Annotated in this window: 366 protein-coding genes, 1 tRNA gene, 1 pseudogene and 3 riboswitches; of the genes and pseudogenes, 136 read left to right on the top strand and 232 right to left on the bottom strand. The window is 71.8% G+C overall.

Annotated elements, in window-relative coordinates; genetic code table 11:
- Positions 1 to 363: 363 nt before the first annotated feature.
- Complete coding sequence (locus ACZ607_RS05075) at positions 364 to 1,005, bottom strand: DNA-3-methyladenine glycosylase (RefSeq protein WP_469731797.1); 642 nt, start codon at positions 1,003 to 1,005, stop codon at positions 364 to 366.
- Positions 1,006 to 1,093: 88 nt separating this feature from the next.
- Between ACZ607_RS05075 and ACZ607_RS05070 the strand changes: the two genes are divergently transcribed.
- From ACZ607_RS05070 to ACZ607_RS05060, 3 genes are all read left to right on the top strand, one after another.
- Positions 1,094 to 1,876: a sporulation protein gene (locus ACZ607_RS05070; protein WP_469731795.1), complete on the top strand. Its 783-nt coding sequence runs from the start codon at positions 1,094 to 1,096 to the stop codon at positions 1,874 to 1,876.
- A gap of 53 nt (positions 1,877 to 1,929) precedes the next feature.
- On the top strand, positions 1,930 to 2,463 hold the full coding sequence (locus ACZ607_RS05065) for a YbhB/YbcL family Raf kinase inhibitor-like protein (protein ID WP_469731793.1): 534 nt from the start codon (positions 1,930 to 1,932) through the stop codon (positions 2,461 to 2,463).
- A 141-nt stretch (positions 2,464 to 2,604) separates the two neighbouring features.
- On the top strand, positions 2,605 to 3,111 hold the full coding sequence (locus tag ACZ607_RS05060) for an HNH endonuclease (RefSeq protein WP_469731791.1): 507 nt from the start codon (positions 2,605 to 2,607) through the stop codon (positions 3,109 to 3,111).
- A gap of 71 nt (positions 3,112 to 3,182) precedes the next feature.
- Here the strand turns inward: ACZ607_RS05060 and ACZ607_RS05055 are convergent, their stop codons facing one another.
- The 4 genes from ACZ607_RS05055 to ACZ607_RS05040 all read right to left on the bottom strand — a co-directional run bounded on the left by ACZ607_RS05055 (position 3,183) and on the right by ACZ607_RS05040 (position 6,395).
- A complete protein-coding gene (locus ACZ607_RS05055; protein WP_469731789.1) occupies positions 3,183 to 3,950 on the bottom strand; it encodes a sulfite exporter TauE/SafE family protein in 768 nt (255 codons plus the stop codon).
- Positions 3,951 to 4,034: 84 nt separating this feature from the next.
- A complete protein-coding gene (locus tag ACZ607_RS05050) occupies positions 4,035 to 4,964 on the bottom strand; it encodes an SPFH domain-containing protein (RefSeq protein WP_099175978.1) in 930 nt (309 codons plus the stop codon).
- Positions 4,965 to 5,100: 136 nt separating this feature from the next.
- Positions 5,101 to 5,529, bottom strand: coding sequence for an NfeD family protein (locus tag ACZ607_RS05045; RefSeq protein WP_469731787.1), 429 nt, complete (start codon positions 5,527 to 5,529; stop codon positions 5,101 to 5,103).
- Positions 5,530 to 5,594: 65 nt separating this feature from the next.
- The gene (locus ACZ607_RS05040) at positions 5,595 to 6,395 is read right to left on the bottom strand and encodes an ABC transporter ATP-binding protein (RefSeq protein WP_099175980.1); all 801 of its coding nucleotides are present in this window, start codon (positions 6,393 to 6,395) and stop codon (positions 5,595 to 5,597) included.
- Positions 6,396 to 6,515: 120 nt separating this feature from the next.
- On the opposite strand from ACZ607_RS05040, the gene ACZ607_RS05035 reads away from it, so the two are divergent.
- On the top strand, positions 6,516 to 7,295 hold the full coding sequence (locus ACZ607_RS05035; protein WP_469731784.1) for a hypothetical protein: 780 nt from the start codon (positions 6,516 to 6,518) through the stop codon (positions 7,293 to 7,295).
- 120 nt (positions 7,296 to 7,415) lie between these two features.
- Here ACZ607_RS05035 and ACZ607_RS05030 read toward each other — a convergent pair whose 3' ends face one another.
- The 3 genes from ACZ607_RS05030 to ACZ607_RS05020 form a co-directional block, all read right to left on the bottom strand.
- Positions 7,416 to 7,667: a chaplin family protein gene (locus ACZ607_RS05030; protein WP_469731782.1), complete on the bottom strand. Its 252-nt coding sequence runs from the start codon at positions 7,665 to 7,667 to the stop codon at positions 7,416 to 7,418.
- A gap of 161 nt (positions 7,668 to 7,828) precedes the next feature.
- On the bottom strand, positions 7,829 to 8,473 hold the full coding sequence (locus ACZ607_RS05025) for a response regulator (protein ID WP_099175983.1): 645 nt from the start codon (positions 8,471 to 8,473) through the stop codon (positions 7,829 to 7,831).
- Positions 8,466 to 9,611 carry a GAF domain-containing sensor histidine kinase gene (locus tag ACZ607_RS05020; protein ID WP_469731780.1) on the bottom strand — a complete coding sequence of 382 codons (1,146 nt, stop codon included), beginning with the start codon at positions 9,609 to 9,611 and terminating at the stop codon, positions 8,466 to 8,468. Before ACZ607_RS05020 ends, ACZ607_RS05025 begins: the two co-directional genes overlap by 8 nt.
- Before the next feature lie 468 nt (positions 9,612 to 10,079).
- Between ACZ607_RS05020 and ACZ607_RS05015 the strand changes: the two genes are divergently transcribed.
- A complete protein-coding gene (locus ACZ607_RS05015) occupies positions 10,080 to 10,805 on the top strand; it encodes a transglycosylase SLT domain-containing protein (protein ID WP_469731778.1) in 726 nt (241 codons plus the stop codon).
- Between the two features lie 139 nt (positions 10,806 to 10,944).
- Here the strand turns inward: ACZ607_RS05015 and ACZ607_RS05010 are convergent, their stop codons facing one another.
- Positions 10,945 to 13,551 carry an ABC transporter ATP-binding protein/permease gene (locus tag ACZ607_RS05010; protein WP_469731776.1) on the bottom strand — a complete coding sequence of 869 codons (2,607 nt, stop codon included), beginning with the start codon at positions 13,549 to 13,551 and terminating at the stop codon, positions 10,945 to 10,947.
- A 280-nt stretch (positions 13,552 to 13,831) separates the two neighbouring features.
- Here ACZ607_RS05010 and serB point away from each other — a divergent pair, with 280 nt between their 5' ends.
- Positions 13,832 to 15,091 (top strand): phosphoserine phosphatase SerB, encoded by a 1,260-nt coding sequence (serB, locus tag ACZ607_RS05005; RefSeq protein WP_469731774.1) that lies wholly within the window; start codon positions 13,832 to 13,834, stop codon positions 15,089 to 15,091.
- A gap of 109 nt (positions 15,092 to 15,200) precedes the next feature.
- Here serB and ACZ607_RS05000 read toward each other — a convergent pair whose 3' ends face one another.
- From ACZ607_RS05000 to ACZ607_RS04985, 4 genes are all read right to left on the bottom strand, one after another.
- Positions 15,201 to 15,719 carry a SixA phosphatase family protein gene (locus ACZ607_RS05000; RefSeq protein ID WP_469731768.1) on the bottom strand — a complete coding sequence of 173 codons (519 nt, stop codon included), beginning with the start codon at positions 15,717 to 15,719 and terminating at the stop codon, positions 15,201 to 15,203.
- Between the two features lie 99 nt (positions 15,720 to 15,818).
- Positions 15,819 to 16,025 carry a hypothetical protein gene (locus ACZ607_RS04995; protein WP_469731766.1) on the bottom strand — a complete coding sequence of 69 codons (207 nt, stop codon included), beginning with the start codon at positions 16,023 to 16,025 and terminating at the stop codon, positions 15,819 to 15,821.
- Between the two features lie 136 nt (positions 16,026 to 16,161).
- Positions 16,162 to 16,278 carry an SGM_5486 family transporter-associated protein gene (locus ACZ607_RS04990; RefSeq protein ID WP_099175991.1) on the bottom strand — a complete coding sequence of 39 codons (117 nt, stop codon included), beginning with the start codon at positions 16,276 to 16,278 and terminating at the stop codon, positions 16,162 to 16,164.
- A 17-nt stretch (positions 16,279 to 16,295) separates the two neighbouring features.
- On the bottom strand, positions 16,296 to 17,564 hold the full coding sequence (locus ACZ607_RS04985) for a CynX/NimT family MFS transporter (RefSeq protein WP_469731764.1): 1,269 nt from the start codon (positions 17,562 to 17,564) through the stop codon (positions 16,296 to 16,298).
- Between the two features lie 97 nt (positions 17,565 to 17,661).
- Here ACZ607_RS04985 and ACZ607_RS04980 point away from each other — a divergent pair, with 97 nt between their 5' ends.
- A complete protein-coding gene (locus ACZ607_RS04980) occupies positions 17,662 to 18,336 on the top strand; it encodes a FadR/GntR family transcriptional regulator (protein ID WP_469731762.1) in 675 nt (224 codons plus the stop codon).
- A 15-nt stretch (positions 18,337 to 18,351) separates the two neighbouring features.
- Here ACZ607_RS04980 and ACZ607_RS04975 read toward each other — a convergent pair whose 3' ends face one another.
- From ACZ607_RS04975 to fabG, 3 genes are all read right to left on the bottom strand, one after another.
- A complete protein-coding gene (locus tag ACZ607_RS04975; RefSeq protein WP_469731760.1) occupies positions 18,352 to 18,720 on the bottom strand; it encodes a hypothetical protein in 369 nt (122 codons plus the stop codon).
- Positions 18,721 to 18,896: 176 nt separating this feature from the next.
- Complete coding sequence (gene fabI, locus ACZ607_RS04970) at positions 18,897 to 19,664, bottom strand: enoyl-ACP reductase FabI (protein ID WP_469731758.1); 768 nt, start codon at positions 19,662 to 19,664, stop codon at positions 18,897 to 18,899.
- Between the two features lie 5 nt (positions 19,665 to 19,669).
- A complete protein-coding gene (fabG, locus tag ACZ607_RS04965) occupies positions 19,670 to 20,389 on the bottom strand; it encodes a 3-oxoacyl-[acyl-carrier-protein] reductase (protein ID WP_469731757.1) in 720 nt (239 codons plus the stop codon).
- 221 nt (positions 20,390 to 20,610) lie between these two features.
- Here fabG and ACZ607_RS04960 point away from each other — a divergent pair, with 221 nt between their 5' ends.
- The 3 genes from ACZ607_RS04960 to tyrS all read left to right on the top strand — a co-directional run bounded on the left by ACZ607_RS04960 (position 20,611) and on the right by tyrS (position 25,020).
- The gene (locus ACZ607_RS04960) at positions 20,611 to 22,134 is read left to right on the top strand and encodes a TldD/PmbA family protein (RefSeq protein ID WP_469731755.1); all 1,524 of its coding nucleotides are present in this window, start codon (positions 20,611 to 20,613) and stop codon (positions 22,132 to 22,134) included.
- Positions 22,135 to 22,303: 169 nt separating this feature from the next.
- Complete coding sequence (locus ACZ607_RS04955; RefSeq protein ID WP_469731754.1) at positions 22,304 to 23,698, top strand: metallopeptidase TldD-related protein; 1,395 nt, start codon at positions 22,304 to 22,306, stop codon at positions 23,696 to 23,698.
- Positions 23,699 to 23,751: 53 nt separating this feature from the next.
- Positions 23,752 to 25,020, top strand: a complete 1,269-nt coding sequence (gene tyrS, locus ACZ607_RS04950; RefSeq protein WP_469731752.1) for a tyrosine--tRNA ligase — start codon at positions 23,752 to 23,754, stop codon at positions 25,018 to 25,020.
- Between the two features lie 71 nt (positions 25,021 to 25,091).
- Here the strand turns inward: tyrS and ACZ607_RS04945 are convergent, their stop codons facing one another.
- Positions 25,092 to 25,376 carry a GlsB/YeaQ/YmgE family stress response membrane protein gene (locus ACZ607_RS04945; RefSeq protein WP_469731750.1) on the bottom strand — a complete coding sequence of 95 codons (285 nt, stop codon included), beginning with the start codon at positions 25,374 to 25,376 and terminating at the stop codon, positions 25,092 to 25,094.
- Positions 25,377 to 25,650: 274 nt separating this feature from the next.
- Between ACZ607_RS04945 and ACZ607_RS04940 the strand changes: the two genes are divergently transcribed.
- Together ACZ607_RS04940 and ACZ607_RS04935 are read left to right on the top strand one after the other, a co-directional pair.
- Complete coding sequence (locus ACZ607_RS04940; protein WP_469731873.1) at positions 25,651 to 26,037, top strand: DUF3099 domain-containing protein; 387 nt, start codon at positions 25,651 to 25,653, stop codon at positions 26,035 to 26,037.
- Between the two features lie 218 nt (positions 26,038 to 26,255).
- Complete coding sequence (locus tag ACZ607_RS04935; protein WP_469731748.1) at positions 26,256 to 26,504, top strand: hypothetical protein; 249 nt, start codon at positions 26,256 to 26,258, stop codon at positions 26,502 to 26,504.
- Here ACZ607_RS04935 and moaA read toward each other — a convergent pair.
- The 3 genes from moaA to ACZ607_RS04920 form a co-directional block, all read right to left on the bottom strand.
- Positions 26,487 to 27,476, bottom strand: coding sequence for a GTP 3',8-cyclase MoaA (gene moaA, locus ACZ607_RS04930; RefSeq protein WP_469731746.1), 990 nt, complete (start codon positions 27,474 to 27,476; stop codon positions 26,487 to 26,489). The two genes, ACZ607_RS04935 and moaA, sit on opposite strands and share 18 nt — an antisense overlap.
- Before the next feature lie 162 nt (positions 27,477 to 27,638).
- Positions 27,639 to 29,282: a solute symporter family protein gene (locus tag ACZ607_RS04925; RefSeq protein ID WP_469731744.1), complete on the bottom strand. Its 1,644-nt coding sequence runs from the start codon at positions 29,280 to 29,282 to the stop codon at positions 27,639 to 27,641.
- Positions 29,279 to 29,644, bottom strand: coding sequence for a DUF485 domain-containing protein (locus ACZ607_RS04920; RefSeq protein WP_469731742.1), 366 nt, complete (start codon positions 29,642 to 29,644; stop codon positions 29,279 to 29,281). Before ACZ607_RS04920 ends, ACZ607_RS04925 begins: the two co-directional genes overlap by 4 nt.
- Positions 29,645 to 29,956: 312 nt before the next feature.
- Between ACZ607_RS04920 and ACZ607_RS04915 the strand changes: the two genes are divergently transcribed.
- Entirely contained in the window at positions 29,957 to 31,489 is a 1,533-nt protein-coding gene (locus ACZ607_RS04915; RefSeq protein WP_469731740.1) for a S8 family peptidase, read from the top strand.
- Between the two features lie 69 nt (positions 31,490 to 31,558).
- Here ACZ607_RS04915 and ACZ607_RS04910 read toward each other — a convergent pair whose 3' ends face one another.
- The 4 genes from ACZ607_RS04910 to ACZ607_RS04895 form a co-directional block, all read right to left on the bottom strand.
- On the bottom strand, positions 31,559 to 32,602 hold the full coding sequence (locus ACZ607_RS04910) for a zinc-dependent alcohol dehydrogenase family protein (protein ID WP_469731738.1): 1,044 nt from the start codon (positions 32,600 to 32,602) through the stop codon (positions 31,559 to 31,561).
- A 21-nt stretch (positions 32,603 to 32,623) separates the two neighbouring features.
- The gene (locus ACZ607_RS04905; protein WP_469731736.1) at positions 32,624 to 33,304 is read right to left on the bottom strand and encodes a lysoplasmalogenase; all 681 of its coding nucleotides are present in this window, start codon (positions 33,302 to 33,304) and stop codon (positions 32,624 to 32,626) included.
- Positions 33,301 to 34,197 carry a sterol desaturase family protein gene (locus ACZ607_RS04900; RefSeq protein ID WP_469731733.1) on the bottom strand — a complete coding sequence of 299 codons (897 nt, stop codon included), beginning with the start codon at positions 34,195 to 34,197 and terminating at the stop codon, positions 33,301 to 33,303. The genes ACZ607_RS04905 and ACZ607_RS04900 overlap by 4 nt, the downstream gene beginning before the upstream one ends.
- Before the next feature lie 186 nt (positions 34,198 to 34,383).
- Entirely contained in the window at positions 34,384 to 35,103 is a 720-nt protein-coding gene (locus tag ACZ607_RS04895; protein WP_469731731.1) for a VIT1/CCC1 transporter family protein, read from the bottom strand.
- 143 nt (positions 35,104 to 35,246) lie between these two features.
- Here ACZ607_RS04895 and ACZ607_RS04890 point away from each other — a divergent pair, with 143 nt between their 5' ends.
- The 5 genes from ACZ607_RS04890 (at position 35,247) to ACZ607_RS04870 (ending at position 40,047) form a co-directional block, all read left to right on the top strand.
- Positions 35,247 to 36,254, top strand: coding sequence for a DEDDh family exonuclease (locus tag ACZ607_RS04890; protein ID WP_469731729.1), 1,008 nt, complete (start codon positions 35,247 to 35,249; stop codon positions 36,252 to 36,254).
- 63 nt (positions 36,255 to 36,317) lie between these two features.
- On the top strand, positions 36,318 to 36,551 hold the full coding sequence (locus ACZ607_RS04885; RefSeq protein ID WP_073747930.1) for a hypothetical protein: 234 nt from the start codon (positions 36,318 to 36,320) through the stop codon (positions 36,549 to 36,551).
- A 68-nt stretch (positions 36,552 to 36,619) separates the two neighbouring features.
- Complete coding sequence (locus ACZ607_RS04880; RefSeq protein ID WP_469731727.1) at positions 36,620 to 37,420, top strand: SURF1 family cytochrome oxidase biogenesis protein; 801 nt, start codon at positions 36,620 to 36,622, stop codon at positions 37,418 to 37,420.
- A 73-nt stretch (positions 37,421 to 37,493) separates the two neighbouring features.
- Positions 37,494 to 39,287 carry a glycoside hydrolase family 15 protein gene (locus ACZ607_RS04875; RefSeq protein WP_469731725.1) on the top strand — a complete coding sequence of 598 codons (1,794 nt, stop codon included), beginning with the start codon at positions 37,494 to 37,496 and terminating at the stop codon, positions 39,285 to 39,287.
- A gap of 4 nt (positions 39,288 to 39,291) precedes the next feature.
- Positions 39,292 to 40,047 (top strand): SDR family oxidoreductase, encoded by a 756-nt coding sequence (locus ACZ607_RS04870; protein ID WP_469731723.1) that lies wholly within the window; start codon positions 39,292 to 39,294, stop codon positions 40,045 to 40,047.
- Between the two features lie 45 nt (positions 40,048 to 40,092).
- Here ACZ607_RS04870 and amaP read toward each other — a convergent pair whose 3' ends face one another.
- Genes amaP through ACZ607_RS04845 form a run of 5 tightly spaced genes read right to left on the bottom strand, consistent with a single transcriptional unit; the run spans position 40,093 to position 42,427 of the window.
- Positions 40,093 to 40,671, bottom strand: a complete 579-nt coding sequence (gene amaP / locus ACZ607_RS04865) for an alkaline shock response membrane anchor protein AmaP (protein WP_469731721.1) — start codon at positions 40,669 to 40,671, stop codon at positions 40,093 to 40,095.
- Between the two features lie 4 nt (positions 40,672 to 40,675).
- The gene (locus ACZ607_RS04860; RefSeq protein ID WP_469731719.1) at positions 40,676 to 41,362 is read right to left on the bottom strand and encodes a DUF6286 domain-containing protein; all 687 of its coding nucleotides are present in this window, start codon (positions 41,360 to 41,362) and stop codon (positions 40,676 to 40,678) included.
- Positions 41,359 to 41,712, bottom strand: coding sequence for an Asp23/Gls24 family envelope stress response protein (locus ACZ607_RS04855; protein WP_469731717.1), 354 nt, complete (start codon positions 41,710 to 41,712; stop codon positions 41,359 to 41,361). The genes ACZ607_RS04860 and ACZ607_RS04855 overlap by 4 nt, the downstream gene beginning before the upstream one ends.
- Entirely contained in the window at positions 41,709 to 41,900 is a 192-nt protein-coding gene (locus tag ACZ607_RS04850) for a hypothetical protein (RefSeq protein WP_031099868.1), read from the bottom strand. Before ACZ607_RS04850 ends, ACZ607_RS04855 begins: the two co-directional genes overlap by 4 nt.
- Before the next feature lie 32 nt (positions 41,901 to 41,932).
- The gene (locus tag ACZ607_RS04845; RefSeq protein ID WP_469731715.1) at positions 41,933 to 42,427 is read right to left on the bottom strand and encodes an Asp23/Gls24 family envelope stress response protein; all 495 of its coding nucleotides are present in this window, start codon (positions 42,425 to 42,427) and stop codon (positions 41,933 to 41,935) included.
- A gap of 93 nt (positions 42,428 to 42,520) precedes the next feature.
- Between ACZ607_RS04845 and ACZ607_RS04840 the strand changes: the two genes are divergently transcribed.
- Positions 42,521 to 43,225 carry a hypothetical protein gene (locus ACZ607_RS04840; RefSeq protein WP_469731713.1) on the top strand — a complete coding sequence of 235 codons (705 nt, stop codon included), beginning with the start codon at positions 42,521 to 42,523 and terminating at the stop codon, positions 43,223 to 43,225.
- Between the two features lie 48 nt (positions 43,226 to 43,273).
- Here the strand turns inward: ACZ607_RS04840 and ACZ607_RS04835 are convergent, their stop codons facing one another.
- The 3 genes from ACZ607_RS04835 to ACZ607_RS04825 all read right to left on the bottom strand — a co-directional run bounded on the left by ACZ607_RS04835 (position 43,274) and on the right by ACZ607_RS04825 (position 46,406).
- A complete protein-coding gene (locus tag ACZ607_RS04835) occupies positions 43,274 to 44,065 on the bottom strand; it encodes an enoyl-CoA hydratase/isomerase family protein (protein ID WP_469731711.1) in 792 nt (263 codons plus the stop codon).
- 155 nt (positions 44,066 to 44,220) lie between these two features.
- Positions 44,221 to 44,442 (bottom strand): helix-turn-helix domain-containing protein, encoded by a 222-nt coding sequence (locus ACZ607_RS04830; RefSeq protein ID WP_006123601.1) that lies wholly within the window; start codon positions 44,440 to 44,442, stop codon positions 44,221 to 44,223.
- Between the two features lie 365 nt (positions 44,443 to 44,807).
- Positions 44,808 to 46,406, bottom strand: a complete 1,599-nt coding sequence (locus tag ACZ607_RS04825; RefSeq protein ID WP_469731710.1) for an ABC-F family ATP-binding cassette domain-containing protein — start codon at positions 46,404 to 46,406, stop codon at positions 44,808 to 44,810.
- 307 nt (positions 46,407 to 46,713) lie between these two features.
- Between ACZ607_RS04825 and ACZ607_RS04820 the strand changes: the two genes are divergently transcribed.
- A complete protein-coding gene (locus tag ACZ607_RS04820; RefSeq protein ID WP_469731708.1) occupies positions 46,714 to 47,121 on the top strand; it encodes a VOC family protein in 408 nt (135 codons plus the stop codon).
- 43 nt (positions 47,122 to 47,164) lie between these two features.
- Here the strand turns inward: ACZ607_RS04820 and ACZ607_RS04815 are convergent, their stop codons facing one another.
- From ACZ607_RS04815 to ACZ607_RS04805, 3 genes are all read right to left on the bottom strand, one after another.
- Positions 47,165 to 48,463 carry a hypothetical protein gene (locus tag ACZ607_RS04815; protein WP_469731871.1) on the bottom strand — a complete coding sequence of 433 codons (1,299 nt, stop codon included), beginning with the start codon at positions 48,461 to 48,463 and terminating at the stop codon, positions 47,165 to 47,167.
- Between the two features lie 185 nt (positions 48,464 to 48,648).
- Positions 48,649 to 49,788 carry an alpha/beta hydrolase family protein gene (locus ACZ607_RS04810; protein ID WP_469731706.1) on the bottom strand — a complete coding sequence of 380 codons (1,140 nt, stop codon included), beginning with the start codon at positions 49,786 to 49,788 and terminating at the stop codon, positions 48,649 to 48,651.
- A gap of 68 nt (positions 49,789 to 49,856) precedes the next feature.
- Positions 49,857 to 50,516 (bottom strand): class II aldolase/adducin family protein, encoded by a 660-nt coding sequence (locus tag ACZ607_RS04805; RefSeq protein ID WP_469731704.1) that lies wholly within the window; start codon positions 50,514 to 50,516, stop codon positions 49,857 to 49,859.
- Between the two features lie 251 nt (positions 50,517 to 50,767).
- On the opposite strand from ACZ607_RS04805, the gene ACZ607_RS04800 reads away from it, so the two are divergent.
- From ACZ607_RS04800 to ACZ607_RS04770, 7 genes are all read left to right on the top strand, one after another.
- Entirely contained in the window at positions 50,768 to 52,018 is a 1,251-nt protein-coding gene (locus ACZ607_RS04800; RefSeq protein ID WP_469731702.1) for an inorganic phosphate transporter, read from the top strand.
- A 12-nt stretch (positions 52,019 to 52,030) separates the two neighbouring features.
- Positions 52,031 to 52,252 carry a hypothetical protein gene (locus ACZ607_RS04795; protein WP_469731700.1) on the top strand — a complete coding sequence of 74 codons (222 nt, stop codon included), beginning with the start codon at positions 52,031 to 52,033 and terminating at the stop codon, positions 52,250 to 52,252.
- Positions 52,253 to 52,401: 149 nt separating this feature from the next.
- Positions 52,402 to 52,530, top strand: a riboswitch (cobalamin riboswitch).
- A gap of 128 nt (positions 52,531 to 52,658) precedes the next feature.
- A complete protein-coding gene (locus ACZ607_RS04790; protein WP_469731698.1) occupies positions 52,659 to 53,603 on the top strand; it encodes a cobalamin biosynthesis protein in 945 nt (314 codons plus the stop codon).
- A complete protein-coding gene (locus ACZ607_RS04785) occupies positions 53,600 to 55,222 on the top strand; it encodes a cobyric acid synthase (protein ID WP_469731696.1) in 1,623 nt (540 codons plus the stop codon). Before ACZ607_RS04790 ends, ACZ607_RS04785 begins: the two co-directional genes overlap by 4 nt.
- Positions 55,219 to 57,264: a putative cobaltochelatase gene (locus tag ACZ607_RS04780; RefSeq protein ID WP_469731694.1), complete on the top strand. Its 2,046-nt coding sequence runs from the start codon at positions 55,219 to 55,221 to the stop codon at positions 57,262 to 57,264. Before ACZ607_RS04785 ends, ACZ607_RS04780 begins: the two co-directional genes overlap by 4 nt.
- Positions 57,264 to 57,863, top strand: a complete 600-nt coding sequence (gene cobO, locus ACZ607_RS04775; RefSeq protein WP_469731692.1) for a cob(I)yrinic acid a,c-diamide adenosyltransferase — start codon at positions 57,264 to 57,266, stop codon at positions 57,861 to 57,863. Before ACZ607_RS04780 ends, cobO begins: the two co-directional genes overlap by 1 nt.
- The gene (locus ACZ607_RS04770) at positions 57,857 to 59,203 is read left to right on the top strand and encodes a cobyrinate a,c-diamide synthase (RefSeq protein ID WP_469731690.1); all 1,347 of its coding nucleotides are present in this window, start codon (positions 57,857 to 57,859) and stop codon (positions 59,201 to 59,203) included. Before cobO ends, ACZ607_RS04770 begins: the two co-directional genes overlap by 7 nt.
- A gap of 20 nt (positions 59,204 to 59,223) precedes the next feature.
- Here the strand turns inward: ACZ607_RS04770 and ACZ607_RS04765 are convergent, their stop codons facing one another.
- Positions 59,224 to 59,946 (bottom strand): ZIP family metal transporter, encoded by a 723-nt coding sequence (locus ACZ607_RS04765; protein ID WP_469731688.1) that lies wholly within the window; start codon positions 59,944 to 59,946, stop codon positions 59,224 to 59,226.
- 114 nt (positions 59,947 to 60,060) lie between these two features.
- Here ACZ607_RS04765 and cobC point away from each other — a divergent pair, with 114 nt between their 5' ends.
- Complete coding sequence (gene cobC, locus ACZ607_RS04760; protein ID WP_469731686.1) at positions 60,061 to 61,572, top strand: Rv2231c family pyridoxal phosphate-dependent protein CobC; 1,512 nt, start codon at positions 60,061 to 60,063, stop codon at positions 61,570 to 61,572.
- Positions 61,573 to 61,634: 62 nt separating this feature from the next.
- Here cobC and ACZ607_RS04755 read toward each other — a convergent pair whose 3' ends face one another.
- Positions 61,635 to 62,738, bottom strand: coding sequence for an SCO1860 family LAETG-anchored protein (locus ACZ607_RS04755; RefSeq protein WP_469731684.1), 1,104 nt, complete (start codon positions 62,736 to 62,738; stop codon positions 61,635 to 61,637).
- A 322-nt stretch (positions 62,739 to 63,060) separates the two neighbouring features.
- A complete protein-coding gene (locus tag ACZ607_RS04750) occupies positions 63,061 to 64,161 on the bottom strand; it encodes an amidohydrolase family protein (RefSeq protein ID WP_469731682.1) in 1,101 nt (366 codons plus the stop codon).
- Between the two features lie 103 nt (positions 64,162 to 64,264).
- Here ACZ607_RS04750 and ACZ607_RS04745 point away from each other — a divergent pair, with 103 nt between their 5' ends.
- The 5 genes from ACZ607_RS04745 to thpD all read left to right on the top strand — a co-directional run bounded on the left by ACZ607_RS04745 (position 64,265) and on the right by thpD (position 68,956).
- Positions 64,265 to 65,371, top strand: coding sequence for a pyridoxal-phosphate-dependent aminotransferase family protein (locus ACZ607_RS04745; RefSeq protein ID WP_469731680.1), 1,107 nt, complete (start codon positions 64,265 to 64,267; stop codon positions 65,369 to 65,371).
- Between the two features lie 342 nt (positions 65,372 to 65,713).
- Positions 65,714 to 66,238: a diaminobutyrate acetyltransferase gene (ectA, locus tag ACZ607_RS04740; RefSeq protein WP_469731678.1), complete on the top strand. Its 525-nt coding sequence runs from the start codon at positions 65,714 to 65,716 to the stop codon at positions 66,236 to 66,238.
- A 96-nt stretch (positions 66,239 to 66,334) separates the two neighbouring features.
- A complete protein-coding gene (gene ectB / locus ACZ607_RS04735; protein ID WP_469731676.1) occupies positions 66,335 to 67,597 on the top strand; it encodes a diaminobutyrate--2-oxoglutarate transaminase in 1,263 nt (420 codons plus the stop codon).
- 63 nt (positions 67,598 to 67,660) lie between these two features.
- Complete coding sequence (locus ACZ607_RS04730) at positions 67,661 to 68,059, top strand: ectoine synthase (protein WP_099176037.1); 399 nt, start codon at positions 67,661 to 67,663, stop codon at positions 68,057 to 68,059.
- Positions 68,060 to 68,062: 3 nt separating this feature from the next.
- Positions 68,063 to 68,956 carry an ectoine hydroxylase gene (gene thpD / locus ACZ607_RS04725; RefSeq protein ID WP_469731673.1) on the top strand — a complete coding sequence of 298 codons (894 nt, stop codon included), beginning with the start codon at positions 68,063 to 68,065 and terminating at the stop codon, positions 68,954 to 68,956.
- 83 nt (positions 68,957 to 69,039) lie between these two features.
- On the opposite strand, the gene ACZ607_RS04720 is transcribed toward thpD, so the two are convergent.
- Positions 69,040 to 70,089, bottom strand: coding sequence for a zinc-binding dehydrogenase (locus tag ACZ607_RS04720; protein WP_469731670.1), 1,050 nt, complete (start codon positions 70,087 to 70,089; stop codon positions 69,040 to 69,042).
- 71 nt (positions 70,090 to 70,160) lie between these two features.
- Here ACZ607_RS04720 and ACZ607_RS04715 point away from each other — a divergent pair, with 71 nt between their 5' ends.
- The gene (locus ACZ607_RS04715; RefSeq protein ID WP_469731668.1) at positions 70,161 to 70,733 is read left to right on the top strand and encodes a TetR/AcrR family transcriptional regulator; all 573 of its coding nucleotides are present in this window, start codon (positions 70,161 to 70,163) and stop codon (positions 70,731 to 70,733) included.
- 60 nt (positions 70,734 to 70,793) lie between these two features.
- Positions 70,794 to 71,807: a VOC family protein gene (locus ACZ607_RS04710; protein WP_469731666.1), complete on the top strand. Its 1,014-nt coding sequence runs from the start codon at positions 70,794 to 70,796 to the stop codon at positions 71,805 to 71,807.
- 23 nt (positions 71,808 to 71,830) lie between these two features.
- On the opposite strand, the gene ACZ607_RS04705 is transcribed toward ACZ607_RS04710, so the two are convergent.
- The gene (locus ACZ607_RS04705) at positions 71,831 to 73,390 is read right to left on the bottom strand and encodes a glycoside hydrolase family 53 protein (protein WP_469731664.1); all 1,560 of its coding nucleotides are present in this window, start codon (positions 73,388 to 73,390) and stop codon (positions 71,831 to 71,833) included.
- 105 nt (positions 73,391 to 73,495) lie between these two features.
- The gene (locus ACZ607_RS04700; RefSeq protein ID WP_469731662.1) at positions 73,496 to 75,541 is read right to left on the bottom strand and encodes a beta-galactosidase; all 2,046 of its coding nucleotides are present in this window, start codon (positions 75,539 to 75,541) and stop codon (positions 73,496 to 73,498) included.
- A gap of 187 nt (positions 75,542 to 75,728) precedes the next feature.
- On the opposite strand from ACZ607_RS04700, the gene ACZ607_RS04695 reads away from it, so the two are divergent.
- The 4 genes from ACZ607_RS04695 to ACZ607_RS04680 all read left to right on the top strand — a co-directional run bounded on the left by ACZ607_RS04695 (position 75,729) and on the right by ACZ607_RS04680 (position 79,919).
- Positions 75,729 to 77,042: an extracellular solute-binding protein gene (locus ACZ607_RS04695; RefSeq protein WP_469731660.1), complete on the top strand. Its 1,314-nt coding sequence runs from the start codon at positions 75,729 to 75,731 to the stop codon at positions 77,040 to 77,042.
- Positions 77,039 to 77,965, top strand: coding sequence for a carbohydrate ABC transporter permease (locus ACZ607_RS04690; RefSeq protein WP_469731658.1), 927 nt, complete (start codon positions 77,039 to 77,041; stop codon positions 77,963 to 77,965). Before ACZ607_RS04695 ends, ACZ607_RS04690 begins: the two co-directional genes overlap by 4 nt.
- Positions 77,962 to 78,822, top strand: coding sequence for a carbohydrate ABC transporter permease (locus tag ACZ607_RS04685; RefSeq protein WP_469731656.1), 861 nt, complete (start codon positions 77,962 to 77,964; stop codon positions 78,820 to 78,822). The genes ACZ607_RS04690 and ACZ607_RS04685 overlap by 4 nt, the downstream gene beginning before the upstream one ends.
- Positions 78,823 to 78,884: 62 nt before the next feature.
- Positions 78,885 to 79,919, top strand: coding sequence for a LacI family DNA-binding transcriptional regulator (locus ACZ607_RS04680; RefSeq protein ID WP_469731655.1), 1,035 nt, complete (start codon positions 78,885 to 78,887; stop codon positions 79,917 to 79,919).
- Between the two features lie 73 nt (positions 79,920 to 79,992).
- On the opposite strand, the gene ACZ607_RS04675 is transcribed toward ACZ607_RS04680, so the two are convergent.
- On the bottom strand, positions 79,993 to 80,511 hold the full coding sequence (locus ACZ607_RS04675; RefSeq protein ID WP_469731869.1) for a GNAT family N-acetyltransferase: 519 nt from the start codon (positions 80,509 to 80,511) through the stop codon (positions 79,993 to 79,995).
- An 87-nt stretch (positions 80,512 to 80,598) separates the two neighbouring features.
- On the bottom strand, positions 80,599 to 81,669 hold the full coding sequence (locus tag ACZ607_RS04670; RefSeq protein ID WP_469731653.1) for an alkene reductase: 1,071 nt from the start codon (positions 81,667 to 81,669) through the stop codon (positions 80,599 to 80,601).
- 148 nt (positions 81,670 to 81,817) lie between these two features.
- On the opposite strand from ACZ607_RS04670, the gene ACZ607_RS04665 reads away from it, so the two are divergent.
- Positions 81,818 to 82,321, top strand: coding sequence for a MarR family winged helix-turn-helix transcriptional regulator (locus ACZ607_RS04665; RefSeq protein ID WP_469731651.1), 504 nt, complete (start codon positions 81,818 to 81,820; stop codon positions 82,319 to 82,321).
- A gap of 1 nt (position 82,322) precedes the next feature.
- On the opposite strand, the gene ACZ607_RS04660 is transcribed toward ACZ607_RS04665, so the two are convergent.
- The 8 genes from ACZ607_RS04660 to ACZ607_RS04625 all read right to left on the bottom strand — a co-directional run bounded on the left by ACZ607_RS04660 (position 82,323) and on the right by ACZ607_RS04625 (position 91,179).
- The gene (locus ACZ607_RS04660; RefSeq protein ID WP_469731648.1) at positions 82,323 to 83,384 is read right to left on the bottom strand and encodes an aminotransferase class V-fold PLP-dependent enzyme; all 1,062 of its coding nucleotides are present in this window, start codon (positions 83,382 to 83,384) and stop codon (positions 82,323 to 82,325) included.
- 70 nt (positions 83,385 to 83,454) lie between these two features.
- Positions 83,455 to 84,192 carry a DsbA family oxidoreductase gene (locus ACZ607_RS04655; RefSeq protein WP_469731636.1) on the bottom strand — a complete coding sequence of 246 codons (738 nt, stop codon included), beginning with the start codon at positions 84,190 to 84,192 and terminating at the stop codon, positions 83,455 to 83,457.
- A gap of 117 nt (positions 84,193 to 84,309) precedes the next feature.
- A complete protein-coding gene (locus ACZ607_RS04650; RefSeq protein ID WP_469731634.1) occupies positions 84,310 to 85,830 on the bottom strand; it encodes an alpha/beta hydrolase in 1,521 nt (506 codons plus the stop codon).
- A gap of 162 nt (positions 85,831 to 85,992) precedes the next feature.
- Complete coding sequence (locus ACZ607_RS04645; protein WP_469731632.1) at positions 85,993 to 87,501, bottom strand: ATP-binding protein; 1,509 nt, start codon at positions 87,499 to 87,501, stop codon at positions 85,993 to 85,995.
- Entirely contained in the window at positions 87,498 to 88,220 is a 723-nt protein-coding gene (locus tag ACZ607_RS04640) for a response regulator transcription factor (RefSeq protein ID WP_469731867.1), read from the bottom strand. The genes ACZ607_RS04645 and ACZ607_RS04640 overlap by 4 nt, the downstream gene beginning before the upstream one ends.
- Before the next feature lie 142 nt (positions 88,221 to 88,362).
- A complete protein-coding gene (locus ACZ607_RS04635) occupies positions 88,363 to 90,255 on the bottom strand; it encodes a CotH kinase family protein (protein WP_469731630.1) in 1,893 nt (630 codons plus the stop codon).
- Entirely contained in the window at positions 90,255 to 90,932 is a 678-nt protein-coding gene (locus ACZ607_RS04630) for a DUF4956 domain-containing protein (protein WP_099176060.1), read from the bottom strand. Before ACZ607_RS04630 ends, ACZ607_RS04635 begins: the two co-directional genes overlap by 1 nt.
- Before the next feature lie 79 nt (positions 90,933 to 91,011).
- Positions 91,012 to 91,179, bottom strand: a complete 168-nt coding sequence (locus ACZ607_RS04625) for an Arc family DNA-binding protein (protein WP_469731628.1) — start codon at positions 91,177 to 91,179, stop codon at positions 91,012 to 91,014.
- Between the two features lie 14 nt (positions 91,180 to 91,193).
- Here ACZ607_RS04625 and ACZ607_RS04620 point away from each other — a divergent pair, with 14 nt between their 5' ends.
- The gene (locus ACZ607_RS04620; protein ID WP_469731626.1) at positions 91,194 to 92,417 is read left to right on the top strand and encodes an RNA-guided endonuclease InsQ/TnpB family protein; all 1,224 of its coding nucleotides are present in this window, start codon (positions 91,194 to 91,196) and stop codon (positions 92,415 to 92,417) included.
- A 30-nt stretch (positions 92,418 to 92,447) separates the two neighbouring features.
- Here the strand turns inward: ACZ607_RS04620 and ACZ607_RS04615 are convergent, their stop codons facing one another.
- From ACZ607_RS04615 to ACZ607_RS04605, 3 genes are all read right to left on the bottom strand, one after another.
- On the bottom strand, positions 92,448 to 93,347 hold the full coding sequence (locus tag ACZ607_RS04615; RefSeq protein WP_469731865.1) for a VTC domain-containing protein: 900 nt from the start codon (positions 93,345 to 93,347) through the stop codon (positions 92,448 to 92,450).
- A gap of 227 nt (positions 93,348 to 93,574) precedes the next feature.
- On the bottom strand, positions 93,575 to 94,189 hold the full coding sequence (locus ACZ607_RS04610; RefSeq protein ID WP_469731624.1) for a DUF1349 domain-containing protein: 615 nt from the start codon (positions 94,187 to 94,189) through the stop codon (positions 93,575 to 93,577).
- Entirely contained in the window at positions 94,186 to 95,706 is a 1,521-nt protein-coding gene (locus ACZ607_RS04605; RefSeq protein ID WP_469731622.1) for an aldehyde dehydrogenase (NADP(+)), read from the bottom strand. Before ACZ607_RS04605 ends, ACZ607_RS04610 begins: the two co-directional genes overlap by 4 nt.
- Before the next feature lie 156 nt (positions 95,707 to 95,862).
- Here ACZ607_RS04605 and ACZ607_RS04600 point away from each other — a divergent pair, with 156 nt between their 5' ends.
- Complete coding sequence (locus ACZ607_RS04600; protein ID WP_033305764.1) at positions 95,863 to 96,633, top strand: IclR family transcriptional regulator; 771 nt, start codon at positions 95,863 to 95,865, stop codon at positions 96,631 to 96,633.
- Between the two features lie 96 nt (positions 96,634 to 96,729).
- Positions 96,730 to 98,181, top strand: a complete 1,452-nt coding sequence (locus tag ACZ607_RS04595) for a peptidoglycan D,D-transpeptidase FtsI family protein (RefSeq protein WP_469731863.1) — start codon at positions 96,730 to 96,732, stop codon at positions 98,179 to 98,181.
- Positions 98,182 to 98,249: 68 nt separating this feature from the next.
- On the opposite strand, the gene ACZ607_RS04590 is transcribed toward ACZ607_RS04595, so the two are convergent.
- Positions 98,250 to 99,758 (bottom strand): NCS2 family permease, encoded by a 1,509-nt coding sequence (locus ACZ607_RS04590; protein WP_469731620.1) that lies wholly within the window; start codon positions 99,756 to 99,758, stop codon positions 98,250 to 98,252.
- 362 nt (positions 99,759 to 100,120) lie between these two features.
- Between ACZ607_RS04590 and ACZ607_RS04585 the strand changes: the two genes are divergently transcribed.
- The 4 genes from ACZ607_RS04585 to ACZ607_RS04570 all read left to right on the top strand — a co-directional run bounded on the left by ACZ607_RS04585 (position 100,121) and on the right by ACZ607_RS04570 (position 103,685).
- Positions 100,121 to 100,693 carry a SigE family RNA polymerase sigma factor gene (locus ACZ607_RS04585; protein ID WP_469731618.1) on the top strand — a complete coding sequence of 191 codons (573 nt, stop codon included), beginning with the start codon at positions 100,121 to 100,123 and terminating at the stop codon, positions 100,691 to 100,693.
- On the top strand, positions 100,693 to 101,400 hold the full coding sequence (locus ACZ607_RS04580; protein WP_469731616.1) for a hypothetical protein: 708 nt from the start codon (positions 100,693 to 100,695) through the stop codon (positions 101,398 to 101,400). The genes ACZ607_RS04585 and ACZ607_RS04580 overlap by 1 nt, the downstream gene beginning before the upstream one ends.
- Before the next feature lie 124 nt (positions 101,401 to 101,524).
- Positions 101,525 to 102,358 carry a pectate lyase gene (locus ACZ607_RS04575; RefSeq protein ID WP_469731614.1) on the top strand — a complete coding sequence of 278 codons (834 nt, stop codon included), beginning with the start codon at positions 101,525 to 101,527 and terminating at the stop codon, positions 102,356 to 102,358.
- A gap of 364 nt (positions 102,359 to 102,722) precedes the next feature.
- Positions 102,723 to 103,685, top strand: coding sequence for a hypothetical protein (locus ACZ607_RS04570; protein ID WP_469731612.1), 963 nt, complete (start codon positions 102,723 to 102,725; stop codon positions 103,683 to 103,685).
- Between the two features lie 96 nt (positions 103,686 to 103,781).
- On the opposite strand, the gene ACZ607_RS04565 is transcribed toward ACZ607_RS04570, so the two are convergent.
- The 15 genes from ACZ607_RS04565 to ACZ607_RS04495 all read right to left on the bottom strand — a co-directional run bounded on the left by ACZ607_RS04565 (position 103,782) and on the right by ACZ607_RS04495 (position 121,267).
- Complete coding sequence (locus ACZ607_RS04565; RefSeq protein ID WP_469731610.1) at positions 103,782 to 104,711, bottom strand: D-alanyl-D-alanine carboxypeptidase family protein; 930 nt, start codon at positions 104,709 to 104,711, stop codon at positions 103,782 to 103,784.
- A 159-nt stretch (positions 104,712 to 104,870) separates the two neighbouring features.
- Positions 104,871 to 105,986, bottom strand: coding sequence for a pectinesterase family protein (locus ACZ607_RS04560; protein WP_469731608.1), 1,116 nt, complete (start codon positions 105,984 to 105,986; stop codon positions 104,871 to 104,873).
- A 98-nt stretch (positions 105,987 to 106,084) separates the two neighbouring features.
- A complete protein-coding gene (locus tag ACZ607_RS04555) occupies positions 106,085 to 107,413 on the bottom strand; it encodes a pectate lyase family protein (protein ID WP_469731606.1) in 1,329 nt (442 codons plus the stop codon).
- Positions 107,414 to 107,477: 64 nt separating this feature from the next.
- Complete coding sequence (locus ACZ607_RS04550; protein WP_469731861.1) at positions 107,478 to 108,305, bottom strand: rhamnogalacturonan acetylesterase; 828 nt, start codon at positions 108,303 to 108,305, stop codon at positions 107,478 to 107,480.
- Between the two features lie 129 nt (positions 108,306 to 108,434).
- On the bottom strand, positions 108,435 to 109,769 hold the full coding sequence (locus tag ACZ607_RS04545) for an ABC transporter substrate-binding protein (protein WP_469731604.1): 1,335 nt from the start codon (positions 109,767 to 109,769) through the stop codon (positions 108,435 to 108,437).
- A 75-nt stretch (positions 109,770 to 109,844) separates the two neighbouring features.
- Positions 109,845 to 111,392 carry a glycoside hydrolase family 43 protein gene (locus ACZ607_RS04540; protein ID WP_469731602.1) on the bottom strand — a complete coding sequence of 516 codons (1,548 nt, stop codon included), beginning with the start codon at positions 111,390 to 111,392 and terminating at the stop codon, positions 109,845 to 109,847.
- Positions 111,389 to 112,213 carry a DUF6807 domain-containing protein gene (locus ACZ607_RS04535; RefSeq protein WP_469731600.1) on the bottom strand — a complete coding sequence of 275 codons (825 nt, stop codon included), beginning with the start codon at positions 112,211 to 112,213 and terminating at the stop codon, positions 111,389 to 111,391. The genes ACZ607_RS04540 and ACZ607_RS04535 overlap by 4 nt, the downstream gene beginning before the upstream one ends.
- Positions 112,210 to 113,391 carry a Gfo/Idh/MocA family protein gene (locus ACZ607_RS04530; protein ID WP_469731598.1) on the bottom strand — a complete coding sequence of 394 codons (1,182 nt, stop codon included), beginning with the start codon at positions 113,389 to 113,391 and terminating at the stop codon, positions 112,210 to 112,212. The genes ACZ607_RS04535 and ACZ607_RS04530 overlap by 4 nt, the downstream gene beginning before the upstream one ends.
- Positions 113,392 to 113,395: 4 nt before the next feature.
- A complete protein-coding gene (locus ACZ607_RS04525) occupies positions 113,396 to 114,313 on the bottom strand; it encodes a carbohydrate ABC transporter permease (RefSeq protein WP_469731596.1) in 918 nt (305 codons plus the stop codon).
- Positions 114,310 to 115,248 (bottom strand): carbohydrate ABC transporter permease, encoded by a 939-nt coding sequence (locus ACZ607_RS04520; protein WP_099176078.1) that lies wholly within the window; start codon positions 115,246 to 115,248, stop codon positions 114,310 to 114,312. The genes ACZ607_RS04525 and ACZ607_RS04520 overlap by 4 nt, the downstream gene beginning before the upstream one ends.
- Positions 115,249 to 115,371: 123 nt before the next feature.
- Positions 115,372 to 117,114, bottom strand: a complete 1,743-nt coding sequence (araD, locus tag ACZ607_RS04515) for an L-arabinonate dehydratase (RefSeq protein ID WP_469731593.1) — start codon at positions 117,112 to 117,114, stop codon at positions 115,372 to 115,374.
- Positions 117,111 to 118,013 carry a dihydrodipicolinate synthase family protein gene (locus ACZ607_RS04510; protein WP_469731591.1) on the bottom strand — a complete coding sequence of 301 codons (903 nt, stop codon included), beginning with the start codon at positions 118,011 to 118,013 and terminating at the stop codon, positions 117,111 to 117,113. Before ACZ607_RS04510 ends, araD begins: the two co-directional genes overlap by 4 nt.
- Before the next feature lie 215 nt (positions 118,014 to 118,228).
- Complete coding sequence (locus ACZ607_RS04505; RefSeq protein ID WP_124277068.1) at positions 118,229 to 118,885, bottom strand: GntR family transcriptional regulator; 657 nt, start codon at positions 118,883 to 118,885, stop codon at positions 118,229 to 118,231.
- Positions 118,886 to 119,126: 241 nt separating this feature from the next.
- Positions 119,127 to 120,311: a hypothetical protein gene (locus ACZ607_RS04500; RefSeq protein ID WP_469731589.1), complete on the bottom strand. Its 1,185-nt coding sequence runs from the start codon at positions 120,309 to 120,311 to the stop codon at positions 119,127 to 119,129.
- Positions 120,308 to 121,267, bottom strand: a complete 960-nt coding sequence (locus ACZ607_RS04495; RefSeq protein WP_469731587.1) for a 5-dehydro-4-deoxyglucarate dehydratase — start codon at positions 121,265 to 121,267, stop codon at positions 120,308 to 120,310. The genes ACZ607_RS04500 and ACZ607_RS04495 overlap by 4 nt, the downstream gene beginning before the upstream one ends.
- 375 nt (positions 121,268 to 121,642) lie before the next feature.
- Here ACZ607_RS04495 and ACZ607_RS04490 point away from each other — a divergent pair, with 375 nt between their 5' ends.
- The 3 genes from ACZ607_RS04490 (at position 121,643) to ACZ607_RS04480 (ending at position 124,049) form a co-directional block, all read left to right on the top strand.
- Entirely contained in the window at positions 121,643 to 122,452 is an 810-nt protein-coding gene (locus ACZ607_RS04490) for an NAD-dependent epimerase/dehydratase family protein (protein WP_469731585.1), read from the top strand.
- 84 nt (positions 122,453 to 122,536) lie between these two features.
- The gene (locus ACZ607_RS04485) at positions 122,537 to 122,770 is read left to right on the top strand and encodes a hypothetical protein (protein ID WP_469731583.1); all 234 of its coding nucleotides are present in this window, start codon (positions 122,537 to 122,539) and stop codon (positions 122,768 to 122,770) included.
- A 64-nt stretch (positions 122,771 to 122,834) separates the two neighbouring features.
- Positions 122,835 to 124,049: a TerD family protein gene (locus ACZ607_RS04480; RefSeq protein ID WP_469731581.1), complete on the top strand. Its 1,215-nt coding sequence runs from the start codon at positions 122,835 to 122,837 to the stop codon at positions 124,047 to 124,049.
- 124 nt (positions 124,050 to 124,173) lie between these two features.
- Here ACZ607_RS04480 and ACZ607_RS04475 read toward each other — a convergent pair whose 3' ends face one another.
- The 6 genes from ACZ607_RS04475 to ACZ607_RS04450 form a co-directional block, all read right to left on the bottom strand.
- Positions 124,174 to 124,404, bottom strand: a complete 231-nt coding sequence (locus ACZ607_RS04475) for a hypothetical protein (RefSeq protein WP_014156926.1) — start codon at positions 124,402 to 124,404, stop codon at positions 124,174 to 124,176.
- A 79-nt stretch (positions 124,405 to 124,483) separates the two neighbouring features.
- Positions 124,484 to 126,064, bottom strand: a complete 1,581-nt coding sequence (locus tag ACZ607_RS04470; protein WP_469731579.1) for a TROVE domain-containing protein — start codon at positions 126,062 to 126,064, stop codon at positions 124,484 to 124,486.
- Positions 126,065 to 126,418: 354 nt separating this feature from the next.
- Positions 126,419 to 128,743 (bottom strand): esterase-like activity of phytase family protein, encoded by a 2,325-nt coding sequence (locus tag ACZ607_RS04465; RefSeq protein WP_469731577.1) that lies wholly within the window; start codon positions 128,741 to 128,743, stop codon positions 126,419 to 126,421.
- Between the two features lie 180 nt (positions 128,744 to 128,923).
- Positions 128,924 to 130,396: a hypothetical protein gene (locus ACZ607_RS04460; protein ID WP_469731576.1), complete on the bottom strand. Its 1,473-nt coding sequence runs from the start codon at positions 130,394 to 130,396 to the stop codon at positions 128,924 to 128,926.
- A gap of 111 nt (positions 130,397 to 130,507) precedes the next feature.
- Positions 130,508 to 131,218: an antibiotic biosynthesis monooxygenase gene (locus ACZ607_RS04455; RefSeq protein ID WP_469731574.1), complete on the bottom strand. Its 711-nt coding sequence runs from the start codon at positions 131,216 to 131,218 to the stop codon at positions 130,508 to 130,510.
- A gap of 83 nt (positions 131,219 to 131,301) precedes the next feature.
- A complete protein-coding gene (locus ACZ607_RS04450; protein ID WP_469731571.1) occupies positions 131,302 to 131,943 on the bottom strand; it encodes a DUF4232 domain-containing protein in 642 nt (213 codons plus the stop codon).
- 143 nt (positions 131,944 to 132,086) lie between these two features.
- Here ACZ607_RS04450 and dapA point away from each other — a divergent pair, with 143 nt between their 5' ends.
- Entirely contained in the window at positions 132,087 to 132,974 is an 888-nt protein-coding gene (dapA, locus tag ACZ607_RS04445; RefSeq protein ID WP_469731569.1) for a 4-hydroxy-tetrahydrodipicolinate synthase, read from the top strand.
- Here dapA and dapD read toward each other — a convergent pair.
- Entirely contained in the window at positions 132,971 to 133,969 is a 999-nt protein-coding gene (gene dapD, locus ACZ607_RS04440; RefSeq protein WP_469731567.1) for a 2,3,4,5-tetrahydropyridine-2,6-dicarboxylate N-succinyltransferase, read from the bottom strand. The genes dapA and dapD overlap by 4 nt on opposite strands.
- 9 nt (positions 133,970 to 133,978) lie before the next feature.
- The gene (locus tag ACZ607_RS04435; RefSeq protein ID WP_469731565.1) at positions 133,979 to 135,256 is read right to left on the bottom strand and encodes an MFS transporter; all 1,278 of its coding nucleotides are present in this window, start codon (positions 135,254 to 135,256) and stop codon (positions 133,979 to 133,981) included.
- An 85-nt stretch (positions 135,257 to 135,341) separates the two neighbouring features.
- On the opposite strand from ACZ607_RS04435, the gene ACZ607_RS04430 reads away from it, so the two are divergent.
- Positions 135,342 to 136,220 (top strand): winged helix-turn-helix transcriptional regulator, encoded by an 879-nt coding sequence (locus tag ACZ607_RS04430; RefSeq protein ID WP_469731563.1) that lies wholly within the window; start codon positions 135,342 to 135,344, stop codon positions 136,218 to 136,220.
- A 60-nt stretch (positions 136,221 to 136,280) separates the two neighbouring features.
- Here the strand turns inward: ACZ607_RS04430 and ACZ607_RS04425 are convergent, their stop codons facing one another.
- The gene (locus tag ACZ607_RS04425; RefSeq protein ID WP_469731561.1) at positions 136,281 to 136,829 is read right to left on the bottom strand and encodes a TetR/AcrR family transcriptional regulator; all 549 of its coding nucleotides are present in this window, start codon (positions 136,827 to 136,829) and stop codon (positions 136,281 to 136,283) included.
- The gene (locus ACZ607_RS04420; RefSeq protein WP_469731559.1) at positions 136,829 to 137,149 is read right to left on the bottom strand and encodes a DMT family transporter; all 321 of its coding nucleotides are present in this window, start codon (positions 137,147 to 137,149) and stop codon (positions 136,829 to 136,831) included. Before ACZ607_RS04420 ends, ACZ607_RS04425 begins: the two co-directional genes overlap by 1 nt.
- A gap of 157 nt (positions 137,150 to 137,306) precedes the next feature.
- Between ACZ607_RS04420 and ACZ607_RS04415 the strand changes: the two genes are divergently transcribed.
- The gene (locus ACZ607_RS04415) at positions 137,307 to 138,458 is read left to right on the top strand and encodes a DUF7847 domain-containing protein (RefSeq protein WP_469731557.1); all 1,152 of its coding nucleotides are present in this window, start codon (positions 137,307 to 137,309) and stop codon (positions 138,456 to 138,458) included.
- Between the two features lie 87 nt (positions 138,459 to 138,545).
- On the opposite strand, the gene ACZ607_RS04410 is transcribed toward ACZ607_RS04415, so the two are convergent.
- The 8 genes from ACZ607_RS04410 to ACZ607_RS04375 are packed head-to-tail and all read right to left on the bottom strand — an operon-like array spanning position 138,546 to position 145,162.
- Entirely contained in the window at positions 138,546 to 138,884 is a 339-nt protein-coding gene (locus tag ACZ607_RS04410; RefSeq protein WP_093539690.1) for a metal-sulfur cluster assembly factor, read from the bottom strand.
- Complete coding sequence (gene sufU / locus ACZ607_RS04405) at positions 138,881 to 139,336, bottom strand: Fe-S cluster assembly sulfur transfer protein SufU (protein ID WP_277325541.1); 456 nt, start codon at positions 139,334 to 139,336, stop codon at positions 138,881 to 138,883. The genes ACZ607_RS04410 and sufU overlap by 4 nt, the downstream gene beginning before the upstream one ends.
- 26 nt (positions 139,337 to 139,362) lie before the next feature.
- Positions 139,363 to 140,631 (bottom strand): cysteine desulfurase, encoded by a 1,269-nt coding sequence (locus tag ACZ607_RS04400; protein ID WP_469731554.1) that lies wholly within the window; start codon positions 140,629 to 140,631, stop codon positions 139,363 to 139,365.
- The gene (gene sufC / locus ACZ607_RS04395; protein ID WP_104789961.1) at positions 140,628 to 141,419 is read right to left on the bottom strand and encodes a Fe-S cluster assembly ATPase SufC; all 792 of its coding nucleotides are present in this window, start codon (positions 141,417 to 141,419) and stop codon (positions 140,628 to 140,630) included. Before sufC ends, ACZ607_RS04400 begins: the two co-directional genes overlap by 4 nt.
- 7 nt (positions 141,420 to 141,426) lie before the next feature.
- Positions 141,427 to 141,744 carry a bifunctional 3-phenylpropionate/cinnamic acid dioxygenase ferredoxin subunit gene (locus tag ACZ607_RS04390; protein WP_018555702.1) on the bottom strand — a complete coding sequence of 106 codons (318 nt, stop codon included), beginning with the start codon at positions 141,742 to 141,744 and terminating at the stop codon, positions 141,427 to 141,429.
- The gene (gene sufD / locus ACZ607_RS04385) at positions 141,744 to 142,925 is read right to left on the bottom strand and encodes a Fe-S cluster assembly protein SufD (RefSeq protein ID WP_469731552.1); all 1,182 of its coding nucleotides are present in this window, start codon (positions 142,923 to 142,925) and stop codon (positions 141,744 to 141,746) included. Before sufD ends, ACZ607_RS04390 begins: the two co-directional genes overlap by 1 nt.
- A 60-nt stretch (positions 142,926 to 142,985) precedes the next feature.
- The gene (sufB, locus tag ACZ607_RS04380) at positions 142,986 to 144,407 is read right to left on the bottom strand and encodes a Fe-S cluster assembly protein SufB (protein ID WP_469731550.1); all 1,422 of its coding nucleotides are present in this window, start codon (positions 144,405 to 144,407) and stop codon (positions 142,986 to 142,988) included.
- Positions 144,404 to 145,162: a helix-turn-helix transcriptional regulator gene (locus tag ACZ607_RS04375; protein WP_469731549.1), complete on the bottom strand. Its 759-nt coding sequence runs from the start codon at positions 145,160 to 145,162 to the stop codon at positions 144,404 to 144,406. The genes sufB and ACZ607_RS04375 overlap by 4 nt, the downstream gene beginning before the upstream one ends.
- A 233-nt stretch (positions 145,163 to 145,395) precedes the next feature.
- On the opposite strand from ACZ607_RS04375, the gene ACZ607_RS04370 reads away from it, so the two are divergent.
- The 3 genes from ACZ607_RS04370 (at position 145,396) to ACZ607_RS04360 (ending at position 148,147) form a co-directional block, all read left to right on the top strand.
- On the top strand, positions 145,396 to 146,322 hold the full coding sequence (locus ACZ607_RS04370; protein ID WP_469731547.1) for an ABC transporter ATP-binding protein: 927 nt from the start codon (positions 145,396 to 145,398) through the stop codon (positions 146,320 to 146,322).
- A complete protein-coding gene (locus ACZ607_RS04365; protein WP_469731545.1) occupies positions 146,319 to 147,086 on the top strand; it encodes an ABC transporter permease in 768 nt (255 codons plus the stop codon). Before ACZ607_RS04370 ends, ACZ607_RS04365 begins: the two co-directional genes overlap by 4 nt.
- Positions 147,087 to 147,163: 77 nt before the next feature.
- Complete coding sequence (locus ACZ607_RS04360; RefSeq protein WP_469731543.1) at positions 147,164 to 148,147, top strand: COX15/CtaA family protein; 984 nt, start codon at positions 147,164 to 147,166, stop codon at positions 148,145 to 148,147.
- A 101-nt stretch (positions 148,148 to 148,248) separates the two neighbouring features.
- Here the strand turns inward: ACZ607_RS04360 and ACZ607_RS04355 are convergent, their stop codons facing one another.
- Both ACZ607_RS04355 and ACZ607_RS04350 read right to left on the bottom strand, forming a co-directional pair.
- Positions 148,249 to 148,614: a hypothetical protein gene (locus ACZ607_RS04355; protein ID WP_469731542.1), complete on the bottom strand. Its 366-nt coding sequence runs from the start codon at positions 148,612 to 148,614 to the stop codon at positions 148,249 to 148,251.
- A 100-nt stretch (positions 148,615 to 148,714) separates the two neighbouring features.
- Positions 148,715 to 149,668, bottom strand: coding sequence for a heme o synthase (locus tag ACZ607_RS04350; RefSeq protein ID WP_469731860.1), 954 nt, complete (start codon positions 149,666 to 149,668; stop codon positions 148,715 to 148,717).
- Between the two features lie 285 nt (positions 149,669 to 149,953).
- On the opposite strand from ACZ607_RS04350, the gene tkt reads away from it, so the two are divergent.
- Genes tkt through pgl form a run of 5 tightly spaced genes read left to right on the top strand, consistent with a single transcriptional unit; the run spans position 149,954 to position 156,539 of the window.
- A complete protein-coding gene (gene tkt / locus ACZ607_RS04345) occupies positions 149,954 to 152,041 on the top strand; it encodes a transketolase (protein ID WP_469731540.1) in 2,088 nt (695 codons plus the stop codon).
- A gap of 34 nt (positions 152,042 to 152,075) precedes the next feature.
- On the top strand, positions 152,076 to 153,194 hold the full coding sequence (gene tal / locus ACZ607_RS04340) for a transaldolase (protein WP_469731538.1): 1,119 nt from the start codon (positions 152,076 to 152,078) through the stop codon (positions 153,192 to 153,194).
- A 5-nt stretch (positions 153,195 to 153,199) separates the two neighbouring features.
- Entirely contained in the window at positions 153,200 to 154,732 is a 1,533-nt protein-coding gene (zwf, locus tag ACZ607_RS04335; RefSeq protein WP_469731536.1) for a glucose-6-phosphate dehydrogenase, read from the top strand.
- On the top strand, positions 154,729 to 155,760 hold the full coding sequence (gene opcA, locus ACZ607_RS04330) for a glucose-6-phosphate dehydrogenase assembly protein OpcA (RefSeq protein ID WP_469731534.1): 1,032 nt from the start codon (positions 154,729 to 154,731) through the stop codon (positions 155,758 to 155,760). Before zwf ends, opcA begins: the two co-directional genes overlap by 4 nt.
- Complete coding sequence (gene pgl / locus ACZ607_RS04325; protein ID WP_469731532.1) at positions 155,757 to 156,539, top strand: 6-phosphogluconolactonase; 783 nt, start codon at positions 155,757 to 155,759, stop codon at positions 156,537 to 156,539. The genes opcA and pgl overlap by 4 nt, the downstream gene beginning before the upstream one ends.
- A gap of 60 nt (positions 156,540 to 156,599) precedes the next feature.
- On the opposite strand, the pseudogene ACZ607_RS04320 reads toward pgl, so the two are convergent.
- The 14 genes and pseudogenes from ACZ607_RS04320 to uvrA form a co-directional block, all read right to left on the bottom strand.
- Positions 156,600 to 158,109, bottom strand: a pseudogene (locus ACZ607_RS04320) (PH domain-containing protein).
- Positions 158,106 to 158,609, bottom strand: coding sequence for a PH domain-containing protein (locus tag ACZ607_RS04315; protein ID WP_469731531.1), 504 nt, complete (start codon positions 158,607 to 158,609; stop codon positions 158,106 to 158,108). Before ACZ607_RS04315 ends, ACZ607_RS04320 begins: the two are co-directional and overlap by 4 nt.
- Positions 158,610 to 158,612: 3 nt before the next feature.
- Positions 158,613 to 160,265 (bottom strand): glucose-6-phosphate isomerase, encoded by a 1,653-nt coding sequence (gene pgi / locus ACZ607_RS04310; RefSeq protein ID WP_469731529.1) that lies wholly within the window; start codon positions 160,263 to 160,265, stop codon positions 158,613 to 158,615.
- Between the two features lie 151 nt (positions 160,266 to 160,416).
- On the bottom strand, positions 160,417 to 160,752 hold the full coding sequence (locus ACZ607_RS04305; RefSeq protein ID WP_099176117.1) for an RNA polymerase-binding protein RbpA: 336 nt from the start codon (positions 160,750 to 160,752) through the stop codon (positions 160,417 to 160,419).
- 109 nt (positions 160,753 to 160,861) lie between these two features.
- Complete coding sequence (gene secG, locus ACZ607_RS04300; protein ID WP_014156893.1) at positions 160,862 to 161,098, bottom strand: preprotein translocase subunit SecG; 237 nt, start codon at positions 161,096 to 161,098, stop codon at positions 160,862 to 160,864.
- A 113-nt stretch (positions 161,099 to 161,211) separates the two neighbouring features.
- Complete coding sequence (tpiA, locus tag ACZ607_RS04295; protein WP_469731526.1) at positions 161,212 to 161,988, bottom strand: triose-phosphate isomerase; 777 nt, start codon at positions 161,986 to 161,988, stop codon at positions 161,212 to 161,214.
- A gap of 6 nt (positions 161,989 to 161,994) precedes the next feature.
- Positions 161,995 to 163,206 (bottom strand): phosphoglycerate kinase, encoded by a 1,212-nt coding sequence (locus ACZ607_RS04290; RefSeq protein WP_469731524.1) that lies wholly within the window; start codon positions 163,204 to 163,206, stop codon positions 161,995 to 161,997.
- A gap of 114 nt (positions 163,207 to 163,320) precedes the next feature.
- Positions 163,321 to 164,331, bottom strand: coding sequence for a type I glyceraldehyde-3-phosphate dehydrogenase (gap, locus tag ACZ607_RS04285; protein ID WP_469731522.1), 1,011 nt, complete (start codon positions 164,329 to 164,331; stop codon positions 163,321 to 163,323).
- Between the two features lie 614 nt (positions 164,332 to 164,945).
- Entirely contained in the window at positions 164,946 to 165,935 is a 990-nt protein-coding gene (gene whiA / locus ACZ607_RS04280) for a DNA-binding protein WhiA (RefSeq protein ID WP_018104603.1), read from the bottom strand.
- On the bottom strand, positions 165,926 to 166,960 hold the full coding sequence (locus tag ACZ607_RS04275) for a gluconeogenesis factor YvcK family protein (protein ID WP_469731520.1): 1,035 nt from the start codon (positions 166,958 to 166,960) through the stop codon (positions 165,926 to 165,928). Before ACZ607_RS04275 ends, whiA begins: the two co-directional genes overlap by 10 nt.
- The gene (rapZ, locus tag ACZ607_RS04270) at positions 166,957 to 167,922 is read right to left on the bottom strand and encodes an RNase adapter RapZ (protein ID WP_469731518.1); all 966 of its coding nucleotides are present in this window, start codon (positions 167,920 to 167,922) and stop codon (positions 166,957 to 166,959) included. The genes ACZ607_RS04275 and rapZ overlap by 4 nt, the downstream gene beginning before the upstream one ends.
- Positions 167,919 to 170,078 (bottom strand): excinuclease ABC subunit UvrC, encoded by a 2,160-nt coding sequence (gene uvrC, locus ACZ607_RS04265; RefSeq protein WP_469731517.1) that lies wholly within the window; start codon positions 170,076 to 170,078, stop codon positions 167,919 to 167,921. The genes rapZ and uvrC overlap by 4 nt, the downstream gene beginning before the upstream one ends.
- 105 nt (positions 170,079 to 170,183) lie before the next feature.
- Positions 170,184 to 170,612 carry a Rieske (2Fe-2S) protein gene (locus ACZ607_RS04260; RefSeq protein WP_469731515.1) on the bottom strand — a complete coding sequence of 143 codons (429 nt, stop codon included), beginning with the start codon at positions 170,610 to 170,612 and terminating at the stop codon, positions 170,184 to 170,186.
- A 210-nt stretch (positions 170,613 to 170,822) separates the two neighbouring features.
- On the bottom strand, positions 170,823 to 173,843 hold the full coding sequence (uvrA, locus tag ACZ607_RS04255; RefSeq protein WP_469731513.1) for an excinuclease ABC subunit UvrA: 3,021 nt from the start codon (positions 173,841 to 173,843) through the stop codon (positions 170,823 to 170,825).
- A gap of 175 nt (positions 173,844 to 174,018) precedes the next feature.
- On the opposite strand from uvrA, the gene ACZ607_RS04250 reads away from it, so the two are divergent.
- Positions 174,019 to 174,708 (top strand): maleylpyruvate isomerase family mycothiol-dependent enzyme, encoded by a 690-nt coding sequence (locus ACZ607_RS04250; protein ID WP_469731511.1) that lies wholly within the window; start codon positions 174,019 to 174,021, stop codon positions 174,706 to 174,708.
- A 10-nt stretch (positions 174,709 to 174,718) separates the two neighbouring features.
- Positions 174,719 to 175,375, top strand: coding sequence for an MBL fold metallo-hydrolase (locus ACZ607_RS04245; protein ID WP_469731509.1), 657 nt, complete (start codon positions 174,719 to 174,721; stop codon positions 175,373 to 175,375).
- A 66-nt stretch (positions 175,376 to 175,441) separates the two neighbouring features.
- Here the strand turns inward: ACZ607_RS04245 and ACZ607_RS04240 are convergent, their stop codons facing one another.
- The 5 genes from ACZ607_RS04240 to ACZ607_RS04220 form a co-directional block, all read right to left on the bottom strand.
- Complete coding sequence (locus ACZ607_RS04240; protein WP_469731507.1) at positions 175,442 to 176,452, bottom strand: TerC family protein; 1,011 nt, start codon at positions 176,450 to 176,452, stop codon at positions 175,442 to 175,444.
- A 266-nt stretch (positions 176,453 to 176,718) separates the two neighbouring features.
- On the bottom strand, positions 176,719 to 178,629 hold the full coding sequence (locus ACZ607_RS04235) for a TerD family protein (RefSeq protein ID WP_469731505.1): 1,911 nt from the start codon (positions 178,627 to 178,629) through the stop codon (positions 176,719 to 176,721).
- Positions 178,630 to 178,747: 118 nt separating this feature from the next.
- Positions 178,748 to 179,326 (bottom strand): TerD family protein, encoded by a 579-nt coding sequence (locus tag ACZ607_RS04230; protein WP_014156879.1) that lies wholly within the window; start codon positions 179,324 to 179,326, stop codon positions 178,748 to 178,750.
- Positions 179,327 to 179,479: 153 nt separating this feature from the next.
- Positions 179,480 to 181,600: an excinuclease ABC subunit UvrB gene (gene uvrB / locus ACZ607_RS04225; RefSeq protein ID WP_469731503.1), complete on the bottom strand. Its 2,121-nt coding sequence runs from the start codon at positions 181,598 to 181,600 to the stop codon at positions 179,480 to 179,482.
- Between the two features lie 39 nt (positions 181,601 to 181,639).
- Positions 181,640 to 182,509, bottom strand: a complete 870-nt coding sequence (locus ACZ607_RS04220; RefSeq protein ID WP_469731501.1) for an MHYT domain-containing protein — start codon at positions 182,507 to 182,509, stop codon at positions 181,640 to 181,642.
- Positions 182,510 to 182,724: 215 nt separating this feature from the next.
- Between ACZ607_RS04220 and ACZ607_RS04215 the strand changes: the two genes are divergently transcribed.
- Together ACZ607_RS04215 and ACZ607_RS04210 are read left to right on the top strand one after the other, a co-directional pair.
- A complete protein-coding gene (locus tag ACZ607_RS04215; protein WP_469731499.1) occupies positions 182,725 to 183,597 on the top strand; it encodes a glycerophosphodiester phosphodiesterase in 873 nt (290 codons plus the stop codon).
- A 47-nt stretch (positions 183,598 to 183,644) separates the two neighbouring features.
- A complete protein-coding gene (locus ACZ607_RS04210) occupies positions 183,645 to 184,190 on the top strand; it encodes a methylated-DNA--[protein]-cysteine S-methyltransferase (RefSeq protein WP_469731497.1) in 546 nt (181 codons plus the stop codon).
- A gap of 142 nt (positions 184,191 to 184,332) precedes the next feature.
- Here the strand turns inward: ACZ607_RS04210 and ACZ607_RS04205 are convergent, their stop codons facing one another.
- Positions 184,333 to 184,971 carry a nucleoside/nucleotide kinase family protein gene (locus tag ACZ607_RS04205; RefSeq protein WP_469731495.1) on the bottom strand — a complete coding sequence of 213 codons (639 nt, stop codon included), beginning with the start codon at positions 184,969 to 184,971 and terminating at the stop codon, positions 184,333 to 184,335.
- A 129-nt stretch (positions 184,972 to 185,100) separates the two neighbouring features.
- On the opposite strand from ACZ607_RS04205, the gene ACZ607_RS04200 reads away from it, so the two are divergent.
- The gene (locus ACZ607_RS04200; RefSeq protein WP_469731493.1) at positions 185,101 to 185,466 is read left to right on the top strand and encodes a nuclear transport factor 2 family protein; all 366 of its coding nucleotides are present in this window, start codon (positions 185,101 to 185,103) and stop codon (positions 185,464 to 185,466) included.
- Positions 185,467 to 185,478: 12 nt separating this feature from the next.
- Here ACZ607_RS04200 and ACZ607_RS04195 read toward each other — a convergent pair whose 3' ends face one another.
- Together ACZ607_RS04195 and ACZ607_RS04190 are read right to left on the bottom strand one after the other, a co-directional pair.
- Positions 185,479 to 186,009, bottom strand: a complete 531-nt coding sequence (locus ACZ607_RS04195) for a cupin domain-containing protein (RefSeq protein ID WP_469731491.1) — start codon at positions 186,007 to 186,009, stop codon at positions 185,479 to 185,481.
- 35 nt (positions 186,010 to 186,044) lie between these two features.
- A complete protein-coding gene (locus ACZ607_RS04190) occupies positions 186,045 to 186,773 on the bottom strand; it encodes a winged helix-turn-helix transcriptional regulator (RefSeq protein WP_469731489.1) in 729 nt (242 codons plus the stop codon).
- A gap of 66 nt (positions 186,774 to 186,839) precedes the next feature.
- Between ACZ607_RS04190 and ACZ607_RS04185 the strand changes: the two genes are divergently transcribed.
- Together ACZ607_RS04185 and ACZ607_RS04180 are read left to right on the top strand one after the other, a co-directional pair.
- Entirely contained in the window at positions 186,840 to 188,051 is a 1,212-nt protein-coding gene (locus ACZ607_RS04185) for a pyridoxal phosphate-dependent aminotransferase (RefSeq protein WP_469731487.1), read from the top strand.
- A 23-nt stretch (positions 188,052 to 188,074) separates the two neighbouring features.
- Positions 188,075 to 188,692 carry a cysteine peptidase family C39 domain-containing protein gene (locus ACZ607_RS04180; RefSeq protein ID WP_469731485.1) on the top strand — a complete coding sequence of 206 codons (618 nt, stop codon included), beginning with the start codon at positions 188,075 to 188,077 and terminating at the stop codon, positions 188,690 to 188,692.
- A gap of 57 nt (positions 188,693 to 188,749) precedes the next feature.
- Here ACZ607_RS04180 and ACZ607_RS04175 read toward each other — a convergent pair whose 3' ends face one another.
- Positions 188,750 to 189,271, bottom strand: a complete 522-nt coding sequence (locus ACZ607_RS04175; protein WP_469731484.1) for an HXXEE domain-containing protein — start codon at positions 189,269 to 189,271, stop codon at positions 188,750 to 188,752.
- Between the two features lie 152 nt (positions 189,272 to 189,423).
- Between ACZ607_RS04175 and ACZ607_RS04170 the strand changes: the two genes are divergently transcribed.
- Complete coding sequence (locus ACZ607_RS04170; protein WP_469731482.1) at positions 189,424 to 189,732, top strand: hypothetical protein; 309 nt, start codon at positions 189,424 to 189,426, stop codon at positions 189,730 to 189,732.
- Between the two features lie 45 nt (positions 189,733 to 189,777).
- Here the strand turns inward: ACZ607_RS04170 and ACZ607_RS04165 are convergent, their stop codons facing one another.
- The 3 genes from ACZ607_RS04165 to ACZ607_RS04155 form a co-directional block, all read right to left on the bottom strand.
- On the bottom strand, positions 189,778 to 191,055 hold the full coding sequence (locus ACZ607_RS04165) for an SWIM zinc finger family protein (RefSeq protein ID WP_469731480.1): 1,278 nt from the start codon (positions 191,053 to 191,055) through the stop codon (positions 189,778 to 189,780).
- Positions 191,052 to 193,937: a DEAD/DEAH box helicase gene (locus tag ACZ607_RS04160; protein WP_469731479.1), complete on the bottom strand. Its 2,886-nt coding sequence runs from the start codon at positions 193,935 to 193,937 to the stop codon at positions 191,052 to 191,054. The genes ACZ607_RS04165 and ACZ607_RS04160 overlap by 4 nt, the downstream gene beginning before the upstream one ends.
- Before the next feature lie 154 nt (positions 193,938 to 194,091).
- Positions 194,092 to 195,165 carry a slipin family protein gene (locus ACZ607_RS04155; protein ID WP_469731477.1) on the bottom strand — a complete coding sequence of 358 codons (1,074 nt, stop codon included), beginning with the start codon at positions 195,163 to 195,165 and terminating at the stop codon, positions 194,092 to 194,094.
- Positions 195,166 to 195,384: 219 nt separating this feature from the next.
- Here ACZ607_RS04155 and ACZ607_RS04150 point away from each other — a divergent pair, with 219 nt between their 5' ends.
- Positions 195,385 to 195,741: a hypothetical protein gene (locus ACZ607_RS04150; protein WP_469731476.1), complete on the top strand. Its 357-nt coding sequence runs from the start codon at positions 195,385 to 195,387 to the stop codon at positions 195,739 to 195,741.
- Here ACZ607_RS04150 and ACZ607_RS04145 read toward each other — a convergent pair.
- On the bottom strand, positions 195,731 to 196,450 hold the full coding sequence (locus ACZ607_RS04145) for a class I SAM-dependent methyltransferase (protein WP_469731474.1): 720 nt from the start codon (positions 196,448 to 196,450) through the stop codon (positions 195,731 to 195,733). The genes ACZ607_RS04150 and ACZ607_RS04145 overlap by 11 nt on opposite strands.
- A gap of 116 nt (positions 196,451 to 196,566) precedes the next feature.
- Here ACZ607_RS04145 and ACZ607_RS04140 point away from each other — a divergent pair, with 116 nt between their 5' ends.
- Positions 196,567 to 196,845 (top strand): DUF6343 family protein, encoded by a 279-nt coding sequence (locus ACZ607_RS04140; protein WP_469731858.1) that lies wholly within the window; start codon positions 196,567 to 196,569, stop codon positions 196,843 to 196,845.
- Between the two features lie 53 nt (positions 196,846 to 196,898).
- Here ACZ607_RS04140 and ACZ607_RS04135 read toward each other — a convergent pair whose 3' ends face one another.
- The 4 genes from ACZ607_RS04135 to rpsA form a co-directional block, all read right to left on the bottom strand.
- Positions 196,899 to 197,267: a tetratricopeptide repeat protein gene (locus ACZ607_RS04135; protein ID WP_469731472.1), complete on the bottom strand. Its 369-nt coding sequence runs from the start codon at positions 197,265 to 197,267 to the stop codon at positions 196,899 to 196,901.
- Between the two features lie 72 nt (positions 197,268 to 197,339).
- On the bottom strand, positions 197,340 to 197,942 hold the full coding sequence (gene coaE / locus ACZ607_RS04130; RefSeq protein WP_469731470.1) for a dephospho-CoA kinase: 603 nt from the start codon (positions 197,940 to 197,942) through the stop codon (positions 197,340 to 197,342).
- A 43-nt stretch (positions 197,943 to 197,985) separates the two neighbouring features.
- Positions 197,986 to 198,924, bottom strand: coding sequence for a PAC2 family protein (locus tag ACZ607_RS04125; RefSeq protein WP_469731468.1), 939 nt, complete (start codon positions 198,922 to 198,924; stop codon positions 197,986 to 197,988).
- A gap of 344 nt (positions 198,925 to 199,268) precedes the next feature.
- Positions 199,269 to 200,780, bottom strand: coding sequence for a 30S ribosomal protein S1 (gene rpsA, locus ACZ607_RS04120; RefSeq protein WP_014156844.1), 1,512 nt, complete (start codon positions 200,778 to 200,780; stop codon positions 199,269 to 199,271).
- A 396-nt stretch (positions 200,781 to 201,176) separates the two neighbouring features.
- Between rpsA and ACZ607_RS04115 the strand changes: the two genes are divergently transcribed.
- Positions 201,177 to 201,989 (top strand): class I SAM-dependent methyltransferase, encoded by an 813-nt coding sequence (locus ACZ607_RS04115; RefSeq protein WP_469731466.1) that lies wholly within the window; start codon positions 201,177 to 201,179, stop codon positions 201,987 to 201,989.
- Between the two features lie 49 nt (positions 201,990 to 202,038).
- Complete coding sequence (hrpB, locus tag ACZ607_RS04110) at positions 202,039 to 204,552, top strand: ATP-dependent helicase HrpB (RefSeq protein ID WP_469731464.1); 2,514 nt, start codon at positions 202,039 to 202,041, stop codon at positions 204,550 to 204,552.
- Positions 204,553 to 204,615: 63 nt separating this feature from the next.
- On the opposite strand, the gene ACZ607_RS04105 is transcribed toward hrpB, so the two are convergent.
- Positions 204,616 to 206,310, bottom strand: coding sequence for a lytic transglycosylase domain-containing protein (locus ACZ607_RS04105; RefSeq protein ID WP_469731462.1), 1,695 nt, complete (start codon positions 206,308 to 206,310; stop codon positions 204,616 to 204,618).
- Between the two features lie 186 nt (positions 206,311 to 206,496).
- Between ACZ607_RS04105 and ACZ607_RS04100 the strand changes: the two genes are divergently transcribed.
- Positions 206,497 to 207,375: a DUF4184 family protein gene (locus ACZ607_RS04100; RefSeq protein WP_469731460.1), complete on the top strand. Its 879-nt coding sequence runs from the start codon at positions 206,497 to 206,499 to the stop codon at positions 207,373 to 207,375.
- Between the two features lie 37 nt (positions 207,376 to 207,412).
- On the opposite strand, the gene polA is transcribed toward ACZ607_RS04100, so the two are convergent.
- Complete coding sequence (gene polA / locus ACZ607_RS04095) at positions 207,413 to 210,124, bottom strand: DNA polymerase I (RefSeq protein WP_469731458.1); 2,712 nt, start codon at positions 210,122 to 210,124, stop codon at positions 207,413 to 207,415.
- A 257-nt stretch (positions 210,125 to 210,381) separates the two neighbouring features.
- Here polA and ACZ607_RS04090 point away from each other — a divergent pair, with 257 nt between their 5' ends.
- From ACZ607_RS04090 to ACZ607_RS04060, 7 genes are all read left to right on the top strand, one after another.
- Positions 210,382 to 212,649 carry an FdhF/YdeP family oxidoreductase gene (locus tag ACZ607_RS04090; RefSeq protein ID WP_469731456.1) on the top strand — a complete coding sequence of 756 codons (2,268 nt, stop codon included), beginning with the start codon at positions 210,382 to 210,384 and terminating at the stop codon, positions 212,647 to 212,649.
- 92 nt (positions 212,650 to 212,741) lie between these two features.
- Positions 212,742 to 213,212 (top strand): PaaI family thioesterase, encoded by a 471-nt coding sequence (locus tag ACZ607_RS04085; protein ID WP_469731455.1) that lies wholly within the window; start codon positions 212,742 to 212,744, stop codon positions 213,210 to 213,212.
- 609 nt (positions 213,213 to 213,821) lie between these two features.
- On the top strand, positions 213,822 to 215,030 hold the full coding sequence (locus ACZ607_RS04080) for a branched-chain amino acid ABC transporter substrate-binding protein (protein WP_469731856.1): 1,209 nt from the start codon (positions 213,822 to 213,824) through the stop codon (positions 215,028 to 215,030).
- A gap of 135 nt (positions 215,031 to 215,165) precedes the next feature.
- Positions 215,166 to 216,095 carry a branched-chain amino acid ABC transporter permease gene (locus ACZ607_RS04075; protein ID WP_469731453.1) on the top strand — a complete coding sequence of 310 codons (930 nt, stop codon included), beginning with the start codon at positions 215,166 to 215,168 and terminating at the stop codon, positions 216,093 to 216,095.
- A gap of 5 nt (positions 216,096 to 216,100) precedes the next feature.
- Entirely contained in the window at positions 216,101 to 217,894 is a 1,794-nt protein-coding gene (locus ACZ607_RS04070) for a branched-chain amino acid ABC transporter permease (protein ID WP_469731451.1), read from the top strand.
- Between the two features lie 5 nt (positions 217,895 to 217,899).
- Positions 217,900 to 218,811 carry an ABC transporter ATP-binding protein gene (locus ACZ607_RS04065; RefSeq protein ID WP_469731449.1) on the top strand — a complete coding sequence of 304 codons (912 nt, stop codon included), beginning with the start codon at positions 217,900 to 217,902 and terminating at the stop codon, positions 218,809 to 218,811.
- Positions 218,808 to 219,524: an ABC transporter ATP-binding protein gene (locus ACZ607_RS04060; protein ID WP_469731448.1), complete on the top strand. Its 717-nt coding sequence runs from the start codon at positions 218,808 to 218,810 to the stop codon at positions 219,522 to 219,524. Before ACZ607_RS04065 ends, ACZ607_RS04060 begins: the two co-directional genes overlap by 4 nt.
- 78 nt (positions 219,525 to 219,602) lie before the next feature.
- On the opposite strand, the gene ACZ607_RS04055 is transcribed toward ACZ607_RS04060, so the two are convergent.
- On the bottom strand, positions 219,603 to 220,259 hold the full coding sequence (locus tag ACZ607_RS04055; protein ID WP_351280279.1) for an ANTAR domain-containing response regulator: 657 nt from the start codon (positions 220,257 to 220,259) through the stop codon (positions 219,603 to 219,605).
- Between the two features lie 99 nt (positions 220,260 to 220,358).
- Here ACZ607_RS04055 and ACZ607_RS04050 point away from each other — a divergent pair.
- Positions 220,359 to 220,433, top strand: a tRNA-Leu gene (locus ACZ607_RS04050).
- Positions 220,434 to 220,525: 92 nt separating this feature from the next.
- Here ACZ607_RS04050 and pyk read toward each other — a convergent pair.
- Complete coding sequence (gene pyk, locus ACZ607_RS04045; RefSeq protein ID WP_469731447.1) at positions 220,526 to 221,959, bottom strand: pyruvate kinase; 1,434 nt, start codon at positions 221,957 to 221,959, stop codon at positions 220,526 to 220,528.
- 281 nt (positions 221,960 to 222,240) lie between these two features.
- Here pyk and ACZ607_RS04040 point away from each other — a divergent pair, with 281 nt between their 5' ends.
- A complete protein-coding gene (locus ACZ607_RS04040) occupies positions 222,241 to 224,055 on the top strand; it encodes a bifunctional metallophosphatase/5'-nucleotidase (protein WP_469731854.1) in 1,815 nt (604 codons plus the stop codon).
- A gap of 100 nt (positions 224,056 to 224,155) precedes the next feature.
- Here the strand turns inward: ACZ607_RS04040 and ACZ607_RS04035 are convergent, their stop codons facing one another.
- The 6 genes from ACZ607_RS04035 to ACZ607_RS04010 form a co-directional block, all read right to left on the bottom strand.
- Entirely contained in the window at positions 224,156 to 225,433 is a 1,278-nt protein-coding gene (locus tag ACZ607_RS04035) for an SUKH-4 family immunity protein (RefSeq protein WP_469731445.1), read from the bottom strand.
- 49 nt (positions 225,434 to 225,482) lie between these two features.
- The gene (locus ACZ607_RS04030) at positions 225,483 to 226,916 is read right to left on the bottom strand and encodes a lysine N(6)-hydroxylase/L-ornithine N(5)-oxygenase family protein (protein WP_469731443.1); all 1,434 of its coding nucleotides are present in this window, start codon (positions 226,914 to 226,916) and stop codon (positions 225,483 to 225,485) included.
- On the bottom strand, positions 226,913 to 228,322 hold the full coding sequence (locus tag ACZ607_RS04025) for a pyridoxal phosphate-dependent decarboxylase family protein (protein ID WP_469731441.1): 1,410 nt from the start codon (positions 228,320 to 228,322) through the stop codon (positions 226,913 to 226,915). The genes ACZ607_RS04030 and ACZ607_RS04025 overlap by 4 nt, the downstream gene beginning before the upstream one ends.
- Positions 228,323 to 228,547: 225 nt before the next feature.
- Positions 228,548 to 231,100 carry an aminopeptidase N gene (gene pepN / locus ACZ607_RS04020; RefSeq protein ID WP_469731440.1) on the bottom strand — a complete coding sequence of 851 codons (2,553 nt, stop codon included), beginning with the start codon at positions 231,098 to 231,100 and terminating at the stop codon, positions 228,548 to 228,550.
- Between the two features lie 128 nt (positions 231,101 to 231,228).
- Positions 231,229 to 231,552 carry a chorismate mutase gene (locus ACZ607_RS04015; protein WP_469731438.1) on the bottom strand — a complete coding sequence of 108 codons (324 nt, stop codon included), beginning with the start codon at positions 231,550 to 231,552 and terminating at the stop codon, positions 231,229 to 231,231.
- A 116-nt stretch (positions 231,553 to 231,668) separates the two neighbouring features.
- Positions 231,669 to 232,445, bottom strand: coding sequence for a S1 family peptidase (locus tag ACZ607_RS04010; protein ID WP_469731436.1), 777 nt, complete (start codon positions 232,443 to 232,445; stop codon positions 231,669 to 231,671).
- 267 nt (positions 232,446 to 232,712) lie between these two features.
- Here ACZ607_RS04010 and ACZ607_RS04005 point away from each other — a divergent pair, with 267 nt between their 5' ends.
- The gene (locus ACZ607_RS04005) at positions 232,713 to 233,618 is read left to right on the top strand and encodes a hypothetical protein (protein ID WP_469731434.1); all 906 of its coding nucleotides are present in this window, start codon (positions 232,713 to 232,715) and stop codon (positions 233,616 to 233,618) included.
- A 38-nt stretch (positions 233,619 to 233,656) separates the two neighbouring features.
- Positions 233,657 to 234,727 (top strand): ankyrin repeat domain-containing protein, encoded by a 1,071-nt coding sequence (locus ACZ607_RS04000; RefSeq protein WP_469731432.1) that lies wholly within the window; start codon positions 233,657 to 233,659, stop codon positions 234,725 to 234,727.
- Positions 234,728 to 234,821: 94 nt separating this feature from the next.
- On the opposite strand, the gene ACZ607_RS03995 is transcribed toward ACZ607_RS04000, so the two are convergent.
- From ACZ607_RS03995 to ACZ607_RS03985, 3 genes are all read right to left on the bottom strand, one after another.
- Positions 234,822 to 236,504, bottom strand: coding sequence for a DEAD/DEAH box helicase (locus tag ACZ607_RS03995; protein ID WP_469731430.1), 1,683 nt, complete (start codon positions 236,502 to 236,504; stop codon positions 234,822 to 234,824).
- Between the two features lie 196 nt (positions 236,505 to 236,700).
- Positions 236,701 to 236,904: a cold-shock protein gene (locus ACZ607_RS03990; protein WP_015607926.1), complete on the bottom strand. Its 204-nt coding sequence runs from the start codon at positions 236,902 to 236,904 to the stop codon at positions 236,701 to 236,703.
- 370 nt (positions 236,905 to 237,274) lie between these two features.
- Positions 237,275 to 237,796: a pyridoxamine 5'-phosphate oxidase family protein gene (locus ACZ607_RS03985; protein ID WP_469731428.1), complete on the bottom strand. Its 522-nt coding sequence runs from the start codon at positions 237,794 to 237,796 to the stop codon at positions 237,275 to 237,277.
- Between the two features lie 174 nt (positions 237,797 to 237,970).
- Between ACZ607_RS03985 and ACZ607_RS03980 the strand changes: the two genes are divergently transcribed.
- On the top strand, positions 237,971 to 238,885 hold the full coding sequence (locus ACZ607_RS03980; RefSeq protein ID WP_469731425.1) for a rhomboid family intramembrane serine protease: 915 nt from the start codon (positions 237,971 to 237,973) through the stop codon (positions 238,883 to 238,885).
- 150 nt (positions 238,886 to 239,035) lie between these two features.
- Positions 239,036 to 240,199 carry an SLC13 family permease gene (locus ACZ607_RS03975; protein ID WP_469731852.1) on the top strand — a complete coding sequence of 388 codons (1,164 nt, stop codon included), beginning with the start codon at positions 239,036 to 239,038 and terminating at the stop codon, positions 240,197 to 240,199.
- Positions 240,200 to 240,311: 112 nt separating this feature from the next.
- On the opposite strand, the gene ACZ607_RS03970 is transcribed toward ACZ607_RS03975, so the two are convergent.
- The 3 genes from ACZ607_RS03970 to ACZ607_RS03960 form a co-directional block, all read right to left on the bottom strand.
- On the bottom strand, positions 240,312 to 241,772 hold the full coding sequence (locus tag ACZ607_RS03970; protein WP_469731423.1) for a glutamate synthase subunit beta: 1,461 nt from the start codon (positions 241,770 to 241,772) through the stop codon (positions 240,312 to 240,314).
- On the bottom strand, positions 241,765 to 246,324 hold the full coding sequence (gene gltB / locus ACZ607_RS03965) for a glutamate synthase large subunit (RefSeq protein ID WP_469731421.1): 4,560 nt from the start codon (positions 246,322 to 246,324) through the stop codon (positions 241,765 to 241,767). Before gltB ends, ACZ607_RS03970 begins: the two co-directional genes overlap by 8 nt.
- Before the next feature lie 386 nt (positions 246,325 to 246,710).
- Positions 246,711 to 247,445 (bottom strand): VIT1/CCC1 transporter family protein, encoded by a 735-nt coding sequence (locus ACZ607_RS03960; protein WP_469731419.1) that lies wholly within the window; start codon positions 247,443 to 247,445, stop codon positions 246,711 to 246,713.
- Between the two features lie 228 nt (positions 247,446 to 247,673).
- Here ACZ607_RS03960 and ACZ607_RS03955 point away from each other — a divergent pair, with 228 nt between their 5' ends.
- The 7 genes from ACZ607_RS03955 to ACZ607_RS03925 all read left to right on the top strand — a co-directional run bounded on the left by ACZ607_RS03955 (position 247,674) and on the right by ACZ607_RS03925 (position 255,436).
- Positions 247,674 to 248,723 (top strand): ADP-ribosylglycohydrolase family protein, encoded by a 1,050-nt coding sequence (locus tag ACZ607_RS03955; RefSeq protein ID WP_469731418.1) that lies wholly within the window; start codon positions 247,674 to 247,676, stop codon positions 248,721 to 248,723.
- Between the two features lie 71 nt (positions 248,724 to 248,794).
- The gene (locus ACZ607_RS03950; RefSeq protein WP_469731850.1) at positions 248,795 to 250,039 is read left to right on the top strand and encodes an ADP-ribosylglycohydrolase family protein; all 1,245 of its coding nucleotides are present in this window, start codon (positions 248,795 to 248,797) and stop codon (positions 250,037 to 250,039) included.
- Entirely contained in the window at positions 249,975 to 251,171 is a 1,197-nt protein-coding gene (locus ACZ607_RS03945; protein WP_469731417.1) for an ADP-ribosylglycohydrolase family protein, read from the top strand. Before ACZ607_RS03950 ends, ACZ607_RS03945 begins: the two co-directional genes overlap by 65 nt.
- Entirely contained in the window at positions 251,168 to 252,544 is a 1,377-nt protein-coding gene (locus ACZ607_RS03940; protein WP_469731416.1) for an ADP-ribosylglycohydrolase family protein, read from the top strand. Before ACZ607_RS03945 ends, ACZ607_RS03940 begins: the two co-directional genes overlap by 4 nt.
- The gene (locus ACZ607_RS03935) at positions 252,541 to 253,425 is read left to right on the top strand and encodes a ribokinase (protein ID WP_469731415.1); all 885 of its coding nucleotides are present in this window, start codon (positions 252,541 to 252,543) and stop codon (positions 253,423 to 253,425) included. Before ACZ607_RS03940 ends, ACZ607_RS03935 begins: the two co-directional genes overlap by 4 nt.
- A complete protein-coding gene (locus tag ACZ607_RS03930; protein WP_469731413.1) occupies positions 253,422 to 254,618 on the top strand; it encodes a CaiB/BaiF CoA transferase family protein in 1,197 nt (398 codons plus the stop codon). Before ACZ607_RS03935 ends, ACZ607_RS03930 begins: the two co-directional genes overlap by 4 nt.
- Positions 254,615 to 255,436: an HpcH/HpaI aldolase/citrate lyase family protein gene (locus ACZ607_RS03925; protein ID WP_469731411.1), complete on the top strand. Its 822-nt coding sequence runs from the start codon at positions 254,615 to 254,617 to the stop codon at positions 255,434 to 255,436. Before ACZ607_RS03930 ends, ACZ607_RS03925 begins: the two co-directional genes overlap by 4 nt.
- A gap of 77 nt (positions 255,437 to 255,513) precedes the next feature.
- Here the strand turns inward: ACZ607_RS03925 and lgt are convergent, their stop codons facing one another.
- From lgt to hisI, 11 genes are all read right to left on the bottom strand, one after another.
- On the bottom strand, positions 255,514 to 256,506 hold the full coding sequence (gene lgt / locus ACZ607_RS03920) for a prolipoprotein diacylglyceryl transferase (RefSeq protein ID WP_469731409.1): 993 nt from the start codon (positions 256,504 to 256,506) through the stop codon (positions 255,514 to 255,516).
- Between the two features lie 108 nt (positions 256,507 to 256,614).
- Entirely contained in the window at positions 256,615 to 257,430 is an 816-nt protein-coding gene (locus ACZ607_RS03915; protein WP_469731407.1) for a DsbA family protein, read from the bottom strand.
- A gap of 75 nt (positions 257,431 to 257,505) precedes the next feature.
- Positions 257,506 to 258,318, bottom strand: a complete 813-nt coding sequence (gene trpA, locus ACZ607_RS03910; RefSeq protein ID WP_469731405.1) for a tryptophan synthase subunit alpha — start codon at positions 258,316 to 258,318, stop codon at positions 257,506 to 257,508.
- Positions 258,315 to 259,592 carry a tryptophan synthase subunit beta gene (gene trpB, locus ACZ607_RS03905; RefSeq protein WP_469731403.1) on the bottom strand — a complete coding sequence of 426 codons (1,278 nt, stop codon included), beginning with the start codon at positions 259,590 to 259,592 and terminating at the stop codon, positions 258,315 to 258,317. The genes trpA and trpB overlap by 4 nt, the downstream gene beginning before the upstream one ends.
- 136 nt (positions 259,593 to 259,728) lie before the next feature.
- Positions 259,729 to 259,944, bottom strand: a complete 216-nt coding sequence (gene trpM, locus ACZ607_RS03900) for a tryptophan biosynthesis modulator TrpM (protein ID WP_469731401.1) — start codon at positions 259,942 to 259,944, stop codon at positions 259,729 to 259,731.
- An 8-nt stretch (positions 259,945 to 259,952) separates the two neighbouring features.
- Positions 259,953 to 260,762 carry an indole-3-glycerol phosphate synthase TrpC gene (gene trpC, locus ACZ607_RS03895; RefSeq protein WP_099176197.1) on the bottom strand — a complete coding sequence of 270 codons (810 nt, stop codon included), beginning with the start codon at positions 260,760 to 260,762 and terminating at the stop codon, positions 259,953 to 259,955.
- Between the two features lie 113 nt (positions 260,763 to 260,875).
- Positions 260,876 to 261,382 carry a DUF2752 domain-containing protein gene (locus ACZ607_RS03890; RefSeq protein ID WP_469731399.1) on the bottom strand — a complete coding sequence of 169 codons (507 nt, stop codon included), beginning with the start codon at positions 261,380 to 261,382 and terminating at the stop codon, positions 260,876 to 260,878.
- Positions 261,383 to 261,485: 103 nt separating this feature from the next.
- Positions 261,486 to 261,737, bottom strand: coding sequence for an HGxxPAAW family protein (locus tag ACZ607_RS03885; RefSeq protein ID WP_469731397.1), 252 nt, complete (start codon positions 261,735 to 261,737; stop codon positions 261,486 to 261,488).
- Positions 261,738 to 261,828: 91 nt separating this feature from the next.
- Positions 261,829 to 262,488 carry a TIGR02234 family membrane protein gene (locus ACZ607_RS03880; RefSeq protein WP_469731395.1) on the bottom strand — a complete coding sequence of 220 codons (660 nt, stop codon included), beginning with the start codon at positions 262,486 to 262,488 and terminating at the stop codon, positions 261,829 to 261,831.
- Entirely contained in the window at positions 262,488 to 264,002 is a 1,515-nt protein-coding gene (locus ACZ607_RS03875) for an anthranilate synthase component I (protein WP_469731393.1), read from the bottom strand. The genes ACZ607_RS03880 and ACZ607_RS03875 overlap by 1 nt, the downstream gene beginning before the upstream one ends.
- Positions 264,003 to 264,013: 11 nt before the next feature.
- The gene (gene hisI, locus ACZ607_RS03870) at positions 264,014 to 264,394 is read right to left on the bottom strand and encodes a phosphoribosyl-AMP cyclohydrolase (RefSeq protein WP_469731391.1); all 381 of its coding nucleotides are present in this window, start codon (positions 264,392 to 264,394) and stop codon (positions 264,014 to 264,016) included.
- Between the two features lie 85 nt (positions 264,395 to 264,479).
- Here hisI and ACZ607_RS03865 point away from each other — a divergent pair, with 85 nt between their 5' ends.
- The gene (locus ACZ607_RS03865) at positions 264,480 to 265,112 is read left to right on the top strand and encodes a TIGR03085 family metal-binding protein (RefSeq protein ID WP_469731389.1); all 633 of its coding nucleotides are present in this window, start codon (positions 264,480 to 264,482) and stop codon (positions 265,110 to 265,112) included.
- 18 nt (positions 265,113 to 265,130) lie between these two features.
- On the opposite strand, the gene ACZ607_RS03860 is transcribed toward ACZ607_RS03865, so the two are convergent.
- The 4 genes from ACZ607_RS03860 to ACZ607_RS03845 form a co-directional block, all read right to left on the bottom strand.
- Positions 265,131 to 266,720, bottom strand: coding sequence for a sodium/solute symporter (locus tag ACZ607_RS03860; protein WP_469731387.1), 1,590 nt, complete (start codon positions 266,718 to 266,720; stop codon positions 265,131 to 265,133).
- Between the two features lie 170 nt (positions 266,721 to 266,890).
- Positions 266,891 to 267,853 carry an alpha/beta hydrolase gene (locus ACZ607_RS03855; protein ID WP_469731385.1) on the bottom strand — a complete coding sequence of 321 codons (963 nt, stop codon included), beginning with the start codon at positions 267,851 to 267,853 and terminating at the stop codon, positions 266,891 to 266,893.
- Between the two features lie 141 nt (positions 267,854 to 267,994).
- Positions 267,995 to 269,335 (bottom strand): PucR family transcriptional regulator, encoded by a 1,341-nt coding sequence (locus ACZ607_RS03850; protein ID WP_469731383.1) that lies wholly within the window; start codon positions 269,333 to 269,335, stop codon positions 267,995 to 267,997.
- A 126-nt stretch (positions 269,336 to 269,461) separates the two neighbouring features.
- Entirely contained in the window at positions 269,462 to 272,263 is a 2,802-nt protein-coding gene (locus ACZ607_RS03845) for a helix-turn-helix transcriptional regulator (RefSeq protein ID WP_469731381.1), read from the bottom strand.
- Positions 272,264 to 272,423: 160 nt separating this feature from the next.
- Between ACZ607_RS03845 and ACZ607_RS03840 the strand changes: the two genes are divergently transcribed.
- Complete coding sequence (locus ACZ607_RS03840) at positions 272,424 to 273,197, top strand: alpha/beta fold hydrolase (protein ID WP_469731379.1); 774 nt, start codon at positions 272,424 to 272,426, stop codon at positions 273,195 to 273,197.
- Positions 273,198 to 273,293: 96 nt separating this feature from the next.
- On the opposite strand, the gene bdeA is transcribed toward ACZ607_RS03840, so the two are convergent.
- The 9 genes from bdeA to hisD form a co-directional block, all read right to left on the bottom strand.
- Complete coding sequence (gene bdeA, locus ACZ607_RS03835) at positions 273,294 to 274,226, bottom strand: bis(hydroxyethyl) terephthalate hydrolase (protein WP_469731378.1); 933 nt, start codon at positions 274,224 to 274,226, stop codon at positions 273,294 to 273,296.
- Positions 274,227 to 274,413: 187 nt separating this feature from the next.
- A complete protein-coding gene (gene hisF, locus ACZ607_RS03830; protein WP_469731376.1) occupies positions 274,414 to 275,169 on the bottom strand; it encodes an imidazole glycerol phosphate synthase subunit HisF in 756 nt (251 codons plus the stop codon).
- Positions 275,166 to 275,564, bottom strand: coding sequence for a RidA family protein (locus ACZ607_RS03825; RefSeq protein ID WP_469731374.1), 399 nt, complete (start codon positions 275,562 to 275,564; stop codon positions 275,166 to 275,168). The genes hisF and ACZ607_RS03825 overlap by 4 nt, the downstream gene beginning before the upstream one ends.
- Positions 275,561 to 276,286, bottom strand: coding sequence for a bifunctional 1-(5-phosphoribosyl)-5-((5-phosphoribosylamino)methylideneamino)imidazole-4-carboxamide isomerase/phosphoribosylanthranilate isomerase PriA (priA, locus tag ACZ607_RS03820; RefSeq protein WP_104789850.1), 726 nt, complete (start codon positions 276,284 to 276,286; stop codon positions 275,561 to 275,563). The genes ACZ607_RS03825 and priA overlap by 4 nt, the downstream gene beginning before the upstream one ends.
- Positions 276,286 to 276,927, bottom strand: coding sequence for an imidazole glycerol phosphate synthase subunit HisH (gene hisH / locus ACZ607_RS03815; protein WP_469731372.1), 642 nt, complete (start codon positions 276,925 to 276,927; stop codon positions 276,286 to 276,288). The genes priA and hisH overlap by 1 nt, the downstream gene beginning before the upstream one ends.
- 7 nt (positions 276,928 to 276,934) lie before the next feature.
- Positions 276,935 to 277,102 (bottom strand): hypothetical protein, encoded by a 168-nt coding sequence (locus ACZ607_RS03810; protein ID WP_164493711.1) that lies wholly within the window; start codon positions 277,100 to 277,102, stop codon positions 276,935 to 276,937.
- Entirely contained in the window at positions 277,099 to 277,692 is a 594-nt protein-coding gene (gene hisB / locus ACZ607_RS03805; RefSeq protein WP_031098999.1) for an imidazoleglycerol-phosphate dehydratase HisB, read from the bottom strand. The genes ACZ607_RS03810 and hisB overlap by 4 nt, the downstream gene beginning before the upstream one ends.
- Positions 277,689 to 278,807, bottom strand: coding sequence for a histidinol-phosphate transaminase (locus ACZ607_RS03800; RefSeq protein WP_469731369.1), 1,119 nt, complete (start codon positions 278,805 to 278,807; stop codon positions 277,689 to 277,691). The genes hisB and ACZ607_RS03800 overlap by 4 nt, the downstream gene beginning before the upstream one ends.
- Positions 278,804 to 280,126 carry a histidinol dehydrogenase gene (gene hisD, locus ACZ607_RS03795; protein ID WP_469731367.1) on the bottom strand — a complete coding sequence of 441 codons (1,323 nt, stop codon included), beginning with the start codon at positions 280,124 to 280,126 and terminating at the stop codon, positions 278,804 to 278,806. Before hisD ends, ACZ607_RS03800 begins: the two co-directional genes overlap by 4 nt.
- Positions 280,127 to 280,286: 160 nt before the next feature.
- Between hisD and ACZ607_RS03790 the strand changes: the two genes are divergently transcribed.
- The 5 genes from ACZ607_RS03790 (at position 280,287) to ACZ607_RS03770 (ending at position 284,871) form a co-directional block, all read left to right on the top strand.
- Positions 280,287 to 281,888: an oxidoreductase gene (locus ACZ607_RS03790; RefSeq protein ID WP_469731365.1), complete on the top strand. Its 1,602-nt coding sequence runs from the start codon at positions 280,287 to 280,289 to the stop codon at positions 281,886 to 281,888.
- A gap of 222 nt (positions 281,889 to 282,110) precedes the next feature.
- The gene (locus tag ACZ607_RS03785) at positions 282,111 to 283,145 is read left to right on the top strand and encodes a hypothetical protein (protein ID WP_469731363.1); all 1,035 of its coding nucleotides are present in this window, start codon (positions 282,111 to 282,113) and stop codon (positions 283,143 to 283,145) included.
- A gap of 11 nt (positions 283,146 to 283,156) precedes the next feature.
- A complete protein-coding gene (locus ACZ607_RS03780; RefSeq protein ID WP_469731361.1) occupies positions 283,157 to 283,933 on the top strand; it encodes an LON peptidase substrate-binding domain-containing protein in 777 nt (258 codons plus the stop codon).
- 16 nt (positions 283,934 to 283,949) lie between these two features.
- On the top strand, positions 283,950 to 284,450 hold the full coding sequence (ybaK, locus tag ACZ607_RS03775; protein WP_469731359.1) for a Cys-tRNA(Pro) deacylase: 501 nt from the start codon (positions 283,950 to 283,952) through the stop codon (positions 284,448 to 284,450).
- 22 nt (positions 284,451 to 284,472) lie between these two features.
- Complete coding sequence (locus ACZ607_RS03770; RefSeq protein WP_469731357.1) at positions 284,473 to 284,871, top strand: TraR/DksA family transcriptional regulator; 399 nt, start codon at positions 284,473 to 284,475, stop codon at positions 284,869 to 284,871.
- Positions 284,872 to 284,892: 21 nt separating this feature from the next.
- Here ACZ607_RS03770 and ACZ607_RS03765 read toward each other — a convergent pair whose 3' ends face one another.
- From ACZ607_RS03765 to ACZ607_RS03745, 5 genes are all read right to left on the bottom strand, one after another.
- Positions 284,893 to 285,066 carry a hypothetical protein gene (locus ACZ607_RS03765; RefSeq protein WP_164493710.1) on the bottom strand — a complete coding sequence of 58 codons (174 nt, stop codon included), beginning with the start codon at positions 285,064 to 285,066 and terminating at the stop codon, positions 284,893 to 284,895.
- Positions 285,067 to 285,163: 97 nt separating this feature from the next.
- The gene (locus ACZ607_RS03760; protein ID WP_469731355.1) at positions 285,164 to 285,874 is read right to left on the bottom strand and encodes an ABC transporter permease; all 711 of its coding nucleotides are present in this window, start codon (positions 285,872 to 285,874) and stop codon (positions 285,164 to 285,166) included.
- 34 nt (positions 285,875 to 285,908) lie between these two features.
- A complete protein-coding gene (locus ACZ607_RS03755) occupies positions 285,909 to 286,757 on the bottom strand; it encodes an ABC transporter permease (protein ID WP_469731353.1) in 849 nt (282 codons plus the stop codon).
- 55 nt (positions 286,758 to 286,812) lie between these two features.
- Entirely contained in the window at positions 286,813 to 287,796 is a 984-nt protein-coding gene (locus ACZ607_RS03750; protein WP_469731848.1) for an ABC transporter ATP-binding protein, read from the bottom strand.
- Between the two features lie 130 nt (positions 287,797 to 287,926).
- On the bottom strand, positions 287,927 to 289,195 hold the full coding sequence (locus ACZ607_RS03745; RefSeq protein ID WP_469731351.1) for an NYN domain-containing protein: 1,269 nt from the start codon (positions 289,193 to 289,195) through the stop codon (positions 287,927 to 287,929).
- Positions 289,196 to 289,463: 268 nt separating this feature from the next.
- On the opposite strand from ACZ607_RS03745, the gene ACZ607_RS03740 reads away from it, so the two are divergent.
- Positions 289,464 to 289,643, top strand: a complete 180-nt coding sequence (locus tag ACZ607_RS03740; protein ID WP_469731350.1) for a hypothetical protein — start codon at positions 289,464 to 289,466, stop codon at positions 289,641 to 289,643.
- 79 nt (positions 289,644 to 289,722) lie between these two features.
- Here the strand turns inward: ACZ607_RS03740 and dnaE are convergent, their stop codons facing one another.
- Positions 289,723 to 293,259, bottom strand: a complete 3,537-nt coding sequence (gene dnaE / locus ACZ607_RS03735; protein ID WP_469731348.1) for a DNA polymerase III subunit alpha — start codon at positions 293,257 to 293,259, stop codon at positions 289,723 to 289,725.
- 169 nt (positions 293,260 to 293,428) lie between these two features.
- Between dnaE and ACZ607_RS03730 the strand changes: the two genes are divergently transcribed.
- The 4 genes from ACZ607_RS03730 to ACZ607_RS03715 all read left to right on the top strand — a co-directional run bounded on the left by ACZ607_RS03730 (position 293,429) and on the right by ACZ607_RS03715 (position 298,244).
- Positions 293,429 to 294,754, top strand: a complete 1,326-nt coding sequence (locus ACZ607_RS03730) for a DUF2252 domain-containing protein (protein ID WP_469731346.1) — start codon at positions 293,429 to 293,431, stop codon at positions 294,752 to 294,754.
- A gap of 87 nt (positions 294,755 to 294,841) precedes the next feature.
- Positions 294,842 to 295,564 carry a hypothetical protein gene (locus ACZ607_RS03725; RefSeq protein WP_469731344.1) on the top strand — a complete coding sequence of 241 codons (723 nt, stop codon included), beginning with the start codon at positions 294,842 to 294,844 and terminating at the stop codon, positions 295,562 to 295,564.
- A 45-nt stretch (positions 295,565 to 295,609) separates the two neighbouring features.
- A complete protein-coding gene (locus ACZ607_RS03720) occupies positions 295,610 to 296,425 on the top strand; it encodes a DsbA family protein (RefSeq protein ID WP_469731342.1) in 816 nt (271 codons plus the stop codon).
- 148 nt (positions 296,426 to 296,573) lie between these two features.
- On the top strand, positions 296,574 to 298,244 hold the full coding sequence (locus tag ACZ607_RS03715) for an alkaline phosphatase D family protein (protein WP_469731340.1): 1,671 nt from the start codon (positions 296,574 to 296,576) through the stop codon (positions 298,242 to 298,244).
- A gap of 61 nt (positions 298,245 to 298,305) precedes the next feature.
- Here ACZ607_RS03715 and ACZ607_RS03710 read toward each other — a convergent pair whose 3' ends face one another.
- On the bottom strand, positions 298,306 to 298,884 hold the full coding sequence (locus ACZ607_RS03710) for a dienelactone hydrolase family protein (RefSeq protein ID WP_469731338.1): 579 nt from the start codon (positions 298,882 to 298,884) through the stop codon (positions 298,306 to 298,308).
- A 37-nt stretch (positions 298,885 to 298,921) separates the two neighbouring features.
- Here ACZ607_RS03710 and ACZ607_RS03705 point away from each other — a divergent pair, with 37 nt between their 5' ends.
- Entirely contained in the window at positions 298,922 to 300,064 is a 1,143-nt protein-coding gene (locus ACZ607_RS03705; RefSeq protein WP_469731336.1) for a mechanosensitive ion channel family protein, read from the top strand.
- 28 nt (positions 300,065 to 300,092) lie between these two features.
- Here the strand turns inward: ACZ607_RS03705 and ACZ607_RS03700 are convergent, their stop codons facing one another.
- The 5 genes from ACZ607_RS03700 to ACZ607_RS03680 all read right to left on the bottom strand — a co-directional run bounded on the left by ACZ607_RS03700 (position 300,093) and on the right by ACZ607_RS03680 (position 304,765).
- Positions 300,093 to 301,679, bottom strand: a complete 1,587-nt coding sequence (locus ACZ607_RS03700; RefSeq protein WP_469731334.1) for a Na+/H+ antiporter — start codon at positions 301,677 to 301,679, stop codon at positions 300,093 to 300,095.
- A 109-nt stretch (positions 301,680 to 301,788) separates the two neighbouring features.
- Positions 301,789 to 302,265, bottom strand: coding sequence for a GNAT family N-acetyltransferase (locus tag ACZ607_RS03695; protein WP_469731332.1), 477 nt, complete (start codon positions 302,263 to 302,265; stop codon positions 301,789 to 301,791).
- The gene (locus ACZ607_RS03690; RefSeq protein WP_469731331.1) at positions 302,262 to 303,203 is read right to left on the bottom strand and encodes an RluA family pseudouridine synthase; all 942 of its coding nucleotides are present in this window, start codon (positions 303,201 to 303,203) and stop codon (positions 302,262 to 302,264) included. The genes ACZ607_RS03695 and ACZ607_RS03690 overlap by 4 nt, the downstream gene beginning before the upstream one ends.
- Before the next feature lie 23 nt (positions 303,204 to 303,226).
- Positions 303,227 to 303,841, bottom strand: a complete 615-nt coding sequence (lspA, locus tag ACZ607_RS03685) for a signal peptidase II (protein ID WP_469731328.1) — start codon at positions 303,839 to 303,841, stop codon at positions 303,227 to 303,229.
- Positions 303,842 to 304,087: 246 nt separating this feature from the next.
- Positions 304,088 to 304,765 carry a TraR/DksA family transcriptional regulator gene (locus ACZ607_RS03680; RefSeq protein ID WP_469731326.1) on the bottom strand — a complete coding sequence of 226 codons (678 nt, stop codon included), beginning with the start codon at positions 304,763 to 304,765 and terminating at the stop codon, positions 304,088 to 304,090.
- A gap of 537 nt (positions 304,766 to 305,302) precedes the next feature.
- On the opposite strand from ACZ607_RS03680, the gene ileS reads away from it, so the two are divergent.
- On the top strand, positions 305,303 to 308,452 hold the full coding sequence (gene ileS / locus ACZ607_RS03675; RefSeq protein WP_469731324.1) for an isoleucine--tRNA ligase: 3,150 nt from the start codon (positions 305,303 to 305,305) through the stop codon (positions 308,450 to 308,452).
- A gap of 412 nt (positions 308,453 to 308,864) precedes the next feature.
- Here ileS and ACZ607_RS03670 read toward each other — a convergent pair whose 3' ends face one another.
- The 16 genes from ACZ607_RS03670 to rsmH form a co-directional block, all read right to left on the bottom strand.
- Positions 308,865 to 310,022, bottom strand: coding sequence for a DivIVA domain-containing protein (locus ACZ607_RS03670; RefSeq protein ID WP_469731322.1), 1,158 nt, complete (start codon positions 310,020 to 310,022; stop codon positions 308,865 to 308,867).
- A 49-nt stretch (positions 310,023 to 310,071) separates the two neighbouring features.
- Positions 310,072 to 310,368 carry a YggT family protein gene (locus ACZ607_RS03665; protein WP_104789816.1) on the bottom strand — a complete coding sequence of 99 codons (297 nt, stop codon included), beginning with the start codon at positions 310,366 to 310,368 and terminating at the stop codon, positions 310,072 to 310,074.
- A 67-nt stretch (positions 310,369 to 310,435) separates the two neighbouring features.
- Positions 310,436 to 311,047, bottom strand: coding sequence for a cell division protein SepF (locus ACZ607_RS03660; protein ID WP_250289705.1), 612 nt, complete (start codon positions 311,045 to 311,047; stop codon positions 310,436 to 310,438).
- Positions 311,048 to 311,174: 127 nt separating this feature from the next.
- Positions 311,175 to 311,894: a YggS family pyridoxal phosphate-dependent enzyme gene (locus ACZ607_RS03655; protein WP_469731320.1), complete on the bottom strand. Its 720-nt coding sequence runs from the start codon at positions 311,892 to 311,894 to the stop codon at positions 311,175 to 311,177.
- A gap of 6 nt (positions 311,895 to 311,900) precedes the next feature.
- A complete protein-coding gene (pgeF, locus tag ACZ607_RS03650; protein ID WP_469731318.1) occupies positions 311,901 to 312,632 on the bottom strand; it encodes a peptidoglycan editing factor PgeF in 732 nt (243 codons plus the stop codon).
- A 17-nt stretch (positions 312,633 to 312,649) separates the two neighbouring features.
- On the bottom strand, positions 312,650 to 313,864 hold the full coding sequence (gene ftsZ / locus ACZ607_RS03645; protein WP_469731309.1) for a cell division protein FtsZ: 1,215 nt from the start codon (positions 313,862 to 313,864) through the stop codon (positions 312,650 to 312,652).
- A gap of 276 nt (positions 313,865 to 314,140) precedes the next feature.
- The gene (locus ACZ607_RS03640; RefSeq protein ID WP_469731305.1) at positions 314,141 to 314,935 is read right to left on the bottom strand and encodes a cell division protein FtsQ/DivIB; all 795 of its coding nucleotides are present in this window, start codon (positions 314,933 to 314,935) and stop codon (positions 314,141 to 314,143) included.
- A gap of 49 nt (positions 314,936 to 314,984) precedes the next feature.
- Positions 314,985 to 316,079 (bottom strand): undecaprenyldiphospho-muramoylpentapeptide beta-N-acetylglucosaminyltransferase, encoded by a 1,095-nt coding sequence (murG, locus tag ACZ607_RS03635; protein ID WP_014156748.1) that lies wholly within the window; start codon positions 316,077 to 316,079, stop codon positions 314,985 to 314,987.
- 6 nt (positions 316,080 to 316,085) lie between these two features.
- Positions 316,086 to 317,555, bottom strand: coding sequence for a putative lipid II flippase FtsW (gene ftsW / locus ACZ607_RS03630; protein WP_469731302.1), 1,470 nt, complete (start codon positions 317,553 to 317,555; stop codon positions 316,086 to 316,088).
- 128 nt (positions 317,556 to 317,683) lie between these two features.
- Entirely contained in the window at positions 317,684 to 319,126 is a 1,443-nt protein-coding gene (gene murD, locus ACZ607_RS03625) for a UDP-N-acetylmuramoyl-L-alanine--D-glutamate ligase (RefSeq protein WP_469731300.1), read from the bottom strand.
- Complete coding sequence (gene mraY / locus ACZ607_RS03620; RefSeq protein ID WP_099176243.1) at positions 319,108 to 320,178, bottom strand: phospho-N-acetylmuramoyl-pentapeptide-transferase; 1,071 nt, start codon at positions 320,176 to 320,178, stop codon at positions 319,108 to 319,110. Before mraY ends, murD begins: the two co-directional genes overlap by 19 nt.
- Positions 320,175 to 321,593 (bottom strand): UDP-N-acetylmuramoyl-tripeptide--D-alanyl-D-alanine ligase, encoded by a 1,419-nt coding sequence (locus ACZ607_RS03615; RefSeq protein WP_469731298.1) that lies wholly within the window; start codon positions 321,591 to 321,593, stop codon positions 320,175 to 320,177. The genes mraY and ACZ607_RS03615 overlap by 4 nt, the downstream gene beginning before the upstream one ends.
- Positions 321,594 to 321,597: 4 nt before the next feature.
- A complete protein-coding gene (locus ACZ607_RS03610; protein ID WP_469731296.1) occupies positions 321,598 to 323,328 on the bottom strand; it encodes a UDP-N-acetylmuramoyl-L-alanyl-D-glutamate--2,6-diaminopimelate ligase in 1,731 nt (576 codons plus the stop codon).
- Positions 323,329 to 323,344: 16 nt separating this feature from the next.
- Complete coding sequence (locus tag ACZ607_RS03605; protein ID WP_469731294.1) at positions 323,345 to 325,336, bottom strand: peptidoglycan D,D-transpeptidase FtsI family protein; 1,992 nt, start codon at positions 325,334 to 325,336, stop codon at positions 323,345 to 323,347.
- A gap of 4 nt (positions 325,337 to 325,340) precedes the next feature.
- Positions 325,341 to 325,862, bottom strand: coding sequence for a cell division protein FtsL (gene ftsL / locus ACZ607_RS03600; RefSeq protein WP_469731291.1), 522 nt, complete (start codon positions 325,860 to 325,862; stop codon positions 325,341 to 325,343).
- Between the two features lie 49 nt (positions 325,863 to 325,911).
- Positions 325,912 to 326,877 carry a 16S rRNA (cytosine(1402)-N(4))-methyltransferase RsmH gene (gene rsmH, locus ACZ607_RS03595; RefSeq protein ID WP_469731289.1) on the bottom strand — a complete coding sequence of 322 codons (966 nt, stop codon included), beginning with the start codon at positions 326,875 to 326,877 and terminating at the stop codon, positions 325,912 to 325,914.
- 409 nt (positions 326,878 to 327,286) lie between these two features.
- Between rsmH and ACZ607_RS03590 the strand changes: the two genes are divergently transcribed.
- The 4 genes from ACZ607_RS03590 to ACZ607_RS03575 all read left to right on the top strand — a co-directional run bounded on the left by ACZ607_RS03590 (position 327,287) and on the right by ACZ607_RS03575 (position 332,857).
- Positions 327,287 to 327,829 (top strand): beta-class carbonic anhydrase, encoded by a 543-nt coding sequence (locus tag ACZ607_RS03590; RefSeq protein WP_469731287.1) that lies wholly within the window; start codon positions 327,287 to 327,289, stop codon positions 327,827 to 327,829.
- A 191-nt stretch (positions 327,830 to 328,020) separates the two neighbouring features.
- Positions 328,021 to 329,070, top strand: coding sequence for an AAA family ATPase (locus ACZ607_RS03585; RefSeq protein ID WP_469731284.1), 1,050 nt, complete (start codon positions 328,021 to 328,023; stop codon positions 329,068 to 329,070).
- Positions 329,070 to 330,440 carry a DUF58 domain-containing protein gene (locus tag ACZ607_RS03580; protein ID WP_469731282.1) on the top strand — a complete coding sequence of 457 codons (1,371 nt, stop codon included), beginning with the start codon at positions 329,070 to 329,072 and terminating at the stop codon, positions 330,438 to 330,440. Before ACZ607_RS03585 ends, ACZ607_RS03580 begins: the two co-directional genes overlap by 1 nt.
- On the top strand, positions 330,437 to 332,857 hold the full coding sequence (locus tag ACZ607_RS03575; RefSeq protein ID WP_469731280.1) for a transglutaminase TgpA family protein: 2,421 nt from the start codon (positions 330,437 to 330,439) through the stop codon (positions 332,855 to 332,857). The genes ACZ607_RS03580 and ACZ607_RS03575 overlap by 4 nt, the downstream gene beginning before the upstream one ends.
- 225 nt (positions 332,858 to 333,082) lie before the next feature.
- Here ACZ607_RS03575 and ACZ607_RS03570 read toward each other — a convergent pair whose 3' ends face one another.
- The 3 genes from ACZ607_RS03570 to ACZ607_RS03560 all read right to left on the bottom strand — a co-directional run bounded on the left by ACZ607_RS03570 (position 333,083) and on the right by ACZ607_RS03560 (position 335,191).
- Complete coding sequence (locus ACZ607_RS03570; protein ID WP_356707285.1) at positions 333,083 to 333,487, bottom strand: DUF3040 domain-containing protein; 405 nt, start codon at positions 333,485 to 333,487, stop codon at positions 333,083 to 333,085.
- A gap of 300 nt (positions 333,488 to 333,787) precedes the next feature.
- On the bottom strand, positions 333,788 to 334,546 hold the full coding sequence (locus tag ACZ607_RS03565) for a class I SAM-dependent methyltransferase (RefSeq protein WP_469731278.1): 759 nt from the start codon (positions 334,544 to 334,546) through the stop codon (positions 333,788 to 333,790).
- A 102-nt stretch (positions 334,547 to 334,648) separates the two neighbouring features.
- Positions 334,649 to 335,191 (bottom strand): SAV_6107 family HEPN domain-containing protein, encoded by a 543-nt coding sequence (locus ACZ607_RS03560; protein WP_469731276.1) that lies wholly within the window; start codon positions 335,189 to 335,191, stop codon positions 334,649 to 334,651.
- Positions 335,192 to 335,361: 170 nt separating this feature from the next.
- Here ACZ607_RS03560 and ACZ607_RS03555 point away from each other — a divergent pair, with 170 nt between their 5' ends.
- The 5 genes from ACZ607_RS03555 (at position 335,362) to ACZ607_RS03535 (ending at position 341,335) form a co-directional block, all read left to right on the top strand.
- The gene (locus tag ACZ607_RS03555) at positions 335,362 to 336,135 is read left to right on the top strand and encodes an ATP-binding cassette domain-containing protein (protein WP_469731274.1); all 774 of its coding nucleotides are present in this window, start codon (positions 335,362 to 335,364) and stop codon (positions 336,133 to 336,135) included.
- Positions 336,107 to 338,194: a YhgE/Pip family protein gene (locus ACZ607_RS03550; RefSeq protein ID WP_469731273.1), complete on the top strand. Its 2,088-nt coding sequence runs from the start codon at positions 336,107 to 336,109 to the stop codon at positions 338,192 to 338,194. The genes ACZ607_RS03555 and ACZ607_RS03550 overlap by 29 nt, the downstream gene beginning before the upstream one ends.
- 29 nt (positions 338,195 to 338,223) lie before the next feature.
- A complete protein-coding gene (locus ACZ607_RS03545; protein ID WP_469731270.1) occupies positions 338,224 to 338,835 on the top strand; it encodes a TetR/AcrR family transcriptional regulator in 612 nt (203 codons plus the stop codon).
- A gap of 354 nt (positions 338,836 to 339,189) precedes the next feature.
- Complete coding sequence (locus ACZ607_RS03540; RefSeq protein WP_469731269.1) at positions 339,190 to 339,807, top strand: DUF4126 domain-containing protein; 618 nt, start codon at positions 339,190 to 339,192, stop codon at positions 339,805 to 339,807.
- A 31-nt stretch (positions 339,808 to 339,838) separates the two neighbouring features.
- Positions 339,839 to 341,335: a phytoene desaturase family protein gene (locus ACZ607_RS03535; protein ID WP_469731267.1), complete on the top strand. Its 1,497-nt coding sequence runs from the start codon at positions 339,839 to 339,841 to the stop codon at positions 341,333 to 341,335.
- Positions 341,336 to 341,420: 85 nt separating this feature from the next.
- Here the strand turns inward: ACZ607_RS03535 and ACZ607_RS03530 are convergent, their stop codons facing one another.
- From ACZ607_RS03530 to ACZ607_RS03505, 6 genes are all read right to left on the bottom strand, one after another.
- Complete coding sequence (locus ACZ607_RS03530) at positions 341,421 to 342,356, bottom strand: hypothetical protein (RefSeq protein ID WP_469731266.1); 936 nt, start codon at positions 342,354 to 342,356, stop codon at positions 341,421 to 341,423.
- Positions 342,357 to 342,406: 50 nt separating this feature from the next.
- Complete coding sequence (gene metF, locus ACZ607_RS03525; RefSeq protein ID WP_469731264.1) at positions 342,407 to 343,324, bottom strand: methylenetetrahydrofolate reductase [NAD(P)H]; 918 nt, start codon at positions 343,322 to 343,324, stop codon at positions 342,407 to 342,409.
- Between the two features lie 191 nt (positions 343,325 to 343,515).
- Positions 343,516 to 344,166, bottom strand: coding sequence for a thiamine phosphate synthase (gene thiE, locus ACZ607_RS03520; protein ID WP_469731262.1), 651 nt, complete (start codon positions 344,164 to 344,166; stop codon positions 343,516 to 343,518).
- A gap of 146 nt (positions 344,167 to 344,312) precedes the next feature.
- Positions 344,313 to 344,678 (bottom strand): Rv2175c family DNA-binding protein, encoded by a 366-nt coding sequence (locus ACZ607_RS03515; RefSeq protein WP_104789789.1) that lies wholly within the window; start codon positions 344,676 to 344,678, stop codon positions 344,313 to 344,315.
- A 62-nt stretch (positions 344,679 to 344,740) separates the two neighbouring features.
- Positions 344,741 to 345,979, bottom strand: coding sequence for an NAD(P)/FAD-dependent oxidoreductase (locus ACZ607_RS03510; RefSeq protein WP_469731260.1), 1,239 nt, complete (start codon positions 345,977 to 345,979; stop codon positions 344,741 to 344,743).
- Between the two features lie 28 nt (positions 345,980 to 346,007).
- Entirely contained in the window at positions 346,008 to 346,349 is a 342-nt protein-coding gene (locus ACZ607_RS03505) for an avidin-fold protein (RefSeq protein WP_469731258.1), read from the bottom strand.
- Positions 346,350 to 346,400: 51 nt separating this feature from the next.
- Positions 346,401 to 346,513: riboswitch (TPP riboswitch) on the top strand.
- On the opposite strand from ACZ607_RS03505, the gene thiO reads away from it, so the two are divergent.
- The 5 genes from thiO to ACZ607_RS03480 all read left to right on the top strand — a co-directional run bounded on the left by thiO (position 346,511) and on the right by ACZ607_RS03480 (position 351,764).
- Complete coding sequence (thiO, locus tag ACZ607_RS03500; RefSeq protein ID WP_469731256.1) at positions 346,511 to 347,728, top strand: glycine oxidase ThiO; 1,218 nt, start codon at positions 346,511 to 346,513, stop codon at positions 347,726 to 347,728. Its footprint overlaps the riboswitch before it by 3 nt.
- On the top strand, positions 347,725 to 347,997 hold the full coding sequence (gene thiS, locus ACZ607_RS03495) for a sulfur carrier protein ThiS (protein WP_469731254.1): 273 nt from the start codon (positions 347,725 to 347,727) through the stop codon (positions 347,995 to 347,997). The genes thiO and thiS overlap by 4 nt, the downstream gene beginning before the upstream one ends.
- Before the next feature lies 1 nt (position 347,998).
- Positions 347,999 to 348,793, top strand: coding sequence for a thiazole synthase (locus tag ACZ607_RS03490; protein ID WP_469731252.1), 795 nt, complete (start codon positions 347,999 to 348,001; stop codon positions 348,791 to 348,793).
- Positions 348,794 to 348,942: 149 nt separating this feature from the next.
- The gene (gene pknB, locus ACZ607_RS03485) at positions 348,943 to 350,865 is read left to right on the top strand and encodes a Stk1 family PASTA domain-containing Ser/Thr kinase (protein WP_469731250.1); all 1,923 of its coding nucleotides are present in this window, start codon (positions 348,943 to 348,945) and stop codon (positions 350,863 to 350,865) included.
- 35 nt (positions 350,866 to 350,900) lie between these two features.
- Positions 350,901 to 351,764 carry a deoxyribonuclease IV gene (locus ACZ607_RS03480; RefSeq protein ID WP_469731248.1) on the top strand — a complete coding sequence of 288 codons (864 nt, stop codon included), beginning with the start codon at positions 350,901 to 350,903 and terminating at the stop codon, positions 351,762 to 351,764.
- A 31-nt stretch (positions 351,765 to 351,795) separates the two neighbouring features.
- Here the strand turns inward: ACZ607_RS03480 and ACZ607_RS03475 are convergent, their stop codons facing one another.
- Positions 351,796 to 352,428, bottom strand: coding sequence for a sulfite oxidase-like oxidoreductase (locus tag ACZ607_RS03475; RefSeq protein ID WP_469731247.1), 633 nt, complete (start codon positions 352,426 to 352,428; stop codon positions 351,796 to 351,798).
- Between the two features lie 155 nt (positions 352,429 to 352,583).
- Between ACZ607_RS03475 and bfr the strand changes: the two genes are divergently transcribed.
- Positions 352,584 to 353,063: a bacterioferritin gene (gene bfr / locus ACZ607_RS03470; RefSeq protein ID WP_469731245.1), complete on the top strand. Its 480-nt coding sequence runs from the start codon at positions 352,584 to 352,586 to the stop codon at positions 353,061 to 353,063.
- A 45-nt stretch (positions 353,064 to 353,108) separates the two neighbouring features.
- On the opposite strand, the gene ACZ607_RS03465 is transcribed toward bfr, so the two are convergent.
- Together ACZ607_RS03465 and ACZ607_RS03460 are read right to left on the bottom strand one after the other, a co-directional pair.
- On the bottom strand, positions 353,109 to 353,378 hold the full coding sequence (locus ACZ607_RS03465) for a (2Fe-2S)-binding protein (protein ID WP_469731243.1): 270 nt from the start codon (positions 353,376 to 353,378) through the stop codon (positions 353,109 to 353,111).
- A gap of 162 nt (positions 353,379 to 353,540) precedes the next feature.
- A complete protein-coding gene (locus ACZ607_RS03460) occupies positions 353,541 to 354,887 on the bottom strand; it encodes a class II 3-deoxy-7-phosphoheptulonate synthase (protein WP_469731242.1) in 1,347 nt (448 codons plus the stop codon).
- A gap of 104 nt (positions 354,888 to 354,991) precedes the next feature.
- Between ACZ607_RS03460 and ACZ607_RS03455 the strand changes: the two genes are divergently transcribed.
- Positions 354,992 to 355,048: a trp operon leader peptide gene (locus tag ACZ607_RS03455; RefSeq protein ID WP_124277238.1), complete on the top strand. Its 57-nt coding sequence runs from the start codon at positions 354,992 to 354,994 to the stop codon at positions 355,046 to 355,048.
- A 95-nt stretch (positions 355,049 to 355,143) separates the two neighbouring features.
- Positions 355,144 to 357,051, top strand: a complete 1,908-nt coding sequence (locus tag ACZ607_RS03450; RefSeq protein ID WP_469731240.1) for an anthranilate synthase family protein — start codon at positions 355,144 to 355,146, stop codon at positions 357,049 to 357,051.
- Between the two features lie 18 nt (positions 357,052 to 357,069).
- Here ACZ607_RS03450 and ACZ607_RS03445 read toward each other — a convergent pair whose 3' ends face one another.
- From ACZ607_RS03445 to ACZ607_RS03430, 4 genes are all read right to left on the bottom strand, one after another.
- On the bottom strand, positions 357,070 to 358,074 hold the full coding sequence (locus tag ACZ607_RS03445; protein WP_469731238.1) for a 2-hydroxyacid dehydrogenase: 1,005 nt from the start codon (positions 358,072 to 358,074) through the stop codon (positions 357,070 to 357,072).
- Positions 358,075 to 358,165: 91 nt separating this feature from the next.
- Positions 358,166 to 358,810 (bottom strand): response regulator, encoded by a 645-nt coding sequence (locus ACZ607_RS03440; RefSeq protein ID WP_469731846.1) that lies wholly within the window; start codon positions 358,808 to 358,810, stop codon positions 358,166 to 358,168.
- Between the two features lie 62 nt (positions 358,811 to 358,872).
- The gene (gene macS, locus ACZ607_RS03435; RefSeq protein WP_469731845.1) at positions 358,873 to 360,090 is read right to left on the bottom strand and encodes a MacS family sensor histidine kinase; all 1,218 of its coding nucleotides are present in this window, start codon (positions 360,088 to 360,090) and stop codon (positions 358,873 to 358,875) included.
- Positions 360,091 to 360,149: 59 nt separating this feature from the next.
- Positions 360,150 to 360,869, bottom strand: a complete 720-nt coding sequence (locus ACZ607_RS03430; protein WP_469731237.1) for a lysophospholipid acyltransferase family protein — start codon at positions 360,867 to 360,869, stop codon at positions 360,150 to 360,152.
- Between the two features lie 218 nt (positions 360,870 to 361,087).
- Between ACZ607_RS03430 and ACZ607_RS03425 the strand changes: the two genes are divergently transcribed.
- Together ACZ607_RS03425 and ACZ607_RS03420 are read left to right on the top strand one after the other, a co-directional pair.
- Entirely contained in the window at positions 361,088 to 361,867 is a 780-nt protein-coding gene (locus ACZ607_RS03425) for an alpha/beta hydrolase (RefSeq protein ID WP_469731235.1), read from the top strand.
- The gene (locus ACZ607_RS03420) at positions 361,860 to 362,528 is read left to right on the top strand and encodes a hypothetical protein (RefSeq protein ID WP_469731233.1); all 669 of its coding nucleotides are present in this window, start codon (positions 361,860 to 361,862) and stop codon (positions 362,526 to 362,528) included. Before ACZ607_RS03425 ends, ACZ607_RS03420 begins: the two co-directional genes overlap by 8 nt.
- A gap of 91 nt (positions 362,529 to 362,619) precedes the next feature.
- On the opposite strand, the gene ACZ607_RS03415 is transcribed toward ACZ607_RS03420, so the two are convergent.
- From ACZ607_RS03415 to ACZ607_RS03390, 6 genes are all read right to left on the bottom strand, one after another.
- Positions 362,620 to 363,381, bottom strand: coding sequence for an endonuclease/exonuclease/phosphatase family protein (locus tag ACZ607_RS03415; RefSeq protein WP_469731231.1), 762 nt, complete (start codon positions 363,379 to 363,381; stop codon positions 362,620 to 362,622).
- Positions 363,382 to 363,454: 73 nt separating this feature from the next.
- Positions 363,455 to 364,396 carry an ROK family glucokinase gene (locus ACZ607_RS03410; RefSeq protein WP_099176282.1) on the bottom strand — a complete coding sequence of 314 codons (942 nt, stop codon included), beginning with the start codon at positions 364,394 to 364,396 and terminating at the stop codon, positions 363,455 to 363,457.
- Between the two features lie 150 nt (positions 364,397 to 364,546).
- Complete coding sequence (locus ACZ607_RS03405) at positions 364,547 to 365,017, bottom strand: DUF5304 domain-containing protein (protein WP_469731229.1); 471 nt, start codon at positions 365,015 to 365,017, stop codon at positions 364,547 to 364,549.
- An 80-nt stretch (positions 365,018 to 365,097) separates the two neighbouring features.
- A complete protein-coding gene (locus tag ACZ607_RS03400) occupies positions 365,098 to 366,279 on the bottom strand; it encodes an ArsA family ATPase (protein WP_469731227.1) in 1,182 nt (393 codons plus the stop codon).
- A 4-nt stretch (positions 366,280 to 366,283) separates the two neighbouring features.
- The gene (locus ACZ607_RS03395) at positions 366,284 to 366,733 is read right to left on the bottom strand and encodes an SRPBCC family protein (RefSeq protein WP_469731226.1); all 450 of its coding nucleotides are present in this window, start codon (positions 366,731 to 366,733) and stop codon (positions 366,284 to 366,286) included.
- A gap of 135 nt (positions 366,734 to 366,868) precedes the next feature.
- The gene (locus ACZ607_RS03390; protein ID WP_469731224.1) at positions 366,869 to 367,678 is read right to left on the bottom strand and encodes a metallophosphoesterase family protein; all 810 of its coding nucleotides are present in this window, start codon (positions 367,676 to 367,678) and stop codon (positions 366,869 to 366,871) included.
- A gap of 279 nt (positions 367,679 to 367,957) precedes the next feature.
- On the opposite strand from ACZ607_RS03390, the gene ACZ607_RS03385 reads away from it, so the two are divergent.
- The gene (locus ACZ607_RS03385; RefSeq protein ID WP_469731222.1) at positions 367,958 to 369,754 is read left to right on the top strand and encodes an AMP-dependent synthetase/ligase; all 1,797 of its coding nucleotides are present in this window, start codon (positions 367,958 to 367,960) and stop codon (positions 369,752 to 369,754) included.
- A gap of 82 nt (positions 369,755 to 369,836) precedes the next feature.
- On the opposite strand, the gene ACZ607_RS03380 is transcribed toward ACZ607_RS03385, so the two are convergent.
- Positions 369,837 to 370,979, bottom strand: a complete 1,143-nt coding sequence (locus ACZ607_RS03380; protein WP_469731220.1) for a glycosyltransferase family 4 protein — start codon at positions 370,977 to 370,979, stop codon at positions 369,837 to 369,839.
- A 76-nt stretch (positions 370,980 to 371,055) separates the two neighbouring features.
- Between ACZ607_RS03380 and ACZ607_RS03375 the strand changes: the two genes are divergently transcribed.
- Positions 371,056 to 372,312 carry a glycosyltransferase 87 family protein gene (locus ACZ607_RS03375; protein ID WP_469731218.1) on the top strand — a complete coding sequence of 419 codons (1,257 nt, stop codon included), beginning with the start codon at positions 371,056 to 371,058 and terminating at the stop codon, positions 372,310 to 372,312.
- Here the strand turns inward: ACZ607_RS03375 and ACZ607_RS03370 are convergent.
- The 5 genes from ACZ607_RS03370 to ACZ607_RS03350 form a co-directional block, all read right to left on the bottom strand.
- Positions 372,269 to 373,522, bottom strand: coding sequence for a hypothetical protein (locus ACZ607_RS03370; protein WP_469731216.1), 1,254 nt, complete (start codon positions 373,520 to 373,522; stop codon positions 372,269 to 372,271). The two genes, ACZ607_RS03375 and ACZ607_RS03370, sit on opposite strands and share 44 nt — an antisense overlap.
- Before the next feature lie 16 nt (positions 373,523 to 373,538).
- Entirely contained in the window at positions 373,539 to 374,561 is a 1,023-nt protein-coding gene (locus ACZ607_RS03365) for a C40 family peptidase (RefSeq protein WP_469731214.1), read from the bottom strand.
- 236 nt (positions 374,562 to 374,797) lie between these two features.
- Positions 374,798 to 375,823 carry a C40 family peptidase gene (locus tag ACZ607_RS03360; RefSeq protein WP_469731212.1) on the bottom strand — a complete coding sequence of 342 codons (1,026 nt, stop codon included), beginning with the start codon at positions 375,821 to 375,823 and terminating at the stop codon, positions 374,798 to 374,800.
- 297 nt (positions 375,824 to 376,120) lie between these two features.
- On the bottom strand, positions 376,121 to 377,482 hold the full coding sequence (locus ACZ607_RS03355; RefSeq protein ID WP_469731210.1) for an NYN domain-containing protein: 1,362 nt from the start codon (positions 377,480 to 377,482) through the stop codon (positions 376,121 to 376,123).
- Between the two features lie 37 nt (positions 377,483 to 377,519).
- On the bottom strand, positions 377,520 to 377,762 hold the full coding sequence (locus ACZ607_RS03350) for a hypothetical protein (RefSeq protein WP_014156692.1): 243 nt from the start codon (positions 377,760 to 377,762) through the stop codon (positions 377,520 to 377,522).
- A 171-nt stretch (positions 377,763 to 377,933) separates the two neighbouring features.
- Between ACZ607_RS03350 and ACZ607_RS03345 the strand changes: the two genes are divergently transcribed.
- Together ACZ607_RS03345 and ACZ607_RS03340 are read left to right on the top strand one after the other, a co-directional pair.
- Positions 377,934 to 378,683, top strand: coding sequence for a rhomboid family intramembrane serine protease (locus tag ACZ607_RS03345; protein WP_469731208.1), 750 nt, complete (start codon positions 377,934 to 377,936; stop codon positions 378,681 to 378,683).
- On the top strand, positions 378,680 to 378,961 hold the full coding sequence (locus tag ACZ607_RS03340; RefSeq protein ID WP_033303376.1) for an Lrp/AsnC family transcriptional regulator: 282 nt from the start codon (positions 378,680 to 378,682) through the stop codon (positions 378,959 to 378,961). Before ACZ607_RS03345 ends, ACZ607_RS03340 begins: the two co-directional genes overlap by 4 nt.
- Positions 378,962 to 379,041: 80 nt before the next feature.
- On the opposite strand, the gene ACZ607_RS03335 is transcribed toward ACZ607_RS03340, so the two are convergent.
- From ACZ607_RS03335 to ctaE, 6 genes are all read right to left on the bottom strand, one after another.
- Entirely contained in the window at positions 379,042 to 380,418 is a 1,377-nt protein-coding gene (locus ACZ607_RS03335) for an aminotransferase class V-fold PLP-dependent enzyme (protein WP_469731206.1), read from the bottom strand.
- A gap of 176 nt (positions 380,419 to 380,594) precedes the next feature.
- A riboswitch (SAM riboswitch) is annotated at positions 380,595 to 380,712 on the bottom strand.
- 90 nt (positions 380,713 to 380,802) lie between these two features.
- On the bottom strand, positions 380,803 to 381,867 hold the full coding sequence (trpD, locus tag ACZ607_RS03330) for an anthranilate phosphoribosyltransferase (protein ID WP_469731205.1): 1,065 nt from the start codon (positions 381,865 to 381,867) through the stop codon (positions 380,803 to 380,805).
- A gap of 123 nt (positions 381,868 to 381,990) precedes the next feature.
- Positions 381,991 to 383,616 carry a cytochrome bc1 complex cytochrome b subunit gene (gene qcrB, locus ACZ607_RS03325; protein ID WP_129262279.1) on the bottom strand — a complete coding sequence of 542 codons (1,626 nt, stop codon included), beginning with the start codon at positions 383,614 to 383,616 and terminating at the stop codon, positions 381,991 to 381,993.
- Complete coding sequence (gene qcrA / locus ACZ607_RS03320) at positions 383,613 to 384,665, bottom strand: cytochrome bc1 complex Rieske iron-sulfur subunit (protein WP_360367993.1); 1,053 nt, start codon at positions 384,663 to 384,665, stop codon at positions 383,613 to 383,615. The genes qcrB and qcrA overlap by 4 nt, the downstream gene beginning before the upstream one ends.
- Positions 384,662 to 385,471 carry a cytochrome bc1 complex diheme cytochrome c subunit gene (qcrC, locus tag ACZ607_RS03315; protein ID WP_124276878.1) on the bottom strand — a complete coding sequence of 270 codons (810 nt, stop codon included), beginning with the start codon at positions 385,469 to 385,471 and terminating at the stop codon, positions 384,662 to 384,664. The genes qcrA and qcrC overlap by 4 nt, the downstream gene beginning before the upstream one ends.
- Positions 385,472 to 385,526: 55 nt before the next feature.
- Entirely contained in the window at positions 385,527 to 386,147 is a 621-nt protein-coding gene (gene ctaE / locus ACZ607_RS03310; protein ID WP_014045480.1) for an aa3-type cytochrome oxidase subunit III, read from the bottom strand.
- Between the two features lie 187 nt (positions 386,148 to 386,334).
- Between ctaE and ACZ607_RS03305 the strand changes: the two genes are divergently transcribed.
- A complete protein-coding gene (locus ACZ607_RS03305) occupies positions 386,335 to 386,736 on the top strand; it encodes a response regulator transcription factor (RefSeq protein ID WP_124276877.1) in 402 nt (133 codons plus the stop codon).
- Between the two features lie 99 nt (positions 386,737 to 386,835).
- Here the strand turns inward: ACZ607_RS03305 and ACZ607_RS03300 are convergent, their stop codons facing one another.
- The 4 genes from ACZ607_RS03300 to ctaC form a co-directional block, all read right to left on the bottom strand.
- Positions 386,836 to 388,098 carry a L,D-transpeptidase gene (locus ACZ607_RS03300; RefSeq protein ID WP_469731201.1) on the bottom strand — a complete coding sequence of 421 codons (1,263 nt, stop codon included), beginning with the start codon at positions 388,096 to 388,098 and terminating at the stop codon, positions 386,836 to 386,838.
- 134 nt (positions 388,099 to 388,232) lie between these two features.
- The gene (locus tag ACZ607_RS03295) at positions 388,233 to 388,631 is read right to left on the bottom strand and encodes a cytochrome c oxidase subunit 4 (RefSeq protein WP_469731199.1); all 399 of its coding nucleotides are present in this window, start codon (positions 388,629 to 388,631) and stop codon (positions 388,233 to 388,235) included.
- Complete coding sequence (gene ctaD, locus ACZ607_RS03290; RefSeq protein WP_129262285.1) at positions 388,628 to 390,364, bottom strand: aa3-type cytochrome oxidase subunit I; 1,737 nt, start codon at positions 390,362 to 390,364, stop codon at positions 388,628 to 388,630. The genes ACZ607_RS03295 and ctaD overlap by 4 nt, the downstream gene beginning before the upstream one ends.
- The gene (gene ctaC / locus ACZ607_RS03285; protein ID WP_099176301.1) at positions 390,361 to 391,329 is read right to left on the bottom strand and encodes an aa3-type cytochrome oxidase subunit II; all 969 of its coding nucleotides are present in this window, start codon (positions 391,327 to 391,329) and stop codon (positions 390,361 to 390,363) included. The genes ctaD and ctaC overlap by 4 nt, the downstream gene beginning before the upstream one ends.
- 272 nt (positions 391,330 to 391,601) lie before the next feature.
- Between ctaC and ACZ607_RS03280 the strand changes: the two genes are divergently transcribed.
- Positions 391,602 to 392,984, top strand: a complete 1,383-nt coding sequence (locus tag ACZ607_RS03280; RefSeq protein ID WP_469731196.1) for an aminotransferase class V-fold PLP-dependent enzyme — start codon at positions 391,602 to 391,604, stop codon at positions 392,982 to 392,984.
- A gap of 17 nt (positions 392,985 to 393,001) precedes the next feature.
- Here ACZ607_RS03280 and ACZ607_RS03275 read toward each other — a convergent pair whose 3' ends face one another.
- The gene (locus ACZ607_RS03275) at positions 393,002 to 393,976 is read right to left on the bottom strand and encodes a carbohydrate kinase family protein (RefSeq protein ID WP_099176303.1); all 975 of its coding nucleotides are present in this window, start codon (positions 393,974 to 393,976) and stop codon (positions 393,002 to 393,004) included.
- Between the two features lie 160 nt (positions 393,977 to 394,136).
- Here ACZ607_RS03275 and ACZ607_RS03270 point away from each other — a divergent pair, with 160 nt between their 5' ends.
- Both ACZ607_RS03270 and ACZ607_RS03265 read left to right on the top strand, forming a co-directional pair.
- A complete protein-coding gene (locus ACZ607_RS03270; RefSeq protein WP_469731195.1) occupies positions 394,137 to 394,334 on the top strand; it encodes a hypothetical protein in 198 nt (65 codons plus the stop codon).
- Between the two features lie 142 nt (positions 394,335 to 394,476).
- Positions 394,477 to 395,910 (top strand): hypothetical protein, encoded by a 1,434-nt coding sequence (locus ACZ607_RS03265; protein WP_469731193.1) that lies wholly within the window; start codon positions 394,477 to 394,479, stop codon positions 395,908 to 395,910.
- Positions 395,911 to 395,986: 76 nt separating this feature from the next.
- Here the strand turns inward: ACZ607_RS03265 and ACZ607_RS03260 are convergent, their stop codons facing one another.
- Positions 395,987 to 396,343 carry a HesB/IscA family protein gene (locus ACZ607_RS03260; protein WP_451132242.1) on the bottom strand — a complete coding sequence of 119 codons (357 nt, stop codon included), beginning with the start codon at positions 396,341 to 396,343 and terminating at the stop codon, positions 395,987 to 395,989.
- A gap of 219 nt (positions 396,344 to 396,562) precedes the next feature.
- On the opposite strand from ACZ607_RS03260, the gene nadA reads away from it, so the two are divergent.
- Positions 396,563 to 397,750, top strand: coding sequence for a quinolinate synthase NadA (gene nadA, locus ACZ607_RS03255; protein ID WP_469731191.1), 1,188 nt, complete (start codon positions 396,563 to 396,565; stop codon positions 397,748 to 397,750).
- Positions 397,751 to 397,849: 99 nt separating this feature from the next.
- On the opposite strand, the gene ACZ607_RS03250 is transcribed toward nadA, so the two are convergent.
- The 3 genes from ACZ607_RS03250 to ACZ607_RS03240 all read right to left on the bottom strand — a co-directional run bounded on the left by ACZ607_RS03250 (position 397,850) and on the right by ACZ607_RS03240 (position 403,143).
- Complete coding sequence (locus ACZ607_RS03250) at positions 397,850 to 401,005, bottom strand: efflux RND transporter permease subunit (protein WP_469731189.1); 3,156 nt, start codon at positions 401,003 to 401,005, stop codon at positions 397,850 to 397,852.
- A gap of 186 nt (positions 401,006 to 401,191) precedes the next feature.
- Positions 401,192 to 401,881, bottom strand: coding sequence for a response regulator (locus tag ACZ607_RS03245; protein WP_469731187.1), 690 nt, complete (start codon positions 401,879 to 401,881; stop codon positions 401,192 to 401,194).
- Positions 401,878 to 403,143 (bottom strand): sensor histidine kinase, encoded by a 1,266-nt coding sequence (locus ACZ607_RS03240; protein WP_469731185.1) that lies wholly within the window; start codon positions 403,141 to 403,143, stop codon positions 401,878 to 401,880. The genes ACZ607_RS03245 and ACZ607_RS03240 overlap by 4 nt, the downstream gene beginning before the upstream one ends.
- Between the last annotated feature and the right edge of the window lie 76 nt (positions 403,144 to 403,219).

Here is a 403,219-nt window from a genome sequence, read left to right as displayed (position 1 = left end):
TTCACCGGGGCCCTCCGGGCGCTTCCCTTCGTTCTTGCGTTTCCGACTCTATCAGACTCTTTCGTGTCCGATTCCCGGCCGAAGCGGGTTCCTGCCAAGCGGTTGAATTACCGCCCCGCTTTCCAGTTCTTCGCTTTCGCGTTTCCCTTTCGGCGTGGTCACTACATTAGCCGATTTCCTCGGTGACTCATAATCGAGTCTGTCGGGGTAATTTCGGCATGCCGAAATTGCACCCGCCGGGGGTGAATCGTAGGTAGTGGTTGGCCCTCTCACGATGCTTCGACCCGGTCCGATGGACCGTGCCAAGAACAACTGCATCCGTTCAAGCGGCTCGGACTACATTAGGGAAACGGCAGGGGTGAGTCAAGTTGCCCGGCGGCGTGGCACATGGGCCCTGTACGGGCTCACCGTGGGGTCGCCGTCGATCCAGAAGCGCCACGGCTGGTGGGAGCCGTCCCCTCCCACTCCCGTCCGCGGTCCGCTCCGCACCAGGTCGGGCGCCGGAGGCTCACCGTGCAGCACGGACAGCGGCCGCTCCGGGCCCGACACCACGTCGGCCCCGTTCAACGCGCGGTCGACGTCGAGAGCGGTGGCCAGACGGGCCGGGCCTTTGGCCAGTTCCCTGTCATGCCGGGCCGAGAATCGACGTTTGCGGGCCATCTCCGCCCCCACGGCGATCTCCCCCGCGCGGAGCAGGACACCACTCGCCATGCCCTCGGGACCGCACACCAGGTTGAGGCAGTGCCACATGCCGTACGTGAAGTAGACGTACGAGTGGCCCGGCGGCCCGAACATCACGCTGTTGCGGGCCGTCCGGCCGCGGAAGGCGTGGGAGCCCGGATCGACGTCGCCCGCGTACGCCTCCACCTCGGTCAGGCGCAGCTCGATGGGACCGTCCTCGGAGCTCCGGACGAGGATGCGGCCCAGGAGGTCGGGGGCCACCTCCAGGACCGGCCTGTCGAAGAAGTCCCGCGTGAGCGGCGTGCGGTCCTTGCCCTTGTTCATGGCGTCCCAGGGTACTGGGGTCGGCGTACCGGGAACCGGCTACCGTCGTGGCGCGTATGTAGGGGTGTCAGGACCAAGGAGGAAGAACATGGGCTTCAAGCGGCTGCTCGCGAGCATGGGTGCCGGCGGTGCTTCGGTCGAGACCGAACTGACCGAACTCAATGTCGTCCCTGGTGGGGTGGTCCAGGGCGAGGTGCGGATCCAGGGTGGGTCCGTGGACCAGCAGATCGAGGGCCTCTCGGTCGGTCTTCAGGCGCGGGTCGAGGTCGAGGGCGGGGACCAGGAGACCAAGCAGGACATCGAGTTCACCAAGCTGCGCCTGGGTGGTGCCTTCGCGGTGCAGGCGGGCGCGGTGCACGTCGTGCCGTTCGGGCTGGAGATCCCCTGGGAGACGCCCATCACCATGTTCGCCGGGCAGCACCTGCGCGGCATGAACATCGGGGTGACCACGGAGCTGGAGATCGCCCGCGCCCTGGACTCCGGTGATCTGGACCCGATCAACGTGCACCCGCTGCCGGCGCAGCAGGCCATCCTGGACGCCTTCGGGCAGCTGGGCTTCGGTTTCCGCAGTGCCGACATGGAGCGCGGCCACATCCGCGGTACGCGCCAGCGGCTGCCGTTCTACCAGGAGATCGAGTTCTTCCCGCCGTCGCAGTACCGGGGGCTGAACCAGGTGGAGCTGACATTCGTCGCGGATGACCGCGAGATGGACGTCGTCCTGGAGATGGACAAGAAGCCGGGGCTCTTCAGCGAGGGCAGCGACTCCTACCGTGCCTTCAAGGTGGGGCTCAACGACTTCCAGAACACGGACTGGGCCGCGTACCTGAATCAGTGGCTCGCCCAGGTCGGCGGCCAGCGCAACTGGCTCTGACACCCCCTAGGGTCGGTGGGAAGAACGCACAGCCGACCAGGAGAGGTGCTGACGTGACCGAGCCGAAGAGGGCGCCGCTGCCGCACGACTTCCATCCCGAGGTCCCCTCGTTCACCGTGGTGAGCGAGGACCTCGCGCCGGGAGCCGTACTCGCGGACGCCCAGGTGTTCGCGGCGGGGAACACCTCGCCGCAGCTGCGGTGGGAGGGTTTCCCCGCCGGGACGAAGAGCTTCGCCGTGACGTGCTTCGACCCGGACGCCCCGACGGGCAGCGGGTTCTGGCACTGGGTGGTGTTCGACATCCCCGCCTCGGTGACCGAGCTCCCGGCCGGCGCCGGGAGCGGGGCGTTCGAGGGGCTGCCCGAGGGTGCCGTCCAGGTCCGCAACGACTACGGGTCGAAGGAGTTCGGCGGTGCCGCGCCGCCCGCCGGTGAGAACCACCGCTACGTCTTCACCGTGTACGCGGTGGACACCGGGAAGCTCGGCCCGGACAGCGACGCCTCGCCCGCCGTGGTCGGTTTCAACCTGCGGTTCCACACCCTGGGCCGCGCCCAGCTGATCGGGGAGTACACCGCCCCCGAAAGCTGAGCGTTCGCCTGCTGTTTGCCCTGCCCTGGTCTTGGAGAGATCAGGGCAGGGCACTTTTTATTGCGTTGTCCATCACGGCTCACCCGGACAGAGTTGATCCGGGCCCGCCGGCAGACGGGCGGCACACGGGAGGTGGGCAGGATGCGGGACACACTGGTACTCAACGCGAGCTTCGAGCCACTGTCGACGGTGACGCTCAACCGTGCGGTGGTTCTGATCCTGCAGGACAAGGCCGTCGTCGAGCAGTCGCATCCCGGGCTCCGTATGCGGGGTGCCGCCGTGGACCTTCCGGTGCCCCAGGTGATCAGGCTCTGCCGGTACGTACGGGTGCCGTTCCGAAGACACGCTCCGTGGTCCAGAAGGGGCGTCCTCATACGGGACCAGCACCGGTGCGCGTACTGCGGGAGACGGGCGAGCACGGTGGACCACGTCGTGCCCCGTGCTCAGGGCGGTCAGGACACCTGGCTGAACACCGTGGCCTCGTGCGCGGAGGACAACCACCGCAAGGCGGCCCGGACGCCGGAGCAGGCGGGCATGCCACTGCTGCGTCAGCCGTTCGTGCCGTCCCCGGCGGACGCGATGCTGCTCGCGCTGGGTGCCGGTGACCGGTCGGCGTTGCCGGAGTGGCTGGCCCGTTCCGCCGCGTGAGAGATCCGGCCCGACCCGGATGAACCACTGCGGAGCCCGCCCCCTCGTACGGAGGGGGCGGGCTCCGTCCGTCAGCGCAGCAGCAGTTGGACGATGGCCGCGGTGCCGACGACGACGATCAGGGCGCGCAGGAGGCCCGGGCTGAGCCGGCGGCCGACCTTGGCGCCTATCTGGCCGCCTATCGCCGAGCCGACCGCGATGAGGACGACGGCCGTCCAGTCGAAGTGCGCGACGAAGAGGAAGAAGAGCGCGGCGACGCTGTTGACGACGGCGGCGAGGACGTTCTTGACGGCGTTGAGGCGCTGCATGGTGTCGTCGAGCAGCATGCCCATCAGGGACAGGTAGATGATGCCCTGGGCGGCCGTGAAGTAGCCGCCGTAGACGCTGGCGAGCATGATCCCGGTGAACAGGAGGGGTCCGCCGTCGAGCCGGGCGGGGGTGCCCGTGCGGTCGCGGCGGCGCTGTACCGCTCTGCTGATCCGGGGTTGCAGGATGACCAGTACCAGCGCGAGGGTCACCAGGACGGGGACGATCGTCTCGAACGCCGTGGAGGGCAGGGCGAGCAGGAGGGTCGCCCCGGTGAGGCCGCCGATCAGGGCGCCGGCGCTCAGTTTCAGTATGCGGCGGCGCTGTCCGGTGAGTTCCTCGCGGTAGCCGATGGCTCCGCTGATGGATCCGGGGATCAGGCCGAGCGCGTTGGACACGGTCGCGGTGACCGGGGGCAGCCCGGTGGCGAGCAGGACCGGGAACGTGATCAGCGTTCCCGATCCGACGATCGTGTTGATCGTGCCGGCGCCGACGCCGGCCGCGAAGACCGCGAGAATTTCCCAGATGGACAAGGCCATCTCCTTCGATGGTCAGTGACGCCTCCCCGCCGTGAAGGTCGAGGGGCCTCACCGATCATGCACGAAGGTGTTCCCGGGTCAGTCGACCGGGGGCTGTTCCCGCCGCTCCGTACCGGTGTTGAAGCCGGGGGCGCCGCTGCCGAGGTTGCCGAACGCTCCGCTGAGGCCCTTCAGGGCGTCGCCGATCTCGCTGGGCACGATCCAGAGCTTGTTGGCGTCGCCCTCGGCGATCTTGGGGAGCATCTGGAGGTACTGGTACGAGAGGAGCTTCTGGTCCGGGTCCCCGGCGTGGATGGACTCGAAGACCGTACGGATGGCCTGGGCCTCGCCCTCGGCGCGGAGTGCGGACGCCTTGGCCTCACCTTCGGCGCGGAGGATCGCGGACTGCTTCTCACCCTCGGCGGTGAGGATCTGGGACTGCCTGATGCCTTCGGCGGTGAGGATGGCGGCGCGCTTGTCACGGTCGGCGCGCATCTGCTTCTCCATCGAGTCCTGGATGGAGGTGGGCGGTTCGATGGCCTTGAGCTCGACGCGGTTGACGCGGATGCCCCACTTGCCGGTGGCCTCGTCGAGGACGCCGCGGAGTGCCGCGTTGATCTCCTCGCGGGAGGTCAGGGTCCGCTCCAGGTCCATGCCGCCGATGATGTTCCGCAGGGTGGTGACGGTCAGCTGCTCGATCGCCTGGATGTAGCTGGCGACTTCGTACGTCGCGGCGCGGGCGTCGGTCACCTGGTAGTAGATGACGGTGTCGATGTTGACGACGAGGTTGTCCTGCGTGATCACCGGCTGCGGCGGGAAGGGGACGACCTGTTCACGGAGGTCGATCCGGTTGCGGATCGAGTCGATGAACGGGACGACGATGTTCAGCCCGGCGTTGAGCGTGCGGGTGTAGCGGCCGAAGCGCTCGACGATGGCGGCACTGGCCTGCGGGATGACCTGGATCGTCTTGATCAGGGCGATGAAGACGAGCACCACCAGAATGATCAGGACGATGATGATCGGTTGCATCGTGTGCCTCGTGCCCTTCGGTTGCCGACGGATCGCGGTGATCGAGGTCGAACGGTGTGACGGTCATGACGGTCGCATTGTCATGATGATCGACTTCGAGTTTGGCAGACTGCGGCCTGCCGTGTGACCGGTTCGCTCACATGACGACGGCTGTTGCGCCGTCGATGTCCACGACGTCCACCTGGCGGCCCGGTTCGAAGGTCTGGTCGCCGTCGAGTGAGCGTGCGGACCAGATCTCGCCGGCGAGCTTGATGCGGCCGCTGCTGCCGTCCACCCGTTCCAGGACGACGGCTTGACGGCCTTTCAGCGCGTCGATGCCGGTGGCGTGCGTGGACTGACTCGCGCGGTGTCTGGCCGCGATCGGGCGGACCACGGCGATCAGCGCCACCGAGACCACGACGAACACCAGGACCTGGGCGACGACTCCGCCGCCGAGCGCCGCCACGACGGCCGCGGCCACCGCTCCGACGGCGAACATCCCGAATTCGGGCATCGCGGTCAGGACGAGGGGAATGCCCAGTCCCACCGCGCCGATCAGCCACCACACCCACGCGTCGATGTCCACATGGTCATCGTAGGACCGCGAGTGCCTTCCCCGACAGGGCGCAGAGGAGGTTGGCTGTGGTGCGACTACTGGCCGAGGGGCAGACCGTGAGCGGTGTAGCGGTCGCCGCGGTGCTCGACGACGAGCGGCAGGCCGAAGCAGAGGGAGAGGTTCCGGGAGCTGAGCTCGGTCTCCATGGGACCGGCGGCGAGCACCTTGCCCTGACGGATCATCAGGACGTGGGTGAAGCCGGGCGCGATCTCCTCGACGTGGTGGGTGACCATGACCATGGACGGGGCGTACGGGTCACGGGCCAGCCTGCCGAGCCTGCGGACCAGGTCCTCGCGTCCGCCGAGGTCGAGCCCGGCGGCGGGCTCGTCGAGGAGGAGCAGCTCGGGGTCGGTCATCATGGCGCGGGCGATGAGGGTGCGCTTGCGCTCGCCCTCGGAGAGCGTGCCGAACTTGCGGTCGAGGAACTCGGTCATGCCGAGGCGGTCGAGGAAGGCGCGGGCGCGCTCCTCGTCGACGGCTTCGTAGTCCTCGTGCCAGGTGGCGGTCATGCCGTACGCGGCGGTGAGCACCGTCTGCAGCACGGTCTGTCGCTTGGGGAGCTTTTCGGCCATGGCCACACCGGCAATGCCGATGCGGGGGCGGAGCTCGAAGACGTCGGTGCCGACGCCGCCCAGCCGCTCACCGAGGATCTTGGCCGTGCCGGTGCTGGGGAAGAGGTAGCTGGAGGCGATGTTGAGGAGGGTGGTCTTGCCGGCGCCGTTCGGACCGAGGATGACCCAGCGCTCCCCCTCCTTGACCGACCAGGAGACGTCGTCCACCAGAGCGCGTCCGTCGCGGACCACGGATACGTCCACCAGCTCCAGTACATCGCTCATGGCGCGTTGTCTCCCCATACAGTGTCGAGATCGTCGCGTGCCTGTGGGCACAGCTCCCAGGGAAAACCTACGCCACCCGAAGAGTGCTCAGCCCCTGGGGCCGTTCCCTAGGCTGTCCCCATGCTTTCGGAACCACGCTCAGGGCGGCTTGCCGCATGGGGAAACGCGCTTTTGGCCGGACTTGTGTCACCGGACGACGCGGCGCTCGCGATCGTCGGCGAGGACGCGGTGCACCGGGTCGAGGGGCTGCCGGGTGAGGCGGGGCCCGTCGGGCTGACGCTGGCGCTCGGCCGGCTGAGGGGGCTCGGTGCGACCGGTTTCCGGGTCGCGCTGCCGGTGCCCGGACATCCGCTGGGGCTCAGCGGGCCGCCGGACTTCAACGCCCGTGCGCTGGAGGCGGAGGAGGCGGTGGTCACATCCGGGGCGCCGTACGGGCTCGTGCCGGAGGTGAGCGAGGCGGGGCCGGCCGGGGATCTGCACGTCGAGGTGGTGTGGCGCTGTCTGGCGGTACGGGAGGCGCCGCCCGCCGACGTGCCGTCGCTGGGCGAGGCGGAGCGTGAGCTCGCCGAGGCGCTGCGGGACGCGACGGCGGTGCTGTCGCGGCTGGACGTCGCCGGGTCGGGTCCGGTCGCGGAGGCCGCGGTGGACGCCTACCGGGCGCGGGCGGAGCGGGGGCGTGAGGTGCTGGCTCCGGGCTATCCGCCGAGGGCGGTACGGGTGCTGGAGCTGGCCCAGCGGGTGGGGCTGCTGGTGGCGGTCGCCCATGAGAACGGGCACGGCGGAGCGGTGAGCGCTTCCGAGATCGCGGCCCGGGGCGAGGCGCTGCGGCCGGTGGAGCGGGTGGCCCGGCGGGCGCAGGTCGCGGCGTACAACGCGTACGTCGAGGAGCGGGGGCGGTAGGGAGCGGTAGGAGCGGACCGGTCGGTCACGTCCCCCGGCCGCCGGCAGTGCTCGGTGGGCTCCCCCGGCCGCCGGAAGTGCTCGGGTGAGCTCTCCCGGCGGCGGGGTGCGAGGCGTCGGTCAGCCGTTCAGGCCGAAGTTGCCGAAGGCCGGGTTCAGCAGGCCCACCACGTTGACCGTGTTGCCGACCACGTTGACCGGGACGTTCACCGGGACCTGGACGAGGTTGCCCGAGATGACGCCCGGGGAGCCGACGGCGGTGCCGTGGGCACCGGCGCCGCCGTGGCCCGTGGCGGAGGCGGCTCCGGCACCGGCGGCGATGATTCCGCCCGCGATCATGGTGACGGCTGCGGCCTTCTTCAGGTTCTTCACTTCAGGATCCTCCTCGCGTCGCCGCGGCCGATCGCCGCAGCACGCATGGAGAACGCCCGTCACCGCGTGGAGGATGCGCCGTCCGGGTGACATACACCCGACAGTATGAATCTCGGACCGGAGTGGAACCGTCCACTTGTACGGGTGGACAGGCGCCCCCCTCAGCCCGCGGCCCCGTGCCTGACCGCCCACAGCGCGGCCTGGGTCCTGTCCGACAGATCGAGCTTCATCAGGATGTTCGAGACGTGGGTCTTCACGGTCTTCTCGGACAGGACCAGCGCCCGGGCGATCTCCCGGTTGGAGCGGCCGTCGGCGATCAGCCCGAGCACCTCCCGCTCCCGCTCGGTCAGGGTGCTCCCCCGCCCCGTGCCGTTGCCCGTGTCGTCCTGGGCCAGCAGCGCGCCGGCGACCTCGGGCTGGAGCAGGACATGGCCCGCGTGGACGGAGCGGATGGCGCCGGCCAGGGCGTCCGGGTCGACGTCCTTGTACACGTAACCCGAGGCCCCGGCCCGCAGGGCGGGCACGACCGTGCGCTGCTCGGTGAAGCTGGTGACGATCAGCACCTTGGCCGGGTTCTCCAGCTCCCTGAGCCTGCGGAGTGCCTCTATACCGTCGGTGCCCGGCATCTTGATGTCCATCAGGACCACGTCGGGCCGCAGCTCCTCGGTCCTGGCGACGCCCTCGGCCCCGTCCGACGCCTCCCCGACGACCTCTATGTCGTCCTGGATCTCCAGGAACGTGCGCAGTCCCCGGCGGACCACCTGGTGGTCGTCGACCAGCAGCACCTTGATGATCTTGTCAGCCACAGGGGACCTCCATCTGGATCGTGGTGCCCTTGCCGGGCTCCGATTCGACGGTGAGCCGGCCTCCGACGCCGCCGGCCCGGTGCCGCATCGAGACGAGGCCCAGATGCCGTCCGGCGCGCCGGACGGTGTGGGTGTCGAAGCCGCGGCCGTCGTCGGTGATGCGCAGCACGGTGTCCGATGCGGCGCGGAAGAGGGTGACGGAGACCTGCCCGGCGCCCGAGTGGCGCAGGGCGTTGTGCAGCGCTTCCTGGGCGACCCGGAGCATCGCCTCCTCCTGGCCGGAGGGCAGGGCGCGCACCCCGGCGCTCTCGAAGGTGACCCGGGCGGTGTGGGCACGGTCCAGGACCTGGATCTGGGTGCGGAGCGTGGCGACCAGGCCGTCCTCGTCCAGGGCGGCGGGGCGCAGCTCGACGACGGCCGCGCGCAGCTCGTCCACGGCTTCCCCGGCCAGGGTGGCGACCTGCTGGAGCTCGCCCTTGGCGCGCGCCGGGTCGCGGTCGACGAGGGCGGCGGCGGCCTGGGCGGTGAGGCGGAGCGAGAAGAGCTTCTGGCTGACGGCGTCGTGCAGCTCGTGGGCGAGCCGTGAGCGCTCCTCGGCGATCGTGAGCTCACGGCTGCGTTCGTAGAGCCGGGCGTTGGTGAGGGCGATCGCCGCGTGCTGGGCGAGGATCCCGAGGAGTTCCTCGTCCTCCTCGGTGAAGTTGCAGCCGCCCGACGGCCGGGGGCAGCGCTTGTTGGCGAGGAAGAGCGCGCCGATGGTCTCGTCGCCGTCCTGGATGGGCAGGCCGAGGAAGTCGGACATGTCGGGGTGGGCGTCGGGCCACCCCTCGAAGCGGGGGTCCTGGCGGACGTCGGCGAGCCGCTGGGGCTTCGCCTCCTGGAGCATCGCCGCGAGGATGCCGTGCTGGCGGGGCAGCGGGCCGATGGCCTTCCACTGTTCGTCGCTGACCCCGTCGACGACGAACTGGGCGAAGCCGCCGTGGTCGTCGGGCACACCGAGGGCGGCGTACTCGGCGTCCAGCAGTTCGCGGGCGGAGGCGACGATCGTCTTGAGGACGTCGCGCATCTCCAGGTGCCTGCTCATGGCGAGCAGCGCGGCGCTGACCGCGGCGAGGCCCGACGGGGGGCGATGGCTCATGTGCTCACCGTACCGGCGGGGGTACGGCCGCCGTATCGGGCTGTGGACCTCCGTCGTACGGGGCCGCAGACCTAGGCCCAGGAGCCGCCGGGCCCGGACCGGAGGGCATCCGACGGTGAGTTCGGGGATGCCCGCCTCCTCCTGCCCGCTGCCCGAAAAGTCGCTTACGCTCCGCGTTACGGCAGCAACTATTCGTGAGTGTGAAGGGGGCTCCATGTGAGCCCAGGCATAGGGCGCACGTCACTTACGAAGAAGGATAGTTAGCGTAAAACGGGCAAGTTGCCAGGGTTCAAACCGGACAAGGAGGTATGAACAAGACCCCCGTCCACTACCCGGCTTCGTACGTCACACCTTTGCCACGCCATTTTGCTGGCGCTAAGAATTGCATCTGTCCCCGACGGAGATGCTCCGGCTCTTCCGTCCGCGTCCTCGCCGAGGACCCCCTGCAATTCGAAGAGGTACGACTGTATGTCCGTGTCCCGCATCTCCAGCCGTAGCCGTCGTCTGAACAAGGCGCAGAAGCTCTCCGTCGCGGGGGTCTCGACCCTGGCCGCCGCCGCTGTCGCCTTCTCGCTCGTCCCCGACGACGCTTCGGCCACGACCGAGCCGCAGGCCGCCGCGGCCGCCGCTCCGGTCGCCTACACCGGCAAGCAGACCGCCAACAACATCCAGGCCGGTGCCATAGAGAAGAACTCGACGGCCGAGCAGCTCGTGAAGGCCGCCGACGAGGCCAAGGCCAAGGAAGCCGCCGCGAAGAAGAAGGCCGCCGCCAAGGCGGAGGCGAAGGCCAAGGCCCTCGCCAAGGCCAAGGCCGACGCGAAGAAGCGTTCCGCCAAGAAGGCCAGCCGTGCCGCCGACCGCAAGCCGGTCTACGCCAACAACCTGGACGGCTGGATCCGCGAGGCCCTGTCGATCATGCACGACAAGAAGATCCCCGGTACGTACGAGGGCCTGCACCGCAACATCATCCGTGAGTCCAGCGGTAACCCGCGTGCCATCAACAACTGGGACATCAACGCGATCAACGGCGTCCCCTCGAAGGGTCTGCTGCAGGTCATCAAGCCGACCTTCGACTTCTACCACGTCAAGGGCACCAAGCACGACCAGTACGACCCGGTCGCCAACATCACCGCGGCCGCCAACTACGCCGCGGACAAGTACGGCTCGATCGACAACGTCGACAGCGCGTACTGAGCCACGCACCGAGCAAGGCCTGGCATAGCAGACCTGCCGGTCCGCAGCGTCGCGTGACCGGCCGGCACATGCCGAAGGGCGGCACCCCACGGGGTTGCCGCCCTCGGGCGTTTCCGGGTCCGGTGCGGACCCGTCGGCGTTACTTGCGCATCACCTCGGGCTCGTGGCGCCGCAGCATCCGCGAGACCGCGACGAAGAGCACCGCGCTCATGACCAGCATGACCGTGATGTTGACGCCCCACTGACCGGCCGAGTGCTCCCAGAGCGGGTCCAGGTCGGTCGGGTTCTTCGGGTCCCACGGCGGCATCAGGTGGGCGAGGTCGAGCGTCGTACCGGCCGCGGCCACCGCCCAGCGCGACGGCATCAGCCAGGCGAACTGCTCCAGGCCCGGCGATCCGTAGACCTGGAAGAGCACACCGGTGAAGACGACCTGGACGATGGCGAACATGACCAGCAGCGGCATCGTCTTCTCGGCGGTCTTCACCAGCGCCGAGATCATCAGGCCGAACATCATCGAGACGAAGCCCAGCACGATGATCGAGACGCAGATCTCGGCGGCCGGGGACATGAACAGCCCCTCCTCCGGAAGATCACGGGTGGAGAAGCCGATCCCGCAGATGATCACGCCCTGGAGGGCCGTGATCACACCGAGGACGATCACCTTGGACAGCAGGTACGCGGACCGGGAGAGACCGGTGGCCCGTTCCCGCTCGTAGATCACCCGCTCCTTGATCAGTTCTCGCACGGAGTTGGCCGCGGCCGCGAAGCACATGCCGACCGCGAGGATCAGCATGATGGTCCCGGCCTTGCCGTTGAAGCGGGACGGCGGATCGGGCTCCGCCAGGCCGAACTCGGCGGGGATGACCACGCTGACCACACCGAGCACGGCGGGCAGCAGCACCATGAGGAGCAGGAAGCCCTTGTCGGACGCGATCACCGAGATGTAGCGGCGCATCAGCGTCCACAGCTGGGCCGCCCAGCCCGAAGGCTTCGGCGGGCGGATCTGCTGCGGCGGCGGCATGTGGACGGGCTGTACGGCGACGGCGTCGATGTCCGCGGCGTACATCTGGTAGTGCTGCGAGCCGCGCCAGCGCCCCGCCCAGTCGTAGTCGCGGTAGTTCTCGAACGCGGAGAAGACGTCGGCCCAGCTGGTGTAGCCGAAGAAGTTCAGCGCCTCCTCAGGAGGGCCGAAGTAGGCGACGGAGCCGCCGGGCGCCATCACCAGGAGCTTGTCGCAGATGGCCAGCTCGGCCACGGAGTGCGTGACCACGAGCACCGTACGGCCGTCGTCGGCCAGGCCGCGCAGCAGCTGCATGACGTCGCGGTCCATGCCGGGGTCGAGGCCGGAGGTCGGCTCGTCCAGGAAGATCAGCGACGGCTTGGTCAGCAGCTCCAGGGCGACCGATACACGCTTGCGCTGGCCCCCGGAGAGCGAGGTGATCTTCTTGTCCTTGTGGATGTCGAGCTTGAGCTCGGCGAGGACCTCGTGGATCCGGGCGGTGCGCTCCGCCTCGGTGGTGTCCGCGGGGAAGCGGAGCTTGGCGGCGTAACGCAGCGCCCTGGTGACCGTGAGTTCCTTGTGCAGGATGTCGTCCTGCGGGACCAGGCCGATGCGCTGCCTCAGCTCGGCGAACTGCTTGTACAGGTTCCGGTTGTCGTAGAGGACGTCGCCCTGGTTGGCGGGCCGGTAGCCGGTGAGCGCCTTGAGCAGGGTGGACTTGCCGGAGCCCGACGGGCCGATGACGGCGATGAGGGACTTCTCGGGGACGCCGAACGAGACGTCCTTGAGGATGTCCTTGCCGCCGTCGACCGTGACCGTGAGGTGGCGGGCCGAGAAGGAGACCTCACCGGTGTCGACGAACTCTTCCAGCCGGTCCCCGACCAGCCGGAAGGTCGAGTGGCCGACGCCGACGATGTCGTTCGGGCCGATGAGCGCGGAGCCGGACTTGCTGAGCGGCTGGCCGTTGACGTAGGTGCCGTTGTGGGAACCGAGGTCACGGATCTCGAAGCGGCCGTCGGGCGTCGCCCGGAATTCGGCGTGCAGACGCGAGACCTGGAGGTCGGAGACGACCAGCTCGTTCTCCAGCGCGCGACCGATGCGCATGACCCGGCCGAGGTCCAGCTGGTGGAACGTGGTCGGGCTGCGGTCGCCGTAGACCGGGGGTGCCCCGGCGGCGCCACCGTGCGCGCCCGCTCCGGGCGGGCCGGCGTGGCCCTGCTGGTGCGGGACCGGAGGGTTCTGCTGCATCTGCGGCGCCTGCTGCTGCCAGGCCTGCTGCGGTTGCGCCGGGCCGCCGGCCCAGCCGCCGGCGCCCTGCTGCGGCTGCTGCGCCGGGGCGTGCTGCGGCTGGGGCTGCGCCGGGGCGTGCTGCGCCTGCGCGGGAGGCACGGGCGCCTGCTGCTGGGCCCCCGCCGCCGGTCCGCCGTGGACTCCGGCGCCCGCGGCGGCGGTGAGGTCCAGGCGCGGGCCGTCGGTGGCGTTGCCCAGATGGACCGAGGTCCCCGGGGCGATCTCCATCTGCTGGATACGACGGCCCTGCACATAGGTGCCGTTCGTGCTGCCGTGGTCCTCGATGGACCAGCCGCGGCCGTTCCAGCTGATCGTGGCATGCCGCCACGACACTCTGGCGTCGTCGATCATCAGGTCGCCCTGCGGATCACGTCCGAGGGTGTACGACCTGGACGGATCGAGCGCCCAGGTCCTGCCATTCAATTCCAGTACGAGTTCCGGCACTCCGCGCCCCACTAGTTGTCCCCCGTGTCGCCCCCGTCGCAGGGAGCCTAGGGATGCTGAACATCGTGGCGAACTATTCCAGGAGCGGTCCCGTAACGGAAAGCCGGGCGGCGTGAAGACGGCGCGGAGACCCGGCATCCCCTCCCGCGACTCGGGAGAAATGGGTCCGGAGCATCCCATCCGAGGCGCGTGTTCGTACGGCCGGCGGCCGCTTCGGGGCGCGGCCGGCGGCTGTCCGCCACTCGGGACGGCTTCGGTGCTCACCCCGGGGGCCCTATACGGTGGGACCACCATGAGCGCATCTCAGCCACCTCGGTCTCCCCGGTCTCCCGAGCCCCCGGAGTCCCCTCGGGGCACGGACGCCCCCACGCTTCTCGTCAAGATCTTCGGGAAGGACCGGCCGGGCATCACCGCCGGACTTTTCGACACCCTGGCGGCCTACGCCGTCGACGTCGTCGACATCGAGCAGGTCGTCACCCGTGGCCGCATCGTGCTGTGCGCCCTGGTGACCTCCCCGGAGCCCGGCGGCACGACGGAGGGCGACCTCCGGGCGACCGTGCACAGCTGGGCCGAGTCGCTGAAGCTTCAGGCCGAGATCATCTCGGGTACGGGCGACAACCGTCCCCGCGGCTACGGCCGTTCCCATGTGACCGTCCTGGGGCACCCGCTGACCGCGGAGTCCACGGCCGCCATAGCGGCCAGGATCACCTCCACCGGCGGCAACATCGACCGGATCTTCCGGCTGGCGAAGTACCCGGTCACGGCCGTCGAGTTCGCGGTGTCCGGCACCGCGACCGAGGAGCTGCGGACCGCGCTGGCGACGGAGTCCGCCGACATCGGCGTCGACATCGCCGTCATGTCGGCCGGGCTGAGCCGCCGCGCGCAGCGGCTGGTCGTCATGGACGTGGACTCGACGCTCATCCAGGACGAGGTCATCGAGCTCTTCGCGGCCCATGCCGGCTGCGAGGCCGAGGTCGCCGCGGTGACCGAGCAGGCGATGCGCGGCGAGCTCGACTTCGAGCAGTCCCTGCACGCACGCGTACGGCTGCTGGCCGGGCTCGACGTGTCGGTGGTGGACAAGGTGCGGGCCGAGGTCCGGCTGACCCCCGGCGCCCGCACCCTCATCCGCACGCTGAAGCGGCTCGGGTACCAAGTGGGCGTCGTCTCGGGAGGGTTCACCCAGGTCACGGACGACCTCAAGGAGCGCCTCGGGCTCGACTTCGCCTCCGCCAACACGCTGGAGGTCGTCGACGGCAAGCTCACCGGCCGGGTCGTGGGCGACATCGTGGACCGGGCGGGCAAGGCCCGGCTGCTGCGGAGCTTCGCCGAGCAGGCGGGGGTGCCGCTGGCGCAGACGGTGGCGATCGGCGACGGTGCCAACGATCTCGACATGCTGAACACCGCGGGCCTGGGGGTCGCCTTCAACGCCAAGCCGGTCGTCAGGCAGGCCGCCCACACGGCGGTGAACGTCCCGTTCCTGGACACCGTGCTGTATCTGCTCGGGATCACCCGCGAGGAGGTCGAGACCGCCGACGGCGTCGTGGTGGACTGACCGGCGGGTTTCCGTACGGAGCACGGCACGTCGTACGACGCGAAGGGGCGCCGGCCCACAGCTGCCGGCGCCCCTTCGTCCGTCCTGCGTCGTAGGTCGTGCCCGGTCGTCAGTCGTTCGGCGTCCAGTACTCGACGAGCTTGCCCACACCGTGCTCCAGGCCCTTCCAGGAGCCGGGGAACTCCACGACCGCGTAGGCGGCCGTCGGGAAGCCGTCCCTGGTCATACGGGCGAGCGCATCGCCCTCGGCCCCGCCGGAGAGCGCGTCCGCGGCACCGTGCATGCCGGGGTTGTGGCCGATGACCAGGAGGTTCCGCACGTCGTCCGGGGTCTCGTTGAACAGCGCGATCAGTTCGCCGAGGGAGGCCTCGTACAGCCTCTCCTCGTACACGGTCCTGGGGCGCTGCGCGAACTCGTGGACCGCCAGCTTCCAGGTCTCACGGGTCCTGGTGGCGGTCGAGCACAGGGCCAGGTCGAAGTCGGTGCCTGAATCGGCCAGCCTGCGGCCGGCGACGGGGGCGTCCTTCCTGCCCCGTTCCGCCAGTGGCCGCTCGTGGTCGGACTCCTGCGACCATTCCGCCTTTGCGTGCCTGAGAAGGACGATCCTGCGAGGTGTATCGGCGCTCATACACCTCAGCTTCGCACGAATTGTGCCGTCGGGCGCAGGGAGTTGACGTGCTCACTCACCGGGGGTGAAGGACGGGCCGCAGGGGGTGTACGGCGCCGGTCAGGCGGGCAGCAGTCCCAGGATGTGCCCGAGCAGCCGCCCGACGGCGGGGTCGGCCGCGGCAGCGTGCGCCTGGCCGGGTTCCACGATCAGCAGGAGGAGCGCGGCGAAGGCGACGGCGGGCAGCGCGACGGCCCACCACGGCAGCCGGACCTCGACGGTGTCCGTGGCGGGGCGGTGGGTCCGGGTGTGCGTACGGGCCGGCATGTCCGCCTCCGTGGGTCCTCGGCTGTGTCACCCAGAACCTACGGGCCGGCCGGCGGCGGGCCCATCCGGTGACCCACCCACTCGACCCTGAACCTGACCCCCTAGGGGACAGGGGGGCCAGCCCCACCCCCGGGGGTCAGGGGGAGGCGATCGTGGCGATCACACCGATGATCACGGAGATGAGAAGCATCGCCCCGAAGACGAGGAGAAGCTTCTTCTGGCCGTTCTGGGGATTCGGATCGAGCACTGGCATGCGCACAGTCTCGCATCTCAGCATTCGTCCTCGATCGTCCGGTCCCGCCCCGCGAGCATGCCCGCGATCGTCTGCGGCACGAGGAGGGCCGCCATGAGGGTGAGCGGCAGGCCCCAGCCGCCGCTGTGCTGGTAGAGCACGCCGACGAGCAGGGGGCCGGGGATCGAGAGCAGGTAGCCGGTGGACTGCGCGAAGGCGGAGAGCCTGACGACGCCCGCACCGCTCCGTGAACGCATACCGATCATGGTGAGGGCGAGCGGGAAGGCGCAGTTGGCGATGCCCAGCAGCAGGGCCCAGAGCCAGGCGCCACCGGCCGGGGCCAGGTAGAGGCCCGCGTAGCCGGCGAGACCGCAGCCGCTGAGGACGAGGACGATCGGTCCCTGGGTACGCAGCCGGGAGGCGACCCGGGGGATGACGAAGGCGAGGGGCACGCCCATGGCCATGATCACGGCGAGCAGGACGCCCGCGGTGCCGGCCGGGATGCCCGCGTCGCGGAAGATCTGCGGGATCCAGCCCATGGTGATGTACGCCGCCGTGGCCTGGAGGCCGAAGAAGCAGGCGAGGGCCCAGGACGTACGGCTGCGGGTGATCCGCAGCGCGGAAGCCTGGTTGCGCGCCTGCCCGGCGGGCTGTTCCGAGTTGGGGCCCCGGTCCCGTACGAGCGCGAGCCAGGGCAGGATCGCGACCACCGCGAGTGCGGCCCAGACGGCCAGTCCGGTCTTCCAGCTGCCGCCCAGCGCGTCCGTGAGGGGCACGGTGAGCGCGGCGGCGAGGGCGGTGCCGAGCGCCAGGGCCATCGAGTAGAGGCCGGTCATGGTGCCGACCCGGTCGGGGAACCAGCGCTTGACGATGACGGGCATCAGGACGTTGCTGACCGCGATGCCCATCAGGGCGAGGGCGCTGGCGGCCAGGAAACCGGCGGTTCCGCCGACGAAGGGGCGGAGCAGCAGGCCGGCGGCGATGGCCACCATGCCCGCGCAGACGACGGCGCCGGCGCCGAACCTGCGGGCCAGCCGTGGCGCCATGAAGCCGAACACCGCGAAGCAGAGCGGCGGCACCGAGGTGAGGACGCCGGCGACGCTGCCGCTCATGTGCAGGGTGTCGCGGACCTCTTCGAGGAGCGGGCCGAGGCTGGTGATGGCGGGCCGGAGGTTGAGCGCGGCGAGGACCAGGCCGACGGTGACGATCCGCAGCATCCAGGGCGAGGGTCCGGGCGCGGGGCCTTCGGGTGCTCGGGTGCCGGGGGTGCCGGGAGGGCTCAGGGTCGGGGTCTCGTCGTGACGCATGGGACCCATCATAGAATCATGGGATGATTGGCTGTCCACTCCGCTCTCTCCGTGGGACGGACCACCCGGACCGCCCTCGCACCGACCAAGGAGCACCATGGCGCTGACGTCCACGCGGCGTTCGGCTCTCGCCGACCAGGTGATTGCCCAGCTGAGGAACCAGATCACCTCGGGTGAGTGGCCGGTGGGCTCACGGATCCCGACCGAGCCCGAGCTGGTCGAGCAGTTGGGGGTGGCGCGCAACACGGTGCGCGAGGCGGTGCGCGCCCTGGCGCACAACGGGCTGCTGGACATCCGCCAGGGCTCCGGCACGTATGTGGTGGCGACCAGTGAGCTGGCCGGGGTGATGCACCGCCGGTTCGCGGACGCCGATCCCCGGCACGTCGCCGAGCTGCGCTCCACACTGGAGTCCTCGGCGGCCCGCCTCGCGGCCCTGCGGCGTACGGACAAGGATCTGCGGCAGCTGGACACGCTGATGGCGCGCCGTGAGGAGACCTGGGCGTCCGGGGACGCGGAGGCGTTCGTGGCGGCCGACGCGACCCTCCACCTGGCGGTGGTGGCCGCCTCGCACAACGACGTGCTGACGGAGCTCTACGCCGACCTGAACGACCTGCTCCGCGACTACCTGCGCGACGACGTGGGCCCGAAGCTCGGCCCGCAGGCGCTCATGGACCACGCGCGGCTCGTGGAGGCGATCCGTGCGGGTGACGCGGAGACGGCGGCCGCCGAGGCGGCGGCTCACGCCCTGGACTGCCTGCGGGAGCGGGTCTGAGGCCCTCACCACGGGTCAGGACACCGAGTGGCTGACCCAGGCCGAGCCGACCTCTTTCCAGCAGCGGTCCTCGAGCTTGACCGTCCGGCCCGGCTGGACCGCGACCTCCGCGCCGTCGGCGTCCACGTCCCACCAGCGCGTGCACTCGGTGTGGAGCCGGACGAGATCGGTGCTGGGGTACGGGTTGTGGCAGTAGGCGACCACCCGGGATCCCTCGACCGACGTACGGCATTCGGCGCCCGAGGGTTCGGGTTCCGGGGTGAGGGGCGCTGCCGCCCCGCCACCGGCCCGGTTGGCCGCGCTCACGGCCACGGGGGCCAGCAGCCCGGCGACGACGGCCGCCGCCGCGAGCAGGGCCCAGGTTCGGTGACGTGTGGAGCGCACGACGATCTCCTCCCCACAGCCTGACCAGAAGTCCGGTTCCACCACATTCTGCGGTGGGACGGCCATCTTTTCGACTTGAGCGGCGGGAGGGCCGCCGGACACGCGCGACGGCCGCGTTCCCCCTCGCCGGGAGTACGCGGCCGTCGGTGTGCCTGGTGCGGGTCGGGCGGTGGGCGTCAGGCGCCCATCATGTGCACGCCACCGTCGACGTGGATGATCTCGCCCGTCGTCTTCGGGAAGAAGTCGGAGAGCAGCGCCACGACGCCCCGGCCGGCCGGCTCGGGGTCGGCCATGTCCCACTCCAGCGGGGAGCGGTGGTTCCAGACGTCCGCGAGCTCGCCGAAGCCCGGGATGGACTTGGCGGCCATGGAACCGAGCGGTCCGGCCGAGATCAGGTTGCAGCGGATGCTGTCCTTGCCCAGGTCACGGGCGAGGTAGCGGGAGGTGGCCTCCAGCGCGGCCTTGGCCGGGCCCATCCAGTCGTACTGCGGCCAGGCGAACTGCGCGTCGAAGGTGAGGCCGACGATCGAGCCGCCATCGTTCATCAGGGGCTTGCAGGCCATGGCGAGCGACTTCAGCGAGAACGCCGAGACGTGCATCGCGGTGGCGACCGACTCGAACGGGGTGTTCAGGAAGTTGCCGCCGAGCGCGTCCTGCGGCGCGAAGCCGATGGAGTGCACGACGCCGTCCAGCGAGCCTAGCTCGTCCTTGACCAGGCCCGCGAGCCGCTCCAGGTGCTCGGCGTCGGTCACGTCGAGTTCGAGGACCTTGACGGGCTTGGGCAGCTTCCTGGCGATCCGCTCGGTCAGCGTCGGCCGGGGAAAGGCCGTCAGGATGACCTCGGCGCCCTGCTCCTGGGCCACCTTGGCGGTGTGGAAAGCGATGGACGACTCCATCAGCACACCCGTGATGAGGATGCGCTTGCCGTCGAGAATTCCGCTCATGGTGATCAGTGACCCATGCCCAATCCGCCGTCAACGGGAATGACGGCTCCAGTGATGTACGACGCGTCGTCGGACGCGAGGAAGCGCACCGCGGCGGCGATCTCGGCGGGCTGCGCGTAGCGGCCGAGCGGCACCTGCGACACGATGCCCTTGCGCTGCTCGTCGGTGAGCACCTGGGTCATGTCGGTGTCGACGAACCCGGGCGCGACGACGTTGAACGTGATGTTCCGCGAGCCCAGCTCACGGGCCAGCGACCGGGCGAAGCCGACCAGGCCCGCCTTGGACGCGGCGTAGTTGGCCTGTCCCGCCGAGCCCAGGAGGCCGACGACCGAGGAGATCAGGACGACGCGGCCCTTCTTGGCGCGCAGCATCGCGCGGTTGGCGCGCTTGACGACGCGGAAGGTGCCGGTGAGGTTGGTGTCGACCACGGACGTGAAGTCGTCCTCGGTCATCCGCATCAGCAACTGGTCCTTGGTGATACCGGCGTTGGCGACCAGCACCTCCACGGGACCGTGCTTCTCCTCGATCTCCTTGTAGGCCTGCTCCACCTGCTCGGTGTCGGTGATGTCGCACCGGACCGCGAGGACGCCCGCCTCGGTGAGCTCCTGCGGCGGCTCCCCCGAGCGGTAGGTGACGGCGACCTTGTCGCCGTTGTCGGCGAAGGCGCGGGCGATGGCGAGGCCGATGCCCCGGTTTCCTCCGGTGACGAGAACCGAGCGGCTCAACGGATCACCCTTTCCTTGGCGGTCTGGTACATCGAAAACCTATCGTTACCAGGCCTCGACCAAGGAATCGGCCTCCGACAGCGCCGCCGGGCCGCGACTGTTGGATCCCTACAGAACGCTCCGGCCGGGACACGGCAACGTAAAACAGGGGCACGGGGACGCCGCGAGACCCCATGATTCACTGCGAAGACGTTTTCAGAGGTGGAGAAGGGGAGGCCCGCGTGGCCCACGAGGTAGATCAGTCGTTCCTGGCCCTGCCGCTGCGTGCCCTCGCCGACGCGGCCCTCGCCCGCGCCCGCGCGCTCGGCGCCGTACACGCGGACTTCCGGTTCGAGCGGGTGCGCGGCGCCTCCTGGCGGCTGCGGGACGCCCGGCCGTCCGGGACGTCCGACACCACCGACACCGGGTACGCGGTCCGGGTCGTGCACGGCGGGGCCTGGGGGTTCGCGTCCGGGGTGGACCTGACGATGGACGCGGCGGCCAAGGTCGCCTCGCAGGCCGTCGCCATGGCCAAACTGTCCGCGAAGGTGATCGCGGCGGCCGGTTCGGACGAGCGCGTGGAACTGGCGGACGAGCCGGTGCACGGCGAGCGGACCTGGGTGTCGGCGTACGACGTCGACCCGTTCTCCGTGCCGGACGAGGAGAAGGCCGGGCTGCTCGCCGAGTGGAGCGCGCGGCTGCTGGCGGCCGACGGGGTGGCGCACGTGGACGCCTCGCTGATGACCGTCCACGAGAACAAGTTCTACGCGGACACCGCCGGCACCGTCACCACGCAGCAGCGGGTGCGGGTGCATCCGCAGCTGACCGCGGTGGCCGTGGACGGCACGACCGGCGAGTTCGACTCGATGCGGACGATCGCCCCGCCGGTGGGCCGGGGCTGGGAGTACCTCACGGGCACCGGCTGGGACTGGGACGCCGAACTGGAGCGCATCCCGGGGCTGCTGGCCGAGAAGATGCGGGCGCCGAGCGTCGAGGCGGGGACGTACGACCTGGTGGTCGACCCGTCCAACCTCTGGCTGACCATCCACGAGTCGATCGGCCACGCCACCGAGCTGGACCGGGCGCTGGGCTACGAGGCGGCGTACGCGGGGACGTCGTTCGCGACCTTCGACCAGCTGGGGAAGCTGGCGTACGGCTCCCCCGTGATGAACGTGACCGGTGACCGCACCGCCGAGCACGGGCTCGCGACGGTCGGTTACGACGACGAGGGCGTCGAGGCGCAGTCCTGGGACCTGGTCAAGGACGGCACCCTCGTCGGCTACCAGACGGACCGGCGCATCGCGAAGCTGACGGGCCTGGGCCGGTCCAACGGCTGCGCGTACGCCGACTCCCCGGAGCACGTCCCCGTGCAGCGCATGGCGAACGTGTCGCTGCGGCCGGATCCGGGCGGGCTCTCCACGGAGGACCTGATCGGCGGGGTGGAGCGCGGGATCTACGTGGTCGGCGACCGGTCGTGGTCCATCGACATGCAGCGCTACAACTTCCAGTTCACCGGACAGCGGTTCTTCCGGATCGAGAACGGCAAGCTGGCGGGCCAGCTCCGGGACGTGGCGTACCAGGCGACGACGACGGACTTCTGGGGCTCGATGGAGAAGGTCGGCGGCCCGCAGACCTATGTGCTGGGCGGCGCGTTCAACTGCGGCAAGGCCCAGCCGGGCCAGGTCGCGGCCGTCTCGCACGGCTGCCCCTCCGCCCTCTTCCGAGGCGTGAACATCCTCAACACGACGCAGGAGGCCGGACGATGAGCGGCAACCACGGAACCGGCCGGGGGGTCCGGGGGTCGTCCCCCGGGAGAGCACAGTCTCAACACGACGCAGGAGGCCGGACGATGAGCGGCAACCACGGAACCGGCCGGGGGTCCGGGGGTCGTCCCCCGGGAGAGCACAGTCTCAACACGACGCAGGAGGCCGGACGATGAGCCGCGTCAGCAAGCCGTACGAGATCGTCGAGCGCGCCCTGGAGCTGTCCACCGCCGACGGCTGCGTGGTCATCGCGGACGAGAGCTCCTCCGCCAACCTGCGCTGGGCCGGCAACGCGCTCACCACCAACGGGGTGACGCGCGGGCGGACCCTGACCGTGATCGCGACGGTGGACGGCGCCGAGGGCACGGCCTCCGGGGTCGTCTCCCGTTCGGCGGTCACCGCGGACGACCTGGAACCGCTGGTGCGGGCCGCCGAGGCCGCGGCGCGCGGCGCGGGCCCCGCCGAGGACGCGCAGCCGCTGGTCTCCGGGATCCCGGCCTCCGCCGACTTCACGGAGCCGCCGGCCGAGACCGGCTCCGACGTCTTCGCCGACTTCGCCCCGGCGCTCGGCGACGCCTTCGCCCGGGCCCGCTCGGGCGGCCGTGAGCTGTACGGCTTCGCCCACCACCAGCTGAGCTCGACGTACCTCGGTACGTCGGCGGGGCTGCGGCTGCGCCACGACCAGCCGAACGGGACGCTGGAGCTGAACGCCAAGTCCCCCGACCGGACCCGTTCCGCCTGGGCGGGCCGGGCGACCCGGGACTTCAAGGACGTCGACCCGGCGGCCCTGGACGCGGAGCTGGCGCAGCGCCTCGGCTGGGCCGAGCGCAGGATCGAGCTGCCGGCCGGGCGCTACGAGACGCTGCTGCCGCCGACGGCGGTGGCCGACCTGCTGATCTACCAGTACTGGTCGGCGGGCGCCCGGGACGCCGCTGAGGGCCGGACGGTCTTCTCCCGGCCGGGCGGCGGTACGAGGATCGGCGAGACCCTCTCCGGGCTGCCGCTGACCCTGCGCAGCGATCCGCACGCCCCGGGGCTGGAGTCGGCCCCGTTCGTGATCGCGCACTCCTCGGGGGACGATTCCTCGGTCTTCGACAACGGGCTGCCGCTGGCCCCGACCGACTGGATCAAGGACGGCAGGCTGGAGCGGCTGACCACGACCCGGCACTCCGCGGGACTGACGGGTCTGCCGGTGGCCCCCTCGATGGACAACCTGGTCCTGGACGGCGGCGGCGAGCGGTCGCTGGAGGAGATGGTCGCCGCGACGACGGGCCGGGCCCTGCTGCTGACCTGCCTCTGGTACATCCGGGAGGTGGATCCGGCCACACTGCTGCTGACCGGGCTGACCCGGGACGGGGTCTATCTGGTGGAGGACGGCGAGGTCCTCGGCGAGGTGAACAACTTCCGGTTCAACGAGTCGCCGGTCGGGCTGCTGTCCCGGGCGTCGGAGGCCGGACGTACGGAGAAGACGCTGCCGCGCGAGTGGGGCGACTACTTCACCAGGGCCGCGATGCCCGCGCTGCGGATCCCCGATTTCCACATGAGCTCGGTCAGCCGGGGCGTATGACCCCCATAGACTGACCGGACAACCCATCGAACACCGCGAGGAGAGAAACGACCGTGACGGACATCGTCGACGAGCTGAAGTGGCGCGGGCTGTTCGCCCAGTCCACCGACGAGGACGCATTGCGCAAGGCTCTCGCGGACGGCCCGGTCACGTTCTATTGCGGCTTCGACCCGACCGCGGCGAGCCTGCACGTCGGCCATCTGGTGCAGGTGCTCACCATGCGCCGGCTCCAGCTCGCCGGGCTGAAGCCGCTCGCCCTGGTCGGCGGGGCGACCGGTCAGATCGGTGACCCGCGCCCGACCGCGGAGCGCACGCTGAACGACCCGGAGACCATCGCCGCGTGGGTCCAGCGGCTGCGCGGGCAGATCGAGCCCTTCCTCACCTTCGAGGGCCCGAACGCCGCGACCATGGTGAACAACCTGGACTGGACCGCGGGGCTGTCCGCGATCGAGTTCCTCCGGGACATCGGCAAGCACTTCCGGGTCAACAAGATGCTCACCAAGGACTCGGTGGCCCGCCGGCTGGAGTCGCAGGAGGGCATCAGCTACACGGAGTTCAGCTACCAGCTCCTCCAGGGCATGGACTTCCTGGAGCTGTACCGGCGCCACGGCTGCACCCTCCAGCAGGGCGGCAGCGACCAGTGGGGCAACCTCACGGCGGGGATCGACCTGATCCACCGCCTGGAGCCGGGCGCCCAGGTCCACGCGCTGGCGACGCCGCTGATGGTGAAGGCCGACGGCACCAAGTTCGGCAAGTCCGAGGGCGGCGCCGTCTGGCTCGACCCGGAGATGACGACGCCGTACGCGTTCTACCAGTTCTGGCTGAATGTGGACGACCGGGACATCTCGACGTACATGCGCATCCTCAGCTTCAGGAGCCGCGAGGAGCTCGACGAGCTGGAGAAGCTCACCGAGGAGCGTCCGCAGGCGCGTTCGGCCCAGCGGTCGCTGGCCGAGGAGCTGACGACGCTGGTGCACGGCGGCGAGCAGTGCGCCGCCGTGATCGCGGCGTCGAAGGCGCTGTTCGGCCAGGGCGAGCTCGGCGAGCTGGACGAGGCGACGCTGAGCGCCGCCCTGTCCGAGGTGCCGCACGCCCGGGTCACCGAGCTGGGCCCCGTGGTGGACCTGCTGGTCGAGGTCGGGCTCTCCGCCAGCAAGTCGGCCGCCCGCCGCACGGTCAAGGAGGGCGGGGCCTACGTGAACAACGCGAAGGTCACCGACGGCGAGAGCGCCCCGGCGCCGGAGGAGCTGCTGCACGGACGCTGGCTGGTCCTGCGCCGCGGCAAGAAGAACCTCGCCGCCGTCGAGGTCGTCGCCGGCTGACACGGGCGGACACAGCACCGCGGCCGGTCACGCATGACGCGTGGCCGGCCGCGGTGCTGCGCCGCCCGGGATCAGGTTCTCTCCCGCTTGCCCCGGTTGCCCCTGATGGACTGCCAGAGCATGTCCCCGACACCGACCACGGCCACGGCTCCGATCAACTGCAGCACATGGCGGATCCAGTCGATGCCCTTGGTGTCGTTGACCCCGATCCAGGTCGCCACGGCGTTGCCGAGGATGCTGCCGAGGATGCCGAACACCACCGTCAGCCAGAGGGGGATGTTCTGCTTCCCCGGGAGGATCGCCCGGGCGAGCACACCCAGCACCAGACCTACGATGATTGCCCACAACCAGCTCATATCGCCTCCTCGTGCGGCGCAGAAGTGCGCATGTCCGCCCAGTCTCGGCCCGTAGGACGTACGCCGCATGCCGGACAGGGCCGTACGTGGGCCCGTGCCCGGGGATCCGCCGCACCGGGCTCGCCCCGGTCTCGTGGGTGACGGACGCCGGGCGTACCGTAGGAGCCGCGCCGTCCGGGGAAGTCCGGCACAGAGATCTGGTGGTGGAATCACGATGCGGAAGCAGAGCGGCACGGAGGTCTTCCGGATCACGGGTGCCCGGCAGGGTCTCGTGATGCGGAAGCAGAGCGGCACGGAGGTCTTCCGGATCACGGGTGCCCGGCAGGGTCTCGCCGACGACGTGCGCGGCAGACAGCGGCGGTACATCATCTCGATGTCCGTGCGCACGGTCTCCGTGGTACTGGCGGCGACCCTGTGGAACGTGGAGCGGCATGTGGCCGTGGTGGCGCTCGCCCTGGGCGTCCTGCTCCCCTATGTCGCGGTGGTCATCGCCAACGCCGGTCGCGAGAACGCCCCTTCGCTCCCCACGACGTTCGTGCCCGCACCGGTGCGGCCCGCTCTCGGCACGGCCACGGTGGCGGGGTCCGCGGAAGCCGGTCCGGAGCCCGTGACGGAGCCCGGCCAGGCCGGCCGCCCGGGCGATCCGCACCCCGCGGGCTGAGCCGGAGGACCGCCGAAGCTCAAGAAGAGCTCAGATGAATCATGACGTTCCGGTGCACCTGACCCCGGCCCCCATGGCATAATTCGGGAGCGCTCCGCATCCCCCGTCGGAGCGACGGACCGACGCCGGGCAGCTCCCCCCGTGGCTGCTCGGCGTCGCCATTCTCCGGCGGGGATGCGCCGCGGGGGTGCTGCCCCCGAGCGCTTAGGGTTGAGGTCGTGAACTTCCCCGATACCTCAGCCGAGAGCGCCGACGGCGCACCGGTCTGCTCCGCCAAGGGCTGCCGCGCCGACGCCGTATGGGTGCTGGCCTGGAACAACCCGAAGCTGCACACCCCGGAGCGCCGCAAGACGTGGCTGGCCTGCGACGAGCACCGTGAGCACCTCTCCTCGTTCCTCGATGTGCGCGGCTTCCTCAAGGACGTCGTCACGCTCGAGGAGTGGGAGTCCTCAGCCGCCGATCGCTGACATCGGGCGGTCGGGCTGCAGGAAGGTGGGGTCGTCGAGACCGGAACCGGCCTTCTTGCCCCACATGGCGAGCTTCCAGATCCTGGCGATCTCCTCGTCCGGCGCGTCGGAGCGCAGGGCCCCGCGCAGGTCCGTCTCCTCGCGGGCGAAGAGGCAGGTGCGGACCTGTCCGTCGGCGGTGAGCCGGGTGCGGTCGCAGGCCCCGCAGAAGGGCCTGGTCACGGAGGCGATGACGCCGACGCGGTGCGGGCCGCCGTCCACGGTCCAGCGCTCGGCGGGGGCGGATCCGCGCTCGTCGTCGCCCTCGGCGGTGAGCGTGAAGCGGGTGCGCAGCGAGGCGAGGATGTCCCCGGCGGTGATCATGCCGTCGCGCTTCCAGCCGTGCTGCGCGTCGAGCGGCATCTGCTCGATGAAGCGGAGCTCGTAGGCGTTGTCCACGGCCCAGGCGAGCAGGTCGGGGGCCTCGTCCTCGTTGAGCCCGGGCATGAGGACGGAGTTGACCTTGACGGGGGTGAGTCCCGCCTCGCGGGCCGCCTGGAGCCCGTCCAGGACGTCCTGGTGCCGGTCGCGGCGGGTGAGCGTCTTGAAGACGTCGGGCCGCAGGGTGTCCAGGGATACGTTGACCCGGTCGAGGCCCGCCGCCTTCAGTGCGGCCGCCGTGCGCTTGAGCCCGATGCCGTTGGTGGTGAGGGACATCCTGGGGCGGCGCTCCAGGGCGGCGCACCGCTCGACGATGGAGACCAGCCCGGGGCGGAGCAGCGGTTCGCCGCCGGTGAAGCGGACCTCGGTGATGCCGAGCTCGGTGACGGCGATCCCGATGAGCCGGACGATCTCGTCGTCGCTGAGCAGCTCCGTCTTGGAGAGCCACTGCAGGCCCTCTTCGGGCATGCAGTAGGTGCAGCGGAGATTGCACTTGTCGGTCAGCGAGACACGCAGGTCGGTGGCGACCCGGCCGTAGGTGTCGATGAGCACTGTGGGCCTCCTCCCCCGGTGATGTCGGCGGTTTGCGGTTCCGGTACTTCCGAGACTACGCGAGGCCCCTGACATCGAGGGGGCGCGGTTGCCACGAGGTGCGGCGGGGCCCCGTCGTAGAGATCTACGACGGGGCCCCGCCGGGCGCGCGGGCGGGGGCCGTCAGTGGGCTCCGGTGCCGGTGAGGGACTTGACCTCGAGTTCGGCGTACTTGCCCTTGTCCGGCTCCTCCTTGGAGAGGACCGAGCCGACCCAGCCGAGCAGGAAGCCCAGCGGGATGGAGATCAGGCCGGGGTTCTCCAGGGGGAACCAGGCGAAGTCCACGTCCGGGAACATCGAGCTGGCCTTCCCGGAGACGACCGGGGAGAACAGCACGAGGAGGACGGACGAGGCGAGACCGCCGTAGATCGACCAGAGGGCGCCCTGGGTGGTGAAGCGCTTCCAGAAGAGGCTGTAGAGGATGGTCGGCAGGTTGGCGGACGCGGCGACGGCGAAGGCCAGGGCCACGAGGCCGGCCACGTTCAGGTCGCGGGCCATGGCGCCGAGGCCGATGGAGATGACGCCGATCGCGACGGTGGCCCAGCGGGCGGCGCTCATCTCCTCCTTCTCGGTGGCCTTCCCCTTGCGGATGACGTTGGCGTAGATGTCGTGCGCGAAGGAGGACGACGAGGCCAGGGTGAGGCCCGCGACGACGGCGAGGATCGTCGCGAAGGCGACGGCGGAGATGACGGCGAGCATGACGGCGCCACCGGTGGTGCCGAGTCCGCCGAGGTATTCGGCCAGCTGGGGTGCCGCCGCGTTGCCCGCGGGGTTCTTCGCCTTGATCTCCTCGGGTCCGATGAGTGCCGCGGCGCCGAAGCCGAGGGCGATCGTCATCAGGTAGAAGGCGCCGATGATGCCGATGGCCCAGTTCACGGACTTACGGGCGGCCTTGGCGGTCGGGACCGTGTAGAAGCGGATCAGGATGTGCGGGAGTCCTGCGGTGCCCAGCACGAGCGCGATGCCGAGCGAGATGAAGTCCAGCTTCGACACGTCGGTGGCGCCGTACTTGAGGCCGGGCTCCAGGAACGCCGAGCCGTGGCCGCTCTTCTCCGCGGCGGTGCCGAGCAGGTCGGAGACGTTGAAGTCGAACTTCCACAGCACCATCAGGGTCATCAGCAGGGCGCCCGCGATGAGCAGCACGGCCTTGACCATCTGCACCCAGGTGGTGCCCTTCATGCCGCCGATGGTGACGTAGAGGATCATGAGCACGCCGACCAGCGCCACGATGAGGATCTTGCCCGCGTCGCTGGTGATGCCGAGCAGCAGGGCGACGAGGACCCCGGCGCCCGCCATCTGGGCCAGCAGGTAGAAGATCGACACGACGATGGTGGAGACACCCGCGGCGGTGCGCACCGGCCGCTGGCGCATCCGGTAGGCGAGGACGTCGCCCATGGTGTAGCGGCCCGAGTTGCGCAGCGGTTCGGCGACCAGCAGCAGGGCGACGAGCCAGGCGACGAGGAAGCCGATGGAGTAGAGGAAGCCGTCGTAGCCGAAGAGCGCGATGGCACCGGCGATGCCGAGGAAGGACGCCGCCGACATGTAGTCGCCGGAGACGGCGAGGCCGTTCTGGAAGGCGGTGAACTGCCGCCCGCCCGCGTAGAAGTCGGACGCGCTCTTGGTCTGCCGGCCGGCCCAGACGGTGATGCCCAGGGTCGCGGCGACGAAGACGGCGAAGAGGGTGATGATCAGCGGCCGGTGCTCGCTCGTCGACGACGTCGAGGCGGCGAGCTGGATCACGGCGTGCGAGGTGTGCGCGGCGCTCATGCGTCGGCCTCCAGACGGGACTTGATGGCCGCCGCCTGCGGGTCGAGCTTGTTCGTGGCGTGGCGCGAGTAGAACCAGGCGATGAGGAACGTGGTGGCGAACTGGGCGAGGCCGAAGACGAAGGCCACGTTGAAGTTCGCAAAGACGATCTTGCTCATGAAGTCGTCGGCATAGCTGGACAGCAGTACGTACAGCAGGTACCAGGCGATGAAGCCGATGGTCAGCGGAAACGCGAAGGAGCGGTGGGAGCGGCGCAGTTCGGTGAACTCCGGGCTGTTCTGCGCCTCGACGAACGCCTCGGTCGTGGGCTGGACGGGGCTGCCGTCCTCAGGGCTCTGGGGCGGCGGTGCTTCGGTGGCCACGGATTCTCCTCGCGACGCGGGTGCGGTGGTGGGAACGGTGGATTTCAAGGGGAGTCCTCTGCGTTGTGGGGGGTGCGGGGCTCGACGCACGACTCCCTGTGCAACGGCACGGAGGGCGCGGCGAAGCGGTTCACCGCAGGTTCGGTCTTCTCCCGCCGGCTCCCGTGGACGCGACTCCCACAGGTCACACCTCGAACTCACTTGCCCGTATTCGTTGATGCACCGGGAAGATCAGCGATAACTTCACTGGTCATGTACGGGACCGGACACAGGGGTGTCCGGCCCCACCGGCACGGATGATGTGGAGAACCCATGGCTCATCTGGCATCCAGACGGACCCGCGTACTCACGCTGCCCGTCGGACTCGCGCTCACGGCCTCGCTCGGCTTCCTCCCGACGGGGACCGCGGCCGCGGTACCTCAGGAGAAGCCGGCGGCGTCGGTTCCCGCGGACGGCCCCGAGCTGTCGTACGTCGTGAACACACGGACGGGTCACGGCACCGTCGAGCAGGTACGCAAGGCGATATCCGCGGCAGGCGGCACGGTCGTCAAGTCGTACGACAAGATAGGCGTCGTCGTCGTCCACTCGCAGAACCCGGACTTCGGCGCGACGATCCGCAAGGCCAAGGGCGTGCAGTCGGCGGGCGCCACCCGCACCAGCCCGATCGTCCCGCAGGCGACGAAGGACATCGGGGTCGAGCAGCCCCTCACCGCCGCCGAGGCGCGGGCGGCGTCGAAGGACGCGGTGGCGGGCCAGGACCCGCTGGAGCCCCTGCAGTGGGACCTGCCGGCCATCAAGGCGGACAAGGCGCACAAGAAGTCGCTCGGCAGCAGCAAGGTCACCGTCGGCGTCATCGACACCGGTGTGGACGACACGCACCCGGATCTGGCCCCGAACTTCGACCGCAAGGCCTCGGTGAACTGTGTGTCCGGCGCCCCAGATACCACGGACGGCGCCTGGCGGCCCGCCGCCGGTGAGAGCGACCACGGCACGCACGTCGCCGGCACCATAGCCGCGGCGAAGAACGGCACCGGCGTCACCGGCGTCGCGCCCGGCGTGAAGGTCTCCGGCATCAAGGTGTCCACGCCGGCCGGCTTCTTCTACACCGAGGCCGTCGTCTGCGGCTTCGTCTGGGCCGCCGAGCACGGCGTCGACGTGACGAACAGCAGCTACTACACCGACCCGTGGCTGTTCAACTGCAAGAACGACCCCGACCAGGGCGCCCTGGTCGAGGCCGTCACCCGCGCCACCCGCTACGCGGAGGGCAAGGGCGTCGTCAACGTCGCCGCGGCCGGCAACTCGGACCACGACCTGGCTCTTGACGCCATCGAGGACACCACGAGCCCCAACGACTCGACGACGGTCACCCGCACGGTCGACCCGAGCGCCTGCCCCGACATCCCGACCATGCTCCCGGGTGTCGTGACGGTCTCCGCGACCGGTGCGAAGAACCTCAAGTCGTCCTACTCGAACTATGGTCTCGGGGTCATCGACGTGGCCGCCCCCGGCGGTGACTCGACGCGCTACCAGGCTCCCGACGCCCCGGCGGACAACGGTCTGATCCTGTCCACGCTGCCCGGCGGCGGATTCGGCTACAAGGCCGGTACGTCGATGGCGTCCCCGCACGTCGCGGGAGTCGCGGCCCTGATCAAGTCGACCCACCCGCACGCCTCGGCGGCCGTGGTGAAGGCGCTGCTGACCCTCCAGGCCGACGCCACCGCGTGCGGCGCGCCGTACGACATCGACGGTGACGGCACCGTCGACGCGGTCTGCCAGGGCGGCAAGCACTACAACGGCTTCTACGGAGCCGGTGTCGTGGACGCGCTGGACGCGGTCCGCTGGTAGGTGACCATCCAGGCATGACGGAGGGGCCGGGGACGCGCTGTCCCCGGCCCCTCCTCGTGCTCCGTACGCCTACGGCGTGATGAGGACCTTGAGCGCCGTGCGCTCGTCCATCGCCTTGTAGCCGCCCGGTACCCCGTCCAGCCCGACCGACAGGTCGAAGACCGGCGACGGGTCGATGGTGCCGTCCAGCACGTCGGGGAGCAGCTCCGGGATGTACGTACGCACGGGGGCGACGCCGCCCCGCAGCGCGATGTTCCGGTCGAACATGTCGTCGAGGTCGATGCCGGTGCCGCTGCCGTGCGGGACGCCGACGTAACCGATGGAGCCGCCGTCGCGGACGATGCCGAGGGCCGTGCGCATCGACTGCTCGGTCCCGACCGCCTCGATCACCCCGTGGGTGCCCTCCCCGCGGGTCAGCTCCCGTACGGCGGCGAGCGCCGCCTCGCCGCGCTCGGCGACGACGTCGGTGGCGCCGAAGGTACGGGCGATGTCGGTGCGGGCCGGGTGCCGGCCCAGGGCGATGATCCGTTCGGCGCCGAGCCGCTTGGCCGCCATGACGCCGCAGAGGCCGACCGCGCCGTCACCGACGACGGCGACGGTGCTGCCGGGCTTCACGCCCGCGCCCAGCGCCGCGTGGTGCCCGGTGCCCAGGACGTCGGAGAGGGCGAGGAGCGCGGTGAGCAGCCGGTCGTCGGACGCGGCCGCCGCCGGGAGCCTGACGAGGGTGCCGTCGGCGAACGGGACCCTGACGGCCTCGCCCTGACCGCCGTCGGAGCCGACCGATCCCCAGAAGCCGCCCTGGGGGCAGGAGGTGGTGAGCCCTTCCGCGCAGTACGTGCAGGTGCCGTCGGACCAGACGAAGGGGGCGACGACGAGGTCGCCGACGGCGAAGCCCTTGACGCCGGGGCCCGCCTCCTCGACGACGCCGAGGAACTCGTGGCCGATGCGCTGGCCCGGCTGCCGGGCCGATTCGCCGCGGTAGGCCCACAGGTCACTGCCGCAGACGCAGGCCCGCAGGACCCTCAGGACCACGTCGGTGGGCTGCTGGAGCGTGGCGTCGGGCACCTCCTCCACACGGATGTCGTGGGGGGCATGGATCACGGTGGCGCGCATGCGTGGGGGTCCTCGCTCGTCTCAGATTCTGATACCGCCCTCACGGTACGCCCCAGGGGCGGCGCCGGTGGAATCCGCTGTCCCGTCGAGCGCCCCCCGGGTGAGCAGGTACTGCGCGGCCAGATAGGTCAGCATGATCCAGAAATCGTGGGCGGGGGGCTGCGGGCGGTCGGCGATGCCGGTGGCGATGAGCGCGTCGGAGAGCAGGAAGAGCGCGCCGCCGAGCGCGGCGTACCGCCCGAGGGCGCCGGACCGCCAGGCCATGGCGGCGAGCAGCAGGCTGTACCCGGTCAGCGGGATCGTCAGCTCGGCGGGGAGGCCGGGCCACAGGTACACGAGGAAGGCCACGAGGGCGGCAGCGTACAGGAGTCCGGCGGCCGGCCGGAGCCGGGCGCGGCCGAAGAGCAGGAGGTAGCAGACGTGGCCCGCGGCGAAGCAGGCCATCCCGGCGAGGAAGGCGGCGTCCGAGTCCGGCATCAGCAGGACGTCCCCGCCCCAGCCGAACAGCAGGGCGGCGATCAGCAGCCGGGGGCCGCCGCGTGCCGCCGCGGTGGCGGCGAGCAGGGGCATCAGCAGCGGCTTGGCGACGAGGTGGGCGGTCTGGAGCCCGGCCAGGAGTCCGGCCAGGTCCACGACGGCCACGGTGAGGAAGGCGACGAGCAGCGGGCGCACGAGCCGGGGCGCACCCGCCCGGGACGTCATCCGGTGCGCTCGGTGGCGGCGCGCGGCGGCACGGGCGCGGTCGCGGCGGCGCCCCCGGGGCGCGAGGGCTGCCAGCCGGGTCCGCGGAAGATCCGCCCGGCCCGCTCGCCCCAGCTGGTGGCCGCCCGTACGTCGCGGGCGATGGCGGCGTACTCGTGGGTGGCGACGCGGAAGGGGTTGTGGGTGTCGATGTTCTTGGTGAGCCCGAAGACGGGCCGCTCGGTCTCGGCGGTGAAGGAGCCGAAGAGCCGGTCCCAGAGGATCAGGATCCCGCCGAAGTTGCGGTCGAGGTATCCGCCCTGGGAGGCGTGGTGGACCCGGTGGTGGGAGGGGGTGTTGAGGACGAACTCGAAGGGCCGGGGCAGCTTGCCGATCCGTTCGGTGTGCACCCAGAACTGGTAGACGAGGTTCGCCGAGGAGCAGAAGGCGAGTGCGGCCGGGTGGACCCCGCAGGCGATGAGGGGGACGTAGAACGGCCAGACGGTCAGCGAGGTCCAGGGCTGCCGCAGCGCCGTCGTGAGGTTGAACTTCCGGCTGGAGTGGTGGACCACGTGGCAGGCCCAGAGGACCCGGATGACGTGGTGGCCGCGGTGGGACCAGTAGTAGAAGAAGTCCTGGGCGAGCAGCATCAGCGGGACCGTCCACCACAGGACGGGGACGCGCAGCGGGGTCAGTTCGTAGACGGCCGCGTAGATCGCGACGATGGGTATCTTCCACAGCAGGTCGAAGACCAGGCTGCCGAGTCCCATGGTGACGCTGGTGGCGGCGTCCTTGGCGTCGTACCCGGCGGCGTCCTCGTCCGGGTGAAGCCGGTAGGCCACCATTTCGAGGACGGTGAGCAGGACGAAGGCCGGGATCGACCACAGCACGACATCGGGCAGGTTCGGCTCCATGCGAGCACCGTAGAGGCGTGCGAGGGGCCGGGCATAGATGTTGTTACCGACAAGTATGTGAGACGTGGCGTCATCAGGATTTGGCGGGTTCCGCCAAAGGAGGGCGTCCCGGCCACCCGCCGCCCCGGCCCGGAGGCATCGGGAACACACGCTTCCGGTACGGGAGTCGGCCGCTCCGCCCGGCCGTCAGACCCCCGCCGCCCCCAGCAGCGCCCCCGCCCCGTACGTCACCGCCATGGCCACCGCTCCCCCGGCCATGTTCCGCAGCACCGCCGGGCGGGCCGCGGCCGCGCCGAGCCTGGCGCTCCACCAGCCGGTGAGGGCCAGCGCCGCGAGTACGGAGAGCACGGTGACGGGCAGCCGCGCCGAGGAGGGCGGCAGCACGATCGCCAGGAGCGGCAGCAGCGCTCCCACCGTGAAGGCGAGGAAGCTCGCCCCCGCCGCGTGCCAGGGGTTGGTCAGCTCGTCCGGGTCGATCCCGAGCTCGACCTCCGCGTGGGCGCGCAGCGCGTCGCGCCGGGTGAGCTGGACGGCGGCCTCCCTGGCGAGGCGATGGCTCAGCCCCTTCTCCTCCAGCAGCCCGGTCAGCTCGGCGAGCTCGGCCTCCGGGGTCTCCTCCAGCTCCCGCTTCTCGGTCGCCAGCGCGGCCTTCTCCGAATCGCGCTGGGTGGACACCGACACGTACTCGCCCGCCGCCATCGACATGGATCCCGCGAGCAGCCCGGCCAGGCCGGCCGTCAGCAGGGTGGAGCGGTCCCCGGTGGCGCCGGCCACGCCGACCACGAGGCCCGCGGTGGAGACCACCCCGTCGTTGGCGCCGAGCACCGCCGCCCGGAGCCAGTTGAGCCGGGTGCCGAGACCGCCCCGGTGGGGTTCGTCGTGTGTCTGCGCCTGTGGGTCCGTCACCCGGGGAGCGTCTCACCGCGCGCTCCCCGGGCGCATCCGCGACCCGCGGATGCGGAGGGCCGGTCCAACTGCTCGGCGGGGTCTCCGGGTTCGGCGGGCGGCCCGCCCGGATGGGCCGCTGTCGGTCCCGGCCCGTATTCTCTGTGACCATGCTCGACGACCGTCAGACCGCAGCGCCGTGGCCGGCCGCGTATCCCCAGGGGTACGCGGTCGTCGACGTGGAGACCACCGGACTCGCCCGCGACGACCGGATAGTGTCCGCTGCCGTGTACCGCCTGGACGCGAGAGGCACCGTCGAGGACCACTGGTACACGCTGGTGAACCCCGAGCGGGACCCCGGCCCCGTCTGGATCCACGGACTGACCAGCGAGGTCCTGGAGGGCGCGCCGCTCTTCCCGGAGGTCGCGGCGGAGCTGTCCGAGCGGCTCGCCGGGCGGGTGCTCGTCGCCCACAACGCCGCGTTCGACTGGTCGATGATCGCCCGGGAGTACGCACGGGCGGCGGTGACCGCGCCCGTGGAACAGCGGCTGTGCACCATCGCGCTCGCCAAGGAGCTCCGGCTCCCGCTGCCCAACCACAAGCTGGAGTCGCTGGCCGCGCACTTCGGCGTGGTGCAGCAGCGCGCCCACCACGCGCTGGACGACGCGCGGGTGCTGGCCGAGGCGTTCCGGCCGAGCCTGCACGCGGCGGCCAGGGGCGGGGTGCGGCTGCCGCTGCTGGAGTGCCGCCCGCTGACGGAGTGGTACGACTCGCCGGTCACCCCGCGCGCCGGCTACCGGCCCTCGGCGAACCAGGGCAGCTGGCGTCCCTCGCGTAAGCGGCCCGCGTGCCCGTATCCCAATCCCGGGCGGTACGAGTCGGACAAACCGCTCATGCAGGGCATGCGGGTGGCGTTCTCCGGTGACACGTCCATCGACCGGGAGCTCCTGGAGGACCGCGCCGTGGAGGCCGGCCTGCACGTGGCGACCAGCGTGTCGCGGCTGACGAGCCTCCTCGTCACCAACGACCCGGACTCCGCGACGTCCAAGACGGTGAAGGCGAAGTCCTTCGGCACCCCGATCCTGGAGGAGAGCGCCTTCACCCATCTGCTGAGGGACGTGGCACCGGCCACGACGGTCGCCGTGCCGAAGCCGTCACCGTCATCGGAGTGAACCGGGGACGACTCGCCCCGCACCGGCTCGCCCGCCGCCGCCCGGCGTCCCACCCTGTGGCGCATGGCACGTTGTGAGGTTTGCGGAAACGACTACGGGATGTCCTTCGAGGTGCACGCACAGGGCGCTGTGCATGTCTTCGACTGCTTCTCCTGCGCCATTCACCGCATGGCGCCCATCTGTGAGCACTGCCGGGTCCAGGTCATCGGCCAGGGCGTCGAGGTCGACGGCCACTGGTACTGCGGCGGCCACTGCGCCCGCGCCGAAGGAAGGGCGGGCATCGTGGACAAAGTATGACGGGCCCGCCCGTCCGCACGGGGACCCCTCCGTGCCGCACCCCATGACCCCGGCTGTACGGTCATGGGGTGTACCGCTTCCTGTTGACCCGGCAGTGGGTGATCCTCACCCTCCTCGTCCTCGCCATGATTCCCACGATGGTGGAGCTGGGTTTCTGGCAGCTGCACCGGCATGAACACCGGGTCGAGCAGAACGCGCTGATCACCCGGAACCTCGAAGCGGCGCCGGTCTCCGTCACCCGGCTCACCTCTCCCGGGCACACCGTCCCGCGCTCCGACTACTGGCGGGCCGTGAAGGCCACCGGGACGTTCGACACCGAGCACGAGGTCGTCGTGCGCCGCCGCACCTCGCAGGACGAGCGCATCGGCGTACTGGTCCTCACCCCGCTGAACCTCAAGGGCGGCGGCACCGTCCTGGTGAACCGCGGCTGGGTCCCGGCCGCGGAGGACCAGCAGGCCTTCCCCGAGGTCCCCGCCCCGCCGCGCGGCGAGGTCACCGTCACGGGACGGCTCAAGGCGGACGAGACGACGAGCGCCAGCGGGATCAAGGACCTCGAAGGGCTGCCCGACCGTCAGGTGATGCTGATCAACAGCTCCCAGCAGTCGCAGCTGCTCGGCCGCCCGGTCCTCGGCGGGTACGTCGAGCTGACCGCCCCCGAACCGGCCGACGGCAGCCCCGAGACGATCGCCGCGCCCGACGACAGCTCCATCGGCCCGCACATGGCGTACGCCGTCCAGTGGTGGCTCTTCGCCGCGGGGGTCCCCGTCGGCTGGGTGATTCTCGTACGTCGTGAGAAGCGCGACCGTGAGGAGGCCGCCTCGGACCAGGACGGGGACACGGCGGCGCAGCCGGAGCCGGCGACCGCGTAGGCCCGGCCGGCGCCACTCTGTTCGTACGGCTTCGGCTGCTTAACGGGGCGCAGGTTCGGGAAGACGGCAGAGCGTGACCCCACGCATCGAGGACTACGCCATCATCGGCGATCTCCAGACCGCCGCTCTGGTCGGCAGGAACGGTTCTGTCGACTGGCTCTGTCTGCCCCGCTTCGACTCGGGTGCCTGTTTCGCGGCCCTGCTCGGCGACGAGGACAACGGCCACTGGCGCATCGCCCCCCAGGGCACGGACAGCACGGACACCTGCACCCGGCGGGCCTATGTGGAGGACTCCCTGGTCCTGGAGACCTTCTGGGAGACCAGGACCGGGACCGTCAAGGTCATCGACTTCATGCCGCAGCGGGACAAGGCCCCCGACGTCATGCGGATCGTCGAGGGCGTCAGCGGCAGCGTCGACATGAGCTCGGTCCTGCGGCTGCGGTTCGACTTCGGCTCCGTGGTCCCGTGGATGCGCCGCTCGCACGGCCACCGGGTGGCCGTGGCGGGCCCCGACTCCGTCTGGCTGCGCAGCGAGCCGGCGGTGAAGACCTGGGGCCAGCAGTTCAGCACCTGTTCCTCCTTCACGGTCTCCGAGGGCGAGAGCGTGGCGTTCGTCCTCACCTGGCACCCCTCGCACTCCCCCCGCCCCAAGCTGATCGACCCTCACAAGTCGCTGAAGCACACCCTCACCGACTGGGCGAAGTGGGCGGCCCGCTGCACGTACCACGGCAAGCACCGGAAGGCGGTGCTCCGCTCCCTGATCACCCTGAAGGCGCTCACCTACGCCCCCACCGGCGGGATCGTGGCGGCCCTGACGACCTCGCTCCCGGAGGAGATCGGGGGCGTACGGAACTGGGACTACCGCTACTGCTGGCTGCGGGACTCCACCCTCACCCTGGCCGCCATGATCTCGGTCGGCTACATGGAGGAGGCGGCCGCCTGGCGCGACTGGCTGCTGCGGGCCGTGGCCGGCGACCCCGCCGACCTCCAGATCATGTACGGGCTCGCCGGCGAGCGCAGACTTCCCGAGGCGGAGCTGCCGTGGCTGCGGGGGTACGAGAACTCCCTGCCGGTCCGGACGGGCAACGCGGCGGTGCGGCAGCAGCAGCTCGACGTGTACGGCGAGGTCATCGACTCGCTCCGGCTTGCCCGGGACGCCGGGCTCCACGACAAGCCGCACGCCTGGAACCTCCAGCTGAGCCTGCTCGGCTTCCTGGAGTCCACCTGGCGTGAGACGGACGAGGGCCTGTGGGAGGTGCGCGGGCAGCGCCGCCACTTCGTGCACTCCAAGCTGATGGCCTGGGTCGCGGCCGACCGCGCGGTGCGCACTCTGGAGGAGAACCCGGATCTGCCGGGCGACGCCGACCGGTGGCGGGCGATGCGGGACGCCGTGCACGCGGAGGTCTGCGACAAGGGCTACGACCCCGTGCGCAACACCTTCACCCAGTACTACGGCTCCCAGGAGCTGGACGCCTCGACGCTGCTCATCGTGCGCACCGGCTTCCTGCCGCCCGACGACCCCCGGGTGACCGGGACCGTCGACGCGGTGCGCCGGGAGCTCGCCCGCGACGGCCTGATCCGCCGCTACAGCACCGAGGGCGGGTCGGTCGACGGTCTCCCGGGTGACGAGGGTGCCTTCATCGCCTGTTCGTTCTGGCTGGTCGACGCCCTGACCCGGACGGGCCGCAGGGAGGAGGCGGAGGAGCTCTTCGAACGGCTGCTGGAGCTGCGCAACGACGTGGGCCTGCTGGCCGAGGAGTACGACCCGGCGGCCGGGCGCCAGCTCGGGAACTACCCGCAGGCGTTCAGCCACATCGGTCTGGTGAACAGCGCGGTCGACCTCGCCGGTGAGGACTTGGCAGGATAGGGCCATGGATCTTGGACTGAAGGACCGTGTGTACATCGTCACCGGGGCCACCCGCGGGCTGGGCAACGCCACCGCGCGCGCCCTCGCCGCCGACGGCGCGAAGGTGATCGTCTCGGGGCGTGACGAGAAGACGGCCGCCGAGGCCGCGGCGGAGCTGGGCCCCGACGCGGTCGGGATCGGCTCGGACAACGCCGACCCGCTGGCCGCCCGGCGGCTGGTGGACACCGCGAAGGAACGCTTCGGCCGGCTGGACGGCATCCTCATCAGCGTCGGCGGCCCGGCCCCGGGCTTCGTCGCCGACAACACGGACGACCAGTGGCAGTCGGCCTTCGAGTCGGTCTTCCTCGGCGCCGTACGCCTCGCCCGTACGGCGGCGGAGACGCTCGGCGACGGCGGTGTCATCGGCTTCGTCCTGTCCGGTTCCGTGCACGAGCCGATCCCCGGACTGACCATCTCCAACGGGCTGCGCCCCGGGCTCGCCGGCTTCGCCAAGTCCCTCGCCGACGAGCTGGGCCCGCGCGGCATCCGCGTCGTCGGGGTGCTGCCGGCCCGGATCGACACGGACCGGGTGCGCGAGCTGGACGCCCTGTCCGGCGACGCGGAGGCCGCCCGTACGGCCAACGAGGCGCGCATCCCGCTGCGCCGCTACGGCACCCCGGAGGAGTTCGGGAGGACCGCGGCCTTCCTGCTCTCCCCGGCCGCCTCCTATCTGACGGGCATCATGGTGCCGGTCGACGGCGGCGCCCGGCACGGCTTCTGACACCGGAACGGCGGTCCAGGTCCCTGCGGCCGGAGGGGCGGCCCGTCAGTTCACGCGCTCGGCACGGTGCTTGACGGCCTTCAGACGGACCTCGGCGGGCAGCTCGTCCAGCCCGGCCGAGGTCCGCGCGTGGGCCACCGCCCCCTCGGAGACGCCGCGCAGCACCAGCCCGGGGGTGGCGTGCGGTTCCATCAGCAGCCGGAGCCTGGCCCGCGGCGCCGTACGCCGGCCGGTCAGCGTGGCCTTGGCGTCGGAGACCCCGTCCAGGGCCCCCGCCTCCTCGCCGAGCGCGCCCTCCAGGGCCTTGCCGCGCAGCAGCGCTCCCTCGCCGTCGCCGCTGTCGACCAGCACCTCGGCGAGGCGCCCTCGGCGCAGCTGGGCCAGGAGCCACCACAGCGCGAGGACCACCAGGACGGCGAGGACGGCGATGACGGTCGGCCACCACCAGCCCTCGTCGCGCCACCTGGTGCGGTCGGCCTTGCTCAACAGCACGTCGTCCTTGCCGTCGAAGGGCCACCAGGAGGGTACGGACGCACCGAGGCCGGTCGCGAGGACGGAACCTCCCACGACGACGAGGATCAGCCCTGCCAGGCCGAGCAGGACCCGGTTGACGGTCTTGATCACGGGGTCACCCCTTCTTCGCCGGCCGGCGCACGTGTACGGAGAGGCCGGGCGGCCGGGCCAGGCCCAGCTCGCCGACGGCCTGGGACAGCACGGTGTCCAGATCGGCCCGGACGTCGTCGAGTTCACGGAAGTGCGAGAGGGCGCGCACGGTCGCCTTGCGCCGGCTCAACTTCACCCGGACGGACTGCACACCGGACACCTCCACGGCCCGGTCCCGCAGGACGAGGGCGGCGGCGGTCCGGTCGAGCCCGGCCCGTACACCGGCGTGCCGGCGGCTCATGGGGAGCAGGGCGCGCAGTCCGGGGGTGAGCGCCAGGAGGAGCAGCCAGAGGCCCAGTGCGGCCGCCAGCGCCGACGCCGCGAGGACCCATACGTCGTCGAGGTGACGGCTCGCCAGGTCGTCGGCGGCGGAGCGCCGCCACTGCATGGCCGGGTGGTCGGCCCGTACCGCGGCGACGTCGTAGAGCAGGAGCCCGGAAGCCCCGAGCACGATGAGGGCGACCACGGCTGCGGGGATCCGGCGCCCGGACCAGAACCGGCCCGCCCTGCCGCCCGGCTGTTCCGGTGCGGGGGCGGGTTCGTAGGAGGAGCCCGACGCGGACTGGTCCATCTCCAGCACGCCGCCGGGCGGCGCCGACTCGACGGTGGGCAGGCGCCGCGTGCTGTTCTCCGGCTCCTGGGGCTCGGTCATCGGGTGCTCCCCTCCGGTGCGTTGCCCGCTCCCGACCGGTGCAGCCGTTCGACCTGCACCGCCACTTCGGGCACTTCCATGCCCGCCAGGGCTCTTACCCGCTCACCGACGCGGCGACGCACCGCACCGCACTGGCGGCCGATGTCGCAGGGGTAGGCGAGGTCGAGGGTGACCCGCACCCGGGCGGTGTCGCGGTGCACGGTGACGGTGGCCCGCGGCGCGTCGCCGTTCTCGGGCCGTTCGTCGACGGCCTCCTTCGCCGCCTGCGCGGCGATCTTCGCCACGACCCGGTCGGCGATCCGGGTCTGCCCGCGCTCGGCGGCGCCGACCGGCCCTGTCACCCCCGTCACCGTCGCCGGTCGCCGCGCTCGCGACTCCGGAAGAAGTCGCCGGGTTCAAGGTCGCCGTCCAGGAAGCGGCCGGCGACGAAGCCGACCGCACCCAGGGCGGCCACCAGCAGAAAGGCCCCGAACCCGCCGAAGTATCCGGCGAAACCGAGCGCCATGCCGGCCACCAGGCCGACCACAGCCATGCTCATCGTGTGCTCCTCAACTGCCTCGCGGGGGAGGTCTACTGGACGCGTGACTCGGACTCGTCCTCGTCGTCGTCCTCGTCGGGCAGCTTGACATCGCTCACGGCGATGTTGACCTCGACGACCTCCAGGCCGGTCATCCGCTCGACCGCCGCGATGACGTTCTCGCGGACGTCGCGGGCCACCTCGGAGATCGCCACGCCGTAGTCCACGACGATCTCCAGGTCGAGGGCGGCCTGCGACTCGCCGACCTCGGCCTTGACGCCGCGGGACACGGACTTGTTGCCGCCGGGGACGCGGTCGCGTACGGCGCCGAACGTCCGGGAGATGCCGCTGCCCATCGCGTGGACACCGACGACGTCCCGTGCGGCCATTCCGGCGATCTTCTCGACCACGCCGTCGGCGATGGTGGTACGGCCGCGCGTCGCGGGGGCTCCCCCGCCGCGCTTGCTGAACTGGCTCTGCCTGCCGTCGTCCCCGCCGGTCGCACTGCCGGGGCTGTCGGGCCGGTTCCGCTGTGGGCTCTCGGTCATCGCCGCTCTTCCCTTCGGGGCGGGTTGAACTTCCGTGGCCCACAGTAAGTGCGCTTGCCCCGTCCCGCGCCGTGGATGGGGCAGGGTGGAGCAATGACAACGGCTGACAGCCCGCACCGGGCCGAGGGATGGACGTCCGCGGTACGCCAACGGCTCGGCCTGGGCCGATTGCTCCCTCTGGGCGGCCCCGCCGACGGTTCCTGGATCGCGGAACGAGCGGCGTCGACGGTCCTGCGCGACGCGACGGCGGGGACGGGGGCCGCGCTGGGGAAGCTCAGGATCGCCCCGGCCGACGAGGACGACGCCCCTGATCCCGTGGTCCCCATGCCTCCCAGCGCGCTGCGGCCCGGACCGCTGCGGATCGAGGCCGGCTTCTCCACGACGGCGCGGCGGCCGCTGCACACGACAGCGGACGCCCTGCGCGCCGCCCTGCTGACGGCGGCGGCCCAGCGGCTCGGACTACTGGTCGACGAGGTGGACCTGCGGGTGACGGAGCTGCTGGAGGAGGAGCCCCGCCCCGGCCCGGAACGACCCGCCGACGTGCTCGCGGCGGACCCCGCCGGCTCGGCCGATCCGGCCGGGACCGCGGCGGCCTCCGTCCCCGGGGTCGTCGCGCTGACCCGGGTGCTGGGCAGCGCCGTGCAGCACGCGGAAGGGCATGTGCGGGTGGAGCTCGCGACGGCCGGGGACCACCGGGCGCTGGACGTGGCACAGGCGGTGCGCGGCGCGGTGGCCGAGGCCGTGGAAGGGCGGCCGACGGTCGCCGTGCTGGTCACAGCCGTCGTCGACCGGAACTGACGCGGCCCCTCGCGGTCGGCGAGGGGCCGCGTGGGGTGGAGGCGCGGCTCAGTCGGCGAGGCCTGCGAGGTCGCGCAGCCGGCGGCCCTGAGCGGCCCGCTCGGCGGTGCGCTGCTCCTCGTACGTACGCGAGAGGGCGCCGCTGAGCAGCGCCTTGGTCTCGACGACCGCGTCGCGCGGGGCGGCGAGCAGGGCCGCCGCCAGGTCGAGCCCTGCCGCGTCGAGCTGGTCGGCGGGGACGACGAGGTTGGCGAGCCCGGTGCGCTCGGCCTCCTCGGCGTGCACGAAGCGGCCGGTGGCGCAGATCTCGAGCGCGCGGGCGTACCCCACGAGGTTCACCAGGGGGTGGGTGCCCGTGAGGTCGGGGACGAGACCGAGGCTGGTCTCGCGCATGGCGAACTGCACGTCCTCGGCGACGATCCGCAGATCGCAGGCGAGGGCGAGCTGGAAGCCGGCACCGATCGCGTGCCCCTGGACGGCCGCGATCGACACGATGTCGTTGCGGCGCCACCAGGTGAACGCCTCCTGGTACTCGGCGATGGTCGCGTCGAGCTCGGCCTCCGGGCCTCGCGCCATGTCCAGGAAGGACGGCTCGCCGTCGAATCCCTCGGGTGCGAACGCCTGCCGGTCGAGGCCGGCGGAGAAGGACTTGCCCTCGCCGCGCAGCACGACGACCCGCACGCTGCCGGGGAGCGACCGTCCGGCCTCTGTCAACGCCCGCCACAGAGCGGGAGACTGAGCGTTGCGCTTGGCCGGGTTGGTGAGCGTCACCGTGGCAACCGCGTCATCGACGGTGAGCCGTACGCCGTCCTTGTCGAGCACAGAGTCGAGCGAGGTCATGGAGCGCCTCCGGATCGGGTGCAGTCAGCACTTACTGGCAAGTAACTGAACTGAACAGTAACCACCCGGACGACCCTACGATCGACCGGGTGGCCACCCGGTGTTCCGGTGAGCCCGGGAGCCGGCCGTGACCGGCTCCTGACCGCCGCCCGCCGTCAGGCCGAAGCGGCCTTCTTGCCTCGAGTCGCTCCGCCGCGTCCCCGCAGCGTGACTCCGGACTCGCTGAGCATCCGGTGGACGAATCCGTAGGAGCGGCCCGTTTCCTCGGCCAGCGCCCGGATGCTCGCACCGGAGTCGTACTTCTTCTTCAGGTCTGCCGCGAGCTTGTCGCGCGCGGCGCCGGTCACCCGGCTGCCCTTCTTCAGAGTCTCGGCCACCCGTGCCTCCTCAAGGAAGTGCGCTCTGGACTCTCATGATCACCCCTCCTGGGCTTCCTGGCCACCCATTCGGCAAGGTCCGTACGACAGGATTCCGCGTCCGGAAGCGGCCGGACGCAATCGGAATCGGGCATTCCTAGGGGCTTCGGGGCCCTGCGGGACGGGCTCCGGGAAAAACGGCCAGGTCAGGGCCGTACGGGGTGGAGTGGCCGGAAATGAGTGCGCCCGGCAGCTATCTGCCGGGCGCCGCGCCGGGGTACGAGACCCGCTCACCCAGATGATGGATCACCGATGGGCCGAATGATCCAGACGCGTTGGATCACCGGGCTCCGCACCGGATCCGGGGCCCTGGGAGCCCCGCGGGATCAGGCGAGGGCGACCAGGTCGCGATAGTCCGCGCCCCAGAGGTCCTCGACCCCGTCGGGCAGCAGGATGATCCGCTCCGGCTGGAGCGCCTCAACGGCTCCCTCGTCGTGGGTGACCAGGACGACGGCGCCCTTGTAGGTGCGCAGGGCCCCGAGGATCTCCTCGCGGCTGGCCGGGTCGAGGTTGTTCGTCGGCTCGTCGAGCAGCAGCACGTTGGCGGAGGAGACGACGAGCGTCGCCAGGGCGAGCCGGGTCTTCTCACCACCGGAGAGCACCCCGGCGGGCTTGTCCACGTCGTCACCGGAGAAGAGGAAGGAACCGAGGGTCTTGCGGACCTCGACGAGGTCGAGGTCGGGCGCCGCGGAGCGCATGTTCTCCAGGACGGTGCGCTCGGGGTCCAGGGTCTCGTGCTCCTGGGCGTAGTAGCCGAGCTTGAGGCCGTGGCCCTCGATGATCTGACCGGTGTCGGGCTTCTCGGCGCCGCCGAGGAGCCGCAGCAGCGTGGTCTTGCCGGCGCCGTTGAGGCCGAGGATGACGACCCGCGAGCCCTTGTCGATCGCGAGGTCGACGTCGGTGAAGATCTCCAGCGATCCGTAGGACTTGGAGAGCCCCTCGGCCATCAGCGGGGTCTTGCCGCACGGGGACGGCTCGGGGAAGCGCAGCTTGGCCACCTTGTCGGAGACCCGCACCGCCTCCAGCCCCGAGAGCAGGCGCTCGGCCCGCTTGGCCATGTTCTGCGCGGCGACGGTCTTGGTCGCCTTGGCGCGCATCTTGTCGGCCTGGGAGTTCAGGGACGCGGCCTTCTTCTCGGCGTTCTGGCGCTCGCGCTTGCGGCGCTTCTCGTCGGCCTCGCGCTGCTGCTGGTAGAGCTTCCAGCCCATGTTGTAGATGTCGATCTGCGCGCGGTTGGCGTCGAGGTAGAAGACCTTGTTGACGACGGTCTCGACGAGCTCGACGTCGTGGGAGATCACGATGAAGCCGCCGCGGTAGGTCTTGAGGTAGTCGCGCAGCCAGACGATCGAGTCCGCGTCGAGGTGGTTGGTGGGCTCGTCGAGCAGCAGGGTGTCGGCGTCGGAGAACAGGATGCGGGCGAGCTCGACACGGCGGCGCTGACCGCCGGAGAGGGTGTGCAGGGGCTGGCCGAGCACCCGGTCGGGCAGGCTGAGCGCGGCGGCGATGGTGGCGGCCTCGGCCTCGGCGGCGTACCCGCCCTTGGTGAGGAACTCCGTCTCCAGGCGCTCGTACTTCTTCATCGCCTTCTCGCGGGTGGCGCCCTTGCCGTTCGCCATCCGCTCCTCGTTCTCCCGCATCCTGCGCAGGATCTCGTCGAGCCCGCGGGCCGAGAGGATGCGGTCGCGGGCCAGGACGTCGAGGTCGCCGGTGCGCGGGTCCTGCGGGAGGTAGCCGACCTCGCCGCTGTTGGTGATGGTGCCGCCGGCCGGCGTCCCCTCACCCGCGAGGCACTTGGTGAGGGTGGTCTTGCCCGCGCCGTTGCGGCCGACCAGGCCGATGCGGTCGCCCTTGGCGATACGGAAGGAGGCGGACTCGATGAGGATGCGGGCGCCGGCGCGCAGCTCGATGCCGGAGGCGGTGATCACGGAAATACTCCAGGGCGGTATGGACGGCGGAGGGACAGCGGGCTCACGACTCGACGCCGCCTAATGCACAAGGAGAATTGCCATGGACCCAGTCTACTGGCGGTGTCCACCTGCTTTCCCGCACGCTCCCGGCCCGTCACCGCGGTACGTCGCGTACGGGGGCGGGAGTTGTGCCGTGGTTCACCACGGGATCGCGCGGCGGGGGCCCGGCCCGCCGGAACGCCCGGCTGACGTTGTCAGTGGCCGGTGGAAGACTGAGACGGAGATCACATCGCGATCACGTCCAAGAGCTGGAGAGGTGAGCTTGATGGCAGGCACGGCCGGGGTTCCCACGATCTTCCCGACGCTTCTGTACGACGACGCGAAGGCCGCGATCGGAGTGCTGACCCGGGCCCTGGGGTTCACCGAGGAGGCGGTGTACGAGGGCGAGGACGGCAGCGTGCTCCACGCCGAGCTGTCCTGCGGCAACGGCCGGGTGATGCTCGGTTCCAAGGGCCGCGGGGGTGTCTTCGCCGAAGCGATGGCCGGCGCCGGGCCCGCCGGGGTGTACGTGGTGGTCGACGACGTGGACGCCCACCACGCGCGGGCCGTGGAGCACGGGGTGGAGATCCTGATGCCGCCCACGGACCAGAGCTACGGCTCCCGGGACTACATGGCCCGGGACGCGGAGGGCAACGTCTGGAGCTTCGGGACGTACGCCCCGGGGGCCGCCTGATCCACGGGCCGGCCCCGCCCCCGGGGCCGTGCGCGCCGCGCGGTCACACCCCGCCGGTGTGCACCTGGAAGGCGGCACGGCGGACGGCTTTGGCGAGGGCCGGGTCGGGGTGCGCGGCGGCGAGGGCGACCAGCACCTGGACGGTTCTGGGGTGCCCGACGGCCCGTACCTCCTCCAGGAGCGCGGGGACCGTGCCCTGGACGGCGGAGTCGAGATGGCGGACCAGGAGCCCGGTCTCGCCGTGGTCGGCGACGGCCGCGGCCGTGTCGACCCAGAGCCAGGTGGCCTCCTCCCGGCTGAGGACGTCCTGGGCGTCGTCCGGGTCGGTCCCCTCGTACTCGGCGAGCCAGAGCAGTGCGTAGGGGCGCAGCGGCGCCTCGGTGACGACGGAGCGTACGACGGGCTCGGCGGGGGCGCCGACGACGCGCAGCGCCTCGAAGGCCAGGCCGCGCAGCAGGGCGTCCTCGCCGCGGGCGACGGCCAGCAGTTCGGCGACGGCGCTGCCGACGGGCCGCGCGGCGAGCCAGGCCCGGTATTCGGCGCGGGCCGGCCCGGGGGTGAGCCGTGCGCAGCCGAGCAGCATGTCGGCCGCGGACTGCTCGATGTTGCCGGCCGGGCTCTGCGCGGCGACGCAGATCTGCTCCAGCTTGACCCAGACCGCCCAGTTGCCGAGGGGGGTGAGGGTGGCGTGACCGGCGCCGAGGGTGAGGGCGCCGACCGAGGCAAGGCCTTCCAGGGCCCAGTCGAGCAGCAGCGCGTTCAGCTCGGCGGACCCTTCGCCGGCGGGCACGGGTTCCTGCTGCGGCCCGTACGGCACCTCGCACCGCTCCTCGTGGAGCTCGGCGACCCGCTGGCCCAGCAGGTCGAGGAGCGCGGGCACGGTGACGGCGCCGGCCGAGAGCTGGAGGAGGGAGAGCACCTGGGGCACGGCCTCGACGGCTTCGGCCACGGCGGTGGCCTCGATGCCCTCGGGCGAGGCGTGGACCAGCGACCAGGCGTCGAAGAGCGCCACCCAGCCGCGGAGCACGGCGGAGTCGTCGCGGTCCCAGGCCCTCAGCCGCCAGCCGGGGCGGGCGGTTTCCCCGTGCAGCTCGATGAGTCCGGCCAGCCTGGCCCGGTCCCAGCCGGTGCGGACCTGGGCCGGGGAGAGTTCGAGGGCGGCGGCGGCCCGCTCCAGGGCCTGGGCGGCGAGCGGGGCGGAGCCGGCGCGGGTGTCGTCCGCGGCCCAGTGGGCGATCCGTACGGCGTCGGCCAGCACGGCCCTGGCCTGGCGTGCCAGTTCCGCCGGGGGCGGTGTGCCCTCGGGTGGGCGTGGGGCCGGCCTGGTGCGCCGGGTCGTCACGGCCTTGCGGGCGGTCGCCTGGGGTCGCGGGCGGACAAGTCGCAGCCTGGAGTCGCGCGGGGTACGGGACGTCACGAGGAGCAGTCTTGCCTCTGACGGGCCGAAAGCCCAAACGGAAGCCGTGTCACCGGGGTTCGGGGGGCTTCCGGGACGGGTCACCAACCGGGCGGTTCCGGACCATCAGCTCACATCAGGGGCGTGAGGAAGCGCCTCAGCGCCTCTTCGTAACCGGCCGGGTCGGCGTTCCACATCGCCGCATGCGGAGCCAGCGGTACGGGGTGCAGTGTCACCAGGTCGGGGCGGCGGGCGGCGAGCTCCTGGGACTGCCTCCAGGGGGCCAGGGTGTCGTCGGGGCCGTGGACGACGAGCGTGGGGACGTGCAGGGCGGTGGGCACCGAGGTGTCCAGCAGCGGGGCGCCGTGCAGCCCGGTCTGTCCCTGGGCGGCCCGGACGGCGAGGGGCAGCAGCGCGGAGGGGACGCCACGGGCCGAGGCGAGGGCGCGCAGCGTGGCCCTCCAGTCCAGGACCGGGGAGTCGAGGACGAGGCCGCTGATGCGGTCGCGGAGGGCGGAGTTGACGGCGGCGTGCAGGGCCATCGAGGCGCCGGAGGACCAGCCGTACAGGATGACGTTCTCCGCGCCGTAGCGCACGGCGTAGCGGATGGCGGCGTCGAGGTCGCGCCATTCGGACTCGCCGAGGTGGGAGAGGCCGTCCGGGGAGCGCGGGGCGTCCGGGTCGCCGCGGTAGGCCAGGTCGAGCACGGGGAACTGCTGGGCGTTCAGGAACCCCATCACGTTCATGGGGTGGTCCCTGGTGGTGCCGAGGCCGTGCACCGTGATCACCCAGGTCTCGCGGGCGGCGGGCACGAACCAGGCCGGCAGGGCGCCGAGTTCGCCGGGGACCTCGACCTCCTTGTACGCGAGTCCGAGGGCGGCCAGCGGGTCGCCGCGGTGGAGCTCGGGGGTGAGGCGGACCCGGGTGCCCGGTTTCAGGCTTCCGAGGGTCACGCGTTCGAGCCGGCGTACGACGGTGTCGGGCGAGATGACGGAGTGGCCGGGGAGCTGCTCGATCACCGGTCCGACCACCGCGTGCACACCCCGGCCGGCCAGCCCGTACGTGCCGGGGCGCAGCGCGGAGAAGGAGCGGGTCAGAGTGATCTGCCCGGCCGCGGTGGCGTGCACGGTGAGGCGGCGGTCCGCCGGGAAGGGCCGTGGCGAGGGCGCCCCGAGGGCGGCGTCGCTGGCGTAGCGGCCGGCGGCGACCGCTGCCGCGCCGACGCCGAGGATCGATGTGGCGGCCACTGCCGCCGCTGTTGCCGGGCGCACGGCTCCAGTGTCCTGGGCGAAGGCTCCGGATGCCAGTGGGCGGCGGCCGTACGGTGCGGCGGCGCGGCTCAGCCGGGCTGGCCGTACCCCTTCAGCGCCTCCCGCACGTCGTCGAGCTGGGCCTGGGTGAGGAGGCTCGGCCGGAGGCCGGGTACGGAGCTCGCGGTGAGCCAGAGCCTGCACATCCATTCGAGCTGGGCGGTGCGGTCGTAGGCCTGGTCGAGGGTGTCCCCGTAGGTGACGGTGCCGTGGTTCCTCAGCAGGCACCCCGTGCGGTCGCGCAGAGCGGCCAGCATGCCGTCGGCGAGTTCCCGGGTCCCGTAGCGGGCGTAGCCGGCGGTGCGGACGGGGCCGCCGAGCAGGGCGGCGGCGTAGTGGACGAGCGGCACCTCGTCGACGAGGGTGGAGACGGCCGTCGCGTGCACGGCGTGGGTGTGGACGACGGCCCCCGCGTCGCTGCCCCGGTAGACGGCCAGGTGGAGCGGGAGTTCGCTGGTGGGGACCAGGTCGCCGAGGATCTGGCGGCCTTCGAGGTCGACGCCGACGGCGTCCCCGGGGCCGAGCCGGTCGTAGGGCACGCCGCTGGGGGTGACCAGGACGATCCCGCCGACCCGGGCCGAGACGTTGCCCGAGGTGCCGACGACCAGGCCCTCCGCGGCGGTCCGCCGGAGGGTCGCGACGACACCGTCCCATGCCTGTTCGATCGCGTCCGTACGCACGTCACTCATGCGGGGATCCTAGGGTCGGGGGCCGGCGGGCCGGGTGACCCATGTCTCCTCGGAGGGACGCGGCGGGCACGGGGTGAGGGGTGTTCCGGGGCCCGGCCCGGGTGCGCGGGCGCCCGGGCCACGCATCCCGCACACAAGCGGAACCCTCGTACGCGGTTGGGGTCACCGTGCCGCCCTGCCCAGTTCATCTTCCGTTCACCCTGGTTGCTTACGTTCCCCGTGCCAATGACGTCGAACGATTGCCTGGGTAAATGGAACACATCACGCTGCTGCTTGCGATCGTGATCGTGACAGCTCTCGTGTTCGATTTCACGAACGGTTTCCACGACACCGCCAACGCGATGGCCACCACCATCTCGACCGGCGCACTCAAGCCCAAGACAGCGGTGGCCATGTCCGCCGTTCTCAACCTCGTCGGCGCGTTCCTGTCGGTGGAGGTCGCCAAGACGATCTCCGGCGGGATCATCAATGAGAACGGCCTCAGAACCGAGGTCATCTTCGCCGCGCTCGTCGGCGCGATCCTGTGGAATCTGCTGACCTGGCTGGTCGGCCTCCCCTCCAGTTCCTCCCACGCACTGTTCGGCGGCCTCATCGGCGCCGCGGTCATGTCGGCCGGCTGGTCCTCGATCAACGGCGGCACCGTCGTCACCAAGGTCCTGCTGCCGGCCATCGCCGCGCCGGTCGTCGCCGGTGTCGCCGCCCTCCTGGCCACGAAGCTGACGTACCGCCTCAACCGGAAGATCACCGACGAGGCGCAGCTGAAGTCGACCGCCAAGGGCTACCGCGCCGGCCAGATCGCCTCGGCCGGGCTCGTCTCGCTCGCCCACGGCACCAACGACGCGCAGAAGACCATGGGCATCATCACCCTGGCCCTGGTCACCGGCGGAGTCCTCTCCCCCGGGTCCAACCCTCCGGTCTGGGTCATCGCCTCCGCCGGTATCGCGATCGCGATGGGCACCTACCTCGGCGGCTGGCGCATCATCCGCACCATGGGCAGCGGCCTCACCGACCTGCGTCCGCCGCAGGGCTTCGCGGCCCAGACCAGCGCGGCCACGGTCATCCTGGCCTCCTCGCACCTCGGCTTCTCGCTCTCCACCACCCAGTCCTGCTCCGGCGCCGTCATGGGCGCGGGCCTCGGACGCAAGGGGGGCGTGGTCCGCTGGTCCACCGCCACCCGGATGTTCGTCGCCTGGGGCCTGACCCTCCCGGCCGCCGGGCTGGTGGGCGCGGGCGCCGAGTTCCTGACCAAGCAGGGCCCCTGGGGCGTCGGCGTGGTCGCCGTCCTGCTCGTCGCGGGCTCGGGCGCCATCTGGCTGCTGTCGCGCCGCAAGCCGGTCGACCACACCAACGTGAACGCGGGCACCGAGCCCGCGGGTGTCGTCACCACCGCGATCTCGGCGGTCAGCCCGCCGCCCGCCGGTGCCGTCGTACCTGAGCTCAAGACCACCATCTCGGCCCCGGCCCAGCCGGCCGGAACCCCGGCCGACCCGGCCACGGTGTAAGGAAGCGTCCGCATGAAAATCGACTGGGCAGCTCTCGCCTCCGTCTTCGGCGTCAGCCTCGTGGTGACCGTCGCGCTGGTCGGCCTCTTCACCCTTGGTGTCACCGGCCTCGCCAAGCAGACGCCGTCGGCGCGGGGCGGCGGTTCCACCGCCCTCGCGCGCACCGGCGCGTACGCCTGCTTCGCGCTGTGCGCGGCGGCGGTCGCGTACGGGATCTATCTGATCGTCGCCTGACGCCCCTCGGGCACCCTCACCGGCCGGACACACCCCGTGTGTGTCCGGCCGGTGTGCGTCTCAGCACACTGAAGGCCCGCAGGTCAACGGCAGGTTGACGGGCGTTCGCGGGGCGTGGTGGACTGCCGGAGCCATTTACGGCGACAGGAGAGGAAGCCGGTGCGAATCCGGCGCGGTCCCGCCACTGTCACCGGGGAGCAGCCTCCACACGGAAGTCACGGTCCGCCACCGCGGACTGGAAGGCCGGAGGAACTGCGGATCCGGGAGCCAGGAGACTCTCGTCGCCGGTCACGTCGAACCAGGGCGCGGACCCTGAGTGAGGACATACGCCATGCCGGGCTGCCCCGCGTCGGTCGCCGCACCACCTGTCACCGAGCCCCTTCGAGGCACGACGGCCGGCTGACCCGTGCGAGCCGACCGCATCTTCGCGTACGGCGCCGCCGCCGGCCTGATCGGCGACCTGCTGCTGGGTGATCCCCGGCGCGGGCACCCCGTCGCCGCCTTCGGGCGCGCGGCGGCGGCCGTCGAGAGCCGGCTGTGGCGCGACCACCGCGGCCGGGGTGCCCTGCACACCCTCGTCTGCGCGGGGGGCGCCACGGCCGCCGCCGCGCTGGCGGCCCGTGCCGTACGGAACCGTCCCGCCGCCGCCGTGGCGCTGACCGCCGCCGCCACCTGGTCCGTCGTCGGCGGCACCTCGCTGGGCCGCGAGGCCCGCGCCATCGGCGGGGCGCTGGCCGCCGGGGACGTGGAGCTGGCCCGGGAACGCCTGCCGCATCTGTGCGGCCGTGACCCGCAGTCGCTGGACGCGCGGCAGATCGCCCGCGCCGTGGTGGAGTCCGTCGCCGAGAACACCTCCGACGCCGTCGTGGGCGCCCTGGTGTGGGGTGCGCTCGGCGGGGTGCCGGGGCTGGTCGGCTTCCGGGCCGTCAACACCCTGGACGCCATGGTCGGGCACAAGTCGCCCCGCCACCGGCGCTACGGCTGGGCGTCGGCCCGGCTCGACGACGTCGCCGGCTGGCCGGGCGCCCGGCTCACCGCCCTGCTGGCCGTTGCCGCCGGGGGGCGCCCCCGCGCGGCCGTCCGGGCCTGGCGGGCCGACGCGGGCCGGCATCCGAGCCCCAACGCGGGCCCGGTGGAGGCCTCGTTCGCGGGAGCGCTCGGCGTACGGCTCGGCGGCACCCTCGCGTACGGCGGGCGGGTCGAGCACCGGCCCGTGCTCAACGGCGAGGCGGGCCGGGACGTGCGGGTGACGGACATCGAACGTGCGGTGCGGCTGTCGCGCCGGGTGAGTGTGCTGGCCCTCGCCGTCTGCGCGGTGGGGCGGCTGGCCAGGGGACGGAGAACGGCATGAGCGGCGGGCTGCTGGTCGCGGGGACCACCTCGGACGCGGGCAAGAGCGTCGTCACGGCGGGGATCTGCCGGTGGCTGGTGCGCCGGGGGGTGAAGGTCGCGCCGTTCAAGGCGCAGAACATGTCGCTGAACTCGTTCGTCACCCGGGAGGGCGCGGAGATCGGGCGCGCCCAGGCGATGCAGGCGCAGGCCGCCCGGGTGGAGCCCTCGGCGCTGATGAACCCGGTGCTGCTCAAGCCGGGCGGTGACCGCTCCAGCCAGGTCGTCCTGATGGGGAAGCCGGTCGGCGAGATGAGTGCGCGCGGCTACCACGGAGGGCGCCAGGAGGCCCTGCTGGGCACGGTCACGGACTGTCTGGAGCAGCTGCGGTCCACGTACGACGCGGTGATCTGCGAGGGGGCGGGCAGCCCCGCCGAGATCAATCTGCGGCGGACCGACATCGTGAACATGGGCATCGCGCGGGCCGCGCGCTTCCCCGTGCTGGTGGTCGGCGACATCGACCGGGGCGGGGTGTTCGCCTCGTTCTTCGGCACGACGGCGCTGCTGAGCCCGGAGGACCAGTCGCTGGTCGCCGGATACCTGGTCAACAAGTTCCGCGGTGACGTGTCGCTGCTGGAGCCCGGTCTCGACATGCTGCTGGGGCTCACGGGGCGGCGGACGTACGGGGTGCTGCCGTACGCCCACGGGCTGGGCATCGACGAGGAGGACGGGCTGCGCGTGTCGATGCGCGGCGCCGTACGGGAGTCGGTGGTGGCGCCGCCGCACGGCGAGGACGTGCTGCGGGTCGCGGTGTGCGCGGTGCCGCTGATGTCGAACTTCACCGATGTGGACGCGCTGGCGGCCGAGCCGGGTGTCGTCGTGCGGTTCGTGGACCGGGCGGAGGAGCTCGTCGACGCGGACCTGGTGATCGTGCCGGGGACGCGGGGCACCGTGAAGGCGCTGGCGTGGCTGCGCGAGCGGGGACTCGCCGACGCGCTGCGGCGGCGGGCCGCCGAGGGGCGCCCGGTGCTGGGGATCTGCGGCGGGTTCCAGGTGCTGGGCGAGCGTATCGAGGACGACGTGGAGTCGCGGGCCGGGGTCGTCGGGGGACTCGGACTGCTGCCGGTGCGGGTGCGCTTCGGCCTGGAGAAGGTCCTGGGGCGGCCCGTCGGATCGGCGCTCGGGCAGCCGGTGGAGGGGTACGAGATCCATCACGGGGTCGCCGAGGTGGGTGGCGGGGAGCCGTTCCTCGACGGGTGCCGGGTGGGGGCGGTCTGGGGCACGCACTGGCACGGGTCGCTGGAGAGCGACGCGTTCCGGCGGGCGTTCCTGGGCGAGGTCGCGCGGGCGGCGGGGCGGCGGTTCGTCCCGGCGCCGGACACCAGCTTCGGGGCGCTGCGGGAGGAACAGCTCGACCGGCTGGGGGATCTGATCGAGGAACACGCGGACACGGACGCGCTGTGGCGGCTGATCGAGAGCGGTGCGCCGTCGGGGCTGCCGTTCGTCCCGCCGGGAGCGCCGCCCGCGCCGGAGGCGCCTTCTCCCCGGCCCGCCCCTTCCCGTGACCGGGGCGCCGCCCCGGACAGACCTGATGTGTTGCCCGGTACTGCCGATGTTTCTGCGAACGAGGAGGCCCTGTGAGTACGCCGTATCCCTTCACCGCCATCGTGGGGCAGGACGACCTGCGGCTCGGGCTCCTGCTCAACGCGGTGAGTCCCGCCGTCGGCGGGGTACTGGTCCGCGGCGAGAAGGGCACCGCCAAGTCCACCGCCGTACGGGCGCTCGCGGCGCTCATGCCGGAGGTCGAGGTCGTGGCGGGGTGCCGCTTCTCGTGCGCCCCGGCCGCTCCCGATCCGGCGTGTCCTGACGGCCCCCACGAGGCGGGTACGGGCGTGTCGCGTCCCGCGCGGACCGTGGAGCTTCCCGTCGGCGCGTCGGAGGACCGGCTGGTCGGCGCCCTCGACATCGAACGGGCGCTCTCGGAGGGCGTGAAGGCCTTCGAGCCGGGGCTCCTCGCCGACGCGCATCGAGGGATCCTCTACGTCGACGAGGTCAACCTCCTCCACGACCACCTGGTGGACCTGCTGCTCGACGCGGCGGCCATGGGTGCCTCGTACGTGGAGCGGGAGGGCGTCTCCGTACGGCACGCGGCACGCTTCCTGCTGGTCGGGACCATGAATCCCGAGGAGGGCGAATTGCGCCCCCAGTTGCTGGACCGCTTCGGGCTGACCGTCGAGGTGGCCGCCTCGCGCGAGACGGACCTGCGCGTCGAGGTCGTACGGCGCAGGCTCGCCTACGACGACGACCCGGCCGGCTTCGCCGCGCGGTGGGCGGACGAGGAGGCGGCGCTGCGCGAGCGGATCGTCGCCGCGCGCGCCCTCCTCCCCCGTGTGGTGCTCGGCGACGGCGTGTTGCGGCAGATCGCGGCCACCTGCGCGGCGTTCGAGGTCGACGGGATGCGCGCGGACATCGTCATGGCGCGCACCGCGACGGCGCTGGCGGCGTGGGCGGGGCGCGAGGAGGTCGCCGAGGAGGACGTGCGGCAGGCGGCGCTCCTGGCGCTCCCCCACCGGCGCCGCCGCAACCCGTTCGACGCGCCCGGGCTGGACGAGGACAAGCTGGACGAGGCCCTCGACGAAGCCGCGGACGCGGCGGACGACGGGGGCGACGACGATCCGGACCCCGACGGCCCGGGCGGCGGGGTGCCCCCGCAGGGCGGCGGCCCGGGGAACGACGACGACGGCACGGACACGGGAGGCCCCGACGACGGCGGCGTCGACGCGCCGGGCCCGGAGAAGGGCCCGGAGGAGACCGGAGCCGGCGACGCGCCCGCGCCGGGCGGCGGTGAGCAGCAGCCCGTGCGGGCCGGCGAGCCGTTCCGTACGAAGATGCTCAGTGTGCCCGGTCTCGGTGAGGGCGCGGCGGGGCGGCGGTCCAGGGCGCGCACCGAGCACGGCCGGACCACCGGCTCGCGGCGGCCCGAGGGCGCGCTGACGAAGCTGCACCTGGCGGCGACCGTGCAGGCGGCGGCGCCGCACCAGCGGGCACGCGGCCGTTCGGGGCGGGGCCTGGTCGTACGGCGTGACGATCTGCGGCAGGCGACGCGGGAGGGCCGCGAGGGCAATCTGGTGCTGTTCGTCGTGGACGCCTCCGGGTCGATGGCGGCCCGGCAGCGGATGAGCGCCGTCAAGGGCGCGGTGATGTCGCTGCTGCTGGACGCCTACCAGCGCCGGGACAAGGTCGGTCTGGTCACCTTCCGGGGCAAGGAGGCCGAGGTGGCGCTGCCGCCCACCTCGTCGGTGGACGCGGCCGCCGCACGGCTGGAGACGCTGCCGACCGGCGGGCGCACCCCGCTGGCCGCCGGGCTGCTCAAGGCGCATGACGTGCTGCGGGTGGAGCGGCTGCGTGACCCGTCGCGGCGGGCGCTCCTCGTCGTGGTGACGGACGGCCGGGCGACCGGCGGCGTGGACCCGGTGGCGCTGGCGGCGCGGGCCGGGCGGCTGCACGCCTCCGAGGGCACGGCGTCCGTCGTCGTGGACTGCGAGTCGGGGTTCGTACGCCTCGGGCTCGCCGCACAGCTCGCCCGGGATCTGGGAGGCAGCGCGGTCACGCTCGACGAGCTGCGCGCCGACTCGATCGCCGGGCTGGTCAAGGACATCACTGCTACGGGAAGGGCCGCTTGATGCCCCAGGGACAGCCGGTATCGGTACCGGACGACGGACTGACGACACGTCAGCGGCGCAACCGCCCGCTGCTGTTCGTCCACACGGGCATCGGGAAGGGCAAGTCGACCGCGGCCTTCGGGCTGGCGCTGCGCGCCTGGAACCAGGGCTGGCCGATCGGGGTGTTCCAGTTCGTGAAGTCGGCGAAGTGGAAGGTCGGCGAGGAGAACGCGCTGAAGGTGCTGGGCGCGAGCGGCGAGGGCGGCAGCGTCGACTGGCACAAGATGGGCGAGGGCTGGTCGTGGGTCCAGAGGGATAACCAGCTCGACAACGAGGAGAAGGCCCGCGAGGGGTGGGAGCAGGTCAAGCGTGACCTCGCCGCCGAGACGTACAAGCTGTACGTGCTCGACGAGTTCGCCTACCCGATGCACTGGGGCTGGATCGACACCGACGAGGTCGTCGAGGTGATGCGGAACCGTCCGGGCACGCAGCACGTGGTGATCACCGGCCGGAACGCCCCGCAGAAGCTCATCGACGCCGCCGACCTGGTGACCGACATGTCGAAGGTCAAGCACCCGATGGACGCGGGCCAGAAGGGCCAGAGAGGCATCGAGTGGTGAGTGTTCCTCGTCTGGTCGTCGCGGCGCCCGCCTCGGGCAGCGGCAAGACGACGGTCGCCACGGGCCTGATGGCGGCCTTCGCGGGGCGCGGTCTCGCGGTGTCCCCGCACAAGGTGGGGCCCGACTACATCGACCCCGGCTACCACGCGCTGGCCACCGGCCGGCCGGGGCGCAACCTCGACGCGTACATGTGCGGGCCCGAGCTGATCGCCCCGCTGTTCACGCACGGCGCGGGCGGCTGCGACCTGGCCGTCGTCGAAGGCGTGATGGGGCTGTACGACGGGGCGTCGGGGCAGGGCGAACTCGCCTCGACGGCCCAGGTGTCCAAGCTGCTGCGGGCTCCCGTGGTGCTGGTGGTGGACGCGTCCTCGCAGTCGCGTTCGGTCGCGGCCCTCGTGCACGGCTTCGCCTCCTGGGACCCGGAGGTGCGGATCGGCGGGGTGATCCTGAACAAGGTGGCCTCCGACCGCCACGAGGCGCTGCTGCGGGAGGCGCTCGACGAGTCCGGGCTGCCGGTGCTCGGGGTGCTGCGCAGGGCACCGCAGGTGGCGACCCCCTCGCGCCATCTGGGGCTCGTCCCCGTCGCCGAGCGGCAGGCCGACGCCCTCGACGCCGTACGGGCGATGGGTGAGCGGGTGCGGGAGGGCTGCGACCTGGACGCCCTGCTGGCGCTGGCCCGTTCGGCGCCCGCGCTCCCCGACGAGGCGTGGGAGCCGGAGGCGTACGCCCAGGAGGGGAGCCGGCCGGTGGTGGCCGTGGCGGGCGGAGCGGCGTTCACCTTCGCCTACGCGGAGCACGCGGAGCTGCTGACGGCGGCGGGCGCGGAGGTGGCGGTCTTCGATCCGCTGCACGACGAGAAGCTGCCGTCGGGCACGGCGGGGCTGGTCATCGGCGGCGGCTTCCCCGAGGTCTACGGGCCGGAGCTGTCGGCGAACGAGCCGCTGCGCCGGGCGGTGACCGAACTGGCCCTGTCGGGCGCCCCGGTGGCGGCGGAGTGCGCGGGGCTGCTCTACCTGGCCCGTGAGCTGGACGGGCGGCCCATGTGCGGGGTGCTGGACGCCTCGGCCCGGATGTCGGAGCGGCTGACGCTCGGCTACCGGCAGGCGGTCGCGGTCGCCGACAGCGTGCTGGCGGCGGCGGGCACCCGGCTGCGCGGGCACGAGTTCCACCGGACGGTGCTGGAGCCCGGTGCCGGCGCGACGCCCGCCTGGGGTCTGCTCCAGCCGGAGCGGCGGGTGGAGGGCTTCGTGCAGGGAGGTGTGCACGCGAGCTATCTGCACACGCACTGGGCGGCGGAGCCGGGGGTGGCCCGGCGCTTCGTGGAGCGGTGCCGGGCATGAGAGCCCTGCCGGGGGCGAGGTCATTCCCCGAGGCCGACCACCAGCCAGATGAAGCCCACCCCGGCGACCGTGCACAGCAGCGTGGAGCGGGCCGGGTGGTCGTGGTGCGCCTCGGGGAGGATCTCGGCCGCGGCGAGATAGAGCAGCGCCCCGCCGAAGAATCCGAGATAGCAGCCGAGCAGTTCCTCCGGAAGGGTGAACAGCAGTGTGGTGGCCGCCCCCACGATCGGGGCGAGGGCGTCGGCGTACAGCATCAGGAGCGCCTTGCGGCGGGCGTTCCCGTAGAGGCTCGTGATCGTGTACGTGTTGAATCCGTCGGCGAAGTCATGGGTGATGACGGCGAGCGCGACGGCGGCCCCCATCCCGCCGCCGATCTGGAAGGCGGCCCCGAGCGCCACGCCGTCCATCAGGCTGTGCCCCACCATCGCGGCCGCCGCCGTCAGCCCGACCTGCGGCACCCGTTCCTCGCCCGCCCCGTGTGCCGCCTGGCGTACGGCCAGCGAGCGCTCGACGAGATGGGCCGTCAGGAAGCCTCCCACGAACAGCAGCAGGGCCGCCGGTACGCCGAAGACGGTGCCGCCCGCGGCCTCCACCGCCTCCGGCAGCAGGTCGAGGCCGACGACACCCAGCATCAGTCCGCCCGCGAAGCCGAGCACGAGGTGCCGGCGGTCGCTGACGCGCTGCGCGACCCAGCCGCCCGCCAGGGTCATCAGGAACGCGCCGAGCGCGACGAATACCGCCATGGGCCCTTGCTAGCGGATTGAACCCGCCTCGCGCACCTCAGGCCGCCCTTACCGTGTCGCCCCGCCCCGCCCGCCCGTCCGCTCGTCCGCCCCTCCCCGGAAGGATCCCCCGTCATGACCCGAGCCGCGCTGGTCGTCGGTGTCGGTGCCCGTCGCGGCGTCCGGGCCGAGGAGGTGCTGGAGCTGATCCGGGAGGCCCTCGACGAGGCCGGGCCCACGGCCGGTGACGTGGTCGAGCTGGCCACGCTCGACACCAGGGCGGACGAGCCGGGGATCGTCGGCGCCGCGACGCACCTGGGGGTGCCCGTGCGGTCGTACACGGCCGGGGAGCTGGCGGAGGTCCCGGTGCCCAGCCCGTCGGCCGCGCCGCGCGCGGCGGTGGGGACCGGGTCGGTGGCGGAGGCCGCGGCGCTCGCGGACGCCGGTGAACTGCTCGTTCCCAAGCGGAAGTCGGCGTCGGTGACCTGTGCGGTGGCGCGCCGGAGGGCACCGGCCGGAACTTCGGCATCGACGAATGGCGCCGAGCCGTTCACCATTACTGCCATGCTGCCCCCCACGAAGCACATCGAGAGCGCCGGGCCCGATCTGCGGCACCACGGCGACGCGGAAGTACGCGGCCTGGACCTGACCGACCTCGCCGTCAACGTACGGACCGGCACACCCCCGGACTGGCTGCGGCAGCGGATAGCCGCGTCGCTGGGGTCGCTGGCCGCCTATCCGGACGGGCGGCCGGCCCGCACGGCGGTCGCCGGGCGGCACGGACTGCCCGAGGAAAGGGTTCTGCTCACGGCGGGCGCTGCCGAGGCGTTCGTCCTGATCGCCCGGGCCCTGCCCGCCCGGCGGCCGGTCGTCATCCATCCGCAGTTCACGGAACCGGAGGCGGCCCTGCGCGCGGCGGGGCACGAGGTCGGCCGGGTGCTGCTGCGCCCGGAGGACGGCTTCCGGCTGGATCCGGCGGCGGTGCCCGAGGACGCGGACCTGGTGGTGGTCGGCAACCCGACCAACCCGACGTCCGTGCTGCATCCGGCGGGGGTGCTGGAGCGGTTGGCGCGGCCCGGGCGGACGCTGGTGGTCGACGAGGCGTTCATGGACGCCGTGCCGGGTGAGCGCGAGGCGCTGTGCGGGCGTACGGACGTGCCCGGTCTCGTGGTGCTGCGGAGCCTGACGAAGACCTGGGGGCTGGCGGGGCTGCGGATCGGCTACGTGCTGGCCGAGCCGGAGACGATCGGGCTGCTCCAGGAGGCTCAGCCGCTGTGGCCGGTGTCCTCCCCGGCGCTGGCCGCGGCCGAGGCGTGCATGGAGCCGCGTGCGCTGGTCGAGGCGGCGGACGCCGCGGACCGGATCGCGGTGGACCGGGCCCATCTGCTGGCCGGGCTGGCGGAGTTCAGCGAGGTGGAGGTCGTGGAGCCGGCCGCCGGGCCGTTCGTACTGCTGCGGCTGGAGCGGGCGGACGAGGTGCGGCACCTGCTGCGCTCACGGGGCTTCGCGGCGCGGCGCGGGGACACGTTCCCCGGGCTGGGCAGCGAGTGGCTGCGGCTCGCGGTGCGGGACCGGGTGACGACCAACCGGTTCCTCCAGGCACTCGACCTGGCCCTGCAGGGACTGCCCCGGAGAGCCGTCGGCTGACGGCTCCCCGGGTACGGGAGCGGTGTTCCGCCGTGCGGGCACCGCTCCCCTCCGGACGGTGATCAGCCCTTGGCGCCCCGCCTGCGGGCGACGACCGTGGCGCCCGCGCCCACCGCCAGCAGGACGGCGGCCCCACCCGCGAGGTACGGGGTGGAGGAGCTGGATCCGGTCTCGGCGAGGTCGCCGGTGCCGGGGTTCGACGCCTGGACCGGGTCGGAGCCGGTCTGGGGCTTCACGTCGACGGGCTTCTCCTTGCCGCCGGTGTCCCCGGAGCCGGTGTCCCCCGACCCGTTGTCGCCGGAGCCGGAGCCGTTGTCGTCCGAGCCGCCGTCGCCGCCCGTCGACCCGTCGTTGCCGGAGGTGCTGCCGTCGTCCGAACCGCCGTCACCGGAACCGCCGTTCTCCGAGCCGCCGTCACCGGAGCCCCCGTTGCCCGAGCCGCCGCCCCTGGGCGTCTCGCACGTCGCCTCGGCCAGCGTGACCTCGCCCTCCACCTCGGCGACGTTCAGCTTCAGCGGATTCACGGACACCCGCAGCTGGAGGGCCGTCGCGGCCGCCGTGCGCGTGGTCGTCGAGGTCTTCGAGAGGTCGAGCGTCACCTCACCGACACCCGGCACCTGGACCTCCGTCGTGCCGCCCGAGGTGAGCCGGATCTTCTTGCCGAGCACGGTCACGTGCCCGAGCACGTTCGACTCGGCGACCGGCTTGTGACCCGCCTCGCACACCGCCTTGGAGGTGACCTTCTCGACCTCGATCAGCGAGAGCAGCGGCAGGCCCGGCACGTGCACCCGCGCCTTGGCGAGGTTGCTGTAGCCCTCCGCCCGGTGGGCGTCCACGGTGGCGTTCGCCGTCGCGACGTCGGCCTTGAGCACGTGCACGGGACGGCCCTTGTCGACGCCGTCGAGCTCCACGGTGAGCGCGGTCTTCTCCGCGCTCGCCGGGGCGTGCACCTCGTTGAGCGTGGCCTTGAGCGGCACCTGGACGGACTTGTTCAGGAGCGAGACGTCGAGCCCGGCGCGGAGCACGACCGCGCTCGCCTTTCCGTGGCCGCCGGCCGGAGTGGCCGGAGTCGTCGCGGTGGCTGCGTGCGCGGGGACGGCGACGAGCAGCGCGACGGGAGCGGCGGCGATCGCCAGGGCAGCCGAACGGAAGGTGTTGCTGTTCAAGATGGTGGAACCCCCACAAGAGACATGGAGCCGCCGGAACCGTCCAATGGGGGACATCGCGGGCACCGGCGGCCTCGACTCCGTGAATCTTTACGCACAGAGGGTGAACTGACAGACACCTTCCGCCAGTTCACTCCAAAGAGGGGTTTCCGCGTGCACATTCGAATCCATCGGCACAGGAGTTCCTCGGAACCACCCGTTTCACTGACGTCGGGGCATGATCGCCGGATGTCCCCGGCGGAGCACCGAGGTGATTCAACGAGACACGGCGCCCGGGGTCACCGCCGGTCAACACGGCGCCCCGGAGCGGGGCGCCCGGCGGTCAGCCCATGACCTGGCCGTTGAGCACCACCGTGCGCGGGGACGCCAGCACCCGTACGTCCGCCCTCGGGTCCTCGTCGTACATCACCAGGTCCGCCGGGGCGCCCTCCTCCAGCACCGGCCGGCCGAGCCACCGCCGGGCGCCCCAGGCCGTGGCGGAGAGCGCGTCGAGGGGCGGGATGCCGGCCTTCACCAGCTCGGCCACCTCGTCGGCGATCAGGCCGTGGGCCAGCGAACCGCCGGCGTCGGTGCCGGTGAAGACCGGGATCCCGGCGTCGTACGCCGCGCGCACGGTCTCGTACCGGGTCTCGTGGAGCCGCCGCATATGGGCGGACCAGCGCGGGAACTTGGCCTCGCCCGCCGCCGCGAGGCCGGGGAAGGTGGCGATGTTGACCAGGGTGGGGACGATCGCCACCCCGCGCTCCGCGAAGAGGGGGATGGTGTCCTCGGTGAGCCCCGTCGCGTGCTCGATGCAGTCGATCCCGGCCTCCACCAGGTCGCGCAGCGCGTCCTCGGCGAAGCAGTGGGCGGTGACCCGGGCGCCGAGCCGGTGGGCCTCGGCGATCGCGGCCTCGACCTCGCCGCGCGGCCAGCAGGCGGTCAGGTCGCCGGCGTCCCGGTCGATCCAGTCGCCGACCAGCTTCACCCAGCCGTCGCCGCGCCGGGCCTCCCGGGCGACGTAGGCGACCAGGTCGCCGGGCTCGATCTCATGGGCGAAGTTGCGGATGTAACGGCGCGTCCTGGCGATGTGACGCCCCGCCCTGATGATCTTCGGCAGGTCGTCGCGCGCGTCCGTCCACCGGGTGTCGGAGGGTGATCCGGCGTCCCGGATGAGCAGCGTGCCGGCCTCACGGTCGGTGAGGGCCTGCTTCTCGCTGGTGGCCGCGTCGACGGGTCCCTGGTGGTCGAGCCCCACATGGCAGTGCGCGTCGACCAGGCCGGGCAGCACCCAGCCGGTGAGCGTCACGGCGTCGTCCGCGCCCGGCGGCCGCTCGTAGGTGATCCGCCCGCCGACCGCCCAGAGGCCGTCCCTCACCTCGTCGGGCCCTACGAGCACCCGCCCCTTGATCCGCAGCACCGGCGCCGCCTCGTGATCGCTCATGGACAGCACTGTACGAGGAGGCCGCAGGGGGCCGGCAGGGCGCTGGGTACCCTCGACGCGCAGGCGCCGACAGCGCACCGCCCGACCCGAAGAGAGCAGCACCGTGACACATCCATTCCTCGACCTCGCCCCGCTCACCGCCGCGCGTTTCGCAGCGATCGAGCGGCGGGTGGCCGGCCTCCTCGCCACCGAGCAGGACGTCGTCATCATGCAGGGCGAGGCGCTGCTGCCCCTCGAAGGGTGCATCCGGGGCGGCGCCCGGCCCGGATCGACCGCGCTGAACGTCGTGACCGGGCCGTACGGCCAGACCTTCGGCGACTGGCTGCGCGACTGCGGCGCCGAGGTCGTGGACCTCGCGGTGCCGTTCCACACCGCGGTCACCGCCGAGCAGGTCGGGCGGGCGCTGGCCGAGCACCCGGAGATCGACTTCGTGTCACTCGTGCACGCGGAGGCGGCGACCGGCAACACCAACCCGGTCGGCGAGATCGGCGAGGTGGTCCGGGAGCACGGCGCGCTCTTCATGGTGGACGCCGTCGCGTCGGTGGGCGCGGAGCCGCTGCTGGTGGACGCATGGGGCGTGGACCTGTGCGTCATCGGCGCCCAGAAGGCCATGGGCGGCCCGGCCGGGGTGTCCGCCGTGTCGGTGAGCGCGCGGGCGTGGGAGCGGATGGCCGCCAATCCGCGGGCCCCGCGTCGCTCGTACCTCTCGCTGCTGGACTGGAAGGCCCGCTGGATCGACGGGGGCCGCAGGGCGTTGCCGCACGCGCCCGCCCAGCTGGAGATGTTGGCGCTCGACGCGTGCCTGGACCGGATCGAGGCGGACGGCCTGGACGCGGTCATGGCACGGCACGCCTCGGCCGCCGCGGCGACCCGGGCGGGCGCCTCGGCGCTCGGCGGCGGCCTGGAGCCGTACGTCCACGACGCCCGTGACGCGGCACCGGTCGCCACGACCCTGCGCGTGCCGGCGGATCTCGACGCGGCGGAGCTGGTCGGCCGGGCGCTCGCGGCCGACCCCTCGCTGCCGCTGATCGCGGGTGGCGGGGCGCTGTCCAAGGAGATGATCCGGGTCAACCACTACGGCGCGGACGCGACGCGGGACGCGGTCCTGGCCTCGCTGGCCGCCCTGGGCACCGTGCTGGGGGACGCGGGCCGGGAGACCGACCTCGATGCTGCCCGCGAAGCCGTCTCGAAAACCTGGCCGAACAACTAAATTAATTCTGAACTACAGCGGCCGGTTTATCGGACGCGGACAAGAAAAGGGGAGCTGCTTTATCGGGAGCAGCTCCCCACATTCTTCTTCCCCCGTTCCCAGAGGCTAAACGCCACAGTTTTCACTCGATCGGCCCAGTCGATCCGGACGGATGTCAGGCGAGTTACAACGATGTGACCGACTCCACATCGAGTCCGCTTTGGGCGTTAAATTCCAGACAAGACCGGCGAAAACGCCTCCCGATCGGGGCGGATCCGCGCCCGCGTGATAACACAACGGGCCCTCTGACCCAACCCCCTGCGGCGATGCAATTTTGATTTTTGCTGGGTAAATTCAATTCGCATGACCGCCGCACCAGCAGATTTTGCAAGTGCCCGAAGCGAATTCCTCAGAATCGACACCCCGCGAGTGGAGGACGGAGCCGCGATCTGGCGCATTGCCCGCGACTCCGAGGTCCTGGACCTCAACTCCTCGTACAGCTACCTGCTGTGGTGCCGTGACTTCGCGGCGACCTCCGTGGTCGCCCGCGACGAGAGCGGCGACCCCATCGCCTTCGTGACCGGATACATCCGCCCCGACCGCCCCGAGACGCTCGTCGTCTGGCAGGTGGCCGTCGACCGGGCCCACCGTGGCAAGGGACTGGCGGCCACGCTGCTGGACGCGCTGACCGCCCGTGTGGCATCCGACCAGGGCCTGGCCTCGGTCGAGACGACGATCACCCCGGACAACGCGGCCTCCGACCGGCTGTTCACATCCTTCGCGCAGCGGCACGACGCGCCGCTGGAGCACGAGGTGCTCTTCGACGGGGCGCTGTTCCCCGAGGGGACGCACCTGCCGGAGGTCCTCTACCGCATCGGCCCGTTCTAGGGCCTCCCAGCGCCCCTCCGCGCCCCGCCCGGCGCGGCTTTCCCGGGCATGCCTGACCCGCCGCCCGTCACACCCCCCTCGAGCAGGAGATCAGCTGTGACCATCACCCCGCCCGCCCTGAGCGTCTTCGAAGCCCTGGAGTCGGAAGTACGGAGCTACTGCCGCAGTTGGCCCGCGGTCTTCGACCGTGCGCAGGGCGCCCGCCTGACCGACGAGGACGGCCACTCGTACCTCGACTTCTTCGCCGGTGCCGGATCCCTCAACTACGGGCACAACAACCCGGTGCTGAAACGCGCGCTCATCGACTACATCGAGCGCGACGGCATCACCCACGGCCTGGACATGGCCACGACGGCCAAACGAGCGTTCCTCGAGACCTTCGAGAACGTGATCCTGCGCCCGCGTGACCTGCCCTACAAGGTGATGTTCCCCGGCCCGACGGGCACCAACGCCGTCGAGTCGGCGCTGAAGCTCGCCCGCAAGGTCAAGGGCCGCGAGTCCGTCGTCTCGTTCACCAACGCCTTCCACGGCATGTCGCTCGGTTCGCTCGCCGTGACCGGCAACGCCTTCAAGCGCGCCGGTGCCGGCATCCCGCTCGTGCACGGCACCCCGATGCCGTTCGACAACTACTTCGACGGCCAGGTGCCCGACTTCCTCTGGTTCGAGCGCCTTCTGGAGGACCAGGGTTCCGGGCTGAACAAGCCCGCCGCCGTGATCGTGGAGACCGTGCAGGGCGAGGGCGGCATCAACGTCGCCCGCGCCGAGTGGCTGCGCGCCCTCCAGGACCTCTGCCACCGCCAGGACATGCTCCTGATCGTCGACGACATCCAGATGGGCTGCGGCCGGACCGGCGGCTTCTTCTCCTTCGAGGAGGCCGGCATCGTCCCGGACATCGTGACGCTGTCGAAGTCCATCAGCGGCTACGGCCTGCCGATGTCGCTCTGCCTCTTCAAGGGCGAGCTGGACGTCTGGGAGCCGGGCGAGCACAACGGCACCTTCCGCGGCAACAACCCGGCGTTCGTCACCGCGGCGGCCACGCTCGACGCCTACTGGGCCGACGGCCAGATGGAGAAGCAGACCCTGGCCCGCGGCGAGCAGGTGGAACAGACCCTGCTGGCGATCTGCGGCGAGGACGACACCGCGCAGTTCCGCGGCCGCGGCCTGGTCTGGGGCCTGGAGTTCACCGACCCCGAGCGCGCGTCCGCCGTCTGCAAGCGCGCCTTCGAGCTGGGCCTGCTGCTGGAGACCTCCGGCCCGCAGTCCGAGGTCGTGAAGCTGCTCCCGCCGCTGACCGTGACCCCCGATGAGCTGGAGGAGGGCCTGCGCACGCTGGCCCGATCCGTCCGAGAGACCGCCTGAGCGGGGTACGCCCCCCGCGCAGGCACCACAGAGCAGGACAGAAGAGAAAGGCACCACCCCACCGTGATCGTCCGATCTTTCAGTGACATCGAGAACACCGACCGGCACATCAAGTCCGCTTCAGGTACCTGGGAGAGCAAGCGCATCGTGCTCGCCAAGGAGAAGGTGGGCTTCTCTCTCCACGAGACCGTGCTGTACGCGGGCACGGAGACGTCGATGTGGTACGCGAACCACATCGAGGCCGTTCTGTGCACCGAGGGCGAGGCCGAGCTCACCAACGACGAGACCGGCGAGAAGCACTGGATCTCCCCCGGGACGATGTACCTGCTGAACGGGCACGAGCACCACACGCTGAGGCCGAAGACGGACTTCCGCTGCGTGTGCGTCTTCAATCCCCCCGTCACCGGGCGGGAGGACCATGACGAGAACGGTGTATACCCGCTGCTGACAGAGGAGGGCTGAACCATGACCACCGATGTACGCGCCGACCTGTACCCCTCGCGCGGCGCCGCCGAGATGACCACTCCCCGCCAGGACCCGGTCATCTGGTCCGCGCCGGGCGCGCCCGGGCCGGTCACCGCCAAGGATCTCCAGGGTTTCGAGGAGAACGGCTTCCTCACCGTCGACCAGCTCATCACTCCGGAGGAGGTCGACGTCTACCGGGCCGAGCTGGACCGGCTGGTCGCCGACCCGCAGGTCCGGGCCGACGAGCGCTCGATCATCGAACCGCAGTCGCAGAGCGTGCGGTCCGTCTTCGAGGTCCACAAGCTCAGCCAGGTCTTCGCGAACCTGGTCAGCGACGAGCGTGTGGTGGGCCGTGCCCGCCAGATCCTCGGCTCCGACGTGTACGTCCACCAGTCCAGGATCAACGTCAAGCCGGGCTTCGGCGCCTCGGGGTTCTACTGGCACTCGGACTTCGAGACCTGGCACGCCGAGGACGGTCTGCCGAACATGCGGACCGTGTCGGTCTCGATCGCGCTGACCGAGAACTTCGACACCAACGGCGGGCTGATGATCATGCCCGGTTCGCACAAGTCGTTCCTCGGGTGTGCGGGCGAGACGCCGAAGGATAACTACAAGAAGTCCCTGCAGATGCAGGACGCCGGCACCCCGTCCGACGAGGCGCTGACGAAGATGGCCGACCGTCACGGCATCAAGCTCTTCACGGGCGCCGCCGGTTCGGCGACCTGGTTCGACTGCAACTGCATGCACGGCTCGGGGGACAACATCACCCCGTACGCGCGCAGCAACGTCTTCATCGTCTTCAACAGCGTGGAGAACACGGCGCAGGAGCCCTTCGCGGCTCCGATCCGCCGGCCCGAGTTCATCGGGGCGCGTGACTTCACTCCGGTGAAGTAGCGGCGTACGGCAGCCGACAGGGGCGGGACGCGTCATGCGTCCCGCCCCTGTCGGCGTCGCGGGCGCCTTCCCGTCGCCGCTCCTCAGGGGTGCATGACGATCTTGCCCACGTGTCCCCTGCGGGCGAGCGCCTCCTGCGCCCGGGCGGCCTGTTCCAGGGGGTACGTCGCGGCGACGACGGGCCGGACCGTGCCCTCGCGGGCCAGGTCCATGAGAAGGGCGAAGTGCGTGGGCGTGTGCATCGCGGAGCCGATCACCTGCGCGTTGTGCAGATAGAGCCGGCGTACGTCGAAGGCCACGTCGTACCCGCCGAGCGCACCGGCGACGACCCACCGGCCGCCCTCGCGCAGCAGCGGCAGCACCGCGCCCACCAGGTCCCCGGCGACGACGTCGAGGGCGACGTCCACGCCCTCCGGGGCGACGGCGCGGATCTGCTCGGCGACGTCCCGCGCGCGGTCGAGGACCTCGTGGGCACCCGCCTCACGCACCGCGTCGATCTTGGATCCGCTGCTGATGGCGAGGACCCTCGCACCGCGGGCCCGGGCGATCTGGATCAGCGCGAGGCCCACTCCCCCGGACGCCCCCGAGACCAGGGCGGTCTCGCCCTCCCGCAGCCTGCCCCGCTCGATCATGCCCAGCGCGGTGCCGTAGGCGGTCGGAAGCGTCGCGAGCTGGTCGTAGGTGAGCGGGGAGTCCGTCACGTCGTGCACCCGCTCCGCGGCGGCGGTCACGTACTCCGCGTAGCCGCCGTCGCGTTCGCTCCCCATCAGTCCCACCGGGTTCGCGTCGGGTCCCTCGGTGTCGTAGATCGCCGGGTCGACGACCACTCGGCGGCCGACGAGGCCCTCCTCCACGCCGGGGCCGACGGCCACGACCCTGCCCGCCACGTCGGCGCCCTGGATGCGCGGGAAGTCGAGCGGGCCCCGCCAGCCGGACAGCGCCTCCGGGTCTCCCGGCCGGCCGTAGGCGCCCTCACGGGTCCACAGGTCGGTGTTGTTCAGCGCCACCGCCGCGATCCCGACCAGCACTTCTCCGGCCCGGGGCCCGGGCACGGCGACCTCGGCCGGCCGGAGGACCTCCGGCCCTCCGTGCTCCGCGATCCGTACGGCGCGCATGGTCTTCGGCACGTTCATCGTTCGACCTCCGCTGGGTATACTGATCTGTGAACACACCCCACGGTACACCGATCGGTGAAGGAACGTTGATGCAGGACACCCGCCCCCTGACGCCGGCCGGCCGTCGCATCGTCGCGGCCGCCGAGGAGCTGTTCTACGACCGCGGGATCACGGCGATCGGCGTGGATCTGATCGCCGAGCACTCGGGGGTGACCAAGCGGACCCTGTACAACCAGTTCGGCTCGAAGGACCGGCTCGTGGCGGCCTACCTCACCGGGCGTGACCAGCGCTGGCGGTCCCTCGTCCGCGCCACCGTCGACGCCTGCGACGACCCGGTCGACGCCGTGACCGCCCCTCTCGACGCGCTGCGGGTCTGGAGCGGGACCAACGCCCGCGGCTGCGCGTTCATCAACGCCCTGGCCGAGCTCCCGGACGCCTCCCATCCCGCGTACGTCGTCGCCGCGAACCAGAAGCGCTGGCTGCTGGACCTGTTCGAGGACCTCTCCACCGCGGCGGGCTGCTCGGCCCCCGGCACCCTGGCCACCCGGCTCCTCGTGCTGCACGAGGGCGCCCTCGCCACGCAGCCGCTCCCGCTCGACACCCTCCCGGGCACCATCGAGCTGGCGCGGTCCCTGGTGCGGGCCGCCGTGGACCGCCCGTAGGGACCGCCGCGGCGTACAACTCGCTGGACCCCGGCGGGATCAGCGGAGACAGTGGCGCCCATGACTTCGCTCGTACAGCACATCACCATCGACTGCGCCGACGCCTACGAACTCGCCCTGTTCTGGGCCGAGGTGCTCGGATCGCCGCTCTCCGACGACGACGCGCCCGGCGATCCCGAGGCCCTCGTGGAGGCACCGGGCGCCGCACTGCTCTTCGTCACGGTGCCGGAACCCAAGAGCGGCAAGAACCGGATCCATCTGGACATCCGCCCCGAGCGCCGGACCCGCGACGAGGAGGTCGAGCGGCTGCTCGCCCTGGGCGCCACGCTGGTCGCCGACCACCGCAAGCCGAACGGCCGGGGCTGGGCGACCCTGGCCGATCCGGAGGGCAACGAGTTCTGCGTGGAGTGCGGGGCCGCCGAACGCGCGGCGCTGACCGGCACCCGCCTGCCGGTCACCGCCGACGACGTGACGCTGGCGGTACGGCTCGCGGTCGACGCCCTCGCGGCGTCCCCGGTGGACGACTGGCGTGTCCCCGCGGGGTCGTTGGCGTGGGACTGCTGGGAGACCCTGGAGCATCTGAGCGACGACCTCTTCGCGTACGCCGTCCAGCTCGGCCCGCGCAGGCCCTCGCTGGAGACCGAGGTCCCCTACCGCTGCGCACCGGAGCGTGAGGGCGGCCCCGGGAGCAGCGTCTTCGCGGACCCGGAGGCCGGTAACGCGGGGCTGCTCCAGACGCTGGAGGCGAGCGGCGCCCTCCTGACGGCCATGGTGCGGACGGCCTCCCCCGAGGTCCGCTCCTACCACTCGCACGGTGTCTCCGACCCGGAGGGCTTCGCCGCGATGGGCATCGTGGAGACCCTCGTCCACGCCTGGGACGTCGCCGGCACGCTGTCGTTCCCCTGGGCCCCGCCCCGGGACCTCTGCGACCGGGTGCTGGCCCGGCTGTTCCCCGACGCCCCGGACGACGAGGACCGGTGGACCGTCCTGCTGTGGTGCACCGGCCGCGCGGACCTGCCCGGCCGCGACCGTGTCACCTCCTGGAGGTGGCACGGCGCGCCCCTGGAGGGGTGAGCAGCCGGACGCCGGCTCCCCGTCTACCGGTGCGAGAACCAGCCGGCCGCCGGCAGCAGCCTGCCGTCGTAGTCGAACACCGCCTGGTTCTCCCAGGCGTTGCCCGACGCCGGGTCGGCCGGGTCCCAGCCGCTGCCGGTGACGGCGGTCCAGGCGGGTTCCCAGTAGACGGCGCCCAGGCCCCGGCCGTTCGGGACGGCCTCCACGACGTTCATGACGTCGCGGAGGTTCGCCGCCTGGCCGGCCGGGGTCGCCGGGTAGCCGGTGACCAGCTGGCTCGCGGTGGCCACGTTGTTCTCCAGGCCGTCGTCGTTCGCGAGCGTATGGGCGTACGCCGTCTCCGCGACCATGACCGGCTTGCCGTAGCGGGACGCGGCGTCGTCCAGGTTGGTCTGGAGCTCGGCCAGTGAGCCGTGCCAGTAGGCGTAGTACGAGAGGGCGATGACGTCGAAGGGCACCTTCTGCGCCACCGCGTTGTCGAACCACCAGCGGGTGCCCGCGTTGTCGCCGCCCTCGGCGAGGTGCAGGGCCACCTTCGTCGTGGAGGAGACCGCCTTCGCGGCGTTCGCCCCGGAGGTGAGGAGCCCGGCGAGCTGGGACCAGTTGCTCGTCGATCCCTCCGGCCAGAGCATCCCGCCGTTGATCTCGTTGCCGATCTGCACCATGTCGGCGGTGGTGCCCTGGGCCTTCAGCGCGTTCAGCACGTCGTACGTGTGGGTGTAGACGTCCGTACGGAGCCGGCTGTAGTCGTGGCCCGCCCAGGCGGCGGGCTTGTTCTGCTTGCCGGGGTCGGCCCAGGCGTCGGAGTAGTGGAAGTCGATCAGCGTCTTCATGCCGAGGGCCTTGGCACGCTCGGCCATCGCGAGGACATGGGCCTTGTCGTTGTAGCCGTCGGCCGGGTTCACCCACACCTTGAGGCGTACGTAGTTCATCCCGGAGCCCTTGAGGATGCTCATGGCGTCCCCGGTGGTGCCGCTCGCGTTCCTGTACGTGGCGCCGTACGCCTCGTTCTTCGGGAGGGTGGAGAGGTCACCGCCCCTGATGCTCAGCCCGGTGGACCCGGGGGTGAAGGTGATGTCGTCGAAGTTGGCCCACTCCCCCGCGTGGGCGTCGGAGTTGAGGCTGATCGTGCACGCTCCGCCGGTCACCTTGACGGAGGTGACGAGCCGGACCCACTCGCCGTTCGCGGTGGGCGGCAGGTCGGTGCGCTGCTCGGCGGAGCCGCAGTTGCGCAGGGCGAGGTAGGCGGCGTTCTGGCCGCCGCCGGAGCGGACCCAGGCACTCAGGGTGTACGTGCCGTCGGTGAGGCCGCTCAGGTACTGGTAGGTCTCGACCTTGTAGGCCGAGGCCGACCAGTGGCTGAGCCGGGTGCTGCCACCGTGGCCGCCGGCCTCGGTGAAGGAGGCGGCGTCCTGGCCTCCGGCCGAGTACGTCGACCAGCCGGTGGCACCCGACTCGAAGCCGGTGTTGACGGGGGCGGTGGCCGCGTGGGCGGCCTGGGCGGGGAGCGCGGCGAACACGAGGCCGGACAGCGCGGCCACCGCCCCGGCCGCTCTCGCTCGGGTGTGCGTCGTTCCGTACATCGTCGATGTCCCTTCGACAGTTGCGCGGGGCAGGGTCCTTCGTTTGGATGCCGGGCCCCGCGAGCCCGGCCTGATCCGAACGAGAGGCCCTGACGGGTGGGCGCCTCAGCCGTCGAGCCGTACGACGCGGACCGCCCCCGCCGGAACGGCGAGCTTGTCCACGGCGGGCTCGCCGGTGAGGAGTTCGGTGCCGGGGGCGTCCAGCGCCACATCGGCGTCGGTGTCGGAGTGGTTGATCACGAAGAGGTAGCCGCCGGTGTCGCCCGTGCGACGGACGACCTCGACGTCGTACGGGAGGTGGGTGCGCGGCTCGATTCCGGCGTCGGCGGCGGCGCGGTCGAGGACGGCGGCCAGGCCGGCGCCGGAGAGCCGGGTGGAGAGGTACCAGGCGGTGCCCTCGCCGAGCCGGTTGCGGGTGACGGCGGGCCGGCCGGCCGGGACGCCGTCGGCGTACGACCAGACGGTCTCGGCGCCGCGCGGGATCACCACGTCCGACCAGACGTCGCCGGTCAGCTCCGGGCCTTCGGGGGCGCCCTCGGGGGTGACCAGCCGGACGGTGCCGCCCGCACCGAGCGGGGAGAACTCCTCGACGGTCAGGCCCAGTACGTCGCGGAGGGCGCCCGGGTAGGGGCCGGGGTGCACCGCGTCGTCGGCGTCGACGATGCCGGAGAAGTACGAGACGACGAGGGTGCCGCCGTTCTCGACGTACCGGCGGAGGTTGCGGCCGCTCGCCTCGGTGGTGAGGTAGAGGGCGGGGACCACGACCAGCGGGTAGGCGGAGAGGTCCGCGTCCGGGTGGGCGAAGTCCACGGTGAGGTGCCGGTCGTAGAGCGAGGCGTAGAAGGTGTCGGCGCGCTCGCGGGCGTCGTGGTCCTCGCTCGGGCGCCACTCCAGGCGCTGGGCCCACCAGGACTCCCAGTCCCAGAGCATCGCGACGTCGGCGACGGTCCGGGTGGAGCGGACGCCCTCCAGCAGGCCGAGTCCGGCGCCGAGCGCGCTGACCTCGCGCCAGATCCGTGAGTCGGTGCCGGCGTGCGGGACCATCGCGGAGTGGAACTTCTCGGCGCCGCGCCGGGACTGCCGCCACTGGAAGAACATGGCTCCCTCCGATCCGCGGGCGACGTGGGCGAGGCTGTTGCGGGCCATCTCGCCGGGGCGCTTGGCGGGGTTGCGCGGCTGCCAGTTGACGCCGCTGGTGGAGTGTTCGAGCAGGAGCCAGGGCGCGCCGCCCGCGACGGAGCGGGTGAGGTCGGCGGCCATGGCGAGGTTGACGTGGGTGCGGCGGCCGTCGGTGATCAGGTAGTGGTCGTTGGTGACGAGGTCGACCTCGCGGCCCCAGGCCCAGTAGTCGACGGACTCGCACTGGCTGAGGGCGGTCATGAAGTTGGTGGTGACGGGGATGCCGGGGGCGAGCCGGTGCAGGATGTCGCGCTCGGCGGTGAAGTTCTCCCGCATGGTGGCGTCGGCGAAGCGGGCGTAGTCCAGCTGCTGGGCGGGGTTGCCGACGGTCGGGGTGGTGCGGGGCGGGTCGATGTCGTCGAGGGTGCGGTAGCGCTGGCCCCAGAAGGCGGTGCCCCAGGCCGCGTTGACCGCGTCGACGGAGCCGTGGCGGGCGGTGAGCCAGCGCCGGAAGTGCGCGCCGCAGGTGTCGCAGTAGCAGGCGCTGACGGGGACGCCGTACTCGTTGTGGACGTGCCACATCCCGAGGGCCGGGTGGTGCGCGTAGCGGCGGGCGAGCTGTTCGGTGATGCCGGCGGCCGCCGCGCGGTAGGCGGGCGAGCTGTGACAGATGGCGCCGCGCGATCCGAAGGCGAGCCGGGCGCCGTCCCGGGTGACCGGCAGGGCTTCGGGGTGGGCGCGGTAGAACCAGGCCGGCGGGGCGACCGTGGGGGTGCCGAGGTCGGCGCGGATCCCGTTGACGTGCAGCAGGTCGAGAAGCCGGTCGAGCCAGCCGAAGTCGTGGACGCCCGGCTCGGGTTCGAGCAGCGCCCAGGAGAAGATCCCGACGCTGACCATGGTCACACCGGCCTCCCGCATCAGGCGTACGTCCTCGTGCCAGACCTCTTCGGGCCACTGCTCGGGGTTGTAGTCGCCGCCGAAGGCCAGCTTGTGCAGGCCCGCCGGGTACGGCGCGGATTCTGAGTGCGGCATGGACGGCTCCTGGCTCTTTCGGACAACTTCTGGGAACGTGCACACACACTCTCGGCGGCGCAGGGCCAACATAACCGCACAGCAACAACCATTGACAAGTGTCGGTTTCGTTTCTCTACTGTGAACGCTCACAGCGCCGCACCGGCCGGTCCGCCGAGGCTCTGTTCGTCTCGTCAGGGGAGAAACCATGAAATACCGCACCGTCGCGGTGTCCACCGCCGCAGCCCTCGCCGCCACCGCCCTGCTCTCGGGGTGCGGCTCGGACGACGGCGGCGACGAGCCGGCCGCCTCCGGGCCCGCCTCGCTGACCTACTGGGCGTGGGCGCCCGGCCTGGACAAGGTCGCGGACATCTGGAACAAGGGGCCGGGCAAGGAGGCCGGCATCACCGTCACGGTGAAGAAGCAGGCCTCCGGCGACGACCTGGTCACCAAGATCATCACGGCGGCGAAGGCCCACAAGGCCCCCGACCTGGTCCAGGCCGAGTACCAGGCGCTCCCCACACTGGTCTCCAACGACGTCCTCGCGGACATATCCGAGGAGGCGGGCGACGCCGAGGGCGAGTTCGCCGACGGGATCTGGCAGCAGGCGACGCTCGGCTCGGACGCCCTGTACGCGCTGCCGCAGGACTCCGGCCCGCTGATGTTCTACTACCGCCAGGACCTCTTCGAGCAGTACGGCCTGACCGTGCCCACCACCTGGGACGAGTTCGCCGACACCGCCCGCGCGCTGAAGAAGAAGGCGCCGGACAAGGACCTCACCACCTTCTCCTCCAACGACTCGGGCCTCTTCGCGGGCCTCGCCCAGCAGGCCGGCGCGCAGTGGTGGACGACGGGCGGCGACAAGTGGAAGGTCGCCATCGACGACCCGGCCACGCGGAAGGTCGCCGACTTCTGGGGCGGCCTGGTGAAGGAGGGCGCCATCGACAACCAGCCGATGTACACCCCGGCCTGGAACAAGGCGCTCAACACCGGCAAGCAGATCGCCTGGGTCAGCGCCGTCTGGGCACCGGGCACCCTGACCACCGCCGCTCCCGAGACGAAGGGCAAGTGGGCCATGGCCCCGCTCCCCCAGTGGAAGGCCGGCGAGAACGTCACGGGCAGCTGGGGCGGCTCGTCCACGGCGGTCACCAACGACTCGAAGAACAAGAAGGCCGCAGCGACCTTCGCGAAGTGGCTGAACACCGACCCGGCGGCCCTGGCCGCGCTGGTCGAGGAGAGCGGCATCTACCCGGCCGCGACCGCCGCCCAGACCGGTGGCGCGCTCGCGAAGGCGCCGGAGTACTTCTCCGACCAGCCCGCCTTCTACACCGAGGCCGCCAAGATCGCGAAGGGCACCGCCCCGGCCGCCTGGGGCCCGAACGTCAACGTCGCGTACAGCGCCTTCAAGGACAACTTCGCCGAGGCCGCCAAGAACAAGTCGGACTTCGGCCCCGCCCTGACCGCCATGCAGGACGCCACCGTCGCGGACCTGAAGAAGCAGGGCTTCGGAGTCTCGGAGTGACACGCACACCCCGCAGGAGGGCGTACGGGGTCAAGAGCGCCCCGTACGTCTTCCTGATCCCCGCCACCGTCCTCTTCCTGCTCTTCTTCGCCCTGCCCATCGGCTACGCCGTCCACCTCAGCTTCCGCAGGACCGAGGTCAAGGGCCTCGGCCTCGGCAAGGGCGCCCGCGAGGAGATCTGGGCCGGCCTGGTCAACTACACCGACGCGCTCTCCGACTCCGAGCTGCTGCACGGAGCACTGCGCATCCTCGGCTACGGCGCGATCGTCGTCCCGGTGATGCTCGGCCTCGCCCTGCTCTTCGCCCTGCTGCTGGACACCGACGGCCTCCGGGCGCGCGGCTTCAGCAGGCTGGCGATCTTCCTGCCGTACGCGATCCCGGGCGTCATCGCCGCGCTGATGTGGGGCTTCCTCTATCTGCCCGAGGTCAGCCCGTTCCTGTACGTCCTCGACGCGATGGGACTGCCGCGGCCCGATCTGCTGGACGGCGGCCCGCTGTACCTCTCGCTGGCCAACATCGCGGTGTGGGGCGGCACCGGCTTCAACATGATCGTGATCTACACGTCGCTGCGGGCGATCCCCGCCGAGATCTTCGAGGCCGCACGGCTCGACGGCTGCTCGCAGCTGCAGATCGCGCTGCGGATCAAGATCCCGATGGTGGCGCCCTCGCTGATCCTGACCTTCTTCTTCTCGATCATCGCGACGCTCCAGGTGTTCAGCGAGCCCACCACGCTGAAGCCGCTCACCAACTCGCTCTCCACCACCTGGAGTCCGCTGATGAAGGTCTACCAGGACGCCTTCGTCAACAACGACATCCACGCGGCGGCGGCCCAGGCGGTCATCATCGCCCTCGCCACCCTCGCCCTGTCCTTCGGCTTCCTCAGGGCGGCCAACTCCCGTACGAAGCAGGGAGAGTCCCGATGAGCACCCCGTCCCCGGCCGCCCCCGGCCGCCGGCGCCTCCCCCTCGTCCCCACGGCCGCACTGCTGCTCGGCGCGGTGTACTGCCTGCTGCCCGTCGCCTGGGTGCTGGTCGCCTCGACGAAGTCGGGCAGCGAGCTCTTCTCCACCTTCACCTTCCTGCCCGGCACCGGCTTCGCGGACAACGTCGCCGAGCTCACGGAGTACCGCGACGGGGTGTACTGGAAGTGGATGGCCAACTCGGCCTTCTACGCCGGGGCGGGCGCGCTGCTCTCCACGGCGGTGTCCGCGGTCTCGGGGTACGCGCTGGCCGTGTACCGCTTCCGCGGCAAGGAGACCGTCTTCAACATCCTGCTCGCCGGGGTGCTGATGCCTCCGGTGATCCTGGCCGTGCCGCAGTACCTGCTGCTGGCCGAGGCCGACATGACCGACTCGTACCTGTCGGTGCTGCTGCCGCTGATCCTCTCCCCGTACGGCGTCTACCTCGCCCGGATCTACGCGGCGGCGGCCGTGCCGGCCGATGTGATCGAGGCGGGGCGGATGGACGGCGGCGGCGAGTGGCGGATCTTCCGGACCATCGCGCTGCCGATGATGCTGCCGGGGCTGGTGACCGTGTTCCTGTTCCAGTTCGTCGCGGTCTGGAACAACTTCCTGCTCCCCTACATCATGCTCGGCGACGACGAGAAGTTCCCGGTGACCCTGGGGCTCTACACACTGCTCCAGCAGGGTTCGAACACCCCGGCGCTCTACACCCTGGTCATCACCGGCGCACTGCTGGCGATCATCCCGCTGATCGCCCTGTTCCTGGTGATCCAGCGGTTCTGGAGCCTCGACCTGCTCTCGGGCGCCGTAAAGTCCTGACCGCGCGCCGCAAAGCCCTGACAGCTCCTCAACAGGGCTCCTCTTCATGAAAGATCAGCACCATGAGCCGCACAGAACAGAACGGCACGGGCCGTCCCCGGCCGCCGACGATCCACGACGTCGCCCGGGAGGCCGGTGTCTCGCGGGGCACCGTCTCCCGGGTCCTCAACGGCGGTCACAACGTCAGCCCGGCCGCGCTCGACGCGGTCCAGTCCGCCATCCGGCGCACCGGCTACACCGTGAACCGGCACGCCAGGTCCCTGATCACCGGGCGCTCCGACTCGGTGGCCTTCCTGCTGACCGAGCCCCAGGAGCGCTTCTTCGAGGACCCGAACTTCAATGTGCTGCTGCGGGGCTGCACCACCGCGCTCGCCGCCCACGACATCCCGCTGCTGCTGATGATCGCGGGCACGGAGGCGGAGCGCCGCCGCAACATGCGCTACATCGCCGGGCATGTGGACGGGGTGCTGCTGGTCTCCAGCCACTCCGGTGACCCGGTCGCCGCCCAGCTGCACGAGGCCGGGGTGCCGCTGGTGGCCTGCGGCAAGCCGCTCGGGCAGGGGTCGCGGGTCAGCTACGTGGCGGCGGACGACCGGCACGGCGCCCGGGACATGGTGCGTTACCTGTACGGGTCGGGGCGCCGCCGGATCGCCACGGTCACCGGTCCGCTGGACACCCCGGGCGGGGTGGACCGGCTGGCCGGATACCGGGAGACGCTCGCCGAGTGCGGGCTGCCGGTGGACGAGGCCCTGATCGTGCCGGGCGACTACAGCCGGGCGGGCGGTGAGGCGGCGGCCGCGCTGCTGCTGGAGCGGGCGCCCGAGGTGGACGCGGTGTTCGTGGCGTCGGACCTGATGGCCCAGGGCGTGCTGAGCGCGCTGGAGCGGGCGGGCCGGCGGGTGCCGCAGGACATCGCGGTCGGCGGCTTCGACGACTCCCCCGCCGCGCTCGCGGCGCGCCCGGAGCTGACGACGGTCCGCCAGCCGTGGGACCGGATCAGCGCCGAGATGGTACGGGTGCTGCTGGCGCAGATCGGCGGGGAGGACCCGGCGGCGGTCATCCTCCCCACCGAACTGGTGCGCAGGGACTCGGCGTAGGGAGTCGGCGCAGGGGGTCGGAGCAAGGAGTCGGCGCAGGGGGTCGGCGCAGGGGCTTTTCGGAGGGGGCGCCTCAGCCGATCCGCAGGGCCAGCACCTGCCCCGGCCAGGTCCCGGACCGGAAGCGCTCCGTGGGGACGAAGCCGTTGCGCTCGTAGTACGCGACGAGTTCGCCCCCGCCGCCCGCCCAGCAGTCGACCCGCAGCAGGTCCACCCCGGCCCGCCGGGTCTCCCGCACGGCGTGGGCCAGCAGAGCCGACCCGATGCCGAGTCCCGCGTGCCGCCGGTCGGAGACCAGCAGGCGTACGTACAGCTCCGGTTCCCCCGCCGCCGGGATCGGCATCCGCGGGTTGGGGCCGGTGTCGAGCACCAGCGCACCGGCGGGCACACCGTCCAGCTCCGCGACGTACGGCGAGTTCACCGTGGTGTACCCCTCGACCCGGGCCGGGCCTTCGGGCGTCCGCGAATACGGGACGGTGCCCCACTGTTCGGTGTTGCCGCGGGCGTTCATCCAGGCCACGGCGGAGTCGAGCATGTCCAGGATGGCCGGTGCGTCGGCCGGGCCGCCCGGCCTGATCCGTATGCCGTGCATCGTGTCGTCACTCACGCCGGAAGTCTGCCACGGGGACCCGCACGGCATCGGGTCCCCGGCGTCGGGCGTCCGGACGCGCGGTCCGTGTCAGACGGCGTCCAGGGCCGGGTAGTCGGTGTAGCCCTCCGCGCCGCCGCCGAAGAAGGTCTTCGGGTCCGGGGTGTTGAAGGGGCCGCCGGCCTTGAGGCGGGCCGGCAGGTCCGGGTTGGCGAGGAACAGGGCGCCGTACGAGATGATGTCGGCGATCCCGTCGTCGATGACCGTGTGGTGCTCGGGGCCCGTCGGCCCTTCGGAGAACACGTTGATGACGAGGGTCCCGGTGAACTGCTTGCGCAGCGCGAGCGTCAGTTCACGGCCGTCCGCCTGCTCCAGCACGTGCAGGTAGGCGAGACCGAGCGGCTCGAGCTCCGCGACGAGCGCGGTGTAGACGGCGTCCGGCTCGGGCTCCTCGATGCCGTTGTAGGGGTTCCCGGGCGAGACGCGGATCGCGGTCCGCTCGGCGCCGATCTCTGCGACGACGGCCTTGACCACCTCGACGGCGAAGCGGATGCGGGCCGTGTCCGAGCCGCCCCAGGCGTCGGTGCGCAGGTTGGTGTTGGGGGCCAGGAACTGCTGGATCAGGTAGCCGTTGGCGCCGTGCAGCTCGACGCCGTCGAAGCCGGCGTCGATCGCGTTGCGGGAGGCCGTGACGAAGTCGCCGATGGTCGCGCGGATCTCCTCGTCGGTGAGCTCGTGCGGCTCCACGAAGTCCTTGGGTCCCACGTGGGTGTAGACCTGGCCGGGTGCCGCGACCGGGGACGGCGCCACCGGGACCAGTCCGTCCGGCAGCAGGACGGGGTGGCCGATCCGGCCCGCGTGCATGATCTGGGCGAAGATCCGGCCGCCCGCCGCGTGGACGGAGTCGGTGACCTCCCGCCAGGACGCGACCTGCTCGGCGCTGTGCAGCCCGGGGGTGGAGGGGTATCCCTGGCCCACCACGGAGGGCTGGATGCCTTCGGTGATGAGGAGCCCGGCCGAGGCGCGCTGGGTGTAGTAGTCGACGGTGAGGCCGGTGGCCGTGCCGCCCTCGCCGGCCCGGCTGCGGGTCATCGGCGCGAGGGCGATGCGGTTGGAGAGCTGCGTACCGGAGAGATCTACGGGATCGAACACGGTGGTCATGGAAGCCTCCGAGGCATTTAGATTGGTCGGCCAAGTAATGAGCGCCTCGCCACTGTAACCTATTAATTGGCCGACCAAGCTAAAGTTCATGAGGACGTCACGAAGCCCGGCACCGGACCGGGTCGCGGCACCGCACCGAGGAGTCCCGATGAAGGCCGAAAGCGCCACCTCCGCCGACCCCGCCTGCCCCGGGGCGCTGCCCAGCGCCGCCCTCGACGGCCCGGTCAGCCATGCCGTCTCCCGGGTGGCGAGGCTGCACAGGATCACGGCCGGCCGGCTGCTCAAGGGGCTCGGGCTCTACCCGGGGCAGGAGTTCCTGATGATGCACCTGTGGGACACCGGAGCGGTCCGGCAGGCCGAGCTGATCAAGGCCGTGGACCTCGACCCGTCCACCGTCACCAAGATGCTCCAGCGCCTCGAACAGGCCGGGCACGTACGCCGCCGCCCCGACCCGGACGACCGGCGGGCGGTCCTGGTCGAGGCGACGGAGGAGAGCTGCGCCCTGCACGCCGAGGTGCGGGGCGCCTGGTCGGGCCTGGAGGAGCACACCCTGGCGGGGCTGGATCCCGCCGAGCGTGCGGAGCTGGCCCGGCTGCTCGCCAAGGTGGAGGAGAACCTCTGCGCGGAAGCCGGCGAGTGCCCCGCGCGGTAGGTCAGCCGGCCAGCACCTCCAGGGCGCGGTCGACGTCGGCGTCGGTGTTGTAGAGGTGGAAGGCCGCCCGCAGGTTCCCCGCGCGGGCGGAGACCGTCACCCCGGCCGCGGCCAGCTCGGGCTCCCGGCCGCCGAGTCCGGGCACGGCGACGATCGCGGAGGTGCCGGGCACCGGTGCGTGCCCGAGCGACGTCAGCCCCTCCCGGAGGCGGGCGGCGAGTGCGGTGGTGTGGGCGTGCACGGCGTCCACCCCGACCTCGGCCAGCAGCTCCAGGGACTGCTCGGCCCCGTGGTAGGCGAGGAAGGCCACGGGTTCGTCGAACCGCCGGGCGGCGGCCGCGAGCCGCTCGACCGGCCCGTAGACGCTGTCCCAGCGGTCCTCGGCCGCGACCCAGCCCGGATAGAGGGCCGGCAGGGTCTCCTGGGCCTCCTCGGTGACGGTCAGGAAGGACGTGCCACGGGGGCACAGCAGGAACTTGAAGCCTCCGGTGACCGTGTAGTCGTACGCCCCCGCGTCGAGCGGCAGCCACCCCGCCGACTGACTGGCGTCGAGCATCGTCCGGGCCCCGTGCTCGGCGGCGGCCGCACGCACGGCGTCCAGGTCGGCGACCCGGCCGTTGGAGGACTGGGCGGCCGAGAAGGCGACGACGGCGGTGCCGGGACGGACGGCGCCGGCCAGCTCGTCCAGCGGCACGTACCGCATCTTCAGATCGCCCCGGACGGCGAACGGGCTGACGACGGAGCTGAACTCCCCTTCGGGGGCCAGCACTTCCGCCCCGGGTGACAGCGATGCCGCGACGAGGCCCACGTGCGCGGCGACCGATCCGCCGACGGCGACCCGGTCGGAGCCCACGCCGGCGAGACGGGCGAAGCCGCTCCTGGCCGCCTCCACCCGCTCATGGCTGCCGCCGCCCGGCTGCCGCCCCACGGCGTTGTCCTCGGCCAGCGCCTTGACGACGTCGACCGTGCGCCGGGGCAGCAGCCCGCAGCTGGAGGTGTTGAGATAGGTGGTCCCGGATGCGAATTCGGTGGCCCTGACCCGGTCGATCGCAGAAGTCTCCATGCGGGACAGCCTGACGGCCGCTCAACCTCACGTCAACGACGTAAGTTTGAGCGGCGCGCCAAAGAACTCCTTATACGCGCTGGTCGGACGGGTCGGCCTGGGGCACTTCGCAGGCCCCGTCCGCGTCGCAGGCCGCGGCGTCCCCGCCGACCTGGGTGAGACCGGGGACCACGCGGTCCTTCCACGCCTGCTCCAGCGCCTGGACGAAGACCTCCGCGGGCTGGCCGCCGGAGATGCCGTAGCGCCGGTCGAGCACGAAGAACGGCACGGCGTTGGCACCCAGCTCGGCCGCCTCGCGCTCATCGGCCCGCACGTCGTCGGCGTACGCCTCGGGGTCGGCCAGCACCGCACGCGCCTCGTCGGCGTCGAGGCCCGCCTCGACGGCCAGGTCGGCCAGCACCGCGTCGTCGAAGACCGAGCGCTCCTCGGCGAAATTGGCCCGGTAGACCAGCGTCAGCAGCTCGTCCTGGCGCCCGCGGGCCTTGGCGAGGTGGAGCAGCCGGTGGATGTCGAAGGTGTTGCCGTGGTCACGGCCCTCGGTGCGGTAGCCGAGCCCCTCGGCCTGCGCGTTCGCGGCGACGTTGCCCTCCATGGCCCGCGCCTCCTCGGGGCTGCGCCCGTACTTCTGGGCCAGCATGTCGATCACCAGCTCGGTGTCGCCCTTGGCCCGCCCGGGGTCGAGCTCGAAGGAACGGTGGACCACCTCGACCTCGTCACGGTGGGCGAAGCCGGCCAGCCCCTTCTCGAAGCGGGCCTTCCCGACGTAGCACCACGGGCAGGCGATGTCGCTCCATATCTCGACGCGCATGACTCTTCTGTTCTCCAGCTCTGCTGTGACCGATCGCGGAGGGAGCCTCCGCCGCCCGTTCAACGCGGCTGGGGTCCGGCTGATTCCCCGGCGGGGCCACCGCGCACCGGGCGGTCCTCACCCGGCCGGCTCGACGGCCGGGCAGCTCGCACCGCGGGGCGGCACCGTCAGCGAGACCAGGTAGGCGTCGACCGTGTCCCGTACGCAGGGACTGCTGCTGTACGTGCCGTGGCCCCAGCCCTCGTAGGTGTGCAGGACCGCGCTCCGGCCGAGTTGCCGGGCCACACGTGTGGCCCAGTTGTAGCCGGACGCCGGGTCGTGGACCGCGTTGGTGAGCAGGAGGGGGGCGCTGCCCCGGACCTTCAGCCGGTGCTGGGGGTTGTCCGGCCCGGGTGCGCCGAGGCAGGCGGACACGGACATCAGGGCGCGGGGGTACCTCATGTCCGGGGCGACCCCGGCGACGTGGCGCAGCTCACGGGCGTACTCCTCGTAGCCGTCGACCGGCAGAGCCCAGTCCTGGCAGAACACTTCGAACGGGTTCGTCCCCAGCACGGGCGCGGACCCGTCACGCGTCGCTCCTGTGGCCCGTGCCACGTCCGGCTCGCCCTCGTCCAGCCCGCGCAGGTACTCCGCCAGCGCCGCCCACTCCGGGCCGTACAGCCGCTTCATCACCATGACGTTCAGGTCGAACGGGGTGAGCGGCGCGCCGTCGTCCGACAGCTCCCCCCGCTCGGCGCGGTCCAGCAGCCCGGTCCAGCGCGCCCGCACGTCCGAGCCGTGCAGGGCGCAGCCCGGGGTCCGTCCGCACCACGCCACGAACTCGTCGAAGGAGTCCTGCAACGCGGCGGCCTGCGTGGTCAGGAAGCCGCGCAGGCCGAGGCTGTGGTCCACCACGGCCTCCAGCACCAGGGCACGGACCCGCTCCGGGTACCGCTCGGCGTACTGCTCGCCGAGCAGCGTGCCGTACGAACTGCCGTGGAAGGTGAGGGACTTCTCGCCGAGCGCCGCCCGGACGGCGTCGAGGTCCTTCACCGCGCTGAGCGTGTCGACGTGGTCGAAGAGCCCGTTCGCGGTGTTCTTCCGGCAGTCCGCGCGCAGTTCACGGTTGTACGCCGCCGTGGCGTCGAAGTCGGCCCGGCTCCTGATGACCGGCGGCGGACGCCTGTCCAGGAGCTCCTGCGAGCAGCGGACCGAGTTGCTGAGCCCCACACCGCGCGGATCGAAACTGACGATGTCGAACCGGCTGCGAAGGGTGTCGCTGAAGCGGTCCATGGCGCCCTCCCCGACGATCCGGTCCACGCCCGAGTCTCCGGGGCCGCCGGGCCCGAACACCATGGAGCCGACCCGGGCGCCGGGGCCCGTGGCCCTGCGCCGGGCGAGCTGGAGGTCGAACCGCGCCCCGTCCGGCCGGTCCCAGTCCACCGGCACCGACAGCGCGCCGCACTCCGCCGAGGCATCGCGCTCGCACGGCTTCCATGCGATGCGCGAGCCCACTGCCGCACCGTCGGCCGAGCGCGAGCCCTCCGCCGCACCGTCGGCCGATCCCGAGCCCTCCGCCGCACCGTCGGCCGCCCGGCCCGGAGGGGCGCCGTTCGCCACCCCCGCACCGGTGAGGCCGACCACCAGGGCCAGCGCCACACTCCAGGCGCCATGCGCCCGGCCTCCCCCACGCCTGTCCACCACAGCGCCCCTCACGTCGTCCGGCGTCTCTCCTGCCTCTTGAGGATCGCCCGCGTGCGCTCCGCCGTGAATCCGGCAAGACCCTGCGCCATCCCCTAAGGGCCGGGCGTGTGGGCGTGTTCAGGAGTTTGCGGCCGGGAGCAGCAGCCGGAAGGTGCAGCCCTCGCCGGGTCCGGTGTCGAGTTCCAGGCGGCCGCCGTGGGCCTCGGCGATCGTCGAGGCGATGGCGAGGCCGAGGCCGGAGCCGCCGGTCCGGGGGGTGCCGGAGGCCGATGGCGCCCGGTAGAAGCGGTCGAAGACCTGCCGTGCCTCCTCGGGCGTCAGGCCGGGGCCGTCGTCGACGACCTCGACGGCGTGGGCCGGGGTGCCCGGGCGCAGGGGCGGGTTGGTGCTCGTACGGCCGGGGCGGTCGGTGCCTCCGGTGCGGGGGCCGGCGCGCAGGCTCCCGACGCGCACCTGGAGCCGGGTGCCGGGCGGGGTGTGGGCGCAGGCGTTGTCCAGGAGGTTGGCGAGCACCTGGGCGAGCTGATGCGGGTCGCCGGAGCCCTCCACCACGTCGAGTTCGCCCACCCCGAGCGGGGCGAGGGAGATGCGCCGGCCGGGGTGCCGTACGGCCGAGGCGGCGATCCCGTCGGCGGCCAGCGACAGCAGGTCGACGGGTCCGTGCTCGGTGGTGGGGGCGTCGCCGAGCTTGGCCAGCAGGAAGAGGCTGTCGACCAGGCGGCTCATCCGGTCGGCGTTCTGCGCGATGAGCTCATGGGCCTCGCGCCGGCGGGACGGGGACATGTCCGGGTCGTCCAGCAGGAGTTCGGCGAAGCCCTGGAGGGAGGTCAGGGGGGTGCGCAGTTCGTGTCCGGCGTCCGCCATGAAGCGGCGCAGCCGGCGCTCGGTCCTGTCCTTGCGGTGCAGGGCCGCGCGGAGCTGGTCGAGCATGGTGTTGAAGGCGATGCCGAGACGGCCGACCTCGGTGTCGGGACTGGTGTCGGCGACGTTCTGTTCGAGCTCGCCGCTGGTGATGCTGCGCGCGGTGTGCTCGACGCGGGTCAGCGGCCGCAGGCCGAGGCGTACGGCGGCACCGCCCAGCAGCATCACCCCGGTCGCGGCGACCGCACCGATGGCGAGGCTGAACCAGAGCAGCCGGGACGTCGCGTCCCGCACGGTGTCCAGGGGCAGGGCGACGACGGCCCGCATCCCTCCGGGCCCGGAGTCGGCGACCACGCGCCAGCTGCCGTCGCCGTCCCGGGCGGGCACCGTGGCGGGGTGTCCGTCCACGGGATCGCGCGCGGTGATGGTCCCGGCCAGGCGGGGTTCGCCGTGTCCGCTGCCGAGCGAGTCGGGCAGCAGGCGGCCCTCGGCGTCGTAGAAGTAGACGCGGAAGTCGGAGGGCAGGGCCTCGTGCGGGGGTGGCCGGCGGCTGGGTACGGTGCCGTCGGCGATGTCCCGGTAGACGGGCGAGGGCGGGCGGAAGTCGGTGAGCCGGTCGTCGACCTGCCCGATGAGCCAGGAGCGCATGAGGGTCAGCCCGGTGGCCTGGCTCACCAGGACCGCCGCGGTGGCGAGGACCGTGGCGATCAGCACCAGCCGGGTGCGCAGGGAGCGGGGGCGCAGGCGCCTCGGTACCCCTCTCACCGGGTGTGGTCCCGTGGCAGGCGCAGGCAGTAGCCGACGCCCCGCACGGTGTGGATGAGCGGCGGTTCGGCGCGGTCGATCTTGCGGCGCAGGTTCTTGATGTAGGTGTCCACGATGCGGGTGTCGCCGGCGAAGTCGTAGTGCCAGACCTTCTGCAGGATCTGCTGTTTCTCCAGCACCTTCTCGGGCTGTGCCATGAGACAGGCCAGCAGCCGGAACTCCGTCGGGGACAGCGGCACCCGCTGGCCGCCGCGGTGCACCTCGTGCGCCTCCTCGTCGAGGGTGAGGTCGGCGTAGCGCAGGGGCGGGCGCTCGGCGGGCGGCGGTGATGCGTGCGGTCCGGCGCTGCGGCGGAGGATGGCGCGGATCCGCAGCAGGATCTCCTGGACGTGGAAGGGCTTGGTGACGTAGTCGTCGCCCCCCGAGCTGAGGCCGATGATGCGGTCCTCGACCTCGGTGCGCGCGGTGAGGAAGAGGACCGGGGTGTAGATGCCCCGGGCGCGCAGCTCACGCGTCACCGTGAAGCCGTCGGTGTCGGGGAGCATCACGTCCAGCACGATCAGGTCCGGGCCGCTGCGCTCCGTACCGGACAGGGCGTCCTGCCCGGTCCCCGCCGAGACGACCGCGTAACCGGCGGCGTGCAGGGCGGAGGTGAGCAGGGTGCGGATGCTCGGGTCGTCCTCGACGACCAGAACGGTGTGCCGGGCGGATGGGGCCATCACGGCTGGGTTCACCTCGGGTGGTGCGGGTGGTGCGGGCGCGGTGTCCACGGTACGGGGCGCACGGGACGACCTGCGGTGACGCGGGTGTGCCGGTGCCCCGGGCCGGATCCGGGGGGATCCGTGCCCGGGGCGCCGGTGGTCAGCTGCCGGTGACCTCCTTGTTCTTCGCGAGTGCCTCGGTGCGGGAGGTGACGGTCGTGCGCAGCGTGTCCACGGCCTTCTTCAGATCGGCCGCGTCGACACCGGCCTTCTCGGCCTGGGCGGAGATGCCGTCCAGTGCCTCGGCCGCCTTACCCGATCCGAAGTACGTCTCGTACAGCTCGCTGTACGCCTTCTTGTAGACGCCGTCGAACGCGTCCAGCTCCAGGAAGCGCTCCTTGAGCGCGTGGCCCCCCATGGAGCCACCAGGGCCACCCGCGCCGCCGGGGCCGCCGCCTTCTCCGCCGCCGGGCATCCCGCCTTCCGGCAGTTCCATGCCTTCGGGCAGCTCCATGCCTTCCGGCAGTTCGGGCATGCCCTGGGGTGCCCCGCCCTGCCGGCCTTCCGTTGCCTGGCCGCCGGTGTCCTGGCCGGTCTCCTCGCCGCCCGCGCCGCCGGGGCGGCCGCCGCCCATGCTCATCTCGTCGTCGGGTCCCGCCTCGGCGTCCCCGCTGAAGGTGAGGTTGTAGTCCCATCCGAGGACGGAGAACTTCTTGGTGTCCAGGTCGTACCGGAGCAGGTAGTTCTTGCCGGGCCCCGCCATGTCGTCGAAGTTCATCAGCAGGTTCTGCGTGGCGACGTACTTGGCGAACGACTCGACGTCGACGTGCTTGTCGAGGTCTGCGGCGAACTCCTCGTCCGACGCCTCGTCCACCCACTTGATGAACTTCATGACGGGTTCGAGGTCCTGGCTCCCGACCTTGTTCAGCTGTCGGAACGACGTCTCGTAGTCGGAGGGGTCATCGCCCTGGTAGGCGAAACTTCCGCCCGCCCGCGCCTTGTACAGCACTCCGTCGCCGTCGATGGCCTCGGCGTACTCGGTGTCGGGGTTCTCCACCATGAGCCTGGTGACCTCGGGACCGTTGTTGACGGACACCGTGGTGAAGCCGTACCGCTCGGCCGTCTCGCCGCTCTCGTCCGTCAGTGACAGCGCCAGGGCCTCGTTCAACGGCACCTGCTCGTCGGCTCCGGGGCGCAGCGAGATCTCCCGCTCGCCCTGGTAGGCGCGACCCTCGACGTACTCGTCGATCTCGATGAGCAGGGGGAGCTCCTCCGGCTTGTCGGCGGAGAGGTCGTACTGGGTCATCCCGCCCCCCATACCGCCCCTGCCGGCCCCCGCGTCGGCACCGCCGGCCGCGGCCCCGCCGGTGGCGTCCGTGCCACCGGCGGCGTTCCCGCCGGTGGCACCCGCACCCCCGGTGGCGTCCGCGCCCCCGGTGGCGTTGCCTCCGGTGGCACCCGCACCCCCGGTGGCGTTCCCGCCGGTGGTGCCCGTGCCGCCGGCGGCCGTGCCGCCCGGGGCCCCGGCGCCAGGACCGCCGCCGTTCGCGGCCTGGCCGCGGTCCTGGCCCCCGCCGCCCTGTTGCTGCTGCGGGGCGCCCTGCCCGGCTCCGCCGGGCATCCGGCCGCCACCGGCACCGCCCTTGTCGCCGCGCAGGGACTGCAGCGTGGAGTTGCCCTTCAGGCGGATCCCCACGTCCTGGAGGAAGACCCCGTCGATGGTGAGGTCCGCCTTGATGGAGTCCTTGGTGCCGTCGTCCTCGAACTCCTTGATCATCTTCTTGAAGTCGGTCTGCTTGTACTGCAGCTGGATCGCGTGCGTGACCGTGGTGTCGTAGAGGCCGACCGTGCCCTTGACGTTCTCGGTGATCGTGTCGGCCTCGACGCGGGACGAGGAGGTGACGTACGGCGAGATACGGGCGTCCCCGAAGGCGTACACCATGACGGCCAGGCCCACGCACAGTGCCCCGGCCGGCTTCCAGTGGTGCCGCAGCCGCACCGGGAGGCGGTCCTTCAGCCGCCGCCGGCGGACCGGCGTCGTACCGCCGCTCATCACAGGTCGGTCGTGTCGTAACCGGTCAGCACCGTCACCCGCTGCCCGGAGGTGCGTTCCTGGAGGGCCGTGACGAGGTCGCCGGGCTCCGTGCCCTTCTTCATCCGCACGGTGTAGAACACCTCGTTGAGGGCTCCGCCGCGGATCGTCTCCGTGCTGACCAGCTCGAACTCGCTGGTGTACTTGATCAGGACGTCACGGATGGCGGGCGTGTAGTCCTCGCCGGCGGGGACCTGGACCTTGACGACCTGGCGCTGGACGTTCAGGGCGAACCAGTTGAACTTGAACATCACGAGGATCACGACGCAGATCACGACGGCGCCGACGGCGGCCAGCGTGTAGAAGCGGGCGCCGCAGGCCATGCCGATGGCCATCGCCAGGAAGATGAAGCCGACGTCCCTCGTCTCCTTCACGGCGTTCCTGAAGCGGACGACGGACAACGCGCCGACCAGGGAGAACGCCCGTGCCAGGTTCGAGCCGACCACCAGCATGATCAGGGCGACGATCATGCCGACGATGACCAGCGTCTGGACGTAGGACTGGCTGTACGAGACGTTGCGGTGCGTGTACCGGTAGGTGTAACCGATCACCGTGCTCAGGATGAACGACAGCGCCATGGCGGCGACCACGTCGGCGACGCTGAACGTCCCGCTGAGTTCCTGCAGATCGAAGTTCACTGTGTTCCTTCGAGGATGCCCCCAGGCCCTCGGGCCGGGGAGGGATCGAAGCTCCCGCGTAGCGGGGCATGGGATGGGCCTATCGCCGTCCGGGCGATTGGTCGTCTTCACCCGCCGGGCCGAAGGCGGCCTCAAGCAGGTGGACGATTTCGGAGTCGAGGGATCGCCGGTCGGCGCGCGCTTCCTCAACAAGTCGTGCATGCAGGATCGTTGGCAGGCGGATAAAGATCCGCTTCTCGTTTTCCATGCCAAAATGACGCCATGACGACACCACAAGGGCGCTCGGAGGATGCCGGGCATGCCCGGTACACCTACCGCGTGCGCGTGTCGTCGACCGCCCGCACCGGCCTTGAGGCCGAGTGGGCGCGCTGCCGGTGGGTGTGGAACGAGTGCGTGGCCATGTCCCGCAAGGTCCACGCCGCGAACCGGGATGTTGCCGGGAGGGCGACGTGCGGTCCGGCGCAGCTCGACAAGATGCTGACGGAGGACCGGACCACCATGGGATGGCTGCGTGAGGGCTCGTCGGTGCCCCAGCAGCAGACCGTCCGCGACTTCGGGAAGTGCCGCGCCAAGGCCCTCAAGGACATCAAGGCGAGGCTGCCGGTGCGGCAGCGCGCGGGGATGCCCCGCGTCAAGCGCAAGCGCGAGGCGCTCCTGACGCTGAACTACACCACCCGGGGCTTCCGCCTGAAGGATGGGCGTCTGCACCTGGCGGGCGGCATCGTCCTGACGGTTGTCTGGTCCCGCGACCTCCCGGCCGCACCGTCCAGTGTGCGGGTGTACCAGGACAGCCTGGGGCACTGGTACGCGTCGTTCGTCGTCGCGACCGAGGTCCAGCCGCTCCCCGAGACCGGCGCCGTGCTCGGCGTGGACTGGGGCGTCAAGGAGACCGCCACCACCACGTCCGACGCGCACGACCTCCCTCACGCCGAGCACGGCAGGAAGGCCGCCCAGCGCCTCGCCCACCATCAGCGGATGATGGCTCGCCGGAAACCCGCCAAAGGCAAGGCAGCATCGAGGAGTTACCAAGAAGCCCGGCACCAGGCCGCGAAGCTCTACAAGAAGGTGGCGCGGCAGCGGCAGGACACGGCCCGCAAGTGGGCCAAGCGCGCTGTCCGCGACCATGACGTGATCGCCGTGGAGGACTTCCGTCCGAGGTTCCTCGCCAAGACCACCATGGCACGCAAGGCCGCCGACGCGGCGATCGGCGCCACCAAGACGGCTCTGATCGAGATGGGCCGCAAGCACGGGCGGGACATCCGCCTTGTGCACCCCGCGCACACCACCATGGACTGCGCATCGTGCGGAGCGAGAACCAAGCACGCACTGCCTCTTTCGGAACGTACCTACACATGCACCGCCTGCGGGGTCTCGTCCCCCAGGGACAAGAACTCCGCACGCGTGATGCTCGTTCGGGCTGGTCTCAACCCGACTGGTGCTGAGGGCGTAAGACCTCCGGGAGCGATGCCCCCGGAGGCAGCCTGAGCCAGGAATCCCCCTCCTCCGGGGGAGGAGTCAATGTGCTCCTGCTTTCGCGTACGGCGCCGCCGGCTGCCCCAGCGGCAGTCGGGTGTGGGGGGTGGGAGGCGGACAGTCCGCCTCGTCGAGGTGGAAGACCGACCTGGGTGCCAGGCCGAACGCTTCGATGGACTGCACGTACTTGCTGACCCGCACCAGGTTCAGGTTCCGGCGCGCGGCCAGGTCCGTGATCCAGTGCGGGGTGCGCTCGTTGACCTTGATCTCCATCACCGTCATGTGCGGCGGAATGGTGAACCGGTTCTCCGGGGTGGCGGTCCCGAAGTGGAAGTCGCGGTCACGGCCCCGGATCCGGCGGTCGAAGGTGACCCGCAGTCCCGTGTCGGACGCGCGGCCGACCAGGGCCTCGCGCTGGTACCCGGTGATCGCCGTCGGCCGGAGGTTCAGCCGGATGACGAGGTCGAGCACCTCCTGGATGAAGGGGCTCTCCTTCGGCGAGTGCTCCACCATCTCCCGCGCGTCGCACAGCCTTCGGGCGGTGGCGTACGGGAGGGTGATGCGCCGCTTCTGCGTCACCCGGTTCACCCGCTGCTTGATCTCCACGCACACCGGGGACCCGTCGGTGACACCGTCGAGATCGCCGTAGTGCCGGATCCGCAGCTTGCGCCGGAACTTGAGCCCTTCGATCTTCTCCCAGTAGAACCGCAGCTCGGGGCTGTCGTAGTACAGGCTCCAGACCCCGTAACCGCCCACCGGGCTGTTCAGGTCGCGGTCCATCCGCTCGCCGAGCTCCTCCCGGATCTCGACGGCCTGCTCGACGGGGACGAGGTACTTCAGCTCGAACCGGTTGAACGCGTGCAGTCTGCTCGCCACGTGCAGCGGCTGGTCACCCTCGTGGGCCGGGGCGTCGCCGTCCCGGGACCCACGGGGTGCGGCCATGTCGGGTCGCGACACCATGCGCCTCCTTGCGTCTACGTGCCGGACCGGGCCGGCACGGACACGCAATCAAGGCCGCATGAGGAAGCCGTGAGAAACACGGGTTGATTGCAGGAGGATCCAGGGTGACGTACAGGTGAACATCAGGCGGCACGCGGCAGACCGGGGCCGCATGGACGAAGGGCCCGGAATCCTCTCGGATCCGGGCCCTTCGCGGGGGTACGGGGTGGTCAGCTGCCGTCGCGAAGATCGCCGGGGGCGGTGGGCCGGAAGGCGATCCGGTCGAACGTCACCGCGCAGCCGTCACCGGTGGGCGACTGGGCGAGGAAGCCGATACGGGCGGCGGCCCGCTGCTCCTCCGTGCCGAGGGTGAACAGCCGGACGAAGGTCCACCGCTCCCCGTCCGGCGAGGCGTGGAAGGCGAAGGAGCTGCCGATACGGCTCAGCCGCAGCCAGCTGCTGTCGCCCTCCACCACGGCGGAGTTCACGTCGTCGGAGTGGCCCCGGGTGACCACGGTGCAGATCGTGGGGCGTTCGGGCGAGAGCTCCAGGCAGAGCTTGGCCCACTCCCGCTCCCCCACGTGGAGGTAGAGCACCCCCGCGTCGAAGGCGGCGGCGAAGCCGACGCTCACCCGGGCGATCAGCTGGAAGTCGCCCTCCGGGGCGGGGCCCAGCAGCCGGGGCGCGTCGGACGCGGGCTCCAGGCCGTCGCCGCCGGGCGGGACGAAGCGGTCCTGCTTCGCCCCCGCCGATCCGGTCAGGACGCCTTCCTCGTACGCCCATCCGCCCTCGGGACCCACCGGCTCCAGGGCGAAGGGCAGCTCCGGGAGCTGTACGGCCGTCATGCGCGGCGCCCGTCGACCCGGCGCGGAAGGTTCTGCGGGTTGTCCTCGCGGAGCTCCGGCGGCAGCAGCGCCTCGGGCGTCGACTGGTAGCTGACCGGGCGCAGCCAGCGCTCGATCGCGGTGGCGCCGACGGAGGTGGAGGTGGAGGTGGTGGCCGGGTAGGGGCCGCCGTGGTGCTGGGCGGGGGCGACGGCGACACCGGTCGGCCAGCCGTTGACCAGGACGCGTCCGGCGACCGGGGTGAGCTGGGCCAGCAGTCCGGCGGCGCTGCCGTCGGCCTCCTCCGTGGCGATCTGGAGGGTGGCGGTGAGGTTCCCGGGCAGGCGGGAGAGCACGGCGGTGATCTCGTCCGCGGAGTCGTAGCGCGCGACGACGGTGACGGGGCCGAAGCACTCCTCCAGGAGCGCGTCGTGCGGGCCCTCCTGGGCCAGCCGTCGCGCCGGCACGGTGAGGAAGCCCGCGGAGACGGTGTGCTCGCCGCCGGCGCCCGGGGTGACGGGGGCCTCGACGTCCGGGAGCGCGGCCCGCTCGGCCACCCCCTGGACGAAGGCGTCGCGCATCCGGTGGTCGAGCATGACCCCGGAGCCCGTGCCGCTCACCGTCTCGGTCAGCGACTTCAGCAGCTGGTCGCCCGCCTCGCCGGACGGGGCGAACACGAAGCCGGGCTTGGTGCAGAACTGTCCCGCGCCCATGGTCATCGAGCCACCGAGCCCGGCGCCGATCTGCTCGGCGCGCTCGGCGGCGGCGGCCTCGGTGACGACGACGGGGTTGAGCGAGCCGAGCTCACCGTGGAAGGGGATCGGCGCGGGCCGGGCGGCCGCCGCGTCGAACAGGGCACGGCCGCCGCGGATCGAGCCGGTGAAGCCGGCGGCTGAGACGAGCGGGTGCTTCACCAGCTCGACACCCGCCTCGAAGCCGTGGAGCACCGTCAGGACGTCCTCGGGCAGGCCGTGCTGCGCCGCGGCCCTGCGCAGGAGCGAGGCGCAGAGCTCCGAGGTCGCGGGGTGGTCCGGGTGCGCCTTGACGACGACCGGGCAGCCCGCGGCGAGGGCGCTCGCGGTGTCGCCGCCGGGGACGGAGAAGGCGAGCGGGAAGTTGCTGGCCGCGTAGACGGCGACGACCCCGAGCGGGATCTTGTAGCGGCGCAGGTCCGGCCAGGGCGGGGTGCGGCTGCCGTCCTCGTGGTCGATGTGGATGTCGAGGAAGGCGCCCTCGTCGACGACCTCCGCGAAGGCCCGCAACTGGGCGGCCGTGCGGGCGAGTTCGCCGGTCAGCCGGGCGGGGCCGAGCGCGGTCTCCGCGTCGGCCGCCTCGATGACGTGTTCCTGGGCCTCGGCGAGGAGGTCGGCCGCGGTGCGGAGGAAGGCGGCGCGCACGGTGCGGTCGGCCAGCGCTCCACGGGCGGCGTGCGCCGCCCGGACCGCGGCGTCGACCTCCTCCGCTGTAGCCTCCACCGCAACCTGCTCACGCGGGTTCCCCGTCCGGGGGTCGACGCTCCAGACTGGTGCTGCTGCCACCGTGTTTCCTTCCGGTCCACTGCCACACAGGAGAAGTTGTTCGGTATTCTGAACAGCGTTCCTGATCGTGAATACACGGGAACTCTATTTCCGGGCGTTCGGTGTTGGCAAGAAAAGTCGCAGGGTCGTACAAGAAGGCTGGAAGGGGCATCAGGCATGTCGGTAGGCGAGTCGGGTGGGGCGCAGGTCAAGTCCGCGGTACGGACGGTGGAACTCCTCGAGTACTTCGCGGGGCGCCCCGGCATGCACTCGCTGGCCGCCGTGCAGGAGGCCGTCGGCTACCCCAAGTCCAGCCTCTACATGCTGCTGCGCACGCTGGTGGAGCTCGGCTGGGTGGAGACCGACGCCACGGGCACCCGGTACGGGATCGGCGTGCGCGCCCTGCTCGTCGGCACCTCGTACATCGACGGCGACGAGGTCGTCGCGGCCGCCCGCCCCACCCTGGACCGCCTCTCCGACGACACCACGGAGACCATCCACCTGGCCCGGCTCGACGGGACGAACGTGGTGTACCTCGCCACCCGCCAGTCCCAGCACTACCTGCGCCCCTTCACCCGGGTCGGCCGCCGGCTGCCCGCGCACTCCACCTCCCTCGGCAAGGCGCTGCTGGCGACCCACAGCGACGAGCAGGTCCGCAAGATGCTGCCCGAGACGCTGCCGGCGCTGACGGAGCACACCCTCACCGACCGCGAGAAGCTGATCGAGGAGCTCCACCTCATCCGCGAGCAGGGTTACGCGGTGGACCGCGAGGAGAACACCCTGGGGCTGCGCTGCTTCGGCGTGGCGATCCCGTACCGCACCCCGGCGCGCGACGCGATCAGCTGCTCGGTGCCCGTCGCCCGGCTCACCCCGGCGCACGAGCAGATGGTCAAGGACGCCCTGTTCGACGCCCGCGACCGGCTCACCCTGGCGACCCGCAGGCTCTGAGCCCCGGGCGCCGTCCCGGACGGCGCAGGTGAGAAACCGGTGAGAAGGAACACGAACGGGAACGACTCCGGCGCCCCCGTTCGTCCCTCCAGCGGGATGAACAAGACGATCAGGCGCGCTTCGGTCTTCTGTCTGCTCATGGTGCTCGCCCTGCTGGTGCGGGCGACATGGGTGCAGGCGTACGAGGCCCGGGCGCTCGCAGACGACGACCACAACCGGCGGAACACGATCGCGCAGTACGCGCAGCCGCTCGGCGACATCATCGTGGCCGGCTCCCCGGTCACCGGTTCGAAGGAGACGGACGGCGACGACCTCCGCTACAAACGCACCTACACCCAGGGCGAGCTGTACGCGGCGGTCACCGGCTACAGCTCTCAGGCGTACGGAGCCACCCAGCTGGAGGGCATCTACAGCGATGTCCTCGACGGCACCGACGACCGGCTCAAGAGCCCCGGCGACCTGATCACCGGCAAGCAGACGGCCCCGGGCGACGTGCTGACGACCATCGACCCGGACGTGCAGAAGGCGGCCTACGAGGCGCTGGGGGACGACCGGGGCGCGGCGGTCGCCATGGACCCGGAGACGGGACGGATCCTGGGGATGGTCTCCTCCCCCTCGTACGATCCCTCGGACATCAGCGGGACGGGGGACGGCGACGCCTGGCAGAAGCTGCTCGACGACAAGACCAAGCCGCTGGTCAACCGGGCCCTGCGGCAGCCGCTCCCGCCCGGTTCGACGTTCAAGCTGGTGGTGGCGTCGGCGGCGCTGGAGAACGGCCTGTACGACTCGGTCGACGAGCCCACGGACAGCCCCGACCCGTACACCCTGCCGAACACGAGCACCCCCCTGTCGAACGAGAACCCCTCGGCGCCCTGCGAGGACGCCACGCTGCGCACCGCCCTCCAGTACTCCTGCAACAACGTCTTCGCGAAGGTCGCGGCCGATCTCGGCCAGGACAAGCTGAAGGCGATGGCGGACGCCTTCGGCTTCGACACCGAGGAGCTCGACGTGCCGGTGCGGGCGTCGCAGAGCGTCTATCCCACGGGCATGGACAAGGCGCAGACGGCGCTGACCGGCATCGGCCAGTTCGAGGTGACGGCGACCCCGATGCAGATGGCCATGGTCTCGGCGGCCCTCTCCAACGGCGGTGAGCTGGCCTCGCCGCACATGGTCGCGAAGGTGACGGACGCCGACGGCTCCACGCTCCAGGAGTACCCGGACGGCGACACCGAGCGGGTCGTGAAGGAGTCGACGGCCGAGCAGCTGCGCAGTGCGATGGTCACCGTCGTGGAGAAGGGCACCGGCAGCAACGCGAAGATCGACGGCGCCGAGGTGGGCGGCAAGACGGGCACCGCGCAGAACGGCGTGGACAACAGCAACACCCCGTACGCCTGGTTCACCTCGTACGCGAAGGACTCCTCCAGCGGCAAGCAGGTCGCGGTCGCGGTGGTCGTCGAGGACTCCGGTGCGGCGCGCTCCGAGGTCAGCGGCAACGGCTTGGCCGCGCCGATCGCGCAGAAGATGATGAAGGCCGCCCTGAAGGGATGAGCCCCGGTGCCGCCACCGCCGCGCCGGGCGGTGGCAGCCGGCCGGGCGGTGGCGGCGGGGCGGATCGCCTACTTCACGCCGAGCAGCTGCTCGATCGGGTCGATGGCGAAGTACACCGCGAACAGGGCGGCGGTGGCCCACAGCAGCCAGCTGATCTCCCGCGCCTTGCCGAGGACGGTACGGATGACGACGTAGGCGATGAAGCCGGCGCCGATGCCGTTGGTGATCGAGTAGGTGAACGGCATCACGGCGATCGTGAGGAACGCCGGGATGGCGATGTCGTACCTCTCCCAGTCGATGTGCCGCACCTGCGCCATCAGCATGAAGCCGACCGCCACCAGGGCCGGCGCCGCGGCCTGGGAGGGGACGATCGTGGCGAGCGGGGTGAGGAACAGCGCCACGGCGAAGAGGGCGCCGGTGACGAGTGAGGCGAAGCCCGTACGGGCGCCCTCGCCGACGCCCGCCGTGGACTCCACGTAGGACGTGGCGGAGGACGCGGAGGCCGCGCCGCCCGCGACGGCCGCCGCGCCGTCGATGAGCAGGACCCGGCCGAGTCCCGGCACCTTGCCGTGCTCGTCGAGGAGTCCGGCCTCCGTGGAGACGCCGACGACGGTGCCCATGGTGTCGAAGAAGTCGCTCAGCAGCAGGGTGAAGACCAGCAGCACGATGGTGACCACACCGACCTGCTGGAACGCCCCGAAGAGGCTGAAGGAGCCGAGCAGCCCGAAGTCCGGTGCCGCCACCAGGTCGTCGGGGACCGCGGGCACGGTCAGGCCCCAGGCGGCGGGAGCGATGTCGGCGATCTCGTTGATGATCACCGCCACCACGGTCGTCACGACGATGCTGATGAGGATGGCGCCCTTCGCCTTCCGGGCGAGCAGCGCGACGGTGAGCAGCACGCCGAGGCAGAAGACCAGGACCGGCCAGCCGGAGAGGTGTCCGGTGGCGCCGAGCTGGACGGGGACGGAGCCGGTGTCGCCGGGGATGCGGGAGACGAAGCCGGCGTCCACGAAGCCGATGAACGCGATGAAGAGCCCGATGCCCACGCTGATGGCCTGCTTGAGGGCCGCGGGGATCGCGTGCATGATCGCCTCGCGGAGCCCGGTGACCACCAGGACGCAGATCAGCAGGCCCTCGATGACGATGAGGCCCATCGCGTCGGGCCAGCTCATCAGCGGCGCGAGCTGGAAGGCCGCGACGGCGTTGAGGCCGAGCCCCGCGGCGAGGGCGAGCGGCAGATTGCCGCCGAGCCCCATCACGATGGTCATCACGGCGGCCACCAGGGCGGTGGCGGTGACGAGTTGGGGCCCGGAGAGGTGGTTGCCGAACTTGTCCTCGGCCGAGCCGAGGATGATCGGGTTGAGCACCAGGATGTAGGCCATCGTGAAGAAGGTGGCGAACCCGCCGCGTATCTCACGTCCGAAGTCGGAGCCGCGGGCGCTGATGGAGAAGTAGCGGTCGACCGCGCCCCCGCGCCCGGCCGCCGGGGCAGCGGCCTCCGGGGACACCGTGGGCGCGGGGACCGTGGCGTCCTCGGTCCCGCGCACGGGCGCGGTGGGATCAGGCCTGTCCGGCATGGCACTCCTCCTCGTTGTTACGGAACACGCGATGGTCAGCCGAATTGTTCACGGCTCGGGGGGACTTCAGGTTTTCTCCGCGTTACGTCCTGCGGCACGTGGACGCGCGTGGAGAACGTACACAGGGACATGCGCCGCGTCACTCCCCGGCGGGTGCCGGCGGAGAAGAAGAGGACGGGGGGCTTCAGGTTTTCGCCGTGTTACGCCTTACTGGGAGGCACACACGCGTCGAAGCGCTTCCGGAACGGGCATGGGTACGCTCTCGCCCCGCGAACGGAGTGCGAACCGGAGTGCGAACCGGCATTGGGAACGTACACAGTCGTCGGAGCGTCGCAGGGATCCCGTGCAGAGGAGAGGTACCCGTGGGCACAGTCGTGGATGATGCTGCTGCCGCCGAGTTCCATGCGTTCTTCGAGGCGCACTACGCCGAACTCGCCCGGCTCGCCCATCTGCTGACGGGTGAGGCCGACGCGGCGGACGACCTGGCCGCCGACGCGCTCATGGCGCTCTGGCACCGCTGGGACCGGGTCCGGGGGGCGGACCACCCGGCGGCGTACGCGAGGGGCGTCGTCGCCAATCTGGCCCGTACGCGGATCCGCAGCGCGGTGCGTGAGCGGCGGAGGATCGCCCTGTTCTGGGCTCCGCGCGGGGCCGGGGACGGCTACGCGGCGGACGGGCCCGACGTGTCGGCCGTGGTGGACGTCCAAGGGGCCCTGCGCAGGCTGCCGTTCCGTAAGCGTGCGTGCGTGGTGCTGAGGCACGCCTTCGACCTGTCGGAACGCGACACCGCTCTGGTGCTCGGCGTCTCGGTGGGTACGGTGAAGAGCCAGACCTCGCGCGGTGTGGCGGAACTCCAGCGGCTGCTCGGACCCGGGACCACGGCGGCACAGGTACAGGTGGCGGCCGCCGGGCAGCGCACCGGAGGAAGGTACTGATGGACGAGGAGCTGCGGGAGCGGCTGTGCACCGCCGCCGCTTCGCACCGCCCCGACCGGGCAAGGATGCTGGCCCGGATCGAGCGCGGCATGGCGCAGGAGCCGCCGTCCCGTCCCGCGCGCGCCCCGCGTACGCCGATGCCGTGGCTGCGGGTCGCCGGCGCGACGGTGGCGGTGTGCGGGGTGCTGACGGCCGGAGCGTTCGCCGTCACCTCGGCGGGCCCGGAGGGACCGGCGGACGGAGGGCAGGTGGCCGCCGGGCCCGCTTCGCCCGCCCCCGCGACGTCCCCGGCCCGGGGCGCCGCACTGCCCGCGGGGAACGGCCCGCTGTGGTCGGACGGTTCGCTCGACCCGAACAGCAACAGGTACTGGGCGCAGAGCGAGGTGACGGTGAAGACGGACCGGCCGCTGTCCACGCTCACGGTCGAGCTGCGGATCGCGCTGAACGGCGGGGTGAACACCACCGGTTCCTGGCGCTCGCTCCCGGAGGAGGACTTCGTGGTCTCGGCGCGCGAGGAGCAGGGCTTCCTCGTCTACCTCTGGACCCTGAAGCCGGGGCGGAGCGTGCCCGTCGGGACGCACAGCTTCGCGGGGCAGTACAACCACGCGGAGGGCACCCGCGACACCGGGCGGGACGACTACACGGCGCGGGCGCGGGCGGCGGACGTCACGGTCTCGGTGGGCGGCGACTTCACGGACACGCACTGATCCACGCGTCCGGATCCGGACCGGTGGGAAATCGGGCGGGAGACCCGGCAACCCTTTCGGGGGCGGCGGCGACCCATGAGCGCGACACACTCCCCCACCCCCTAAGGAAACGGGACCGACGAAGATGAGTGAACGAGCGCACACCCACCGGCGCAGGAGCGGCAAGCGCCGTATGGCCGCCGCGCTGACCGCGGCCCTCGGCCTCACCGGCGCCGCGCTGGCCACCAACACGATGCTGCAGCCCGCCGGCGCGGCGACGGCGGCGGTACCGGCCTGGCCGAGTGCCACCGGCAGCCAGGCCGTCTCGAAGACCATCGAGGTCTCGGGGACGTACGACGGCTCGCTGAAGCGCTTCTACGGGAGCGGCGACCTCGGCGGGGACGGCCAGGACGAGGGCCAGGACCCGATCTTCAAGCTGGCCGACGGAGCGACGCTCAAGAACGTCATCCTGGGCTCGCCCGCCGCCGACGGCGTCCACTGCTCCGGCAGCTGCACCATCCAGAACGTCTGGTGGGAGGACGTCGGCGAGGACGCCGCGTCCTTCAAGGGCACGTCGACCGGCTCCGTCTACACGGTGTCCGGCGGCGGCGCCCGGAAGGCCTCCGACAAGGTCTTCCAGTTCAACGGCGCGGGCAAGCTGGTCGTCACGAAGTTCCAGGTATCCGACTTCGGCAAGCTCGTCCGCTCGTGCGGCAACTGCTCCAAGCAGTACAAGCGCGAGATCACCGTGAACGACGTCGACATCACGGCGCCCGGCAAGGCCCTGGTGGGCATCAACACCAACTACGGGGACACCGCCGCACTGCGTTCGGTGCGGATCCACGGGGACAGCAGCAAGAAGATCAAGCCGTGCGTCCGCTACACGGGCAACAACACCGGCGCCGAGCCGAAGGAGACCGGCAGCGGCCCGGACGGTACGTACTGCCAGTACTCCGCGTCGGACCTCAGCTACGACTAGGGCCTCTCGTTTGGATCATGCCGGGCTCGCGGGGCCTGGCACGCACTCCCCCAAGCTCTCGACTTCGCTCGAGCAGGGGGGACCCCCAGCGGCGTTGTCGTCAGTCGGCAACGCTCCGCGTTGACTCCCTCCTCCGCCTTGCAGCTGCACGCACCAGACCCCGCTCCCTGATCCGGCCTGATCCAAACGAAAGACCCGAGGGTCCCGCCCGAAGCTGTCCGTCCCCGCCCGTCGCACCGGGCCCGCGGGGGCGGACAGCGCTGTCCTGCGGGGCGCCGCACCGGCGATTGCGTCACGGTTTGGCCCGGCCGACACTGGGACGTGAGGATTCCGCTCGGGGAACCTACGAGGATGGGCGCGCGTCATGGCCAGCTCCGACAGCACCGGCCGCGAGGACCGGGATCCGGAGACCGGGATCGCTGTCCCGGAGGGCGAGGGCGGTCCCGACGCGGGGCCGTCGGATGTCTTCCTGGACGTTCCGGCCCTGCATGTGGACAAGCTGGACCTGGAGGTCGACGACCTGGAGGCCCATGTCTCGCTGCAGGCTGAGGTGCTGGACCTCCTCAAGCTGAACGTCGGGGCCGACGTGCGCCTCGGGCGGGTCGAGCTGGACATCGAGGGTGTGGACGTCCAGGCACAGCTCAAGGTGCGGCTCCACCACATCGCCGCCATCGTCACCCGGCTGCTGGCCACGGTGGACCACAACCCCCAGATCCTCGAACAGCTGACCCGCGGGGTGGGTGCGGCGGCCGAGGAGGTCGGGGCCGGCACCGGCCGGGCGGCGGGAGAGCTGGGCCGGGGCGCCGGCGCGGCGGTGAGCGACGTCGGCCGGGGTGCGGGGACCGCGGTCGAGTCCGTCGGCGAGAGCACGGGCACGGCGGTCGAGGGCGTCGGCGAGAGGGCGGGCGCGGCGGTCGAGGGCGTCGGCGAGAGGGCGGGCTCGGCGGTCGAGGACGTGGGCGGCAGCGCCGCGGACGCGGCCGGCGGGGCCGGGGACGTCATCAAGGGTGAGCTCGACGGCGAGCAGGGGCAGGACGAGCAGGCGGAGGCGGCGGACGAGGACGAGCGGGCGGAGGAGGAATCCCATCGCCCGGCCGCCCGCCGCCGGCGCCGGGCTCCGGAGCACGCGGCCCCCGCGAAGAAGGCGAGCCGCAGCAGAAAGCCGGAGGCCGGGACCGCGGCCACGGAGAAGCGGAAGGCCGGAAGGACGACGGCCGGGAAGACGACGGCCGGGAAGAGCACGGCCAGGAAGGCCACGGCGAAGAAGCCGTCCGCCGTGAAGAAGGTCGCGAAGAAGGCGGCGGACCGCCCCCGGCACCGGACCTGACGGGCCGGTCTCCCGGTCTCCCGGCCCGGAGCGCACGCGTCGGGGGCGCGGACACCGTGGTGTCCGCGCCCCCGCGTCATGCCTGTGCCGGCCGGATCAGTCGCGCTGCGCGCCCTTGGGCAGCGTACGGAGCTCCATGGTCCCGGCGGTGCTCGAACCGAACCCGTGGTCCAGGATCTTCGCCGCGTCGCCGTACCGGTCCGTGCTGTTCAGGACGGTGCCGACGAGGGTCCTGTCGCCACGGGTGGCGGAGAACACCAGGCAGTCGCCGGCCGGGGTGGTCGTACCGGTCTTGATACCGGTGACGCCCTCGTACGACCCGAGCAGCTGGTTCGTGTTGGTCCAGGTGTACGTGCGGACGCGGCCGTTGGCGGCGGGCGCGTCGCCCTTGTACTCCTTGGCCTTGACTACCGTGCGGAAGGTCTCGTTCTCCATGGCGTGGCGGGCCAGTACCGCCAGCTCGCCCGGGGTGCTGACGTCGGACCCCGCACCGTCGAAGGAGTCGAACTCGGTGTTGACGAGCCCGAGTTCGTCGGCCTCCGCGTTCATCTTCGCGATGAAGGAGGCGGTCCGCTCGGCGCTGGTCGCGCCGGTGCCGAAGGTGTCGGCGAGGGCGAACGCGGCGTCGGCCCCGGAGGGGAGCAGGGACGCGTAGAGCAGCTGACGGACGGTGAGCTTGTCGCCGGTCTGGAGGTCCGCGGTGCTGGAGCCGTGCTCGGTGACGTAGTCGCGGTACTCCTGCTGGACGGGCACCTGGCGGTCCAGGTCGACGCCCGTGGTGTCGAGGACCACGGAGGCGGCCATGATCTTCGCGGTGCTGGCGATGGGGCGGGCGGTGTCCGCCTCCTTGCCGTAGAGGGTCTCGCCGCTGTCGCCGTCCACGAGCACGGCGCCCAGGGCGGCGACGCTCGGTTCGGGCGGGGTGGGTACCGCCGCGGCCTGGGCGACCAGTGGGGAGAGTGCGAGCAGCGTGCCACCGGCGAGGGCGGCCGCTGCTGTGCGCTTGGTCAGAAATGTGGCAGTCAAGGAGAAACGCTCCGTATCTGCGGTTCTTTGTCGTGCAGTTGTCGTTCTGCGGGGGCTGTGGGGTAGGTAAACGTGCCCCCTACATAGAACGCCATGGAGCGGTGGCCCGGTTGCAGCGGGGCCGTGTCGGAGCCGGAGCGGAAGGAACCGGTCAGGTGCTCACCGGCCGGCCGAGGCGTACGGACGCCAGTCGCCCAGGTATCCGGCCGCGGTGTGCGCGCGGGCCTCGGAGGCCGTCAGCTGCGGACGGTTCGCGGGGACGGTGACGCGCGCGCCCGGCCCGGTGTTGAGGTACTCGGCGAAGCGCTGGTCCTGCCAGGGGAAGCCCGAGGACATCGTGTCGTACGGGGTGACCGCGTCGATGCCCGCGCCGAGGTGGCTGTCGCGGACGGTCAGCATGGGACGCGCGGTGAGGTCGGAGGACGGCACCCAGGGGCGCGCCAGCTTGTAGTACCCGTCGGGGGCGGTGCCGGTGATCCGGGAGCGCACGACCAGGAAGCCGCGTGAGTTGGCCCCGGCGGTGCTGGGGGCGAACACGAAGCCGTACGGCGCCGAGGCCAGGTCGGTCCGGGTCAGGGTGCGGAAGTGGCAGTGGTCGTAGACGGCGGTGGCGCGGCCGAAGACGAAGTCGACGTCGCCCTCGACGTAGCAGTCGCGGTAGTACTGGCGGGCGAAGGCGGTGAGGGCGAGGGAGTCGGCGTACAGGGTGTCCTGGTGGCCGAGGAAGCGGCAGCCGTGGAAGGCCGAGCGGTCGCCCTGCACCTTGATGGCCACGGCCTGGGTGCCGGTGTAGTCGGGGTTGTCGGACCGCAGCCAGTCGTTGGCGAAGGTCACGTCGCGGGCGGTGAAGCCGGCCGCCTGGACGGTGACGGTCGCCGATCCGCTCGTGCCGTAGGTGCCGGACCCGTCGGGCTTGGGCGTGCCGGCGGCGTTGTCGTACACGAGGACGGTGTCACGGGGGTCACCGCTCGCACCGATCAGCGTGAGCTCCTCGCGGGCGGCGTCGACGCGGACCGTGGAGCGGTAGGTGCCGGGGGCGAGCACCAGGGTGTGGCCCGTGCCGGACGCGGCGTCGACGGCGGACTGTACGTCGGTGTGGTCGCCCCTGCCGTGCGGGTCGACGTACAGCGTCCGGGCGTCGAGCCGCCGGGACGGCGAACCGTACCGTCCGAAGGGGCGTCGGTGCGCGGGCCCGGCCAGGGCGTCGGGTGCGCCGAGGGCGAGGGCGGCGCCCGCACCCGCGAACAGGGTCAGGACACTGCGTCTGCCGGTCATGGCGGTACTCCTTCACGGGATGGGGCCGGAGCGGCGCTCCCCGGGGTGGTGGGGGGCGTGCGGTGCCGCTCCGGCCGGTTCTCGGGTTGCCGGGTGGGTCAGCGGAGCGTGGGCCGGTCCGCGCCGGCGCCCAGGCCGACGAGCAGCGGGACGACCAGCGGGTGGTCGACCCTGGTGCGCAGCTCCGGGGTCCAGCCGGCGCCCTCGGTGAGCTGCTCGGCGGGCACGCCCGCGTTGTGCACGGCGATCAGGTCGGTCTTCCGGCCGTTGACGTAGTTGTCGCCGGCCGTGAGGGAGGACTCGGACCACTTCTTGAGGATGGTCGCCTTGTCGAAGCCCTTGGTGACGGTGAACGCGTTGTGCTCGGCGACCAGCCGGGACTCGGCCCCGATGCCGTACGTGTAGCCGTAGGCGGCGCCCGCGGTGGCGACGAAGTGGTTGTTGTACGAGTCGACCTGGCCGAAGCGGACGCGGGGCGCGCGCTCGTTGACGTCCTTGAAGAGGTTGTGGTGCAGGGTCACACGGAGCTTGCCCCGGTCGTCGGCACCGGCGCCGTCGCTGTTGCCGATGAGCATCGTCTTGTCGTGGTCCTTGAGGACGTTCCAGGACACGGTGACCAGGTCGGCGCCGCGGACGATGTCGAAGAGCCCGTCGTGCTGCTGGAACAGCTCGTCGAAGTAGCGGGGCTGGTCGGCGTCGGGCCGGTCGCCGTCGCTGAAGGTGTTGTGGTCGACCCAGACGTGGCGGGAGCCGTACACGACGAGGTTGTCGTACTCGGAGTTCCAGTGGCCGGTGTCGCCGTCGGTCGGGTCCCACTGGGGGAAGCAGTCGTAGGTGTCCTCGAAGGTGAGGTTGCGGATGATGACGTTGGAGACGTTCTTCACCTGGAGGCTGGCGCCGATGACGGTGGCGTCCTTGCCGACGCCGATGAGCGTGGTGTTGGACGGGACGTTCACGTTGACCGCCGCGGCCTGCCGCTTGGCGGACGCGACACGGGCGTCCTCCAGCGGGCCGGAGGGCACCTCGTCCCTGCCCCAGACCTCGGGGTCGTAGGCGGCGAGGTACTTCTCCAGGGTGTAGCCGTCCTGCTGGTACGCCTCGCAGCCGATCGGGGTGCCGGCCGCGTCGGAGTTGCCGTGGACGGTTCCGGCGATCCTGACGATCTTCGGCGCGTCACCGGCGTCCTCGAACGCGGCGATGAGCTCGGCCCGGTTGGTGACCGTGTAGACGTGGTCGGGGGTGGCCTTCGCGCCTCCCGTGGTGGATCCCTCGGCGGCGGCCCAGCCGTCGCCCGGGGCGAGCACGGTGCGCTCGGCCCCCTTGGTGCGGTCGGTGGAGGCCTGGGCGGGGAGGCTCACGGCGAGGGCGAGCGAGGCGCAGCCCATCACCACGGCGATGGCGCGGACGTGTCTCATGCGTGCGGGCATGGCGAATCCTTAACTGTCGTACGGGGAAAGGGGTTGAGCTGAGGAGAGAGCCGTGGGGCGCCGATCAGGCCTGCGGCCAGGTGATCCACGCCCCGGGCACGGGCTCGCCGAGGCGGCGCAGATCGCGCGGTGCGAGTACGCGCCGGTCCAGCAGGGCGCGGGCGGTCGTGCGGGCCACCTCGACGGCGCCGTCGGGCCGGAAGTGGGTGTTGTCCTGTACGCCGTCGGGGTAGTTGGGCGACTCGCCCGGCTCCAGCCAGTTGAAGTACGCCTTCGTGCCGTCGGGGCCGAGTTCCTGCCAGCGGGCGAGGGAGAGCGCCTGGAGGTCGAGCAGGGTCACGCCCTCCTCGGACGCCAGGGCGCGCATCGCGGCGGGGTACTCCCCGTGGGTGGGCTTCGCGGTGCCGTCCTCGGCGAAGCGGCGGCGCTCGACCGGGGTGATCAGCACGGGCTCGGCGCGGCGGGCGCGGGCGCCCTTGACGTACTGGCGCAGATATTCCTGGTAGGTGGTGTACGGGTCGGTGCCCCGGGCGGGGTCCTCGGTCTTCTCGTCGTTGTGCCCGAACTGGATGAGGACGAGGTCGCCGGGGCGGACGCCGTCCAGGAGGGCGGTGAGCCGGCCCTCGTCGATGAAGCTCTTGGAACTCCTGCCGTTCACCGCGTGGTTGGCGACGGCGAGCTGACGGCCGAGGAAGAAGGGGAGGGCCATGCCCCAGCCGGTCTCGGGTGCGGCGTCGGCGTACTTCTGGGCCGCGGTGGAGTCGCCCGCGATGTGGAGCGTGCGGGGCCGGGGCCTGCCTCCGCCACCGCCGTGCGCGAGCGCGGGCGTGGCGATGAGGGCGAGGGGCAGCGCGAGGAGCGCGGCTGCCGTCTGTCTGCGGTTGAGTGACACGGGATGACTGCCTCTCTCGGAGGACACGCGTGAGGTGGTGCGTGGAGAAGAGGGACCGGCGGCGGGGTGCGACCCGGACCGCCGCCGGTCCCCCGGTCATCGGGGTGCCGGCCGTGACGGGACGGCCGGTCAGCCGTTGCCCAGGTCCTTCCACTCCTTCTGGGCGGTGTTCAGCTCGTCGGCCATCTTGTCGAGGAAGGCCTTGGCCGTGGTCTTGCCGAGGAGCAGCTTCTGGAACTCGGGCTCGTTGTCGGCCTTGCTGATGTTGTTCCAGTCGGGCAGGTAGTACGGCAGGTCGACGATCTTGGTGGAGCCGTCGGTGAGGGCCTTCGCGGCGAGCGCGGTCGGCTCGGTCTCGTTGATCCAGGGGTCCTTGGCCGCCTCGGTGTTGGCCGGGATGGCGCCCGCGGACTCGTTCCACTTGCTGTTCGACTCGTGCGAGGCGGCGAACTCGATGAACTTCCAGGCGGCGTTCTTGTTCTTGCTGGTCCGGAAGAGGCCGAGTCCGTCGACGGGGTTGGAGACCTGGACGCGTGTGCCGCCCTCCCCGATGGGGGCGGGTATGCCGGCGAACTTCTCCTCGCCCAGTGCCTTCAGGTGGTCCTGGTAGGAGCCGAGGTTGTGGCTGAGCATCCCGATGGTGCCGGTGTCCCACTGGGCGACCATCTTGGTGAAGTCGTTGTTGACGTCGGCGGCGGGTGTCGTCTTCTTGAAGAGGGCGGCGTACTTCTCCAGCGCGGCGACGTTCTTCGGGTCGTTCAGGGTGGTCTTGTCGCCGTCCCAGAAGTCGGTGATCCCGGTCTGGCCGTAGATCGCGTCCAGGGCCTGCGCGATGGAGCCGGCGCCGCCGCGGATGGTGTAGCCGAACTTGTTGTTCTTGGCGTCGGTGAGCTTGTCGGCGGCCTCGTAGAACTTGGGCCAGGTGGTGGGCGCGTCGAGCTTCGCCGCCTCGAACAGGTCGGTGCGGTACCAGAGGGCGCCGTTGTTCGCGGAGGTCGGCACGGTGTACATGTCGTCGCCCCGGCCCGCCGCGGATCTGACGCTCTCGACCATGTTGTCGACCAGCTTGCCCTTCAGCGGCGACTTCTCCAGCCGGTCGCTGATCGGCTCCAGGGCCTCCTGGGACACGATGTTGGCCAGGTACGCGGTGCCGACACCGCCGACGTCGGGGAGGCCGCCGCCCGCGATGGCCGTGTCGTACTTGGACTGGACGTCGGCGATCGGGATCGGGACGTACTTGACCTTGATGTCCGGGTTCTTCTTCTCGAAGTCCTTGATGATCTCGGTCCAGATGGCGGTGCGCGGACCACCGTTGTTGTCCCAGAAGGTGATCTCGCCCTTCCCGCTGCCCTCCGTGCCCGAGCTGCTTCCGTCGTCACCGCAGGCGGTGGCGCCCAGGGCCAGGACCGCCGTGAGGGAGACCGCGGTCGCGGCACGCCCGCGGAGCGTCTTCGAGATGTTCATGTCAGCTCTTCTCTCTCGGGAATTCTCGGAATCTGTACGCGTGCGTGGGGGGCGGTCGGTGGTGTGCGGTGCGGGTCAGACGGCGCGAGGCCGTCCGGTGGTGCGGAACGCGGTGAAGCCGGCTGTTCCCGACGGTCCCGTCCCGGCCGGCGCGGTCGCGAAGAGGCCCAGGAGCGCTCCCACCCAGCGCCACGGGGTGGCCGCGAAGACCTGGCCGGACGGCTGGAAGCCGGACCCGTCGCCGGTGTCGGCGAGGAAGCGGCAGCGGGCGCCCCGGGTGACCTCGATACGGACGCGTACGCCGGCGGCGGGTGCGGGGCGCGGGTGCGCGGCGTCCCGCTCGTGCTCGGCGACGGTCTCGGCGTACCGGTGCACGAGCCTGGACGTCCCGTCGGGCCCGGCCTCCAGGCCGATCCACGAGAAGGCGTCCCCGAGCACGGCGAGCCCGGCCTTGGCCCCGGGCTCGGTGGAGTCCAGGGTGATGCCGGTCTCGACGGTGAACTCCTCGGCGGGCAGCCGCTGCGTCAGGACGTTGGGCAGGGCCCGCAGGTCGTGGGCGTACGCGGTCCGTACGCAGCTGAGGCGCAGCCCGTCGCCGCCGTGCCCGACCGTCCAGCCGGGGCGCGGGTTGGCGGTCCACTGCCACTGCCGGCCGTACCGGCCGCCGGGGAAGTCGTCGCCGGAGGCCGGCGCCCCCACGGTCCGCTCCGGGGCCTCGGGGCTGCGGTGCGCGAGGACGGGTTCGCCCTCGTCGCCGATGACCGGCCAGCCGTCCTCCCAGCGCATCGGCTGGAGGTGCACCACACGGCCGTACGCCCCGCGGGCCTGGAAGTGCAGGAACCAGTCCTCGCCGGCTGCGGTCCGGACCCAGCCGCCCTGGTGCGGGCCGTTGACGTCGGTGCCGCCCTGCGCGAGGACGACCCGCTCCTCGTACGGGCCCTCGAACGTCCGGGAGCGGAAGGCTCCCTGCCAGCCGGTCTCCACTCCCCCGGCCGGGGCGAGGATCCAGAAGTATCCGTCGTGCCGGTAGAGCTTGGGGCCCTCCAGCGTGAACCAGCCGGGGATCGTGTCGGCGTCGACGAGCGTCGTGCCCTCGTCGAGCAGTTCGCGTCCGTCGGGGCTCATCCGGTGGCCGGTGAGCCGGTTCTTGATCCCGGAGCGGGACTTCGCCCAGGCGTGCACGAGGTACGCCTCGCCGGTCTCCTCGTCCCACAGGGGGCACGCGTCGATCAGGCCCTTGCCGGCCTTGACGAGGTGCGGCGCGCTCCAGGGGCCGCGGATGTCCTCGGCGTTGATCTGCTGGATGCCGTGGTCGGGGTCGCCCCAGAAGATCCAGAAGCGTCCGGCGTGGTGGCGCAGCGAGGGCGCCCACACCCCGCAGTCGTGCCGGGGCACGGCGAAGTCGGCGTCCGGTTCCAGCCGGTCGAGGGCGTGGCCGATGAGCGACCAGTTGACGAGGTCGCGGGAGTGCAGCAGGGGCAGTCCGGGGACGCGGCCGAAGCTGGACGCGGTGAGGTAGTGGTCCTCCCCGACGCTGATCACGTCCGGGTCGGACCAGTCGGCGTTCAGGACGGGGTTGCGGTAGGTGCCGTCCCCGAGGTCGGCCGTCCAGGGCGCCGTCATCCGGTGACCGCCTTGCGGACGTGGGCGGCGGCGGCGTCCCGGTCGAGCCGGCCGTCGGCGACGACGGTGACGACACGGCGGACGACGGTGGCCCCGGCGGCGACGGGGAGCCGGCGGTCCGCGGCGAGGGAGGAGCCGACCCCGGGGTACTCGGTGGTCCGTACGAACCAGGGGTCGCGCCGCGTCTCCTCGGTCGCCCCGGCGAAGACGAGCGTCCAGCCGTCCCCGGCGAGGGCCAGCCAGTCGGCGGCCTTCCCGTGGACCGCTTCCTCGCCGTCGAGGGTTCCGCTGAACACGGCGGGCGGGGCGGGCTCCTTGGGGGCGCGCCAGAAGAAGCCGCCGTATCCGGCGCCGGGGCGGCCGTTGGTGGCGGGGCTGCCGATGGAGAGGTCCGTGCCGCCCCGGTTGGTGAGGGAGAAGGAGAAGTCCAGCGCCCAGGCGGTGCCGGAGATCTCGCCGACGGCGACCGTGCGGTGCTCGCGCAGCAGCTCGGTGCCGTCGGCCTCCCAGCTGAGCTCCTCCACGAAGCCGTCCGGGTCGCGGAGCTTCCAGCCGAGGTGGCGCTGTGTGCCGTGGTTGTCGAGCGCGGTGGGGCCCTGCCCCCGGACGAAGGTGCGCCCGCCCCAGAAGTTGTGTCCGGCCACGTCGGGCACCGCGACGGAGGCGCCGAGGTGGTGGACGTGGTCGGCCGGGCGCTCCTCGGTGACGGGGGTGCCGGCGAGCGTGGTGACGGGGTGCAGATAGGGGCGGCCGTCCGTCCCCGGCCGGTAGCTGTAGCGGCCGACGGGGCGTCCGGCGCAGCTCAGGAGCGCGGTGGTCATCGGGTGCTCACCTCACTGGGGCGCGCCCAGGAGGCGCCGAGTTCGGAGAAGAGGGTGAGGGTGTCGGCCGCGGCGGCGACGGTCCCGTCGATGCCGCGCACGATGCGCCGTACGCCGTCGCCCCGGTCGGCGGGCCGGGTGTGCCAGGCGGTGGCGGGCAGCGCGGTGGGCTCGGGGGCGGTGCGTACCGCTTCGAGGACCCGCATGAACGCGCCGGTGCGCTCCGGCGGTACGAGGAGCGCGGTGCCGTCCTCCAGATGGGCGACGAGGTTCTCCAGGAGGTCGGTCCGCCCGTGGACGGTCTCCTCGGGGCCGTGTCCGGCGCGCTGGACGAGGACCCGGTCCTGCTTGTACCAGAAGGTGACGCGGCCCCGGTCGCCGTGGACGATCACGTACGGTTCGCCGGCCTCCTCCGCGCAGAGGGTGACGGCGACGGTCACCGGCAGCCCGCCGGTGGTGGTGATCCGGACGCAGCTGGTGTCGTCGGACTCGATGTCGTGGGCCCGGAAGAGCTCGGTCTCGATGGACACCACGTCCTCGGCCGTTCCGGCGTCGGCGAGTTCGAGGGCGGTGGCGACGGCGTGCGCCAGCGGGTTGGTGAGCACCCCGTCGACGACGTCGGTCCCGCCCATCCTGCGGCGCCCGGCCCACGGCGCCCGCCGGAAGTAGGCGTCGTCGCGGACCCAGGCGCCGGCGGCGCCGACGCCCCGGACGGTGCCGACAGCTCCGGAGCGTACGAGCTCCCTGACGGCCGGCACGGCGTGCGAGCCGAAGGACTGGAAGCCGATCTGGCAGGCCACGCCCGCCTTCCGTACCCCGTCGGCCATGCGGGCGTAGTCCTCGTAGGTCGCCGCGGGCGGCTTCTCCAGGAGGAGGTGGACCCCGCGGGCCGCCGCGGTCAGGGCCAGCGCGGTGTGGGTCGGGATGGGGGTGCAGATGACGGCGGCACGCGCGCCGGTGGAGTCCAGCAGGGCCCCGAAGTCGGCGGACTGCTCGGGCATCTCCCGGGCGAACAGGTCGAGTTCGGCGTCGGTCAGCGGGTTCAGCTCGCAGACCCCGGCCAGTCTCACCAGGCCCTGGTGCTGGAGGCGGCGGATGTTGGCGAGGTGCCAGCGGCCGTGGCCGCGGGCTCCGGCCAGGACGACGGGCACGGGGGTGGTCGCGGGCGTCCGGTTCATGTCGTCATCCCTTCACGGCGCCGGCGCTGAAGCCGGTGATGAGCCACTTCTGGATGAAGGCGAAGACGATCACCACGGGCACGGCGGCGATGACACCGCCCGCGGCCAGCGCCCCGAGGTCGACGCTGTCGGCGCCGATCAGGGTGTTGAGGCCGACGGGGATCGTCTGCTTGTCCTGTTCGCTGAGGAACATCAGGGCGAACAGGAAGTGGTTCCAGCTGTGGACGAAGGCGAAGGAGCCGACCGCGATCAGCCCCGGTCGCAGCAGCGGCAGGACGACGGCGCAGAAGGCCTTGAAGCGCGAGCAGCCGTCCACCCAGGCGGCCTCTTCGAGGGAGACCGGCACGTTCTTGATGAACCCGCTGATCAGGATGATCGACAGGGGGAGCTGGAAGACGGTCTCCGCGATGACGACGCTCCCCAGGGAGTTGATCATCTGGAGGTTCTTGAAGATCTCGAAGAGCGGTACGAGCATCAGGGCGCCCGGGATGAACTGCGAGCAGAGCAGCGCCAGCATGAAGGCGCCCTTGATCTTGAAGTCGAACCGGGCCAGGGCGTAGCCGCCGGCCAGCGCGACCAGGGTCGTGGCGATCAGCGTCGCGACGCCGACGATCATGCTGTTCTGGAAGAAGAGGGCGAAGCTGCGCTCGTTCCAGACCTTGGAGAAGTGGTCCCCCGTCATCGGCCAGGGCACCAGCGAGGTGGAGCCGGCGGGCCGTACGGCGAAGAGGAGCATCCAGTAGAACGGGATGAGCGTGAAGAGCAGGTAGACGCCGAGCGGCACGTAGATCTGCCAGCGCGGTACGTCGTCGAAGGCGCGCTCGCGCTTGGGGCGGCGGGGTGAGGAGGGCGGCGGGAGGTCGTCGCCCCCGGACGGTCCCGGCGTGCGGGCGTCCTTCTTCTCGACGAGTGCGGCGGTCACTTGTTGTCGCCTCCGAACTTGCTCAGGCGCAGATAGACGATCGAGCAGAAGAGGAGGATCACGAAGGCGACGGTGGTGAGCGCGGAGGCGTATCCGAAGTCGTGGCCCTCGATGCCTGTGTTGGCGACGTAGAGCGGGAGGGTGGTGGTCTCGCCCGCCGGTCCGCCACCGGTGAGGGTGTAGAGCAGGTCGACGTTGTTGAACTCCCAGACCCCGCGCAGCAGGGTGGCCAGGATGATCGCGTCGCGCAGGTGCGGGAGCGTGATGTGGAAGAACTGCCGCAGCCGGCCGGCCCCGTCCACGGACGCCGCCTCGTACAGCTCCTTGGAGACGGACTGGAGGTCGGCGAGGATGAGGATCGCGAAGAAGGGGACTCCGCGCCAGAGTTCGGAGACGGTGGCCGCCCAGAAGACGGTCCCGGTGTCGGAGAGGACCGAGGTGCCGTACTCACCGATCCCGGCGTCCGCGAGGTAGCGGCTGAAGCCGGTCGAGGAGTTGTAGAGCAGGATCCAGATGGTGCTGGTCAGCACCCCGGAGACGGCCCAGGGCGAGAAGACCATGGCGCGGGATATGCCGCGGCCGATGAACGTCTGGTTGACGATCAGGGCGAGCGCGAGGCCGAGCGCGAGCTGGAGGGTCACCTGGGTGAAGACCCACTGGGCGCTGAAGCCGAGCGTCGGCCAGAACTGCTCGTCCTCGGTGAAGATCCGGGTGAAGTTGTCGAAGCCGGCGAAGCCGTTCCGCCACGGCTTGGTGACGTTGTAGTTCTGCAGGCTGTAGTAGAAGACGCTGACCACCGGATAGGCGATGAAGCCCAGCATCAGCAGGCCGGCCGGCGCGATCAACAGATACGGCAGTCGGCGGGGGGTGGCCGAGCGGCGCCTGGACGCCTTCCCCTTGGGGGGCGGTGTGGCCACGGCTGCGGATTGGGCCATGACGCGTCTCCGATCTCTGGGAAGTGCTGGATGTGCCGTGCTGTCGGTGCATGGTGCAAGCGCTTACCGCATGCCGTTCGGTATTCCGGACGGGGCGGCGCGCGAAATTCTCTTCGCCCGGGGTCAGCCCGCGTACGGGTCGGGCACTTCTCCCTGCCGGGCCAGGAACGCGAAGTCGCATCCGGTGTCGGCCTGGGTGATCTGGTCCTGGTAGAGCGCGCCGTATCCGCGCCCGTAGCGGGCGGGCGGCTCGGTCCACTCGGACCTGCGCAGCTCCAGCTCGTCCTCGGACACGTCGAGGTGGAGCAGCCGCGCCTCGACGTCGAGGGTGATCAGGTCGCCGGTGCGGACCAGGGCGAGCGGCCCGCCGACGAAGGACTCGGGTGCGATGTGCAGGACGCAGGCTCCGTAACTGGTGCCGCTCATCCGGGCGTCGGAGAGCCGCACCATGTCGCGTACGCCCTGCTTCAGGAGGTAGTCCGGGATCGGGAGCATGCCGTACTCGGGCATCCCGGGGCCGCCCTTGGGGCCGGCGTTGCGGAGCACCAGCACATGGTCCGGGGTGAGGGCCAGGGCCGGGTCGTTGATGGTGCGCTGCATCTCCTTGTAGTCGTCGAAGACGACCGCGGGCCCGGTGTGGCGCAGGAGGTGCGGTTCGGCGGCGATGTGCTTGATGACGGCGCCGTCGGGGCAGAGGTTGCCGCGCAGGACGGCGACCCCGCCCTCCTCGGCCAGCGGGTCGTCCCGTTCCCGGATGACCTCGGAGTTGTGGACGAGCGCCCCGTCGAGCTGTTCGCGCATCGTGGAGTGCGCGACGGTGGGCCGGTCCAGGTGGAGTACGTCGGTGAGCCGGGCCAGGAATCCCGGCAGACCTCCGGCGAAGTGGAAGTCCTCCATCAGGTACTTCCCGCCGGGGCGGAGGTTGGCGAGGACGGGCACGGTGCGGGCGACGCGGTCGAAGTCGTCCAGCGTGAGCTTGACCCCGGAGCGGCCGGCCATCGCGATCAGGTGGATGACGGCGTTGGTGGAGCCGCCGAGCGCGAGGACGGTGGCGACGGCGTCCTCGTAGGCGTCCGCCGTGAGGATCCGCGACAACGTCAGCTGCTGCCACACCAGTTCGACGATCCGGATCCCGGACCGCGCGGCCATCCGGTCGTGACCGGAGTCGACGGCCGGGATGGAGGAGGCGCCCGGCACCGTGACGCCGAGGGCCTCGGCGGCGGCCGTCAGGGTCGAGGCGGTGCCCATCGTCATGCAGTGGCCCGGCGAGCGGGCGAGCCCGTTCTCCAGCTCGGCCATCTCGCAGTCGCCGATGAGGCCGGCCCGCTTGTCGTCCCAGTACTTCCACATGTCCGTGCCGGAGCCCAGGACCTCGTTGCGCCAGTGGCCCGGCAGCATCGGCCCGGCGGGCACGAAGACGGCCGGCAGGTCCACGGATGCGGCGCCCATCAGCAGCGCGGGCGTCGACTTGTCGCAGCCGCCCAGCAGCACGGCGCCGTCGACGGGGTAGGAGCGCAGCAGCTCCTCCGTCTCCATGGCCAGCATGTTGCGGTAGAGCATCGGGGTCGGCTTCTGGAAGGTCTCCGAGAGCGTGGAGACCGGGAATTCGAGCGGGAAGCCGCCCGCCTGCCAGACGCCCCGCTTGACCGCCTGCGCACGGTCGCGCAGATGGACGTGGCAGGGGTTGATGTCGGACCAGGTGTTGAGGATCGCGATGACCGGCTTGCCCAGGTGCTCCTCGGGGAGGTAGCCGAGCTGCCGGGTGCGGGCGCGGTGGCTGAAGGAGCGGAGCCCGTCCGTGCCGTACCACTGGTGGCTGCGCAGCTCCTCGGGGGCGAGGCGGCGGCCCGTGCCGGTGCCGGTCATATGGACCACCCGGCGACCAGTCCCGCGACCTCGGCGCGCTGCTCCTCGGGCAGTGCCCGGCTCGGTGCGCGTACGTCGCGGCGGCAGAGCCCGAGCGAGGCCAGGGCCTCCTTGACCACCGTCACGTTGTTGGCGGACTGCCGGTCGGCGCGCAGGTCCTCGAAGCGGCGGATCTGCTCCCAGACCTTCATCGCGGCGACGTAGTCGCCGGCCCGCAGCGCCTCCAGCATGGCGAGCGAGACGCCGGGGGCGACGTTGACGAGCCCGGAGGTGAAGCCGGTGGCGCCGGTCGCGAAGTAGGAGGGGGCGTAGAGCTCGGCGAGGCCGGCGACCCAGACGAATCTCTCCAGGCCCGCGTCCCGGGCGAAGGCGCCGAAACGGGCGGCGTCCGGGACGGCGTACTTCACGCCGATGACGTTGGGGCAGCTGTCGGCGAGCTCGGCGAGGCGCTCACCGGCGAGCAGCGGGTTACGGACGTACGGGACGACCCCGAGCCCGGGGACGGCCTCGGCGATGGCCCGGTGGTAGTCGACCCAGCCGTCCTGCGAGACATAGGGGTGGACGGGCTGGTGCACCATCACCATCTCGGCGCCGGCGTCCCTGGCGTGCTCCGCGGCGGCCACCGCGGTGGGGACGTCGTGGCCGACGCCCACCAGGACGGTGGCCCGGCCGCCCGCCTGCTCGATGGTGAGCTCGGTGACGGTGCGCCGCTCGTCGGGGGTGAGCGCGTAGAACTCACCGGTGTTGCCGTTCGGGGTGACGATGCGGACACCGCCGTCGAGCAGCCGCCCCAGCAGTGCGCGGTGCGCCGGGACGTCGATGCTCCCGTCCTCGGCGAACGGGGTCACCGGGATCGCCACAACGTCTGCGAGGGCCGCCTTCAGCGGGGAGAGGTCCATGCGGACCAGCCTTTCGTCGAGGTGCTGGTGTGTCAGAAGCTGTTGCCTTACTCCGGTTGGGAACAGGCCGAGGGGGCTGGTGCCTTCGGATCCAAGGCGGAGGAGGGAGGCGACGCGGAGCGTCGTCGACTGACGACAACGCCGGAGACGGAGGTGCCAGGCCCCTCGGCCCCCGACCGGGGTAAGGCAACAGCTTCCCGGGTCCAGCTGGTGGTTCACGCCGTGTCACCCCCGTCTTCGTCGTCGGGGAAGGCGCGGCGCACGAACGATGCGATGTGGTCGTGCAGAGCCGCCGCGGCGGCGGTCGCGTCGTCGGCGAGCGCGAGCCGCAGGATCTCGCGGTGCTCGGCCGCCTCCCGCTCCCAGGAGGGGATCGCCGACCAGGCCACGGTCGACACGAGTGCGGCCTGGTCACGGATCTCGTCGAGCATCCGGGCGAGCAGCGGGTTCCCGCAGGGCAGGTAGAGGGCCCGGTGGAAGTCCCGGTTGGCGAGCGACCTGTCCGCCTTGTCGATCGCCGAGTCGGCCCGTTCCAGGGCCTCCTGCGCCGCCTCCAGCGAGGCCTTGCGGGTGATGGAGCGGCGCAGCGCCTCGGGCTCCAGGAGCAGGCGTACGTCGTACACCTCGCGGGCCATGGTCGCGTCGACGAGCCGGACGGTGGCGCCCTTGTACTGGCTCATGACCACCAGGCCGGTGCCGGCGAGCGTCTTCAGCGCCTCGCGTACGGGCGTCTTCGACACCCCGAACTGCGCGGCGAGTTCGGTCTCCACGAGCGCTTGTCCCGGTTGCAGCTGCGCGGTGAGGATCGCGTGCTTGATCGCCTCCAGCACGTACTGGGTCCTGGACGGAATCGGGGCAGGCGCAAAGGTCATGGGTGAAGAGCTCTCACATCTCGCGTATCGCGTCTCATATATGACGTACGAAGTACGACGCGATGAAGCTAGAGCGGTGGGAATGTTTCGTCAACGCTTCTGGCAAAAGAAGTTCCGTGGATGCGCGACCGGGACACGGCGGGGCCCCGCCGGCGCGGCCCGCCGTACGCCGTGCGGACACGGCACAGGCCCCCGGCTCCGTGCCGGGGACCTGCGTGTACGGGGCGGGAGAGGCCGCGGGTCAGCCGCCTCGGACGGCGGAGAGGGCGCTCGCGACGGCACTCAGGTCGGGGCCCGAGGCCAGACCCGCGTGGTAGAGGCGCAGTTGGTCCGCGCCGAGCGAGGCGGCGTGCGCGGCGTCCCGTTCCAGCGTGCCGGGGCTGCCGCCCATGCCGCTCACCACGTTGAAGTTGGCCGCCAGCACCCCGGAGAGCCCCGCGAACGGCCCGAGGACGGCCTCGCGGGCGGAGTCACCGCCGGTGCAGGGCAGCACGACGCCGTCCGCCGTGGACAGGATGTGGGCGGGGTCCGTCCCGGCGTTGGCCCCGGTCCGGTAGGGGGCGGGGTCGGCGTGCAGCAGGACCTGGAAGCCCGGATCCGGCGCGGCGGCCCGCACGGCCGCGACGGCGGCCTCCTGGAGGCCCCTGGCGACCTGGACGCGCCACCGCAGGGTGGCGTCGGCGAGCCCGGCGCCGAGCAGCTTCTCCACACCGCCCCAGCCCTGCGCGTCGGAGCCGGATCCGGCCCAGACCGGCCCCAGGGCGCGGCGTACGGCGGTCCGCAGCTCCTCGGGGTCCAGCCCCACGGAGGCGTAGCCGGCCCGGCAGTCGGCGCAGAAGCAGAGGGACATCAGATACTGCGCCGCGTCCCCGAGGGCGACGCCCGAGGTCTTGTCGTGGGCGTGCAGATGGGCGAAGCCGTACCAGCCGCACGACTCCAGCTCGGTGCCCGCGGTCCCCGGGCGTACGGCCGCCTCCGCCGCCAGGTCCACCAGATACGCGTGGACGGCGGGCCGCGCGATGCACGGCGCCCAGGGGTAGCGGTCGCCGTAGGCGTTGACCACGGAGGTGTCCGGGTGCTCGGCCCCCAGGCGGGAGTTGTGCGCGAGGACCACCCAGGAGTGCACCTGGAGACCGGCGCCCGCCAGGGCCTCGGCCGCCTCGGCGTACGGGTCGTCGCCCGCCACCCAGGACTGGACGTAGGGGCGCAGCTCGCGCCCCGCCCAGCGTGCGGCGTCCGGCGGGTAGAGCACCGCCGCGTGCTCGGCCGTCACGATCCGGCGGCCGGGGTGGCGCGGGGTGAGCGCCCGGGTGGAGTGGTAGGCGGCGGCGAGCGTCACCTGCTGGACGCCGAGGCCGGCGAGCCGGGCCGGGGCGTCCGGGTCCCCCACGACGTCCCACGGGTACAGGAACGCGGAGGCCTTCACTTCGCCTCCCCCGCGCGGTGCTTCTCCAGCAGGGTGCGGCCGTCCGCGATGATCGCGGCCAGCTCCTCGACGTGCTCGGCCGGCGGCTCGGTGAGCGGGGTGCGCACCGGGCCGACGTCCAGGCCCTCCAGCCGGACGGCCGCCTTCACCAGCGAGACCGCGTAGCCGCGGCCCTTGGCCCGCAGTTCGACGAGCGGCCGGTAGAAGTGGTCGAGCAGCGCGCCGGCCAGGTCGTCGTCGCCGGAGTCCAGCGCCCGGTAGAAGGCCAGCGCGATGTCGGGGGCGAAGGCGAAGACGGCGGAGGAGTAGAGCGTGACGCCGATGCCCCGGTAGGCGAGCCCGGTGAGCTCGGCGGTGGGCAGGCCGTTGAAGTACAGGAAGTCCCGGCCGGGCAGACCGGTGCGTACGGCGCTGACGATGCGCTGCATCAGGTCGAGGTCGCCGTAGCCGTCCTTGAGGCCGATGATCCCGGGGGTGCCGGCCAGGGCGACGACGGTCTCCGGGGTGAAGACCGCGTTGTCCCGCTGGTAGACGATCGTCTCCAGGGAGGTGGCGGCGGCGAGGGCGGCGTAGTGGGCCAGCAGGCCCTCCTGGCCGGCGACGACGAGGTAGGGCGGCATGGCGAGGAGCCCGTCCGCCCCCGCCTCCTCGGCGAGCTTCGCGTACTGGATCGCGAGCGCCGTGCCGTAGCCGGCGCCCGCGACCACGGGCACCTGGCCCGCGGTCTCCTCGACCGCGGCCCGGACGACGAGCCGGAACTCCTCCGGGGCCAGGGCGTGGAACTCGCCGGTGCCGCAGCAGGCGAAGACGGCTGCCGCACCGGCGTCCACCCCCTTGCGCACATGCGCGCGGAAGGCGTCGAGGTCGACGGCGCCGTCCGGCCCGTAGGCGGTGACGGGGAAGAAGAGCGGCCCGGCGACATCGGTGAGTCGGGCGGCAAGGGGGGCTGAGGTCACGGGCGCTCCCTGAGCAGATTCAGGCGTGCACAATTATGATCGGCGTCCATATTTCTGAACGCTGCCACGCTAAAGCAGCCCCTCGGCGCCGGTCAAGCCGCGTGGAGCCGACCCCGGGACGAACCGACCGGCACCGTGCACCACTTGACGTGGTCCACCACGACTTCTTAGCGTGTCCACGCATGTGAATGCTGCCCATGGAGTTGACGCCCCGGACGGTCCGGGTGGCCGTATGACGTCCGCGCGCCACCCGCACCCCGCTCTCCGCACGTCCGCCCCCCGCACCGCCCCCACGCACCGCAGCACCGCACCGCCCCGTCCGCGCACACCGCGCCCGCGCCCCGCGCCCCGCGCCCGCACCGAGGAGATCCCCGTATGCCAGCTCCGCGCACCGTCCTTCTCACCGGCGCCGCCGGCGGCCTCGGCACCCTGATGCGGGGGCTGCTCCCCGCGTACGGCTACGACCTCCGGCTGCTCGACCTCGCCCCCATCGAGGGTGAACCGGACGCCGTCACCGCCGACCTCGGCGACAAGGCGGCACTGCGGGAGGCGGTGCGGGGCGTGGACGCGGTCATCCACCTCGCGGGCATCTCCCTCGAAGCGTCGTTCGACAAGATCCTGCACTCCAACATCGAGGGCACCTACAACCTCTACGAGGCGGCGCGCGAGGAGGGCGTCGGGCGCATCGTGTTCGCCTCGTCCAACCACGCCATCGGCTACACCCGGCCGCCGAGCCCCGGCGACCCGCTGATCCCGATCGACACCCCGCGCCGGCCCGACACCTTCTACGGCCTGTCGAAGTCCTTCGGCGAGGACCTCGCGCAGCTCTACTGGGACAAGCACGGCCTGGAGACGGTCTCCGTGCGGATCGGCTCCTGCTTCATGGAGCCGACCTCGGTGCGGATGCTGTCCGTCTGGATGAGCCCCGGCGACGGGGCGCGCCTCTTCCACGCGGCCCTCACCGCCGAGGACGTACGGCACACGGTGGTGTACGGCTCCTCCGACAACACCAGGCTGTGGTGGGACCTGACGACGGCCCGCTCCCTCGGCTACGAACCGCAGGACGACTCCGAGCAGTACGCCGAGAAGCTCGTCGCCGAGCAGGGGGAGCTGGACCCGCACAACCCCGACCACGCCCACCTCGGCGGCCACTTCGTCACGGACCCGCCGATCTGGCCGTACTGAGAAAACGGGGACGGGCGGGAGGCTGCCGGGCCCCCGCCCGAAAACCGGGCGACGCGGGGCCCCGGGGCCGGGCAGCATACGGCCATGCCGAAACCTTCCGGATTCACGTACGAGCGACACAGCGACGCGAGCGTCACCCTCACCCACCACGGCCGCGCCGCGGGCACCCTGCGCGGCGGCCGGGCGGAGAAGTTCCTCGCCGAGGTGGAGTCCGGCGACGCCCAGCTCGTCATGGCCCGCTGGACCGGCGCGTACCGGCACGGCAACGAGCGCACCGCCCGCGAACACCCCCGCAACCGGGGCCGGGGCGGCCGCTGAGCCGTACGGATCACGTCCGCGAAGGTAAGGGAACGGCAAAGCCGGGTCGTTCGTTACCCCGTGCATGACCGCAATGACCCCCGGCTCGAACATCCCTCTCTCCGCCGCCCGTGTGGCGGTGGACGTCGCCGCCCCGGTGCGGCTCGACGTCTCGGGCCTGCTGCTCACCGCCGACGGCAAGGTGCGCTCCGACGACGACTTCATCTTCTACAACCAGCCCTCGGGCCCCGGCGTGACCTACCGCTCGGGCGGCGGGTCGGCGCCCGACGCCATCGTGGTGGACACCACGGCGGTCCCCCCGGGCATCGAGAAGATCGTGGTCACGGCGAGCCCCGACGCCGCGGGCCAGACCTTCCAGGGCGTCGAGCCCACCGCCACCGTGCGCAACGCGGACGACGGCGGCGCGCTCGCCACCTTCACCCCGCCGCAGCTGGGCAGCGAGACGGCGCTGGTGGTCATCGAGATCTATCTGCGCAACGGCGCCTGGAAGGCCCGCGCCGTCGGCCAGGGCTATGCGAACGGGCTGGCCGGCATCGCCACGGACTTCGGCGTCTCGGTGGAGGAGCCCGCCGCGGCGGCGCCCGCCCCGGTCGCGCCGCCCGTCGCTCCCCCGCCGCCCGCGGCCGCTCCCGTGGACCCCCGGATCGCGCCTCCGGCCCCTGCGGCACCGCCCGCGCCGCCGGCCCCGCCCGCCGGCTCCGGCAAGATCAACCTCGACAAGGGCCGGATCAGCCTCCAGAAGAACCAGACCGTGTCCCTGGTCAAGGGCGGCAGGCCGCTGCTCTCGCAGGTCAAGATGGGCCTCGGCTGGGAGCCCGCGTTCCGCGGCAAGGACATCGACCTCGACGCCTCGGTGATCGCCTTCGGCCCCGACCGCAATCACCTGGACAGCTGCTACTTCGGCAAGCTCTCCATCCTCAACGGCGCGATCAAGCACTCCGGCGACAACCTCACGGGCGAGGGCGCGGGCGACGACGAGGTGATCGTCGTGGATCTCGGCCGGATCCCGGCCGACGCGACCGGTCTGGTCTTCACGGTCAACTCGTTCACCGGGCAGAAGTTCACCGAGGTCGCCAAGGCCTACTGCCGGCTCATCGACGCGGCCACGGGCGAGGAGCTGGTGCGCTTCGACCTGACGGGCGCGGAGCCGCAGACCGGCGTGATGATGGCCAAGCTGATCAAGCAGTTCTCCGGCGAGTGGGAGATGACCGCGATGGGCGAGTTCGTGAAGTCACGGACCGTCCGCGGCATGGTGAAGCCCGCCGCGAAGGCCCTGTAGCGCCACCGGCCCGCAGCAGCGGGTGCCCCGGGGAACGGCTTCCGGGGCACCCGCGGGTTCTCCCCTCAGGTGCCCCGGTTCCGGAGAGTATCCGGTCGGACGCGGTGCGTGCTCGTCCGCTCCCTCAGAGCTTGGTCAGCTTGGAGTACGGGCTCAGGATCCTCCCCTGTCGCCCCGAGAAGTCGATGAGCACTGCGTCGTTGTCGCCCTCGACAGCGAGGACTCGTCCGAGTCCGAACTGGTCGTGCGACACCCTGTCGCCCACATCGAAGCATTCGACCGGTGGGGCCGCCTGGGCCGGGCGGTTGAAGGGACTGGAAGGCAGGTGACGCCGGGAACCGGCTGACTGTTTCATTACGGTCGAGTATGCGCCCTGTAAGCGTCCGACGCCATGCCCGACCGCTCCGGAGCGGGCAGTAGTGCCGGATTCGTAATCAGCGGTTCCAGGGCCAGTCGGCGCTCCTGCCCGCTTCCAGCAGGGGCACCATGCGGAACGCGGCGTCGGAAAGACCCCCGAAGGTGTGGCGGTTCTCGCCTCCCGACGGCGCGTGCCCGACCCGGTACCCGGCGAGGTTCCAGGTGTAGACGGGCACGGTCGGCGGGACGCCCTCGGTGGCGTCGCCGTAGTACGTGAACGACGCCTGCTCGTCGGTGACGATCAGCACCCGGTCGTGCCCGCGGTAGTGCCGCCGCACGGCCTGCACGGTGTTGGTGCCGCCCAGGTCGCCGAAGCGCTCCAGGATCCTCAGCACGGACTCGCCCCTGCGGTACGGCACCGCCGAGCTGCTCGTACCGAACTCCACCAGGTCGGCGTCGGCGGCCCGCAGCGCCAGCGCCGCGCCGAAGACGGCCGCGGCGTCGGCCCGGTTCAGCTGGGAGCGGTCCGAGAGCGGCGCCCCCATCGAGCCGGAGCGGTCGACGAGGACCAGGGTGCGGCCGGGCAGCGCGGGAACGTTGCCCAGCGAGTGCCCGAGCGCCTGTTCCAGCGGGTAGGCCCACCGCAGCGACGGGGCGTGCTGGTACGCGGCGAGGTAGCGGAAGGGGAACTGCCGCGAGGCGGCGACGGCCTCCGGGTCGCTGATCCGCGCCGCCACCCCGGCGGCGACCTCGTCACGGACGCCGGCCTCGTCGAAGTTGCGCAGGTTGCGCAGGAGCGCCATCGCGCCCATGGACGGGATCACGGCCTCCCAGGCCGCGGCGTCCATCGGCCCCTGGAGCCAGCCGGCCAGTGCTTCCCAGGTCATGCCGGCCTCGGCGAGCCGCTCCGCGCCGCCGGGTCCGGTGATCACCGCGCGTCGCTCGGCGACCGGCACCGCCATCAGCTCCGCGTGCGCGGTCAGGGTGCGGTCCGACCCGGGCGGCACGGCGTCCTCGGGGTGGTGCCTGCGGTCCAGGGCGTACCGGAACAGATCGCCCTGCCACGGCTTGGCGGGGTCGGGCGCGGCGTGCACCAGGTTGAGGACGTCGCCGAAGCGGTAGCCCTTGGACGCGGTGTCGTACTTCAGCAGCGCCCGGCCGCCGTAGAGCCGGCGTACGGCGTCGGCGATGCCCCGCTTGACCGGCTTGGGCACCGCGCGGCCGTACCGCGAGGTCCAGTATCCGAGCAGCTCCCCGGGCTCGTCCGCGCGCAGCAGTACGGAGTCCACGACCTGCCGGTTGGACGGGCCGTCCACCGCGCCGGCGTCGAGCCGCGCCTTCACGTACTCGGCGGCGCCGACCACCGACGCCGTGCGCATCTGCCCCTCGCCGCGCAGCCAGCGCAGCAGGCCCGCCGTCCACTCCGGGTCCTCGACGGCGAGCGTCCGCACGAGCGTCGCGAACCGGGCGTCACGAGCCTCCGCGTCCTCGTGGTGGGTCTCCTGCGTCACGAAGTTGGCGACCGCGAGCAGGAAGAGCTCGGAGCGGCTGTCGCGGAGGTGCCCCACGGCGCCCTGATGGTTGCGCGCGGTCTTCCCGGCCGACCGCACGGGCGAGGTGACGGGGGGCCGGGTGGAGCGGGTGTTGAAGCGTGCCATGTGAATTCCCCCGAATTCATGGGAGGGAGACACAGCGAAGAAGGGGTGCCCGAGATCAGGGGTCGGCGACGGTGCTGTCCGATGCTCTGTCCATTGAGCTACCGGCCGTGGCCGGGCGGGACTCGAACCCGCAACCGTCGGATCCGTAGAAGTATCCGTCGCCTGCGCACCGGGCACCCCGGCGCTCGTGCCTCCCGAGATCAGGTCGGCCGCGGCGTGTTTCCGGAAAGGAAGTAGCCGCTGCCTTCGCACCGGGAGGTGCGTGGCCCCTGACTCTAGGAGGACGACCGCGCGGCGCGCGAGGCGTTTTTCCTCCCGCGCGCCGCGCCGTGGATCCCACCCGCCCCGGCGGGCTCAGCCTCGGCCGAGGACCTTGCGGGTCGTCCCGAGATCGAGGAAGACCGTCTCGCCCGTGGAGTCGTCCAGCCCGTCGTTGTCGGTGACGGCGTAGACATGGCCGTCACCGCCCACCGTGAGGCCTTCCAGCTTCTCCTGCGTCCAGCCCTTCGTGGCCCGCAGATCGGGCAGCACGTCATGGGCGAGGGTCTTCGGCAGGACGGTGAGCGCACCCTTCGGAGCGGCGCTCGTGGGCAGGTCCACCGTGTAGATCCGCTTGACCCTGGCCGCCGGGCCGTTCAGCTTGTCGCGTTCGATGACGGCGAGCCTGTCACCGACGACGGTGATCTCGGACAGGCCGAGCCAGTCGCCGGGCGTGGTGGTGGTGCCCAGCCGGTAGCCGTACCAGCTCCAGGTGCCCGCCCGCACGTCGTACCGGCCGAGCCGGACCACACCGGCCGGGTCGGTGCCGGCCTCGCGCTGGAGCGCCGCCCAGACGATCTCGCGGCCGTCGCCGCCCGTGGTGGCGGTGACGCCTTCGAAGCCCTGTGAGCCGAGGCCCGCGGCGACCTCGGACGGCAGCGGGACGACCTGCCGGGTGACGCCGTCGCGGTCCAGGCGCACCAGCTGGTTGCCCGCCCCCGTTCTGCCCTCGACGGCCAGCCAGAATCCGCCCTGGGGCCGGGCGTGGATGCCTTCGGCGTCGTACCCGACGGGCTTGCCCGCGGCGTCCTTGACGGTCAGCTCGCGCGTGATGACGGCGGGCTTCCGGTCCGTGGCCACCGTGAGGATGCGGGTGGTGGCGTACGCGGCGTCGGTGACGGTGTACAGCTCGTCCGGGCGGCCCGGCACCGCCGAGAGGGCTCCGAGCGCACCCCACCCGATGGGGGTGCCGGTGCCCGAGGAGTCGGACGCCGAGACCAGCGAGGGGTACGAGGGCGTGCCCCGGCCCAGGCGGAACAGGCTCACCGAGGCGCGTACACCGGCCTCGGCGTCGTCCTCCTCGCTGGAGACGGCGAGCAGTCCGCGTGACGGGATCGGCAGCAGGCCCTCGGGGCCGTTGGTGGTCGGCAGGACCTGCCGCAAGACCGGCCGGGTGGGGTCGCCGAGGTCGTAGACGGCGACGAAGTTGGAGCGCTCCGAGCCGACGAAGGCGTAGCGCACCCCGTCGTACGTGCCGATCGCCAGCCCTTCGGGCTCGGTGCCCTTCTTCCCCGAGCGGCTGTCGTCGAGCAGGCCGTGGCGGGCCGCCAGGTGCTCGAAGCTGTTGCCGGCGTCCCGGACGACTTTTCCGGTACGGCTGTCGAAGACGGTCCAGCCACGGGTGCCGCCCTTCCAGTCGCCCTCGTCGGCGGTGGCCAGATAGCGGTCGTCGATCCAGCCGAGTGCGTCCGGTTCGCGCGGTACGCCGGTGAGGGACCCGGTCTGGTCGATGACGCCGTCGTCGGCGGTGTCGACGCCCTCGATGTCGGCGGTGCCGGCGGTGAACGCCTTGGTGAGGCGCCCCGACGCGAGGTCGATCACGACGACGCCGTTGTTCTCCTGGAGGGTCACGGCGAGCCGGCCACGGCTGTTGACGGAGACGTACTCCGGCTCGGGGTCGGTGGGCTCGGTGATCCCGGCGGCCACCAGTGCGGGCAGCGCGGAGCCGTCGGGCGCGGTCAGCGGCACGGCGCGGGTGGTCCACCGGGCGGGCGAGGAGCCCTTGAGGTCGACGATCCGCACGAAGCCGGCGGGCGCCTGCGGGAGGTCGCCCTCCTCGCCGCCGGCCGGGGTGGCCTCCTCGTCGCGCTCGTTCTCGATGGCGATGGCGGCGTACCGCTTGTCCTTGCTGACCGCGATCGAGTCGGGCTGGCCGCCGAGGTCGTGGCTGGCCACCCGCTGCCGGGTGCGCAGCGAGATGACGTCGAGGCGGCCGGACGGCCGGGTGTAGCTCGCGCTGGTGTTCACGACGACCAGTACGTACGCGCCGACGACCGACACCGAGGTCGGTTCGTCCTCGGCGTCCCCGAGCGCGGCCAGGGAGAGCGTGCCGAGCCCCCGGGGCCGGCCGGCGTCGCTGATGTCGAGGAAGCCGATCCGCCGGGCGGCGGCGTCCGTGTAGACGAGGGTGCGGCCGTCCTCGCTGGTCGCGGAGATCTCGGCGACGGTCTGCGCGGAGGCGTCCTCGCCGGCCGGGCGGTTCTGGAAGACGGGGTAGGTGGCGGTGCGTTCGAACGCCATCGCGTCCCGGCCGCGGTCCCCGCCGTGCGGCCGGTCCGCGTTCGCCACACCTGCGCCGGCCAGGGTGCCGACGGTCACGGCCAGGACCGCCAGTGCGGCACAGGTTCTCTTCGGGAGCATCGTTCCTCCGGTTCGGTCCACTTCGGAACCGGATGCTCGCAGCCGTGCACCATGACCGCTGGGCCGCCCGGTGAACGGACGGCGAAATTCGGGAACATCACCGGAGCGCGAACCGCCGGGGAGCGCGCGGTCGCGGCGGCGCTTCCCCCGCGGCCGGCCGCGCGCTCCCCGGCCGCCGCCTCAGCCCTTCTGCCGCGACCGCGCCTTGTAGGCGGCCTTACGGGCGGCCTTCGCGGCACCCCGGTCGCCGTGCAGGCGGCCCATCGCCTCCAGTACCTCGGCGGTGGCGGGGTGGTCCACCCTCCAGGCCTCGTCGAAGAAGCCGCTGTGCTGGCCGGAGAGCCCCTCGACCAGCTCCTGGAGCTCCTCCACCTCGCCGTCCGCGTCCAGTTGGGCGGCGATCGTGTCCACGGCGAGCCAGAAGATCATCGACTCCGGCGGCGCGGGCACGTCCGCCGCGCCGCGCTCCGCGAGCCAGACCCGCGCCAGCCCGCCCAGCTCGGGGTCGCCGAGCACCGCTCGTACGGCGGGCTCGGCCTCCGGGCCGACCAGGGCGAGGGCCTGCTGGCAGTGCAGCCTGCGCAGCGGTGCCCGCCGGTCGGCGCCGCGCGCCGCGCCCAGGAGTTCCGCCGCGGCGGTCTCCGCCCCGTCCGCGCCGCGCCTGCCGAGCCACAGGCCGACCTCGGTGCGGGCGGCCTCCTCGGGGTAGTACGCGATGCCGTCGAGGAGGACGTCGGCCCCCTTGTCGGCGAGGTCACCGACGGCGGGCGCGTCCACGCCGGCCTCCAGCATCCGCTCCCGGATGCCGTAGAGGCCGAGCGGGGTCAGCTTCACCATGCCGTAGCGGGTGACGTCCTCGTCGTCGGCGGGCGGGGTCGCCTCCTCGCCCTCCTCGGTCAGCAACGTCTCGTCCACCGGCCGGTATTCGACGATCCCGATGGGTTCCAGGACCCGGAACTGGTCGTCCAGCCGCATCATGGCCTCGGACACCTGCTCCAGGACGTCGTCGGTGGGCTCCTCCATGTCGTCGGGCACCACCACGGACGCGGCGAGGGCGGGCAGCGGCACGGGTCCGTCGCCCGGCCCGGCGTCCGAGAGCGTCAGCAGGTAGAGGTTGCCGAGCACCCCGTCGAGGAACTCGGCCTCCTGCTCCGGGTCCCAGTCCAGGGCGTCGAAGTCGACGTTGCCGTCCTCACCGATGAGGTCGGCGAAGTCGTCGAAGGCCGGGGCGGTGGCGTCCGCGTGCACGGCCTCCAGGCCGTCGAGCCAGATCGCGAGGACGTCCTGCGGGGATCCGGAGGTCAACAGGCCCAGGTTCTCACCGGCGGTGACGGTGCCCTCCGCCGCGCCGTCCGCGTACTCCGCCCCGTCCTGCGGGTCCTCGACGTCGACGAGCCCGGTGTCGACGGCGAGGCGCCACGCCTCGCTGGCGTACGCGGCACCGTCCTCGTCGTCGGCGAGCCCCAGATGCCGGGCGGCGTCGGGAAGCTGGGCGTCGACGAGCTCGCCCCCGGCGCCGACCCGGGTCGTGGGGCCCGCCCAGCGGGCGAGGCGGACGGCGCGGGCGAGCAGCGGAGCGGCCAGCGCGTCCCGTGCCAGCTCGGCCTCGGTGTGCAGCCGCACCGGCGGCAGGGAGGGGCGCTCTGCGGACATCAGGGGGTTCTCCTCGGGGCGTGCGCGGGCTGTGTGCGGGGGCCGGTCCGTCATGTCAGGACCTCGGCCGGTGCCCAAGCGTAGACGCAATTCGTCCCTTGCCGCCCGGTTCTACCGGAGGTCCGCCCCGATGCTGAGCGCGGGTGTCCAGCGGCGTACGGTACTGCCCTTCAGTCCGGGGTAGTTCTGGACCCTGTGCCACTGGGGCGTCGGCGATCCGGCGCCGCCGCCGGACCGGGCGAGGGCGTCGATGTGGGCCTGCGCGGTCTCCCACTCCGCGTAGTTGAGGACCCGCGTGCCGTCCGTGCTGGTGTGGAAATGCGCCGCGAGGCCGCCGGGTGCGGGCGCCGGGTCGCTCTCCAGCGCCTCGAACACCGTGTCCACCCAGTCCCGTTGGCGGGCCGGGTCGGCTCCGTCGAACTCGATGTCGACGGTCACGACGCAGCCCGGCTCCCGGACGTCGCCGTCCCGCACCCCGGAGCGGTACAGCTCGAACGCGCGCAGTCCGACCCGCTCGATGCCGGGCACCGCCGCGTCGATCTCGGCGACGCGCTCGTCACGGCCCGTGCGGGCGAACTCCCGGTACGTGGCCTCGTCGTCCCACTGGGAGTAGTGGAGCAGGCTCCCCCCGTCGTCGCCGGCCAGGACGCTGTACGACAGCAGTCCGGGATGCGGCCAGTCGCGGCTCCCCCACGCGGCACGGATCGCCTCGACCGTCCGGCGCTGCCGCTCGGGGGTGCCGGCCTTCCACGTGCTGACCTTCACCACTCCCGTGTCGGCACGGGTCAGGTCGGGGCGGGAGCGGAACTGTACGGCGGTCATGGTGTGGTCCTCTCCTGGCGCACCCCCTGGTGCGCCCTCGGACACCACCCTCATACGTCAAGTGCGCTTGAGGTCAAGGCTCTTCATCCGGTCCTCGCCGTCCGCCAGGCCGTGGTGTTCAGTTCGTCCATCAGCCGGATGTCGTGGCCCTCCAGCGGGAAGACCCGCGCCCCCGTGTCCGGGGCGGCGGCGATCTCCAGGGCGTCGCCCTCGATGAGGTCACCGCCCTCCTGGGTGGAGACCCACGCCAGCGTCGAGGTGACGCTCGCGCCCGGCTTCAGCTCGACCTCCTCCGGCCCCTCGTCGTCGCCGAACATCGATCCGCCCGCGTTCACGGGGACGGGGATGCGCTTCCCGTCCTCGCCCAGCGCGCGGACGGCGGGGTAGCCGTGGACGCGGTAGGGCTTCTTCCCGCAGTTGACGAGCGTGAGGGTGACCGCGCGGGCGAACATCGCCGTCTGGACGGGCCCCATCTCCACGACCACCCCGGAGGCGGGGCAGCCGGAGGCCGACGCCGCGGGGGTGGGTGCGAGCGGGGCGGGCCCGTCCGTCGCGGCACCGGCGTCCGGTGCGGGCGCGGCGGTGTCCGGCCGCGTCGTGGCGGCGGGGCTCGGGGTGGGCTCCGGCTCCCCCTCGCCTGCGGGGACGAGGAAACCGGCGCAGCCGGACAGGGTCAGTGTGACCGTCGTGAGTACGGCTGCCGAGATCGTTCTCCGTACGCGCATGCCGTGTACCCCACCCCTGGAACGGTCCGTCGTCTCTGTGTTCGATCATGCCAGAGGGGGCCCACGACAGTTCAGCGTCTCTTGCGCGACACCCCAAGCAGAACTAAGTGGACCCGGGTCCACCGGGCGCCGAGACTGCGGAGATGACATCCCACACGGCCGGGCCCTTCGGCCGCACCCTCTGCGCCATGATCACGCCGTTCACCGCCTCCGGTGACCTGGATCTGGACGCCGCCCGCCGCCATGCCGCCGGTCTGGTCGCGGACGGCTGCGACGGTCTCGTGCTCAGCGGCACCACCGGCGAGTCACCGACGACGACGGACCAGGAGAAGACCGCGCTGCTGCGGGCCGTCCGGGAGGCGGTGGGATCCGCGGTCCCGCTCGTCGCGGGCGTGGGCAGTGCCGACACCCGGCACACGGTCCGGCTCGCCCGGGAGGCGGAGGCCGCGGGCGCCGACGGACTGCTGGTGGTGACCCCGTACTACAGCCGTCCCCCGCAGGCCGCCGTGGAGGCGCACTTCCTCCGGGTCGCGGAGGCCACCGGCATCGGGCTGATGCTGTACGACATCCCGGGCCGCACCGGCACGCGGATCGAACCCGCGACCCTGCTGCGTCTGGCGGAGCACCCGCGCGTCGTGGCGGTCAAGGACTGTTCGTACGACCTGCTCGCGGCAGCCAAGGTGATGGCGCGCACCTCACTGGCGTACTACTCGGGGTGCGAGGAGCTGAACCTCCCGCTGTACGCGCTCGGCGGCGCCGGCTACGTCAGTACGGTCGCCAACGCGGCCCCGCGCCGCATGCGGGCCGTGCTGGACGCGTTCGACGCGGGCGACACCGAGGAGGCGGCCCGCCTCAACGGGCTGACGATCCCTCTGGTCGAGGCGATGATGGCCTCCGGCCTGCCCGGCACGGTCACGGCGAAGGCGCTGCTGGACGCGGGCCCGGTCCGCGAACCGCTGCAGCCCGCCGGCCGCGAGGCGGTCGACGGGCTGCGCCGGGTCTACGAGGAACTCCTCGCCGTCACTGCCTAGTTGTGGCTGTGCAGGATGTCGTTGAGCCCGTCCCACACGGCGTTGTTCGGGCGGGCCTCGACGGCGCCGGTCACCGAGTTGCGGCGGAAGAGGATGTTCGAGGCGCCCGAGAGCTCGCGCGCCTTGACGACCTGGCCGTCGGGCATCGTGACCCGGGTGCCGGCCGTGACGTACAGCCCGGCCTCGACGACGCACTCGTCGCCGAGCGCGATCCCGATGCCGGCCTCGGCGCCGATCAGGCAGCGCTGCCCGATGACGATGCGCTCCTTGCCGCCGCCGGAGAGGGTGCCCATGGTGGACGCGCCGCCGCCGATGTCGGAACCGTCGCCGACGACGACGCCCGCGGAGATGCGGCCCTCGACCATGGAGGTGCCGAGGGTGCCCGCGTTGAAGTTGACGAAGCCCTCGTGCATCACGGTCGTGCCCGAGGCCAGGTGCGCACCGAGCCGCACCCGGTCGGCGTCGGCGATGCGTACGCCCTTGGGCGCGACGTAGTCCGTCATCCGGGGGAACTTGTCCACCGAGGTGACCTGGAGGTGCAGGCCCTCCGCGCGGGCGTTCAGCCGGACCTTCTCCAGGTCGTCGACGGCGACCGGGCCCAGCGAGGTCCAGGCGACGTTGGCGAGGAAGCCGAAGATGCCGTCGAGGTTCTGCCCGTGGGGCTGCACCAGACGGTGCGAGAGCAGGTGCAGCCGCAGGTAGGTGTCGTGCGCGTCGAGCGGCTTGTCGTCCAGCGAGGAGATGACCGTGGACACGGCGACGATCTCCACCCCACGGCGCGCGTCCACACCGATGGCCTTGGCGGCGCCCTCACCGAGGCGGTTCACCGCCTCCTCGGGGCTGAGTCGCTGCGTCCCGGCCGGGCCGGGCTCGGCGGCGAGCTCGGGGGCGGGGAACCAGGTGTCGAGGACGGTGCCGTCACCGGCGATGGTGGCGAGGCCGGCGGCGACGGCGCCGGTGGTGCGGGCGGAGCCCTGGGAAGTCGTGTCGGTCATGAACAGAACCTAACCGGCGGACCCCTTCGCGGGCGAACCGGTCTCAGGTGCCGGAGCGTGTCCGCCCGGGGCGACGGGGCGCGCGCTCCCCGGACCGCCGGTCACCCACGGCCCCGAGGCGGGCTCGCGCAGCCGGCGCGCGGCCAGTACGGCCACGCCCGCACCGCACGCGAGAGCCGCGCACAGGGGCCAGAGCAGTGCCGGTGCGGCGGTGTACAGCGCGCCGCCCAGGGGCGGGGCGAGGACCTGGCCGCTGATCGAGGCGCCCGCGTACAGGCTCTGGAAGCGGCCCTGCGCATGGGCCGGGGCCCGGTCGGCGACGTAGGCGGTGGCCGTCGTCTTGTAGAGGATCTCGCCCAAGGTCAGCGACACCATCATCGAGACCGCGAACAGGGCGCCCGCGCCGGGGATCAGCACCGCGTACCCCACCCCCACGAGGATCAGCCCGGCGCCGACGACGGACAGCGGGGCCCTCCGGCGCAGCGCGTGCGCGGCGGGGAGTTCGAGGCAGAGGATGACGCCCCCGTTGACCGCGATCAGCCACCCGTAGAACTGGGTGCCGTAGCCGTGGTCGGCGAGGAAGACGGGCAGCGTGGAGTACTGCTGCCGGTAGACGAGGTCGACGCAGACGATCGCGGCGAGCAGGACCAGCACCGCCGGTCTTGCCCGGAGTTCCCGCCAGAGGCCCGGCGCTTCCGGACCGGGTGCGGGCCGGGTGTGCGCGGTGCCGCGCGAGGGCAGGATCGCGGCCGCGTAACCGGCGAAGAGCAGGGTGCCCAGGCCGTCCGCCAGGAAGAGCCACTCGTACGAGGTCGCGGCGGCGAGCGCGGCGCCGAGCGGCGGCCCCACGGTGAAGCCGCCGTTGGAGGCGAACCGGGTGAGGGCGAAGCTCTGGCGGCGCTCCCCCTCCGGGACGGACACCGCGACCAGGGCCGCGTTGGCCGAGCGGACGACCCCCGAGGCGTACTGGGCGAGCGGCAGCACCGCGTACAGGGCGGCCAGGGGCAGCACGGGGAGGGTGACGAGCGCGGCTCCGCTCACGCAGGCGCCGGTCAGGAGCGCCCGCCGGTGGCCGTAGCGGTCGCCGAACCAGCCGCCGGTGAAGTTCCCCGCGACCAGGCCGAGGCCGCCGACACCGCTGATCACACCGGCCTGGGCGACGGAGAGGCCGCGCGGGCCGGTGAGGTAGACGAAGAGATAGACGAAGGTGAAGCTGACGACGGCGTTGAGGAAGGCGCCGAACGCCAGGAGGCGCACCGTTCTCGGTACGCCACGCAGCATGCCCATCCCGATCCCCCAGGGTGAGTTCCTTTTGGGAACGGACTATGGCAGCCTGGTATCCGCAGGTCAACCGAGTAGGGAGGCGGACATCGTGCCGCAGCGCACCAGCCTGGCCGACGCCGACTGCGCGATCGCCCAGGCTCTCGACGTCGTGGGCGACTGGTGGACGCTGCTGATCGTGCGCGACACCGCGCGCGGGGTGCACCGCTTCGACGCGCTCCAGCAGGAGCTGGGGGTGTCGCGCAAGGTGCTCACCGAGCGGCTGCGCCTGCTGACGGAGGCGGGGGTGCTCGCCCGGCACCCGTACCAGGACCGCCCGGTCCGCCACGAATACCGGCTCACCCCGCGCGGACGCGCCCTGCTGCCGGTGCTGATCGCACTTCAGGACTGGGGCGACGCCTGGGTGCTGGGAGAAGGAGAGACGATGGCGACGACCGCGGAGGACTCCAGGGAGGCGGCGCGGGTGCACGCCCTGGTGGGCACCCGGCTGCCGGAGCTGGAACTGCCGGACCACGACGGCCTGTTGCGCGATCCCGTCGCCGGCACCCCGTACACCGTCCTGTACTGCTTCCCCGGCGCGTACGCCCGCCAGGACGCCTATCCGCCGGGATGGGCGGGGATCCCGGGGGCACGGGGCTGCACCCTGGAGTCGTGCACCTACCGCGACCAGCTGGCGGAGTTCACGGCGGCGGGCGCGACCGTGCACGGCGTGTCCACCCAGCGCCCGGACGAGCAGAAGGCGTTCGCCGACAAGGAGCGGCTGCGCTTCCCGCTGCTCTCCGACGCGGGGCTGGCTCTGGCGGCCGCGCTGCGGCTGCCCACGTTCCGCGCGGCGGGGGTCAGCCGGCTGAAGCGGCTGACGCTGGTGGTGGACCGGGACCGCACGGTCGTCGAGGCGCTGTATCCCGTCACGGACATCGAGGCGAGCGTGCGGGCCGCGCTGGCCGCCGTCCGCCGGGGCGCCGCCTGACCTTGCCACCACAGCTACCGGCCGTCCGCCGGGGCACCGCCCGGCCGCACCCGCCTGCTCTCAGCGGCCGGCCCCGTCCGCCACCCTGGCCAGCATCTCCCTGGTGTACTCCGGGTCGAAGTCACCGTCGGTGAGCAGCACCTGGAGACTGATCCCGTCCAGCAGGGCCGTGAGCGCCCGCGCGGTGGCCCGGTCGGTGCGGTCGGCGATGAGCAGGGCCAGGGCGTCGGCCCACTCGGCGGCGACCGGCCGCAGCGCGGGCCGGCGCAGGGCCGCGAGGTACAGCTCGTACTCCAGCGCCAGCGGCCCGCGCCCCGCCGCGAACCACTCCCCCAGCAGCCGCGTCAGCTCGTCGGCGAGCGGGACCCCGGGGTCGGAGAAGTACGGGCTCTCCCGCACCGTCCGGGCGAAACTCTCGTTGCACCGGCGCAGCGCGGCGATCAGCAGCTCGTCGAGCGAGGCGAAGTGATACGTCGTCGAGCCGAGCGGCACGTCGGCCTCGGCGGCCACCGTGCGGTGACTGAGCCCCCCGATCCCCCGGTCCGCGACGACGCGGATGGCCGCGTCGATGATGCGCTCGCGCCGATCGGGGTCGTACCGCCGGACCATCAGTGGGCACCTCCGAGATTGAGGACGACGACCCCCGCGATGACCAGGGCGATGCCGGCCAGCTTGGCGAGGCTCGCGGACTCGCCCATCCAGAGGATGCCGATGGCGGCGACGGCGGCGGTGCCCGTGCCCGCCCAGATCGCATAGGCGGTGCCGATCGAGAGCGTCTTGAGGGTCTGGGCGAGCAGGGCGAACGCCAGCACGTAGCCGACGACGGTGATGAGCGAGGGCCACAGCCGGGTGAACCCCTCGCTGTACTTCATGGCCGTGGTCCCGGCCACCTCCGCCGCTATGGCCGCGGCCAGCAATCCGTATCCCATACGTACGAGCGTACACAACGTTGCGTACGGGCGTACGCACCTTCGCGCACCCATATCGTGACCAGCCCGGAAGGGATTCGCCGGCACCCCGGGACGCTACGGTGTCCGCACCGGTAGGACCGGATGACAAGCGGACGATACGAGCAACGGAGCAGTGGTGGCGCAGGACGCAGGGTGGGGCGGGGGCGCCTACGGGGGCGCGGCGTACGGCGGAAGTCCCTACGGAGGGCCTCCGGGATGGGGCGGCTGGGTGCCGCCGCCGAAGCCGGGGGTGATCCCCCTCGCCCCGTTGAAGCTGGGGGACGTGCTGGGCGGGGCGTTCTCGACGATGGGCAGGTACGGGAAGCAGCTGTTCGGCCTGGCCGCCGCGCTGTACGGCGGGGCCGCCCTGCTGATGGCGGCGGCGGTGGCCATCGCCTACTCCGCGGTCTCCGGCCATCTGGAGTACGTGGTCTCCCTCGACCACGGCGAGAGCGCCTCGTCCACCGACATCGTTCCGCTCGTGATCGCGGGCGGCGTCCTCGCGCTGCTGGGCATCGTCACGATGGCCGTCGTGTCCGGTCTGATGTACGCGGCGGTCCCGGCCGTGCTGCAGGAGGCGGTCCTGGGCCGGCCCGTCGCCTTCTCGGCGGTGTGGCGCAAGGCGTGGGCGCATGTCGCCCCGGTGATCGGCGCCCTGATCCTCACCGCCCTCGTCGCGACCGTGCCCGTCCTCCTCGTGATGGCCGCCTTCATCGGGGTGATCATCAGCGTCCTCACCATGGACAGCGGTGGCGCCGCCGCCACCGCCATCACGCTGGGCATCGTCGGCGCCCTGGTGACCGCACCGCTGGCCGCCTGGATCTGGATAAAGGTCTGCCTGGCACCGGCGGCCGTGGTCTTCGAGGGCCGGGGGCCCGTCGCCGCGCTGCGCCGCTCCGCCGAGCTGGTGCGCGGCGACTGGTGGCGGATCTTCGGCATCACCCTGCTGGCCGCCCTGATGGCGGGCGCCGCCGGCTATGTCATCCAGATCCCCTTCTCGGTGCTCGGCCTGTTCCCCGGCATGATCGGGACCGCGTCGCTGGAGGACGACCCGAGCGCCACGGCGGTGATCGTCGCGATGAGCGGATACCTGGTCGCGACGCTGCTGGGACAGCTCGTGAGCCAGATCATCTCGACGACGTTCCCCCAGCTGGTGACCGGTCTGCTCTACGTCGACCGGCGCATACGGACGGAGAACCTGGGCCCGGCCCTGGCCGAGGCCGCCGGCGTCCCCGCGCAGGGCGGCCCGATGCCCCCGCCGTACGGAGGTGGCGCCCCGCAGTGGTGACCCGGCCGCCCGGGTGGCCGGCGGGCGGCGACCGAAACGAGGAACGGCCCCCGGCGCGATGCCGGGGGCCGTCCTTGACGTCGTGGCTCAGACGTTGAAGCCGAGCGCGCGAAGCTGCTCGCGACCGTCGTCGGTGATCTTGTCAGGGCCCCACGGCGGCATCCAGACCCAGTTGATCCGGAGCTCGTTGACGATGCCGTCCGTCGCGGACTTCGCCTGGTCCTCGATGACATCGGTCAGCGGGCACGCCGCGGACGTCAGGGTCATGTCGAGGGTGGCGATGTTGGCGTCGTCGATGTGGATGCCGTAGATCAGGCCCAGGTTGACGACGTCGATCCCCAGCTCGGGGTCGACCACGTCGTACAGCGCCTCGCGCACCTCCTCCTCGGAGGCCGGCTTGGTGGTGAGAGTCTCGTTGTCGCTCATGCCGTCTTCCCTTCGGACAGCGCCTGCGCCGTCGCGTCCTTCCACGCCATCCAGCTCAGCAGCGCGCACTTGACCCGGGCCGGGTACTTGGAGACACCGGCGAACGCGACCGCGTCCTCCAGCACCTCCTCCATCGCGTCGTCCGGCTCCAGCTGGCCCTTGGACTGCATCAGCTCCAGGAAGGTCTCCTGGATCTTCTGCGCGTCCCCGAGTTCCTTGCCGACGAGCAGCTCGTTGAGCACGGAGGCACTGGCCTGGCTGATCGAGCAGCCCTGGCCCTCGTAGCTGACGTCGGCGATCGTCTCGCCGTCGTACTTCACCCGGAGCGTGATCTCGTCGCCGCACGTCGGGTTGACGTGATGCACCTCGGCATCGCCGTCCCGCAGGCCACGCCCGTGGGGGTGCTTGTAGTGGTCCAGGATCACTTCCTGGTACATGGAATCAAGCTTCACCAGTCAACCCTCAGCCGCTCTGCCATCTAACCGAAAAAGTTCCGCACGTGCTCCAGCCCGTCCACCAGTGCGTCGACCTCGGCGGGCGTGGAGTACAGATAGAACGACGCTCGCGTCGTCGCAGGAATTCCGTACCGCAGGCAGACGGGCCGTGCGCAGTGGTGACCGACCCGGACGGCGATGCCCTGCTCGTCGAGCACCTGGCCCACGTCGTGGGGGTGGATGTCGCCGAGCGTGAAGGAGATCGTCGCACCCCGGTCCTCGGCCGTCGCCGGACCGATGATCCTGAGGTCCGGGACCTCCAGGAGCCGCCGCACCGCGTACTGGGTGATGGCCTGCTCATGGCGGTGGATGTTCTCCATGCCGATCGAGGAGAGGTAGTCCACGGCCGCGCCGAGGCCGACGGCCTGCGCGATCGGGGGCGTGCCCGCCTCGAACTTGTGCGGCGCGGGGGCGTACGTCGAGGAGTGCATCGACACGGTCTCGATCATCTCGCCGCCGCCGAGGAACGGCGGCAGGTCCTCGAGGAGCTCCTGCCGTCCCCACAGCACACCGATGCCCGTCGGGCCGACCATCTTGTGGCCGGTGAAGGCCACGAAGTCGGCCTGCAGCGCCTGCACGTCCAGCACCATGTGCGGGGCCGCCTGCGAGGCGTCGATGCAGACCAGCGCGCCGACCTGCTGGGCACGCCGGATGATCTTCTCCACCGGGTTGATCGTGCCCATGATGTTCGAGACCAGCGTGAGGGAGACGATCTTCGTCTTCTCCGTGATGATCTCGTCGATGTTCGACAGGTCGAGACGGCCGTCGTCCGTGATGCCGAACCACTTCAGCTTCGCGCCGGTGCGCTGCGAGAGCAGCTGCCACGGCACGATGTTGGAGTGGTGCTCCATCTCCGTGGTGACGATCTCGGTGTCGCTGTCGACCCGGTAGGGCTCGTCCGCCCAGCCGAGCATGTTGGCGACGAGGTTCAGCGACTCCGAGGCGTTCTTGGTGAAGATCACCTCGTTGCGGCTGGGTGCGTTGATGAAGGCCGCGACCTTGTCGCGAGCGCCTTCGTACAGCGCGGTGGCCTCCTCGGCGATCGTGTACACGCCGCGGTGGACGTTGGCGTTGTGCCGCTCGTAGTACTCGTTGAGCGCGTCGAGGACCTGGCGCGGCTTCTGCGAGGTCGCCGCGGAGTCCAGGTAAACGATCTTCTTGCCGTCGTGGACCGTGCGGTCCAGGATCGGGAAGTCCTTGCGGATCGCCTCGGTGTCGAGGAGGCCGGAGAGCCCCTGTCGGGCGTCAGTCACGCGACCGTACCTCCTGAGTTCGCTCCGCTCACGGGGCCACCCTTCGTGTAGGCCTCGTAGCCCTCGTTCTCCAGCTGGTCGGCCAGCTCGGCACCACCGGAGGCGGCGATCCGGCCGTTGGCGAAGACGTGCACGTAGTCGGGCTTGATGTACTTCAGGATGCGCGTGTAGTGCGTGATCAGCAGGGTGCCGACCTCGCCGGTCTCGCGCACACGGTTGACGCCCTCGGAGACGGTCTTCAGCGCGTCGACGTCCAGGCCGGAGTCGGTCTCGTCGAGGATCGCGACCTTCGGCTTGAGGAGCTCCAGCTGGAGGATCTCGTGGCGCTTCTTCTCACCGCCGGAGAAGCCCTCGTTGACGTTGCGCTCGGCGAAGGCCGGGTCCATCTGGAGCTGGGCCATCGTCTCCTTGACCTCCTTCACCCACGTCCGCAGCTTGGGGGCCTCACCGCGGACGGCGGTGGCGGAGGTGCGCAGGAAGTTGGAGACCGAGACGCCGGGGATCTCGACCGGGTACTGCATGGCGAGGAACAGGCCGGCGCGGGCCCGCTCGTCCACGGACATCTCCAGGACGTCCTCGCCGTCCAGGGTCACCGTGCCACTCGTGATCGTGTACTTGGGGTGACCCGCGAGCGAGTACGCGAGGGTGGACTTGCCGGACCCGTTGGGGCCCATGATGGCGTGGGTCTCGCCCTGCTTCACGGTCAGGTCGACGCCCTTGAGGATCTCCTTCGTGGCGTTGTCGGCCTCGACGGAGACGTGCAGGTCGCGGATTTCAAGCGTTGCCATGGGTGACTCAGGACTCCTGGGTGACGGAGACGAGCACATCGTCCCCTTCGATCTTTACGGGGTATACGGGGACGGGGCGCGTCGCGGGAAGACCGGACGGCTTGCCGGTGCGGAGGTCGAAGCTCGATCCGTGCAGCCAGCACTCGATCGAGCAGTCCTCCACCTCGCCCTCCGAGAGCGAGACGTTCGCGTGCGAGCAGATGTCGTTGATCGCGAACACCTCCCCCTCGGTACGGACGACGGATACCGGCGTGCCGTCGAGCTCCACCCGCTTCGGGGTGTCGTCCTCCAGCTCGCTCAGCGCACAGGCTTTGACGAAGGCCATCAGACCGACGCCTTCAGCTCGGCCTCGATCTTGTCGAGGAGCCGGGCTTCGACGTCCGGCAGACCGATCTGCTGGACCAGCTCGGCGAAGAAGCCGCGCACGACGAGCCGGCGGGCCTCCTCGGCCGGGATACCGCGGGACTGCAGGTAGAACAGCTGCTCGTCGTCGAAGCGGCCGGTCGCCGAGGCGTGGCCGGCGCCGACGATCTCGCCGGTCTCGATCTCCAGGTTCGGTACGGAGTCGACACGGGCACCGTCGGTCAGAACCAGGTTGCGGTTCATCTCGTAGGTGTCGGTGCCCTCGGCCGCGGCCTGGATGAGCACGTCGCCGATCCAGACGGCGTGGGCGTCGTCGCCCTGGAGCGCGCCCTTGTACACCGCGTTGGACTTGCAGTGCGGGGTGTTGTGGTCGACCAGGAGACGGTGCTCCTGGTGCTGGCCCTTGTCGGTGAAGTACAGGCCGAAGAGCTCGGCCTCGCCGCCCGGGGCCGCGTACGCGACGCGCGGGTGGAGACGGACGAGGTCCCCGCCGAACGTCACGATGATCGACTTGAAGGAGGCGTCGCGGCCGACCAGCGCGTTGTGCTGGCCGACGTGGACGGCCGTGTCGTCCCAGTCCTGCACGGAGACGACGGTCAGCTTGGCGCCGTCACCCAGGACGTAGTCGACGTTGGCCGCGAGCAGGGCGTCACCGGTGTGGTCGATGACGACGACGGCCTCGGCGAAGGCACCCAGCTCGATGACCTGGTGCCCGTAGGCCACACCGCCCTCGCCGTGCACCGTGATCCGGACCGGCTCGCTGAGCACGGCCTCCTTGGCGACCGTGACGACCGAGGCCTGCTGGAAGGACGAGTACGCCTGGGCGGCGACACGGTCCACCGGGGTGCCCGCCCTGCCGATGCGGGCGTCGTCGCGGCCGACGGTCTCGACCGTGACGCCGGAGGGCGCCTCGACGACGACCTTGACCCCGTCACCGGTGGCGACCGCGGTGCCGTCGTGCAGGCCGCGCAGCCGCTCCAGCGGCGTGAACCGCCACTCCTCCTCACGGCCGTGCGGGACCGGGAAGTCCGCGACGTCGAAGGACGGGGGCGCGCTCATGCGCGTGGCGACGGTGGACTCGGCCGCCACCGCGATGGAACCGGCGGTGGTGGAGCCCACCGGGGAATTCTGAGCCTCAGCCATGGCTGTCGTAGTGCTCGCTTTCTCAGTCAAGAACTCTTCGGGACGCGGTCGGCGGGCCTGCTAGCCGACCGACCCCTCCATCTGCAGCTCGATCAGCCGGTTGAGCTCCAGGGCGTACTCCATGGGGAGCTCCTTGGCGATCGGCTCGACGAAGCCGCGCACGATCATCGCCATGGCCTCGAACTCGGTCATGCCGCGGCTCATCAGGTAGAAGAGCTGGTCCTCGGAGACCTTGGAGACGGTCGCCTCGTGCCCCATCGACACGTCGTCCTCGCGGACGTCGACGTACGGGTAGGTGTCGGAGCGGGAGATGGTGTCCACCAGCAGCGCGTCGCACAGCACGTTGGACTTGGCGCCGGGCGCACCCTCGCCGATCTCGATGAGACCGCGGTAGGAGGTGCGGCCACCGCCTCGCGCCACCGACTTGGAGACGATGTTGGAGGAGGTGTTCGGTGCCATGTGGACCATCTTGGCGCCGGCGTCCTGGTGCTGGCCCTCGCCCGCGAAGGCGATGGACAGGGTCTCGCCCTTGGCGTGCTCGCCCATCAGGTAGACGGCCGGGTACTTCATGGTGACCTTGGAGCCGATGTTGCCGTCGACCCACTCCATGGTCGCGCCCTCGTACGCCACGGCGCGCTTGGTGACCAGGTTGTAGACGTTGTTCGACCAGTTCTGGATGGTCGTGTAGCGGCAGCGGCCGCCCTTCTTCACGACGATCTCCACGACCGCGGAGTGCAGCGAGTCCGAGGAGTAGATCGGCGCGGTGCAGCCCTCGACGTAGTGGACGTAGGCGTCCTCGTCGACGATGATCAGCGTCCGCTCGAACTGGCCCATGTTCTCCGTGTTGATACGGAAGTAGGCCTGGAGCGGGATCTCGACGTGCACGCCCTTCGGCACGTAGATGAAGGAGCCACCGGACCAGACGGCGGAGTTCAGCGAGGCGAACTTGTTGTCACCGACGGGGATGACGGTGCCGAAGTACTCCTTGAAGAGCTCCGGGTGCTCCTTGAGCGCGGTGTCGGTGTCCATGAAGATGACACCCTGCGACTCGAGCTCCTCGTTGATCTGGTGGTAGACCACCTCGGACTCGTACTGCGCGGCGACACCGGCGACCAGGCGCTGCTTCTCCGCCTCCGGGATGCCGAGCTTGTCGTACGTGTTCTTGATGTCCTCGGGCAGGTCCTCCCAGGACTCCGCCTGCTTCTCCGTGGACCGCACGAAGTACTTGATGTTGTCGAAGTCGATGCCCGACAGGTCGGAGCCCCAGTTCGGCATGGGCTTCTTGTCGAACAGCTTCAGGCCCTTGAGCCGGAGCTTCAGCATCCACTCCGGTTCGTTCTTCTTCTCCGAGATGTCGCGGACGACAGCTTCGGACAGGCCGCGCTTCGCCGCCGCGCCTGCCGCGTCGGAGTCGGCCCAGCCGAATTCGTACGTACCCAGACCCTCGAGCTCAGGGTGGGCAGTCTCCGTAGGGAGCGTCATGCGGGGTTCCTCCCGGCCGTACTTGCAGATGCTGAATGGGTGTTCTGTGCTGACTGTGAAGCCTGTGGTGCCGTGGGGCTGCTGCGCGGAACGAACGTCGTGCACACCCCGTCGCCGTGGGCGAGGGTGGCGAGACGCTGCACATGGGTCCCGAGCAGGCTGGAGAAGAATTCCGTCTCCGCCTCGCACAGCTGCGGGAACTGTTCGGCTACGTGCGCGACCGGGCAGTGGTGCTGGCAGAGCTGCTCGCCCTGCTGACGGCCCGGCGCGCTGCGCGCCGTAGCAGCGTACCCGTCGGCGGACAAGGCCCTGGCGAGGGCCTCGGTGCGTGCCTCGGGGTCGGCGGCCTCGATCACCGCGCGGTACTTCTCGGACTGGGCGGCCATCCTGGCGCGGGCGAAGGCGACGAGCGCCTCGTCCCCCGCCGTGTCGGCGATCCACCGCAGCGCGTCGGCGGCGAGCTTGTCGTAGGACTGGTCGAACGCGTCCCGGCCGCAGTCGGTGAGGGCGAACACCTTGGCCGGACGGCCACGGGTCCGCGCCCCGTAGACACGCTGTTCGCGGGCCTCGACCACGTCGTCGGAGACGAGTGCGTCCAGGTGACGGCGCACGGCGGCCTGGGTGAGGCCGACGCGCTTCGCCAGGTCGGCGACGGTGGAGGGGCCGTGGTCCAGGATGGAGCGCGCGACCCGGTTGCGCGTCGAGCGCTCACCGGTCGCGAGTTCCTCCTGAGGAGCCTCGCCAGCGTATTTCACAACGCCATTGTTGCGTAATTCCTTCGGGCGTGACAACCCGCCTCAGGGCCGGGCGCGGTGCCCTTCGTCACTTAGGCAAACCTAAGTTGACCTGCGGAAACAACGATCACGGCAGGCCGGCGCAGGTGGGCGCCCTCCGGGCCGGGCGGTGGCCGGGCGGCGGGAGGAGCGCGCGGAAGAGCGGGGAACCCGGCGCGCCGGACCCCTCACCCGCCAGCCTAGACTTGCCCGCCATGAGCAGCGAGCCCGTCGTACAGGTCAGAGGCCTTGTCAAGCGGTACGGCACCGAAGCCGCGGTCGACGGCCTCGACCTGGAGGTCGCGGCGGGCGCCGTGACCGCGGTCCTCGGCCCCAACGGCGCCGGCAAGACCACCACGATCGAGACCTGTGAGGGCTACCGCAGGCCGGACGCCGGAACCGTACGGGTGCTCGGCCTCGACCCGGTCGCCGACGCCGCGTCGCTCCGCCCCCGCATCGGCGTGATGCTCCAGTCGGGCGGCGTCTACTCCGGCGCCCGGGCCGAGGAGATGCTGCGCCACATGGCGAAGCTCCACGCCCGTCCGCTGGACGTCGGCGCGCTCGTCGAACGGCTCGGGCTCGGCAGCTGCGGCCGGACCACCTACCGCCGGCTCTCCGGCGGCCAGCAGCAGCGCCTCGCCCTGGCGATGGCCGTCGTGGGCCGACCCGAGCTGGTCTTCCTGGACGAGCCGACGGCCGGCCTCGACCCGCAGGCCCGCCGTTCGACCTGGGACCTGATCAGGGAGCTGCGCGCCGACGGGGTGTCCGTCGTCCTCACCACCCACTTCATGGACGAGGCCGAGGAGCTCGCCGACGACGTCGCCGTCATCGACGCGGGACGGGTCATCGCGCAGGGCAGCCCCGAGCAGCTCTGCCGCGGCGGCGCCGAGAACACCCTGCGCTTCACCGGCCGCCCCGGCCTGGACCTCGGTTCGCTGCTGAAGGCGCTGCCCGACGGCAGCGAGGCGGCCGAGCTCACCACCGGCGCCTACCGCATCACCGGGCGGATCGACCCGGAGCTGCTGGCGACCGTCACCTCCTGGTGCGCCCAGCACGGCGTGATGCCGGACGGCATCGCGGTGGAGCGGCACACCCTGGAGGACGTCTTCCTCGAACTGACCGGCAAGGAGCTGCGCGCATGAGCGCCGGTACGTACACCCCGCGCCCCGGCGCCGCCCCGCTGCCCCGCATGATCGCCGCGCAGGCCGTGCTGGAGACACGGATGCTCCTGCGCAACGGTGAGCAGCTGCTGCTCACGGTGGTCATCCCGACCCTGCTGCTGGTGCTGTTCAGCGCGGTGGACATCGTCGACACCGGCACGGGTGAGCCGGTCGACTTCCTGGCGCCCGGCGTCCTCGCCCTCGCGGTGATGTCGACGGCCTTCACGGGCCAGGCCATCGCGACCGGCTTCGAGCGCCGCTACGGGGTGCTCAAGCGGCTGGGCGCCTCTCCTCTGCCCCGCTGGGGCCTGATGACGGCGAAGACCCTCTCGGTGCTGGTCACGGAGGTCCTCCAGATCGTCCTGCTGACGGTGATCGCCTTCGCCCTGGGCTGGTCGCCCGAGGGCAACCCGTTCGCCGTGCTGCTGCTCCTGGTGCTGGGCACCGTCGCCTTCTCCGGGCTGGGGCTGCTGATGGCGGGGACGCTGAAGGCCGAGGCGACGCTCGCCGCGGCCAACCTGGTCTTCCTCCTGCTGCTGGTCGGCGGCGGCGTCATCGTGCCGCTGGACAAGTTCCCGGACGCGGCGCGCTCCGTGCTGGGCCTGCTGCCGATCTCGGCCCTCTCCGACGGGCTCAGGGACGTCCTCCAGCACGGTGCGGCGATGCCCTGGGGCGACGCGGCGGTCCTGGCCGTCTGGGCGGTCCTGGGGCTGGGCGCGGCGGCCCGTCTCTTCCGCTGGGAGTGAGGGGCCGGGCCGGGCGGATGTCCGGCCCATCCGGAATGCCCACCCCTCGTGAAAACATGCACAAGCCGTTCCCTACGATGGTGCGCGTGGAAACCCCCCTCTCCTACATCGCCAAGCGCTGGACTCCGTCGGTGAGGACGGCGAAGCGCGCCGCACTCGTCGCGGTGATGATGAGCGTGCTCATCATCATCACCGGCGGCGCGGTCCGGCTGACCGGTTCCGGTCTGGGCTGCGACACCTGGCCCAAGTGCACCGACGACAGCCTCTTCGCGACGCCCGAGCAGGGACTGCACGGCGCGATCGAGTTCGGCAACCGGATGCTCACCTACGTCCTGTCGGCCGCGGTCGGCTGGGCGATCATCGCCGTGCGCTCCCTGAAGCCCCGCCGGCGCGGTCTCACGCGTCTGGCGTGGTCGCAGTTCTGGCTGGTGATGGGGAACGCCGTCATCGGCGGGCTCACGGTCTGGGCCGGCCTCAACCCGTGGTCGGTGGCCGGGCACTTCCTGCTCGCCAACTGCCTGCTCACGGTGACCGTCGTCACCTGGGTGCGGATCGGCGAGGGCGACGGCGCACCGCGTCCGCGCGCCCCGCGCCCGGTGCGGCAGCTGTCCTGGGCGATCGTCGCCACCACGGTCGTGCTGATCGCGCTGGGCACCACCGTGACCGGCTCCGGCAAGCACGCGGGCGACAGCAGCGACGTACCGCGCATGCCGTGGGACTGGAGCGCCGCCGCCCACATCCACGCCGTCGCCGCCTGGGTCGTCTGCGCCCTGGCCGTCGCGATGTGGTTCGCCCTGCGCGTCGTCGACGCGCCCCTCGACACCCGGGCCCGCGCCCGTGACCTGCTGATCGTGCTGCTGGCGCAGGGCGTCATCGGATACGTGCAGTACTTCAACGACGTGCCCGAGCTGCTGGTCGGGCTCCATATGCTCGGCTCCGCCCTGCTGTGGATCGCCGTGGTGCGCCTCCTGCTGTCACTGCGCGAGCGCCCGGTGGCCGACCCCGGCGTTCCCGCCCCCGCGGCCGCCGGAGAGCTGCCGGAGCACGCCGCCGCGCGCTGAGCGGAAGCCGCTCCCCCGGCACCACGACGACGGCCCCCGTCCACTGCGGACGGGGGCCGTCGTCGTGCCCGTGCGTACGGCTCCCGATCGGAGCCCGGACCCTAGGCCTTGTGGTTGGACGGGCCGCCGACCTGGATGCCCGCCATCCGGGACCACTCGTACGGGCCGGTGCGGACCTTGGCCGCGAACTCGCCGTCGAAGTCCTCGTGGACCGTGATCCCCGCCTTCCGCGTGGCGCTCTCGGCCACGGTGTGGGAGGGCGCCACCAGGTCGCCCCACTCGCCGTCCTCGCCGACCAGCACGATGCGGGTGCCCATCTCACCGAGGTGGGCGAGCTGCCCCTCGGCGCCGCCGTGGGCCTTGGCGAAGGCGCCGATCTGCTTGGCGAGCTTCGCGGCCCTGCGCTCCGCGCGGGCCGCGTGCCTATCGTCCGTCTGCTGCGTCTGGGGCTCTGCCGTCTCTGCCATGGACAGGATGCTACCGACGGGTAGATCGACTGGCGACGGGCGGGGGGCGTGGCATCGGCCACGTCCCCCGCCCGTCGGCGGAGCTCCGGTGCGTGCGGGACTACCTCAGGAAGGGGTCCACGGCCACGGCGACGAAGAGGAGCGAGACATAGGTGATGGACCAGTGGAACAGGCGCATCTCCTTGAGCTTGGCGCCCGTCACACCGGACTTCGCCCGGTTCTGCAGGCCGTGCGCCTCCCAGAGCCAGAAGCCTCCGGTCAGCAGGGCCACGGCCGTGTAGAACCAGCCCGTGTAGCCCAGAGGGGTGAGCAGCAGCGAGACGCCGACCATCACCCAGCTGTAGACGACGATCTGGCGGGCCACCACCCGGTTGGTGGCGACGACCGGGAGCATCGGGACGCCGACCCGGGCGTAGTCCTCCTTGACCTTCATCGACAGCGGCCAGTAGTGCGGCGGCGTCCAGAAGAAGATCACGGCGAAAAGGATGACCGCGGCCCAGCTCATCGAATTGGTCACGGCGGACCACCCGATGAGCACCGGCATGCAGCCGGCGATTCCGCCCCAGACGATGTTCTGCGAGGTCCGGCGCTTCAGCAGCATCGTGTAGACGACGACGTAGAACAGAAGTGCGCCGAGCGAGAGCGCGGCGGAGAGCCAGTTGACGAGCAGCCCGAACCACACCGTGGAAATCACCGCCAGGGCGATTCCGAAGGCGAGGCACTCCCGGGGGCTCACCATCCCCGTGACCAGCGGGCGCTGGGACGTACGGTCCATCAGCGCGTCGATGTCACGGTCGATATACATGTTGAGCGCATTGGCACCGCCCGCGGAGAGATATCCGCCGATGGTGGTGGTAACCACGAGCCAAAGATCGGGCACTCCCCGGGCCGCGAGGAACATCACCGGAACGGTGGTGATCAGCAGCAGCTCGATGATGCGCGGCTTGGTAAGAGCCACGAATGCCTTGATGCGGGCCCCGGACGGGCGATGGCCCCCTGGGCTCGGAGTCAAGGCGACCCCTGCGGGTCGGGACTCGACGGCCGTCACGCACACCCCTGACAGAGAAATCCCAGCAAGCTCCGGGCGTGAAAGCCCGGTAAAGACTTGCGCGAACCAGACCACTGTAGACGTTGGGCATACGCCACTCTTCGCGGGGGTGGGGTCGTGTTGGGGTGGCGCAGAAGTGAACGGAGGCGCTCATACGGGAGGCGAACTCCGCAGGTCGCCCGCACTGTGGAAAGGGCAGAAGTACGGCCTTGGGACGGGGGTAGGCTCGACAATGCCCGGTGCGGTAACCAGTCACCGGTTTACAACAGTGGAGAGGAGCCCTGACTCAGGGTGAGCACCAAGCCGACCACCACAGACCTCCAGTGGACCGAATTGGACCAGCGGGCCGTGGACACCGTCCGCGTCCTCGCCGCGGACGCCGTACAGAAAGTCGGAAACGGCCACCCGGGTACGGCGATGAGCCTCGCTCCTGCGGCGTACACCCTCTTCCAGAAGGTGATGCGCCACGACCCGGCGGACGCGGACTGGGCCGGACGCGACCGGTTCGTGCTGTCCGCGGGCCACTCCAGCCTGACGCTGTACATCCAGCTCTACCTCGCCGGGTACGGCCTGGAGCTGGACGACCTCAAGGCGTTCCGCACCTGGGGCTCCCTGACGCCGGGCCACCCGGAGTACGGCCACACCACGGGTGTCGAGACGACGACCGGCCCGCTGGGCCAGGGTGTCGCCAACGCCGTGGGCATGGCGATGGCCGCCCGCTACGAGCGCGGTCTCTTCGACCCGCAGGCGGCCCCCGGCACCTCCCCGTTCGACCACACCATCTGGGTCATCGCCGGTGACGGCTGCCTCCAGGAGGGCATCTCGGCCGAGGCGTCCTCGCTGGCCGGCCACCAGAAGCTCGGCAACCTGGTGCTGCTGTGGGACGACAACCACATCTCGATCGAGGGCGACACGGAGACCGCGGTCTCCGAGGACACCCTGAAGCGCTACGAGTCCTACGGCTGGCACGTCCAGCGCGTGGACCAGCTGCCCAGCGGCGACCTGGACCCCGAGGGTCTGTACCGCGCGCTGCAGGCCGCCAAGGCCGAGACGGAGCGCCCGTCGTTCATCGCGGCCCGCTCGATCATCGCCTGGCCCGCCCCGAACGCCCAGAACACCGAGGCCGCGCACGGCTCGGCGCTCGGCGACGACGAGATCGCGGCCACCAAGCGGGTGCTCGGCTTCGACCCGGAGAAGACCTTCGAGGTCTCCGACGAGGTCATCGCGCACACCCGTGAGGCACTGGACCGCGGCCGCGAGGCCAAGGCCGAGTGGGAGAAGTCCTTCGCCGCCTGGCGCACCGCCGACCCGGAGCGCGCCGCGGACTTCGACCGCATCGCCGCGGGCGAGCTGCCCGCGGGCTGGGAGGACGAGATCCCGGTCTTCGAGGCCGGCCACGGGGTCGCCACGCGTGCCGCCTCCGGCAAGGTCCTCCAGGCGCTCGGCGGTGTCATCCCCGAGCTGTGGGGCGGCTCCGCCGACCTCGCGGGCTCGAACAACACCACGATCGACAAGACGTCGTCGTTCCTCCCGGCCGGCAACCCGCTGCCCGAGGCCGACCCGTACGGCCGGACGATCCACTTCGGCATCCGCGAGCACTCCATGGCCGCGGCCATGAACGGCATCGCGCTGCACGGCAACACCCGCATCTACGGCGGCACCTTCCTGGTGTTCTCCGACTACATGCGCAACGCCGTGCGCCTCTCCGCGCTGATGCACCTTCCGGTGACGTACGTGTGGACGCACGACTCGATCGGCCTCGGCGAGGACGGCCCGACGCACCAGCCGGTCGAGCACCTCGCCTCGCTGCGCGCGATCCCCGGCCTGAACGTCGTCCGCCCGGCGGACGCCAACGAGACGGCCATCGCCTGGCGCGAGATCCTCAAGCGCGGCAAGAAGGACTACGGGAAGAGCGCCCCGCACGGTCTGGCGCTGTCCCGTCAGGGCCTGCCGACCTACGCGGCGAACGAGAACGCCGCCAAGGGCGGTTACGTGCTGTTCGACGCCGAGGGCGGCGACGCGCAGGCCGTCCTGATCGCCACCGGCTCCGAGGTCCAGCTGGCCGTCGAGGCCCGCGACGAGCTCCAGGCGGCCGGTGTGCCGACCCGTGTGGTCTCGATGCCGTGTGTCGAGTGGTTCGAGGAGCAGGACCAGGCGTACAAGGACAGCGTGATCCCGCCGTCCGTGAAGGCGCGGGTCGCCGTCGAAGCGGGTATCGGCCTCACCTGGTACCGGTATGTGGGCGACGCGGGCCGGATCGTCTCGCTGGAGCACTTCGGTGCCTCGGCGGACGCCAAGGTCCTCTTCCGCGAGTTCGGCTTCACCGCCGCGCACGTGGTGGAAGCCGCCCGGGAATCTCTCGCCTCCGCTGCGCGCTGACGCGGTTATACGACTAGTAGGAGATGTAATTCTCATGACAGACGCACTCAAGCGCCTCTCCGACGAGGGCGTGGCGATCTGGCTGGACGACCTGTCGCGCAAGCGGATCACGTCCGGCAACCTGGCCGAGCTGATCGACCAGAGCCACGTCGTGGGTGTCACGACCAACCCGTCGATCTTCCAGAAGGCCATCTCCCAGGGCGACGGTTACGACCAGCAGCTCACGGACCTCGCCGCCCGCAAGGTGACGGTCGAGGAAGCCATCCGGATGATCACCACGGCCGACGTCCGCGACGCCGCCGACATCCTGCGCCCGGTCTTCGACGCGACGGACGGCCAGGACGGCCGGGTCTCCATCGAGGTCGACCCGCGCCTGGCGCACAACACGACGGCCACGGTCGCCGAGGCCAAGCAGCTGGCCTGGCTGGTGGACCGGCCGAACACGCTCATCAAGATCCCGGCGACCAAGGCCGGCCTGCCGGCGATCACCGAGACCATCGGGCGGGGCATCAGCGTCAACGTGACCCTGATCTTCTCGCTGGAGCGCTACCGCGAGGTCATGGACGCCTACCTGGCGGGCCTGGAGAAGGCGAAGGCCGCGGGCCTGGACCTCTCCAAGATCCACTCGGTCGCCTCGTTCTTCGTGTCCCGTGTGGACACCGAGATCGACAAGCGCCTCGACGCGATCGGCACCGACGAGGCGAAGGCCGCGAAGGGCAAGTCCGCCCTCGCCAACGCCCGTCTGGCCTACGAGGCGTACGAGGAGGTCTTCGCGGGTGACCGCTGGGCCGCCCTCGACAAGGCGCACGCCAACAAGCAGCGCCCGCTGTGGGCCTCCACCGGCGTGAAGGACCCGTCCCTCAAGGACACCCTGTACGTCGACGACCTCGTCGCCCCCAACACGGTGAACACCATGCCGGAGGCGACCCTGGAGGCCGTGGCCGACCATGGTGACATCACCGGCAACACCGTCGCCGGTGGCTACGACCAGGCACGTGCCGACCTCGACGCGGTCAAGAAGCTCGGGGTCAGCTACGACGACGTCGTCCAGCTGCTGGAGGACGAGGGCGTCGACAAGTTCGAGGCCGCCTGGAACGACCTGCTCAAGTCGACCGAGGCCGAGCTCGAGCGCCTCGCTCCTTCGGAGGGCTGACCACCTTGTCTGGTGTTCCCGGAGCCAACCCGCTCCGTGACGCCCAGGACCGACGGCTCCCGCGTATCGCGGGGCCGTCGGGCCTGGTGATCTTTGGCGTCACGGGCGATTTGTCCCGTAAAAAGCTGATGCCCGCCGTCTACGACCTGGCCAATCGCGGCCTGCTGCCGCCGGGCTTCTCGCTCATCGGTTTCGCGCGCCGCGACTGGGAGGACGAAGACTTCGCCCAGGTCGTCCACGACGCCGTGAAAGAGCACTCCCGCACCCCGTTCCGCGAAGAGGTCTGGCAGCAGCTCAGCCAGGGCATGCGCTTCGTCCAGGGCAACTTCGACGACGACGTCGCCTTCGAGACCCTCAGGGCGACGATCGAGGAGCTCGACAAGGCGCAGGGGACGGGCGGCAACTTCGCCTTCTACCTGTCCGTGCCGCCGAAGTTCTTCCCCAAGGTCGTCCAGCAGCTCAAGAAGCACGGGCTGGCCGACCAGCAGGAGGGCAGCTGGCGACGGGCCGTCATCGAGAAGCCGTTCGGTCACGACCTGGAGAGCGCGCAGGAGCTGAACCAGCTCGTGCACGACGTCTTCCCGCCGAACGAGGTCTTCCGTATCGACCACTACCTCGGCAAGGAGACGGTCCAGAACATCCTGGCGCTGCGCTTCGCCAACACGATGTGGGAGCCGATCTGGAACAGGTCGTACGTCGACCACGTCCAGATCACGATGGCCGAGGACATCGGCATCGGCGGCCGGGCCGGTTACTACGACGGCATCGGCGCGGCCCGCGACGTCATCCAGAACCACCTGCTCCAGCTGCTGGCGCTGACGGCGATGGAGGAGCCCGGCTCCTTCCACCCCAAGGCCCTGGTCGCCGAGAAGCTGAAGGTGCTCACGGCGGTGGAGCTGCCCGAGGACCTGGGCAGTCACACGGTGCGCGGGCAGTACACGCACGCGTGGCAGGGCGGGGAGGAGGTGCCCGGCTACCTCGAGGAGGAGGGCATCGACCCCAAGTCGAAGACCGACACCTTCGCCGCGATCAAGCTGACGATCAACAACCGCCGCTGGGCGGGCGTTCCGTTCTATCTCCGTACCGGCAAGCGCCTCGGCCGCCGGGTCACCGAGATCGCGGTCGTCTTCAAGCGCGCCCCGTATCTGCCCTTCGAGTCCGGTGCGACGGAGGAGCTCGGCGGCAACGCCCTGGTCATCCGGGTGCAGCCGGACGAGGGGGTCACGGTCCGGTTCGGCTCCAAGGTGCCCGGCACCTCCATGGAGGTGCGGGACGTCACGATGGACTTCGCGTACGGCGAGTCCTTCACGGAGTCCAGCCCGGAGGCGTACGAGCGGCTCATCCTCGATGTCCTGCTCGGCGACGCCAACCTCTTCCCCCGCCACCAGGAGGTCGAGCTCTCCTGGAACATCCTCGACCCGATCGAGGAGTACTGGGACAAGCACGGCAAGCCCGCCCGGTACGCGGCCGGCACCTGGGGTCCGGCCGAGGCCGACGAGATGCTCGCACGCGACGGACGGAGCTGGCGCCGGCCATGAAGATCGATCTCACGGAAACCACGTCCAGCAAGATCAACCAGGCCCTCATCTCGGCCCGCCGGGACATCGGCTCCCCCGCCGTCGGCATGGTCCTCACCCTGGTCATCGTCACGGACGAGGAGAACGCCTACGACGCCCTCAAGGCGGCGAACGACTCCTCGCGCGAGCACCCCTCGCGGATCATCGTGGTGATCAAGAGGGTCAGCCGTTCACCGCGTGCGCGCCGCGACGCCCGGCTCGACGCCGAGATCCGGGTCGGCTCCGACGCGGGCTCGGGTGAGACCGTCGTCCTGCGTCTGCACGGCGAACTGGCCAACCACGCCCAGTCCGTGGTCCTGCCGCTGCTGCTGCCGGACGCCCCGGTGGTGGCGTGGTGGCCGGAGGACGCTCCGGCGGACCCGGCCAAGGACCCGCTGGGCGCCCTCGCCCAGCGCCGTATCACCGACACCTACTCCGCCGAGCACCCGCTCGACGAGCTGTCGGTGCGTGCGGCGACGTACCGGCCGGGCGACACGGACCTGGCCTGGACCCGCATCACCCCGTGGCGCTCGATGCTGGCGGCCGCGCTCGACCAGCAGCCGGCGCAGGTCGTCTCGGCGACGGTCGAGGGCGAGTCCGACAACCCGAGCTGCGAGCTGCTCGCGATGTGGCTCGCGGACCGGCTCGGCGTCCCGGTCGAGCGGACGCTCTCCGGCGGTCCCGGTCTGACGGCCGTGCGGCTGGAGACCAAGAACGGCGTGATCGTCCTGGACCGGCCCGACGGCTCGCTGGCGACGCTCTGCATGGCCGGGCAGCCGGACCGCGCGGTCGCGCTGAAGCGGCGGGAGACCGCCGAGCTCCTCGCGGAGGAGCTGCGCCGTCTGGACCCGGACAACATCTACGAGGCGACGGTGAAGTTCGGTGTGGAGCGCCTCGGCGGTCCCACCGAGGCGTCGTCGGTCGGTGCGGGGCAGAAGCGGGCGGAGCCGGCCGGCTCGGCCGCGCCTGCCGCGAAGAAGGCGGCGGCCAAGAAGGCGGCGTCGAAGTGAGTGCCCCGCAGCTCGTCGTGCACCGCGACAAGGAGCTGATGGCCCAGGCCGCGGCGGCCCGGCTGATCACGAAGATCGTGGACGCCCAGGCCGCCCGCGGTTCCGCCTCGGTGGTCCTCACCGGCGGACGCAACGGCAACGGCCTGCTGGCCGCGCTCGGCGGCTCGCCCGCCCGGGACGCGATCGACTGGTCGCGGCTCGATCTGTGGTGGGGCGACGAGCGCTTCCTGCCCGAGGGCGATCCGGAGCGCAATGTCACGCAGGCCCGTGAGGCCCTGCTGGACAAGGTGGAGCTGGATCCCGCGCGGGTCCACGCGATGCCCGCGTCCGACGGGCCGTACGGCGACGACGCCGACTCCGCCGCCGCGGGGTACGCGGCGGAGCTGGCCGCCGCGGCGGGCCCGGAGGACCACGGGCCCGTCCCGACGTTCGACGTGCTGATGCTGGGCGTCGGTCCGGACACGCATGTCGCGTCGCTCTTCCCGGAGCTGCCGGCGGTGCGGGAGACCGAGCGCACCGTGGTCGGTGTGCACGGCGCCCCGAAGCCGCCGCCCACCCGTGTCTCGCTCACGCTGCCCGCCATCCGGGCGGCGCGCGAGGTGTGGCTGCTGGCCGCGGGTGAGGACAAGGCGGAGGCGGCGGAGATCGCGCTGTCCGGGGCCGGGGAGATCCAGGCCCCGGCGGCGGGGGCGTACGGCCGCAGCCGCACGCTGTGGCTGCTGGACGGCCCGGCCGCCTCCCGGCTGCCGCGCGCGCTGTATCCGCCCGCTTCGGCGTAGGCATGTACCGAAGAGGCCTGGTTCCGCTCCCCCGGAGCGAAACCAGGCCTCTCTCGTGTCTCAGGCCCGGTCGAGGAAGGGCTCCAGCAGGCCCGGGACGGCCTCCGCGGCGAAGGCGAGGCCCTCCGGAGGCATCGGTGTCGCGCGCGGTGTAGGCGCCCCCTCCCGCGGCCGTCGTGGCGGTGACGCTCAGCAGCCCGGCGCGGCGCTGGAAGCAGGACTGCCGCACGGTCCACCCGATCACGCCGGACCGTTGGAGGGCCGCGGTGGACCGCCGGAAGGTGCCGGAGCGGGTCACCAGGTAGTCGCCGCTGAGCGCGTGCCCCAGGGAGCGGTACGCGTCGAGGGCCAGCAGCACCGCGACGGGCACGGACACCACCGCGCAGGCGAGCGCGGTCAGGAGCAGGACGGGCGTCAGCAGGAGCCCCAGCACGACCTGGACCAGCACCGGTACGAGGGTGGCGATCAGGGCGCGGCGGAGCCGCCGGCCCCGGGCGGCGCGGGGGTGGGCGGTCAGCGGGGCGCCCGTCGGGGAGAGCGGCTCGCGCAGCACCCCGGCGGCGACGGTGACGGCCCGGGTCCGGGGCGCGGGCGGGAGCAGGGTGTTGTGGTCGGCGTTCCTGGCCTCCTCGTCCTTGGCGAGGCCGGTGGTGATGGCGTCCAGACGGGCCGCGCCGACCAGCCGGACGCCCAGCGGCTCGACCAGGTCGACGCCGCGCAGCCGGGCCTCCTCGACGGATATGGACCGGGAGGTGAACAGCCCGCGCCTCACCCGCAGGGTGCCGCCGGGTTCGCGCTCCAGGCGGTAGTTCCACCACATCTCGACCCAGAGGCCGAGCGCCCCGACGACGCCCGCGACCAGGGCGGCGAGGACCAGGGTGACGATCATCCAGAGCAGCGTGGTGTCCCGGAAGCGGTCGCCGATCCATGTGATGACCTCGGCCTGGGCCCCGACCCAGTCGCTGACCTGCATCACGGCCCCGGCGGCCGCCCCGCCGAGCACGGGGGCGCCGAAGGAGAACGGGGCGTAGCGGATCCAGCGGGGGTCGAGGACGGCCAGTTCGCCGTCGTGGCGGACGCCGGGCGGTGCGGTGGCGGCGCGTTCCAGCAGGAGGCGGCGCAGCCGTTCGCCCTCGGCGCGGGCGACCGGGTCCAGTTCGAGGGTGGACTCGGAGCCCTGTTCGCCGGTGCCGATCCTGACGGTGACCAGGCCGAGGAGGCGCAGCAGCGGGTGTGCGGTCAGGTCGACGCTGCGGATCCGCTCGCGGGCCAGGGAGCGCCGTTTGACCAGCAGAAGACCGCTGTGCAGCTCGACCCGCTCACCGCCGACGCGGTAGCGGGTGCGCCGCCAGCGCACGTAGTCGCCGGCGGCGGCGCAGCCGATCAGCAGGGCGGCCCCGGCCAGGGTCCAGCCGATGGCCGCCGGATAGCCGAGCCGCCCGGAGAGCCCCGCCACGGCCGGGAGGGCGGCGCCCAGGGCCACCCCCGCGGTGACGAGCGCGGTGACGAGGACCGTGCGGCGGTGGATCCGCCGCCACGGAGGGCCGGTCTCGTCGGCGGCGGTGCTCATGTGGCGTCACCGGGCGTGTCCTGGGTGATCCGGGTGAGCCGCTCGGCGAGGTCGGCGGCCGTCCCGTGGGCGAGGCCCTCGATCTTCACCGCGCCCTTGGCGGAGGCGGTGGTGACGGTGACCGTGGCCAGCCCGAAGAGGTGTTCCAGCGGGCCCCGCACGGTGTCCACGGTCTGGATGCGGGACATCGGCGCGATCCGCCACTCCTGCAGGAAGACCCCGGTCCGTACGTAGACGGCCTCGTCGGTGACCTCCCAGCGGTGGGTACGGAACCACCACAGGGGGAAGAGGACGGCGCAGGACAGTCCGATGACCGCCAGCACGGCGGCGGGCGTCCACAGCCAGAACCTGGCCGGGGCGATGAACGCCCCGAGGATGCCCAGGACCGCCACCGGGGCCGCCGTCAGCAGCAGCCACTGGGCCCGCCACCAGCCGACGGCACCGCGGTCCGGCCGGTTGCGCGGCGGCCTGAGCCGTACCGTCCCCTCCCCCGTGGTCATCGCTCAGCGGCCCCGCAGCGCGCGGTACGTCGAGACGAGCGCGGCGGTGGAACTGTCCAGCTGTTCGCCGCCCTTGCCCTGGGTGAGGACCGGCTCGATCTTCTTGGCGAGGACCTTGCCGAGCTCGACGCCCCACTGGTCGAAGGAGTCGATGTTCCAGACGGCGCCCTGGACGAACACCTTGTGCTCGTACAGGGCGATCAGCTGGCCGAGGACCGACGGGGTGAGGCGGTCCGCGAGGATCGTGGTCGTCGGGTGGTTGCCGCGGAACGTCTTGTGCGGCACGAGCTCCTCGGGAACGCCCTCCGCGCGGACCTCCTCGGGCGTCTTGCCGAAGGCGAGGGCCTGGGTCTGGGCGAAGAAGTTGGCCATCAGCAGGTCGTGCTGGGCGATCAGCCCGGGCAGCAGGTCGTGGACCGGTGCGGCGAAGCCGATGAAGTCGGCCGGGATGATCTTCGTACCCTGGTGGATCAACTGGTAGTAGGCGTGCTGCCCGTTGGTGCCGGGGGTGCCCCAGACGACCGGCCCGGTCTCCCACTCCACCGGGTTCCCGTCGCGGTCCACGGACTTGCCGTTGGACTCCATGTCCAGCTGCTGCAGGTACGCGGTGAACTTGGACAGATAGTGGCTGTAGGGCAGCACCGCGTGGGACTGGGCGTCGAAGAACTGGCCGTACCAGATGCCCAGCAGGCCCAGCAGCAGCGGGGCGTTCTCCTCGGCGGGGGCGGTGCGGAAGTGCTCGTCGACGAGGTGGAAGCCGTCGAGCATCTCGCGGAACCGGTCGGGGCCGACGGCGATCATCAGTGACAGGCCGATCGCCGAGTCGAAGGAGTAGCGTCCTCCGACCCAGTCCCAGAACTCGAACATGTTGGCCGTGTCGATGCCGAAGTCCGCGACCTTCTCCGCGTTGGTCGACAGCGCCACGAAGTGCTTGGCGACGGCGTCCTGACCGGCCTTCAGCTCGGTGAGGAGCCAGTCGCGGGCGGAGGTGGCGTTGGTGATGGTCTCGATCGTCGTGAAGGTCTTGGACGCGACGATGAAGAGCGTCTCGGCCGGGTCGAGGCCCTGCACCGCCTCGTGGAGGTCGGCGCCGTCGACGTTCGACACGAAGCGGACGTCCAGCGAGCGGTCCGTGAAGGAGCGCAGCACCTCGTACGCCATGGCGGGGCCGAGGTCGGAACCGCCGATACCGATGTTGACGATGTTCTTGATCGGCCTGCCGGTGTGGCCGGTCCACTCGCCGGCCCTGATCCGGTCCGAGAACGTGGCCATCCGGTCCAGGACGTCGTGCACGGCGGGCACCACGTTCTCGCCGTCGACCTCGACCACGGCACCCCGCGGGGCACGGAGCGCGGTGTGCAGGACGGCGCGGTCCTCGGTCGTGTTGATCTTCTCGCCGCGGAACATCGCGTCCCGCAGCCCGGCCACGTCCGTGGCGGCGGCGAGCTCGCGCAGAAGGCGCAGCGTCTCGTCGGTGACCAGGTGCTTGGAGTAGTCGATGTGGAGGTCGCCGACGCGGAGGGTGTACTGCTTCCCCCGGTCCGGCGCGTCCGCGAACAGCTGCCGCAGATGTGTCCCCCCGAACTCCTCACGGTGCTTACCGAGAGCCGTCCACTCGGGCATCTGGTTGAGCTTGGTTCGGCTTTGTGCGTTCATCCCGGAAATCGCCCACTTCTCTCGTACCTGCAACCTTCCCCGCTGCCCCTCCAACCTAATTGATCAGAAGGGTGCGACGGGCATAGGCGAGCTACCGGGGACATACGAATTCCGGCCGGTCACCCAGGGGTGACCGGCCGGTGGACAACTTCTAGATCTCGCCGCGGAGTTTCGCCAGGGCCTCGGCGAGGATCGCCTCGCCGTCCGCGTCGCTGCGCCGCTCGCGCACGTACGCCAGATGCGTCTTGTACGGCTCGGTGCGGGGCGGCGCCGGCGGGCTGTCCCGGTCCTGTCCTGCCGGGAAGCCGCAGCGCGGGCAGTCCCAGGTCTCCGGTACCTGCGCGTCATGGGCGAAGCTCGGCTGCGTCTCGTGCCCGTTCGAGCACCAGAAGGAGATGCGGGCGCGTGGCGCGGACTCGCCGCGCTCGGCCTCCCCCATCGGCCCCGCTCCGACCCGGCTTCCCCGGATCGCGTTGCCACTTGCCACGGTCGTAACTCCCTGCGTGATGGTGCTCGAAGATGCCCCAGTCTACGTAAGGCCCAACGCGCGTCCAGTGAAAGGAGTTACACCGTCACCGGGAATCGCGAACGACGGGTCAGCTGTCCAGCTTGATGAGCAGAGCAAGGACGACAATGCACGCGAACCAGGCCAGACCGACCACGACGGTGATGCGGTCGAGGTTCCGCTCGGCGACCGAGGAGCCGCCCACGGAGGACTGCATTCCACCACCGAACATGTCGGAAAGGCCGCCGCCCTTTCCCTTGTGCATCAGCACCAGCAGCATCAGCAGCAGGCTGAAGACGATCAGGGCGATCTCGAACGCCAAAACCACGGCTGGTCCCTACTTTCCGGAATTCCTAGGACTGCATGTACGAACAGCGGGGGCCCGGGGGTATACCCCCCTCGGCCCCCGCAAGGGTACGACGGATCGGCGCTACCGCATACTCACTGGTCGCGGAAGCGAACGATCTTGACGAACTCGTCGGCGTCGAGCGCGGCACCGCCGATGAGGGCGCCGTCCACGTCGGGCTGCGCCATGATGGCCGCGACGTTGCCGGACTTCACCGAGCCGCCGTACTGGATACGGACGGCGTCGGCCAGCTCCTGCGAGTACAGCTCGGCGAGACGCCCGCGGATCGCTCCGCATACCTCCTGGGCGTCCTCGGGGGTGGCGACCTCGCCGGTCCCGATGGCCCAGACCGGCTCGTACGCGATCACGATGGACTCGGCCTGCTCGGCCGGGATGTCCTTCAGCGCGCCGTCGAGCTGCGCCAGCGTGTAGGAGACCTGGTCACCGGCCTTGCGGACGTCCAGGCCCTCGCCGACGCAGAGGATCGGGGTCAGGCCGTGCTTGAAGGCGGCCTTCACCTTGGCGTTGCAGATCTCGTCGTTCTCGCCGTGGTACTGGCGGCGCTCGCTGTGGCCGACGGCCACGAACGTGCACTTCAGCTTGGCGAGCATCGGACCGGAGATCTCACCGGTGTACGCGCCGGAGTCCTGCGCCGAGATGTCCTGGGCGCCGTACTTGATCTTCAGCTTGTCGCCGTCGACCAGCGTCTGCACGGAGCGCAGGTCGGTGAAGGGCGGCAGGACGGCGACCTCGACCGCGTCGTAGTCCTTGTCGGCCAGGGCGAAGGCGAGCTTCTGGACGTGGGCGATGGCCTCGAGGTGGTTGAGGTTCATCTTCCAGTTGCCCGCCATGAGCGGAGTGCGGGTGGTCATTGAGGGTCAGTCCTCCAGTGCGGCGAGTCCGGGAAGCGTCTTGCCCTCGAGGTATTCGAGGCTGGCGCCGCCACCGGTCGAGATGTGTCCGAATGCGTTCTCGTCGAAGCCGAGGATGCGCACGGCGGCCGCGGAGTCCCCGCCGCCGACGACGCTGAAGGCATCGGAGTCGACGAGGGCCTGGGCGACCGCCTTGGTGCCCTCGGCGTAGTCGGGGTGCTCGAAGACACCCATCGGGCCGTTCCAGAAGACGGTGGCCGCGTCGGCGAGCTTCTCCGCGTACAGCTTGCGGGTCTCCGGGCCGATGTCCAGGCCCTCCTGGTCGGCCGGGATGGCGTCGGCGGCGACCGTGGTGGGGTGGGCCGGGGCCTTGGTCTTCAGGTCCGGGAACTCGTGGGCGACGAGGACGTCGACGGGGAGGACGAACTCCACGCCGAGCTCCTCGGCCCGCTTGAGGTAGCCCTGGACGGCCGGGACCTGGTCCTCCTGGAGCAGCGAGATGCCGACCTCGTGGCCCTTGGCCTTGAGGAAGGTGTACGCCATGCCGCCGCCGATCAGGATGCGGTCGGCCTTCTCCAGCAGGTGGTCGATCACGCCGAGCTTGTCGGAGACCTTGGCACCGCCGAGGACCACGGCGTACGGGCGCGCGACGTCCTCGGTGAGCTTCTTCAGGACGCCGACCTCGGTGGCGATCAGTCCGCCGGCCGCGTGCGGCAGCCGGGCCGGGAGGTCGAAGACCGAGGCGTGCTTGCGGTGGACGGCGCCGAAGCCGTCGCCCACGTACACGTCGGCGAGCTCGGCGAGCTGGTCGGCGAAGGCGCCGCGCTCGGCGTCGTCCTTCGACGTCTCGCCGGGGTTGAAGCGGAGGTTCTCGATGACGGCGACCTGGCCGTCGGCGAGACCCGCGACGGTCGCGCGGGCGGACTCGCCGACGGTGTCGGTCGCGAAGGCGACCTCGGTGCCGAGCAGCTCGCCGAGGCGCGCGGCGGCGGGGGCCAGCGAGAAGGCCGGGTCCGGGGCGCCCTTGGGGCGGCCCAGGTGCGAGGCGACGACGACCCGCGCGCCGGCTGCGGCGAGCTCGGCGATCGTCGGGCGGACGGCGCGGATGCGCCCGTCGTCGGTGATCGTGGTGCCGTCCAGCGGCACGTTGAGGTCGGCGCGGACGAATACCCGCTTGCCCGCGACCCCTTCGGCGAGAAGTTCGTCGATCGTCTTCATCTCTGTTCCCATACTCCTTGGAAGGACGGATGAGCATGCGAGGGGGCTCGAACGGCGCCGCGTCGCGCCGTCCGAGCCCCTCACATCACACCTGGATGCCTGCCGATCCTAGGATCAGAGCTGGCCGCCGACGAAGACGGTCAGGTCGACGAGGCGGTTGGAGTAACCCCACTCGTTGTCGTACCAGCCGAGGATCTTCACCGTGTTGCCCTCCTGGACCATGGTCAGGGAGGAGTCGAAGGTGCAGGACGACGGGTCGCCGACGATGTCGGAGGACACGATCGGGTCCTCGGTGTACGTCAGGAAGCCCTTGAGGTCGCCGTCGTCGGACGCCTTCTTGAACGCGGCGTTGACCTCGTCCTTGGTGACCTCGCGCTGAAGGGTCACGACGAGGTCGGTGGCGGAGCCGGTCGGGACCGGGACGCGCATCGCGATGCCGTCGAGCTTGCCCTTGAGCTGCGGGAGGACCAGGGCGGTCGCCTTGGCGGCGCCCGTCGTGGTCGGGATGATGTTCTCGGCGGCGGCGCGGGCGCGGCGCAGGTCCGAGTGCGGGAAGTCCAGGATGCGCTGGTCGTTCGTGTACGCGTGGACCGTCGTCATCAGGCCCTTGACGATGCCGAAGTTCTCGTCGAGAACCTTGGCCATCGGCGCCACACAGTTGGTGGTGCAGGAGGCGTTGGAGATGACGTGGTGGTTGGCCGCGTCGTACTTGTCCTGGTTGACGCCCATCACGATGGTGATGTCCTCGTCCTTGGCCGGAGCCGAGATGAGGACCTTCTTGGCGCCACCGGCGATGTGCTTCGCGGCGTCGGCCTTCTTGGTGAAGATGCCGGTCGACTCGACGACGATGTCGACGCCCAGCTCGCCCCACGGGATGTCGGCCGGGTTGCGCTCGGAGAGCACCTTGATGGTGTGGCCGTCGACGGTGATGGTGTCGGCGGTGTGGCTGACCTCCGCCTTGAGACGACCCAGAATGGTGTCGTACTTCAGCAGGTGAGCCGTGGTCGCGGTGTCACCCAGGTCGTTGACAGCCACGATCTCGATGTCCGCACCCTGCTCCAGCAGCGCGCGGAAGTAGTTACGACCGATGCGGCCAAAGCCGTTGATGCCTACGCGGATCGTCACGAACCGATCTCCTCGTTAGGAACGCCGGTTTCGATGCCGGCGAGTTTTATAGGGATGTCCCCGACCGCCTCCGACCCTACCTCTCCGAAGGCCCGGGAGTGACATCGAGAGGGGTGGTGCGAAAGGGGATCCTCTTACCGCCGAGTAGGAGTACGGGATTCCGGTCACGGAGGGCGGCGGGGGACGCCCCTCGCCCGCCGCACGTCACCAAGCGTCAACACCCGCCCGACCAGGGCCCCTTGCGGCGGCCCGGCGGCCGGCGACCGCCTCCGGCGCGATATCACCGGGAGTCACCGCAGCGGTCGCTGACGCGGGCTCAGCCACCGGGATTCCGCACCGCGCGGGCGCCGGGAATGGCCTCCGGGGCATATTCATCCGGAGAGGGACGCGGCGAACCGTAAGTGCCACGCTCAATTGTGCGGAGGTGCACTCAATCGATAAATGTGCTGTTCCGCCGCGCAGCCGGGCAACACACTTTCGAGGGCCCGGAGCCGGAACTGCGGAGATCGCCGCTCATTCGTGCGGGGCGGCGCTCCGAATCCATTCCTGAAATTATCGGAATGACCGAGGCCCCGGCCGGGGGCGGTGCCTCCGGCCGGGGCCTCCTGCCGCTCTCAGCCCACCAGGCCGTCGGCGAGCTCCTCGCTGAGCGTCGACTCCGTCCCGGGGATGCCGAGGTCCTGGGCCCGCTTGTCCGCCATGGCCAGCAGGCGCCTGATCCGGCCGGCGACGGCGTCCTTGGTCAGCGGCGGGTCGGCGAGCGCTCCCAGCTCCTCCAGGGATGCCTGCTTGTGCTCCATGCGCAGCCGTCCGGCCGCCGCGAGGTGCTCCGGGACCTCCTCGCCCAGGATCTCCAGCGCACGCCCCACCCGGGCGCCGGCGGCGACCGCCGCACGGGCGGAGCGGCGGAGGTTGGCGTCGTCGAAGTTGGCGAGCCGGTTGGCCGTGGCACGCACCTCGCGCCGCATCCGGCGCTCCTCCCAGGCCAGCACCGACTCATGGGCGCCGAGGCGGGTCAGCAGGGCACCGATGGCGTCACCGTCCCGGACGACGACACGGTCGACGCCGCGCACCTCCCGGGCCTTGGCCGCGATGGAGAGCCTGCGGGCGGCCCCGACCAGGGCGAGCGCGGCCTCCGGGCCGGGGCAGGTCACCTCCAGCGACGAGGAACGTCCGGGCTCGGTGAGCGATCCGTGAGCCAGGAAGGCGCCGCGCCAGGCCGCCTCCGCGTCGCAGGTGGCCCCCGAGACCACCTGCGGGGGCAGGCCGCGGATGGGACGGCCGCGGCCGTCCACCAGTCCGGTCTGGCGCGCCAGCTGGTCGCCGCCCGCCACCACCCGTACGACGTAGCGGGAGCCGCGGCGCAGGCCGCCGGGAGCCATCACGATCAGCTCCGAGCTGTGCCCGAAGATCTCGAGGATGTCCCGCTTGAGCCGGCGAGCCGCCATGGCCGTGTCCAGCTCGGCCTCGATCACGATCCGGCCGCTCACCAGGTGCAGCCCGCCCGCGAACCGAAGAATCGCCGAGACCTCCGCCTTTCTGCAGCAGGTCCGGGTCACGGGAAGCCGAGAGACTTCGTCCTTCACCGCTGGCGTCATCGCCATGGGCCGATCCTTCCATGCATCCGAAAAATACGGTCGTACGCGGCGGCCAACAGCTCCGGATCATGAATCGGAACGCCGTCGGGTGAGGCCACGGGGGCCAGCTCGACCGCGGCTCCGAGCCGCTGTGCGGCGTCGGCGAGGGACTCGCGGTCGGGCACGGCGGCCTCGTCGGCCAGCACCACGTCCATGGCGAGTTTAGGGGCGTGTCGTCCCAAAACCTCCAAATGACGCTGCGGTGAGAAGCCTTCTGTTTCACCGGGCTGCGGTGCGAGGTTCAGCGAGAGGACCTTGCGGGCCTTCGTGGTGACCAGTGCGTCCAGCAGTTCGGGCACCAGAAGGTGCGGGATCACCGAGGAGAACCAGGACCCGGGGCCGAGCACCACCCAGTCGGCGTCGAGCACCGCGGCCACCGCCTCGGGGACGGCCGGCGGGTCGGCGGGCACCAGGTGGACGGACTGCACCTCGCCGGGGGTCAGCGCCACCGTCGCCTGCCCGCGCACGGTGACGATGTCCTCGGGGCACTCCAGGTCGTGCCCCCGCACGAGGGCCTGGAGCTCCAGGGGGACGGCGGACATCGGCAGCACCCTGCCGTGGGCCCCGAGCAGCTTGCCGACCAGGTCGAGGGCCTGGACGTGGTCCCCCAGCTGTTCCCAGAGGGCGACGATGAGCAGATTGCCCACGGCGTGCTCGTGCAGATCGCCCTTCGACTCGAAGCGGTGCTGGATGACCTGGGCCCAGGTCTGGCCCCACTCGTCGTCGCCGCAGAGCGCGGCGAGCGCCTTGCGCAGGTCGCCCGGCGGGAGGACCCCGAGCTCCTCGCGGAGCCGGCCGCTGGAGCCGCCGTCGTCGGCGACGGTCACCACCGCCGTGAGATCGCCGGTGATCCGGCGCAGCGCCGTGAGCGAGGCCGACAGCCCCATGCCGCCGCCGAGGGCGACGACCTTGGGCTGCGCGCCCCGCTTACGGCCGGAGAGCGCGGCCGTGGCCCTGCTCAGCCGGCGCTGACGCAGATGGCGACTGCTCACTCTCGCCCCATGTCCCGGTGGACGAGGACGGTCTCGATCCCCTCGGTCGCCAGCCGGGCGGCCAGCTTCTCCGACATCGCCACGGAACGGTGCTTGCCGCCAGTACAGCCCACGGCGATGGTCACGTAGCGCTTGCCCTCGCGGCGGTAACCGGCGGCGATGAGCTGGAGCAGCTCCGTGTACTGGTTGAGGAACTCCTTGGCGCCCGGCTGGTCGAAGACGTAGTCGGACACCTCCTCGTTGAGCCCGGTGAAGGGGCGGAGCTCCGGGACCCAGTGCGGGTTGGGCAGGAAGCGGCAGTCGACGACGAGGTCGGCGTCGACCGGCAGGCCGTACTTGAAGCCGAACGACATCACCGTCGCCCGCAGCTCCGGCTCCTCGTCGCCGGCGAACTGGGCGTCCATCTTGGCCCGCAGCTCGTGCACGTTGAGGCTGGAGGTGTCGATGACCAGGTCGGCGTCGCCGCGCAGCTCACGCAGCAGATCGCGCTCGGCCGCGATGCCGTCGACGATGCGGCCGTCGCCCTGGAGCGGGTGCGGACGCCGGACCGATTCGAAACGGCGTACGAGTGCGTCGTCGGAGGACTCCAGGAAGACGATCCGCCGGGTGACGTTCTTCGCCTCCAGGTCGGCCAGGGACTCCCGGAGGTTGTCGAAGAAACGGCGGCCCCGTACGTCGACGACGACGGCGATGCGGGCGACGTTGCCCTGGGACCGGGCGCCGAGCTCCACCATCGTGGGGATCAGCGCGGGCGGCAGGTTGTCCACGACGAACCAGCCGAGGTCCTCCAGACACTTGGCGGCGGTGCTGCGCCCGGCGCCCGACATTCCGGAGATGATCACCAGCTCGGGGATGGCGGGCGCCGCGGCCTCGGCCTTCTCCGTGGTGCTTCCCGTACTCACGTGTGCTGCTCCGTCTGCTCGACCGCGTTCGTTCCGGTGTTCATGCGCGTGCTCGGTCATGTCGTGCTGCCCCCGTCGTCCTCTTCAATGATCTCTCCAGTGGCGGTGTTCACGGCGGGCGCGGCCGGGGCGGCCGCGGCGAAGGCGGCGGCCACCGATTCCGCGGTCCTGCGCCCTATCCCCGGGACCTCGCAGATCTCGTCGATTGTCGCCTGCCTCAGCTTCTTGACGGAGCCGAAGTGCTTGATCAGTGCCTGCTTGCGGGTCTCACCGAGGCCCGGGACATCGTCGAGAGGGCTGCTGCGGATGCGCTTGGCCCGCTTGGCCCGCTGGTAGGTGATGGCGAAGCGGTGGGCCTCGTCCCGGATGCGCTGGAGGAGATAGAGGCCCTCGCTGGAGCGGGGCAGGACCACCGGATCGTCGTCGTCGGGCACCCAGACCTCTTCCAGGCGCTTCGCGAGACCGCAGACGGCGATGTCGTCGATGCCCAGCTCGTCCAGGGCCCGCTTGGCGGCGGCCACCTGGGGCTGTCCCCCGTCGACGACGACGAGCTGGGGCGGGTAGGCGAAGCGCTTGGGGCGTCCGTCGTCCTCGCGGGGCTCCTCCCGGACGGGAACGGAGTCCTGCGGGGCGGGCGCCACCGCCCCGGGCCGGCCGGTCGCACCGGGCCCGGGCTCGCCGGTCGTACGGGCCTCGTCGGGCGCACCCGCCCCGGGCTCGCCGGTCGCACCGGTCGCGCCGGGGCCCGCGTCAGGGCCGTCGGGAGCCGGGACGGGACCCGTGGGTGCCGGGGTGTCCTCCCACTCCCCCGTCCGCTCCTTCTCCTGGAGGTAGCGCTTGAAGCGGCGGCCGATGACCTCGTGCATCGACCGGACGTCGTCCTGGCCCTCGAAGCCCTTGATCTGGAAGCGGCGGTACTCGCTCTTGCGGGCGAGGCCGTCCTCGAAGACCACCATCGACGCGACCACGTCGTCACCCTGGAGGTGGGAGATGTCGAAGCACTCGACGCGCAGCGGCGCGGTGTCGAGGCCGAGCGCCTCGGCGATCTCCTCCAGGGCGCGGGAGCGCGTCGTCAGGTCGGACGCGCGCTTGGTCTTGTGCAGCCCGAGCGCCTGCTGGGCGTTGCGCTGGACCGTGCCCATGAGGTCCTTCTTGTCGCCCCGCTGCGGGATGCGCAGGCTGACCTGGGACCCCCTGCGGTCCGCGAGCCACTGGGACACGGCGTCGGGGTCCTCGGGAAGCGCCGGGACCAGCACCTCCTTGGGGACGGAGTCGCCCGTCTCCTCGCCGTAGAGCTGCTGGAGCGCGTGTTCCACCAGGCCCGCGGTGTCGACGGCCTCGACCTTGTCGGTGACCCAGCCGCGCTGGCCCCGCACGCGTCCGCCGCGGACGTGGAAGATCTGGACCGCCGCTTCGAGCTCGTCCTCGGCGACGGCGATCAGGTCGGCGTCGGTGGCGTCGGCGAGCACGACGGCGCTCTTCTCCATGGCCCGCTTCAGCGCCTCCGCGTCGTCGCGCAGCCGGGCCGCCCGCTCGTACTCCATCTCCTCGGCCGCCTGCATCATGTCCTTCTCCAGGCGGCGGATGTACGTCCCGGTGCGGCCTGCCATGAAGTCGCAGAAGTCCTCGGCCAGATCCCGGTGTTCCTCGGGGGTGACCCGCCCGACGCAGGGGGCGGAGCACTTGCCGATGTAGCCGAGGAGGCAGGGGCGGCCGGTGCGCTCGGCGTTCTTGAAGACGCCGGCGGAGCAGGTGCGCACGGGGAAGACCCGGAGCATCAGGTCGACGGTCTCGCGGATCGCCCAGGCGTGCCCGTACGGACCGAAGTAGCGCACGCCCTTCTTCTTGGCGCCGCGCATGACCTGGACGCGCGGGAAGTCCTCGTTGAGCGTGACCGCGAGGTAGGGGTAGCTCTTGTCGTCGCGGTACTTGACGTTGAACCGGGGGTCGAACTCCTTGATCCAGGAGTACTCCAGCTGAAGCGCCTCGACCTCGGTGGACACCACGGTCCACTCCACGGAGGCGGCGGTGGTCACCATCGTGCGCGTACGCGGATGCAGACCGGCCAGGTCCTGGAAGTAGTTGGCCAGGCGCTGGCGCAGGTTCTTCGCCTTGCCGACGTAGATCACCCGGCGGTGCTCGTCGCGGAACTTGTAGACCCCCGGGGAGTCGGGGATCTGTCCCGGCTTGGGGCGGTAGCTGGAGGGGTCTGCCATGTCTCATACCCTACTTGCGGGCAGTGACAGAGCGGGATTTCCGGGCCCCCGGAACCGGGGGCCGGCCGTCCCGCAGGGCGCCTGGGACCGGGAACGGCCCTCCGGTCAGGCCCCGGGGCCCGCGACGAGCTTTCCGCCCTCGACCTTCACCGGGACGGAGGGCAGCGGCACGGTGGCCGGGCCCTGGACGACCTTTCCCGTGGTCACGTCGAAGCGGCTGCCGTGGCAGGGGCAGTTGCCCTCGTTCTCCTCGACCTTGTCCAGGAGGCAACCGGCGTGGGTGCACTGCGCGCTGAAGGCCTTGTACTGCCCGGCGGCCGGGCAGCTCACGACGACCCGCTGCTCCCGGTAGAGCTTCGCCCCGCCGACCGGGACCTCCTCGGCGGCGCCGAGCTCCACGGGTGCGGTGGGCGTGGGCGTCTGTGCGTGGCCGAGCTTCGACTCGGTCGAACAGGCTGCCGCTCCCAGCCCGGCGGCACCGGCCAGAGCGGCGCCCTTCAGTACGGTACGGCGGGCGGCGGGCAGGCCGGGCATGCGGTCTCCACGTGTCGGGGGGACAGAGAGCCGCCGTCACCGTCCGGGGCACCGGGTGCCGGGGACTCCGGGCACGGGCCGCGCCTGAAGGCATGGGCGACAGACCCGACGATACCGGTGGAGAACGCCGGCCCCTCGACCGGCCCCCGGGGACGGGGAGAGGCGGAACGGGCCGGCCCCCGTGCAGGGGGCCGGCCCGTCCGGCCGGTGTCAGGCCTTCCGTGCGCGCGTGGCCTTCTTCGCCGCGGGGCGCTGCTCGGCCGCCGTCTTCCCCGCGGTCCTGGCCGTGGCCGTCCTGCGGGTCGTGGCCGCCTTCGCCGCGACGGCCTTCTTCGCGGGCGCCTTACGCGCCTTGCGGGCCGCCGGGACCGCGGCCTCACCGATCCGGTCCGCGCCCAGGATCTCCTGGAGGAACTTCCCGGTGTGGCTGGCCGGCACCGAGGCCACGTGCTCCGGGGTGCCCTCGGCGACCACCAGACCGCCGCCGTTGCCGCCCTCGGGGCCCATGTCGACGACCCAGTCGGCGGTCTTGATCACATCGAGGTTGTGCTCGATGACGATCACCGTGTTGCCCTTGTCGACCAGGCCCGAGAGGACCGAGATGAGCTTGCTGATGTCCTCGAAGTGCAGACCGGTCGTCGGCTCGTCCAGGACGTAGACCGTGCGGCCGGTGGACCGCTTCTGCAGCTCGCTCGCCAGCTTCACGCGCTGCGCCTCACCGCCGGAGAGCGTCGGCGCGGACTGGCCGAGCCGGACGTATCCGAGGCCGACCTCGTTGAGCGTACGGAGGTGACGGGCGATCGTGGGGACGGCCTCGAAGAACTCCAGGCCCTCCTCGATCGGCATGTCCAGCACCTCGGCGATGGACTTGCCCTTGTAGTGGACCTCCAGGGTCTCCCGGTTGTAGCGCGCACCATGGCAGACCTCGCACGGGACGTACACATCGGGCAGGAAGTTCATCTCGATCTTGATCGTGCCGTCGCCGGAGCAGTTCTCGCAGCGGCCGCCCTTGACGTTGAAGGAGAAGCGGCCCGGCAGATAGCCGCGCACCTTCGCCTCCATCGTCTCGGCGAAGAGCCTGCGGACGTGGTCGAAGACCCCGGTGTACGTCGCCGGGTTGGAGCGGGGCGTACGGCCGATCGGCGACTGGTCGACGTGCACGACCTTGTCGACGAGGTCGTCGCCGTCGACCCGGGTGTGCCGCCCGGGGACCGACTTGGCGCCGTTGAGCTCGCGCGCCAGGTGGGTGTAGAGGATGTCGTTGACCAGGGTCGACTTCCCCGATCCGGAGACGCCGGTGACCGCGGTGAGCACACCGAGCGGGAAGGAGACGTCGATGTCCTGGAGATTGTTCTCGCGGGCGCCGTGCACCGTGAGACGGCGCTTCGGGTCGACGGGACGCCGGATGTCCGGCATCTCGATGGCCCGCTTCCCCGCGAGGTACTGGCCGGTGATCGACTCCTTGTTGGCCAGCAGCTCCTTGAGCGAGCCGGAGTGGACGACCTTGCCGCCGTGCTCACCGGCGCCGGGACCGATGTCGACGACCCAGTCGGCGACCTTGATGGTGTCCTCGTCGTGCTCGACGACGATGAGCGTGTTGCCCATGTCCCGGAGCCGGACCAGGGTCTCGATCAGCCGGTGGTTGTCGCGCTGGTGCAGGCCGATGGACGGCTCGTCCAGGACGTACAGCACGCCGACGAGTCCGGAGCCGATCTGGGTGGCGAGCCGGATGCGCTGGGCCTCGCCGCCGGACAGGGTGCCCGCGGCGCGGTTCAGCGAGAGGTAGTCGAGGCCCACGTCGACGAGGAACCTCAGCCGCTCGTTGACCTCCTTGAGGACCCGCTCGGCGATCTTCTTGTCGCGGGCGTTCAGCTTGAGGCGGCCGAGGAACTCGGCGCACTCGCTGATCGACATCGCGGCGACCTCGGCGATGGACTTCTCCATCACCGTCACCGCGAGGACCAGCGGCTTGAGCCGGGTGCCCTCACAGGTGGGGCAGGCCACCTCGCGCATGTATCCCTCGAAGCGCTCCCGGCTGGAGTCGCTCTCGGCCTCGGAGTGGCGCCGCTTGACGTACTGGACGGCGCCCTCGAAGCGGGGCGTGGTGTAGGCGCGCTCGCGCCCGTACCTGTTGCGGTAGCGGACCTCGGTCTGGATCTTGTGACCGTGGAGCAGCGCCTTCTTGGCGCGCTGCGGCAGTCCGGCCCAGGGGATGTCCGTACGGAATCCGAGGGCGTCGGCCAGGGCGTTGATCTGGCGCCCGAAGTACTCCTTGGTGTGGCCGTGCGACCAGGGGTGGATCGCGCCCTCGTCCAGGGACTTGTCCTCGTCCGGGACGATCAGCTCGGGGTCGACCTCCATGCGCGTACCGATGCCCGTGCAGTCGGGGCAGGCGCCGAAGGGCGAGTTGAAGGAGAAGGAGCGGGGCTCCAGCTCCTCGAAGGAGAGGTCGTCGTACGGGCAGTAGAGGTGCTCGGAGTACATCCGCTCACGCTCGGGGTCGTCCGCCTCGAGGTCGACGAAGTCGAGCACGACCATGCCGCCGGAGAGGCCGAGCGCCGTCTCCACGGAGTCGGTCAGCCGGCGCTTGGCGCTGTCCTTCACCGTGAGGCGGTCGATGACCACCTCGATGGTGTGCTTCTCCTGCTTCTTCAGCGTGGGCGGCTCGGACAGCTGGATCGTCTCGCCGTCGACGCGGGCCCTGCTGTAGCCCTTGGTCTGGAGGTCGGCGAAGAGGTCGACGAACTCGCCCTTGCGCTCGCGCACCAGCGGCGAGAGCACCTGGAAGCGGCTGCCCTCGGGCAGGCCGAGCACCTTGTCGACGATGGCCTGCGGCGACTGGCGCGCGATGGGCCTTCCGCACTCGGGGCAGTGCGGCTTGCCGATCCTGGCGAAGAGCAGCCGGAGGTAGTCGTAGACCTCGGTGATGGTGCCGACCGTCGAGCGCGGGTTGCGCGAGGTCGACTTCTGGTCGATGGAGACGGCGGGCGAGAGGCCTTCGATGAAGTCCACGTCCGGCTTGTCCATCTGGCCGAGGAACTGACGGGCGTACGAGGAGAGGGACTCCACGTAGCGCCGCTGGCCCTCGGCGAAGATCGTGTCGAACGCGAGCGACGACTTGCCCGATCCGGAGAGCCCGGTGAAGACGATGAGGGAGTCACGGGGGAGATCGAGCGAGACGTTCTTCAGGTTGTGCTCGCGCGCGCCACGGACGATGAGACGGTCGGCCACGCCGGTCCGCACCTTTCTGGAGAGAAATGGGGGAACTGAGCCCCTGTCCCAGGGTATGGGGGGCGCCACAGCGATGTATGAAGCTTTCGACTCCGAGCGTATAGCACGCGCATTCGATTTACGGTCGACCGAAGACTCCATCACCCGAATGAGTGGTGAGGTCTACGCTCGGCTCATGACTGATCATGCGCGCGACCTGGAAGCTGTACGTGAAGCGACCGATCGGCTGCTCAGTGCCACGGGCACGATGGACGACGGCGCCGTTGCCGAGCCGTCGCGGCTGCCGGGCTGGACCCGGGGCCATGTTCTTGCCCACCTGTCACGTAACGCCGACGCGCTCGTAAATGTTCTCCGAGGGCGCCCGATGTACGCGAACAGCGAAACCCGGGACGCCGACATCGAACGTGGCGCGCCCCGCCCCCTGCCCGAGCAGGTCGCCGACCTGCGCACGAGCGGTGCGGCCTTCCTCGCGGCGGCCGAGGCCCCGGCCGACTGGTCGCGCACGGTCACGATGCGCAACGGTGTGACGGATTCGGCCTCCCGGATCCCCTTCCGCCGCTGGGTCGAGGTCGAGCTGCACCACGTCGACCTGGGGGTGGGGTACGAGCTGGAGGACCTGCCGGAGGAGTTCGTGACCCGGGAGAACGACTTCCTGGCGGAACGGTTCGCCGGGCACCCCGGCGTCGTCCCCACGACGGCGGTCGCCCCGGACGGCCGGCTGTGGACCACGGGCGGAGGCGCCGACGGCCCCCCGGTGACCGTCCGGGGCGAGGCCACCGACATCCTCGGCTGGCTCTGCGGCCGCAGGGACGGCACCGGGCTCACCGTGGAAGGCGGCAGTCTCCCCGCACTGCCCCCGCTATAGGCTTCGTCACATGACGTACAGCGGAGCGGTCAAGGTCGGCGGACGTGCGGACGTACACGAGTTGACGGATCTGATGATCTCCAAGGTCGCCGTCGGCCCGATGAACAACAACGCCTATCTGCTGCGCTGCCGGGCCACCGGCGAGCAGCTCCTGATCGACGCGGCCGACGAGGCCGGAACCCTGCTGCGGCTGATCGGCGACGACTCCATCGCGTCCGTCGTCACCACCCATCAGCACGGCGACCACTGGCAGGCGCTGGCCGAGGTGGTGGCGGCCACCGGCGCGCGTACCTACGCCGGGCGGTACGACGCCGAGGGCATCCCGGTCCCGACCGACGTCCTCGTCGAGGACAACGGCACGATCCGGGTGGGCCAGGTCACGCTGACCGCCCGCCATCTGACCGGCCACACCCCGGGCTCCATCGCGCTCGTCTACGACGATCCGCACGGCGCCCCGCACCTGTTCACCGGGGACTGCCTCTTCCCGGGCGGGGTCGGCAACACGCACAAGGATCCCGAGGCGTTCGCGAGCCTGCTCCACGACGTGGAGACCAAGCTCTTCGACCAGCTGCCCGACGAGACCTGGGTCTACCCGGGCCACGGTCACGACACCACGCTCGGCGCCGAGCGCCCCCAGCTGCCGGAGTGGCGCGAGCGCGGCTGGTGAACCGCTGAACGCCGGACGGCCGGGTGCCCCTCGTGGGGCCCCGGCCGTCGGTGTGTCCGTCGGGCGCTACTTCTCCGCGCCGACGTTCTCGCTGTCGTCCTTCTGCTCGTCCTTCTCCGTGTCCTTCGCCGCCGCGTCCTGCTTCCTGGTGGCGATGAGGCTGGTGATCGTGGTGATCACCAGGACCCCGCAGATGAAGGTGAGGGAGAACGGGATGGAGATCTCCGGGACGTGCACCCCCGACTCGTGCAGGGCGTGCAGCACCAGCTTGACGCCGATGAACCCGAGGATCACCGAGAGCCCGTAGCTCAGGTGGGCCAGCTTCTTCAGCAGACCGCCGATGAGGAAGTACAGCTGACGCAGGCCCATCAGGGCGAAGGCGTTGGCGGTGAAGACGATGTACGGGTCCTGGGTCAGGCCGAAGATCGCCGGGATGGAGTCCAGCGCGAACAGCACATCGGTGGTGCCGATGGCGAGCATGACCACCATCAGGGGGGTCAGGACGCGCTTGCCGTTGTTCCGGATGAAGAGCTTCGTCCCGTGGTACCGGTCGGCGACGCCGAAGCGGTGCTCGATCGACTTCAGGAGACGGTTCTCCTCGAAGTCGTCCTCCTCCTCGTCGGCCCGCGCCTCCTGGATGAGCTTCCAGGCGGTGTAGATCAGGAACGCGCCGAAGATGTAGAAGATCCACGAGAAGTTGGCGATGACGGCGGCACCGGCGGCGATGAAGATCGCCCGCAGCACCAGCGCGATGAGCACACCGACGAGCAGCACCCGCTGCTGGAGGTGGGAGGGCACCGAGAACTTCGCCATGATCAGGACGAAGACGAAGAGGTTGTCGACACTGAGCGACTTCTCGGTGATGAAGCCGGCGAAGAACTCGCCCGAGGCCTGGCTCTCGCCGAAGGCCAGCAGACCGAGTCCGAAGAGCACGGCCAGGGCGATCCAGACGATCGTCCAGATTCCGGCTTCCTTGGTCGACACGTCGTGCGGCTTGCGCCCGATGAAGAAGTCGACGGAGATGAGGGCGACGAGACCGAGAATGGTCAGCGCCCAGAGGGTCCATGAAACGTCCACTGCGCCTCCGGCAGTTCGCTACGGCTATAGATCAGCGTCGTCGCTGCCGGAGGTCTCTTCCACCCGGGAGCGCGGGATGCGCGCCGGGCCGACGCCCCGGGACCGGTCACAGTCCGTACTGACGGGAACGCCGCGATCGGGAGTACTCCCCTCCGCACCAAGAACAGTACCCGAATCACCAAGAAACAGTAAAGTCTCTGCCAAGGTGTACTCAAAATGCCAGGTCAGGGGCTACGTGGAAGGTAATTGACCCGCTGTCATCCCCCTCAGCGGTAGCCCGCGCGCCGCGCCTCGGCCACCAGTGCCAGCACCTGCTCCAGCACCCGGCTGCCCTGCGGCGCCCTCAGCGGCTCGTACGTCCACGCGTGGCCCACCCAGGGGTCGGCGAGGTGGTCGTCGGCCACCGGGGTGATCCGGAGCAGCGACCGCCACAGGGGGTCCAGCACCGGGCCGTAGTCGCGGGTGTCCTCGCGGTCGGCCACCATCAGCAGGTGCACGCCCACCGAGGGGCCCTCGTCGGCCAGATAGCGCAGCTGGGTGACGGCCCTGTCGTCGAAGCCGTGCGGGAAGTCGTTGACGATCAGCAGCTGTTCCGCCGTGTCGAGATCCGGGGGCAGCGCGTCGGAGGCACCGGCCCTGATCGCCATCTGCACCAGGTCGACGCGCCGGGTGAGGTGGGCGAGGACCGAGGAGACGCCTTCCGCCCCGCTCGCCGGGGGCCCGGCGAGGACGCCGGCCTCGACCAGGGGGGCGAGCGGACCGGCGGCGGAGCCGGCCGGATCGATGACGTGCACGGAGAACTCGTCCGCCGGGTACACGGCGAGCAGCCGCGCGGCCAGGGCGACCGCGGTCTCCATGGCCAGGGTGCGCAGCCGGTCCCCGGGGGTCGCGGCGGCCGCCTCGGAGGCCGTACGCCCGCTGTCGACCCAGATGCCGCGCTCCAGGGGGAGCCGCACCAGCAGGGGGATGCGCAGGCCGATGCCCTCGGGGAGGTGGAGGTCGCCGATGCGCAGGGCCATCGGGATCTCCATCGGGACGCGGTAGCCGTGCCAGACGGGGTTGCCCCAGCCCGCGTACGCGGCGGGCAGGGCCGGCTCGACCACGGCGGACTCGGCGGCGAGCTGGGCGAGGTCGCGTTCGAGCGCCTCGCGTGCCCGGCCGGTGAGCTCGTCGTGCTTGGCCCGGGCCTCCTCGCGGGCCCGGTCGCCCGCTCCGCCGATGCGGCTGCGCGGGTCGGAGAGGGCCCGGTCGAGCTCCTGGTCCATCCGGGACTCGGCGAAGTCGACCGCGCTCCGGTAGGCGGCGACGGCGCGGGCGAGGTCCTCGAACATGCCCCAGATCTGGTTGTAGAGGCGTTCGTCCATGGACCAGCCGGTGGCGTCACCCGCGACGGGTTGCGCGGGCTGTCCGGGGGCGGCGGGCGGGGCCGTCGGGGGCGGGGGCGGCGGTGCGGACGTCTGGCGCCGCGGGTGCGCGTAGTTGACGGGGCCGCCGGGGGCCTCCGTGCGCGCGGGGGCGGGATCCGACGGGGCGGGCGGCCGTGCGTCCCCGGAGGCCGGCGGGCCCGCGGGATGACGCACCCGCTCACCGTCGGGAGTGCGGGGCGGCGGCGTCACGGAGCGGGCGAGCCCGGAGGCGACGGCCTCCTGGATGGAGGCGGCGACCTCCGCCGCCTCCGCCACCCCCTGGTCGGCGAGCATCCCGGCGAGCCCCGCCGCGTACCCCTGGCCGACGGCCCGGACCTTCCAGACGCCCTGGCGGCGGTAGAGCTCCAGGGCGGACACGGCGGACTCGGTGTCCAGACCGGTGAGGGTGAACGTGGCGATCTCCGTGCCGTCGAGTCCGGTCACGGCCACGAAGGGGGCGGCCACCGCGCCGAATCTGGCCGGCTGCCCGGGGCCCAGGGGCAGCGCGAGGAGCACGGTGACGCGGTGCACCGAGTCGGGCAGGGCGTCCAGGTCCACGGCCAGCCGGTGGTCGGCCGCGGCCTGCCGGGACACCTCAAGGCCGGGCACCCGGTGCGACGCGGGGTGGGCTATCCACTCGGCGCCGCGGACCAGGCCCCGCTCGTCCCCGAGCGTGGCCCCGGCCACGACGGGCGAGCCCGCCGACACCCTGATCTCCAGACGGGTCTGGGGCAACGTGTGGTTCTGCCCCCGGACCAGCTCGGCCGTCATCGCCCTGTCCCCTCGACGTTCGGTGTGGTGCCCTGCCATGGGCGCAGCTCCCGGCGGCGGGTGCCTCCGGGAGCTGCTCGTACGGATCTGTGGGCCGGCGTGCCGCCCGCTGCCGCGCCTACAGGTGCGGCAGGATCGCCGGCATCAGGTCCTGGAACGTACGGCCGTTGGCCGGGTTGCCCAGGGCGGTCATCTGCCATCCGCCGCCCACGCGGTGCACCTTGGCCATGATCTGCGCCGTGTACTGGCCGCCGCCGTCCAGCGTGTAGCGGGCGAGCTCCTGGCCGTTGGTCTCGTCGACGATGCGACAGAAGGCGTTCTGCACCTCCTGGAACGTCTGGCCGGTGAACGAGTTCACCGTGAAGACGATCTGGTCGATGTGGACCGGGACCCGCTGCAGGTCGACGAGGATCGCCTCGTCGTCGCCGCCGGAGCCGGCACCGCCGACCAGGTTGTCGCCGGTGTGCTTGACCGAACCGTCGTCGCTGACGAGGTGACGGAAGAACACGACGTCCACGGGCTGCTTGTCGGCGAAGAGCACCGCCGAGGCGTCCAGGTCGATCTCCCGGGTGCGCGAGCCGAACAGCCCGCGGCGCGGGGCCGCCTGCCAGCCGAGCCCCATCCGTACCGCGGTCAGGGTCCCCCCGTCGCTCTTCTGCAGGCTGATGGCCTGGCCCTTGGTCATGTTGACCGTCACGCGCTGTCCCCTCTCCGCTTGCCCCGCCACCTTCGGTGTGCGGTTTCCCCGCACCCTACGCAGTCCCCCGAGGCGGAAAGGAGCCATGGGCCGTTTTTGTGTCGGTCCTGCAACACTGCGGGCCCCCGGGGGAACACCGCGCGCCCCAGGAGGTCAGGCCAGGCCCGCCTCCCTCATCTGCCGCAGCTCCTTCTTCAGCTCCCCCACCTCGTCACGCAGCCGGGCGGCGACCTCGAACTGCAGGTCGGCGGCGGCGGCCCGCATGCGGTCCGTCATCTCCTCGATGATCCCCGCGAGCTCCGCGGCGGGCCGGTCGGTGACCACCGCGCCGTCCTTCTTCGCCTTGCCCCCCGCGGCGGCCTTGCCACCCAGCGAGGGGACGGGGGCCTTGGTGTCCTTGGCCTGGCGGTAGCCGGTGCCGAGCAGCTGCTCGGTGTCGACCTCCTCGCGGGCGATGGAGGCGACGATGTCGTTGATCTTCTTGCGGAGCGGCTGCGGGTCTACGCCCCGCTCGGTGTTGTACGCGATCTGCTTCTCGCGGCGGCGGTTGGTCTCGTCGATGGCCTGCGCCATCGCCGGGGTGACCTTGTCGGCGTACATATGGACCTGTCCCGAGACGTTACGGGCGGCACGTCCGATGGTCTGGATCAGCGAGGTGCCGGAGCGCAGGAAGCCCTGCTTGTCCGCGTCGAGGATGGCCACGAGCGACACCTCGGGCAGGTCGAGGCCCTCACGCAGGAGGTTGATGCCGACCAGGACGTCGTACTCGCCGGAGCGCAGCTCGCGCAGCAGCTCGATGCGGCGCAGCGTGTCGACGTCGCTGTGGAGGTAGCGGACCTGGATGCCCAGCTCCAGGAAGTAGTCCGTGAGGTCCTCGGACATCTTCTTGGTGAGGGTGGTGACCAGGACGCGCTCGTCCTGCTCGGTCCGCTTGCGGATCTCGTGGACCAGGTCGTCGATCTGGCCCTCGGTCGGCTTGACGACGACCTCCGGGTCGACGAGCCCGGTGGGCCGGATGATCTGCTCGACGTAACCGTCGCCGCGGGACATCTCGTACTTCCCGGGGGTGGCGGAGAGGTAGACCGTCTGGTTGATCCGGCCGAGGAACTCCTCCCACTTCAGGGGGCGGTTGTCCAGGGCGGAGGGCAGCCGGAAGCCGTGGTCGACGAGGGTCCGCTTACGGGAGGCGTCGCCCTCGTACATCGCGCCGATCTGCGGCACGGTGACGTGCGACTCGTCCAGGACGAGGAGGAAGTCCTCGGGGAAGTAGTCCAGGAGGGTGTTGGGGGCGGTGCCGGGAGAGCGTCCGTCGAAGTGCATGGAGTAGTTCTCGACGCCGGAGCAGGTGCCGATCTGCCGCAGCATCTCGATGTCGTACGTGGTGCGCATGCGCAGCCGCTGGGCCTCCAGCATCTTGCCCTGCTTCTCCAGCTCGGCGAGGCGCTGCTCCAGCTCCTGCTCGATGCCGGTGACGGCCTTCTCCATGCGCTCGGGACCCGCCACGTAGTGGCTGGCGGGGAAGACGTGGAGCGCGGCGTCCTCGCTGATGACCTCGCCGGTCAGCGGGTGGAGGGTCGAGAGCGCCTCGATCTCGTCGCCGAACATCTCGATGCGGACGGCGAGCTCCTCGTACACCGGGAAGATCTCGATGGTGTCGCCGCGGACGCGGAAGGTGCCGCGGGTGAACGCGAGGTCGTTGCGGGTGTACTGGATCTCGACGAAACGGCGCAGCAGCTGGTCGCGGTCGACCTCGTCGCCGACCTTGAGCTGGACCATCCGGTCCACGTACTCCTGGGGGGTGCCCAGGCCGTAGATGCAGGAGACCGAGGCGACCACGACGACGTCGCGCCGGGTGAGCAGCGAGTTCGTCGCGGAGTGCCGGAGGCGCTCGACCTCCTCGTTGATCGAGGAGTCCTTCTCGATGTAGGTGTCCGACTGAGGGACGTACGCCTCGGGCTGGTAGTAGTCGTAGTACGAGACGAAGTACTCCACGGCGTTGTTCGGGAGGAGCTCGCGGAACTCGTTGGCCAGCTGGGCCGCCAGCGTCTTGTTCGGCGCCATCACCAGGGTGGGGCGCTGCAGCTTCTCGATCATCCAGGCGGTCGTGGCCGACTTGCCCGTGCCGGTCGCGCCGAGCAGGACGACGTCCTTCTCACCCGCGCGGACACGGCGGTCCAGCTCGGCGATGGCCGTCGGCTGGTCACCGCTGGGCTGGTAGGGACTGACGACCTCGAAAGGCGCCACCGAACGTTCGATCTTCGAGACTGGCCGCATGCAACCACCGTACGACCCCCCACTGACAACGGCCGGGGATCAGCGGCCCCGCGGCTGCCGGTACGCCCTGCGCGAGGCGGTCTCGTAGGGCTGTGCGGGGCTGCGCTGGGCGGGGATCGAGGCCATCGGGCCACCGCGCCGGGAGAGGTGTCCGGGCTGCCGGCCTCCGCCCTGGGGGGTGCCCGTCACCACCAGCGGGTCGATCATCACGATCACCGTGGCGAGCAGCAGGAAGCAGCCCGGGCCGATCATCATCGGCAGGAGCAGCGAGGTGGGGGCCTCGCCGGCCTGGGGAGTGGCGTCGGGGTGCAGGTGCACCTGGAGCGCGGCCATCCCGGTGTAGTGCATCCCGCTGACGGCCACGCCCATGACGACGCTCGCGCCGAGGCTGGGGAGGAAGCCGTGGATGGAGACGGCCGCCCACAGAGCGGCCGTGGCGGCCACCACGGCGATGAGGACGGACAGCGAGACGGTGAGGATGTCGTACTCGAACAGTCCGTCGAAGTTCATTCCGGCCATGCCCAGGTAGTGCATGGAGGCGACCCCGAGGCCGGTGATCGTCCCGCCGGTGACCAGCGCCATCCGGGTGGCGCCCCGGTAGCCGACGAGGAATATCCCGACCCCGACCATCACGACCGCCACGCCGAGGCTGGCGAAGGTGAGGGGCCTGTCGTAGCTCATCGGCGCCTCCCGGACGGTGAAGCCCAGCATCGCGATGAAGTGCATCGTCCAGATGCCGGAGCCGATGGAGGTCGCGCCCAGTGCCAGCCAGCCGGCTCTGGAGGGGCCCCGGGTGCGCAGGGAGCGCGTGGTGCACCGCAGACCGAGCGCCGCGCCGAGGCATGCCATGAGGAATGCCGTGACGGGGGTCACGAGGCCGTAGGTGAAACCGTCAACTGTGCCCTGCATGCTGGTACGCCCTTCGCGGTGTGCCCGGGTTCGGGGGTGACCCTAAAGGGCAAGGCCCGGCAAGCAAACATAAGAGCGGCATTTTATCCCCCTCTGGGCCCTCCGCGGATCCGGCACCCACCGTTCCGTTCACAACATGGCCATGATCCTCCTCCCCTCCGTTGGGCATCGGATGCGAGTCTCTGCCTGTCCGCATCCCGACGCGAGGAGTACGCATGTCCGTACGCACAGCAACCGCATCCGGCACCGTCGCCGCCCTGCTCGGCGCCTGCGTCCTGCTGCCCGCCGCCCAGGCCCAGGCCTCGGGCGGCCAGGACGCCCCGGTCGTCTACGCCCACCGGGGCGCTTCCGCCTACGCCCCGGAGAACACGCTGGCCGCCGTGGACGCGGCGGATGATCTCGGTATCGACTGGGTGGAGAACGACGTACAGCTCACCAAGGACGGTGTGCTGGTCGTCGTGCACGACACCACCCTGAACAGGACCACGGACGCCGAGGAGGTCTACCCGGACCGCGCGCCCTGGGCCGTCAAGGACTTCACGGCGGCGGAGATCGCGAAGCTGGACGCGGGCAGCTGGTTCGGCCCCGGCTTCGCGGGCGCCCGGGTGCCGACGCTCGCCCAGTACCTGCACCGTATCGAGCGCAACCGGCAGAATCTGCTCCTGGAGATCAAGAGCCCGGAGATCTACCCGGGCATCGAGAAGGAGACGCTGCGCGTCCTGCGCGCGCAGGGCTGGCTCGACCGCGCTCACGTCAAGCGCAGGCTGATCGTCCAGAGCTTCGGTGCAGAGAGTGTGAAAACTGTCCACGCGCAGCGCCCGGACGTCGTCACGGGCTTCCTGGGCACCCCCGCGGTGTCCGAGCTGCCGTCGTACGCGGCGTTCACCGACCAGATCAATCCGTCGTACACGACGATCGGCGCCGACTACGTCGCCGAGGTGCAGAAGCTGAAGGGCGCCCACGGCAAGCCGCTCCGGGTGAACACCTGGACGGTGAACGACGCGGCGAAGGCGGCGGAGGTGGCCGGTTTCGGCGTGGACGGCATCATCTCCAACAACCCCGACACCGTCCGGGACGCCACCCGCTGAGCGGCTGACGGAACGGCGTTGTCAGTGGCCGGCCGTACGGTGGGCCCATGGAGAGCAGCGAGCAGGTCGTGGAGTGGTCCGTCGTGCCGAGCGACATCGGCCCGCTCCTGCTGGCCGCGACCCGGACGGGCCTGGTGACCGTGGTCTTCCACGCGCGCCCGGCGGTCCGGGACAAGGTGCTGGGACAGCTGCGGTCCCGGCTGGGCGCGGAGCCCGTCCAGGCTCCGGACTCCGCGCTGCTGGCCGAGCCGGTGCGTCAGCTCGCCGCCTATTTCGCCGGAGGGCTGCGGGACTTCTCGCTCGACCTGGACTGGTCGCTGACGTCCGGCTTCCACCGCGAGGTGCTCCGCGAGCTGGCCTCCGGCGTGCCCTACGGGACGGTCGTGGGTTACGGGGACCTCGCGCGCCGGGTCGGCCAGCCAGGGGCGGCCCAGGCCGTGGGGGCGGCCATGGGCTCCAACCCGCTTCCGGTGGTGGTTCCGTGCCACCGGGTGGTGGAGAGCGGCGGGGGGCTCGGCGGCTTCGGCGGCGGGCTGGAGACGAAACGGCGGCTGCTGGCCCTGGAGGGGATACTTCCGCAGCCGCTGTTCTAGGGCGTGTGTTGAAAGTAGCGCCGTCCGCCCGGAGGCCGGGCAGGCGGGACTTTCAACACACGCCCTGGGGCGTGTTCCGGGAGCGGGGCCGCGCCCACGACGGCGCGGCGGAGCGTGCGGCGCCGTCACCCGCCGGGTCCGGTCAGCCGAGCCCCGTCCAGGCGGGGTGGTGCGGGTCGTCGGCGCGTACGACCGCGTCGGCCCGGCCGGCCGGGGCGACCTCGTCGTCGTAGCGTGCGAAGGCGGGGAGCGTCCACCGCTCGCTCTCCTCGGTGCGCCGTCGCAGCGCCCCGGGCGAGAGGCTCAGATGTACGGCGAGGTCGAACGGGAACCACTGCCCCAGGAGCAGCGGACCGTGCAGGACGAGCACCCCGCCCTCGGGAAGCACCTGGTAGGGGCTGCGGGTCGCCCGGTCCGTCTCGGGGTTCCAGAGGTCGGGCAGGATCCGGCCGCTGCCGCCGGGTTCCAGCGGACGGAACACCTCCCGCCACAGCGCCCCGGTGTCGAACCAGCTGTCGGCGTACGAGTCCGGGTCCTCCTTGCCGTACTCGTAGCGGAGGCTGGCCGGGCGCAGGAAACCGCCCGTTGAGACGGTGAGCACCGGGCGCCCGCGTGCCCGCAGTGCCTCGGCGAGGTGCGCGGCGAGGTCTCCGGGGCGGGCTGCGGGCGCACCGTCGACGCCGATCCTGAGCCAGGGCCCGCCGTCGTCCGGTGTCTTTCCTTCGGCGCGCCCGGCCAGGGCTTCGGCCAGCCGTTCCCAGGTGATCGGTTCGAATCGCACGCGTCCATCATCACCCCGCGGCCGGTCCGGGAGCGGCGCGCCCCCGGGGCCCGCGGGCGGTCGGCGCCGGGAGCGGGGAACGCGGAAAACCGTTCCCGTGCGCCGGGGCGCTGGCGCATGATGCTCCGTATGGATCTCCCCTTCGCCCGTCGGTTCGCTGCCCGGTGGCAGGACGACTGGAACTCCCATGACCTCGACCGCATCCTCGCGCACTACCACGACGACGTGACCTTCAGCTCGCCCATGATCGCCCGGCTGACGGACGACCCCGCCGGCGCCGTGCACGGCAAGGCCGCCCTGCGGGCGTACTGGGCGCAGGGGCTGGAGCGGATCCCGGACCTGAAGTTCGAGGTGATGGACGTCAGGGCGAGCGTCGACGCGCTGGTCATCGACTACCGCAACCAGATCGGCGGCCGGGTGTACGAGGTGCTGACCTTCCGGGACGGGCTGGTCGTGGCGGGCTTCGGCGCGTACGGCGAGACGCCCGCCAACTGACCGCTCCCCCGGCTACTTCGGCGCCGGGCAGTGCGCCGCTTCGGCGTCGTCGGAGAGCTCACTGCCCTCGGGGAGCAGATACGTCACCCACAGCACGACGGGTTCCGTACCGAGGTTGCGTCCGATGTGACGGTGGTCGGCCCCGGAGGGTTCGATGAAGGACGTCCCGGCGGGTGTCACCTCGACCGAGCAGTCGTCGAGGGTCCGGGTGAGCGTCCCCGACTTGACCACCGCGATCAGCTGGCCCCGGTGGGTGTGCCAGCCGGTGGACCCGCCGGGCGCCACGGTGATCTCCCGGAAGGTGACGTCCGTACGGCCCCGGGGCGTCTTCACCTTGAGCTTGCCCTGGGAGGTGCCCTCGGCGACGACGGTGCCGCTGACTCCGCTGCCCGGTGTGGCGACGGCCGCCGCCGGGACGAGGCCCAGCGCGGCCACACAGACCCCCACGAGCAGGGCCTTGCGCAGCGCGCTCCGCCCCCTCACGGCCGTTCCGCCCGTTCCGCCGTCCCCGTCTCTCGCGTCGATCACGCCGCCGAACCTCATGAAGGACTCCTCAGCATCCGCCCGGGTGAACGCTCCTACGCTACCGGCGAGTCGAGCGGCACGGGGGCGGGTCGCGGGCTTTGCCACCCACGGAGTCCGTCGGCGAGCGCGCCTTCGCCGAGCACCTCAGCCCTGCCCTCCCCGACGGCCTCCGCGAGGGTGCTCTCACCGCGTCCGAGCGCCAGGGCGGTGTCCGCGTCCAGGACGAGACAGGCGTCCGGGCGGTCGGCGGGGCCGTAGCCGTACGCCTCGCCGCCCGCCGCCTCCTCACCGGTGCGGAGGTGGAACTCCCCCTCCGGCAGCCTGACTTCGACGACTCCGCCCACGGTGAGACCGTCCAGGGCCCGCAGCAGCGGCAGGGCGAACCAGTGGGCCCTGACCGCGTCCGTGGGACGGCGCTCACCGAGTGCCGGCGCCCCCCACGCGGCGAGCGCGGTGAGCACCGGGAGCAGTCCGCGGCCGTGCTCGGTCAGCTCGTAGACCGCGGCGGCGGCGGGGGGCGGCAGCCGGCGGCGCACCGCGAGGCCGCCCTGCTCCATGTCCTTCAGCCGGGACGCCAGCACGTCCGTGCTGACCCCGGGCAGATCGGCGTGCAGATCGGTGTAGCGGCGCGGCCCGGCCAGCAGTTCACGGACGATCAGCAGGGTCCACCGGTCGCCGACGGAGTCGAGGGCACGGGCGGTGGCGCAGAACTGGTCGTAGCTCCGGCGGCGGGCGGGACGTGCGGGCTGCTGCTGACGTGGCATGCGACGCAGTCTAGACATGTTGTTGGACTTTCCAAGCCCGAGCTTGGTAAAACCAAGTATCGCAATTCGTCGGGGAGGCACCGCATGGAGTTCCGGCAGTCCAGCAAGCTCAACGAGGTCTGTTACGAGATCCGGGGGCCGGTCATCGAGCAGGCCAACGCCCTGGAGGAGGCGGGCCACAGCGTGCTCCGCCTCAACACGGGCAATCCGGCGCTCTTCGGCTTCGAGGCGCCGGAGGAGATCGTCCAGGACATGATCCGGATGCTGCCCCAGGCGCACGGCTACACCGACTCGCGGGGCATCCTGTCCGCGCGCCGCGCCGTCGCGCAGCGCTATCAGGCGATGGGGCTGACCGATGTCGACGTGGACGACGTCTTCCTCGGCAACGGGGTGTCCGAGCTGATCTCCATGGCCGTCCAGGGGCTCCTGGAGGACGGCGACGAGATCCTGATCCCGAGCCCCGACTATCCGCTGTGGACCGCCGTGACCACCCTCGCCGGAGGGAAGGCGGTGCACTACACCTGCGACGAGGGGGCGGACTGGAACCCCGACCTCGCCGACATGGCCTCGAAGATCACCGACCGCACCCGGGCCATGGTGATCATCAACCCGAACAACCCGACGGGCGCCGTCTACTCCCGCGAAGTCCTCGACGGCATGCTCGATCTGGCGCGCCGGCACGGGCTGATGGTGTTCGCCGACGAGATCTACGACCAGATCCTGTACGACGGCGCCGAGCACCACAGCGTGGCGGTGCTCGCTCCCGATCTGGTCTGCCTCACCTTCAGCGGGCTCTCCAAGACGTACCGTGTCGCCGGGTTCCGCTCGGGCTGGATGGTGGTGTCGGGCCCTCAGCAGCACGCCCGCAGCTATCTGGAGGGGCTCACCATGCTCGCCTCGATGCGGCTGTGCCCCAACGCCCCCGCGCAGTACGCGATCCAGGCGGCGCTCGGCGGCCGGCAGTCCATCCGGGAGCTCGTCGCCCCGGGCGGCCGGCTCCACGAGCAGCGTGACCGGGCCTGGGAGCGGCTCAACGAGATCCCCGGGGTGTCCTGCGTGAAGCCGAAGGGGGCGCTGTACGCCTTCCCGCGCATCGACCCGAAGGTCCACCGCATCGTCGACGACGAGCGGTTCGTCCTGGACCTCCTGCTGCGGGAGAAGATCCAGGTGGTGCAGGGAACCGGCTTCAACTGGCCGCGCCCGGACCACTTCCGCATCCTCACCCTCCCGCACGCCGACGACCTGGACGCGGCGATCAGCCGTATCGGCCGCTTCCTGAACGGATACCGCCAGTGACCTGTGGGACCTGCCGTACGCTCGTGCACACGCAGTTCGCCTCGGCCGGTCTCGTGGAGGCGATCGTGGAGGGCGGGCTCGACCCGGCCGGGGACCCCCGCTGGGCGGACTCGGGCGCGGCGTCGCCCGCCGAGTACGCGCGCTGGGCGGGCCATCTGTGCGGGATGGCCTGTCTGCGGATGGCGCTCGGCCCCGGGGCGCCGGCCCTGTTCGCGCTGCGGGACGGGGCGTTGACGTACGACGCGTACACGGAGGACGGCGACGGGGTGATCAAGGGCCTGGTCTACGCTCCGTTCGCCCGGTACGCGTCCGAGGTCCACGGCCTCGACGCGGTCGTCCACCGGCACCTCTCCCCCGCCGGGATCCTGGATCTGCTGGACGGGGGCCGGCGGGTGATGGCCTCCGTGCACTACGGGATCCGGCACCCGGAGCGGCCGGCTCCGGGGCGCGGTGGCCATCTGGTGCTGCTGACCTCCCGTACGGCGGACGGGACCGGTGTCCACTTCCACAACCCCTCGGGCGCCACCGCCTCGACGCGCACGGCCGACCTTCCGCTGCCGGTCTTCGAGCGGTTCTTCGCGGGCCGCGGGGTCTCGCTCCCCGGCACCCCGATGCCCGGCGTGCGGCCGCTCACCGAGTGAGCCCGGCCGGGTTCAGGTCGTCCCACGGATGGGCGCGCGGCTCCACCCGTGGGCCGCTCAGCGCCTGTTCAGCAGCCGGGCAAGACCCTGCACCCCGACCGCGACGACCGGGAACAACGCCAGTCCGGCGGCAGCCGACCGCCCTCCCCCGACGGGGATGCCGGCCGCTGCCAGCCGCCGCACGGCCCAGACCGAGTACGGAATGACGACCAGCGGGGCGGTGACGACACCCGGGGTGTAGCCGCGGTAGGCGGCGGACTGTGCCAGGTGGACCGCTCCGTGCAGCCCGAATCCGAACAGGACGGTCCCGAAGAAGGGGCTGCGGCCCCCCGAGCGCGCACCGGCCGCCGAAGCCGCGGCGACCACGCCCGCCATGAGGCCGATGGCGGTGTTCACCTCGCGCTGCGAGAGATCCATCCGCCGCCACACTGCGGCGGGCACCTGCGGGAAGCGCTCCTGGAGACGGGGCCGGGCCGTTGCGGTCCACCGGGCCATGGAGGCCAGTTCCTCCGCGTCGTGCACCGCCCAGGCGGCGAACAGCCCCCAGGTCACCGCTCCTGACACCACTCTTCCGGCCATGCCCGCCCCCGTCGGTGAGTGACACGACATCGCGGTCGCGTGTCACCCCACCTTAGGCCGGGCCGACGCCGTCCCCACCGTGTTCGCTACTGTTCCGCAGCCGGGTCCACGGGCCGGCGTCACGGACGGACACGAGCAGGGGAGCAGTCGACATGGGTGCGGCCATACGCCACTTCACCGCCATCGGCCCCGGGGACCAGGTGTTCACGGTCAATGTCGAGCGGGACTTCCGGTACGACCCGTACCGCGACTTCCTCGTCTGCGCGCACTGCGGCTGGTCCCCGTCCCTGCTGACCACGCGGCGGCTCGACGACATGGCCTGGGAGCACCTGGCGGACTCCCATGACGCCACCCGTGGACGGAGCGACCAGGAGAACGAGTCCGTCCGGAAGGCCCGCTGGGTGGTGCTCCCGCTGTGCGCGGTCCTGATCGTCGTCCTGCTGATGGTCCTGCGGGGCTGACGGCCTCGGGGCCGGCGTGCGGGGCGGGCGGTACGGGGGCGGGCCTCAGCCGCGCAGGGCGGTGAGGGCGGCGACCGGATCGGGGTCCGGCGTGGCCCGGGGCCACCAGTCGTCCTCGCCGGGGTCGGACTCGTAGCCGTACCAGCGGCTGTCGTGGCCGAAGCGGAGCTGGAGGGTGCCCGCGGCGTTGGTCAGGTGGTTGCGCCAGGGCTGGAAGCGCGGGTGGTCGGCCGCGGCGAGGGCGGGCCGCGCCCGGTCGAACGGGCCGGCCGGCGGGTCCCAGGGTGTCTCCAGGACCTCCAGTCCCTCCGCGCCGCCCTGCCGCCAGGCGGCGACGGCCCGGGCCAGGTCCGTCGTGCTGCGGCCGGTGGCGTAGGCCAGCTCGCGGTAGAGCGCCCGGGTGGTGGCGGTGAGCCCGGCGGTGGGGCGGGACGCGGCGATCCTGACGGCGTCCTGCCAGGTGCTGAGCCCGGCGAGCGGGTCCTGGCCGGTGGTGAGCATCGTGTGGGCGCGGGTCGCCGCGTCCGTGGCGAGGTGGTCGAGGCCGAGCGGGTCACGGGCGCCGGGCAGCTCCGGGAAGGACGGCGGCTCACCCGGGTACGGCGGCACGGGCAGCGGGGCGGGCAGCGGCGGCAGGAATCGGTCGGCCAGCGCGTCGCGGGCCGCGACCGAGGGCATGGCGGGGGTCTCGGGGCGCTCGCGCGCGGAGTGCTCGGCGTTACGGCGGCCCAGCTCGTCGAGGAGCTCACGCTCACCCCGGCCGCGCATCAGCAGGAGCACGAACGGGTCGCTGTCCAGCAGCCGGGCCGTCTGGAAGCAGAGCGCCGCGACATGCTTGCAGGGCCGGCCCAGGTCCGGGCAGGAGCAGTCCGGGTCCAGATCACCGGCGGCGGGCAGCAGCCGGATGCCGGTCTCCCCCGCCGTGTCGACCAGGGAGTGCGGCATCTCCTTGTCGAGGAGCGCGGACAGATGCCCCGGCCGGGCCGCGACGGCGTCCAGGAAGGTGTCCCAGTCGGACGCCGAGAACGTACGCAGACGCAGCTCCGCGCGGTAGGGGCGGGGACGGCTGCCGTGGACGTAGGCGATGACCCGGCCGGGCGTGACGGTGACGGCGGCGACATGGCCGCCGTCGGCGTACGTACGGCCGCGGGCGAGGCGGCCCTCGTCCATCGACAGGGACTCCAGGGCGTCCACCCAGGCCCGGCCCCACCAGCTGTCCGCGAAGGGCTCCCCGGCGTCGGAGGCGCGGGCGGGCACCGCTTCGAAGGTGCGCCGCAGATCGTCGGGGCCGGGGCGGGCCGCGGGGCTCCCACCGGGGCTCATGACGTCCTCCGGAGCGAGACGAGGTCGGCGAGGTCGCGGTCGCTGAGCTCGGTCAGTGCGGCCTCTCCGGAGCCGAGCACCGCGTCGGCGAGGGCCCGCTTGGACCGCAGCAGCTCACTGATCCGGTCCTCGACGGTGCCCTCGGCGATCAGCCGGTGCACCTGCACGGGCTGGGTCTGGCCGATGCGGTACGCGCGGTCGGTGGCCTGCTCCTCGACCGCCGGGTTCCACCACCGGTCGTAGTGGATGACGTGGGCGGCCCGGGTGAGGTTCAGACCGGTGCCCGCCGCCTTGAGGGAGAGCAGGAAGACGGGGACCTCGCCGGACTGGAAGCCGTCCACCATCCGCTCGCGCTCGGGGACCGGGGTGCCGCCGTGCAGCAGCTGGGAGGGGATGGCGCGGGAGGCGAGGTGGGCGGCGAGGAGCCGGGCCATCGACACGTACTGGGTGAAGATCAGGACGGAGCCGTCCTCGGACAGGATCGTGTCGAGGAGCTCGTCGAGGAGGGCGAGCTTTCCGGAGCGTCCCGCGAGCCGGGTCGGCTCCTCCTTCAGATACTGCGCGGGGTGGTTGCAGATCTGCTTGAGCGAGCCCAGCAGCTTCATGATCAGGCCGCGCCGGGCGATGCCCTCCGACTGCTCGATGAACGCCATCGTCTCGCGGACGGCCGCCTCGTAGAGCGTGGCCTGTTCCCGGGTGAGGAAGACCGGGTGGTCGGTCTCGGTCTTGGGCGGCAGCTCGGGCGCGATGCCGGGGTCGGACTTCTTGCGGCGCAGCAGGAAGGGGCGGACCAGCCGGGAGAGCCGCTCGACGGCCTCCTCGTTGCCCAGTCCGGCGGCGGTGCCGGTGTTCTCGACGATCCTGGCGTGGCGGGCGCGGAAGGCCTTGAGCGGGCCGAGCAGACCGGGCGTCGTCCAGTCGAGCAGCGCCCACAGCTCGGAGAGGTTGTTCTCGACGGGGGTGCCGGTCAGGGCGACGCGGGCGGGCGCGGGGATGGTGCGCAGGGCCCTGGCCGTCGAGGAGTGCGGATTCTTCACGTGCTGTGCCTCGTCGGCGACGACCAGTCCCCAGGTGTGCGCGGCGAGCTGATCGGCGCTGGAGCGCATCGTGCCGTACGTCGTGAGGACGAAGCCGCCGTCGGAACCGCCGAGGTCGCGGTCGGTGCCGTGGAAGCGCCGCACGGGGACGCCGGGTGCGAAGCGGTTGATCTCGCGGTGCCAGTTGCCCAGGAGGGAGGCGGGGCAGACCACCAGGGTGGGGGCGGCCCGGTCGCGGTGCAGATGGAGCGCGATGACGGTGATCGTCTTGCCGAGGCCCATGTCGTCGGCGAGACAGCCGCCGAGGCCCAGCGCGGTCATCCGGTCCAGCCAGGCCAGGCCCCGGAGCTGGTAGTCGCGGAGGGTGGCGTCGAGGCCGGGCGGCGCCGGGAGGGTGGCGTCCTCGTCCAGGACACGCGCCCGGAGCGCGGCGAGGGCACCGGCCGGCACGGCCTCGACCTGCTCGCCGTCGACCTCGGCGCTGCCCGTGAGGGCGACGGCGAGCGCGTCCACCGGGTCCAGCAGTCCGAGCTCCCGCTTGCGCGCCTTGCGGACGAGCGCGGGATCCACGACGACCCACTGGTCCCGGAGCCGCACCACCGGCCGGTGCGCCTCGGCCAGGGTGTCCATCTCCGCCTCGGTGAGCCGGTCGTCGCCCAGGGAGAGCTGCCAGTCGAACGTGAAGAGCTGCTCCGCGTCGAAGAACGACGTGCCGTCGGTGGCCGAACCGGGCGCCGGGCGGACGACGGCCGTCGCGGTGAGCGAGCGGGCCAGCTCGCGGGGCCAGTGGAGCGCCACCCCCGCCGCCGCGAGCCGCGCTCCGGCCTCGCCGATCAGCTCGTACAGCTCGTCCTCGGTGACGGCGAGGACGTCGGGGACGGGCTGGTCCAGCAGGCGCTCCAGCGGGGGCCAGACGCGGGCGGCGCGGCGCAGGGCGAGCACGGCGTCGATCCGTGCCCTCGGCCCGAACGGTTCACCCGCGCCGCCGCTCCACAGGGTCGCCGCGTCGGTGACGTACGTCGGGTCGGCCAGGCTGTGCACCTGGGTGATGGCGGCGGCGGCATGGCGCGCGGCGGCCGGGGCGGCGGACGTGTCGTCCTCCCCGTCGGCGCCGGAGGAGTCGAAGAGGTCGTACGCGGAGAGGTCGAGCCGGAGCGAGACCCGCACGCCCGCGTCGAGTCCGGCGGCCACCTCGACGGCCCAGGCCCGGGCGTCGGGCAGGTGCTGTCCTTCGCGGGCGGCGAACGGCGCTCCCATGGCGTGGGCGGCGGCGGGTGTGCGGGGCAGGGTGTCGGCGACGGCGTCGAGGAAGGCACCGAGCAGGGCGCGGGGTTCGGGGACGCGCAGCGGGGTGCCGTCCAGCGGGACGGCGTGCCCCTCGGGCGGCATGGAGGCGGCGACGGCCCTCAGGTGGGCGATGTCCTCCGCGTCGCGGGGTCCGGCCCGCCACGCGTCGTGGTCGTCGGCCGTCAGGCCCGGCAGGAGCCTGCCGCGCGCCACGAGGGTCAGCGCGTGCAGAGCGGCCGCGCCCCACGCACGGGTGGCGGGGTGCGCCGCGGCGCGGTGCCGGGCGCGCGCGAGCAGCGGCACCGCGTCCCCGACGGCGAGCGCCAGGGCGGGAACGGTGCGGGTGCGGGCGCCGTCCGCGCCGTCCCGGCCGACGACCGTGAGCTCGGTGGCGGTGTACGCGGGACCGTCGGGGACCGCGTCGGGCAGGGCGGCACCGGCGCCTCCCTCGGGGTCCCAGAAGGCGATCCGGCCCTCCCGGGGCAGGGCTGCGGGCAGGAAGACCGCGGCGCACCGGAGCAGCCGGTCGACGGCGACGTCCTGCGTCTGCCGCTCCATGTCCACCGCCCCTCCTGCCTCGGCCGGCGGGGCCGCCGGCCCGCGCCTTCTGCTGTCCTGGCGAGTCTAGGCGGGAGGTATGACAGCGCCCGCCCCGGCCGTGTCTCCACGTCTCCACAGGTGGAAGGGGTGCGGGCGGCTCAGTGGCGGCGGCTCAGTGGTGGCGTGTGAAGCGGCCCCTGCGGGGGTGTTCGGACGGCTGCCGCGGTTCGGGCTCCGGGAGCACCTCGGGTTCGGACTCCGGCACCCCGTCCGGCTCCGGAACCCCGTCCGTGAGAGGGGCGTCCGGGAGCGGCCGGTCCGTGAAGGTCTGCAGGGCGACCGTGGGATCCACGGCCGACGGATCCACGGCGTCCTCCGACGGGGTCGCCACGGCCGGATCCACGACACCCGGATCCACGGTGTCCGGCTCCGGAGGCCGCTGCTCCGGGGCCCGCTGCCCGTCGGGCCCGCTCTCCGGCGGCTGCCCCTGCTGCGCGCGCTCCAGGAAGCGGAGCAGTTCGACCGGGAAGGGCAGGACCAGCGTGGAGTTCTTCTCGGCGGCCACCGCGACCACCGTCTGCAGCAGCCTCAGCTGCAGCGCCGCCGGCTGGGTCGACATCTGCTGGGCCGCCTGGGCGAGCTTCTTCGAGGCCTGCAGCTCCGCGTCGGCGTTGATGACCCTGGCGCGCCGCTCACGGTCGGCCTCGGCCTGCCGGGCCATGGACCGCTTCATCGTCTCGGGCAGCGAGACGTCCTTGATCTCGACCCGGTCGATCTGCACGCCCCAGCCCACTGCGGGGCTGTCGATCATCAGTTCCAGGCCCTGGTTCAGCTTCTCGCGGTCGGACAGCAGATCGTCGAGGTCGCTCTTGCCGATGATCGACCGGAGGGAGGTCTGCGCCATCTGCGAGACCGCGAACCGGTAGTCCTCCACCTGGATCACCGCGCTCGCCGGGTCCACCACCTTGAAGTAGATGACGGCGTCCACCCGCACCGTGACGTTGTCGCGCGTGATCCCGTCCTGGGCCGGCACGGGCATCGTCACGATCTGCATGTTCACCTTACGGAGCCGGTCGATGCCCGGGACGATCATGGTGAACCCAGGGGGGCGCACCGCGTCATGGAGCCGTCCGAGCCGGAGCACCACCCCCCGTTCGTACTGCTTGACCACCCGGGCCGCGGCCATGGCGTACACCAGGCCGCACGAGAGCACCGCCACCAATGCGATCAACAGCTCCTGGACCATCACGGCCCCCTGCCTCCGGGGTGCGTCACCGCACCCACTCATCACGCCCTATTAACACGATATGCCCGATACGTACATTCTCGAACCTCCGTGCGGGTGCCGGTGGCCCCGGCCGGCCGCGCACCGGATGCCGGCATCCGGCGGACCGGGCAGGGTGGCCAGCGCCAGCACGTCTCTGTGACGTACCGATGAGCCGGACGAGCAGACGAGGACCCGCCCATGTCCGTGACCGCGCCCCCCACCGTTCTCCGCCGACGCATCCGCATCGCCGTCGGTGCGGCCCTGCTCACCGTGGCCGTCACGGGCTGTTCCGGCCTGGGGCGCACGGCGGTGGGGCCGGTGTCGTACACCACCGAGAAGGACGAGGTCGTCACCGTGCACAGCCCCTCGGTGAAGGGCTGCCACACGATGGACCCCGCCGGCTCGGGCAAGGTCGACAACCGGACCCTGATCGACATGGAGCTCTACACGACCCGCGACTGCACCGGTCGCTCGACCGCCTATGTGGCGACCACGTTCTCCGACGCCAACGCGGCCCGCGCCCTCCCCTGGCGCAGCTACCGCTTCATCCACTGAGTGGCCGGGGCGGCTCCGGGCGGGCCAGCACCCAGATGCCGTCCGGCGTGAGATAGCGGCCGACGGCGAGCCCGGCCTCCCCCAGGTACGCCTCGAACCGCTCCACGGACAGCTCCCGCGACCGGAAGGTCTGGGTCCACCGGGCGTCCTCGAAGACGTACTCCGCGCGCACCTCGTTCACCCCGTCACCGACGGGCTCGGCCGAGAGGATCCGGATCACGCACCCCGCGGCCGCGTCCTCCCTCTCCCGGGGGAGATCGGAGTGGTAGCCGGCGCCCTCCCGCTGGATGAGCACGACGCCCTCGTCCTTCACATACCTGCGGCAGGTCCCGAGCAGCCCCTCCCTGACCCGGTGATCGCTCGTGTGCACCAGGAACGACCCGAGCACCACGGCGTCGAACCGCTCCTGGCCGAGGTCCAGCGTCTCGATGGGGCTCCGGACCGTGCGCGCGCCACGGACGCGCTCCAGCATCTGCTCCGACTCGTCGACCGCGGTCACGTCGAAGCCCAGCGCGACCAGGGGGTGCGTCACCCGGCCCGCCCCGCAGCCCAGTTCGAGCACGCTCGCCCCCGGCCGCACCGCCGAGGCGATGACCTCGGGTTCGCTGCCGACGGACAGGCGCGTGTACAGCTCGACCGCGCAGCCGTCCGGTGTGATGGCGCCTGGCCCCGTCCCCGTGTGTCCCTCACGTACCAGTTGTCCGCTCATACCCGCCGGAACGTACGGACGCCGGGCGGCGTTCCCCGGCACCGCCGCCGGCGGGCACCGGCCGGCTTCCGTACGCCGGGTCGCGGAGTCATGCTGGAGACGAGGCGATGCCGATGATGCGTACCGGAAATGAGCCGTCCACCGCACGCAGTCCGCTGCGGATGCGGTTCTGGCTGAGTCTGTGGGGCACGGTCTGGGCCGTGGCCGGCATGGTGGCGTCCCTGCTGACCGGACGGGCCGGCTGGGCCACGGCCTGTGCCGTCCTGCTGGTGATCACGGTCACCGACCTGTGCGTCGTGGTCCGCCGCATGCGGCAGGGCCCTCGCTTCCAGCCGGGCCGGGACGTCCCCCCGTACGAACCCGGCCGGCGCGGCCGGAGACGGTACGGCCGCTGAGTCCCGCGGTGGCGCGGGGACGGCCGGAGCCGGCCCCCGCGCCGCGGGCGGTGTCAGGAACGGTCCTCGAAGCGGGCGGCCCGCAGATACTCCGGATTCGGGTCGAGCGCGGCGGCCAGCCGGAAGTGGCGGGTGGCCTGCTCGTCCCGGCCGGCACGCTGGAAGGTCCGGGCCAGAGCGAAGTGCGCGAAGGCGTTGTCCGGCTCGCGCTCCAGGACCAACTCGAACTCAAGCTCGGCCGGGCGCAGTTGGGCGGCGGCGAAGAAGGCCCTGGCCCGCAGCAGCCGGGCCGCCGTGTTCTCCGGGTGGGCGCCTATCACCGAGTCGAGCAGCTTGACCGCACCGCGCGGATCCCGTGCGGCGAGCAGCTGCTCCGCCGCGCGGAAGTCGATGACATGCGTCTCCGGGTTCTTCTCGGGCACGACCGTATCCTTCCCCTCGCCTGCCGCTGTTCAACATGGGGCCGGGTGCGCGTATTCCGCCCGCACGCCGGGTCAGCCGGTGGCGGCCCGTGCGGTGAGCCGCGACCAGACCGTGCGGACCTGGGGTTCCAGGTCCTCCAGCGGACCGTCGTTGTCGATGACGAGATCGGCGACGGCCAGCCGTTCCTCTCGCGTGGCCTGCGCCGCCATGCGGGCCCGGGCGTCGGACTCCGTCATCCCGCGCAGCCGTACGAGCCGGTCCAGCTGGGTGCCCGGCTGGGCGTCGACGACGACGACCAGGTCGTAGAGCGGGGCGAGGCCGTTCTCCGTGAGCAGCGGGACGTCGTGGACGACGACCGCGCCGGCCCCGGCGGCCCGCTCCAGCTCGGCGGAACGGGCCCCGACGAGCGGGTGGACGATGGCGTTGAGCGTGGCCAGGCGCGCGGGGTCGGCGAAGACGATCGAGCCGAGCGCCGACCGGTCCAGGGCGCCGTCGGGGCGCAGGATCCCCGGCCCGAAGGCCTCGACGACGGCCGTGAGCCCCGGGGTGCCGGGCTCGACGACCTCGCGGGCGATCCGGTCGGCGTCGATGAGTACGGCGCCGAAGCGCGCGAGCAGTCGTGACACTTCACTCTTGCCGGCGCCGATCCCGCCGGTCAGGCCCACTTTCAGCATGGGCCGAGCCTAGCCTCCGGCCCGGAGTGCGGCCGGAGGCCTCTCAGGAATCGCCTTCACGCTCCGCGAGGAAACGTTCGAACTCGCGGCCGATCTCGTCCGCCGAGGGCAGGTCCGCGGGCTCCGCGACGAGGTTGCCCCGGGTCTCGGACCCCGCGACCGCGTCGTACTGGTGCTCCAGCCCCTCGACGAGCGAGACGAGCTCCTCGTCGCCCTGGCCGACCTGCCGGTCGATCTCGGTCTGGGTGCGGTGCGCCTCCGTGCGCAGCGTGTGCGCCACGCTCGGCAGGACCAGTCCGGTCGCGGCGGTGACCGCCTCCAGGGCGGTGAGCGCGGCGTCCGGGTAGGCGGACCTCGCGACGTAGTGCGGCACATGGGCGGCGACGCCGAGCGCGTCGTGCCCCGCCTCCATCAGCCGGTACTCCACGAGCGCCTCGACGGAGCCCGGCACCTGCGCCTCGTCGAAGGGGCTGCGGTGCCCGGGCGTCAGGTCGGTGCGGTTGCCGTGCGGCGTGAGGCCGACGGGGCGGGTGTGCGGGACGCCCATGGGGATGCCGTGGAAGCTGACCGAGAGGCGGACACCGAGCCGCTCCACGATCTGTTCCACGGCGGCGGCGAACCGCTCCCACTCGACGTCGGGCTCCGGCCCGGAGAGGAGCAGGAAGGGGGCGCCCGTGGCGTCCTGGACGACCTTCACCTCCAGGGTGGGCGCCTCGAACGCCGTGTACCGGTCACGCCTGAAGGTCAGCAGCGGGCGGCGCGCCCGGTAGTCGACGAGCCGGTCGTGGTCGAAGCGGGCCACGGTCTGGTGGGGCAGCGTCTCGAGCAGGCCGTCGACGATCTGCTCGCCGGTCTCGCCCGCGTCGATGTATCCGTCGAAGTGGTAGAGCATGACCAGGCCGGCCGACTCCTGGGCGAGCGCCATGTCGACGACGGCCAGGCCCTTGGGCTCCCATTCGTACAAACTCTGCGGTTCAGGCACGGTTACCGCTCCTCCTCGTGTTCCTGCACAAGAACACCCCGCCAGGCCACAGCATTCCCGCCGTCGCCCCTTTCCCTCGCGGTGACGCGCGGACCCGGCCGGCCGAGGCGGTCCCCCACGAAGTACCCAGGCCGGGCAGCCCTGTTGAGCGGTGCGAGGGCCGAGCAGGTGTGACGGGACGTCAGCCACCCGCGCCTGCCGCACGCGCTGCTCCCCGGCCCGGACATGCGTGAGGCCCGGACATGCGTGAGGCCCGGACATGCGTGAGGCCCGCCCCCCGAAGGGGACGGGCCTCACCTACAGCTCTGCGGCTCTACGGCCGAGGAGCGGCTGGGGTCGGAGCGTCAGCTCTGGCCGCCGGCCAGCTTCTCGCGCAGGGCAGCCAGGGCCTCGTCCGACGCCAGGGCGCCGGAGTTGTCCGCGGACTCCGAGGAGTACGAACCGCCACCGCTGCCGCCGGAGGCAGCCGGGGCAGCGCCGGCCGGGGCGGCAGCACCCTCGGCAGCGGCAGCCTCGTCGGCCTCGCGGGACTTGATGACCTGGGCCTGGTGCTGCTCGAAGCGCTGCTGCGCCTCGGCGTACTGCGTCTCCCAGACCTCGCGCTGCGCCTCGAAGCCCTCGAGCCAGTCGTTGGTCTCGGGGTCGAAGCCCTCGGGGTAGATGTAGTTGCCCTGGTCGTCGTACGACGCGGCCATGCCGTACAGGGTCGGGTCGAACTCGACCGAGGCCGGGTCGCCACCGAAGGCCTCGTTGGCCTGCTTCAGCGAGAGGCTGATGCGACGGCGCTCGAGGTCGATGTCGATGACCTTGACGAAGATCTCGTCGTTGACCTGGACGACCTGCTCCGGGATCTCGACGTGGCGCTCGGCCAGCTCGGAGATGTGGACCAGACCCTCGATGCCCTCGTCGACGCGGACGAACGCACCGAACGGAACGAGCTTGGTGACCTTACCGGGAACGACCTGCCCGATCTGGTGCGTACGGGCGAACTGCTGCCACGGGTCTTCCTGCGTCGCCTTGAGCGACAGCGAGACGCGCTCGCGGTCCATGTCGACGTCGAGGACCTCGACGGTGACTTCCTGGCCGACCTCGACAACCTCGGAGGGGTGGTCGATGTGCTTCCAGGACAGCTCGGAGACGTGCACGAGACCGTCGACGCCACCCAGGTCCACGAAGGCACCGAAGTTGACGATCGAGGAGACGACGCCGGAGCGGACCTGACCCTTCTGCAGGGTCGTGAGGAACGTCTGGCGAACCTCGGACTGCGTCTGCTCGAGCCAGGCGCGGCGGGACAGGACCACGTTGTTGCGGTTCTTGTCCAGCTCGATGATCTTGGCCTCGAGCTCCTTGCCCACGTAGGGCTGGAGGTCGCGGACACGACGCATCTCGACGAGCGACGCCGGGAGGAAGCCACGGAGGCCGATGTCGAGGATGAGACCACCCTTGACGACCTCGATGACGGTACCGGTGACGATGCCGTCTTCTTCCTTGATCTTCTCGATGGTGCCCCAGGCACGCTCGTACTGAGCGCGCTTCTTCGAGAGGATCAGGCGGCCTTCCTTGTCCTCCTTCTGGAGAACCAGGGCCTCGATCTCGTCGCCGACCTTGACGACCTCGTTCGGGTCGACGTCGTGCTTGATCGAGAGCTCGCGGCTCGGGATGACACCTTCGGTCTTGTAACCGATGTCGAGGAGAACCTCGTCCCGGTCAACCTTGACGATGACACCGTCAACGATGTCGCCGTCGTTGAAGTACTTGATCGTCTCGTCGATCGCCGCGAGGAACGCGTCCGCGTCGCCGATGTCGTTGACCGCAACCTGCGGAGTGGTGGCGGTGGTCTCGGTGCTGCTCGTCATGTGGGAAAGGGCTCCGGTACGGACAGTGAGTCGTAGGTACTGCTACGCCGAAAGCCCGTATCGCCTCTGCAGAAGCCGGACAGCCTGGAAAGCGCCGATCCGTCGACCGGAGGCGCCTCGACAACCGAGGGGACATGCAACAGACGCGAGCGCGGCCTGCTAGGTCTGAAGCGCGCAGGCTCGCGACGCAACTTGTAGCATACGGGGGCAGCCGGACAGGGTCAATGCGCGAAGACGCACACCCGGGGCACAACACCCCAATCCCGGCACAACTCACGTTCGCCGAGGCCACATCGGTCCCAGCGGTGTGTCGCGCGCACACGGACGTACTCACCCGTACGGCCCGAGGAGGCACCCGCGCGAGGCGGGTGAAGGCAAACTACAACGACGGGCACGATGAGCCAAGAGACCTACGAGTCCGAACCCGATGCGATCCGGCGGGAAGCCGGTGAGGCCGAGAGCAGCCGGGCGAGCCGCGGCTGGTGGGACCGGAACGCCGACGAGTACCAGAGCGACCACGGAGCGTTCCTCGGGGACGACCGCTTCGTCTGGGGCCCGGAGGGACTGGACGAGGCCGAGGCCGCCCTGCTGGGCCCGGCGGCGGACCTGAAGGGTCTGGACGTCCTGGAGATCGGTGCGGGCGCCGCCCAGTGCTCGCGGTGGCTCGCCTCCCGGGGCGCACGCCCGGTGGCCCTGGACCTCTCCCACCGCCAGCTCCAGCACGCCCTGCGGATCGGCGGCGGTGTCCCCCTCGTGGAGGCGGACGCCGGACGGCTCCCCTTCCGCGACGGCTCCTTCGACCTGGCCTGTTCCGCCTACGGCGCGGTCCCCTTCGTCGCCGACCCCGTCCAGGTGTTCCGCGAGGTGCACCGGGTGCTGCGGCCCGGCGGCCGCTGGGTCTTCTCGGTGACGCACCCGATCCGCTGGGCGTTCCCCGACGAACCGGGCCCCGAGGGCCTCTCCGTCTCCGCCTCCTACTTCGACCGCGTGCCGTACGTGGAGCAGGACGAGACCGGCGACGCGGTGTACGTGGAGCACCACAGGACGCTGGGCGACCGGGTGCGGGACGTCGTGGCGGGCGGTTTCCGGCTGGTCGACCTCGTGGAGCCGGAGTGGCCCGCCTGGAACGACCAGGAGTGGGGCGGCTGGTCCCCGCTGCGCGGCAACCTGATCCCCGGGACGGCGATCTTCGTCTGCGAGCGGGACTGAACCACCGGCTGGTGCGGGGCGGGGGCGCCGGCCGTACGAGACTGGGGGCGTGATCCGTACCGACGCCCTGGACCAGTTGCCCGTACGCACCGCGCTGCCCGCCCTGGAGCGGGCGCTCGCCGAGCGGGGGGCCGCGGTGCTCTGCGCGCCGCCCGGGACCGGCAAGACGACCCTCGTGCCGCTGGTGCTCGCCGGGCTGGCCGGCGGCGGCGCGGTGCGCCGGGTGCTGGTCGCCGAGCCGCGCCGGATCGCGGCCCGGGCCGCGGCGCGGCGGATGGCCTGGCTGCTCGGCGAACGGCCCGGCGGCCGGGTCGGGTTCACGGTGCGCGGGGAGCGTGCGGTGGGGCCGGACACGGTGGTGGAGGTCGTGACCACCGGGGTGCTGCTCCAGCGGCTCCAGCGCGACCAGGAGCTGGCCGGGGCCGACGTGGTGATCATCGACGAGTGCCACGAGCGTCATCTGGACGCGGACACCGCCGCGGCGTTCCTCCTCGACGTACGGGCGACGATCAGGCCCGATCTGCGGTTGGTGGCGGCGTCGGCGACCACGGACGCCGCGGGCTGGGCGCGGCTGCTGGGCGATGCTCCGGTGGTCGAGGCGCAGGGGGTGTCCCACCCGGTCGAGGTGGTGTGGGCGCCGCCCGCCCGTCCCGTCCGGCCGCCGCACGGGATGCGCGTCGACCCGGCCCTGCTGACGCATGTCGCCTCGGTGGTGCGCCGGGCGCTCGCCGAGCGGGACGGTGACGTCCTGTGCTTCCTGCCCGGGGTCGGCGAGATCGCCCGGGTGGCCGGGCAGCTCTCCGGGGTGGACGCGGAGGTGCTCCAGGTGCACGGGCGCGCCCCGGCGGCCGTCCAGGACGCGGTGCTGGCCGGATCCCCGGGCGGGCGCCGGGTGGTGCTGGCGACGTCCGTGGCGGAGTCGTCGCTGACGGTGCCGGGGGTGCGGGTCGTCGTGGATTCGGGGCTCGCCAGGGAGCCGCGTACCGACCATGCGCGCGGTCTTGCCGCCCTGACGACCGTGCGGGCCTCCCGGGCCGCCGGGCGCCAGCGCGCGGGCCGTGCGGGGCGCGAGGCCCCCGGTGCGGTGTACCGCTGCTGGGAGCAGGCCGAGGACGGGCGTCTCGCGGCGTTCCCCTCGCCCGAGATCAAGGTGGCCGACCTCGCGGCGTTCGCGCTGCAGGCGGCGTGCTGGGGCGAACCGGACGCCTCCGGGCTCGCGCTCCTGGATCCGCCGCCGGAGGGCGCGATGGGTGCGGCCCGGGAGGTGCTGACGGCCGTCGGCGCGGTCGACGCGGCGGGGCGCGCGACGGACCGGGGCGTACGGATGTCCCGGCTGGGCCTGCACCCCCGCCTGGCCCGTGCCCTGCTGGACGGTGCGGAGGAGGTGGGCGGGCGCCGCGCCGCGGAGGTGGTGGCGCTGCTGAGCGAGGAGCCGCCGCGGGAGTACGGCGACGATCTGGCGCACGCGCTGCGTACCGCACGGCGCGGCGCGGACGGTTACGCGGCGCGCTGGCGGCAGGAGGTGCGGCGGCTCTCCCGGTCCCTGGGGCGCGAGGAGGGCGCGGGTGGCGGATCCGAGGACGCCGCCGTGGGGCTGGTCGCGGCGCTCGCGTTCCCGGAGCGGGTGGCGCGGGGCAGGGGCGAGGGGGCGTTCCTCATGGTGTCGGGCACCGGCGCCGAGCTGGCGGACGGCTCACGGCTGCGCAGCGCGCCGTGGCTCGCTGTCGCGGTCGCCGACCGGCCGGCGCACGCCGCGTCCGCCCGGGTGCGGCTGGCGGCGGTCGTGGACGAGGGCACGGCACGGCTGGCCGCCGGGCACCTGCGGTTCTCCGGCGAGGAGGTCCGGTGGGCGGACGGCGACGTGATCGCCCGCTCCGTGGAACGCCTCGGGGCCGTCGACCTGTCGGTGCGCGCACTGCGCCGGCCGGCCCCGGAGCTGGTGCGCGCGGCGCTGCTGGAGGGACTGCGCCGCGAGGGGCCGGGGCTGCTGCGGTGGACCCGGGACAGCGAGCAGCTGCGGCTGCGGCTGGCGTTCCTGCACCGGGTGCTGGGCGCGCCGTGGCCGGACGTGTCGGACGGCGCGCTGCTGGACCGCGCCGACGAGTGGCTGGAACCCGAGCTCTCCCGGGCGGGCCGCCGCTCGGACCTGGCGCGGATCGATGCCGGCCAGGCGGTGCGGCGGCTGCTGCCGTGGGCGACGGGCGACGCGGCCCGGCTCGACGAGCTCGCCCCGGAGCGCGTCGAGGTGCCGAGCGGATCCAGGATCCGGGTCGACTACGGCGGCGAGCAGCCCGTGCTCGCGGTGAAGCTCCAGGAGCTCTTCGGGATGGGCGAGACACCCCGGGTGGCGGGGGTGCCCGTACTGGTCCACCTGCTGTCGCCGGCCGGGCGCCCGGCGGCGGTGACGGCGGATCTGGCGTCGTTCTGGCGGGAGGGCTACAAGGGCGTGCGGGCGGAGCTGCGCGGGCGGTATCCGAAGCACCCGTGGCCCGAGGACCCCACGACGATGGAGGCGACCCGCTTCACCTCGGCGCGGCTGCGCCGGGACCAGGACGTGCGGTGACGGGCCCGGCCGCCCGCACCGGGGTCACGAGGACCGCGGTGCGGGCAGCCGGTTCCGTACGGGTCAGGCGGCGGGTGCCTCGACCTTCAGCTCGACGGTCAGCGTGGCGCCGCTCGCGGTGGTGAGCCGCAGCGTGTAGGTGCCGGCCGTGTCGTCGGCGTAGATCTTCGGGAGCTCCAGGAGCCCGTCGGCGCCAGTCTTCAGCTCCAGGGTGCGGACCGGTTCGCCGTCCGCGTCCTTGAAGTACGGGCCCTTGTCGTTCTCGGCGGGCTTCTCCGCGTCGGTGATCATCGTCGCGGTGACGGCGGTGTCCGCCACCCCCGTGCCCTTGTACGTCGTCCTGATCCCGACCCGGTCGGCGAACTCGGTGCCGGGGGCGGCCGTCAGGGCCTTGTCGTCGGTGCGGGCGACGGTGTCCGCGACGCGGGCGGTGACGCTCGCGGCGAAGGAGAGGACGCGCGGTTCGGTGGTGCCGGCGACGGCCGTCACCTTGAAGGCGCCGGTCTTCTCGCCGGCCGTCAGGACGGGGGCGGTGACGGTGCCGTCGGCTCCGGTGGTCAGGGTGACGGTGCTCTTCCCGCCGGTGAAGCGGGCGTCCGTGCCGCCGACGACGGCGAAGGTGACCGAGGCCCCGGCGAGCGGCGCCCCCAGCTTGTTCTCGGCGCGGACCTTGACGCGCTCGGTGAACGCCTCGCCGGCCGTGGCGGTGAGGGTGCCGGTGCCCGCGTTCTCGAGGCCGCCGAAGGTCTCGGCCGGGTCCGGGGTGGTGGGCGGCGTCGTCGGAGGTGTGGTCGGCGGCTTGGTCGGCTCGGTCGTCGGCGGTGTCGTGGCCGGCGGGGTGGTGGCGGGCGGGGTGGACGGGGTGGACGGCTTCGAGGTGGCCGGCGGCGTGGTCACGGACGGGGTGGGCGACGGGGAGGACGTGCCGCTCCCGGTGCCCGTGTCCGTCGCCGGGAGGACGCCCGTGCCGTCCGGGACCTCGTGGGTGCCGCGCTTGTAGTACTCGAACCAGGAGCGGACCGTGCGGAGGTACTCCGTCGAGTGGTTGTAGCTCAGCACCGCCTTGTCGAGGTCCGTGGCGAGCGACAGGTCGCGGGTCCCCGCGCAGAGGTAGCGTCCGGCGGACAGGGCCGCGTCGTAGATGTTGTTGGGGTCCTTGCGTCCGTCGCCGTTGCCGTCGGTGCCCCAGGTGGCCCAGGTGGAGGGGATGAACTGCATGGGGCCGACCGCGCGGTCGTGGGTCGAGTCCCCGTCGTACGCACCGCCGTCGGTGTCCTTGATCAACGCGAAGCCCTGGCCGTTGAGTGCCGGGCCGAGGATCGGGGACAGGGTGGTGCCGTTCGCGTCGACCTTGCCGCCGCGGGCCTGGCCGGACTCGACCTTGCCGATCGCGGCGAGGAGCTGCCACGGCAGACGGCACGCCGCGTCGGTGCTCGCGAGGCCCTGCTCGGCCTTCTTGTACGCGGCCAGGACCGAGGCGGGTATGCCCGCTTCCGCGCTGCCGGTCACCGGCAGATTCACGGACGTACCGGGCTTGTTGGGCGTGTCCAGCGGCGGAAGGTCCGTGTGGTACGGCGAGTTGCCCGTGGCCGCGCTGTCACCCGGCTCCGTCGCACCGGCCGCCGTGCGGTCGTCCGAGGCGCTGTCGGGGTGGGGTGCCGCGGGGGCCTGGGAGGCGGAGAGGGCCGCCACGGCGGCGGCGGCCACCGCGGTGGTGGTGGCTCCCCTGCGCAGTCTGCGGCCGAATTGTGCTGCCATACGTGTCGGTCCCTCCCCGTCGACGGCTGTCCGCGCTCCCCGCGCGAGAACTCAGGCGACCCTACGACAACTCCCGCCGCCCGAACACCGGTCCCTGACCGGTTCTTACCGGTTTCTCAGCTTCCCCGCCGTCAAGTCACCAGGACGGTACGGGCGGGTGACACGGGCTCACGCATACTTGCCGCCATGCCGTTCACGCTCAGCCACGCCGCAGCCGTTCTCCCGGGAATCCGCAGGTCCGGCACGGGCCGTGGGCCTCTTCTCGCCTCCGCGCTGGTCGCCGGATCGTTCGCGCCCGACCTCACCTACTACGCCGACACGGTCGTGCCGGGGGCGATGGAGTTCGGCGAGGTGACACACGGCGTATGGGGAGTGTTCACCGTGGATGTCCTCTTCACCGGGGCCCTGGTGGCACTGTGGCTGATGGTGCGCGAGCCCCTCGTCGCGTTGCTGCCCGGGGCGGTGCGGGGGCGCGTGCACGCCTTCGTGCGGGGGCGGCGCCGGGAGCCCGGCCGTCCGGTGCTTCCCGAGGCGGTGTGGTTCGTCGTCTCCGCCGTCATCGGCTCGGCGACCCATGTCGTGTGGGACGCCTTCACGCATCACGACCGCTGGGGCACCGAGCTGGTGCCGGGTCTCGACCGGAGCGTCGGGGGGCATCCGGTGTTCCAGATCGTCCAGTACGGCAGCTCGGCCGTGGCGCTGGTGGTCCTGGTGTGGTTCACGTACACGGGCCTGCGGGGCACCGGGCCCGCTCCCGCCCCGGCGTCCGTGCCGGTGCTGAGCCGGGCCGAACGCAGGGGGGCCGGGGCGCTCCTCGCGCTCTGCGTCCTGCTGGGCGTCGTCCACCGGTGTGCCCGCTGGTACGCCTCGTCCGGGCACGTCGACACGCCTCTCGACATCATCCCGACCGCGTGCTTCGGCGCCGGGGCGGGCCTGGCGGCCGGCCTGGTGCTGTACGGGGTGTGGGTGCGGCTCCTGCGCAGGCCGCCCTCCACGCCCCGGCCGCCGGACGCGCCCCGCGCGGACACCGCGCGGAACAGCCCGGCCGGCCAGGACGCCGGCTGAGACCTCCGGGACCGCCGAGGTCTCGTAGACAGAACAGCTAGTGCGCGGCCGTCTCCCAGTCCTTGCCGACACCGACGGAGACGTCCAGCGGCGCACGGAGCTCGACCGCCGTGGACATCTCGCGGCGCAGGATCTCCTCGACCTGCTCGCGCTCGCCCTTCGCGATCTCCAGCACGATTTCGTCGTGGACCTGGAGCAGCATCCGCGAGGTCAGCTTCGCCTCCGTCAACGCCCGGTCCACGTGCAGCATCGCGACCTTCACGATGTCGGCGGCCGTCCCCTGGATCGGGGCGTTCAGCGCCATCCGCTCGGCGGCCTCGCGGCGCTGGCGGTTGTCGCTGTTCAGGTCGGGGAGGTAGCGGCGGCGGCCGAGGATCGTCTCGGTGTACCCGGTGGCCCTGGCCTCCTCGACGACCCGGTGCAGATAGTCGCGCACCCCGCCGAACCGCAGGAAGTAGGTGTCCATCAGCCCGCGCGCCTCACCGGCCTCGATGTTCAGCTGCTGGGAGAGGCCGAACGCGGAGAGCCCGTAGGCCAGCCCGTACGACATGGCCTTGATCTTGCGGCGCATCTCCGCGTCGACCGCCGACTTCTCGACGCCGAAGACCTGCGAGGCGACCGTCGTGTGCAGGTCCTCCCCGGAGGTGAACGCCTCGATCAGACCGGCGTCCTCGGAGAGATGGGCCATGACCCGCAGCTCGATCTGGCTGTAGTCGGCCGTCATCAGCGTCTCGAAGCCCTCGCCGACGACGAAGCCCCGGCGGATGGCCCGCCCCTCGTCCGTACGCACGGGGATGTTCTGCAGGTTGGGGTCGGTCGAGGAGAGCCGTCCGGTCGCCGCGACCGTCTGGTTGAACGTGGTGTGGATCCGGCCGTCCGCACCGATCGTCTTGATCAGGCCCTCGACCGTGACCCGGAGCTTCGCCTGCTCGCGGTGGCGCAGCATGATGACCGGCAGCTCGTGCTCGGTCTGCGCGGCCAGCCAGGCCAGCGCGTCCGCGTCCGTCGTGTAACCCGTCTTGGTCTTCTTGGTCTTCGGCAGGGCCAGCTCGCCGAAGAGGACTTCCTGGAGCTGCTTGGGCGAGCCGAGGTTGAACTCGCGGCCCACCGCGGCGTGCGCCTCCTTCACCGCCTGCTGCACGGCACCGGCGAACTGCTGCTCCATGGACTCCAGGTGCGCCCGGTCCGCGGCGATGCCGTGCCGCTCCAGGCGGGCCAGCATGATCGACGTCGGCAGCTCCATGTCGTACAGCAGCTCGGTGGCGCCGACCTCCTTCAGCCGCGTCGTGAACGCGTCCCCGAGGTCCAGCACCGCGCGGGCCTGCGCCATCAGCGCGTCGGCCTCCGCGCGGTCGTCCGCGCCGAAGGCCAGCTGCCCGTCGGACGCGGGCGCCGGGGCCAGCTCACGCCCGAGGTACTCCACGGCCAGCGCGTCCAGGGCGAACGAGCGGCGGCCCGGCTTGACGAGATAGGCGGCGAGCGCGGTGTCCATGGTGATGCCGTCCAGCCGCCAGCCCTGCTCGGGGAAGACCCGCAAGGCGTTCTTGGCGTTGTGCAGGACCTTGGGCCGCGCCGGGTCGGCGAGCCACTCGGCGAGGACGCGGTCGTCGGCCTCGTCGAGCTCGGCCGGGTCCAGCCAGGCGGCGGCCCCGTCGGCGGCGGCGAGCGCGAGCTCCGTGACCGTGCCCGAACCCAGCGACCAGGTGTCGACGGTCATCACACCGAGGGGCTGCCCGCCGTGCGCCTCCAGCCACGGGGCGACCTCGCCCGCCCCCAGCACCGCACCGTCCAGCTCGATCCCGGCGAGGGGCTCCGGCGGACCGGCGTCCTCCGCCCCGGGGTCGACGGCGAGGAGCCGCTCGCGCAGGCTCGGGTTACGGATCTCCAGGATGTCCAGCACGCCGGTGACCGCCGTGCGGTCGTACGGAGCGCGCTCCAGCTCGGCCGGGGTCTTCGGCAGCTCCACGTCGCGGACCATCTCGGTCAGCACGCGGTTCATCTTGACCGCGTCCAGGTGGTCGCGGAAATTCTGGCCGGCCTTGCCCTTGACCTCCTCGGCCCGCTCCACCAGCTCCGCGAACGACCCGAACTGGTTGATCCACTTCGCCGCCGTCTTCTCCCCCACACCGGGGATACCCGGAAGGTTGTCCGACGGGTCACCGCGCAGCGCCGCGAAGTCCGGATACTGCCCCGGGGTGAGGCCGTACTTCTCCTGGACCTTCTCCGGGGTGAAGCGCGTCAGCTCCGAGACGCCCTTCGTCGGGTAGAGCACCGTCACGTTGTCCGTGATCAGCTGGAACGAGTCCCGGTCGCCCGTGACGATCAGCACCTCGAAGCCCGCCGCCTCGGCCTGCGTGGCCAGCGTCGCGATGACGTCGTCGGCCTCGAAGCCGTCCACCGCGAACCTGTCGGCGTGCATCGCGTCCAGCAGCTCGCCGATCAGCTCGACCTGCCCCTTGAACTCGTCGGGGGTCTTGGAGCGGTTCGCCTTGTACTCGGGGAACTCCTGGGCGCGCCACGTCTTGCGGGACACGTCGAACGCCACCGCGAAATGGGTGGGCGCCTCGTCGCGCAGCGTGTTCGCCAGCATCGACATGAAGCCGTACACGGCATTCGTCGGCTGCCCCGTCGCCGTCGTGAAATTCTCCGCGGGCAGGGCGAAGAACGCCCGGTACGCCAGGGAGTGCCCGTCCATCAGGAGCAGGCGCGGTCGGTTGTCTGCCGTCTTCTTCGATGCCGTCTCAGCCACGCCCCCGATCCTGCCACGGACCACTGACAATCCGGACCGGCCACCGCTCCGGATCGCCTCGGCCCGCCTTCACCACGGCCGCCGGACCGGTCTTCCGGCCTCCTCCGCTTCCCGCGGGACAGCCCCGCACGCGTGCATGACAGGATCGAAGGACTGTGAAGGCGTAAGAAGACGTGACAGGACGCCACGGCACGCACGGACGCGGCACCCGCGCCCGCGCCGCGCCGGAGGCGGCCGAAGGCTCGAAGGGGAGCACCATGGCCACGAAGCCCCCGACCGGAGACCCGGTCCAGGACGCGCCGCAGATCGACCCGGTCCAGCACGCCGCAGCCGGGCTGCCCGCCGTCGCCCACACCCTGCGCATCGCCCAGCAGCAGATGGGCGTACGGCGCACCGCGCAGACCCTCCTCAAGGTCAATCAGAAGAACGGCTTCGACTGCCCCGGCTGCGCCTGGCCGGAGGGCGACAAGCGCCACACCGCCGAGTTCTGCGAGAACGGCGCCAAGGCCGTCGCCGAGGAGGCGACCCTGCGCCGCGTCACCCCCGACTTCTTCGCCGCCCACCCCGTCGCCGATCTGGGCACCCGCAGCGGGTACTGGCTCGGCCAGCAGGGACGCATCACGCAACCCGTGTACCTGCCCGAGGGCGCCGACCGGTACGAGGCCGTGTCCTGGGAGCGCGCCTTCGAGATCATCGCCGAGGAGCTGACCGCGCTCTCCTCCCCCGACGAGGCGCTCTTCTACACCTCGGGCCGCACCAGCAACGAGGCGGCGTTCCTCCTCCAGCTCTTCGCCCGCGAGTTCGGCACGAACAACCTGCCGGACTGCTCCAACATGTGCCACGAGTCGTCCGGCTCCGCGCTCACCGAGACCATCGGGATCGGCAAGGGCAGCGTCAGCCTCGAGGACCTGCACCAGGCGGACCTGATCATCGTCGCCGGCCAGAACCCGGGCACCAACCACCCCCGGATGCTCTCGGCCCTCGAACAGGCCAAGTCCGCCGGAGCGAAGATCATCTCGGTGAACCCGCTGCCCGAGGCCGGACTGGAGCGGTTCAAGAACCCCCAGACCCCCCTCGGCATGCTCAAGGGCGCCGCCCTCACCGACCTCTTCCTCCAGATCCGCATCGGCGGCGACCAGGCGCTCTTCCGCCTGCTGAACAAAATGATCATCGAGGCCGGCGCCGTCGACACCGCGTTCGTCGCCGAACACACCCACGGCTACGAGGCGTTCGCCCAGGCCGCCCGCGACGCCGACTGGGACGACACCCTCACGGCCACCGGCCTGGACCGCGAAGCCATCGAGCAGGCGCTCGCCATGATCCTGGCCTCGGAGCGCACCATCGTCTGCTGGGCCATGGGCCTCACCCAGCACAAGCACTCCGTGCCCACCATCCGGGAGGTGGTCAACCTCCTCCTGCTGCGCGGCAACATCGGCAGGCCCGGCGCCGGCGTCTGCCCCGTGCGCGGCCACTCCAACGTCCAGGGCGACCGCACCATGGGCATCTTCGAACGCCCGGCCCCCGCCTTCCTCGACGCCCTCGACCAGGAATTCGGCATCACCTCGCCCCGGCATCACGGCTACGACGTCGTACGCGCCATCCAGGCACTCCGCGACGGCGACGCCAAGGTCTTCTTCGCCATGGGCGGCAACTTCGTCGGCGCCACCCCCGACACCGCCGTCACCGAAGCCGCGATGCGCCGGGCCCGGCTCACCGTCCACGTCTCCACCAAGCTCAACCGCTCGCACGCCGTCACGGGCACCCGCGCCCTGATCCTGCCCACCCTCGGCCGTACCGACAAGGACGTCCAGGCGGGCGGGAAGCAGTTCGTCACCGTCGAGGACTCCATGGGCATGGTCCACGCCTCGCGCGGCAACCTCGCCCCCGCGAGCCCCCACCTGCTCTCCGAGCCCGCGATCGTCGCGCGCCTGGCCCGCGCCGTCCTCGGCCCCTCCTCCACCACCCCCTGGGAGGACTTCGAGAAGGACTACGGCACCATCCGCGACCGCATCGCCCGCGTCGTCCCCGGCTTCGAGGACTTCAACGCCCGCGTGTCCCGGCCCGGCGGCTTCACCCTCCCCCACGCCCCGCGCGACGAGCGCCGCTTCCCCACCACCACGGGCAAGGCGAACTTCACCGCCGCCCCCGTCGAGTACCCGGAGCTTCCCGAGGGCCGGCTGCTGCTCCAGACCCTGCGCTCGCACGACCAGTACAACACCACGATCTACGGCCTCGACGACCGCTACCGCGGCATCAAGGGCGGTCGCCGCATCGTCATGGTCAACCCCGACGACGCCCACGCCCTCGGCCTCGCCGACGGCTCCTACACGGACCTGGTCAGCGAGTGGAAGGACGGCGTCGAGCGCCGCGCCCCCGGCTTCCGCGTCGTGCACTACCCCACCGCCCGGGGCTGCGCCGCCGCGTACTACCCGGAGACCAACGTGCTCGTCCCCCTCGACTCCACCGCGGACACCAGCAACACCCCGGCCAGCAAGTCCGTCGTCGTCCGCTTCGAGCAGGCCTGAGCACCCGCACACCCGCTAAGCGCACGCTCAGCCGTCTGATAAGAACAGTGCACACAGCAACGGACGAACGCACACGATCGGAGCCGGACCCCATGGGCGAGCACACCACCCCCACGTTCCCCCAGGAGATCATCGACGAGTACGCGGCACTCGGCGTCGACCTCCCCGCACTCTTCTCCGCCGGCCACCTCGGCGAGCGCATGGGCGTCACCATCGTCGAGGCCTCCGCCGACCGCGTCGTGGGCACCATGCCCGTCGAGGGCAACACCCAGCCCTACGGACTGCTCCACGGCGGCGCCTCCGCCGTCCTCGCCGAGACCCTCGGCTCCATCGGCTCCATGCTCCACGGCGGCGCCGCCAAGCTCGCCGTCGGCGTCGACCTGAACTGCACCCACCACCGCGGCGTCCGCAGCGGCCTCGTCACCGGCGTCGCCACCCCCGTGCACCGCGGCCGCTCGACCGCCACGTACGAGATCGTCATCACCGACGAGCACGACAAGCGCGTCTGCACCGCCCGCCTCACCTGCCTCCTCCGCGACACCCCTGGACCCGCCGCGGGCTGACCGCCCGCCCCGACACGCCCCTGCCCGGTCCGGAACGCGCACCGCATTCCGGACCGGGCAGAGCCATATCCGGGCCCATGGCCGGAAGTTGACGAACACGCAGGGTCAACACCCTTGACCGCCAAGCCCGTTCCATGACCCACTTCAAGGGCCGCACACCCCCGGAGCGCCTCACACACATCCCACAGATGTAACACTGCGTAACATGTGTGCAATACACGAAAAACGTCGCGCACCCCGCCCCCGCGCCACCCGCCGGCACTCCGCCGCGCCCCTTCCGCCCCGATTCGGGCGACAGCACCAAGATCACCCCAAGCCCCTTAGCAGAGCTGCGGGTTCTCACCATGCGGTCACTCCGCCGCCCGGGCAAATGCCGTACACCTCCACACTGCGGCCAACAAGCCTTCCCCACGGCATAACAAGACAGTCACATCATCACCGGACCCATCCCGCACCCCCTCACCTGCCCTTAGAGTCACGGCCAGTCACCGCGCCGCCGGGCGCGTCTGCTGCACGGCCCTGTATCGACCAGTACGGCCCGGCGATCGTCACGGCACCTCAGCAGAGGAGGCCGCGCCAGGGAAAGGACCTTTCGTGCGACACCGTTCTTTGCTCATACTCACCACAGTGCTCACCACAGGCGCACTCACGCTCACCGCCTGCGGATCGCGCGACGACGACTCCAAGAGCAGCGGCGGCGGCGACACCCAGACCGTCGTCATCGGTGTCGACGCACCCCTGACCGGCGACCTCTCCGCCCTCGGCCTCGGCATCAAGAACTCCGCCGACCTCGCCGTCAAGACCGCCAACAAGGACAAGACCGTCCCCGGCATCACCTTCGAGCTCCAGGCGCTCGACGACCAGGCCCAGCCCTCCGTCGGCCAGCAGAACGCCCAGAAGTTCATCGGCAACAAGGACCTCCTCGGCGTCGTCGGCCCCCTGAACTCCGGCGTCTCCCAGTCGATGCAGAAGCCGCTCAACGACGCCACCCTCACCCAGGTCTCCCCCGCCAACACCGGCACCGAGCTGACCCAGGGCAACAACTGGAAGACCGGCGACAAGAAGCGCCCGTTCAAGACCTACTTCCGCACCGCCACCACGGACGCGATCCAGGGCGCCTTCGCCGCGAAGTACCTCTTCGACAACGCCAAGGTCAAGGAGGTGTACCTGATCGACGACCAGAAGCCCTACGGCGCCGGCCTCGCCGCCTCCTTCAAGACGACCTTCACCGAGCTCGGTGGCAAGATCGTCGGAACCGACCACATCAACCCCGACGACCGCGACTTCAACTCCGTCGTCACCAAGGTCAAGCGCTCCGGCGCCAAGGCCGTCTACTACGGCGGTGAGTACCCCGCCGGCGCCCCCCTGAGCCAGCAGCTCAAGGACAGCGTCCAGATCCCGCTCATGGGCGGCGACGGCATGTACAGCGCCGACTTCATCAGCCTCAACAAGAAGGCCGAAGGCGACATCGCGACCTCCGTCGGCAAGCCCGTCGAGGAGCTCGACTCGGCGAAGAAGTTCATCGCCGACTACAAGACGGCCGGATACAAGGACGCCTACGAGGCCTACGGCGGCGGCACCTACGACGCCACCTGGTCCATCATCGAGGCCGTCAAGGCCGTCGTCGCCGACAACGACGGCAAGCTCCCCGACGACGCGCGCGCCAAGGTCCTCGACGCCATGGCCCAGGTCAAGTTCGACGGTGTCACCGGCCCCGTCTCCTTCGACGAGTACGGCGACACCACCAACACCATGATGACCGCCTACCAGGTCACCAGCGGCAAGTGGGCCTCCAAGCTCAGCGAGGCCGTCAAGTAGGTCTTTCGTCCAAACGAGAGGCCCTAGGTCCACCACGGACCCCACGGTCACAGCGCACTCACACAAGACCGCGCGGGAGCGCTACGAGCGCTCCCGCGCGGTGCCATATCCGAACCACTCCACGGAGGCCCGGCGGTGCACGAACTGCCGCAACAGCTGGCCAATGGACTCATCCTCGGCGCGATGTACGGTCTCATCGCGATCGGTTACACGATGGTCTACGGAATCATCCAGCTCATCAACTTCGCACACGGCGAGATCTTCATGATCGGGGGCTTCGGAGCCCTCACGGTCTACCTCGGGCTTCCGTCCGGATTCTCCCTCCTCGCCGCGATACCCCTCATGATCGCCGGCGGAGTCATCTGCTCCGTCGCCATCAGCGTCGCCGCCGAACGCTTCGCCTACCGGCCACTGCGCACGGCACCACGCCTCGCCCCCCTCATCACCGCCATCGGCCTCTCCCTCGCACTCCAGCAGGCCGTATGGATGTGGTACCCCGACGCCACCAAGGACCGCTCCTTCCCCCAGTTCAAGGGCGAAGCGATCGACATCTTCGGCGCCCACATCCAGCGCGGTGACCTCTTCGTCCTCATCGCCGCACCCATCTGCATGCTCGCGCTCGGCCTCTTCGTCTCCAAGACACGCGCAGGCCGCGGCATGCAGGCGACCTCCCAGGACCCCGACACCGCCAAGCTCATGGGCATCAACACCGACCGCATCATCGTCATGGCCTTCGCCATCGGTGCCGCGTTCGCCGCCGTCGCCGCCGTCGCCTACGGGCTCAAGAACGGCCAGATCGGCTTCCGCATGGGCTTCATCATGGGCCTCAAGGCCTTCACGGCGGCCGTCCTCGGCGGCATCGGCAACATCTACGGCGCCATGCTCGGCGGAGTCGTCCTCGGCGTCGCCGAAGCACTCGCCACCGGTTACATGAGCGACGTACCCGGCATGGAGCTCTTCGGCGGCGGCGCCTGGAAGGACGTGTGGGCCTTCGTGCTCCTCATCCTCGTCCTCCTCATACGCCCGCAAGGCCTGCTGGGCGAACGCGTCGCGGACAGGGCGTGATATCCATGACCACCAACACCGCCCTGCTCCCCCTGCCCACCGCGGCAGCCCGCGCCGCCACCACCGCCGGCGCCGCGCTCGCCCTCATCGGCACCTTCCTCGCCTGGACCTACACCGACACCTTCCCCGGCGACCTCACCGTCACCGGATACCCCGGCGGACTCCAGGTCCTCACCCTCATCAGCGCGGCACTCACCCTCCTGTTCGCCCTCTCCGGGTACGGGATCAAGGGCCTGCGCTGGCTCACCCCCGGCGGCACCAACAGTCCCACCCGGCTCCTCGCCATCGGGACCCTGCTCACCACCGCCTACACCGTCGTCGCCGTCATCGTCACCAAGGACGGCAACGACAACCTCCTCGGACTGGTCGAACTCGAACCGGGAGCCTGGGTCAGCCTCGTCGGCGCACTCGTCGCCACCGTCGCCGCCCTCGGCCTCCCCAACGACCAGCCCCTCGACGACACCACCACCCCGAGCGCACTCAACCGATTCCTCGGCAGCCTCCGCGCACCGGCACCCGCCCGCGCCAAGGCACTGCCCGCCTGGGCCGAGATCCTCATCATCGCCGGGGCCTTCGGCGTCGCGCTCTACGTCTTCACCTACGGCATCGACACCGAGTACGCCGAACTCTTCATCGGCTACGTCATCGCCGTCGGCTTCGGATTCACCGCACTCACCCGGGCCGGACTCGTCGCCCGCGTCACCGCGCTGACCTCCAAGCACCGCAACGTCACCCTGTGCGCCGCACTCGTCGCCGCCTTCTGCTTCCCCTTCACCCAGCAGAACGAGGAATACGCCCTCATCGGCGCCAACATCCTCATCTTCGCGACCGTCGCACTCGGCCTCAACGTCGTCGTCGGCCTCGCCGGCCTCCTCGACCTCGGCTACGTCGCCTTCCTCGGCGTCGGCGCCTACGCCGCGGCACTCGTCTCCGGCAGCCCGCTGTCCCCCGTCGGCGTCCAGTTCCCCTTCTGGGCCGCCGTCCTCACCGGAGCCGCGGTCTCCCTCGTCTTCGGCGTCGTCATCGGCGCCCCGACGCTCCGCCTCCGCGGCGACTACCTCGCCATCGTCACCCTCGGGTTCGGAGAGATCTTCCGCCTCACCGTCAACGCCCTCAACGGCGTCAGCGGCCCCGACCTGACCAACGGCTCCCAGGGCATCCCCAGCATCCCCGACCTCAAGCTCCTCGGCTTCGACTTCGGACTCAGCCACGACCTCGGCGGCTTCACCCTCGGCAGGTCCGCCAACTACTACCTGCTGATGCTCCTCTTCACCGCCGTCGTCGTCCTCGTCTTCCGACGCTCCGGGGAATCCCGCATCGGACGCGCCTGGGTCGCCATCCGCGAGGACGAGACCGCGGCCACCGCCATGGGCATCAACGCCTTCCGGCTCAAGCTGCTCGCCTTCGCCCTCGGCGCCACCCTCGCCGGCCTCGCCGGAACCGTGCAGGCGCACGTCTCCTACACGGTCACCCCCGAGCAGTACCAGTTCGCCGGGTCCGTACCCCCGAACTCCGTGTTCCTCCTCGCCGCCGTCGTCCTCGGCGGCATGGGAACCCTCAGCGGCCCCCTCGTCGGCGCCGCACTGCTCTACCTGATCCCGGCCAAGCTGCAGTTCATGCAGGACTACCAGCTCTTCCTCTTCGGACTCGCGCTCATCCTCCTGATGCGCTTCCGTCCCGAAGGGCTCGTCGCCGACCGCCGGAAGCAGCTGGAGTTCCACGAGACCGGCCAACTCGACGTACCACCGGACACACCACTCACCGACACAGCCGCCGGCACCACGAAGGCGGGGGCGTGACCACCATGACCAAGACAGACGCACCCACCGGCACCACCGTCCTCGACGCCAGCGGCGTCACCATGCGCTTCGGCGGCCTCACCGCCGTACGAGGTGTCGACCTCACCGTCAACGCGGGCGAGATCGTCGGACTCATCGGACCCAACGGCGCCGGCAAGACCACCTTCTTCAACTGCCTCACCGGCCTGTACGTCCCCACCGAGGGCAAGGTCAGCTACAAGGGCACCGTCCTGCCGCCCAAGCCCCACCTCGTCACCCAGGCAGGCATCGCCCGTACCTTCCAGAACATCCGGCTCTTCGCCAACATGACCGTCCTGGAGAACGTCCTCGTCGGACGCCACACCAGGACCAAGGAAGGCCTCTGGTCCGCCCTCCTGCGCCTCCCCGGCTACAAGAAGGCGGAGAACGCCAGCCGCGAACGCTGCATGGAACTCCTCGAGTTCATCGGCCTCGCCGACAAGGCCGACCACCTCGCGCGCAACCTCCCCTACGGGGACCAGCGCAAGCTGGAGATCGCCCGCGCCCTCGCCAGCGACCCCGGCCTCCTCCTCCTGGACGAGCCCACCGCCGGCATGAACCCCCAGGAAACCCGCGTCACCGAAGAGCTCATCTTCGCGATCCGGGACCAGGGCATCGCGATCCTCGTCATCGAGCACGACATGCGGTTCATCTTCAACCTCTGCGACCGCGTCGCCGTCCTCGTCCAGGGCGAGAAACTCATCGAGGGCACCGCCCCCGTCGTCCAGGGCGACGAACGCGTCGTCGCCGCCTACCTCGGCACCCCCTTCGAAGGCGCCCCCGGCGCCGAGGAAGCCGCCGAGGTCGAGGCCGCCGAAGCCACGGCGGCAGCGGGCACGGGCGCCGGCAGGACCGAACCCACCACCGCCACCACCACCGAGGAGGAGGACACCCGATGACCGCACTGCTCGAGGTCGAAGACCTCCGCGTCGCCTACGGCAAGATCGAAGCCGTCAAGGGGATCTCCTTCACCGTCGAAGCCGGCCAGGTCGTCACCCTCATCGGCACCAACGGCGCGGGCAAGACCACCACCCTGCGCACCCTCTCCGGCCTCCTCAAGCCGGCCGGCGGCCGCATCCTCTTCGAGGGCAAGCCGCTGACCGGCATCCCGGCACACAAGATCGTCTCCCTGGGCATCGCCCACTCCCCCGAGGGACGCCACATCTTCCCCCGGCTGACGATCGCCGAGAACCTCCTCCTCGGCGCCTACCTCCGCAACGACAAGGCAGGCATCGAGAAGGACGTCCAGCGCGCCTACGACCTCTTCCCCATCCTCGGGGAACGCCGGAAGCAGGCCGCCGGAACCCTCTCCGGAGGCGAGCAGCAGATGCTCGCCATGGGGCGCGCGCTCATGTCCCAGCCCAAGCTGCTCATGCTGGACGAGCCCTCCATGGGACTCTCGCCGATCATGATGCAGAAGATCATGGAGACCATCGTCGAGCTCAAGGCGGCGGGCACCACGATCCTGCTCGTCGAGCAGAACGCCCAGGCCGCCCTCTCCCTCGCGGACCAGGGCCACGTCATGGAGGTCGGCAAGGTCGTCCTCTCCGGCACCGGCGCCGACCTGCTCCACGACGAGTCGGTCCGCAAGGCCTACCTCGGCGAGGACTGAGCACCCGCTCCGCACACGGGAAGGGCCCGCCCCCGGAACGCTCCGGGGGCGGGCCCTTCTCCATACGCGCGTACGGGACTACTCGGCCGACTTCTTCTTCTCCTCGGCGTCCTCGATCAGCGCCTCGGCCAGCTGCTGCATCGACATCCGGCGGTCCATCGACGTCTTCTGGATCCAGCGGAACGCCGCCGGCTCGGAGAGCCCGTAGTCCGTCTGCAGGATGCTCTTCGCCCGGTCCACCAGCTTCCGGGTCTCCAGCCGCTGCGAGAGGTCCGCGATCTCGCTCTCCAGCGCCTTCAGCTCCGCGAACCGGGACACGGCCATCTCGATGGCCGGCACCACGTCGCTCTTGCTGAACGGCTTCACGAGGTACGCCATCGCACCGGCGTCCCGGGCCCGCTCGACCAGATCCCGCTGCGAGAACGCCGTCAGCATCAGGACCGGGGCGATGGACTCCTCGGTGATCTTCTCGGCGGCGGAGATCCCGTCGAGGACCGGCATCTTCACATCGAGGATCACGAGGTCCGGCCGGTGCTCCCGCGCCAGCTCGACGGCCTGCTGCCCGTCCCCGGCCTCGCCGACGACCGAGTAGCCCTCTTCCTCCAGCATCTCTTTGAGGTCGAGGCGGATGAGCGCCTCGTCCTCGGCGATGACGACGCGGGTCGTCAGCGGCGGGACGTGCGACTTGTCGTCGTCGACGGCGTCTACGGGCTGGGGCGACTCGGGGGTGGTCACGGGGCTCCTTGGTCAAGACAGGGGTGCTGCTCCCAAGAGCCTACCTAGCTACGATAAGCTGGATCATCGGCGGGTCGAAGTAAACCTTCGATTCATCGCGCCCCGGTAGTCCAATTGGTTAGAGACAATGGATTCAAAACCCATACAGTGTCGGTTCGAGTCCGACTCGGGGTACTTTCCTTAGATTCCAAGGTCGAGTGATAGTAGCCCGACGGGCGTCCGTCGCCCTCATGGACGCTCACGTCGGGCCGAAGTACTGACGACCGTCACTTCGGGCTGTCGTCCTCGCCGATGTGGTGCACTCGCACCAGGTTCGTCGAGCCCGCGACCCCCGGCGGGGACCCGGCCGTGATGACCACGATGTCGCCCTTCTTGCAGCGGCCGATCCGCAGCAGCTCCTCGTCCACCTGGGCCACCATCGCGTCCGTCGAGTCCACGTGCGGGCCCAGGAACGTCTCCACGCCCCACGTCAGGTTCAGCTGCGCGCGGGTGGCCGTGTCCGGGGTGAAGGCGAGGAGCGGGATCGGGGAGCGGTAGCGGGAGAGGCGCTTGACCGTGTCGCCGCTCTGGGTGAAGGCCACCAGGAACTTCGCGCCGAGGAAGTCGCCCATCTCGGCTGCCGCGCGGGCGACCGCGCCGCCCTGGGTGCGGGGCTTGTTGCGGTCGGTGAGGGGCGGGAGGCCCTTGGCCAGGATGTCCTCCTCGGCCGCCTCGACGATGCGGGCCATGGTGCGGACGGTCTCGACGGGGTACTTGCCGACGCTGGTCTCGCCGGAGAGCATCACGGCGTCCGTGCCGTCGATGACGGCGTTGGCGACGTCGGATGCTTCGGCGCGGGTCGGGCGGGAGTTGTCGATCATCGAGTCGAGCATCTGGGTGGCGACGATGACCGGCTTGGCGTTGCGCTTGGCGAGCTTGACGGCGCGCTTCTGGACGATCGGGACCTGCTCCAGGGGCATTTCGACGCCGAGGTCGCCGCGGGCGACCATGATGCCGTCGAAGGCGGCGACGATGTCGTCGATGTTGTCGACGGCCTGGGGCTTCTCGACCTTGGCGATGACGGGGAGGCGGCGCCCCTCCTCGTCCATGACGCGGTGGACGTCGTCGATGTCGCGTCCGGTGCGCACGAAGGAGAGGGCGATGACGTCGGCGCCGGTGCGCAGGGCCCAGCGGAGGTCGTCGATGTCCTTCTCGGAGAGGGCGGGGACGGAGACGGCGACGCCCGGGAGGTTGAGTCCCTTGTGGTCGGAGACCATGCCGCCTTCGATGACGGTGGTGCGGACGCGGGGCCCGTCCACCCCGGTGACCTCGAGGGTGACGCGGCCGTCGTCGATGAGGATGCGCTCGCCGGCGGTGACGTCGGAGGCGAGGCCGTCGTAGGTGGTTCCGCAGGTGGTGCGGTCACCTTCCATGGGTTCGACGGTGATGGTGAAGTCGTCGCCGCGTTCAAGGAGTACGGGGCCTTCGGCGAAGCGACCGAGGCGGATCTTCGGGCCTTGAAGGTCGGCGAGGATTCCTACGCTGCGGCCGGTTTCCTCGGACGCCTTGCGCACATGGCGGTAGCGCTCTTCGTGTTCGGCGTAGGTGCCGTGGCTGAGGTTGAGGCGGGCGATGTCCATTCCCGCTTCGACGAGTGCCTTGATCTGCTCGTATGTGTCGGTTGCGGGTCCCAGGGTACAAACGATTTTTGCTCGGCGCATGGTTCGAGCCTAGACCTTACCTGCGGGTAGGTAATTGTCCCTGCATGACTGTCCAACAGCCTTTCGGTAAAAGGTTATTGACAAGTGTTGAATTGTGCGGCGGGCCGCTCCGATGAGCGTGCGTGCGGGCGTCCCGGCGGGGCGGTCGGTGGCCGGCCGGTGGCCGGTGCGGCTGGGGGCGAAGCCGCTGGTCACCAGATCGAAACCTGTTGGGGGTGTTGCGGGCGGGGGTGGCTGGGCCAGAATCTACGCGCGTTGTTCGCTCGAACGAGGAGTCAAGGATGCCGTTGAACCGTAGGACGTTTCTGGGCCGTTCGGCTGTCGCCGGTGCGGGTGTGGCGCTGGCGGGAGGGGTCGTCGGCGCGGGGTCCGCGGCGGCCTCGGAGTCGAAGGGGCACGGTCACGGGCGTCCGTCGAAGCGGTACTCGTTCACGGTGATGGGGACGACGGACCTGCACGGCAACGTCTTCAACTGGGACTACTTCACGGACAAGGAGTTCGACGACTCGGCGCACAACGACGTCGGCCTGGCGAAGATCTCGACGCTGGTGAACCAAATCCGTGAGGACCGGGGCCGCCGGAACACGCTGCTGATCGATGCGGGTGACACGATCCAGGGCACCCAGTTGTCGTACTACTACGCGAAGATCGATCCGATCACGGCGAAGCGCGGTCCGGTGCATCCGATGGCGCAGGCGATGAACAAGATCGGATATGACGCGGCCGCGCTCGGGAATCACGAGTTCAACTACGGCATTCCGGTGTTGCGGAAGTTCGAGGAGCAGTGTGATTTCCCGCTGCTGGGCGCGAATGCGCTGGACGCCAAGACGTTGCGGCCGGCGTTCGCTCCGTATGTGATCAAGCGGGTGCGTACGCCGCACGGCCGTGATGTGCGGGTTGCGGTGCTGGGGCTGACGAATCCGGGTATCGCGATCTGGGACAAGGCGAATGTCGGCGGGAAGATGGTGTTCCCGGGCCTCGAGGAGCAGGCGGCGAAGTGGGTGCCGAAGCTTCGTTCGATGGGTGCGGACGTGGTGATCGTCTCGGCGCATTCGGGTTCGTCGGGTACGTCGTCGTACGGGGACCAGTTGCCGTACATCGAGAACGCGGCGGGGCTGGTGGCCGAGCAGGTGCCGGGGATCGACGCGATCCTGGTGGGTCACGCGCACTCGGAGATTCCCGAGTACTTCGTGACGAACAAGGAGACGGGGAAGAAGGTAGTCCTCTCGGAGCCGTTGAAGTGGGGGCAGCGGCTGACGCTGTTCGACTTCGATCTGGTGTGGGAGAAGGGCCGTTGGGTGGTCGAGAAGGTCGGTGCCTCGGTGCTGAACTCGAACACGGTGGCGGAGGACCCGCGGATCACGTCGTTGCTCGGGGACGAGCACACGAAGGTGGTGGCGTACGTCAATCAGGTGATCGGCACCTCGGTGGCGGCGATGACGACGGCGGAGGCGCCCTGGAAGGACGAGCCGGTCATCGACCTGATCAATCTGGTGCAGGCGGAGACGGTGAAGGAGGCGCTGGCGGGCGGCGAGTACGCGGAGCTGCCGGTGCTGTCGCAGGCGGCGTGCTTCTCGCGTACGGCGTCGATCCCCGCGGGTGAGGTGACGATCAAGGACGCGGCGGGGCTGTATCCGTTCGAGAACACGCTGGAGGCGCGGCTTCTGACGGGCGCCCAGCTGAAGGACTACCTGGAGTTCTCGGCGCGGTACTACGTGCAGACGGCCGCGGGCGGGCCGGTGGACACGTCGAAGCTGACGAATGCGGAGAACATTCCGGATTACAACTACGACGTGGTGTCGGGCGTGACGTACGACATCGATATCGCGAAGCCGGCGGGCTCGCGGATCGTGGGTCTGTCGTTCGAGGGTGCGCCGGTGGATCCGGCGGCGCAGTTCGTGTTCGCGGTGAACAACTACCGGGCCAGTGGTGGCGGTAACTTCCCGCATGTTCCGGGCGCCAAGCAGTTGTGGGCGAATTCGGACGAGATCCGGAACACGATCATCGGGTGGGTGCAGGCGAAGGGGTCGGTGGACCCGGCGGAGTTCGCGTCGGTGGACTGGCGTCTGACGCGGGACGGCGTGCCGGTGTTCTGACCGGGTTTTCACCTGGTGGTGTGTGGTGGGCCGTTCTCCCCGCGTCCTCGGGAGGGCGGCCCGCCTTCGTGCGGGCGGCCCGTCCTCGTGCGGGCGGCGGTCAGAATCCGTCTTCGTCCAGGTCTGTGATGCCGGCCATGAAGTGCTGCCACAGGGTTCCGCTGGGGCTGCGGGAGTCGACCGTGCCCGGTGCGAGTGCGTCCATCTCGGCGAGGAAGTCGTTCTTCGGGTCCTCGTCCGGGCGTGGGTGCCAGCAGGCGTCCATGTAGCGGCGTACGCCTTCGAGGACGCGGGTGAAGTGGTCGAGGTCCGGGGAGAGCCGGACGCACTCGGCGGCGTGGACGAGGTGGACGCTGCCGTCGCGCCGGTGCAGATGGAGGTCGCCGAGGCGGCTCGTGCCCAGGGCCAGGAGGTCGGCCGCTTCGGTGCCGTCCGGGAGGGCCACTCCGGCTGTGGTGGCCGCGTCCTGGGGGGTCATGTCCTCGGCGCGGCAGGGCGTGAAGGTCGCCCAGCCGCAGGCCCACCGGGCCGGCAGTCCGATGTCCCGCAGGTGGCGGCGGCCGGCGGGGTGTTCGAGGGTGGCGGGCAGTTCGGGTCCGGGGATGCGGAGGACGTCGACGGGGGCGAAGGCCTCGTCGACGCGCCGGGCGGTGAGCGGGCCGGTGGGTGCGGGGTGGGCCGGTAGCTCCCCGGGGGTGCCGTGCTCCGCGGAGTCGTGGTCGAGGAAGTCGCGTGGCCAGGCGCGGAGTACGTCCGGGTCGGCTTCCAGGAGGGCCAGGCCGCAGGTGTCGGCGACGAGGTAGCGCGTGCGGCCGTCGGGGGCCACGAGCGGGGTGGCGTGGGTCCAGCTCTCGGGTGCGTACAGCTCCAGGTCGTCCAGGCGGGGTGTCCCGTCGGGTGGGGTGGGGAGGGGGCGGCAGTCCTCCTGCGGTGGGGCCGGTGCCTTTTCCCCTGTTTCGAGGTCGAGCCAGGTGTTCTCCCAGGCCGCTTCGACTCTCAGGAGCCGGCGGCCGTTGTGTGTCTGCAGACCCAGGGCTTTGCGGTGGGTGAGGTTGGGGTGGGCGGTGTACCGGCCCACCGGGCGCCACCAGGCCCATACGGTCCGCCAGGGCATGCCGGGTTCGGCGGCGGCGATCCGGCGGGCGTAGGTCTCGTGTCCGAGCATGGTGGCGGCGAAGTGCAGCCATGCCGCGAATTCGGCGCGGCTCACCTCCGCGCCGCCGAATATCGCCTCGGCCTGCTGGAACACGTCGCGGCCCGGGTGGTGTCCGGGGGCCGTGTTCCCGAGGTGTGCCCGGACCGCTGTGCGTTCGGTGGCCAGGAGCCGTGCCGGGTCGTCCAGCAGGTCGTCCGGCGGTTCGCTCGTCCCGTTGCTCATGGGCCCATCCTGGCAGCGGAGCGGGCGAGTTCGGCTCCGGGCGGTCGGGTCAGCGGGACCGTCCGAGGGGGGTGCGGGGGTCGCCCTGTCCGGGGACGGTGGGGGCGCCGTGGGGGGTGAGGCCGAAGGTGGTGAAGGCGGTGCGTGGTGGCAGGGGGTAGGGGTTGGTGCCGGTGAGGTTGTTGAGGATGGTGGCGCTGCGCCAGGCGGCGAGGCCGAGGTCGGGGGCGCCGACTCCGTGGGTGTGGCGTTCGGCGTTCTGTACGTAGATGTTGCCGGTGAGGGCGGGGTCGAGGTCGAGGCGGAAGTCGGTGTGGATGCGGGGGCGTCCCTGGGTGTCACGGCGGATGTGGGGGTCGATGCCGGTGAGGAGGGTGTCGAGGGGGCGTTCGCGGTAGCCGGTGGCGAGGACGACGGCGTCGGTGGTGAGACGGCTCCGGGTGGCTTGCTGGGCGTGTTCGAGGTGGAGCTCGATGCGGGTGCCGCTGCCGGAGAGGCGCCCGGCGGTGCGGACGCTGACGCCGGGGGTGAGGGTGGCGTCGGGCCAGCCTCCGTGGAGGGTGCGCCGGTAGAGCTCGTCGTGGATGGCGGCGATGGTGTCGGTGTCGATGCCCTTGTGGAGCTGCCACTGCTGGGGGACGAGGGTGTCGCGTACGTGTTCGGGGAGTGCGTGGAAGTAGTGGGTGTAGTCGGGGGTGAAGTGTTCGAGGCCGAGCTTCGAGTACTCCATGGGGGCGAAGGCCTGGGTGCGGGCGAGCCAGTGGATCCTCTCGATGCCGTGGGGGCGGGCGCGGAGGAGGTCGAGGAAGATCTCCGCCCCTGACTGGCCGGATCCGATGACGGTGATGTGGTCGGCGCGGAGGAGCTCTTCGCGGTGGTGGAGGTAGTCGGCGGAGTGGATGACGGGGAGGCCGGGGGCTTCCGCGAGGGGGCGGAGGGGTTCGGGGATGTGCGGGGCGGTGCCGACGCCGAGGGCGATGTGGCGGGTGTGGGCACGGCCGAGTGCGTGGGCTTCGCCGTCCGGGTCGAGCCGGGTGTAGTCGACTTCGAAGTGGGCGTGGTCGCTGTTCCAGCGGACGGCGTCGACCTGGTGGTTGAAGTGGGTGGTGGGGAGTTGCTCGCTGACCCAGCGGCAGTAGGCGTCGTATTCGGCGCGGTGGATGTGGAATTGCTCGGCGAAGTAGAAGGGGTAGAGGCGGTCGCGGGTGCGGAGGTAGTTGAGGAAGGTCCAGGGGCTGGTGGGATCGGCGAGGGTCGTGAGGTCGGCGAGGAAGGGGACTTGGAGGGTGGCGCCTTCGATGAGGAGGCCGGGGTGCCAGTGGAAGGCGGGGCGCTGTTCGTAGAAGGCGGTGGTGAGCGGGGCGGTGCCGGGGGTGGTGGGGATGCCGTGGGCGAGGGCGGCGAGGGAGAGGTTGAAGGGGCCGAGGCCGATGCCGATGAGGTCGTGGGGCCGGTCGCCGTCGGGGGTGGTCCGGTCGGTCATCGGGGGGTGCTGCCTTCCTTGGTGGCGTGGGGGTGGGCGGTGTGTGCCCGGGTGACGAGGGTGAGGAGCTGCCGGAGGTCGTCGGGGGTGGTGTGGGGGTTGAGGAGGGTGGCTTTGAGCCAGAGGCCGTCGTCGGTCCTGGCGCGGCCGAGTACGGCGTGTCCCTGGTCGAGGAGGGTGCGGCGGATGGTGGCGACGGTGGTGTCGTCGGTGCGGGTGGGGCGGAAGAGAACGGTGCTGATGGTGGGGCGGCCGTACAGGTCGAGTGCGGGGTCTTCCTCGATGAGGTCGGCGAGTCGGTGGGCTGCGGTGATGGTGCGGTCGACGAGGTCGGCGAGTCCGTCGCGGCCGAGTGCCTGGAGGGTGACGGCGATCTTGAGGGCGTCGGGGCGGCGGGTGGTGCGCAGGGAGCGGCCGAGGAGGTCGGGGAGGCCGGCTTCGGTGTCGTCGTCGGCGTTGAGGTAGGGGGCGTGGTGGTGGAGGGGGGTGAGGTCGTGCTGGTGGGGGACGGCGAGGATGCCGGCCGACGCGGGTTGCCAGCCGAGTTTGTGCAGGTCGAGGGTGACGCTCTGGGCGCGGTGGAGGCTGCGGAGGGCGTGGCGGTGGGTGGGGCTGAAGAGGAGGGGCCCGCCGTAGGCGGCGTCGATGTGGAGGTCGGCGCCGTGGGTGGTGGTGAGGTCGGCGATGTCGGTGAGGGGGTCGATCTGGCCGGTGTCGGTGGTGCCCGCGGTGGCGGCGACGAGGAGGGGGCCGTGGTGGTGGGTGAGGGCGTGGTGGAGTGCGGTGAGGTCCATGACGCCGGTGGGGGCGGGGATGACGACGGGCCGTGGGAGGCCGAGGAGCCAGGCGGCGCGGGTGATGCTGTGGTGGGCGTTGGCGGCGCAGATGGTCTGCACGGGGCCGTGGCGTTCGCGGGCGAGGAGGAGGGCCAGTTGGTTGGCCTCGGTGCCGCCGGTGGTGACGAGGGCGTCGGGGTCGGGGGTCTGGGGGTAGATCTCGGCGGCGAGCGCGGTGGTGAGGGCCGCTTCGAGGGCCGAGGCCGCGGGGGCCTGGTCCCAGGAGTCCATGGAGGGGTTGAGGGCGGAGGCGGCGAGGTCGGCTGCTGCGGCGAGGGCGAGGGGTGGGGTGTGGAGGTGGGCGGCGCAGTGCGGGTGCGCGGGGTCGGCGGCGCCTTCGGTGAGCGCGGTGACGAGGGCGCGGAGGGCGTGGTGGGCGCCGGTGCCGTGGTCGGGGATGAGGGGGCCGGTGGTGGCGTGGAGCCTTTCGGTGACGGTGTCGGGGCCGCCGGCGGGGAGGGGGCCGCCTCGGCGGGTGGCGCCGTCGTGGAGCGCGGCGAGGACGGTGTCGATGAGGGGGCGCAGGTGGGCGGGGCCTGCGGTGCCTCCGGCGAGGGGCGGGGTGGGCATGGGTGGTGTGGTCCTTCGGGTGCGCGGGGGCGGTGGGGTCAGCTTGTGCGGATTGCCGAGAGTGCGGCCGAAGAGCCCAACGATCTCAACCCGAAAGGGGTACTGCGGTTCGGTATGGGGGTGTTGGGGCCTGCGGGACTGGTATAAGCGTTCGTTGTTCGTACGTCTGTGCCCGGCTCCTTCGGTGAGGGGGCCGGGCACGGTGGCGGTCGGGGTGCGTACGAGTCAGTGGGCGTCGCGTACGGCGAGGGCGCGGCGCAGGTCGTCGAGCTGGTCGGTGAGTTTGCGGCGCAGGGCGGGGGTCAGCGCGGGGTTGGCGAGGGCCTGGTCGCCGAGGTGGATGCTCTCGGGGTCGACGGCGTGGGCGGGGAAGGCGTGGCGTCCGGCTGCTTCGGCGATGGCGGGGCCGCGGCGGGCGGCGAGTGCGATGGCGTCCGGGTAGTAGCGGGCGATGTAGGGGTGCAGCAGCGCGCTCTGTTCGGGCTGCCAGAAGCCTTGGGCGGTGGCGGTGAAGAGGTAGTTGGACAGGGTGTCGTCGGCGAACATCGCCTGCCAGGCGGCTGCTTTGGCTTCGGCGGTGGGGAGGGCGGCCCGGCAGCGGGCGGCGCCTTCCTGTCCGGTGGCGCTGGGGTCCTTGTCGAGCTCGCGGGCGATCGCGGTCTCGTCGGTGGCGCCGAGGACGGCGAGGCGGGTGAGGATGCGCCAGCGGAGTTCGGGGTCGAGCTCGGGTCCGCCGGGGACGGTGCCTTCGTGGAGCCAGTCCTGGATGGCGTCGGGCTGGGTGGCCGCGTCGATGAAGTGGCGTACGGCGGTGAGGCGGAGGCCGGGGTCGGGGCTGCCGGGTGTGATGGTGCGGGGGCCCTGTTCCCAGTCCTTGGCGGTGAGTCCTTCGGTGCGGCGGAGGAGGTCGCGGCAGAGGGCGGTGAGGGTGGCGAGGGCGGTCGGCCGGTCCTCGGGTGCGAGGTAGCGGTCGGCGATGTGGGTGGAGGCGAAGCCGAGGACGCCGTGGACGAGGGCGAGGTCGGTCTCGTACGGGAGGTGGGTGCGGGCGGCGGTGAGGTGGACGGTGGGGTGGAGGGTGCCGTCTCGGACCATGTCGCGGGCGGTGTTCCAGACGACGGCGCGGGTGAGGGCGTCGGGGATGCCGGAGAGGTGGGTGAGGGCGGTGTTCCAGGAGTCGGGGTCGAGGCGGATCTTGGCGTAGGTGAGGTCGTTGTCGTTGAGGACGACGAGGTCGGGGCGGGTGCCGGGCCGGGTGGCGGGGGTGCCGTCCTGGGGGATGTCGAGTTCGAAGCGGTCGCGGAGGGTGAGCTGGTCGGTGCCGGTCCGGGTGTCGAGGCTGTGGTCGTAGGTGCCGACGGTGATGCGGTGGGGGCGGGTGCCGGCGTGGTCGACGGTGAGGTTCCAGCTGTTGCCGGTGTTCTCGACGTGGGCGGTGAGGGTGTCGATGCCGGTGGTGCGGAGCCAGGACGCGGCCCAGGCGTGGACGTCGCGGTCGGTGGCGGTGGCGAGGTTGTCGATGAAGTCGGCGAGGGTGGCGTTGGCGAACTTGTGGCGGGCGAAGTGGGTGTTGATGCCCGCGAGGAAGTCCTTCTCGCCGAGCCAGGCGACGAGTTGGCGGAGTGCGGAGGCGCCCTTGGCGTAGGAGATGCCGTCGAAGTTGAGGAGGGCGGAGGCGGTGTCGGGGACGGCGTGGGGGTCGGGTGCGACGGGGTGGGTGGTGGGGCGCTGGTCGGCGTCGTAGCCCCAGCCCTTGCGGGCTACCCCGAAGTCGGTCCAGGTGTTGGTGAACCGAGTCGCTTCGGTGAGGGTCTGGTAGCCCATGTACTCGGCGAAGGACTCGTTGAGCCAGATGTCGTCCCACCAGGTGAGGGTGACGAGGTCGCCGAACCACATGTGGGCCATCTCGTGGGCGATGACCATGGCGCGGGTCTGGCGTTCGGTGTCGGTGACGGCGGAGCGGTAGACGAACTCGTCGCGGAAGGTGACGAGTCCGGGGTTCTCCATGGCGCCGGCGTTGAATTCGGGGACGAAGGCCTGGTCGTAGGAGTCGAAGGGGTAGGGCTCGTCGAACTTCTCGTGGTAGCGGTCGAAGCAGGCGCGGGTGATGTCGAGGATCTCCTCGGCGTCGGCGTCGAGGTGGGGGGCGAGGGAGCGGCGGCAGTGGATGCCGAAGGGCAGGCCCGCGTGGTGGGTGGTGACCGAGTGCCAGGGTCCCGCGGCGACGGCGACGAGATAGGTGGAGACGGGCGGGGTGGGGGCGATGGACCAGCGGCCTTCGGTGGCCTGGGTGGCGATGCCGTTGCCGAGGACGGTCCAGCCGGTGGGTGCGGTGACGGTGAGGTCGAACACCGACTTGAGGTCGGGCTGGTCGAAGGCGGCGAAGACGCGCTGGACGTCCTCCATGAAGAGCTGGGTGTAGACGTAGGTCTCGCCGTCGGCGGGGTCGGTGAAGCGGTGCATGCCTTCGCCGGTGCGGGAGTAGCGCATGGTGGCGTCGACGGTGAGTTCGTGGGGGCCGGCGGTGAGGCCGTCCAGGGGGTAGCGGTTCTCGTCGAGGCGCCCGGGGTCGAGGGCTTGTCCGTCGAGGCTGAGTGAGCGCAGGGTCTCCGGCTTGATCTCGACGAAGGTGTCTCCGGCCGCGTGGGCGGTGAAGCGGATGGCGGTCCGGGAGTCGAAGGTCTCCTCGCCCGTGGTGAGGTCGAGGTCGACCGTGTACCGGTGTACGTCGAGGAGCTTGGCGCGGGTCTGCGCTTCGTTGCGCGTCAGTACGGACATGGCGCCCATGCTGCCGTACGGATCCGGGGCTGTGCAGAGGGGTTCTCGCAGGGCTGACGGCGGGCGGCCGGGCGCCCACCGGTCCGGCCGGCCGGGGGCCGGGTGGCGGGGACCGGCCGGCGGAGGGGTCAGGCGTCGGAGCCGGCGGATTCCTCGGCGATGCGCTCGTGGTGGCGGATGACCTCGGCCACGATGAAGTTCAGCAGCTTCTCGGCGAAGGCGGGGTCCAGCCGGGCGCTCTCGGCGAGTTGCCGCAGCCGGGCGATCTGGCGGGCCTCGCGGGCGGGGTCGGCGGGCGGCAGGTGGTGTGCGGCCTTGAGGTGGCCGACCTGCTGGGTGGCCTTGAAGCGCTCGGCGAGCATGTGGACGACTGCGGCATCGATGTTGTCGATGCTCTCGCGCAGCCGGTTCAGTTCGGCGGTGACGTACTCGTCGGTGTTGCTCGTGGTCATGGTCAGCGAGCTTAGACGCACCGGCGGCGGGGTGAGGGACGGCGGGGGAGGAACCGGGCCCGGGGGCGCCCGTCGGGACGGGCGCCCCCGGGTGGGGTGTCACGGGAGGGGACGGGTCAGAGGGTCGCCGCGGCCGAGGCGATGTCGGCGGCGAACGTCGAGACCTGGGTGTAGACGCCGGGGTAGCCGGCCCGTGCGCAGCCCTCGCCCCAGCTGACGATGCCGACCTGGATCCAGGCTCCGGCGTTGTCCTTGCGGAACATGGGGCCGCCGGAGTCGCCCTGGCAGGTGTCGGTGCCGCCGGTGCTGACGTAGCCGGCGCAGATCTCCTGGCTGGGCACGAGGTCGCTGCCGTAGGCCTGCTGGCAGGTGGCGTCCGAGACGAAGGGGACGGTGGCCTTGAGCAGGTAGCGCTGCTGGCCGCCGCCCTCGGTCGCGGCGCCCCAGCCGGCGATGGTGAAGGTGCCGGAGTCGTAGGCGGTGGTGGTGGCGATCTTCAGCGTGGGCTGGTTGATGGGCTGGGCGAGCTTGATCAGTGCCCAGTCCTTGCCGACGCCGTTGTAGCCGGGTGCCTGGAGGACCTTGGTGGAGCGGACCTTGACGGCGGAGGACGACTGGAGGTCGACGGAGCCGGCGGTGGCCGTGATGGAGGTGTTGTTGCCGGAGCCGTCGACGCAGTGGGCTGCGGTGAGCACGACGGTCGAGCTGTAGAGGGCGCCGCCGCAGCCCATGGAGAGCCGCACCATGAAGGGGAATTCACCCTGGGCGGCGCGGGTGCCTCCGACGACGGGCGCGGGGGCTGCGGAGGCGTTCGACGGCTGGAGGCTGAGGGTGGCGAGGGCCACCGCGGCTATGACGGAACATCTCTTGAGGGTGCGCAGAAGCTGCTTCACGGAAGTGCCTGCTTTCGTGTGGGGGGTGGCGGTGGGGGGTGCAGGCGTGCGGGCGTGCGTGTCCTGGTCAGGGGCACGGACCGGATAATTCTCGGCATGCTCCCGACAAGAACGATCCGATTATCGGGAAGCGATCACCGCTGTCACAAGGCAGGGTTTCCGGCCAAGATCACCTGACGTCTCATGGCCGGATTCAGGCGGCCCGGCCCCGGGGAAGCCAGGCCCTAGAGTGAAGGTCCGTTGAGCGCCATTGATGGGGGTTCGGTCGTGAGCGACGGAAGTAGCGGCGGCGGTCCGGTCGTCCACGGTTTCCCGCACCTGGACGCCGTCCGGTCGGCGATCACCGCGCTCTACCGGCGGGTCTCCCCCGACGGTGTGCGCGCCTACGGCACGAGCCTCGCCCCGGCCGACGCCGCCTTCTCCGACATGGACGACCTGTACCTGGGCGCCCAGCGGGTGGCCGGCGCGCTGGTGCAGCACCTGCGGCTGCCGCAGGCCCGTATCGTCGTCGGCTTCCGGCGGATGGAACACGCCGCGAGCGTCGAACTCACCGCCGGGCCCGAGTACTTCATCGAGCTCAACGACCGCTTCCGGACGCACCGCAGGGACATCGGGGCCGCGTTGGCGCACGAGATCACTCATGTGCTGCTGCACCGGCTCGGCCTGGAGCTGCCCGGCACCCGTGACAACGAGATCCTCACGGACACGGTGACCGCCTATCTCGGCGCGGGCTGGCTGCTGCTGGACGCCTTCCGCCAGGACGCGGTCTCCAGCCAGAAGCTCGGCTATCTCACGCCCGAGGAGTTCGGGTACGTACTGGCCAAGCGGGCGCTGGCTTTCGACGAGGACCCCTCGGTGTGGTTCACCAGCCCCCAGGCGTACACGGCGTACACCAAGGGGCGGGCGGAGGCGCTGCGGGACCTGCAACGACCGCCGCTGACGGCCGCGGGGTGGGCGGGCAGGCGCCGTTACGCCAAGGACCGCCGGGAGGCCGCGGCACGTCCGGGCGCCGCCCTGGACCCGTCCCTCCCGTACGCCTTCGAGGCCGGTGCGGACGGGCTGCGCGTCTCCTTCGCCTGCCCCACCTGCCAGCAGCGCGTCCGTGTCCCGGTCAGGGGCCGGACCCGCGCCCGGTGCGGTCTGTGCAGGACCGTCCTGGAGTGCGACACCTGAGGAACGGGCACGGACCGGGGTGGCCGTAGGGTCGGTGTATGACGAATGGTCCGGTTGGGGGTGCGAGCGGCCTCTTCGAGGCGTTGTACGACGATGAGGACGCCGTCGTACGGGCCCTCCGCGCGGGCGCGTCCGCCGAGTCGTGCGACGAGGAGGGGACGACCGCGCTGTACCTGGCGTCCGTGCAGGACCTGCCCGGCGCCGTGCGGCTGCTCCTGGCCGCGGGCGCGGACCCGAACCGGGCGAGCGGCCCGGAGGCGGGTGATCTGCCGTTGTGCGGGGCGGCGTGCGGTGGCCACGCCGAGGTCGTCGGGGCGCTCCTGTCCGCCGGGGCCGAACCGGATCTGAGCGAGGACTTCGGGTTCACCGCGCTGCGCTGGGCGGCGGGTCTCGGCCATGCGGAGGTCGCGGAGATTCTGCTGGCGCGCGGCGCCGACCCGGACCTGCCCGGACCGCAGGGCGAGGTGCCCCTGGTGGTCGCGGCCCGGCGGGGATCGGTGCGGACCGTACGGGCGCTGCTGCGGCACGGTGCCCGGGACCTGTCCCCCGCGCTGGACGAGGCCCGGCGGATGCTCACGCTGGACGTGGAGCGGGAGCTGCGTGACGCGCTGCGACGCGCGTACGGGGACGAGGGCCACGAGAGCGCGGTGCGCCGCGCACGGGTGGACGGCGGGGTGACCGTCACGGTCGAACTGCTGCGGGGCGGCGAGCCGTTCGCGTCCCAGGACCTGCAGACGGGGCACGGGGCGATCGCGACGCTCCTGGAGAACGAGCTGGGACTGCGGGCCCCGTTCGAGGAACTGGCCGTCCGCGCGCTGCGGGACGGGGATCCCGCGCTGGACAACTGGCAGGTGGCGGTCGGGGCGCTGTGGCTGCGCGGCGACGAGGAGACGTTCCGGGCGGCGGAATCGTGGACGGCGAGCGAGGACCCGCTGCGCCGGAGGTTCGGCGTGGACGCGCTGGCGCGGCTCGGATTCGGCGCGGGCGGCAGGCCGTTCGCCGCCCGCGCGGTGCCGCTGCTGCGGGAGCTGGCCCGGACCGCCGGCCCGGAGCTCGCCGACGCCGCGGCCAGGGCGCTCGACGGATACGAGGCGGAGCCGGCGGGCTGAGCGGGGGCCGGCACCGGAACCCGGGAACCGGGCTCCGACCCACGAGGGGCGGTGACCGGCTGTGCGGTCACCGCCCCTCGTGCTCGTGTGCTGGTTACGCCGCCCGGCGGCCACGGCCGGGAGCGCTGCCGCGTCCCGTGCCGCCGGACCGGCCGGCCCCGGCGCCGCGGCCGGAGCCACCCGCGCCCCCGGCGCCGCCACGCGCCGCGCCGCCGCCGGAGCCGCCCCGCGTGCCGCCGCCCGCACCACCGCGGGCCGCACCACCGGCGCCGCCCTGTGCGGCGCCCGACGCCGCGCCCGCGCCGCCGCGCCGGCCACGGCCCCGGCTGCCCGAGCGGAAGGACCCGCCCGCCGCCGAACCCGCGCCCGAGCCGGTTCCGCGCGTACGCGGCTTGGGCTGCGTCGGCTGCGGCACCTCGATGACGATCGCGATCCCGGACGGCTCACGGGCTCCCGTGATCGTGCCGAGCTCCTCGTCGGTGGACTTGATGCGGGTGGTGCGCGGCGCGATGCCCGCGTCCTGCATCAGCCGGGTCATCTCGCGCTTCTCCTCGGGGAGCACGAGGGTGACGACGCTGCCGGACTCCCCGGCGCGCGCGGTGCGACCGCCGCGGTGCAGGTAGTCCTTGTGGTCGGTCGGCGGGTCCACGTTGACGACCAGGTCGAGGTCGTCGATGTGGATGCCGCGAGCCGCCACGTTCGTCGCGACGAGCGCGGTGACCTGGCCGTTCTTGAACTGGTCCAGGGTCCGGTTGCGCTGCGGCTGGGACCGGCCGCCGTGCAGGGCCGCGGCCCGCACACCGCTGGCGAGGAGCCGCTTGGCGAAGCGGTCGGCGGCACGCTTGGTGTCGACGAACATGATCACTCGCCCCTCGCGGGCGGCGATCTTCGTGGCGACGGCCTTCTTGTCCGTCTCGTCCAGGACGTGGAGCACGTGGTGCTCCATCGTGGTGACCGCACCGGCGGACGGGTCGACGGAGTGCACGACCGGGTCGGTGAGGAACATCTTGACGAGGCGGTCGATGTTCTTGTCGAGGGTCGCGGAGAACAGCATCCGCTGCCCGTCCGCCTCGACCTGCTTGAGCAGCGCGACGACCTGCGGCATGAAGCCCATGTCGGCCATCTGGTCGGCCTCGTCGAGGACGGTGATCGCGACCTGGTCGAGCCGGCAGTCGCCGCGCTCGATGAGGTCCTTGAGCCGGCCGGGCGTGGCGACGAGCACCTCGGCGCCCCGGCGCAGGGCGCCGGACTGCCTGCTGATCGACATGCCGCCGACGACGGTGGCGACGCGCAGGTTCACGGAGGTCGCGTACGGGGTCAGCGCGTCGGTGACCTGCTGGGCGAGCTCACGGGTGGGGACGAGCACGAGGGCCAGCGGGGCGTGCGGCTCGGCGCGGCGCCCGGCGGTGCGGGCGAGCAGCGCGAGGCCGAAGGCCAGGGTCTTGCCGGAGCCGGTGCGGCCGCGGCCGAGGATGTCCCGGCCGGCGAGCGAGTTCGGCAGGGTGGCGCCCTGGATGGGGAAGGGTTCGGTCACACCCTGTGCGGCGAGGGTCTTCAGCAGCGCGGCGGGCATGTCCAGGTCGGCGAAGGCGTCGACGGCGGGCAGTGCGGGGGTCAGGGTCTCCGGCAGGGCGAACTCGCCGCCCTGGGCGGGCGCGGTCCTGCGGCGGGCCGGTGCCTTGCCGGATCCTCGGGTGTTCGCCTGCGGCCGGTCGGCGCCGCGGCCCTTTATCGGGCGGTTGCGGGTGGGTCGGTCCTGGCGTTCGGAGCGGGTCATACGGAATTGCCCTCCTGGGGGATTCCTGGGATTACTGCCGACTGCTGTGGACTGCTTGATGTGCGCCCCAGGATGCAGCACAGAGCAGATGTCCCGGTTGCGGAAGCGGACCGGGAAAGGATGAGTCGGAAACAGCACAAACCGGGGCCCGCACCTTCACGGTGCGGGCCCCGGCTGCGAGGTACGCGTCCGGCAATTAGGCCGGGACGATGTTCTCCGCCTGCGGGCCCTTCTGGCCCTGCGTGACGTCGAAGGAGACCTTCTGGCCCTCCTGGAGCTCACGGAAGCCCTGGGTGGCGATGTTGGAGTAGTGGGCGAAGACGTCGGCGCCGCCGCCGTCCTGCTCGATGAAGCCGAAGCCCTTTTCCGAGTTGAACCACTTCACGGTTCCAGTAGCCATGTCATTCTCCTAAAAGAGGTGCAGTGCCGGAAATCCGCACTTTACGGATTCCAAGTCGCCGCATTGAGCCCCATCCGGAGAAAGCCGGAAAACAATAAAGCGCCTGAGGAAAGTTCCCGTCAGGCGCACATAAAGTTCATGGGTACCAAAACTGCAACTCGGCAACCGTAGCACGTTCTGTCGGCGGGCGGCGGATCACTCCGTCCCGGCGCGTCGGCGTGTCCGCCGGGGAGCGGCCCGGCAAGGGGCCGGGCGCCCCCGCCGCCGGGACGGTTCACCCGAAAGCCGTACCGGCGCGTGTCCGGGCCGCCGGCCGCCCGCCGGCGGGATCCGGTGGCGGGACTACGCCGGCCGGGTGTACGGCCCGGTGTCACACCTCGCGGACGGGGCTGTCGTCGGTGCGCCTGCGCAGGGTGCGCAGCCGCCGGCCGGGGCGCCAGGCCTGGACGACGAGGTCGTCGCCGTCGATGCCCGTGCGGACCACCTCCGTGAGGTCGGCGCGGAAGAGGAGGAAGGGTTCCGGCGGGGTGACCTCGTCGACGAAGCGGGCCAGCACGGCGGCGTCGGTGATCTCCACCGCCCGGCCGGAGACCCGGATGTCCCCGTCGGCCATCTCCGCGTCCGGCCCCGGGTTGGCCTGGAGGGCGAAGCGCGGATCGCGCCGCAGGTCCAGGGCCTTGCGGGAGCCCGGCATCATGCCCAGCCAGAGGGCGTCCATGCGGAACTCCGCCTCCAGGCCGGTGACCCGGGGCGAGCCGTCCGCGCGGAGGGTCGCCAGGACGTGGTGCTTGTACTGCCGGAAGCGCTTCCGCACGGTGTCGGCGAAGGCCGGTTCCGCCGTGCGGAAGTCCTGCCACGAGCTGGGTGTCACGGTCGCTGTCATGGGTGCCATGGAACCCGGTAAGCAGGACACCTTCTGTCGTGATTCGTGGCGCGTCACCGGAACGGCGGCCCCGGGCACCCAGGTGTGCCGCGCCTCACCCGCGTTCGCTATCTTGAGCGCCGCCGCCCCGGCGGCGCTCCTGACCTTGTCCACGCGTCCCGTCCACGAATGAAGGAGCCGGCCATGGAGGCCGCCGCCACCACGTGTTACCGCCACCCGTCGCACGAGACGTATGTGCGCTGCACGCGCTGCGACCGGTACATCTGCCCCGACTGCATGCGTGAGGCGTCCGTGGGCCACCACTGCGTGGAGTGCGTACAGGAGGGGCAGCGCTCGGTCCGGCAGGCCCGCTCGTTGTTCGGCGGGGCGGTGCCGAGCGCCGCGACGCCGGTCGTGACGTATGTGCTGATGGCGCTGAACGTCGTCGCGTACGCCGTCGAGGTCGTCCGGTCCGGGACGGTGGACCGGTTCGGGATGCTCGGGGCGGCGCTGGTCGGGCCGGACGGCGCGCTGTACGTGTACGAGGGCTGGACCTCCCCCGGTTACGAACTGACGGGCGTGGCGGACGGGGAGTGGTACCGGCTGCTGACGGGCGCCTTCCTGCACCTCCCGCCCGACGCGTCGTTCGGCGTGATGCACCTGGTCTTCAACATGCTGGCGCTGTGGAATCTCGGCAGGGTCGTGGAGGGCCAGCTCGGCCGGCCGCGGTATCTGGCGCTGTACCTGCTGTCCGCGGTGGGCGGCTCGGTGCTGGTGTACCTGGTCTCGCCGGAGACGCCGGCGGTCGGCGCGTCGGGGGCCGTCTTCGGTCTGGCGGCGTCCTTCTACGTCATCAACCGCCGTCTGGGCCGGGACATGGGGCCGGTCAACCGCTTCATGGCGGGGTTCCTGCTCTGGATGGTGATCTCGGCCGTGTTCACCTCGTGGGAGGGCCACCTCGGCGGGCTGCTGACCGGCGGCCTGGTGACGTACGGGCTCGCCTACGCCCCGGCGAGACTGCGGACGTCCGCGGCGCAGCTGGCCGGCGGGGCGGTCCTGGTCGTGCTGCTGGCGGCGGTGGTCGCCGTACGGACGGCCGCGCTGACCGGCGCGGCCTGAGGGCAACTCGCCGGTCCCCGGCCGGAGTCCGCTTTCTGAGATCATCGTCCCATGGTGAGAGAGACGTCCGAGGGGCGTTCGGGATCCGGGGACACCGGGGGCGACGGGCCGGGTGAGGGCCCCGGCGGGTGGGTGCGGCGGCTCCACCCGCTGGACTGGCTCGCGGGCGGTCTGCTGGTCCTGGGGCTGCTCGCGGTGGTGACCGGGCTGCTGCCCGAGGACCCCGCCGCGGCGGAGATGCGGCGGGTCGGGCCGCTGGTGGTGTTCCTGGGCACCGTGATCGTGCTGGCCGAGCTGACGGGCCGGGCGCAGGTCTTCGACATGGTGGCGGCCTGGGTGGCGCGGGCGGGGCGGGGGCGCTATCCGCTGCTGTTCGGGCTGTGCGTGGCGTTCGCGTCGCTCACCACGATCACGCTGAACCTGGACACCACGGCGGTGCTGCTCACCCCGGTCATGCTGGCGCTCGCCACCCGGGTGGGCATCGCGGCGGTGCCGCTGGCGATGACGACGGTGTGGCTGGCCAACACCGCGAGTCTGCTGCTGCCGGTCTCCAATCTGACGAACCTGCTGGCGGCGGAGCGGGTGGCGCTCTCGTCGTCCGGTCTCGCCGCGGTGATGTGGCTGCCCCAGCTCGCGGCGATCGCCATGACCTCGCTCTGGCTGTGGGTCTTCTACTGGCGGCGCGGCCGGCGCGGCGCGGACCGGTACACCCCGCCGGGCGCCCCGGTGGCCCGGGACCCCGTCCTGCTGCGGATCTGCGCGGTGGCCTGCGGCGGTTTCCTGCTGGCGATCCTGCTGGCGGACGTTCCGCTGTGGGCGGCGTCGCTGACGGCGATGGCGGTGGTCGTGGTGGCGTTCGCCGTACGGCGCCGGGAGGAGCTGCGGCTGTCGCTGGTGCCGTGGCGGCTGCTGGTGCTGGTCCCGGGGATGTTCCTGGTGGTGCAGACGATCGACGCGCACGGCCTGCACGGGCTGCTGGAGTCCGCGCTGGGCTCCGACAACGGTTTCCTGGGGATGCTGCGGTCGGCGGGGGTCGGGGCGGGACTGTCGAACGTACTGAACAATCTGCCGGCCTATCTGGCGGGCGAGGCGGTCGTCCCGGCGGGGAACCACGAGCAGCTGCTGGCGTTGCTGATCGGCGTCAACGTGGGGCCGCTGGTCACCCCGTGGGCGTCGCTGGCGACGCTGCTGTGGTTCGAGCGGTGCCGCTTCCACGGCACGCGGATCGCCCTGGGCCGGTTCGTCGCGACGGGGCTGGTCCTGTCGGTGACGGGCACGTCGGCCGCGGTGTGCGCGCTGGCGCTGGTGAGCTGAGGCCGCCCGGGGCCCGGACGCGCCGCGGCGCCCGCCCTTGTCCGGTCGGGGACGGGGGCGGGCGCCGCGTTCAGTTCCGTACGCCGTTGTACGGGACGTCCGTGTGCCGCGGTCAGACCATCAGGGAACGGTCCGTCGGGCGGATCGGGGCGTGCAGGGCACTGGTCCCGGTCAGGAAGCGGTCCACACCGCGTGCCGCGGAGCGGCCCTCGGCGATGGCCCACACGATGAGGGACTGGCCGCGGCCCGCGTCACCGGCGACGTAGACGCCGTCGACGTTGGTCGCGTAGTCGTCGTCGCGCGCGATGTTGCCGCGCTCGTCGAGGTCGAGGCCGAACTGCTGGACGAGGCCGTTGGCCTGGTCCGTACCGGTGAAGCCCATGGCCAGGGTGACGAGCTGGGCGGGGATGACCCGCTCCGTGCCGGCCTTCTGCTCCAGCTTGCCGTCCTTGAACTCCACCTCGATGAGGTGCAGGGACTGGACGTTGCCGTCCTCGTCGCCCTCGAAGTGGGTGGTGGAGACGGAGTAGATCCGCTCGCCGCCCTCCTCGTGCGCGGAGGTGACCTTGTAGAGCATGGGGAAGGTCGGCCAGGGCTGGTTGGCGTTACGCTCCGCGCCCGGCTGCGGCATGATCTCCAGCTGGGTGACGGAGGCCGCGCCCTGGCGGTGGGCGGTACCGACGCAGTCGGCACCGGTGTCGCCGCCGCCGATCACGACGACGTGCTTGCCCTCGGCGGTGATCGGGGAGACCGTGAGGTCGCCCTCCTGCACCTTGTTGGCGAGCGGGAGGTACTCCATCGCGAAGTGCACGCCGTTCAGGTCGCGGCCCGGGACGGGCAGGTCGCGGGAGACGGTGGCACCGGCGGCGATGACGACCGCGTCGTAGCGGCGGCGGAGCTTGGCGGCGTCGATGTCCTTGCCGATCTCCACCTCCGTGCGGAACTTGGTGCCTTCCGCGCGCATCTGCTCGATGCGGCGGTTGATGTGCGACTTCTCCATCTTGAACTCGGGGATGCCGTAGCGGAGGAGTCCTCCGATGCGGTCCGCGCGCTCGAAGACGGCGACGGTGTGGCCGGCCCGCGTCAGCTGCTGGGCGGCGGCGAGTCCCGCCGGGCCCGAGCCGATGACGGCGACGGTCTTGCCGGAGAGGCGCTCGGGCGGCTGCGGGGTGACGTCGCCGCTGTCCCACGCCTTGTCGATGATGGAGACTTCGACGTTCTTGATGGTGACGGCCGGCTGGTTGATGCCGAGGACACACGCCGACTCGCACGGGGCGGGGCACAGGCGGCCCGTGAACTCCGGGAAGTTGTTCGTGGCGTGCAGGCGCTCGGACGCCGCCGACCAGTCCTCGCGGTAGGCGTAGTCGTTCCACTCGGGGATGAGGTTTCCGAGGGGACAGCCGTTGTGGCAGAACGGGATGCCGCAGTCCATGCAGCGGCCGGCCTGCTTGCTGATGATCGGCAGCAGCGATCCCGGAACGTAGACCTCGTTCCAGTCCTTGACACGCTCGCCGACGGGGCGGGTCTCGGCGACCTCGCGTCCGGTGGTCAGGAAGCCCTTGGGGTCAGCCATTGGTCGCCGCCTCCATCATCTTCTCGGTGGTCTCCTGCTCGGAGAGACCGGCGAGCTCAGCGGCGTCCTTGGCGGCGAGCACTGCCTTGTAGGTGGACGGGATGATCTTGCTGAAGCGGGTGACCGCGGAATCCCAGTCGGCCAGCAGCTTCTGGGCGACCGTGGAGCCGGTCTCCTCCTGGTGGCGCCGCACGACGTCGTGCAGCCACTGCCTGTCGGTGTCGTCGAGGAGCTCGACGGCGCCGACGTTGCCGGTGTTGACGTTGTCGAGGTCGAGGTCGATGACGTACGCGATACCGCCGGACATGCCCGCGGCGAAGTTGCGTCCCGTCTCACCGAGGACGACCGCGTGACCGCCGGTCATGTACTCGCAGCCGTGGTCACCCACGCCCTCCGAGACGACCGTGGCACCGGAGTTGCGGACGCAGAAGCGCTCGCCGGTACGGCCGCGGAGGAACAGCTCGCCGCCGGTCGCGCCGTAGCCGATGGTGTTGCCGGCGATGGTGGAGTACTCGGCGAGGTGGTCGGCGCCGCGGTCCGGGCGGACGATGACACGGCCGCCGGAGAGGCCCTTGCCGACGTAGTCGTTGGCGTCGCCCTCCAGGCGCAGCGTCACACCGCGCGGTACGAACGCGCCGAAGGACTGGCCGGCGGAGCCGGTGAAGGTGATGTCGATGGTGTCGTCGGGCAGGCCCGCACCGCCGAACTTCTTGGTGACCTCGTGGCCGAGCATCGTACCGACGGTGCGGTTGATGTTACGGATGGCGATCTGGGCCCGGACCGGCTGGGCGGCCTCGGCGCTGTCGGCGCCGAGGGCGTCGGCGGCGAGCTTGATCAGCTCGTTGTCGAGGGCCTTGGCCAGACCGTGGTCCTGCTCGGCGATCCGGTGGCGGACCGCGCCCTCGGGGAGCTCGGGCACGTGGAAGAGGGGTTCGAGGTCGAGTCCCTGGGCCTTCCAGTGCGTGACGGCCCGCTCGGTGTCGAGGAGTTCGGCGTGGCCGACGGCCTCCTCGATGGTGCGGAAGCCGAGCTCGGCGAGGATCTCGCGGACCTCCTCGGCGATGAACTCGAAGAAGTTGACGATGTACTCGGCCTTGCCGGAGAACCGGTCGCGCAGGACGGGGTTCTGGGTGGCGATGCCGACCGGGCAGGTGTCGAGGTGGCAGACGCGCATCATGACGCAGCCCGAGACGACGAGCGGCGCGGTCGCGAAACCGAACTCCTCGGCGCCGAGCAGCGCGGCGATGACGACGTCGCGGCCGGTCTTGAGCTGGCCGTCGGTCTGGACGACGATGCGGTCGCGCAGACCGTTGAGCAGCAGGGTCTGCTGGGTCTCGGCGAGGCCGAGCTCCCAGGGACCGCCCGCGTGCTTGAGCGAGGTGAGCGGCGATGCGCCGGTGCCGCCGTCGTGGCCGGAGATGAGGACGACGTCCGCGTGGGCCTTGGAGACACCCGCGGCGACCGTTCCGACGCCGACCTCGGAGACCAGCTTCACGTGGACGCGGGCCGCCGGGTTGGCGTTCTTGAGGTCGTGGATCAGCTGAGCCAGGTCCTCGATGGAGTAGATGTCGTGGTGCGGCGGGGGCGAGATCAGGCCGACACCCGGGGTGGAGTGCCGGGTCTTGGCGACCCACGGGTAGACCTTGTGGCCGGGCAGCTGGCCGCCCTCGCCGGGCTTGGCGCCCTGCGCCATCTTGATCTGGATGTCGTCCGCGTTGACCAGGTACTCGCTGGTGACACCGAAGCGGCCGGAGGCGACCTGCTTGATGGACGAGCGGCGTGCCGGGTCGTAGAGGCGCTCGGAGTCCTCGCCGCCCTCACCGGTGTTGGACTTGCCGCCCAGCTGGTTCATGGCGATGGCGAGGGTCTCGTGCGCCTCCTGGGAGATGGAGCCGTACGACATGGCGCCGGTGGAGAAGCGCTTGACGATCTCCGCGGCGGACTCGACCTCGTCGATGGAGATCGGCTCGCGGCCGCTCTTGAAGCCGAACAGGCCGCGGAGCGTCATGAGGCGCTCGGACTGCTCGTTGACCCGCCCGGTGTACTTCTTGAAGATGTCGTACCGGCGGTTGCGGGTGGCGTGCTGGAGGCGGAAGACCGTCTCCGGGTCGAACAGGTGCGGCTCGCCCTCGCGGCGCCACTGGTACTCGCCGCCGATCTCCAGCGCGCGGTGCGAGGCGGAGATGCCGGAGGCCGGGTACGCCTTGGTGTGCCGGGCGGCGACCTCCTTGGCGACGACGTCCAGGCCGGCGCCGCCGATCTTGGTGGCGGTGCCGTTGAAGTACTGGGCGACGAAGGCCTCGTCCAGGCCGACGGCCTCGAAGACCTGGGCGCCGCGGTAGGAGGCGACGGTCGAGATGCCCATCTTGGACATGACCTTCAGGACGCCCTTGCCGAGGGCGTAGATCAGGTTGCGGATGGCCAGCTCGGGCTCGATGCCCTCGATGAACGTGCCGGCGCGGACGAGGTCCTCGACGGACTCCATCGCGAGGTACGGGTTGACCGCGGCGGCGCCGTACCCGATGAGCAGGGCGACGTGGTGGACCTCGCGGACGTCACCGGCCTCGACCAGCAGGCCCACCTGGGTGCGCTGCTTGGTGCGGATGAGGTGGTGGTGGACGGCCGAGGTGAGCAGCAGCGACGGGATCGGCGCGTGCTCGGCGTCGGAGTGCCGGTCGGACAGGACGATGAGGCGGGCACCGTCCTCCATGGCGGCGTCGACCTCGGCGGTGATCTCCTCGATCCGGGCCGCGAGGGCGTCGCCGCCGCCGCTGACGCGGTAGAGACCGGACAGGGTCGCGGCCTTCATGCCCGGCATGTCGCCGTCGGCGTTGATGTGTATGAGCTTGGCCAGCTCGTCGTTGTCGATCACCGGGAAGGGCAGCGTGACGCTGCGGCACGCGGCGGCGGTCGGCTCCAGGATGTTGCCGGCGGGGCCGAGGGTGGAGCGCAGCGAGGTGACGAGCTCCTCGCGGATGGCGTCCAGCGGCGGGTTGGTGACCTGCGCGAAGAGCTGGGTGAAGTAGTCGAAGAGCAGCCGGGGGCGCTCGGAGAGCGCGGCGATCGGCGAGTCGGTGCCCATGGAGCCGAGGGGTTCGCCGGCGGTGCGGGCCATCGGGGCGAGGAGGACGCGGAGCTCTTCCTCGGTGTAGCCGAAGGTCTGCTGGCGGCGGGTGACCGAGGCGTGGGTGTGGACGATGTGCTCGCGCTCGGGGAGGTCCTCGAGCTCGATCTCGCCGGTTTCCAGCCACTCCTCGTACGGGTTCTCGGCGGCCAGGGCCGCCTTGATCTCGTCGTCCTCGATGATGCGGTGCTCGGCGGTGTCGACGAGGAACATCCGGCCGGGCTGGAGGCGGCCCTTGCGGACGACCTTGGCCGGGTCGATGTCGAGGACGCCGACCTCGGAGGAGAGGACGACGAGGCCGTCGTCGGTGACCCAGTAGCGGCCGGGGCGCAGGCCGTTGCGGTCGAGGACCGCGCCGACCTGGGTGCCGTCGGTGAAGGTGACGCAGGCCGGGCCGTCCCAGGGCTCCATCATCGTGGAGTGGTACTGGTAGAAGGCGCGGCGGGCCGGGTCCATGGAGGCGTGGTTCTCCCATGCCTCGGGGACCATCATCAGCACCGAGTGCGGCAGCGAGCGGCCGCCGAGGTGGAGCAGCTCCAGGACCTCGTCGAAGGAGGCGGAGTCGGAGGCGTCGGGGGTGCAGACGGGGAAGATCCGGTCGAGCTGCGCCTCGCCGAAGAGGCTGGAGGCGAGCTGGGACTCGCGGGCCTTCATCCAGTTGCGGTTGCCCTTGACCGTGTTGATCTCGCCGTTGTGCGCGACGAAGCGGTACGGGTGGGCGAGCGGCCAGCTCGGGAAGGTGTTGGTGGAGAAGCGGGAGTGGACCAGCGCGACCGCGGTGGCGAAGCGGCGGTCGGAGAGGTCGGGGAAGAACGGCTCCAGCTGGCCGGTGGTGAGCATGCCCTTGTAGACGATCGTGCGTGCGGAGAGCGAGGGGAAGTACACCCCGGCCTCACGCTCGGCGCGCTTGCGCAGGACGAATGCCTTGCGGTCCAGGACGATGCCGGTGCTGCTGCCGTCGGCGACGATCAGCTGGCGGAACTCGGGCATGACGGCGCGGGCGCCGTTGCCGAGGATGTCCGGCGTGACGGGGACCTGACGCCAGCCGAGGACGTCGAGGCCCTCCTCTGCGGCGATCTTCTCGATCTGCTTCACCGCGACGGTGGAGTCGTCCGCGGGCAGGAAGGCGATGCCGACGGCGTAGGAGCCGGCCTCGGGGAGCTCGAACCCGGCCTCTTCGCGGAGGAAGGCGTCCGGGACCTGGAGGAGAATGCCGGCGCCGTCACCCGAGTCGGGCTCGGATCCTGTGGCGCCGCGGTGTTCGAGGTTGCGCAGTACGGTCAGCGCCTGCTCGACCAGCTCATGGCTGGCCACACCGGTCAGAGTGGCCACGAACCCGACACCACAGGCGTCGTGCTCGTTACGGGGGTCGTACATCCCCTGCTGGACAGGGCGACCGTCCATGGGCGACCAGGCGTCGGAACGCATCGGCTCTCCCGTCGTCGTCGTGGCATGTGCTGTGCCGAGGGACGACGCTGGCCCTCTGCGAAATTTCGTGCAGGTTACATGATGGAACGCTTCTCAAAAAGCGGAAAGACTGTTCCAACATGCGGACACCACGGAGCCGTGGTGGCGGGGGTCCTGAGCGGACGATCGGCGGTTCACCGTCCGGGAGACCGCAGAGAGCAGGCGACGTTGCCTGCGGTGTCTACGGCTCTTTCCCAGCAGTCACAGAATTGAAACCGCCGGGTAATGGCTACTTATGTGTAGCGCTGCATAGCGTCTCATTTTAAGGCCGCCCCGCCCATCCGCCCAGAGGCCCGCGCCACGACGTACGTCACACCGGGCCTGTGACCTTCGCCGTACCGCGCAGGTCAGCCGCCGGCCGCCACGCCGAACAGGGTGCCGAGGCCGTAGGTGACGGCCGCCGCGGCCCCGCCGAGGACCAGCTGCCGCAGCCCGCTGAACCACCAGGTCCGCGCCGTCACCCGGGCCACCACCGCGCCGCACCCGAAGAGGCCGGCCAGGGCGAGCAGCACGGCGGGCCACAGGTCGGTGGCGCCGAGCAGGTAGGGCAGTACGGGCAGCAGGGCGCCCAGCGCGAAGGCGCCGAAGGAGGACAGGGCGGCGACGAGGGGCGAGGGCAGGTCGCCCGGGTCGATGCCCAGTTCCTCGCGGGCGTGTATCTCCAGGGCCTGCTCCGGGTCCCTGGACAGCTGACGCGCGACCTCCTGGGCGAGCAGGGGCTCGACCCCGCGGGACTCGTAGAGCGCGGCGAGCTCACGCATCTCGTCCTTGGGGTGTTTGCGCAGCTCACGCCGCTCGACGGCGAGCTCGGCCTCGACGAGTTCACGCTGCGAGGCGACCGAGGTGTACTCCCCCGCTGCCATCGAGAACGCTCCGGCGGCGAGCCCGGCCAGGCCGGTGATGACGATGGTCTGCTGGGAGACCGCCCCTCCGGCCACGCCCGTCATCAGGGCGAGGTTGGAGACGAGACCGTCCATGGCGCCGAACACCGCGGGGCGCAGCCAGCCGCCGTTGACGTCACGGTGGGTGTGGTTGTCGCGGTGGGCCTCGTGCAGTACGGCGTCGGTCTCGATGATGGACACAGCTCTCCCCTTTTCCGGGAGCGGCCCCGAATCCTCCTCCGCTCCACACCGTCGAAAGTACGCACGAGAATGGCCTCCCGCCAGCAAGGAAGGCCGAACTTACCCGCCTCGGGGACGTCACTCGGGCGGCCGATTTGTACGAAATGAAGCCTCTCTTCTCCCCGATCGGGGAAACCTCTCATATCCGGTTGTTCCGGGCGGGAGCGAAGGGTCGGCACGATGGAGCTCATGGCGGAAGGCGCGGCGGCGGACACGGGTGACCGGGCACGGGGGGCGCTGCTGGGGCTCGCGGTGGGGGACGCGCTCGGGGCGCCGGCGGAGAATCTGCGTCCTTCGGAGATCCGCCGCCGCTGGGGCCGTATCGAGGGCTTCGTCAGTGACGATCCGGCGGGGACCGACGACACCGAGTACGCGATCTTCTCCGGGCTGCTGCTGGCCAGGCACGGTTCGGCGCTGACCGTCTCGCATGTCGAACGGGCCTGGCACCACTGGATCGCCGATCTGGACGAGGGCCCGTTCCGGGGTGCCGGGTTCAGTGAGCGCGGGACGCTGGAGAATCTGCGGCGCGGTCTGGCCGCCCCGATCTCGGCGCAGCACCGGCACGCCTGGAGCGACGGTCTCGCGATGCGGGCGGCGCCGTTCGGGGTGTTCGCGGCGGGGCGCCCGGACGAGGCCGCCCGTCTGGTGGCGGTGGACGGGCGGGTCAGCCATGACGGGGAGGGCATCTACGGCGGCCAGGCGGTCGCGGCGGGGGTGGCGGCCGCGATGGTGGGTGCGGGGCTCGCCTCGGTGATCGCCGCCGCGCTCTCGGTCGTGCCGATGGACTCCTGGACGGCCCGCTCGCTGCGCCGCGCGGTCACGGCCGCGCAGCGCTCGTACCCGGACCGGCTGGCCACCGAGCGGGCGGTGCGGTCCGCGGTGGTGATCGGCGGCTATCCATGGACGGACCTGGCACCGGAGGCGGTGGGGCTTGCCTTCGGGGCGCTCACCGCGGCGCGCGGGGACTTCCGTACGGCGGTGCTGACGGCCGTGAACATGGGCCGGGACGCCGACACCACGGCCGCCGTGGCGGGGGCGCTGGCCGGTGCGCTGCACGGGGCGTCGGCGATCCCCCGGGACTGGGCGGCGGCGATCGGCCCGGTGCGGGGCAGCTGCCTGCCGTCGATGCGGGGCTATCACGTGCTGGACATCGCGGAGCTGCTGACCCCGGACGAGGGCGAGGACCCGCCGGGGCCTCCGGCCGCCGCTGCCTCCGGTGTCCGGCAGGACGCCCGGTGAGCGCCGACCGCCGCCCCGCGCGGGGCGGGCCCACCGCGCCGGCGGATTCCGCCCCGCACCTGTCCATCCGGATCACCTCGGAGCCGGCGGCCGACGGCGGGGGCCGTGGCGTGCCGGGCAGGCGGGCCAGGATCGAGGGGCTGCTGCTCGGGCTGGCCGCCGGTGACGCCGCCGGCTGGCCCGCGGCGCGGCACCGGGCGGCGCGGATGCCGGAGTGGACGCGGCGGCTCACCCGGGAGCTGGACACCTTCGCCGAGCAGAACGCGACGACGACGCTTCCCGTGCCCATCGCCCTCAACCAGCCGCCGGAACCGCTGCGGCTCGGCCCCTCCGACGACGCCGAGTGGGCCGCGTTCGCCGCCCGGACCGTGCTGGCCGCCGCGGCCGACCACGCGCCCGACCTCTCCCCCGGCCACCGGATGCGCGACGCGATCGACCGGTCGTGGAACGCGCTGGCGGCGAAGGTGGCCGCCGCGAGCGCCCGGGCTCCCGAGGTCGAGTCGGCCGTCCTTCCGCTGCGGGCGCGGATCTCCGTACGGGCGGGGCTCGGCAATCTGGCCGCCGGGCTGCGCCCGCCCGCCACCGGGCACGACAACCCGCACTACTTCGACGACGCGGCGTGTGTGCGGGCCGCCGTGCTCGCCGTCGTCCACCCGGGTGACCCGGCGGCGGCGGCCGGGCTCGCCGAGTTCGACGCCCGGTACACCCAGGACGGTGACGGGGTGCACGGCGCGCGGGCCCTCGCCGCGGCGGTGGCCGAGGCCCTCGCCGGGTCGGACGTCGACACGGTGGTGAACGCGGCGCTCGACCAGCTGCCCGACGGCACCGAGATCGCGCGCAACGCGGTCCACGCCGTGCGGCTGGCCCGGGAGTTCGCCGACGAGGCGGCGGGAGCCTTCGCGCTCGTCCCCGTGCTGGAGCACCAGATCGTGGACCACGTCTACAGCTACGGGATCGCCGCCGCCGAGACCGTACCGGTCGCCCTCGCCCTGACGACCGCCGCCCGGGGCGAGTTCACCCAGGCCGTCCCCGCCGCGGCCTGCCTCTCCCGGGTCGCCGACTCGGCGCCCGCGCTGGCGGGGGCACTGACCGGGGCGCTGGGCGGGACGGCGACCGTGCCCGAGGGCTGGCGGGAGGCCTGCCGGACGCTGGCCGGGTGCGCGCTGCCCCTGTTCGCCGGTACGGACCTCATCGAACTCGCCGGGCGGCTCGCAGCCACGGAACCGGCCGCCCCGGGTGGACAATTCCGGCATGGCACACAAAACATCCGCACCGCCCGTGGCCGGCACGACCACCACGACGCTCACCCTGGATGAACGCGTCTCCGGAGCCCTCGTCGGCGCGGCCGTGGGGGACGCGCTCGGCGGTCCCGTCGAGGGCTGGACCCCCGAGCAGATCGCCGAGCGCCACGGCGGCCGGGTGACCGGGATCGTCGGCCCCTGGTACGGCGACGACTGGCGCACCGCCCGCCCCATCGCCCCGTACCACAAGGGCGACGGGCACGTCACCGACGACACCCTGATGACCCACGCGCTGGTCCGGGTGTACGAGGCGGTGCGCGGCCACCTGGACGCGTACGCCGTCGCCGACCACCTCGTGCCGGACCTGATGTCGCGGCCCCGCTGGATCCCGGAGCTGGAGGCCGAGGCGCTGCCCCTGCAGCGGATCTTCCTCGCCGAGAAGTGGATCGTCACACGGCTGCACTACGGGCACGCCGACCCCCGCGAGGCGGGCTCGGGGAACATCGTCAACTGCGGGGCGGCGATGTACATGGCGCCGGTGGGCCTGGTGAACGCGGCCCATCCGGAGGCGGCGTACGCCGAGGCCCTGGACGTCGCGGGCGCCCACCAGTCGTCGTACGGCCGTGAGGCGGCCGGGGTGCTGGCCGCCTGCGTCGCCGCCGCGTGCGCACCGGGCGCCACGCCCGCCTCCGTGGTGGAGACGGCGCTGGCCCTGGCCAAGGACGGCACCCGGTCGGCGATCGAGTCGGTGTGCGAAGTGGCTTCCCGGCACACGGACTTCGAGTCCGCGCTGGTGCCGCTGCGGGCGGCCGTGGCCCCGTTCGACACGGTGGGCCCGCACTACCGGGAGCCCTCGCTCGGCGCCCGGCGGCCCTCCCGGCTGCACTCCATCGAGGAACTGCCGGTCGCGCTCGGCATGCTGCTCGTCGGCGGGGGCGACTACCGGCGCACCGTGCTCGGCTCGGTCAACTACGGCCGCGACTGCGACTCGATCGCCACGATGAGCGGCGCGCTCGCGGGCGCCCTCCACGGCGAGCAGGCGATCCCCGATGCCTGGGTGAAGACGGTCGCCGAGGCCAGCCGCCTCGACCTGCACGCCCCGGCACGGGCCCTCGCGGAGGTGGCCCGCGAGATCTTCGTACGGGACACGGCGCGGCGCCGCGCGCACGAGGCGGCGTTCGCCGTGCTGGCGGGCGACGGACGGTGACCGTACGCCTGACCTGGGTCCAGCCCGAGGACCTGGTGGGCCACGAGCTGCGCCAGGCCGCACAGGACGGCCGGGACGCCGAGTCCATCGCGTCGATCGCACAGCGCTGGTACGCGGCGGGCGGCGCCCCCGCCCCGGAGCGCGCGGGGGCTTCGGAGGGCCCCGCGCCGCGCCGGCTGCGCGCGCTGGCCGAGCGGTTGCTGGACGAACTCGCCGAGCGGGAGAGCCCCCTGGCCGGCGACGAGCCGACGGACCTGGCCTCGATCCGGGCCGCCTGCCCCCGCTGGCCCGCCCCGCGCGCCCGCCCGCTGTCCTTCGGGGCCGGCCCCCTGCACGCGGCCTGGCTGGGGCGGGCGGCCGGCTGCCTGCTGGGCAAACCGGTGGAGAAGCTGCCGCTGGCCGGCATCCGCGCCCTGGCCCGCGCCACCGGGAACTGGCCGCTCACCACCTGGTTCACCGCCCGGGGGCTCCCGGCCGGCCTGGCCGCCGCCCACCCGTGGAACCGCCGCTCGGCTCCCACCTCCCTCGCCGAGAACATCGACGGGATGCCCGAGGACGACGACCTCAACTACCCCTTGCTGACCGTGCTGTTGCTCCAGCGGCACGGCCCCGGCTTCAGCACGTCCGACCTCGCCCGGCTCTGGCTCGACGAGCTCCCGGCGGGCCGTGTCTTCACCGCCGAGCGGGTCGCGTACCGCAATCTCCTCGACGGGATCGAGCCGCCGGAGACCGCACGGCACCGCAACCCGTTCCGGGAGTGGATCGGGGCCCAGATCCGGGCCGACGTGCACGGCTGGACCCACCCCGGCGACCCGGGCGCCGCCGCCGAACAGGCGCACCGGGACGCGGTCCTCACCCACACGGCCAACGGGGTGTACGGCGCGATGTTCACCGCCGCCGCCCTCGCCGAGGCCGCCGGCGGCGGGACGGACGTGCACGGCTGTCTGGCGGCGGGGCTGCGGGTGGTGCCGCCGCGGTCCCGGTACGCGCAGGCGGTGCGCCTCGGCATCGCGACGGCCCGCGCCGGGGAGGACTTCGACACGGTCGTGGACCGGCTCCACGCGGCGTACGGATCCACCCACCACTGGGTGCACGTCCTGCCCAACGCGGCGCTGCTCGCCGCCGCCCTCACCCACGCGGACGGGGACTTCGGCCGCTCCATCTGCTGCGCGGTGTCCGGCGGCTGGGACACCGACTCGAACGGCGCGACGGCCGGCTCGCTCGCCGGCCTGCTCGCGGGGCGGCCCGACGCGCTGCCCGACCGGTGGACCGCCCCGCTCAAGAACCGCCTCGCCACTTCCGTGTCCGGCCTCGGATCCATCGGCTTCGACACCCTCGCGGAACTGACCTGTCAGGAGGTACGCCGGCCATGACGGCGATCGTGGTGCTCGGCAGCACCAACATGGACCTGGTCGCCTACGTCGCCCGGGCACCCGGGCGCGGGGAGACCGTCACCGGATGGGAGTTCCGGACCGTCCCCGGCGGCAAGGGGGCCAACCAGGCCGTCGCCGCGGCCCGCGCCGGAGGGCACGTGGTGATGATCGGCGCGGTCGGGACCGACGAGTACGGCTCCTCGCTCCGTACGAATCTGGAGCACGCGGGCGTGGACACCGAACTGCTGCACACGGTCGCGGGGCCCAGCGGCACCGCGCACATCGTCGTCGACGACGAGGGGTCCAACGCGATCGTGGTGATCCCCGGCGCGAACGGCACCGTGACCGCGCTCGGTCCGGGCGGCAGCGCCGCCGTCGCGGCGGCGGGCCTGCTGCTGCTCCAGCTGGAACTGCCGCTCCCCGTCGTGGTGGAGGGAGCGCGGACCGCGAAGGCCAGGGGCGTACGGACGATCCTCACCCCCTCCCCCGTGCAGCCGCTGCCGGCCGGTCTTCTGGACGACATCGACCTGCTGGTCCCCAACGAGCACGAGGCCGCCGCGCTGACGGGGTGCGTGGATCCGCACGGAGCGGCCCAGATCCTGCTGCGGCAGGTCCCCGAGGTGGTGATCACGCTCGGCCGGAAGGGCTGCCTGTACGCGGCCCGGGGCGGTGAACCGGTCCTCTTCCCCGCCCCCGAGGTCACCGCCGTCGACACGACCGGCGCCGGGGACACCTTCGTCGGCACGCTCGCCGTGGCACTCGGCGAGGGCCGGTCGGTGCCGGCGGCGCTGGCCTGGGCCTCCTCGGCCGCGGCGCTCTGTGTGCAGAGACCCGGCGCCTCGACGTCCATGCCCCACCGCAGCGAGATCGATGCCGCATGAGTACACCGACCGCTCCTCTCGCCGGACTGCGGGTCCTGGACCTCGCCACCCTCTTCGCCGGGCCGCTCGCGGCCACCATGCTCGGGGACTTCGGGGCCGAGGTCATCAAGGTCGAGCACCCCAGGAAGCCCGATCCCTCGCGCGGCCACGGCCCCTCGAAGGACGGGATCGGCCTGTGGTGGAAGCTGCTCGGCCGCAACAAGCGCACGCTGACCCTCGACCTGTCCGCGCCGGGCGGCCGGGACGTCCTGCTGCGGCTGGCCGCGGACACCGACGTCATCGTCGAGAACTTCCGGCCAGGGACCCTGGAGCGCTGGGGGCTCGGCTGGGAGGAGCTGCACGCGGTCAACCCCCGGCTGGTGCTGGCCAGGGTCACGGGGTTCGGGCAGAAGGGCCCGTACGCGCACCGGCCCGGCTTCGGGACGCTCGCCGAGGCGATGAGCGGGTTCGCCGCCGTCACCGGCGAGCCGGACGGGCCGCCGACCCTGCCGCCGTTCGGGCTCGCCGACTCGATCGCGGCGCTCGCCACGGCGTACGCGGTGATGACGGCCCTGGCCGGCCGCGACCGCACCGGGGGCGGACAGGTCGTCGACATGGCGATCATCGAGCCGATCCTGACCGTGCTGGGGCCGCAGCCGCTCTGGTACGACCAGCTCGGCTACGTCCAGCCGCGGACCGGTAACCGCTCCCGCAACAACGCCCCGCGCAACACCTACCGCACCGCCGACGGCCACTGGGTCGCCGTCTCGGCCTCCGCCCAGTCGGTCGCGGAACGGGTGATGCGGCTGGTGGGGCGCCCTGAACTCACCGAGGAACCGTGGTTCTCCGCCGGGAGCACCCGCGCCGAGCACGCCGACGAGCTCGACGAGGCGGTGGGCCACTGGATCGCCCGGCGCACCCGGGAGGAGGTGGTCGACGCCTTCGAGAAGGCCGAGGCGGCGATCGCGCCGATCCAGGACGTACGGGACGTGATGGAGGACCCCCAGTACCGGGCACTGGGCACGATCGCCGAGGTCGAGGACCCCGAGCTGGGGACGCTGCGCATGCAGAACGTGCTGTTCCGGCTCTCGGAGACACCCGGGGCGATCCGCTGGGCGGGCCGGCCCCACGGTGCCGACACGGACGAGATCCTGGCGGAACTCGGCCTCTCCGCCCCCACGGTCGCGGCGCTGCGCGACGAGGGGGCGCTGTGAACGGCCCGGCGACCGCCCTGACCTGGCTGTACGTCCCCGGGGACCGGCCCGAGGTGGTCCGTAAGGCGCTCGGGGCGGGCGCGGACGTGGTGATCGTCGACCTGGAGGACGCGGTCGCACCGGACCGCAAGGAGTACGCCAGGTCGGCGACGACGGAGCTGCTCTCGGACCCCGTCACGGCGGACCCGATGGCGGTGCCGGTCCATGTCAGGGTCCACGGTGAGGACGACGTGAGGGCGCTGGCGGGACTGCCGGGGCTGTCCGGGATGCGGCTGCCCAAGATCACCCATGCGGCGTCCGTGCACCATGTCGAGGCGCTGGCGCCGGGGGTGCCGCTGTATCCGCTGCTGGAGTCGGCGCTGGCGATCGAGCACGCGTACTCGATCGCCGGGGCGCACCACGCCGTACGGGGGGTCGCCCTGGGCGAGGCGGACCTCCGGGCGGATCTGGGGGTGCGGGACGACTCCGGTCTCGACTGGGCGCGCAGCCGTGTGGTGATCGCCGCCCGGGCGGCCGGGCTGGACCCGCCGGTGATGTCGGTGTACCCCGACGTCCGGGACCTGTCCGGGCTGCGGGCGTCCTGTGCGCACGGCAGGGATCTCGGGCTGCTGGGCCGGGCGGCGATCCATCCCCGGCAGCTGCCGGTGATCGAGCGGGCGTTCCGGCCCACGGCACGGGAGGTCGAGTCGGCGGAGCAGATCCTGGAGGCGTCCCGGGCGGAGGCGGGCGCGCAGGCGCTGCCGGACGGGAGGTTCGTCGACGCGGCGGTGGTGGCGAGCGCGGAGCGCACGCTCTCGCTGGCCCGCTCGCGCCGCTGAGCCCCGTACACGGCGAAGGGGCCGCCGGACCGTGACGGTCCGGCGGCCCCTTCGCCGTGTACGCGGGGCGGGGAGCGTCAGCTCCGGTCGGCCTTCTGCGGGGCCCCGTCCTCGTCCGGCGCCTGCGCCTCGGGGGCGGCGGGGGCGGCCTCCCCGGAGTCGCCGTCGGCCTTGTCCCCGGCGTTCTTCTCGGCGACCTGCTCGGCGGTCTTGTCCGCCTTGTCCGCGGCCTGGTCGTCGTCCTTGGACAGGCCCACCGCGGCGGGCTCGACGACCTCCTCGCGGCCGGGGCGCACCTTCGACGAGATCACGATGTACGTCACGGCGAGCACGAACACGATGATCGCGGTCCACACGTTGAGCCGGAGGCCCAGCACGTGGTGCGCCTCGTCGACGCGCATGTACTCGATCCATCCGCGGCCCGCGCAGTACGCGGCGACGTAGAGCGCGAAGGCCCGGCCGTGTCCGAGCTTGAAGCGGCGGTCCGCCCAGATGACCAGGAGCGCGACACCGACGCACCACAGGGACTCGTACAGGAACGTCGGGTGGTAGGTGCCCGCGACCCTGTTCGTGCCCTCGCTGATCTTCAGGGCCCAGGGCACATCGGTCGGCCTGCCGTACAGCTCCTGGTTGAACCAGTTGCCCCAGCGGCCGATGGCCTGGGCGATGGCGATGCCGGGAGCCAGCGCGTCCGCCCAGGCGGGCAGCGGGATCCCACGGCGGCGGCAGCCGATCCAGGCGCCCACGGCGCCGAGGGCGATCGCGCCCCAGATGCCGAGGCCGCCCTCCCAGATCTTGAAGGCGTCCACCCAGTCCTGACCGTCGCTGAAGTACAGCTGGTAGTCGGTGATGACGTGGTAGAGCCTGCCGCCGACCAGGCCGAAGGGCACGGCCCAGACGGCGATGTCGGCGACGGTGCCGGCTTTGCCGCCCCTGGCGACCCAGCGCTTGTTGCCGAGCCAGACGGCGACGAAGACACCGATGATGATGCAGAACGCGTAGCCGCGGAGCGGGATCGGGCCGAGCTCGATCACGCCGGTCGACGGGCTGGGAATGAAGGCAAGGTTCATGACGGGGTCGACGCTACCCTGCCCGACGGGACGTACGGCAAGCCGTCCGGCAACTTCTGGGTAACGGGGCCCCGGCGGAGTACCCGCCGGAGCGCCCTGGGCCGGGCCTCAGGGGGTGGCGCCGGCGGTGGCCGGCTTCTTGCCCTTGTTCGCCTCGGCGACCCACTTCTTGATGTTGGCCGCGGAGATCTGCTCGTCCCCCTTCTTCGGGAAGATCGACTCGCCGTTGAGCAGCGCGGTGGGCGTGCCCTGGAAGCCGCCCTCGCCGAACGCCTTGTTGGACTTCTCCACCCAGCTGTCGTGCGTGCCGTCCTCCACGCAGCTGCGGAAGGCGGGCGTGTCCAGCCCGTCCACCTTTCCGGCCAGCTCGATCAGCTTGCCGTTCTTCCCGAAGGCGTCGTCGGTCTCCGCGGGCTGGTTGCGGTAGAGGACGTCGTGGTACGGGGCGAACTTGCCGACGTCCTGGGCGCAGGCGGCCGCGTTGGCGGCGCGCAGCGAGCCGCTGCCGCCGAGGTTGCCGTCGATGATCGTCGCCAGGTGGTACTCCACCTTGAGCTGACCGCTGTCGGTGAGCTCGGTGAACGTGTCACGGAAGGCGTTCTCGAACTGGGCGCAGACCGGGCAGCGGAAGTCCTCCCAGATCGTGAGCGTGGACGGCGCGTCGTCGGCCCCGACCTGGAGGGCGAGTCCGTCCTTGCCCTGGGCTCCGGACGGGGTGACGGCGGGCCCGGCCTCGCTGTCCTTGTCGTTCTTGCCGGCGTTGGCGGCGATCACCCCGATCACGGCCGCCAGCGCCAGCACCCCCACCACGGCGGTCGAGACGATCAGCGTGCGGCGGCGCCGGTCCCGGGCCCGGTCCTGCTCACGCTGCTGGACGAGCCGGTCACGCGCGGCTCTTCTGCGGTCTTGGTTCTTCTCGCTCACATGGCGCAAACGAACCGGGGAGGCACGTCAGCGCCTCCCCGGTCCCAGGTCCACCCGTACGGATGACCCCGGCTGTCAGCGCTTTCGAACGCCTTCGGCCAGTTCGCCCGCCAGCGCCTGGACGGCGGCGAGACCGGCGGCCTCGTCCGGGGCGTCCAGCATCCGCTTGACGAAGGCCGAGCCGACGATCACCCCGTCGGCGAAGCCCGCGACCTGCCGGCCGTGGTCGGCCGTGGACACGCCGATGCCCACGCAGACGGGCAGGTCCGTGGTGGCCCGGGTGCGCCGCACCAGGTCCTGGGCCTGCTCGCCGACCGATTCGCGGGTGCCGGTGACGCCCATCAGCGAGGAGGCGTACACGAACCCGGAGCCTGCCGCCGTGATGGTGGCGAGGCGCTCGTCCCTGCTGCTCGGGGCGACGACGAAGACGGTGGCCAGACCGTGCTTGTCGGCGTGCTCCCGCCACAGGCCGGACTCCTGGACCGGCAGGTCGGGCAGGATGCACCCGGCGCCGCCCGCCTCTGCGAGCTCGGCGGTGAAGCGCTCCACGCCGTACCGGTCGATGGGGTTCCAGTACGTCATGACGAGGATCGGGGCGCCCGTCGCCTCGTGCGCCTCGCGGACCGTGCGCATGATGTCGGCGATCTTCACCCCGCCGCGCAGCGCGATGTCGTCGGCGGTCTGGATGACCGGTCCGTCGAGCACCGGGTCGCTGTGCGGGAGGCCCACCTCGATGACGTCGGCGCCGCCCGCGACGGCCGCCTTGACGGCCGCGATCCCGCCGTCCACGGTCGGGAAGCCGCCGGGAAGGTAGGCGATGAGCGCCGCGCGGTCCTCGGAGGCCGTCCGTGCCAGCGTCGATTCGAGAAGCTCTCGGTTGCCGCTCACTTGGTGACCTCTTCCTCTCCGTCGGCGACATCGGCCTCGACGACCGCGTCGGCGTCGTACAGCCCGAAGTACCGCGCTGCGGTGTCCATGTCCTTGTCGCCGCGGCCGGACAGGTTGATCAGGATCAGCCCGTCCTCGCCGAGCTCCCGTCCGACCTCCAGGGCCCCGGCCAGCGCGTGCGCGCTCTCGATGGCCGGGATGATCCCCTCGGTGCGGGAGAGGAGGCGCAGCGCCTGCATGGCGGCGTCGTCGGTGACGGCGCGGTACTCGCCCCGGCCGACGTCCTTGAGGTAGGCGTGCTCCGGGCCGATGCCCGGGTAGTCGAGTCCGGCCGAGATCGAGTAGGGCTCGGTGATCTGGCCCTCCTCGTCCTGGAGGACGTAGCTGCGTGAGCCGTGCAGGATCCCGGGCTCGCCCGCGGTCAGGGTGGCCGCGTGCTCGCCGGTCTCCACTCCGTGCCCCGCGGGCTCGCAGCCGACCAGCCGGACGTCCTCGTCGCCGATGAAGGCGTGGAAGAGGCCGATGGCGTTGGAGCCGCCGCCGACGCAGGCGACCGCGGCGTCCGGCAGCCGGCCGGTGCGCTCCAGGATCTGGCGGCGGGCCTCCACACCGATCACCCGGTGGAAGTCGCGGACCATCGCCGGGAAGGGGTGCGGCCCGGCGACCGTGCCGAAGAGGTAGTGGGTGCGGTCCACGTTGGCGACCCAGTCGCGGAACGCCTCGTTGATGGCGTCCTTGAGGGTCCGGGAGCCGGACTTCACCGCGACGACCTCGGCGCCGAGCATCCGCATCCGCGCCACGTTCAGCGCCTGCCGCTCGGTGTCGATCTCGCCCATGTAGATGGTGCACTCGAGCCCGAAGAGCGCGCAGGCGGTGGCGGTGGCGACACCGTGCTGGCCCGCTCCGGTCTCCGCGATGACGCGGGTCTTGCCCATGCGCTTGGTGAGCAGGGCCTGGCCGAGCACGTTGTTGATCTTGTGCGAGCCGGTGTGGTTGAGGTCCTCGCGCTTGAGGAAGACGCGGGCGCCCCCGGCGTGCTCGGCGAAGCGCGCGACCTCGGTCAGCGCGCTGGGACGGCCGGTGTAGTCGACCATGAGCGCGTTGAGCTCGGCGGCGAAGGCCGGGTCGGCCTTGGCCTTGTCGTACTCGACGGCGACCTCGTCCACGGCGGCGACGAGCGCCTCCGGGATGAACTTGCCACCGAACGCGCCGAAATAGCCCTCGGCGCTGGGGATCAGACCCTCGGGGTCCGGGATGAAGAAGTCGGACGACATGCGACGTGCTCCTCGAATCGCAACGGGTGATGTCACCGTATGCGCCATGAGCGGAGCGCCACGCCGACCGGTGGACGGTCGGTGCGGTGAGGCGTACGGGTCCCCCTGTACGGCGGGGACCGGCGGCCGGGGCTCGCTACGGCGCGGACCCCGTGCGCCATCGCATGCCGTTGACCTGTCCCGGCTCGTCACCGATGACGTACCGCACGCGCCGGCCGTGCACACGGCGGGCGGGAGCGCGGCAGCCGCGGGGGCGGCAGCCGCGCGCCAGCGGCGCGTGCGGGTCCCGGGCCTGCGCCCCGGCGGGGCGCAGGCCCGGCCGGATGCGGGCGGCGGGACGGTCGGCGGTCACGGGCGGGGTCAGCCCCGTCCGTGCCGGAGCGCCGGGTGGGCGCCGGCGGCGACCAGGTCGGCGACGGCTGCCCGGGGGGCGCGGCCGGTGACCAGGGACTCGCCCACCAGCACCGCGTCGGCGCCGGCGTTGGCGTAGGCGATGAGGTCGTGCGGGCCGCGGACGCCGGACTCGGCGACCTTGACGATGTGGTCCGGGATCTCGGGGGCGACGCGCTCGAAGGTGGAGCGGTCGACCTTGAGGTCCTTGAGGTTGCGCGCGTTGACACCGATGATCTTCGCCCCGGCGTCCACGGCGCGCTCCGCCTCCTCCTCGTCGTGGGCCTCGACGAGCGGCGTCAGGCCGATCGACTCGGCGCGCTCGATGAGGGAGACGAGGGCCTCCTGGTCGAGTGCGGCCACGATCAGCAGAGCGAGGTCGGCGCCGTAGGCCCGTGCCTCCCAGAGCTGGTAGGAGGTGACGATGAAGTCCTTGCGCAGGACCGGGATGTCGACCTTGGCGCGGACCGCCTCCAGGTCGGCGAGCGAACCGCCGAAGCGGCGCTCCTCGGTGAGGACCGAGATGACGGACGCCCCGCCGGCCTCGTAGTCCGCGGCGAGCGCGGCCGGGTCGGCGATGGCGGCCAGGGCCCCCTTGGAGGGGCTGGAGCGCTTGACCTCGCAGATGACGGTCACACCCTCGCCGCGCAGGGCGGCGACTCCGTCCTTGGCCTGGGGAGCGCGCGCGGCGCGTTCCTTGAGCTCGTCGAGGCTGACACGCGCCTGCCGCTCCGCGAGGTCGGCGCGGACGCCGTCAATGATCTCGTCGAGCACACTCACGCGAGCGGCCCCCTTCCGAAGCGGTGATGGGTACAGGATCAGCCATCTCGATGGTATCCGCAGGATGGCTCAGGGCCCGCATCCGCCGCCCTGACGTCCCACTACCTGGTCATTCACGGAGCCAGCGCCGAACCGAAGGGGAGGTTCCTGACCACGGAGAAGACCAGCAGCACCGCGCCGACGCCCCACCAGTAGCCGGGCGCGATCGCGATCCGCATCGGGCGGCCCCGGCTCGCGCGGACCGTCCAGAGCAGCCAGACCGCCGCGAAGACGGCGTAGCCGACGACGGCCAGGGCGTTGGCCCCGAGGGCCGTGGCCAGGTCTCCGTGGGCGAAGGCGTGGGCGCTGCGCAGCCCTCCGCAGCCGGGGCAGAACACCCCGGTGAACCGGAGCATGGGGCAGACCGGGTAGTGGCCCGGTTCGTTGGGGTCGACCGTGGCGACGTAACCGAAGGCTCCGACGACGGCGGCCATGACACCGACGGGCGTGGCCAGCCGGCGGAGGAGCGGGCGCGGGGCGGGGGCCGGCAGACCGGGACCGGGCGGGGGTGCGGGGGCCGGGCCCGGAGGGGCGGGTACGGGGTCCGGGGCGGCGGCTGCGGGAGAGGCTGAGGCGTCCACGCGCCGATTGTCCCCGCTCATGAGGAGAGGCGCAGCCCGGTCCGGGCCGCGCCTCGCGTCGTGTCCCGGGCCCCGGCACCTGCCGGGGCCCCCGGGTGCCTGTTCAGGCCGTGATCTGAGCCTGGGAGGCGCGGGCCCTGGCGGCCGCCATCTCGGCGGACTCCTTCGGCATGCCGAGGCCGGCCATCTTCATCACGAGACCGACGACACCGCCGAGGATGGTGACGCCGATACCGGCCCAGAAGCCGAGCGTGTTCGCCGCGACCATGAAGAGGCCCGCGATGCAGAAGCCGATGAAGGAGATGATGACACCGGTCCAGGCGGCCGGGGTGTGTCCGTGGCTGCTGCCCGCCATGAGTTGCTCCTAGTTGGTGTTGCGCTGAAGGTATCGCTGGGAAAGCTCACCGCCATTGTCCCGTACGCGCCGGGGGACGTGAGGCTGGGGGTCATGCCTCGCGCGTCGGGTCCTCGCCGCGGTCGAGGGCCTTCCACAGTTCCTCGGGCCGTTCGGGGTCCGGGGCGGTGCGGGGGGCCTTGCGGGGGCGGGGGGTGCCGTCGCGCTCGTACCGTCCCGACATGGCGGGCCAGCGGCTGCCGTAGCGCAGGGCGAGCAGTCCGGCGAGCAGGATGAGCAGTCCGCCGGCCGCGGTGACGTAGGGCCAGGCGGTGTGGCTGAGGGCGCCGACGGTGGCCGCGGTGTTGCCCGTGGTCTGAGCGGCCCGCTCGTCCAGGGCCGCACTGTCCGAAGCGCCGGTGTAGGCGCTGAGGCCCGCGCCGAGGCCGCTGAGGGCCAGCAGCGCGGCGACGATCAGGCGGCCGCCGCCTCGGACCGCGAAGACGGCGACGAGGGCGGCCAGGCCGACGACCGCCAGGGCCGCCGGGAGGCCGGTGACGTCCTGGCCGTCGGCGGTGAGCGGAAGCGTGCCGCCGCCGACCGACGCCTTGCCCTCGGCCCAGGTCTGCCCGGAGGCGAGGAGGACGACGGTGGCGCCGGCCGCCCCGAGGAGCAGACCGGCGGCCAGGCTTCGGCGGCTTCCGGCGCTGTCGGACGCGGAGGCGGCGCGGGCACGGGGCTGGGGTACGGGGACGGCACTCACGTACTCCACTATCCCTTACCGGCTCCGGCGGACGGGAGGCGGTTCGCCGTATGCACGGCGCGCAGGACCGCGGCGGCCTTGTTCCGGCACTCCGTGTCCTCCGCGACCGGGTCGGAGTCCGCGACGATGCCCGCGCCGGCCTGGACGTACGCGGTGCCGTCGCGCAGCAGGGCGGTCCGGATGGCGATGGCGGTGTCGGAGTCCCCGGCGAAGTCGAGGTAGCCGACGCAGCCGCCGTACAGTCCGCGGCGGCTGGGTTCGAGCTCCTCGATGATCTGCAGGGCGCGCGGCTTGGGGGCGCCGGAGAGGGTGCCCGCGGGGAAGCAGGCGGTGAGGACGTCGAAGGCGGTGCGGCCCTCGGCGACGCGGCCGGTGACGGTGGAGACGATGTGCATCACGTGCGAGTACCGCTCGACGGACATGAAGTCGACCACCTCGACGCTGCCCGGCTCGCAGACCCGCCCCAGGTCGTTGCGGCCCAGGTCGACGAGCATCAGGTGCTCGGCGCGTTCCTTGGGGTCGGCGAGGAGCTCGTCGGCGAGCGCCTGGTCCTCCTGCGGGGTGGCGCCGCGGTGCCTGGTCCCGGCGATGGGGTGGACCATCGCCCGGCCGTCCTCGACCTTGACGAGCGCCTCCGGGCTGGAGCCGACGACGTCGAAGCCGTCGAAGCGGAAGAGGTACATGTACGGCGACGGGTTGGTGGCGCGCAGCACCCGGTAGACGTCCAGGGCGCTCGCCGTGCAGGGCGTCTCGAAGCGCTGGGAGGGGACGACCTGGAAGGCCTCGCCGGCCCTGATGCGCTCCTTGACGTCCTCGACGGCGTCCATGAACGCCTGGCCGCCCCAGAGCGCGGTGTACGGCGGGAGCTCGGAGGGCGGCAGGGCGGCGGGGGCGTTCTCCACGGGCCGGGAGAGGTCGCGCTCCATGGCGTCCAGGCGGGCGACCGCGTCCCCGTACGCCTCGTCGACGCCGGTGTCCAGGTCGTTGTGGTTGATCGCGTTGGCGATCAGCAGGACGGTGCCGTCCTGGTGGTCGAGCACGGCGAGGTCCGAGGTGAGCAGCATCGTGAGCTCGGGGAGTTCGAGGTCGTCCACACCGTGCTCGGTGATCCGCTCCAGCCGGCGTACGACGTCGTAGCCGAGGTAGCCGACCATGCCGCCGGTGAACGGCGGCAAGCCGTCGTCGCCGTCGCCGACCAGGTCGCGCGGGGTGTGCAGGGTCTCGACGGTGGCCCGGAGCGCGTGCAGCGGGTCGCCGTCGACGGGGACGCCGACGGGCGGGGTGCCGAGCCAGTGGGCCTCGCCGTCGCGGGAGGTCAGGGTGGCGGCGCTGCGTACCCCGATGAAGGAGTAGCGGGACCAGGTGCGGCCGTTCTCCGCGGATTCCAGGAGGAAGGTGCCGGGGCGTTCGGCGGCGAGCTTGCGGTAGAGCCCGACCGGGGTGTCGCCGTCCGCGAGGAGCCGGCGGCTGACGGGGATGACACGGCGGTCGACGGCGAGCTTGCGGAACGTGTCGAGATCCATGGCGGCTGACCTTATCGGGGCGCGGTGAGCGGGAGGACGTCCTTGTCGAAGCAGGTGCGCGCGCCGGTGTGGCAGGCGGCACCCGTCTGGTCGACCTTCACCAGGACGGTGTCGGCGTCGCAGTCCAGCGCGACCGACATCACCTGCTGGGTGTGACCGGAGGTGTCCCCCTTGACCCAGTACTCCTGGCGGCTGCGGGACCAGTAGGTGCAGCGGCCCGTGGTGAGGGTGCGGTGCAGCGCCTCGTCGTCCATCCAGCCGAGCATGAGCACCTCGCCCGTGTCGTGCTGCTGGGCGATGGCCGGGAACAGCCCGTCGGGGCCGCGCTTGAGGCGGGCGGCGACGGCCGGGTCGAGATTGCTGGCGGGCGGGGAGCCGGGCGTGCTGGTCATGGGCCCCATTGTGCCGCGCCGGAGGGGGCCGTCCGGCCGTGCGTCCACTGGGCGGACCAGGGGCGGCGGCCGTACGCTGGCGGGCATGTCGACCCATGCGAAGCGTGAACGTCTTCTGCTCGCCGACCTGTTGGAAGCGGCGGGCCCCGAAGCCCAGACCCTGTGCAACGGCTGGAAGACCCGTGACCTGGCCGCCCATGTCGTGGTGCGGGAACGCCGCGCGGACGCCGCGGGCGGGATTCTGGTGGGCGCCCTGAAGAACCGGCTGGAGCGGGTCCAGGCCGAGTTCGCCGCCAAGCCGTACGAGGAGCTGATCCAGCTCATCCGTACGGGTCCGCCCCGGATGTCGCCCTTCGGGCTGAAGCAGCTGGACGAGGCGGCCAACACCGTCGAGTTCTACATCCACGCGGAGGACGTGCGCCGGGCCCAGCCCGACTGGTCGCAGCGGGACCTGGATCCGGTGTTCGCCGACGTGCTGTGGGCGCGCACCGAGAAGACGGCGCGGATGCTGGGCCGCCGGGCCCCGGTGGGTCTGGTGCTGCGGCGCCCGGACGGCCAGACGGCGGTGGCCCACAAGGGCACCCCGGTGGTGACGGTCACCGGGGAGCCGGGTGAGCTGCTGCTGTTCGCCGCGGGGCGGCAGGACGCGGCGCGGGTGGAGCTGGAGGGCGACAAGGACGCGCTGGCCCGGCTGCACACGGCCGAGCTCGGCCTGTAGCCCGGCCGACGGGGCCGCTCAGCCGCGGGCGCGTGCGGGGCGTCGGCGGGTCCGGTGGCCGTCGCCCGGTGCGGCGTCCGGGTCCGGGCCCTGTCCCAGCAGCCCGAGGAGGAAGCCCGCCGGGATGGTGACCAGGCCCGGGGTCTGGAGCGGGAAGACCGCGAAGTCCCACTCCGGGAAGAGCGCGACGGGCGTGCCGGAGAACGCCGGTGACAGGACCATCAGGACCCCGATCAGCGGGAGCGTCCCGTAGACGGTCCACCGCACCCCCCGTGCGCCGAAGCGCGGCCGGAACAGGGCGTGGAGCAGGACGGGCGGCAGGATCGAGGCGGCGGCCGCGAACGACAGGGAGAGCAGCACCTGCGGGTTGCGGTCGTGGGTGTACGCCGACAGGAGCACGGCGAGCGCCCCGATGCCGGCGACGGACCAGCGGGCACGCCGGATCTCCCTGGCCGAGGCCCTGCCCTCGCCCTGCGCGCCCGACGTCACGGCGAAGTCGCGGGCCACGGAGGAGGCGGCGGCCAGGGTGATCCCGGCGACCGCGGCCAGGGTCGTGGCGAACGCGGCGCAGGCCACGAGCGCGAACAGGGGGCTGTCCCGTGGGCCGGCCGCAGCCGGGTCGAGGGCGCTGGTCACCATCAGCAGGGAGGTGCCGCCGGCCGGGTCGGCGGCGTACAGCAGGTCACGCCCCACGAGGGCGGAGGCGCCGAGGCCGACGACGACGATGCCGGCGCACAGCAGGGCGACGGGGCCCACGGCCCAGACTCCGGCCCGGCGGGCGGTCCAGGCGTCACGGAGGGGGTGGAGCCGCATCATGATGTGCGGCATGCAGGCGGCGCCGAGCACGAGGGTGGCCTGGAAGCCGATCAGGTCGAGCCCGCCCGTGATCCCGTGGCCGAACTGGAGCCCGGGGCGCGCGTAGTCGCCGCCGGCACCGCTGCCCGCCCGCGCGGCGTCGAAGAGGGCGAACGGGGACCAGTCGAAGCGCGCCAGGACGAGCCCCGCGAGCAGGGTGACCGCGCCGAGGACGACGGCCACCTTGAGGATCTGGATGTAGCCGGTGCCACGCATCCCGCCGAACGCCGAGTAGCAGACCATCAGCGCGCCGCTGGCGACGGTGCAGCCGGTGAGGGCGCCGTCGGGCAGCCCGAACATGGCGGTCATGACACGGCCGGCGGTGGTGAGCTGCACGAGGAGCAGAGGGGCCAGTACGACGAGGGTGGCCACGCCGAGCGCCCGGCGCACGGACCCGTCGCCGAGCCGGTCCGCGAGGAAGTCCCCCATGGTGAACACGCCCCGGCGGCGCAGCCGTTCGGCGAAGAGCCGCATGACCAGGACCAGTGAGGCGACGGTGGCCAGGGCGAAGAGCAGGCCGTCGAACCCGGCGAGCGCGACGGACCCGGTGGTGGAGAGCAGGGTGGCGGCGGAGACGTAGTCCCCGGCGATGGCCAGCCCGGCGGCGGCGGGGCCGAGGGTGGCGCCGCCGGCGTAGAAGTGCTCCGGATCGTCCTGGTCGGCCGCGGCGAGGCCGCACAGCAGCAGGGACACGGCGACGAAGCCGAGGAAGATGACCACGGCGAGGGACCGGGCGTCGATCACGCCGTTCACCGGGTTCGCTCCGCCGGTACGGCTCCGAGAGGGGCAGTTGGGGACATGCGCGCCATGGCATCAGCCGGGGCGGAGGCGGCACAGGGGGCCGGGGCGGGACGCGGCACCGGTACAGCCCGCCCGGCGCGGGACTGTGCGCCGGCACAGGGGCCGCCGCCGGGAGCCCTCCGTCAGGGGGCGGGTTCGTCCTCGGCGGCCGGGCGTCCGACGGCGAGCCGTCCGATCTCCTCGGCGATCACGTCCGGTTCGGTGACGGGGACGTAGTGGCCGGAGCGGGTGGCGATCACGTGCCTGCCGGGGGACGCCGCGGCGGCCGAGCGGGCGTGCGCCTCGTTGGCGGCCCGGCGTACCGCCCGGTTCATGCCGTTCCCCGTCAGGCCGCCGGAGATGACGGTGACGGGGACGCCGGTCAGGTCGGGCGGGGTGGTGCGGAAGGCGGCGAGTTCGTCGAGATACGTGCGGGCCTGGGCGCGGTGAGTCCGCACGAGGCCGACGGTGAATCCGTCGCGCGCCATGTCGTGGCGCGCGTCCTCGGGCAGTGGCGCGGCGACCGAGCGGTACAGGCGGCCGAGCAGTCCGAGGCGGGCCAGTAGCAGGTTGACCGCGATGACGACGCGCTCCGCCCGGCGGAAGGGGGCGCGGAACAGCAGGTCGGCGCCCTCGTCGGTGGGGTCGACGAGGACCAGGCCGCGGATCCGGTCGCGGCACCTGGAGGCGGTGAGGCGTACGAGCGGCCCGCCCGCGCTGTGCCCGACGAGGACGAACGGTCCGGGCCCGAAGTGGTCGAGCAGGTCCTCCAGGTCGTCCGCCATGCGGTGCAGCGTCCGGGAGCCGGGGTCGGCGGGGCTGCGGCCGAGTCCGGCACGGTCGTAGACGACGGCCCGCGCCCAGCCGCCCACGGCGGGCTGGGCACGGTCGTAGACGACGGCCCGCGCCCAGCCGCCCACGGCGGGCTGCACCAGCGCCCAGGAGGAGCGGGTGGCCGCCGCTCCCGCCTCGAAGACGACGGTGGGGGCTCCGTCCCCGGCACCGGGCCCCGGGAGGACCATGGCGTGCAGGGTGCGCCCGTCGCGTGTGGTCACCCACTCCGCGTCCCCCTGGACATGGCGGGCGGTTCCGTCCGTCGGGGACATGCGCGGTCCGCCTCTCGTGTGGTCGGCCCTCCACGGCCCTCGGACCGCCGGGAGGTGAAGTTAGGTTACCCTAACTTCACCTCTCCGCACGTCCTCCCCGGAAGGTCGGATCCCCTTTCCCCGTACGGCGGTCGGGGCGGCTCAGCCGGCCAGCAGCCGCCGGGCCGCGAGCGCCAGTGACACCTCCACCGCGTCCGACGGCCGCGTCAGACAGCGCCCCGTCAGCTGCTCGAACCGCCGCAGCCGGTTCAGCACGGTGTTGCGGTGGCAGTACAGCCTCGCGCCGGCCCGCTGCGCCGAGCCGTCCGAGTCGAGCCACGCGGTCAGCGTCTCGATGAGCACGTCGCGGTCCGCCGGGTCGAGCCGGTCGAGCGGACCGAGGACCCGGTCGGCGAGCGCGGTTCCGAGCCCGGGCGAGGACACGACGAGCGCCGCGGGCAGGTGCTCGTCGAGCAGGACGGTGCCCCCGGACGCCGGGCAGGCGCGCAGCGCCGTCTCGGCGAGGCGCCGCGCGTCACCGACACGGGCGAGCCCGTCGACCACGGAGCTGATGCCGGCCCGGGCACCCGGAGGCACCGTCAGGCCGTCGGCGAGCGCGGCGAGTTCGCCGTCGGCTGCCGGGACGGGCGCGGGCCTGGTGTCGCCGTCGCCCGAGGGATCCGGCTCGGCCTCCACCGGGACCGCCCCCAGCGGCAGGATCGCCAGCTCCACCTCGCCCGCCCGGTGCCAGAGGGCGGGTGTCCCCTCGGGCAGGGTCAGCGGCGGCCGGCCGGTGCCGTGCGGGGCCCGGCGGGCACCGGCGACCGCGAGCACGGCGTACCGGCCCCGCACCGGAAGGTCCAGCATCGCGGCGGCGTCCGGCAGGTCCGCGATCCGGGCGGTGCCGTCCAGCAGGGCGGCCGTCATCAGGCGCTGCTGGTTCTCGCGGCGCCAGGAGAGCCGCCGCTCGGCCTGCCGGTACGCCTCGGCCACCACGGCGCAGTGCTCGTCGACGAAGTTCCAGACGTCCGCGGCGACATGGACGAGCAGCCGGGTGTCCTCGGGGTGGCGCCGGGCCGTGTCGTCGACCAGGTCCTGCCAGACCATCGCCCCGCCCATCCGGAAGGCGTGCATGACCGCGTCGAGCGGTACGCCCTGCTCGGCCCTGGTCTCGCCGATCCACCGCGAGGTGCGGTGGGCGGCCTCCCGGAACTCGCGGGGCTGGATGAGGGAGGCGACGTTGTGCCGCAGCGAGCGGTGGACCTCCTGCCAGATCTCGGCGGGCTCGGTCTCCATCGCGGCGCGGTAGGCGGGCTCCTGCTCGCGCAGCGCCTCGACCAGCCGGTCCGTGAGTTCCGGCAGCGCCTCCAGCAGCACCCGGGCCGCCCGGTGGAGCACGGCCACGGCCTCACGGTCGGCCAGGGAGCGGGCCCGGTTCGGCAGCGGCGTCGCGGACGGCGGTCCGTGCGGCGCCCTGATCCGTGAACGTACGACCTGTGGCATGGCGGCCTCCACCGGGAATCGGCCGGCCGCGGACGGGCCGGCCCCGGTGCACGCCCGGCCCGCAGCCGGGCCGGCGCACACCATCGATCCTGACGACCGCAGAATGGCATACCGCCCGGTCGGTACCTAGGGGTCTGCGCGGTTCTTCTCATCACGGTCCTGCAACCCCGGCCCGCGCCCGCCGTCCAGCAGCCGTGCGAGCTCGATCCTGGAGCGGACCCCGAGCGCGGCGAAGACGTTGCGGAGGTGGTGGTCGACGGTCCGCGGGCTCACCGAGAGCCGCACCGCCACCTCACGGTTGGTGGCGCCCTCCGCCACGCAGCGCGCGATCCGCTGCTGCTGCGGAGTCAGCCCGGCCAGCGGCCCCGGGCCGCTCCGGTCCGGCACGTCCACCGACTCCCCGGCGGCCCGCAGTTCGCCGCCGGCCCGGTCCGCCCAGACGCGGGCGGAGCACCGTTCGAAGGCGACCAGCGCGTCACGCAGCGGCCCGCGTGCCTCGCGGGTACGGCGCAGACGGCGCAGCAGCTGGCCCTGGAGCAGCCGGGTGCGCGCCCGCTCGAAGTCGCCGCCCGCGCGGTCGTGATGGGCCAGCGCCTCCTCGTACCGGGCGGCGGCCTCCTCGGGCGGTGCCAGCAGGGCGCGGCAGCGGGCCAGCTGGGCGGGGACCTGGGGGTCGGTCGTCCGCGCGGTCCACAGGGCGAACTCATCGACGGCGGCGTCCAGTTCACCGGCCGCCTCGTCCGCCCGGCCGGAGAGCGCCATCGCCTCGACGTAGCAGGGCACGGCGAGCATCCGGGTGGCGAAGTGGCCCGTCCCTGGCCCGGGTCTGACCAGCGGGCCCAGCCTGGCCGCCGCCTCGCCCGGCCGTCCGGCCGCCAGATCGGCGCGGGCGACCGCCCAGGTCGCGAGCATGGCCGCCTGGGCCAGGCCGTGCGGACCCGCCCCTGCCAGTGCCGCGTCGGCGTGGGCGGCGCACGCCTCGGCGGGGCCCTCCACCGAGGCGGCGAGCGCGAGCACGGCGTGCAGATGGGTGGCGGAGTTCCGCTGCCCGGTACGGCGGGCCGCGTGCAGCCCCTCCAGCGCGTGGGCCCGCGCCCTGGCGTGCTGCCCGGCGCGCAGTTCGGCGTAGGCGAGCTGCTCCAGGGCGTGCGGCAGCAGGGCTTCGGGGCCCCTGACGCGTACGACGGCGAGGGCGCGGGCCCCGGCCCGGCAGGCCGCGTCCACCTCGCCCAGCACCAGGGCCGAGGCCCCGGCCCGCAGGAGTTCCCCGGCGTCCTCGGCACGGTCGGCGGAGTCCAGGCAGCACCGCAGGAGGGCGTGGCCCCGGTCGGGGTGCCCGGCGAGCACGGCGCACATCCCGGCGCGGTACTGCGCCATGGACCGGTCGGCCGCGGCGACGGGGACGCGGTTCATGGCGTCCAGGTACGCGATGGCGTCCCCCATGGCCCACGCCGCCTCCGCGGCGCCGAACAGGGCGTCCAGGGTGCGGCGCGGGTCGTGCGGGGCGAGGAGCTCCGCCGCGGCCAGGAGCGCCTCGCGGGCGTCGGCGACCGGTTCGTCGCGCAGGGCGAGCATGCCGCGTACGTACGGGGCGGCGCCGCCGGCGGGGTGGGGACCGACGCGGGCGAGCATGGCGCGGGCCCGGCCGGTGTCGCCGGCCAGCCGGGCCTGCTCGGCGGCGGCGGTGAACCGTGCGGCGCGCAGGGTCTCGTCCGTGGAGAGCGCGGCGGCCCGGGCCAGCGCGGCCGAGCGTTCGCCGTGCGGGCGCGGGGCGGCGGCGGCCCTCTCCAGCTGTGCGGCGAGGGCGGCGTCCGGCCCGGGGGCGGCGCAGGCCCGCTGGACGAGCGCGGCCGGCGGGGCCTGACCGGGTCCGGTGAGGAGCGCGGCGAGCAGTTCGTGCACGGCGCGGCGGCGGGCCGGGGGCGCCCGGTGCAGGACCGCGCGGCGCAGCAGCGGATGGCTGAAGTGCACGCGGCTGCCCGCCCGTTGGAGGGCGCCTGCGGTGCCGGCGGGTGCGAGGAGGACCCGGTCGAGGTGGGCCGGGGACAGTCCGGCCCGGGCACCCGCCCGCAGCAGCAGGGCCGCGTCGGCGCCGGCCCCGTCCGGTTCGTGCTCCTCCGCGGCGGCGGCCAGCAGGAGCAGGGTGCGGGTGTCGGGCGACAGCCCGTCGAGGTGCTCGGCGTGGGCGTCGAGGACGCTCTCGGCGCCGGGGAGCGGGTAGGGCAGCGCGGTGCGCCCGGCCAGCTGGCCGGGCGTGAGCCGGCCGGCCAGTCCCGCCAGCAGGCGGGGGTTGCCCGCGGCCTCGCGCAGGAGTTCGCCGCGTACGACGGGGTCGACCTCGGCCGTGCCGTCGGTGAGCCGGTCCAGGAGCGCGGCCGCCGCGTCGTCGTCGAGCGGCCCGAGGCGCAGCGCGGGCAGTCCGGCGAAGGCGGTCTCGTCGGCGGCGCCGAGCACCACGGCGACACGGCTGCCCGCACCCAGTCTGCGGGCGGCGAAGCCGAGGGCCGCGCGGGAGTCGGGGTCCCAGGCGTGCGCGTCGTCCACGCAGACCAGCAGGGGCCGTTCGGCCCCAAGCCCCCGCAGCAGTCCGAGCAGCGCGCCCGGGGTGATGCCGGAGCCCAGGACCGTGTCGGGCGCGACGGGCAGCGGTCCGGGGGCGGAACAGAGCAGGGCGTGCAGCCCGCTGTAGGGCAGCCGCTGTTCGGCGGGGGCCGCGGCGGCGTACAGGACGGGTCCGCCGTGCCGTCCGAGGTAGTGGGCGGCGGTCCGCCGCAGCAGGGCGGTGCGGCCGAGGCCGGGCGGCGAGGTCAGCACGAGCGCTCCGCCGCCCCCTGCCCGCAGTCGCTCCAACAGGGTTTCCAGGATAGCCAGTTCACCGCTGCGGCCGTACAGCCGGAGCGGACTGTGCACGGTCGTCGATGAGGTCACGCCTGCACGTTACTTCCGCGTAAACAGCGTCGGAAGGCTCGCGTCCGCTCCCGGTTCCCGGGCGGGCCCGAGCGGTGCGGGCTCCCAACGGAACGGCGCCGGTGCTGTGCGGGGGCACAGACCCGGCCCGCCGTACGGCGGCCGCCCGTAACGTCGGTGCATGACTGATGAATTGCGTACACACGACGGTTTGACCCTGCGCTGCTGGTCCTGGTCGCGGGACCCGGACGGCGCCCTGCCTCCGGTGGTGCTGCTGCACGGCTTCGCCGCGCACGCCCGGCTGAACTGGGAGGGCCCCGGCGTCGTCGAGGCGCTCGTGGCGCGGGGCCGCCGGGTGTACGCCCTGGACGCGCGGGGCCACGGCGAGTCGGACGGGCCGCACGACGACACGTACTACGGCGAGTCGCTGATGGCCCGTGACGTCCGCCTGCTCCTCGACCGGATCGGCGCGGACCGCGTGCATCTCGTGGGGTATTCCATGGGCGCGGTGGTGGCGGTCCTGGCCGCGGCGGCGGACACCCGCGTCAGTCGTCTGGTGGCCGGAGGGATCGGGGCGGGCGCGGTGGAGGTGGGCGGTCTGGACACCCGGGTGATACCCCCCGAGCTGGTCTCGGCGGCTCTGACGGCCGACGACGCGGCGGACGCGCCCGAACGGACCCGGGCCTTCCGGGTGCTGGCCGACACGGCGGGTGGCGACCGGCTGGCGCTGGCCGCGCAGATCCGGGCGGTGCACCGGGACGCGCTGCCGCTGGACCGGATCACGGTCCCGACGCTGGTGCTCGCCGGCGCGGACGACCCCCTCGCGACCCGGCCCGAGGTGCTGGCCTCGGCGATCGCGGGGGCGGAGCTGGCCGTGCTGCCGGGGGACCATCTGACGGCGGTCCGCGACCCCGGATTCGCGGGCGCCGTCGCGGACTTCCTCGCGCGGGACTGACCCCCCGGACGGACGGAGGGGCCGGACGGACGGAGGGGCCGGACGGACGGAGGGGCCGGACCGCGGTACGCGCGGCCCGGCCCCGGCTCCCCGTCGTCAGGAGGTGTGCGGGCAGTTGCCCCGGTACTCGGCGATCGTCAGGCTCGTCGACGGCAGCGGGCAGAGGAACTGCTCGTAGCGGGTGTCCTTGTCGATGAAGCGCTTCAGCCACGAGATGCTGTACTTCGCGATCGTCGTGTTCGAGCTGTTCGGGGTGAAGTGGGTGGCCCCCCGCAGCTCCAGGTACGCCTTGTCCAGCGAGCTCGGCAGCGAGGTGTAGAACGGCTCCGAGTGGGTGGCCACGGGCGCGACCGTGTCGCCGTCCGCCCCGATCACCAGGGTCGGCGTCTTCACCTCGGGCCAGGTCTTGTCCGTGTTCCAGCCGGTCAGCGGGATCGCCGCCCGCAGCGACGGACGGTCCTTAGCGGCCTCCAGCGTGCCGCCGCCGCCCATGGAGTGGCCCATGACGCCGAGCCGGGAGGAGTCGATCCGGGTGCGGACCGAGCTCTTCCCCGTGAGGTAGTCGAGCGCGGCGAGCAACTGGTCGCCGCGGCTGGCCGGCTGGTCCGCCGTGGTGTTGGTGTCGATGGTGAACACCACGAAGCCCTGCGAGGCCAGGCGCGGCCCCAGCCAGGCGATGCTGGACTGGTAGGCGGTGAAACCGGGCGCGATGACGACCGCGCCGAACGTGCCGTCGGCCGCGGACGTCGGGTAGTAGATCGTCCCGCCGCCGAAGCCGCTGACGCTCAGCGAGGAGACGGTCGTCTGTGAGGTGGCGTACGAGCCGCGGCTCGCCTCGATGCTCGCGTTGCTCGGCGCCGGTCCGCGCTCGTACGGGTTGTCGGCGGCCTGCGCGCCCGGCATCAGCGCCGTGACCAGACCGGCGGTGGCGGCCGCGGCGGCGACCGCCAGCTTGACCGTGCGGGCGCGGCTCTTCGACGTCCGGTGGCGGCGCGGGGAGATGTCGCCGGAGGGGAGGTGCTGCTGCACGAGGGGGGATCCTCTCGGTCGAGGCGCACCCCACCGCGGCAGCCGGGGCCCGTCGTCCGGGGCCTTCGGGGGAGCACCGCGTGGGTGGCGCCGTCATTTCGTTGACGGCGCCACTCTGGCGGCGCGCCCTCCGGGCGGACATCGGCGAGATCGCCGGTCTTCTCGACCGGCGCCTCCCCGGCCGGGATCAGCGGACGGGGTGCCCGGCCTCGCGCAGGGCGCCCTTGACCTCGGAGATCCGCAGGTCACCGAAGTGGAAGACGGACGCGGCGAGGACCGCGTCGGCTCCGGCGCCGACGGCCGGTGCGAAGTCCTCCAGCCGGCCCGCGCCACCGGAGGCGATGACGGGGACGGTGACGTGGGCCCGTACCGCCTCGATCATCTCGGTGTCGTAGCCGTCCTTCGTGCCGTCGGCGTCCATCGAGTTGAGCAGGATCTCGCCCGCGCCGAGCTCGGCCGCCCGGTGCGCCCACTCGACGGCGTCGATGCCGGTGCCCCTGCGGCCGCCGTGGGTGGTCACCTCGAAGGTGCCCTCGGGGGTGCGGCGGGCGTCGACGGAGAGCACCAGGACCTGGCGCCCGAAGCGCTCGGCGATCTCACGGATGAGGTCGGGGCGGGCGATGGCGGCGGTGTTGACGCCGACCTTGTCGGCCCCGGCGCGCAGCAGCTTGTCCACGTCGTCGGGGGTGCGGACCCCGCCGCCGACGGTGAGCGGGATGAAGACCTGCTCGGCGGTGCGGCGCACCACGTCGTACGTCGTCTCCCGGTCGCCGCTGGACGCGGTGATGTCGAGGAAGGTCAGCTCGTCGGCGCCCTCGGCGTCGTACAGCTTGGCCATCTCGACGGGGTCGCCCGCGTCGCGCAGGTTCTGGAAGTTGACGCCCTTGACGACCCGGCCGTCGTCCACGTCGAGGCAGGGGATGACGCGTACCGCGAGGGTCATCGCGCACCTGCCCGGTAGGCCTCGACCTCGACCTCGACGACGAGGCTCGGGTCGATGAGACCGGCCACGATGATCATCGAGGCGGCGGGCCGCACGTCGTCGAAAAGCTCCTTGTGGGCGCGGCCGACCTCCTCCACGTCCCGGGCGTGGGTGAGGTACATCCGGGTGCGGACGACGTCCTCACGGCCGAGCCCGGTCTGCTTCAGGGCGTCGAAGGCGAGCTGGAAGGAGGCGACGGCCTGCTCGTACGGGCCGCCGGCGGAGATCTCGCCGTTGACCACGGACGTGCAGCCCGAGACCAGGACGAGTCCGTTCGGGAGCTGGACGGCGCGGGAGTAGCCGACCTTCTCCTCCCAGGGGCCGCCCGAGGAGACGCGGCGTACGGAGTCCGTCATCCGGCGACCGCCTTGAGGGCCTCTTCCAGGGTGAACGCCTTCGCGTACAGCGCCTTGCCGACGATGGCTCCCTCGACGCCTTCCGGGACGAGCAGGGAGATCGCGCGGAGGTCGGCGAGCGAAGAGACACCGCCGGAGGCGACGACGGGCTTGTCGGTGGCGGCGCAGACGTCCCGCAGGAGGGCCAGGTTGGGGCCCTGCAGCGTGCCGTCCTTGGCGATGTCGGTGACGACGTAGCGGGCGCAGCCCTCGGAGTCGAGGCGGGCGAGCGTCTCGTAGAGGTCGCCGCCGTCGCGGGTCCAGCCGCGGCCGCGCAGCGTCGTGCCGCGGACGTCGAGGCCGACGGCGATCTTGTCGCCGTGCTCGGCGATGACCTTGGCGACCCACTCGGGGGTCTCCAGGGCGGCGGTGCCGAGGTTGACGCGGCGGCAGCCGGTGGCGAGGGCGGCCTCCAGGGAGGCGTCGTCGCGGATGCCGCCGGAGAGCTCGACCTTGATGTCCATGGCGCCGGCGACCTCGGCGATCAGCGCGCGGTTGTCGCCGGTGCCGAACGCGGCGTCCAGGTCGACGAGGTGCAGCCACTCGGCGCCGGAGCTCTGCCAGGCGAGGGCCGCCTCCAGGGGCGAGCCGTAGGAGGTCTCGGAGCCGGATTCGCCGTGCACGAGGCGGACGGCCTGGCCGTCGCGGACGTCTACGGCGGGGAGCAGTTCAAGCTTCGGCATTACAGCGTCTCGATCCAGTTGGTCAGCAGCTGGGCGCCGGCATCGCCGGACTTCTCGGGGTGGAACTGGGTGGCCCACAGCGCGCCGTTCTCGACGGCGGCCACGAACCGCTCTCCGTGCGTGGCCCAGGTGACCTTGGGGGCACGGATCTTGGCGTTGGTCACTTCGAGGGACCAGTCGTGCGCCGCGTAGGAGTGCACGAAGTAGTAGCGGGCGTCGGCGTCCAGGCCCGCGAAGAGCTGGGACCCCTCGGGTGCCTCTACGGTGTTCCAGCCCATGTGGGGCACGACGTCGGCCTCCAGCGGTCCGACGGTGCCGGGCCACTCGTCGAGGCCCTCCGTCTCGACGCCGTGCTCGATGCCGCGCTCGAACAGGATCTGCATCCCGACGCAGATGCCCATGACGGGGCGGCCGCCGGAGAGCCGGCGGCCGACGATCCAGTCGCCGCGGGCCTCCTTCAGCCCGGCCATGCAGGCCGAGAAGGCGCCGACGCCGGGGACGAGCAGCCCGTCGGCGTTCATCGCGGTGTCGAAGTCGCGGGTGATCTCGACGTCCCCGCCGACGTGGGCGAGGGCCCGCTCGGCCGAACGGACGTTGCCGAAGCCGTAGTCGAAGACGACGATCTTCTTCTTGTCGCTCACAGATTCCTCAGTCCCAGAGTCCCTGGATCCGCATGATGCCCGCCACCAGGCACATCACGGACCCGATCCCGAGGAGCACGACGACGCCCTTGGGCATGCCCTGCTTCCAGAAGGAGTAGACACCGCCGGCCAGGAAGAGGCCGACGATGATCAGAACGGTGTTGAGGCCGGTCACAGGGCGCCCTTCGTGGACGGAAGGATGCCGGCCGCGCGCGGGTCGTGCTCACTGGCGTACCGCAGGGCGCGGGCCAGCGCCTTGAACTGGCACTCCACGATGTGGTGGGCGTTGCGGCCGTACGGGACGTGGACGTGGAGGGCGATCTGCGCCTGGGCGACGAAGGACTCCAGGATGTGCCGGGTCATCGTCGTGTCGTACTCGCCGATCATCGGCGCCATCTTCTCCGGCTCGGTGTGCACCAGGTAGGGGCGGCCGGAGAGGTCGACGGTGACCTGGGCGAGCGACTCGTCCAGCGGGACGGTGCAGTTGCCGAAGCGGTAGATGCCGACCTTGTCGCCGAGCGCCTGCTTGAAGGCGGCGCCGAGCGCGAGGGCGGTGTCCTCGATGGTGTGGTGCGAGTCGATGTGCAGGTCGCCCTCGGTCTTGACCGTGAGGTCGAAGAGCCCGTGGCGGCCGAGCTGGTCGAGCATGTGGTCGTAGAAGCCGACCCCGGTCGCGACATCGACCTTGCCCGTGCCGTCGAGGTTGATCTCGACGAGTACGGAGGTCTCCTTGGTGGTCCGTTCCACCCTGCCTACGCGGCTCATGCGTCGTGCTCCTTCTTCAGTTCGCGCACCGCATCGAGGAACGCGTCGTTCTCTGCCGGGGTGCCCGCGGAGACCCGCAGCCACCCCGGTACGCCGTTGTCCCGCACCAGGACGCCCCGGTCGAGGATCTGCTGCCAGGCGGTGCGGCTGTCGGCGAAGCGGCCGAACTGGACGAAGTTGGCGTCCGAGTCGGTGACGGCGAAGCCGAGCTCCCGCAGCCCGTCGACCAGCCGGTCCCGCTCGCTCTTGAGCTGCGCGACGTACCCGAGCAGCGTATCGGTGTGCTCCAGGGCGGCGAGCGCCGTGGCCTGCGTGATCGAGGAGAGGTGGTACGGCAGCCGCACCAGCTGGACCGCGTCGACGACGGCGGGGGCCGCCGCGAGGTAGCCGAGGCGCAGGCCCGCGGCGCCGAACGCCTTGGACATGGTGCGCGAGAGCACCAGGTGCGGGCGGCCCTCGATCAGCGGGAGCAGCGAGGGGTGGTGGCTGAACTCGCCGTACGCCTCGTCGACGACGACCATCGAGGGCCGGGCGGCCTGGGCCGCGTCGTACAGGGCGACGACGGTGTCCGCGTCCACGGCGGTGCCGGTGGGGTTGTTGGGCGAGGTGATGAAGACGACCTCGGGCCGGTGCTCGGCGATGGCCTTCTTCGCGGCCTCCACGTCGATGGTGAAGTCCTCGTTGCGCGGTCCGGAGATCCATCCGGTGCCGGTGCCTCGGGCGATGAGGGCGTGCATCGAGTACGAGGGCTCGAAGCCGATCGCGGTGCGCCCGGGCCCTCCGAAGGTCTGGAGCAGCTGCTGGAGGACCTCGTTGGAGCCGTTGGCCGCCCAGACGTTGGCCGCGGCGACCTCGTGTCCCGCGGTGCGGGTGAGGTAGCGGGCGAGCTCGGTGCGGAGCTCCACGGCGTCCCGGTCGGGGTAGCGGTTGAGGTCGCGGGCGGCCTCGCGGACGCGCTCGGCGATGCGGTCGACGAGCGCGTCGGGCAGCGGGTAGGGATTCTCGTTGGTGTTCAGCCGGACGGGTACGTCGAGCTGGGGCGCCCCGTACGGTGACTGGCCGCGCAGCTCGTCGCGGATCGGGAGGGCGTCCCAGGCGTTGTTCACGTTGCTCACTGCTGCGGAACCTTCCAGCCGAACCTGGCCTTGAGGGCGGCGCCGTGGGCGGGGAGGTCCTCCGCCTCGGCGAGGGTCACGACGTGGTGGGTGACCTCGGCGAGGGCGTCGCGGGTGTAGTCGACGATGTGGATGCCGCGCAGGAAGGACTGCACGGACAGGCCCGAGGAGTGGCAGGCGCAGCCGCCGGTGGGCAGGACGTGGTTGGAGCCGGCGCAGTAGTCGCCGAGGGAGACGGGCGACCAGGGGCCGACGAAGACCGCTCCGGCGTTGCGGACCCGGTCGGCGACGGCGGCGGCGTTCTCCGTCTGGATCTCCAGGTGCTCGGCGGCGTAGGCGTCGACGACCTTGAGGCCGTCCTCGATCGAGGAGACCAGGACGATCGCGGACTGGCGGCCGGAGAGCGCGGGCTCGATCCGGTCCGTGACGTGCTTGGTCGCGGCGACCTGGGGTGCCAGCTCGGCCTCGGTGGCGGCGGCCAGCTCCTCGGAGTCGGTGACGAGGACGGCGGCGGCCATCGGGTCGTGCTCGGCCTGGCTGATCAGGTCGGCGGCGACGTGCACCGGGTCGGCGCTCGCGTCGGCGAGGATCGCGATCTCGGTGGGGCCGGCCTCGGCGTCGATGCCGATACGGCCCTTGAGGAGGCGCTTGGCGGCGGCGACGTAGATGTTGCCGGGGCCGGTGACGAGGTTCACGGGCGGGCAGTCCTCGGTGCCGTACGCGAACATCGCGACGGCCTGGGCGCCGCCGGCGGCGTACACCTCGTCCACGCCGAGCAGGGCGCAGGCGGCGAGGATCGTGGGGTGCGGCAGTCCGCCGAACTCCTTCTGCGGCGGGGAGGACACGGCGAGGCCCTCGACGCCCGCCTCCTGGGCGGGGACGACGTTCATCACGACGGAGGACGGGTAGACCGCACGCCCGCCCGGCACGTACAGCCCGACGCGCTCGACGGGCACCCACTTCTCGGTGACCGTCCCGCCGGGGACGACCTGGGTGGTGTGCGTGGTGCGGCGCTGCTCGCGGTGGACGAGGCGGGCGCGGCGGATCGACTCCTCCAGGGCCGCGCGCACGGCGGGGTCGAGCTGCTCCAGCGCCTCGGTGATCGCGCCGGCCGGGACCCGGACCGAGTCCAGACGCACGCCGTCGAACTTCTCCCCCCACTCGATCACTGCCGCCGAGCCACGATGGCGTACGTCCTCGCAGATGGGCCGCACCGTCTCCAGGGCGGCTTCCACGTCGAACTCGGCACGGGGCAGCAGGTCGCGCAGGGCGCCGCCCTCGGGGAGGGCGGTACCGCGCAGATCGATTCGAGAGATCACACCGCAATTCTCTCAGACCGGTTCAGCCGTCCGGTCGCCCGTATCACTGGCTGATACATGTCCCGGCTGTCACTGCTGACCGTTAGCTTTCACACGGTCACACAGAGGGAAGAACGAGGGTACGGGGCGCGGGGTGATCCGCGCGTGCGGAGGTGATGCAGTGACGGCACCGCAGGACGGCGAGATCCCCGACGGGCTGAGCGCCGCAGAGCTGGGCATGTGGCAGTCCTTCCGGAACGGTACGACCTACGATCTGCGCTCGCACGATCCGGTGCGCGACGATCCGTTCGCCCCGCATCCCTGGGGCCCGGAGCGCAGTGTCGGCGCGCGCACGGTGGCCCGGCTGCTCCTGGACGGTCCGCCCGCGCGCCCGGGCCGGGTGGCCGCGCTGAAGCTCCGGGGCGTGCGGATCACCGGGAAGCTGGACCTGGCGGGCGGCCGGGTCTCCCCGTACGTCGAGCTCACGGGCTGCCGCTTCGAGCAGGAGGTCGTCGTGCCCGAGTGCCACTTCACCACCCTGCGGATGGTGGGGTGCGCGGTGCCGAGGCTGGACGCCGCCCGGCTGCACACGGAGGGCGACCTGCACCTGCCGCGCTGCCGGGTCGAGCGCGGTATCCGGCTGACCGACGCCCAGATCGGCACGGACCTGCTGATCAACCAGATCGCCATCGGCCCCGACCGGCGCGGGCGCGCCTTCGTGGGCGACGGGATGTCGGTGGCGCAGGACCTGCAGGCCGAGATGATCGAGACCCGCGGCGAGCTGAGCCTGCGCGGGGCGAAGGTCGGCGGTTCGCTGAGCCTGCGCGGCAGCCGGCTGCGCGCCACGGACGGGCGGCGGGCGCTGAACGCCCCGCAGCTGAGCGTGGAGCGCACGCTGTACATGACTGAGGCCTGGGTGAGCATCGACACGGGGAACCAGGGCACCACTCCCCCGTACGGCATCGCCCGCGGCGGCGGTCCCGCGCGCGGGACGCGCGCGCAGGTCTTCGAGTGCCGGGGCGCGGTGCGCCTCGACGACGGGCGGTTCGGGGACGCGGTGGACCTGCACAAGGCCCGCTTCGTGCTGGCCGACCGCGAGGAGCTGTCGCTGCGCAGGATCGTCACGCCCGAGCTGCGCTTCAACGCGGAGCGCCCCCGGGAGGGCCGGGTCGTGCTGAACGGCGCGAAGGTGGTCACCCTGATCGACGTGTCGACCAGCTGGCCGGGTCCGGGCGGCCTGGCGATGGGCGGCTTCGTCTACGAGAACCTCGTCCCGTACGGCCATTTCCCGCTCTCCCGCCGCCTGGAGTGGGTGCTGGCCGCGACCCCGGAGTACGTCCCCGAGCCGTACGAGCGTCTGGCGGCGGTGCTCCGCAGCTGCGGGGAGGACGCGGACGCCCGAGAGGTGCTGCTGGCCAAGCAGCGGCGCAGGCGCGAGACGCTGCCGCCCGCGGGGCGGATCTGGGGCTACCTCCAGGACTGGACCGTGGCCTACGGCTACCGGCCGGGCAGGGCCCTGGTGTGGATGACCGTGCTGTGGGCGGCGGGGGCGGTGGCCTTCTCGCAGTACCGCCCGGAGTCGATCAAGGGGGGCGAGCATCCGCAGTGGAATCCCGCGCTCTACGCGCTGGATCTGCTGGTGCCGGTGATCGATCTCGGGCAGGACGGCTACTGGCTGCTGGAGGGCGGCTGGCAGTGGGCCGCGGCGGCTCTCGTGCTGCTGGGGTGGATACTGGCCACCACGGTGGCCGCCGGCGCGTCCAGGCTGCTGCGGCGGGGCTGACCGGAGGACGGCGCCCCGTCGGGCGGGATCCCTGGCGGGGCGGCGGTCGAAAGGCCGGTCGAGGCTCGGCAGGACGGGCGGTCATCGGAAGCGGAAAGGCCGGGATCAAGCCAGCCGAGGGCGCTTCCTTTGCCCTTTCTTGACCTTGTCCAGGGCAACCCTCCCACTCGCTACAGAAGCTTCACAGCGGCCCTCTGGCGCCGTTCCCACCAGGGCTTTTCAATGGTCTGCACCATGGCTTTCCTTCGCGCTCTGCTGACCTCCGCGCGTACGTTCCGGTACGGCCCCGGCCTGTCCGCCGGGCTGCCGTCGGACGACGCGGTGATGCTCGACGCCCCCGACGAGCGGCTCTCGCCCGCGCTGGTGGCGGCGGCCCTCGGCGACCACGAACCCGCCGCCAAGCTCCTCGCCACCACCCGGGACGCCGCCGACTGGGAGACCCGCGACCGCACCCTGGCCCGGCTGGTGGCCTTCGCGCACGGTCGCGACGGATGGCTCACCGGGTGGCTGGCCGCCTCCCCGCGCGATCCGGACGCCCTGCTCGTCAAGGCCGCGCTGGCGGTGCGCCGCGCCTGGGAGTCCCCCGCCCACGCCGAGCTGCTGCGCGAGGTGGGCCCGCTGATCACGGCGGCGGCCGAGGCCGATCCCCGCGACCCGGTGCCGTGGCGGCTCGCCCTCGACCACGCCCGGGGCACGCATGCCACGCACACGGTCTTCGAGTCGCTCTGGGAGCAGGCCGTGCGCCGCTCCCCGCACCACTACGGCAGCCATGTCTCCGCGCTGCGGTACCTCTCGGCGGAGTGGTACGGCTCCCACCGCGAGTGCTTCGACTTCGCCGAGCAGGCCGCGCAGGACGCCGCCGGGGACTCCCTGGTGCAGGCGCTCCCCGTACGGGCCGCCTTCGCCCTGCTGCGGGACGAGGAGGCCGCCGCGCGGGCGAACTCCGTGCAGGCGGACCGGGTCGACGCGGCCGCCGACCTCGCGATCAGGTTCTCGGCGGGTTTCCCTCCCGGCGACCCCTGGCCGGCGGAGGTCCGTAACCTCCTCGCCTACGTCCTGGTGGCGCGGGGCCGGGCGGCCGAGGCGCTGGAGCAGTTCCGGCTGATCGGGGCGTACGCCACGTCCTTCCCGTGGGCCTCCGTGACCGGGGAGGCGCTCGGGGGATTCCTCGACGCCCGGGCGGATGTCCGGCTCAGGGTGGCCTCTTCCACGCCCCTGTACGGGCGGCCGGAACACAGCGGGCGCCGTGGCCATTAGGCTTGGCGGCTGTGACCACCGCTCGCCTGCCTCTCTTCCCGCTGAACGCGGTGCTGTTCCCCGGCCTCGTGCTGCCCCTCAACGTCTTCGAGGAGCGTTATCGCGCCATGATGCGCGAGCTGCTCGTGATCGACGAGGACGAACCGCGCCGCTTCGTGGTGGTCGCGATCCGCGACGGCCGCGAGACCGCCCCCACGGCCACCGGGATGCCGGACACGGTCGCCGCGGCGCCCCCCGTGGAGCGGGCGCCCGCCGACGGTTTCGGTCCCGATCCCATCCAGACCTTCCACCGGGTCGGCTGCGTCGCGGACGCGGCGAAGATCCGTGAGCGCGCCGACGGCAGCTACGAGGTCCTGGCGACCGGCACCACCCGGGTGCGGCTGCTCTCCGTGGACGCGAGCGGCCCGTTCCTGACGGCCGAGGTCGAGGAACTGCCGGAGGACCCGGGGGCGGCCGAGGGCGAGGGCTCCCCCACGGACGAGGCGGGGGCGCTCGCGGACGGCGTCCTGCGGGCCTTCCGCAGCTACCAGAAGCGGCTGGCCGGGGCGAGCGAGCGTTCCCTGACGACCGGCGCGGACCTGCCCGACGACCCCTCCGTCGTCTCGTACCTGGTGGCCGCGGCCGCCGTGCTGGACGTCCCGTCGAAGCAGCGGCTGCTCCAGGCACCGGACACCGCGACCCGGCTGCGCGAGGAGCTGGCGCTCCTGCGCAAGGAGACCGCCGTCATCCGGCACCTGCCGTCGCTGCCGGCGACCGATCTGACCCGCGACCCCACGTACCCCAACTGACCCGAGGACCTGCCCGGTGGCGAAGAAGTCCAGGAAGCAGCAGCCCGGCGGGACCCCGGCCACGGTCGCCCTGACCGCGGCCGGCACCGCGTTCACGGTCCACTCGTACGACCACGACCCCGCCTCCCCGTCGTACGGCGAGGAGGCGGCCGAGGCCCTGGGGGTCCCGGCCGACCGGGTGTTCAAGACGCTGGTCGCCGATGTCGACGGCGAGCTGGTCGTCGCCGTCGTCCCCGTCGCGGGATCCCTGGACCTCAAGGCGCTGGCCTCGGCGGTGGGCGGCAAGCGGGCGGCCATGGCGGACCCGGCCGCGGCGGAGCGCAGCACGGGCTATGTGCGGGGCGGCATCTCTCCCCTGGGCCAGCGCAGGCGTCTGCGTACGGTGCTGGACGCGTCGGCCGGGTCCCATCCCACGATCTGTGTCTCGGCGGGCCGCCGCGGCCTGGAGGTCGAGCTCTCCGCCGGGGACCTGGCCGCCCTGACCGAGGCCACGCTGGCCCCGATCGGCCGGGCGTAGACCCGGTCCGGTGGTCCGCGGAATGCGGACCCGGGGTGCGACCGTTCTCGCCTGCGTGAACGATGTCCCTTCCCACGAGGTGGTCCGGGAGCTGCTGGCAGCGGAACGCCGCGACACGGATGCCCGTATCGCGGCGTTGCACAGTGACTTCGAGGGGATCGTCGAGGCGAACGCGCTGGTGGCGGTCGACGACGAACACGACCCCGAGGGATCCAGCACCGCCTTCGAGCGGGCCCATGTCGCCTCGCTGCTGGCTCAGGCGCGGGACCACCTGGAGGAGGTGGACCGGGCCCTGGAGCGTCTGGAGCGAGGCGACTACGGCCGCTGCGAGGGGTGCGGTGAGCCGATCCCACCGGGCCGTCTGGAGGTGCGCCCGGCGGCGACGACCTGTGTACGGTGCGCCGCCGGCGCGCCCCGCTGAAGCCCGGGGCGGAAGGCGCCCTCAGTGCTTGAAGGCGTCCTTCGACTTCTCCTTGGTGCCCCGGCCCTTGCCCCTGGCCTCCAGTGCCGCTCCCTTGGCCGCGGTGGTGTCGTCGCCGACCGCGTGGGCCACCTTGCGTACGGCCTTCCCGACGATCTGCTCGGTCTTGGCCTTGGACTTCTCTCCGGCACTCATGTCGGTCCTTTCGTAGGCGTTCACCCACTCGCCTGCCCTCGACCCCGGCGCGGAAACGACCGGATGTGAGCAGGAGGCACCGGACAGGACCGGTCCGCTACGGACGCTCCGGCCGGCCGCCCTCGGCCCCGGGCTCCGCCGGCGCCGGGCCGAAGGCGTTGCCCGGCCCGGACTCCGTCTGCGGGGTCCCGTAGGAGCCCGGCCACTCCGGCTCGGGGTCCCTCGGCCCGAAGAGCGCCGTCAGGCCCAGGTGGACGATCATCGCCGCGATGGGCCAGGCAAGGATCGCCGCTCCCACGGCGTGCAGCTCCAGCGGTGCGTCGAAGGTGACTCCCTTGCCGACCTCCTTGGCATGGGCCACCACGTCGGACGTCGGCCCGAGCCATGTGCCGGTCCCCCACGCCAGCAGGGAGCCCAGCAGCCCGCCCAGGGCGAGCCCCACCACCAGCGGGATGCCCCCGCGCCGGCGGAGGAGGAAGACGACGGCCGCCGAGACGAGACCGAAGGCGAGGCCCAGCAGCACGAACGTGCCGTCGGCCCCGATGGCCTGCTCGCCCTCGCTGTTCTTGAGGAACACGGCGGAGTCGTCGGAGACGAGCGGCACCCGCGGTGCCAGCCACAGCCAGAGCAGCCCGAGGCCGATTCCCGCGACGGTCAGCACCGCGGCGATCAGCGCGGCCTGGCGCAGCTCCGCGCTCCGCTCGTCCGGGCCCGGCTGCTCGGCGTGCGCGAGATGGGACCCGGAGGGCGGGGCCTGCCACGGGTCGTTCGGCTGGGGCTGGTGCGGCGGCGTCAACGGTGCGGTCACGCTGCCATCGTGCCAGGCCGGCCCGTGCGCCGCCTCACCGGACCGCCGCACGCCGGTACGCCCAGGCGGCCACGGCCAGCGAGAGCACACCGACCGCCGCGCACACCGCGAGGTCGAGGGCGACGACCGCCCAGTCGGGGTGCGCGTCGAAGGACCGGGCGAGCGCCTCGACACCGTACGTCGAAGGGAGCAGGTCCCGTGCCCACCCGACCGGCCCCGGCAGCCGCTCGGCCGGGAGCACGCCCAGCAGCAGCGCCGCCGACATGCCCAGCTGCCCGAGCAGCGTCGCCACCTCCTGCCGGGGCGCGAGCAGGCCGAGCGCGGCGCCGAGACCGGAGAGCGCGGCGCCGGAGAGCGGGATGACGGCGACGAGCACCCACAGGTGCGTCATCGGGAGCCCGAAGAGCGCGCTGCCGGTCACCGCGGTGACGATCGTGCCCGGCACGGTGAACGAGGCGTACGCGCCCGCCGCCCCCAGCACCACCGCGGCGGGCGGCACCGGCAGCGTCGCGTAGTGGTCGAGCCCGCCGCCGGCCCGGAGCTGGCCGAAGTACTGGGCGAGCAGATTGAGCGCGACGAAGGCCACGACCAGCACGCTGGACCCGGCGACGACGGCCCGCGCCTCCGTACCGCCGTCGACGACGCCCCGCATCAGCACCATGATGCCGATGGACTGGAAGGTCGCGACGAACAGCAGCGGGATCCGCGCCACCCGGGCCCGTGAGAGCTGTGCCCGGTACACGGCGGCCAGCGACGGAAGCAGCCTGGCCCGTGGCGCGAGGTCCGCGGGAGCGGTACGGACGGGGCGGTCTGCGCGCACGGCGGAGGTCCTCACCTTCGGCACGGCCACTTTCGCGGGCTCCGTGGGAACGATGCTGGTCACCTGGGAGTGCTCCCGTCCGAATCCGACCCGTACCGCGACACGTCCACCGTCCTGCTCACGCCTTCACCAGTCCCTCGGAGGCCCTGGCGGCGTCCCCGCCGAGCGCCAGATAGACGTCCTCCAGGCTGGGGGTGGCCAGCGTGAAGTCGTCGAGCGAGGAGAACGCCTCCCCGCCGGTCACCGCGGCCACCGCGGCCCGCGCCTCGTCGGGGCCGAGCCGCAGCACCCACTTGCGCCCCGACTCCTGCGCCGACTCGCGGAGCGCGGCCACCTCCGGGACGTCCAGCGGGGCGCGCTCGCGCCAGACCAGCTCGACCCGCACCTCTCCGGCCACCTGCTCCTTGAGCCCGGCCGGGGTGTCGCAGGCGATGACCTTGCCGCGCTCCATGACGGCGACCCGGTCCAGGACCGTCTCCGCCTCGATGACGTTGTGGGTGACGAGCAGCACCGTCGCCCCGTGCTCGGCCCGGCGCCGGTCGACGGCGGCCCATACGGAGCGGCGGGCGACGGGGTCCATGCCGGTCGTCGGCTCGTCCAGCACCAGGACCGGACGCTCGCCGACCAGGGTCGCGGCGAAGCAGGCGAGCCGCCGCTGGCCGCCGGACAGCTTCTTCAGCGGGCGTCCGGCGAGGCCGGTGAGCCCGAGCTCCTCCAGCACCTCGTCGCGGGCGGCCCGCGCCTCCCGTACGGGCAGGCCCCGCAGCCGCCCGGTGGTCTCCGCGGCGAGCGACACGGTCAGCTCGTCGAGGGCGGTGGACTCCTGGCCCAGGTAGCCGATGAGGCGCGAGGCCCGCTCGGGGTGGCGCACGAGGTCGTGCCCCAGCACCTCGACGCTCCCGGAGTCGGGGCGCATCAGCCCGGTGAGCTGGCGCACCAGCGTGGACTTGCCCGCGCCGTTGGGCCCGAGCAGTCCGAAGATCTCGCCGCGCCGGACATCGAGGCGGACCCCGTCGGTGGCGCGCACCTCGGGGGTGGCGGCCCGGCCGCGCCGGCCGCGGACGGCCGGGTAGGTCTTGACCAGATCACGCACCGCGCACACGGTCCGCACCTCTGCCGTGCCCGTGCCCTGCGCTGCGCCCGTAGCCTGTGCTGTGCCCGTACTCACGAGGGATGAGCCTACGGGGTCGGATGCCCCGTATTGCGTCCGGGGCCGGGCAGTGCCGCCCCGCTCACTCCCCCGCGGGAGCGTGCTCCGCGGCGGCCCGTACGTCGATCTCGCGCCAGAACCCCGCGCGGATGGCATAGCGGTCGTGCTCGTCGATCTGGTCGTCCTTGTGGGCGAGCAGCCCGAAGCGGGCCGCGTATCTCAGCAGTTCGCCGTCGATGCGGTGCGGGATGCGGGGGTACATCGTGGACAGCTTCTGCAGGTGGACGGTCTCCGGCAGCCTCTCCATCCAGCGCCGGGCGAAGACCTGGCCGACCTCGAAGGGGTCACCGCCGACGGTGGTGATGTCCTCCTCCCGGTCCGCCCAGCGCTGTTCCGCGCTGGTGAGCTGGGCCAGGGTCGGCAGGGACGCGGTCTCCGCCGGTTCGCCGAGCGGCCCCCCGCGCTCGACCCAGCCCTTGTCGGACGACCAGCGCAGGGTCGCGTTGGGGGCGGGCGGCTGCGGGGTGTGCGGGGCGCTCTGGGCTCCGGGGGCGCGCAGGCTCGCCAGGTCCTTGGGGGTGGGGACGCCCTTGTGACCGGGAGCGGGCTGGGGGTGCGGGGCGGCCTGCGGCTCCGCGGCGCCCGTGCCGGTGCCGGCGCCGTTGCGGGCGGCGGCCTGGGCCTCCGAGGCGCGCTCGGCGGAGGCGGCGAGGGCGGCCTCGGGCAGCGGCGCGGAGAGGATCGCGGCGATCTCGGGGCGCGGGACGGGCGGGGGCGCGCACACGCCGCCCGTCTCCTTGGCCCGTACGGCCTTGGTGATCCAGGCCCGGTCGAGCACCCGGCGCTCGTCGGCCTCGGCGACGAGGTCCTCGGACTGGTTGTAGTCACCGTCGGCGGCCTGCACGGCCCAGAGGTGGACGGCGACGCCGTGCTCCTTGGCGGACATGAGCCCGGGCAGCAGATCGCCGTCACCGGTCACGAGCACCACGTCGGAGCAGGCGCGGTTCCTGGCCAGCTCGGTCAGCTCGGCGTGCATGGCCGCGTCGACACCCTTCTGCGCCCAGCGGCCGTCACTGCGGGTGAGCGCGCCCAGCCGAACGGTCACCCGGGGCATGACCCGCAGCCTGCGGTGCTCGGGCTGCGGCACGCGGTCGGGCGCGCCGTCGAACCAGTAGATGCGCAGCAGGGGCTGTTCCGTATCGGCCTCCGCGCGCTCGCGCAGGCCCTGGATCAGGGCCGCGTGGTCGACGGTGATGCGGGAACGGGCGGGCTCTCCGGCCAGCAGACTCGCGGCTGCGCCCAGCAAGTAGCCGGCGTCCACCAGGACGACGCAACGGTCCACGCGTTCCACCCTCTTCCAACTCGGGAGCGGATCGGCGGGCCCTGACGTGGGGGTGGGTCCGCCGGCCCGGGGTTCGCTTACTCAGGGTTTCCTTCGAGTCTGCCCGACGGCAGGGGGGTTAAGGTCCGGAACTCGATCATCGGCGTGGCGGATCGGGAAGCGGCGCATGATACCTCCCCTACTACGCTCGGTAATGATCCAACATGCGGCCTTTCCGGTGCTATGTGAGTCTGACAGCGGTTCTGGACCCCCCAGATCTCTCTCAGGAGGCATCACGATGGCGAAGAACAAGAACCGCAAGCAGGGCAGCCAGCACGACCGCGCGTCCGCCGCCGAGCGCGGCGCCGAGGACTCCAAGTCGACGTCGTACGAGTCGCAGACCCAGCCCCTTTCGCAGGCGCAGGGCAGCCCGGCCGACGTCGCGCGCAAGCACCAGAAGCGCTTCGGCCACAACTGACGGCCCACCGGGCCGACAGGCCGAGAGGGGCGCCCCGCCGCATGGCGGGGCGCCCCTCTCGCGGGTTCGGGTGCGGTCGTCAGCCGGCCAGGCAGGACGGGCCGAGCAGCACCTTCAGGTCGCCGAAGAGCGCGGGGTCCGGCTTGACGCGGTGCCGGTCGAGCCGGAGGACGGTGGTCTTGCGCGGGCCCTGGAGCCTGATCCGCACCTCGGTGTCGCCCCGGTGGTTGCTGAGGACCTCGCCGAGCCGGCTGACCATGGGCGGGGTGACCCGGACCGTGGGGATGGTCAGGACGACGGGCGCGTTGGTCCCCGCGTTGGAGATGTCGGGGACCTGCATCTCCATGGCGACCAGGCGCGGCACGTCCTCGCGCTTGTCGAGGCGTCCCTTGACGAAGACGACGGTGTCCTCGACGAGCTGGGTGGAGACCAGCTGATAGGTCGCGGGGAAGAACATGCACTCGATGGAGCCGGCGAGGTCCTCCACGGTCGCGATGGCCCAGGCGTTGCCCTGCTTGGTCATCTTGCGCTGGAGGCCGGAGATGATGCCGCCCACGGTGACGATCGCGCCGTCGGAGTGCTCACCGCCGGTGAGCTGCGAGATCGCCGCGTCCGACTTGTCGGACAGGACGTGCTCCAGGCCGAACAGCGGGTGGTCGGAGACGTACAGGCCGAGCATCTCGCGCTCCTGCGCGAGGAGGTAGGACTTCTCCCACTCGATGTCGGAGAACTCCACGTCGAGGCCGAAGCCCGGTTCGTCGCTGTCCGTCTCGCCGCCGCCGAACAGGTCGAACTGTCCCTCGGCCTCCTTGCGCTTGACCTGCACCACGTTGTCGATCATCGGCTCGTGGTGCGCCACGAGCCCCTTGCGGGTGTGCCCCATCTCGTCGAAGGCGCCGGCCTTGATGAGCGATTCGACGGTGCGCTTGTTGCAGACGACCGCCTCGACCTTGTCGAGGAAGTCGGGGAACGTGGAGTACTTCCCCTTCGCCTTGCGGCACCTGATGATCGAGTCCACCACGTTCTGCCCGACGTTGCGGACGGCGGTGAGCCCGAAGAGGATCACGTCGTCACCCTGGGCGGCGAAGTTCGGCTCGGACTCGTTGACGTTCGGCGGGAGGACCTTGATGCCCATGCGCCGGCACTCGTTGAGGTAGACCGCCGACTTGTCCTTGTCGTCCTTGACGGAGGTCAGCAGGGCCGCCATGTACTCGGCGGGGTAGTTCGCCTTGAGGTAGGCGGTCCAGTAGGTGACCAGGCCGTACGCCGAGGAGTGCGCCTTGTTGAACGCGTATCCGGCGAACGGCACCAGGACGTCCCAGAGCGCCTTGATGGCCGCGTCGGAGAAGCCGTTCTTCTTGGCGCCGGCCTCGAAGAGGACGAAGTTCTTCGCCAGCTCGTCGGCCTTCTTCTTGCCCATCACGCGGCGCAGGATGTCGGCCTCGCCGAGCGAGTAGCCGGCGACGATCTGGGCGGCCTTCTGCACCTGCTCCTGGTACACGATGAGGCCGTAGGTGAGGCCGAGGACCTCCTTGAGCGGCTCCTCCAGCTCCGGGTGGATCGGGGTGATCTCCTGGCGGCCGTTCTTGCGCTCGGCGTAGTTCGTGTGCGAGTTCATTCCCATCGGGCCCGGCCGGTAGAGGGCCGAGACGGCGGAGATGTCCTCGAAGTTGTCGGGCTGCATCTGGCGCAGCAGCGACCGCATGGGGCCGCCGTCGAACTGGAACACCCCGAGCGTGTCACCGCGGCAGAGCAGTTCGTACGTCTTGGGGTCGTCCAGCGGCAGGGAGAGCATCTCCAGGTCGATGCCCTTGTTGGCCTTCACCATCTTGATGGCGTCGTCCATGATCGTCAGGTTGCGCAGGCCGAGGAAGTCCATCTTCAGCAGGCCGAGCGACTCGCACTGCGGGTAGTCCCACTGCGTGATGGTGACGCCGTCGGTGTGCCGCACCCAGACCGGGGCGTGGTCGACGATGGGCTCGCTGGACATGATCACGCCGGCGGCGTGGACGCCCATCTGCCGGACGAGGCCCTCGACGCCCTTGGCGGTGTCGATGACCTTCTGGACGTCCGGCTCGTTCTCGTACATCCCCCGGATCTCGCCCGCCTCGCTGTAGCGCGGGTGCTTGGGGTCGGTGATGCCGCTGAGGTCGATGCCCTTGCCGAGGACGTCGGCGGGCATGGCCTTGGTGAGGCGGTCGCCCATCGCGTACGGGTAGCCGAGGACGCGCGCGGAGTCCTTGATGGCGTTCTTGGCCTTGATCTTGCCGTAGGTGCCGATCATGGCGACCTTGTCGGCGCCGTACTTCTCGGTCACGTACCGGATCACCTCGACGCGCCTGCGCTCGTCGAAGTCGATGTCGACATCGGGCATGGAGACGCGCTCGGGGTTGAGGAAGCGCTCGAAGATCAGCCCGTGGGTGATCGGGTCGAGGTCGGTGATGCCCATGGCGTACGCGACGATCGAACCGGCGGCGGAGCCACGGCCGGGGCCCACGGCGATGCCGTTGTTCTTGGCCCACATGATGAAGTCGGCGACGACGAGGAAGTACCCCGGGAACCCCATCTGGATGATGATGTCCATCTCGTACTCGGCCTGCTTCTGCCGGTCCTCGGGGACGCCTCCCGGGTAGCGGCGCCCCATGCCGACCCGGACCTCCTCCTGGAACCAGGTGACCTCGGTGAAGCCCTCCGGGATGTCGAACTTCGGCATCAGGTCGCGCTTCTCGAACATGCCGGTGGTGTCGATCTGCTGCGCGACCAGGAGGGTGTTGGCGCAGCCCTCCTGCCAGGCGTCCGAGGAGTCGACGGCGTACATCTCGTCGGTGGTCTTGAGGTAGTAGCCGGTGCCGTCGAAGCGGAAGCGGTCCGGGTCGGAGAGGTTCTTGCCGGTCTGGATGCAGAGCAGCGCGTCGTGCGCCGTCGCCTCGTGCGCGTACGTGTAGTGCGAGTCGTTCGTCACGAGCGGCGGGATGCCGAGCTTCTTGCCGATCTCCAGGAGACCGTCACGGACCCGGCGCTCGATCTCGATGCCGTGGTCCATCAGCTCCAGGAAGTACCTGCCCTCGCCGAAGATGTCCTTGTAGTCGGAGGCCGCCTGGACCGCCTCGTCGAACTGGCCGAGCCGCAGCCGGGTCTGCACCTCGCCGGAGGGGCACCCGGTGGAGGCGATCAGGCCCTCGGACCACTGGGAGATGGTCTCCTTGTCCATACGGGGCCACTTCTGCAGCCAGCCCTCGGCGTACGCGTCCGAGGAGAGCTTGAAGAGGTTGTGCAGGCCGGTGCTGTTCGCCGCCCAGATCGTCTTGTGGGTGTAACCACCGGAACCCGAGACGTCGTCCCGCTTCTGGTGGGGCTGGCCCCACTGGATCTTGCGCTTGTGCTTGCGCGACTCGGGGGCGACGTAGGCCTCGATCCCGATGATCGGCGTCACCCCGGCCTTCTGGGCCGAGTGGAAGAAGTCGTAGGCGCCGTGGAGGTTGCCGTGGTCGGTCATGGCGATGTGCGACATGCCCATCGTGTTCGCCGCCTCGAACATGTCCTTGAGCCGCGCGGCACCGTCCAGCAGCGAGTACTGGGTGTGGACGTGCAGGTGCGTGAAGGGCGGCTTGGTCACGGCGCTGTGCCTCCGGGGAAACTCGGGATGACGGCTGGGGTCGACAGCGTGGAAGTCTACGTCTCCGCGGTGACGAGCGGCGGGCACTCCGGGGTACGGTCGCGCGTTGGAAGAGCGGGGACGCCCGTCCCTTTTGTCATGAACGCCATGTACCAGGAGGCACCCAGCGATGTCGGACACGCAGACCGGCGCAGAAGAGCGCGGGGAGCAGATCCTCGCCGTTTTCGACACCGCGTTCGGGCAGCTCCTGGCCGCCGACCCCGCCGCCTTCCGGGTCAAGTTCCGCAAGATGGCGGGCTCGGCGTTCGCGTTCTACCGGGGCTCCGCCGGCCTCTTCTACGCCGACCTGGACCGTGAGCAGCACTCCGGCGCCTATCTGGACGAGCGCACCAGCCGGGTGTGGATCCACGGCGATCTGCACGCCGAGAACTTCGGCACGTACATGGACGCCAACGGCCGGCTCGTGTTCAACGTCAACGACTTCGACGAGGCGTACGTGGGCCCGTTCACCTGGGACCTCAAGCGCTTCGCCGCCTCCGTCGCCCTGATCGGCTACGCGAAGGCGCTGGGCGACGACCAGATCACCGAGCTCGTCCGGACCTACGCCGCCGCCTACCGGGAGCGGATCCACGCCCTGGCGACGGGCGCCAAGAACGACGAGGTGCCCCCCTTCACTCTGGACACCGCCGACGGCCCGCTGCTCGGCGCGCTGCGCGACGCCCGGGCGCTGACCCGGTTCGGGCTGCTGGACTCGATGACGGAGATCCGGGACTTCGAGCGCCGCTTCACCGCCGACGGCGGCGCGATCGACCTGGACGCGGCGACGCGCTACAAGGTGCTGGCCGCGTTCGACGGCTATCTGGAGACGCTGCCGGAGTCGAGCCTCGCCCGGCCCGACTCGTACCGGGTGAAGGACGTCGTGGGCCGCCGGGGCATCGGCATCGGGTCGGCGGGCCTGCCCTCGTACAACATCCTCCTGGAGGGCAACAGCGACGCCCTGGAGAACGACGTGGTGATCTACGTCAAGCAGGCGCAGACCCCGGCCGTCTCCCGGCACATCACGGACGCGGCCGTGCGGGACTACTTCCAGCACGAGGGCCACCGCACGGTGATCTCGCAGCGCGCGCTCCAGGCGCACGCCGACCCGTGGCTCGGCTGGACGGAGCTCGACGGCTCAGGGCAGCTGGTCGCCGAGGTCTCCCCGTACGCGGTCGATCTGGACTGGTCCGACATCGACGAGCCGGAGGAGATCGCGGCGGTGGTCGCCGATCTCGGACGGGCCACGGCGACGATGCACGCGGCGGCGGACGACGAGAGCGGGCACTCGCTGGTGCCGTTCTCCACGGAGCGGGCGATCGACGCGGCCATCGCGGCCGACGAGGACGGCTTCGCGGAGCTGCTGGTGGACTTCGCGCACGGCTACGGCGCCCGGGCCCGCGCCGACCACCAGATCTTCGTCGACCTCTTCCGCAACGGCCGTATCCCGGGCCTGTAGGACCCGCGCGCGGGAGACCCGGGCCCCGGGCCTCCCGCGGCGGTCCTTAGGGCTCGCTTACAGGAACGCATGACACACTCTCCGGCGATGGACGTATCAGGGACCAGGATCAGAGCGGTACGCGCGGCGCTGTTCACCGCGCTCGTCGTCACGCTCTCCTCCGCGTCCCATGTGCTGCTCTCCCGGGTTCCGCTGCCGCTGACGGTCGTGGCGCTGCTGGCGGGGGCCGTCTTCGCCGTGGCGTTCGCGCTGGCCGGCCGGGAGCGCGGCTTCGGTGCGATCGCCGGGCTGCTGGTCCCGCTGGAGCTGGCCGCCGACACGGTGTTCACCACCGGCCAGCACCTCTGTTACGGGGCGGCGGGCGGCCCGATCGCGGGTCCGCTGCGCTCCGTGGGCGTCGACGTGCTCTGCGGCGGTGAGGCCGCGAGCGGCGCCGACGGGCTCTCCGGTGTGGCGTCGGTCGGCACCCCGCTGGCCGGGGTGACGGGCCAGGACGGTCACGCCGCCGCCCTGCTGGCCTCGCCGGGGCCCGCGGTCCCCTGGCTGCTGCTGGCCGCGCACGTGGCGGTGGGCCTGCTGGCCGCCGCCTGGCTGCGGCGCGGCGAGTCGGCGCTCGCGGGACTGCTGCGCGCGGCGGCGGCCGTGGCCTTCCGGCCGCTGCTCACCGCGGTCGCCGTGGTGGGCACGGCGCGGCGGCGCGCCCGGCCCGCCCGGGCCGCCGGCCGCCCGCACCCGCTCGCACCGGTCCGCTTCCTGGTGCACTCCGTGGGACGGAGGGGCCCGCCGCTCCCGGCCTTCACCTCTGCCTGAGAGCCGCGGAAAGTCCCCTTTCGAACCCCCTTACGGAGCACCCCCATGAGCAAGCGCAACAGCCAGGCCAACAAGTCCGCCGCCCGCGAGCGGCTGCGCGCGGAGCGCGAGCGCCAGGCCAAGAAGGACAAGGTCCGCAAGCAGGTCGTCGTCGGCGTCTCCGTCGTGGCCGTGCTCGCCGTCGCCGGCGCGGTCAGCTACGGCGTGATGCAGCTGAACAAGCCGTCCGCCTGGGAGGCGGCGGCCGACGCGAAGAACGTCACCGCCCCGAAGAACACCTCGGGCGACGACGGCACGACCGTCGTGATCGGCGAGTCGAGCGCCAAGAAGACCCTGGAGCTGTACGAGGACTCGCGCTGCCCGATCTGCGCCACGTTCGAGCAGACGGTCGGCGAGACCGTGGCCAAGGACGTCGACGCGGGCAAGTACAAGATCAAGTACGTCGGTGCGACCTTCATCGACAACTCGGACAGCGGCGAGGGCTCGAAGAACGCCCTGAGCGCGCTGGGCGCGGCGCTGAACGTGAGCCCCGAGGCCTTCCTGGAGTACAAGACCGCTCTGTACTCCGCGAAGTACCACCCCGAGGAGACGAACGACAAGTTCGCCAAGGACAGCTACCTGATCGAGGTCGCGGACTCCGTGGACGCCCTCAAGGGCAACAAGGCGTTCCAGAAGGACGTCGAGGACGGCACGTACGACGCCTGGGCGATCAAGATGTCCAAGGCGTTCGACAAGAGCGGTGTCAAGGGCACGCCGACGCTCAAGATGGACGGCAAGACGCTCACCGCCGAGGGCAGCGACAACGCCCCCATGACCGTGGCCGACTTCAACACGGCGGTCACCAAGGCGCTGAAGGGCTGACCCGTCCCCACGGGCCTGCCCGTGACGGGAGATCCGGCGGCCCGGCGGGGACGGCGGACGTAACTCCTGGCGACATCCGGCCAACAGGCGGGCGAACTTCCTTTGTTCGCCCGCCTGTTCGCTCTACCCGCCAGTAGGGTGATGGTCCGTGACCAGACGACACCTCTCCGCGACACCCAGCCGCCGCACGGTCGTCAAGGCCGCCGCCGCCACCGCGGTCGCCGGCTCCGTGCTCACCGCCACCGCCGCCGGCGCCCACGCCGCCGACGGCCCCGCCTTCCTGCACGGCGTCGCCTCGGGCGACCCCCTGCCCGACGGCATCCTCCTGTGGACCCGCGTCACCCCGACCCCCGACGCCCTGCCCGGATCGGGCATCGGCGGCGACACCCCGGTGATCTGGGAGATCTCCGAGGACAAGGCCTTCTCCCGGGTCGCGGCCCGGGGCACGGCCGTCGCACGGGCCGCCTCCGACCACACGGTCAAGGCCGACGTCCGCGGGCTGCGCCCCGCCACGACGTACTGGTTCCGCTTCTCCGCCCCGCCCGGCGGTACCGAGGGCGGGCAGGGCGTCGTCTCCCCCGTCGGCCGCACCCGCACGGCGCCCGCCGCCGGCGCCGCCGTCCCGGGGATCCGGTTCGGCGTGGTGTCCTGCGCCAACTGGGAGGCGGGCTGGTTCTCCCCCTACCGCCACCTCGCGGACCGCACCGACCTGGACGCCGTGCTGCACCTGGGCGACTACATCTACGAGTACGCGTCGGGCAGTTATCCGACCCAGGACACCGTCGTACGCCCCCACGCCCCGCTCCACGAGATCACCACGCTCGCCGACTACCGCCTGCGGCACGGCACGTACAAGACGGACACCGACCTCCGGACCCTGCACGCCACCCATCCGGTGATCGCGATCTGGGACGACCACGAGTTCGCCAACGACGCCTGGTCCGGGGGCGCCGAGAACCACACCCCCGGCACCGAGGGCGCGTGGACCGCCCGGGTCGCCGCCGCGAAGCAGGCGTACTTCGAGTGGATGCCGGTCCGCGCCTCGACCGAGGGCACCGTCTACCGGCGTCTGAGCTTCGGCCGCCTCGCCGAGCTGCACCTGCTCGACCTGCGCAGCTTCCGTTCCGAGCAGGCCTCGATCGGCAACGGCGCGGTCGACGACCCGGAGCGTACGATCACGGGCCGGGCCCAGCTGGACTGGCTGAAGGCCGGTCTGACGGCGTCCGACGCCCGGTGGAAGCTGGTCGGCACCTCGGTGATGATCTCGCCGGTCGCCTTCGGGGCGCTGCCGGCCCATCTCCTGGCCCCGCTGGCGGAGCTGCTGGGGCTGCCCGCGGAAGGGCTCGCCGTCAACGTCGACCAGTGGGACGGCTACACGGACGACCGCAAGGAGCTGATCTCCCATCTGCGGGACGGCGGCATCTCCGACACGGTCTTCCTCACCGGCGACATCCACATGGCGTGGGCCAACGACGTGCCGGTGAAGGCGGCGACGTACCCGCTGTCCGCCTCCGCGGCGACCGAGTTCGTGGTGACGTCGGTGACCTCGGACAACCTGGACGACATCCTGCGGGTGGCCCCGCAGACCGTGTCGCTCGTCGCGGCGGCCGCGGTGCGGACGGCCAACCGCCATGTGAAGTGGGTCGATCTGGACTCGCACGGCTACGGCGTCCTCGATGTGACGGCCGAGCGCTCGCAGATGGACTACTACGCGGTCTCCGACAAGACCGACAAGGACGCGACGTCGTCCTGGGTCCGCTCCTACCGCACGCTCAGCGGCACCCAGAAGATCGAGCGGGTGAACGCGCCGGTGCGCTGACCGGCCAGGGCCAGGGTCCGGGCAGGGCGGGGCACCGGGGTGCGCCGCCCTGCCCGGCCGGCTACAGCGTGGCGAGGAAGCCGAGCGCGACCTTCCAGGTCAGCTCGGCGGCCTCCTGGTCGAAGTCGGGCAGCTCGGGGTCGGTGTACAGGTGCCCGGCCCCGGGATAGCGGTAGATCTCGACGTCGGCCCCGGTGCGCTGCATCTGGAGGTACCAGCTGTTCAGCCAGTCCGGCGACTCGAACGCGTCGGGGTCGGCGACGTGCAGCTGCACGGGCAGCTCGTCCACCGAGGCGTTCTCGGCGATGTCCGACGTGCCGTGGAGGAGCAGCAGCCCGCGGGCCTTCGCGTCGCCGAGCGCGAGGGTCTGCGCCACGGAGGCGCCGAAGGAGAATCCCGCGTACACGAGACCCTGGTCGGAGTAGGGCGCGGCGGCCAGTACGGCGCGCTTGAGCAGCTCGTCCTTGCCCACCTGGTCCTTGAAGGCCATTCCTTCCTCGACCGTTTCGAAGGTGTGCCCCTCGAAGAGATCGGGCACGCGCACCTCGTGCCCGGCTGCGCGCAGCCGCTCGGCAGACGCGTGCACGGCCGGCCTCAGACCGTAGGTCGAGTGGAAAAGCATGATGTTCATGCGCTCCATGGTGCCAGGCCCGCCCCGACTCTTGGAGGACGACGGAATGGAGAACGTACTGCGACCGCTGCTCGTGCTGGGCGGGTCGCTGGTGATCACCCTGCTGGTGGGATGGCTGGTCGATCTGCTGCTGCGCCGCGCCGACAGCCGCCATCACGAGACGCCCCTCTGGGGCCTGCTGCGGCTCTGCCGTCCGCCTCTCCAGGTGGTGCTCTGCACGGCCCTGCTGAGGGCGAGCTTCGGCCAGCTCCGGCTCGACGTGGTGCGGGACCACCGGGCCGCGATCGGCCAGGTCCTGACCCTCGTGCTGATCGCCGCGTCGGCCTGGCTGGTGATCCGCGTGGCCGCCACGATCGTCCAGTCCTCGTACGCCCGTTACGCGACCTCCACGCGTGATCCCGCCCGGGTCCGACGGGTCCGGACCCAGGTCACGCTGATCCAGCGGGTGGTCACCGCGGTGGTGGCGACCGTCGCGGTCGCCGCGATGCTGCTCACCTTCCCCGCGATGCAGACCGTCGGCACGTCGATGCTGGCGTCGGCCGGTGTGCTCGGCATCGTCGCCGGTGTCGCGGCCCAGTCGACCCTCGGCAACCTCTTCGCCGGCTTCCAGATCGCCTTCGGCGACATGGTGCGGCTCGGCGACACCGTGGTCGTGGACGGGGAGTGGGGCACGGTGGAGGAGATCACCCTGACCTTCCTCACCGTGCGCACCTGGGACGAGCGGCGGTTCACGATGCCCGTGTCCTACTTCACGAGCAACCCGTTCGAGAACTGGTCGCGCGGCGGCGTGCAGATGTCCGGCACCGTCTTCTTCCAGCTCGACCACTCGGCCCCGGTCGCCGCGATGCGCGACAAGCTGCGCGACATACTCGGCGAGTGCGCCGCCTGGGACGGCCGCGACTGGTCCCTGGCCGTCACGGACACCTCCCCGACCACGATGGAGGTGCGGGCGGTGGTCACCGCGAAGGACGCCGACGACATCTGGACGGTGCGCTGCGCGGTGCGGGAGCAGATGATCGGCTGGCTCCGCGACCACCATCCGTACGCGCTGCCCCGGGTCGTGACCTCGCCCGCGGCGCTGCCGCCGGGCGACCACTGGCGGGAGCTGACGGGCGCGGACACCGGCGGGACCCCGGCCAACGGCCGTGTGCCGACCCCGGACAAGGCTCCCCGCACCGGGCGCGGCTGACCCGCCGCCGCGGCCGTGAGCCGGCCGGTCAGCGCAGGCTGTGCACGTCCAGGAAGCGCAGCACCCGGTCCACCACCTCGGGGTCCGAGCCCGGCTCGCTGCGGGCGTCGAGCACCGCGTGGCGGGCGGCCGACATCATCTCGCGCTGGATCCGGCCGACCTCCTTGAACCGCTCGGCCCGCTGCGCGTAGGCGTCGCGACGGTCCTCGTCGACCATGTCGGGGCTGATCCTCGCCCCGATGTCGTACGCCGCGCGCTGGAGCCGCTCCAGCACCTCCTCGGGGAGCTCCTCGGTGTTCTGGACCTCCTTGAGGCGGGCCTTGGCGGCCCTGGCCGCGCGGATCGCGAGTTCTCGCTCCAGTGCCTGTTCCGCGTCGGTGTCCGCCCGGACGCCGAGCTTGCGCACCAGCCACGGCAGGGTGAGGCCCTGGAGGACGAGGGTGACCATGATGACGACGAAGGCGATGAAGACGATCTCGTCCCGGCCGGGGAACGGCTTGCCGTCGTCCGTCTCCAGCGGGATCGCGAGCGCCAGCGCGACGGAGGCCACCCCGCGCATCCCGGCCCACCACATGACGACGGTCTCCCGCACGCTGGTGGGGATCTCCTCGCTCACGTCACGGCGGGTGTGCAACCGCTTGGCCAGCCAGCTGGCGGGCAGCAGCCACACGAGGCGTACGCCGACGACGACCGCCGCGACGCCGAGCCCCCAGCCGAGCAGGGTCAGTTCGCGTCCGTCGGCGGTGCCGAAGACGTTGTGGAGTTCGAGGCCGATCAGGCCGAAGGCGACACCGGTGACGAGGGTGTCGACGATCTCCCAGAAGGACCGTCCGGTGAGCCGGCCGAGGACGTCGTCGGCGTCGGCGGTGTGCTCGGCGAGGAAGAGCGCGGTGGTCAGGACGGAGAGCACGCCCGAGCCCATCAGCTCCTCGGCCAGGACGTAGCTGACGAACGGCACGAGCAGCGTCAGGCCGACCTGGAGGGTGGCGTCGCCCAGGTATCCCATCAGTTTGATGGTGAGCCAGCCGAGCACCAGGCCGACCACCACGGCGACCACGGCGGACAGGACGAGCAGCCCGAAAGCGGCGGGCAGCGAGAAGGTGCCGCTCACGGCGGCGGCGATCGCCACGTGGTAGAGCACGATCGCGGTGACGTCGTTGAACAGCCCCTCGCCCTCCAGGACCGACACGAGCCTGCGCGGCAGCCCGACCGAGCCGGCGACGGCGGTCGCCGCGACCGGGTCGGGCGGGGCGACGAGCGCGCCCAGGGCCACGGCCGCTGCGATGGGCAGACCGGGCACCAGCGCGTTGGCGACCGTGGCGACGGCCGCCGTCGTGACGAAGACGAGGGCGACGGCCAGCAGGAAGATCGGCCGCCGGTTGGCCGCGAACTGCCGCCAGGAGGTGCGCTGCACGGAGGCGTACAGCAGCGGGGGCAGGACGGCCGGGAGGATGAACTCCGGAGGGATGTCGACGTCGGGGACGAAGCTGGCGAAGGCCATGACGATCCCGGCGAGCGTCATCAGGATCGGTGCCGGGAGACGCAGGCGCTCCCCGAGCGGCACCGTGACCACCGCTCCGAGCAGGAGCAGGAGCAGGAGTGCCATCTGGTCCACGTTGTGCCTTCCGCAGCGCGCCGGGCCCGGGCCCGTTGATCAGCCGATGAGCCCCCAGCGTGCCATGTGTGCCCCGCGGACCTGCGGCAACCCCCCTTCGGAGGTGCGGTCAGAGCACCCGGCGCATGGACCGGTGCGGGATCCCGGCGTCCGGGAACTCGGGGCCGTACGCCGTGTAGCCGAGCCGCTCGTAGAAGCCGAGGGCGTGCGTCTGGGCGTGCAGGTCCACGGCGGTCAGGCCCAGCGTGCGGGCCTCCTCCTCGATGGCCCGCACCAGTGCGGCGCCGACGCCGAGGCCCCGGGCCTCGCGGGTCACGGCGAGCCGGCCGAGCGATCCGACGGCCGGGTCCCCGCCGGTACGGTCCACCGCCGCCTCACCGTGCAGCAGCCGTCCCGTGCCGAGCGCCGAGCCGTCCGCGGCCACGGCGATGACGTGCACGGCGGTGGCGTCGTGGGCGTCGTACTCGATCTCCTCGGGGACCTGCTGCTCGCCGACGAAGACGTCCTTGCGGACCTGGAAGCAGGCGGCGAGATCGCTCTCACCGAGGGCCCTGCGGGTGCGGTACGGGGTGGCTCCGGCGGTCACTGGCTCTCCGCGGCGATCGTGTCGAGGGCGTGGCGCAGGTCGTCGGGGTAGCCGCTCTCGAACTCGACCCAGCTGCCGTCGGCCGGGTGCTCGAAGCCGAGCCTGACCGCGTGCAGCCACTGCCGGGTCAGGCCGAGGCGCTTGGCCAGTGTGGGGTCGGCGCCGTAGGTCAGGTCACCGACGCAGGGGTGGCGGTGCGCGGACATGTGCACCCGGATCTGATGGGTGCGCCCGGTCTCCAGCTTGATGTCGAGCAGGCTGGCGGCGCGGTAGGCCTCGATCAGGTCGTAGTGCGTCACCGACGGCTTGCCCTCGGCGGTGACGGCCCACTTGTAGTCGTGCTGCGGGTGGCGGCCGATGGGGGCGTCGATGGTGCCGCTCATCGGGTCGGGGTGGCCCTGCACCAGCGCGTGGTACTTCTTCTCGACGACCCGGTCGCGGAACTGTGCCTTGAGCAGGGTGTAGGCCCGCTCGGACTTGGCCACGACCATCAGGCCGGAGGTGCCGACGTCCAGCCGGTGCACGATGCCCTGGCGCTCGGCAGCGCCCGACGTCGAGATGCGGTAGCCGGCCGCGGCGAGCCCGCCGATGACGGTGGTGCCGGTCCAGCCGGGGCTGGGGTGGGCGGCGACGCCCACCGGCTTCATGATGACGACGATGTCGTCGTCGTCATGGACGATCTCCATGCCCTCGACGGGCTCGGCGACGACCTGGACCGGGGCCGGGGCCTGCGGCATCTCCACTTCCAGCCAGGCCCCGCCGTGCACCCGCTCGGACTTCCCGGCCACCGCACCGTCCACCTGGACCTTCCCGGCGGCGGCCAGCTCGGCGGCCTTGGTGCGGGAGAAACCGAACATCCGGGAGATGGCGGCGTCGACGCGCTCGCCCTCCAGGCCGTCGGGTACGGGCAGGGTGCGGACCTCGGGATACGTACTCACCAGTCGAGTATGCCTTGCGCCCACTAGTCCTTGTGCACGGTGCCGTCGGGGTCCAGGCCCTTGAAGGAAAGGATCACGATGAGGATCCCGCCGCAGACGATCGCGGAGTCGGCGAGGTTGAAGACGGCGAAGTGCGCGGGGGCGATGAAGTCGACCACGGCGCCCTTGAAGACCCCGGGGGCCCGGAAGATGCGGTCGGTGAGGTTGCCGAGCGCCCCGCCGAGCAGCAGCCCGAGGGCGATGGCCCAGGGCAGGCTGTAGAGCTTGCGTGCCAGCCGGATGATCACGATGATCACGGCGGCCGCGATGGCCGTGAAGATCACGGTGAACGCCTCGCCGATCCCGAAGGCGGCACCCGCGTTCCGGATCGCGTCGAACTTCAGCCAGTCGCCGAAGATCTCGATGGGCTCCTGGTGCTCCAGCTTCGCGACCACGATCATCTTGCTGATCAGGTCCAGGAGATAGGCCAGCACGGCCACGCCGAGGAGGATCAGGACCTTCTTCCTGCCCCGCCCGGTGTCCGGCCCGTCGCTCCCGGCCGGGGACGCGCCCTCGGCGGGCTGCTGGGGCTCGGCCCCGTCGGCCCCCTCGGCATCGGGGATATCCGGCGTACCGATGATGCGCTCCGCCTCTGCCACGTGAGAGTCCCTCGACCTAGGTGCCTGACTGAGGACGAGGGTACGACACACCCGGGGGGCCGGGGGCCCCAGGACCCGCCTTTCCGCCGTCCACGGCCGCCGGGGTCCCGGCCGGATCGGGCCTGGTCAGGCAGGACCCGACCGGAACGAACCGGTCCGGCCCGATCCGCCCCGGTCCGGCACCGTCCCGCCCGGCCCGGCACCCCTGGCCCGCCCGGAGCGGGTGGGGCGCCCCCGGCCCGGCCTCTATCCGCGCCGCTCCTGCTTCTGCTTGTCCTCCACGCAGAGCGTGGCCCGGGGGAAGGCCTGCATCCGCGCCTTGCCGATCGGCTTGCCGCAGACCTCGCAGAGCCCGTACGTCCCCGCGTCGAGCCGGGCGAGGGCCCGCTCGGTCTGGTCCAGGGTCTCCTGGGCGTGGGCCGCCAGGGACAGCTCGTGCTCCCTGGTGATGTTCTTCGTACCGGTGTCGGCGTCGTCGTCGCCCGCCCCGTCCCCGGAGTCGCGCATCAGGCCGGCCAGCGCCGCGCCCGACGCCTCCAGCTCCGTACGCAGCCTCAGGACCTCACCGGTCAGCTCGGTCCGCGCCGCGTCGACCTCCTCCGGGGTCCAGGGGTCCTCCCCAGGCCTGACCGCCAGGTCGCCGGGCGCCGTCGCCGCGCCGGCCCTGGCCGGGGGGACCGCGGTCGCGGTGCCCTCTCCTACAGCCGTGGTCCGGGCCGCGCTCTTCTTGGCTACCACCGTGTGGGCTCCTGTCTGCTCGGCGGCCTGGGCCGCCCCCGTGGCCTTCTTCGACGCCTTCTTGGCTGCGCTCTTCTTGGCCGTGCTCTTCTTGGCCGCGCTCTTCCTGGCCGTGGCCTTCTTCGCCGGCTCGTGGTGCGCCGGGTCCTGACCGGCCTGCTCGTCCGGGGTCTTCCTCGCCACCATGGCCGCGGCCCCTTCACATATTGTGATCTTGCACGCGAATCGTGCTGGGACGATAAATCGACCCCAGCCCCGCGGCAACGGGGCACGCCGCCGGTTCGCCCCTCCCCCGGCCGGGCAGCGGCGCGCCTGCAACGGTTGTGCCCAGCTCCCCGCGCGGTAATCCGCCCCGCGCGCTCCGCCGGGACTCCGTGCGCCCCGGGTGGCCATTCGGGTCAAGCCCCGCCCCGCGCGTAAACCGGTCGGCCGTCGCCCGTACGGGCCCGTACACTGGCCGCAGCGAGAGGCATCGATGGGACGAGTAGCGTCGTACGCAGCCAGGAGCGACCCGGGGACGGTGGGAGCCCGGGGGCGAGCGCGCCGTGAAGATCACCCCGGAGCCGCCGGAAGAACGCCGCGAGGCAAGTAGAACCGGCATCGCACCCCAATGAGGGGGCCGCGGGCGTGCGCCCGGGGCCAAGGAGGGTGGTACCGCGGGAGCTGATGCGGCTCTCGTCCCTCCGACGGAAGTGGAAGACGTCCGCCGGAGGAAGCCCGCACATGACATCGCCGCAGTACCGCCAGGTACCCGCCCAGGTCGACCTGCCCGCCCTCGAGCACGCCGTGCTCGACTTCTGGCGCGACAGCAAGGTCTTCGCCAAGAGCCTCGAACAGTCCGAGGGCCGCCCCGAGTGGGTCTTCTACGAGGGCCCGCCGACCGCCAACGGCATGCCCGGGGCGCACCACATCGAGGCCCGCGTCTTCAAGGACGTCTTCCCGCGCTTCCGCACCATGCAGGGCTACCACGTCGGCCGCAAGGCCGGCTGGGACTGTCACGGCCTGCCGGTCGAGCTCGCGGTGGAGAAGGAGCTGGGCTTCAACGGCAAGAAGGACATCGAGGCCTACGGCATCGCCGAGTTCAACGCGAAGTGCCGCGAGTCCGTCACCCGCCACACCGACGCGTTCAGCGAGCTCACGACCCGCATGGGGTACTGGGTCGACCTGGACGACGCCTACCGCACGATGGACCCGGAGTACGTCGACTCCGTGTGGTGGTCGCTGAAGCAGATCTTCGAGAAGGACCTGCTGGTCCAGGACCACCGCGTCGCCCCCTGGTGCCCGCGCTGCGGCACCGGCCTCTCGGACCACGAGCTCGCCCAGGGGTACGAGACGGTCGTCGACCCCTCGGTCTTCGTACGGTTCCCGCTCACCTCCGGCCCGCTGGCCGGCGAGGCGGCCCTCCTCGTGTGGACGACGACCCCCTGGACCCTGGTGTCCAACACGGCGGTCGCCGCGCACCCCGACGTCGAGTACGTCGTCGCCACCGACGGAACGGAGAAGCTGGTCGTCGCTCGCCCGCTGGTCGAGAAGGCGCTCGGCGAGGGCTGGGAGCTCACCGGCGAGTCCTTCACCGGCCGTGAGATGGAGCGCTGGACGTACGAACGCCCCTTCCAGCTCGTGGAGTTCCCGAGCGAGGCGCACTTCGTCGTCAACGCCGAGTACGTCACGACCGAGGACGGCACGGGTCTGGTCCACCAGTCCCCCGCGTTCGGCGCCGACGACCTCCTCGTCTGCCGTGCGTACGGCCTCCCGGTGGTGAACCCGGTCCGCCCCGACGGCACCTTCGAGGAGGACCTCCCGCTGGTCGGCGGCGTCTTCTTCAAGAAGGCCGACGAGGCGCTCACCGAGGACCTGGACGCGCGCGGCAAGCTCTTCCGCCACGTCCCGTACGAGCACAGCTACCCGCACTGCTGGCGCTGCCACACGGCCCTGCTGTACTACGCGCAGCCGTCCTGGTACATCCGCACGACGGCGGTCAAGGACCGGCTGCTCCAGGAGAACGAGAAGACCAACTGGTTCCCGGACTCGGTCAAGAACGGCCGTTTCGGCGACTGGCTGAACAACAACGTCGACTGGGCGCTGTCCCGTAACCGCTACTGGGGCACCCCGCTGCCGATCTGGCGCTGCGAGGACGACCACCTCACCTGCGTGGGCTCCCGCGCGGAGCTCACGGAGCTCACGGGCACCGACCAGTCGTCGCTCGACCCGCACCGCCCGTTCATCGACGAGATCACCTTCACCTGCTCGCACGAGAACTGCCAGCTGGAGGCGTACCGCGTCCCCGAGGTCATCGACGCCTGGTACGACTCGGGTTCGATGCCGTTCGCGCAGTGGGGTTACCCGTACAAGAACAAGGAGGTCTTCGAGAGCCGCTACCCGGCGCAGTTCATCTCGGAGGCCATCGACCAGACGCGCGGGTGGTTCTACACGCTGATGGCGATCGGCACCCTGGTGTTCGACAAGTCGTCCTACGAGAACGTGGTCTGCCTGGGCCACATCCTCGCCGAGGACGGCCGCAAGATGTCCAAGCACCTGGGCAACATCCTCCAGCCGATCCCGCTGATGGACCAGCACGGCGCCGACGCGGTCCGCTGGTTCATGGCGGCCGGCGGCTCCCCGTGGGCCGCGCGCCGGGTGGGCCACGGCACGATCCAGGAGGTCGTCCGCAAGACGCTCCTCACGTACTGGAACACGGTGGCCTTCCAGGCCCTGTACGCCCGTACGTCGGGCTGGGCGCCGTCCGCGGCCGACCCGGCCCCCGCCGACCGCACGGTCCTGGACCGCTGGCTGCTGAGCGAGCTCGGCACCCTGGTGGACGAGGTCACCAAGGCGCTGGAGGGTTACGACACCCAGCGCGCCGGCAAGCTGCTCTCGGCGTTCGTCGACGACCTGTCCAACTGGTACGTCCGCCGCTCGCGCCGCCGCTTCTGGCAGGGCGACAAGGCCGCGCTGCGCACGCTGCACGAGGTCGTGGAGACCGTGACCCGGCTGATGGCCCCGCTGACGCCGTTCATCACGGAGCGGGTCTGGCAGGACCTGGTCGTCCCCGTCGCCCCGGACGCCCCGGAGTCGGTGCACCTGTCCGACTGGCCGAAGGCGGACCCGGCGTCGATCGACCCGGTGCTCTCCTCGCAGATGGCGCTGGTGCGCCGCCTGGTGGAGCTCGGCCGGGCCACACGCGCCGAGTCGGGGGTCAAGACCCGGCAGCCCCTGTCGCGGGCCCTGGTCGCGGCCTCGGGCTTCGAGTCGCTCACGCCGGAGCTGCGCGCCCAGATCACGGAGGAGCTGAACGTCTCCTCCCTGGCCTCGCTCTCGGAGGTCGGCGGCTCGCTGGTCGACACCACGGCCAAGGCGAACTTCCGCGCGCTGGGCAAGCGGTTCGGCAAGGGCGTCCAGGCGGTCGCCAAGGCCGTCGCGAACGCCGACGCCGCGGCGCTGAGCCTGGCACTGCGCGAGGGCACGGCGACGGTGGAGGTCGACGGCGAGCAGATCACCCTCGCCCCCGACGAGGTCATCATCACGGAGACCCCCCGCGAGGGCTGGTCGGTGGCGTCCGACTCGGGCGCGACGGTCGCTCTGGACCTGGAGATCACCCCGGAGCTGCGCGCCGCCGGGCTGGCGCGTGACGCGATCCGCCTCATCCAGGAGGCCCGCAAGAACAGCGGCCTGGACGTGGCGGACCGGATCGCGGTCCGCTGGACCTCCACGTCCCCCGGGACGACCGAGGCCCTGACCGCGCACGCGACCCTGATCGCGGACGAGGTCCTGGCCCTGGACTACGCCCAGGGCGAGGCGGACGACACGTACGGCACCCCGTTCGAGGACGAGGGCCTGTCCCTCACGTTCCGCCTCCGCAAGACCCAGGCGTAACCCGCCACCGAAGGGCCCGGCCGGAAACCTTCCGCCCGGGCCCTTCGCCGTACCCCACCCCACCATCCAGCCCCTCCGGCGCTTGAGGAGCCGGGTCCGGGCCCTTCGCCGTCCCCCACCCCGCTGTCCCCCACCCCGCCGCTCCTCCACCCCCTCTCGGCTCCACCTCCCTCGGCCCCACCTCCCTCGGCCCCACCATCCAGCCCCTCCGGCGTTTGAGGAGCGGGGTCCGGGGCGGAGCCCCGGTTCGGGAAGGGGCGGGTAGGGGAAGAGCCCCGCGCAGCGGCGGCCCCCACCCCCCGCCGCCGCCCCCACCCCGCGCCGGCCACGGCAAAGGGCCGGGCCCCGGGGAAATCCCCGGGGCCCGGCCCTCAGCCTGCCGACGGCTACGCGCTCACCACGCGCAGGCCGCTCAGTTGTCGTCCTCGTCGATCAGGAACCCACGCATCGGCGACGGCGCCTGCTGCATCGGCTGCGGCGCCTGCGGCCGCACCGGTGCCATCGGCTGCGTCATCGCGGGCGACATCTGCTGCTGGCCGCCGCCGTACGACGGGCCACCGCCCATCGACTGGTTGCCGCCACCCATCTGCTGGCTGCCGTGACCGCCGTGGTTGCCACCCATGGTGTGCCCCATCGCACCCGCACCGGCCGGAGCCAGCGAAGGCGACGGCGGCAGCGAGGCGGCGGCGGGCGTCCGCGGCGGAGCCAGCGAGTCGTCGGCCTGGGTCTCCAGCTGACGCAGCTGGCTCTCCAGGTACGACTTCAGACGGGTCCGGTACTCGCGCTCGAAGCCACGCAGGTCCTCGACCTTGCGCTCCAGCGTCGCGCGGGCCGACTCCAGCGAGCCCATCGCCACGCGGTGCTTCTCCTGCGCGTCCCGCTCCAGGGCGTCCGCCTTGGCACGGGCGTCACGCTCGAGGCCCTCGGCACGGCTGCGCGCCTCGCCGACGATCTTGTTGGCCTCGGAACGGGCCTCCGCGATCGCCTGGTCGGCGGTCTGCTGCGCAAGGGAGAGGACACGGGCGGCGCTGTCGCCACCGGGGCCCTGACCGGGCTGCTGCATCTGCTGCTGCATCTGCTGTTGCTGCTGCATCTGCTGCTGCTGCGGGGCGTGACCGCCCATGGGGCCGCCCATCGGGCCACCCATGGGACCGCCCTGCATCGGGCCGGGGCCGTGCGGGCCCTGCGGACCGGGACCGTGGCCGCCCTGAGGACCATGGCCGCTGGGACCGGCAGGCAGCTGAGGAGCTCCACCGGGCAGCTGGGGGGGACCCATCTGCGGGGGCTGCTGCTGCTGTACCGGCGGACCAGATATGGCGGCGGGCACCGGGGCCCCCGGCCGGTCCTGCTGCTCCGGCGGTTTACGCATGCCCTGCTGCTGCTGGTTCTGCGCGGCCGCACGCGTGGCGGCGGCCAGCTTGGCGCGCAGGTCCTCGTTCTCACGGAGCAGTCGGGTCAGTTCCGACTCGACCTCGTCGAGGAAGGCATCGACCTCGTCCTCGTCATAGCCTTCTCGGAGGCGGACGGTCGTGAACTGCTTGTTCCGCACGTCCTCGGGGGTCAGCGGCATCTCTTCTTCACCTCTACGTAGTCGTCGGCAGTCGGCAAGACCGTATCGTTCACACGCTGCTCGCAAGCTTGCCCACGAGATTGAGCAGAATGTAGACGATGATCATCAGAACGAAGAAGGACAGGTCAAGTGCCACGCCCCCGAGACGCAACGGCGGTATGAACCGCCGCAGAAGCTTCAGCGGTGGATCCGTGACAGTGTAAGTGCCCTCGAGAACGACCACCATCGCCTTGCCTGGCTGCCATGAACGTGCGAACTGGAAGACATAGTCCATGACCAGCCGGAAGATCAGCACGATGAGGAAACACATCAGCGCGATATAGACCACATCCAGTGCGATGCCCATGTCCCGCGCTTCCCTCTCCCCTGGCTCTCGTAGCCCCGGCCTCCCGGCCGGGTTGTTCCCGGTGTTCTCAGCTCTGGTTGAAGAACCCGCCCTCTGCGATGCGGGCCTTGTCCTCCGCCGTGACATCGACGTTAGCAGGCGACAACAGGAACACCTTCTGCGTCACACGCTCAATGCTGCCATGGAGACCGAAGACGAGTCCCGCGGCAAAGTCGACAAGTCGCTTCGCATCGGTGTCGTCCATCTCCGTGAGATTCATGATCACCGGAGTGCCTTCGCGGAAGTGTTCCCCGATGGTACGGGCCTCGTTGTAGGTCCTGGGGTGCAGCGTGGTGATCCGGTAGGGCTCCCGCTCGGACACGACCTTGGGCATGATCACCGGTGCGTTCTTCTCCAGGTTCGGGCGGTCAGGTGTGATGGATGCCACGGGGGCGATTCGGGCGGGTCGTCCGCTTTCCGCCGGGAGCTGAACCGGTTCCCGCGGTGCGGGTGGCTGTACCGCTCGTACCGGTTCGTCCCGTTCCCGCTCCACGGGGTGCGCGGGCTGATGCCGCCGCCGGTCCCGCTCGGGCTCCGGCTCGGGTTCGAATTCGTCGTCGGGGTCGAACCCCGGACCGTCGTACCCATCGTCCTCCACGAGGCCGAGGTAGACCGCCATCTTGCGCATCGCGCCGGCCATGCTCCGAGTCCTCCGCTCTGTGGTGGATCGGCATTCGTGTCACCAAGTGCCCGAGATCCACTCCGGCCTGCCCGCCTGAAGCGGGAATGACCATATTTTCTGCTGTGGTCCGACTTGCTTCGCGACGTTACCCGAGCCGGGGTCGGACTCCGAGTACCGCCGTACCGACGCGTACATGTGTCGCTCCGGCCGCGATCGCGTCCTCGAGATCCGCACTCATCCCAGCAGACACCATGTTCGCAGCAGGATGGTTCCCGCGCAGGCGTGATGAGAATTCCATCAGCCGGTCGAACGCGGCCCGTTGCTTTCCCGCGTAGGGGCCGGCGAGCGGGGCGACGGTCATCAGACCGTCGAGTCTGAGCCCTTCGGCCGCCTCGACGGAGGCGGCCAACTCCTCGATCGCGTCGGGCGCGACCCCGCCCCGGTCCCCGCGTTCGCCGCTCTCCGCGTCGAGGGCGACCTGGATGAGACAGCCGATCTCACGCCCACGCCGGACCGCCGCCGCCGAGAGCGCGGTGACCAGCTTCACCCGGTCCACCGACTGCACGACATCGGCATAACCGGCCACGGAGCGGACCTTGTTGGTCTGCAACTGTCCGACAAAGTGCCATGTGAGCGACAGATCCGCACATGCGGCGGCTTTCGGCGACGCGTCCTGATCACGATTCTCCGCGACCTGGCGCACACCGAGTTCGTGCAGCATGCGCACGTCGCTCGCGGGGTAGGTCTTGGTGACCACGATGAGGGTCACTTCCTCCCGCTTGCGGCCGGCCGAGGCGCAGGCGGAAGCAATACGTTCCTCCACCTGTGCCAGGTTCGCCGCGAGTTGAGCCCTGCGATCCGTCATGTCCTATCAGTCCAACCAGACATATCCGGCGAGCCGTCCTGTGGTGCGGTCGCGACGGTAGGAGAAATGGTCGCCGGATTCCAGCGTGCAGAACGGCGAGCTCTGCCGGTCCGTGACGCCGAGCTCGGCGAGCTGGGCGTGGACCCCGGCCGTGACGTCGACCGCCGGGGTTCCCCAGGAGGTCTCCGACCACGACGCCGGGACGACCGCGGCGACCTCGGCGCGCATCTGCTCCGGAACCTCGTAGCACCGTCCGCAGACGGCCGGTCCGGTGTGCGCGGTGATCCCGGAGGGTTCCGCGCCGAGCGCGATCATGGCCTCGACGGCGGCCGGTACGACCCCCGCGACCAGACCGGGCCGTCCCGCGTGGGCGGCCGCGACGACACCGGCCGCCGGATCGGCGAGGAGCACGGGTGTGCAGTCGGCGGTGAGCACCGCGAGCGGCAGCCCGCGCCGGGCCGTCACCACCGCGTCCACCGCGGGAATGTCCCGGGTGTCGCCCCAGGGGCCGTCGACCGCCGCGACGTCACGCCCGTGCACCTGGTTCATCCAGACCACCAGGGCCGGGTCGAGACCCAGCGAACGGGCCGCGCGGGCACGGTTGGCACGGACGGCGGCGGGGTCGTCGCCGACCGCGCCGCCGAGGTTGAGCTCCTCGTACGGAACGGCGCTCACTCCGCCCCACCTGTCGGTGAAGGCGAAATGGGCGCCGCCCGCCGAAGACTCCGCGGCTCGCACCGCGTGCTGCGGACCTATCACTTCAAGAAATCCGGTACGTCCAGCTCTTCGGCCTGGTTGTCCTGGTAGGGACGGGCCGTCGGGACGTGCGGAGGGGTGACCGGCGGGAGCGAGGTCTCGTTCGCCACCGGGGCCGGCTCGGCCGGCGTCTGGGGCTCCTCGCGCGGGGGCACGGAGCCCAGTCCGCCGCTCTGGCGCGCCGGTTCGGCGGCCCGGGCCGGCGGAGCCGACTCCTCGCGCTTGCCGACGCTCGATCCGAGGACGTTCTCCCGGCGGGCCGGCGGCTGGCCGCCGTCGAAGCCGGCGGCGATGACGGTGACCCGCACCTCGTCGCCCAGCGCGTCGTCGATGACCGCGCCGAAGATGATGTTCGCCTCGGGGTGCGCCGCCTCGCTCACCAGCTGGGCGGCCTCGTTGATCTCGAAGAGACCGAGGTCGCTGCCGCCGGAGATCGAGAGCAGGACACCGCGGGCGCCGTCGATGGACGCCTCCAGGAGCGGCGAGGAGATCGCCATCTCCGCGGCGGCCACCGCGCGGTCGTCGCCGCGGGCCGAGCCGATACCCATGAGCGCCGATCCGGCCTCGGACATGACCGACTTGACGTCGGCGAAGTCGAGGTTGATCAGACCCGGGGTCGTGATGAGGTCGGTGATGCCCTGGACACCCGAGAGCAGCACCTGGTCGGCCGACTTGAACGCGTCGAGCACGCTGACCTGGCGGTCCGAGATGGACAGCAGCCGGTCGTTGGGAATGACGATGAGGGTGTCGACCTCTTCGCGGAGTTCGGCGATGCCGTCCTCCGCCTGGTTCGCGCGTCGCCGGCCCTCGAAGGTGAACGGGCGGGTGACCACACCGATCGTCAGGGCGCCCAGCGAGCGCGCGATGTTGGCGACGACGGGTGCGCCGCCGGTGCCGGTGCCGCCGCCTTCTCCGGCGGTGACGAAGACCATGTCGGCCCCCTTGAGGACCTCCTCGATCTCCTCACGGTGGTCCTCTGCCGCCTTACGACCGACGGCCGGGTTCGCCCCGGCGCCGAGGCCACGGGTGAGTTCACGGCCGACGTCGAGCTTGACGTCGGCGTCGCTCATCAACAGTGCTTGCGCATCGGTGTTGATCGCGATGAACTCGACGCCCTTGAGACCGACCTCGATCATTCGGTTGATGGCATTGACACCACCGCCGCCGACACCGATGACCTTGATGACTGCGAGGTAGTTCTGCGGTGCTGCCACGTCGAAGGCCTCTCGCCTCGAGTTACGTGTCGTCGCTTCGCGGTAGTCCCGCCGCGACGACGGATGCCGATTGGGTCGGTCCGAACGCCGACCCAAACCCTAACCTTGAAGTTTAGGGTTACCAGTGTGTCTGCTTCTTGGACTCTTCCGAACAGGACACTAAGTCGACAAGTGGCGCACGTTCAACGAACACGCCGAACCTCCCGTTTTTCTTTTCACCCTATGTGATCACCCGTAGCGCTGACCAACCAGGGGGTTGGCCAGGCGAAACGTGCGTCAACTCTTCGACACGGCAGGCGCGGTGGGAGCGCTCACGTCGAAGTGTCCTGCTTTGGGAGACGCCTTCATGAGAGCGGTGAGCACCCGCGCCTTCGCGGGCCCCTGCTCACCACTGCCCCACATCACCGTTCGTCCCCCGGTCAGTTCCAGCACGGCGGAGTCGTACGAGGTGACCCGCACGACCTCGGTCTCCCCCGCCACCTTCCCCGGAAGATCTCCCGCGACACGGACGGCTTCCCGCAGCAGGCGGTCACCGCCGAAGCGGCGAAGGCTCGCCGACCTGTCGGGCTTCAACTCCAGGAGCGGAACATGGGCCGGCGCCTTGTCCACGGTCGCGAAGCGGACACCTTTCGCGTCCACTTCGATGAACTTTCCGCCCTTTTCGACCAGCAGGACCGGTTTCCGTTCGGTCACTTTAAGGCTGACACCGTGCGGCCATGACCGTACGACATCCACCGAGTCGATACGAGGCAACTTCTGGCGCAACCGGTCGGCGATCGCATCGGTGTCCACGGAGATCAGGGGCGACCCGACCGGCGCCGCCGCGGCGGCCTCCACCTCGCTCCGGGTCAGCACCTCGGTGCCGCTGGTCGTCACCCGCTCCAGCCTCAGCCAGGACGAGCCGTAGAGCACCCAGACCGTGGCCGCCGAGATCATGACGAGGCCGAGAACGGCCAGGACCAGCCGCGTACGGCCCGTCAGTCCTGGCCCCTGGGGGCCGATGTGCGGCGGCCGGGCCGGGGTGTCGGCCCGCTCCGCCTCGCCGCGCTGGGCGGTCGTCGGTCCGGCCACGCTCGCTCCTTCGCCGGACCCGGGGCGCACACCCCGGGTCCGCACCGCCTCACGCCTGGCGGCGTGCGGCAATCGCCTCGTACACCATGCCGACGAGCAGGTCGTCGGCGTCCCTTCGCCCGAACTCCGCGGCGGCACGGGACATCTCGTACAGCCGGTGCGGGTCCGAGAGCACCGGGAGGACGTTGCCCTGCACCCATTCCGGGGTGAGCGCCGCGTCGTCCACCAGCAGACCGCCACCGGCGTTGACCACCGGCTGGGCGTTGAGCCGCTGTTCGCCGTTGCCGATCGGCAGCGGGACGTAGGCGGCGGGGAGCCCGACGGCGGAGAGTTCGGCGACGGTCATCGCGCCCGCGCGGCAGAGCATCATGTCGGCCGCGGCGTACGCGAGGTCCATCCGGTCCACGTACGGTACCGGGATGTAGGGCGGCATCCCGGGCATGTTGTCGATACGCGGCAATTCGTTCTTCGGGCCGACCACATGGAGGATCTGGATCCCGGACCGCTGGAGCAGCGGAGCGATGCGTGTGACCACCTCGTTGAGGTGGCGGGCGCCCTGCGAGCCGCCGGAGACGAGCAGCGTCGGCAGGTTGGGGTCCAGCCCGAAGGCCGCACGCGCCTCCGGACGGACCCGGGCCCGGTCGAGGGTGGCGATGGTCCGGCGCAGCGGGATGCCGATGTAGCGGGCACCGCGCAGCTTGCTGTCCGGGGTGGAGACGGCGACCCCGTGGGCGTACCGGGAGCCGATCTTGTTGGCCAGACCGGGCCTGGCGTTGGCCTCATGGACGACGATCGGCACCCCGACGCGCTTGGCCGCGAGATAGCCGGGCAGGGCGACGTAGCCGCCGAAGCCGACCACGCAGTCCGCCTTGGTGCGCTCCAGGATCTGCTCGGCGGCCTTGATGGTGCCGCGCAGCCGTCCCGGGACGGTGATCAGCTCGGGTGTGGGCTTGCGCGGCAGCGGTACGGCGGGGATCAGGGCCAGGTCGTACCCCCGCTCGGGTACGAGCCTGGTCTCGAGTCCGCGCTCCGTGCCGAGGGCAGTGATTCCCACGGTCGGGTCCTGCCTCCGCAGGGCGTCTGCGAGGGCAAGCGCGGGCTCGATGTGCCCGGCGGTCCCCCCGCCGGCGAGTACGACATGCACCGAAATTCACCGCTCTCCGGACGGACGCTTCATGACGCGCCGTCTCATCGTCTTCCATCTGACCCCGGGCCTCCGCATGGCCAGGGCCGCTCTCGCCGCAGGGTCCTCTCGCGCGAAGGCGATCAGGAGTCCGACAGCGAACATGGTCGGCAGCAGGGCCGACCCCCCGTAGGAGAACAGCGGCAACGGGACACCGGCGATCGGCAACAGGCCGAGCACCGCACCGATGTTGATCACGGCCTGCGCCGTGATCCAGGTGGTCACGCCTCCCGCTGCGTACCTCACGAAGGGGTCCTCCGTGCGTCCGGCCACGCGGATACCCGCATAGCCTAGAGCCGCGAAGAGGGCCAGCACCGACAGCGTCCCCGCCAGGCCCAGTTCCTCCCCGGTGATGGCGAAGATGAAGTCGGTGTGCGGTTCCGGAAGTTGACCCCATTTTTCCACACTCGCGCCGAGCCCGGAACCGAACCATCCGCCGGAGGCGAGCGCGTAGATTCCGTGCACCGCCTGCCAGCAGGAGTCACCGGGGCCCGGTTCGGACGCTCCGATGCAGCCGAGCCTGGACATCCGGTTGGGGCTGGTCTTGATGAGCAGGAACCCGATGAGCACGGCGAAGGCGAGCACCCCGGCGAAGAGCCTGGTGGGGGCGCCTGCCAGCCAGAGCAGGCCGAAGAGGATCGCCGTGAGGATGATCGCGGTGCCCATGTCGCCGCCGAGCATGATCAGTCCGAGCAGCATGAAGGCGACCGGCACCAGCGGCACGAGCATGTGCTTCCACTGCGCGAGCAGCCGCTTGTCCTGTTTGCGGGCGAGCAGGTCGGCACCCCAGAGGATGAGCGCGAGCTTGCCGAACTCACTGGGCTGGAGCTGGAAGGGGCCGCCGAGATAGATCCAGTTCTGGTTGCCGTTGACCGACATCCCTATCCCCGGCACCTGGACCAGGACCATCAGGAAGACCGTGCCCATGAGCAGCGGGTAGGCCAGCGCCCGGTGGAGTTTGACGGGCATCCGGGAGGCCAGCAGCATCAGTCCGGCCCCGATCACGGCGGCGATGAACTGCTTGCGGAAGAAGTACGTGCCGGGCCGTGCCAGCTCCAGCGCCTTGATCATCGAGGCGGAGTAGACCATCACGAGGCCGAGCACGGTGATGAGCAGGCTCGATCCGAGGATCAGGTAGTACGCCGTCAGAGGGCGGTCCCAGGCCCGCCGTACGCGCTCGTAGGTCCTGCGCACCCCGGCGCCCCGGCGCGGCCCCGGCTGCACGCCGCCGCCGGCTCCGGAGGGGCCTCGGCCGCGTGGCGCGGGGGCCCTGCGGGGCCCGGTGGCGGGCCTGCTGCGCAGCGCGAGCCCCGCGAGGGGCCCGGAGCCCGCGGGCACGGGTCCGATGGGCAGGGGCGGGGTGAGCGCCCGGCGGATCGCGGCGGTGGCCCGTGAACGGCCGGCCACGCGGGCGGCTGAGCTCTCGTCGGCCGGCATTGTCGCTGTCCCCTCCACTGCTCGTGCCCGGGGCTGTCGCCGGGGCCCTGGCCCGCGGCCGTGCTGCTGACCGCCGGTTCCCGGGCCGTCCGGTCCTCAGGGACGGTACGACGCGGGGGCCGGGCCCGTCAGGCGCTCTCGCCGGCGAGTTCGCGGACCGCGTCCGCGAACGCCTCGCCCCGCTTGTTGTAGTTGACGAACATGTCCATCGAGGCACAGGCCGGGGCCAGCAGGACGGTGTCTCCCGGCCCGGCCAGCCGTGCCGCTTCGCGGACCGCCGCGGACATCGCCCCAGTGTCGGTCCGGTCGAGGTCCACCACCGGTACCTCGGGGGCGTGTCGCGCCAGGGCTTCGCGGATCAGGGCCCGGTCGGCGCCCATCAGCACGACGCCCTTCAGCCGCTTCGCCGCCCCGGTCACCAGCTCGTCGAAGGTGGCGCCCTTGGCGAGGCCGCCGGCGATCCAGACGATCGGGTCGTAGGAGGCGAGGGATGCCTCGGCGGCGTGGGTGTTGGTGGCCTTGGAGTCGTCGATGTACGTGACGCCGGAGACATCGGCGACGTGTTCGATGCGGTGGGCGTCGGGGCGGAAGGCCCGCAGCCCGTCGCGCACGGCCTTCGGGGGTACGCCGAAGGCGCGGGCCAGCGCCGCCGCGGCCAGGGCGTTGGCGATGTTGTGCGGGGCCGGCGGGTTGACGTCGGAGACCTCGGCGAGCTCCTGGGCCTGCTTCTGCCGGTCGGGGACGAACGCCCGGTCGACGAGGATGCCGTCGACCACCCCGAGCTGCGAGGGGCCCGGGGTGCCGAGGGTGAAGCCGATGGCCCGGCAGCCCTCCTCGACGTCGGCCTCGCGCACGAGGTCCTCCGTCGCCGTGTCCTGCGCGTTGTAGACGCAGGCGACGCGGTTGCCCTCGTAGATCCGGCCCTTGTCTGCGGCGTAACCGGCCATGGAGCCGTGCCAGTCGAGGTGGTCGGGGGCCAGGTTGAGCACGGCCCCGGAGTGGGCGCGCAGCGAGGGCGCCCAGTGCAGCTGGTAGCTGGAGAGCTCGACGGCGAGTACGTCGTACGTCTCGTCGCCGAGCACCGCGTCCAGCAGGGACACCCCGATGTTCCCCACGGCGGCCGTGCGCAGGCCGGCGGCCTCGAGGATCGAGGCGAGCATGCGCACGGTCGTGGTCTTGCCGTTGGTGCCGGTGACCGCGAGCCAGGGTGCGGGTTCCCGGCCGTCCTGTCCCCGCAGCCGCCAGGCGAGTTCGACGTCGCCCCAGACGGGGACGCCCGCCTCGGCGGCCGCCAGGAACAGCGGCTTGCCCGGCTTCCAGCCGGGGGCCGTGACGACGAGCTCGGTGGACTCGGGCAGGGTGTCGCCGTCGCCGAGGCGCACGGTGATCCCGAGCGCCTCCAACTCGGCGGCCTGGGCGCGGGAGCGCTCGTCGTCGCCGTCGTTGACGACGGTGACCAGCGCTCCCCGCCCGTGCAGGGCACGGGCGGCGGGGATCCCGCTGACGCCGAGTCCGGCGACCGTGACGTGCTTGCCCTGCCAGTCCACGTTGCTCACTTCTTGGCTGCCCATCCCGCGTAGAAGAGGCCGAGTCCGACGATCACGCACATGCCCTGGATGATCCAGAACCGGACCACCACAAGGACCTCGGACCACCCCTTGAGTTCGAAGTGGTGCTGGAGGGGCGCCATGCGGAAGACGCGCTTGCCGGTCATCTTGAACGAGCCGACCTGGATGACCACGGACATGGTGATCATCACGAAGAGGCCGCCGAGGATGGCCATCAGGAACTCGGTGCGCGAGCAGATCGCGAGACCCGCGAGCGCGCCGCCGAGGGCGAGCGAACCGGTGTCGCCCATGAAGATCTTCGCGGGCGAGGTGTTCCACCACAGGAAGCCGAAGCAGGCGCCCATGAGGGCGGAGGCGACGACCGCGAGGTCGAGCGGATCGCGTACCTCGAAGCAGGCGCTGGGGTTGGTCAGCGTCTCCGCGTTGGCGCAGGACTCCTGGAACTGCCAGAGCCCGATGAAGGTGTAGGCGCCGAAGACCATCACCGACGCACCGGTGGCCAGGCCGTCCAGACCGTCCGTCAGGTTCACGCCGTTGGACATGGCGAGGATCATGAACAGCGCCCAGACGCAGAACAGCACCGGGCCGATCGACCAGCCGAAGTCCTCGACGAACGAGAGCCTGGTGGAGGCGGGGGTGTTGCCGTGGATGTCGGCGAACTGGAGCGAGAGCACCGCGAAGGCGATGCCGACGATCAGCTGGCCGGCCATCTTCGCCTTGGCGCGCAGCCCGAGGGAGCGCTGCTTGACGATCTTGATGTAGTCGTCGAGGAAGCCGACGAGGCCCATCCCGGCCATCAGGAACAGGACGAGGACGCCGGAGAAGCGCATGTCCTCGCCGGTGATCACCTTCGCCAGGATGTACGCGATGATCGTCGCCAGGATGAAGGCGATCCCACCCATGGTGGGAGTGCCCTTCTTGCTGCCGTGGGTACGCGGGCCGTCGTCCCGGATGAACTGCCCGTAGCCCTTGCGGGCCAGAAGTTTGATCAGCAGCGGGGTACCGACCAGGGTCAGGAAGAGCCCTATGGCCCCCGCGAAGAGGATCTGCCTCATCGGACGGCGACCTCGCCCTCGGTCGTCTCCAGCAGTGCCAGGGCGACCTTCTCCAGGCCGACCGACCGGGACGCCTTCACCAGCACGACGTCTCCCGGGCGCAGTTCACTGCGCAACAGGTCGACGGCCGCCTGTGCGTCGGACACGTGCACCGACTCCTCACCCCACGAACCCTCGTTATATGCGCCCAGTTGCAGCCAGGAGGCTTCTCTTCCTCCGACAGCGACGAGCTTGCTGACGTTGAGCCGGACGGCGAGCCGTCCGACCGCGTCGTGCTCGGCGAGCGACGCGTCACCGAGCTCGGCCATCTGACCGAGCACCGCCCACGTGCGCCCCCCGTCTGCCCGTCGGGCCTTGCCCATGGCGGCCAGCGCACGGAGTGCGGCCTTCATGGATTCGGGGTTCGCGTTGTAGGCGTCATTGACGACCGTCACACCGTCCGGACGCTCGGTGACCTCCATGCGCCAGCGGGAGAGGGTGCCCGCCCCGGAGAGCGCATCGGCGATCTCGGTCACGGACATGCCCAACTCATGGGCGACGGCGGCCGCGGCGAGCGCGTTCGACACGTGGTGCTCACCGTACAGGCGCAAGGTCACGTCGCTGCACCCGGTGGGTGTGTGGAGCTCGAAAGCGGGGCGGCCGTCGTCGGTGAGCCGCACGTTCTCTCCCCGTACGTCCGCATCCGGGGCCTCCCCGAAGAGGAGCACCCGGGCTTTTGTGCGGGACGCCATGGCCCGCACGAGCGGGTCGTCGGCGTTGAGGATCGCCGCGCCGTCCTCGGGCAGGCCCTCGACGAGCTCGCCCTTGGCCTGGGCGATGGCCTCGCGGCTGCCGAACTCCCCGAGGTGGGCGCTGCCCACGTTGAGGACCAGGCCGACCCGAGGAGGCGTCAGGTCGGCGAGGTAGCGGATGTGGCCGATTCCGCGCGCACCCATCTCCAGCACGAGATGGCGGGTTTCCGCCGTGGCGCGGAGTGCGGTGAGCGGCAGCCCGATCTCGTTGTTGAGGGAGCCGGGTGTCCATACCGTGGGCGCCTTGCGTTCCAGGATCTGGGCGATCAGGTCCTTCGTGGATGTCTTGCCCGCCGAACCGGTCAGGGCGACGACGGTGGTGCCGAGGCGTTCCACGGCGGCGCGGGCGAGGGCGCCGAGCGCGGCCACGACGTCGTCGACCACGATCGCGGGCACGCCGACGGGACGGACGGCGAGCACGGCCACCGCGCCGGCCTCGACGGCGAGCCGCGCGTAGTCGTGGCCGTCGACACGCTCGCCCGCGAACGCGGCGAACAGGGAGCCCTGCCGCACCTCCCGGGAGTCGATGACGACGGGCCCGGTGACGACGGCGGACGGGTCCGGTACGTCGTGCGGCTGCCCGCCGACGATTCCGGCGATCTCGGCGAGGGAAAGGGCGATCACTTGGTCATCCCTGACTGTTGTTCTCATGGGTGTGTACGCGGTCCTCGGGGGCCTGCGCGGGGTTCGTGCGTCCCAGGGAGCGCTCGATGGCCTCGCGCAGGACCTTCCGGTCGTCGAAGGGACGTACCACTCCGTGGATGTCCTGGCCCTGCTCGTGTCCCTTTCCGGCCACCAGCACGGTGTCACCGGGCTCGGCCCGGGCGACCGCGGCGGCGATGGCCGCGGCCCGGTCGGCCTCGACGAGCACGTCGCCGCGCTCGTGGACGGGGACCTCGGCCGCGCCGGAGAGCATCGCGGCGAGGATCGCGAGGGGGTCCTCGGAGCGGGGGTTGTCGGAGGTCAGTACGGCGGTGTCGGCGAGCCGTGCCGCGGCGGCGCCCATCGGGCCGCGCTTCGTCGTGTCGCGGTCGCCGCCGCAGCCGAGCACGATGTGCACCCGGCCCTCGGCGACCTTCCGCAGGGAGCGCAGGACGGATTCGACGGCGTCGGTCTTGTGCGCGTAGTCGACGACCGCGAGATACGGCTGTCCGGCGTCGACGCGTTCCAGCCGGCCGGGCACGCCCGGGACGTCCGCGATGCCGTCGGCGGCGATCTGCGGGTCGATGCCGGCGACGGCCAGGGTGACGATCGCGGCGAGGGTGTTGGCGACGTTGAACGGGCCGGGCAGCGGGGCCCTGGCGGTGACGCGCTCGCCCTTGGGGCCGATCACGGTGAAGGTGCTGTCCCGGGGACCGACCTCCACGTCCTCGGCCCGCCAGTCGGCGTCCGGGTGGCCCTCGGCGGAGAAGGTGACGACCGGGACGGACGCCTCGCTCACCAGCCTGCGGCCGTACTCGTCGTCGAAGTTGAGGACCCCGAGCTTGCTGCGCTGCGGGGTGAACAGCTGCGCCTTGGCCTGGAAGTAGTCCTCCATCCCGGAGTGGAACTCCATGTGCTCCGGGCTGAGGTTGTTGAAGACGGCGACGTCGAAGACGCAGCCGTCGACCCGGCCGAGCACCAGGGCGTGGCTGGAGACCTCCATGGCGACGGCCTCCACCCCGCGTTCGCGCATGACGGCGAACAGGGCCTGGAGGTCGGTGGCTTCGGGGGTGGTGCGCTCGGACTTGATGCGTTCGTCGCCGATCCGCATCTCGACGGTGCCGATCAGCCCGGTGCTGCGTCCGGCGCCGCGCAGGCCGCCCTCGACGAGGTACGCCGTGGTGGTCTTGCCGGACGTCCCGGTGATGCCGATCTGGAGGAGGCCGACGCCCGGCCGTCCGTAGATCTCGGCCGCGATGTCGCCCATCCGGCCGCGTGGGTCGTCGGTGACGAGGACCGGCAGGCCGGTGGCGGCGGCGCGCTCGGCGCCCGCCGGGTCGGTGAGGATCGCGGCCGCGCCGAGGCCCTCGGCCTGGGCGGAGAAGTCGGCGCCGTGGAAGCGGGCGCCGGGCAGAGCCGCGTACACGTCCCCGGGGCGTACGGCCCGGGAGTCGTGGGTGATGCCGGTGACCTCACCGGAATCCTGCGGTCCGGCACCGAGCCGGGCAGCCAGCTCGCCGATGGACGTCGGCCGGATCCGGTCCGGTCGGGGCGCTCCCGGATAGGTCACAGGCGCGTCCTTCTGAGTGGTTTGGCACTGATCAGCGTGGGGCACGGCGGTGAGCGTACCGGGCGGACCCGGCCTCTCGCGAAGTGAGGGGCCGGGGTTGCGGTACTTCTCGTTCCGGTTCCCGGGATCAGGGGTGATGGTCGTCACTGAGGGTTCCCCCGAGTTACTCGCCGGGCTTGAAGGACACCGGCAGCCGGGCTGGATCGCTGCCGGAGGGAGGGGTCTGGAGGGTCTTCAGGGCGAACTCCATGACCTTCTTGTAGATGGGCCCGCAGATCTGGCCGCCGAAGTAGCTGCCCTTGGTGGGGTTCTGGATGGCGCAGTAGACGGTGACCTGCGGATCGTCCGCGGGGGCGAACCCCGCGAAGGACGCGGTGTAGCCCTTGTAGACGCCGCGTACGGGATCGACCCGGTTGGCCGTGCCCGTCTTGCCCGCGACGCGGTAGCCCTGGATGTGGGCCTTGGTCCCGGTGCCTTCCCGGTCGTCGACCACGGACTCCAGCATCTTCGCCAGGGTCCTGGCGGTCTTCTCGCTGACCACCCGGGTGCGTTCGGGGGCCTCGGAGGCGGTGTAGCGGTTGTCGGCGCCCTTGGTGCCGCGGACGAGGCTCGGTTCGATCCTGACGCCGCCGTTGGCGATGGTCGAGTAGACCGACGCGGCCTGCATGGCGTTGAGCGAGAGTCCCTGGCCGAAGGGGATCGTGTACTGCTGCGAGGTCGACCAGTCCTGGGGCTTGGCGAGGAGGCCGGGCGACTCGCCCGGGTAGTCGAGCCCCGTGGTGCTGCCGATGCCGAATTTACGCAGGTAGGAGTGGAGGACCTCGTTGGCCTCGGCCTGGGTCTTCCCCAGCTGCCCGGTGGCCAGGATGGTGCCGATGTTGCTCGACTTGGCGAGTACGCCGTTGAGCGTGAGGTACCAGGTGGGGTGGTCGATGTCGTCCCGGAAGAGCCGGTCGCCCCGGTGCAGCCGGTTGGGGACGGTGACGTGCGTGTCGGGCGTGGCCGCGCCCTCCTCCAGCACCGCGGCCATGGACATGACCTTGCTGGTGGAGCCGGGCTCGTACACGTCCTGCAGGGCCGCGTTGCCCAGGGCCGCCGCATTGCTCTGCGCGAGGTCGTTCGGGTCGTAGCCGGGGGCGTTGGCCATGGCGAGCACCTCGCCGGTCCGCGTGTTCTGGACGATGACGTAGCCGCGGTCGGCCTTGGACTTCTCGACCTGGTCGGCGATGGCGCGCTGGGCCGCCCACTGGATGTCGCGGTCGATCGTCAGCTCGACGTCGGTGCCGGCGACGGCCGGGATCTCCGTGGAGCCGGCGGTCGGCACGGGGCGGCCGCCCGCCTGGGCGTAGCGGATCTTGCCGTCCTCGCCCTGGAGCTCCTTGTTCAGCTGTGCTTCCAGACCGCCGCCGCCCTTGCCCTCGGCGTTGACGAATCCCAGTATCCCGGCGGCGAGGTCGCCGTTGGGGTACACGCGCTTGGTGGTGGGCTCCTGGAGGACCCCGGCCAGCACGTCGGCCCCGGGTCCGCCCTTCGCCTTGTCCTCGGCCGCCTTCTCGGCGAAGACGGACTTGAGGTCCTTGATCTGCTTCCAGACCTGCGGGGTCTGCCGCCGTGCCAGCACGGTGTAGCGGCTCTTGGGGGTGGAGAGCTTCTTCGCCAGCTCCGCCTCGTCCTTGCCGAGGATCGGGGCGAGCAGGGCCGCCGCCTGCTGCGGCGCGTCCGGGGCCTTGCTGTCCTCGGGGGTGAACAGCTTCGGGTCGGCCGTGATGTCGTGCGCGTCGACGCTGGTGGCGAGGGCGATGCCGCTGCGGTCGGTGATCTCGCCGCGTTCGGCGGCGATCGTGTACTCCAGGTAGCGGTTCTTCTCGGCCTTGGCGGCGTACGTGCTCGCGTCGACCGCCTGCACCTGGAGGAGCCGGATGACGAACGCCAGCATGACGAGGGTCAGGCAGAGGCTGATCAGGCGCAGCCGGGGGCGCGGGCTGCCCAGCCGGATGGACCGGGAGGAGCCGCCTCGTCGCTTCCTGGCCACCGGACGTCCCGGACGCCGGGCGTCGGGGCGGGCGGTGGGCCGGGGGCGTCCCGAGCCGCCGGCCGCGTTGCGGGAGCGCGCGGGGCCGGGTACTCGGCGGCGCGGCGGTTCCTTGGACGGCACTGCGTCACCTGCCGGAGCTCGTCGGGGTCGGGGTGGTCGGGGCCGGAACGGCGGGGGCCGTCGACGGAGTGGCGGAGGACGGCGGCACGGAACCGGAGGGGGACGCGGACCCGGCCGCGCTCGCCCCGGCTTCGGGCGGGGCGGCGGGGGCGGGCTGCGAGGTGGCCCGCTCGGGCACTCCTCGGACGGTGCCGTCCGCGTCCAGGAAGGCGGGGCTGCCGCCGGGGACCATGCCGAGCTCCCTGGCCCGGCGCTCCAGCGCGTCGGGTTCGGAGTACTTGTCGACGTCCCGCTGGAGGGCCTGCTGCTCGTCGGTGAGCTCGGTGGTCTCCCGCTTCAGCTTGCTCAGCCTGAACGATCCTTCATTGAGCGCCGAGTTCAGCAGGAGGAGCGAGATCAGGCCACCCGCGAGCAGCAGCACGACCAGCAGGACGAAGGGGGTACGGGCCGCGGTGCTCGGCCCCGACGGCATCAGCCGGGCGAGCCGGCCGGCCCGCCCCTTCATCTGCTCGGCCGTCCCGGTCACCGCGGAGCCACCGTCCCCGTCCGCTTCCCGACGGTCCGGCGGGGCGCGCTCATCGCTCCTCCTCGCGGATCCGCTGGGCGCCGCGGAGCCTGGCGGGGGCGGCCCGCCGGTTCTCGGCGACCTCTTCCTCGGTGGGCAGTTCGGCGCCGCGGGTCAGCAGCTTCAGCCGGGGCTGGTAGCGCTCGGGGACGACGGGCAGTCCGGGCGGCGCGGTGTTGGCGGCGCCGCCCGCGAAGACCTGCTTGACGAGTCGGTCCTCCAGCGAGTGGTACGAGAGGACGGCGATCCGGCCGCCGACGGCGAGGGCCCCGACCGCCGCCGGGATCGCCCGCTCCAGGACGGTGAGTTCGCCGTTCACCTCGATGCGCAGGGCCTGGAAGGTGCGCTTGGCCGGATTGCCTCCGGTGCGCTTGGCGGCCTGCGGCAGGGAGTCACGGATCAGCTCGACGAGGCGGGCGCTGTTGCTGAAGGGTTCCTTCTCGCGTTCGCGCACGACGGCCGAGACGATGCGCTTGGCCTGCTTCTCCTCGCCGTACGCGCGCAGGATCCGCACCAGTTCGCCCGGCGGGTAGGTGTTGAGCACCTCGGCGGCGCTGACACCGGTCGTCTGGTCCATGCGCATGTCGAGCGGCGCGTCCTGGGCGTACGCGAAGCCGCGGTCCGCCTCGTCCAGCTGCATGGAGGAGACACCGAGGTCGAAGAGCACTCCCTGGACCTTGGGGATCCCCAGCCGGTCGAGGACCTCGGGGAGTTCGTCGTAGACGGCGTGCACCAGCGTGGCGCGGTCGCCGTACGGCGCGAGGCGCTCGCCGGAGAGCCTCAGCGCCTCCTTGTCGCGGTCCAGGGCGACCAGCCGGGCCTCGGGGAAGGCCGCGAGCAGGGCTTCGCTGTGCCCGCCGAGCCCGAGGGTGCAGTCGACGACGACGGGGGGCCGCGGTCCCGTCGCCTCCAGAGCCGGGGCCAACAGGTCCAGGCATCGCTGGAGCATCACCGGGACGTGTCGGGTCTGGCTCAAAGCGCCCTCTCAGGCTCTGTCCCGTGGGGCCGTACATGCGGTCTGGTCCCCGCCCGCCCGGAAGGGGAGGTCGGCCGGCGCCGGGGAAGGAGGCGTCGGCCGGCCGTCGAGCGGGAGAGGGCCGGGCCGCACGTACGCCGCACATCACGGGGAACTCGAAACATGTAAAAATATGCGGAATGCGCTGGCGTGTCGGTAACTTCGCGTCACTTTAGTCCACCCTGCCATTCGATCCATTCCCGATCAACGAACCGCGCAGCGCGTCGCACCGCCGCGGCGGCAGGGGAACCTCACCCGGTCGGACGCCTGGTCGTGAGGCTTGTGGGTTACCTCACAACAAGCCACGTTGACGTTCTTTGTCCCCTTCCACAACACGCCAGGAGCGGTCGCGAACGCTAACGTCGTACCCATGTCGACTTCTGCGCAGCCTTCCTCCCCCGCGACCCGTTCCGAGGGCACGGTCACCGACCGTCTCGTCGAACTGAACGCGCGTTACGCGGAGGCGTTCACCGACCCGGGCATGGACGCGCGGCCCGTCCTGCACGTCGCCGTGGTCGCCTGCATGGACGCCCGCCTCGACCTGCACGCCGCGCTCGGCCTGGAGCTCGGTGACTGCCACACCATCCGCAACGCGGGCGGCGTGGTCACCGACGACGTGATCCGGTCGCTCACCATCAGTCAGCGGGCGCTCGGCACCCGCAGCATCGTCCTCATCCACCACACGAACTGCGGTCTGGAATCGATCACCGAGGACTTCCGGCAGGAACTGGAGCGCGAGGTCGGCCAGCGTCCGGTCTGGTCGGTCGAGGCCTACACGGACGCCGACCAGGACGTCCGCCAGTCGATGCAGCGCGTGCGCACCTCGCCGTTCCTCCTGCACACGGACGACATCCGCGGTTTCGTCTTCGACGTGACCACCGGAACGCTGCGCGAGATCCTGCCCACCTCCTGACGCCCCATCGACATACGGGCCACATCCGGCATATCGCCCCCACTTATCCACAGGCGAGTGACACGAAGCGGTAACGGCAACAAGAATGCGGGTGTGACATCTCTCCGGGTCCTCCGGAGAGTGTCCGTATTTCGGGGCGGGCCGGGCAGCTTTGTGCGTCGGCCCGTGCACAAGGGGCCGAGGAGGGCCGGGTGACGACCTATGACGATCGAGCGAGCCTCACAGATCTGACCACCACAGCGGAGCGGGTACGCAGGTCGGTCGAGGGTGTGATCGAGGGCAAGCCTGAGGTCGTACGGCTTTCGCTGACCGTGCTGCTCGCGGAGGGGCACCTCCTGATCGAGGATGTGCCCGGGGTCGGCAAGACGATGCTGGCCAAGGCGCTGGCGCGGTCCATCGACTGCTCGGTGCGGCGTATCCAGTTCACGCCGGACCTGCTGCCCTCGGACATCACCGGGGTCTCGATCTTCGATCAGCAGCGGCGTGACTTCGAGTTCAAGCCGGGCGCGATCTTCGCCCAGATCGTGATCGGCGACGAGATCAACCGCGCCTCCCCCAAGACCCAGTCGGCGCTGCTGGAGTCGATGGAGGAGCGCCAGGTCACGATCGACGGCACGACCTACGAACTGCCCGACCCCTTCATGGTCGTGGCCACCCAGAACCCGGTGGAGATGGAGGGCACCTACCCTCTCCCCGAGGCTCAGCGCGACCGCTTCATGGCCCGGGTGTCGATCGGTTACCCGAGCGCCGACGCCGAGCTCCAGATGCTCGACGTGCACGGCGGGGCCTCCCCGCTGGACGATCTGCAGCCGGTGGCGCACGCCCACGACATCGTGAAGCTGATCGACGCGGTGCGCACGGTCCATGTGGCCGAGGCCGTCCGGCGGTACGCGGTGCAGCTGGTGGCCGCCACCCGTCAGCACCCGGACCTCAGACTCGGCGCCTCGCCGCGCGCCACCCTGCATCTGCTGCGCGCCGCCAAGGCGTCGGCGGCGCTGAGCGGGCGGGACTACGCCCTGCCGGACGACGTCCAGGCCCTCGCGGTCCCGGTGCTCGCCCACCGGCTGCTGCCGACGGCGCAGGCGCAGCTCAACCGCCGTACGGCCGAGCAGGTCGTGCTGGACATCCTGCAGCGCACCCCGGTGCCGACGTCGGGCGGCGGCACGCCCGCCGCAGCGCAGCCCCAGCACCGGCCCGGCAGCCCGGTGTACGGCGGTCAGCCCGGCGCCCGGCGCCTGTGATGACGGCCGGGGCTCCCGGCCCCGTGGACGAAAGCGACGACAAGGGCAGCCTGCGGGCGGCGCTGAGCGGGCTCACGACACGGGGGCGGTCCTTCCTGGCGGCCGGTGTGGCGGCGGCGGTCTGCGCCTATGTGCTGGGCCAGGGCGACCTGCTCAGGGTCGGTCTGCTGCTGGCGGTGCTGCCCCTGGTCTGCGTCACCGTGCTCCACCGCACCCGCTACAGGGTGGCGGGCAGCAGGCGGCTGTCGCCGTCGCGGGTGCCCGCGGGCTCGGAGGCGCGCGTCCATCTGCGCATGGACAACGTCTCCCGGCTGCACACGGGTCTGCTGATGCTGCAGGACCGTGTGCCGTACGTCCTGGGCCCCCGGCCCCGGTTCGTGCTGGACCGGGTGGAGCCGGGCGGCGTGCGTGAGGTGTCCTACCGGGTCCGCTCCGACCTGCGCGGGCGCTATCCGCTGGGGCCGCTCCAGCTGCAGCTGAGCGATCCGTTCGGGATGTGCGAGCTGACGCGCTCGTTCAGCGCCTACGACACCCTGGTGGTCGTCCCGCGTACCGAGCCGCTGCCGCCGCTGCGGCTGGCCGGGTCGGCCACCGGGTACGGCGACGGCAGACAGCGCTCGCTGGCGCTGGCCGGCGAGGACGACATCATCCCGCGCGGCTACCGCCACGGCGACGACCTGCGCCGCGTGCACTGGCGGTCCACCGCGCGCTACGGCGAGCTGATGGTGCGGCGCGAGGAGCAGCCGCAACGGGCCAGGTGCACGGTGCTGCTGGACACCCGGCGGATCGCCTACCGGGGCGCCGGGCCGGGCTCGGCCTTCGAATGGGCGGTGTCCGGGGCGGCGTCCGCCCTGATGCACATGCTGGAGCGCGGCTTCGCCGTGCGGCTGCTCACGGACGAGGGAAGCGTCGTGCCGGGTGAGAGCGCCGACGGTTTCGCCGGGGCGACCGAGGACTCCGCGGACTCCGCGGGTCTGATGATGGACACCCTCGCGGTCGTCGACCACTCCGACGGCGGCGGTCTCTCCCGCGCGTACGACGTGCTGCGCGGGGGGAACGAGGGGCTGCTGGTGGCGTTCTTCGGTGATCTCGACGACGAGCAGACGGCCGTGGCCGCCAGGATGCGGCAGCGCAGCCGGGGTGCCGTCGCGTTCGTGCTGGACGGGGAGGACTGGGCGCGCGGTGCGGAGGCCGTGCCCGCCGCGCCGGTCTCCGACCATCTGCGGCTGCTGCGGGAAGCAGGGTGGACGGCGGTGGCGGTGCCGCCCGGGACGGAGCTCGCCCGGCTGTGGCAGCAGGCGGGCCAGGAGGGCGGCGGGCAGTCCTCCGCGGCCGGATCGACGACAGGGCTCTCCGGGGGATGGTCATGAGCGGGCGTACCCGACTGGCGCTCTGCGCCTTCGCGGCCACGATGATGGCGGCGGCGTCCTTGCTGCCCCTGGTCGAGACGTCGAAGTGGGTCCTGCAGGCCGCGTTCCTGCTGGCCCTCCAGGCCGGTGTGGGGGTGCTCGCCCGCCGGATGCGCCTGGCGCGGGTCCTCACGGTCTCCCTCCAGCTGCTCGTCACCCTGCTGACGCTGACCGTGGCGTTCGCCAGGGAGTACGCCGTGTTCGGTGTGGTGCCCGGGCCCCAGGCGGTCCAACGGCTCGCCGAGCTGCTGACCATGGGCGCCGACGACGTCAACAGGTACGCCATTCCCGCGCCGGCGACGGACGGCATCCGGCTGATGCTGATCGGCGGGGTGCTCCTCGTGGGGCTCACCGTGGACGTCCTCGCGGTGACCGTCCGGGCCGCCGCGCCGGCCGGTCTGCCGCTGCTCGCGCTGTACTCGGTGGCGGCCGGTCTCTCGGACGGCGGGGCGGGCTGGCTCTGGTTCCTGCTCGCGGCGTGCGGCTATCTGCTTCTCCTGCTGGCCGAGGGCCGGGACCGACTGTCCCGGTGGGGCCGGGTGTTCGGCGGGGTGTCCCGTACGTCGGGCGGTCTGGCGGCCGGTATGGACGGGTCGGGGCGTACGGTCGCGTCGGTCCGTACGGGGCGGCGCATCGGAGTGCTGGCGCTGGGCATCGCGCTGGTGGTGCCCGCGGCCCTGCCCGCCCTGGACGGCGGGCTGCTGGCCGGCACGGGAGGCGGGTCGGGCAGGGGTGGCGGCGGGGGCACGATCTCCGCGGTGAACCCGCTGGTCTCGCTGCAGAACAATCTCAACCAGCCGGAGAACCGCGAGGTGATGTCGTACCGCACCAACTCGGGGAATCCACAGGACTTCTATCTGCGCATCCTGGCCCTGGACCAGTTCAACGGCAGCGAGTGGCGCCCGTCGACCCGCCGGCTGAGGGACGTCCCGGAGAGGCTGCCGCAGCCGACCGGGCTGGGCAGGGACGTCTCCGTCACCGAGGTCCGGACGAACATCTCGGCGTCGCGCTCGTACCAGCAGACGTATCTGCCGCTCCCCTATCCGGCGAGCGAGGTGGACATCGAGGGCCGCTGGAGGTTCGAGCCCGAGGGGCGCACCCTCGTCGGCGACGACGGGCAGACGACGCGCGGCGCGCGGTACGAGGTCAGCAGTCTGGTGGTGGAGCCGACGGCCGGGCAGCTCGCCGGGGCGATGGAGCCGCGTTCGGACGTGGCCCGTGAGTACACCCGGGTGCCCGGATCGCTGCCCGATGTCGTCGGGAAGACCGCCGAGCAGGTGACCGAGGGCGCCGCGAACGACTACGAGCGGGCCGTGAAGCTCCAGAACTGGTTCGCCTCGGAGGGCGGCTTCCGCTACGACACGACGGTGACGTCGGGTACGGGCACGGCGGCGATCGAGCGGTTCCTGAAGGAGAAGGAGGGCTTCTGCGTCCACTTCTCCTTCACGATGGCCGCGATGGCCAGGACCCTGGGCATACCGGCCCGGGTCGCGGTGGGCTTCACGCCCGGCACGGTCCAGGCGGACGGTTCGGTGTCGGTGGGGCTGCGGGACGCGCACGCCTGGCCCGAGCTGTACTTCGAGGGTGTGGGCTGGACCCGCTTCGAGCCGACACCGTCCCGGGGCAGCACCCCGGCGTACACCCTGCCGGACACTCCCTCGCAGGACCCCAGTGACCCGGCGCTGCCGACGGACGGTGCCTCCGTGGCACCGACCGACACCCCCTCCACCTCGGAGTCCTGCCCGGCGCAGGAGCGCCGGCAGGGTCAGTGCGGTGCCTCCACGGCTCCCGGTGCGACGGACTCCGTCGACCCCGGGACCCCGGCGGGCACGGTGGCTCTGTGGGTGCTCGGCTCCCTGGTGGTGCTCACGCTCCCGCTGCTGCCGATGCTCTGGCGGACGCGGGCCCGTGGCCGGCGGCTCGGCTCCTCGGGAGGGCGTACGGCCGCCGACGCGGCGGCCCGGGTGATGGCCGCCTGGGAGGAGATCACCGATTCGGCCTGGGACCACGGCATTCCGCCGGACGAGTCGCTGACCCCCCGCAAGGCGGCGGCGCGGATCGTCCGGCTGGGCCGGCTCGACGGTGCGGCGGCCGCCGCGGTCCACCGGGTCGCGGGGGCGGTGGAGCAGGTGCTGTACGCCCCGCAGCCGGGCACGGCCTCCGCCCTGGCCGAGGACGTACGGGCTGTCCTGGCGGGGCTGCGGGACTCGGCCGGCCGCTGGGACGAGGTGCGGGCGACATTCGCGCCGCGTTCGGCCGTACGGGTGATCTGGGCCGTCTCGGAACGCCGGACGGCGCTCGCCCGCCGATGGTCGGACCACATGGGCCGGGACCGCTGGGCGGCACGGCTGCGGCGGCCCTCACGACAACAGGGCTGACGCCCTGATCGGGGAGCCTGGGCCGGGGCAGCCCCCTGGCCGGGTCCCCGGGCCGGGGGCCCACCACCGGGGCCGGGGCGTACATGCACGCAGACGCGCGTGAGGGGCGGTCGCTGTGAAGCGGCCGCCCCTCACGTGAGGTCCAGCGTCAAGTCATCGGTGTGCGCGGTCCGCGTCCGGGGCCGGTGGCTGGGGCTGTCCACCGCCGACCGGGAAGCGGAAAGCTCACTGGCCCTGTTCGTCGCGGCGGCGCTGCCACCGCTGTTCGATCCGGTTCATCATCGACCGGCGCTGCCTGGGATGTCGGCGTTCGCCTCCGCCCCCGCCCGCACTCCCCGCCGGCTGCTGCTCACCGGGCTTCGGCGCCTTGCGCCATCCGGTGACCGCCAGCACGGCACAGCCCAGCATGACGAGGAAACCCGCCACACTGACCCAGGTCTGCTGGAAAACCATTCCGGCCATGAGGAGCGCGATACCCACCAGAAAACCGGCTACCGCCTGGTAGACCCGTCGCCGGGTGTACCTGCGCAGCCCGCTTCCCTCAAGCGCTGTAGCGAACTTGGGATCTTCGGCGTACAGCGCTCGCTCCATCTGCTCGAGCATTCGCTGCTCGTGCTCCGAGAGCGGCACGGAGTCCTCCTCGTCGTCGGCCGCGGGGGCGACCGGTATGCGGCCCTTCCAGGATAGGCAGGGATTCGCCCCCGTGAAACCCGCCCTCTAGCCATAGCCAGTCCGGACCGCCATTTCGGCTCGGCTGCTGAGGCGTAGATTCCCCGACCTCCGATCCGTCATGCCGGATGGTGTCACCCGATCATACGGGGCCCGCGGCCCGATCGGGTGTTCCAGGCAGTACTCCGTCTGCAGCTGCGTTGCTGATCAGCCGGGCCGCCGCCGCTTCCGGCGCCGTACTCCGGTGGTGTCACGCACGCCTCAGGCGCGCTTCTCCCCCAGAACGTGCAGCTGGGTCGCCACCGAGTGGAAGGCCGGCAGTTCCGCGACGGCCGCCTCCAGCCTGAGGAGCTCCTCCATCGCACCCGGTTCGGTGTCCACGAGAACGCCCGGTACGAGGTCGGCGAAGACCCGCACACCGTGGACCGCGCCGACCTCGATGCCCGCGGCGTCGACCAGTCCGGTCAGCTGGTCCGCGGTGAACCTGCGCGGCACGGGGTCGCCGTCGCCCCAGCGCCCCGCGGGGTCGGTGAGCGCCTGCCGGGCCTCGGCGAAGTGCCCCGCGAGCGCCCGGGCCAGGACGGCGCCGCCCAGGCCGGCGCCGAGCAGGCTGAGCGCGCCGGACGGGCGGAGCGCGTCCACGGCGTTGCGGACGCCCTCGGCGGGGTCGTCGACGTACTCCAGGACCCCGTGGCACAGGACCGCGTCGTAGCCCTCGCGGTCCGCCACCTCGAACAGGCCGAGGATGTCTCCCTGGACCCCTCGGACGCGGTCGGCGACACCGGCCTCCTCGGCACGGCGCTCCAGCGCGAACAGGGCGTTCGGGCTGGGATCGACGACGGTGACCCGGTGGCCGAGCCGGGCGACGGGCACGGCGAAATTGCCGGTGCCGCCGCCGGTGTCCAGCACGTCCAGGGCCTCCCTGCCGGTCGCCTTGACCCGGCGCTCGAGAGCGTCGCTGAGAACCTCCCAGACCACAGCGGTACGGAGGGAGGCTCGGGGGCGCAGCTGGTCCGACACGGCAGTTGACTCCTCGGCACGGTGCCGCCACGGACGGCGGAGCGTGAACGGTGCAGGTGGTACGGGTGCTCTCCACCCTATTGCCTCGCACCGTCCCCACGGTCACCCCGCGTCGGGCCGCTGCCGCCCGGGCCCGTCCCCGCGGGGCTGCGGAAGGACCGGCTGGAGGACCAGCATCCGCTCGACCAGACGCAGGAACATGGCCGCGTCGCGCAGCAGGTCGTCCGCGTCGCGGCTGGAGGCCGCGCCGGGTATGCCCGCCTCCGCACGGGCCCTGCGGGGTGCCCCGGAGGCGAACAGGGCGCTCCATTCGGTGAGTTCCGGTGCGATGTCCGGGAGGACCTCCCAGGCGCTGCGGATCCGCTCCCTGCGGCGCCTGCCGGTTTCGGGCCGCCCGCGGGCGGCGAGCACGGCGGCCGCTGTGCGCAGCGCGGCGAGGTGTGCGGTGGCGTACCGCTCGTTGGGCACGTCGAGGACGGCGGCCTCGTCCAGTCCGGCGTGGGCCTGGGCGAGCAGATCGAGAGCGGCGGGCGGCGCCGTCGTGCGGCGCAGTACGGGGTGGACGTCGGTTGCCGGACCGGTCAGTGAGGGCGCAGGGCTGCCTGCGCGGCGCCGCGGGGCGGCTGCTGCGGACGAGCTGGCCATGACGAACCTCCTGTCGTCGTGTGACGGCTCCGTGGCCGTATGTGTCCATCGTGACGGCCCCCACTGACAATCCCTCAGATCCCACCTCTGACCAGGCACTTTGCTTCGAGCGCGAGTTCGGGCTAGTTTTTTGCACTGACTGGTCAGTTCAAAAACTTGGGGGTGGGTTCGTGGACAGCCCGCACGGGGCGTCGCTGAGCGCCGAGGACTTCGGGCTGAAGGGTCCGCGCGGCTGGGCCTTCCGGGGGGTGGAGTTCAGCGCCGACCCCGGATCGCTCGTAGCGGTGGAGGGGCCCTCCGGCTCCGGCCGTACGTGTCTGCTGCTCGCGCTCACCGGCCGGATGCGCTCCACCCGGGGCCACGCGGAGGTCGGCGGCGAGCGCCTGCCCGGACGGCTCGCCGCCGTACGCGCGTTCAGTGCCCTCGGCCCGGTGCCCGGCGTCAGCGACCTGGACCCCTCCTTCACCGTGGCCGAGCATCTGCGGGAACGGGCGCTGCTGCGGCGCCGGTTCGGCGGTTCGCCGCGCGCCCTGCTGCGGCCCCGCGCCGAACGCGCCGCCACGGCGCGGGCGACGATCGACACCGCCCTGGAGGCGGCGGGACTCGACCTCGCGGAACTCCCCAAGGCCGAACGGACCTCCGTACGGGACCTGGAGCGCCTGGAGGCCCTGCGCCTGTCCGTCGCCCTCGCCCTGATGGGCCGTCCCCGGCTCCTCGCGGTGGACGACACCGACCTCAAACTCTCCGCACCGGACCGCGCCCTGGCCTGGGAGCTGCTGCGCACCCTCGCGGCCGACGGCACCACCGTGCTGGCCGTGTGCAGCGAGTCCCCCGAGGACGCGCTCACCGTGCGCACCCGCCCGACGGCGGAGACCGACGCCCCCGACGACACGACGACCGGGAAGGAAGCGGACGATGCGATCGCCGAGACTGGCCGCGCTTGAGCTGAGGCGGTTCGGCAGGGGCCGGATGCCCCGCGCCGCACTCGTGGCGCTCCTCCTGCTGCCCCTGCTGTACGGAGCGCTCTACCTCTGGTCCTTCTGGGACCCGTACGGGCGGCTCGACCGCATCCCCGTGGCGCTGGTCAACGACGACAAGGGCGCGAGCGCCGAGGGCGAACGCCTCGACGCCGGCGGCGAGATCGCCGGCCGGCTGCTCGACTCGAAGGTCTTCGACTGGCACGAGGTCGGCTCCGCCGAGGCGGAGAGGGGCGTCGAGGACGGGACGTACTACCTCTCCCTGACCATGCCCGCCGACTTCAGCGAGCAGATCGCGTCGAGCGGCGGGGACTCCCCCGAGACCGGCGCCCTCGAGGTCCGTACGAACGACGCCAACAACTACATCGTCGGGCAGATCTCCAGGACGGTCTTCGCCGAGGTCCGCAGCGCCGCGTCCACGAAGGCCTCGCGCGGTTTCCTGGACCGGATCTTCATCAACTTCTCCGGCCTGCACGACGCGACCGCGAAGGCGGCCAAGGGGGCCGACGACCTCGAGAGCGGCCTCACGAAGGCGAAGAAGGGCTCCAAGGACCTCGCGGACGGCCTCACGACCGCCAAGTCGGGCAGCGGCACGCTCTCCACGGGCGTCACCAAGCTGAACAAGGGCGCGGGCGACCTGGAGACGGGCTCCAAGCAGGTCGCAGGCGGCACCCAGCTGCTCGCCGACAAGGTCAACGCGGTCGCCGCCGACGTACGCCCCTTCCTGAAGGACAACGGCAAGGCCATCGGGGACACGGCCCGGCTGGTCGCCGACTCCTCGAAGGCCGTACGGGACAACCTCGACCTGCTGGTGGAGGCGGCGCCCACCGCCTCGGCCGCCGCCCACAAGGCCTCCGACGACCTGACCGAGGTCTACCGCCTCCGCTGCGAGGAGCAGCCGCTCCCCGACCCGGGGGTCTGCCCGCAGCTGAAGCGCGCCAAGACCGCGGCCGAGGACGTCGCCAAGGTCTCCGACGACGTGAACGCCCTGGTCACGAACCAGAAGGGCGACCTCACCGAGCTGCGCACCCAGCTGACCGGCCTGGAGAAGCAGGCCGACGCCCTGGCGAAGCGGGCGCCGAACCTGGACACGGACCTCGCGTCGGCCGTGAAGAAGATCAACGCGCTCAACACCGGCGCGCACAAGGTCGCCAAGGGCGCCGACGCGCTCCACACCGGCCTCGGCACCGCGAAGACGGGGGCCGGGGACCTGGACGCCGGTGTCAAGAAGCTCAAGGCGGGCGCCAAGACGCTGGACAGCGGTCTCTACCGGCTCGGCGACGGCTCCGCGACGCTCGCCCAGGGGCTGAACGACGGGGTCGGCAAGATCCCGGACTACGACAAGAAGGACCGCGACGCCCGTACGGGTGTGATGGCCGATCCCGTGAAGCTGGCCTCCTCCTCGCTGCACGCGGCGCCCAACTACGGCACCGGCTTCGCCCCGTACTTCATCCCGCTCTCGCTGTGGGTCGGCGCGATGGTGGCGTACATGCTGATCCAGCCGCTCAACCGGAGGGCGCTCGCGGCCGGGGCCCCCGCCTGGCGGATCGCGTTCGCCGGCTGGCTGCCCGTCGCCGCGACGGGCCTGCTCCAGGTCGCCGCCCTCATGTCGGTGCTGCACTGGCAGCTCGGACTCCGGATGACGCACGCCGCCGGGACGATGGGCTTCCTGGCGCTGGTGACCTGCTGCTTCGCCGCCATCGTGCAGTGGCTCAACGCCCGCTTCGGCGCGGCGGGCCGGATCCTCGTCCTGGCGGTGCTGATGCTCCAGCTGACCTCGGCGGGTGGCACCTACCCCGTCCAGACCAGCCCCGGGTTCTTCGGGGCGATCCACCCGTACCTGCCGATGACGTACGTGGTGGACGGGCTGCGCCGGCTGATCACGGGCGGCGGACTCGGCCCGGTCTGGCAGGGCTGCGCGGTGCTGGTGGCCTTCACGGCGGGGGCCCTGGCGCTGACCGCGCTCTCCGCCCGCCGCAAGCAGGTGTGGACCCTGGACCGGCTGCACCCGGAGCTGAGTCTGTGACCGCGCCGGGACCTGTGAGAATCAGGGGCATGGACAGCAGTGGCACCACGCGTCGCCAGGTCACCCGGCAGAAGCTCTACGAGGCGGCGGTGACCCTCATCGCGGAGAAGGGGTTCTCCGCGACGACGGTGGACGAGATCGCCGACCGCGCCGGGGTGGCCAAGGGCACGGTGTACTACAACTTCAAGAGCAAGATCGAGCTGTTCGAGGAACTGCTGCGGCACGGCGTAGGACTGCTCACCCAGTCGCTGCGGTCCGCCGCGGACTCGACGGAGGAGCGCGGCGGCACCCGTGTGGAGGCGCTGGACGCGATGATCAGGGCGGGTCTGGTCTTCATCGACCGCTACCCGGCCTTCACCCAGCTGTACGTCGCCGAGCTCTGGCGCACCAACCGCGCCTGGCAGTCGACCCTCCTGGTGGTGCGCCAGGAGGCGGTGGCCGTCGTCGAGGGGGTGCTCAGGGAAGGCGTAGCGGCCGGCGAGCTCAGCGAGGAGATCGACATCCAGCTGACGGCGGCCGCCCTGGTCGGGATGGTCCTGGTCGCGGCACTCGACTGGCAGGCGTTCCAGCCCGAGCGGACGATCGACGACGTGCACTCCGCGCTGTCGCTGCTGCTGCACGGGCGGGTCAGCGGCCACTGAACCGCGGCCCCGGGGCACGAGCACGGAAAAACGCCGGTCCGGTGGAATTCGATCCCCCCGAATTCCGCCGGACCGGCGTCCCGTACCGCCGCGAAGCCCTCCCCCGTGACCCCGTGTCCCCCGTGGTCCCGGAGCTCCGCGCCGTGCGCCCCCGTTGTGTCCGGGGTGCGGCGCCCGTTCCGCCGCCCCGTGCCGGCGGTCCGGGCGCCGCGCCCCTTCCGTGGTCCCCACTCTGCCGTCCGCGCAGGTGGGGGCCCATCCGCATCCCTACTCATCTCATGAACTAGGTAGAGATACTCAGGTGTGTGCGGAAGGCCCCACCCAGGGGTCACCCGACTGGTTACGATCGCGTCCGTGTCCGTACTCCCCCTGGTGTTCACGAGCGGCTGGGCGAGCGGGATCAACGCCTACGCGGTGGTCCTCCTCCTCGGCCTCTTCGGCGCGACCGGTCTCACCGACGAGGTGCCCGAGTCCCTCCAGCGCACCGATGTGCTCGTGATCGCAGCAGTGCTGTTCCTGTGCGAGGCGGTGGCCGACAAGATCCCGTACGTGGACTCGGTCTGGGACACCGCGCACACGGTGATCCGGCCCGTGGCGGGCGCGGTCGTGGCGGCGCTGCTGGCCGGTGGGGACGGGTCGCTGCCGGAGCTCGCGGCGGGTGCGATCGGTGGTTCGACGGCGCTGGTGAGCCACCTGGTGAAGGCCGGGACCAGGATGGCGGTCAACACCTCGCCGGAACCCTTCAGCAACGTCGGGGTCAGCGTCCTGGAGGACCTGGGGGTCGCCGGGGTCATCACCTTCGCGGTCTTCAACCCGGTGGCCGCGGCGGTCGTCGCCGGGACCCTGTTGCTGCTCGGGCTGCTGGTCGTGGTCTTCCTGGCCTCCCGGATCCGCCGGTTCCTTCGCCGCAGGGCCCGGCGCCGCGCGGAGGCACGTCCGGCCGGAGCGGGCGGGCGGTGGCCTCACGGATGATGTGTCGGTGGCACCCCTTAAGGTCACTGACATGGCACGAATTGCGGTGATCGGCGCCGGCACCGGCGCGATGGCGGCGGCGGCCCGGCTCTCCGTGGCCGGCCACCGGGTGACGGTGTACGAGCGGTCGGAAACGTACGGCGGCTCGCTCGGTCGGTATGCGCGTGACGGCTTCGTCTTCGACACCGGCCCCGGGCTGCTCCACCTGCCCGCGGTCCACCGCGACCTGTTCGTGAAGACCGGCAAGGAGAGCCTGGAGCAGTGCGTCACGCTCACCCAGGTCGACCCGGCGAGCCGCCATCTCTTCGCTGACGGCACCGAGGTGTCGCTGCCCAACGCCTCACGGGCGGGCGTGGTCCGCGCGCTGGACCGGGCGCTCGGTGAGGGGGCCGGGGCCCGGTGGGGGGACTTCCTGGACCGGGCGGGTACGGCCTGGGACCGGTCCCGCAGGCCGCTCCTGGAGGAGCCGCTGCCCGAGGACCCGGGGACGCTGAGCCGCGATCCGTACCCGGCGGTGCGCCGGCGCAGGCTGCTGCGCACCGCCCGGCAGGCGACGACGGTGGCGGAGGTGGGCGCCTGGGAGCTGGCCGACCCCCGCCTGGCGGCCCTGCTCGACGGCTACGCCCTGTCGTACGGCCTCGATCCCCGCCGCGCCCCGGCCGCCGCGGCCCTCCTGCCGTACATGGAGGAGACCTTCGGCACCTGGTACGTCGCCGGGGGCATGCGCGCGCTGGCCGACGCGGTGTACGAGCGGTGCCTGGCCCGCAAGGTGGAGTTCGTCTTCGGGGCCGAGGCGGTCCGGGTCTCCGAGAAGGACGGGCGTGCGGCCGGGATCGAGCTGGCGGACGGCCGGAGCGTGGACGCGGATCACGTGGTCCTGGGCGCACAGCCGGCGCCCGGGTTCCTGCCCGCCCAGCAGGAGCGGCCCGCCGGGGCGCAGGGCGCTCCGGTGCCGGGCCGCTTCCTCGTCCTGCTGTCGCTGCGCGGCGCCCGGGAGGCCGGCGCCGTCCACCGCACGCTGGTGCACGCGGTGGACGCCGCCGCGGAGCAGGAGGCGGTGTTCGGCGGCCGGACGGCCGAGGGGCCGACGGTGACGGTGCTGCGCCCGGACGACCCGGCCACCCGTCCCGACGAGGATCACGAGGCGGTGACCCTGGTGGCGACGGTTGCGCCGCACGGCCCCGTCGACTGGACGGACGCGGCGCTGCGCGAGCGGTTCGCGGACGTGGTGATCGGGCGGGCCGCCGAGGCGATGCCCGGCCTCCGCGAACGGATACTCCACGCCGAGGTGCGTACGCCCGCCGAGACCGCGGCCGACACCGGGGCGGAGGGCGGCTCGGTGCCCGCTCCCGCCCTGGCCGGGGCCGGGGGCGCGTATCTGCACGCCGGGAACCGCACGCCGCTGCCGGGGCTGTATCTGGCGGGCGGCTGGTCGCATCCGGGCGGCGGGACGGCCCACGCCGGGATGTCGGGGGCGCTGGTCGCCGGACTGGTCGTGGAGGGCGACGGCTTCCGCGGCTCGCGGTGAGCCCGCGCCCCGGTGTGCGGCTCGCGGTGAGGCCACGCCCCGCACACCGTGGCCGGCCGCCGGATGCCGACGGCCGGACGGCCGGTCAGTAGCGGTACTGCTCGTTCTGCCCGGTGTCGTACCCGTTGTTGCCGTACGGGGCCTGGACGGGCGCCTCCGGCGGCAGCGGGGGGTACTGGTCGCCCTCGCGCTGCTGCGGGACCCAGACGCCGCCCGGCGGGGTGTCGGTGTACTGCCCCGTGCTGTACGGGTCCACGGGCTGCTGCCCGCCGCCGTAGGAGGGGTCGTACCCGCCGCCGTAGGTGTGGTCGTACGCGGTGTACTGCCCGGTGCCCGTGGTGGTGTCCGTGCCGATGTACGGGTCGGAGTAGGCGGCGTAGCCCTGCTGGTCCGTGCCGTAGTCGTACTGGCCCGCGTAGGTGCCCTGGTCCTGGTACGTGTCCTGGCCGTCCTGGCCCGGGTAGCCCTGGCCGGCGTAGGGGTCCTGGGGGGTCTGGCCGTAGCCGGTGTACGGGTCGTAGCCGGCGTACTGGGGCTGGGCTTCGCCGTGCTGGTCCTGGCCCGCGTCGCGGCCGGCCGGGGCGGGGTCGGTGTAGACGCCGTACTGCCCGGTGTCGTCCGGCATCGGCTCCGGTTCGTAGACCGCCGCGGGGGCGGCGGGCTCCGGCTGCTGCTGGTCACCCTCGTACTCCACGCCGGAGACCTCGAGTGTGGGCTTCCGGCTGACCGGGCCGCCCGCCCCGCGCCTGCGGCGGCTCTCACCGGGGCTGCCGCCTATGGCCCATCCCGTCGAGAAGCCGCGCCGGAAGGAGAGCGTCACATACGTCTGGCCCGTCGCGAAGGCGATCGCCCCGAGGGCGATCACCAGCACGGAGGGGATCAGAACGCCCAGGACCACACCGAGGAATCCGGCGAAGGCCAGCAGACGCCAGCGCAGGCGTGCCTTGTACTGCAGCAGGACCTCACCCAGCAGCCACAGCGCCACTATGCCGAATGCGATGTAGAGGACCGTCCAGCCCACGCCCGCCCCCTCCTACGGCCACCGCCCCGGTTGGTGGCGGGTACGGCCGGTCAGGACTGCTTGTGCAGTCCGAGATTCTCGTAGATCTCGAGTGTCGCCGTCGAGTTGTTGAGCGTGATGAAGTGCAGCCCCGGGACACCCTCGGAGAGCAGTTTCGCGCAGAACTCCGTGGCGAACTCGATGCCAATGGAGCGTACAGCGGCCGGGTCGTCCTTCGCGGCGAGGATGCGCTCTTTCAGGGCGGAAGGCAGGGACGCGTTGCTGAGCTGCGCGAACCTCTCCAGCTGTTTGACGCTGGTGAGGGGCATCACCTCGGGAATGACCGGGGTGTCGCAACCCGCGGCGACCACACGGTCACGCATCTGCAGATAACTCTCCGGCTGGAAGAACATCTGGGTGATCGCGTAGTCGGCGCCGGCGCGGCACTTGTCCACGAAATGACCGATGTCGGTGTCCCAGTCGGTGGATCGCGGATGCATTTCGGGAAAGGCCGCGACGCCGACGCAGAAGTCACCGGCCTCCTTGATCAGCCGGACGAGGTCCGCCGCGTACCGCACGCCCTGCGGGTGCTCGATCCACTCGCCCATCGGGTCGCCGGGCGGGTCGCCGCGCACCGCGAGGATGTTGCGGATCCCGGCATCGGCGTACTGACCGACCATGTTGCGCAGCTCGGCCACGGAGTGGTCGACGGCGGTGAGGTGCGCGACCGGGGTGAGGGTGGAGTCCGCCGCGATCTGCTGGGTCGCCCGGACCGTCCCGGCGCGGGTCGAACCGCCCGCCCCGTACGTCACGGAGACGAAGCTCGGTCCCACCGCCTCGACCCGGCGCAGGGCGTTCCAGAGGTTCCGTTCGCCCTTCTCGGTCTTGGGCGCCCAGAACTCGAACGAGAACGACGTCTCGCCGGTCGCGAGCAGCTCACGCACGGTGCGCGCGTGATCTGTCCTGGTGGAAGGTGTGCCAAGGGCCATATGGGGAGGTTAACCAGGGCCCGGCGGTACCCCAACCAGAGAGGGCGAATTGCCCGGAATGCGGTAGGTTTTGTCCACCCCTCGGACATCCCTTCGGCACCGCCTTCCCGGCGGCCTCCCGAGGGGGCTTTCCCGCAGCCTTTCCAGGGGCCTTTCCGGCGGCCTTCCGAGCGGCCCCGGTCCGGCCCGGCTCAGAGCGCGCGGGCCCGGATCCGCCCCGCGAGCGACGCGGCGGCCTCGCCCGGATCGGCCGCCTCGGTGATCGCCCGCACGACGACGACGCGGCGGGCTCCGGCGTCCAGCACCTCGTCCAGATTGCCCGCGTCGATCCCGCCGATCGCGAACCAGGGGCGCGCGGGGGCGAGCGAGGCGGCGTGACGCACGAGGCCGAGGCCCGGGGCGTACCGGCCGGGCTTGGTCGGGGTGGGCCAGCAGGGGCCGGTGCAGAAGTAGTCGACGCCGTCCTGGGCGACGGCGGCCTCGACCTCGGCCTCGGCATGGGTGGAGCGGCCGATCAGCACGTCGTCACCCAGGAGGGCCCGGGCGGCGGGCACGGGCAGATCGCCCTGCCCGAGGTGCAGCACGTCGGAGCCGATGGCATGGGCGACGTCGGCCCGGTCGTTCACGGCGAGGAGCGCGCCGTGGCGCTTGCAGGCGTCGGCGAACACGGCGAGGTGGTCGAGCTCCTCGGCCGCCTCCATGCCCTTGTCCCGCAACTGCACGATGTCCACCCCGCCGGCCAGCACGGCGTCGAGGAACTCGGGGAGGTCGCCCTGCCGCTTGCGGGCGTCCGTGCAGAGGTAGAGCCGGGCTCCGGAGAGCCGCTCGCGAGGCGTGGACATGAAGAATTCCCCCGTCGGTGCGTCGTTGGATCACTGATGCGGCGACCGTGCGCCCGTACGTCGGTGGACCGCCGTGCCGGCAGTCCGGTGACGGCGGGGTGCGGGCCGTGTGTGCCACGGCCCGCACCCCGCTCACGGTCGTCCGGTCAGACGGCGAGCGCCTGGGCCCGGCGCTTCACCTCCGTACCGCGATTCTCGCTCAGGGCCTGCGCGGGGGTGCCGGGCAGGGTCGGGTCGGGGGTGAAGAGCCAGTCCAGCATCTCTTCGTCGTTGTAGCCGTCGTCCCTCAGGAGCGTCAGGGTGCCGGCGAGGCCCTTGACCACCTTGTTGCCGTCGATGAAGGCGGCAGGCACCTGGAGCGCCCGGTTCTCACCACGTCGTACGGCGATGAGCTGGCCCTCCTTGACCAGCTGCCGTACGCGCGTCACCTCGACATCGAGCATTTCCGCGATGTCGGGAAGGTGGAGCCAGGCGGGGACGAGAGCATCGATCTTTGCGTCAATCTCGGTCACAAGGACAAGCGTGCCATCCCGGACCGACAGTCGGTACCCGGGCCGACCGTACGAGGCCGTGCCTACCCCCGGAGCACCGCCGATTTCAGCGGTACGGAGGAGTCGGCGGCCCGCGCCGGGTCGATCCGCGCCCCCGCCTCGACGAGCTTGCGCCCCTGGGCCAGGTCCCGGGGCCGGCTGACCGCCAGCACGGCGACGAGGACTCCCTGCCGCAGCCAGCAGACCGTCCAGGCCGGGTCCGCCGGGTCGCCCCGCCACACCAGCGTGTCGGCGCCCGCGTGGTGCCCGGCGTACTGCACGAAGCGGCCGAACTGCTCGGACCAGAAGTAGGGCACCGGGTCGTACGTCCTGACCGTGCCGTCCGCGAGGGCGGCCGCGACCGTCCGGGGCCCCTGCAGGGCGTTGTCCCAGTGGTGGACCAGGAGCCGCTCCCCGTAGCGGGCGGACGGGAAGGAGGCGCAGTCACCGACGGCGTGGACGTCGGGCAGCGAGGTGCGCAGGAAGCTGTCCGCGGTGACCGAGCCGTCCGGGCCGAGCGCGATGCCCGAGCCGGCCAGCCACCCGGTGGCGGGGCGGGCGCCGATGCCGACGACCACGGCCCCGGCGGGGATCACGCGCCCGTCGGCCAGATGGACGGCGCCCTCCGCGACGCGGGCGACCCGGGCGCCGGTGAGGAGTTCGGCTCCGCTCCCGGCGTACCAGGCGGCCATCGGCTCGGCGACCTCGGCGGGCATCGTGCCGGCGAGGGGGCGGCCGGCGGCCTCCACGACGGTGACCGCGCAGCCGGCCGCGCGGGCGGCGGTCGCGAACTCGGCGCCGATCCAGCCCGCTCCGACGACGACCACGTCGTGCTGCCGCTCCAGGACGGGCCGCAGCCGCGCCGCGTCGTCCAGGGTGCGCAGCAGATGGACTCCGGGCACGCCCTCGGAACCGGGCAGCGCGACGGGCTCGGCGCCGGTGGCGAGGACCAGCTCGTCGTAGGCGACGGGGCCCTCCGGGGTGTCCAGCTCGTGCTCCCCGGCGCGCAGGCCGCTCACGTCGAGGCCCAGGCGCAGGGTGATGTCCAGGGCCTCGAAGTCGACGTCGAAGGCGGAGCTCTCCGCCGTGCCGAGCAGGACCGCCTTGGAGAGCGGCGGCCTGTCGTACGGCTGGTGGGGTTCGGCGCCGATCAGGGTGACCGGGCCCGTGAAGCCCTGTTCGCGCAGGGCCACGGCCGTCTGCACACCGGCCATGCCGGCGCCCACGATCACGACGCCGTGCGGCTGCCGTCCGGACGCCCGGTCCTGTGTCTGCTCACTCACCCGTCCACCCTAGTCACCTGACGTTCCATCAGCTCGCGAGCTCCTCCACCACGCTCGTCCCGCTGCCCTCCTGGGACTCCCACTCCCAGGCCTCGTCCAGGCGCACCCGCCCGTCCGGGAGGTCGGTGACGGTGGAGACGCAGTGGCCCGACGAGGTCGTCCCGTCCTGCTTGAGCTGGACGTACCTGAAGTCGAGGGTGTCGCCCTCCCGGGTGCCCACGAGGTGTCCCCGCACGACGTCGCCGCCCGCGTACTCGGCCCAGATCCGGCCGTCCCGCTCGTGGTAGGCGAAACGGGTGCGGGTCCCGACCTGGCCGGGGGCCTGGTCGGCCACCGGCGAGAGGACGAGTCCGTCGAGCGAACGGGCCACGGGTACGGCTCCCTTACTGCCTGCACGGGGTGGGGTCTAGGCTGGCCACCGTAAGGCACTCGCGGGAGCCCGGACGCACCGGGCTGAGAGGGAGGCTGACCGGCCTCCGACCGTACGAACCTGATCCGGGTCATGCCGGCGAAGGGAGGGGCTGGACGCCCATGGGCATCTCCGCAGACGGTTCCGACGTCCTGGTCGTCGGAGGCGGCATCATCGGTCTGGTGACCGCCTGGCGGTCGGCCCAGCGCGGCCTGAGCACCACGCTCGCCGATCCCGAACCGGGTGGCGGGGCCGCCCAGGTCGCGGCCGGGATGCTCGCGGCCGTCACCGAACTCCACTACGGCGAGCAGAAGCTGCTCGGTCTCAACGTGGCCTCCGCGGCGCGCTATCCGGCGTTCGTGTCCGAGCTGGAGGAGGCGAGCGGGCAGGAGACCGGCTTCCGCGCCTGCGGCACCCTGTCGGTCGCGCTGGACTCCGACGACCGGGCGCACCTGCGGGAGCTGCACGCGCTGCAACAGCGCTCCGGGCTGGAGTCCGAGTGGCTCACCGGCCGTGAGTGCCGCCGTCTGGAGCCGATGCTCGCCCCGGGTGTGCGCGGCGGGCTGCGGGTCGACGGGGACCATCAGGTGGATCCCCGCCGGCTGGCCTCGGCGCTGGTCACCGCGTGCGACCGGGCGGGGGTGGTGTTCCGCCGCGCCTGGGTCGAGCGGCTCTCCGTGGCGGGCGGCCGTGCGACGGGCGCGGTGCTGGCGGACGGCACGGAGCTCACCGCCGGCCAGGTGGTCCTCGCGGGCGGCAGCCTCAGCGGCCGGCTCGCGGGTGTCCCCGAGGCCGTCGTGCCGCCGGTGCGCCCGGTCAAGGGGCAGGTGCTGCGGCTGACCGTGCCTTCCGCGTACGCCCCCTTCCTCAGCAGGACGGTGCGGGCCGTCGTGCGCGGCGCGCAGGTCTATCTGGTGCCGCGGGCCAACGGTGAGCTGGTGGTCGGCGCGACCACCGAGGAGCTCGGCTGGGACACCACGGTCACCGCGGGCGGGGTGTACGAGCTGCTGCGCGACGCCCATGAGCTGATGCCCGGCATCACGGAGCTGCCGCTGACGGAGACCCGGGCCGGTCTGCGGCCCGCCTCGCCGGACAACGCGCCGCTGCTGGGGCCCACGGCCCTGCCCGGCCTGCACCTCGCCACCGGGCACCACCGCAACGGGGTGCTGCTGACCCCCGTCACCGGTGAGGTGATGGCCCATGTGCTGACCACCGGCGAGCTGCCGGAGCTGGGCCGCCCCTTCGCGCCCGGCCGCTTCGCCGCCGCCGCGTCCCCGGAGGCCGCACCGGCCTCCTTCCCCGAACAGACCGCCCCCGCGCCGCAGGAGCAGCCCGTATGACACCGCACGTGCCCGCAGCCGACCCCGCCGCCTCCCACGACGGCCCGGATGCCGCCGCGTCCGCCGCCGTCTCGGTCTCCGTCAACGGGGACGTCCGCACCGTCCCCGCAGGCACCGCGCTGGACACCCTGGTCGCGGAGCTGACCGCCGCACCGTCCGGGGTCGCCGCCGCGGTCAACGAGGCCGTCGTCCCACGCGGCAGGTGGTCCGCCACCACGCTCGCCGACGGCGACCGCGTCGAGGTCCTCACCGCGGTCCAGGGAGGCTGAGATGTCCGACGATCTCTTCACGCTCGGCGCCACCACGTTCTCGTCCCGGCTGATCATGGGGACGGGCGGGGCTCCCAGCCTCGACGTGCTGGAACGCTCCCTGATCGCCTCGGGCACCGAGCTGACCACCGTGGCGATGCGCCGCCTCGATCCGACGGTCCGGGGTTCGGTGCTCTCCGTCCTGGAGCGCCTCTCGATCCAGGTCCTGCCGAACACGGCGGGCTGCTTCACCGCGGGCGAGGCCGTGCTGACCGCCCGGCTGGCCAGGGAGGCGCTGGGCACCGACTGGATCAAGCTGGAGGTCGTGGCCGACGAGCGGACCCTGCTGCCCGACCCGATCGAGCTGCTGGACGCCGCCGAGATCCTGGTCGACGACGGCTTCACCGTGCTGCCGTACACCAATGACGACCCGGTCCTGGCCCGCAAGCTCCAGGACGTGGGGTGCGCGGCGATCATGCCGCTGGGCTCCCCCATCGGCTCCGGGCTCGGCATCCGCAACCCGCACAACTTCCAGCTGATCGTCGAGCAGGCCGCGGTCCCGGTGATCCTGGACGCGGGCGCCGGAACCGCGTCGGACGCGGCGCTGGCGATGGAGCTGGGCTGTGCCGCTGTGATGCTCGCCTCGGCGGTGACCCGGGCGCAGGAGCCCGAGCTGATGGCCGCGGCGATGCGGCACGCGGTGGACGGCGGGCGCCTGGCGTACCGGGCGGGACGCATCCCGCGCCGCCATTTCGCCGAGGCGTCCTCGCCGGTGGAGGGCCGCGCGGTGCTCGATCCGGAGCGCCCCGCGTTCTGAGATCCGGGTCCCCGCCCGCCGGGATCCGCGCCCCGGCGGCGGTTCTCCCGTCACCACGCGTGCATGCCCTTGTCACGGCTCGGCACCGGAACCGTCCCCCGGGTGCCGGGCCCATCCGCGGTGTCCGTGGCAGCTCGTAGACTCGCCCCGTGGACACGACCCTCCAGGACCCCCTTGTCGGGCAGCTGCTCGACGGCCGCTATCGCATCGATGCACTCATCGCCGTCGGCGGTATGGCCACGGTCTACCGGGCCATGGACACCCGGCTCGACCGGGTGCTCGCCCTCAAGGTCATGCACCCCGCCCTGGCGACCGACGCCGCGTTCGTCGAGCGCTTCATCCGCGAGGCCAAGTCCGTCGCGCGGCTGGCCCACCCCAATGTGGTGGCCGTCTTCGACCAGGGCGCCCAGGGCGCGTACGTCTATCTGGCGATGGAGTACGTCGCCGGGTGCACCCTGCGCGACGTCCTGCGCGAGCGCGGTGCGCTCCAGCCGCGGGCCGCGCTGGACATCCTCGAACCGATCCTGGCCGCGCTCGGCGCCGCGCACCGCGCGGGCTTCGTCCACCGCGACATGAAGCCGGAGAACGTCCTGATAGGGGACGACGGCCGGGTGAAGGTCGCCGACTTCGGTCTCGTACGCGCGGTGGGGACCGCCACGGACACCACCGGCTCGCTCCTGGGCACGGTCTCGTACCTCGCCCCGGAGCAGATCGAGCAGGGCACGGCCGACACCCGGTCCGACGTGTACGCCTGCGGTGTGGTGCTCTACGAGATGCTGACCGGTGGCAAGCCCCACGGCGGGGAGACCGCCGCGCAGGTCATCTACCAGCATCTGAACGAGGACGTCCCCGCGCCGTCCGGTGCCGTGCCGGGTCTGGCCGCCGGGCTGGACGAGCTGGTGGCCGCCGCGACGGCGCGCGACCCCGATCTCCGCCCGGAGGACGCGGTGGCCCTGCTCGCCCGGTCCCGCGAGATACGGGCGGGTCTCACCGAGGAGCAGCTCGACGCGTCGCCTCCGCAGGCCGTCACGGGGGAGCACGACGCCGCCGAGGACCGTACGAGCGTGATCCCCCGGGTGATTCCGCCCGGCCAGGGCACGGCGCACCACACCAGTCGGCTGGAGATGCCTCCGCCCGACCCCCGGGGGCCCGGGCGCGGGCGGCGCGGACTCCTGTCCGGCCGGGGCCGGCGCGGGCCGCTCGCCCTGCTCGTCGCCGTCCTGCTGGTGCTGGGGGCCGGTGCGGGCGTCTGGTACATCAACTCGGGCCAGTTCACCCGGGTCCCCTCCCTCCTGGGCCAGACGCAGAGCGCCGCCGAGAAGCGGCTCGCGGACGAGGGCCTCGATCTGAAGGGTGTGGAGCGCGCCTACAGCGACACGGTGAAGCGCGGCACGGTGATCAGCAGCGATCCTGGCTCGGGTGAGCGGATCCGGGGCAACGACGCGGTGAAGCTGGTGATCTCGCGCGGCCCGGAGATCGTGAAGGTCCCCGACGTCGAGTCGCTCGCCCTCGCCGAGGCCCGGCGTGAGCTGAAGAAGACGGGGCTCGCGCCCGGCATGGTGACGCGGGAGTTCAGCGAGGAGATCGACCGGGGCAAGGTGATCCGTACGGAGCCGCGGGCCGGCACCGAGCGCCACCCCGACTCCGCGGTCGCCCTGGTCGTCAGCAAGGGCAGCCCCGTCGACGTGCCCGATGTCACCGGACTCTCCGTCGAGGACGCCACGGCCGCCCTGGACGAGGAGGGCCTGAAGGCGAAGGTGCTGACCGACCGGGTCAACTCCCCCGAGGAGGCCGGCGACATCGCCCGGCAGACACCCGGAAGCGGCGCGGAGGCCGCCGAGGGCGACACCGTGGAGCTGACCGTCTCCAAGGGCCCGCGCATGCTCCCGGTCCCGGACGTCACGGGGAAGGACGTCGACGAGGCCCGGAGCGCACTGGAGGAGGCGGGGTTCGAGGTCAAGGTGGACCGTCCGTTGCTCTCCTTCAGCGACACGGTCAAGAGCCAGTCGGTGGAGGGCGGCGAGAAGGCCGCCGAAGGCTCCACGATCACCATCAGGACCAAGGCCCTGTAGGCAAGCCCAGTAGACACCCCGAAGGCTGGCAGCACATGCGCAACCCCATCGGCGGCCACGTTCCCGTGGCCGGCGGACTCGCCAAGATCGGCCTCGGCTACGCCCGTGAGCTGGCGGCGGAGACCGTGCAGGTCTTCGTCGCCAATCCGCGCGGCTGGGCGACCCCGCCCGGCAATCCGGCGCAGGACGAGCTGTTCCGCGCGGAGTGCGCGGCGGCGGCGCTCCCCGCGTACGTCCATGCCCCGTACCTGATCAACTTCGGCTCGCACACCGAGGCCACGGTCGAGCGGTCGGTCCTCTCCCTGCGGCACTCGCTGCGCAGGGCGCGGGAGATCGGCGCCCTGGGGGTGGTGGTCCACACCGGCTCGGCGACCGGCGGGCGTCCGCGTGAGACGGCCCTCGCCCAGGTCCGTACGCACATGCTCCCGCTGCTGGAGGAGCTGACCCACGACGACGACCCGTTCCTGCTGCTGGAGTCGACCGCCGGGCAGGGCTCCTCGCTCTGTTCGCGGACCTGGGACTTCGGCCCGTACTTCGAGGCCCTGGACTCCCACCCCAAGCTGGGGATCTGTCTGGACACCTGCCACATCTACGCGGCGGGCCACGACCTGACCGGGCCCGTCGGCATGCGGCAGACCCTGGACCTGCTGGTGGAGACGGTCGGCGAGGGCCGGCTGAAGCTGATCCACGCCAATGACTCCAAGGACGTGGTGGGCGCCCACAAGGACCGGCACGAGAACATCGGCGCGGGTCACATAGGCGCCGAGCCGTTCCGCGAGCTGTTCTCGCACCCGGCGACCGAGGGGGTGCCTCTGATCATCGAGACACCGGGCGGCAAGGAGGGCCATGCGGCGGACGTGGCGCGGCTGAAGGAGCTCAGGGGCGCCACCACCGGGTGAGGGGCCGCGCCCTCAGGGGCCGGCGGACCGCTCAGAGCTCGGGGCCGTCCCCGGGCTCCTCCTGGTAGGAGTAGCGCTGCTCGCTCCACGGGTCGCCGATGTTGTGATAGCCGCGCTCCTCCCAGAAACCGCGGCGGTCGGCCGACATGTATTCGATGCCGCGGACCCATTTGGGGCCCTTCCAGGCATACAGATGCGGGACGACCAGACGCAGCGGGAATCCGTGTTCGGCGGTGAGCAGTTCCCCGTCCTTATGGGTGGCGAACAGCGTCCGGTCCGACACGAAGTCCGCGATCCGGAGGTTCGAGCTGAATCCGTATTCCGCCCAGACCATCACATGGGTGACGTGGGGTGCGGGCGGTGCCAGTTCCAGCACCTCGCGGGCCAGGATTCCGCCCCATTCGGCGCCGAGCATGCTGAATTTGGTCACGCAGTGGAGGTCCGCGACGACCGAGGAGAAGGGAAGTGCCGTGAATTCCTGGTGATTCCAGCAGTGCTTGTCACCGTCGGCCGTCGCCCCGAAGACCCGGAACTCCCAGCGGTCCGGTTTGAACTTGGGCACGGGCCCGTAATGGGTGACCGGCCAGCCGCGCTGCAGCCGCTGCCCCGGCGGAAGCCCGGACTGCTCTGCTGTGCCGCGTTCCCGGCTTTCCGGCTGACCCATGCCTCCATGGTGACAGACAGCCAGGGGTGGTCATGACCAGGGGAGAGTTGATTCGGGCAACTCATACTAAGCGTGCACTTACTGGACGGCCGCTGGGCGCGATGCGAGGATGCGCGCAAACGTGCCTGGTTCACCGGTTGGAAGGAGCCTCTGCGATGCAGGGCGACCCCGAGGTCCTCGAGTTCCTCAACGAACAGCTGACCGCCGAATTGACTGCCATCAATCAGTACTTCCTGCACGCGAAGATGCAGGAGAACTTCGGCTGGACGAAGCTCGCCAAGTACACCCGCGCGGAATCGTTCGACGAGATGAAGCACGCGGAGATCCTCACGGACCGGATCCTGTTCCTGGACGGGCTGCCCAACTATCAGCGGCTCTTCCATGTGCGGGTCGGCCAGACGGTCACCGAGATGTTCCAGGCCGACCGTCAGGTCGAGGTCGAGGCCATCGACCGCCTCAAGCGCGGCATCGAGGTGATGCGCGGCAAGGGGGACATCACGTCGGCGAACATCTTCGAGGCCATCCTGGAGGACGAGGAGCACCACATCGACTATCTCGACACCCAGCTGGATCTGATCGAGAAGCTCGGTGAGCCGCTCTACATCGCCCAGGTGATCGAGCAGCCGGACAGCTGATCCACCGGCCGCTCCGGTACGGTTCCGCGGCCCCGGGCGTCGGGCTCAGGCGGCGTCGGGGAGCCCGGCACCGGTGGTGCCGCCGAGCGTGACGGGCGCACCGGCCGGGGCGCCCGTCGGCGCCGTACGTCCCTCGACGAGGTCACGGCGCGGGCATTCGCCCCGGCCGAGCAGCGCCTGGATCCTGCGGACGCAGCCGCCGCAGTCGGTGCCCGCCTTGCAGGCGGAGGCGATCTGGCGAGGCGTGCACGCTCCGCCGTCCGCATGCTGCTTGACCTGGGCCTCGGTGATGCCGAAGCAGGAGCAGACGTACATGCGGTTCACCTCCCGACGGGTCGATCGCTGCGCCGTCCCGATCTTTTTCGGTGAGGCTAACCTAACCTTACCCGCGAGCCCGTGGCCACAAAAGCCCGGGTACGCCTGTGGGGCACGGATCACATCGATCCGTGCCCCACGTGCGTCACCAGGGAAGATCCCCTACTGGTCGCGGTACATCTCGGCGACCAGGAAGGCCAGGTCGAGGGACTGGCTGCGGTTGAGGCGCGGGTCGCAGGCCGTCTCGTAGCGCTGGTGGAGGTCGTCCACGAAGATCTCGTGGCCGCCGCCGACGCACTCGGTGACGTCGTCACCCGTGAGCTCGACGTGGATGCCGCCGGGGTGCGTCCCGAGCTGCTTGTGCACCTCGAAGAAGCCCTTGACCTCGTCCAGGACGTCGTCGAAGCGGCGCGTCTTGTGGCCGGAGGCGGCCTCGAAGGTGTTCCCGTGCATCGGGTCGGTCACCCACACCACCTGGGCGCCGGACGCGGTGACCTTCTCGACCAGCTCGGGGAGCTTGTCGCGGACCTTGTCGGCACCCATGCGGACGATGAAGGTCAGCCGGCCCGGCTCGCGCTCGGGGTCGAGGCGGTCGATGTAGCCGAGCGCCTCGTCGACGGTGGTCGTCGGGCCGAGCTTGATGCCGATCGGGTTGCGGATCTTCGACGCGAACTCGATGTGCGCGCCGTCCATCTGGCGGGTGCGCTCACCGACCCAGACCATGTGGCCCGAGGTGTCGTAGAGCTGGCCGGTGCGCGAGTCGGTGCGGGTCAGCGAGGACTCGTAGTCCAGCAGCAGCGCCTCGTGCGAGGCGTAGAACTCGACCGCCTTGAACTCGGCCGGGTCCGTGCCGCACGCCTTCATGAAGTTCAGCGCGTTGTCGATCTCGCGGGCCAGGGCCTCGTAACGCTGCCCGGACGGCGAGGACTTCACGAAGTCCTGGTTCCAGGCGTGCACCTGGCGCAGGTCGGCGTACCCACCGGTGGTGAAGGCGCGCACCAGGTTCAGCGTCGAGGCGGACGCGTGGTACATCCGCTTCAGCCGCTCGGGGTCCGGGATACGGGCCGCCTCGGTGAACTCGAAGCCGTTGACGGAGTCACCGCGGTACGTCGGCAGGGTCACGCCGTCGCGGGTCTCGGTCGGCTTGGAGCGGGGCTTGGAGTACTGACCGGCGATCCGGCCGATCTTGACGACCGGCACGGAGGCGGCGTACGTCAGGACGGCGCTCATCTGGAGCAGCGTCTTCAGCTTGGCCCGGATGTGCTCGGCGGACACGGCGTCGAAGGCCTCGGCGCAGTCGCCGCCCTGAAGCAGGAACGCCTCGCCCTTGGCGACGGCTCCCAGGCGGGCGCGCAGCTGGTCGCACTCGCCCGCGAAGACGAGCGGAGGATACGACTCGAGGTCCGCGAGTACGTCGCGCAGAGCCTCGGCATCGGGGTACTCGGGCTGCTGCGCCGCGGGAAGGTCTCGCCAGGTGTGGCCACCGGCGACGGAGGTATTGGCGTTCACGGTCACCTTGACAACATTACGGGGTCGGCGAGTGCGCCCCCGCCGCCCGCTCAACAAATGAGACGCGCGCTCGTTTGTCCACCACTTCCGCTAGGGTACGTGGCATGTTCGCGCAGACGACCCAGAACTGGTGGTGGACCGCTCATCCGGCGGCCCGCTGATTCATCGCGCGTACAGACTTCGCGAAGGCCGCCCGAGGGGCGGCCTTCTCCGCGTTCCGGAGCCGGAGCCGTTCCTCCCCCAGGAAGGAACACCCATGCCCGAGCCCACGTCCGACGGCCCCGACCGTACGGCCGACGTGCTGTCCCGACTGCTCCGTGACGACGCCCCGCCCTTCGCCCTGCTGCGCCGGCGCACACCCGGCCGGGACCACGACGTCGTCGAGGTCCTGACCGGCGAGGTGCGGGAGGTGGAGCGGCTCGCCGGCATCCCGGTGGGCGAGCTGCCCTCGCTGGCCCTGGTGCCCTTCCGGCAGATCGCCGAGCGCGGTTTCGACGTGCGGGACGACGGGACCCCGCTCGCCGTGCTGGTCGCCGACCAGGCGTACGAGCTGCCGCTGGCCGAGGTCCTCGCCGCTCTGCCCGGCCATGACGTGCGCGTCGAGGACGGCTCCTTCGACGTCCCGGACGAGGAGTACGCGGACATCGTCCGGCAGGTGGTGGACAACGAGATCGGCCGGGGCGAGGGCGCGAACTTCGTGATCCGGCGCACCTTCGGCGGCGAGATCCCCGGCTTCGGCAGGGCCGACGCGCTGGCGCTGTTCCGGCGGCTGCTGGCGGGCGAGCGGGGCGCGTACTGGACGTTCGTGGTGCACACCGGGGACAGGGCCTTGGTGGGCGCCAGCCCGGAGGTCCATGTGCGGATGTCCGGCGGGACCGTCGTGATGAACCCCATCAGCGGGACCTACCGCTACCCGGCCGAGGGGCCGACGGCCGAGGGCCTGCTGGCCTTCCTCGGCGACCGCAAGGAGACCGAGGAGCTCTCCATGGTGGTCGACGAGGAGCTCAAGATGATGTGCACGGTCGGCGACATGGGCGGGGTGGTGGTCGGCCCCCGGCTCAAGGAGATGGCCCATCTCGCGCACACGGAGTACGAGTTGCGCGGGCGTTCCTCGCTGGATGTGCGCGAGGTCCTGAAGGAGACCATGTTCGCCGCGACGGTCACCGGCTCCCCGGTGCAGAACGCCTGCCGGGTGATCGAGCGGTACGAGCCCGGGGGCCGGGGCTACTACGCCGGTGCCCTGGCGCTGGTGAGCCAGGAGCCGGGCGGGTCGCAGACGCTGGACTCGCCGATCCTGATCCGCACCGCGGACATCTCGGCGTCGGGCCGGCTGCGGGTGCCGGTGGGCGCCACGCTCGTACGCCACTCCGACCCCGAGGGGGAGGTCGCCGAGACCCACGCGAAGGCGGCCGGGGTGCTCGCCGCGCTGGGTGTGAGGCCGGGCAGGCCCGCGTCGGAGGCGGACCGTCCCCGGCTGGCCTCCGACCCACGGGTGCAGGCCGCCCTGGACGACCGGCGCGGCGGTCTGGCCCCCTTCTGGCTGCGGATGCAGGAGCGCGCACGGGACCTGTCCGGCCACGCCCTGGTGGTCGACGGCGAGGACACCTTCACGGCGATGCTGGCGCACCTGCTGCGTTCCTCGGGCCTCACGGTGTCTGTGCGCCGCTACGACGAGCCCGGGCTGCGCGCGGCCGTGCGGGCGCACGAGGGCCCGGTGGTGCTGGGTCCCGGGCCCGGCGATCCCCGGGACGCGGCCGATCCGAAGATGCGGCTGCTGAGGGCGCTGGCGGCCGAGCTCGTCGCGGAGCACCGCCACGGGCTGCTCGGGGTCTGCCTCGGCCATGAGCTGATCGCGGCCGAGCTGGGCCTGGAGATCGCGCGGAAGGCCGTACCGCACCAGGGGGCGCAGACCCGCATCGATCTGTTCGGCAGGCCCGAGACCGTCGGCTTCTACAACAGTTTCACCGCGCTCTGCGACGGGGCGGCGGCCACGGAGCTGGGTGCGCACGGCATCGAGGTGAGCCGTGACACGGCCTCGGGCGAACTGCACGCGCTGCGGGGCCGGGGCTTCGCGTCGGTGCAGTTCCACCCGGAGTCGGTGCTGACGCTGCGCGGCGCGGCGATCGTGACGGGGCTGCTGGCGGCGCTGCCGGTGGCCGGCTGAGGGGCCCGCGGGCGCCGTCTACCGCGCGGGCGGTGCCGGGACCAGGACGTTGTCGCTGCGGCGGCCCGCCAGGTGGTCGGCGACGTTCTGCACGGTGGCGTCGATGATCTGCCCCACGGCGTCGCTGGTGTAGTACGCCTGGTGCGAGGTCACGATGACGTTCGGGAAGGTGATGAGCCGTGCGAGGGTGTCGTCGTCGATGCCCTCCACGGACTTGTCGACGTAGAAGAGCCCAGCCTCCGCCTCGTAGACGTCGAGCCCGACGCCGGCGAAGCGGCCGCTCCGCAGCTCGGTGACGAGCGCGCGGGTGTCGATGAGGCCTCCACGGCTGGAGTTGACCAGGATCGCGTCGTCCTTCATGAGGGACAGCGCCTCCTTGCCGATGACGTGCTGCGTGGCGGGCAGCAGCGGCACGTGGAGGCTGATCAGGTCGGCCTCGGCGAAGAGGCGCTCCTTGTCGACGTACGTCATGCCGAGCGCGGTGCAGGCGGGGTTCTCGGCGACGTCCCAGCCGAGCAGTTCCATGCCGAAGCCGTGGGCGATCCGGGTGAACGCCTCACCGATCTTGCCCGTGCCGACCACACCGGCCGTGCGGCCGTGCATGTCGCGGCCGAGGAGCCCGTGGAGCCGGAAGTCGAAGTCGCGGGTGCGGCTCACCGCGCGGACGATGCGGCGGTTGACGGCCATGGCCAGGGCCCAGGCGAACTCGGCGACCGAGTAGGGCGAGTAGTACGAGACCCGGGCGACGCACAGGCCGAGCCGTTCGGCGACGTCGAGGTCGATGTTGTTGAAGCCGGTGGAGCGCTGGGCGATCATCCGCGTGCCGCCCGCCGCGAGGGTCTGCAGGACGCGGGCCCCGAGGTCGGCGTTGACGCTGGTGGAGATGATCTCGTGGCCCGCGGCGATCGGGGCGGTGTCCTCGGTGAGGAAGACGTCCAGGCAGCGGACGTCGTGCAGGCCGGCGAAGGCCTTCTCGATCAGTGGCTTCTCGTCGGACTGCACGCCGAATGCCAGGATTTCCACGACGTCTCCCGGATGAGGGGGCGGGGCCGGTCCTCGCGAATATACGGCCCGCGCCCCCGGCGCGCCCGAGGACCGTGGTGGTCCCGGTCCGTCAGGCGTCGTCGAGTCCGGCCTCGATGGCGTAGCGCACGAGCTCCACGCGGTTGTGCAGCTGGAGCTTGCCCAGGGTGTTCTGGACGTGGTTCTGCACGGTGCGGTGGGAGATGACCAGGCGCTCGGCGATCTGCTTGTACGAGAGCCCCTTGGCCACCAGCCGCAGCACCTCCGTCTCCCGGTCGGTGAGCTGCGGGACCGCTCGCTGGTCGGGGGCGGCCGGGGCGGGGTCGGAGGCGAGCCTGCGGTACTCGCCGAGGACCAGTCCGGCGAGACCCGGGGTGAAGACCGGGTCGCCGGCGGCGGTCGCGCGCACCGCGTCGGTCAGCTCCTGGGTGCTGGCCGACTTCAGCAGATAGCCGGTGGCACCGGACTTCACGGCCTCCAGGACGTCGGCGTGCTCGCCGCTGGCGGAGAGCACCAGGACACGCAGTCCCGGCTGCGATCCGACGAGCTCCTTGCAGACCTGGGCGCCGGGCATCCCCGGCAGGTTCAGGTCGAGCACCAGGACGTCGGGGACCGCCGCCCTGGCCCGGCGGACGGCGCCGGGGCCGTCGCCCGCGGTCGCGACCACGTCGAAGCCGGACTCGGCAAGGTCGCGGGCCACGGCGTCGCGCCACATCGGATGGTCGTCGACGACCATCACCTTGATGGCGCGCTCCCCGGATTCCTGCGTCCGCGGTGCGCTCGGTGTACTCGGTGTACTCATCGGGTCGTTCCTGCCTTCCCCCGTGAAACCTTCGGGACCTTCAATTCGACCTCGGTGCCCTGGCCCGGGACCGAGATCAGTTCCGCTGTGCCGCCCAGATCGCGCAGCCGGCCGCGGATCGAGAGGGCGACGCCGAGACGGCCCTCCCCCTCCGCCTGGTCGAGCCTGCCCTCCGGGATGCCCGGGCCGTCGTCCCGGACCGTGACGATCACCTCGTCCGGCTCGTCCTCGACCAGGATCCACGCCTGGGCGTCCGGCCCGGCGTGGACCCGTACGTTGTCCAGGGCGGCGCTCACCGCGGCGGCGAGCTCCCGCGCCGCGCCGGCCGCGAGCACCACCGGGGCGCCTGGCTCGGCGAAGGTGACCCGGGAGCCGGCGTGCGGGGCGAGCAGCGCGCGCAGGTCCGCCTCGGCGCTCTCCGGCTCGTCGGCCACCACCGCGCGGACCACCGCGCCCTCGGCGCTGTCCTCGGAGACCCGGGTCGTGGGGACCAGCCCGCTGGAGACCAGGGTCCGCAGGGCGACCTCCTGCTCCCCCGCCATCCGGCCGAGCTCCGCGGCCTCACCGCCCAGCGCCGTGCCGCGCCGCTGGACCATGGCCAGGACCTGGAGGACGCTGTCGTGGATGTCGCGGGCGAGCCGTTCCCGCTCCCGGGTCGCGGCCTCGATCTCCAGGGCCCGTGCCAGGGTGCGTTCACTGGCGCGGGCCACCTCGACGACGTAGCCGATGGCGATGGAGGCGACCCAGACCAGGATCACGTTGTGGAAGGTGTCCCTGCTGGGCTCGCCGCGCTCGATGATGTTGGCGACGGCGACGAGGGTGGAGGCGAAGGCCGCCCAGCGCCAGCCGCCCTTGAGCGCGAAGGCCAGGACGGAGCCCGCCGTCCAGATCGACGGCAGCGTCGGTCCGTCCATGTGCTGGGCGTCGAAGTCGGCGAGCGGGGTCAGCAGGACCCCGGTCAGGGCCACGGTGAGGTCCAGGCCGAGGAAGCGCTTGGTGCAGCTGACGGCGTTGGCGACCCGGGGAAGGGTGGCGAGGGTCCAGACGGCGAGGCACCCGAGGTAGGCCATGGCCACCCAGGGCCGCTCGTACTTCGCGTGGCCGAAGCCCGCGAGCAGCACCGCGTAGGCCAGTGTCAGCACGCGGTACGCGGTCAGCGCGCGCCACAGCGGCTGCTCGACCGACATCCGTACGACCCGTTCCCGCCCCGCCATCTGCACTCCCCCGGTTCCCGCCCCTGCCATGCTGCCCGCTCCGGACGGCCGGCCGCGCCCTACGCGCCGGACCGGCCCGTCCCCTTCTTCTTCGCCTCCTCGGCGATCTGCCGCTTGGCCGCGGTCGCGTAGATGTCCACGTACTCCTGGCCCGATAGCTTCATGATCTCGTACATGACCTCGTCGGTCACCGAACGCAGGATGAAGCGGTCGCCGTCCATGCCCTGGTAGCGGCTGAAGTCCAGCGGTTCGCCGATCCTGATCCCGGGCCGCATCAGCTTGGGCACCACCTGGCCGGGCGGCTGGATCTTCTCGGTGTCGATCATCGCCACGGGGATGACGGGCGCACCGGTGGCGAGCGCCACCCGGGCGAGGCCCCCGGGCTTGCCCCGGTAGAGCCGGCCGTCGGGCGAGCGGGTGCCCTCCGGGTAGATGCCGAAGAGACCGCCGCTCTCGATGACCTGGATGCCCGCCCTGATGGCCGCCTCGCCGGCGCCGCGGCCGCCGGAGCGGTCCACCGGGAGCTGGCCCACGCCCTTGAAGAACGCGGCGGTGAGCTTGCCCTTCACCCCGGGTGCGGTGAAGTACTCCGCCTTGGCGATGAAGGTCACCTTGCGGTCGAGGACGGCCGGCAGGAAGAAGGAGTCGGAGAACGACAGATGGTTGCTCGCGAGGATCGCCGGCCCGTGTGCGGGGATGTTCTCGAGGCCCTCCACCCACGGCCTGAAGGCGAGCTTCAGGGACCCGCCGATGGAGAACTTCATTGCGCCGTAGATCAACTCTTGTGCCTCCTGTGTGCCGTCGATGAGACCTTAACCCGTGGGGCCGCGGCCTCCCCCGTCCGCCAGGGGGCGGTGTGCCCCACGGCTGCCCGCGCAGGTGACGGCTGCTCGGACGGTGACGGCCCTGGTCGGTGTCGGTCCGGTCGCGTACGGTGAAGTCATCCTTTCGCACACCCCCCGCACCCCCCGCCCCGCTTCATGAACAGGAGACCCCGGTGCCGGTCCTCCCTGGAGCCGAGCCGTTCCGCCACGAGGGCGGAGAGGTCGGCGTCCTCCTCTGTCACGGATTCACGGGTTCGCCGCAGTCCCTGCGCCCCTGGGCCGACTATCTGGCGGAGCGCGGACTGGCCGTGTCCCTCCCGCTGCTGCCCGGGCACGGCACGCGCTGGGAGGACATGGCGGTCACCGGCTGGCAGGACTGGTACGCGGAGGTGGACCGGGAGCTGCGGGTGCTGCGGGCGCGGTGCGAGCAGGTCTTCGTCTTCGGCCTCTCCATGGGCGGGGCCCTGGCGCTGCGCCTCGCCGCGAAGCACGGGGACGAGATCGCGGGCCTGGTGCTGGTGAATCCGGCGAACAAGGTGCACGGCCTCTCGGCGTACGCCCTGCCCGTGGCCCGCCATGTGGTGCGTACGACGAAGGGGCTGACCAGCGACATCGCGCTGGCGGGCGCCGAGGAGGTCGGCTACAACCGGGTGCCGCTGCACGCCGCGCACTCCGTGCGGGCGTTCTTCCGGCTGGTCGACGCCGATCTGCCCCAGGTCACCCAGCCGATCGTGCTGCTGCACAGCCCGCAGGACCATGTCGTGCCGCCGGCGGACTCGGCGCGGATCCTCAGCCGGGTCTCGTCCAGGGACGTCGAGGAGATCCTCCTGGAACAGAGCTACCACGTCGCGACGTTGGACCACGATGCGGAGCGGATCTTCGACGAGAGCTACCGGTTCATCGACCGCCTCGCAACCGATGCCGGCAAGAAGGGGAGCACGTCCGGTGGCTGAGCACGACGCGGAGCGCGCGGGCAGTGACGAGGAGCGCGAACCGCGCCCCACGGAAGGTACGGCTGTCCCCGAGGGCACGGAGGAGGTCCCGCTCGACGAGGCCGCCGCCTGGGAGGCGATCGTCGCGGGATACGGCGAGGAGCCGCCGGACCCGCCGGGCGCCAAGCCGTTCAAGTCGATCGATGACCTGGCCCTGCTGGAGGACGACCAGCTCAACGTGATGGACCCCTCTCCGGAGTCCGGCGCGGGCGGGGACACGGACAAGGGCGTGGGCGGGAAGACGCCCGGCGGTCCGCCGGAGAAGAAGCCGCTCGGCGGTTCCGTCGTCTTCGCGCCGGGGGTCGCGGGACCGCGCGACTACGCGCTGGAGGAGCCCGGGGACGGCGACGCCGACGATCCGGACGACAGCGAGGAGGGGCACTTCGTCCCGCCGGAGCCGCCGCCGCTCCCGGAGGCCGATGTGACGGCCAAGTTCGCCTGGCTCGCCGTCGTCGGCGGCCCGGTGCTGATGCTGGTCGCCGTGCTGATGCAGTGGGAGATGACGTGGTGGCTCACCACGCTCTCCATCGGCGGCTTCCTGGGCGGCTTCGCCACCCTGGTGGCGCGGATGCCCCCCGACGACGACGAGGACGACGAGCCGGGGCGCGGCGCGGTCGTCTGACCCCGGGCGCGGCGCGGACGCACGACGCGGGACCCGCGTGGCCGGCGGCCCGGGCCGGGGCGCGGTATGCCCGGCGGTCCGCGCTCCCGGGTCAGTCCCCCGCGGGCACCCTGAGGGCGGCCAGGACGGGCAGATGGTCCGTGGCCGCCCGCAGGTCGGCGCCGGTGACTCCGGGCAGGTTCGTGGGGACGCCGCAGCCGAGGACCTCGATGCCGCCGGTCGCGAACACCGCGTCGATCCGCTTGCGCGGCGCACCGGGCGGGAAGGTGAGCTCGCCGCCCCACGGCCGCACGGTCCGGCAGTCCTGGAGCCGTCCGGCCAGCCGCCGGAAGGCCTTCCCCTCGGGTACGTCGTTGAGGTCGCCGGCCACCACGGCGTGCGGGACGCCCATCGCCTCCACCCGGTCCAGCACCGCCTCCGCCTGCGCCCGGCGTTCCTCCCCCTGGAGGCTGAGGTGGCAGCTCACGACCCCGATCCGGGTCCCGGCGATCCGTACGACCGCCGTGGCCAGGCCGCGCCGGTGCAGGCCCGGGGTGAGGGGCAGCAGGACGTCCTCGGTGCGCTCCACGGTGGCCCGCAGGGAGCAGAGCAGCAGGGGCCCGGCCGCCGTGGCCCCGCCGCCGAGCATCACCAGGTCGGTCTTGGCCGCGAGCCGGGCCGCCGCCTTGCGCCACCGGAAGAAGCGCGGTGCCTCCTGGACGCACACCAGGTCGGGCGCGCAGGCGCGGATGACACGGGCCAGCGCCTCGGTGTCGTCGCGCAGCGAGCGGACGTTGTAGCTGAGCACCCTGATGACGGCCGAACCGTCCGGCTCGGTACGGGAGTCGGGCAGCGGCGTCTCCATCGTGACCATGGAAGGCACGATACGACGGACGCCCGCCGCTCCCCGGAGGGCGCGACGGGCGTCCGTCGTATCGCGGGTGGTGTCAGCCCTGGCGTGCCAGGTCGGCCGCGCCCACCAGGCCCGCCTTGCCGCCCAGTTGGGCCGCGAGGACCTGCGCGTGCGGGCGCCACTCGCCGCCGATCAGCCAGCGCCGGAACGACTTGCGGATCGGGTCGAGGACGAGCTCGCCCTCGTCCGAGACGCCGCCGCCGACGATGAAGGCGGACGGGTCGAAGAGGGAGGCGAGGTCGGCCAGTCCGGCCCCGGCCCAGCGGGCCAGCTCACGGAAGGAGTCGACCGCGACCGGGCAGCCCTGCCGGGCGGCCTCGCTGATGTGCTTGCCCTCGATGCCCTCCACCGTGCCGTCGCCGAGTCCCAGCAGGATCGGGGCGTTCTCCGGGGTGGCGTTGGCGCGCTGCTTCGCGTACCGCACGAGCGCGCGCCCGGAGGCGTACTGCTCCCAGCAGCCCTGGCTGCCGCAGCCGCAGAGCAGCCCGTCCGGGACGACCCGGATGTGACCGAATTCCGCCGCCACGCCGAAGCGTCCGCGGCGCAGCTTGTTGCCGATGATGATGCCGCCGCCCAGGCCGGTGCCGAGCGTGATGCAGATGACGTCGTCGTGGCCCTGGCCGGCACCGAAGCGGTATTCGCCCCAGGCCGCCGCGTTGGCGTCGTTCTCGACGACGACGGGCAGGCCGACGCGCTGCTCGACCTTGTCCTTGAGCGGCTCGTGGCGCCAGTTGATGTTCGGGGCGAACAGCACGGTGGCACGCTTGTCGTCGACGTATCCGGCGGCGCCGATGCCTACGGCCTCGACGTCGTGCCCCTCGCTCGCCCCGGACACGGCGGCGCTGATCGCGTCCACGATGCCTTCGGCGGTCGGCGGGGTCGATACCTTGAACGTCGAGAGGATCCGGCCCTCTTCGTCGACCACTCCAGCCGCGATCTTCGTGCCGCCGATATCGACGCCGATGGTGAGTCCCATGAATCCCTCAGTTTCGGTCGAGCCCCGCTACGGCCAACCGTACCCGAGCCGGGGACGGGTATTTCCTGTCCAGGGCCAGAAGCCGTCGTCCTGCTCCGGCCGGCACCAGGCCCCTCGGGCCCCGGCCGGCCGGGGTGGAACGACGGCTTCCTAGTCCAGGTCGATGTGTTCGCTGCCGCCGGTGCCCTCGTCGCGCGGGTCGGAGGGGTCCTCCGCCGCCTTCCTGCCGCTGCCCGAGGTGCCTCCGGCGCCCTCGGTGCCCTTGGTCCAGCGGCCCTCCTGGCCCTCGACGGCGGAGCGGTAGGCGGCGAGGAGTTCGTTCCCCGCGGCGGCGAGATGGTCGAAGAGGTCCGGATTGCGCTCGATGACGGGCTCGACCGCGGACTTCGCCTGCCGGATCACCTGCTGGACGGTGCCCTGCGCGGCCATGCCGAGCAGCGGCGACTGGAGCGAGGAGACCTTGTCGGCCACGGCGTCGATGAGCTTGCGCAGCTCGTCGGCGGCGGAGCCGGGCTGCTGCCCGTACTGCGCCCGCCGGCGGGCCTTCTCCGCCTCGAGGTCCTCGGCGCAGGCCTCCGCCCACGCGTCGTCGTCGACGGGACGATCGGTGGCTTCACTCATGGCGGACTCCTGCGACGCGGTTGCCTGCGTGACCGTACGGGCCACGTACTACCGACGTTACCCGAACGGTGGTACGCCGTTCATCGTGTCCGGGGCCAGAGCGCGGGATCAGGCGTGAACCGGACACGCAGGACGCCGTCGGTGAGCGCGGCCCCGGAGACGGTGCAGCGGCGCAGCGCGGACTCCAGGCGGACGATCCGGTGGAACGGCCCTGCGGTGAGGAGCAGTTCGTCGCCGCGCCGGACGAGCTTGAGGTCCTCCTTGACCGCGCCGGGCAGCGGCAGGCACCAGGCGATGACCCCGTCGCCGGCGTCCTCGGTCCACCAGGGGTCCCCGGCGTGTCCCGGGGCCGGGTCGTCGGGCGCGCAGTTCTCGGCGAGCGGGGCCAGGTCCTCGACGGTGCGCGGCTCGCGGCCGAGGTGCGGGGTCTGGCGTACGGACGTCCCGGGCGCCCACTCCTGCTGCCAGTGGTCCAGGCACTTCTCCTGGCGGGCGGCGAGGTCGGCGAACCAGGGGTCGGAGGAGTGGCGCGGCAGGACCCGGGAGGCCACGAGGGAGTCGACACGCAGTCCGTGCAGGGCGAGTCCGGTGCGGGCGGAGCAGAGCGCCTCCTGGCCGGCCTGCCCGGGTTCGGCGACCAGCCGCACGGTGGTCGCGCCGTCCTCGATCAGCGCCTGGACGGCGGCGAGTTCGGCGTCCTTGCGGGCGGCGGCCTCGTACAGCCACTGTGCGGGCATGGGGACGCCGGCGAGCTGGGCGAGCACCGGGCGCAGGGCGCGCGCGGCCTGGCGCTCCCGGGGCAGGAGCCGGCGCAGATAGCGGCGCAGCTGCTCGGGCAGGGCGAGCAGCGCGAGGGCGTCGGCGAGCGGGGGCAGGTCGACGACGAGGACCTCGTAGCCGTCCTGCGCCCAGTCGCCCTCGGCGGCGCGCCGCACGGTGTGCAGGACGGCGAGCTGGGCGCTGCCGGGCAGTTCGGTGAGCTCCTCGCCGTCGAGCCGGTTGGCGCCCAGCAGGTCGAGCACCCCGGACGCCCGGGCCTGGAGGTCCAGCAGTTCGCCGCGGAAGTGCGCGGCGGAGTCGATGCGGGCGCAGTCCAGCCGCTCGGCCACCTCCACCGGCTCGGCGCCCGCGGGGAAGGCGGGCACGGCGTCGGCGGAGATCAGGAGGGTGCGGCGGCCGCCGCGTGCCGCGGCGAGCGCGGTCGCCGCGGCGACGGTGGTACGGCCTGCGCCGCCGGGGCCGGTGACGAGGACCGTACGCACGTGATCAGGCCTTCGGGACGGACTCGACGCGCTTCTTCAGCCCGGCGAGCGCCCGGTCGATGATGACCTTCTCGGCCTTGCGCTTGATCATGCCGAGCAGCGGGATCTTGACGTCGACGGCGAGCCGGTAGGTGACCTGGGTGCGGTCGCCGTCGCCCAGCGGCGCCAGGGCGTAACTGCCGTCCAGGGCGCGCAGCATCTGGGACTTGACCAGGGACCAGTCCACCTCGTACGGGCTGTTCCAGGTGTAGGCGAGGACGTGGTCGTCCTTGATCGCTCCGGCGTCCAGGACGAGGCGGACCTGCTCGGCGCGGCCCTGGTCGTCGGTGGCCAGGATCTCGGCCTCCTTCACCTCGCCGGTCCACTCCGGGTAGCGGGCGAAGTCGGCGATCACTCCCATGACGTCGGCCGGTGCCGCCTCGATCGTGATGCTCGAGCTGGTGTGTTCAGCCATCGCCGTGGCCCTCCAGTGCGGTGTACCGGTCGCGTTCGGCAGAGGCCTGCCGTGTGCAGGCTATCGCGTGCCGGTGGCCCGTCCGTCCGCGCCCCGGCCCGCGCCCGGTGGCCGTGTCGCCGGCGGGTGGGACCGTCACCACTCCAGGACCCAGGGCCGCCCGCTGGAGGCGAAGTGGCCGACGTTGACGCACTCGGTGGCGCCGATCCGCATCCTGCGGACCAGCGGCTGGTGGACGTGGCCGAAAATCGCGTAGCGGGGGCGGGTGCGGTGGATGGCGTCGAGGAGCGCGCGGCTGCCGCGCTCGAAGCGCCTCGCCACGGTGTCGTACGTCAGCTCCGGGACCTCCGGCGGGATGTGCGAGCACAGGACGTCGACCGGGCCGAGCGCCTCGACCTTGGCGGCGTACTCCTCGTCGCTGATCTCGTAGGGGGTGTTCATGGGGGTCCTGAGGCCGCCCCCGACGAAACCGAAGACCCGGCCGCCGATCTCGACCCGTTCACCGTCCAGCACGGTGGTACCGGAATTGGCGTACTCGGGCCAGAGCGTGGGGACGTCGACGTTGCCGTACGTGGCGTAAGTGGGGGTGGGCAGGACGGCGAACATCTCGGCGTACTGCTTGCGCACGGCGGACAGGATCGCCGCGTTGCGGTCCCGGCCGGCCCAGAGCTCGCGGCCGAAGGCGCGTGCCTCGTCGTAGCGGCGCGCGGTGCGCAGCTCGACGATGCGGTCGGCGGCGGCGACCCCGAACAGGTCGGGGAAGATGCCGCGCGAGTGGTCGGCGTAGTCGAGGAAGAGGACCAGGTCACCCAGGCAGATCAGGGCGTCGGCGCCGTCCCCGGCACGCGCCAGCGCCTCCGTGTTCCCGTGCACGTCGCTGACCACGTGGACGCGTGTCCGTCGAGTGCGGATCGTGTGCTGATCGTGCGGTGTGGCGGCTCGCATGGAGATCACCCTAGGTCTCCGTCCGCTTCTCCGGGTAGAGGCCGCCGGACCTGCGATTACTTCCGGATCGGGACACGGGTGGACTAATGTGCGCCGAAGGACCACCGATATGTGTGATGCATAAGACATCTGGCCGGAACCCCCTTTCCGGAACCGAGTACCGGTGGGTAACGTCCCGCCAGTCCAGTCGTGCTCACCCCACTGAGCATCTGCCAGTCTTGGACCGATCCGGTGCGTCACACAGAGCCGTGAACCGGAGCCCGATGAGGAGCAGCAGTCTTGCGCGAGTTCAGCCTTCCGGCCCTGTACGAGGTCCCCACGGACGGCAACCTGACGGATCTCATCCGCCGCAACGCCGCTCAGCATCCCGATGTCGCGGTGATGAGCCGGAAGGTGGCCGGCGTCTGGACGGACGTCTCGGCGACCCGGTTCCTCGCCGAGGTCTCGGAGACCGCCAAGGGCCTGATCGCCATGGGCATCCAGCCCGGCGACCGGGTGGCGCTCATGTCCCGCACCCGCTTCGAGTGGGTCCTGCTGGACTTCGCCATCTGGAGCGCGGGCGCCGTCACCGTGCCGGTGTACGAGACCAGCTCCCCCGAACAGGTCCAGTGGATACTCGGTGACTCGGGTGCGGTCGCGGTCGTCGTGGAGAGCGGCGCCCACACGGAGTCCGTCGCCTCCGTCCGGGACCGGCTCCCGGGTCTGCGGCACGTCTGGGAGATCGACCGGGGCGCCGTCGGCGAGCTCGTCGCCGCGGGTGCCGGGGTCTCCGACGAGACGCTGGACCTGCGCATGGTGAGCGCGAAGGCCGACGACCCGGCGACGATCGTCTACACCTCGGGCACCACCGGCCGCCCCAAGGGCTGTGTGCTGACGCACCGCAGCTTCTTCGCGGAGTGCGGCAACATCGTGGAGCGGCTCAAGCCCCTCTTCCGTACCGGCGAGTGCTCCGTCCTGCTCTTCCTCCCCACCGCGCACGTCTTCGGCCGGCTGGTCGAGGTGGCGTCGGTGATGGCGCCGATCAAGCTCGGCTGCGTACCGGACATCAAGAACCTCACCGACGAGCTGGCCTCCTTCCGGCCGACGCTGATCCTCGGTGTGCCGCGGGTGTTCGAGAAGGTCTACAACTCGGCGCGGGCCAAGGCCCAGGCCGACGGCAAGGGCAAGATCTTCGACCGGGCCGCCGACACGGCGATCGCCTACAGCCGGGCGCTGGGCACCCCGCAGGGCCCCTCGACGGGTCTGAGGATCAAGCACAAGGTCTTCGACAAGCTGGTCTTCAGCAAGCTCCGGGCCGTGCTCGGCGGACGCGGCGAGTACGCGATCTCCGGCGGCGCCCCGCTGGGCGAGCGGCTCGGCCACTTCTTCCGCGGCATCGGCTTCACGGTGCTGGAGGGCTACGGCCTCACCGAGAGCTGCGCGGCCACGGCGTTCAACCCGTGGGACCGGCAGAAGATCGGTACGGTCGGCCAGCCGCTGCCCGGCTCGGTGGTGCGGATCGCCGACGACGGCGAGGTGCTGCTGCACGGCGAGCACCTGTTCACCGGGTACTGGGGGAACGAGGCGGCGACGGCCGAGGCGCTGGCCGACGGCTGGTTCCACACCGGTGACATCGGCACGCTCGACGAGGACGGCTATCTCGCGATCACCGGCCGCAAGAAGGAGATCATCGTCACGGCGGGCGGCAAGAACGTCGCGCCCGCGGTGATCGAGGACCGCATCCGCGCGCACGCCCTGGTCGCCGAGTGCATGGTGGTCGGTGACGGACGGCCGTTCGTCGGCGCCCTGCTCACCCTCGACGAGGAGTTCCTCTCCCGCTGGGCCGAGGAGAACGGCAAGCCGGCCGGCTCGACGGCGCTCTCGCTGCGCGAGGACCCCGAGCTGCTCGCCGAGGTGCAGCGGGCGGTGGACGACGGCAACGCCGCGGTGTCCAAGGCGGAGTCGGTACGCAAGTTCCGCGTCCTGGGAGCCCAGTTCACCGAGGAGGCTGGCCACATCACTCCGTCGCTGAAGCTGAAGCGCAACGTCGTGGCGAAGGACTTCGCGGACGAGGTCGAGTCGATCTACCGCGGCTGAGCCGGACGGACACACCCACGAGGAGGGGCCCCGCACCACGACCGGTGCGGGGCCCCTTCCCGTACGGGACGCCCGTACGCCCTCAGAGCAGCGTCCTCAGCTTCTCCGCGAGCAGGTCCCAGCGCCACTTCTCCTCGACCCACGCCCGGCCCCGCTCGCCCATGCGCCGGCTCAGCTCCGGGTCGCCGAGCAGGGTGACGATCCGGTCGGCGGCCTCCTCGGCGGAGCCGCCCCGCACCACATAGCCGGTCTCTCCGTCGAGCACGGCGTCCGGGGCTCCCCCGGAGTCGCCCGCGACGACCGGCAGCCCGGTCGCGGAGGCCTCCAGATAGACGATGCCGAGTCCCTCGACGTCGAGCCCGCCGCGCCGGGTGCGGCAGGGCATGGCGAACACGTCGCCGGCGCCGTAGTGGGCGGGCAGCTCCTCCCAGTCCACCGGTCCGGTGAAGCGCACGGAGTCCTCGACCCCGGTCTCGGCCGCCAGCTTCCTCAGCCGCCCCGCGTACGGGCCGCCGCCCACGACGAGCAGGACCGCGTCCGGCACCCGGGCCAGGATCGCGGGCATGGCCAGGATGAGGGTGTCCTGGCCCTTGCGCGGCACGAGCCGGGACACGCAGACGACGACCGGCCGGTCCGCAAGTCCGAGCCCGGCCCTGATCCGGTCGCCGCCGGACGCCGGGTGGAAGGCCTTCTCGTCGACGCCGGGCGGCAGCTGCACCATGCGGGCCGCGGCCTCCGGGGTGAGCGCGGCGGCGATCCGCGACCGGGTGTACTCGCCGAGGTAGGTGATCGTGTCGGTGCCCTCGCCGATGCGGCGCAGCAGCTGCCGGGACGCGGGCAGCTGCGCCCAGCCCGCCTCGTGGCCGTGCGTGGTGGCCACGATCCGGCGGGCACCGGCCGCGCGCAGCGACGGCGCCATCAGGCCGAGCGGGGCGGCCGCGCCGAACCACACGGAGGAGCAGCCGTGTTCGCGCAGCAGCCGGACCGCCGTCCGGGTGACCCGCGGGGTGGGCAGCAGCATCGTCGTACGGTCGCGTACGACGGTGAAGGGCTGCTCCGCGTCGAAGGCGGCGGTGGCCTCGACGCCCTCCGCGGAGCGCTTCCAGGTGGAGGCGTAGACCACGATCCGCTCGGGGTCCATGCGCAGCGCCATGTTGTGCAGGAAGGCCTGGATGCCACCGGGGCGGGGCGGGAAGTCGTTCGTCACGATCAGCGTCTTGTCCATCGCCGCAGACAGTACCGGGCGCCCCGTCGGCCCTGCCTGACGGCTCCCGCACAGCCCGGGGCTGCATCATGGCGCCATGACGGTCAGGACGGACGCGAGTGGCCGGGCTCTGTCCCTCGCCGTCTGGGGTCTCACCCGGGCGGTGCTGCTGCTCTGCGTTCTCAAGGTGTTCACGGTGCCGGGTCCGGATGTCACGAGCGACGTCTCGGTGATCTACCGGGGCTGGTACGAGGTGCTCCGCGCCGGCTCGTACCCGCTGGACGACGTCACCTGGCAGTACCCGCCCGGAGCCGCTCTCGCGCTGCTCTCCCCGGACCTGCTGCCCTTCCTGGAGTACGCCTCGGCCTTCTTCGTCCTCGTGCTGCTCTGTGACGCGCTGGTGTTCGGGCTGCTGCTGTACGCGGGCAGCCGTCCGGGCATGCGGGACGCGGGCGCCTGGCTGTGGGTCGCGGGCGTGCCGCTGCTCGGGCCGACGGTGTACGCCCGCTACGACCTGATGGTGACGGCCGTCGCGGTGGCGGCGCTGCTGGCGGGTGTGCGTCATCCCCGGGTGATGGGGGCGCTGGCCGCCTTCGGCACGCTGCTGAAGGTGTGGCCGGTGCTGGTGCTGGTGGGTACGGCCAAGGGCAGGGCGACCCGGAGGTCCTGGCCGGCGGCGGCGGTGACGGGCGCCGTGCTGGCCCTCGTGGCCGCGGTGGCGGTGCCGGGCGCGTTCGCCTTCCTGACGTTCCAGCGGGACCGGGGTCTGGAGATCGAGTCGCTGGGGGCGCTGGTCTTCCATGTGGCCCGGCAGTTCGGCTGGGAGGGCCGGGTGGAGCTCCGCTACGGCTCGATGGAGTTCGCCGGGCCGCACGTGGCCCTGGTGAGCACCCTGGCCCTGGCGCTGAGCGTGCTCGCCTTCGGCTGGCTGCTGGTGTGGCGGGTCCGGGCCCGTGCGTTCGCGGTGCACACCCCGGCGGACGCGGCGTTCACCGCGGTGCTGCTGTTCACCGTGACCAGCCGGGTCATCAGCCCCCAGTACATGGTGTGGCCGCTCGGTGTCGCCGCGGTGTGCCTGGTCTTCCGGGGCAGCCGGATGGCGCTGCCCGCGTGCCTGGTCCTGGTGGCCACCGTCGTCACCCTGCTGGAGTTCCCGCTGGGCTTCGCGCACGTGGTGGCCAGTGACGGGGAGGGCCTGGAGCTCATGGCCGTACGCAACGGGCTGCTGCTCGCCGCCACGGTGAGCGCCGGGCGTCGGCTCTGGCGGGACACCGTGCCGGGCCCGCGGCGGGGGCCGGCGGCGGAGCGGATCAGCCCAGTCGGTCGCGAAGATACTCCTGCCAGCGCGCCGTGAAGTCCTCGGGCGTGGTGGAGAGCACCGTGTGCATGGCCTCCTCCACGGCCCCGTCCCGCGCGGAACGGTCCCCCACGGCCTCGTAGAAGGCGATCAGCTCCTTCTCGCCCCAGTCCCGCGCGATCAGCTCGCAGGCCAGCCAGCCGCCCTCGTAGGACTGTGCGAGCTTCGCGGCGTCCTCACCGAAGCCGAAGTTCTCGTCGGCCGGCAGCCGCGCGGGCAGGTCGCCGCTCCGGACCGCCTCGGCGAGCTCGGGCGCGATCTCGGGGGCGGTGCGGCTCTCCCGGCGGTAGGCGGTCCAGTCGGCGAACCCCTCGGAGAGCCAGACGGGCGTGGCGGCGGAGGTGTGCGCCCGGGTCGCCACATGGGTGGTCTCGTGGGTGAGGACGACCCGCTGCCCGAAGTCGCCGAGCATCCCGTACGCCTGTGGGTTGACGATCACCCGGTCCGCGGGCGCCCGGCCGGTGCCGCCGACCTCGCCGGTGGTGACGGCGGCTATGCCCCGGTAACTGGCCACGGGCGAGTCCAGCAGGTGCGCCATGTCCTCCACGGACCCGGGGACGAGCACCACGATCCGCCCGGCCCAGGGCTCCGGCCAGGTGCCGGTGACGGCGGGGACGGCCCCGTCCGCGGTGTCCGCGATCCGGCGCAGCTCGGCCGGCTCCCTGCCGACCCCGAGGACCAGGCTGTGGGTTCCCCGTACGACCTCGACGTCGCCCTGCTGCCAGAGCTGTTCCGGGGTGCCGTCGGCGGCCCGGTCGGCGGCGACGTACCAGGTGCGGCCTTCGCCCCGGCGGACCAGCTCCACCGTGCGGGAGGAGGACACCGGGGCGGTGTCGTAGCCCTTGATGCGGTAGCGCAGCTCGACGTCGGCGGTCACCCGGTCCGTGCCCTCACCGGTCACGTCCTTCACCTCGTACGCCCATGACTCCAGCGGTACGTCGGCGAGGTTGTGCAGCTCGGTGCGCTGGGCGGCCCGGAAGGCCGTGGCCCGGGGGTCGAGGGCGGCCAGGTAGGCGCCGGTGTCGTGCTCCATGACGGCCGCGGCCCGGCGGTCCAGGGCGGCTGCGACCTCCTCGGCGGTGCCGCCGGTGGCCGAGTCACGCGGACCGGTGCAGGCGGGCGCGAGCAGCAGGACGGCGGCCACGGCACCGGCCGTGCCCCGTCTGCGGGTGCGCTCCCGCCGCGCGTCCTGCGTACGAACAGCCATCGGGCCGATCGTACGGTCAGACGCGGGTGACCGAGGAGACGGGCATCATGCCGACGGGGTCGTAGCGCACCGCCGCACCCGGGTACGGGGCGTGGATGACCTGCCCGTTCCCCGCGTACATCCCGATGTGGCTGGCGTCCGCGCGGTAGGCGACCAGATCGCCGGGGAGCGCCTGGGCGAGCGGCACCATGCGGCCCGCGTACCGCTGGGCCTGCGAGGTCCTCGGCAGACCTACCCCGGCCTGCGCGTACGCCCACCGCATCAGCCCCGAGCAGTCGAATCCGTCGGGCCCCTCGGCTCCCCAGACGTACGGCCGGCCCAGCGCCTGCCGTGCCGCCATGAGAGCCGCCAGGCCGCGCGCGGAGGCGGGGGCGCCGTCGGTGAGCGTCCCCGGGGCGCCGGAGCGCGACGCGCGGCCCAGGGCGGCGCGGTCGGCGGCGGGAAGCGTGTGCAGCACGTCCCGGGCCCTGGCCAGCTTGGCCCTCACGGTGCGCTTGTGGCGGGCCACCGCCGCACGGTCGCGCTCCAGGGCGGCGAGGGCCCCGGCGGCCTCCGCGCGGGTCTGGGCGATCTTCCGCTGGGCCCGGTGGAGCTTGCCCAGGGTCACGGCGCGGCGCTCGCCCACGCGGTCCAGGGCGGCGGCCCGGTCCAGGAAGGTGTCCGGGTCCGAGGAGAGCAGCAGCTGGACCGACGGGTCGATGCCGCCCGAGCGGTACTGGGCCCCCGCCATCGAGCCGAGGGACGCCCGCAACCGGTTGATGTCCTCCTGCGTACGGGCCGCCGCGTCCTGGGCCCTGGCGACCCGCCCGCGCTGCCGGCCCAGGCTCTCCCGGGCCGCGTTGTACCGCTCGGTGGCGCGCTCGGCCTCCGTGTACAGCCGGTCGACGGCGGCCTTCGCGGTCTCCGGGGTGTCCTCGGGCACGGCGCTCGCGGGCGCGGTGCCCAGGGTGGCGGCCGCGGTGGCCGCGGCGGCGGACAGGACGGTGGTCCGGACGCCACGGTTGAGGCCGGGCCGGGTGGGGCGGCGATGCGACACCACAGGAAGCCGCACTCCCTTCCGCTGTACGCAGATGTGCGCAGCCCCTGCCGCCCGGGGCGGGCGGACCGACGACCGGGAGCTGCACGGCAGCGCAGAGAGTAATCGGACGGCTACGCACCGGCAAAAGGCCGCGCCGGGTGCGGGAGGGGCGCGGACGACTCCGCCCCGCCGGTGACCTGTGGTCTCCGGCGGGGCGGGGTGTCGTCGAGGGGTGCCGCGATTCGCCCGTTCGGGCGTCAGACGCGCACGCCGAACTGGAAGGTGCCCATGTAGTCCATCGACTCGTAGCGGACCACGGCACCGGGCTTCGGGGCGTGCAGGATCTGGTTGTTGCCCGCGTACAGGCCCACGTGCGAGGTGTTGTTGAAGAAGACCAGGTCGCCGGGCTTCAGGGCGCTGCGGCCGATCCGGACACCGTCGTTGATCTGGGTGTACGTGGTGCGGGTGATCTGGACGCCGGCCTGGGCGTACGCCCACTGGGTCAGACCCGAGCAGTCGAACGAGTTGGGGCCGGTGCCGCCGGAGACGTACGGCTTGCCCTGCTGCGTGGAGGCGGCCTGGAGGGCGGCGGCGCCACGGGCGGACGCGGGGACCTCGTTGCCGAGGTCGACCCGGTCACCGGCGGCGCGGCTGGCGCGCTGCTCGTCCGCGGCCATCTTGGCGCGCTCGGCGGCGGTGAGGGTGTTCAGCAGCTTCTGGGCGTCGGCGAGCTTGCCCTGGTACTTCTTCTTGTTCTCGTTCAGCGTCTTGCGGACGTCGGCGAGGTCGGCGAGCTTGCCCTGCGCCTCCTTGCGCTGCTGCGCGAGGGTCCGCTGCTTCGCCTGGATCTTCTGCAGCGACTCGGCCTGCTTGGCCGTCAGCTGGTCGAGCGCGGAGGCCTGGTCGAGGAAGCTGTCCGGGTCCGAGGAGAGCAGCAGCTGGACCGACGGGTCGAGACCACCGGAGCGGTACTGCGCGGTGGCCAGCGAACCGAGCTCGCCGCGCAGGGTGTTGAGCTCGTCCTGACCGCGGGCGACCTTGTCCTGGAGGGCGTCGGCCTGCTCCTTGAGCTTGTCCTGCTGCTCCTTGGCGCCGTTGGCCTTCTCCGTCGCGACCTCGGCCTCGTGGTAGAGCTTGTCGACCTTCGCCTTGACCTCGCTCTTGGTCGGCTTGGGGTCGGCGTGGGCTGCCTGGGAGGTCAGGGCCACGGCCGCGGCGGCGGTCGCGGTGAGCACGGTCACGCGGGTGCGGCTCGGCTGCTTGGGACGACGGTGGGACGCCACGAAGGCGAGCTCCTTCTTCCTCGAGCCGCCTACCGGGCTGTGGGGGGACACGAACGGATCCCCGGCTCCGTGCACGTCACGGAATCGGCGGTTCCTTCGCCGTCACCCCGGGTGGGCAATCAACCGTGCGAAGGTTCGAGGCCTGACCCTAGTGACCATCTTGTGATCAGTTCAAATCCTCACGAGCAAAATCTCGTCACACCAGGCACTTCTTTACTTTCATCACACTGCGTGTAGCGGCGACTTGACGGTACGTTCCATAAATTCCGGCAAGTCACCCATGTCTCACATGACGCGTCAGACACGCGAAAGGCGCTTCAGGAGCAAGGCGGACGCCACCGGTCGCGCCCCCGCCTTCGCCACCCCGTCGGCCACCTCACGGTCGGTGGAGACCACGACGACGGGCCTGCCCGGCGGTTCGGCGCGCGCCAGCTGCCGGATCAGCTCGTCCGCGGTCACCCCCGCCTTGCTGAACAGCACACGGACTCCGCGCGGCGGTGCCAGCAGGACCGGGACGGCCAGTTCGGCGCCGTCGAAGACACAGGTCATCTCGGCGCCGGTCTGCGCCGCGAGGACGGAGAGACCGCCCAGGAGGCGCAACCGCTGCTTCTCCAGCGGCATCTGGGGATAGCCGGTCTTCGTGACGTTGTAGCCGTCGACGATCAGATGCGCCTGCGGCAGCGCGAGCAGCTGGTCGAGCAGTGCCGGATCGGTCTCCGAAAGCGCCCTGGCCGCGATGTCCTTCGGGGACATCCGGCCGGGCTCCACCGCGTCGACGCCGTCCGCGGGGCGGAGCGAGGAGGGGGGCAGGGCCAGTTCGCGGCGGAGGCCCTGTGCCGCGTCGAGCACGGTGTCCAGGAGCAGCCGCAGCCGCATGTCCTCGACCGAGCGGCCCTCCCTGGCCGCCCGGCGGCCGGCCTCGACGGAGGCCTCCGCCTCGGCCAGCCGCGCCTTCAGCCGGCGGGTCTCGCTCTCGGCCGCCGAGACCTGGGCGGCGGCCTCGGCGCGCACGACGTCGGTCTCCGCGCCGCCCTTGCGCAGCGCGGCCTCGCCGCGCTTCACCTCGCTGAGGGCGCTGCGGAGTTTGCGGTGCAGGGAGTCGTTCTCCTTGCGCGCGGCGTCCAGCTCCGCGCGCAGCCGTTCGGTGTCGGCCCTGGTCTGGTCGCGGGCGCGGTCGAGCTCCTCGCGCAGCCGCTCCAGCTCGCGCCTGGCCTCCTCGTCGGCCCGCTCCGCGTGCGCCCGCTGGACCTCCTCGCCGGCGGCAGCCACCAGCTTGACCCAGCCGGACGGCCGCAGCACGTAGGCCGCGGCGGCCACGTCGACGGGGTCGGCGGCGGCCGGCGGCGCACCGGAGGTGAGGGCCTCGGCCAGCTCCGGCTGGCTCTGGCCGATCCGCTCGCCGATGCGCCGGCGGAACACCGGGTCGCTCTCCAGGGCGGCGGCCATCGCGTTACCCGCGAACTTGGCCCGCCTGCTGGGGGTGAACCGGGCGTACTGCCGCAGCTGGGCGGGGAGTTCGCCGACGGTCAGACCGCCGAAGGCGTCCGACACCAGCGCCACGACCCTGCGGCGTACGCCCTCGGGCAGCGGACGGTCGAGCGACTCCGCGGTGCCGTCGGCCGCGTCGGCCGGTCCGGCGCCGCCTGTCGGCTGCTCCACCTTCCATCACCCCAATGTGTCCGTCCGGGCGACCCCGTCAGGAGTCGGCACCGGGCCTGTCGACCAGCTCGATCTGGTCCACGGCGTTGCACCAGCGGCAGCGCACCGACTCGATGGTCTCACTGACCACCTCTCGCTCCTCGACACTCGACTCCCCGGCCAGGTCGAGATGTACGTACTCCACGACCTTCGAGGAGCGCGTCACATCGAATCGGGTGAGGTTGCCGCAGAGCGTGCAGCGCCAGCGGGTCCCGTCCGTCGGCTGGGGAACCGTCGTCATCGTTGCGTCCTCTTTCGTCGTTCGTCGAGTCCTATTACGTGCCCAGGTCTTCGATCTCGCGGTGCGCCGTCGAACTGCGGATGTCCTGCTGTAACCCTACGGCCTTGCGCATACCTATCGGCACGGCGAGGCGGTCTGCCCCGTTCTCACCTGGTGCGTCATGCTCTGTACGTGACCGATCGGCGGGAAGTCCACTGGCGGAAGCGGGCCCGGGAGCTCGGGGCGGCGGCCTCGGCGGGCGGTGCCCCGGTCACGTACGGCCTGATCGCGCTGTGCTGCGCGGTGTTCCTGATCAGCCCGCTCTCCGGGTTCAACCCGGTCCACGGCACCGCCGACGCGCTGCTGGCCGCGCAGGCCGGGTACTTCGAGCGGTGGGGGGTGATCCCCAGCGAGCTCATGGAGGGCTCGGCGCACGCGGCCCTGACCCCGCTGACCGCGCTCTTCGTCCACGGCAGCTGGCTGCACCTGCTCGGCAACATGCTCTTCCTCTATGTGTTCGGCGCGATGGCCGAGGAGCGCATGGGCCGCGTCGAGTTCACCGTCTTCTATCTCCTCTGCGGCTACTTCGCCCTCGTGGCCTACGCCGTGGTGCACGCGGAGTCCGACCAGACGCTGGTCGGCGCGTCAGGGGCGATCTCCGCGGTGCTCGGCGCGTTCCTCCGGCTCTTCCCGCGGGCCCGGGTCACCAGCCTCTTCCCCTTCCTCTTCTTCCTGCCGCTGCGCTTCCCCGCCTGGATCGTGCTGGTGTTCTGGTTCGTCCTGCAGTGGCTGGCGGCGCGGAGCGCGGGCAGCGGCCCGGGCGTGGCGTACCTCGCGCACGTGGCGGGATTCTCGGCGGGGTTCCTCTACGCCTGGGTCCGGTACCGGGGTACTAGAGTGAAGTCTCCAGCCACGGCCACTGAGGGAGAAAGCCAGCCGTGATCACCGCGATCGTTCTCATCAAGACCAGCGTGGACCGGATTCCCGAGATCGCCGAGGCCATCGCCGCGCTGGACAGTGTCAGCGAAGTCTTCTCGGTCACCGGTACGTACGACCTGATCGCCATGGTCCGGGTGGCCCGGCACGACGATCTGGCCGATGTCATCCCGGGCCGGATCAGCAAGATCCAGGGCGTCGAGGCCACGGACACCCATGTGGCCTTCCGCACGTACTCGCAGCACGACCTGGAGGCCGCCTTCGCCATCGGCCTCGACGCCTGAGACGGGCGTACGCGTACGGCTCCGGCCGGGGACGGGAGGCATCGAGCCCCCGTCCCCGGCCGGAGCCGTATCCGGACCGGTCAGACCTGCGCCGCGCCCCGGTCGGGCACGCAGCGGCCCTCCTCGGTGCGGTAGGTCCAGCGGGCGCCCTTGCTCACCAGCTCGCGGACGGCGCCCAGGAAGCGCTCGATGTGCTCGTCCGGCGTCCCGGCGCCGAAGCTCACCCGGATCGCGTTGAGGGACCTCTCCCCCGGAGCGGCCTCCGGCGCGCCGCACTCGCCCGGGTCCTGCGGCTCGCTGCCCAGCAGGGTCCGCACCAGCGGGTGCGCGCAGAACAGTCCGTCGCGCACCCCGATGCCGTACTCGGCGGAGAGCGCCGCGGCGAAGTGCGAGCTGTTCCAGCCCTCGACCACGAAGGAGAGGACGCCGACCCGCGGGGCGTCGTCACCGAAGAGCGAGAGCACCTTGACCTCGGGGACCTCGGCGAGGCCCTCGCGGACCCGGGTGACGAGCTGCTGCTCGCGGGCGACCAGCCGGTCGAACCCGGCCTCGGTCAGGGCCTTGCAGGCGGCGGCGATGGAGTAGACGCCGATGACGTTGGGCGAGCCGGCCTCGTGGCGGGCGGCGGTGGTGTGCCACTCGACGTCCACACCGCCGTCGGCGCGCCGGGCGACCTTGCGGGAGGCACCGCCGCCCGCGAGGTACGGCTCGGCGTCCACCAGCCAGTCGGCCCGGCCGGCGAGGACGCCCGAGCCGAAGGGTGCGTACAGCTTGTGTCCGGAGAAGGCGACCCAGTCGACGTCCAGCTCGGCGATGTCCACCGGGTGGTGGGGGGCCAGCTGCGCGGCGTCGAGCACGATCCGCGCCCCGTGGGCGTGGGCGGCGGCGGCCAGTTCGCGGACCGGCCACAGCTCGCCGGTGACGTTGGACGCGCCGGTCACGCAGACCAGCGCGGGGCCGTGGGGCGTCCGGCCCGCCAGTGCCCGCTCCAGCGTGGCCACGGCCTGGTCCGGGGTGCGCGGGGCGTCGAGGTAGGTGACCCGGGCGTCGCGCCAGGGCAGCAGCGAGGCGTGGTGCTCGGTCTCGAACACGAACACCTCGCAGTCGGCGGGCAGCGCGGCGGCGAGCAGGTTGAGGGAGTCGGTCGTCGAGCGGGTGAAGACCACCTGGTCGTCGGCACGGCAGCCGAGGAACTCCGCGACGGTCACACGGCTGCTCTCGAACAGGTCGGTGGAGAGCTGCGAGAGGTAACCGGCACCCCGGTGCACGCTGCCGTAGTACGGGGCGTAGGCCGCCACGTCGTCCCAGACCCGCTGGAGCGCCGGGGCGCTGGCCGCGTAGTCGAGGGCGGCGTAGGTGACATCTCCGCCCGTCACCAGCGGAACGGTGACATCAGCTCCCAGAACCGGCAGCGGGGCACAAATGGACTGGTCGACGGCAGCAGTGGGGACAGACATGGCGAACTCCCGTAAGAGGCAGGCGAAATCCTCGCGCCGGCGATCGTGCGCGGCAGCGCGGAAAGGAAGGAAAAGAGGTGTGCGGAGAAGGGCGTGGCGCCCTATCGCATTCGCTTGCTCACAAGAGGCTCCCTGGGACCAAGGACCCCAAGGGGTGGCATCCGACGATGCCGAGGGGCCCGCGCTTGCCACAGACCTCGCTGCCTGCGGCCTGGTCTTCACCCGGGGCACCCCGCCACGGACGGAGGGTTGCCGGACAGCGGGCCGGGGCCGTAGTCGCTGTCACTCATGACCTGCGCAGCATCTTGCCACAACCAGGGCGTCGCGCAAGGGCGCAGTCCGCGATCCGGACTGCGCCCTTGCTCACACCCTGTCGTACGCCCCTCAGGCGTTGCTGGCCGCCACCCAGCGCTCCAGCGCGCCCTTGGCCGCCCCCGAGTCGATGGACCCGGCGGCCCGCGCGATCCCGGCCGCGAGCTGCTCGTCCAGCGTGCCCTCGCCCGGGTCCAGCGCGACCAGCGCGGCGGCCGAGTTGAGCAGCACGGCGTCGCGCACGGGGCCTCTCTCGCCGTCGAGCAGCCGACGGGCCACGTCCGCGTTGTACGAGGAGTCGGCGCCGCGCAGCGCCTCCACCGGGACCAGCTCCAGGCCGACGTCACGGGGGTCGAAGGCCTGCTCGCGGACGGTGCCGTCGCGGACGATCCAGACCCGCGAGGTCGCCGTGGTGGTCAGCTCGTCGAGGCCGTCGTCGCCCCGGAAGACGAGCGCCGAGTTCCCCCGGTCGGCCAGCACTCCGGCGACGATGGGCGCCATCTTCGGGTCGGCGACCCCGATGGCCTGGGAGCGCACCCGGGCCGGGTTGGTGAGCGGACCCAGGATGTTGAAGGTGGTCTGTGTGCCGAGCTCCTTGCGCGCCCTGGCGGCGTACCGCAGGGCGGGGTGGAACTTGACCGCGAAGCAGAAGGTGATGCCCGCCTCCTCGGCGACGTCGACCACGCGCCGCGGCGTCAGTTCGAGGTTGACGCCGAGCTTCTCCAGTACGTCGGAGGCCCCGCTGGCCGAGGAGGAGGCGCGGTTGCCGTGCTTGACGACCTTGGCGCCCGTCCCCGCGACGACGATCGCCGACATGGTGGAGATGTTGACCGTCTTGGCCATGTCGCCGCCGGTCCCCACGATGTCGACCGTACGGCCGGGGACCTCGATGGTGTGGGCGTGCTCGTACATGGCGCGGACGAGCCCGGTGACCTCGTCGACGGTCTCGCCCTTGGCCCGCAGGGCGACCGCGAAGCCGGCGATCTGCACGTCGGAGGCCTCGCCGCTCATGATGCGGTCCATGGCCCACGCGGTGTCGTCCGTGCTCAGGTTCTCGCCGCGCAGCAGGGGGGTCAGCACGCCGGGCCAGGTACGGTCCGCCACGCTGTCGCCGCCGTCCGGGGTCACAACGTTCATGGTCCGCTCCTGGGGTCCACAGCCGATAGAAGTACGCCTCCCACCCTATCCAGGCCCCGGGACAGCGAAGAGCCCCGTCCATCGGATGGACGGGGCTCCCGCTGTGGCGGTCAGCTGAGGTGATCAGTGGTGGCCGTGGCCGCTGGTGATCTCCTTGTACTCCTCGGCAGTGGGCTTGGCGATCTGGTTGTTCTCGCCGTAGTAGCTCCTGCTGAGCCGTGCGCGCACCTTCTGCAGCGCCGACGGCTTGCGCTCGACACCGTTCTCGTCGACCGTCGGGCCGATCTCGAGCGGCTTGTACTGCTCGTGCGCCGTGAGCGTGTGCAGCTGCCCCTGGCCGAGCGGCTCGTGGATCTCCACGAACTCACCGTGCGGCAGGCGCTTGATGGTGCCGGACTCGCGCCCGTGCAGCACCTTCTCCTTGTCCCGGCGCTGGAGGCCGAGGCAGATCCGCCGGGTGACGACGAACGCCAGGACCGGTCCGACGAAGAACGCGATCCGGACGAACCAGCTGATCGCGTTGAGCGACAGGCTGAAGTGCGTCGCCCAGATGTCGTTGCCGCCGCCGATGAGCATGACGAAGTAGATCGTCACCCAGGCGACACCGAGCGCGGTCCGGGTCGGAGCGTTGCGCGGCCTGTCCAGGATGTGGTGCTCGCGCTTGTCCCCGGTGATCCAGGACTCGATGAACGGGTAGAGCGCGAGCGCCGCCAGGATCACACCGAACAGGACCAGCGGGATCAGCACACCGAGGACCAGCGTGTGGCCCCAGAGGTTGATCTCCCAGCCGGGCATCACACGGACGAAGCCTTCGGCGAAGCCCATGTACCAGTCCGGCTGGGCGCCCGTGGACACCTGGTCGGGGCGGTAGGGGCCGAGTGCCCAGATCGGGTTGATCGAGGCGATGCCCGCGATGATCGCGATGAAGCCGAAGACCAGGAAGAAGAACCCTCCGGCCTTGGCCATGTAGACCGGCAGCAGCGGCATGCCGACGACGTTCTTGTTCGTCCGGCCCGGACCCGCGAACTGCGTGTGCTTGTGGAAGAAGACCAGGATGAGGTGGCCGACCACGAGCCCGAGCATGATGCCCGGCAGCAGCAGGATGTGGATCGAGTAGAACCGGGCGATGATGTCGCCGCCGGGGAACTCCCCGCCGAACAGGAACATCGAGATGTACGTGCCCACGATCGGCATCGACAGGATGGCGCCCTGCGTGAAGCGCACACCCGTGCCGGAGAGCAGGTCGTCCGGGAGCGAGTAGCCGGTGAACCCGGTGAACATGCCGAGGACGAACAGCAGGAAGCCGAACAGCCAGTTGATCTCACGCGGCTTGCGGTACGCACCGGTGAAGAACACCCGGAACATGTGCACGAACATGCCGGCGAGGAAGATCACCGCTGCCCAGTGGTGGATCTGCCGGACGAGCAGACCACCGCGGACGTCGAAGCTGATGTCCAGCGTCGAGGCGTAGGCCTCGGACATCCGGATGCCCTGCATCGGCTCGTACGAGCCGTGGTAGACGACCTCGTTCATGCTCGGGTGGAAGAACAGCGTCAGATACACACCCGTGAGGATGATGATGATGAAGCTGTAGAGGCAGATCTCACCCAGCATGAAGGACCAGTGGTCCGGGAAGATCTTGCGCATGTTGGCCTTGGCCAGGCCGTAGATCCCGAGCCGGCCGTCCGCCCAGTCGGCCACCCGCTCACCGGCGGGCGCCTTGCGCTGTGTTTCCGTCGCAGTACTCATCCGCGCTCCCAGAAGGCAGGACCGACGGGCTCTTCGAAGTCACCGAGCGCCTCGAGGTTGCCCTCGCTGTTCACGCCGATCCGCAGCTGCGGAAGGGGGTGACCGGCCGGACCGAAGATGACGCGGGCGCCGTCGGAGAGGTCGAAGGTGGACTGGTGGCACGGGCAGAGCACGTGATGCGTCTGCTGCTCGTACAGGCTGATCGGGCAGCCGACGTGGGTGCAGATCTTGGAGAAGGCCACGATTCCCTCGTGGGCCCACTCGCGCTCACGCTTGTCCTTGATGTTGTCCGGCTCGATGCGGATGATCATCAGGGCGGCCTTGGCGATCTGCGTCTGGAAGTCGTGCGCGTCCTCCTCCAGGCCCTCGGGCATGGCGAAGGTCAGCGAACCGACGACGACGTCCTCGGGACGCAGCGGCTCCATGGTGTTCATGTTGACGAGCTGCTTGCCCTTGGCCCACAGCGTCTTGCGGAGCTTCTTCTCCGGCAGCGGACCGAGGTCGCGCAGCAGCACCACACCGGAGAGCGGCACCAGGGCCAGCGCACCGAACATGGTGTTGCGGATCAGCTTCCGCCGCCCGATCGCGGACTCCCTGGCACCGTCCGCGAAGTCGGCCATGACCTTGGCCTTGACCTCGGGCGTGGCCTCGATGGCGTGCCGGTCGTCGGCCACCTCCACGTCGGACATCAGGGTGCGCGCCCAGTGGACGGCTCCCGCGCCGATGAGGAAGAGCGCCAGACCCAGGGTCAGGCCCAGGGAGAAGTTGAGCGCGCTCACATGGCCGAACGGCCAGATGAAGACGATCTTGTCGACCGGGAAGATGACGTACGAGGCGATGAAGCCGACCGTCGCCAGCATGGACAGCGTGAACAGGAGGGCGACGGCTCGCTCGGAGCGCTTCGCAGCCCGTTCGTCGATGTCCTGGATGCGCGGCTTGTGGGCCGGCAGCCCCGGGTCGGCGAACGGGTCGCCCGCACCCTCTACCGCGCCGTGCGCGGTGCCCTGCTCTACCGGCAGGTTCTCTTCTGGAATCTGTTGGCTACTCATGACTTCTTGGCCTTAGCGGTGTGGGCCGCGACCCATACGGCGATGGCGATCAGGCCGCCCAGGCCGAAGATCCAGCCGAAGAGTCCTTCACTGACGGGGCCGAGGCCACCGAGCGAGAGGCCGCCGGGGTCTTCGGACTCATCACCGTTGACGGTCTTGATGTACGCGATGATGTCTTTCTTCTCCTGCTCGGGCATGGTGCTGTCCGGGAAGGAGGGCATGCTCTGCGGGCCGGTCTGCATGGCCTCGTAGATGTGCTTCGGGCTCACGCCTTCGAGGTCCGGGGCGTACTTGCCGTTCGTCAGCGCGCCGCCCTTTCCGGTGAAGTTGTGGCACTGCGCGCAGTTGGTGCGGAACAGGTCACCGCCCTTGGCCACGTCCGCGCCGGCAGGGTCGACCTGGCTTCCGGTCGGCGTGATCGGACCGGCGCCCAGGGACGCGACGTACGCCGCGAGCTGGTCGATCTCGGCCTGGGAGTAGATGACCTTCTTCTTCGGGACCTGGGCGCCCGGCTGCTGGGCCGGCATGCGTCCGGTACCGACCTGGAAGTCGACGGCGGCGGAGCCGACGCCCACGAGGGACGGCCCGTCGGTGGTGCCCTGACCGCCGGATCCGTGGCAGCTGGCGCAGCCCACGGAGTAGAGCTTCTTGCCCTCGTCGATGGCGAGGGACTGGGCGGTTTCGTCGGCCTGCGCCTTACCCGCAGGCGCGAACGCGGCGTACAGCCCCCCGGTAGCCGCCAGCGCGAGGAGTAGTACGACGACCGCCGCCAGCGGATGGCGTCGTCGTGCGGAGAGCTTTTTCACGGATTACCCCGGTGTCAGGATCTTCTGCGTCGATGATGGGTGGGTGCGAGCCCTGTTACTTGATCATGTAGATCGTGGCGAACAGGCCGATCCAGACGACATCGACGAAGTGCCAGTAGTAGGACACGACGATGGCGGCGGTGGCCTGCTCGTGGGTGAATCTCGAGGCCGCGTATGTCCTGCCCAGGACGAGCAGGAAGGCGATCAGGCCGCCTGTCACATGCAGACCGTGGAAGCCGGTCGTCAGGTAGAACACCGAACCGTACGGGTCGGAGGACAGGGAGAGACCCGCCTCCTTGACCAGCTCGGTGTACTCGAGGACCTGGCCTCCGATGAAGATCGCACCCATCACGAACGTGATGATGAACCAGGTGCGGAGCTTCTTCACATCGCCCCGCTCCGCGGCGAAAACGCCGAGCTGGCAGGTGAGAGAGGAAAGCACCAGGATCGTGGTGTTCGTCGCCGAGAACGGGAAGTTCAGATGGTGAGCCATCTCCTTCCAGTGATCGGGTCCCATCACCGATCGCAGGGTGAAGTACATCGCGAAGAGGGCCGCGAAGAACATCAGCTCGGAACTCAACCAGATGATGGTTCCGACGCTGGTGAGGTTCGGCCGATTGACCGACGGGTGCGCGTGCCCGGTTTCTACTGTCGTTGCTGTCGCCACGACCGACATTATGTCGGTCGCTTATCCCGCCCTCACTCCGGGGGGTGCCGTTCGGTGTGTCAGTGGGGTGTGTCCTCACCGAACGGCCCATCGAATCGCTGTCTTTACCGGTGCTGACAGGCAGTCCGCCGGAGTACGATCCGCCCATCGGTTCATGCCCCGAGAGCCCCGAAGACACAGACGTCACGGAGGAACAATGCAGCCGACCGCCACGGTCCTGGTCTACAGCGACGACGCCAACACCCGCGAGCAGGTGAGGCTGGCTGCCGGGCGGAGGCCTGCGGCGGACGTGCCACCGGTGGAGTTCCTGGAGTGCGCCACCCTGCCGGCCGTCCTGAGCGCGCTGGGCCGGGGCGGTGTCGACGTCTGCGTGCTGGACGGCGAGACGGCCCCCGCGGGCGGCATGGGCGTCTGCCGGCAGATCAAGGACGAGATCTTCGACTGCCCGCCCGTGCTGCTGCTGATCGGGCGCCCGCAGGACGCCTGGCTGGCCACGTGGAGCCGCGCGGACGCCGCTGTGACGCATCCGGTGGACCCGGTCGACTTCGCGGACGCCCTGGCCTCCCTGCTGCGCCGCAGGCTGGCCGTAGGCGCCTGAGGGGCCGTGGAGGACCCGCGGGCCCGGGTGGCCTGAGGCGGAGGGGCCCCGAACCCCTCCGCGGTGTCCTCCCCGGGCGTGGCGCACTCCCGGCCGGGATCAGACCTGGGGGCGCAGCCGCGCCGTCCGGACGTCGGTGCCGGAGTCGGTGTCGGGCGTGGAGCCGCCGTGCAGGGCGCTGCCCTTCTGCCAGGCGTCCCAGCCGAGGTTCCAGTCGCCGAAGCCGTTGTCGAACGGCGTCATGGTCTCGCCGTCGCTCCCGACGACCTTGACGATGTCGCCCTCGCGCACGGTCTCGAAGAACCACTGGGCGTCGGCGGTGCTCATCCCGGTACAGCCGTGGCTGACGTTGGCGTTGCCCTGCGATCCGGTGGACCAGGGCGCGGCGTGGACGTACTCGCCGCTCCAGGTGACGCGTGTGGCCCAGTAGACGGGCAGGTCGTAGGACTCCGAGGAGCCGGCGGCGATGCCGATGCTCTCGCCGCGCATGCGTACGAACTGTTCCTTGGCCAGCACCACCTTGACGCCGTTGCGGGTGTCGAAGCCGGGCTTGCCCGTGGTGACCGGCAGGGTGTTGATCACTTCACCGTTGCGCAGAACGGTCATGGAGTGGTCCGAGGCGTCGGTGATCGCTTCTATGCGGTCGCCGGTGGTGAGTTTCAGGGGTTTCGTGGCGGCGCCGTAGAGGGCGTTGGTGACCTTGATGCCCTTGAGGTTGCTGCGGACGTCGATGGTGGCGTCGGCGGGCCAGTACTCCTTGGGCCGGTAGTGCAGCGTCTTGTCGTCGACCCAGTACCAGGAGCCCGTGACGGCGGGGGCGGAGCGGACCTGCAGCCCGCGCTCCACGGTGGCGCGTGAGGCCTTGTCCGCGACCGGAGCGCTGAGTTCCGCTGTGAGGGGCTGTCCGACCCCGTAGGTGCCCGCCTGCGGGCCGAAGGTGACCTTCAGGAACTTCTTGGCCGCGGTGGTGCCGAAGGCGTACGTACGGCTGCCGGGGGCCCCGTCGCCGTTCTCGGTGGAGATCTTGACGGTGTATCGGGTGCCGGCGGCGAGCGAGGTGGTGGAGTGCCACCGCTTGCCGTCGGCGTCGAGCTCTCCGGCCAGGTGGCGGCCCTCGGCGTCGATGGCCGTCACGTCCGTGATCTTCGCGTCGTCGTCCTTGACGGTGACTTCGAGGGGCTTGTCGGGGTCGGCCTTCTTGTTCTCGGCCGGACCGTTGAAGGAGATCAGTTCGGCGGCGTCGTAGGGCTTGAGCGACAGCGGATCGCCGTCGGGGCCTCCACAGGCGGTCGCACCCGCTACCAGGGTCACGACCAGCAGAGTGCAGCTCACTACGGTGCGGATGCGCGGCGTGTGGTTCATGAACCCACGCTAAGAAGATTCATCCGATCCAGCGCGTTCAGTGACTGCAAACGGGGGCCCGGCCCGCTCGTTGCTGAGCGGACCGGGCCCCCGTTCGGGTGCGACACGTCCGGTGCGGGCGTGTCCTGCGGGTCCTACTGGGTGCGGTTCTCTCCGCGGTAGTACTCGAAGACCCAGCCGAAGAGGCCGATCAGGAGCAGCGGGGCGGAGAAGTACGCCAGCCACCAGCCGAAGACGACGGCCATGAAGAGGAAGGCGCCTCCGATGGCCAGCGAGAGCGGCTGCCAGCTGTGCGGCGAGAAGAAGCCCACGTCACCGGCTTCGTCCGCGACGTCGGCCTCCTTGTTGTCCTGGGCCATCGCGTCGACCCTGTTGGCCGTGAAGGCCAGGTAGAAGCCGATCATGATGGTCAGCCCGAAGGCCAGGACCAGCGCGGTGGTGCCGACCGGCTCCTTGGACCAGACGCCGTACGTGACGGCCATGGCCAGCATGAAGACGCTCAGCCAGAGGAAGAGCTTGCCCTGGATCTTCACTTGCCGTCCTCCTTGCCACCGACGAGGACCTTGTCACCCTCGGACAGGTGATCGAGCTGCTCGAGTGCCGCGATCTCCGGGTGGTGCAGGTCGAACGCCGGGGATTCGGAACGGATCCTCGGCAGGCTGAGGAAGTTGTGCCGCGGCGGCGGGCAGGACGTCGCCCATTCGAGCGAACGGCCGTAGCCCCAGGGGTCGTCGACCTCGATCTTCTTGCCGTACTTGGCGGTCTTCCAGACGTTGTACATGAACGGAAGCATCGACAGTCCGAGCACGAACGAGGAGATCGTCGAGATCGTGTTCAGGGCGGTGAAGCCGTCGGCGGCGAGGTAGTCCGCGTAACGACGCGGCATGCCCTCGGCACCGAGCCAGTGCTGCACCAGGAAGGTGCCGTGGAAGCCGACGAACAGCGTCCAGAAGGTCATCTTCCCGAGCCGCTCGTCCAGCATCTTGCCGGTGAACTTCGGCCACCAGAAGTGGAAGCCGGCGAACATCGCGAAGACCACGGTGCCGAAGACGACGTAGTGGAAGTGCGCGACGACGAAGTACGAGTCGGAGATGTGGAAGTCCAGCGGCGGCGAGGCCAGGATCACGCCGGTCAGACCACCGAAGGCGAAGGTGATCAGGAAGCCGACCGACCAGAGCATCGGTGTCTCGAAGGACAACGACCCCTTCCACATCGTGCCGATCCAGTTGAAGAACTTCACACCGGTCGGCACTGCGATGAGGAAGGTCATGAAGGAGAAGAACGGCAACAGCACGCCGCCCGTCACATACATGTGGTGCGCCCACACCGTCACCGAAAGGCCGGCGATGGCAATCGTCGCGCTGATCAGACCGATGTAGCCGAACATCGGCTTGCGGCTGAACACCGGAATGATTTCGGAAATGATTCCGAAGAATGGTAGCGCGATGATGTACACCTCTGGATGGCCGAAGAACCAGAAGAGGTGTTGCCAGAGCAATGCGCCACCGTTCGACGCATCGAAGATATGGGCGCCGAATTTACGGTCGACCTCCAGCGCGAAGAGCGCGGCGGCGAGAACCGGGAAGGCGAGCAGGACCAGCACACCGGTCAGCAGGACGTTCCAGGTGAAGATCGGCATCCGGAACATCGTCATGCCGGGGGCGCGCATGCAGATGATCGTGGTGATGAAGTTGACCGAACCGAGGATCGTGCCGAAGCCGGAGAAGGCCAGACCCATGATCCACATGTCGGCGCCGACGCCCGGCGAGCGGACCGCGTCCGACAGCGGGGAGTAGGCGAACCAGCCGAAGTCGGCCGCACCCTGCGGGGTGAGGAAGCCGGCCACCGCGATCAGCGAGCCGAAGAGGTACAGCCAGTACGCGAACATGTTCAGCCGCGGGAACGCCACGTCGGGCGCGCCGATCTGCAGCGGCATGATCCAGTTCGCGAACCCGGCGAACAGCGGCGTCGCGAACATCAGCAGCATGATCGTGCCGTGCATCGTGAACGCCTGGTTGAACTGCTCGTTCGACATGATCTGCGTACCCGGACGAGCCAGCTCGGCGCGCATGAAGAGCGCCAGGAGGCCACCGATGCAGAAGAAGGCGAACGATGTGACCAGGTACATCGTGCCGATCGTCTTGTGGTCGGTGGTGGTCAGCCACTTGACGACGACACTCCCCGGCTGCTTGCGCCGCACCGGCAGCTCGTCCTCGAACGAGTCGTCTGCTGCCGCGGCACCCTGGGATTCGTTGAGGATGCTCACAGTTTGTTCGTCTCCGCATTCCTGGCCGGGTCCGTCTGCTCGATGCCTGCCGGCACGTAGCCCGTCTGACCCTTCTCCGCCAGCTCCTTGAGGTGCTGCTGGTAACGCTCGGGAGAGACGATCTTGACGTTGAAGAGCATCCGGGAGTGGTCGACGCCGCAGAGCTCGGCGCACTTACCCATGTAGGTGCCCTCCTTCTTCGGCGTGACCTCGAAGGAGTTGGTGTGGCCCGGAATGACGTCCTGCTTCATGAGGAACGGCACCACCCAGAAGGAGTGGATGACGTCACGCGAAGTCAGGATGAAACGGACCTTCTCGCCCTTCGGCAGCCACAGGGTCGGACCCGGGTTGCCGTTCTGCGGGTTACGCGTACCGGGGATGCCCACGTCGTAGACGCCGTTGGCGTTCGCGGGGAAGTCCTTCCGGAACTTGTCGGGGATGGCGTCGAGCTCCTTGGGGACCTCGTTGCCGGTGGAGGGCTCGCCCTCCACGTTCTCGATGTAGTTGAAGCCCCAGCTCCACTGGTAGCCGACCACGTTGATCGTGTGGGCCGGCTTCGGGCTGAGCTCGAGGAGCTTCGACTCATCGCGCGCGGTGAAGTAGAAGAACACCGAGACGATGATGAGGGGGACCACTGTGTACAGCGCCTCGATAGGCATGTTGTACCTGGTCTGCTGAGGTACCTCCACCTTGGTCCTGCTTCGCCGGTGGAAGATGACGCTCCAGATGATCAGCCCCCAGACAAGGACGCCCGTGGCGAGCGCTGCCGCCCACGAGCCCTGCCAGAGGGAGAGGATCCGAGGGGCCTCTTCCGTTACCGGGGTGGGCATTCCGAGGCGGGGGAAATCCTCCCAGTTGTATGAACAACCGGAGGCCGTCGCCAGGACCAGGCCCGCAGTCAGCACCTGCGGCAGCTTCCGCCGCATCGGGCGCCGCGACGAGCGGTCGGAGCCGTTGGGACTCACGTAGCGCCTTCCCGAGAGTCTCGCCCGCACGGTCGGCGCGGCCGTCTCACTTGGTCGGTCGCCGGCCCTGACGCGGGCAGGGGTTTGGATGTTTATGCGGACCAAACCCTACTGGACGCTATTTGGGGCCGCGCGGGGAGGGTGCCCAACGCGCCGCACGACACCCCGAAGGGATGGAATGCGAGCCTCCGGGCGCCATCTGACGCCCCCTCTTCCCGCCCCGGCCCCGGCCGGCCGGCCCCTCGCGCGGCGGCGCGGGCTAGCGTGACGGCGTGCCCTACTTCGACGCGGCTTCCTCCGCCCCCCTGCATCCCGTCGCCCGCCAGGCGCTGCAAGCCTCACTGGACGAGGGCTGGGCCGATCCAGCCCGGCTCTACCGCGAGGGGCGGCGGGCCGCGCTGCTGCTGGACGCGGCCAGGGAGACGGCGGCGGAGGCCGTCGGCTGCCGTCCCGACGAGCTCGTCTTCACCTCGTCCGGCACCCGGGCGGTGCACTCGGCGATCGCCGGCGTCCTGTCCGGGCGTCGGCGTGTCGGCAGCCATCTGGTGCTCTCCGCCGTCGAGCACTCCTCGGTACTCCACTCCGCCGCCGCCCTCGAAGCGGCCGGCGGGTCGTTCACCGAGGTCCCGGTGGACCGGACCGGGGCGGTGGACCCCTCGGCGTTCGACCGGGCCCTGCGCCCGGACACGGCGCTGGCCTGCCTCCAGTCCGCCAACCACGAGGTGGGGACCGAGCAGCCCGTGGTGGAGACCGCCGGAATCTGCGCCGAGGCGGGCGTGCCGCTGCTGGTGGACGCCGCGCAGTCGCTGGGCTGGGGGCCCGTGCCCGGCCGCTGGTCGCTGCTGACCGCGAGCGCCCACAAGTGGGGCGGGCCGGCCGGTGTCGGGCTGCTGGCCGTGCGCAAGGGCGTACGGTTCGCGCCCCAAGGCCCCGTGGACGAGCGGGAGTCGGGGCGGGCCGCCGGCTTCGAGAACATCCCGGCGATCGTGGCGGCCGCGGCCTCGCTGCGGGCGGTGCGCGCGGACGCCGAGGCGGAGGCCGAGCGGCTGCGGGCCCTGGTGGACCGGATCCGGACGGCGGTGCCGGAGCTGGTGCCCGACGTGGAGGTGGTCGGCGATCCGGTGCGGCGGCTGCCGCATCTGGTCACCTTCTCCTGTCTCTATGTCGACGGAGAGACCGTGCTCCATGAGCTGGACCGGGCCGGATTCTCCGTTTCGTCCGGATCGTCCTGCACGAGCAGCACCCTGACGCCGAGCCACGTCCTGAAGGCGATGGGGGTCCTCACGGAGGGGAACATCCGGGTGTCGCTTCCGGCCGGGGCGACGGACGACGAGGTCGGCCGCTTCCTCGACGTACTGCCTGGGGTGGTCGCCGGGGTGCGGGAGAGGCTGGGCGCGCCGGCCGCACCGGCACGCCCCACGGAGCCGCGGGCCTCGCTCGTGGTCGACGCGCTGGGCAGGCGCTGCCCGATCCCGGTGATCGAACTCGCAAAGGTGATCGGAGAGGTACCCGTGGGCGGCACGGTGACGGTGCTCTCGGACGACGAGGCCGCCCGCCTCGACATTCCGGCCTGGTGCACGATGCGCGAACAGGAGTACGTGGGCGAGGAGCCGGCGGACCACGGTTCGGCCTATGTGGTCCGCCGGCTCCGGTAGCCCGCGGCGCTCCCCCGTCAGGAGAGGTGCTTACGGACCTCCGAGGCCGCCTCGTCGCCGTAGGCCTTGGTGAAGCGGTCCATGAAGTGGGTGCGGCGCAGGGTGTACTCCTGGGTGCCGACCGTCTCGATGACCAGGGTCGCGAGCATGCAGCCGACCTGGGCGGCGCGCTCCAGGCTCACACCCCAGGCGAGGCCGGAGAGGAAGCCGGCCCGGAAGGCGTCGCCCACGCCGGTCGGGTCGGCCTTGCGCTCCTCCTCGGCGCAGCCGACCTCGACGGGGTCCTCGCCGGCCCGCTCGATGCGGACGCCGCGGGCGCCGAGGGTGGTGACGCGGTGGCCGACCTTGGAGAGGATCTCCTCGTCGCTCCAGCCGGTCTTGGACTCGATGAGCCCCTTCTCGTACTCGTTGGAGAAGAGGTACGTCGCGCCGTCGAGGAGGATGCGGATCTCCTCGCCGTCCATCCGGGCGATCTGCTGTGAGAAGTCCGCGGCGAACGGGATGCCCCGCGAGCGGCACTCCTCGGTGTGGCGGAGCATCGCCTCGGGGTCGTCGGCGCCGATCGAGACGAGGTCGAGGCCGCCGACGCGGTCGGCGACGCTCTTGAGCTCGATCAGCCGGGCCTCGCTCATGGCGCCCGTGTAGAAGGAGCCGATCTGGTTGTGGTCGGCGTCCGTCGTGCAGACGAAGCGCGCCGTGTGCAGGACCTCGGAGACCCGGACCGAGCCGGTGTCGACGCCGTGCCGGTCGAGCCAGGCGCGGTAGTCGTCGAAGTCGGCGCCGACGGCGCCGACGAGGATCGGCTGCGTGCCGAGCACGCCCATGCCGAAGGCGATGTTGGCCCCTACCCCGCCGCGGCGCACGTCGAGGTTGTCGACCAGGAAGGAGAGCGAGACCGTGTGCAGCTGATCCGCGACCAGCTGGTCGGCGAATCGGCCGGGGAAGGTCATGAGGTGGTCTGTGGCGATGGAGCCGGTGACTGCGATGCGCACGGGGAGGCTGCTCCTGCGGAAGGCGAAGGGAACGCGTGAGCGCGCCCTCCGGGACGGCGTGACAGTTCACGCTACCCGGTGACACCACCATGCCTGAAGGGGCAAAACTACCCGATAGTAGGTCTTTCTACCTGGGCTCTCCCGTGCATACGGTGCGTATATGTCGAACACGATCGTTCCGCGTGAGTCCGAGATGAGCCTGGCCGAGCTGCGCGGTGACTGCGCGCGGATGGCGCCGCACTGGGTCGTACCCACGAGGACCGCCGCGAAGCCGGTGGAGCCCTCCCTCATCCACGGGGTGAGGGTGCCGCCCTCCTCGGCCCGCCTGGTCGACTCCATGCCCGACTACGGGGACTGAGCGGGGCCGCCCCGAAGGCTCGGTGGCGCTCCCCCGGCGCGTCCGGGGGAACCGCCCGCTCCCCTGGCCCGTCCCACCGGTGTCCCCGGCCCGGGGACGGACGATGCGCCAGTGACGGCCAGGCAGCCGAAGGAGCGATCCGGTGAGCACCGAGCGACCCGAGAATGATGTGACCGGCCCCCGGCGGCGGCGGTCGCCACTCGCCGTGGCCTCGGTGGCGGCGGCCGTGCTGCTGACCGGGGGCGGGGCCGCGTACTGGGCCTCGACCGCGTCCGGCGACGGCGGTACGGACGCGGGCCGGGCGGCGGCCGGGGACAGCACCCCTCCGCTGCTCGCGCTGGACGTTGCGGACAGTCCGTCGGCGCCCCCCGGCATCGCTCCGGGTGAACCGGACCCCCACGGCGACGGGACCGTCTACCGCGCCTCGGGCGAGCTGCCCGACGGCCCGGACGAGGCCGCCGTCCACCGCGCGACGGGCACGGTGACCTCGGCCGAGGTGGCCCGCCTGGCGAAGGCCCTCGGGCTGCCGGGGACACCGCGCGCGGACGGCGCGGCCTGGAAGGTGGGCAGCGACGGCGACGGTTCCGGCCCGTTCCTGAGGGTGACCAAGCAGGCGCCCGGGACGTGGACGTTCGCCCGGTACGCCTCCGGAGGACCCGACGCCTGCGAGTCGCCCGGGACCTGCGCGAAGCAGGACCGGACCCCTGCGTCCGGCTCCCCCGTCAGCGAGAAGGCCGCCGAGGCGGCGGCCGCGCCGGTGCTGAAGGCGGTCGGGCAGGACGGCGCCGCGCTCGACGCGGATCAGCTCATGGGTTCCGTACGGGTGGTGAACGCCGACCCCGTGGTGGGAGGGCTGCCGACCTACGGATGGTCGACCGGGATCCAGGTGGGCGCCGGCGGCGAGATCGTCGGCGGCAGCGGGAACCTGAAGGGCCTGGAGAAGGGCGACACCTATCCGGTGACCGGCGCGGACGACGCGCTGAAGCAGCTGAACGCGGAGAGCCGGCGGGCCGCGAAGCCCGGCGCCGGTGACTGCGCGACCCCCGAGCCGCTGGAGGGCGGCCCGGCGTCGCCGAGCACCGGGTGCGGCCGGGCCGGGCAGGCCACCACGGTGACGGTCGACGGGGCCCGGTTCGGGCTCGCGGCGCGGTACACGGACGGCGAGCAGATCCTCGTACCCTCGTGGCTCTTCTCCGTGGAGCCCGCCGGGGGCGGCCCCGGCGGCACGGTCGTCCAGGTCGCGGTGGACCCGGACCGTCTGGCACCGGAGAGCACCCCGCCGGCGCCGGAGCCCACGGAGGACCCGCAGGGCAAGGGCCCGCACCCCCTCACCTACAGCGCGGACGGCCGGACCCTGGAGGTCACGTTCTGGGGCGGCGTGTGCAGCACCTACGCGGCCCGCGCCACGGAGGACGGCTCGACGGTCCGGATCACGGTCACCGAGTCGAAGCCGGACCCGAAGAAGGCCTGCGTCATGATCGCCGAGGAGCTGACCCGGACGGTGACGCTGGACAAGCCGCTGGACGGCCGGAAGGTGGTCGACGCGGGGACGGGCCGACCGGTGCCGCGCGGCTGACACGCCCGCCCGCACGTACGACGGCGGCGGCGTTCCCGGATTCCGGGAGCGCCGCCGCCGTCGTACGACTCAGGGGTCAGCTGAAGGAGTCACCGCAGGCGCAGGAGCCCGTGGCGTTCGGGTTGTCGATCGTGAAGCCCTGCTTCTCGATGGTGTCCACGAAGTCGACGGAGGCGCCGCCCAGGTACGGGGCACTCATCCGGTCCGTGACGACCTTGACGCCGCCGAAGTCCTTCACGACGTCCCCGTCGAGCGAGCGCTCGTCGAAGAAGAGCTGGTACCGCAGGCCCGAGCAGCCTCCGGGCTGCACGGCGACGCGCAGCGCGAGGTCGTCCCGGCCCTCCTGCTCCAGCAGGGTCTTGACCTTGGCTGCGGCGGCGTCGGACAGGAGGATGCCGTCGCTCACGGTGGTGGTCTCGTCCGATACGGACATCTGCTTCTCTCCCGGGTTGTACGGACTGCTTGCCGACGGTCCAACCATCGGGGCCGCGGATTCATTCCGGGCCGGCGCGTGTCTGTCCCCTTCATGCTCGCACACCGCATGCGCGGGGGGATGCGTCACATCGACGCTATGGACATCGTCAAGCTGACACAAAGCGGTTATGATAGATAGCGTCAATTAGACGAAAAGGCGTTCCGCAGAAAAGAAAGGGTGCGTGTCGTGACCACCGCCCAGCCCCTGGATGTCCAGCCCACGCCCCTCGCCCTTCTGCTGCTCGGCCGCGAGGCCGACCCGCGGAGCGAGCGCGGGGTCGAATGCCCCGGCGACCTGCCCTCCCCGTCCGACCCGGACCTGGTGGAGCGGGCCCGTGCCGCCAAGGAGAAGCTCGGGGACAAGGTCTTCGTGCTCGGACACCACTACCAGCGCGACGAGGTCATCCAGTTCGCGGACGTCACCGGCGACTCCTTCAAGCTGGCCCGGGACGCGGCGGCGCGGCCCGAGGCGGAGTACATCGTCTTCTGCGGTGTGCACTTCATGGCCGAGTCGGCGGACATCCTGACGGGCGACGCCCAGAAGGTCGTCCTGCCGGACCTGGCCGCCGGCTGCTCGATGGCCGACATGGCCACCGCGGAGCAGGTCGCCGAGTGCTGGGACGTGCTGATCGAGGCAGGCGTCGCCGACCAGGTCGTGCCGGTCTCGTACATGAACTCCTCCGCCGACATCAAGGCCTTCACCGGCCGGCACGGCGGCACGATCTGCACCTCGTCCAACGCGAAGCGGGCGCTGGAGTGGGCGTTCGACCAGGGCGAGAAGATCCTCTTCCTGCCGGACCAGCACCTGGGCCGGAACACGGCCGTCCGGGACATGGGGATGACCCTGGAGGACTGCGTCGTCTACAACCCGCACAAGCCGAACGGCGGCCTCACAGCCGGGCAGCTGCGCGACGCGAAGATGATCCTGTGGCGCGGGCACTGCTCGGTCCACGGCCGCTTCTCGGTCGAGTCGGTCGAGGACGTACGGGCGCGGATCCCCGGGGTCAACGTGCTGGTCCACCCGGAGTGCAAGCACGAGGTCGTGGCGGCCGCGGACCAGGTGGGCTCGACGGAGTACATCATCAAGGCCCTGGAGGCGGCCCCGGCCGGTTCCAAGTGGGCGATCGGCACGGAGCTGAATCTGGTGCGCCGGCTGGCGAACCGTTTCGCCGCCGAGGACAAGGAGATCGTCTTCCTCGACAAGACGGTGTGCTTCTGCTCGACCATGAACCGGATCGACCTGCCGCACCTGGTCTGGACGCTGGAGTCCCTGGCCGAGGGGAACCTGGTCAACCGGATCCAGGTCGACCCCGAGACGGAGAAGTTCGCGAAGCTCGCGCTGGAGCGGATGCTGGCGCTGCCGTAGGGACCCGAAAGGCCCCGCCAGGGACCTGAGGGTGCGAGGAAGGCCCCCGATGCCGTTGTACGGCGTCGGGGGCCTTCCTGTGTCACTCGGGCGGTGGGGTCAGGCCTTGGCGGGCTCAGGCTCCTCGGAGGCGGTCTCCTCCGCCGTCCCGGGGGTCGCCGCTCCGGACTTCGCCTCTCGCCTGGCCGCCTTCTTCTTCGCCCGGCGCTCCTTGCGGAGTTCGACCATCGCGTAGAGCGTCGGCACCAGGAGCAGGGTCAGCAGCGTGGAGGTGATCAGACCGCCGATCACCACGACCGCCAGCGGCTGGGAGATGAAGCCGCCCTCACCGGTGACGCCGAGCGCCATCGGGAGCAGGGCGAAGATCGTCGCCAGCGCCGTCATCAGGATCGGGCGCAGACGGTGGCGACCGCCCTCGACGACCGCCTCGACGACGCCCATGCCCTGCGACCTGTACTGGTTGATCAGGTCGATCAGCACGATCGCGTTGGTCACCACGATGCCGATCAGCATCAGCATGCCGATCATCGCCGGGACGCCCATCGGGGTGCCGGTGAGGACCAGGAGGCCGATGGCGCCGGTCGCCGCGAAGGGGATGGAGACCAGCAGGATCAGCGGCTGGACGAGCGACCGGAAGGTGGCCACCAGCAGCATGAAGACGATCGCGATGGCCGCCAGCATGGCCAGGCCCAGCTTCATGAAGGCGTCGTTCTGGTCCTCGGAGACACCGCCGATGGTCGCGGTGGCGCCGTCCGGGAGGTCCAGGGCGTCGATCTTCGTCTGGAGCGAGGTGCTGACCGCGCCCGTGTTGTCACCGGTCGGCTTGGCGGTGATCGTCGCCGCGCGCTGCCCGTCGATCCGGGTCATCGAGACCGGGCCGGGGACCAGCTCGACGTCGGCGATCTGGCCGAGCTTGACCGGACCGAGCTGAAGGGCCTTCAGCTCGGCCATCGTGGTGGCGGGACGGGACGACTTCACGACGACGTCACGCTCGGTGTCGTCCATGATCGCCTTGCCGGCCGGGGTGCCCCGCACCGCGCCCGCGACCGCCGCTCCGAGGGCGGCCCCGTCGAAGCCGGCGTCGGCCGCCCTGTCGTTGGCCTTGACCGAGATGCGCGGGACGCTCTGCGCCAGGTCGCTCTGGACGTCGGTGACGTCCTTCAGCTTCGCGACCTCTCCCCGCACGGCTTCGGATGCCTTCTTCAGGACGTCCGCGTCGGCGGCCTTGACCACGACGCTGAGGTCCTGGCTGCCGAAGCCGTCGCCCGCGGAGATCGTGGTGTCGCCGATGCCGTCGAGCCCGCCCAGGGCCTCGTCGATGCGGTCCTGGGTGGCGTCGAAGTCCGCCGAGTCCTTGAGGGTGACCTGGTACGAGGCCTGGTTGGCGCCCGTACCCCCGCCGAAGGCCGCCATGAAGCCGGAGGAGCCGACGGTGACCTGGTAGTCCTCGACGCCCTGGTCGGCCGCGAGGACCTTCTCGACCTTCCGCGCGGCCTCGTCGGCCGCCTCCAGGCTGGTGCCGGGGGTCAGCTCCTGCTTGATGGAGAGGACCTCCTGCTCGCCCTGGTCGAAGAAGTTCGTCTTCAGCAGGGGTGCCATGCCGAAGGTGCCGAACAGGACCGCGAAGGCGATGACGACGCTGGTGATACGGCGCCGGGTCGCGAAGCGCAGCACCGGGACGTAGATCCGCTGGAGCCGGCTCGCGGCTTCCTTCTCCTCGGCCTCGCGGCGCGCCTCGTCCGGGTCGGCGGCGGTGCCCTTGGGGGCCCGCAGGAACCAGAACGAGAGGACCGGGACCACGGTCAGCGAGACCAGCAGGGAGGCCAGCAGGGCCGCCGTGACGGTCAGGGAGAACGAGCCGAAGAGCTGGCCGACCATCCCGCCGACCAGGCCGATCGGCAGGAAGACCGCGACGGTGGTGAGCGTGGAGGAGGTGACCGCTCCGGCCACCTCCTTGACCGCGGTGATGATCGCCGACCGGCGCTCCTCGCCGTAGCCGAGGTGCCGCTTGATGTTCTCCAGGACCACGATCGAGTCGTCGACGACGCGGCCGATGGCGATGGTGAGCGCGCCGAGCGTCAGCATGTTCAGCGACAGGTCGCGGGTCCAGAGCACGATCAGCGCGAGGACCACGGAGAGCGGGATGGAGACCGCGGTGACCAGCGTCGAGCGGATCGACGCGAGGAACACGAGGATCACGACGACCGCGAAGAGCAGACCGAGCGCGCCCTCCGTGGTCAGACCGGAGATCGCCTTGGAGACGGCGGGCCCCTGGTCGGAGACGACGGTCAGCTCGGCGCCGGCGCCGAGGTCCTTGCGCAGGTCCGGGAGCTTGTCCTGGACGGCGTCCGAGATGGCGACGGCGCTGCCGTCCTTGTCCATCGTCGCCATGACGGCGAGGCTCGGCTTGCCGTTCGTCCGGGTCAGGGAGACCGCGGTGGCGGGCTCCTGCTTCACCGTGGCGACGTCACCGACGCGGACCGGCTTCCCTGCCTTGCCCGTCGCCGGGTCCGACGCGGAGACCTTGAGGTCCTCGATCTGCTTCAGCGAGGTGAAGGAGCCGCCCACCTGGATGGTGCGGCTCTTGCCCGCCTCGGAGAAGGAGCCGGCCGGGACGGTGGCGCCGCCGGACTGGAGTGCCTGGGACAGCGAACCGGCGTTCAGACCGGCGGCGGCGAGCTTCCTGTCGTCGGGGACGACGGAGACCTGGAGGTCCTGGACACCGTCGACCGAGACCTGGCCGACGCCCTCGATGTCCTCCAGCGCCGGGACGACCGTGCGGTCCAGCTGGTCGGCGAGCGCCTGCTGGTCCTTGTCCGAGGTGACGGCGAGGACGACGGTCGGGATGTCGTCGGTGGATCCGGCGACGACCTGCGGGTCCACGGCGTCGGGGAGCTGGGCGCGGGCGCGGTTCACCGCCTGCTGGATGTCGGCGACCAGCTGCTTGGTGCCCTCGTCACCGAAGTCGAAGGTCGCCATGATGACGGCGTTGCCCTCGCTGGCGGTCGAGGTGATGCCCTCGACGCCGTCGACGGCCTTGATGGCGCTCTCGAGGGGTTCGACGACCTGCTTCTCGACCACATCGGGGGACGCACCCTGGTAGGGCGCCAGCACCGACACCATCGGCAGTTCGATGGTGGGCAGCAGCTGCTGCTTGAGCTGCGGGATCGCGATCGCTCCGAAAACGAGCGCGACGATCGAGATCAGCCCGATCAGGGCCCTCTGCGCGAGGCTGAATCTGGACAGCCAGGACATGGGTGGGTCTCTCTTCTGTGGCGTACGCGGCAGATGGGCGGCTGTGCGGCGCCCGCTTCGGCGGACACGGCGGAGACACAGCCCGCCCGTCTATACGATCGCCGGTTCCCCGGACGAAAGCGTCGGCCCCCGGGTTGCTTTCTCGTCCCGCGCATACCGCAGCTGGAGTAGCCCGGCCTCCACCCGTCACTCCACCCTGGGGCGGACCAGACCCGATTCGTAGGCGATGACGACCAGTTGCGCCCGGTCCCGCGCCCCCAGTTTCGCCATGGCCCGGTTCACATGGGTCTTCACGGTGAGCGGGCTGACCACGAGCCTTTCGGCGATCTGGTCGTTGGAGTGCCCGCCCGCGACCTGGACGAGCACCTCGCGCTCCCGCCCGGTGAGCGCGGCGAGGCGCTCGGTGTACTCCGTGCCGTCCGGGTCCTCCGCCGCGCTGCCGCCCTGGGCGAGGAAGCTGGCGATGAGGCCCTTGGTCGCGACCGGGGAGAGCAGTGCCTCACCGGCCGCGGCGACGCGGATCGCGTTGAGCAGCTCGTCCGGCTCCGCTCCCTTGCCCAGGAAGCCGGACGCACCGGCGCGCAGGGACCGCACCACGTACTCGTCCACCTCGAAGGTGGTCAGCATGACGATCCGTACGCCCGCGAGGTCCGGGTCCGCGCTGATCATGCGGGTGGCGGCCAGTCCGTCGGTGCCCGGCATCCGGATGTCCATCAGGACGACGTCGGCGCGGGTCGAACGGGCCAGCGCGACGGCCTCGGCGCCGTCGGCGGCCTCGCCGACGACCTCCATGTCGGCCTCGGAGTCGACCAGCACCTTGAAGGCGCTGCGCAGCAGTGCCTGGTCGTCGGCGAGCAGCACCTTGATGGGCGTCATGCGCGTCCCCCCGTGATCCCCGCCGCGCCCGGCCTGTCCGGTTCGCGCGTGCGGGACGTGACGGGCAGGATCGCATGCACCCGGAACCCGCCCCCGTAACGGGGTCCTGCCGTGAGGGTGCCGCCCAGCGCGGTGACGCGCTCGCGCATGCCGAGGAGTCCGTGCCGGCCGCCGTCGGCCGGTGCGGGGACCGGGGCCGCCCCCCGGCCGTTGTCGAGCACGGTGATCTCCGCCGTGTCCCCGACCCGTACGACGCTCACCTCGGCCGTGGCGCCCGCGCCCGCGTGCTTGCGTACGTTGGTCAGGGCTTCCTGGATGATCCGGTAGGCGGCGAGGTCGACCGCCGCGGGCAGCGGGCTCTCCGGGTCGGTGCAGGCGACCTCGACGGGGAGCCCGGCGTTGCGGAAGGTGTCGACCAGGGTGTCGAGGACGGCGAGGCCCGGGGCCGGTTCCGTGGGGGCCTCCGGGTCGCCGGTCTGACGGAGCAGCCCGACCGTGGTCCGCAGCTCGTTCAGCGCGGAACGGCTGGCCTCCCGTACGTGGGCGAGCGCCTCCTTCGCCTGGTCGGGGCGCTTGTCCATGACGTGGGCCGCGACGCCGGCCTGGACGTTGACCAGGGCGATGTGGTGGGCGACGACGTCGTGCAGGTCCCGGGCGATCCGCAGCCGCTCCTCGGCGACCCGGCGGCGGGCCTCCTCCTCACGGGTGCGTTCGGCGCGTTCGGCCCGTTCCCTGATGGCGTCGATGAACGCGCGTCTGCTGCGTACGGCGTCGCCCGCGGCCCCGGCCAGGCCGGTCCAGGCGAGGACGCCGAGGTTCTCCTGGCTGTACCAGGGCGTCGCGCCGACGACCATCGCCGCCACGGTGAGCACCACCATGGTCAGCAGGCCCACCCGCCAGGTGGTGGGGCGGTCGGTGGTGGCCGCGACGGTGAAGAGGGCGATGACCACGCTCATCACCACGGGAGCGGGCGGATCCGTGAGGAGGAACTCGACGGCGGACAGCAGCCCGGTCACCGCGAGCACCGCCATGGGCCGCCTCCGGCGCAGGACGAGCGCCGCGGCCCCGAGCAGCATCAGCAGCACGCTGGCCGCTCCGGGCGTCCGGGCTCCGAAGACCGGCCCGTGGCCCGGGTCGGGCTCGGCGAACGACGCGCAGATCATGCAGACGAGCACGGCCGCGGCGAGGCCACCGTCGAAGGCGAGGGGATGGCCGCGCAGCCAGCGGCGGGCCCGCACGAGCCCGGTTCCGAGGGTGGTCACGTCGCACCACGGTACGGCGTGCGCCCGGCGGTGCGGCCCGAACGGTCCCGGGAAGCCGTCGCACAGCACGCTGCCC

It is taken from the genome of Streptomyces sp. NPDC104381, assembly GCF_055583745.1.
Note: the sequence above shows the minus strand (reverse complement) of the source record. Positions and strands in the feature narration are given on the sequence as shown.

Excerpts from the sequence above, each read along its gene's own strand:
- ACZ607_RS05075 (WP_469731797.1), bottom strand. The coding sequence starts at position 1,005 with ATGAACAAGGGCAAGGACCGCACGCCGCTCACGCGGGACTTCTTCGAC.
- ACZ607_RS05070 (WP_469731795.1), top strand. The coding sequence starts at position 1,094 with ATGGGCTTCAAGCGGCTGCTCGCGAGCATGGGTGCCGGCGGTGCTTCG.
- ACZ607_RS05060 (WP_469731791.1), top strand. The coding sequence starts at position 2,605 with ATGCGGGACACACTGGTACTCAACGCGAGCTTCGAGCCACTGTCGACG.
- ACZ607_RS05050 (WP_099175978.1), bottom strand. The coding sequence starts at position 4,964 with ATGCAACCGATCATCATCGTCCTGATCATTCTGGTGGTGCTCGTCTTC.
- ACZ607_RS05040 (WP_099175980.1), bottom strand. The coding sequence starts at position 6,395 with ATGAGCGATGTACTGGAGCTGGTGGACGTATCCGTGGTCCGCGACGGA.
- ACZ607_RS05035 (WP_469731784.1), top strand. The coding sequence starts at position 6,516 with ATGCTTTCGGAACCACGCTCAGGGCGGCTTGCCGCATGGGGAAACGCG.
- ACZ607_RS05020 (WP_469731780.1), bottom strand. The coding sequence starts at position 9,611 with ATGAGCCATCGCCCCCCGTCGGGCCTCGCCGCGGTCAGCGCCGCGCTG.
- ACZ607_RS05015 (WP_469731778.1), top strand. The coding sequence starts at position 10,080 with ATGTCCGTGTCCCGCATCTCCAGCCGTAGCCGTCGTCTGAACAAGGCG.
- serB (WP_469731774.1), top strand. The coding sequence starts at position 13,832 with ATGAGCGCATCTCAGCCACCTCGGTCTCCCCGGTCTCCCGAGCCCCCG.
- ACZ607_RS05000 (WP_469731768.1), bottom strand. The coding sequence starts at position 15,719 with ATGAGCGCCGATACACCTCGCAGGATCGTCCTTCTCAGGCACGCAAAG.
- ACZ607_RS04995 (WP_469731766.1), bottom strand. The coding sequence starts at position 16,025 with ATGCCGGCCCGTACGCACACCCGGACCCACCGCCCCGCCACGGACACC.
- ACZ607_RS04990 (WP_099175991.1), bottom strand. The coding sequence starts at position 16,278 with ATGCCAGTGCTCGATCCGAATCCCCAGAACGGCCAGAAGAAGCTTCTC.
- ACZ607_RS04985 (WP_469731764.1), bottom strand. The coding sequence starts at position 17,564 with ATGCGTCACGACGAGACCCCGACCCTGAGCCCTCCCGGCACCCCCGGC.
- ACZ607_RS04980 (WP_469731762.1), top strand. The coding sequence starts at position 17,662 with ATGGCGCTGACGTCCACGCGGCGTTCGGCTCTCGCCGACCAGGTGATT.
- fabI (WP_469731758.1), bottom strand. The coding sequence starts at position 19,664 with ATGAGCGGAATTCTCGACGGCAAGCGCATCCTCATCACGGGTGTGCTG.
- ACZ607_RS04955 (WP_469731754.1), top strand. The coding sequence starts at position 22,304 with ATGAGCCGCGTCAGCAAGCCGTACGAGATCGTCGAGCGCGCCCTGGAG.
- ACZ607_RS04945 (WP_469731750.1), bottom strand. The coding sequence starts at position 25,376 with ATGAGCTGGTTGTGGGCAATCATCGTAGGTCTGGTGCTGGGTGTGCTC.
- ACZ607_RS04940 (WP_469731873.1), top strand. The coding sequence starts at position 25,651 with ATGCGGAAGCAGAGCGGCACGGAGGTCTTCCGGATCACGGGTGCCCGG.
- ACZ607_RS04925 (WP_469731744.1), bottom strand. The coding sequence starts at position 29,282 with ATGAGCGCCGCGCACACCTCGCACGCCGTGATCCAGCTCGCCGCCTCG.
- ACZ607_RS04915 (WP_469731740.1), top strand. The coding sequence starts at position 29,957 with ATGGCTCATCTGGCATCCAGACGGACCCGCGTACTCACGCTGCCCGTC.
- ACZ607_RS04910 (WP_469731738.1), bottom strand. The coding sequence starts at position 32,602 with ATGCGCGCCACCGTGATCCATGCCCCCCACGACATCCGTGTGGAGGAG.
- ACZ607_RS04905 (WP_469731736.1), bottom strand. The coding sequence starts at position 33,304 with ATGACGTCCCGGGCGGGTGCGCCCCGGCTCGTGCGCCCGCTGCTCGTC.
- ACZ607_RS04900 (WP_469731733.1), bottom strand. The coding sequence starts at position 34,197 with ATGGAGCCGAACCTGCCCGATGTCGTGCTGTGGTCGATCCCGGCCTTC.
- ACZ607_RS04885 (WP_073747930.1), top strand. The coding sequence starts at position 36,318 with ATGGCACGTTGTGAGGTTTGCGGAAACGACTACGGGATGTCCTTCGAG.
- ACZ607_RS04870 (WP_469731723.1), top strand. The coding sequence starts at position 39,292 with ATGGATCTTGGACTGAAGGACCGTGTGTACATCGTCACCGGGGCCACC.
- ACZ607_RS04860 (WP_469731719.1), bottom strand. The coding sequence starts at position 41,362 with ATGACCGAGCCCCAGGAGCCGGAGAACAGCACGCGGCGCCTGCCCACC.
- ACZ607_RS04850 (WP_031099868.1), bottom strand. The coding sequence starts at position 41,900 with ATGAGCATGGCTGTGGTCGGCCTGGTGGCCGGCATGGCGCTCGGTTTC.
- ACZ607_RS04845 (WP_469731715.1), bottom strand. The coding sequence starts at position 42,427 with ATGACCGAGAGCCCACAGCGGAACCGGCCCGACAGCCCCGGCAGTGCG.
- ACZ607_RS04840 (WP_469731713.1), top strand. The coding sequence starts at position 42,521 with ATGACAACGGCTGACAGCCCGCACCGGGCCGAGGGATGGACGTCCGCG.
- ACZ607_RS04835 (WP_469731711.1), bottom strand. The coding sequence starts at position 44,065 with ATGACCTCGCTCGACTCTGTGCTCGACAAGGACGGCGTACGGCTCACC.
- ACZ607_RS04820 (WP_469731708.1), top strand. The coding sequence starts at position 46,714 with ATGGCAGGCACGGCCGGGGTTCCCACGATCTTCCCGACGCTTCTGTAC.
- ACZ607_RS04805 (WP_469731704.1), bottom strand. The coding sequence starts at position 50,516 with ATGAGTGACGTGCGTACGGACGCGATCGAACAGGCATGGGACGGTGTC.
- ACZ607_RS04800 (WP_469731702.1), top strand. The coding sequence starts at position 50,768 with ATGGAACACATCACGCTGCTGCTTGCGATCGTGATCGTGACAGCTCTC.
- ACZ607_RS04795 (WP_469731700.1), top strand. The coding sequence starts at position 52,031 with ATGAAAATCGACTGGGCAGCTCTCGCCTCCGTCTTCGGCGTCAGCCTC.
- ACZ607_RS04785 (WP_469731696.1), top strand. The coding sequence starts at position 53,600 with ATGAGCGGCGGGCTGCTGGTCGCGGGGACCACCTCGGACGCGGGCAAG.
- cobO (WP_469731692.1), top strand. The coding sequence starts at position 57,264 with ATGCCCCAGGGACAGCCGGTATCGGTACCGGACGACGGACTGACGACA.
- ACZ607_RS04765 (WP_469731688.1), bottom strand. The coding sequence starts at position 59,946 with ATGGCGGTATTCGTCGCGCTCGGCGCGTTCCTGATGACCCTGGCGGGC.
- cobC (WP_469731686.1), top strand. The coding sequence starts at position 60,061 with ATGACCCGAGCCGCGCTGGTCGTCGGTGTCGGTGCCCGTCGCGGCGTC.
- ACZ607_RS04750 (WP_469731682.1), bottom strand. The coding sequence starts at position 64,161 with ATGAGCGATCACGAGGCGGCGCCGGTGCTGCGGATCAAGGGGCGGGTG.
- ectA (WP_469731678.1), top strand. The coding sequence starts at position 65,714 with ATGACCGCCGCACCAGCAGATTTTGCAAGTGCCCGAAGCGAATTCCTC.
- thpD (WP_469731673.1), top strand. The coding sequence starts at position 68,063 with ATGACCACCGATGTACGCGCCGACCTGTACCCCTCGCGCGGCGCCGCC.
- ACZ607_RS04720 (WP_469731670.1), bottom strand. The coding sequence starts at position 70,089 with ATGAACGTGCCGAAGACCATGCGCGCCGTACGGATCGCGGAGCACGGA.
- ACZ607_RS04715 (WP_469731668.1), top strand. The coding sequence starts at position 70,161 with ATGCAGGACACCCGCCCCCTGACGCCGGCCGGCCGTCGCATCGTCGCG.
- ACZ607_RS04710 (WP_469731666.1), top strand. The coding sequence starts at position 70,794 with ATGACTTCGCTCGTACAGCACATCACCATCGACTGCGCCGACGCCTAC.
- ACZ607_RS04705 (WP_469731664.1), bottom strand. The coding sequence starts at position 73,390 with ATGTACGGAACGACGCACACCCGAGCGAGAGCGGCCGGGGCGGTGGCC.
- ACZ607_RS04700 (WP_469731662.1), bottom strand. The coding sequence starts at position 75,541 with ATGCCGCACTCAGAATCCGCGCCGTACCCGGCGGGCCTGCACAAGCTG.
- ACZ607_RS04695 (WP_469731660.1), top strand. The coding sequence starts at position 75,729 with ATGAAATACCGCACCGTCGCGGTGTCCACCGCCGCAGCCCTCGCCGCC.
- ACZ607_RS04685 (WP_469731656.1), top strand. The coding sequence starts at position 77,962 with ATGAGCACCCCGTCCCCGGCCGCCCCCGGCCGCCGGCGCCTCCCCCTC.
- ACZ607_RS04680 (WP_469731655.1), top strand. The coding sequence starts at position 78,885 with ATGAGCCGCACAGAACAGAACGGCACGGGCCGTCCCCGGCCGCCGACG.
- ACZ607_RS04675 (WP_469731869.1), bottom strand. The coding sequence starts at position 80,511 with ATGCACGGCATACGGATCAGGCCGGGCGGCCCGGCCGACGCACCGGCC.
- ACZ607_RS04670 (WP_469731653.1), bottom strand. The coding sequence starts at position 81,669 with ATGACCACCGTGTTCGATCCCGTAGATCTCTCCGGTACGCAGCTCTCC.
- ACZ607_RS04665 (WP_469731651.1), top strand. The coding sequence starts at position 81,818 with ATGAAGGCCGAAAGCGCCACCTCCGCCGACCCCGCCTGCCCCGGGGCG.
- ACZ607_RS04660 (WP_469731648.1), bottom strand. The coding sequence starts at position 83,384 with ATGGAGACTTCTGCGATCGACCGGGTCAGGGCCACCGAATTCGCATCC.
- ACZ607_RS04655 (WP_469731636.1), bottom strand. The coding sequence starts at position 84,192 with ATGCGCGTCGAGATATGGAGCGACATCGCCTGCCCGTGGTGCTACGTC.
- ACZ607_RS04640 (WP_469731867.1), bottom strand. The coding sequence starts at position 88,220 with ATGGCCCCATCCGCCCGGCACACCGTTCTGGTCGTCGAGGACGACCCG.
- ACZ607_RS04635 (WP_469731630.1), bottom strand. The coding sequence starts at position 90,255 with ATGAGCGGCGGTACGACGCCGGTCCGCCGGCGGCGGCTGAAGGACCGC.
- ACZ607_RS04625 (WP_469731628.1), bottom strand. The coding sequence starts at position 91,179 with ATGGAAAACGAGAAGCGGATCTTTATCCGCCTGCCAACGATCCTGCAT.
- ACZ607_RS04620 (WP_469731626.1), top strand. The coding sequence starts at position 91,194 with ATGACGACACCACAAGGGCGCTCGGAGGATGCCGGGCATGCCCGGTAC.
- ACZ607_RS04615 (WP_469731865.1), bottom strand. The coding sequence starts at position 93,347 with ATGGCCGCACCCCGTGGGTCCCGGGACGGCGACGCCCCGGCCCACGAG.
- ACZ607_RS04610 (WP_469731624.1), bottom strand. The coding sequence starts at position 94,189 with ATGACGGCCGTACAGCTCCCGGAGCTGCCCTTCGCCCTGGAGCCGGTG.
- ACZ607_RS04600 (WP_033305764.1), top strand. The coding sequence starts at position 95,863 with ATGTCGGTAGGCGAGTCGGGTGGGGCGCAGGTCAAGTCCGCGGTACGG.
- ACZ607_RS04595 (WP_469731863.1), top strand. The coding sequence starts at position 96,730 with ATGAACAAGACGATCAGGCGCGCTTCGGTCTTCTGTCTGCTCATGGTG.
- ACZ607_RS04590 (WP_469731620.1), bottom strand. The coding sequence starts at position 99,758 with ATGCCGGACAGGCCTGATCCCACCGCGCCCGTGCGCGGGACCGAGGAC.
- ACZ607_RS04580 (WP_469731616.1), top strand. The coding sequence starts at position 100,693 with ATGGACGAGGAGCTGCGGGAGCGGCTGTGCACCGCCGCCGCTTCGCAC.
- ACZ607_RS04575 (WP_469731614.1), top strand. The coding sequence starts at position 101,525 with ATGAGTGAACGAGCGCACACCCACCGGCGCAGGAGCGGCAAGCGCCGT.
- ACZ607_RS04570 (WP_469731612.1), top strand. The coding sequence starts at position 102,723 with ATGGCCAGCTCCGACAGCACCGGCCGCGAGGACCGGGATCCGGAGACC.
- ACZ607_RS04560 (WP_469731608.1), bottom strand. The coding sequence starts at position 105,986 with ATGACCGGCAGACGCAGTGTCCTGACCCTGTTCGCGGGTGCGGGCGCC.
- ACZ607_RS04555 (WP_469731606.1), bottom strand. The coding sequence starts at position 107,413 with ATGCCCGCACGCATGAGACACGTCCGCGCCATCGCCGTGGTGATGGGC.
- ACZ607_RS04545 (WP_469731604.1), bottom strand. The coding sequence starts at position 109,769 with ATGAACATCTCGAAGACGCTCCGCGGGCGTGCCGCGACCGCGGTCTCC.
- ACZ607_RS04540 (WP_469731602.1), bottom strand. The coding sequence starts at position 111,392 with ATGACGGCGCCCTGGACGGCCGACCTCGGGGACGGCACCTACCGCAAC.
- ACZ607_RS04535 (WP_469731600.1), bottom strand. The coding sequence starts at position 112,213 with ATGACCACCGCGCTCCTGAGCTGCGCCGGACGCCCCGTCGGCCGCTAC.
- ACZ607_RS04530 (WP_469731598.1), bottom strand. The coding sequence starts at position 113,391 with ATGAACCGGACGCCCGCGACCACCCCCGTGCCCGTCGTCCTGGCCGGA.
- ACZ607_RS04520 (WP_099176078.1), bottom strand. The coding sequence starts at position 115,248 with ATGGCCCAATCCGCAGCCGTGGCCACACCGCCCCCCAAGGGGAAGGCG.
- araD (WP_469731593.1), bottom strand. The coding sequence starts at position 117,114 with ATGACCGGCACCGGCACGGGCCGCCGCCTCGCCCCCGAGGAGCTGCGC.
- ACZ607_RS04510 (WP_469731591.1), bottom strand. The coding sequence starts at position 118,013 with ATGGACCTCTCCCCGCTGAAGGCGGCCCTCGCAGACGTTGTGGCGATC.
- ACZ607_RS04505 (WP_124277068.1), bottom strand. The coding sequence starts at position 118,885 with ATGACCTTTGCGCCTGCCCCGATTCCGTCCAGGACCCAGTACGTGCTG.
- ACZ607_RS04490 (WP_469731585.1), top strand. The coding sequence starts at position 121,643 with ATGCCAGCTCCGCGCACCGTCCTTCTCACCGGCGCCGCCGGCGGCCTC.
- ACZ607_RS04485 (WP_469731583.1), top strand. The coding sequence starts at position 122,537 with ATGCCGAAACCTTCCGGATTCACGTACGAGCGACACAGCGACGCGAGC.
- ACZ607_RS04480 (WP_469731581.1), top strand. The coding sequence starts at position 122,835 with ATGACCGCAATGACCCCCGGCTCGAACATCCCTCTCTCCGCCGCCCGT.
- ACZ607_RS04475 (WP_014156926.1), bottom strand. The coding sequence starts at position 124,404 with ATGAAACAGTCAGCCGGTTCCCGGCGTCACCTGCCTTCCAGTCCCTTC.
- ACZ607_RS04470 (WP_469731579.1), bottom strand. The coding sequence starts at position 126,064 with ATGGCACGCTTCAACACCCGCTCCACCCGGCCCCCCGTCACCTCGCCC.
- ACZ607_RS04465 (WP_469731577.1), bottom strand. The coding sequence starts at position 128,743 with ATGCTCCCGAAGAGAACCTGTGCCGCACTGGCGGTCCTGGCCGTGACC.
- ACZ607_RS04460 (WP_469731576.1), bottom strand. The coding sequence starts at position 130,396 with ATGTCCGCAGAGCGCCCCTCCCTGCCGCCGGTGCGGCTGCACACCGAG.
- ACZ607_RS04455 (WP_469731574.1), bottom strand. The coding sequence starts at position 131,218 with ATGACCGCCGTACAGTTCCGCTCCCGCCCCGACCTGACCCGTGCCGAC.
- ACZ607_RS04450 (WP_469731571.1), bottom strand. The coding sequence starts at position 131,943 with ATGCGCGTACGGAGAACGATCTCGGCAGCCGTACTCACGACGGTCACA.
- dapA (WP_469731569.1), top strand. The coding sequence starts at position 132,087 with ATGACATCCCACACGGCCGGGCCCTTCGGCCGCACCCTCTGCGCCATG.
- dapD (WP_469731567.1), bottom strand. The coding sequence starts at position 133,969 with ATGACCGACACGACTTCCCAGGGCTCCGCCCGCACCACCGGCGCCGTC.
- ACZ607_RS04435 (WP_469731565.1), bottom strand. The coding sequence starts at position 135,256 with ATGGGCATGCTGCGTGGCGTACCGAGAACGGTGCGCCTCCTGGCGTTC.
- ACZ607_RS04425 (WP_469731561.1), bottom strand. The coding sequence starts at position 136,829 with ATGGTCCGGCGGTACGACCCCGATCGGCGCGAGCGCATCATCGACGCG.
- ACZ607_RS04420 (WP_469731559.1), bottom strand. The coding sequence starts at position 137,149 with ATGGGATACGGATTGCTGGCCGCGGCCATAGCGGCGGAGGTGGCCGGG.
- ACZ607_RS04410 (WP_093539690.1), bottom strand. The coding sequence starts at position 138,884 with ATGAGCGACAACGAGACTCTCACCACCAAGCCGGCCTCCGAGGAGGAG.
- sufC (WP_104789961.1), bottom strand. The coding sequence starts at position 141,419 with ATGGCAACGCTTGAAATCCGCGACCTGCACGTCTCCGTCGAGGCCGAC.
- ACZ607_RS04390 (WP_018555702.1), bottom strand. The coding sequence starts at position 141,744 with ATGGCCTTCGTCAAAGCCTGTGCGCTGAGCGAGCTGGAGGACGACACC.
- sufD (WP_469731552.1), bottom strand. The coding sequence starts at position 142,925 with ATGGCTGAGGCTCAGAATTCCCCGGTGGGCTCCACCACCGCCGGTTCC.
- sufB (WP_469731550.1), bottom strand. The coding sequence starts at position 144,407 with ATGACGCTCCCTACGGAGACTGCCCACCCTGAGCTCGAGGGTCTGGGT.
- ACZ607_RS04370 (WP_469731547.1), top strand. The coding sequence starts at position 145,396 with ATGAGCAGCGAGCCCGTCGTACAGGTCAGAGGCCTTGTCAAGCGGTAC.
- ACZ607_RS04365 (WP_469731545.1), top strand. The coding sequence starts at position 146,319 with ATGAGCGCCGGTACGTACACCCCGCGCCCCGGCGCCGCCCCGCTGCCC.
- ACZ607_RS04360 (WP_469731543.1), top strand. The coding sequence starts at position 147,164 with ATGGTGCGCGTGGAAACCCCCCTCTCCTACATCGCCAAGCGCTGGACT.
- ACZ607_RS04355 (WP_469731542.1), bottom strand. The coding sequence starts at position 148,614 with ATGGCAGAGACGGCAGAGCCCCAGACGCAGCAGACGGACGATAGGCAC.
- tal (WP_469731538.1), top strand. The coding sequence starts at position 152,076 with ATGACAGACGCACTCAAGCGCCTCTCCGACGAGGGCGTGGCGATCTGG.
- opcA (WP_469731534.1), top strand. The coding sequence starts at position 154,729 with ATGAAGATCGATCTCACGGAAACCACGTCCAGCAAGATCAACCAGGCC.
- ACZ607_RS04315 (WP_469731531.1), bottom strand. The coding sequence starts at position 158,609 with ATGACCACGGGGGAGGGGACGGTACGGCTCAGGCCGCCGCGCAACCGG.
- pgi (WP_469731529.1), bottom strand. The coding sequence starts at position 160,265 with ATGAACGCACAAAGCCGAACCAAGCTCAACCAGATGCCCGAGTGGACG.
- tpiA (WP_469731526.1), bottom strand. The coding sequence starts at position 161,988 with ATGACCACCCGCACTCCGCTCATGGCGGGCAACTGGAAGATGAACCTC.
- ACZ607_RS04290 (WP_469731524.1), bottom strand. The coding sequence starts at position 163,206 with ATGAAGACGATCGACGAACTTCTCGCCGAAGGGGTCGCGGGCAAGCGG.
- whiA (WP_018104603.1), bottom strand. The coding sequence starts at position 165,935 with ATGGCGATGACGCCAGCGGTGAAGGACGAAGTCTCTCGGCTTCCCGTG.
- rapZ (WP_469731518.1), bottom strand. The coding sequence starts at position 167,922 with ATGACCGAGCACGCGCATGAACACCGGAACGAACGCGGTCGAGCAGAC.
- uvrC (WP_469731517.1), bottom strand. The coding sequence starts at position 170,078 with ATGGCAGACCCCTCCAGCTACCGCCCCAAGCCGGGACAGATCCCCGAC.
- ACZ607_RS04260 (WP_469731515.1), bottom strand. The coding sequence starts at position 170,612 with ATGCCCGGCCTGCCCGCCGCCCGCCGTACCGTACTGAAGGGCGCCGCT.
- ACZ607_RS04250 (WP_469731511.1), top strand. The coding sequence starts at position 174,019 with ATGACTGATCATGCGCGCGACCTGGAAGCTGTACGTGAAGCGACCGAT.
- ACZ607_RS04245 (WP_469731509.1), top strand. The coding sequence starts at position 174,719 with ATGACGTACAGCGGAGCGGTCAAGGTCGGCGGACGTGCGGACGTACAC.
- ACZ607_RS04235 (WP_469731505.1), bottom strand. The coding sequence starts at position 178,629 with ATGACGGCCGAGCTGGTCCGGGGGCAGAACCACACGTTGCCCCAGACC.
- uvrB (WP_469731503.1), bottom strand. The coding sequence starts at position 181,600 with ATGCGGCCAGTCTCGAAGATCGAACGTTCGGTGGCGCCTTTCGAGGTC.
- ACZ607_RS04220 (WP_469731501.1), bottom strand. The coding sequence starts at position 182,509 with ATGCAGGGCACAGTTGACGGTTTCACCTACGGCCTCGTGACCCCCGTC.
- ACZ607_RS04215 (WP_469731499.1), top strand. The coding sequence starts at position 182,725 with ATGTCCGTACGCACAGCAACCGCATCCGGCACCGTCGCCGCCCTGCTC.
- ACZ607_RS04210 (WP_469731497.1), top strand. The coding sequence starts at position 183,645 with ATGGAGAGCAGCGAGCAGGTCGTGGAGTGGTCCGTCGTGCCGAGCGAC.
- ACZ607_RS04200 (WP_469731493.1), top strand. The coding sequence starts at position 185,101 with ATGGATCTCCCCTTCGCCCGTCGGTTCGCTGCCCGGTGGCAGGACGAC.
- ACZ607_RS04195 (WP_469731491.1), bottom strand. The coding sequence starts at position 186,009 with ATGAGGTTCGGCGGCGTGATCGACGCGAGAGACGGGGACGGCGGAACG.
- ACZ607_RS04190 (WP_469731489.1), bottom strand. The coding sequence starts at position 186,773 with ATGTCTAGACTGCGTCGCATGCCACGTCAGCAGCAGCCCGCACGTCCC.
- ACZ607_RS04185 (WP_469731487.1), top strand. The coding sequence starts at position 186,840 with ATGGAGTTCCGGCAGTCCAGCAAGCTCAACGAGGTCTGTTACGAGATC.
- ACZ607_RS04175 (WP_469731484.1), bottom strand. The coding sequence starts at position 189,271 with ATGGCCGGAAGAGTGGTGTCAGGAGCGGTGACCTGGGGGCTGTTCGCC.
- ACZ607_RS04170 (WP_469731482.1), top strand. The coding sequence starts at position 189,424 with ATGGGTGCGGCCATACGCCACTTCACCGCCATCGGCCCCGGGGACCAG.
- ACZ607_RS04165 (WP_469731480.1), bottom strand. The coding sequence starts at position 191,055 with ATGAGCCCCGGTGGGAGCCCCGCGGCCCGCCCCGGCCCCGACGATCTG.
- ACZ607_RS04160 (WP_469731479.1), bottom strand. The coding sequence starts at position 193,937 with ATGGAGCGGCAGACGCAGGACGTCGCCGTCGACCGGCTGCTCCGGTGC.
- ACZ607_RS04155 (WP_469731477.1), bottom strand. The coding sequence starts at position 195,165 with ATGGTCCAGGAGCTGTTGATCGCATTGGTGGCGGTGCTCTCGTGCGGC.
- ACZ607_RS04150 (WP_469731476.1), top strand. The coding sequence starts at position 195,385 with ATGTCCGTGACCGCGCCCCCCACCGTTCTCCGCCGACGCATCCGCATC.
- ACZ607_RS04145 (WP_469731474.1), bottom strand. The coding sequence starts at position 196,450 with ATGAGCGGACAACTGGTACGTGAGGGACACACGGGGACGGGGCCAGGC.
- ACZ607_RS04140 (WP_469731858.1), top strand. The coding sequence starts at position 196,567 with ATGCGTACCGGAAATGAGCCGTCCACCGCACGCAGTCCGCTGCGGATG.
- coaE (WP_469731470.1), bottom strand. The coding sequence starts at position 197,942 with ATGCTGAAAGTGGGCCTGACCGGCGGGATCGGCGCCGGCAAGAGTGAA.
- rpsA (WP_014156844.1), bottom strand. The coding sequence starts at position 200,780 with ATGACGAGCAGCACCGAGACCACCGCCACCACTCCGCAGGTTGCGGTC.
- ACZ607_RS04115 (WP_469731466.1), top strand. The coding sequence starts at position 201,177 with ATGAGCCAAGAGACCTACGAGTCCGAACCCGATGCGATCCGGCGGGAA.
- ACZ607_RS04105 (WP_469731462.1), bottom strand. The coding sequence starts at position 206,310 with ATGGCAGCACAATTCGGCCGCAGACTGCGCAGGGGAGCCACCACCACC.
- ACZ607_RS04100 (WP_469731460.1), top strand. The coding sequence starts at position 206,497 with ATGCCGTTCACGCTCAGCCACGCCGCAGCCGTTCTCCCGGGAATCCGC.
- ACZ607_RS04090 (WP_469731456.1), top strand. The coding sequence starts at position 210,382 with ATGGCCACGAAGCCCCCGACCGGAGACCCGGTCCAGGACGCGCCGCAG.
- ACZ607_RS04085 (WP_469731455.1), top strand. The coding sequence starts at position 212,742 with ATGGGCGAGCACACCACCCCCACGTTCCCCCAGGAGATCATCGACGAG.
- ACZ607_RS04070 (WP_469731451.1), top strand. The coding sequence starts at position 216,101 with ATGACCACCAACACCGCCCTGCTCCCCCTGCCCACCGCGGCAGCCCGC.
- ACZ607_RS04065 (WP_469731449.1), top strand. The coding sequence starts at position 217,900 with ATGACCAAGACAGACGCACCCACCGGCACCACCGTCCTCGACGCCAGC.
- ACZ607_RS04060 (WP_469731448.1), top strand. The coding sequence starts at position 218,808 with ATGACCGCACTGCTCGAGGTCGAAGACCTCCGCGTCGCCTACGGCAAG.
- pyk (WP_469731447.1), bottom strand. The coding sequence starts at position 221,959 with ATGCGCCGAGCAAAAATCGTTTGTACCCTGGGACCCGCAACCGACACA.
- ACZ607_RS04040 (WP_469731854.1), top strand. The coding sequence starts at position 222,241 with ATGCCGTTGAACCGTAGGACGTTTCTGGGCCGTTCGGCTGTCGCCGGT.
- ACZ607_RS04035 (WP_469731445.1), bottom strand. The coding sequence starts at position 225,433 with ATGAGCAACGGGACGAGCGAACCGCCGGACGACCTGCTGGACGACCCG.
- ACZ607_RS04030 (WP_469731443.1), bottom strand. The coding sequence starts at position 226,916 with ATGACCGACCGGACCACCCCCGACGGCGACCGGCCCCACGACCTCATC.
- ACZ607_RS04025 (WP_469731441.1), bottom strand. The coding sequence starts at position 228,322 with ATGCCCACCCCGCCCCTCGCCGGAGGCACCGCAGGCCCCGCCCACCTG.
- pepN (WP_469731440.1), bottom strand. The coding sequence starts at position 231,100 with ATGTCCGTACTGACGCGCAACGAAGCGCAGACCCGCGCCAAGCTCCTC.
- ACZ607_RS04015 (WP_469731438.1), bottom strand. The coding sequence starts at position 231,552 with ATGACCACGAGCAACACCGACGAGTACGTCACCGCCGAACTGAACCGG.
- ACZ607_RS04000 (WP_469731432.1), top strand. The coding sequence starts at position 233,657 with ATGACGAATGGTCCGGTTGGGGGTGCGAGCGGCCTCTTCGAGGCGTTG.
- ACZ607_RS03995 (WP_469731430.1), bottom strand. The coding sequence starts at position 236,504 with ATGACCCGCTCCGAACGCCAGGACCGACCCACCCGCAACCGCCCGATA.
- ACZ607_RS03990 (WP_015607926.1), bottom strand. The coding sequence starts at position 236,904 with ATGGCTACTGGAACCGTGAAGTGGTTCAACTCGGAAAAGGGCTTCGGC.
- ACZ607_RS03985 (WP_469731428.1), bottom strand. The coding sequence starts at position 237,796 with ATGGCACCCATGACAGCGACCGTGACACCCAGCTCGTGGCAGGACTTC.
- ACZ607_RS03980 (WP_469731425.1), top strand. The coding sequence starts at position 237,971 with ATGGAGGCCGCCGCCACCACGTGTTACCGCCACCCGTCGCACGAGACG.
- ACZ607_RS03970 (WP_469731423.1), bottom strand. The coding sequence starts at position 241,772 with ATGGCTGACCCCAAGGGCTTCCTGACCACCGGACGCGAGGTCGCCGAG.
- gltB (WP_469731421.1), bottom strand. The coding sequence starts at position 246,324 with ATGCGTTCCGACGCCTGGTCGCCCATGGACGGTCGCCCTGTCCAGCAG.
- ACZ607_RS03955 (WP_469731418.1), top strand. The coding sequence starts at position 247,674 with ATGGCGGAAGGCGCGGCGGCGGACACGGGTGACCGGGCACGGGGGGCG.
- ACZ607_RS03945 (WP_469731417.1), top strand. The coding sequence starts at position 249,975 with ATGGCACACAAAACATCCGCACCGCCCGTGGCCGGCACGACCACCACG.
- ACZ607_RS03935 (WP_469731415.1), top strand. The coding sequence starts at position 252,541 with ATGACGGCGATCGTGGTGCTCGGCAGCACCAACATGGACCTGGTCGCC.
- ACZ607_RS03930 (WP_469731413.1), top strand. The coding sequence starts at position 253,422 with ATGAGTACACCGACCGCTCCTCTCGCCGGACTGCGGGTCCTGGACCTC.
- lgt (WP_469731409.1), bottom strand. The coding sequence starts at position 256,506 with ATGAACCTTGCCTTCATTCCCAGCCCGTCGACCGGCGTGATCGAGCTC.
- trpB (WP_469731403.1), bottom strand. The coding sequence starts at position 259,592 with ATGTCGTCCGACTTCTTCATCCCGGACCCCGAGGGTCTGATCCCCAGC.
- ACZ607_RS03885 (WP_469731397.1), bottom strand. The coding sequence starts at position 261,737 with ATGGCGGGCAGCAGCCACGGACACACCCCGGCCGCCTGGACCGGTGTC.
- ACZ607_RS03875 (WP_469731393.1), bottom strand. The coding sequence starts at position 264,002 with ATGGATCTCGACACGTTCCGCAAGCTCGCCGTCGACCGCCGTGTCATC.
- hisI (WP_469731391.1), bottom strand. The coding sequence starts at position 264,394 with ATGACCAGCACGCCCGGCTCCCCGCCCGCCAGCAATCTCGACCCGGCC.
- ACZ607_RS03865 (WP_469731389.1), top strand. The coding sequence starts at position 264,480 with ATGTCGACCCATGCGAAGCGTGAACGTCTTCTGCTCGCCGACCTGTTG.
- ACZ607_RS03855 (WP_469731385.1), bottom strand. The coding sequence starts at position 267,853 with ATGTCCCCGACGGACGGAACCGCCCGCCATGTCCAGGGGGACGCGGAG.
- ACZ607_RS03850 (WP_469731383.1), bottom strand. The coding sequence starts at position 269,335 with ATGCCACAGGTCGTACGTTCACGGATCAGGGCGCCGCACGGACCGCCG.
- ACZ607_RS03840 (WP_469731379.1), top strand. The coding sequence starts at position 272,424 with ATGACTGATGAATTGCGTACACACGACGGTTTGACCCTGCGCTGCTGG.
- hisF (WP_469731376.1), bottom strand. The coding sequence starts at position 275,169 with ATGACCCTCGCGGTACGCGTCATCCCCTGCCTCGACGTGGACGACGGC.
- ACZ607_RS03825 (WP_469731374.1), bottom strand. The coding sequence starts at position 275,564 with ATGACGGACTCCGTACGCCGCGTCTCCTCGGGCGGCCCCTGGGAGGAG.
- priA (WP_104789850.1), bottom strand. The coding sequence starts at position 276,286 with ATGCCGAAGCTTGAACTGCTCCCCGCCGTAGACGTCCGCGACGGCCAG.
- hisB (WP_031098999.1), bottom strand. The coding sequence starts at position 277,692 with ATGAGCCGCGTAGGCAGGGTGGAACGGACCACCAAGGAGACCTCCGTA.
- ACZ607_RS03785 (WP_469731363.1), top strand. The coding sequence starts at position 282,111 with ATGGTCTGCACCATGGCTTTCCTTCGCGCTCTGCTGACCTCCGCGCGT.
- ACZ607_RS03770 (WP_469731357.1), top strand. The coding sequence starts at position 284,473 with ATGCGGACCCGGGGTGCGACCGTTCTCGCCTGCGTGAACGATGTCCCT.
- ACZ607_RS03765 (WP_164493710.1), bottom strand. The coding sequence starts at position 285,066 with ATGAGTGCCGGAGAGAAGTCCAAGGCCAAGACCGAGCAGATCGTCGGG.
- ACZ607_RS03740 (WP_469731350.1), top strand. The coding sequence starts at position 289,464 with ATGGCGAAGAACAAGAACCGCAAGCAGGGCAGCCAGCACGACCGCGCG.
- ACZ607_RS03730 (WP_469731346.1), top strand. The coding sequence starts at position 293,429 with ATGTCGGACACGCAGACCGGCGCAGAAGAGCGCGGGGAGCAGATCCTC.
- ACZ607_RS03725 (WP_469731344.1), top strand. The coding sequence starts at position 294,842 with ATGGACGTATCAGGGACCAGGATCAGAGCGGTACGCGCGGCGCTGTTC.
- ACZ607_RS03720 (WP_469731342.1), top strand. The coding sequence starts at position 295,610 with ATGAGCAAGCGCAACAGCCAGGCCAACAAGTCCGCCGCCCGCGAGCGG.
- ACZ607_RS03710 (WP_469731338.1), bottom strand. The coding sequence starts at position 298,884 with ATGGAGCGCATGAACATCATGCTTTTCCACTCGACCTACGGTCTGAGG.
- ACZ607_RS03705 (WP_469731336.1), top strand. The coding sequence starts at position 298,922 with ATGGAGAACGTACTGCGACCGCTGCTCGTGCTGGGCGGGTCGCTGGTG.
- ACZ607_RS03680 (WP_469731326.1), bottom strand. The coding sequence starts at position 304,765 with ATGGTGGCGAGGAAGACCCCGGACGAGCAGGCCGGTCAGGACCCGGCG.
- ileS (WP_469731324.1), top strand. The coding sequence starts at position 305,303 with ATGACATCGCCGCAGTACCGCCAGGTACCCGCCCAGGTCGACCTGCCC.
- ACZ607_RS03670 (WP_469731322.1), bottom strand. The coding sequence starts at position 310,022 with ATGCCGCTGACCCCCGAGGACGTGCGGAACAAGCAGTTCACGACCGTC.
- ACZ607_RS03665 (WP_104789816.1), bottom strand. The coding sequence starts at position 310,368 with ATGGGCATCGCACTGGATGTGGTCTATATCGCGCTGATGTGTTTCCTC.
- ACZ607_RS03660 (WP_250289705.1), bottom strand. The coding sequence starts at position 311,047 with ATGGCCGGCGCGATGCGCAAGATGGCGGTCTACCTCGGCCTCGTGGAG.
- ACZ607_RS03655 (WP_469731320.1), bottom strand. The coding sequence starts at position 311,894 with ATGACGGATCGCAGGGCTCAACTCGCGGCGAACCTGGCACAGGTGGAG.
- ftsW (WP_469731302.1), bottom strand. The coding sequence starts at position 317,555 with ATGCCGGCCGACGAGAGCTCAGCCGCCCGCGTGGCCGGCCGTTCACGG.
- murD (WP_469731300.1), bottom strand. The coding sequence starts at position 319,126 with ATGGGCAGCCAAGAAGTGAGCAACGTGGACTGGCAGGGCAAGCACGTC.
- mraY (WP_099176243.1), bottom strand. The coding sequence starts at position 320,178 with ATGAGGCAGATCCTCTTCGCGGGGGCCATAGGGCTCTTCCTGACCCTG.
- ACZ607_RS03590 (WP_469731287.1), top strand. The coding sequence starts at position 327,287 with ATGTCGACTTCTGCGCAGCCTTCCTCCCCCGCGACCCGTTCCGAGGGC.
- ACZ607_RS03580 (WP_469731282.1), top strand. The coding sequence starts at position 329,070 with ATGACGGCCGGGGCTCCCGGCCCCGTGGACGAAAGCGACGACAAGGGC.
- ACZ607_RS03575 (WP_469731280.1), top strand. The coding sequence starts at position 330,437 with ATGAGCGGGCGTACCCGACTGGCGCTCTGCGCCTTCGCGGCCACGATG.
- ACZ607_RS03560 (WP_469731276.1), bottom strand. The coding sequence starts at position 335,191 with ATGGCCAGCTCGTCCGCAGCAGCCGCCCCGCGGCGCCGCGCAGGCAGC.
- ACZ607_RS03550 (WP_469731273.1), top strand. The coding sequence starts at position 336,107 with ATGCGATCGCCGAGACTGGCCGCGCTTGAGCTGAGGCGGTTCGGCAGG.
- ACZ607_RS03545 (WP_469731270.1), top strand. The coding sequence starts at position 338,224 with ATGGACAGCAGTGGCACCACGCGTCGCCAGGTCACCCGGCAGAAGCTC.
- ACZ607_RS03535 (WP_469731267.1), top strand. The coding sequence starts at position 339,839 with ATGGCACGAATTGCGGTGATCGGCGCCGGCACCGGCGCGATGGCGGCG.
- metF (WP_469731264.1), bottom strand. The coding sequence starts at position 343,324 with ATGGCCCTTGGCACACCTTCCACCAGGACAGATCACGCGCGCACCGTG.
- thiE (WP_469731262.1), bottom strand. The coding sequence starts at position 344,166 with ATGTCCACGCCTCGCGAGCGGCTCTCCGGAGCCCGGCTCTACCTCTGC.
- thiO (WP_469731256.1), top strand. The coding sequence starts at position 346,511 with ATGGGCATCTCCGCAGACGGTTCCGACGTCCTGGTCGTCGGAGGCGGC.
- thiS (WP_469731254.1), top strand. The coding sequence starts at position 347,725 with ATGACACCGCACGTGCCCGCAGCCGACCCCGCCGCCTCCCACGACGGC.
- ACZ607_RS03490 (WP_469731252.1), top strand. The coding sequence starts at position 347,999 with ATGTCCGACGATCTCTTCACGCTCGGCGCCACCACGTTCTCGTCCCGG.
- ACZ607_RS03480 (WP_469731248.1), top strand. The coding sequence starts at position 350,901 with ATGCGCAACCCCATCGGCGGCCACGTTCCCGTGGCCGGCGGACTCGCC.
- ACZ607_RS03475 (WP_469731247.1), bottom strand. The coding sequence starts at position 352,428 with ATGGGTCAGCCGGAAAGCCGGGAACGCGGCACAGCAGAGCAGTCCGGG.
- bfr (WP_469731245.1), top strand. The coding sequence starts at position 352,584 with ATGCAGGGCGACCCCGAGGTCCTCGAGTTCCTCAACGAACAGCTGACC.
- ACZ607_RS03465 (WP_469731243.1), bottom strand. The coding sequence starts at position 353,378 with ATGTACGTCTGCTCCTGCTTCGGCATCACCGAGGCCCAGGTCAAGCAG.
- ACZ607_RS03450 (WP_469731240.1), top strand. The coding sequence starts at position 355,144 with ATGCCCGAGCCCACGTCCGACGGCCCCGACCGTACGGCCGACGTGCTG.
- ACZ607_RS03440 (WP_469731846.1), bottom strand. The coding sequence starts at position 358,810 with ATGGTCGTCGACGACCATCCGATGTGGCGCGACGCCGTGGCCCGCGAC.
- macS (WP_469731845.1), bottom strand. The coding sequence starts at position 360,090 with ATGGCGGGGCGGGAACGGGTCGTACGGATGTCGGTCGAGCAGCCGCTG.
- ACZ607_RS03415 (WP_469731231.1), bottom strand. The coding sequence starts at position 363,381 with ATGGTCACGATGGAGACGCCGCTGCCCGACTCCCGTACCGAGCCGGAC.
- ACZ607_RS03410 (WP_099176282.1), bottom strand. The coding sequence starts at position 364,396 with ATGGGACTCACCATCGGCGTCGATATCGGCGGCACGAAGATCGCGGCT.
- ACZ607_RS03405 (WP_469731229.1), bottom strand. The coding sequence starts at position 365,017 with ATGAGTGAAGCCACCGATCGTCCCGTCGACGACGACGCGTGGGCGGAG.
- ACZ607_RS03395 (WP_469731226.1), bottom strand. The coding sequence starts at position 366,733 with ATGGCTGAACACACCAGCTCGAGCATCACGATCGAGGCGGCACCGGCC.
- ACZ607_RS03390 (WP_469731224.1), bottom strand. The coding sequence starts at position 367,678 with ATGCGAGCCGCCACACCGCACGATCAGCACACGATCCGCACTCGACGG.
- ACZ607_RS03380 (WP_469731220.1), bottom strand. The coding sequence starts at position 370,979 with ATGGACAAGACGCTGATCGTGACGAACGACTTCCCGCCCCGCCCCGGT.
- ACZ607_RS03375 (WP_469731218.1), top strand. The coding sequence starts at position 371,056 with ATGACGGTCAGGACGGACGCGAGTGGCCGGGCTCTGTCCCTCGCCGTC.
- ACZ607_RS03370 (WP_469731216.1), bottom strand. The coding sequence starts at position 373,522 with ATGGCTGTTCGTACGCAGGACGCGCGGCGGGAGCGCACCCGCAGACGG.
- ACZ607_RS03350 (WP_014156692.1), bottom strand. The coding sequence starts at position 377,762 with ATGACGACGGTTCCCCAGCCGACGGACGGGACCCGCTGGCGCTGCACG.
- ACZ607_RS03335 (WP_469731206.1), bottom strand. The coding sequence starts at position 380,418 with ATGTCTGTCCCCACTGCTGCCGTCGACCAGTCCATTTGTGCCCCGCTG.
- trpD (WP_469731205.1), bottom strand. The coding sequence starts at position 381,867 with ATGAACGTTGTGACCCCGGACGGCGGCGACAGCGTGGCGGACCGTACC.
- qcrB (WP_129262279.1), bottom strand. The coding sequence starts at position 383,616 with ATGAGTACTGCGACGGAAACACAGCGCAAGGCGCCCGCCGGTGAGCGG.
- qcrA (WP_360367993.1), bottom strand. The coding sequence starts at position 384,665 with ATGAGTAGCCAACAGATTCCAGAAGAGAACCTGCCGGTAGAGCAGGGC.
- ctaE (WP_014045480.1), bottom strand. The coding sequence starts at position 386,147 with ATGTCGGTCGTGGCGACAGCAACGACAGTAGAAACCGGGCACGCGCAC.
- ACZ607_RS03305 (WP_124276877.1), top strand. The coding sequence starts at position 386,335 with ATGCAGCCGACCGCCACGGTCCTGGTCTACAGCGACGACGCCAACACC.
- ACZ607_RS03300 (WP_469731201.1), bottom strand. The coding sequence starts at position 388,098 with ATGAACCACACGCCGCGCATCCGCACCGTAGTGAGCTGCACTCTGCTG.
- ACZ607_RS03270 (WP_469731195.1), top strand. The coding sequence starts at position 394,137 with ATGTCGAACACGATCGTTCCGCGTGAGTCCGAGATGAGCCTGGCCGAG.
- ACZ607_RS03260 (WP_451132242.1), bottom strand. The coding sequence starts at position 396,343 with ATGTCCGTATCGGACGAGACCACCACCGTGAGCGACGGCATCCTCCTG.
- ACZ607_RS03250 (WP_469731189.1), bottom strand. The coding sequence starts at position 401,005 with ATGTCCTGGCTGTCCAGATTCAGCCTCGCGCAGAGGGCCCTGATCGGG.
- ACZ607_RS03245 (WP_469731187.1), bottom strand. The coding sequence starts at position 401,881 with ATGACGCCCATCAAGGTGCTGCTCGCCGACGACCAGGCACTGCTGCGC.